The following is a 458832-nucleotide window of genomic DNA, read 5'->3' as shown; positions in this document are numbered from 1 at the left end:
GTCGGCCGGGCGGAGGAGGCCGAAGGGGCGGGTCCACTGGGCGGGGGTGGGGAGTTGGACGGCCGTGTTCTTCCAGGGCCTCGGCCCGGAACCCCGCTTCCGCGACCGCCAGGCGACCCCGACGGAGGCCTGCCCGGTGGCGATCGCGGCCGCGAGATGGGCGACGGTGGCGCACGAACCGCCCCCGCCGTAGCCCACCTTGCTGAAGAAGGTGAGATCCCCGGCGCCGATCGCCTTCGCCAGCTCGACCTCGTCGGTCTCCTCCATCGTGTACGAGGCGAGCGCGTCGACCTCGCTCGGCGGGATCCCGGCGTCGTCGAGCGCGGCGAGTACGGCGCGGCAGGCCAAGGTCTTCTCGGACTCCGGGAGTTGCTTGGCGAATGGGGTCTGACCGATGCCGACGATGGCGGTCGCGTCCTTGAGCCCGGCCATGGGTACGTACCTCCCTGGAGTCCGTACTGCTGACAGTGCGTCAGGCTACAGCTAATCTGACGGGTAGTCAGCTAGTGGTACGCCTGTTGGTATGGGGAGGCTTGCGATGCGCGGGGACCTGGAGTGGGGCAGCATCCCGGGGCTGGTCCGTGCGGCGGCCGACCGGTACGGGGACGCCGAGGCGGTCGTGGAGGGCCGTACGCGCGTCTCCTACGCGGAACTGGGCGCCCGCGTGGAGCGAGCCGCGGCGGCCTGTATCGCGAACGGTGTCCAGACCGGCGACCGCGTGGCCATCTGGGCGCCGAACTCGCTGGACTGGATCGTCTCGGCGCTGGGCGCGGTGTCGGCCGGGGCGGTGCTCGTACCGCTGAACACGCGCTTCAAGGGGGCTGAGGCGGCGTATGTGCTGGAGCGCAGCCGGGCCAGGTTGTTGTTCGTGACGGGGACGTTCTTGGGGACGTCGTATGTGGCGTCGTTGCGGAGGGCGGCTTCGGAGGGGCCGACGTCGGAAGGGCCGACGTCGGAAGGGCCCGGTGCCGGACCGCTCCCCGGACTGCCGTGCCTGGAGCAGGTGGTGGTGCTGTCGGACGACGCGCCCGCCGACTTCCGTACGTGGAAGGACTTCCTGGCGAGCGGAGACGGGGTGGGGGAGCCGGAGGTACGGGCGCGCTCAGCGGCCCTGTCCCCCGACTCTCCCTCCGACATCATCTTCACCTCGGGTACGACCGGCCGTCCCAAGGGCGCGGTGATCACGCATGCGCAGACCCTGCGGGCGTACGAGGTGTGGAGCGACCTGGCAGGTCTCCGTACCGGCGACCGCTACCTGATCGTGAACCCCTTCTTCCACACCTTCGGCTACAAGGCCGGTGTCATCGCCTGCCTGATGCGGGGCGCGACGATGGTCCCGCAGCCGGTGTTCAACATCGACACGGCGCTGGCGAACATCGCCTCGGAACGGATCTCGGTCCTCCCCGGCCCACCGACGCTCCACCAGTCCCTCCTGGACCACCCGTCCCGAGACTCGTACGACCTCTCGGCCCTGCGCCTGGTGGTGACGGGCGCCGCCGTCGTCCCCCTCCGGCTGGTGGAACGCCTCCGTACGGAACTCGGCGTCGGGACGGTCCTGACCGCGTACGGACTCTCCGAAGCGAGCGGCATCGTCACGATGTGCCGCCGCGGCGACGAACCGGCGGTGATCGCGTCCACGTCGGGGCGGGCGATCCCGGACACGGAGGTGAAGGTCGTGGACCCGACGGGAGCGGCCCTGCCGCCCGACACCCCGGGAGAGGTCCTGGTTCGCGGCTTCAACGTCATGCAGGGCTACTTCGAGGACCCGCAGTCGACGGCCACCGTGCTGACGCCGGACGGCTGGCTGCGTACGGGGGATGTCGGCGTCCTGGATTCCGCGGGCAACCTCCGTATCACCGACCGCATCAAGGACATGTTCATCGTCGGCGGCTTCAACGCGTACCCGGCGGAGATCGAGCAACTCCTCGGCCTCCACCCGGACGTGGCGGACGTCGCGGTGATCGGCATCCCGGACGGCCGCCTCGGCGAGGTGGGCAAGGCCTATGTCGTACGCCGCCCCGGCTCGACCCTGACCTCGGACGACCTGATCGCGTGGGCGCGCCGCGAGATGGCGAACTACAAGGTGCCGCGGGTGGTGGAGTTCGTGGGGGAGTTGCCTCGGAATGCGAGCGGGAAGGTGGTGAAGGGGGAATTGCGGGGGCGGTGAAGGGGGAATTGCGGGGGCGGTGAAGCGGGTTTGAGGGAGTTTGTAGGGACGGGGCGCGCGAGCCAAGTGGAGCGGGGTTGGGGTCGGTAGCGCTGATGACTTCTGCTCAGTCCCGCGGAAGCCGACAACCTAAGATCCCCCCGCTACGGAGCCGCGGAGCGTGGCGAGGCCGTCCCGGACTTCCTTGCACTGGTGGATCTCGTTGAACCGGGCGATGTCACGGCGGTGGGACTCGCGGGTGCCGTGGTAGGCGTAGCCCTCGATCTCGACGGCCAGGCCCTCGGCCCGGAAGAGGAAGTCCAGGTAGCGGCGGCGCCCGTTGGGCGTACGGAGTTCGGCTTGGCTCTCGGGGTGGAGGCCCGCGTCGTGCATGCGCAGGCGTGCGATGGTCTCGGCGGGCGAGCTTGGCGTTCAGGTCGACGAGCTTCAACCAGCCGCGAGCTCTGTCCGCTCCGAGCGCCGGGGCTTCGAGCGCGAGGGCGATCGCGGACTTGCTTGTGAGGGGTGCGCGGCGGACTTGCCCGACCTTCCGCCGGGTGAGGGCCTACGTCAGCTTATGAAGGTCCCGTGGGGACCGCCCGCTTCTTGGTCAGTGTCGTGCTTCCACGTCCCGAGTAAAGGGCGCTCCGCTGCGCTACGCGTCGGCTACGCCGATCGGCCTCCGGCCGACCCTTGACTCGGGCCGTTCCAGCACGGGTGAGAAGCGAGCGGGCGGCCCGAGGAAGGGTGTCCCAGGTCGGCCGAGGGTGCGGTGGGGAACGTGGTCACCCGGAGGGCGTGGGCGCGCTCGCGCCTCGCCGGCACGCCGGGCCGGCTCAGCGGCCGACGGCCGGGTGGGTGGGTAGGTGGGCTGGGGAACGTGGTCACCCGGAGGGCGTGGGCGCGCTCGCGCCTCGCCGGCACGCCGGGCCGGCTCAGCGGCCGACGGCCGGTGGGTGGGTAGGCGAGCTACGGAAAATGTGACACTGAAGGGGTCAAGTGTCACATTTTCCCGCAACCGGTACGGAGCCCGGGGCGGGCGGCCGCATCGCCGCAACTCCGAAGCAACCAGGGCGGGTTCAGGCCGACGGGTCTGAGCTGGGACGGCCCGCAACGACCGCCCCGCTCCTTCATCGCATCAATTACTTCTTGAGGTTCGAGAGGAAGGCGGACCAGGCGGCGAGGCTGAGCAGGAGTACGGGGCCGTTGTGGGACTTGGAGTCGCGGACGGGGATTGCTCCGGGGAGGTTGAGGGCTACCTCTACGCAATCACCGCCGGTGTCGTTGCTATAGCTGCTCTTCCTCCAGCGCGCCTTGCTCAAGTCAAAGTCGGTGCTTGCCATTTACTCGCCTTGTTCCCCGAGGTTCGCGATGAAGGTGGACCAGGCGGTGGGGCCGATCAGGAGCATGGGGCCGTTGTGGGACTTGGAGTCGCGGACGGGGATTGCTCCGGGGTGACCGAGGGCCACCTCCACGCACTCGCCACCGGTGCCGTTGCTGTAGCTGCTCTTCCGCCAGAGCGCAGCGGTCAAATCAATCTCGTGGCTTGCCATTTCGATAGTCCTCTGCCGCAGCCTCGATCATGGCCAGGGACGCCTCAGGCGGCAGTGCGGCGGCCCTGAGCAGATCGTACGACTCTCGGTACTGCTTCACGAGCGCCGGGTAGTCGATGACTTGGCCGCTGTGCAGGCTCTCGACGTACACCAGGGGAGGAGCGTCCGGGAAGGTCATGATCCTGGTCATGCCCATCATGAACGGGTGAGCGGCGGCCTTCTCCGGGACGATCTGCAGAATGGAATGCGTGGTCCGGACCACCTCAGCGATGTGATCCAGCAGTTCGGCCATCTGCTCGTCCGGGAGGGCCGGGCGACGGATCAGCGACTCGTCGAGGATCGCCCAGAACTTCGGCGGATTCTCTGAGTTGAAGAGCTCCGCCCGCGCCATCCGAGCGCTCACCTTCTCCTCGACCTCGTCGTCCGAGGCCCAGGGCATGGCCGCCCGTACGATCGCACGCGCATACGCAGCCGTCTGCAGCAGTCCAGGCACGATCATCGGCGCCCAGTCCTCGATCGTCTCCGCAAGCTGCTCCATCTCCGCGACATCCGCGAAGTACTCCGCGTGCCCCGGCCTTCGCGCCTTGCGTACGTCCTCGCACCGGCGCTCGAAGAAGCCGTCGGTCTTCAGGACCCGGTCCACGTGCTGCGCCAGGTCGCGCGGCATGCGCCGCTCGCCGCGTTCGATCTCGCTGAGGTGGCTCTGTCCGTAGAAGCTCCCCTCGACCAACTGCTGAAGCGTGAGCCCCGCTTCCTCCCGCTTCCACCGCAGTTCCTTGCCGTAGAAGGTCGGGACGCTCTCCGAGCCGTCGATGTCCTTGCGTCGCACCATGGCTTCCGCCCAATCCACAACTGCCTTGCCCAGTTCCACAGTTCGCGCCCGGAAGCCCAAACCTCTTTTACGGTACGCCTCTTGACGTCAATGTGTGTCTGAATCGTCACAGAGCGCATTCGCTGCACGTATGGAAAGGCGTACCCATGCAAGACCCGCAACCTCCGGCCCCCACCGCCCACGACGTGGAGCGCTGCGTCAGCGAACTCCAGGCCGCCCTTGCAGCTCACGGCATCACGCTCCCCTCCCTGAGCGTGGACCTGCCGACCTTCGCGGGTACGTACCCGCCCTCGGCCGGACTGATCGCGCTCGGCAATTGCAACGCCGCCACCGCGCGCAAACTCGCCGCCGTACTCCGAGAGGCGGCCGCGCAGTGAACGCCTCGTCGGTCCTTGAACTCGAACTGCTCGCCCTCCCCAAGGCCGTTCCCGACCTGCGCCGCACGGTCCGTCGGCACCTGGGTGCCCCCTGCGCCGACGTCCAGCTCTGTGTCACCGAGCTGGTCGCCAATGTGGTCCGGCATGTGGGGGAGGGGACCCCGGTCCGCGTACGGGTGGAGCGTACGGACGGCGGCCGGATCCGGGTCGAGGTGGCCGACCCCGAGCCGCATTCCCTCCCCGTTCTCGTGTGTGCCACGGGGGAGGACGAGTCGGGGCGGGGGCTGGCGCTGCTTGATGCGGTGACGTTGCGGTGGGGCGTGGAGCAGGGGGTGGCGGGCAAGACGGTGTGGTGCGAGGTGGGGGGTGAATGACGTCGTCCGGCAGGTTGGTATCAGGTGGTACCTTCAGGCCATGGCCAAGACGCAGATCAACATCCGTATGGACGACGAGACCGCCGAGATGGCCAGGCAGGCTGCGGAAACGAGGCGGATACCGGTCAACGAGTACGTCGAGCAGCTGATCCGTAGCGACAACGAGCGTGTGCGTGCGGTCTTCATGGCCGCGGCGCAGGAGGTGCTCGACGAGTACGGGGATCTGATCGACGAGCTGGAAGGGGAGTCCGGTTCGTGACCGTCCAAGTGGATATCGCCTGGCTCCTCGAGGTCGCCCAGCGGGCCGGCGTGGATGATCCGGGTATCGACGACTACGGCGTGCCCGTCGCCGCTGTCGAACGTCACCGGGCCGTCCTCGTCGGCCAGGACGTCTATCACGGCGCCTTCGCCAAGGCCGCCGCCCTCGCTCACTCGCTGGGGCGTATGCGGTGGCTGGAGCGTTCGAACGTACGGGTCGCCGTGGCGGTGGCCCATGCCTACCTGGTCGCTTCGGGGGTGCCGTCCAAGCTGGATCAGGAGAGGGTCGCCGCGCTGGTGGCTGAGTTGAAGAAGGAGAGCTGTACGGTGCGGAGTGTTGGGGCGGTGCTGAAGACCTGGGCGGTTTGAGGTGGTCGGAGGGTGTAGGCGGGCGAGGCCGAGCATGCCGATGGGGGTCGAGCCCACCTGGCTCGACCCCCATCGGACACGCCTCGGCCGCGGCGGTTCCCCCTCCGCGCCGCCGCGGCCGATCCCCGTCGGGAAATGGGCTACTTGGAGTGTCAGCTCGGCGCCTGGTTATCCAGAGGCCTGACCGGCTTCGCCTTCACCGGCTCGCTGGGCGCTTGGTTGTCCTGAGTGGTGGCGTCCCCGTCCGCCACCGGCTCGCTGGGCGCCTGGTTGTCCAGCGGCTTGACGTCCCCGTCCGCCACCGGCTGGCTGGGCGCCTGGTTGTCCAGCGGCTTGATGTCCGTGTCCTTGGCCTTCTCGGTCATGTGCTCAACTTCCTCTTCTCTGGTGAGTGCGGAGTGAGGAACGCCCGCCCGGTTGCTCCCCCGAGGGCCACCGGACGGGCGTCGCGGAGCCGTATCCCCCGGTCGGGCTCCTCGTCAGACCGTCTGCCCCCCGACGCGACGGTGTGACAGATATGACAGTGCCTTGCGGCGATAAACGAATGCTGAACGTCCGCAACACACTGGAGCATCTCCTGTTGCCAAGGCGCCCTCAGGCCGCTGCGGTAGGCCTGAGCAACGCGCGTACCTCGTCGGCTTCCTCGGTGACGCCGCTCTTTTCGTAGAGGTTGAGGGCCTCCCGCCAGCACGCCTGGGCCCGGTCTGCCTGTCCCAGGGCGGAGAGTGCCCGCCCGAGGAGGGTCAGGGCGTTGCCCCGCATCCAGTCGCCGCCGACGCAGCCCAGGGCGAGCGCCTGTTCAGCCCCTTGGGCCGCTCGTGCGGGGTGACGGGCGGCGAGATGCGCTTCGGCGATCCGGAAGTTGGTGGTTCCCTCCCAGAGCCGCTGTCGATGGTCGCTGAAGATGCTCAGGGCGTCGGAGAGCTCGCGGAGCGCCTCGGCGTGACGTCCGGCTCTGGTCAACGCCATGCCCAGGACGTAATGCCCGTTGGCACGGCGCATCGGCCTGCCAAGCTCGGCGTGGACCGCGAGTGCGTGCTGTGCGATCTCGATCGCCTTCGCGACGTTGCCCATACCCAGGTGGGTGCGGGAGAGGTTGACCAGGGTGACTGCTTCATTGAGCCTGTTGCCGACCGCCTGGTAGCCCTCTATCGCCTGGTCGAAGAGCGTCTTGGCGTCCACGTACCGCTGCTGTCGCAGGAACATGATGCCCCGGTCGTTGGATGCCCAGCTCCTCGCGGTGATGTCCCCCGCGGAGGCCGCGAGTTCCATGGCGAGCTCGGCCTGTTCTGCCGCCTGCTCGATACGTCCGGAGACCAGGAGGACGTTGGTGAGGGTTGTACGTGCTCGACCCTCCGCACGTACGTCTCCCGCAGCCCGTGTGGCCTCACACGCCGCCCTGGCCGTTGCCTCGTACTGGTGGGAGTTCGCTCCTGATTCGGTCAGATCCTTGGCCATCCACAGGAGATCGACTGCACGTCGCAGCCTGTCTGTGCCCGCGGATTGCCGAACGCAGGCCAACAAGGAAGCCGCCTCTGTGTACAGCCAGTCCAGGGCAGCGGCGCCCTCAGTGAACCGGAGCCCCGCGTACACCGTTGGCTCCAAGTGGTCCACCAGCCCGTCCCCCGGCCGCTCGATCGCGTAAACCCCCGCAGCCGTGGCCAGGTAGAAGTCCAGCAACCGCGACATCGCCGCCGCCCGCTCGCTCGGCGGCTGCTCGTCCCTCTCCGCGCATGCACGCGCGTAGAGCCGCACCAAGTCGTGGTACCGATAACGACCCGGCGCCGCGGACTCCAGCAGCGACGTATCAACGAGCGACTCCAGCAAGTCCTCGGTGTCGTCCGGTGGAAGGTCCAGTACGGCCGCGGCGGCGGCCAGCGAGATGTCCGGACCGTCCGCCAGCCCCAGCAGCCGGAACGCCCGGGCCTGTGCCGGCTCCAACTGCCCGTACCCCAGCTCGAACGTGGCCTTCACCGCCAGATCCCCGGCCTGCAGCTCATCAAGCCGCCGCCGTTCATCGCCCAGCTTCGCCGCCAGCACCGACACCGTCCACGTACGACGGGCGGCCAGCCGCGACGCCGCGATCCGGATGGCGAGGGGCAGGAAACCGCAGGCCGCGACCACGTCCAGGGCGGCCTCCCGCTCCGAAGCCACCCGTTCCTCGCCCACGATCTTCGTGAAGAGCAGCAGCGCTTCCTCGGGCGACATCACGTCCAGGTCCACCAGATGCGCGCCTGCGAGATCCACCATCCGTACGCGCGAAGTGACCAGCGCCGCGCACCCCTCCGTACCGGGCAGGAGCGGACGCACCTGGGCGGCGTCCCGCGCGTTGTCCAGCAGCACGAGCACTCGCCGCCCGTCCAGGACCGACCGGTACAGAGCCGCCCGCTCCTCCAGCGAATCCGGGATGGCAGAGTCGGCAGTCCCCAGGGCCCGTAGAAAAGCCCCCAGCACCGTCTCCGGCTCGGCCGCCCGCGCCCCCGCCCCCTGGAGGTCCACGTACAACTGCCCGTCCGGGAAGGCGGACCGCGCCTGATGTGCCACATGCACCGCCAGCGTCGTCTTCCCCACGCCCCCGATACCGGCCAACGCCGACACCGCCATCACCCGGCCCTCGGCCGCCGACGCCGCCGACAGCACCTCGCTCAGTTCGGCCACGAAGGACGCACGGCCGGTGAAGTCCGAGACGGTGGCGGGGAGTTGGGCCGGTTTCACCGGTGCGGCCGCGGGCTCCTCCACCGGCGCCGACGGTTCGGCCAGGGCCGGGTCCGCCTGCAAGATCCGCTGCTGCAAGTCCTTCAGATCCGGCCGCGGGTCCACGCCCAGCTCATCCGCCAGCAGGCGCCGCGTGTCCGCGTACACCGCCAGCGCCTCCGCCTGGCGCCCGCTGCGGTACAGCGCGAGCATCAACAGTTCGCGCAGGCGCTCGCGCAGCGGATGGGCCGCCGTCAGGGCGGTCAGCTCGGAGACGGCCTCCGCGTGGCAGCCCTGTTCGAGATCCATGTCGAGCCGGGTCTCGACCAGTTGGAGCCGCCACTCCTCCAACCGGGTCCGCTGCGTGTCCGCGTACGGACCCGGCACGCCCGCCAGTACCTCCCCGTCCCACAGGCTCAGCGCCTTGTTCAGCAGGACGCGCGCATGGCACAGATCCCCGGCATTACGGGCCTTCTCCGCGTCCGCCGCCAACTCCTGGGCCAGGGCGAGGTCGAGCGCTCCCTCGCCGAGCGAGCGGATCGCGTACCCGCCGGACTCGCTGACGAGGACCCCGGAGCCGAGGACCTTTCGGAGGCGGGAGGCGTACGTACGGACCGCCGCCAGCGCTTGCGAAGGGGGCTCCTCGCCCCAGAGAGCGTCGATCAGTTCGGACGCCGTGGCCGTACGGCCCTCGCGCAGGAGCAGTGCCGCGAGCAGCGCGCGCTGCTGCGGGGAACCGGTGGGCAGTGGCTCCGCGCCCTGCCAGGCGCGTACCGGGCCGAGCAGGCTGAAGCGGAGCGGCGCGGCCGATTTCTCGGGGCGCTCCTGCTCCAGCGGCTCTACTCGCGGTACACCGTCCATCGCTGTCCCCCTGCCGAAAACCCCTGTCGAACTGTCATGACAACCAGGCCAGTTTGCCTTGTGACCGCCGGATACGTCAGCCGTGGGAGACGCCGATCACAGGCGGACATGCCATGGACTGAAACGTCTCACATAGCCCTCACACGGTCCTCTCAACCTAGAGACCGCTTACCGCCTACGGATACAGGGACGGCTCGGCCGGGCAGCCGTCGACCGCACGCGCGGCGGGACGGCGCCCGCATAGCTGACGCCCCGTCAGATCAGCGCTACCGTAAGACCCCATGGAGACCATGGAGACCTTCCCGAAGATCATCTCGGTGGACGACCACACGGTCGAGCCCCCCAACGTCTGGCGGGACCGGCTCCCGTCGAAGTACCAGGACCGAGGCCCCCGTATTGTCCGCGCACCGTTGAAGGAAATGACCTTCCTGGGCGGCAAGTTCGCCCCCGTCATGGGCAACCCCGGAGACGACGGCCCCATCGGCGACTGGTGGGTCTACGAGGACCTGCACCGCCCCCTCACCCGCCTCGACACCGCCGTCGGGTACTCCCGCGACGAGATCAAGCTCGAGATCATCACGTACGAGCAGATGCGCCCCGGCTCGTACGACGTCCCGCAGCGCCTCGCCGACATGGACGTCAACCACGTCCAGAGCGCCGTCTGCTTCCCCACCTTCCCCCGCTTCTGCGGCCAGACCTTCACGGAGGCGAAGGACCACGAACTCGGTCTGCTGGGGGTGCGCGCGTACAACGACTGGATGGTCGAGGAGTGGTGCGGCCCCGAGGCGCAGGGACGGCTGATACCGCTCACGCTCATCCCTCTCTGGGACGCCGAGCTGGCGGCTGCGGAGGTGCGCCGCAATGCCGCTCGCGGCGTACGCGCCGTCGCCTTCTCCGAGATCCCCCCGCACCTCGGACTGCCGTCCGTCCACACGGACGACTGGGACCCGTTCCTCGCCGCCTGCGACGAGACCGGCACCGTCATCGCCATGCACATCGGGTCCAGCAGCAAGATGCCGTCCACCTCCGCGGACGCGCCGCCCGCCGTCGGCTCCACCATCACCTTCGCCAACTGCTGCTTCTCGATGGTCGACTGGCTGATGAGCGGCAAGTTCGAACGCTTCCCGAACCTCAAGGTCATGTACGCGGAGGGCCAGATCGGCTGGATCCCGTACATCCTGGAGCGCGCGGACGTCGTCTGGGAGGAGAACCGCGGCTGGGGCGGAGTCGCCGACAAGGTCCACCGCCCGCCCTCCGAACTCTTCGCCGAGCACGTCTACGGCTGCTTCTTCGACGACGCCTTCGGCCTGAAGAACCTCGACGCGATCGGCGTCCCGAACGTGCTCTACGAGACCGACTACCCCCACTCCGACTCCACCTGGCCCAAGTCCCGCGAGGTCTGCGAGGCGCAGATGGGGCACCTGGACGCGGACGTCGTCGACCGGATCGTACGGCGGAACGCGATCGAGCTGCTGGGGCTGACGGCGGACGGGCTCTGGGCCGGACCGGGCGGTGCCAGTTGAGCATCGGACTGCAGCACGGACCGCAGCACGGACCGCAGCACGGACCGCAGTACGGGATGCAGCTCCCGATCCAGTCGCAGAGCACGATCTACGCCGAGGCGTGGGAGGCGGCGGCCGGTCCTGACGACCTCGTCGAGATCGCCCGTACCGCCGACCGCTCCGGCTTCGCGTACATCGCGAGCTGCGACCACGTCGCCATCCCGCGCCGGCTCGCGTCCGCGATGAGCACCGTCTGGTACGACCCCGTCGCCACCCTCGCGTTCCTGGCCTCGGCCACCGAGCGCGTACGCCTGCTCAGCCATGTCGCCGTGGTCGGACTCCGGCACCCGCTCATCACGGCCAAGCAGTACGCGACCCTCGACCACCTGAGCGGGGGCCGCTTGATCCTCGGCGTCGGCGCCGGCCACGTACAGGAGGAGTTCGAGGCGCTCGGGGTCGACTTCGAGCGTCGCGGACCCGTACTCGACGAGAGCATCGACGCGCTGCGATCTGCCCTGGGCCCCGACGAATTCCCTGAGCATCACGGGAAGTTGTACGACTTCGAAGGGCTCGGTCAGCGGCCCCGGCCGACGCAGGCTCACGTACCCATCTGGGTCGGCGGTTCCTCGCCCGCCGCCCTGCGCCGGGCCGCGGTCAAGGGGGACGGGTGGCTGCCCCAGGGGGATCCGCGGGACCGACTCCCGTCCCAGATCGCCCAACTGAAGCGGATACGGGAGGAGGCGGGCGTCGCCGAGCCGGTCGTCGTCGGCGCCATCACCGAGCCGCTCTACGTGGGGGAGCCGGGGTGGGACGTCGGGCGTCGCACTCTCTCCGGCCCTCCCGAAGCGCTGGCCGAGTCGCTACGGGCGTACCAGGCAATGGGCGTTCACCAGATCCAGGTACGGTTCCGCTCCCGCAGCCGGACCGAACTGACGGACCAGATGCACACGTTCGGCTCGGAGGTGGCCCCCCAACTCCAACCCTGAAAAGCCCACACCCTCGATACCCGGCACCCTCCTACCGGCCCGCGTCCCCGACCCACGCACGGACCTCAGGGACGCGGGGCTGTGACATGTGCGGCTCCGCCGCGGGGCGCGAGCAACCACAACGAGCCGTCAGCCGACAAACAACTTGCAGCACCCTCTGCTCAGTCGCCCCGCCCCAACCCAGCGGAGCGACCTGTCAGACAGCATGACAGGAATTCTTTGAAGATTTGAACAGGTCCACGCCGAGCCCCGTACGTAATGACGTCACGACTTCGGCTGAAGGACCCGCGAAATGCGATCTTCCAGGCACGTCAGCACCGCGAATCACTCCCCCCATCCCCTCGTTCCCGTGGGCTTTTCCCGGAGACTGACCGTCGTCCTGGCCTGTGCCGAGGATGACTGGCCGCATGACGACTGGCCGGCCCCGGACGATCCGTACGTGGGCCGAGTGGTGCACGCGCCCGAGCCCCATCAAGCGCTGCGCGAGCACGCCGACGCCGTGGACGTCGTGGTGCTGCCCTGCGAGAACCCGGTGGACGCCTTCCCGCGGCTGCTCAGCCTTATGGGTGACATGAACGCATCAGTGATCGTGATCAGCCCCGACCGTGACCCCGAGACGATCGTCGACGTCTTCCGCGGCGGAGCCGGCTACCTGGTCGAAGGCGACTACTGCACCTGCATGCTCTCCGCGGCGGTCGTAGGAGCCACGACCGGCCACACCTATCTCTCGCCGGCGGCGTGCGCGGCCCTCAGGGAGTGCGCGCAACGGATGGCGCCCCCGCGCGACGACGCCCGGCAACGACTGAGGGCCCTGCTCTCGCCCCGCGAGCTCCAGATCATGGAGTTACTGTCCACGGGCTTGGGCGCGCAGGAGATCGGCGTGCGGCTGAGGCTGACCGAGAAGACCGTCCGCAACAACCTCAGCAACATCTACGCCAAGCTCGACGCCCGGGGGAGTACGGACGCGGTCCTGCGCTGGCTGGGCGTCAGGCAGGGCATCAGGCAGGGCGACAGCCTGGGGTCCCCGAGCTGACGTTGCCGTGACGGCCACGGAAGAAGCCCCCGCGTGCGCGCGGGGGCCGGTTGTGCTCCGTGTGTCGCCGTCGGCTGTCGCCGTCCGCCGACGAGCTACGGCGCCGGGATCTCCGACAGCGGGACCTCGACGTCCGTGATGTTCGCGCCGCCCTTGCCGAATCCGGGCTGCTCCGACTCGGCGCGGATCTCGGCGATCTCGGCGCTCTGCGGGCTGCTGCTGTCCTGGAATTCCTCGGCCTCCGGCGTACCGCACTTCACGTTGCGTATCCAGAGACGGCCGTCAGGAGTGCCGTTCTTCAGGAGCTGCGGATAGAAGACGTGCACGCTCGTGCCGCCCTCACTGGGGGAGAAGAACACCTTCTGGCCGTTCTGCTCCTCCTTGTACGTGGCCCTGAGGTATCCGCTCACGTCGGTGCGCTTCTCGGACCACATGAAGAAGCCGATGTGGTCGGGCATCACCGTGCCCGGCAGGGTGAAGTCGAAGCCGGTCCCCTTGTCGTCACGCGTGAGGTTGAACTCCGTCGTGTTGAACTTGGCGCCGATCTCGAAGAACGAGTTCCCCAGCTTCGAGTCGGCGGCGGCGACGAAGCCGTCTTCGAGCGTGATGAACCTCGTCACGGACGTGGCCACGCCGAAGGACTTCTCACGTTCGGTGGTGAACCCGCAGTTGTTGGACGGGGTGGAAACGCGCTTGTTGGGCCCCAGGTTGTTCCTCTTGACCTGGACGTCGACGAATTCGCAGTTCTCCAGGGTGGCGGCGTCCTCCGCGCAGTCCCTGGACACTTCGGAGGGGGTGGCGGCACCCGCCGAGTACATCAGCGGAACGGCCACGCCGGCGGCCACCACTGGAGCCAGCATGAAGGTGATGCGCTTCTTCCTGCTCCGGTGATTTCCCTTGCGACTGCTGCGTGTCATGGTGCGTCTCCTTGAGGGGGGAAGTGCGGGGGGTTGGGCTGCGGGCGTCCGTCAGCAATCGGTAAAGACGGGGTCGGGAGTCCCGTCCGCGATTCCGGGAGCGCCGGCCGCTCCCGGCAGAATGACGGGTCCCTCGACGACTTCCGACGCCGTGTAGTTCTGCTCGGGGACGGCATTGGTGGTGGTGGTCGCCTCACGGGCGTTGATCTTCACGCGCCATTCGCCCGTCATGCGCTGCATCTTCGGCGTGAACTCCATGTGGAGGACTTTGCCGACCGGAACAGGTATTTTTTCGCTGTCGCTGGCGGTGACCGTATCGACGGTGATGTCGGTCGTTCCCTTGTGCTTGAGCCAGGACCCGCTCAGGGCGCCGAAGAGCCCTCCACCGGCACCTTGCTGTGTCGCGGTGTACTTGCCCTCACCCTGGCCCACGGTCGCTGTCCATTTGAACTCGGCCTCCGTCGGCTTGGTGGAGTTGGGCTCGCAGTTCGGGAAGTCGATCGAGACCTTCTCCGTGGGGCCGTCGAAGAACTCCAGCTCCTTCGCCTCGACGAAGTCGCAGGTGTCGGACTCGAAAGTGGGGCCGGCGATCCCATGGCCACCAAAGTCTTCGAGGGACTGCTTCTCGCCGTTGAGGACCTTGGTCCTCTCGCACAGCCTGATGATCTGTTCCGGCGTCTTCTCCTCGGCGGCGTTGGCCGACGGCAGGAGAACGGTGGCAACGGCGGCACCTGTCGTGATCGCCGCGCCGATCGCCACGTACCGGATCTTCTTGTTCTTGAATCGCCTCTTGGCCACGGCCTGGCCTCTCCTTGAGGGGGGATTTGTTGGGAGTTCCTTTGCCTTCCCGTTGAGAAATATTGGCGATCGCTTCGTGGCCCCGACAGAGTCAAATGTCCCTACCGGCCGGTTACTTGGCGTGTCCATTGCCACACGCCTCGAACGCCATCACCCCTTGCCCCAATGAGCGCCGTGCTGTCCCCACCGAAGCCGCCAACCCTTGCCTGACGCCTCGTCAGCTAAGACCATGGGGGCTGTCGCCACGCGTGTGACGAGGCATCAGGAACACAGTCAACGCGCGTCCTCCACCGCTGAAGGAGAAACCCATGGGCAAGCTCGACGGACGCGTCGTCCTCATCACCGGTGCCGCGCGCGGCCAGGGTGAGCAGGAGGCGCGGCTCTTCGTCGCGGAGGGCGCCGAGGTCGTCATCGGGGACGTACTGGACGATCAAGGGGAGGCGCTGGCCAAGGAGTTGGGCGCGCGGTACGTGCACCTCGACGTGAGCCAGGAGGCCGACTGGCAGTCGGCGGTGGCCGTGGCCAAGGAGGCGCACGGGCGGATCGACGGGCTGGTGAACAACGCCGGGATCCTGCGCTTCAACGAGCTGGTCAGCACCCCGCTCGAGGAGTTCCAGCAGATCGTGCAGGTCAACCAGGTCGGGGTCTTCCTCGGCATCAAGACCGTCGCGCCCGAGATCGAGGCGGCGGGCGGCGGCACGATCGTGAACACCGCCTCGTACGCGGGGATGACGGGCATGGCCTGGATCGGCGCGTACGCGGCGACCAAGCACGCGATCGTCGGGCTGACGCGGGTGGCCGCGCTGGAGCTGGCCGGGAAGGGTATCCGCGTCAACGCCGTCTGTCCGGGCGCGATCGACACCGCCATGAGCAACCCGGCCCAGCTCAACCCGGACGAGGACGCCGAGAAGGCCGCGGCCGGCATCGACCGGCTGTACCGCAAGCGGGTGCCGCTCGGGCGGATCGGGCAGCCGGAGGAGGTGGCGCGGCTGGTCCTCTTCCTCTCCGGCGACGACTCCTCGTACATCACGGGGCAGCCCTTCGTGATCGACGGGGGCTGGCTGGCCGGGGTCAGCGTGCTCTGACGTCCTGACGTCTCGTGAGCTATTGACCCTTCGCGGGTGCGGTGCGACAGTCTGCGCAGCAGAACTGACGCTCCGTCAGATCCGCTTCAAGCCGATGTTGGGGACGGTGAACCTCCTTGGAATTCGGGCTCTTTGTACAGGGATACGTGGGCAAGCGGGCCGAGACCGATCCGCTCGCCGAGCACAAGGCGCTGATGGAGGAGACCGAGTACGTCATCCAGGCGGACAAGTCCGGCTTCAAGTACGCCTGGGCGTCCGAGCACCACTTCCTGGAGGAGTACTCGCACCTCTCGGCGAACGAGGTCTTCCTCGGGTATCTGGCGCACGCCACCGAGCGGATCCATCTGGGTTCGGGGATCTTCAACCCCCTCGCCCAGGTCAACCACCCCGTGAAGGTCGCCGAGAAGGTCGCGATGCTCGACCATCTCTCCGAGGGCCGCTTCGAGTTCGGCAGCGGGCGGGGCGCGGGTTCGCACGAGATCCTCGGCTTCATCCCCGGCGTCACCGACATGAACTACACCAAGGAGATCTGGGAAGAGACCATCGCCGAGTTCCCGAAGATGTGGCTCCAGGAGGAGTACGTCGGGTTCCAGGGCAAGCACTGGTCGCTGCCGCCGCGCAAGGTCCTCCCCAAGCCGTACGGGAAGGCGCACCCCGCCATGTGGTACGCGGCCGGGTCCCCGCCCTCGTACGCCATGGCCGCCCGTAAGGGGCTGGGCGTGCTCGGCTTCAGCGTGCAGAAGGTCTCCGACATGGAGTGGGTGCTGGAGCAGTACAAGACGGCGGTGGTCGAGGCGGAGCCGGTGGGTGCGTTCGTCAACGACAACGTCATGGTGACGTCCACGGCTGTCTGTGCGCCTACGCATGAGGAGGCGGTGCGGATTGCCGCCGGCGGGAATCTGCACTATCTGCAGTCGCTGGTGTTCCGGTACCACGACACGTTTCCTCGGCCGGAGGGGTTCCCTGTCTGGCCGGAGACGCTTCCTGAGTTCAGCGAGGAGATCATCGAGCATCTCATCGCTGAGGAGTTGTTGATCTGCGGGGATCCGGATGAGGTGCTCACGCAGTGCAAGAGGTGGGAGCAGGCCGGGGCCGATCAGTTGTCGTTCGGGCTGCCGATCGGGATCTCGCGGGAGGACACGTTGCAGACGATTCGGCTTGTCGGGGAGCACGTGATTCCGAAGATCGATACGGATCCGGTGCATCGAACCTTGCGGTTCCGGCAAGCCGCGTGATCGCTCCGCTGGGTTGAGCCGGGGAGCTGCGGTTCGTCCTTTGGGCGCGGGCCGTTTGTGGCTGGTCGCGCAGTTCCCCGCGCCCCTGAAGGGGCGCGGTACCGCACCGAACTTTGACAAGTAGCCCAGAGCGGCTGAGGAGGTATGCGCCATGCTCGACCATCTGATCAAGGGTGCGACCGTCGTGGATGGGACGGGAAAGCCCGCGTACACCGCCGACGTGGGCATACGTGACGGTCGTATCGCCGTCATCGGTAAAGCGGTCAGCGAGGAGGCCCGGACGTCCGAGGACGCCGCCGGGCTCGTTCTCGCCCCCGGCTTTGTCGATCCCCACACCCACTACGACGCTCAGCTCTTCTGGGATCCGTACGCGACTCCCTCCCTCAACCACGGGGTGACTACCGTCGCCGGCGGGAACTGTGGCTTCACGCTCGCGCCCCTGAACCCCTCTCGGCCCGACGACGCCGACTACACGCGGCGGATGATGTCCAAGGTGGAGGGGATGTCACTCGTGGCGCTTGAGGAGGGGGCGCCTTGGAGTTGGCATTCGTTTGGGGAGTATCTCGATGCTCTTGAAGGGCGGATTGCCGTCAACGCGGGGTTCATGGTGGGGCATTGTGCGTTGCGGCGGTATGTGATGGGGCCCGATGCTGTGGGTGGGCAGCCTTCCGAGAGTCAAATGGCAGACATGCTGCGGCTGTTCCATGAGTCGATGGACGCGGGAGGCTGGGGGCTGTCGACCACCCAGTCCTCCTCGCACTCCGACGGGGACGGGAAGCCCGTCGCCTCGCGGCATGCGAAACCGGCCGAGCTGCTTGCCCTGTCCCGGGCCGTCGCGGAGCACGAAGGCACGCAGATCGAGGCCATTGTGGCGGGGTGCCTCGATCAGTTCAGTGATGACGAGATCGATCTCTTCGTGGAGATGAGTGCGTCGGCGGGTCGGCCCCTGAACTGGAACGTCCTGACGATCGACGCGTCCGTCCCCGAGCGCGTACCGCGGCAGCTGGCGGCAAGTGAGCGTGCCCGTAAGGCCGGTGGCCGGATCATCGCGCTGACGATGCCGATCCTCACGCCGATGAACATGTCGCTCGGTACCTTCTGCGCGCTCAACCTGATCCCCGGCTGGGGCGAGATCCTCGGCCTGCCGGTGCCCGAGCGGATCGCGAAACTCCGCGACAAGGACGTACGGACCGAGATGCTGCGCCGCGCGGACAGCAAGGAGGCGGGCGTTTTCCGCCGGCTCGCCGACTTCGGGCGCTACGTCATCGGGGATACGTACAGTCCGGAGAACGAGGGGCTGAGCGGCCGTGTCGTACGGGACATCGCGGCCGAGCGCGGCCAGGAACCCTTCGAGTGCATCGTCGAGATCTGCGCCAACGACCAGATGCGTACGGTCCTTTGGCCCATGCCGCCCGACAACGACCCCGCCTCCTGGGCGCTGCGCGCCGAGACCTGGCAGCACGAGGACGTGATGCTGGGCGGGTCCGACGCCGGGGCGCATCTGGACCGGATGTGCGGGGCGCCGTACACGACGCGGTTCATCGGGGACTGTCTGCGCGGGCGGAAGCTCGCGACGCTGGAGCAGGCCGTGCAGATGCTCACCGACGATCCCGCCCAGCTCTTCGGCCTGCGGGAACGCGGGCGGATCGCCGAGGGGTGGCATGCCGACCTCGTCCTGTTCGACCCGGAACGCATCGACGCCGGTACGGCCACGCTGGTGCACGACCTGCCGGGAGACAGCCCGCGGCTGGACTCCAAGGCGATCGGGATCACGGCGGTCTGGGTGAACGGGGTCGAGGCGATTCGCGGGGATGAGGTGACGGGGGCGGTGCCGGGGAAGGTGCTGCGGTCGGGCCGGGACACGCGGACGGTGAGCACCAAGTGACCGAGGCGAGTAGCGAGGTGCGTACCGAGGTGAGTACGGAGTGACGGACGAGCAGCGGCTGTTCATCGGCGGTTCGTGGGTCGAGCCGGACGGCGGGCACTACGAGGTGGTCGACCCGGCGACCGAGGGGGTCGTCGGGCTGGCGCCGGAGGCCTCGCGGGATCAGGTGCTCGCGGCGGCGGCCGCGGCTCGCGAGGCCTTCGGGCCGTGGTCACGTACGTCCCCTTCGGAGCGTGCGGCGATCCTGGACCGGGCGGCGGACATCATCCAGCGCAACCTCGTCCCGTACGCCGAACTCGCCCAGGCGGAGAGCGGTGCCACGACCGGGACGGCGCGTGGGATGCAGGTGGGGGTGGGCGCGGCCCGTTTCCGGCGGTACGCGAAGGGCGCGCTGGAGCCGGTCGAGGAGGCGCTGGTCCCGCAGATCAACGAGGCGGGCCCGTTCGGCAAGGCGGCCGTCATGGGCGCGCTGGCCGTACGCCAGCCGGTGGGCGTCGTCACCTGCATCACCTCGTACAACAACCCCTGGGCGAACCCGGCCGGCAAGATCGCCCCGGCCCTGGCGATGGGCAACACGGTGGTGGTGAAGCCCGCGCCCCAGGACCCGCTGTCGGTCTACCGGATGGCGGAGGCGCTGGAGTCGGCGGGAGTGCCACCGGGTGTGGTGAACGTGGTGAGCGGCTCGCGGGCGGAGGTCGGTGAGGCGGCCGTCGACTCGGGTGACGTGGACATGGTCAGCTTCACCGGTTCGACGGCGGTCGGACAGCGCATCGCCGAGGTGTGCGGGCGCGACATGAAACGCCAGCTCATGGAGCTCGGCGGCAAGGGCGCGGCGATCGTCTTCGACGACGCGGACGTGGCGTCGGCGGTACGGGGGATCGGGACGACCTTCTCCTTCTACAGCGGGCAGATCTGTACGGCACCGACGCGGGTGCTCGCGCAGCGGGCGGTGTACGACCGCGTGGTCGACCAACTCGCCTCGTACGCGGGCTACTTGAAGGTGGGCGATCCGCGCGCCGAGGGCACGGTCGTGGGCCCGGTGATCTCGGCGGCACACCGGGATCGCGTCGAGTCGTACGTCGAGCTGGGTCGCAAGGAGGGTGCGCGGGTGGTCGCGGGCGGCGAGCGCCCTGCGTACGACACGGGCTTCTACGTCGCTCCCACGCTCCTCACGGACTGCACGAACGACATGCGGGTCGCCCGGGAGGAGATCTTCGGCCCGGTGGTCGTGGTCATCCCCTTCGATGACGAGGAGGAGGGTGTCGAGCTGGCCAACGACAGCGACTACGGCCTCATCGACTACGTGTGGTCGGGGGACGTGGCACGCGCATTCCGGGTGGCCCGCCGCTTGCGCGCGGGCGGTGTCGGCGTCAACACGGTCGGGCGGAACATGGAGGCCCCGTTCGGGGGCTTCAAGAAGAGCGGGGTGGGGAGGGACGTGGGTTCGTACGCGCTGCATGCGTACAGCGAGGTGCAGTCGATCGTGTGGCCGGGATGACGCGGACCGCGCCACCCGGCCGCGCTACAGGTCGAAGACGGCGCGGAGTCCGATCTCCACGGCTTCCATGACGCGTTCGTCCACCGGCCCCAGGTCTTCGGTGAAGCGGGGAGCGGACAACGTGCGGAACTCGCCGAGCACGATGGTGCCTGACGAGGGGGCGCTGACCGGAATGTCGACGAGCGTCGCCTCGCGCACCTGCTGCGGATAGATGAGTACGCAGGTCGCGGTTTTGTTCTGTGCGTTGAGGGCGTCGGACGAGATCACCAGGACGTGGGCGGGTCCCCCGGCGAAGGACAGTTGGTAGACGTGTCCGCGGTTCACCGACCCGCCACCCGCGCCCAGCGCTCCAGCGTGGCGTCTTCACTTTCAGCGGGCTCAGCGGCCGTAGTCACTATCCCGGCCTCGGCCCGCACCCGCGCAGACTTCTCCAACTGCTCGGTGAGCATCTGGCGGCGCAGTATCCGGGCGGTGTACGCGGAAGCGTTCCCCTTGGCCTTCACGAAGGCGGCTACGTCATCGGGCAGGCTCATCGTCATGTTGATCGTCATGCGAGCATCATACTCTCCTCATGCGCAAGGCGTGGCCGCCGTAGGAACGCCCGGCCTGACCGGGTCGGCGGGGGCGGCTATTCTTTGCGCCCGGTCGCGGCGACGGTGACCCCGAGGCCCACCATGGTGAGCCCGCCCGCCCCGCCGACCAGGGAAAGCCGCCGCGGTGACCGGGCGAACCAGCCCCGTGCGGTGGCGGCGACCAGTCCCCACACGCTGTCGGACGCCAGAGCGATGACGTTGAAGACCAGGCCGAGCAGCAGCATCTGGGCCACTACGTGTCCTTGGGCGCGGTCGACGAACTGGGGCAGTACGGCGGCGAAGAACACGATGGTCTTGGGGTTGGCGATCCCCACCGCGAACCCCTCCCACAGCGTGCGCCGACCGCCGGCCGTGGTCGCGTCACCGCTGAACGCCGCCTGCAACGAACCCCGTTGCCGCCATGCCTTCACCCCCAGGTACACCAGGTAGGCACCGCCGGCCAGTTTCAGCGCCGTGAAGACCAGCACGGAGCGCTCCACGATCGAACCGATGCCCAGCGCCACGGCCACGACGAGCACGTACGCGCCGAGCGTGTTCCCCACGACGGTGGTCAGCGCGGCGCGACGCCCCTGCGCCAGCGCCCGCCCGATCACGAACAGCACGCTCGGACCGGGCACCACGATCAGCAGGAAGGACATGGCCGCGAAGGCGAGCAGTCGGTCGGTGGACACCATGGGGCCATGCAACACAGGGAGGGACTACCGGTGCATCCCCTTTTCGCAGGGGGGCGGCTGGACGACGCGGCCCTGCACGCCGTCCCGTCCCCGCACCGCTCACATCTCAACGGGCTTGTCCGGGGTCCGCATGGCCTCGGCCATCCGTTCGGCCGCGTCCGCGCGGACGATGCCCAGGTGCACGTACGGCTTGCCGCTGTGGGTCACCATCGGGCGCACGCTGCCCCAGACACTTTCGGGGAGGCCGAACCCGCCAAGAAGGCGTACGGCGACCTCACGGAGGGGGAGCGGGAAGTGGTCCGCGAGGCGCTCACGGTCATCGCACGGGATCCGGCGGCGGGGCGCGAGATCCCCGGCTGGCGCCCGCCCTCCGTGGAGTACACCTATACGACACCTCTCGCCCACGACTCAGCCGAGGCGATCACCGTCGTGTACACGCATACGCCCGGCATGGGAGTGACGGTCGTCTACTACTTTCGTGATCCACAGGTCATGGATCCGTAGGCCCGTGGAACACCAGCCCTTCCCTGCGGTGCCTGCCCCCTGGGCCGGCACCGCAGGGCGTCCTCAGCGGGGCTGGACCGCCTCTCGAACGCGCGCGCCGCGGGGCTAGGCGTCCAGACGTTCCGTGTATGCCTCGGTCGGAGGAGCGGGGGTGGGGCTTGTCATGCCCGCCGACCAGAAGCCGGCGGTGCCGGGGATGGACGTCACGTCGCTGAGGTACGGGGCCGTCGCCGTGCCGGCCGGCCCTCGTGTGACGGTCCAGGCGTCGCCGTCTCGCCGCAGGTAGGTGCTGCGGGTCTGGTCCCGGAAGTTCCAGCCCGATATCCATGCGGCGCGGCCCTCGGCGTCGGCCGCGATTCCGGTCAACGACCCGACGGTGAAGCCCGGTTGAACCCGCGTCCAGGCCGTGCCGTCCCAGTGGGCCAGAACGGGGTTGCCGGGGCGGCCCGGTGGTCCGCCGATGCCGGCTTCGGTGCCCACCGCCCATACGTCGTCCGGAGCGGCCGGATGCAGATCGCCGATGCTCAGGCGGAGGCCTGTGATCGGCGGCAGGACCGTCCACTCTCCGTTCCAGCGGGCCACGAGTCCGGACCATCCGTCACCGGTTGCCCGTGCCTGGTCGCCGCTCACCCAGATCTCGTCCGGCGAGCGCACAACGACCCGGTACAGGTTCGCGCTCGCGGCAGGCAGCGGGTCCAGCCACTGCCATTTCCGCCCGTCCCCCTGCAGCAGGCCGGCGCTGCCGCCGCGGCTGCCGCTGACCCACACCCGCCGGTCGGGGCCGACCGCCACCGCGTCCATCCGGACGTCCGGCTCGCCGAGGCCCGGGAACGCGGCCTCGCGCCACGCGGTTCCGTCCCAGCTCAGCAACGGGCTCATGCCCTCGTCGGCAGGCATGCCCACACTCCACGCCGCGGTGGCACTGACAACGGCGACGTCGCTCAACCGCGTATACGTCGGATACGACAGGTCGGTCTTCGACCAGGCGCTGCCGTCCCAGACCATGGCCAGCCCCCGTCCCTGCGACGGCCCGGCACGGCCCTCCTCGCCCACGGCCCAGGCCAGTTCGGGTCCGGCAGCGGCGATACGGCGTAACTGCGCGGCCGGGGTACTGCCGGGCGCCGGCACGGCCTGCCAGTCTTGGGCACGGGCCGCCCGCCCGTTGGCCCGGACCGAGCCCGCACCGAGCGCGATCCCCGAAACGGTGCCGATCGTTCCTGCCACAAATCGTCTTCGTCTCACTGCTGGGTCCCTCCATGCGGGTAGGAAAGACCACCGTGAAACAGACAAGTCCAGAGGTCTATACGCGCACGTGACAAAAACCGGCCCAACTGCCCGAGGTGGACGGGGAGTTCACGCGCCGCAGGCACTGCAGCCGGGCAGAGGAGGGCGTCTGCCCTACCCTCGCGCGCGAAAATGTGACACTTCGACTGCCGAGTGTCACATTTTCGCGAAACAGCCTCTGGGGGGGGGAGCCCCCTCTGAACGCGCCTCAGTCGTCCAGATCCACCCGCACCGTCAGCAGATCTGTCCCCACCAGCCGTACCGCCGTGCTGTTCGCGCGGGGCAGCTTGCGCAGGCGGGCGATCGGGTCGTCCTCGGGGAGCAAGTGGGCCGTCCCGGTGTGCCAGCGGCCCTTGATGCGGACGCGGACTCTTGGGTTCGCCTGGATGTTGCGTACGTACTGGGACTTCTCGCCGTACTCGGAGACGATCCAGAACTCGTTCCCGACGCGGCTTCCGCCGAGTGGGGTTCGGCGCGGCCGGCCCGACTTTCGGCCTGTGGTCTCTAGGAGTGTCTGGAAGGGCAGTCGTCTGGACAGCGGGTTGGCTACGCGCCGCTGGAACGTCGTGACGGCACGGAACTTGAGGTCATGGAAGCGGGACATGAGGCCCTGGTCCTTCTCGTCGGTGACTCGAGAAGTCTCTCAGGCGGGCCGTCCCTACCGCCCCAAGAAGATCGGGTTCGTGAACGCCGCCAGTGCCCCGGGCAGCGGTGCCACTGCCGCCTCGTGCCGGAGCTCCGCCCGTACGTACGCCGCGTACTGAGCCGTCGTACGCCACTCCACCGTGCCGGAGCCCGAGACCGGGAGGACGGGGCTGGTGTGCAGGACGCCCTGGTCCGTGACGAAGCGGGCCGTGCAGCGGGGGGCGCCGGTGACTTCCAGGCGGACGGTGACCGGGTCGTCGCGGTCGACCTTCAAGCGGCCGCCGATACCCGCGTGTTCGCCCTTGGGCCCCGAGGCGGTGAAGGACAACGACACCGACTTGGACTCGGCGACGTAGGAGCGGCCTGCCTTCAGGCCCTCCTGGATGGCATCGCGGGTCAGGTCGTCGGCGAGGACGACCGTCTGCGGAGTGCCTACGGGGTCCGGCGGGCGGTGGGCGTCGCTGTTGCCCATCGCCGGGATCCAGTCGCGGCCGTCGCGGACCGACGCGACGAGCATCCCGTCCCAGTCGGCCAGGGAGACCTCGTCGTCGGGGCCGTACGGGCCGTTCCACACCTCGACCACGTCCGCCTCGCCGAAGCCGAACTTCCAGTTGCAGCCGATGCAGGTGGCGTGCGGGTGGGCGGGGACGACCAGGCCTCCGGAACGGCGGATCTCGCGGGCGTACTTGCCGAAACGGTTGTCGCGGGCGCGGTAGCGCCAGTCGATGAACGTCCCCGGGTCCGTGCCGAGTGCGACGACGTGGCCGTTCCTCGTCGTCACCTCCTCGCCCAGCAGGACGAGCAGGTCGTCGCCCGCCGCGTCGGCCCAATGGGCGTGCGCGGCATGGGTGTTGTGCTCGGAGGTGTTGATGAAGTCCAGGCCGGCCTCGCGGGCGAGGGTCGCGATCTCGGCGGGGGTGCGGCGGCCGTCGGAATACCAGGAGTGCAGGTGACAGTCGCCGCGGTACCAGGCGCGGCCGCGGCCCTTGGCGCGTGTGGGCGGGTACTTCGGCTTCACGGCGGCGCCGGGTTCGCCGTAGGTGAGCGTGATGGTGATCTCGTACGGGAGTCCCTGCGGGGCCACGGTGTAGGGGCCGAGCGCGATGTACCAGGTTCCCTCGCGGACCGGGCCCGGGATATAGCCGGGCGTGGCGTCGTCGGCGCGGATGAAGAACTCCGTGCGCGCGCCGCCCGACCAGCCGCGGAAGCCCTTGCCGCCCAATTCCGTGCCGCGCTGGTCGAAGATGCCGATGTCGAGCGCGTTGCCCGCGGTGCCGGCGGGGACGGACGGCTTCTCGTAGGTGTACGCGACCTTGATCTCCCGTACGCCGTCCGGGACTTCGACCGGCAGATACACGAAGTCGGGGGAGCCGGTGGGCAGTGTGCCGCGCACCGTTCTCGTCTCGTGGTCCGCTGCGGCGTCGGCGGCCTCGCTCGGGAAACTCACGCTTCCCAACGTAAGCGCGGCGGCGGCTCCCGTCACGAACAGGGCGCGTCTGCCGATTCCGTGGTCGTCCTCGCACATGCTGCTGCTCCCAGGGTGTGGGGTCTGGCAGGGGATGGCACGTACCAGTTTCGTATTGAGCCGTGAACTCCCGTGCAAGGGAAGGGAATCGGCAGCTTTCATCGGTGCTTCCAGGGAGCGCCCTGCCATGACTTCCGACGCCTTCCGAGGCGTTTGACGAGGCACGCGCCGAAGGACGTCCGACCGGTCGGTATGGACTCTGGCCGTCAGTCAGGCTAGGAAGGCCTCATGCGGATCTCCACGACGATCTTCCTCACCGACGAGACCATCAGCCCGACCCGGCTCGCCCGCGAGCTGGAGCAGCGCGCTTTCGCCGGGCTCTACCTCCCCGAGCACACGCACATCCCGGTCGAGCGGACGACGCCGTACCCGGCGGGCGGCGAGCTGCCTCCCGAGTACGGCCGCACCCTCGACCCCTTCGTCGCGCTCGGCCAGGCGGCGGCGGTCACCACGGGGCTCGGTCTCGGTACCGGCATCACCCTCGTCGCCCAGCACGACCCCATCGATCTCGCCAAGCAGGTCGCGACGCTCGACCACCTCTCCGGCGGCCGCTTCACGCTCGGCATCGGCTTCGGCTGGAACGTGGAGGAAGCCGCCGACCACGGCGTCGACTGGCGTACGCGGCGGGAGCTGGGCCGGGACCGGATGGCGCTGATGCGGGCGCTGTGGGCGGCCGAACCCACCGCGTACGAGGGCGACTTCGGGTCCGTACGGGCAAGCTACGCCTATCCCAAACCCGTACAGAAGCCGCGTGGTCCGGTCGTCGGGCCGCGCACGCTGGTCGGGGGAGCGGCCGGGCCGAAGCTCTTCTCCCACATCAGTGAGTACGCGGACGGCTGGCTGCCGATCGGTGGCCGGGGGCTGACCGAGTCGATGCCGGTCCTGCGGTCCGCCTGGACCGAGTCGGGCCGCGACCCGGAGGCGCTCCAGGTCGTGCCGTACGCCGTGCTGCCCACCCCCGGCAAGCTCGCGCACTACGCGGACCTCGGCATCGAGGAGGTCGTGCTGCAACTGCCGCCTGCCGGGGAGGCGGAGGTACTGCGCGTGCTGGACGACTACGCGAAATACGTGTAGCGCGCCGTGGGGCCGGGCCGCGTTACTTGTGACACGGCCCTCAGAGTGCCTGATCAATGCGACCGTATGCTCGAAGGATGACGACTTCCGCGAGTTCCGGAACCGGGCCCACCGCGAACGCCATGCGGAGGGCCCTCAAACGTGCCCGTGACGGCGTCGCGCTCGATGTCACCGAGGCGGCCGTGCTGCTTCAGGCGCGCGGTGAGGACCTGGACGACCTGGTGGTGTCCGCCGGGCGGGTGCGGGACGCGGGCCTGGAGGCCGCGGGCCGGGCCGGCGTCATCACGTACTCGAAGAGCGTGTTCATTCCGCTGACCAGGTTGTGCCGGGACAAGTGCCACTACTGCACCTTCGTCACCGTTCCCGGCAAGCTGCGCCGGGCCGGGCACGGGATGTTCATGTCGCCGGACGAGGTGCTCGACATCGCGCGGCGCGGGGCCGAACTCGGTTGCAAGGAAGCCCTGATCACCCTCGGCGACAAGCCCGAGGAGCGGTGGCCCGAGGCGCGCGAGTGGCTGGACGCGCACGGTTACGACGACACCATCGCGTACGTACGGGCCATCTCGATCCGCATCCTGGAGGAGACGGGGCTGCTGCCGCACCTCAACCCCGGCGTCATGTCGTGGACCGACTTCCAGCGGCTCAAGCCCGTCGCGCCCAGCATGGGAATGATGCTGGAGACCACCGCCACCCGGCTGTGGTCCGAGCCGGGCGGCCCGCACTACGGCTCGCCCGACAAGGAACCGGCCGTGCGGCTGCGGGTGCTGGAGGACGCGGGGCGGTCGTCCGTGCCGTTCACCAGCGGGCTGCTGATCGGGATCGGGGAGACGTACGAGGAACGCGCCGAGTCGCTGTTCGCGCTGCGCAAGATCTCGCGGGCGTACCACGGCATCCAGGAGCTGATCATCCAGAACTTCCGCGCCAAGCCGGACACGGCGATGCGCGGGATGCCGGACGCGGAGCTGGACGATCTCGTCGCCACGGTGGCCGTCGCGCGGCACATCATGGGCCCGTCCGCCTGCCTCCAGGCGCCGCCCAATCTCGTGGACTTCGAGTACGGGCGGCTCATCGGCGCCGGTATCGACGACTGGGGTGGCGTCTCGCCGCTCACCATCGACCACGTCAATCCCGAGCGGCCCTGGCCGCAGATCGACCAACTCGCCGAGCAGTCCGGTCAGGCGGGCTTCGAGTTGCGTGAACGGCTGTGTGTGTACCCGGAGTTCGTACAGCGCGGCGAGCCCTGGCTGGACCCGCGGCTGCTGCCGCACGTACGGGCCCTGGCCGACCCGGAGACCGGCCTGGCGAACCCCGACGCCGTCGTCGAGGGCCACCCGTGGCAGGAGCCGGACGAGGCGTTCACTTCCTCCGGCCGCACCGACCTGCATCGCACCATCGACACCGAGGGGCGTACGGGCGACCGCCGGAACGACTTCGACGAGGTGTACGGCGACTGGGAGGCGCTGCGGGAGGCCGCGGCGCCCGGGATGGTGCCCTCGCGGATCGACACGGACGTACGGGCGGCCCTCGCCACGGCGGCCGACGACCCCACCCGGCTCACCGACGACGAGGCGCTGGCCCTGCTGCACGCCGACGGCCCTGCCCTGGACGCCTTGTGCCGTATCGCGGACGACGTCCGCAAGTCGGCGGTCGGCGACGACGTCACGTACATCGTGACGAGGAACATCAACTTCACCAACGTCTGCTACACCGGCTGCCGTTTCTGCGCCTTCGCCCAGCGCCGCACGGACGCCGACGCGTACACGCTGTCGATGAAGCAGGTGGCGGACCGCGCCCAACAGGCTTGGGATGTCGGGGCGGTTGAGGTTTGCATGCAGGGCGGGATCCACCCCGACCTGCCCGGCACCGCGTATTTCGACATCGCGCGGGCCGTGAAGGAACGCGTCCCCGGCATGCACGTCCACGCCTTCTCGCCGATGGAGGTGGTGAACGGCGCGACCCGTACCGGGATGTCGATTCGCGAATGGCTGACCGCCGCCAAGGAGGCCGGCCTCGGCTCCATCCCCGGCACGGCCGCCGAGATCCTCGACGACGAGGTCCGCTGGATCCTCACCAAGGGCAAGCTGCCCACGGCGACCTGGATCGAGGTCGTGACGACCGCGCACGAGCTGGGCATCCGTTCCTCGTCCACGATGATGTACGGGCATGTGGACCAGCCCCGGCACTGGCTCGGCCACTTCCGGACGCTGGCGCGGATCCAGCAACAGACGGGCGGTTTCACGGAGTTCGTGACGCTGCCGTTCATCCACACCAATGCGCCCGTGTACTTGGCGGGCATCGCGCGCCCCGGCCCGACGACTCGCGACAACCGTGCGGTGGTGGCGATGGCGAGGCTGCTGCTGCACCCCTACATCCCCAACATCCAGACGAGTTGGGTGAAGCTGGGGACGGAGGGCGCGGCCGAGATGCTGCGCTCCGGCGCGAACGACCTCGGCGGCACGCTCATGGAGGAAACCATCTCCCGTATGGCGGGCTCGAGTTACGGCTCGTACAAGTCCGTCAAGGACCTGATCGCGGTGGCGGAGGCGGCGGGCCGTCCGGCGCGTCCGCGCACGACGCTGTACGGGGAGGTCCCGGAGGAACGGCAGCGGGCGGCGTCGGCTTCGGACGGCCATCTGCCGGAGCTGCTGCCGGTGCTGGACTGAGCCAGGCCGCGGACGAGGGGGAGGAGGTACGTGCCGGTGACCACCCGACGAAGGCTGCCCGCGCAACGACGGCTGTCCCCATGGGTCTGGGTCACCACGCTGACCGTGGTCGCCGTCGCGGTGGTCGCGTTCCTGGCCGTACGCGCCGACCAGGCGGCCCAGCCCAAGCCGACCGCCTCCGCGAGCCCTTCGGCCTCGGCAAGCCCGTCCGCGCCGGCGGCGGTACCGAACGACTCGGGCACGGGCCGACGCATCGTCTACTCCCTCAGCCAGCGACGCGTATGGCTGGTCGACTCCGGCAAGGACGCCCGCCGCACGTTCACGGTCTGGCCGGGCTCGGTAAGCCCCCTGCCCGGCACCTACACGGTCACCTTCCGCAACGCCTCAGCGACCGGCTACGACGACGTCCCGATCGAAAACGTCGTCTACTTCTCCACCCGCTCCGGCGTCTCGATCGCCTTCTCCAACGCCAAGGACGGCTCATCACCGTCGCCCGACCCTGGAGTCGAAACGGGCGGAATCCGCACCCGCACGGCAGACGGGGCCGCGATCTGGGATTTCGGTTCGACGGGGACGACGGTTTCGGTGGTCGAGTAGGGGTACGGAAGCGGAGTAGTTGCCGTTATCGCTCGGTGTCTTTGGGATGGCGGGTGGATGCGAAGACCAGGTGCACGGTGCGGCGCGCTTCGTCGACGAGGTAGCGCACGCGCCCTCCCGCTGTCACCTCGTACTCCCACTGGGGGTACTCGCGGCCACCCAGGTTGCCCGTGGCCAGACGACCGCGCAGCCGGTGCTGACGGTCGGGATCCGCTCGGGACAGGGGATCGCTGCGTAGTGCCTCGAAGCAGCGTCGCGTGTTCCCCGGCGCCTCGGCCCCCAGTTCGCCCCGTCCTTTCGCTGCCTCGTTCGTCGCGAATCGCAGACGCCATTCCCCGCCGACGGGCGGTGGGGCGACGTCATCGCCGCGCTTCGGGCTCACGGGGCGGTCACCTCGCCGTGGTCCTCGTCCGGCAGCGGGCGGGTGAGCTGCGAGGTCAGCTCGGGGTCGGCGAGGATGCGTGCCGTTGCGCGCCACTCCACGACGACTCGGTGGAGATTGACGTGCACGTCCAACTGGGCCGCGTCGTACGTGGCGTCGATGAGTCCGGCCACGAACTGCTTCAGCTCGTCCTGCGACAGGTGCCGGACCCACGGGAAGACGGAGGGAAGCGCACGCTGTATGGCCCGCTCACCGGCATCGCTGCGGACGAGAGCGGCGAGAAGGCGGGCCGTGATGTCGGCCGTCTCCTCACGCTGCTGGTCATGGCGTGCCGTGGTGAGGTAGAGATCCTCACCGTCCCGACGCGTGATGTGCACACGCTGGGACCGATCGAGAGTCTCGGCTACGCGCTTCGAATTCTTCGACAGCTCTGAGAAGGCGACCGTGGGAGCGGACATGATCCGACGGTACTTCGGAACGTATTCCGAAGTCAATCGGATGACTCTCGGGGTGCAACGTCACCTGGTACGGCTGACGTCACCACCCCCCGTCGCACGCCCCGCCGCCCCCGGCAGCTGTACCACCAGCAGCACCACCCCGCTCAGTACGAAGACTCGGAGGGCCGCGTCCAGGCCGTTCCAGTCCTCCGACTGCCACATGGAGAACCACTCGCCGCCGATGGCGATGAAGCCGGCGCCGAAGAGGAGCATCGTCATGAGCAGACCTGCCGTGCTCGCGCGGCGGGCCCGGGTCAGGTCCATGCGGCGCAGGCCCGCGCCGTACAGGGCTGTGGCGGTGATGAGGACGAGGGCCGCCAGGGTCTCCCAGGCGATGATGGCCACGTAGGCGATGTCCTGGAGCGTGCGGGACTCGATCGCGCGCCACATCAGGTCGTCGTCCTTGAATGTGGTGTCCATGGCCAGGACATGGCGTACGAACTGCTGGTTCGTGCCGTAGTCGGTGATGTTGCCGAACGCGACCAGCGCCATATAGAGCGCGACCGTGCCGGTGAGCAGGGCCGCCGCGACGGGGAGTGCCCGTCCGCCTCCGGTGTTCGTCATGAAAATCCCCCTGAAGTTCCCATGAATGCCCCAATGAATGCCCTCATGGGCATCCCCGTGAGTTTCCCTCTGTGATGGGTCAAGTCCCTTGAGGAAGAAGGGCGTTGGCCTTCCGCCTATTCCCCGTTTCCGCCGTCTCCTAGCCTGAGTACGCACACCTCGCGCCGCCCCACATCCCCGCCCAGAATTCGCAAACCGTTCCGGCCCTCAACCGACTGTTCCCGTTCGATTACAGTGCTGAGCTGTCAGAGCCGTGCGGGACGGTAGCCGTGCGGGACGGGATCTTCAGGAGGCCTCGGTGGGTGCGACGTCCGGTGCCGTCTGGGGGCGTGCCGAGCAGCAGGACTTCCGCAGCCGGGTGCGGGGCACGTTGCTGGGCGCGGCCCTCGGTGATGCGCTGGGCTCGCCGGTCGGGGCGCTCTCGATGGACGAGATCCGCGCGGAGTACGGCCCGGAGGGCGTCCTCGACCTGCCCTTCGGTCACGGCAGCCGTGGCGCCGTCTCGCATCTGACCCAGCTCACCCTCTTCAGCATCGACGGACTGATCCGGGCCCAGGTCCGCCGGGACACCGGCGCCTGGCATCCGCCGACGGACCTCCACCGCGCGTACCTCAGATGGGCCGCCACGCAGCACGACTGGGGCCCCGACGAGCGCCGCAAGGAGGACGGCTGGCTGGCTCGCGAAGAGTGGCTGTACGCCCGCCGCGACCCCGCCCGCGCCTGCCTGGTCGGCCTCGCCGACGACATGATGGGCACCCTGGACGCCCCCAAGAACCTGGAGGAGATGGGCGCCGAGGCCGCGGCCCGTTCCGCGCCGTTCGGGCTGCTCGTCGGCTGGGAGCCGCAGCTGGTGATGCAGCTCGCCGTCGAGTGCGCGGCCCAGACCCACGGCCATCCCGTCGCCTATCTGTCGGCAGGGGCGTACGCCCTGATCGTGCACGGACTGGCGCGCGGCGAGAGCCTCGACGCCGCCGTACAGCGCTCGCTCCAGTTGCTCGCCGACTGGCCGGGGCAGCAGCCGGTGACCGACGCCCTGCAGTACGCGCTGGGTGCCGTACGGCAGGGCATGCCCACGCCGGCCCGGATCGAGGAGCTGGCCGGGTCCGGTACGGCGGAGGGACTGCTGTCGGTCGCCGTGTACTGCGCGCTGGTCGGCGAGGACACCCGGCACGGGCTGTGCCTCTCCGTGAACCACGGCGGCCCCTCGGGCGCCGCCGGAGCCCTCACCGGCGCCCTCCTCGGCGCCCTGCACGGCGAGACGGCCCTCCCGCCGGCCTGGCTCGCCGAACTGGAGGGCCGCCCCACGATGCTCGTCCTCGCCGACGACTTCGCGATGGAGATGACCCAGGGGCCCGCGCTGCACGGACCGGCCGGGTCGTCGCCGGGGTGGCTGGCGCGGTATCCGCGGGCGTGAGGCCGGCATCAGGTTCCTGGCGCTGATGCGGCGCGCGTATAACCGACACCGGCGTGCGTATGACCGACGCCGACACCCGCGCCCGTGTGACCGACACCGGCGCGCATGTGACCGACACCACAGAGACGCGGCGCGGCGAGCGGACAGGGCTGGTTGTGGAACTTTCCTTACGTGCCCGGATACGGGCCGGTGACCCGGATGCCTTCGCCGAACTGTTCGGCGCGCACGCCCGGGCCGTGTACAGCCATGCCGCCCGGCTGACCGGAGACCTGGGCGCCGCGGAGGACGTGGTGTCCCTGACCTTCCTGGAGGCCTGGCGGCTCCGGGAGCGGCTGAGACCCGACGCGCCGGCCCCTGAACAGGGGCTCCCTGACGGCGAGTTGTCCGAGGGCGACGGGCTGCGGCCCTGGCTCTACGGCATCGCCACCAACGTCCTGCGCAACACCCGCCGCGCCGCCCGCCGGCACAGCGCCGCGCTCGCCCGGCTCCCGGACCGCCCGGCGGAACACGACACCGTGCCCGACTTCGCCGACGAACTCCTCGGCCGCATGGCGGACACCGAACGGCTCGCCGCCGCCCGCGCCGCACTCGGCCGGCTCCGCCGACCCGAGCGCGAAGTGTTCGCCCTGTGCGTCTGGTCGGGGCTGAGCTACGCGGCTGCGGGCGAGGCCCTCGGCGTCCCGGCCAGCACCGTGCGGTCCCGCCTCGCCCGGGCCAGGCAGCGCCTGCGGCGCCTCGCGGAGGAGGAACTGACCCGGGGCGCGCCCGCCCGCCGGCCACCGGAAAAACCGAGACCCTGCCCCCGCACCGGACAGGTACCGGGTGGCCGCCCCGAAGCGGCCCGGTCGACACAGGAGAAGCCCCGATGAATCCCGAAGAGCGCGCAGAGCGCGAGGAACTGGCCAGGCTGCTGCCCAGCCCGGGCGACCCGGTCCTGACGAGCGACCGCCATGACCTGCTGAAGGACCATCTGATGCGAGAGCTCACCCAGGACGCCCCGGAAACCGGGGCCACTCCGAAATCCCAGGGCGCCCAGGACACCGCGGCGACCCGCGCGCCCCGGAAGCCCGCCGCCCGTCCCCGCCGCCGGTTCGCCATGATCGCCATACCCCTCGCCACCGCGACCGCCGTCGCCACCACGGTCGTCATCGCCACCAGCGCATCCGAGACCCCCAGCACCGACCAGGAGGCCGTCGACCTCCTGAACCGCATCGCCGCGGTCGCCGCGACCAAGGAGACGGAGCCCGTCCGCGACGACCAGTACGTCTACATCCGTACGCAGGGCGCCATGGACACCCGGCTCTTGGAGGAGGACATCCGGATCCACCGCAAATACCGCGACTCGCGTTGGACCGCCGTCGACGGCAAACGCCAGGGACTCAGCCGGATGACGGTGCTGAATGGCCCGCCGCCCAAGCCGCGGGACCCGTTGAACGCGTTCGCCAGGGGCACGAGGGACATGACACTGTCCCCCGACCCGAACGTCACCACGTACCGCGAGCTGGAGGCGCTGCCCACCGACCCCGACGTGCTGATCGAGAAGATCTACGCCGACACGAAGGGGCAGGGCCCGACCCACTACGCCGCGGCACTGGAGGCGATCGGCGGCATGCTCGACGAGGCGACGCTCCTGCCCGAGGTGGGCGCCGCGCTCTACCGTGCCGCGGCGAAGATCCCGGGCGTCTCGGTGGTCGAGAACACGAAGGACTTCGCGGGGCGCCCCGGCATCGGCCTGAGCTTCAAGGACCGCGACGACCGCGGTGTGTGGGTCTTCGACAAGGAGTCCCTCAACTACCTGGGCTCGGACAAGGAAGCCCTGCTCGGCGTCGGCGTCGTCGACAAGATAGGTCAGAAGCCCGGCAACTGACGTTCGGTCAGCACGGAGGGTGGCCGCTCATCGAGGAGCGGCCACCCTCACAGCCCTACGCATACGCCGCTCAGTCCTTGACCGGCGCCCCCACCACATCATCCGCCGCCCCCGCCGGCGTCGGGATCGCCGCGGCCGCCGAACCCGAGCCGTCGTCATCGTTGTTGATCTTCGCGATGATCTCGTCCCGCTCCGGGGTGTCCTCCGGCTTCACGTAGCCGATGAGGATGTAGAGGACGAGCGAGACGGCGAGCGGAATCGACACTTGGTATTGGAGCGGGACGCCGCCGTCGAGGTTCCAGTGGATCGGGTAGTTGACCAGCCAGAACGTGACGAGGCCGAGGCCCCAGCTGATCAGCGCGGCCGTCGGGCCGCTCTTGCGGAACCACGGCAGCAGGCCCAGCATCAGCGGGATCGCGATCGGGCCCATGAGCCCCGCGACCCACTTGATGACGACCGTGATGATGTCGCCGAAGAAGTCGGAGTTGACCTGCGTCGCGATGGCCATCGACAGACCGAGGAACAGCAGCGTGGCCCAGCGCGCGGCCAGCAGCCCCGTCCGGGTGTCCCACTGGCGCACCTTCCGCGAGACCGCGGGCATGATGTCACGCGTGACGACGGCGGCGATCGCGTTGGCGTCCGACGAACACATCGCCATCGTGTGCGAGAAGAAACCGACGATGACCAGGCCCAACAGCCCGTGCGGCAGCAGCTGTTCGGCCATCAGCGCGTACGAATCGGCCGGCACGTCCGTCTGGATGATCAGCGGCGCCACCCACATGGGGAAGAACAGCACCAGCGGCCAGATGAGCCAGAGCAGGGCGGACAGGTAGGCCGAGCGCGTCGCGGACTTCGCGGAATCCGTGGCCATGTAGCGCTGGGCCTGGTTCCACATGCCGCCGTTGTACTCGAAGGTCTTGATGAACAGGTACGCGATCAGGAAGACCATCATGTACGGGCCGGCCAGCGGCTCGCTGTGCCCGTCGAGCGCGGGCTCGTCCCAGACGCTCCACAGCGTGCTGAAGCCGCCCAGCTCGGCCATGACGGCGATCAGCATCGCGATACCGGCGACGAACTGGATGATGAACTGGCCGAGTTCGGTCAGCGCGTCCGCCCACAGACCGCCGACCGTGCAGTACACGGCCGTCACCGCACCGGTGATGAGGATGCCCATGTTGAGCGAGACCCCGGTGAACACGGACAACAGGGTCGCGATCGCCGCCCACTTGGCGCCCACGTCCACGATCTTCAGCAGGACGCCGGACCAGGCGAGGGCCTGCTGCGTGGGCAGGTTGTAACGGTTCTTCAGATACTCCAGCGGGGAGGACACGTGCAGCCGTGCGCGCACGCGGTTGAGCCGGGGTGCGAAGAGGCGGGCGCCGATCGCGATGCCGATGGCGATGGGGAAGGACCAGGTGACGTACGAAGTGACCCCGTACGTATAGGCGATGGCCGCGTAGCCGGTGAACATCACCGCGCTGTAGCCGGACATGTGGTGGGAGATGCCGGACAGCCACCACGGCATCTTGCCGCCGGCGGTGAAGAAGTCGCTGACGTTGTCGACGCGCTTGTGGGACCAGACGCCGATCGCGACCATCACACCGAAGTAGCCGATCAGTACGGTCCAGTCGAGACCGTTCATATGCCCCCCTCTTAGGGTTCTCAGGGTCCCGTTCAGGGTCGTGAAGCGCCCGCTCATCGTCAGTTCGCTGACATGGCGACGACAACGCCCCGTACCGTCAAGAGGGGGTAAAATAGTTCTGCTTACTGACCTCGGTTCATGTTCCTGAACGCTTCCGAGGCGGGCCTAACGCATCAACTCCCCCGCGTTGACCAGCAAAGACTGCCCCGTGATCGCCCGCGCCCGCTCCGAGGCCAGGAATACCGCGGCATCGGCCACGTCCGAGTCCGTGGCCAACTCCGGAAGCGCCATACGAGACGTCAGCCGCTCCAGCACGTCAGCCTCCGGCACGCCCGCATTGTGTGCCGAAAACTGGACATACGCCTCGACCGGCGGCCCCCACATCCACCCCGGCAACACGGTGTTCACCCGGACCCGGTGCGGCCCCAACTCCCTTGCCAGGGAGTACATCGCGGACGTCAACGCGCCCTTCGAGGCCGCGTACGCCATCTGCCGCACCTGCGTGGGGGCGGCGATGGCCGACTGCGTCCCGATGAAGACGACCGACCCGCCACGTTCCTTCAGCGCGGGCAGACAGGCGCGCGTCATACGCAACGTGCCGAGCAGGTTCACATCGATGACGGACTGCCAGGTGGCGAAGTCCGCGTCCTGAAGACCACCGAAGTAGCTGTCCAAGGCGGCGACATGGACCACGGCGTCGACCCGCCCGAACCGCTCGGCCGCGAGCGCGGCCAGCGCCTCGCACTGCGCCTCGTCGGTGATGTCCGTCGCGCGGTACGCCGTGTGCGCGCCCTCCGGATCGATCTCCGCCGCGGCCTTGGCGAGATTCGCCTCCGTACGCGCCCCGAGAACGGCGTTCCCGCCGTCCCGTACGACCGCCGCCGCGACCTGGTGCCCGAGCCCGGCACCGACTCCCGAGACGATCACGGTCCTGCCCGCGAGCAGTGACATGCCAAGGCCTCCTGACTCTGGCGGATTTTCTGACGGGGCGTCAGAGTATGGGCGTCCGCCGGAGGAAGGAAGGGGAACGGCATGAGTGAGGAGACCCGCAGTGAGGTGTACGCGGAGCTGGCCGCCACGGGCCCGTACGGTGTCCATCCGGGCCACGCCCTGATCACCATGGTCGAGCCGCATCCGGGCCACGAGTACGCGTACAACCGCTGGTACGAGGACGATCACTACTACGCCGGCGCGATGGCGATGCCCTGGATGTACGCGGGCCGCCGCTGGGTCGCCACCCGCGACCTCCAACTCCTGCGCTACCCCGAGAAGTCGGCGGTCGCCCAGCCGGTCACCGCCGGCTGCTACATCTCCACGTACTGGGTCACCGACGGCCGCTACGACGACCACATGAAGTGGACCGTCGGCATCAACAAGCGGCTCAACCGCGACGGCCGCGTCTATCAGGACCGTACGCACGTCTTCACGGCGTTCCAGGACCACGAGGCGACGGTGTACCGGGACGGGGCGGCGGGCCCGCGCGACTTCCACGCGCTGGACCATCCGTATGCGGGGCTGGTGGTCGAGGTCATCGATGCGGAAGGGGCGGAGCAGCGGGCCGAGTTGCTGGAGTGGCTGCGGGCCAAGCACCTTCCCAAACGCCTCGCCGGCTCGCCCTCCGCGATGGTCACGATCTTTCGGCCGACTCCGCTTCCCGGCGATCGGATGTCGTATGTGAAGCAGGTCGAAGGGGTCGATACGCGGCTGACGTTGCTGTGGTTCGTGGAGGCGGATCCGCGGGAGTGCTGGGAGGAGTACTTCACGGGGCTGGAGGAGCCGGTGGCGGAGGCGGGGCTGGGGAGGGTGGAGTTGGTGGCGCCGTTCATTCCCACCGTGCCGGGGACGGATCGGTACGTGGATCGCTTGCGCTGAACTGGCGGGCGGGCGCGCGTAGTTCAAAGACAGCAGCCCCCTCGGCTGGTGACGGCGGCCAGTCGAGAGGGCTCTTGTTGGTGCTGTGGAACTTGTGGAGTTGGTTGGCTCGGCCAGTGGGGGGTCGAGGGTCCTCAGGGACCCTCGGGTCTCACTGCTTGACCGATGTCACGAAGACACTCCATGCCTCGGCCGGGAAGGCCAGGCTCGGGCCCTCGGGGGCCTTGGAGTCGCGAACGGCGAGGGCCGAGGTGGTGGGTGACTTGACCTCGACGCACGCGCTGTTGGGGGAGGAGTACGAGGACTTCGTCCAGGTCTTCGTGGCGCCTTGCAGAATTGCCATGTTCGCTCCGATGGTGAATCGCTGGCCGAGGTCACCGGGCCATTGGGGCCACAGCGCAGTTCGCGCCAACTTTGTTGATCGAGTGGCGTGATCGACGCTACTCGCCAACTTCCGCATCCGGGGGAGCCGTTCACTCGTCTGGGTGGCATATTCCAGCTGAACCTTCCACCTGTGCGCGCTTTGGTATACCCTGCGCCCTTCAGTCCACGCCGCCTCCGCGGGCGTACACCTTCGCGATATCGGCGATGATCTGCCGCGACCGCTCGGGGTTGAGCGCCTGGGCCCGCAGATGCTCGTACATGAGGCTGTACTTCTGCACGTCCGGCGCCTTCTCCAGGTACAGGTCGCTGGTGACGCCCTCGATGTAGACCACGCTCGAATCGGCCGCGTCGGCGAACTCCAGGATCGCGTACTGGCCGGCCAGACCGGAGTGCGCGCCGACGTCGAAGGGCAGTATCTGCACGGTGATATGCGGGAGTTGGGCCATCTCGTTGAGGTGCTCCAACTGCTCCCGCATCACGTTGTTGTCGCCGACCACGCGGCGCAGCGAGGCCTCGTCCAGTACGACCCAGAGGCGCAGCGGGTCTTTGTCGGCGTTGATGCGCTCCTGGCGCCGCAGCCGTACCTGGACGCGTTTCTCGATCTCGGCGTCCGAGGACTCGGGGGAGCCGCCGCGGACGATGGCTTCGGCGTACGTGGGGGTCTGGAGCAGTCCGGTGACGATCTGGGGCTCGTAGACCCGCAGGGATTCGGCGTCGGTCTCGAGGCCGATGTAGACGCTGTACGGGATGTCCCCGAACGCGTGCCACCAGCCCTGCTGGCGAGAGGCTTTGGCCATCTCCATCAGGCCCTCGACCATTCTCTGGTCCTCGACCTCGTACACCCCGCAGAGGTCTCTGACGTCGCGTGGGCTGATGCTGCGCCGGCCGTTCTCGAGGCGGCTGATCTTCGACTGCGAGACGAGCAGGCGCTCGGCGACCTCCTCGGCGGTCATGCCCTTGAGCTCGCGGAGCCGGCGCAGCTCCTGGCCCAGCCGGCGTCGCCTGACGGTGGGATTGACATTGGACGCCACGGGACGTGCACCTCCGGCTGCGTGCGGCCTGTACTTTGCGTGTCTGCTCTGCAGCAGATTGCCACCATGGCGCTGGCCGCGCTGGAAAACGGTAGATATGCGGGGCGCTTCGCTGAAGAAGTTGCCTGCCGGTGCGCTCCGCTGAAGGCCAATGAGTTACCTGCGGGTGCGTCGTGGCTGAGCGCGCCCACGCGGCGGAGCCGCATATGTCACAGCCCCGCGCCCCTAAAGAGGCCTGCGGCCTCCTTCGGGGCGCCGCGCGCGCCAACTCGGGGCGCCGGGCGCGCCAACGCGGCGGAACCGCAGGGTGCTCGTACGCCGAGACATGGCCGCGCGGGGCGGCGGGTCGTGTCGTCGTCCGGACGTACGGCCTGCTGCCCCGCGCGGCTCAGCGGCTCCCGAACCGGGTCTTGGGGACTTGCGGTGCGGCGCTGACGGTGGGTGGTGCTGTGCTGTTGTTGCCGTGGCCTGGCGGTTCAGTGGGCCACGGCGCGCGCCATCGATCCTCGGCGCGGTTGCATCGGAACGCCCCGTGCGGGTTCCGGTGCGGGCCTGGCTCCGGCGGCGGCCTGACGGCCGGGCGACGGGGCCGGGCTGCGGCGTGGCTGTGCGGCCACACCGTTCTGGACGTCCATCACGGCGTGCGCCACGAGTCCGCCCATGGGGTCGTGCCTGATCAGATCCCGGAGGCGGGAGCGCGAGGAGCGCCCTTCGTTCCCCGGGTAGAGGTGCTTGCCCAGGCCGACGGCGTGCGCCAGCGCGGCCAGTGCGGCGGTCCGCGGGTCCGGCGGTACGCCGGTGCGGATCGCACTGTCCAGCCGGGCCTTGATCTCCCGGCTGATCTCCGTGTCCGTCGCTTGGTAGCGAGTCGTCGGAAGCACCCCGCACATCTGTCCCGCGACGGCATGGACCATGCCGCAGCGCTCCAGATGCGAGAGATATGTCTGGCGCAGCCCCAGTCGGGGCCCGCCGATCCAGTGAACGGCACGCACGGGAGCGCCACGCCTTCGCAGCAACTCCAACGCGCAGTCCAAAGTCGGATCTCCGGTCGGCCGTGGTGCAACCACGGCGATACGATCCCCGTCTGGGGCTATCCGTCCGGCCAGCGCCAGCTCCACTAGCTGTGCTCCGGCCAGACCAAGGTCGAGCGACTGCGGCTGTGCGGTGGTACCCGTGGTCGGGTCCAGCGCCAGCAGCAGAAGCTCCTCCGGAATCGTTCTGCGGCTCCTGCCCATCCATGCCTCCCCGCGTGGATGAATGACAGGGTGACCCCTCTCACATCGGTCTGTCGAGGGTGCGTGACCGGAATGTAGTGGAACCGATAGGTATGTCGTTCTCGTCTACCGCAGGGGTTAAGCCCGCACACAGGACACTGGTACATGGTTCGGACATCGATTCCGGGCGTCTGTTGGCGGCTCTTCAACGGTTCATGGTTCGGTTGGGCGCACGGTGAGTGGCGCATGGAGGAGGCATCGGTGACGGGCGAGTCCCCCGACAGGTCGAAGCAGCACGAGTCGTCGGCAGAACCGACGTCGGGGAGTACGGCTCCGGTTCCCGGTCCTGCCTCCTCGGGCGGGCGCGGCTCCGATCCGCGTCCCGCGCCGGGCGCGGATCCGCGGCTCGCGGTGGCGCGCGAGACGGTGACCGCTTCGCGCGGGCGGGTGGACACGGCTACGGCGGTGTTCTCCACACGCGGCCTTGCGGAAGTGTCGGCTCCGGGTACCTCGGGTACGGACGCTTCAGGGTCGGTTGCGTCGAACACGCCGGACACGTCGGACACGTCGGACACTGCAGGGGCGGAGGGCTTGACTGCTGAGGGTTCCCCGGGGCGGGAGGACGCTGCGGCTGCTTCGAAAGCGGAAGCGGAGGACGCCGCGGGCTCCGGTGCGAACGGCTCCCAGTCGTCCCCGCCGTCGCCGTCGTCCCAGTCGGGTGACACCCGGCTGCGGGACGCTGTGGCGGCTTGGGTTGCGGGGGCGGACGCCGGGGCCGAGGGCGGCGAGGGTGCCGGTTCGGGTCCAGGTTCGGGTTCGGGTTCGGGTTCGGGAGACCGTGAGTCGCGGTCCGGGGCGGAGAGTGACGACGACTTCGAGGTCGACGGGGACGCGGCGCCTTCGGCCGATGAGGGCGATGACGGTACGGCTCCGGAGGCGGAGGTCGGCGCCGAGGGGGCTCGTACGGACTCCGAGGGGCGTGCGGAATCCGAGGCAGGTTCGGCTTCGGACGCCGGGGGCGGTTCGGACCCCGAGTCGGAGGAAGCCGTCGAGGCGAAGGGCGCCTCCTCCGGCACCGTGGAAACGAAGGACGACCTGTCTGCGGGCAACACCGAGGGCACGGAGCCCTCGGGCACCGCGGCCCAGGAGGCTGACGCGGAGTCCTCCGACGGGGACGTGTCCGGTGACGCGCAGGGGGGCCGCCCGGCGAGCGGCTCCGAGGCCCGGCGTGCAGAGGACGCCGAGCGGTCGGACGGCGAGCCGACGGGCGAGGATGCTCCGTCCGGTGGCCGCGGATCCGGGGCAGGCGACTCCGAGGCGGACGCCGCCGTCGGCGAAGGCGCTCTCGCCGCTGCCGGAACCGCAGCTGACGCCGGCGACGGCGTAGCCGTCTCGGCCGAGGGCCAGGACGCCGACAGGGCGTCTGCCTCCGGCGAGGATGCTTCCGGTGGCGCGAAGGTCGACCGTCCTGCGGGCGTCTCCGAGACCGAGGTCGCAGAGGATGGCGAGCGGCCGGACGCCGAGTCGGCGGACGGGGGCGCCGACGCGCAGTCGGACGCCGAGTCCACGGGCGACGACACTCCGGCCGGTGGCCGTGGCGCCGAGGCGGACGAGCCGGAGGACACCGCCTCCGCCGGGATGGCTGCCGCCTCAGGTGCCGACGGCGAGGCCTCCTCGGCCGTCGCCGCCCGCGACGTTGACGCGGAGCCTGCCGCCGACGAGGACGCGTCTGGTGACGCGAAGGACGACCGCCCTGTAGGCGGCTCCGATGACGGGCACGTGGAGGACGCGGAGCTCTCGGCCGAGGGCACCCCGGCCAGCGGCCGTGGTGCCGACGCGGATGAGTCGAAGGCGGATGCCGCCCCCGGCGACAAGACTGCTCCCGACGCTGGCGCCTCCGGCGGCGATGCCGCCCCCGCCTCGGGCGTCGGCGCGAAGTCTGACTCCGGAGCCGCACAGGGCGGCGACGAGGTCGAGCCGGAGGCGGGTGCAGCCCCCGTCGGCGAAGCCACCCCTGCCTCCGGCGCCAAGGCCGACTCCGCGCCCGAGCAAGGCGGCGACGCGGACGAGCCTGAGGCCGGTGCCGCGCCCGTCGGCGAAGTCCGCCCCGCCCCCGGTGCCAAGGCTGACTCCGCGCCCGAGCAGGGCGGCGACGAGGTTGAGCCGGAGGTGGACTCCGCCCCCGCCGACGAAACCGCCCCCGCCCCCGGCGCCGACGCGAAATCCGGCTCCGCGACCCGCCAGGACGCTGGAGCGGAGCCCGACTCCGCGCCCGCCCAGGACGCCGATGCGAAGCGTGACCCCCGCGCCGGCGGCGGAGCCACCCCGGTCACCGACCGGGACGACGACGGCGAGCCCGGCTCTGGTGCCGTTGACGACAAGTCCAAGCGTCCCGTCGACCAGCCCACCGCCACCTTCAAGGTGCGGGCGCCCGCTGTTGATCAGCCCACCACCACGCTCAAGGTGGGCGATGCCAAGCCGGATGACAAGCCCGGCGACGCGAAGCCGGACGAGAAGCCCAAGGGTGCCGAGCCCGGCGCCGAGAAGCCCGACGGAGACAAGCCCGGCGGCGACAAGCCCCCCGTCGAGCGTGAGTCCGAGCGCACGAGCAAGTTCGTGGCGCTCAAGCCGCTCGACGAACCGGCTGCTCCCAAGGAGAAGCCGGTCGCTTCGCCGGAGAAGCCGGATGGACCGCCGGAGAAGCCGGCTGTTCCGCCAGCCGCCGAGACCGCCGCCATCGCGCAGATCGGGCCCGAGCGGACCGCTCAGCAGCCGTTGCCGCCCAAGCCGCCGCTTGATCTGCTGGCTGAGCTGACGAATACCCCGCCGCCTCCGGAGACTCCGGTGCGGACGATTGTGCGGCGGGTCAAGATCTGGACGCCGTTGGTCATCCTGGTGGCCGTGGTGTTCGCGGTGGTGCAGGCCGTACGGCCCTTGCCGGCGCCCGAGCTGGCGCTGACGGCCGACCAGACGTACACCTTCGAGGGCGACAAGGTCAGCCTGCCGTGGCCCCAGGAGGGCCAGGGCTGGATGGACGTCAACGGCATCGGCACCGTCGACAACTTCGGCAAGCAGCAGCCCGTCGCCATCGGCTCGGTCGCCAAGGCCATGACCGCGTACGTGATCCTCAAGGACCACCCGCTGAAGCCCGACGAGGAGGGCAAGAACATCCCCGTCGACGCGAAGGCCGAGACGGAGGGCGGTTACGACAACGACGAGCAGAACGAGTCCACGCTCAACACCATCAAGGAGGGCGACACCCTCACCCAGCGGCAGGCGCTCGCGGCCATCATGATTCCGTCCGCGAACAACGTCGCGAGGCTGCTGGCCCGTTGGGACTCGGGCGGCGACGAGGCCGCGTTCGTCAAGAAGATGAACGACGCCGCCGCCGACCTCGGGATGAAGAACACGAAGTACACCGACCCCTCCGGCCTGAAGGAGACGACCGTCTCCACCGCCGAGGACCAGGTGAAGCTCGGCAACGAGCTGGTCCAGATGAAGGCGCTGACGGACATCACCAGGCTGCCCGTCTGGAAGGACCCCTCGGGCAAGGAGTGGCAGAACTACAACCGCCTCGTCCCGTACGACAACGCCATCGGCATCAAGACCGGCTCCACCACCAAGGCCGGCGGCAACCTGCTGTTCGCCGCCACCGAGGACGTGGACGGCGAGGTCGTGACCGTCGTCGGCGCGATCCTCGGCCAGCACGCGCCGCCGATCATCGACACCGTCAACGCGGTCAGCAAGACCGCGATGGTCGCCGCCCAGGACGCCCTGACCTCGTCGAAGATCCTGAAGAAGGGCGACGTCGTCGGGTACGTGGACGACGGGCTCGGCGGCCGCACCCCGGTCGTCGCCACGCAGGACGTCTCCGCGGTGGGCTGGGCCGGCAAGACCGTCGAGCTCGCCCTCAGCGACGACGGTACGGAGATTCCGCACGAGGCGAAGGCGGGAACCAAGGTCGGCTCGCTGAGCGTCGGTGACGGCACGGGCGACGCCGTCGAGGTCCCGGTGGCCCTTCAGAAGGACCTCACCGAACCGGACTACGGCTCCAAGCTCACCCGCGTGAGCTGAGGCCGGAGGGACCTCTACCGCGCCCCATGGGTGAGTTGAGGGCACGTACGCCCCGGTCACGCTGCGTGGCGTACGTGCCTCGCCCCGTCCGGGCGACCGCCGGCGGGGTGCGTGCTAGCGTCGCAAGGATCGGAGCGCTAGCGCTCCGCTGGAGGAACGGTGATGAACCTGCGGGCCGGTGGGGGCTGGTCGCGCCCGCGCGGTGGAGCCGCAAATGTACACAGCCCGGCGCCCCTGAGAGGCCTGCGGCCTCCCTAGGGCGCGGTATCGCACCGGAGTTCACCAAGACCGCTGGCGGGTCGCGGAGCCCGGCCGACAGCGAACAATGAGACACGGGGAGTGCCTTTTACGTGGCGACAGCGGAGTCGACGCACGCCGAAGACGCCGAGCCGAGCCGAGGAGCCGGCCCGCGAATAGCCGAGCATGCAGCTGAGCATGCGCGGGAGGCCGAGGGCCGCGACCAGACCCACGACGGCACCCGCGAAGCGCCTCAAGGGGCCCACGACGGCACCCGGGAAGCGCCTCAAGAGGCCCACGACGGCACCCGGGAAGCGCCTCAAGGGGCCCACGACCGCAGCCGCGACGAGACCGGCGGCGACAGCCACGCAGCGCGGGAAGGCCACGCAGCGCGGGAAGGCCACGCAGCGCGGGAAGGCCGTGCAGCGCGGGAAGGCCGCGACTCCGCCGCACCGCCGACGTCCCCGACGTCCCCGACGGGACCCGCCCCCTTCGCCCGCTTCCTCCGCCACCCCGCCACCCTCGCCACAGCCCTCGCCGGTGTGCTGCACGTCGTCTGGTTCTTCACGTTCGCCAACAGCGGGGGCGATCTCGCGGCGCAGGACGCCTGGGCGGAGTTCGTCGGGCGGCACCCGGGCTCGGCGTACAACCTCGCCTGGTACGGGGGCATGCACCCCGTGTCGTACAGCGTGGTGTCGCCGTATCTGATGTCGGTGCTCGGTGTGCGGCCGACGATGATGATCGCGGGGACCGTCTCGGCGGGCCTGCTCACGCTGATCCTCATGCGCAGCTGGGCCGTACGGGATGTGAAGTGGCCCGCCCTGATGGGCGTGTTCGGGCTCTTCTGCAACGCCGTGTCCGGCCGGGTGACCTTCGGTCTCGGCATGGTGTTCGCGCTGGGCGCGACCGCAGTCGTCTTCTGCTGGCCGTACCGCTGGCGCTACAAGCGCTGGGCCAAGGCGCTGTGCGCCGCCCCGCTCGCCGCGATCGCGACCGCCGCGTCGCCGGTGGCGGGGCTGTTCGTGGGGCTGGTCGCGGTGGCGCTGTTCCTGCAGAAGCGGCGGCCGGGGGCGTACGCGCTGGGGCTCGCGCCCGCTGCCGTCGTGGGCGTGTCGGCGTGGCTGTTCCCGTTCTCCGGTACGCAGCCGATGATGTTCGGGTCGGTCGTGCTGCCCTTCCTGTTCTCGGGCTTCGTCGTGTTCCTCGTCCCGAGGGAGTGGAAGACGGTCCGGATCACGGCCGGGGTGTACGGGCTGTCCGTCGTCCTCGTCTGGTTGATCAGCTCGCAGATCGGGTCCAACATCACGCGGCTCGCGATGCTGTTCGCGGGGGTCGTGCTGCTGGCGGCGCTGCCGTTCACGGTGCCGCGTTCGCGCAGGTGGTACGCGCTGGTCGTGGCCTGTGTGGGGTTCGTCGTGTGGATCGGCTTCAAGGCGGTGGACGACACCATCAACGCGATGCCCGCCGCGTCCTGGGCGCGTGAGCTCGCCCCGATCGTCGACCAGCTCCAGGAGGTGGGCGCCGAGAAGGGCCGCGTGGAGGTCGTACCGGCCCGCTCGCACCGCGAGGCGTCCGCGCTCGCGCCGTATGTGAACCTCGCCCGGGGCTGGAACCGGCAGGCCGACATGGAGCGCAACCCGCTCTTCTACGACGACACCCTGAACTCCGCCAACTATCACGAGTGGCTCAAGCGCTGGGCCGTCCACTACGTCGTGCTGCCCAAGGACGAGCTAGACGGGGATGGCGGCGAGCGCGAACGCGAGCTCGTGCAGCGCGGCCAGCCCTATCTGAAGCAGATCTGGGGCGACGCCAACTGGCAGCTCTTCAAGGTCACCGATCCCACGCCGCTCGCCGACCCGCCCGCCGTCGTCGAGCGGGCCGGGCAGGACGAGATGACGATCCGGGTGAAGGAGGCGGGGCGGGTGCTGATACGTGTCCCGTACTCGCCGTGGCTGGGCCTGGTCGACGCCGAGGGCAAGAGCGTCACGCCTCCGGAGGAGACGGAGGAGTCCAAGGCGTTGCGGGAGGTCGACGAGGACGCTCCGAAGTCGTTCGAGAACGTCGCCGGGTGTCTGATGGAGGCGGAGGAGGACGCGAAGGGCGACGAGTGGACGGAGCTGGTGGCTCCGCGTGCCGGTACGTATCGCCTTGCGGCGCGGTACCAGTTGCCGCGTGGCACGGGGTGCCCCGAGGAGATGCGGGAGGCGCTCCTCGGGGTTGGGGTTAGTGCTCCGCAGGTTCGGTGAGTCGTGCTCCGCAGGTCCGGTGACAGGGCGTACCAACATCCATGAGGACCAGATGGCTACAGCCGGAGGCGCTATCGGTTGTGGTCACCGGAGTGGCTGTCGTGGTCGTCAGGGGCGGGGTGTGGCGCCGGTGAGGGCGCAGCCCTGGCGGGACAGGTCCAGTCGTGAGCCCTTGGTCAGGCAGGCCGCGATCGGGTACACCTGCTGGCCGTAACCACGGCCCTGCACGGAGGTCACGGCTCCGTCCGGACCCACCTCGCAGGGGTTGTTGTCGGTGCACTGCTCGCCGGCGACGTTGTGGGTGTTGTGGATCCCTACGACCGTGGTGCCGTCGGGGGCCAGCAGCGCCGAACCGGATGTGCCGTGCGAAGGGGCGCAGTCTTCGCCGGTGGTGTAGCGGATCGAGTCGTCCTGCTGGTAGCCGCCCTCCCGCAGGTGCGTGACCACGGCCTCGGCGGTGCAGTCGAAGCGGCGGCTGGTGTAGGCCATGGTCAGCGGGTCGCCCGCGCGTACGGGAGTGGAAGTGAGCCGGAAGATCTTCGCGCCCTCGGCCTTCAACTGCGCGTAGGTCTTGTCCAGGCGGTAGAGCGCGATGTCGGTGCCGGTCATCGTCGCGTACACCAGCCGTTTCGCACGGGCGGTGGTCTGTGGGTAGCCCTGGCGGTCGGCGATGGGCACCTCGCGGCCGGCCGGCTGGTCCACTATCGCGGTTCCGGGCGCGGGCCGCTGTCCTTCCACACAGTGACCGTTGGTCAGCAACAGCGCCGGGTCCTGCGACCGGGAGGCGGGGGTGCGGACCACTGAGCCTGCACAGCCGCCCAGGTCCACCGAGCCTGCCACGTCAGGGATCGGATCATCGGCGGGCACGTCGGTGCCTTTGATGATGCCGTTGAGCCAGTCGGCGTGCTGGGTGACATCGGTGTACAGCGTCTTGCCGCTTTCGTCGGGGCCGCTGACCACACCGGCCACGGCCCACCGGCCGCCGTCGCGGACCAGCGCGGGACCGCCGGAGTCCATGTTGGACGCGGCGACGCTGCCGTCGGGGCTGCCGACGCACAACTCTCCGCTACTGGCTGACGGACACGTCGAGATCGGCTGCACCACGGTGTCGGCCTCCCGCAGCCGCGTGGGGGAACACGCCGCGTTGTCGGTGTCGTCGCAGGTCATGCCCCAGCCCATGATGCGGACGGGTGCGTTGTCCGGCGGTGTGGCCGAAGCGATCCGTACCGGCTTGGCCCGAACCGGGGTCTTCAGGTGCATCAACGCGAGGTCGCGGCCCCAGAACCCGCCCTCATCGCTACTGGTCGCCAGCCGGTAGTAGTGGTCGACCTCGGCGACCTCGCCTCCGGAGCGGGTGTCCAGTGACCCGACCCGGACCTTCCAGCCACGTGGGACACCCGTCTTCGCGCCGGTCGGGTTCCGGCCGGCGCAGTGGCTGGCGGTCAGGACCCATTGCGGTGCGAGGACCGCCACCCCACAGCCGTGTTTGTCCGGGCGCGGTGGGGCGGGGAAGGACGGCTGGAAGGAGCCCATGAACGAGTAGGCGCGGGTTGACTCGGTGCCACCCACGATGCCCTGCGCCGGTAAGGCGGCCATCAGGGTCGCGGTCGCCGCGACCCCCGTCGTCAGGACCGCGGCCGCCCTTCGGCTTGTTGTCCACTTACGCATGAGTGAGTCCCTTTCGTCCGCCGCCGGGCACCGCTCCGGCGGGCTTGCACGGAGGAACAGCACCCGGCCGTCCCGTCCGGCCCCGATCCTGGGCCGGGCAGTCCTCCGGCTGGTCTCACCCACGTATCAGGCGCGTCGCGGCAGCCGCTCAGTTGTGTGTCAGCCCTGGCGCACGCGCCCTGGAACGGCAGGGGTCGATCCCGCGGCGGCATGGACGCTGCCGCGTACCGGGAGCGATCACCGGCCGATCACCGCCCGATCGCCGCCCGGTCGCCGCATCGGCCAACCTCTGATGGCCGTCTTCCTTCTTACTCGTGTGGTGCCTGGTGTCGTTGAATCGTGCGGGTGACAAGTAAGCAGGTGAGGCAGGTGGCCGAGTCCGTGAACGTGCTCCTCGTCGAGGACGACGCCGTGATCCGCAGGGCCGTGGGGCTCATGCTGGAGCGCTACGGCTACACGGTGGCATCCGCGGAGGACGGGCTGGCAGGCCTTGAGCTGTTCCGCGCGGGCGGACACGACCTGCTGCTCCTGGACGTGATGCTGCCGGGCCTTGACGGCATCGGACTGTGCCGACGGGTGCGGGAGACCAGCTTGGTGCCGATCCTGATGATGTCCGCGCGCGGCGACTCGCTCGACGTCGTCGGGGGACTGGAGGCAGGCGCGGACGACTACGTCGTCAAGCCCGTCGAGTCCCCGGTTCTGGTGGCGCGGATACGCGCGCTGCTGCGCAGGGCCACCTTCACCCGCACCGAGCCGACCCTCGACGGCCAGTCGGTGCTCACCTTCGGAGACCTGACGCTCGACACGGACGGGCTGGAGGCGCGGGTGGCAGGTGAGCCCGTGGTCCTGACGCCGACCGAGCTGCGGCTGCTGCTGGAGTTCGCCGCGCATCCGGGGACGGTGCTGGAGCGGCAGACGCTGCTGCGCAATGTGTGGGACTACGGCTGGGACGGTGACAGCAGGGTCGTGGACCTGTGCGTGCAGCGGCTGCGCAAGAAGATCGGCGCCGAGCGGATCGAGACCGTCCGCGGCTTCGGCTACAAGCTCGTGCGCTGACATGACCCGCCCTGACATGACACGCCCCTTCGCCTCGCTGCGCTGGAAGATCACTGCGTTGGTGGGCATCGCCTGCTGCGTGGTCGCCCTGGTCATCGGGGTCCTCGTGCACAGAGCGACGTACGAGCGCTCGATCGCGGAGGGCGAGGCCAGCGCTCTCAGCGAACTCGCCGACGCGTGGCAGCGAAAGCCCGGCGCGGCCGACGCCGTCATCAGAAGCCCCCACGAACTGCCCCGTACTCTCCGTGAGCAGGTACGCGAGGCCGACGGCAGACCTCAGACCTGGTACGACACACGTGTGGCACATGTGCCCTGGATGTGGGCCGCCCAGGAGTCCGAGGGCCGATGGACGGGCGTCCGCGTCCACATGGACCTCGACTGGCTCAGCCGTCAGGCACTCGACCGGCACATGGCGTACGCGGCGATCGCGGCGCTGGCCACAGTACTTCCGCTGTCAGCGCTGGCCACCGAGCTCCTGGTCCGGAGGCTGCGCAGGGTCGCCGCCACCGCGCGCCGCATCACCGAAGGTGAACTGGACGCGCGGACCGGCGGCCCGGGGCGGAGCAGGGACGAGATCGCGGACATCTCGGTGGCCGTCGACCACATGGCGGGCAGCCTGGAGCGGCGGCTGCGCAGCGAGCAGCGGTTCACCGCCGATGTGGCGCACGAACTGCGGACCCCGCTGATGGGACTGGTCACCTCGGCGGAACTGCTGCCCGAGAGCGAGGCGACCGATCTGGTACGGGACCGGGTCCGGGTGCTGCGCACGCTGGTCGAGGAGCTGCTTGAGGTGTCGAAGCTGGACGCGGGCGCGGAACAGGCTGAGCCGGCGACCGTTCCGCTCGGCGAGCTGGTGGAGGATTCGGTACGGCGCACCGGGCTGACGGTGCGGGTATCGGCGGCGGCCGCCGGGACGGTACGCACCGATCCACGGCGGCTGGACCGGATCCTCGCGAACCTGGTCGGCAACGCCCACCGGCACGGGCGGGCACCGGTCACCGTGACCGTGGACGGCGCCACCATCGTCGTACGCGACCACGGCCCGGGCTTCCCGGCGGAGCTGCTCGCGCACGGGCCGCAACGCTTCCGAACCGGAGCGGTTGAGCGCGGCCAGGGCCACGGCCTCGGGCTGACGATCGCGCTGGGCCAGGCACAAGTCATCCGGGCACGCCTGGAGTTCGCCAATGCGCCCGACGGAGGCGCGACAGCCACACTGCGCCTCCCGCCCGGCTGACCGACACCCCGCCTCGCCCGAGGCCCGACCTACGAGTGTGCGGGAGTCCGTAACGGGAGTCCGTAATGGGGCGCTCCGGTCACCCGGCGCTCAAGCACCATCCTCCGTCACCGGGCGACTGCCGCCCGGTGACGAGGACGGTGATCCCTGCCCCAGGGGCAAGGTCAAGTGGGCCGTCAAGTGGCGTTACACGACGGCCTTCTCCACCGCCGCCACGAGTTCCGCGGACTCCGGCTCCGTCTGCGGGGAGAAGCGGGCGAGGACCGTGCCGTCGCGGCCGAGGAGGAACTTCTCGAAGTTCCAGCGGATGTCGCCGCTGTGGCCCTCGGCGTCCTCGGTCGCCACGAGCCGCTCGTACAGCGCGTGCCGCCCGTCCCCGTTCACCTCGACCTTCTCGGTCAGCGGGAACGTCACGCCGTACGTCGCCGAGCAGAACTCCGCGATCTCCTCGGACGTCCCGGGCTCCTGGCCCATGAACTGGTTGCAGGGCACCCCGAGCACGGTGAAGCCCTGCGCGGCGTACCGCTCGTGCAGCCGCTCGAGGCCCGCGTACTGCGGAGTGAGCCCGCACCTGGAGGCAACGTTCACGATGAGTACGGCCTTGCCCTTGTACTGCCCGAGGTCGGCGGAGCCGCCCTGGAGGGCATCGATGTCGACGTCGTACACGGATGCAGATGATTCGTCAGTGGTCATGCCCGGATGCTAACCGTGCTGGGTAAGGTCGCCCGCGTGACCAAGGTGAATGGGATCTACGAGACACTCGACGACCGCTTCCGCACCGGCCGCTGCACGCTCGGCGACATGCGTCTGGAGCGCCTGTACGACGACTGCCGCTGGGCCGAGGGCCCGCTCTACCTCCCCGCCTGGCGCCAGGTCATCTGGAGCGACATCCCCAACGACCGCCTCCTGCGCTGGGACGAGACGACCGGCACGGTCGGCGTGTTCCGCACACCGGCCGGCCACAGCAACGGCAACACCGTCGACCGCCAGGGCCGCCTGATCAGCTGCGAGCAGGGCAACCGCCGCGTGACGCGCACCGAGCACGACGGGCGGGTGACGGTCCTGGCCGACCGTTACGACGGCAAGCGGCTCAACAGCCCGAACGACGCGGTCGTACGTTCCGACGGCATGCTGTGGTTCTCCGACCCCGACTTCGGGATCCTCAGTGACTACGAGGGGCACCGGGCGGAGAGCGAGATCGGCGCCTGCAACGTCTACCGCCTCGACCCGGCGACCGGCTCCGTGACCCTGGCCGCCGACGGCTTCCGCGGCCCGAACGGGCTCGTACTCTCCCCGGACGAGCGCCAGTTGTACGTCTCCGACACCCGCCTCAACCAGGTCCGCGTCTTCGACGTCCACGACGACGGCACGCTCGGCGAGGGCAAGGTCTTCGCCGAATGCCGCCCCGGCGGCGGAGTCTTCGACAACATCCGCTTCGACGACGAGGGCCGCCTGTGGGTGGCCGCCTGCGACGACGGCGTCCACTGCTACGACCCCGACGGCACCCTCATCGGCCGCCTGCTGATCCCCGAAACGGTCTCCAACATCGCTTTCGGCGGCCCGAAGAACAACCGCATGTTCATCACGGCGACGACGTCGCTGTACTCGCTGATGATGTCGGTGACGGGCGCCGCGCGGCTCTGACGGGACTTCTAGGAAGAAGTTGAGCAGGGCGTCGGAGGAGCAGCGCCCGTCAACGGCGGGCCATCCGGCCCATGAACCGGACGATCAGGCGGCGCGGCAGGACCTTGCTGGCAAGGGCCAGCGGGCGGCCGTTGGTGATCACCGACGGGGGCGCGGAGCGGCGGTCGAGCGTGTCCAGGGCGGTCCTGACGACGTGCTCGGGGGTGACTCGCTTCGCGCCGTAGTCGGCCGACTGGCTGCCGGCGGCGTCGTAGAACTCGGTCTGCGTGGCGCCGGGGCACACGGCGAGGACGCGTAGGCCGGTGTCGCGGCTCTCCTCCCAGAGAGATTCGGTGAAGCTGAGGACGAAGGCCTTGGTGGCGCCGTAGACGCTCAGGTACGGGGTCGGCTGGAAGCCCAGCAGGCTGGCGACGTTGATCAGGATTCCGGTGTCGGTGGAGGTCAGCGGGTCGATGTAGGCGCGGCTGAGGTCGACCAGGGCGTTGACGTTCAGCGCGATCATGCTCTGCAGGCGGTCCGGGTCTTCGTCGGTGAGGGCGTTGTGGGTGGCGAAGCCGGCGTTGTTGACGAGGCCGGTGGCGTGGATGCCGCGGGATTCGAGTTCGGTGCGTAGCGTGCGGCCGGCGTCGGGCTGGCCGAGGTCGCGGGCGACGACGGTCACCGTGACGCCGTGGGCGCGGGTGAGTTCGTCGGCGAGGTCCTTGAGCCGGTCCGCGCGGCGGGCGACGAGTACGAGATCCGCGCCGCGACGGGCCAGTTGGCGGGCGAATTCCGCGCCGAGCCCGGAGCTGGCTCCGGTGACGATGACGGTCTGGCGGCGATAGTCGATTTTGCTCATGGCTGCACTCTACGCACGTGCTTGCACTGAGTGCAAGGAATTGCATCGCGCGAAGAGATGTACCATCGGTGCATGGCTCAGAAACCGGCATCTCTTCGTGAGCAGACCCGCTCGATGGTTCGCGCGCTGATCGCCCGTACCGCCCTCGAACTGTTCGCCGCCAAGGGGTACGACGACACGACACTCGAGGAGATCGCCGCCGCGGCGGGCGTCTCCAAGCGGACCCTGTTCAACTACTTCCGCAACAAGGAAGACCTCGCCCTCAACGGCCTGTCCGAGCAAGGGGAGTTGATCGCCGCGCGGCTCGCCGAGCGCCCGGCCGACGAGGACCCGTGGACAGCGCTGCGTGCGGCGTTCCAGGCGCTCGAGGAGATCGAGAGCACCGCCGAGCGCCGCCTCGAACTGGTCACCCTGCTGTTCGGCAACGAATCCCTGCGCGCCGGCCACGCCGAGAAGCAGGCGCGCTGGCAAGACCTGTTCGCACCGCTCATCGAGCCGCGGCTGCCCGAGTCCGACCACCGTGCCCTGGAGGCGCGCGCGATCGCGGCCGCGGCCATCACCTGCCTCCAGGCCGCGACAGAAGAGTGGGTGCGCCTGGGCGGAAAGGCCGACACCTTCGACCTCTACGACACGGCCGTACAGGCCATCCGCCGCCCCGCCTGACCACCAGGGAAGACAACGACATGAGCAAGCGCCTGCCCCCCGCCGACCTGCCGAACATGGCCGCCGCCCTGCGCGCCGAACGAGCCGAGATGCTGAACTTCACCAGCGGCCTCACCGACGACGAATGGACCGCGCCCAGCGCCGCAGCCGGCTGGCGCATCGCCGACGTCGTCGCCCACATAGGTGCGACGGCACGGAGCTTCTACGTACCCACCGGACTGCGCACGACCTTCGCTGCCAGCCTGGAACAGGCGAACGAGGACCCCGTCGACCGACGGCGGAACTGGCGCCGCGCCAAGGTGACGGCCGAATACCAGCGCGCCAGCCGACGCGCCACCACGATCCTCGACCTCGTCAGACGCACGCCCGCCGCCCGAGCGCGGATGCGGCTGGCCGAACTCGGTCGCTTCCCCCTGGGTCTGCTGATGGCTGGCGCCCTCGTCTTCGACCATCACACCCACCTGCGCCACGACATGGCCCCAGCGCTCGGCCGGCCCGTACCGCCCACCGACGCGGACCGCATGCGCGCGGTCCTGACCTGGATGATCGCCGTACTGAGCAACCAGGTCGCCAAGGCGCCGGTAGCCGGGCTCGACGCCCGCGTCGCCCTGACGCTCACCGGCCCCGGTGGCGGGACTTGGTGGATCGACGAGGCAGGCGGCCTGGCTCCGTCCGACGGCAAGGTCGCCGCGCACATCACCGCCCCCGCGCTGACCTTCCCCGACTGGGGCACGCAGCGCTCGTCCTGGCGCGACCGCGACGTGACCATCACCGGCGACACCGACCTCGGCGCCCGCTTCCTCGACACCGTCAACGTCATTTGACGGGACGTCCTGCGACACTGAAGGAAGAGCGAGTTGGCGGTACGCGAGCCGCCAACTTCACCATCCACTGGGGGACTTCAGATGGCACTGTTCGGAAACGCCCACACCGTCGATCCCGCGAAGGCCCAGCACGAGTACGCGCGACTGCTCGGCATGGACGAGCAGGTGTACGCCGCGTACCTGCTGATCCGGGACACCATCCTCTTCACCGACCGCCGCCTCATCCTGATCGACAAGCAGGGCATCACCGGCAAGAAGACGGAGTACCACTCCGTCCCGTACCGCAGCATCACCCACTTCTCCGTCGAGACCGCCGGCCACTTCGACCTCGACGCCGAACTGAAGATCTGGATCTCCGGCATCCCGGCCCCGATCGAGAAGACCTTCACCAAGGGCGTCGACATCTACGAAGTCCAGGCGATCCTCACGCAGTTCGTGGCCCGCTAGCCAACTCCCGTACGGCGTACGCGAACTCGCACCACACGATCTTCCCCGGGTCCCGCTCGGCCACGCCCCACTTGTCCGCCACCGCCGACACGAGCAGCAGGCCGCGCCCCGACTCTCCTGCGGACGGTACGACGCGCGGCTGTCCGTCGCCGCTGTCGTGGACCTCCACGCGGAGCAGGCCGTCGCCGTGCGGGAACAGGCAGAGGCGGAAGCCCCGGCCCGGGGGTACGCCGTGGAGCAGCGCGTTGGTGGTGAGCTCGCTGACGCACAGCAGGACGTCGTCGTACGTCGCTGGCGGTACGCCCCAGTCCTTCAGCGCGGCCTTCGTGAACTCCCTTGCCGCCGGGATCGATTGGCGTTCTCGCCGGTAGAAGCGTTCGCGGGGAGCGGGTGAGTTTTCGTTGTTCACGGGACGAGTGTCACGCTCTGTGCTCATGATGGAGCAGTGCGTGGGCTCGTACGGAATTCTTGTACGGGCCTGTCGCCGTGAACGTACGTACCGCGGTGGGGAGTTGGACCCGTATGAACTCCAGGAAGCGTTCGCGCAAGAACGCATCGGCGATGAAGATGGTCGGCGCGCAGTTGGCCGTGCTGCGGCGGGCGGCCGGTTTCACCCAACGGACGCTTGCCGGGCGGGCGTCGGTGGAAGAGGAGACGATCGCTTCGATCGAGCAGGGCAGACGGCCGTTGAAGGCGGACTTCGCGGAGCTGTTGGACAAGATCCTCGACAGCAAGGGGGTGTTGGTCGCGGCCGTGGACAACATGCCCGAGGTGGACCTCATCCCGCGCTTCGCCGAGGAGTTCGTCGACTACGAGCAGCAGGCGATCGCGATTTCCTCCTACCAGAACCAGGTGCTGCCCGGTCAGTTGCAGACGACGGCTTACGCCCGGGCGGTCTTCCGCAGCCGCGTTCCCGTCTACGACGAGGACGAGATCGAGCAGAAGGTCGCGGCGCGTATCGAGCGCCAGCAGATTCTGCACCGCAAGGTGCCGCCGACCACCAGCTTCGTGATCTGGGAGGCGGTACTCATGGACTTCCTGGGTGGCAAGGAGGTGTACGTGGAGCAGTTGCGGCGCCTGCGCGAGTACGCCGAACTGCCCGGACTTGCCTTGCAGGTGATGCCGTTCGGCCGCACCACTCACGCCGGACTCAACGGTTCCTTCGTCCTGCTGGAGACACCCGATCACCAGCGCCTGGCCTACAGCGAGACTCAGCGCGGCAGCCAGCTGGTCGGTGATCCGGACGAGGTGGCGATCCTCGCGCAGAAGTATGCGATGCTGCGGACGCAGGCCCTCAACACCGAAGACACCAGGAGCCTGTTGGACCGTCTGCTGGGAGAGCAATGAGCGGCGCACTGTACTGGTTCAAGTCGACTTACAGCGGCGACGAAGGCGGCGACTGCCTCGAAGTCGCCTACGCATGGCGGAAGTCCAGCTACAGCGGCAGCGAGGGAGGCGACTGCGTCGAGGTAGCCACCCACCCCTCAGCCATCCACATCCGCGACTCCAAGACCCCCGACGGCCCGCTTTTCACCGTCACCCCCGCCACCTGGACGTCGTTCCTCACGCTCGCGCGCGACCGCGACTGACAGCGACACCGTCACCGCGATCGACGCGGCGGCCATCACCACCATCGCCACGCCCGCCGACGTCAGTTGGGCCACCGCCCCCGCCAGCCCCGCGCTCACCCCCTGCATCGTGAGCATCCCGGCGGAGTGCAACCCGAGGGCGTGGCCGCTGAGTTCGGATGGGGTCAGGGACATCAGCCGTTCCTGTTGGACCAGGCTCGCGCCGAAGCCGACGGAGGCCACGGCCACGACGGCCGCCGCCACCGGCACACCCGGCCGCAGCGTGAACACCAGGTAGGGCGCGGCCAGCAGCAGAAGCAGCGGGATGCCGAACCGTTGCCGTACGCCGGGCGGGAGGAAGCGACCGACCGTCACGTCCCCCACGAACATCCCGAGCGCCGCGCACGCGAAGAGCATGCCTGCGTGGTCGGGGGCGTACGGGACGTACAGGGACTCGCAGCCGACGATCAGGCCGTTCGGGAGCCAGAGGAGCAGGTAGACGTTGCGGCGGGGTGCGTACGACCACAGGCGGGCGTTCGTGCGCCAGGTCTCGGCGACGGAGGGGCGGCCCGACGCGCGGGGCGGGCGGCGGGTCAGGCCGACGCGGGCCGTGATCGCTGCCGCGAGGTAGAGCGCGGCGGCCGTGAGCAGCGTGCCGCGTGGCGACAGGAGCGTGACCAGGACGCCACCGGTCGCGTACCCGGTGATCTGCGTGAGCCCGTTCGCCATGTTGAAGACCGAACGCCCCAGCAGATAGCCGTCCTTGGGCAGGATCTCGTTCAGCAGACCCCAGCGGACTCCGCCGCTCAGTGAGGCCACCAGGCCCAGCAGCAGGATCAGGGCGAAGATCGCCCACAGGGGCACGGGCGTCGCCAGGACCGCCGTACCCGCCGCGAATGTCAGCGCGATGCCCGTCATCGTCGCCCGGGGCGGCAGCCGGTCGGCCGCCGACAGGAGCGTGGTCGCGCCCAGGACTTGGGCCAGGGACGGGCCGAACATGCTCAGCGCCGAGAGCAGGGGCGAGTCGGTGGCGTCGTACACCAGCGTGCCCAGGGCCAGTCCGCTCATCGTCTGCGGGGCGACCTGGACGAGGGAGGTCAGGAACAGCGGCGTGAACTCCCGTGTGCGGAACAGGGATTGGTAGGAGCGCATGAGCGGAGTCTCGGAGCGTCCGGATCCCGGCCGTTAATGTTTCGCACTGAGGCGAAACCGCGAGACCGGGGGCGGACAGGCATGGGGTGGTGGCAGGTCAACGCCGACACCCTCGCCGGGAGCCGTTTCGTGCTGTCGCCGCTCGCCGAGACCTTCGCCGGTCTCAAGTTGCTGCACGCGGGGACGGCCGCGCACCCCGGCGAGCGGGCCTGGCTCGATGCCCATCTGGGCTGGTACAGAAGGCGGTTGGCGGCCGATCCTGTCACCGCCGCCCTCGTACGGGCCGGTCTCGGCAAGGCGTGGATCGCCGACTTCCTCACGCCGACCCCGACGGGAGAGCCGGAGGAGTTCGAGGCGGAAGTGGCGCGCGTACGGGAGGCGTCGCCCGAGGCCGCCCGCTCCCACCTCGCCGTCGCCCTGGGCGGCAGCCCGCACGCCCTGCGCGGCGACCCGCTGCCGCGCATCCTCCAGGACCGCGACGACCTTCCGGCCCGTGCCGCCGACCTGCTCCAGTACGTATGGGCCGAAGCCGTACGCCCCTACTGGGCCCGGCGGCGACGCGTACTCGAAGCCGATGTCGTCGCCCGTACCGCCCAGTTGAGCCAGGGCGGCTGGGCTGCCGCGCTCGACGCCATGCGGCCGGGCATGCGCTGGCTCGGCCAGAACCGGCTCCAGGTCAACCTGCACGAATACCCGCCCCGCGAGATCTCCGGCGCCGAACTCTTCTTCGTCCCGGTCACGCCCCAGCGGCACGGCTGGGTCTCCTGGAAGGAGCCGCACCGTTACGCGGTCGTGTACCCGTGCTCGGGCGCCCTGGCCGGAGCGGAGCCGTCCGCCGCACCCGAAAGCCTCAACAGGCTGCTCGGCCCCGCACGGGCCGGCGTACTCGCTCTCCTCAACTCCCCTTTGAGTACGAGCCAGTTGGTGGCCGTCACGGGCTACGGACTCGGCTCCGTCGGCCGCCACCTGAAGATCCTGCTCGACGCCGGGCTCGTCCAGCGGCGGCGGGCGGGACGGTCGGTGCTCTACTTTCGGACGCCGGCGGGCGAGGTTCTCGTCAGGGCAGGGGGAGGCTGTTGCGGGAAATTGTGACACTCGAGGGGCCAAGTGTCACAATTTCCCGCAACAGCCTCCCCACCCCCCCCGGGCCGCAGCCGTAGCCGCACTCTCTCGGTACGGTCATTCGTCTTCCGGAACGTCCATCTCCATGAGCCGTTCCGCGATGTCGTCCGCCCACTCCTGCGCCCAGCGGCGCAGGTTCGAGATCGCCTCGTCATCCACTCCGTAGGCGGCGAACTCCCTGTCGTCGATCCACTCCGTGCCGACCAGGCGGGCCTGGAGGTCGGAGAGGTCGAAGGTGTCCGGGGCGTGGCGGCGGCCCAGTTCTTCGAGTTCCGGGCGGCTCCAGCGGTCGGCGGCGGCTCGGACGTCGACGAGGTCACGGGCGAGGCCGCGGTCGGCCAGGGCTCGGACTTTGGTGCCGACGACATCTTCGAGGGCGAGGACCAGCCCGTACTCGGTCTGTACGGGCGGATGCCAGAGGGTTTCCTTGAGGACGTCGACCTCGCACTCCTCGCCGCTGTCCGGGTCGGCGACGATCAGGCGCGCGGAGAGCGGCTCGGCCTTCAACTCCCTGACCTGCCAGCCCCGTTCCTCCAACCCCGCGCGCACGGTCGCAGCGATCTCCGCCATGGGTTCAGGGTTCTCGGTAGCGACGTCGAGGTCCTGGCTCAGGCGGGCGACCAGGCCGTGGGCCTGCACGGCATAGCCGCCGGTGAGCGCGAGCGGATAGGGAGTGCCTACGGCGAGTACGTCGGCGAGCAGGCGGCGGTGCAGTTCGGTCAGATTCACGCAACAGCCTGGGTGCGTTGCGCCAGCTCGGTAAAGGCGGATTCCCAGACATCGCGGAGGTCGCGGCTGATCAGCGTGCGCAGGGTCGGCCACATGCTGATGAGGAGGTCCCGGTCGAGGTACTGGACCAGGTCGTCGTGGAGAGCCTCGGCCAGGACGATGCGGTAGTAACTCATGCGCAGGCGTGGCTCGTCCAGGTCGAACTCGGTAAGCCCGGACCAGGCCAGGTGCAGCGGCAGTTTCACGGTCCCGTGGGTAGGGCCGGCGAGTGCCGTGAGCTCCGTGGGCAGCCGTCGGGCGAACGTGGCTCGGCGGATCTCGGAAACGGAGGACGAGGAGGCCATGTCCCGATTATTGCGCAGGGCTCCGGCTGCGCTCTCCGTCACGGGCACGAGAGTGATCGGCCCGTCACCTTCCGTTCAGTTTTCTTCCGTGCGCTCGGGACCCCTCCCCAGTGACCTGCGGGAGCATAAGGAACCTGTAAATGGGGCAAGATGTCCTGTCCATACGGCAGTTGGGGGAGTGAGTCGGTATGAGTGGGTCCGAAGAGCCAACGGGGGCCGGTGGCACACAAGAGCCGTCGAGCGGCGGACCAGAGCCGGAAGACACGCCACCGCCTTCGCCGCCACCGCCGTCCGTAACTCCGGCACCGCCCGGGCCCCCGCCGGACGCACCTCCGCCAGGACCCGAGCCCATGTCGTCCGCGCCGCCTCCGCCGGGCTCCGTGCCTGCGTCGTCTGCGCCGCTTCCGTCGGACGTACCTCCGTCGTCGCGCGAGCCCGCATCGTCCGTGGCCGATGTGCCTCCGTCGGACGCGACTCCGCCGGGGTCCGAGCGCGCGCTGTCTGCGCCGCCTCCGTCGGACGTGCCTCCGGTGTCGCCCGAGCCCGCATCGTCCGTGGCCGACGCGCCGCCGTCGTCGCCCGAGCCGGCGTCCTCCGCGTCGGAAGTACCTCCGTCCGCGCCGCCTGCGTCGTCCGCGCCGCTTCCGTCGGACGTACCTCCGTCGTCGCGCGAGCCCGCATCGTCCGTGGCCGATGTGCCTCCGTCGGACGCGACTCCGCCGGGGTCCGAGCGCGCGCTGTCTGCGCTGCCTCCGTCGGACGTGCCTCCGGTGTCGCGCGAGCCCGCATCGTCCGTGGCCGACGCGCCGCCGTCGTCGCCCGAGCCGGCGTCCTCCGCGTCGGACGTACCTCCGTCCGCGCCGCCTGCGTCGTCCGCGCCGCTTCCGTCGGAAGTGCCTCCGTCGGGGTCCCAGCCTGCGTCGTCCGCGCCGCCTCCGCCGGACGTACCCCCGTCATCGCCCGGGCCTGCGTCCGCCGCGTCGGAAGCTCCGGTGCCGCCCGGGCCCGTGGCGTCCGCGCCGGACACACCTCCGTCCGCGCCCGACGTACCTCCGTCATCGCCCGAGCCCGCATCGACCGTGCCGGACGTACCTCCGTCATCGCCCGAGCCTGCGTCCGCCGCGTCGGAAGCTCCGGTGCCGCCCGGGCCCGTGGCGTCCGCGCCGGACACACCTCCGTCCGCGCCCGACGTACCCCCGTCATCGCCCGAGCCCGCATCGACCGTGCCGGACGTACCTCCGTCGTGGCCCGAGCCTGCGTCCGCCGCGTCGGAAGCTCCGGTGCCGCCCGGGCCCGTGGCGTCCGCGCCGGACACACCTCCGTCCGCGCCCGACGTACCCCCGTCATCGCCCGAGCCCGCGGCGCCCGCGCCCGACGTACCTCCGGCACCGCCCGGGCCCGCGGCGCCCGCGGCGCCCGCGCCGGCGGTGCCTCCGCTGCCGCCCGCGCCCCCGTCCTCACCCCCGCCCCCGCTCCCCCAAAGCCCGCCCTCCGTCCCGCCGGCCTCCGAGTGGTTGACCTACACGCTGCCGGAGGACGAGCCCGAGGATGCTGTGCCGCCGGACTCGTGGCGGGCTGCGGCGGCGGGGCTGTTCAACCTCAGCGGGCTCGGGCTGGGGTACGTATTCATGCGGCGCTGGCCGCAGGCCGCCCTGTGCTGGATCGCGACCGGCTGGCTGCTGGTGGCCGCGCTGCCCGCCGACCCGGACGGGGTTCCGGGCGGGGCGGTGTGGGCGTACGGCCTCGTACTGGTGCTGGCCGCGGCCCACGGGGCGTGGCTCGGACGCCGTACGCGGCTCACGTTGCCGGTGCGGCCGATGGTCGCCGCCGGGCTCGGGCTGGCGCTGCTCGTCGTGCCGGCCGGAGGAGCCGTGGGGTACGAGGCGGCGCGGGAAGAGGCGTATCAGCAGATGCTCCTCGACCGGCTCGACAAGACGGACCGGCTGGTCACCACCGCCTCGCAGCGCGACGGCGGCTTCGCCGAGGCGAAGGATGACTACGAGCGCGCGCTGAAGGCCTACCGTGCGCTCGGCGACGACCATCCCGGCAGCCGGGCGGCCAAGCGCGTCCCCGGCAGCCTCGACCGGTTCTACGACACAGTCGGCGCGCCGTACCGCGAGAAGGAGTACTGCGAGGCCCTGGAACCGCTGAAGTATCTGTGGAAGCTGCCCGACCGAATGAAGGGCATGCAGTTCGGCTCCCTCACTTCCTGGCCCGAGGAGCCCCTCGCCACCTCGCTCTACGAGTGCGGCATCACGGACCTCGGCTCCGACGCCGTGCCCACATCGACGGCGAACGGCGGGGAACTGGCCGAACTCCTGCGGGACTTCGCCGACTCGGAACCGGCCGCCAAGGTCGGACCGGCCGTCAGCGCGAAGATCGCCGACCAGTCCAAGGCGCTGAAGGGCAGCGACCCCTGCCCGGCCAACGAGAAGTTGCAGGCCATCAGCACGACCGTGGGCGGCCTGCCCGAGGGCAGCCCCGGCGACGGGCTGCGTACGGACGCCGAGAACGCGGTGGAGTCCGGCACGTACGCCTGCGGGGTCGACGAGTTCAAGGACGACAAGTTCGGCGCGGCGGCCGCCACGCTCAGCGACTTCGCCGACACGTACAAGGACAACAAGAACGCGAAGCGCGCCTGGCAGATCGCCATCGCCGCGGAGATCGCCGAGGAGCGGCCCGAGGCGGGCAAGAAGCTGCCGCCGTCCCGTAGCCCGGGCGGCGCCAAGATGCCCCTGGAGATCAGCAACGATTCCCCGACCCCGGTCGAGTTCCTCTACACCGGCCCGGTCACCGGCCGTATCACCCTCGCGGCCTGCGACGGCTGCACCAAGTACTCCAGCAGGGCGGCGGCCCAGGACGTCGCCTGCAAGAACAGTTCGACCTACTACCCGACCGACTTCCTCAACCTGCCCGCCGGCGACTACCACACCCTCATCAAGTACGCCGGCGATGATTCGGAGGACGTCACGAACGAGGCCGACGGCATGAGCATCGAACCCGGCTACGAGTACACCAACTGCGCGTACATGGTGAGCGGGAGCAGCTACCCGGGACTTCCCGATTTCCCGACCCTGCCGGACCTCACCGAGCCCCTCGAGCCGACGGTCTGACGTCCCCTTCAGAGCGGCTCACTCGAACCGCCGCAGCACCATCCTGACCGTCCCGTCCCGCTCCACCGTCTCCTCGGCCATGCTGAAGCCCTGGGCCTCCAGGGTGCTGGCCGTGAGGTGGTAGGCGTGGCGGGCGGTCACTTTTCCCAGCCAGGTCTCGTCGTGCTTGCCGCGGTCGGTTGCCGGGTTTGCCGCTGTGCGCCTCGAACCCGTCCGCCAAGTCCCAGGCGAGACCAGCTCGGCCGGGAGGGGTCCCGAAGGGAAGGGGGCCGAAGCGGCGGAATCCGCCCGCCCGGTCAGGACCGTTACTCGAGACGGGCCATACATCGGCTCATTCGTCACGTCACTTCACAGAATTCACACCAAACAAAACCGCAACTTTAAGTTTCAAGTCATACGCTCGCCAGCAGTCGGGTTGCCGAAACACGACGGCATGTGTCGCGGCCCCCGTTACCCCCACAAGGCACAGGAGAGTTGACGTGCGGGACCGCGACGTAGTGGTGATCGGCGGCGGTTATGCGGGCGTCCGTCTGGCGAAACGGTTGGACGGGCAGGCGCGCGTCACGCTCGTGGACCGCAAAGAGGTCTTCTTCCACCGCATCGCCTCACTGCGCGCGGGCGTGGACCCGGAGTGGACGGGGGCGCCCTTCATCCCGTACGACCGGCTGCTCACCAAGGGCCGGGTGGCCGTGGGCAAGGTGGTCCGCATCGACACCACGGAACGGCAGGTGGCGCTCGCCACGGGTGAACGGCTGCCGTACGACGTGGTGGTGATCGCCACCGGCGCCGACTACCCCGAACCGGCCCGCTTCACCGGTACGACGCCCGAAGAGGCGGCCAAGTCGTTCGCCGAGCACCAGCAGAACATCGCCCATGCCGAGCATGCCCTCGTCGTCGGCGGCGGTCCCTCCGGCGTCGAACTCGCCGCCGAGATACGGCTGGCCCGGCCGGACGCCCGCGTCACGCTCGCCCACTCCGGTGCCGCGCTGCTCGACTCCACGGGCAGCGCACGGGCCGGGCGCAAGGCCCGCTCCTGGCTGGAATCCCACAACGTGGAGGTACGGCTCGACTCCTTCATGTCCCCCGGCTACGACTTCGGCACCTACCGCGACGCCCGCGGCACCATCATCGAAGCCGACCTCTCCTTCTGGACCACGGGCACCACCCCCAACACGCTCTGGCTCCGCCTGGCCGGACACGGCGACTGGCTGAACCCGGCCGGCCAGGTCAAGGTCGACAAGTCACTCCGGGTAGAGGGCTGGAAAGACGTGTTCGCGGTAGGCGACGTGAACAACATCAGCGAACTCAAACTCACCCCCGCCGCACTCGCCCAAGCAGACCTGGCCGCCCACAACATCCGCATGTACCTCCAAAGCTCCGGCAAACACCGCAAGGAGCCCCGCTTCTACCGCCCGATCCACCGCACCCCCCTGATCGTCCCCTTCGGCCCGGCAGACGGCGTGACGATGCTCCCCGTACCGGGCGGCGAAACAGCGGTCCTGGGCGGCCGCACCAGCGCCCTGGCCAAGGCGAAGAACCTCATGACCCCGTACATGCGACGGCAGTTGGGGTACACGGCGGCCTGAGCCCCTGCGTCAGGGCGTACACGCCGCCGCGATCGACACACTGTTCTCGTACAGGTGGTGCCGGGTGATCCGCCCACCCTCGACGCTGAGCCGCAGCGCGAAGGGACCCGCGAAGGACTTGCCCGTCGCGCGGACGGTCCCCGAGAGGTGCCCCATCAGAACGGCGTCGGTGCCGTCGACGAGGATCGTGTCGACGGACGCGCGGGCGTCCTCGGCCACGGTGTGCTCGGCCAACTCCGCAGCCTGAGCGGCGCATTCGGCGGTGGTGGACCGGGGCCTGATCCACGGGACCACAGGATTCTCGGCGAGCATCCAGTCGACGTCGTCGGCGAAGAGCGCGGTGAGCCCCTCGGTGTCCCCGGCGAGGCGGAGGGCGAGGAACTTCTGGACGGTGGCGCGGGTGGCGTCAGCGGTGGCGGTGGCGGTATGCGTGGTGTCAGTCGTCATGGAGCCCAGCCTGCCGGGACACTGCCGGAGCGTCGATTACGTCAGAGGTAAGTGCGGAACGGGGCAGTGAGTTCGGCGAGTTGGGCCACGGGGATGGGCGTCATGAGCCAAGACGTACGCGGCCGACGATCGGCAAGTGGTCGCTTCCGGTCGAGTCCAGGGTCGACACCTCGGTCACCTCGACCTCCTTGCCGAGTACGTGGTCGATCCGCGCCACTGGCAGGGAGGCTGGCCAGCTGAACGCGAATCCCGCGTCGGGAGCGGACAGTTGGGAGGTGAGCGGATCCAGCCCTCGGTCCTGCACGGTGCCGTTGAGGTCGCCCACGACCAGGAGCCGTTCGGCCGGGTCGGACGCGATCTGCTCCCCGAGCAGTGCCGCGCTCTCGTCGCGGGCCGCCGATGCCAGGCCGGTCGCGCCGAGGCGGATCGACGGCAGGTGGGCCACGTACACCGCGACCTCGCCCTCGGGCGCGGCGACTGTGGCGCGCAGTCCGCGCTGCCAGCTGTCCGGGAAGCCGGCGGGCCGGATGTCCACGGGCCGCACGTCCGACAGGGGGTACGCGGACCAGAGCCCGACCGTGCCGCGTACCGCCCGGTGGGGGAGCGAGCCGCCCAGGACGTCCTCGTACGCGGCGCGCGCCGCGGGCGTCAGCTCCTGTACGGCCACGAGGTCGCCGCGCGCGCCGAGCAGTGCCCGTGCGGTGCCGGAGGGGTCGAACTTGTCGTCGGCCACGTTGTGCTGGACGACGGTCAGGTCGTACGAGCCCGGCGACGCCCCGAACCACAGCCCGCCGAACATCCAGAACCAGGCAAGCGCGGGCACCAGACAGGCAAGCAGCCCCACCACCGACCGCTTGAGCAGGGCGACCCCGCCCAGCAGCGGAACGGCCGCCCCCAGCCACGGAAGAAACGTCTCCAGGAAACTCCCAAGACGCCCAACCCAGTTGGGCACGGCGGAGTGCAAGACCAGCAGCCCGGCAACGCAGAGGGCACAGGCGACGAGCCCGTACTCCCACCGCCGCCCACTCCGCCGCTCTTGCGCGTCGCGCACCCCGCGTACGACCACATTGCCTCCTCGCTCGGACGGAGGACGCGCTTCGCCCGTCGGGCGGTTCACCGCGCCACGGTCGCGAGGACATCGTGGCCCAGTCGCTGGATGACATCCGTGGCGAGTCGGTGGCGTACCAGAGCACGATGCCGAGCGGGCCGAAGGTGACGAAGGGCTCCTCGGCGCCGGTGATCAGGTCCCGTACGGCGTCCGCCGACAGGGCGTTGCGTACGCCGACCTGATCACCCGAGGAGGGATCCTCGACCCGCAGCCCGGAGACGTGCAGCACCCAGCCGGCGAGGGCGACGACCCCGCACAGGATCGACTCACCGACGGCATCGCCCGCTGTCGTTCCACCGCTCCACCGAGAAGCCGGAGTTGCTCACTCCGGGCCAGGTGTACGAGATCGAGGTCACCGCCCCCGACACGGCGAACCGCTTCGCCGCCGGCCACCGCATCCGCCTCGACATCTCCTCCAGCAACTTCCCCCGCTTCGACGTCAACACCAACACCGGCACCCCGGAGGCAGCGGCCCGCCGCACCGCCGTAGCCACGAACAGCGTGCACATGGACGTGGGGCACCCGTCGTGTCTGCGGGTGTGGGTGGAGGGAGGGGTGGACGGGCTCGCGTAGCCGTACGCCCTGAAGACCTGCCTGCTCAAGGCCCGCCTCAAGCCGCTCTGATGGCCATCGGCCGTCAGGGGCAGGCCGCGCTTACGGCTTGGGCGCGGGTTGTTCTCCCGAGCCCCGGACGATCAGCCGGGTGGGGACGGTGATGGTGCGAGCCCGGGAGCGGTCGCCGTCGAGGCGGGACAGTGCGGTGGCCGCGGCGCTGCGGCCGAGTTCTTCGGGGTCCTGGGCGACGACGGTCAGGGCCGGTTCCAGTGCCTCGGCGAGGGAGACGTCGTCGAAGGCGACGACGGCTACGTCCTTGCGCTTGCTGCGGGCGAGTTCGGCGACGATGCCGAGCGCCATGATGTTGTTTCCGGCGAACAACGCCGTGGGGGGATCGGCCAGTTCGAGGAGCTGGGCGGTCGCGGCCTCGGCCCCCGGCTGATCGTGTGCGCTGGCGAGCAACGAGCGGTCGTAGGGGATGTCGGCTTCCTGCAGAGCCGCCCGGTAGCCGGTGAGGCGCTCGCGGCGGGTGTACAGCTTGACGGGCAGGTCGCCGACGAATCCGATGCGGCGGTGCCCGTGGGCGACGAGGTGGGCGACGCCCTCGTGGGAGCCGGCGCGGTTGGTGCTGACGACGCTGTCCGTGGACAGGCCGACTCCCGGGCGGTCGAGGAAGACGACGGGCAGCCCCGCCGTACGGTGCGACTTGAGGTGGGAGTGGTCGGCGCCCACGGACGGCACGACGATCAGGATGCTGACGCGCCGGGCTAGGAACTTGTCCGTCAGGGCGCGTTCGCGGTCGGGGTCGTCGGCGGAGGAGCCCATGAGCAGGGTCAGGCCCCGGTCCCGGACGGTGTCCTCGATGGCGCGGGCCACGGCTCCGAAGAAGGGGTTGGCGAGGTCGGGGATGACCAGTCCGATGGTGGTGTCCGGACCGCCGACGCGGATGTTGCGCGCCATGAGGTTCGGCTGGAAGCCCAGCCTGGCCATCGCGGCGAGTACCTGTTCCCGCGTCTGAGCCGAGACGGGTCCGTCCTCGTTGAGGACACGCGAGACGGTCTTGGCGCTGACGCCGACTTCTCGTGCGACATCGGCCAGGGTGGGGCGGCGGTTCGCTGCCATGGCGGAAACGGTCTCCTGCGCTCGTAACTCACGGGTTCCTGCCCGGGCCGGAACCCGTGAGTTGCTTCCGTCGGGTCGTCAGCTGGCCTGGACACCCGCGGCCTTGGCCGCCGCGGAATCCGCCACGACAGTATCTCCGGCCTCGTCGACGGTCAGCGCGCCGGTCATGATGGCGACGACCTCGGCCATGGAGTAGTCGGACGGCTTGATCACGGCCGCGCGCCGGCCCAGCCGGTGTACGTGGATCCGGTCGGCGATCTCGAAGACGTGCGGCATGTTGTGGCTGATCAGGACGACCGGCATGCCCTTGTCCCGGACCCGGCGGATGAGGTCGAGGACCTGGCCGGACTCCTTGACACCGAGGGCGGCGGTCGGTTCGTCCATGACGACGACGCTACGGGCCCATGCGACGGCACGTGCGACGGCGACGGCCTGCCGCTGTCCCCCGGAGAGCGTCTCGACCGACTGCGTCAGCGAGCGCAGACCGATCTTCAGGTCGGCCATGTGCTCGGCGGCCTCCTGGCGCATGCGCTTCTTGTCGAGCATGCGGAAGGCGTTGCCGAGGATCCCGGGGCGGCGCAGTTCGCGGCCGAGGAACATGTTGGAGGCGATGTCCATGGAGGCGGCCACCGCGAGGTCCTGATACACCGTCTCGATGCCGTGGGCCCGGGCGCTTTGCGGGCCGGAGAAGGCGATGGGCTTCCCGTTGAGGCGGATTTCGCCCTCGTCGGGGACCACCGCGCCGGTGAGCGCCTTGATGAGGCTCGTCTTGCCGGCTCCGTTGTCGCCGATGACCGCGAGGACCTCGCCGGGCAGCAAGTCGAAGTCGGCGCCGTCGATGGCGGTGACATGGCCGTAGCGCTTGACCAGACCGCGGGCCTGCAAGACAGGGGCCGGAGTTGAGGTGGTCATCGGGCCTTCTTCCGGGAGAGCTGGTCGACGGTCACCGCGAGGATCACCAGGACACCGGTGATCAGGGTCTGGTAGATGGAGGCGACACCCATCAGCTGCAGGCCGTTACGGAAGACGCCGACGATGAGAACGCCGATGAACGTGCCCAGAACCGATCCGCGTCCGCCGAACAGGCTCGTGCCGCCGAGCACCACCGCGGTGATGCTGTCGAGGTTGTCGGTCTGCCCGGCCTGCGGGTCGCCGACTCCGGTACGGGAGATGAGCAACAGGGCGGCGATGCCGTAGAGGACGCCGGCCGCGGTGTAGACGCCGATGGTCAGGCGGGAGGTGCGGATGCCGTTCAGCCGGGCTGCTTCCGGGCTGTTGCCCAACGCGTGGACATGCCGGCCCCAGCTGGTGCTGCTCAGCGCGTACGCGACGAGGAGGAACAGGGCGATGGTGACCAGCGACCCGTACGTGATGTCGGTCTTGCCGAGCGGGAAGGTCTGCCCGAGCGCCGTCAGCGGGCCGGGCAGATTGGTGACCGTCTGCTCCTCGGAGTAGATGTGGGTCAGCGCGAACGCCACGTTCAGCATGCCGAGGGTCACGATGAACGGCGGCAGCGGGATCTTCTGCACCAACGCCCCGTTGAGCAGACCGAAGCCGCCACAGACGACCAGGCCCAGCGCGATCGCGGCGAGCGGCGGCAGGGATCCCTCGGCCGCCATCTTGGCGATCACGATGCTGCCGAACGCCATCACGGCACCGCAGGAGAGATCGATGCCCGCGGTGAGGATGATCAGCGTCTGGCCGATGGCGAGGGTGCCGACGACCATGACCTGCTGCACGATCAGCGAGAAGTTCCCGCCCGTGAGGAACTGGTCGGTCGAGAAGGAGAAGAAGACACAGGCCAGGAGGAGGGCGACCAGGGGGCCGGTGGTCGGTTGCATGAGCAGTCGGCGGGCCGTGGTCGGTGCTTTGAGCTCCGCGTACGGCGAGGTTTTGCTCGGGGGCGTGGACGTGGCAGTCATGCGAGTCCTTGTCGGAAGACAGAAGTCTTTTGTCGGTCGGCAAGAGGACGAGGGGGCGGCCGCCCCGGCCGGGGAGGAGGGGGACGGCCGCCCCGCTGAGGGGTTTCGAACGGCGGCAACTACGGCAGCTACGGCGGCAACGGCGGGAGTCACGGCCGCAACGGCGGGCGTGCGGCGTCAACGGCCTTAGCTACGGCGGCAGTTGAGGGGCGCGGCGGCTCAGCCCCAGCAGTTCTCCAGCCCGTACGCGGTGTCCTTGGACGTGACCCCGTCCTGCACCTTGTCGGTGATGAGAGTGACACCGGTGTCGGTGTAACCCGACGCCTTCTTGCCGTCCTTGGCGAACGTCACGACGGCCTTGACGCCCTCGGCGGCCATCTTCAGCGGGTACTGCTGCGACGTCGCGGCGATCGTGCCGCCCTTGACGGCCTCGGTCCCGGTGCAGCCGCCGTCGACGGAGACGATCAGTACGTCCTTCTCCCGGCCCTTGGCCTTGAGCGCGGTGTACGCACCCAGCGCGGCGGGCTCGTTGATGGTGTAGACGACGTTGATGCCGGGTTCCTTCTGGAGGCAGTTCTCCATCGCGGTCTGGCCCTTGGCCTGGTCGCCTCCGGTGTCCTGGGAGCAGACGACGGAGGGGTCGCCCTCCTTGATGCCGAAGCCCTTCAGGAAGCCGTTGTGCCGCTGGACGCCGACGGAGACGCCCGGCGCCAGGTCGAGGGTGGCTATCTTCGCGTCCTTGCCCTTCATGGCCGCCTTGGCGTACTCGCCGATCAGCTCGCCGGCCTTGAGGTTGTCGGTGGCGAACAGGGCGTCGACCGCGCTCTCCGGCTCGGTCGGCGTGTCCAGGGCGATGACCAGCACACCCTGGGCCTTGGCCTTCTCGAGGGCCGGCACGATCGCCTTGGAGTCGCTCGGGGTGATCAGGATGCCCTTCACGCCGGCGGCGACCATGTTCTCGATGGCGGTGACCTGACCGGCGTTGTCGCCGTCGAACTTGCCGGCCGCGGTCATGAGCTCGACGCCTTCGGCCTTCGCGGACTTCTCCGCGCCCTCCTTCATCTTCACGAAGAACGGGTTGGTGTCGGTCTTGGTGATCAGACCGACCTTGACGTCGCCCGAACCGCTGCTCGCGGTGCCCGATTCCGATCCGGATCCACAGGCGGTCAGGGCGAGGGCCGCGACGCCCGTGCAAGCAGCGGCTCTGATCAAGGAGGACGGCAGACGAGAGATGCGTGACATGAACGACTCCTGCGGGATTGCGGGCGAGCGGCCGGCATCGGGGCATGCCGTCCCGAGGTGTCATCGTTGACTTATGTCATCGTTGACACTGCTTGGCCAGGATGATGGACTCCGTTTCCAGGCAACGTCAATGCCTAGTACCGGACACAAATCGGCAACGCCCGCGGCGGCCGCCCGCCCGAAAGCCGTTCGGCCACTGCCCGCAACGTGCCCGTTCCGCCACCGCATTCACGAGAAGAGCAGCGCCTCCACCCACTGACCTCCACTCACTGACCTACACTCACGGACCCCCACCCACGGACAAGGACCCGCAGCCATGACGAAAACCCTGCTCGCCGAGTTCACCGCCCGAGAGGGATCGGAGGCCGAAGTCGCCCGCCTGATCCGGGAGTACGCCCTGAAGGTGCGCGAAGAGAAAGGCAACCTGGCCTTCGACGTCTACACCAAGTCGGCCAACCCACGCGCCTACTGGATCTTCGAGGCCTACCGCGACGAGGCCGCCTTCAAGGCACACCTGAACGCCCCGTACGGCGCCCCGTTCAACGCCGCGCTCATCCCGCTGATCGAGGAGGACGGCTCCGTACTGACGTTCCTTGATCCGCTGGCAGCACGTCCGTAACGGCACTAATACCCGGCGGTACGTGTGGTGAGATCCTCGTCAGTGATGGCGCGGACCACCCGGCAAGGGGTTCCGACCGCGACGGTCATCGGGGGAATGCTGCGGCTGACGACGCTGCCGGCGCCGATGACCGACCCGTATCCGATGCGAACGCCGGGCAGGACCACCGCGTTGCTGCCGATCCACACCTTGTCCTCGATCACGATCGGTTCCGAGAACCGTCCGAAGTCGACGCGTCGTGAGGGATGTACCGGGTGTCCCGTCGTGGTCAGGGTGACGCTGGGCGCGATCATGACACCGTTGCCTATGCGGATGTCCACGTCGTCGACGAACGTGAGGTTCACGTTCCCGAAGAAGTCGTCGCCGATGTGGACGTTGCTGCCGAATCCGGCGTGGAACGGCGGCAGCAGCACCGTGCGTTCACCGACCGAGCCGAAGATCGCGACGAGTAACGATCGACGCTTCTCCGTTTCGCTCGGTGGCGTGTGGTTGTACTCGAAGATCTGCTCGGTGCGGCGCCGAGGGGCCTGGAAGGCCGCTTCGGACTCGGTGTAGACGAGCCCCTTGGCGATGCGGGCCAGGACTTCTTCCTCGTGAGCATGCGTCACAGCGGAACGCTCCTTCATCCAAGGCATGGATCACGACGATCATCCTGCCTGCCGCATCGGAACTGCGACAGGGATCCATTGAGCCGAGGGCCTGCGCACCTGGCGGGATAACGTCGCCGCCCCCTTCGCGGCGGTGCCTGCCTCGCCGAGAGCCGAGAGCCGAGAGCCGAGAGCCGAGAGCCGAGAGCCGCGCGCCGGAAGCCGCTTCTGGCCGGCCGGCGCGCGGACCTGCGACCCGTCACCGCCAGACGGACTTCAGCTGCCACGCCCGCAGGTGGTCGAGGGTGGCGGTGCCGCCCTCGGCGAAGACCTCGACGCCGGTGCTGGCGGGGTCGGGGAAGATCTGGTCGGTGATCACGGCCTCGCCGTTGCCGCCGAAGACCTCGACGGATGACCAGTCGACGAGGATACGGAGCTTGACCTTGCCGTTCTTGGCCTTCAGGGGGGCGGTCTGGACGCCCGGGAAGGTGCTGTTGAAGTCGCCGACGCCGGAGCGGGTGCGGTCGACGTACAGCTCCTGCGTCGTGGCGTCGTAACCGATGACGGTCTCCTCGCCGCCCGCGCCGGTGCGGACCTTCAGGCCGAAGCGGTCGGCGTCCTTGAGGGAGAAGGTCGCCTCGATGTCGAGCGCCTTGCCCTTGGCCCCACGGCTGATCAGAGGCTTGGAGGTGCTCTTGACCGTGATCCCGGACGCCGTCGCCGGGCGCATCTGCCGCAGGGACTTCACGCTGCCCACCGGCTTGCTGGTCAGCCGGACTTGGCCGTCGACGGTGCGCAGGGCCATCTCCCTCGGAACGCTCTGCGCGCCGCGCCAGGGGGAGGTGGGGACGGACTGGCCGTAGTCCCAGTTGTTCATCCAGCCGATCATGTAGCGCTTGCCGCCCGGGGCGTTCTCCCAGGACACCGCCGCGTAGTAGTCCTTGCCGTAGTCGGCCCAATCGGCGCGCTGCACAACGGACTTGGCGGGCTTCTCTGCGGCGGTGAACTGGTCGGCCAGGACGTGGCCCCAGCCGCCGGTGTTCATGTCGACGACCTGGATCCGCGCCTTCTTACCGGCGTACGGGCGCACGTCGAAGGACGCCCAGTCCAGGGTCTCGCTGTCGGCGCCGGTCGCGCTGCGGACGACCTTGCCGTCGACGAGCAGGTTCACGGACGTCTCCTGGGAGACGCGCCGTGCCTGAGTGTCGGACAGCACGATGTGGTCGACGTTGAGGTGGCCCCAGCCGCCGGTGTTGTCGTCGACGATCCGTATCCGCGCCTTCTTGCCGGCGAGGTCGCCGACGTCCCAGGAGGCCCAGTTGAGCGCCTCGGCGTCCTTCCCGGTGGCGCTGCGGACGACCTGGCCGTCCACGAGGAGCTCAACCGCAGTCGCGTTGTCGGAGCCGGCCGGGTGATTGCCGCCGCCGACAAGGAAGTTGACGTACTTCTTGTCGATCGTGAACTCGGGCGACGTGAGGGTGCCGGTGCTGGAGTCGCCCTTCAGGAAGGTGTTGGCCAGCCCGTCTCCCAGGAAGCCGGACACGCCCTGCTGGCCGGGGAGGGTGCCGGTGGCCGGTGCGGTGCCGAAGGCCTCCCCGGTCGCCGTCCAGTCGCCGTAGGTTCCGCCTTCGAAGTCGGCGAGGACCGTACCCTCGGGCGGAGTGCTGTCCATGACGGTCCCGGCCTCGTGCGGATGCCGCCCGCCACCGATCTTGAAGTTCAAGTAGGGGCTGTCGACGGTGAATTCGGGCGAGCTGAGCGTGCCGGTGGTCCCGTCACCGCCGTGGAAGCTGTTGGCGAGGCCCTTGCCGTCGAAGCCCTCGACGCCCTCCTGCCCGTCCACCGCCCCGGCTGCCGGTCCCTGGCCGAACGCGGTTCCGGTCGTCGTCCACTCACCGAAGCCTGTGTTCTCGAAGTCCTGCACCACCGTGCCGACGGGCGGGGTGTAGCTGCCCTTGTCGTCCGCCGTGAACTTCTTGCCGTCGAAGTCGCCGATGAAGTACTGGGCGGCCGAACCGCCCGCGATACCACCAGGGTTGATGTTGACGACCAGGACCCACTTGATGTTGTCCGGGTCCCCGTCGACCGCGAGGGGGAACAGGTCGGGGCACTCCCACACGCCGCCCGTCGCACCGGCCGGCCCGAACTCACTCTGCAGCTCCCAGTCCTTGAGGTTCTTGGACGAGTAGAACCGCACCTTGTGCTCGGCGGACAGCGACACCGTCATCAGCCAGCTCTTGGTGGGCGCGTGCCACTGGACCTTGGGGTCGCGGAAGTTGTCGGAGCCGATGTCGATGACGGGATTGCCCTGGTACTTGGTCCAGGTACGACCTCGGTCGGTGCTGTAGGCGAGCGACTGGGCCTGCTTGCCGCCCTCCTTGTAGGCGCTGGTGTAGATCGCCACCATGGGCGGGTTCTTCTTCGTACCGAACCCGGTGGTGTTGTTCCAGTCGACGACCGCACTGCCGGAGAACACCATCTCCTCGTCGTCGTGCGACAGGGCGAGCGGCAACTCCTCCCAGTGCACGAGGTCCTTGCTCACCGCATGCCCCCAGGACATGTCGCCCCAGGAGTTGCCGTTCGGGTTGTACTGGTAGAAGAGGTGGTACTCGCCCTTGTAGTAGACGAGGCCGTTGGGGTCGTTCATCCAGTTCTTCTTCGGAGTGAAGTGGAACTGGGGTCTGTAGGTCTCGGTATACGTCGGGGTGTCGGCGGCGACGGCCTGGGGAGCGAGCGGGGTCGCGGACAGGGCGCAGACCGTCGCCACCGCCGCCATCATCCGTATGCGGGCATGCCGGGGTACGCGTACAGAGCTCATGGTGTCTCCTAGTCCCGCGGTCGTCCGGGCAGCGGTGACTGCGGCTCCGGCGCGGACGGACCGAAAAGTGACACCCCAGGCCGATACCGACGTCGACGCCGTAGCCAAGGGTGTCAACGATGACTTGTGTCATCGATGACATCGAGTGCCCCGATTATGAAGCCCAATCCGGCCAGTACGTCAACGGGTGCGGGCGAGATTGCTTCGGTACGGGCCGGCAGGGCGCCCCCGAGTGGCCGGTTAACGAGTTGTTTCCGGGGTGTTGACCGCTCGGGCCCCTCGGTGCTTCACTGCCGGAACCGGTACCGAAACCGGTTCCGGAACCGCTTCCGGTACCGGTTGCACGGGTCTCTGTACGATCGGCCCTTCGGTGCGGGAGGAAGTTCTTCCGCCTCTGCAGGAAGGGAGGGGAGGTGACATGGGAGTCACGATCGCCGACGTGGCCACGCGGGCCGGGGTCAGCAAGACGACGGTCTCGCGGGTGCTGAACGGCAAGGGCGAGATCAACGAGAACACCGTCTTGAAGGTCCGTAACGCGATATCGGAACTCGGTTATGTGCCGAGCGCCGGGGCAGTGGGTCTCGCCCGCGGCACGACGCAGATGATCGGCATGCTGGTCCCTGATATGGCCTGGGCCTGGGCCGGCATCGTGCAGTCGGTCGTCGCCACGCTGGAGACCGAGGGCTTCGGACTGCGCATGCTGACCGTGAACCGTGGTGAGGAGTCACTGCGCAGACTGGGCCTGCAGGTCGCTGCCAAGTCGTTCGACGGTCTGCTGGTGATAGAGCCCGAGGGTGCCATGGGAACCATCACGGAACTGCACGAAGCGGGGCTGCCGGTGGTGCTGATCGACGACCGCTTCCAGCGGCCGGGATTCCCCTACGTGGCCACCACCAACCGGGAGGGCGGTGAGCAGGCGGCGCGCCACCTGCTGGACCTCGGGCGCCACCGCCCTCTGGTGGTCACCGGTCCTGATGAGTACGGCTGTACTCAGGAACGGCTGGGCGGCTTCGTCGACGTCTATGCGCAGGCCGGGATCGAACTCGGCCAACGCAGCGTCATCTGCGGCGACTTCCGTTTCGACAGCAGTCGGAGCGCGGTCGCGCAAGCCCTCGCGGACGGTGTGGAGTTCGACGCGGTCTTCGGGCACAACGACCCCATGGCGGCCGGCGTGCTTGCGGCCTTGCACGAGGCCGGCCTCAAGGTTCCGGGGGATGTCGCCGTGGTGGGGTTCGATGACGTCGAGCTGGCGTCGTACACCTATCCGGGACTCACCACCATCCGCCAGCCGATGCGGGAGATGGGGGAGGCGGCGGCCCGTCTGCTGCTCGACCATGTGCGGAGATCGCCGGAGGCCGCCGCCTCGCGCGTCATTCCCACCAGCCTGGTGATCCGTGGCTCGACGTTAGAGCCGAAGCCGAAGCCGAACTGACGGGACGTCATCGCGCTACGTCAGTGATGGTGCCCCAGCGCGGTCGGGCGGTGCGTTGCCGGTGACGCACCGCCCCCCGTCTCCTTGAGACTTCTCTTCTTGAAACCTCGGCGAACCTCTTCGGTCTCGCCTTCTCACAACTCCTCGCAACTCATCAGAACTCCCCGCGGCTGCGCCTGCGTTCACGCGGCCACGCCCACACGCACCCTCCCCCCGCGTGTCCCGATCCGGGACACCGAACGGTGCGCCTCGCACACCCCACTCTCACCCTTCGCCCCCCGCGCCTGTATCGCTCAACGGCAAGGAGCCGCACTATGCGTATCGCAACCCGTCACGCCGTCAGAACTCTCCAGACCCTGTGCGTCACCGTCACGGCAGCCTTGGTGGCCACCGGCTGCGGCCGGAGCGAGGATTCCGGCCCCGGCAAGGATGCGCCCGCCGAGATCGGCGCGGGCAAGGCCAAGGGGACGGTGGTCATGTGGTCCCTGGGTGACCCCGACGAAGACATGAAGGCGCTGGCCAAGAAGTTCGAGCAGGAGAACCCGGACGCCGATGTCAAGATCACCGCGGTGCCGTGGGACGGCGCCCACGACAAGCTGACCACCGCGATAGCCGGCGGCAATACACCGGACATGTCCATGGTGGGCAGCACCTGGATGGCGGAGATGGCCGCCTTGAACGGCTTCCAGGCCACTCCGAAGTCGATCAAGTCCTCGGACTTCTACCCCGGCCAGTGGGACACCACCAAGTACAAGGACACCTCGTACGGCATCCCGTTCATCGCCGACACCCAAGCGATCTACTACCGGACCGACCTCACCACGAAGGCCGGCATCAAGGGCGCCCTCGCCGACGACCGGGCCGGATACATCAAGGACCTCAAGGCCATTCAGGCCACCGTCGGCAAGGAGAACCCCAAGCTGCGCCATGCCAGCGGGCTGGTGATGGGCTTCAACTCCTGGATCTTCTGGCTGCCCATGGTCTGGCAGGAGGGCGGCGACATCTACGACGCCGAGACCGAGAAGTTCACCTTCGACACGCCCGAGGTCGCCAAGGCGCTGGAGGACTACGCGAGCGTCCCGAAGCAGGGCCTGGCGCCGACCGACAGGGCGGACAACGTGCAGAGCTTCCAGGACGGGCTGACCGCCGTCTACCAGGAGGGCGCGTGGGCCGGCGGCACCTTCCACAAGGACTCCCCGAAGCTGGACGGCAAGTGGAAGACCATGCCGGTGCCGTACACCAAGCAGCCCGCCGCGTTCGCGGGCGGCACCGACCTGGCGGTGTTCAAGGAGGCCAAGAACCCCGACACGGCATGGAAGTTCGCCCAGTTCCTGACCGAGCCCGCCAACCTCGCGACCTATTCCAAGGCCACCGGCAGCCTGCCTCCTTCGCCCCAGGCGTGGACCGAGGGGAAGCTGACCGAGGACGAAAACCTGAAGCCGTTCGCCGAGCAGCTCGAGGTCGGCAAGGCGCCGCCCGCCATCACGACCTGGCAGCAGATCGCCGACGCCATCGACTCCGAACTGGAGAAGCTGACCCTCGGCAAGGCCACCGTCGCCCAGGTGCAGAAGACGCTGCAGTCCAAGGCCACCAGCATCGGCACCGGTCGCTGAGCGCCGCCGCGTGAGTATCCCTCGTACGGACGGATGACATCCATGTCCACGAAAACGCTCCCCGAGCGGGGCGACACCCACGAGCCGGGCACCGCACGGCCGGAACAGAACCCCGGTCGCCGGCGCTTCGGCCACCGCAGCACGGCGCGCGGCAGGCAGGCCCGGGCCGCCTGGATGCTTGCCGCCCCGTTCCTCGCGCTGTTCGCGTCCTTCATGCTGGTGCCGGTGGTGTGGTCGCTGATGATGGGCCTGACCGACACCAAGAGCTCGGACCTGCGTACGCCGCTGAACGTGGCGTTCGTCGGCCTCGACAACTACGTACGGCTCTTTGAGGACCCGCAGTTCTTCACCGCCCTGCGTAACACGGGCGTCTTCGTCCTGGTGGCCCTGCCCCTGACCCTGGCCGCCGGGCTCGCGGCGGCGGTTGCCCTCGATCGGGGCATCCGCCGCTTCCGCGCGGTCTTCCGGGTCGGCTTCTATCTGCCGGTGATCACGAGCATCGTGGCCGTCGCCGTGGTGTGGAAGACGCTCCTGGAGCCGCGCTCGGGGCTGGTGAACCTCGTCCTGGGCTGGTTCGGGATCGACGGTCCGGCCTGGCTGGCGGACACCCGGTTCGCTCTGCCCGTCATGATCTTGATGGCGGTGTGGCGCAACCTCGGCACGGTCATGATCATCATGCTGGCGGGACTGCAGTCCGTACCGCAGTCGCTGATGGAAGCGGCCGAACTCGACGGCGCCGGGCCGTGGCAGCGGTTCTGGCGGGTCACCTTCCCGCTCCTGCGTCCGGCCCTGCTGCTGACCGCTGTGACCACAGGCATCGGCTATCTGCAGTTCTTCGACGAGCCGTTCGTCATGACCGACGGCGGACCGCTGGACTCCACCCTGTCGGCCACGTTGTACGCCTACAAACAGTTCGGCAACGGCAACTACGAGATGGCGTCGGCCGCCGGCTACGTCATCTTCGTCCTCATCGTGGCGCTGACCGTCCTGCAGTTCCGCGTACTGCGAGACAAGGACTGACGACCATGAGCACCCTCTCGACTCTCCAAACACCACAACCAGGCACGGACCGCTCCCTGAGGCGCCGCCGCGTCCGGCAGAACTGGGGCCGGCCCTGGCTGTACATCCCGCTCGCCGGCGCCCTGCTGCTGATGGTCGCCCCGTTCCTGTGGATGCTGTCCGGGTCGTTCAAGCCCGAGGCCGACATCCGCAAGGTGCCGCCCGTCCTGATACCCACGTCGCCCACGACCGCCAACTACGGCGAGCTGTTCAGCACGCTCGACTTCACGAGCATGTTCGGCAACTCCCTGATCGTGGCCCTCGCCGTCACAGCGGGCAACCTGATCTTCTGCTCGATGCTCGGATACGCCCTGGCCAAGCTGGAGTTCCGCGGACAGCGCGCCGTTTTCCTGCTGGTCCTGGGGACGCTCATGGTCCCCGGCCTGGTCACCTTCGTCCCGCTGTACGTGCTGGTGGCCAACATGCAGCTGACCGGCTCACTGCTCGGGCTGATCCTGCCGTTCCTGGCCACGCCCTTCGGGGTGTTCCTGATGCGGCAGTTCATCTCCACCCTGCCCGACGAGCTCATCGACGCCGCCCGCGTCGACGGCTGCCGCGAACTGGCCATCTTCGCGAAGATCATCCTGCCGCTGACCAAGCCGGCTCTCGCCACGCTCGGGATCATCACCTTCCTCGGCTCCTGGAACAACTTCCTGTGGCCGCTGGTCGTGGCCCAGAACGAGAGCCAGTACACCCTCCCCGTCGGCCTCGCCCTGGCCAGCAGCGGACAGTCCTTCACCCGCTTCGGCATCCTGCTCGCCGGCGCCATGGTCGTCCTGCTGCCGGTGATGATCGTGTTCTTGATCTTCCAGCGGCAGTTCGTGGCCGGCATCGCCACGACCGGCCTGAAGTGACGAAGCGTTCGCCGTCGCTCATCAACTCCCCCACCCCGTACGACTCATCACTTGGAGAACACAGTGGGACAGCCGGTCCGCCCTGCCGCGTACCTGGATCCGGAAGCGTCAGTAGAAGCGAGGACCGAGGACTTGCTGTCCCGGATGACGCTGCCGGAGAAGGTCGGGCAGTTGCTGATGCTCGACGCACAACACGGGGACCTGGCGGACATCGTGACGGCCAAGCTGTCCGGTTCGGTCCTGCATGTGTCGCCAGAGCTGCTGCCGCAGGCCATGGAACTGGCCGGGCAGACCCGGCTCGGCATTCCGCTGCTGACAGCCGACGACGGCATCCACGGCCACTCGTTCTGGCCGGGCGCGACCATCTTCCCGACCCAGCTGGCCATGGCCTGCAGCTGGGATCCGTCCTTGCTGCACCGGGTGGCCCGGGTGGCCGCGACCGAGATCGCGGCGACCGGAATCCACGGGACGTTCTCCCCGGTGCTGTGCATCACCCGCGACCTGCGCTGGGGCCGGATCAACGAGACGTTCGGCGAAGACCCGTTCCTGATCGGCGAGTTGGGGGCGGCGATGGTACGTGGCTACCAGGGCGAGGGTCTTGGCGACCCGACCGCCGTGCTGGCGTACGCCAAGCACTTCGCGGGCTACTCCGAAACCCTGGGCGGGCGCGACGCGAGCGAGGCCGATCTCAGCCCGCGCAAGCTGCGCTCGTGGTTCCTGCCCCCGTTCGAGGAGGCGGTTCGGGCCGGCTGCCGCGGCTTCATGCTCGGGTACCAGTCGATCGACGGGGTGCCCATCACCGCGAACCAGTGGCTGATCAACGATGTGCTCAAGGGTGAGTGGGGCTTCACCGGCACGCTGGTGACCGACTGGGACAACGTCGGACGGATGGTCTACGACCAGCGGACCTGCGCCGACTACGCCGAGGCGGCGGCGGTTGCCGTCAACTCCGGGAACGACCTCATCATGGCCACGCCGCAGTTCTTCGAGGGCGCGCAGGAGGCGGTCGCCCGCGGCCTGGTCGACGAGAAGGAGATCGATGACGCCGTACGGCGGGTGCTGCGGCTGAAGTTCGAGCTCGGACTCTTCGAGGACCCGCGCACACCCGACCCTGAGCGGCAGGCGCAGGTGATCGGCTGCCGCGTACACGCGGACCTCAACCTCGAAACCGCCCGTCGTTCCCTGGTGTTGCTGCGCAACGACGGGCTCCTGCCCCTCGAAGGCGGGCTGTCCCGGGAGGACGGAACCGGCCGCGCCGCAAGCCAGGGCACACCGCGGACGATCGCGGTGATCGGCCCGAACGCCGACAGCACGGAAGCCATACTCGGCGACTGGGCGGGCGCCTCCGGTCAGGTTCCGTGGATGCCCGAAGGCCACCCACGCGCGTCGGTGGAGACGGTGCTCGACGGCCTGCACGCCGTGGCACCCGCCGACTGGACCATCACATACGCCCGCGGAGCCGACATCGAAAGCCCCGACCGGGACACGGGGTGGTCCACCGGGCCCGACGGCCAACCGCAGCCGACCGTTTTCACCCCCGCCCCGGTCGACCAGGCCCAACTTCGGGAAGCCACCGCTGCCGCAGAGGCCGCCGACTACGCCGTCGTGGTCGTGGGGGACACCATCGCACTCACCGGCGAGGTGCGCTCCACGGCCACGCTCGACCTTCAGGGCGGCCAGATCGCACTGCTGGACGCGGTCGCCGCCACCGGCACACCGATGATCGTCGTACTCGCCCAGTCCAAGCCGAGCACCCTCCCGGACTCGGCACTGAACGCGGCGGCACTCATCGAGGCGTTCAACCCGGGCATGCGCGGCGGACGCGCCCTCGCCGAACTCCTCCTCGGACTCATCGAACCCAGCGGCCGGCTCCCCGTCTCCTTCGCACGCCACGTAGGACAGCAGCCCGTCTTCTACAACCAGGTGCGAGGCCAGCACGGGAACCGCTACGCGGATCTCAGCCAGGACCCCCTGTTCGCGTTCGGCGAGGGCCTCAGCTACACCACCGTCACGTACTCCGACCTGGCCGTGCACGACCCGGACGTCTCCGCCGACGGGACCATCAACGCGACGGTGCGGCTCACCAACAGCGGCAGCCGCCCGGCCCTGGAAACCGTGCAGGCGTACGTCAGCGACCTGACCACCAGCGTCACTTGGGCCGAGCAGGAGCTGAAGGGTTTCACCCAGGTCGAGATCGCGCCCGGCGAAGCCCTGGACGTCAGCCTCAGCATCCCCGCCTCGCAGTGCTCACTCGTCACGGCCGACAACCGCCGAGTGGTCGAACCAGGTGAGTTCGCCCTCCGCGTCGGCCCCAGCTCACGGCGCGAGCAGCAGTTGAGCACAGGCTTCCGCATCCGGAACTGAAGGCCGCGTACGGGCTGTACGGCCTCTGTACGGCCTCTGTACGGCCTTGAAGACCCCCGCCCCGCCGGCCCGCCGCCCCGCTAATCCGAAGGCCGGCGGGGCGGGTCCACTCTGAAACACCGAAAGGCACGCGTGTGTCCACCACACCCCGTGATCCGCACCGCCCCGTGGCGCACCTGCGCCCGCCCCGCAACTGGATCAACGACCCCAACGGGCTGGTCTTCCACGACGGCTACTACCACGTGTGCTACCAGTACAACCCGTACGGCGCGAACCACGCGACCGTGCACTGGGGCCACTTCCGCAGCCCCGACCTACTTACCTGGGAGCCGCTGCCGATCGCTCTGTCCCCCACCCCGGATGGCCTGGACGCCGACGGCTGCTTCTCCGGCAACGCCGTCTCCGACGGCGACCGTCTCGTCGCCTTCTACTCCGCGCACCGCGAGGCCCGCTCGTTCCAGCACCAGCCGGTCACCTGCGCCGGCTCTCACGACGGCGGCAGAAGCTTTAGCCCGCGGGGCGAACTGCTCATCCCCGAGCTGCCCGAGGGCTGCACCATGTACCGCGACCCATACGTCTGGCAGCACGGCGACGGCTGGCGGATGCTGGTCGGCGCCGCCCTCGCGGACGGCCGCGCCGCAGCCCTCCTGTACGACTCGCCCGACCTGGAGGACTGGACCTACCGGGGGCCCTTCGCGGCCCGCGAGAAGGAGCCGATCAGCGGCACCGACCTGCTCACCGGCGAGGGCTGGGAATGCCCCCAGTACCTCCCGGCAACGGCAGCCGACGGACGCGACGCGCTCATCTTCAGCGCATGGAACCTACCCACCGGCCCGCAGAGCGTCGCAGCCCTGATCGGCGAAGAACGTGACGGCCACTTCGAGGCCGGCCCACCGGTCCCCGTCGACCACGGCCCCGACTGTTACGCACCCGCCCTGCTGCGCGCCCCGGGCAATCGGTGGTTGCTGTGGGGTTGGTCATGGGAAGCCCGCGACGAAGCCTGGGCGGTCGCGGACGGATGGGCCGGCGTCCTCACCCTGCCCCGCGAGATCCACGTCGACGATGACGGTTCGCTGCGCCAGCGGCCCGCGACCGAACTGCTTGCCCTGCGCGGCAGACACACCCTCCACGCCGAAGGCGCGACGCACGGCCCGCAGCCGGTGGACCTCGGCAGCGTGGGTCGCGCCTTCGACCTGACGGCCCGTCTGGAGCCGACCGGAAACGCCGGCCTGCGGCTCCTCACCACCCCGGACGGCTCCGAGTACCTCGACATCCACCTCGATGCCGATACCGGCGAACTGGTCGTCGACCGCGACCACGCCTCACTGGACACCCGGGCCCGCCGCGGCTCCTACCGGATGCCCTGCCCAGCCGATCGAGCCGTCGACCTGCGCGTCGTCGTCGACCATTCCATCGCCGAAATCTTCCTGACCACCACCGGCCAGGTCCTCACCCTGCGCTTCTACCCGACAGGCCAGGGGCCGTGGCGACTGCAGGCCGGCAGCGCACCGGGTACGCGCCTCGGCTTCGCGGTCGACGCATGGGAGCTGCATCCGCTCGTGATCAAGGAACCGAGCACCGGCGCCGCAGAGCCGACGCCGGCGTCGCCGTAGAACCGACTCCAACCGGTCGATCCCCCACCTCGGCAATGTGTCCCACCCGCTTTCCCCAGTACTGAACAAACAGGTCCGAAGGAGGATCTTCCATGAGCTCGTACGGTCTCGGACGACGCAAGTTCCTTACCACCGCCATTGGTGTCGCTGCCGCCTCGACCCAGCTTTCCGGGAACGCTGTCGCCGCCCCGCAGCTGAAGCAGGCCCCACGTGGCAATTCCGTACGGGTCTGGCTGACGGACGTGTCGGCCGACAAGTGGGTTGTAGGCCAGCGTGATGTGCTGTTCAAGGAAAAGAGAACGGCCAACCCGCTGACGATCAAGATCGACGACAGCGTCAAGTACCAAAGGGTCCAGGGCTTCGGTGCGGCTATGACCGACTCCTCCGCCTGGCTCATCGACAAGCTGTCCACTGCTGAGCGAAGCAAGTTGATGGAGAAGCTGTTTGATCCCTCGAAGGGCATCGGCCTCAGTCTGCTCCGCTCTCCGATGGGCGCCACGGACTTCAACGCGTCCGGGAATTACTCCTACAACGACATGCCGGCGGGACAAACGGATCCGACGCTGTCCGAATTCTCCATCCAGCATGACGTGCCGTACATCATTCCGGCCTTGCGGCAGGCCCTCTCCCTCAACCCGTCCCTCAAAATCATGGCCAACCCATGGAGCCCACCCGGCTGGATGAAGACCTCCGATTCCATGATAGGAGGCACCCTGAAGGGCGAGTACAAGTCGGCGCTGGCCAACTACTTTGTAAAGTTCATCCAGGCCTACGACAAAGCCGGTGTGCCCATCTCCTTCATCTCCCCGCAGAACGAACCCATGGGTACGCCCACCTGGCCCGGAATGTTCCTGTCCGCTTACCAGGAATCCGAGTTGATTCAGGAGATCGGCAAGGCGTTCGAGGCCAACGGAATTTCCACGAAGATTCTGGCCTGGGATCACAACTGGGATGTGCCCTCGTATCCCGAGACGATTTTCAGCGACCCAGCTGCCTCCAAGTACACCGCGGGAACCGGATGGCACATCTACAGCGGTAACCCGAATTACCAGACTGTGGTCCACAACGACTATCCGAGCAAAGAAACCTACATCACGGAAGCCACTGGAGGTGTCTGGCAGGACAGCAAGCAGACAGCGTTCAGTGAGGCGCTCGGTACCTGGATCATCAAGGGCACGCGCAGTTGGGCGAACGGGGTGATGCTGTGGAACATCGCACTCGACCCCGACAGGGGCCCGCTCAACAGTGACACGGCCGGCATACCCATGCTTCGGGGCTTGCTCACGATCGATCCGGCCGACGGGCGGGTGTCCTACAACGTGGACTACTACGCCCTCGCTCACGCCAGCAAGTTCGTAAAGCCTGGAGCACGTCGGATCTACTCGAACACCTTCGGCGAAGGAAGCATAGAGAACGTCGCGTTCCAGAACCCGGACGGATCGAAGGTCCTGATCGCGTACAACTCGGGGAGCACGGCGAAAACCTTCAGCGTTGCCGACGGGACGCAGTCGTTCGACTACACCCTGAACACGGGCGACGCCGTCACCTTCACGTATTCCGGGCCTAAGCAGAGCGGCCGTACCCCTGCGGCGACCAAGGTCTCGGACCCGACACATGACTTTATGTTCAAGTCGCCATCAGGTCCGATCACCGTCACGTACGATCCGGCACTGCTGCCCTATCAGAATCCCCTCCGTACCGGAAACAAGCTGGTCACCTACTCCCTTCCGATCGGAGCTTCTGTCCAGACGCCAGGAAGGGCACTGAGCCGCAGCAAGTGGACCGCCACGGCTTCGGCGCAGCCGGATTGGGGAGTGGCCGCGAACGCGATCGACGGCGATATCGACACACGGTGGAGTCTCGGGCATGCGCCGACGAGCGGCGACTGGTTCCAGATCGACCTGGGGAGCCCTATGAGCTTCAACAAAATCGTCCTCGACACCGGCGTTAATAATTCGTTCGACTACGTCACCAAGTACCAGATATACGTTTCGAACGGCGGTGACGATTGGGGCAGCGCGATTGCAAGCGGCAGCGGGGGCATAGGAAAGATAGCCGTCACGTTGCCGAGCCGGACGGCACGATACATTCGTATCGTCAGCACAGCGGCATCCGGTTTCTGGTGGGCAATCGGCGACATCAATGTATACGGGTCCTCACGTGGATCCGGTTCGATCACGGCCCCGACAGCGGTATCAAACGGCCTCCAGATGAAGACCTGGACCAGCAAGGAAGGGTCACAGGTCACCGTAGTATTCAACGGGACCGCCGACAGCCAGACTTTCAAGATGTCCACCGACGGCTCGTACACCTATACGCTGCCAAGCGGAACCTCGGCGATGTTCACAACCAAGAAGCTGTCGAGCCTTCCGACGCCGGCCTTCAGCAGTTTGAAGCCGGCCCAAGGCATGCCGCGCTCCAAATTCACGATTCGCGGCACTGGTTTCGGTGACGCTCAGGGGCTGGGTACGGTGTATTTCGGATCAGCCTATGCCGAAATAGACAGCTGGTCGGACACGAGTATCAGCGCTTACGTTCCGAAGGGACTTCCGGCGGGGAAGGTCACAGTCTCCGTGAGGGGAACCAGCGGAGCGGATGCAGGTGGATCTTCGTTCGACGTCATAGATCTAGGACCAGCGCTGCCGCGGACGGGTTGGAGCGCAAAGGCCTCGGATGCAAGTCCGTCGGATGCCCCCGGAAACATGCTGGATGGTAATTCCGACACCCGGTACAGCTCCGGAACAGGGCAGTACGACGGCCTGTCGATCCAAGTGGACATGGGACAGACGCAGACGTTCGACAAGATTGTGCTGGACGTCGGCGGCAGTGTCAGCGACTATGCGCGAAGCGCAGACGTATACGTATCTGCGGATGGAACCGACTGGACCAAGGTTTCTTCCGTTGCAGACGGCCAGCGAGTCCACCTGATTTCCTTCCCGACGCAGACAGCTCGCTACATCAAGGTCGTCAACACCGCCAATGTTGCGCGCAATTGGTGGTCAATCGCAGAATTCAACGTCTACGCACCTGAAGGGCTATGACGGGCAGTTCCCTGGGGCCGCCTGTCCCGGTCACCGGTCATGAACCGACAGGCGGGCGTGGCTCACGTTCGAAGCGCGTCAGCCACCAGGACGTTTTCGCCGGACCGGAAGGGGACGTCTTCCTGCGCCGGTAGCTGATAGCAAACAGTACCGAGGCGGCGGCGGCCACGCTTGCGGCGGTCATGGACCAGCCGTTCATGCCGCCGTCGTTGGGCAGAGCGCAGGAAGAGCTGCCGTTGTCCCCTCCCCGGGCGGCGGCCACGCAGCCGTCCTCGCCGGCCGTGAAATTCCCGCCGAAGTACGTCCCCTGCACATCGAGGTCGGTCCCGTCGTAGCCCTTCTCGGGCGCGCCCAGGGCGGCGGGGCCGAACGAGGTGACGTTCGCGGTCGAGAGGCCATTGGCCGTGCCGTTCAGGATCCAGACGGCACCCGACTTCTGCACCGTGCCGTTCTCGCCGGGGGCACCCACGGCCAGGTCGGGGTGGCCGTCGTGGTTCAAGTCCCCCGTCCGCAGGGCCGAGCCGAACCCGTCGCCCTGCTCGCCCCTGCCCGGAACGCCAGGGGTGTCCTGGCTGATGACCTGGGCGCCGGAGGCGGTGAGGCCCTTCTTGCCGCCCAGGAGCAGGACGACCGCGCCCGTGTCCGGGACCTGGCCGGTGTCCTCGCCGGGGAGGCCGATCGCGAGGTCCGCGTAGCCGTCGCCGTTGACGTCGGCCGCCGCGAGGACGTCACCGAACCCGTCGCCCACCGCCTGCTCGTCGAGGCCGGGCAGGTCCAGCGACTCCTGGGTGATCTGTTGCGCGCGGGAGCCGGGTCCGGAATCCGAGCCGCGGAAGACGCGCAGTTCGCCAGGACGGTACTCGCTGTCCTCCGAGACCATGCCGACGTCGCGGACGACGAGATCGCCGTACCCGTCCCCGTCGAAGTCGGCGACCACTCCGTTCGAGCTGTACGAGTTGATGTCGTCGCTGGCGTGTTGTTCCAGGCCGTCTTCGTCGCCCTTGAAGAAGCGGCCGTGCTCCTGCATCTCCTCGAAACCCTGGCTGGTGACGAGGTCGTCCCGGCCGTCGCCGGTCAGGTCCCCCACGAGGATCCCGCGCGGGCCGATGTCGTCGCCCCAGTCGGTGCCGAGAGAGTCCTTCCGGTGTGCCTTCCCGTCGCGGGAGAGCGGGCCGTACAGGACGGTCGGCCCGTCGCCGTCTCGCCGGTCGCTCCCGTAGTAGCTGCCGAGCAGCAGGTCGGCCTGGCCGTCCCCGTCGAAGTCGCCGCCGTGCAGACCCCAGCCGCCCGGCAGCGTCGTACCGCCGGACAGGCCCGTGGACGAGCCCCACAGCACGACCGTCCCGTGACGGTCGTCGATGTCGGTGCTCACCGTCACCGCCAGGTCGGTGAAGCCGTCGCCGTCGAGGTCACGCGCGACCGGGCTGTCCCCGAACCCCGTTCCGCGGGCCGCGAGCCGGCCCAGGGTCCCCTTGGTGGCCCGGCTGATCACCTGGCCGTGCTCGGTGGCGGGGCCGGACCGCGAGCCGTACACGACGGAGACGGCGCCCGCCCGTTCGACGCCGTCCACCGTGCTGAGCGTGCCGGGGGCCACGAGGTCGGCGTAGCCGTCGCCGTTGAAGTCGGGGACCTCCTGCTTCGCCTTTCCCGGCGGCGAGTCGCAGGCCAGGGGAACGGCCGCCAGCGCGGCCAGTGCCACGACGGCCAGTACTCGCTGTGAACTGTCGGGAAACATGACCACATCCTCGTCGGTGGCCACGCCACGGGAACGGCCTCCTCAAGATCTTCACCGAGTGGGCAGTCGCGTCTACCTGAGTGTGGTGTAGTCCACCGCCAGGTCCCGCACCTGGTGGTGGAGAGTCGTCGCGCCGACTCGGGTGAAGAAGGAGGTCCGGAGCGGTATGCCGCTGCTTGGCTGGCGCATCCAGATCCGCCTGCAGAATCCCGTCGATCAGTGGCTTGTACGGATCCAGCCGGGACTCCCGGTGGTGGCCCCGCCAACACCGCCTTCACCCTCGCCGACCTCAATGACCGGCAGGGCGCTTCGTTGAGGACGCGGGAGACCCGCACACGGATGGCCGGGAGGGTTTCCTTGATGAAACTTTCTTCGATGAAAGTTTCTTTCATGCAAGTCTGGTGAATCGGTTCGGGCCGTCTGTCGGCCTGCGTTTCGGTGCGGCATCCTCATGAGCCCTGGGTCGGGCCCGACATGAGCCCTGGGTTGGGCCCGACGCTGAACTCGCCCCCTCCGGAGGGAGCCCTGATGAAGCCATTGGCCGCGGACCAGGTCACCGGAGTGTGGGGCACGCTTCTACTCCCCGTCGAAGGGCGGGGTGACATCGACTGGGACCGGTTGGCGGGTCAGGTCGACGTGCTGCTGGCCAGCGGCGTCGACGGCGTCTACGTCCACGGCACGGCGGGCGAGTTCCACACCCTGGACGAAGCCGAGTTCGACCGGGTGAACGCGGTGCTGGCGGGGCGGTGCGAGGCGGCCGGGGTGCCGTACCAGATCGGTGCCTCGCATCCGGCCGCCCCGACGATGCTCGATCGCATCCGGCGCGCGGCCGCGCTGCGACCGGGCGCCATCCAGGTGATCCTGCCGGACTGGGTCCCACTGTGCGATGACGAGGTGGTGCGCTTTCTGGTCGGTGCCGCTGAGACGGCCGGCGACGTGCCGTTGGTGCTCTACAGCCCGCCGCACGCCAAGACCCAGGTGCCGCCGCCGCTCCTCGGACGGGTGGCCGCGGAGGTCCCGCAACTCGTCGGGGTCAAGATGGCCGGTGGCGACGCCGCCTGGTACGCGGCCATGGCGGACGCCGTGCCCCAGTTGTCGATCTTCGTGCCCGGTCACCTGCTGGCCTCCGGGCTGGCCCGCGGCGCGCACGGCAGCTACTCCAACATCGCGGCCATGTCGCCCCGCGGCGCGGTCGCGTGGTACCGGCTGATGACGACGGATCCGGCCGCGGCCGCCGACGTGGAGCGGCGCATCGGTGAGTTCTTCGTCCGGCACATCGCGCCGTTGCAGGCCCGCGGGCTGTCCAACCCGGCGCTGGACAAGTTCCTGGCCACCGTCGGCGGCTGGGCGCACATCGGCCTGACGCTGCGCTGGCCGGCCTCGTCGGCGCCCGTCGACGCGGTCGAACCGGCCCGCACCGACGCCCACCGGCTGCTGCCCGAACTCTTCCCGGCGTAGCCCCTACCTACGGCCCTGGCAGACCCGACCCGGCTCGGCCCGGCACACCAGGACGTCGGCCCGGGGGAGCGGACGGCGGCCTGGTGGACTGCAAGGTGCGGCGATGCTGTACGAGCGGGCGTACGGGAACCATGTGCCGCTGTTGGGCCCGGTGCCGGCGTACGAGGAAACCGTGCCGCGAGGGATCCATGCGGCGGCCAGCACATGTGCCCGCCGACGAGGTCGAACCGGTTCGAACGCCAACCGGATCGGGAAGCTAGCACCGAGGAAAACCGGCCAGCAATACCCGAGACGCAGAAACCTGCGGTGCGTCGGTCGGCCGCCCGGCGTGAGTCGAGTCACGAGACAGCGATCTCCGCAGGTAGCAGGCGATATGCGGCGTCGCGGGCGAGAGCGAGTGCCGCCTCGGCGAGGTTTCGTCGCTGTTACGGGAAGTGCGCAGAGGCATTGACAGCCCCATGGCTTGAACCTACCTTCACTTCACGCGAACCGGTTCGACAACCGGTCGGCATCGATATAAAGCCCTCAGCGCCAGCGGCCGACGTCGGTCTCCTCCCCGAGATCGTCGAACCGGTTCGGGCAGTTCGAGCAAGGAGTGCCGTGAACATTGGTGAGATCGCCAAGCGGGCCGGTGTCTCGCGCAGCACCGTGTCGTATGTGCTGAGCGGCAAACGGCCGGTGTCGGACGGCACCCGGCAGAAGATCCAGCGGGTCATCGACGAGCTGGGCTACCAGCCCAACGCGAGTGCGCGCGCCCTGGCCAACGGCCGGACCAACACCATCGGTCTGGTCTTCCCGCCGGCCGGTAACCACTACACCGGCATGCAGCTCGATTTCATCGGCAGTGTCGTCGAGGCCGGCGCGGCCAAGGACTACGACGTGCTGCTCTCTCCCAGCGGTATGGACAGCGACCGCTCGTTCCAGCGGCTCCTGGGTGAGCGTCGGGTCGACGGCGCGATCCTGATGGAGCTCCGGCTCCATGACGACAGGTTCGAGCACCTCAACTCGGTGGGCCTACCCGCCGTCGCCATCGGCCGCACGGCACATCCGGAGAACGACTGGTGGGTCGGGCTTGACCACACCGCGCTGGCGGAGGCCTGTGTCCACCACCTCGCCGACCTCGGGCACCGCACGATCGCCTTCGTCAACCGGCCCGAACAGCTCCTGCGAGCCGGGTACGAATCCGCTCACCGTGGGCTCGAGGGTTTCACCAAGGCCGCGGCGGAGCGCGGAGTCACCAGCCGTACGTACTGCTGCGGTGATGACGCGTCCTCCGGCCAGGCCTGTCTGGAGCGGATCCTGTACGACGAGCCGGCCACCACGGCGCTCGTCACACTCAACGAGGCCGCGCTGGGCGGTCTCTACCGGGGGCTGGCCAACGCCGGCCGCCATGTGCCGCGCGACTTCTCCGTCACCGGGGTTGTCGCCAGCCGGTGGGCGGAGACGGTAACCCCGCAGCTCACGGCCGCGGACGTGCCCGCGGAACAGATGGGCCGCCTCGCCGTCGACCTGCTGGTCGAGCGGCTCGACCATCCCGACGCACCGGCCCGGCACCACCTGCTCGCGCCACCGATCTCACTGCGTGCCAGCACCGGGCCCGCAGGCACCGGGCCCGCAGGCACCGGGCTCGCAGGCACCGGGCCTGCAAGCACCGGGCCCGCAGGCACCGGGCCTGCAAGCACCGGGCCCGCAGGTACCGGACCCGCAAGCACCGGCTGACCCCAGTGACGTACGGGCTGAATCCGGCTCCGGCATGGCACCTGACATGACCCCTGACGCCCGCCCTTCCGACCAATAACACCCTCCGCCAACACCCTCCGCGTCCCCCACCCTTCCCCTCGCACGCCCTCAACTGCCTTTGTCGAACCGCCTTACCGGCGGCTCGGCCGACTGAAGCCCTCTCACTCACCCATCACCACCGCTCCCTGGCACGCCCACGCCAAAAACCAGAGGAACAGCCCCATGAACAGCCCCATGAACAGATCCGCCAGACGCCGTCTCGCCGCCGCGGCCATGACCGTCGTCGCCCTCACCGCCTCCACCGCCGCATGCTCCTCAGGCGACGGCAACACGTCCGCGAAGTCGGCGGACGGCGGTACGTACACCGTCTGGGACCCCTACCCGCAGTTCGACAAGAGCTCGGCGTGGGCGAAGCTGCTGGACAGCTGCGGTACCGAAGCCGGCGTGAAGATCAAGAGGACGGCGTACGACACCAGCGACCTGACCAACAAGGCGCTGCTGGCGGCGCAGCAGGACAACTCCGCCGACGTGCTCATCGTCGACAACCCCGTGGTGTCGACCCTCGCCGAGGGCGGGGTGCTGACCACGACCGACGACAACAAGCTGGACACCTCGGACGTGGAGCCGAACCTTCTCGCGGCCGGTCAGACGGGCGGGAAGACGTACGGCACGCCGATCGGCGCCAACACCCTGGCCCTGTACTACAACAAGGAGGTCCTCAAGGCCGCGGGCGTGGACATCGCCTCGGTGAAGGACTGGGCCTCGCTGACGGCGGCGCTGGCGAAGGTCGACAAGGCGGGCAAGAAGGGCATCACCTTCTCCGCGATCGGCACGGAGGAGGGCAGCTTCCAGTTCCTGCCGTGGTTCTGGGGCTCCGGCGCGCAGCTGACCGAACTCGACTCGTCCGAGGGCGTCTCGGCGCTGAAGCTGTGGAGCGACTGGCTGAAGAAGGGCTACGCCCCCAACTCGGTGATCAACAACACCCAGACCACCAGCTGGCAGGAGTTCACGAGCGGCGACTACGCCTTCGCCGAGAACGGCACCTGGCAGCTCGCGGGCGCCGAGAAGGCCGGCTTCGAGTACGGGGTCATCCCCGTACCGGCCGCCAAGGGAGGCAGCGCCGCCGCCCCGACAGGCGGGGAGTTCGTCACCATCCCCGTGCAGAGCGAGACCGGCCGCTACGCCACCTCGCAGAAGCTCGTGGCCTGCCTGACCAGCTCACAGAACCTGCTCGACACCGACACCACCCTGTCGTACGTCGCGCCCACCGGCGAGGTGCAGGACAAGCAGGTCGCGGCCGACCCGAAGCTGGAGCCCTGGGTGGACGCGGTCAAGGCCGCCAAGGGACGTACCAGTGACGACCTCGGCACCAAGTACCCCAAGATCTCCGAGCAGATGTGGAAGGCGGTCCAGTCGGCCCTGAGCGGTTCGCAGTCGCCGAAGGACGCGCTCACCGCGGCGCAGGACGCCGTCAAGTAACCGGAACCCGGGGCCCGTTGATGAACCGCACGACACAGCTGCCGGACCGTCGGACCGTGCAGAGCCGGAAGGGGGCGGCCCACGCCGCGCCGCCCCCGCCGCGCAGGGCGCCACGGCGCCGTCCCACCTCCCAGCAGTTGGCCGCCTGGGGATTCCTCGCCCCGGTGACCCTCTACCTCGTCCTCTTCTACGCCTATCCGCTCTACCGCAACGTCGACCTGAGCCTCCGTAACTACACGGTCCGCTCCTTCGTCCAGGGCGACGCACCCTTCACGGGCCTGGAGAACTACCTGACGGTCTTCGACGACCCGACGTTCGCCCCCGCACTGATGCACACCGTGGTGTTCACGGTGGTGTCGCTGGTCTTCCAGTACGCCATCGGCCTGGCCCTCGCGGTCTTCTTCACCCAGCACTTCCGGCTCTCCGCGACGCTGCGCGCCCTGTTCCTCGTACCGTGGCTGCTGCCGCTGATCGTGTCGGCCTCCACCTGGTCGTGGATGCTCAACAGCGACTCCGGTGTCGTCAACGCCGCCCTGCACGCCGTCGGGATCGACGCGGTGAACTGGCTGACCTCGCCGTCCTGGTCGCTGACCTCGGTGATCATCGCGAACGTCTGGATCGGCGTCCCCTTCAACCTGGTGGTGCTCTACAGCGGTCTGCAGTCCATCCCCGCCAGCCTGTACGAGGCGGCGGCTCTCGACGGCGCGAACGCCTGGCAGCGGTTCTGGCGCATCACCTTCCCGCTGCTGCGCCCGGTGTCCGCCATCACCCTGCTGCTGGGCCTGGTCTACACGCTCAAGGTCTTCGACATCATCTGGATCATGACCAAGGGCGGCCCGGCCGACTCGTCCACCACCTTCGCCACCTGGTCCTACCAGCTCGGCTTCGGCAACCTGCTGCCCGCCTTCGGCCCCGGTGCGGCCGTCGGCAACCTGCTCGTCGTCGCCGCCCTGGTCTTCGGCCTGGTGTACCTGAGGGTCCAGCGAAAGCAGTACGCCTCATGACCACCGTGAGCACAACACGACCGCGCCCCCGTCCGCGCCGGGGCCGGAGCCTGGGCCGGACCACCTGGTGGCAGACGGCGACGGGCCTCGCGCTCACGGCCGTGATGCTCTTCCCGGTCTACTGGATGCTGAACGTGTCCTTCACTCGCGACCAGGACATGCGCAAGTCGCCACCCGACTTGTTTCCCATGAACGGCACGCTGGACGGTTACCGTGCCGTCCTCGACCAGCAACTCCCTTATCTCGCCACGAGTTTGGTCATCGGCTTGGGCACGGTCGTACTGACCGTGGCGCTGGCCGCGCCCGCCGGCTACGCCCTGGCCAAGCTGCGCCCGCGCGGCGGCGGAGTACTCAGCTTCCTCTTCCTGGTCGCCCAGATGATCCCCGGCATCATCATGGCGATGGGCTTCTACGCCATCTACCTGAGCCTCGGCCTGCTCCAGTCGGTCCCCGGCCTGATCGTCGCGGACTCCACCCTGGCCGTCCCCTTCGCGGTTCTGATCTTCACCGCGTTCATGTCCGGCATCCCCGGCGAACTGCTTCAGGCCGCGCAGATGGACGGAGCCGGGCCGCTGCGCACCTTCTGGTCGGTCGTGCTGCCGATGAGCCGCAACTCGATCGTCACGGTGTCGCTGTTCGCGTTCCTGTGGTCCTGGTCCGACTTCATCTTCGCCAGCACGCTGGTCAACGGCGGCGCCAACGAGCCGATCACCCTCGGCATCTACCAGTACATCGGCAACAACAACCAGGAGTGGAACGCCATCATGGCCACCGCCGTCGTGGCCTCACTGCCGGCCGCGGTGATCCTCGTCCTCGCCCAGCGCTACGTCGCCGCAGGCGTGACCGCCGGAGCCGTCAAGGACTGACCTCCTCCCTGACCACCGGCACACCTCTCCACCTCCACCGCTGAAGAATCGAGTAACCCCTCATGACCGCGGCCCGATCCGGACCGGCCTTCTCCCTCCATGACATCCCGTTCAGCACGTACGGATCCTGGTTCGACCTCTCGCCCGTCGTGGCGGAGAAGACGTACGCCGAGGACCTCCACCTGGTCTCGCACCAGAACGGCATGCACGCGGTCCTGCGTCTGGTCCCCCTCGACGCGGCCACCGGCGACCGGGCCGAGACCCGCGTGGAGGCGACACCGGGTCTGCTCAGCTGGACCAGTGCGGACGGGCAGATCGAGCTCGCCTACGAGACACCGGACACCGTCCGCCTGCGCGGCGAGGGGCTTGACCTGCGCGTCGCCGCGGCGGCGAAGACCCTGACCCCGTTCAGCGGCAGCTACTTCTACCGCGACCCGGTCGACGGCGCGTACCTGCTCACCTCGTACGAGACCGGGCGTCGCTATCGGATCACCGTGCTGTCCGGTGCCGTGGCCGACTCGTCCGGCACGGAGGCTCTCGGCAGCGGCGAGCGCGGTGTCACCGTCACCGCGGATGCCGACGGGGGCGGCGGGACCGGCGGGGCGTGGGAGATCGCCGTCGAGGAGCTGGACTCGGCGCGGCGGCCCTTCACCTCCTCGGCGACGTTCGACCAGGTCGTGGCGGCGGCGCAGCGCTCGTTCGCCGAGTTCGCCGACGTGGCGGCCCCCTGGCGCTCCTCCAGCACCCCGGCCGCCGAACTCGCCGCCTACGTGGTGTGGTCCGCGACCGTGCGCCCGGCGGGCCTGGTCACCCGGCCCGCGGTGCTGATGTCCAAGCACTGGATGGACAAGGTCTGGAGCTGGGACCACTGCTTCAACGCCCTTGCCCTGGCGGCCGGTTCACCCGATCTGGCCTGGGACCAGTTCTCGTTGCCCTTCGACCACCAGGACGACAGCGGGGCGCTGCCCGACTCGGTCACGCACTCCGAGGTGCTCTACAACTTCGTCAAACCGCCCATCCACGGCTGGACCCTGGGGCAGCTGCGCCGACGCCTCCCCGAACCCCTCGACCGGGCGGAACTGGCCGAGACGTACCACAGGCTGAGCCGCTGGACCGACTTCTGGCTCACAGCCCGGCGAGCACCCGGCGCCGCCCTGCCGCACTACCAGCACGGCAACGACAGCGGCTGGGACAACGCCACGACCTTCGACCCCCAGCGGGTGATCGTCACCGCCGATCTGGCCGCCTTCCTCATCCTCCAGCTACGTGAACTCGCCGCCCTGGCCACCGAGTTGGGGCGCTCCGACGAGGCCCGGCGGTGGACGCGTACGGCTGACGCGACCCAGGCCGCGATGCTCGACCAGCTCTGGACCGGTGACCGGTTCGTCGCCCGCGCGGTCCACAGCGGGGACACCTGGAGCACCTCCAGCCTGCTCGACCTGATGCCGATCGCGCTGGGCGAATACCTGCCGGAGGAGGTCAGCAGCGTACTGGCCGAACGTATCGAGGCACACCTGACCGCGTTCGGCCTGGCCACCGAACTGCCCACCTCACCGCACTACTTGGCGGACGGCTATTGGCGCGGCCCGATCTGGGCCCCCGCCACCGTCCTCGTCGAGGACGGCCTGCGCCGCGCCGGCCACGTGCGCCTCGCGGACGAGATCAGCGCCCGCTTCCGCACCCTGTGCGAGACCAACGGCTTCGCGGAGAACTTCGACGCCCTGACCGGGGCGGGCCTGCGCGACCGCGCCTACACCTGGACCGCCAGCAGCTACCTCCTCCTCGCCGAAGCCCACGAGCTCCGGCACGCCGCACCCGCCGCGCACACCGGCGGCTGAGAGACCCCTGGGCACCCCCCGCCCAGGCAGCACCCACCCCCTCGGGAGAACACATGCGTATGTCCCCCGCCTTTCCTCCGCCCAGACGCACCGCGGCGCCCGGCTCCGCAGGAGTCCGCCGTCTTCGGCGGACCACCGCGCTCGCCGCGTTGCTCGCGTCGGTAGCGGCCGTCGTCCTGCCCGGCACGACGGCCCAGGCCGCCGACACCACCGTCACGGTCGACTTCGCCAACGCCGGGGGCGCCCCCACCTACCGCGCCTCGGGCACGATCTACGGCATGTCCGAGAACGGCTCTCTGCCCCAGGAGCACTTCTACAAGGACATCAAGTGGCAGTTCATGCGGGCCGGGGGCGCCCAACTGGACAATCCCGGCGGCTGGGTGGCCGGCAAGTACGACCGCCGGTGGAACTCCACCCTGGCCCAGTACAAGCGCACCAAGGCGCTCGGCGGGACCTTCGCCATCCTGCCGCACGACCTGTGGGGTGCCGACGGCACGTCATCGCCCACCTTCCCGGGTGACAACGGCGACTGGTCCCGCTTCGACGCCTTCTACGACCGCCTGCTCGCCGACGCGAAGGCTGCGGGCATGACCGACATCCAGTGGGACATCTGGAACGAACCCGACTGGCATCCCTTCTGGGACCGGCCGCAGGCCCAGTACCTGGAGATGTGGAAGCGGGCCTACCAGCGGATCCGCGCGGTCTTCCCGAACGCGGTGATCGTCGGCGCCAGCACCGCCGGCAAGCCCGCGTCGGGCGGCTCGGCCTGGTGGGACACGTACCTGGACTACGTCAAGGCCAACAACGTCCAGCCCAACATCTACAGCTGGCACGACCTGCCCGGCGACCCCGTCGCCGACTCGAACGCCGTCAGGTCGAAGCTGGCGTCCCGGGCGATGACCACGAGCCGCCCGTTCCAGATCAACGAGTACGCCAACCCCGACGAGCAGACCCCGGGCCGTGGCGGCTGGTACATCTCCCGTCTCGAGCGGGCCGGGGCGGACGGCCTGCGCGCCAACTGGGCCTCCGCCGACAACCTGCACGACTTCCAGGCGAACCTGCTCACCAAGAACAGCGCGGGACAGTACCTGCCGCTGGGCGAGTGGTTCCTCTACCGGTACTACGGCTCCCAGACCGGCAACATCGTGAACGTCGTCCCGGGTACCGGCACAGACGGCCTGGCCACCAAGGACAACACGGCCCGGAACGCCAAGATCCTGCTGGGCAGCAACGGCAACACCGGAAATGTGACCGTCGCCCTCAACCGGCTCGACACCACGTCCTTGGTGGAGAACGGCCGGGTCCGCGCTGTCGTCCAGCGCGTTCCCAACAACGGCGGCGCCGCAGTGTCCGGCCCGGTCACCGTCTCCGACCAGACCCTGACCGTCAGCGGCAACTCCGCTTCCGTCAGCGTGCCGTGGACGGATTCCAGGGACGGCTACACCGTCACCCTGCTCCCGCCGTCCAACACCACGATCTCCACGGTCGCGGTCGTCCAGCACAGCAACCAGTGCCTGGACGACACCAACCTGTCCACGAGCAACGGCACGCAGTACCAGCAGTTCCACTGCGAGGGCGGCTACCAGCAGATGTTCGACTTCAAGCCGGTCGCGGGCCGGGCGAACACCTACGCGGTGGTCAACCAGCACAGCGGCAAGTGCCTGGACGTCTCGGGCCGCTCCACGGCCAACGGCGCCGCCGTCATCCAGTACACCTGCAACGGGGCCACCAACCAGATGTTCACCCTCAACCCCGTCACCGCGCTGGGCAACAGCAAGGACTACCAACTGACCGCCGTCCACAGCGGCAAGTGCGTCGACGTCAGCGAGATCTCGACCACGGCCGGCGCGAAGATCCACCAGTGGACCTGCGACCCCGCGAGCACCCTGACCAACAAGAAGAACCAGATCTGGCGCCTGCTCGGCAAGAGCTGAGACCGGCCCGCACATCCGACGGGGTCTCCCGGCTGCTGCCGGGGGACCCCGCACGGCGGCGGATCGACACCAGCACCCCGTGCTCAGGTCAGATTCAGCACCATGGCGTCATACAGCGGCGCGTCCGCGAACGGCTGCACCTCGCCGAACTGAGGGACGGCGGACAGAGAGCCGCGGATCGTCCCGGGGCCGTACTCGGCACCAGGCTCTGCACCTCGATCACGCGTCCTGCCTTGCCGTCAGCTCGATGGTCCGGTCGAGGAGCCCGGTGACCGGGGCGGTTGTGTGGGACACCAGGACGATCGTCCGGCCGTCCTTGCGCCGGCGGTCCAGGTCGTCTCGTACGGCGCGCTCGGCTGTTTCGTCCAGTGCATTGAACGGTTCGTCGAGCAGCAGCAGCTCTGGGTCGTGAGCGGTGGCACAGACGAACCCGAGCTTCTTGCGCTGGCCCAGGGACAGTTCACCCACCAGGTTGTCCTGTCGGTCGGCCAGTCCCAGGGCATCGGCGCGTTCCAGCAGTTTGCCCGTACGCAGGCCCCATAGCCCCGCTATAAGCGCCAACTGCTCCCAGACGGTGAGGTGTTCGTAGAGCGGCGGGGGTTCCTGGAGGAAGCCGCGCAGCGCTCGCACCGCTCGGTCACCCGGTGGCTGTCCGGCGACGGTGACACGGCCGGCGGTGGGGCGGTGCAGGCCGGCGAGCACGTTCAGCAGGGTGCTCTTGCCGCAGCCGTTGGCCCCGGCGACGCGGACCGTTTCTCCCTCCGCGATCCAGGCGCTGAATCCGTCCAGGACCACGGTGTCGCCGCGGCGTACGACCAGGCCGTCGATGTCGATCATTTCGCTGTCCCGGCTTTCTGGGCGTCGAGTGACGTCGGCCATGCCGTCGGAAGGTCTCGCGTGCGCACCGAACCCAGACAGGCGAAGGCGGCCATGAGGGACACGACGAGCAGCACGGACTGGGCCACGGGTAGGGCGCTGCCGTCCAGGAGCGTGGCGCACAGCCCCGCACCCGCCGTCACCGGCAGGGTGAACAGCGCGATGAACACGCCGTCCACGATCTCCGCACTCGGCCCCCGGGAGATCCGCCCGCCCTCGAAACCCTCCGCGCGTGGCACGCAGTAGTGGGTGAGTACGGTGGCCGTGCCTGTCGCGACAGACACGACGACCAACGCCAGCAGGGCTGCCGTCCACTCCAGCGCACTGCTCACCCCGCCCAGTGCTGCCGCACCGAGGCAGAACGGTCCGATCACCGCCCCTACGGTGACCGCGGAGGTCAGAGCCTTGCCGACCGGCCAGGCTCCGGTCGGACCGGGGGTCTGGCGCAGGAGGTCCCAGCCGCGGTCCGCCTCGATGCCGCAGACCTGAACCACCTCACTGGTGGTGATCAGCGCGGCCGCGACGAAGATGCCTCCGAGCGCCGAGGGGTGGAGCTGCCACAGCGGGTTTCCCAGGGCGACGACGGTGGCGCAGACCGTCCCCGTGAGGATGCTCAGTCGCTGCAGCCGGGCAAGACCGCCGACGGTCTCCGGGTGCCCGCGCCGAAGCCGTAGCCAGGTCAAGCGCCATGTGGGATCGCGTGGGGCCGGCCGGTCAGCGGGAGTGGAGGCGCGGGTGTGCGTGTAGGTGACGGCCGCATCGGTCTCGTCGCGGCGGGCGGTGCCTCGTACCCGTACAACTGCCAAGGCCAGCAGGCCCAGCACCGCCATCGCGTATCCGGCCGTTGTCCAGGCGAGCTGGTCCTGCTCGTGCAGGGCCGTCCACAGCTGTGGACGATTTCCGGTGACCGCGTCGCCGAGCGCCCGCGCCAGCCGCTGCTCGGCCTGGTGGGCGTCTTCACCCAGTACGCGGACGAAGGGAGCGGCCAAGATGCCGAGCAGGCATCCGACGGCCACCGACAGCACCACCCGGGGGATGTGGGCGACGCGCACTACGCGGACCATGAAGGCGGCTACCAGCAGGACGCGCAGCACGGCAACGGTCATGACCACACCGGCCAGATTGACCATGAGCAGGGGCAGTACTTCCCGGCCCGCTGGGGTGGCGGCAAGCCACGGCACCACCACCGCACCGACAGCGAGCAGCAGCGCGAGGGCGGTCCCGGCCACGGGCAGGACGAGCCGGGCTGCCACCACCTGGCCGCGGCTGATGGGCAGAGAACGCAACACGCTCTCGTCCGGCGGGCGCACCAGCGCGCGCCCGAGCCCTGGCTCCACGCTCATGAGCTGGTGAACGGCCCACAGCACGGCAGGTGCCCAGGTCCATGCGGCCAGAGTGTCGCCGGACACGGTGGACGGCGGCGCGAGGGTGCCCAGCGTCCGCCCCAGGACGACCAGCGCCCCGAATGCCGCCGCCGCGCCGGCGCAGACGACGAGCCGGGCCGAACGGCGGCGCCGGCGGCCCGAACTTCCCGCGCCGACCGTCAGGTTCAGACGCCTTCGCAGGTCCGCCAGCAGGAGTGCGGCCACTGCCCGGATCCACATCCATGCACGCTTACGCATCGGCGGGAGCCGCCTCGCCTTGAGGCGACCGTCCCCGTCCCGGGCCCCTTGCGCTGCCGAACCGTTGGGCCGGGCAGAGGATGGTGGCAGGAATCACCAGCACCAGAAACGCCCCAGCCAGGAACTTCGGCTCCGGTGCCGTCGAAAGCCTCAGTCCGAGGAAGCCGAGCGGCGCCCACCACAGCGCACCGCCCACGATCATCAGCAGGCTGCCGGACCGGGCGAGCGTGACCAGCAGGCCCAACGTCAGCAGGGTGACTCCACTGATCAGCCAAGCCACGTTGAGAAGTTGGAGAAGCTCCATCACGTTGTCCGGGTTGCCCGTGACATCGTTAGAGGTCTCCACCGCCCGGCGTGTGTCCGCCTCGGTGGCTCGGAACACGAAGAAGTAGCCGATCGCACTGGCCCCGGCCCCTATAGCGGCAATTCCACCGGCTATCCGGACACCAGGACGAGCGATCCCGTCCACCACCACGATCCAGCAGCGCAGGCCGAACGCGATGAGCCTGGGATTTCCCAGGGTCTTGAAGATGAAGCGGTGCAGCATGGAACTCCGGTGGGGTGTGGCCACGGTCATGGGGGGGCGAATGAGTCAGGAGGGCAGCAGCAGAAACGCCCCGGCGTACGCCGCTGCCATCAGGGCCGCGACCGCACTGGACCGCACCCAAGAGGCGCCGACCGTCCGTCCTGCCCACACCAGTGTGCCGACCAGCAGCACCAGCCACCCATCAGGGGACGTCAACGACGGAACAACTCCGCTGAGTTGTTCACCTCGCACCCCGACCGTAAGGGAGTTGGCCAGCACGCTGGAACTCCAGGCGACGGCTGTGCCGAGGCCCACGGCGCCCCCGCGCGCGTCACCCTTGGTCCGTCTGGTCCGTCCTTGTCAGGGCCTCGGTGATCAGGCGGGTGGCGAAGTCCTGGTCGTCGGTGACCCTGTTGATGTGCTCTGCGAGGAGGACGGCTGTGGCTTCCAGGGGAGTCATCTCGGCGTCGGTCCAGGGGCCGTACTGTTCGCGCCACAAGTTGGGGCTGAGGCCGGTGCCCGCGGCGATGAGCAGGCCGGCCATGGTGGGGATGACCTCGGGGCGGAAGGTCTTGGGCATCATGCGCATCGTGGCCACGAGGGCGGGCACCACGTACTCGATGACGTCCTTGTCGTGGTCCTCGCAGGCTTTCCGCAGCCACTCCATGAACGAGTAGATGAGCGTGCCCGTGCCCTCCAGCAGCTCATCGATTCCCGTAGGGCCCAAAGAGGCGGCGAACTGCTCGACCATCTGCTGCTGTTCGGCGTCGCTCTCGCTTTCGGTCTCGGTCTTGCTGTCGTAGATGGCTTTGAGCCGAGAGTCGATCATCAAGAGCGCTCCGCCGATGTCGCCGACGGGTGCGTACTTCGGGTCACAGGGCGATGACATCGGGCTCCTCCTCATGCGACCGCAGTGGGTAGCGCGGCATGTTCGTACGGTAGTCGGCGATCGGGTGGCGGGGCGGCAGTCTGGCGAATCCCGGCGGGAGTTCGCCTGCCGCCGCTCGGCCCGCGGCCGCCTCACCTCAGAGGTCGTCGTTCGGAGCCTCGTCGCGCTGCTGCTGAGTCCGGCCTCGGGCGACACCGATTGCCACCCCGAATCCCAGACCGAGCGCGATCCCGAGACCCACATTGTCCGCGAGCGCCCCGAAGGGGATGCCGAAGGCCATGCCTAGGGGGATCCAGAGTGCGAGCGCGTTGTAGGTGGACGAGTCGTTGGACCCGTCGCCTTCTCCCCGTTTCGTCATGTGGTCATTCTGCATGTCGGGGGCAACACCCCTGAGTGCCCGCGGAGCGTCCTGAATGGTTGGGGCGGACGGGGCGGGTGCAGGAGGTTCGTTAGGGTTTCGGCATGTCGAGTGCAGCGGGCGTGGGGGGCGGAGTGCCGTATCGCCGCAGGCGGCGGGGGGTGTTGAGCCGGGCGGCGGTCGTGGACACCGGGCGGGGGATCGCCGAGCAGGAGGGGCTGGACGCGGTCACGATTCGGCGGGTGGCAGCTGAGCTCGGTGTGTCGCCGATGGCGCTGTACCGGCATGTGTCGGACAAGCGTGAGCTGGTCGTCGCGATGCTCGATGACGTGGCTCGGCAGCTTCCGCGTCTGCCAGAGGCCGGGGAGTCCCGGGAGCTGCTGGCGCTTGCCTTTGTCGGTCTGCGTGACCATCTGGCTGCCAGCCCTTGGGCGGTGGAGGCGTTGCGCGGCGGTGAGCTGTTCGGGCCGGCCGTACTGCCGTATCTGGAGCGGGTGTTGGAGCTGCTCGAGCGGGCGGGGCTCGGTGAGCGGGAGGCCGTGGATGCGTACTGGGCGTTGTGGTGGTTCACGTTCGGGCATCTGACCAATCTGCCCGCGACGTTGCCCGCGGCCCGTCGCGAGCGGCTGGGGTTGTTGTTGAGGTCCGGGGCGGAAGAGCTGCCGCGGGTTCGGCGTATGGCTGATGTGCCCTTGGATCCGGGGGCGGCCGGCCGGGCGTTCCGGGCCGGGTTGGACGCGTTGATCGACGGGCTGCTGCCGGGCTGAACTCGCGCTGATTCCGCGTCGTCGGACCGGTATGTGATGTGGGTGCGAGTGAGGTTCCCGTGGCCTGAAGTTCCTCTTCTTCATTGCCCGTTGTGGCGCTCTGACCTTTAGTGTACGTAGTGCACAAAGGGTCTGAGAGGTGGCCCATGACCGAACGGTCCCCGGACGCGGACAACGACAAGGTTCCGACCGCGGAGGCCGGTTCCTCGTCCCCGGACGGCGGCAGCCGCTGGCTGCTCGCGATGACGTGTCTGGCCGCTGTACTGATCACCCTCGACATCACCGTCGTCAACGTCGCCCTCCCGCAGGTGGCGGCCGACCTCGACGCTCAACTCGGGGATCTGCAGTGGGTGGTGAACGGTTACACGCTGATGTTCGCCGCCCTACTGCTGCCCGCCGGCTCGATATCCGACCGCATCGGCCGCCGGCCGGTGTTCCTGGTCGGCGTGGCGGTGTTCACGCTGGCCTCGCTCGTCTGTGGCGCCGCGCCGAGTGTCGGCTGGCTTATCGCGGGGCGTGCGATCCAGGGCGTCGGTGGCGCGCTGGTGCTGTCCACGGCGCTGGCGCTGATCGCGGGCGCGTTCACCGGCCGGGCGCGGCAGTCGGCGATCGGCGCGTTCTCCGCCGCGGGCGGCGCGGACCTCGGGGTAGTTCGAGCAGCTGGCGGAGGGGCTTCCGCCCGCGGCGCGGGAGGGCGTACTCGAGGCGGCGCGGGGAGCGCTGACGGACGGGCTGGCGCAGATCAGCCTGATCGCGGGTGTGGTGGCGATGGTCGGGGCGGTGGTCGCGCTGGTCCTGATCCGCGGCAAGGACCGGCTGGCGGTGGCCGTACCGGAGGAGCAGGAGGCCGAGGCAACTGCCTGACGGCTCACGGCAGGAAGGCGGGCCGTGTCCCTTCCGAGGGCGCGCCCGCGCGGCCCGCCGCGCTTCGGTGGCTGGCGCTGGCGACCAGCGCCGAGCTCGTCGCTGGTTGCCGCTGAGTCGGCCGCGCTCGCTGTCCTCCTCGAGCGCCCGAGCTTCCCCGCCGTTGGCCTGCAACCTGTATCGGGACGCGGCCGTACGCCGTAGCCCCGATACGTCGCTGGGGGCGCCCCCCCGAAGAAGGGCGCCCCCCAGCGACGTACGAGCGAACGAAGACGCCTGTGGGCGCGAGCAGCAACTGCTCGCGCCCACAGGCGTCTTGTGCGTTCCGATCCGTACGGCATCGTGGGATCGGGCTCGGGCTCCAGCGTCGCCACGGCCGCAGGCTCGGCCTCGTGCCGCCGCTCCCGGTCGGTGGCGAGCAGCCGGTCGAGTTCCTTGAAGCGGCGGCCGTGGCGCGCGAACTGGGCGCTCAGCGCCGCCATCGCTGATCTCGGGGCTGAACCCGGCGGCCTCCCAGCCACCGAGCCGCAACAGGAAGGACCGCGCGGGAGCGTTCGCACGACGTCCGGCGAGATAGGTGGCGGGCAGATCGAGCAGGCCACGGACAGGCACCGTCCGCGACAGGATCACCTTCTCCAGCAGCCCCGCCCTGATGTCGGCCACGGCACGGGCCACCGAAGTCCGGTACTCCTCGCTGCCATGGCCCTCCACGTCCGCCGTCACCTCGGGCCCGGCGGTCGGCACCCACGAATCCGCCCGGACGCGCGCCGCAGCCAGACGCAGCTCCAACTCGTCGAGACCGTCCAGGTCTTGGGCACGCAGCAGGGCCGTACCTCCGTCCAGCCTGATCTCGCGGCTCAGCACCATCAGCCGCACCAGCTCCGGAAGCCCGGACCCGTTCGCGGCGCCATGCGTGGCACCCGAGAGAACGTGGGCGAGGTCGAAACCCGCCCAGCCGTACGCCCTCCAGCCGCTCATCTCGACGAGCGACAACGCCTCGGCGAACGCGTCGAGGGGCCGCCCGGGCGCCCGCTGTTCCGGCCGCCCGCCCGCCGGACGCAGTACGGCACCGCGCTCGGTGACCGAGACCGAGATGCGCTCCCCTCCGCCCACGCGACGGTCCCGTGCCGTTCGTACCCGACGTACGGGCCGGTCGCCGTCACCGCGAGCGCGGCCGCCGTGGCGACCGGATCACCGGCGGCCGGGACACGGCGCTCCACATAGCCGGGGGTCGGACTCACTGCAACTCCTTCGTGCGGCGGCCTGCCCGATGGGCAGCTTTCGGACAGGACCGGACCTGGATCGATCGGGCGCGTACGAGGGGCTGCACTCGAGTGGCAATTCTAGGGGTTTGAAAATCATTTTCAATAAATGGGGTCGAATGAGAGCTACCTCACACCCCAAACGGTCCTGCGGAAGACGCTCCCATTGCGCGACGCGAGTCGAGAGTTCATCATCAGGAAACCTGTTAATTTAATGTTTCAGTGATAGGTGGTTGGACCATGCCCTTCAGCACCGACGTCCAGGCCAGAGGCATCCAGTTGCTGCTCAGCGGCATGATGACCCGCGTACACGAGGAACTGCGCTTCACGGACGTCCCCAAGCGCACCGAAGGCCTCCAGGTGCCCACGAGCGCCGGACCGGTGAATTGCACGGTGTACCGACCGCCGGCCTCCACCGCCACCCCCGCCCCGGTGTACGTCAACTTCCACGGCGGCGGCTTCGTCGTGCGCCGCCCCGAGCAGGACGACCACATGTGCCGCTCCATCGCGGCCACCGCCGGCTGCGTCGTGATCAACGTGGACTACGACGTCGCCCCGCAGCGGCCGTATCCCGCCCCCCTCACGCAGGCGTACGACGTCTGCGCGTGGGTCGCCGACAACGGCACCGCGGGTGGCTGGGACGGCTCGCGCCTCGCCGTGGGCGGACACAGCGCCGGAGCCAACCTCACCGCCGGGGTGTGCCGCATGGCCCGGGACCGCGGCACCTTCACTCCCCGGCTGCAGATCATCGACTCCGCGCCGCTCGACCAGGCCGCCGACCCGTCCACCAAGCTGTCCCCCATCGCCAAGCCGCTGCTCAACCCCCACCTCATACGGATCTTCACCGCCGCCTACGTCCCGGACCCGGCCGAACGCGCGGATCCCCTCGTCTCGCCCGCGCTGGCCGACGACCTCGCCGGTCTGCCGCCGGCCCTGGTCATCACCGCGGAGCACGACCGCCTGCGCGACGAGGGCGACGCGTACGCCAAGGCTCTGGAGGCCGCGGGTGTCACGGTCACCCACCGCGTCTTCACGGGCGTCGACCACTACTTCACCCACACCGGTCCGGTGCCCGAGGCCAAGGAGGCCATCGAGCTGATGGCGTCCACGCTGCGCACCGCACTCAGCGCCTGACGCCGTCACGCGCCCGGCGTTGTCAGTGGGGCCTGGCAGCATCGGGAGCATGGACTACTGGCCCTACCCGCCGGATGAGGCGGACCGTCTCGATCCCTTCGACAGCGAGCGCACCGAGACGCAGTACGTCCTCTTCGGCGGCCACCGGCCCACCTCGGCGTTCGCCGATCCCGCCTGGTTCGGCCACCGTGATCTGCACCTGTATGTCCCGTGGGGCTACAAGATCCTCCGGATGGCCCAGAAGGTGGCCATCCACCGCCATGGTGACCTCGTACGGGAATGGCCGGTGCTGCATCGCGACCCTCGCGTCGACCCGGTGGACACGCCCGCCGGCGAGACGCTGTACCTGGACAACTGGAAGCGCAGCGTCTGCGGGTACCGGATCCTGACGTCGCCGACCGAGATGACGGCCGCCGAGGACGCGTACGACTACGCCGCCGCAACCGAGTTGGCCCGCGCCGCCTCGCGCGCCGAGGGGCGTGCTCTGGTGGTGTACATGTATGACGCCGAGAACTGGCACTGAGATTGACACGGGGGTGCGGTCAGACGGCCAGGAACTCCCGGGCCGCCGCCGCCCCCGCCGCGGCGTCCCAGCCGCCCTTGCCGATCACGGCGGTCACGTGTGACTCCGTGACGTCGCCGTCTGCCGCGATGAGTGCGTCGCATCCGAACCTGATCCTCGACGTTGCCGAGGATGGCGTTTCCCCGAGCGCCTGACGCGCCGTGGACATCGACGACCACCGCGTCGCGCACCCTGGCGCCGCGGGCCTTGACCCGGAAGTCCCCGATCGAGTCCGGGCTCAAGGCCGGCAGCCGGAAGACGGCGCCGAGCTGCGACTCCCACTCGCGCCGTAAGGCCTCGACCCGCGCGGCCCGGCGCCCGCGCGGGTCGAGTCCAGTAAGAACGCCCCGCGCGACCCCTCGGTCTTCGGTGCAGCGTTGGTCATCGTCCACCTCCATGCGCTTGGACAACGTTGTCTCGTGGCGCGGATGTTCCGTCCTGATGCCGCTGTGGTTCAAGGTCGTGCTGCGCCGGCCTTCCTAAGCTTCGCCGGGAGTGGCAAACCCAGTGCGGTTCCGGGTGCTACGCATAAATGAGGACAAAGAGGAGAGCGCTGATGAACCCGCCGATGCCGATACCGAAGCCGACAGATGTCATGTTGCAGATGGCGGGAGGCTTTCAGGTCTCCCAGGCCGTCTACGTCGTGGCCAAGCTGGACCTGCCGACGATGCTGGACGAGGCCGGCGGCCCGCTGACGGTGAGCGAACTGGCGGAGCTATCCGGCGCGCAGGTCCAGCACCTGCGCCGCCTGCTGCGCACGCTCGCGTCGATGGGGGTGTTTCTCCTCGACGGTGACGAGGTGTCCCTGACACCTATCGGCGCGACGCTGTCCCGCAATGCCGACGACTCGCTGCACGCGGTGGCGCTCATGTGGATGGAGACCCACTACGCACCCTTCGGCGATCTGCTCCACACGGTCAAGACGGGCGAGCCCGCCGCGAACCACCACCTCGGGAAGTCCTTCATCGACTGGGTGACCGAGAACCCGGACCGGGCGCAGTTGCTCAGCGATGCGATGGCCTCGGTCACCAAGGGCCTTCGTACCGGCATGTTCGACGACTACGCACTGCCCGCCGGTGAGCTGGTCGCCGACATCGGGGGAGCCGACGGCAGCGTTCTGGTCGAACTCATCAAGGACCTGCCCGACCGCCGGGGGATCGTCTTCGACCTGCCGCCGGTGACGCAGGCGGCGCGGGCCACCATCGCCGCCCGCGGGCTCGACGGCCGGGTCGAGGTCGTCGGCGGTGACTTCTTCGACAGCGTGCCCGCCGCGGACGTATACGTACTCAGTGCCATCCTTCACGACTGGGACGACGCCTCCGCTGTGCGCCTGCTCCAGTCGGTGGCCAAGGCAGGCGGATCCGGAGCGCGGGTGCTGGTCATCGAGACCGTCGTGCCGGACGGCGGTGAACCGCATCTGGCCAAGATGAGCGACCTCACGATGCTCGGCATGGCGCCCGGGATGGAACGGAACCGGGCGGAGTACGAATCGCTGCTCAACGCTGCCGGCGTCGGCATCGACAGGGTCGTACCGACGTCGACTCCGTACTCGATCATCGAGGCGACGGTCGCCTGAGCGGACGTCAGCCAGGGCGCGGGGGCGCCCTGGCTGACGTAGCACCAGACGGTCAGTGGTCAGCCCTTGAGCATGATGGGGCGGCGGAAGCTCGCGTAGGTGTACTTGCCGGTGATGCGCAGCTCCTCGTCGAAGTGGAAGATGTCGGTTCCTTCCCAGCGCATCCGGCTGCCGTAGCGGGCGCGGAGGGCCCAGCGCAGCACAGACTTGGTGCCGCAGGTGTGCTGGGGCGCCAGGTCGAGACGGCAGGTCCAGCGGATGGCCGCGCGACGCTGCTGTTCGTCGATGAGCCGGTCGTGTTCGTCGAAGGTGACCAGGCCGAACTTCCCCGAGAAGATCGGCACGAACGCGGCACGGATCTGTGCGGGTCCGCGGTGGACGGCGCCGTCGCCGGGACGGTACTCGGCGTCCTCGGCGAAGAAGGACATGGCGAGGTCGAGGTCCTGGACGTTGAAGCTGTCGACGAAGCGGTCGATGGTCTCGGTGAGGGCCGCCCTGGGCTTCGCGTCCCCGCTGGGCTTTGCGTCCCAGGTCACCACGGGACGACCCCGTCGGCACCGAGGAACTGTCCCGTCGGGCCGTCCGGGCCGAGGAGAGCAACCTTGGCGACGGTCGCGGCCGCTTGGGCCGGCGGCTGGCCCACCTGACCGCCCATCATGTCGGTCGCCGTCAGACCCGGGTCTACGCAATTGATCCGCATAGCCGGATATGCCTTGGCGTACTGGACGGTGAACATATTGAGGGCCGCCTTGGAAGCGCGATACACATCCTGCGGGTAGGCGGCGAATTCGTCGTCCGGATCGGCCGATTTGGCCAACGAGCCAATGCTGCTGGTCACGTTGACGACCGCCGGCCGCGTCGACTCCGAGAGGAGAGGCAGAAAGGCCGTCGTGACGCGTACGGCACCGAAGACATTGGTGTCGAAAATCTGGTGCACGAGGTCGGACGTGAGGTTTCCGATGTGCGTCGGCGGTTCCAGCAGGCCCGCGTTGTTGACCAGTACGTCGAGTTGGCCGACGGTCGCGGCGGCAGCTTGGGCGGAGGCGTCGTCGGTGACGTCGAGCCGTACGAATCGCCCGCCCAGCTCGTCGGCGGCGCGCTCCCCTCGGGCCTCGTCCCGGCAGCCCAGCCATACGGTGTGGCCCTCGGTGATGAGGGCACGGGCCGTTTCGTAGCCAATACCCCGATTGGCACCGGTAATGAGAATTGTTGACATGGCATTCCCCTGACCAGCTGGTCAGATGGCCTCGAGTTCCATGGCGAAGTAGCCGCCGCCGACGGGGTAGGTCTTGCCGCGGCGCCAGCAGGTGGCCTCGAAGAGCGCGTCGAATTCGTCAAGGTCTCGTTCGATGCCGCCCGTGACGCAGAGCATCGTCACGTCCGCGATGGTGGCGAAGTCGGGCTTGCCGATCTCCTGGTCGACGAGCATTTCCACCACCAGGGCGCGCCCGCCTTCGCCCGCCGCGGAACGGCAGTTGCGCAGGATCGTCGTACAGCGCTCGTCGTCCCAGTCGTGGAGCACGGTCTTGAGGAGGTAGAGATCCGCGTTGCGTACTTCGTCGAAGAAGTCGCCCGGCACACCGGAGAAACGGTCGGACAGGCCCCGCCGTTCGGCCTGCTGGATCGCGTCCTCGATGGCGTGCGGCAGGTCGAGTACCTGGCCCTGCAGAGCGGGATCGGCCTCCATGAGCGCCAGTACGAGGTGTCCGTCGCCGCCACCGACGTCGATCGCCGTGGACAGGCCCTTTGTGTCGGCCTCGGCCAGGATGCCCTGGGTCACCATGCCGGCCAAGTCCCGCATGGAATCGGCGAACAGCTTGGCCTTGTCGGCCTTCTCCGGCCGCGCGTAGTAGTCGAAGACGTCCGCGCCCAGCGCCTTCTTCGCCTGGCTCGTGCCCTGCCGCACCGCCTCGGGGAACAGGCTCCAGGGCTGCCAGTGCGACTCCCCGGCCTGGATCAGCACCAAGGAGCGCAGGGAGCCCGGCACATCGGTACGCAGCATCTGGCCCCGCCCGGTCAGGCCGAAGCGCCCCGACCCTTCGTAACTGAGCACTCCCAGCGAAGCGGCGGCACGCATCAAACGGAACGTGGACCGCTCATGGCTGCCCTCGCGCTCGGCCACCTCCTTCGCCGTGCGAGCTCCGTCGGCAAGGTGGTCGGCGATGTTGAGTTCGGCAACCGCGTGCAGGGTCTGGAGGATCGCGCCGCCGGCGATCATCTGCATCAGGCCTGCGACATCCGCCGCCGGGTCGCCGGCCGCCTCGTCCGTTGCCGCGTGAGTCGTGGTCGTTTCGTTCATGGAAGTCGTACCTCGTGCCTCTCGTGTCCCAGAGGCCTGTAATTTTGTTCGGGTTCGTGTGGGGGCGCTTGCAACTGAGCGACACATCCATGGGATTTCCGTGCCTTACCCGAAAAGGGCGACGGTGAGAGGCTTCAGTCCCAGTCGTCCGTGACGGTCAGTCATGACGGCGCACTTGATGGCATAGCCCTGATCTGCACCGCATGCGGCCGGTTGCTCTGCGCGAACTGCGCACTCGAAGCCAGCGACAATCCCTACCTGCCGAAGTGCGACAGCTGTCGAGGCCCGATAGCCATCCCGATGTCGCGTTGAGATACGCGGATTTCGCCGATTCCGCAGTCATCCGTTCGACTCGACGAGGGGGGCCGCGTGCCGCCGCACTTCATGAGGATGTCCGGGTTCTACCTCGTTGTGATGGGCATCGGAGGGCATCGCGTCCTGGATATGCCGACCTGGCTCAGCGTATGGAACGTCGTGCTGGGTGTACTCCTCATCGCCTGCGCGACGTCGAACGGGGCGGGTGAGGAGTGACGCGCACGCCCGTTGAGGAACGGGCGTGCGGGCAGCCACTGAAAGGCCGTCGGACTCCGTACGAGGGACCTTGGGATCAAGACTTGGTGGTGTCCACGACGAAGCGGCGACTGAGAGTGATCTCGCTCCAGAGCAGGCCCAGGTCGGTGGTCACCGTCAGCTCGTAGTTCCCGTCCCGCAACGCCGCCACATCGAGCACCCGGTGGTTTCCGACCCAGAGGGTGGGAACGATCTCGCCGTTCAGCCTGACCTCGACATTGCGCAGCGCCTCACTGTTCAGCGACGCGTCGTCGCCGCTGCCGTCCGTGTCTTCGGTGTCCACCGTGAGCGTGCCCTTGGAAAGCGCGGCGGCGTTCAGCACGCCGTTGCTGGGGATGCCGCGTATCCGAAGCTCCGGCTGGTTCACCGCGTTGGACACGGCAATGCCGCCGATCACCAGGGCGGTGGCAACAGCGGCAACCAGAAGCGCGATGAGCGCCCTGCGCAGGGACCGGGCTCGTACAGGGTCCGACGTCTTCAGGGTCCGCCGCATGGACACATCCTTCAGGAGTTGCTGCTGCCAGTCGTCGGCTCCGCCTCTTCGCCCCGCGGGCCCGGGGACACGGACTCGCGGGTGTCCGGCGACCCTGATGGTGCCACGTCAATCGTCAAACGGCATCCAGTTCGCGTTCGCACGTCACGGGCTCGTAAGCGTCCGATTGCCGGGTGGGGTGCCTACCGGGGTGGGGGCGACATGTTGTATCGCGGCTGCGGGTGCGTTGTGGCTTCGCACTGTTCCCCAGCCCCGCCCCTTCCCGAAACTGGGGCTCCGCCCCAGGCCCCCCGCCAGGGGGTGGTGGGTGACACTTCGTGTCGCGTCTGCGGGTGCGTTGTGGCTGGTCGCGCAGTTCCCCGCGCCCCTAAACAGCCTGCGACTGCCCGCACCCTGAAGAGCAAGCGAACCGAAAAGCCCGCACCACGACGAAACCGGCACCCTCCCTCCGGCGGGAGGGGACGTGGGCCGGTGCGTCGTATGCCCGTCGCTTAGCTTCGGTCTGGGCACACCAGCACCCTGTGGAAGCAAGGGGCCGTATGCCCTGTTGGCGACGGGCTGACGCACCGGCCCGCGGCCCCGCACCCACCAACCACCTAGGGGCGCGGGGAACTGCGCGAGCAACCACAACCCACCCGCACCCGCCCAACCGCCGGAGGCACCCCGCTCCTGTCTATTCGCACAGCAGGTCGTGGCATGGCTCGTCCGAGGGGTGCGCGACGTATCCCGATTGCCCGCAGGTCTGCCTGCACAGTCTTGAAGACATGACGGAGTGGGGGATCAGGCCGGCCCGCGGGGGACTGACGCGAGTGAGCATCGCCGCCGTTGTCGTGCTGGGCTCGGTTGCACTCACGGGTGGTGCGGTGCGGGCGGATTCGGCCGACACGGACAACCCGCCGTCCCACGGTGTACGTGTCGAAGTGACGGCGGGGCCCGCGCCTGGATGCCGTGGGATCGTCGTTGACACCGAGGGCAGCCACTCCCTCCTGACCGTGGGGTGTGACGCCTGCCCGCACTCGTACGTGGCCGTGACAGCGCGCACGGCGCCCCATCCGCAGCTGAGCCTCGTATGGAAGCGACCGTGCGAGAGGCCACCCGCCACGCCGCCCGCGACGCCCCCACCTACTCCGCGTCCTGAGCCCTCGCTTCCGAGCCCCCCTGCCCCCACCCGTACCGCACCGGCACCCACCCCTACGCCACCTGCCCCCACTCCTACCTTCCCGGCACCCACGCCCTCCCCACCGAGGGCCGCGGCTCCGCAGACCGCGCTTCCCGTGCCGACCCGGCCGCACCCCTCGAAGGCGGCCGGTACGCCGAGCCAGAAGCCGAAACAGCCGGAGCGGGCGGCGCCGGCCCCGCAACCCGTCAAGCACCGGACGTACCAAGCCCCGCCGCGCAGAGCGACACGCGACGGGACCCCGTTGATGACCCTGGCCCTGCTGCTCATCGCTCCGGCGGTCCTGGCCGCGGCGGCCCTGCGCACACGTTCCTCGTCCGGGGGCGGCGGCCGTTAGGGCCCGGTTCGCGCCCCCTCACCACCGCCACAGGCTGAAACGCAGCGACCGGACCAGGCCCCCACCGCAAGCCCCACCGACCCTGCCGCTCTACGGAGGCTCCATGTCGCAATGGCTGGTCCTGGCCCTGGTGATGGCCTCGGCCTGCGTGGTGGTTCTGGCCATCACCCTGCTCAGGCACCGGCGTATCCCTGACGACGACGATCCCACCGAGACCCCCGATGTCATCGAGTACATGACCATGATGATCGGCGTTGTCTACGCGATCGTGCTCGGACTCGCCATCGCCGGTGGCTGGGAGGCGCGCGGTGCCGCGCATGAGAACGTACGCGCCGAGGCCCAGGCCCTGCACGAGGTCAACGAGCGTGCCCAGGCGTACCCGGCGGCCGTACGGGACCGCATCAAGAAGGACATCGACGCCTACGTGCAGTATGTGGTCGACGAGGAGTGGCAGGTCATGGCCGATCACGGCGAACTGTCCGACCGGGGAACGGAATTGTTCGCGCGGGTACGCAAGGACGTCGCCGGCTACGAACCGCGGACCGACCAGGAGGACCGGGCCTACCAGCCGATGGTCGACCAGGTCGCCGTCGCCGATGACGCCCGGGGTTCCCGGGGCGACAGCGCGGGTGGGGCGATGCCGGGTGTGGTCTGGTTCGGTCTCATCGCGGGCGCGCTGGTGACGATCGGCATGATCTTCACCCTGCAGATCCGCACCTCCCCACCGGAATTGCTGCTCGCCGGCCTGTTCAGCGCCCTGATCGCCTTCCTGCTCTTCTTGATCTGGGAATTCGACTCGTCCTTCAGCCGGGACGCCGGCACGGCGGCCGGCCCCTTCCTCGACCTCTTCCCCGCCGTCGACTCAACCGCACGCTGACCGCCGTCGGCTCAGCCGCACGCTGACCGCCGTCGGCCACGGCCACGGCGCCGTCCCGGAGAGCCCGTCGTCCGAAAGAGCGACGCATCCGGAAAGCAGCACCTCCACAGAGAGGAACGAGAGGCAGACCATGTCACAGCCCTTCAAACTTCCGGACTTCTACGAGCCGTACCCGGCACGGCTCAGCCCCCACCTGGAGACGGTGCGGAAGGACTCCAAGACCTGGGCCCGCAGGATGGGGATGATCGAGGGGTCGGAGGTCTGGGACAGCCGTGACTTCGACTCCCACGACTACGCCTTGCTGTGCTCGTACACCCATCCCGATGCCCCGGCCGCCGAGCTGACCTTGGTCACCGAGTGGTACGTGTGGGTGTTCTTCTTCGACGACGACTTCCTGCGGCGTTTCAAGCGCAGCCAGGACCTTTCCGGAGCCCGCGCCTACCTCGACCGGTTGCCGGCCTTCATGCCGATGGAGCCCGGGGGTGCGCCCGCGGAGCCGGCCAGCGCGGTCGAGCGCGGCCTGGCCGACCTGTGGGCCCGCACCGTGCCGGCCATGTCCCAGGACTGGCGCCGCCGGTTCGCGACGAGCACGAAAGCCCTGCTCGAGGAATCCCTGTGGGAGCTGCGCAACATCTCCGACGGCCGTGTCGCCAATCCGCTGGAGTACATCGAGATGCGGCGCAAGGTGGGCGGTGCCCCCTGGTCCGCGGGTCTCGTCGAGTACGCCGCGGGCGCCGAGGTGCCGGAGCCGATCGCTGCCTGCCGTCCCATGCTCGTGCTCCGGGACGCCTTCTCCGACGCGGTGCACCTGCGGAACGACCTGTTCTCCTACCAGCGGGAGATCGAGGACGAGGGTGAACTCTCCAACGGCGTACTGGTCTTCGAGAAGTTCCTGGGCTGCGACACCCAGCAGGCCGCCGACGCCGTCAACGAGCTGCTCACCTCTCGGCTGCAGCAGTTCGAGCACACCGCGCTGACCGAGCTGGCACCGTTGTTCGCCGAGCACGGCCTGCCCCCGCAGTCCTGCGCCGACGTCCTGGCCTACGTCAAGGGACTCCAGGACTGGCAGGCGGGCGGCCACGAATGGCACATGCGCTCCAGCCGCTATATGAACGGCGCGGCCGGGGGCTCGACGACCGCAGGCTCAACGGCCGGGGGCTCACCGGTCAGGGCGAGCGCGTCAGCCATCCCGGGCGGTCCGGCGGGCGGCCTGGCGGGTGTCCTGCACGGTCCGACCGGTCTGGGCACCTCCGCGGCCCGCATCACGGCCTCGGTGGCGGCGACGATGCCGAAGCGGTTGCGCAGCCACGCGCATGTGCCGTTCCAGCGGGTCGGGCCGGTCCCCGTCCCCGAGCTGTACATGCCGTTCACCACAGAGCTGAGTCCTCATCTGGACGACTCACGCGAGCACGTCGTCGACTGGGCCCGCACGGTGGGCATGCTGGAGCCGCTGCCCGGCGTGCCCGGTCCCGGCATCTGGGACGAACACAAGCTGCGGGCCTTCGACTTCGCCCTGTGCTCGGCGGGCATCCATCCGGACGCCTCCCCCGAAGAGCTGGACCTGACGACGCACTGGCTCACCTGGGGAACGTACGCCGACGACTACTACCCCGCCGTGTTCGGACCCCGGTCCGACCTCACCGGCGCCAGGCTGTGCAACGAGCGGCTGTCCGCGTTCATGCCGGTGGACTCCACGGCGGTCCCCACCCCGGCGAACGCGCTGGAACGCGGGCTCGCGGACCTGTGGTCCCGTACGGCCGGCCCGATGACGACCGCCGCACGCCGCGCGTTCCGCGGCACCATCGAGGACATGACCGGCAGCTGGGTGTGGGAACTGTGCAACGCGGCGGAGAACCGCGTCCCCGACCCGGTCGACTACATCGAGATGCGGCGCAAGACCTTCGGGGCGGACCTCACCATGAGTCTGTGCCGCCTGTCCCACGGGCGCACGGTGCCGCCGGAGGCGTACCGGAGCCGTCCCGTCCAGGCGATGCAGAACTCGGCGGCGGACTACGCGGCCCTGATCAACGACCTGTACTCGTACCAGAAGGAGATCGAGTTCGAGGGTGAGATCCACAACGCCGTCCTCGTGGTCCAGGACTTCTTCGACTGCGGCCTCACCGAAGCGCTCGGCATCGTCGCCGATCTGATGACCTCGCGGATGCGGGAGTTCGAACGCGTGGTGTCCACCGAGCTTCCGGAGATGTTCGACCAGCTGAATCTCGACTCCGGCACACGGGCCACGCTCACCGGGTACGCACAGGAGCTCAAGCACTGGCTTGCCGGAATCCTCATCTGGCACCAGCAGTGCCACCGGTACGAGGAGGCCGAACTGCGCCGCCCGGTGGGTGGCTGGACCAGCCCGCCCACCCGTCCCACAGGTCTCGGCACATCAGCGGCTCATATCCCGGCCCTCGCATGTGGGCTCAATTTCATGCCCGAAAAGAGCCCGTCAAAGCGGAAGTAGTCCTCTGGGGAATGCTCGGTGGTGCCCGTTCGGTGGCATTTCATTCCCACTCGTTTGAGTTATGGAAAAGCGCCGGTTTCAAATGTCACGCTTTTTCAGCACGTCGAAAAACTGTCGAAAAACTGATTCTCCATCACAAACGCTTGGGGGAAATACATGTCGGTCGAGGCGGGTAGCGAGAACCGCACGGAGCAGGACCGGAGCCAGCAGAGCCTGGCGACGTCGGCCGCGCGGAACCTGGCCACCACCACCAAGTCCGTCCCGCAGATGCAGGAGATCACCTCCAGGTGGCTGCTGCGGATGCTGCCCTGGGTCCAGGTGGAAGGTGGCACCTACCGGGTGAACCGCCGGCTGAACTATGCGGTCGGGGACGGGCGCGTGACCTTCGTGAAGACGGGGGACCAGGTGGAGGTGATCCCGGCCGAGCTGGGGGAGCTTCCGACGCTGCGGGACTACGGCGACCTCGAGGTGCTCGGCGAACTGGCGCGGCGCTGCCGGCAACAGGAATACGAGCCCGGGGACGTCCTCGCCTCCTTCGGCGGCCAGGCGGACACGGTGTTCCTGCTGGCGCACGGCAAGGTCGAGAAAGTGGGCTCCGGGCCCTACGGAGATGACGCCGTGCTCGGTGTACTGGCCGACGGCGCCTACTTCGGCGACCAATGCCTCACCGCCTCCGACGGCATCTGGGAATTCACGGCACGTGCCCTGACCCATTGCACCGTTCTCGCACTCACCCGGCAGGATGTCCTGACACTGGCGGACCGTTCCGCATCGCTCCAAGCCCACCTGGAGCAGGTGCGGTCCGTTCCCGAGCAGCGCACCAACAAATACGGTGAGGCCGCGATCGACCTGTCGGCCGGACACGTCGGAGAGGCCCTGCTGCCGCACACCTTCGTGGACTACGAACCGGCCCCGCGCGAGTACGAACTGAGCGTCGCGCAGACGGTGCTGCGGATCCACAGCAGGGTCGCCGACCTCTACAACCAGCCGATGAACCAGACGGAGCAGCAGTTGCGGCTCACCGTCGAGGCACTCAAGGAACGCCAGGAGCACGAACTCGTCAACAACCGCGAGTTCGGCCTGCTCCACAACTGTGAGTACGACCAGCGGCTGCAGCCACACGCCGGTGTGCCCAGCCCCGACGACATGGACGAACTGCTCAGCAGGCGCCGCGGATCCAAGCTCTTCCTCGCCCACCCCAGGGCGATCGCCGCGTTCGGACGGGAGTGCAGCAAGCGGGGTCTGTACCCGGACACGGTGGAGGTGCACGGCCACCACGTGCCCGCCTGGCGCGGTGTGCCGATCTTCCCCTGCAACAAGATCCCGATCTCCGACGCCCGTACGACATCGATCATCTGCATGCGTACGGGCGAGTCGGAAGCGGGCGTCATCGGGCTCAGGCAGAGCGGCATCCCGGACGAGATCGAACCGAGCCTGTCCGTTCGCTTCATGGGCATCAGCGAGCAGGCGATCATCTCGTACCTGGTCACGGCCTACTATTCGGCGGCAGTCCTGGTGCCGGACGCCCTGGGCGTCCTGGAGAACGTCGAAATCGGCCACTGGCGCTGACACAAGTACGAGAGCCAAGACCTGGAGCTGGGCCGGACGGTCCTTGGACGATCGCGGGCCGTCCAAGGACTGTCCGGCCGTCCGGCACCCCCAGCGGGTCTTTCGACGCCGGCTATGGCCACGCGCGGCCATTCACCCGCGGGGACGCGCTGGGCGATCGCCTCCGGGGGAGCGAGTTCGCGAGGTGGGGCTGCCTCCATCTTGGTGGTCCGAGGGGACCCACCTCTGTGTCCGGGCAGGCTTGGACGGCTGCCTCGCACTGGCCGCACAGGGCTTCGGCCCCGCTGTCGGTGATGACGAGCGTTGCTCACAGCGACTCGTTACCGCACCCGCAGACCAGAGCAGCCCGTTGATGAAGGTCGTGACCGGCTGCCAGGCGAGCAGCCCTTCTGGCACCGGCAGTTGCTTGGCGAAGGCGGTGACGGCCTGGCGGTCGGAGGTGGCCAGGACGGCCGCGTAGTACTTGAGCGTGATGGCGCCTCCGCCGCCGTGGCCGTAGCCGGGTGGTCCTTCGTGCGCGAGCCCAGATCGCACCGTCCCACGAAGCCGCCGTTCAGCCGGAGTCGCCCGCGTCGGCGGCGCGAGCGGGCTGTCGGCGCCGGTGACGGGACCGTACATCCGTACTCCGCGCGGGAACTCGTCCACCTCGGGTATCTCCGCCGCTTGGCGGCGGTGGCCGGTGCGGCCCGTCGAGACGGGCGGCCGGGGCATGGCCCCATGGGCCCTAGAGGCGTGGCACGTGGTCCACCCACGCCATGTCGGCCGTCGCGACGAGCGACTGGCCGGACAGGGTTGCGGGGGTCACACCGGTGAACGCCACGACGTCCCGGTGCAGATGGGACTGGTCGGCGTAGCCGCAGTCGGCCGCGACCCTGGCCGCCGCCTGGCCCCCGGCCAGGCGGGTGGCGGCCCAGTCGTAGCGGACGAGCTTCGCGGCGCGCTTGGGCGGCAGGCCGAGCTGCGCGTGGAAGCGGGACCACAGGCGCTTGCGGCTCCAGCCCAGCTCGTCGGCCAGCCCTTCGACCCGCACCTGGCCGTGCCCGGCGACGATACGGTCCCAGGCCCAGGCCAGCTCCGGCTCGATGGCGGGCCCCGCGGCGGACAGCCGGGCGAGGAACGCTTCGACGAGCGCGAAGCGTTCCTCCCACGAGGCGGCCTGGGCCAGCTGCTCGCGCAGCCGGGCCGCCCGCCGCTCTCCCCACAGGTCGTCCAGGGCCACCACGGAGCTCTCCAGCTCAGCAGGGTCCACGCCAAGCACGGCGCGCGCGATGGCGGGGGACAGGCGCACCTGCACCCACTCGACGTTCGCGGCCCGCACCCGCGCCGCACCGCCGGCGCCGAATCCGAGCCCGGTGACAAGGCTGCCGCGGTGCTGCCGCCCCGTCGACTTGTCGATGCCGAGCACCGCCTCGCCGCATGCCAGCGCCAGCGTCAGCACGGGGTGCGGGTCGAGCCGGTGGTCGACCGGAGCCGGGCCGCGGTCGCGGAACCCCGCCAGGACGACGCCGGGTACGCGGCCGGGCCGGGCCGGGCGCGTGACCTGCCACACGGGGGCAACGACGCGTCGGCGCACGGCAGTTGACATGTGTCCATGCTACGGGCCCGCCCGAACGGAACATTTCTTCAATCCAGCGGGCCGCGGTCGCGGCGAAGGTGAGCGCATGACTTCCACCGGAACCACCGCACCGCCACCACCGGGTGTGGCCCGTCTGTTGCGCCCGTACGCGGGCGGCTTCGCATTCGTCGTCGTCCTGCAGGTCATCGGCGCTGTCGCCGGCCTGGCGCCGCTCCTCGCGGTCGTCGAACTCGGCCGTACGCTGCTGGCGCCGGGGCCGGCCGACGACGGGCACGTGCGCGACGTCGTGATCGCGGGCGCGGCAGGGCTGCTCGTACGGCTGCTGTTCATGGCCGCCTCGTCCGGCGTCGGACACCTCCTCGACACCCGGGTGCAGCTGTCGCTGCGCCGGCAACTCGCCGCGCGGCTCGGGCGGGTGCCGATCGGCCGGCTGGCGCGGCGGCGGACCGGGGAGCTGGCGAAGCTGGTGGGTGAGGACGTCAGCGCCGTGCACCCGCTCATCGCCCACACGCCGGGCGAGCTGGTCTCCGCCTTCGTGGTGCCGCTGGTCTCGCTCGGCTACCTCTTCACCGTGGACTGGCGGCTGACGCTGATCACGCTGATCCCTGTGCTGCTGGCGGTCGCGCTGGTGCCGCTGATGATGACCCCTACGCGGCTGCGCGAGCAGAAGGAGTTCGACGCCGCGATGGGGCGGATCTCGGCGTCGGTGGTCGAGTTCGTACAGGGCATCGCGGTGGTGAAGGCGTTCGGCGGGTCGGAGCGGGCGCACAGCGCGTTCCGTACCGCGGTGGGCGACTTCACCCGGAGCTTCTACCGGATGGTGCGCGGTCTTTCCGGGGTCGCCGCCGGGATGCAGGTGGCGCTGTCGCCGCCGTTCGTGCTGCTGGCGGTGCTGGTCGGCGGCGCGTACCGGATCACCGGGGGCGGGCTCGCCCCGGCGGACCTGCTGCCCTTCCTGCTCCTCGGCCTCGGGCTGACCGCGCCCGTGGCCGCGCTCGGGCACGGCTTCGACGACCTCCAGGCCGCGCGACGCGCCGTCGGCCGCATCCGGGACGTACTCGCCGAGCCGTCGCTGCCCGAGCCCGTACGGCCGGTGGCGCCCGAGGGGCACCGGGTGGAGCTGCGGGACGTCCGTTTTGGGTACGAGGGTGCCGAGGCCGGGCGCGAGGTGCTGCGCGGGATCGACCTTGTGCTGGAGCCGGGGACGATCACCGCCGTGGTCGGGCCGTCCGGCAGCGGCAAGTCCACGCTGGTGCAGCTGCTGCCGCGGTTCTACGACCCGACGCACGGCTCCGTGCTCCTCGGCGGCGTCGACCTGCGTGAGGTGGGCAGCCAGGAGCTGTACCGGCGGGTGTCCTTCGTCTTCCAGGACGTCCGGCTGCTGCGCGCCTCGGTCGCGGACAACATCGCCCTCGCCGTCCCGCACGCCGACCGCGACGCCGTTGTCCGCGCCGCCCGCCGGGCGAGCATCCACGACCGCGTCCTCGAACTGCCCCGCGGCTACGACTCGGTGATCGGCGAGGACGCCCGCCTCTCCGGCGGCGAGGCGCAGCGCGTCTCCATCGCCCGCGCCCTGCTCGCAGACGCCCCCGTCCTGGTCCTCGACGAGGCCACCGCCTTCGCCGACCCGCAGACCGAGCAGGCGGTGCGCGAGGCGCTGGCGCAGACCCGGGAGGAGCGGACGACGCTGGTCATCGCCCACCGCTTGGAGACGATCGCCGACGCCGACACCGTCGTGATGCTGCGCGACGGCGAGATCGTGGAGCGGGGCACGACCGCGGAACTCCTCGCGCGGGGCGGCGCATTCGCCGAATTCTGGAAGATCCACGCCGGTGCCATGGAAGCCGATGCCACGGAAGCCCGTGCCATGGAAGCCGATGCCATGGAAGGGGAAGAGGCCCGATGATCAGCACACTGCTGCATGTGCTCGGCCACGAGTACGCCGGGCCGGTGCGCCGCACCATTGCCCTGATGACGGCGACCGCCCTCGCCGAGGGACTGTCGTACGCCCTGCTGGTGCCCGTGCTGCGCGCGCTCTTCGGCAGCACACCCGAGGACGCCCGGCCCTGGCTGGCCGCCTTCGGCGCGGCGGTCGCGGTCTACGCGGTGCTGCGGTACGTCAGCGACCGCTCCGGTTTCCGCGTGGGCACGACGATGCTGCACGGCATGTACGAGCGCCTCGGCGAACACCTCGCCAGGTTGCCCATCGGCTGGTATCAACCCGGCCGCACCGGCGAGGTGTCCGTCCTCGCCAGCCAGGGGGTGTTGCAGGCGATGGGCGTGATCGCGCACCTGCTGGCGCCGTTCATCTCCGCCTGTGTGACGCCGCTGACGATCGTCGTCGTGATGCTCGCCTTCAACTGGCAGCTGGGGCTTGCCGGCCTGGCCGCTGTGCCGTTGGTGGCCGCGGTCCAGCTGCGTACGGCCCGCGCGACGACGGCGACCGACGCGGAGCGCGTGGAACGCGAGCGCGCGGCCACCGGCCGCGTCATCGAGTACCTCCAGGCCCAGCCGGTGCTGCGCGCCGGCGGCCGCACCGGCGAGCGATTCGGTTTGCTGGACGACTCCCTGAAGGAACTGCGCCGCGCCTCGCGTCGCTCCACCCTTTCGGCGCTGCCAGGTGTGCTGGGTCTTGCGGTCACCGTGCAGGCGGTGTTCACCGCGCTGCTCGCACTCGGCGCGTACCTCGCCCTCGGCGGGGACATCGGCGCGGCCGAGGTGCTCGCGGTCCTGGTGCTCGCCGCCCGCTGCGCCGACCCGCTGCTGTCCCTCGCCGAGATGAGTGGCGGCATCCGAGCCGCCCGCGCCGAACTCACCCGCCTCGACGACGTCCTCAGCACCGAGCCGCTGCCGGAGCCTCGCGTGCCGCGCGAACCGGCTGGTCACGACGTCGTGTTCGACGCGGTCACCTTCCGGCACGGCGACCGCGCGGTCGCCGACGGAGTGACGCTGTCCGTACCCGAGGGCCGGCGGCTCGCCGTCGTCGGGCCGTCAGGCGCGGGCAAGACGACGCTGTTGCAGCTGCTCGCCCGCTTCTACGACGTCGACGCGGGCGCGGTGCGGATCGGCGGCGTGGACGTACGGGAGATGGACACCGCGGCGCTGATGGCGCGGATCGCCATCGTCTTCCAGGACGTCTACCTCTTCGACGGCACGATCGAGGAGAACGTGCGCCTCGGCCGCCCGGACGCCACCGACGCCGAGGTACGGGCCGCGGCCGCCGCGGCCCGTCTCGACGAGGTGATCGAGCTGCTGCCCGGCGGCTGGTCGGCGGACGTGGGCGAGGGCGGGGCGCTGCTGTCGGGCGGCGAGCGGCAGCGCGTCTCCATCGCCCGCGCGCTGCTGAAGGACGCGCCGATCGTGCTGCTCGACGAGATCACTTCGGCCCTGGACCCGGTGAACGAGGCGGCCGTGCACGCCGGCATCGAGCAGCTGATGGCGGGCCGGACCGTGGTGCTGGTGGCGCACCGCATGGGGACCGTGCGCCGGGCCGACCGCGTCGCCTTCCTGGACGCCGGGCGGGTGGTCGAACAGGGCAGCCACGAGGAGTTGCTGCGCCGCGCCGACCGGTACGCCGCGTACTGGGACCTGTCCCTGCCCGGGGCGGCGCGGGACTGAGACGGCCGTGCAGAGCCCTGGTGGATCTGGCGTAGCGCGTGGTCGTGGACGGACTTGGGCTTGGGGCGCACCACCCGCAGCTCGGCGACGGCACCCACACCGCGTACGCACGCGGGCCGCTCCAGGTCTACTATCGGCGATGGTAGACTGTGAGAAAGTTGGAGAGTTGGAGAGTCGCAATTTGGGGAAATCCTGGGTAGTCTGAGTAGCGAAGGAGACATGGAAGGTGAGAGTGGGAGGTCATCCATGGCTGCGGCTACGTTCCAGGCCAGCGTGCGCGACAAGGGGCAGCTGACGCTACCCGCAGGCGTACGCGAGGCGCTGGGGGTCTCCCCAGGCGACGAGCTTGAGTTCGAGATCAACGACGCCGGCGTCGTCGAGGTTCACGGACTGAGGAAGATCCGCACCGATCAGGCTTGGTTCTGGACGGAGCGGTGGCAGGCGGGTGAGCGCGAGGCCAGCGAGGACATCGCGGCTGGGCGCACGACCCGCCACGAGGACGTGGACGGCATGTTCGCGCACCTCGACAAGGAGAGCTGACTTCGACCCGCCTGGAGGCCCTATTGCCGACTTTCGCAATGACTGCCCGCTTCGACCGCGACTTCAAGAAGCTCCTTCCGCGGGAGCGAGAGCGGTTCGAGGACACCGTCCGGAACAAGTTCGTACCGGATGTTGCGACTGGGCAGTTTCGGCCCGGCCTCCGGGTCAAGCCGGTCCAGGGAGTCAGACTCCCTGACGGCGAACGTCCCATCATGGAAATGACCTGGGCGCCTGACGGGCGCGCCACCTGGCAGTACGGAGACGAACTCCGCGAGGGTGAGCCGCACGTCATCTGGCGCCGGGTCGGCGGACACGAGATCTTCGATCCCGGTCCAGCCTGAGGAACTGAGAGCGGCCCACCTGATACACGTGGTGGGCTGCTCTCGTGTCCCTCGCCGGGGTTCGTGCGCGCAGCCGGTCCAGCGGTCCGGTCCGCAAGACGTTCTCCGTCGCGGTCACCGGACACTCCACCCTCAGTGGGCTCACAGCCCCGCTGACCGCTGAACTCGCCCGCCACGGCCTGCTGTTGAAGCTGCACGAGTGGCGGAGAGACTCTCCAACGGCAAGGCAGACTACGACGATCCCGGCGGCAGCAACGTCGCGGCCCGCGAGATCATCGAGCGCGCCACGGGCATCGACCCCCAGCAGGGCCATGTCCTGTTGGTGCGCACCGACGAACCGGTCGAGGCGACCACCACCCCGCCGAAGGCGGTCGCCGCCGCCGCGGCGCTCCTGCGATCCCGTCCCGAGGTCGAGCAGGTGGTCGACTACACCTCTCCCGGGGGCACCGCGCTGATCTCCAGGGATGGGCGCAGCACCGTGGTCGTGGGCGCCGTGGGGTCCCTGACGGACCAGCGGAGCGTACGGGCCGAGGAGGAGCTCCAGCAGGCCATCGACGACGATCCGGCCCTGCGTGGCCGCGCCTTGCTCGGCGGCGCCACTGCCGGTCACGTCCAGGTCGCCGAGGTCTCGGACACCGACCTGGCACAGGCCGAACTCCTCGCCACCCCGGTCATCCTGGTGGTGCTCTTCCTGGTCTTCCGCGGGCTGGTGGCCGCCTTGATCCCGCTGCTGGGCGGGATCGTCTCCCTGCTGCTCACCATGGCGGGCCTGCGGGTCGCCACGGAGTTCATGGACGTCTCCACCGGCGCGATGAGCCTGGCCTTCGCCCTGGGCCTCGGCCTGTCCATCGACTTCGGCCTGCTGATCGTCTCCCGCTACCGCGAGGAACTGGCCGACCGGGGCCCCGGCGCGGAAGCAGTGCTGCGGACCGTCGCCACCGCGGGCCGCACCGTGCTGTTCAGCGCGCTCACGGTGGCCGCGGCGCTCGCCGCACCACCGGCCTGGTCGGCGCGGGCGGCGGCTTCCTCGTCGTCCCCGCCCTGGCCCTGCTGGGCGGCCTGCCCATGCCGGTGGCCGTGGGCACCTCACTGCTGGTCATCGCCATGAAGTCCGCTGCGGGCTTCGCCGGCTACCTCTCGAGCGTCCAGATCGACTGGAGCCTGACCCTGGCCGTCACCGGGTTCGCTGTCGTCGGCAGCCTGGCCGGAGCCCGGCTGGCCGGACGCGTCCCCGCCCACGCCCTCTCCCGGCTCTTCGCCTGGTTCGTGCTGGCCATGGGCACCTTCGTCCTGATCCAGCAGGCCCCCGCCCACGTAGCGGTCCCGGTCCTGGCGGCCATCGCCTCGCTGGGCGCCGGTGCGGGCGTCTGCTACGGCTTCGTCGCCCGCTGCCCGCTGCCCGCTGCCCGCTGCCCGCTGCCCGCTGCCCGCTGCCCGCTGCCCGCTGCGCCGCGCCGTGCACCGCACCTGACACTCTCCGGCCCGGGCAGCGGTGTGTCGGCGGAATGCCCCACCCCATTCCGGCGTTATGTACCCCAGGGGGTATCACCACACATCCGCCCAGGCGCCGAAGCGCGCGCCGGACGCCCCGCCGCCGGGCCGACCCGGACCGCTGGGCCGGCTCGGGCAGGGGGTCCCCGCGGCGCGTTGAGACAACGACGCGTCCCGACGGTCAGGCGCCGCAGGCCCCGTTTCCGCCGAGGCTGATCATGGCGCGGTACAGCTGCTCCTCGGTGAGCGGCGGCGCCGGCAGCGGGTGGGCGCGGTCGGTTCGGAAGCCGTCGAGCAGGAGGTAGAGGTGGCGGCGCCAGGCGTCCGGGGCGATGGCATGGGTGGCCTCGGTGACGCGGCTGTGCGACCAGATGACGAAGGCAAGGTCCTCGGGGGTGAGGTCGGGGCGCAGGCTGCCCTGCTCCTGCGCACGCTCGACGATGTGTACACCGAGTTCGCGGATGCGGGTCTGGGCGCCGGCCAGGCAGGCGCTCTCCGGCAACCGCATGGAGGCCAGGTCGTTGAACCCCCGGTCCTGTGACTGGAGTTCGCACATCGTCTCCAGGAAGTGGCACAGCCCCGCCCAGGCGTCATCCATGGTGACGGCCTTCTCGGCGGCCTCCCGCCAGACGGCCAGCTTCTCGGCGAAGGTCGCCTGCACCAGGTCCAGCCGGGTGGGGAAGTGCCGGTACAGCGTGCCGATGGCCACCCCGGCCCGCTTGGCCACCTGCTCCAGGGGTGCCTCCAAGCCCTGCTCGGCGAAGCAGGAGCGGGCCGCGGTGAGCAGGGCGTCGCGATTGCGCTGCGCGTCGCGCCGCAGGGGGCGGGCAGGGGCCGGGTTCCCGGCGGAGGCGGACGGAGGGTCGATGGCCATGTCCCTCAGCCTACCAACCGGAGGGGTGCCTCATATTCTCTGCTACGATCCAAGAACATGAGGCTGCCCTCGACTTTCAGTCCTGACTGCTGTCGGGGCGGGAGGTGCGCCTCATCCGTCCAGCCCGTCCGACCACAGGAGCACCACCCATGCCCGTCATCGCCGTCATCGGGGCAGGCCCCGGCCTGGGCCTGTCCATCGCCCGCCGCTTCGGAAGGGAGGGTTTCCAGGTCGCCCTGGTCTCCCGCACCCAGGAGAAGCTCGACGCGCTCGCCGCGCGGCTCGCCGAGGAGGGCATCGAGGCCGCGGGCTTCGCCGCGGACGTGACGCGTCCCGACTCGCTGCAGTCGGCGCTCGCCGCGGTCGCCGACCGGTTCGGGGCCGTCGACGTACTGGAGTACTCGCCCGCCGACCCCGCTTTCGCCGGCGCTGCCGCCGTCGACGCCACGGCGCAGGATCTCCACAAGCAGCTCGACTACTACCTGTACGGAGCGGTTGCCGCGGTCCGTCAGGTGCTGCCCGCCATGCTCGAACGCGGCAGTGGCACCCTGCTGTTCTCCACGGGCGCCTCCTCGGTCCGGCCGATGGGCGGCGCGTTCGGCAGCATCGGCGTCGCGGCGGCAGCCCTGCGCAACTACGCCATGGTTCTGGGCATCGACCTTGCCGAACACGGGGTCCACGCCGCACACGTGGCGATCGGGGTGTTCATCGGCAGCGGTCCCGGCACCGAGCCCGAGACCATCGCCGAGCACTACTGGGACGCCTACACCAAACGCGACCAGGCCGAGATCGTCCACACCGCCCCCGGCGGCACCTGGTGAGCACCTCCGGCACACCCGCGGCGAACCCGACCAGGCCACCCATGGTGAAGATCTTCCGAGCCGCCAACAAGGTCGTACGGCCGCTGCTCGCCTCCCGCTTCCACAAGCCACTGAGCGGGCGCCTGATGCTGCTCACCTACAAGGGGCACAGGACGGGCCGCGAATTCACGGTCCCCATCGGCTACTTCGACTGGGACCCCGGCACGGTGCTCGCCATGTCCTCCCAGCTCAGCTGGATCCCCAGCATGCGCCAAGGGCCCGCCGTCCGGCTGCGCATCCGCGGCCAGGACCACAGCGCCGTCCCGACAGTCGTCGAGGACGCCGAGGAAGTCGCCGCCCTGCTGGCTGAGTTCGGCCGGCGCAAAGGCCCGAAGGCCGCCAAGGGGCTGATGCTCGGCCTCCCGGGCGACCGGCAGCCCACCGACGACGAGCTGCGCACGGCCGCCGCGAAGACCCGCTTCGCCTGCTTCCGGATGGAGCCCGAGCGGCCCGGCCGGTAGCACTTGCGAAGCGCCGGTTGCACATCGCCCGGCCCGGGGAAAGCCCTCCGGCTTCACCGACCCCGTCAAGTTCACCGACGGCAATCCCTACGGAACCTCGCACGTGACCGGTGCCCAGGGAGAGATCCCCGGCGACAGCACGGCCCGCGTCTCTGGCGCCTACCAGGGCAAGCGGATCGCCAACGTCGCCAGGACCCTCAAGGCCGGCCGCGCGGCGTGACGCTCACCCGGGCGGGGGCCGGAAAAGAAGTCCCGGGCACCGTGCCACGAGGCGCGGGACCGGAAGTTCGCAACAAAGGAGTTTCTGACATGTCAGTTCCCCAGACACACACGGACCGAGTGGCCGTTGTCACCGGCGCCGGACGCGGCATCGGCCAGGCCATCGCCGTCGACCTCGCCGCACGCGGCGCGACCGTCGTCGCGGTCGACCTCAACAGCCCCGAGGAAACCGTCGCCTTGCTCGCCGACAAAGGACACCCGGTGCTGGGTCTCACAGGCGACGTGTCCAATCCCGACCAGACCGCGGCCGTGGGCAAGGAGGTCGCCGACCGGTTCGGGCGGGCGGACATCCTGGTCAACAACGCCGGCATTTCCCCCTTCCTCGACATCGAGGAGCTGGACTACGACACTTGGCGGCGCGTCATCGCGGTCAACCTCGACTCGCAGTTCCTCATGGTCAAGGCCCTGCTGCCGACCATGAAGAAGAGCGGCTGGGGCCGCATCGTCAACCTGACCTCCAACTCAATCGTCACCAACGCGCCCGGCATGTCCCACTACATGGCGAGCAAGATGGGCAACATCGGCTTCAGCCGCGGACTGGCCAACGACCTCGCCCCGTTCGGCATCACCGTCAACGCGGTCGGCCCGACCCTGACCATCACACCCGGCGTCCTGAATGCCCACCCGCAGGAAGCCCTCACGGCGGCCGCACAGTCCCAGGCCATCAAGCGCAACGGGCTGCCGGAAGACTTGACCGGCACCATTGCCTTCCTCACCAGCGACGACGCTGCCTTCGTGACTGGCCAGACCATCATGGCCGACGGCGGCTACGCCCGCTGATCCACGTTGAGCGGCCGTAGGCGCGCTGGTCGCAAGCGCTACCCCGACCGATCCGGGTGGCGTTCTGCGCGGACCCGCCCGCTTGCGGTCGCGCCCTGCCTCACCCGGTCATGGGGTGATGTTCTGGCGCGGGCCGACCGTACGGCACGACAGCAGTGGTGCGGTGAACGGCATGTACGACACGGCGCGAATGCCGGGCTCTGAGGGTCCTGGGAATGACTTCTGGGAGGCGCGTCATGGCGCGAGTCCCTGCGTTGACCGCAAACGAGCAGCGCATGGCACGGGCCGACGGATGTTCCGGGCGCTGGCACTGAATCGTGCTGGCGGCCGGGTTCCTGGGCGTGCGCTCGACCCTGTTCGCCGCGCGAGCGGGAGTGCCGGAGTTGTTGCGCCACGCGCGAGACGGCGATGTGTCCGTTGTGCAGGTTGTCAGCCCGGACGTCGGCGAGGTACGGGTCTTCCGGCTCTACTGAGCGGATGCCGGCCACCGGCGATGGGGTGGCCTGCGGGGGTGACGACCGTCGTCAACGGGGCCTGACATCAGTTGTCGGTTAGATGTCACAATGGGTGCTGATTCTTGCGGGTGCTGGCGACGCCAAGGGCCCGATATGCCGCAGCGATGTCGCTTAGCTACTTCCCGACCGCCGGTGGTGTACCTCGCCGTTGATGATCAGGATCCTGTGGGCCGACCACGCATCGTGGCAACTGTCGCACACTGTTTTGATCCAGCCTGTCGAGGCGTCACTCCGTCGCCGACGACGCCCAGGCCCTCCACAGAACTCGCAAGTCGTCTCGGACTGCGCTTCGGCTTCAGCGAGAAGGGACCGCATCGCAGGGCGCGCGGCAGTGGAGGCAGCGGTGACGTGGATACGGACCCCGCCGAGCTTCTCCTTCAAGTCATCGATCCGGTAGCCCGGGTCAACGGCGAGGAGTTGTTCGTGTAGGCGCAGGAGCAACGGATGCCAGCCCGGGCCGACCGAGTGCAGCCGATCTGGCAGCTGCCGAGCCGGCAGCCCACTTCCGATCTCGGGACCTTGCATGACCCATCTTGCTTGCTTTCGCACCGGTCGCGATCTCCAGCGCGTCGTGGAACTCGTCGCTGCTTAGCCGGCCGGACGTCGCTGAGGTTGCTTAGCCCAAGTTACGGAAGGGGCGGCCCCATCATTCCGACCTCATCAGCATCCGCCGAAACGGCGACTGGCCACTGATACGGCGATTATGGGCAGACAGCTGCCGTACGCCGTGCGTATGGCAGCTAGAACTCGGTCAACGTCGTCTCTTGAGGGCCTCCTTCCACGCGGCCGTTATGAGTGTGGCGCCCAACGTCGCACGCCTCAGCGGGCAGTTGTGCCCTGCCTCGTGGGTAGTACGCGAACGACACCATCAGAGCCGGCAGATTGCCGCAACTGGCGATTCTCCACTTCGACGACGTGAACGGCCCGGGCTAGGTCCTGTCTGGAGTTTGATCACGAATGCGGTGCGATGCTGCGGAGCCAGAGCATCGCACCGCACAGGTGGAGCCCGGCCTCGTAGCTCTGCGGGGTCTTGTCGAAGCGGGTCGCTATGCCGCGCCAGTTCCGCAGGCGGTTGATGCACCGCTCCACGGTGTTGCGTTCGGTGTACAAGTCCGCGTCGTGGCTGACGGGGCGGCCGCCGCGCGGGCCGCGGTTCTTGCGGTTGGCGGCCTGGTCCACCTTCTCCGGGATCACCCTGCGGATCCCTCGTCCTCGCAGGTAGCGGCGGTTGCGGCGGGAGGAGTACGCCTTGTCGGCGGCCACCGCGTCCGGCCGGGTCTTCGGGCGTCCGACCGGCCCGCGCACCTTGATCCGCTCCAGGACCGGGACGAACTGCGGGCTGTCGCCGGCCTGTCCGGGCGCGAGGACGAACGCCAGCGGGCGGCAGCGCCGGTCGGCCGCCAGATGGATTTTGCTGGTCAACCCGCCCCGGGAACGCCCTAGTTCAGCAGCCTTCAAGCGGGCGCGGTGCCGTCGGCGGGTCTGGCGCCGTTCAGCGCGGCCGTCGGCGTCGGATTGTCCCTCTCGCGGCTCTTGTTCCTTCAGAGCGCCCCCTTTTCGGGGGCCCGGGACCTGTCATAGCCGACTGCCGTCGGAACTTGCTCTGGTCGACGACATGCCCTGGCAGCATTGGGCGTTGGAGGCCTCCTCGTGGACCTCGCGGACGACGGCCCGACGGCCGCGACTGACCTCGATCAGGCCGTCCTTCTTCAGTTGGGTGAAGGCGCGGTGCGCGGTACCGACCGAGACGCCGTGGGCCTGGGCGATGTCGCCGACCGTGGGGACGTCCTCGCCGGGCAGCATCGTGCCGTCCTTGATGGCACCCGCGAGCTCTTGGGCGATCGCCTCCCAGGGAGCGAGCTCGCGGGGCGGGGCAGCATCGACCTTGATGGTCCTGCCGATGGGGCCCACGGCCGCGTCCGGGCGGGTTTGGACGGCTGCCTCGCACTGCCCGCACAAGGCCTCAGCACCATCCTCGGTGACCACCAGCATCGCCCACAGCGACTCGTTCCCGCACTCGCAGACCAGGCGCAGCCCGTTGATGAAGGTCGTGACCGGCTGCTCGGCCAGCAGCTCTTCTGGCACCGGCAGCTGCTTGGCGAAGGCGGTGACGGCCTGGCGGTCCGAGGTGGCCAGGAAGGCCGCGTAGTACTTCAGCGTGGTCGCACCTCCGCCGCCGTGGCCGACGCGGCCGGCGACGGTTCGTACGTCGGTACCGGCTCCCAGGAGCTCCGTCACGTTGTACGCGCGCAGGTCCTTCAGACGGTGGGTGTGGATCTTCAGGTTCTTCGCAAGGCGGCGGTATCGCTGGCTGACGCTCGACGGCACGAGCGGGGCGGAGCTGTCGGCTTCGCCGGAGAACACGAAGGCAACGCGGGCGAGTTCACCGCCGAGCGCCCTGCAGCGTTCTTCAGCACGGGCTCGGTGGGCGACCAGAACGGAACGTGTGATCACGTCGATGGCCTGCTTGCGGCGCTGATGGGTCTTGGTGTCCTTGATCCGGCGGCCGTTGATGGAGTGCTTTACGAAGAGTTCGAGGCGGTCGAGGTTGATGTCCGACCAGCGCAGGGCGCACATCTCGCCGCGGCGCGAGCCGGTCACCATCGTCATGAACAGAAACGCGCCCCAGTCCAGATCCTGCTGCCAGGCCGTGTTGAGAGCGAGAGCCGCTTCCTCGGGGGTGGGAGGGTCCGGGTTCGGTTGTGGCTAAGAGGGAGGCTCGGCGAGGGCTGCGACATTGCTTGTCACGTAGCCCCAGCGCAGGCCGCGGTTGAGTGCGGGCCGCAGGATGAAGTGAATCTTGCGGACGGTGTTCGCGGCGAGCGGCTCGCAGACGTGCTTCTGCTTCGTCTGCGGGTCGGTCTTGCCATTGCGGCGGCCCTCGCACTGTTCCTGACAGTGCCGGAGGCGGGCGTAGAAGAGCTCTAGCATCTCGGCCGTGAGCTTGCCGGCCTTGAGGTCGCCGAATGTCGGCTTGAGGTAGTTGCGGATGATGCCCTCGGCCCGCGCGTACGACGTGTCGACGTCTAGCTCGGCGACGCTGAGCCAGCGGTCGAGGAGGAATCCCATGGTGACCTGGGTCTTGGGATGCCGTTGCTCATCGACCTGATTGAGGAGCCGGGTGCGGATCTTCTCGGCCTCGGGCCAGGTCTCAGCCTGTTCGGTGAGGCGGATTTCCTTCTTGGTGAGCGGGTCATGCCCTGCGTAGACCCGGACCTGGAAGCCGTCCCCGTGGGGCCGGATGCTGCCGCGCTGACGGCGCTTGGATGTCGTGTTCGCCATGACAACGGAACCTATTCGTGGCCAATGCCGTGGCCACAAAGATCAGCGCGCCTACCTCTGTGAGGTAAACGCGCTGGTCAGACCCTGTGCCCCCGGCAGGATTCGAACCTGCGACACCCGCTTTAGGAGGGCAACAGGATCTGTAGCCCATGGCTCCTACCTGCTTCTTTCGTCTTCAGGATGACACCTGGGGTGCCTGGGAGTGCAGGTTTTGTCTGTGGTTCACGGCTAGAAGCACGGCTTGCACACGCGCGGAGGCGCCCCAGCTGCGCGCCTATGAGGAGCTGGCGTAGGCCTTCAGTCCGCGAAGCGGGTGCGGTCGTCCCCGATCTCAGTCAGGATTCGGGCGGCGAGCTGGATGCCGAGCCCGGGGAAGGTCAGCAGGATCTCGGCGTCCGGGTGCTGAGGGAACGCTTCTTCCACCGCCATCGCGAGGGCGCCGGCGGCTGCCGAGCGCGCACTCGACGAGCGGCGGCTGGTGGGCCCACTCTCGGCGCGGAAGATGTCACGGAGGCGGGTGGGCCTCCGTCTCGATGCCGAGCCTGCGACCGGCCCGCCTGAGCGCGGCCTGGAGCTGTGCGTGGGTCAGCCGCGCGGTATGGGTGGCGTGTCGGGTCGATCTTGAGGAGTTCGCGGGCCTCGGGGCGACCTGCGGCCATCCAAGCTGCGAGGACGACCTTGCGGACGTTGCCCTACAGCAGCGATCGAGTCGGGTCTCCCAAACGGAAGTCTTGACTGAGCCAGCATCCGACGTCGTCGAGGCCCGCTGCCGACCGAGCGAGGCCACGGACGCGCTACTCCTCTCCTGTGAGCCACTCTCGTGCAACGGCCCGAGCGCCGGCTTGAAACCGGCTGCGAGCCTGGAGTGTCTCCATGAGGTCAGCGGCGATCCGGCGTGCCGTGCGGGACGACACGCCAAGCCGCTTCGCTATCGCCTCATCGGTAAAGCCCTGCCCCAGAAGGCGAAGCGCTTCCGACTCCTGGCTTGTCAAACCCTGCTCGTCCCGCTGAGTGGCGGATACTCCGAGGGGCCTGCCGTTTTCCCAGACAGATTCGAAGAAGGCGCTAAGTGCGACCAGCGCACCGCTGCCTGTGAGGATCATGGCACCGGCCGCACTGTTGTCGCCGTCCGTGGGCAGGACGGCGAACTTGCGGTCCAGGACCATCAGGCGAATGGGCAGAGACGGCACCGTGCGCACTTGGCCGCCGAGTTCAGTAAGCCACTTCGCGTACTTCAACGTCGACGGACTGTTGCGGACACTGTCCAGGTACACCGTCCGCATGGTCACGCCCCGTCTGAGCAATTCGGCATCCTGCGGCTTGGCCGCTTCCATACTCGCGGCGCTCTGGCCGCCGCCAGGGGCCAGAGTCATGACCTCACTCTGCACCTCACGGCACAGCACGTTGATCCGATCGCGGATCTCGTCGATCCCGTCGAGCTGCTCGACGTCGGAGGGGTGCTTTCGGGGGCGGGACGCCGCGAAGTCCGCCATCAGCTTCGTGACTGCGAGTCGGGTCTGTTCGACCCGCTGCTGCTCGGCGGCCAGCCGTTCCTCCTGGCGGGCGATCAGAACCTTCATGCTGACCGCGGGATCCACAGCCCGGAAGCATTGCGGATCATCCTGGGCTTGGCGTACCAGGGCGAGCTCGCTGAGGCGGTCGAGCGCCGCCCTCAGTGAGGCTTCGGAGATGTCAAGGTGCTGTCGGAGGTCGGATAAGTCGGCCTGAGGTCGGCCGAGCATCGCTCGGTAAACGTTCTCAGCGGTTTCGTCCAGCCCCAAGGTCTCCAACACAACAGATCCCTCCCCTCAGGGACACATGCTTAGAGCATGATTCAACACCAGGAGGTTGTAAACAGCACTAACTGAATCTCTCCTCGGGGATGACCGATTCCGTCCCTCGCATAAAGCGTCCAGGTATGCGCCTTGTCGCCCCTTGTGTCGGTCTCGGAGGGTGGGTGGGATGTATCTCATCCACGTCCGCATCAACACATCGCATGACTTTGTCCCTCCTGAGCGGCTGAACCAGCTGTTGCTCGCCCATGCCGCACCCGAGGGCGCAGTCGACCATGTCAGTGTGCACACCAATCAGCCGGGGATCGTCACCCTCGGTCTGTTCATTGCGGCAGAGTCCCTACTGAGTGCCGAGAGGATTGCCCTCGAAGCGGTGACGCTTGCCGTGAGTACGGAGCCGGCCTTGAACGAGTGCCGCATCACCAGTCATTCCGGCGCCTTGGTCGGCGTGTTCTTCGACCGGGAGGTAGGGGCGGGCGACGGAGACGATGGACGGACTATGCATCTGCCTGATCAGGCCAGCGACGAGTGCTGACAACCGGCAGTCGCGACGACGAAGCTGAATTCGTCGGCAAGGACCGGACTCAGTCCGCCTTCCGATTCCTGCCCGTTTCCTTCTGGTCCTGAATGGGGGCCCACCATGTCTCGAACCTGCAAGAGCATTGTGAAGATCACTCTCGTTCTCGGTCTCGCTGCGCCCGTTTTAGCGGCCACGGTTGACGGCGCGGACGATCGGTTCTTCGCCTCACCCATCGCTTCGGTGGCCATCAAAGCGGCTTCGGATCCGGATACCACAGGCTGGGATTGACGGTCCACGAAAGAAGCCGATTTTCGCGATCCGTAGAGGTGACAGAGTATGGAGAAGCATCAGTCCCGGTCGGGGGCACCGGCGATGGCTGAAATCCCGTTTCCCGACGCCTGGGAAAGTCCTCTTCTGAGCTTGTCGCGGCCGCTGGGCGGCACAGCGGGGAATCAGTTGCGGTATAGCTCGTCGGGAAAGGTCCGCGACATCTACGAGGTAGTGCCCCCGCACGGTCCGCGGATGCAGGGCGAGCTTGCCCTTATAGCCAGCGACCGGATGTCGGCGTTCGACACCGTGCTCAACGACGAGGTTCCGGACAAAGGACTGGTCGTCACGGCACTGACGAAATTCTGGCTGGACAACCTGGACAGTGCCCCGCACCATCTGCTCGCATGGCGGGCATCTGATCTTCCGGACCAGATCTCACATCTCGCCGGTCGGGCGGTCGTCGTGAGAAAACTCAGGATGATTCCCCTTGAATGTGTGGTGCGTGGGCACATCACCGGGTCGGCCTGGGACGAGTACCGCAGCACCGGGCGAGTTGGAGGTGAGGTGATGCCCAAGGGAATGAGGTTCGCCGACCCCTTTCCTGAGCCATTGTTCACGCCCGCACTCAAGCGCAATGAAGGTGACCAGAACCTTTCGGCCGGTGCTGCGGCCGACCTGGTGGGGAACGATGTCTTCGAGACCCTCAAGAAACGCAGTCTCGATCTCTATGATCAGGCCGTCCGTGTCGCCCGGCCTCGGGGCATCGTCATCGCCGACACCAAGTTCGAGTTTGGCTTCGATGAGGTGGGGCGGATCGCCCTCGCCGACGAAGTCCTCACCCCCGACTCGAGTCGATTCTGGCTTGCGGGGTCCTGGAGTCCTGGCGAGGTTCCGTTGTCCTTCGATCGGCGTGCGATCAAGGAGTGGCTGACATCGCAGCGATGGAATCGTTCCCTCCCTGCTCCGCATATTCCCGGCCGGATCATCCAGAGAACAGCCGATCTCTACCGGGAAGTGTACGTGCGTCTCTCGAATCATTCGCTTGAGGACTGGATTGATGCGGCCCGCAGATGAGCCGGCGTTACAGCAGGTTCCTGGTGTGCCAGTCGGCCAGCATGCTGGGCGACCAGATCACGGAGTCGGCCCTGCCCACGATCGCGATCCTGATGCTGAACGCCTCGGCTGTCGAGGCCGGGGCACTCAACGCCGCGGTCAGCCTCGGCTACCCCCTTGCCGGGCTATTCGCAGGGGCCCTCACCGACCGCTTCTCGCGCCGACGTCTGATTGTCTGTGCCGACGTGATCCGACTGTTGAGTGTCATCTCAATACCCATGGCCGCCGCGTTTGATCTGCTCGGACTGGGCCAGATGTACATCGCCGGATTCGTCATCGGCACGGCTGCTGTCTTCTTCGAGATCGCCGTGCAGGCCTATGTCCCAGCGGCTGCGGGCACCCGGAGTCTGCACACGGCTTATTCCGGCCTCGAAGCGAGCCGTTCGGTCTCCCAGGTCGCGGGACCCGCCCTCTCCGGCTTTCTCATCAAGATGTTCGGTGCGCCCTTTGCACTGGTTGCCAACGCCGCGATGTCCGCTGTGTCCGTTCTAGGCCTGCCGAGGGCTCCTGAGACGCATATGAGGGTTCAGTCTCGCCCGAGGATCACGCATGAAATAAGAGCAGGTCTGCTCATGGTGAAGAACGACGCTGTGCTGCTGCCCCTCGCTCTGAAGTCGACGACTTCGAACTTCGGCTTCGCCATCATACTGGCGGTGCTTCCGGTTTTTGTTTATCGCGGGCTGCAGCTCGACCCTATGTGGCTGGGAATCATCCTGACTTCAGGAAGCCTGGGTGCCTGTCTTGGAGCGCTCTTCGCCAGGAAAGTCACCAGGGCGCTCGGGTTGGCGCGGACCATGACCCTGGGCTCGGTAATGCTCGGTGTGCCGTGGCTCTTTGTCCCGCTGTCACTGACAGGCGAGAAGATCCTCATTATGTGTCTCATAGCAGCCATTTCAGCCTTCTTCCTGCCCGTGTGGAATATCAACGCTGCCGTCATTCGCCAGTCCGTCGTCGACGACACCAGCATGGGACGCGTAGTGGCGACAATGAAAACGCTCACCTGGACGGCCCACCCCTTGGGAGCCCTTTTCGGAGCAGCTCTCGCCCAGGGGCTGAGCAACGCTGTCGGCGTCGGTCTGGGGCCCGCGCTGGCTCTTGTGGCGGGTGGGTTGATCCGCAGTTTGGCGACATTGCTTGTCCCCCGCCGAGAAGAAATGCGGGCAAGAAAACTACTAGTGTGAGATCGCACCGTTCCGAGGTGATCAATTTGAAGCGCGGGATTCTCTACTGCACATACAACGGTGTGTGCAACAACACCAACGGCATCGGCAGGCAGACGAAGACGCTCTTGGGAACGCTGGATGAGCGACGGGCGGATCTCGTGAGCATGTTGTGTCCTTTCACCGTCGACGTCGCCTTCCCGGCACCCGGCACCCGGACCCTCGCCTACAGCGAAGACGACCTGGTGTGGGCTCAGCGCGTCATCGAGAAATCGGACGGACGACTCTTCAAGTTGCCTTCTGGCGCCACGTCGGGTCTCTGGTCCGTCGACACGTGGGAGGCTCTGTCCAGGGAGGCCGCCGATGTCGCGGTCCGCGTCTCCAAAGAGCTAGACGAGTTGGTCGTCATTGCCGTCGACACCCCTTTCGCTGGTGTTTCTCGGTACATTGCCGACAGGGCCAGCTCCCATGCCGCCGACATCAAGACGGTGCAGGCCTTATACAGCACGGACGCGATTCGCGGGACCAAACCGACTGCAGGGAGAAGGGATTGGGAACAGGATTGCATCCGGCATGTCAACGGTTCTCGCCGCGCTTGGGTGGCCGATATCGGCCAGTTTTTTACGTCCCACCTTCGTGATGTGTACGGGCTGCGGACCGAGCGATTGATACCTTTTCGCTCCAGCCTTGATCTGGCGAGTCGCGACCTGCAGGCATGCCCTCAGGAAGAAGCGCGCCGTACGGTCGCGCAGTGGGGTATCCCCGTCGACCGCCCTATTGTCCTTTCCTTTGGAAGGGCAGACCCCGTCAAGGGGGTGGACACGCTCATACGGTCTCTCGGTCCGATCCGGGACCAGGTGCACCTGGCGCTGGTCGCGGTCCCTCACAGTCACTCGGGGCCGACCCTGGACGAGTACCGGAGGCTCATCGCCGAGCACGGCATCCGGGCGACGCTCGTCCCTCGCTTCACGCGGGAGCTCCCGAGGGCTCTGTGTGCGCTAGAGGAGACACGGGTTGTTGCCTGCACCTCGCTCGGTGAGCCGTTGGCCAACGTGCCCTTCGAGGTGGCCATGTGGGCCAGGAACGGAGGCCCCGTCGTGGTCGCGCCGGCCTGCGACGGCTTCGTCGAGCAGATAGAGGACGGCCAGACAGGGCTCTTCTACTCTGCTACCGACGTCGGATCGCTGACAGACGCGATCAGGCGTGCGCTCAGCTATTCGGCAGAGGAGACACGGAAGATCTGCCGGTCGGCACACGAGAAGGTGGCGCGAGATCGTGATCTTGTACCTAATCTCGTCGAGTCACTGCGCCACCTGTGGTGATAGGGCCTCTGGCGCCTTCCGGGTATCTGACCGAGGACGGTGGGAGTCACAGCATGAAACCTGACACTAGGGCGAGGCCGTCGGGCCACGGTTTCGGTGTCCGCGCAGTTGTATTCGACTTCGATGGTGTCATCGTGGACACGGAGACGTCGCTGCTTCAGTCGTGGATAGATCTGTTCGCCCAGTATGGATGTCCGCCTCCATCGCTGGTCGAGTGGAAGCAGCGAATCGGCTCGTCGCTGCACCGTGACTTGATGCCGAGCCTGTTGAAGTCCTGTCCGACGGATATAGACGAACCCGAGGCGCGGCGCTGGAGAGTGCAACGGAGCAGAGAGCTTTGTGCGCGAACAGGTCTCCTGCCGGGAGTGACGAGCTGGCTGAGGGAAGCGAGCGAACGGGGCGTATTGCTTGGTGTGGCCTCCAGCTCTCCGTCCGATTGGGTCGTGGGCAACCTGCGCCGTCTAAACGTGGCTGGCAGCTTTACGGCGATCTCTTGTGGTGGGCCGGGAATCCCGGGCAAGCCTGCGCCTGACCTCTACCTGCGGACGTGTGCGGCTCTTGGAGTGCCTCCTGAGGCTGCCCTTGCTGTCGAGGATTCCCCCAATGGGATCCGCGCGGCTAATCTGGCAGGGCTCTCATGCGTCGCGGTCCCCAATGGGGTCACGTCCGACATGGACTTGTCTCAGGCTGATCTGGTGATTCCGTCTCTGGCCGACTGCAGCCTCGAAGAGGCGGTCGGCCAGTTGGCCGCGTGCCAACAGCTTCGGGCCCAAGGGCAGACCTGAGAAGCTGTTGTCTTTCCGATCTTGAGAGATGCGCGTCGAACGGGAGTCCCGATTGGGTGATCGTGGGGCGCTTGGCGCATACGGACAGGGCCTCCTGAACAGCTCGTTGGTGTCGAATCACCGAGCAGCAGGAGGCCCTGGTGCAGCAGTCTTCCGTGCCGACGGCCGGGCAGTCCAGCTCGGTCACCTGGGAGTGTGACTGCCTGGCTCACCGGTTCGGAAACGCCGCCGACAATGAAACGCGGCGGCCGCGCTACCCGACGGACATGACGGACGCGGAGTGCCTCCGGCCGTCCGGCCGCTGCTGCCGGTGCCGGGCTGGATGCGCGGTCGCGGCGGCCGGCCGGAGGCGTACTGCCACCGGGCTGTACTCGATGCGATCCGCTACCTCGTTGACAACGGCATCAAGTGGCGGGCGATGCCGGCCGACTTCCCGCCGTGGGACCGGGTATACGCGTTTTTCCGCCGCTGGCGCGACCATGGCCTGGTCAAGGAGTTCCACGACCGGCTACGTGGGCAGGTCCGCGAGAAAGTGGGCCGCGACGCGGAGCCGACGGCCGCAGTGATCGACTCGCAGTCGGTGAAGGCGGACGCTGTTGTCGGTGCGGACAGTCGCGGGTTCGACGGCGGGAAGCTGGTCAACGGGCGCAAGCGGCACGTCGTGGTCGACACCCTCGGCCTGCTGCTCGGGGTGATGGTCACCGCCGCGGATGTCGGCGACCGCGCCGCCGCCCGGGTGCTGCTTGAGCAGGTGGCCGACGCGCATCACCGCCTCGCCCTCGTCTGGGCCGACGGCGGCTACACCGGCAACCTCATCGAGTACTGCTTCACCTTCCTCGCGGTGGTCCTGGCGATCGTCAAACGCAGCGACGACATACGCGGCTTCGTGGTGCTGCCCAAGCGGTGGATCGTCGAGCATCTCTTCGCCCACCTGATGCGCACCCGCCGCCTGGCCCGCGACTACGAGCGGCGCACCACCAGCGCCGAGGCGATGGTCTACTGGTCGATGACCCTGCTCATGACCCGCCGCCTTGCCCGCTCACGCCCGCAGCAGGCGTGAACCGGCCCGGCGCGGGCTCGGCCAGCCAGCCGCGCGCGACCAGTCGTTTCGCCTTCGACCGCAGCGCCTCCACCCGCGCCGGCACCACGTCCATGCCGAACAAGGCGGCCATCTCCTGGCAGGTCAGCGGCCCCTGCCCGAGCCGGCACCGGTCCGCGAGCACGTCCAGGATGCGCTGGTAGTCCACCGACAGCACCGACCTGTCCAGCCCCTCACGCCACACCGGCACCTGCGACTTCGCCTTCGCCGCCCCCGGCACTCGCGCGGTCTTTCCGGTCCGCTCCTCGGCGGCCTGCGCGGTCCGGTCGACCCGGGCATGGTCCTGCATGGGTTCGTCCGCCGGGGCCAGCACCTCGCCGACCCGCGAGCGGGCGATGGCCCACTCCTGCCATTCCCGCTCGGCCACGGCCAGTTCGGCCTGGACGCGGTCGGCCTCCTCCCGCAGCTCGTCCACGCGACGGCGAGCACCCAGCTCACGCTGTTCCAACAGCCCAACCACCGACGGCATCCACGACCTCCCGGGCAGCGACAGCACGACAGGCCACTACTCCCACGGGACCGCCGACCCTACGCCCGACCAGCGGAAACGCAGTCCTCAACTCCGGAAAGACAACAGCTTCTCAGCCCGCACTACGAGCAGTTGCTGGCCCGCATGACCGAGGCGCACGCACAGGCGAGAGCGCGGCACGCAGCATTGACGAGCCTCAGGCAAGATGTTCGCGGAGACGGTAAGACCACTGCCCGGCACACTGAGATGGCGAACGAGAGGCCCGAACTTCAAGCTGCACAGCAGCCACCGAGTACCAGGCCACGCTGATACCTGTAGCTCGGGAAAGGCAACGCACTCCAACGTGAAGCCGCCTCTCGGAAAGCGTGGTTCTGCGGGTGACTTTCGGCCAACTTGCTTTGAACGTAGCCGTACACAGTCGGACGTCCACGGACTCACCCGAACGCAGTGACAACTACTGAGACTGGATGGGACTGGCCGGGTTCAGCCCACGCCGAGTTACGTATCCCGCAGGGCGGGCCACACTGCAGGCATGGCGAGCTTTCAGCAGCGGAAAGCGGTAGGCGACGCTCACGAGCAATACGTCGCTGAACAACTCACCATGCGTGGGTGGGAAGTCAACCCCTAGGGGCAAGGCTTGCTGACCAAGAGACTCCAAGATGCTCTTCGGGGAACCGACAGCTTCATCAGGTGGATCCCTGACCTCATCGCAGCGAAAAGTAAGGATCTCGTGCTGATCGACTGCAAGAGCCGCATGACCAGCAGGAGCACTGGTCGGCACGCCGTCGAACGAGCGGCTGTGCACGCCCACTTGCAGCTCGTCGCGTGGACACGACTCCCGGTCTACTACGTGTTCGACGATCTCGACGTGCTGGCGCCGCACGACGTTCTCATTGCAGGGCAGGAGGGCCCACACAGCATTGCCGGTTCGGGGGCGCCGTACTTCTTGATTTCTGGGAGAATTGCTCGCCGATTCGACGGCCTGTTTGGCTCCGGGGGGTCGGCCGCTCAATGGGAAATTGCCTCCTAGCCCGCGTGCCCTTCACCCAGCGACGTGATCAGGAAGGAAGAGAGTGACTGACTCCTGGCAGGGCGAGCCGCTCACGGTGGCAAGCCCGTTGAAGGAAGACATCCACTACCGAGTCCATGACGTCGATACGGGGGAACTCCTCGGGTTCGGGACAGGACGCAAAGGATCTCTCGGTGCGGTGGTCCACCATTGCGCCCAGATCCAGGCGGCCCACCCTGGCCGACATCTCGTGATCCGGCAGTACGACCAGGCCGCTGGCCCCAAATTCGACCGGCCGCTGGGGCCGTAGATGACCCTCAGGCCGGGGGTGTCAGCCCATGTAGCTGAGCTGCAGCGCCGTCAGCGTCTTGGTGATGTGGCCGACGAGGAGCACGGCGATGGCGTGCTCGGCCACGAGCGTGCGCATCACACCGTCGTCCTCGCCGTACACCCTGTCTAGTCCCAGGTGATGTTTGACATTCTGGTCCCAGCTGATGCTTGACGGTGGGCCTAGACAACATCGGAAACCTTGTGGGGCTTGTTCGCCTTCACGTGGCGGACGGGAATGTCGGTGGTGCGCTGGATGACTCGGACCTGGCCGTCCAGGTGGACGGTGATCGTCGAGTCCGACACGTGCACGGTCACGGTCCGGCCTGCGTAGGGGCGGCCGAGGGAGACGACCTGGCGGCAGACCATGACCGTGCCGACCGCGCTGACCCGTCGCTGGACCCGCACCGGCTCCACCCGCGGCCGGGGCGGCGGGCCCGCGGGCCGCAGACCACGCAGCCGCTGCACCTCGCCGGGGCCGAGCGGGTTGGGCCGCACCCGCAGCAGCTCCCGCGAGGACGGATCGAAGAACGACAGTGTGGCCTCGTCGATCCGGATGCTCACCTGCCGTCCGCCCAGGATCTCCGCCGCCAGCACCTGGCGCCCGGCCAGGCTCACCAGCCCGCTGTTGTTCACCGTCCGGTCGACCTCGAACGCGGCCCCCTCCCCGGTCGGCAGCGGTGATGGTCCGGCCGCGCGCCCGCCCCGAGCCGCGAGCTGGGCCAGGTCTGCCACCGACAGGTGGGAGCGCACCGTCTTGATCCGCGCCCCGGCGATCAGTAGGTGGATCACCTGCGTGTCGGCCCAGAAGGTCACCGTCAGCCCCGAACGGACAGGCCCCAGCCAGAACTGCTTGCCCGCGACCTGCAGATTCCCACTCGCAGGCACCACCCGCTCGAACTCCACCGGCCCACCGTGCTCGACCGGCATCACACCATCGGGCCCCTGAACCGGCAGGCCGGACGTCTTCGGCGCCATCACGGCAGGAACCAGCTCAGCCGACTCCACGGCGGTGACCACCTCCGCCGGGGCCGTCCGCTGCTGCGGGACGAGTGAGAGAACCCCGGGCACCTTCAGACCAAGCACCTCCCGCTCCTGCTCGGGAACAGAAGCAAACCGGTCCGCCGGAGACTGCATGTCCAGCGCCTGATGCGGACGCACGGAGTTGTACTCCTGAACCCACGCATCCAGCGCCACTTGGGCCGCCCCGATGCTCTCGAACGCCCCACAATCGTCGAGGAGTTCGCGCCGCAGCGTCTGGTGGAACCGCTCGACCTTGCCCGTCGTGGTCGGCGACGCCGGCTGGGTCAGCCGGTGCGCGATCCCGTTCTCCCTACAGATCCGGTCGAACAGCACCTCACCGCCCTGCCCGAACCGGTCGGTGAACTGCTTGCCGTTGTCGGTGAGCACCTCCTCCGGCACCCCGAACGCCTGCAGGGCCCGGGCGAACGCCGCACACACCGCCCGCCCGGTCGCCCGCTCGACCACCGACGCGATCACGCAGTACCGGGAATGATCGTCCACACCGGTCACGACCTTCGCCTCGGACAACTCGCCCGTGACCGGGTCGACCAGCATCACCCCGCCGACGATGTCCATCTGCCACAACTGCATCGGCCGATCCCGCTGCCAGCGCTTGTAATCCGACCGCTTCCGGCGCCGCACCCCCGGCTCCACCAGGCCATGCCGCACCAGGATCCGATACACCGTCATCCGTGACGGCACCGGCGCCACCGACCCAGCCCGCTCCAGCACATGAGCGATCCGCCGCGGCCCCCACCGAGGATGCCTGCGCCGCAGCTCACACACCGCCGCCTCCACCTCCGCAGACGCCTGATGCGGACACGACGCCGGCCTACGCGACCGGTCCGCCAACCCCGCCAGACCAGCAGCCTCATACCGGGACTTCCACCCGCTCACCGTCTGCCGGGACACCCCCAGCTGAGCGGCGACCTCCGTCACCGTCGCACCCGCCAACACCGCAAGCACAGCCCGATATCGCTGCTCGACAACCGACAACTCCACCAGCGCCAATCCCGGCCTCCCCACACGCACCGCAACGACGCGCACAGAAAAGCCGAACACGGCCACTGTCAACCATCAGCTGGGACCGAAGTGTCAAGCATCTACCGGGACCGGACACTGCCGTACACCCTCTGAGCTACAACTCTCTCTACGGGTTTCAAGGCGGCTCGCTCCGCTCCCCGCGCGCGGCCCGGCCCCCGGCCGGGCCTGCGCTCCTGTCTCCGCCCCGCTCCAGCCCGGCCGGCGCCCGTGCCGCGCGTATAGCAATCAGCCGCTTGCCGTAGAAGGGGTACGCCGTGGCTGGGGCGGTCGGCTCCACGGCTTTACGGAGCCACTTTGGCGCGAGCCTCTAAGATCATGGCCCCAACGTCGTGCTTTAACGGGCAGGTCCACAGACTGCCCGACGCGCCGGAAGCTTACGGGGCCATGATCACTCGCCCCAAAGCAGCGCCACCCCAAAGCCGCTCCACCGACCTGTACTCGCAGACTCAGCTTCGTGTTCAACGAGGTGTCGCGGGTTGTGGCGGTGTGCTAAAAGGGAATATGGAGACTCCAGAACTGGACGAGACGCTGCTGTCTCATCTCGTCGATGAGCTGAACGACGACGGCAAGCGCGCAGTCAGCTTCCTACGATCGGCTCAAGCCCTGATCGCTTTTGACGACGACTCCATACCAGAGCATGGATCCCTTATTGCATATGCCCTAAGAGAGGCGATGAAGGCGATCCCTTCTTCGCAGAACGCAGCCAGTACGGGCGGAGAATGGAAGGTCCTGTCCCGCGAGGTCGTCGAAGCCAAACAGCAACTTACGGCCGCCGCCGACCTCACCGCAGAAGATAGAGAAAGCGCATTGCAGCGACTCTTCACCAAGGTTGACGCTCTCGATATTTTCCATAAGCAGGACGCCGTACATCAGCGACGATTGATTGCAGTGATCGTAAACCGCACTGGCACCCAGCCACTTACCACTGGAGACGTAGCCCCAATCACGTCGTATCAAAAGATCTTGGGCCGTCTGGATAGGGGTCTACACCGCGGGATAGCGATTGACGCGGCCAGAAGCCTGTGGCTGGACTGCGTTTCCATACTGCGACAACTTTTTACGCCGCCTGAAATTCGCATGGCTGAACTCGATGAATTGGCGCGATTGCAGGCCCTTACATCGCAAGACCTTGAGAAGCTAAAATTGTTGATTGTGAGCCCCTACCATCTTCATAGATTCCTGGGGCAACTTGACCACCCCGCATGGCTCGATCTTCTTGTAGTAACGCAGCTACTGGACCCGCCAACAGATCGCCAAGGTTGGCCAATGTTTGCTGCGGTTGACGCGCTCAAGAAGGACCATGCCCCTAAATTGGCGGGCATCATTGAAAGGATAGCAAAAAAGTCCATTCTCACCGAGTCGGCGTCGTGGTATCCCGCACGAGCAGCTCTCGAAATCGGAAAATACGGCCACCCAACCCTAAAACTCTGCCTGAAAAAGTATCCGCGATCACAAGCAATTTCCAGCTTTGCCGTGAGCGCGAGTGAAGCCGACACCGACACAGGGGCATTTATAGAATTTGTGGCTAGCATTGTATTAAACCACTCTAACTGGGTGCACTCTCAGGCCTACGTCAAAAAATTCATGGACACTTACTGCTTGGGAGTGAACCAGGAGAATGGCCCCAAGCGGCTCAAGATTCTGGCGTACCGGATATCCGACGTTCCGGAAGAAGATTTGTCTTACGCGCTCTTTGTAATGCAAAACGCATCTCTGGGCGAGTACTCGGCAGTTCAACCCGAGCGCGGAATCCTTCCAACCTTGTTGCGCGGGCTAGCCTGCCTTCTCAATAATCTGGTTGAATCATGCACATCGAGCGATCTACTCGCCTCGATCAGCCCGCTTCCTGACTCCGTTCAAGAGCGAGCCCGGTCGTGGGTTCTCGCAAATTCGCGGGATGTTGAAATTGAATCGATTACTCAGGAGCTAGTTTCTGCCATTGCGAAACGTGATCCACTTGTAGATGATGAGAAATTGATTCAACGCGTAGTTAATGAATGTCCAGAGGGCTCATACGTTTCCGCATGGCAAACCTCCCTGGGCACTCCACCTGGGCTTCAGGAACTTGGGACCGCCCTGAGCGAGCGCAATGTGAATGAAGAATGGCGTCGAGCCTACCGCTGGAGCGCCTTCCTTCCTGCGCAGGTGAGCGCACCATGGTCGACTGCGGTGGCGGTGATTTCAGGCTCATATGGGCCACCGGTAAAGCGTAAAGAGCCCATTCGGGCAACGTTTGGTTACGGTAGAAGTCCTATAAGCAGTGAAGAACTAAGTGCCATGTCACCTCAAGATGCGGCACAGTGGATCGCCAACTGGTCACCCAGCAATGCCGAGTGGCTAGTTAGCGCACGCGAGCTCGGGAGGGCCCTAGAGTCAACCGTATCGTCCAATACTGAAGAGTGGGCGCGAGATCCAGTGGTTATTGCCAGCCAGCTTCGCCACCCCACATACATAGCTCATTATCTGCTGGGCCTGGCCAAAGGTATTTCCGCAGTAGGGACGGAGGCTGCTGACAAGATAGTTGACTTGATCGAGTTGACGCGTACTCATCCGTGGCCAGTCATAGTTTTGGGAAAAGATGATTTCGACTATGACCCTACATGGCGGCCGACGGAACATGCGGGTGTATCTCTCATTAAGGCGCTTGCCCACTCAAACATCGGCTTTGGGGAGCGAGGTGAATACGTCTGGTCCGTCCTTGCCAGTGAGGTTGAAGACAGGTCCGAATCTTCCGGCATCATCTCAAGCTCAGTAGATTACCTGGAGACGGCGCTCAATAGGCCATTCACACAGGCTCTGGAAGCTACCTTCTCCGTCATTTCGATGGAGCACAAAAATGGCAGTACTCGCGCAGAGGGTCCGCGCATCATCGACTCACTGCTCATGCTAACGGGCCGTGACGGTGCTGAAGCTCGCGCCATTATCGCCCCCAAAGCCAGATTCATCGCATACGTTTCTCCCGAATGGCTTGAGGCCATCGCGCCAAAACTCTTCGGTGACGAAGCCCCTCCGACAATGGGACAGACGGCTGTCGATCTCGCATTGCAGTGGGGTCAACCTTACGAATGGCTTCTCGAAAATTACCGAAGCTCCGTCAGAGACTCTGTCCGTAAAGGGGTACAGAATTCCCTTTCCCATTATGTGATCGCAATGCTTTGGGGTGTCCCTGGTTACACCCCGAGGGAGAATATTTCTTTCCTTTCTGGAAACGCGGGCGACATCTCCGAGGCAGGCAAAGCACTTGGTCTCGTCCTGCGAGGTGAAAATGTTTCAGACGAGTATTCCGATACGGCTGTAGAATTCTGGAAGCTAGCCGTAGAAGAACATTCACAGGAACTCCTCGGATTTGGCTGGATGGCGGAAGTGAAGGTCATCTCGGACGAAACATGGAATAGCGTCATGCTGAATACTCTCAGCGCCACTCGCGGAAAGATCGATTTGCCGCAATCCGTGGCTGAGAGGGCTGCAGATCAGGAGCAGTCAACGGAAACGTTGGCGATACTTGATTCCCTTGTTAGAGGGCTTGAAGAAGAGTGGGATCGGAGAGAGGTTGCCACATACGCTAGAAGTTCACTCCTCTCCGCTACTTCTCTTGCCGATACCGCTGAATACCGGCGGCTGCGCACCACGCTAATGGAGAGGGGCCACATGGATTGACGGAGGTGTGCCAGATCATGCGGGAACAGTGGGCAGTGAGCGAGCCCACTCCGCCACCACATGCCCGCAGCTTCCCAAGCTGAGGGCCTGCGCAACCGTGAGACCGCGTGCTGTGTCGGCATCAGCAAGTAGCCTGCGGCTGTCAGCCCGTGGCTCATCTGGAGGCTCCGTGGAAGCTACCGCTCTCACCACTCCCGTTCGACTGTGGTCGGCGCAGGAGGTCTTGAAGCGCCCGAGTCCAGTTTCAGCGGTGGCGGGGGTCTACGGGTGGCACTTCGAGCAGGCGCCGCACCAGGAGCTGGACGCCGGCCGCCTGCTTTACGTGGGCATCGCCCCGCGGTACATGGCGAACCGGACCAGCACGCAGAACCTGCGGAAACGAGTGCGGTACCACTATCGGGGCAACGCGGCCGGGTCGACACTGCGGCTTACCCTCGGCTGCCTGCTCGGGCTCGAACTGCGCCGTGTAGGCAGCGGCACGCGCCTGACCTTCGGCAAGGCTGGGGAAGCCACCCTCAGCCAGTGGATGGCCGAGAACGCCCGAGTGTGCTGGATCGAGCATGCCGAGCCGTGGGCCCTGGAGTCGGAGCTCATCTCTCAACTCGACCTGCCGCTGAACCTCGACCAGAACCGCCACAACGCGTTCCATGACCGCCTCAAGGAGCTGAGGGCCCAAGCCCGCCAGCAGGCACGAGTGTTGCCCATCAGCGCATAGCCCGTCGCGCTGACATCAACGGCGACGAACGATGGCGCACCGAAGCAACCTCAGTCGGATCGACGAGCGACCGCCGAACCCCGTTCAGGCAGGTCCCTCCGCAGGGGGATCGAACTCCTAAAGCGGTGATCTAAGCCTGGCGAGTGAGATCGTCCGTAGATGGCCGATGCGCGACTTCCCCGGGGATGGACTCTTCAGCAGATCCGCGATGTATCGGGGGACCAAGAGGCTGTCGCCCTGAATCCCGATCGGCCAGTGAAGTGGGTCGGCTTCGGCGAGGCCCACGAGATGCCACACCCGGAGATCGTTCTCGGGTTCCACAGCCTGTGTCTCGTGAAGCCTGTCGATGACTATGACTGGTACATGGGCAGCCTGTACGACGACGGCAGCATCGACTGTTGGACCGCCTACAGCGACCTGTACGAGGCGCTACGTGGCCTCTAGAAGATTGAGCCACCGCTCCGCGTGCGAGACGCACTGAGTGTCTAACTGCGTGACAACCTTGCAAGCCGCTCCGCTCCAGCCCGCGTGAGCAGCTTTCACGCCAAGTCCACGCCTGCGCTGCCGCAGACGGGGACTCCGCCCTGTGCGTTAGTTCCTCCGGCGACGCCCCTGCGCATAGGGGCCGTGTCGATCATGTTCCCGCCATTCCTCATCATGGGGGTCGCGGTCTTCGCCGCCCGCGTTGTCCCCAGGAGTCGAAATGTGTTCCCCCTTGTTGACCTTGGCCAGCAGCGAGGCGAGGGGATCAGGGGGATCGTCGCTGAAGCGATCGGAGCCGCGCTCGGGCGGCGGCGCTGGCTCTGTCCTGTCGTGACGCGACCGTGATGTACCGCTCATGAGCAGCCCCCTCCGACTCACTGAGATGCACTCTAGATCTTTCCCTGGAAGGCCGCGGGTAACCCGACTTCGACCTTGCCAGTGCTGTGCAATCTTGCCGGAAGCCGACCGCCATTGGACACACCCCAGACCTCAACATCCCTCCATACCTTGCGCGTTGGCTTCGCTGGCGAGGCTGGGAATGTGCGCCGTCAACGCCGGAAGACCTCGCGGCTCCGATTGATCGCGCAGATGCAGCATGAACCACAGCACGGGGTCGTTGTCGATCACCACCTGCGTGCGCCGTTTGCCTTCCTCGATCAACCCGTACCGCCTGGACGACGCGGACGGCGGGTACAGCAACGCCGGTCGCAATCTGCCCGCCAGCGGGTCACTGGAGCCTCTTCGCACAAGCTCTACGAGCTGCGACCACCTACGAGTAGTCCGTGGCTCAAGGCAGACGTACGGATCGGACGGCCGATCCCGTGCCAGATCGTGCGGGGAACCACGGGGAATGGCGGGGACCAGGGCACCGGACAGTCAGGCCCCGCGCCCGCTCCGCCGCAGTTCAGCCAAGCAGCCTCCCATCGAGAACCCAAGCTTCCCAAGCTGAGGTCTCACTGCTGTCTTGGCCCGTCAGTCCAGCCAGACGAGCATCGCGTCGTCCGCTCTGGCAGCAGCCTCGAAGAACTGCGTGAGACCGTCGTACCAAGGACGCCCCCACTCCAGCGAGCCAGGCTCACTCCATCCGAGCGGATACACCTCGGCGCTGGTCAGTTCGGCAGGGTCCACGCCGCTGATGAGCTGGGCATAGCTGGTGGCCCGCAGAGCTTCCGCCGCGAGGCGGACCCGTTCAGGCCGCAGGTACCTCGGAGGCCCGTATCCCCAATCCTCATCCTCGGTGAACGGTTCCTCGCCGTGGATCACGTTCACGGGGAACTCGGCGCGCGCCAGCAGGAAGCGGAGCATGTCCCAGGTCTTGTACGTGCTGTAGTGACGCGCCTCGGCCAGCGCGGGCTCCGACTCCTCCTCGGCCTCCTGGACCTCTTCGACGAAGTCCAGAGCCCAGTCGGGGGCGTGGATCGCTCGGTCAAGCTCAGCAGCCGTGACACGCAGGTACTCACCGATCATGCTCATGGCCGGACACTAGACGAGGTCACTGACAACGGCCGCCGGACGGACCGTCTCAGTTTCCGTCTCATTCAGCCGGGGTCACCGGCGTTCAGCGGAGACCCGGAGCCGATCCCGGCCTGGTGATGAGCCACCCATGAACGCAGGTGAACGCCCCTGCACACAGCCCGCCACCCCACCAACACAGTTGGAAATCGTGTTGGTGTGAGAGCGGAACGGGTACTGCGCCCCTTCGGCGATACGTGATCAGCTTGGGGTGTGGAGACCATCATCGCCAGTGCCATAGCCGTTCTGGGGACCCTGCTCGGCTCGGGGCTCACCCTGGCGTTTCAGCACCGCACCACCGACAAGGGGCATCAGTTCACGCGCCATGAGAGGCTCCGCCAGGAGCGACTCGATGCTTACTCCGCCTACGCCGGCGCACTCATCAACTACCGCCGCTGCCTGGTACATCTCTGGTTCTGCGAACACGAACAACCACCACACGAGGACCCCGGCGTGGTGCGAGTCCGCGCATACGACCTGCGCTCCAGCGCCCAAGAAGCTCTCTTCCGGGTGCAGATGCTCACCGATGACGAAGCCTTGAGCGAGGCGGCAGAAGCTGTACTTGCGGACGTAACAGCCCTGCCCAAGACGGACAGCAGAACCGAACTGGACCGGCGCAGGGTGAAGACCCGCGACGACATCAGTCGACTGGTCAGAGCGTCCAAGCGCCATCTCTGATGCGCCTGCCAACGCGCCTGCACGTACGGTCAGTCCGTCAGAGCCGGGCGCCGGGCGGGCCGCACCACAAGCGCACCAGATGAGGCGGGGAACAGCGGGGAATCACGGTGAAAGCGGCCCAGCCTGAGGAGGCGGCAACCGGGGCGTTCCTTGAGGTCATTGCCCGGAAAGCATCGAATGATCGCAGCTTCCCAAGTTGAGAGCGCGAGTTCGATTCTCGTCACCCGCTCCAATGAAGACCCCAGGTCACTGACCTGGGGTCTTCATTGGAGCGGGTGACGCAAACGCGCCACATTCGCGCGCATGCCCACGTCAGTCATGTCCATGCCTTCCGCGTCGAGGGGTACTCCCTTAGGCTCCTCCGCCGGACCACAGGCGTTACCGACGGTAGGGGAGACCGGTCATGGGGCGAACGGGCAGCACTCGACGCACCTTTGTGGTGGGGGCCGCTGCCGCAGGCGGGGCTGTGGCGCTGGGCACCGGCACGGCGGCTTCAGCGGCACCGGCGCAGGGACGGCAGCAGGCCGTCGCCGTGCTCGGCGGTGGCGTCGCCGGGCTGACCGCGGCGCATGAACTCGCCGAGCGGGGCTTCGCGGTGACCGTCTACGAGCGCCGGGCGCTCGGCGGCAAGGCCCGCTCCATGGACGTACCGGACAGCGCGAAGGGAAGCCGCAAGCCACTGCCCGCGGAGCACGGGTTCCGCTTCATCCCGGGGATCTACCACAACCTCCCCGACACGATGCGGCGCATCCCCTTTCCCGGGAACGCAGGCGGCGTCTGGGACAACCTGATCGCACCCAAGGAGATGATGTTCGCGCGGAACAACGGCCGCGAGGATCTGCGGATACCCATCCCCGGGGAGAAGGAGCCCGCCGAGCTCACCCTCGACGACATCAGACGCGCCCTCACCGGCCTCCTGGAGACGGGATTCAATCTTCCTCTCCATGAGATCGCGTACTTCGTGAACCGCGCCGTCGTCTTCCTGACCAGTTGCGACGCGCGCCGCAACTCCACCTGGGAAGCCACCCCTTGGTGGACTTTCGTACGCGCCGGGCAGATGTCGAAGGAGTACCAGCGCATCCTCGCGGTCGGCGTCACCCGCAACATCGTCGCCACCAAGGCTGAGGAGGCCAGCACCCGCACGGTCGGCACCCTCGGCGAGGCCTTCGTTTTCAACGCGCTCGGCCGGGGTGCGGACGGCCCACCCGACCGGATCCTCAACGCACCCACCAATGAGGCCTGGATCGACCCCTGGGTGGCTCATCTCACTTCCCTGGGCGTGGAGTTCCGTATCGGCTGGACCGTGCACGAGGTGAGGCTGGGCGGAGACGGGCGGGTCTCCGAGGCCGTCATCGAGGATACGGACGGCGTCCTTCGCTCCATAACTGCCGATCACTATGTCTCCGCCATGCCGGTGGAGCACGCGCGGCGCACCTGGAGTGCCGGACTACGCGCTGCCGACCCACAGTTGGCACGCTGCGACAAGCTGCAGACGGACTGGATGACGGGCCTTCAGTTCTATCTGACCGAGACGCCGCCCGTGGTACAGGGCCACTTCAACTGCATCGACTCGCCATGGTCGCTGACCGCGATCGCCCAGGCCCGGCACTGGCCAGGGCGTGACTTCGCCGCCGACTACGGCGACGGCGTGGCCAAGGAGTGTCTGTCGGTGGATATCTCCGAGTGGGACAAGCCCGGCGTCCTGTACGGCAAAACGGCTAAACAGTGCACCCGCGAGGAGGTCGCACGCGAGGTGTGGGCACAGCTCAAGGACGCACTCAACGACACCGGCAAGACAGTGCTGCGCGACAGCACGCTGCACTCGTGGTTCCTGGACCCCGGAGTGGACGGGATCGGCACCCCGCACCCGACCAACCAGGACGAGCTGCTGATCCACCCCGTGGGCACGCTGCACAACCGCCCTTCGGCCAGGACCACGGTCCCGAACTTCTTCCTGTCCGGGGATTACGTCGCCGTGGACATCGACCTCGCCACCATGGAGGGCGCGAACGCCTCGGCCCGTCAGGCGGTCAATGCCCTTCTGGATCAAGCAGGTTCGAGTGCGCCGCGCTGCACGGTCACCCCGCTGTTCCGGCCGCCGGAGCTCGAGAGCCTCAAGCGCCACGACCACTTCCGCTTCAAGGCCGGCCTGCCGAACGCGTTCGACCTGGGGTGATCCAGTCGGGAGCGGTCGCTCGACCTGATCAGCCATGACGCCGGCGAGGGCACCCTTCTCGTCGCCCTCCCAGCTGCCAGCCGGGGAGCACTCACTCTGGAAAGCCGGGGCTCTGATCACCTACGGACAGCGGCCTGCTCGCCCAGCAGCCCCAGGTGCGCGTCGGCACAGCGGAACGCGCGCACCGGGCGGCCGCACCACAAGCGCACCAGATCAGGCGGGGAACAGCGGGGAATGGCGGTGAAAGCGGTCCGGCCTGAGGAGGCGGCAGCCAGGGCGTTCCCCCAGTTCATTGCCCGGACAGGCCTCGAATGATCGCAGCTTCCCAAGCTGAGGGCCCCGGGAACTGTCATAGCGGACGGCCGTCGGGACTTGCTCTGGTCGACGACATGCCCTGACTGCGTTCGGCGTTGGAGGCCTCCTCGTGGACCTCACGGACGACGGCACGACGACCTCGGCTGACCTCGATCAATCCGTCCTTCTTCAGCTGGGTGAAGGCCCGGTGCGCGGTACCGACCGAGACGCCGTGGGCCTGGGCGATGTCGCCGACGGTGGGGACATCCTCACCGGGGAGCATCGTGCCGTCCTTGATGGCACCAGCGAGCTCTTGGGCGATCGCCTCCCAGGGAGCGAGTTCTCGAGGTGGGGCTGCCTCCATCTTGGTGGTCCTGCCGAGGGGACCCACCTCCGTGTCCGGGCGGGCTTGGACGGCTGCCTCGCACTGGCCGCACAGGGCTTCGGCCCCGTCGTCGGTGACGACGAGCATCGCCCACAGCGACTCGTTGCCGCACCCGCAGACCAGGCGCAGCCCGTTGATGAAGGTCGTGACCGGCTGCTCGGCGAGCAGCCCTTCTGGCACCGGCAGCTGCTTGGCGAAGGCGGTGACGGCCTGGCGGTCCGAGGTGGCCAGGAAGGCCGCGTAGTACTTCAGCGTGGTCGCACCTCCGCCGCCGTGGCCGACGCGGCCGGCGACGGTTCGTACGTCGGCACCGGCGCCCAGGAGCTCGGTCACGTTGTACGCGCGCAGGTCCTTCAGGCGGTGGGTGTGGATCTTCAGGTTCTTCGCGAGGCGGCGGTATCGCTGGCTGACGCTCGACGGCACGAGCGGGGCGGAGCTGTCGGCTTCGCCGGAGAACACGAAGGCAACGCGCGCGAGTTCACCGCCGAGCGCCCTGCAGCGTTCTTCAGCACGGGCTCGGTGGGCGACCAGAACGGAACGTGTGATCACGTCGATGGCCTGCTTACGGCGCTGATGGGTCTTGGTGTCCTTGATCCGGCGGCCGTTGATGGAGTGCTTCACGAACAGTTCGAGCCGGTCGAGATTGATGTCCGACCAGCGCAACGCGCACATCTCGCCCCGGCGCGAGCCGGTCACCATCGTCATGAACAGAAACGTCCCCCAGTCCAGGTCCCGCTGCCAGGCCGTGTTGAGAACGAGGACCGCTTCTTCGGGAGTCGGTGGGTCGGGGTTCGGCTTGGGCTGGGAGGGCGGCTCGGCGAGGGCTGCGACGTTCGACGTCACGTAGCCCCACCGCAGGCCGCGGTCGAGTGCAGGCCGGAGGATGAAGTGAATCTTCCGGATGGAGTTCGGTTCGAGGGTCTGGCAGACGTGCTTCTGCTTGGTCTTCGGGTCGGCCTTGCCATTGCGTCGGCCCTCGCACTGCTCACGGCACTTCCGCAGCCGGGAGTAGAACAGCTCCAGCATCTCAGCGGTCAGCTTGCCGGCCTTCAGGTCACCGAAGGTCGGCTTGAGGTAGTTGCGGATGATGCCCTCGGCCCGCTCGTACGACGTCTCGTCCAGCTCGGCGACACCGAGCCAGCGGTCGAGGAGGAAGGACATGGTCACCTGCGTCTTGGGGTGGCGCTTCTCGTCGACCTGGTGGAGGAGCCTCGTGCGCGCCTTCTCTGCCTCGGGCTCTGTCTCGGCCTGCTCGTGGAGGTAGATGTCCTTCTTCGTGAGCGGGTCACGCCCGGCGTAGACCCGGACCTGAAAACCGGCCCCGTTGGGTCGGATGCTGCCGCGCTGACGTCGCCTGGATGTCTTGGTCGCCATGGTTCTGGAACCTATTCATGGTTAATGCCATGGCTACGACGAACAGCGCGCCTACCTCGCAGAGGTAAACGCGCTGGTCAGACCCTGTGCCCCCGGCAGGATTCGAACCTGCGACACCCGCTTTAGGAGCAAGTCAAGTAGCTTAATGAGTATTCGGAGTTAGTTGTATGGGGGACCAGCGGGTTCGGCGGGTGGCGGAGCTGCCGAGGCGTCATATGGGCTCTGTAGAGCGTGAATAAGGGTCCTATCGAGTCCCGGACGGTCCCGAACTCTTCTGGGGTGTACCAGGCACGACGGTCCCACTTTGGTCTCACCGAGACCGACTGGTCCCACTCTGGCCTCACTTGGCCTCACCGGAGTTGTTGAGTCCGACGGCGGGGCGTTGCCGGGTCGAGCCTCCCAGGTGGCGCCGTCAAGCGCGTTCTCTTGAGCACCGCTCGGCTTTCGGGGCGAGGGTTCAATTCCCCGGTTGTACGGAGGTCGCCGAGCCGCAATTCCCGGTGGGTGCGGCTGCGTTAGGACGGCCGTCGCTGCCTTCGATGGGGCGAGTTGGTATCTGTCTGGTGCATCCCGCTTTGCGAAGATTTCGCTGTCGCATAGATCCGGCCAATCTTTCGAGCGCTCGGCTAGCAAGAGAGGGGCGGGCTAGCCACAGGCGGGACGACGTAGCCGAGGCAGCCGCAGTACTCGTAACACCTGGAGTCCTCGGGCGCGGCGGGCGGCACGCTCTGGTGGGCTCCGCGTGCGTGGCCGCAGTTAGGGCGGGCGCAGGGCGGGTAGTGCTGGTTGTCGTGGCGATAGGCGGAGAGGCCGACCTGGTGGATCGTATTGCCGGTGCCGAGGGTGGGTTCCGTGTCGGCGTAGCAGCCGCCCCAGCCGCGGTCGTGGGTGAAGGCGAAGGTGCCGGCGAAGTCGAGGGCGCCGCAGCGTCCGCAGCGGTACTGGGGGCAGCCGTGTTCGTCGGGTGGGATGGGTTCGCCGGTGCAGCAGTCGATCTTTAGGGGTTCGAGGTAGGTGGCGTGGCGGGCGGCTCGGGTCGCGTGTTCTGCCGCGCGGGCGGAGTTGCGGTCGAGGGCGGCTTGCTTCTCGCCGAATAGGTCCAGTTGTGTCATGACAGTTCTCTGTGCTGCTGGTGTGTGGCGGGTGCGGGGCGGGCTTGTGGTGCGTCCCGCACCCGGGGTGTTGGTCAGTTGCTCGTGACGGATTCGGTGGGCTGCGACTTCCGACTACGGTGCGGTGTCCCTCGGTTTTGCCGTGCCCGCTGCTGGCTTTGTGCCGCGTCGTGGCCGGGCGGCGGTCGCGCTCTTCTTCGGCTCGGTCTTCCTCGCGGGCGCCGTCTTCCTCTTCTGGCCCTTTGCGGGTGGCTTCGAAGCGTCGGCGGCTTTCGTTGAAGTGGTGGGTGTGGCGGCCTTCTTGGCCGATGTGGGACGCGGGCGCTTCTTCGGGAAGGCGCGCAGCGGCGGGCGTTTGCCGTCGAATGCCGGCAGGAGCCTGGTGCGGATGTTCCGTGCGGTGGTCGCGGCGGGTGGGTTGTTGGTGAAGCAGACGCCGACGTTGTAGCGGATGCCGTTGGTCAGGTGCTTGAGGCTGTCGGTGTACGACGCGGCGTCGCCCTCGTTATCGAACTCGCGGGGTGGTACGGCGAGGGCCCAGGTCTGGACTGCCTCGCCTCGCCAGAGGCGTTTGATGCCGATGCGGCGGCCGTCGGGGTGGGCGAGGTACGCGGTCAGGTCCGGGCGGGAGTCACCGTCGGTGGCGACGGTCCAGCCGTCGCCGAGTCCTGTTGCGATGGCAGTGACGTACTCGGCGAAGTCCGCGGGGATGACGCGCTCCGTCTTCCGGGTGTCGGGGTCTTGCGGAGTACTGGTTTTCGTGGGGCTCACGGGTGTCCTTCTCGGTCGTCTGGCGAGGTGTGGGTTGAGGGCCATGCCTGCGGTGGGCCGCGGGTGAATCGGGACGGGGCTCTCAAGCCGCCGTTCCCTCGAGGAGCCGGTCGAGCGCGTCGATCATTCGGCGTGCCCTGTGCTCGAACAGGGCTTGTTCGACGACGGCGTTGCGGTGCTTGATGATCGCGGCGCGTTCGGCGAGGGCCTTGGCCAGGCCGCCGTCGTGTTCGGCGAAGGTGTTGGCGCACCAGATGGCGACGTTGGGGCCGAGGTCCCAGACGATGGCGTTCACGGCGGCGCAGGCGGTCGACAGGGGGTCGATGTCGTTGCCGTACCAGCGGAAGTCGTGCGGGTTGAGGTTGAGTTCGCGCATGCGTTGGGCGACAGAGCGGAACATGCCGCCGCTGCCGATGGCGGGTTCGCGTACGGACATGCCCGGTCCGCAGGTGTCGTCGTCGACGAGGACTTGTGCCATCAGGTCGGTGATGCAGGGCGGTGTGTGGTACTCGCCGCGCCACTTCTTGTCGCTCTTGTGGCGCAGGCCCGTGAGGAGGGGGCTGAGGATGTCCGCGCGGGAGCGCAGGTACGGGTCCTCCTCGGCGGTGATGTCGAGCAGGCCCGTGTTCACCGCGGTGTGCACCACGGCCTGGACGGCGCGTAGTCGGTAGTCGTCCGGGTTCTCCTCCACCCAGGCGTGGAGCGGGCGTGCGACCTCGATCAGGTCCGGGCGTGCGGACCATTGGACGCCCCAGATCTCCCGCAGCAGTGGCGGGAAGTGGGCTGGTTCGAGGGTGAGCAGCCAGTCGGCGATCAGTGGTTCGCGGAAGAAGCAGAGCGCTGCGACGGTGCCGAGGGGGACGTCCATGCGGTTGCCGCCGTAGCTGCTGTACCAGGCGGACATGACGTTCTCGGCGATCTTGTTGGCATGCTGGTAGGGATCGCGGGGTGCTGCGTACTTCCTGCGTCGAGGGGTCTGGGCTGGGTTGGGCTTGGCGGCCTCCGCCTCGCGATGTCTAGCGCGCTCCTCGAGTTTTTGCTCCACCTCGCCGAACAGGTCGAACTGGACCATCACCGGGTCACCGCCCCGCCGTCTCGGCGGGCGGAGTGTCCGCCGGAGCGAACGGGTGTGGTGGAGCGCCCGCGGGGACAGATGCAGGGCCCGCCTGGAGGATCGCCGTGGCGCGTTCGGCTCGCTGTAGGTAGTAGGCGTGGTGCTCGCGGAGGCGCCGCATGCGTTCCTCGTGCTGTGCGATGAGGCCGCTGTAGCGGTTCAAGGAGTGGGGTGCGCAGTGGTGTTCGTGAGCGCGGCGCAGCTCCGGGGTCCAGGGCTGGGCGAGCCAGTGACGGGCCAGGGCGGCGACGATGGCGGTGGTCCGGCGGGCTGTGCCCTTCGGAGCGCGTACGGGGGCGCTGATGATCAGGCGGTACGGGCGGAGGCGGAGGGCGCCCGCGTCGAGGGCGGTGCGGGGGAAGGACTCGGTACCGGCGAGCGTGACGCCGAAGAGGACCGGCGCCTCGTCCATGCGGAAGCCGTACGGGCCAGTGCCGTACGCGACTTGGAGGATCTCCTCCATCGGGTCCTGGACGGCCTCGGGGTGTCGGTCGGGTTCCCAGCCGAGGGTGAAGGCGCCGATGTCGGTGACGCGGTAGACGGCTTGTCCGGTGTCGAAGTCGGCGAACTCTGCGACCTCGAGGGCCGGTCCGCTGCCGACGGTGAAGGTCAGCACAAGGGTGCCCCTTTCTTGAATCAGGCATGGGTGGGGTAGGGGGCCGGCCGATCGATGTCGTAGGCGCGGCCCCCTGGTGTGGTGTGGAGGGGCTGGGGCTATCCGCCGTGTTCGGCGCGCCAACCGTTGACGTACGAGCCGATCTCCTCGGCGAGGGGTTCGAGGGACATGTCGCCGGGCGGCTCGCCCTCGTCCGTGGTGGTGTCGTAGATGACCTTGGCCGTGCCGTACGTGTTGTCGACGTGCACGGCCTTCCAGCCGCCGAGCTCGCTGCGGGCGTCGTACCAGGGGAGCGACTCGCGGCCTGAGATCGCGACGTACTGTTCGCCGTCGGTCGTTAATTGGACGGTGATGTTGAGCTCGTTGCCGGGCCAGTCCACGCCGACGTCCGTGCAGTGCTGTTCGAGGGCTTCGATGACGTCGGCGTACAGGGCGCGGGCCTTCTCTTCGTCGGCGCGGCGCAGGAGTTGGACGGCGCTGAGGTAGTGGAGGGCCATCACTCGGTCTCCGTGAGCTCGTCCAGGTCGGGGACGTGGTCGGCGCAGACCAGGGAGAGGGGTTCGCCGTCGTGCGGGAGGTCCAGTTCGATGTCCTGGCTCTTGCGGCACAGTAGGCAGGCAAGGTTGACCGTGCGGAGCATGCGTAGGGCCTTGACGGGGGTGTTGGCCGGGAGGTGCAGCGGCTCGTCGCGGCCGCGGACGGTGAGGGCGAGGAGGGTGAGTTCGGCGAAGAGGGCGGTCTTCTCGACGCCAATCACGGTGAGTGGGGTGCTCGGTGCGTCGGGGAAGGCGAACACGTCGCCGGGGCGCAGCTCGTGGACGTACACGGGTCTGGTGAAGCCGAGGGCGACTACGGCGTGACCGTTCATGCTGAGGGCTCTCTTTTCGTTGTAGACAAGGGAGTTGAGTGCTTCGGCGGCCTTCTCGCACACGGCCACCGGAGGTGGTTCGGCTACTCGTCGATCAGGGACACGGGGCCGTCGAGCGGCCCGCGGCCGAGCGCTTCGGCAATGTGCGGAGGAACTCGCGGCACCTGCGCGGCGTGGAAGGTGAGTTCGCCGCTCGCGAAGTCGATGACGACGGTGCCGTCCGGGTCGACGCTGGTGACGAGTCCGTAGAGCGGCAGCTCAGGGTGCTTGACCCATTCCTGGACGGCGAGGGGTGGCAGGTGGTGCGGGCACAAGCCGTGGTCGCGCAGGGAGAGGTGCGGGGCCGAGGGGTGCCAGCAGGGTTCTCCGTCGGGGCGTGGGTGTTCGCAGCCGCGGGCGATGTGGCCGTAGCCGTCGCAGCGGATCAGTACGGGGCTGGGCCACGGTTCTAGGGCTCGTACGACGGCGAAGGTGACGGCGCCGCGCGGGCCGTGGTCGTGGTGTGCGACGTACTCGATGGTCAGGCCGATCGCCGTGGGCCAGGTCTTCAGCACGTTCGCCGCGATGGTCTGGGCGTGCACGGCGGGTACGGAAGGCACGGCTGGCTGGCGCTGAATGAGCAGGGACATGACACCTCACTCCCCGTGCGTGTTCGTCTGGGGGAGCAGGAGAAGCGCCGTGTGCGTCGCCGGGCCCCCAACCCGTACGAGGTGCTGGGCGCGCAGGTGCGGCAGGGCATGGATCTGCAGGACGAGTGCCGAGATCTGCCGCTCGGTCTCCTGCGGGAACAGCGAGCCTTCGCCGCTGGCCGGCCTCGGCCCGGCGATCACGTCGATGCTGAGCTTCGTGACGTCCGCACGGTCGACGTTGAGTACCCGGCACCCGCGGCCGACGAACTCGACCGTGACCAGCCCGGCTTTCGGATGGTGCGCTCGTACGAGCTCGGCGAGCCGTTCAGCCCGGTCGGCCGGAGGAAGGTCGAGTACCCAGCGCCGGTCCGGTCTGGGATCGGGCCGTACGGTGCTCCAGGCCGCCGAGTGCAGTCCGGCGAGCGCGTCGCTCAGATCGTCGGCGAGTTCGTCCAGGTCGAGGGCGGCGGTGGCGCCGTCCTGGCGTACGTCGAGAAGCTGCTCCTCCGTACCGTCGTGGCGAGTGGTCCACAGAGCGTGCAGCTCGATCCTCCGGTCGTGCGCGGAGTGGTCGAAGGTGAGGTGCGTCGTCTCCGGGTACGCCTCGGCTACGAGCGCGGCGACGTGGTCGAGGACGGCGATCTCATAGTGGGCCTGTGCCTCATTGAAGGCGTCGACGGCGAGCTTGCGGTGACGTAGGGCTGTAGTGGTTCGGATCGGCGCTGTGTTGGTCATCAGGGATGGGTCCTTCCGGGACGGGTGATCAGGTCAGGGGCGGGGCGAGGTCGCCTCGGTGGAGTCCGGCTCGCGGTACGGGAAGACCAGCTGCCACAGGTGCCCCTCGCGGTCCGAGGCGAAGTCCGCGCACGGGGTGAGGTGTTGGCGGCGGAGGTGCGGCAGGGCGTAGAGCTGGCCAAGGAGGTGCGCGAGTTCGTGGGAGACGTCGTACGGCCAGGGGCTGTCGTCGGTCTCCGGCGAGCAGCGCGGGCACGGGATGCTGATCGTCTTGCCGCCGCTGAGCGTGAGCTGCTCGAAGCCGACCGCGATGCCGCCGTGGTCCGCCTCGAAGCGGCAGATCAGGGACTCGGCGTCCGGGATGTGGCGGCGGACGACTTCGGCGACGGTGGCGGCGCGGTCGGCCGCCGGGAGGACGACCCAACGTCGGCGGTTGCGGTGCTCGTAGAGAGGGTGGGGCTGGACGACTCCCCAGCGTTGGAGCAGGGAGTGGGACAGGATCCGGCTGAGGTCCTCGACGAGTTCGTCCAGGTCCAGCGGCCCGTCCTGCCAGTCCTCCGTCGCTTCGTCGTGCGGGTTGTACAGGAGGCGGCAGGTGTCACGTCCGGGCTCCTGGGCGCCCCAGATGCCGTGGAGTTCGATGTCGTCGGACGGGTGGAGGCTGACCTCCAGGTACGCGGCTTCGGGATGGGCGAGGCGTACGCGGGCGGCGATGTCGTCGTGGAGCGCGAGGAAGAGCGTCTCGCCTGCCTGGACGTACGCGGCTGCGAGTTCGGGGATTGGGAGCTCGGTGGGGCGAAGTTGCTTGTCGCTCAAGGGAGTTGACTCCTGAAGAGGGATAGGTGGTCAGTGAGTGCGGCGGACGACGACGGCTGTCGCGTTGTCCGGTCCGTTGATGCCGGCCGCGCTGGCGAGGAGTTCGGCGCCCTCGGTGGGGTCGTCGTACTGGAGGGCGGCGACGATCGTCGGGTCGGTGAGGCTCTGGCTGATGCCGTCGGTGCACAGCAGGACGGCGACGGTGCTGCAGGCGGGCAGGGACGTGGTCACGAACTCGTGGCGCGCGACGGTGCGGGTGACCTTGCGGTCGTACAGCGGCAGCGGGCCGTGCTTGCCGGTGTGGCGGCGGATGCGTTCACCGAGGGAGTGGTCGTACGTCGCTCGCTGGAGCTGCCCTTCGGTGGTGAGGACGTACGCGCGGCACACCCCTGCCCAGGCGATCTGGACGCGGCTGTGGGACGGGTCGAACAACGCGGTGACGATGGACGCGTCCGCGGTGATCCCGCTGACCGTGAGCTGGTTGCGGGCGCTGACGCAGCCGACCTCAGGCATCGCGGCGAGCGCCGCGGCGGCGGCCTCCTCCGCGGTCAGGTCGGCCGCTTTGGCGGCTGCTGGCGTGTCGCCGATGCCGTCGGTCACGGCGACGGCGATACGTCCGGTGGCCTGATCGCCCGCGACTGCGAACGCGTCAGCCTGGACTTCGCGGCGGCCTTGCCGTTGCGCGCCTCCTGCGCGCCAGGGTGTTGGGGGCATGGCTGAACTCCTTTGCAGATGACAGGGGTTGGACCGGGGCCGGGCGTCGCGCACGGCCCCGAATGGGTGCTCCAGATGGCGGCTGTGGTGCTACGGCGCGCCGACCGCGGCCAGCGGGGCGGCCTCGGTGACGAACTGCGGGCAGGAGCCGAAGCGTTCGTGCAGCGTGTGCTCCTTCTCCCACTGGCCGCAGCGGACGCAGCCGGGCTGGGCGCGTCCCGGTGCGGGGCGGGCGACGTACACGCCGCGCAGGTCACTGTCGGTGAAGACGACGATGCCGGTGGCCTCTTCGAGGCAGGCCGCGCCCTGCCGGCGTGCGGTGGCCTCGCGCACGGTGCGGCGCAGCAGGGCTCCGGACCAGTCGAAGCCGGTGCAGTGGCCGTCTTGCGGGTCCTCGTACGTCACGCGGTACGCGGCGAACGTCGCCTCGGCGGGGTCGGTGATGGGGCGGGCCCAGAACTCGATGGGGCGGTCGTCGTCGCGTGGCTCGGGTGTGGGGGCGACGGCGGCGACGATGCGCATGATGACGGCGCCGTCGGGGAGCCCGGCGTGATGGGCCGCGCGGGTGCACAGCTCCTGGAAGCCGGAGACGCCGTAGGCGGCGAGCCACCGGTCGGGGGTCAGCTCTCTGCCGAAGTTGGCGCGGTAGTCGGCGCGGTCGCGGCGTTGCACGGCGGCGATGACGCTGACGGCGCGCTCGATGACGTCCGGGGCGATGCCGTACTTGGCGGCTTCGGCGTGCAGTAACTGTTCCCGGGTGGGCTGGTCCACGTCGCTTTCTCCTTACGTCAGGCGTGCGGGAAGGTGGGTGGCGGGGTGAAGTGCACGGACGCGGTGCCGTGCAGGACGTTCAGGCGCGCGGAGAGGCGCCGGCCGAGAGTGCGGCCGTGCATGGCGACGCCGCTCTCGTCGGTGACGGACTCCAGGCACCAGCGGCGATGGCCGTCGTCGAGCGTGAACTCGTACAGCTCGCCGGGGCGGATGCCGCGCAACGTCAGGACCCGTACGGGTCTGCCGTCCGGGGCGGTTCGGAGGGCGGGCGGGCCCTGGACGCGGGCGGCGATGACTATCGCGACGATGTCGGCCAGGGGGATGTTGCTCGTGCTGCTCATCGGTTTCCTCGTGCTCTGGTCGGGGCGCCCATTTGAGGGTGCGTGGGGTCCTACGTCTGTCGCCACACATGTCACGACGTGCGAAAGCGCCGTACGCGATCAGAGGTCCCGGTACAGGTCGGGACGGCCCGTGACCTCACGCAGGGCGCAGACGAGGAGGCGGCCGGCACCCTCGACGCCGAGGACCTCGGTGATGAACTGCACCGGAGTGACCGTACGGCCGAGAGTCTCGCCGTAGGCGCGGGCCAGGGCTTCGCCGATTACGCGCGCCTGCTCCTGGGCCTGCGCGAACTGCTGAGAGGTGACGCCCTGGTCGGCGAGTTTCGCGGTGAGCGCCCGCCGTTCGTCGGGGGTGAGATGTCGGAACACCGGTCGAATCCTCCGAGTTGGAATGGGTCGATTTGCAATGTTGATAACATTTTATCAACATTGATCAACTGACGTCAAGTGTTCTTTATGTCGGCTCGAGCGCTCCCCAGGCCCTGACCTCGGCCTTTCCTGATGCCCTCACGCGCGGCCCGCCTCAGGCCGTCCAGAGCACCCCGAGCCTTGAGCTCCGCCGCGCGGGCTCGGTGAGCCCGGTCCTCCTCGAACCACTGGCGGTCCCGGCCGCGAGCTCGCTCGTCCTTCTCGAGCTTCTGCTGAGCTGCAGCAGCGGCACGACGGGCACGTGGACTGGTGCCGCAGCCGCGGCAGTTGGCGGCGAGGGCATCGGGGTGGGCCGCGCAGCCGCCGGTCCCGTCGCGACCGTTACCGCCCGCCGGGGGTAGGGGGGTATTTCTCTGGTGGTTCTCTGACGGTTCCCCGGCCAAAGTGGCCGGTTCCCCCGCCGGTTCTGGCCGCTGGTCAGACTGGCCGGTGGCCGTTTTGGCCGCCTGTTTTGCCCGCCCTCCGCCGCCCTTCTTCCCGGCCTTCTTGCCCTCCGGTGCCGCCGCGCCGGGACCGGCCGCTGTCGAGCCCGACGACGGTGGTGCCTGTGGGCGCGGGGCATGGATGGTGTAGCGGTTGCTGGTGCGGCGCCCGTCCGAAAAACGGGCGTGCGACACGATGAACCCCTGCTCATCCAGCCACTCAAGGTGCCGGCGTACGGTGCGCTCTCCTTGACTCGTCTTTGCCGCCAAGGTGGCCTGCCCGGGAAAGCACGACCACGACTCATCGGCGAAGTCGCACAGGGCAAGCAGGACCAGTTTCGCGCCCGGCTTGGTGATGTCCTGCCGGAAGGCCCAGGCCATGGCCTCGATGCTCAACTGCCGTCCCCCTCTTCCGTACTCAGGAGGTCTCGGGCAGGCGCGTGACGCCGATGGTGCGGGAGGTGCGTCCGCCCGACTTCAGCGGGATGTCGAGGCCGAGGCCCTCGAGGATGCGCTGCATCGCCTCGGCGTCGGGCTCGGGCGGGCGCGGCTTGCCACCGGACCAGGAGAGCTGGAAGTTGCCGTAGGTGCCGGCGTCGGCGGCGTCCAGCATCTTTCGGGCCTTGGCCTTGCGTTTCTTCGCGGCGCTTTCGATTTCGGCGGCGTCGGCGTACGCGCTCAGGGCGTCGGTGATGGCCGCGGTGTCCTCGGCGAGGATTGTCTGCGGGGCGCGTCCGTCGTCCGCGAGCTGGTCGAGTTGCCAGCAGGTGGTCTTGAACGGGCAGTTGTCGCAGATCACCGACAGGCCGGGGCCATCGAGGTCGCGCGGCATGGCCTCGGGCTCCGGACTCTCGAGGACGTCCTCGGCCCAGGCGAGCGCCTGCCGCGTGACGTCCTCGTCGTACGCGCGCTGGTGGACGACGACCTGCCCGTACTCGCGCCCGACGTAGCGCAGCCGTACGACGTCGACCTCCAGGGGGTCGCCGGTCGGCAGGTGAGGGTGCTCGGTGAGGCCGCCGGTGCGCAACAGGTATGCGTAGAGGTGGACTTGGAACCACTCGTGCCGACTCGGTCCCTGTCGTACGACGACGTCGAGCGCGCGGGTGGACTTGGTCTTGACGTCCTCGACGACGCCGGGAATCTGTCCGCTCGGCGTCCAGTAGGCGTCGGCGTGGCCGAGGATGACGCCGTTGGTGAGCTCCAGTTCGGTGTGGGCGCCGTACTGCTCGGCCAGCACGCGCAAGATGCCGTCGTGCAGCCAGGTGCCGAGGATCGCGGCGTGCATGTTGTCGTCGAGGTCGGTCGGCCAGGTGCCGTGCACCTCGTACGCGGCTCGGCGTCTACACAGGCCGATGGAGGACGGGCCGAGCTGTCGTTGCCGGGAACGAGGCCGGGAGCGGTCGTCGCGATGTGCTCCCTTCCAAAGGTCGGGGACCGGGACTGTACTGACGTCGACGGACGCGTCGGTGGATGCGTCAACTGTGTCCGTGGGCATGAGTTCTCGCACTCTCTCGGGCCCGAGCCGGGCTCTGTCAGGAGGATGGCCCGCTCCAACGGCGGGCCGGACATGGCTACTTCGCGGCGCGCACCGAGGTGCCGCGCGTCTTCGTGGCGCGGGCGGTCGCCTTCTTGGCCGCCACCGTCTTCTTCGCGGTCTTCTTGGCCGGGGCCGCCTTGCGCGCCGACCCCTTTCTGCGGCCGGGAGCTTCGGAGTCAGAGGCGCCGTCCGAAGGGCTGTCCGTGGCGTCGGCGGTGGGGGCCAAGGCGTCTGCGAGCTCGCTCAACTGCTCGGCGGTGGCGTCCTGGAACGAGACCTCGAAGTCGTCGAAGCAACGGTCGTTGACGGCGTCAAAGCCCAGGCCAAGCCGCTGCGCAGCGTCCCGGACGCGGGCTCGGGCCTCTTCCAGCTTGTCGCGTTCGTTCTCCGCCGAGGCCATACGGTCCTCGGCGTTGCCGGCGGCGGATGACTCGGCGGCCTCCGGGGCGCACTGCGCCTCCACCGCCGTTTCCGCTTCCGCGTCACTGCTCGGCTCGGCCGATTCAACAACCTCGCCGTCAACAACGCCCGTGGCGGACTGGCCAGTTGACGATTCCACCGGCCGCTGCTCCTTCGCAGACCGAAGACGAGCCACTGCCGCCTTCACACCCTCACGGAACTCGGCAACGTCGGCGGCGTGCATCTCCTCGTCCACGTGGAGCCCGGACAGGTCCGCCGGGCAGGCCCGACGCAGCGCGAGCGCCTCGGCAACCTTGCTCAACTGGCTGGCGGGCATCTGCGGCCACAGCCCGCCGAGCTTGTACTCCTGTGCCTCGTAGTCCCACACCTTCGGCGCGTACTCGCGCCAGTGGGCGACGGCGGGAAAGCGGGAGTCTCCACGCCAGACGACGACCCGGCACGCGGCCGGCGGCTCGTCGCGCAACCACACCGTGTGCTCGCCGCCCTCGGCGTCGTACCAGACGAAGTCCTCGTACGCGATGGACTGCCCGGCCCGGTCGGCGGCCCGGCGCGCAATGAGCCGGTACCCGTCGATGCCGGTCTGGATGGTCCAGCGGATCTCACCGCGCGACTTGCGCTTGATCATGTAGATCTGCCGGCCGAACGGATCGAGCCCGGACGCCTTGCAGTAGTGGAAGAAGATCCCCAGCTGCGCCGGACTGGCCTCCACCAGATCCGGGAACGCCGCGCGCAGCGCACGTAACTGCTGGTCCTCAAACGCCTTCTGGTTCTCGCGGATCGCGAGCCAGGTGACCGGAGCGTCGGCCACATCCCCTCCAAACACACTGAACCCCTTTGAAGCTTGCAACTGTCACAACATATGTTGCGATCAATTGAAGTTGATAAAAATCTATTTCACAGGATCTCAACCGTCAAGTTTGTACTCACTCGTCGCGGCCCGCACGTAAGCTGCGCAGCTGGAACACACCCGCCCACTCCGGATGTCGCGCGCACAGCAGGCGCGCGTAGCGCGAGGTGTAGTTGTTGTTGAGGTGAAACGGCTCTCCGCCCGCGATGCGCGGCGACGACCAACGGAGCAGCTCGAAAAGAGCCTTGATCCCGATCTGGCCGCCCCCATCCCGGACCCATTGCGCGGTGAGCTCCTCCAGCGCCTCGAAGATCCACGGATGCGAGGCGTGAAACGCTTCGAAGCGTTCGTCGAGCGACGGTTCGCGCCGAGGTTGGGGCCACTCCGCCTCGGCCACCTCAAGTGGAAGCTCTGGCTGTCGATACACGTATCACGCCCCCATTGCAACGATGCATTACCTGAACACATGTCGTGCCAACACCTTAGAGGTAGCGGCTGCATCGCGCACGGGGTGTGCACGATCGGCAGCAAGTTGGCGGTAGCGGACTGGCCCGTGGGAGTGCTGGGTCAGTGTTTGACGCGGTTACGGACGGCCAGGACTGCCACGCCAAGAAGGACGGGCAGCGCTCACGAGACCCGCCGCTTCCTGCACCGCTGCCAGCGCCAACCCCACGTCGTCCGCGGCTACTTCCGTGCCGGGCACGCCGGCTACACGATCACACAGGAAGGCCAACAGTTCCGACTCGATAACCTCAATTCTTCCTCAGACCTCAACCTGCGAGTAACAACCAAACCATCACGTGTGCTTACATCATCTTCACGCGGCGAGCGGGGGAACCACAGCACGTGACCAACCTGTGTGCACGCCGCGCGAATTGATGGGCCATCGAGCCCAGTTCTCTCATGACTAAGGGGAAAGCACGCATGAAGACGTTCCGTCGTACTGCGCTTGTTTCGCTTGTGTGCGCGGCTGCTGTCACGTTCAGTGGCGTCAGCGCCGCCCACGCCGCCGTTCAGCCTTCTGCAGTCGCGTCGGTTTCGACAGAGGAAGTTACTCAGCAGCAGATTGACGAGCTGGCTGGGTACCTTGAGGCTCTCCACGAGGGTGAACTGCGCACGTCTGACGGCAAGTTCGACCGAAAGGCTGCTGTCGCCAAGTTCGGCTCCGCCTTCGCCGATGCGGTGGAGGCTGAGATAGCTGCCCAGCGTCCTGCATCCTCGGCTTCCGAGGCGGCGCCCGCGCTTCGCGCGGCCGCCGCCAAGAAGGACAGCTATGGCAAGTGTCTTCTGAAGGCCGTGGGGCTCGGCGGGCTCGGTGGAGCCACCACCGCCATCATGAACAAGCTGTCCGAGAAGAGGTGGTCCGATGCTGCACGTCTCATCACAAAGGAGGCGGCCAAGCGCGGCATCAAGTTGGCCGGCAAGGGCGGAGTTGTCGGGATCGCTGCCTCTCTGGCCGCCAGCTCCATCTGGTGTGCCACGCCTTGGGCGTGACGACCCACGGGGGATAGGGCGATCACGTCAGTCCCAGTGATTTGCTTAGTGTGGCGGGGCCTTGGCCCCGCCACACGCATTGGCTGCAGACCGTCGGCCGGTCTAACCGATATTTCCTTGAACAACCTTACGAAGCTCTTGCAGATACTCCTCGAACTGCTCACGCCCCGACGGCGAAAGGCGAACTCTCGTCACCGCATGCCGCCGCTCACGGAACTTGGCAATTTCAACCAGGTTTTCCCGCTCCAGGATGCCGAGTTGCCGGGAGAGATCCGAAGTGGAGAGCTCCAGTGAGCTTTGAAGGTCGGCGAAGTTGATCTGCTGGACGTGCCGGAGTGCCCCCAGGATGGCTAGCCGGGTAGGGGAATGCATCACCGTCGATAGGCGCGTCCTTGGCTGCGCTGACATGTCAGCGCCTCCACCGCAGAACGAGATAGACAGCAAGAAGGACCGTCGGCACTGTAGCCCCGGCCATGGCTGCCGGAAGGTCAGTCGGGTTGTTCCACAGAATCCGCAGCGCCGGAATCGCCAGCGCCACCGGGGTCAGGAACGAGACCCAATCCTCGATCTTGCCGTGTGGCCTCCTGCCCGGAGCTCTGAGATGGAACCACCGCCACCTGAGCACAACAGCCAGAGTGACTAGCAGAACCACGCCTCCCAGGACCGCGGCGACCTCGTGCGACGCCGCAAGCACCAACACCGTGAACACGAGTGCCGCAGACAATACGCCCAAGCCCCGCTCGGCGACGGAAGCACCCTTCGTGAGTACCGGCGCTTCGTCTACCGCTCGCAATTGCTCCGCAGAGTCCGGGTTCTTCCCCATGACTGTCCCTTCACCCATCGAGTACATCTCACTTCTAGCATCTAGTTTCCAAATGTGCAACTAGATGGCAGTGATGCAAGCAGTGAGATGGGGAGACCGCGCCGCAGATCGATCGCATGTCACGGCCCTTGGGTCTATGTGTGAGTGTCATCCGGCTTCAGAGCCGCGGCCGTCACACCGGATGCCAAAGGGCTTCCAGGGTGTGCAGGGCAGCTGCATCATGCGCAGACAGTGCTGCCAATCTGGCGAACCATCTCGGTCAGGAGCACGGGCCCGGAACGTGCAGATGCAGATGTGCCCTGACCCGGGATCAGCGCTTCGGCCGTACGGTCATGGAGAAGCCGGCGTTCAGGAGTTCCGCCGCGAACGCCGCGACATCCTCCGCCGAGTCCTGGCCGGGCTGGAACGTCCGCGCCTCCGGCAAGGGCGTGGGCGTCGGCTTGGGCTCGGCAGACGGCTTGCGCCCGCGGGGCTTGATCTGCTCGCGCTCGCCCGAACGGATCCGGTCGATACCTTCCTGGACCGTGGTGCGCCCGCGCTGCTCAGCGTCCTTGAGCACGGTGCCCAGCAGCCACAGCGGCGAGCCCGAGACCATCGCGTCCTCGGCCGCGAAGCTCTTGCGGACCCGCCACTGATAGACGTCCATGTACTTCTTGCCGAAGACCCAAGGGATCTCCTTCAGCCCGACGATGTCAGGCAGTTCGGCCGCGTCGGCGACTTCGTACCCGCCATCAATGCCGGCCTTGTACTCCTTCAGCCGCCCCGGCAGGTACTCCCGTGCCCCGTCCTCTGCGAGCCCGAGCACGGTCGGCAGCAGCCAGTAGGGATTCCCGGAGATGACGGCGTCCGGCTCCCTCAGTACGCCGCGCGTCTTCCAGAGCTGCGAGGTCTGCCGTTCCACTCCGTAGAGGAACGCGATCTCCGCGTGCCCCAGTAGATAGGGGAACCGCTTCTCCGCCACAGCGCCCTCCGGACCGTTCGACTCCATAAAACTGACTTGATACATCAAGCATAGTTGTTCGAAGCCCCGACTGATCATCGTGGGCTTCACGCAGAGTCCGGCTCCTGGCTGATGAGTGCCGGTGGCCCGGACAGAGCCCGCTCCTCCTGCACCCACACCGACGGGTTCCCGGCCCGACGAACGCCACCCGGCATTCGTTCTCGGGACCGGTCCCGCCCGACGTCCTGATACTCGACCCATGTGGTGGAGACGACGAAGGCAGACCACGTACGAGCCGGGCACCCAGGCGTACGGCAAGTGGCGCCCGTACGCTGACAGCGTCGAGAACAGCGCCAATGTCATGGACATCAAGGACAACGGCAAGGTCTACGAGGTGTCCTGGGTCAAGTCCGAGGCCGTCGCGCTGGAGTACCTGCGCCGCCGGGACGTACGCCAAGAGCGCTACTACGTGATCGTAGAGACGCCGTACCGCAACCTCGGCCGCGACATGATCATGATCTTCGACGAGGCCGACGGCGCCCTGGTCGAGATCCCCGAGCGCACGCCGCTCGCGGAGTTGACAGCATCGCCTACTCACTGCGCCCGCTGCGGCTATCCGATCATGCCGTGCTCCTCCAACTTCGAGTTCCCCTGCGATGACCCGGACTGCGGCCACCCTTGGCACACCGTGGACTTCGCGCAGACCGCCGACGAGGTGATCCGTGCCGGAGGGGGGTACCGCTGCACGAAGTGCCGGAGCGCCGCCTGCCGGGCCTGCTATGAGGCCACAGGCAGCGAGAACCTGGCGACCACGCACGGCTTCCTGCTCGAGCCGGGCGACGAGCGGCCGCATCCGGCCGACGAGATCATGCTGCGTCTTTGCTGGATATGCCGGAGCCCCGTCACGGTCTTCTACGAGTGATCGAACGCAAGGTGACGGTCAGCCGGTGAGAACGTGAATGAGGAACCACACGGCGAAGCCCGTCCAGCCGACGGTGAAGATCGCGCGACCCGGACGGGTGTGGATGCGGAACCAGGCGCGCACGCGCTCGGAGAGGGTGTTGCCGTCTTCGATGTCCACCAGGGTGAACAGTTCGTACGTGAAGCCGAGCACCAGCAGGTTGGCCCAGAACAGGTCGGGCATGGTCAATCCGATCTCCTTGTCTTCTGGGAGGGTCTGTAATCCGGCGGCGTCAGCGGCCAGTTGCCGACCAGATGGCGACGCCGAGCGCGGCAAGGCCGGTCAGCGTGCTGATGGCGGGGAGGGGCCACCGGCTCTTTTCGAGGGCGGCGACCCTGGCGTCCAGCTCCTCGACGGCCTTGTCGATCTGGTCCGATCGCTGGACCAGGAGCGCGAGTTGGCCGTCGATGCGCGCGAGCCCGACTTCGAGGGCGCGGCGGAGTTCGGCGAGCTCCAGGGCGATCTCTCCGTCGGGCATGGCGACTGCTCCGGTGGTCAGTTGAGGGTGGTGGAGGCGGGGTCGGTTCTGGCGGGGAGCCACGAGGCCGTTCCGGCGCGGCCGAGGAGGGAGCCGACGGCTCCCTTGACCACGGCGAGGCCGGCTGGGATCGCGGCGATGGCTGCCGACTCGAGTGCGGACAGAGCGATGAGGTTGGTCGTGCCGGAGGCGAGGAGGAGGCCGAGGAATGCCTCGACGTACGTGAGCACGGTGCGCTCGGCGATGTCGCTGACGAGCTTGGGCGCGATGTTGAGGGTGGCCATGGGGCAGAGGTCCTCTCGGAATTTGGGTCAGGGTGCGGGGACGCGGAGCTTCGCCCAGCTCGTGGGGCCCGGGATGCCGTCGGCGTCGTCGCCGGAGTAGCGGAGCTTGCGTTGCCAGGCGGCGTAGGAGCGGCGGTCGGCGTCGGTCCAGTTGGGGCCGGGGCCCTTGGCGTACTTGCCGCAGCCCTCCGCGACGAGCCGCTTGCCCATTGCCGTGATCAGGGCGGAGCGGCGGCCGACGCGGAAGTAGTCGGCGCCGGGGAACGGCGCGTACTCCGGCTCGTCGTCCGTGTCCGGATCCGGCTTGGTGTTGAGGAGCTCGGCAACTGCCGTACGGAAGTCGCCCATCGCGATGCCCGCGGGGTCCGGCTTGCCGGGCTGCCACTCCTTGTGGGCGATGACCGAGCGCGCCGTCCAGCCGTGCGCTCGGCACAGGGCCGCGCTGACCTTGTGCATGGCGTCCAACTGGGCCGCAGGCCATGCCTGTCCGCCGCCGGTGTTGATGCACTCGAAGCCGTAGAAGTGCGGATTGCCGTCAGTGTTGGCCTCGTTGTCCGGTGGCAGGGGCTTCTCGGCGATGACGGCTTTGAGGACGTCGTCGTCTCCGGAGCCGGCGTGGTTGGCGCGGCCGTAGCCGACGAGGTGGACGGTGCCGGAGCGGTCGATGACGCCGTGGCACAGCGGGCCGGGCAGGGAGGTGTAGCCGGTGCGGCAGAGGTCCACCATGCCGGCTTCGGTGGAGTACGGGCCGGTGTGGTGGATCATGACGCCGTGGACCGGGCCCCAGGCGCCCTTGTGGTTGCGATTGTTGGTGCGCCAGCTGCCGTGCTCGACGACGCGGACGCCGGACTTCTTGAGGACGGCCAGGAATTGGTCTGCGGACAGTGGCTGGGCCACGTCGGGACGCTTTCTCCCCGCGCCTCCATTTGGTTGAACAACGCCAGGAGCCAGCTGGCGGTCCCTCGAGGTTGCATCTTGCCTGTGTCGCAGAGCGGAGGGGCGCCCGGCGCGCGGAGCTTAACCTATGGCGCGTCATAGCGTGATCCGAACATCTCGACGGAAGCGACGATCGGTCCGGCGGATCATGAGCGGAGCCATAAGCGGATCGCGGCGACGGTAACGGTGCGGTCTTCAGACGTTTTCCACGGCCCGTAGTACGTGGGCAGATCGCGCCAGGGGACGCCGGTCCATAGGCGGTAGAGGATCCCGTTGCGCCCAAGATCCCCGGCGGCCGAAGGGTGGGGACCTGATCCACTCAGAATATTTCTGTCTTTTTTTGTAGAAGATAGGCGAAAGAGGTCCATCATTAACTTATCGGGGCAAGTAAAAAGGAACGACTCATGGGAATCATCAACAAGGCCAAGGGTGACGCCGCACTGCACGACGCCCAACACACCATTGACGCGGGTCGCCATGTACTGGTCTTCAAATTCATTGAAGCCAACACCAGCAGCCTCGCCACGGGTGCCATGACCGGCATCAACGATCAGATCGAAGCCATCGAATCCCTGGGCTGGAAGATGAACCACATGTCTGTCGGTGAAGGTAAGGCCATGGGCGCGCTGGGCGGCAAGAGTGGCGAACGCATCGCCGTCATCTGCCTGTTCCGCAGATAGTGCAGTCGGGCGACCGGGGGACGCGATACCCGTACTGCGATGGCGTCCACCAGCCGCCGAACCCCCTAAGAAATTCGAGAAAGGCTTCGCCATGACTCAGTACCCCGACCCTCGTCACGTACGTGCCTGCGACACCGACCGCAACCGCACCGCCCAGACTCTTCACGACGCCTACGCTCACGGCTGCCTGACCGGCGAAGAACACTCCGAACGCATCGACCGCCTGTACTCGGCCAAGATGCTCTCCGACCTGGACATGCTCACCGCCGACCTCCCGGCGCTCGTCGTGACTCCGCCACGTGATACTCGTCAGTACCCCCCGCATCAGATACACCCGCAACCGGTTCCACCGCTCGTCATCAACAACAACCCCACGTCCGGCCTCGCCTGGCCGAAGAAGCAGTCCGCCGGCCTGCACGTTCTTTACGCCCTGTTCACCTATGGCGCGGGCAACATCCTCTACGCCCTGTACGTGCGGGACTGGAACCGCCGCCACGCCCCGCCCCCGCCCCCCGCACCACCCCGCCCCGACGTGCGCGCCTGCGACGCTGACCGCGACAGCAGGGCCCAGCCCCTCCACGACGCCTACGCCCACGGCTACCTGACCGGCGAAGAACACTCCGAACGCATCGACCGCCTGTACTCGGCCAAGATGCTCTCCGACCTCGACAAGCTCACCGCCGACCTCCCGGCCCCCGCTCCGTCTGAGCGCGGGCCTTATGACTGGCTCAACCCTCGCAAGAACAACGCCCTCCACAACACCGCCCTGATCGCCGCCGCCGCGCTGTTCATCCTCCTACTGGCAGTCGTCGCCACCTCTTAGCGCACGCCGGTGATGCAGCCCACCGGCCCTCGACACCCGAGAGAGACCGGTGCCGCATCCGACTCCGCCGCCCTCGGCCTCGTTAGGAGCACATACTCACAGCAACTGGGGCCCCAGGGAGTGGGCGTCTTGCCTTTCTGCGGGCCGCACGTAACGCACATGGCACCCCCTTGCGGGCGACATGTTCCCCTGAAAGGAAAACCCGGCAGCGCAGGCGGCTGACATGAACCCGTCCCAGAAACTAGATCCCAACGTGTGGCAGCGAAATACGCCATGGCTGATTGGCGCACTCACCTTGCTGGTCCTGATTCTCACCATGGGGGTCACGGGTTGCGCTGATCGAGCCGGTCAGGAAACAAACCCCGGATCAGCTCCGACTGACACCCAAACGACGGCGCCGACAGAGGCTCCCGCGAAGCCACCCGAGCAGTCCACCCCGGGGAAGCGTCCCGACGACGCACCCGCAGCCGCCGAGAGGACCAGCCGCGCCGAAGTCATCGTGGAGCGGATAATCGACGGTGACACCATAGAAGTCCGCGGTGGCAGCGAAATCCTTCCCCAGAGCCAGACCACCAAGGTCCGCCTGCTGGAAATCGATGCGCCCGAGGTGGGGGCCTGCTACAGCAGTGAAGCCACCGCCCGCACGGCGGAACTGCTGCCCGTGGGTTCCACCGTGCGCATCGAACGCGACGTCGAACTCAAAGACCCATACGACCGCTACCTGCTGTACGTCTGGAACGACAAGGACGAATTCGTGAACCAGTCCCTGGTACGCACGGGGCACGCCAAGGCCGTCCTCTATCCGCCCAACGACAAGTATTGGCCGCAGATCTCCCAGGCCGGCGACGCCGCCGAGCAGGACCTGTCAGGACTCTGGCTCGCCTGCGACACGACAGCCACCACTCCCGAGGAACCCGACACCCCGCTGCCCCCCGACACAGACCCAGGCTCCTCACTGCCCCCCGGACCACCACCCGGTCCCGACGTCGACTGCTCGGACCTTTCCGGTCCCGTCTGGGTCGGGGATTCCGATCCGCACCGACTCGACCGCGACGGAGACGGCATCGGCTGTGACACCAACTAGATCAGGGAGCCTGGGGTGTCCGATGAATCCCGCCCGGGATGCGTCGGACGAAGAACACTGCCTGCAACTTCAAATCTCCCTACGAGCCTGCACATTGACCGAGTCCGCAGTCATCGCGGCAGACAGATGCACCTATGAGCCCAAGGTGAAGAGAAGGCGCGAGTGAACCGCCCTACCAGCCATCGATGAGCCGTTCGGCGAGGTACGGGGAAAAGGCTCCAGCGGGGAGGCCGTCCCCGATGCCGCAGGAGCCGTCGGAGTCACCTGGAACCTTGATCCAGAGGAGGTAGTCGGCGCCGCCGACGCCAATGGAGCTGGGGACGCCGAGGCGGCGGCCGGCCGGGTTGCACCAGTCGACGTGTTGGCCCTCGGCGTTCATGGCGCCGTTGCCGTTACGCGAGGTGTCCACCACGAAGCCGGTTCCAGGTACGCCGAGACGGGCGAGCTCGATGGTGATCTGAGTGGCGTACGTGCAGCAGACGTCTACTGCGTCGAAGTTGGCGACGTTCACCGCGAAGCCGCGGACGTGTGCGACGCCTGCGTTCCGCAGGAGGGTGGCCATTTCGGCGGGGCGGATCCAGGCGGCGTTGCCTCCGTCCAGGTAGGCCGTGGTGGCGGGGAGGGTGCCGAGGGCCTGGGCGGCGTATGCGATCAGTGCGGTGCGGTCGGTGCGGGCTGCGGCCGTGGGGAGGTTGTCGAGTTGGGCGAGGGAGTCCGGTTCGACGATGACGAGGGCGGGGCGGTCGGCGATGCCGGCTACGGCGGCGTCGATCCAGGCTCGGTATGCCTCCGGTGAGGGGGCTCCGCCGGAGCTCTCGCCGCCGTTGTCTCGGTTGTGGATGTTGTAGAGGGTGATGATCGGGAGTTGGCCCTTGGCCGCGGCGGCCCCGACGTATGCGTCGAGGTCCGTCTTGATGTCCTTGTTCCAGTCGCCGAACCAGCGGGCGCCTGGGCGGCGGGCCAGGGAGCGGTCGATCTTCTTCGTGCGGGGGTCGTCCCGGTTGGCGGTGGTGAGCCACTTCGCTGCGTTTGAGTCCGGGTCGACGTAGAAGCCCTCGTCGACGGTTGAGCAGGTCAGGCGGATCTCGGTGAGGTGGACGGTGACTGCTGTGGACTGGCCGAACTGGAAGGTGAGTTGGCCCGTTGCCGTGTCCAGGGGCGAGGTGAACGGGAGCGTGAAGCAGGTGTCCGCGGTGCCGAGGGTCAGCGTCTTGTCGAGCGCCGGGGTCCAGGGGTCGGCGCCGAGTCCGACCAGGGCGCGGAGGGTGGTGCCGGGCTGGCTGGCTCTGGCCGTGAAGGACAGGGTGTAGCGGCAGCCGGGTCTGAGGATGACGTTGTTCTGGCCGAGCAAGGCGTCCCAGAGGTTCGTCGCGTCCGTGGTGGCGGTGGCTTCCAGGCCGATGCCGGGGGCGGACACCGTGACGTATGTCGGGTCGCCGGTCCACCAGCCCGTTGTTCCGGCTGTGAAGCTGCCGTTTGTGATCAGGTCCCCGTAGAGGGCGGGCACCTCTTCTCCCTTCGTTGGGCGGTCACTTGGTGTACGTGACGCGGAGCTTGGGCGAGTACGTCTGGCCTACGCCGCGGGCGCGGCCGTAGTACGTGCGGTTGGTGGTGTTGGGGTCGAGGGCGATGCCTCGCCACTTCGTCGAGTCGAAGACCGATGTGATGTCGACCCATTTGCCCTGGTTGCGGGACCAGTTGATGCTCTTCGCCTCGGTGTCGCAGGAGAACTTCTTGGGGCGGGCAGCGTGCGAGTGGGCGCGGATGACGGCCGTGCCGCCGGCTGCGTAGTACCAGTGTTCGAAGTAGAGGTAGACCTCCGCCTTCCGGATCGTCGCTCCGGAGAGGTCCGTGGCGAGCTGGGCGGGGAAGCCGATCAGGCTCGCCTGGATGCCGTTGTTGGAGCTGTAGTAGCCCTGCAGGCAGCTGTTTCCGTAGTAGGCGTTGTAGCCGGAGCGGTTCGCGTACGAGCCGGACCACGACGCCGCGTACGTCTTGGTGTACGTGCGGGCGGGCGGGGCGCTGGTGCCGCCTCCGGTGTTGTAGCCGCCCGTTTCCGGTACGTGGGCGCCGATGTCCTCGACGTACAGGACGCCGGGGCTGTTGGCGGCGCCGTACAGGTCGACGTACTGGCCGTCGGGGCCGTACTCGTTCTTGAAGGTGATCAGGAGGCGGTGCAGGCCCGCGCCGAGTGTGGTGCCGGAGCGGATGAGTTCCAGGCGTACGCGGCTGGAGTTGCCGATGGCCAAGTGGTGGGTGGCCAGCTGAAGTTGGGGGGAGTTGATGGTGGGGGCGGCGGTGCCTCCGTCGCGTAGGCGGAGCTGTAGTTCTCCTCCGGGGGCGGATGGGTTGGCGATCGCGTCGAAGACGATCCGGTACATGCGGGTCGTGTCCGCTTCGAAGGCGAGCTCGACGAAGCCGTACTCGCTGCCGGTCGTGCGTACGGAGGCTGTTTGGTAGTCGATCGCGACCAGGCCGCGGGCCTGTGCGCCGAGTAGGGCCGTCACCGGGTCGCCGCCGACCGTCAGCTCACCGGCCACGGCAAGGTCCGCGAAACCCGCGTTGCCGTTCGTGTCGATCGTCGCGACCGCGTGGCCGCCACTGCGCAGGGTCAAGTACTGCGGGGTGCCGGTGACCAGGGAGACGGCCGGTTCGCCTGTCTCGTCGTACAGGCGTAGGCCGTCGGGACCGAGTTCGGCGCGGGCGCCGCCGACCACGCGGCCGAAGATGGTGTGGGCCTCGGCGTTGTCGAAGACTGCCCAGCCGGTTGTGGCCGCAGATGCCTCCAGGGCGAGTACCGCCTGGGTGGTGCCCTGTGGGGCGGCCACCTGGCCGGTGATGCGTTGCCACATACCGGGGGTCGCGTCCGGCTTCTCCACGACGCCGTGGCCGAGGACCGTTCCGGCTGCGTTCTCCCAGCGGGCGAGGATCTTTACGGCCTGGGCGTCGAGGTCGTCGGAGACCAGGACGTCGACGGCGAGGTACAGCTGGGCGCCGGCCAGTACGGGCACAGTGGCCAGCGGCAGCGTGAAGTACGTCGCCTCGTCTGCGAGGCAGTCCACGCGGACGCCTACTCCGGTGCGGTTCCCGCGGGCCAGGGACCAGGGCGCTCCGGCTGCGGCGACCGCGCCTGCGATCACCGCGCCCTCGAAGCCCGGGTCCGGGATCAAGTTCGTGCCCTGGCCCACGGCGATCTGCTCCGGGGTGACCGAGCCGACCGCAAGGTGGGGTGTGGTGATGGCGCCCACGGCCACGTGGCCCTGCTGGATGACGCCGTTGCCCAGGTCGGCGGAGGCGGCGCGGCGGGCTGCCGTCTGGACCACGGCCGAGGGGGTGCTCGGCGTGCCGGAGGTGTTCACCGCGACCAGGCGGACCCAGAGAGCGCCGTAGTAGTTCGTGGCGATCGTGACCGAGGCGCCTGACGCAGCTTCGATCGTCGCGGCGGGCCACATCACGTCGGGTTCGGTCTCCGGGGATTTCAGGAGGTGGACCTGTATGCGGGACAGGTCCAGCGGAGCGGCTTCCGTGTCGGCGAAGGTGCCGTCCCAGGTGATGCGTAGGCCGTTGAGGACCGGTTCCACCTGGGCTGCGGAGGGGATGGGCGGACGAGGGCCATTGACCGCGATCACGCCGCTGGTGCCGTCCGGCTGCTGGCCGATGATGGCGCGGAGCGAACCGCCGGCGTCGTACACCTCCACCGCGCCGTCGTCGATCGAGGAGTACGCGAGCCGGGAGGTTCGGGTCTGTTGCGTGAGGCGGCGCTCGAGGGCGGCGATGCGGGCAGCCAGCCGCGCCAAGTCGTTGGCCATCGCGGTCAGCTCCCGTAGGTGAAGCGGTCGGCGCGAGCGAGCGTGAGCGTGATGCGTTCGGGGTCCTGGCCCTGGGGTGGGCGCAGCGTCCAGCCGGTGATGCGGCACCAGCCGTCGAAGTCCGACCATTGGTCGTGCAGAGACACGCGTACGTCGTCGCCGATCTGCCAGCCGCCGAGCCGGGCTGCGGGGTGGTCGAGGACCTGGATCTCGGTGACCTCGCCGAGAATCTGGCGGGCGGTGCGTTCGGTACGGGCGCGGGTGGCGAGCCGGTCGTTGGCCTTCTCAGCGGGGACTTCGAGGACGTGTTCCAGGCGGAGGCGGCCGTTGCGGATCGCGTCGATGGCGCGGCGGCGACCGCGGCCTTCACCCGCGCCGAGGGCGATGACGACCTGGGCGTAGGCGTCGGCGTCGTAGGTCACTGGGACGGTGGCGGCGACGTTCGTGCCGGAGGCGAAGGAGATGTCCGTGCGGCGGGCACCCAGGCGCGGCCAGCCGAGGCGGATACGGCCGCCCGGCCGCCCGGTGGTGGTCCAGTCCGTGCTCTCGGTCCACTCGGGGCCGCCCTCGATCTCGGTTATGTTGTCGACGACCTCGCCGAGTACCGGGGCCTCCCACCAGTCGGTGCTGTACGGCTCGGCAGGAGTGCCGGCCTTGGCCTTGCTGGTGGTGGCGTCCACCGTCACCCCAAGGTTCCCGTCAGGCTGGGACTGCGCGTACGACCACACGTCGCGGATGACCTGGCAGGGATCGGCGTACGTGTACGGGCCGCGGCCGCCCAGGTTGCCGTGGATGTCGTGGCGGCGGTGCAGGTAGCTGCCCCAGCCTGTCGCCTCGATCGGGTAGGCGGAGCCTTCCGGTTCGGCTCGCCAGACGATGCCGCCCCACAGCAGCGTGCCGTTCCGCTCGGCGGTCAGCAGCGTGTTGCCGGGGTCGAGCTGGGCGGGGAGCAGGTGGGCGAAGCGCGGCTCCAGGCGGCCGGAGAAGTCGCCGGCCGCGTTGAGGGCCAGCCCGAACTCGACCTGGGACAGCGGCAGGTCGGTGGCCAGCAGTTCGCCGGTGAGGGCGTGCCAGCTGCGGTAGCGGTACGACGCGGTCATCGGCCCGGCCTCACTGCACGCCCTCGGTGAACTCGACGTCTGCGATCAGGGAGGTCGCCTGGTCGACGCCGAGGTTGCCCCACTCGATCTTCGAGGGCTGCGTGCGGATGTACAGGTCCTGCGTGGTGCCGCGCAGCGCCGCGGAGAGCGAGATCGTGTCGGCGAGTACGACCGTGTTGCGGCGGGCTCGGGAGCCTCCGTCGTCGTCGATTGCTGTGGACTGCCCGTAGTCGGTGCCCAGGACGGTCTGCATGTAGGCGAACACGTCGGATTCCGACAGCCGCAGCCCGGCGACGGTGACGACCAGCTTGGCGGTGGTGGCCCAGGTGGGGATGGGCACCTTCCAGCGGGCCTGAGCTGGCCAGTTGTACCACTGGCCGTTCTGGGCGGTGAGCCTGTTCAGCGAGCCGGGGTAGGCGGTGTAGAGCGTCCGTTCGCGGCGCGGGTTCGCGATCTGCCGTACATCCTTGATGAACGGGTCGATGATCACCCATTTGTTGGCCGGAATGTCGATACGGGCGAGCGGGATCGCTGTCATCCCGGAGGGCACCGTCGTGGCCGTGGGTGACACGTTGCTGACCACGTGGAAGTAGCCGATCTCGTCTGTCTCCGGGTTGCGGGTGCCTTCGTACTCGGGGTCCTCCACGCGTAGGCAGAGCAGGTCTGAGCGGGGGGTCGCGCCCGTCGGTGCAATGGGCACGGTGGCGTCGCCGACGTTGTACTGCGTGTACGAGCCCTGCCCCCAGGTCGCGCCCCGGATCACCGCGGAGCCGTCCACGACCCGTACGCCCCCGCCGGGCGTCTCCAGCTGTTTCACCTTGAGGTCGTCGCCTTCGGTCACGCCCTGGGAGCCGCGCGCGAGGTCGCGGACCATCATCCGGAAGGCGCGGGCGGCGTGGGTGCCGCCGTGGGTGAGCAGTGGTGGGTTGATCAGGGTCACGTACGAACTCCTCGGGCTATAGGGCGGCGTAGGCCGCGCGCCAAGTCACGGCTAGGCGGGTGGAGTTGGTGTAGTCGCGTGCGGTCCACCAGATCTCGCTGGTGCCGGGCGGGATGACGAAGGTGTCCAGCCGGGACGTCGGTGACAGGGCGGGGGCGAGGTTGCCGGTGCCGTTCCGCAGCGCCCAGCGGGTGCCGGGGCGGGTCTCGATATCGACGTACTCGCCGCTGTTCAGCGCGAGGGCCAGCTCGATGACGCGGCCCGATTCGACGTGCTGGATGCGCGGGTTGGTGCACGGGCCGGTGATGCGAAGGGATGGCCAGGCCGGGAGGTCGCCGTCGTTGCGGACCCAGCCGCGGCGCTCGTCGGGGATCGCCACGCCCGTCGTCAGCGGGGCGACCAGTGGGGCGCGGAAGCCGCCCAGGCCGTCGGCGGACAGGGCGAGGGTGAGCGCGGAGGCTTCGTCGGCGTGGAAGCGCGGGTCGAGGGCTGCGAACTCGAGGTCGAGCGGGATCCAGCCGTGTAGCGTCTTCGCGGTGCTGGTGGCTTCCACTCGACGAAGTCGGCCGTAGAGTCGGCGAGTTGAGCGGCCAGGCCAGCGTAGGCGAAGTACGGTCTGGGCGCTCGAGTCTGTCCGTACGGCAGGATTGTCGGCGGCGCGTTGGAGGCGGCCGAGGACGTCGAGGGCTGCGGCCGGGTTGCCTGCGGTGCGGATACCTGCCTCGATGCGGATGGTCCGGGCGGCGTAGAGGTCGATGCCGGGGAACGCGCCGTCTCCAGCCGGGTTATCCACATCCTGTGTACGAAATTCGGGGATACCGAGACCTTCGACTTCGCTCACCGGTACATCAGTCCCGGCACCGATGAGAACTCCGGCGATCTCGATCTGCCAATCACCGAGCTCCGCCATCACAACCGGCCTCCCCTCTGCGCGTTGCGGAGTCGCCGCATGACCTCGGCGCCGATCTGCTGCGGAGTGGCCTGAGCCGAGGTGACCGTGACGGGCATGGTGCCGATCAGGGGCTGCTGCTCCCGTACGACAACGACCTGAACTGGTCCGGCCGGGCGGGCGTCGACCGTGCGCACCGGAGCGAACGTCGGCTCTGCCGAGGCGAGTTGGAGTCCGAAGCGCTGCGCGACGTCGCCAAGCACCGCCGTCGCCGCCGCGCGCTTGGCCGGTGCGAGCGGGATGAACGCCTCCCCGCCCGTACTCGCCTCCGCGAACTTGATCAGCGCGGTGGGCGAGGAGTAGATGCCGGGCTCCCAGATGCCGCCGCTCGCGTACGCCAGGCCCTTGTTGGCCTTGGCCAGGTCCGCGAGGAACTTCGTGGCGCGGGAGCCGAGGGTGGACTTGATGCGGGACTGGCCGAGGTTGCCGACTTCGATGACCCGGTCCTCCTCGAGGCCGGTGGTGTCGGCGACCTTGTGGATGCCAGTGGTGCTCGACTTGATCGCGGCGATGACGGTGAGCAGGTCGGTGAGGTCCTCGTCCGCGAGGGTCTTCCCGGCGGCTTTCGCCGCGTCATCGGCCTTCTTCGCCTTCTTCTTGTCCTTCACCGCGGCGGCGGCAAGATCCTCGGCGTTCTCGTCTCCCTGCTCGGCGAGCATCGCCGCCAGGTCGCCGTAACCGAGGGCGGCGAGCCGGGCCAGGTTCTTCTCGAACGTCGACTGGTCCTTGACCGCCTGGGTGAGCTGGCGGGTGAAGTCGCCGAGCGACGCCTTCGCGGTGCCAGCCAGCTTCTCCAACTGCTTGGCCATATCGCGGACGTACTTCGTCGTCCCGGTCGCCATCTTCCGGGTCAGCTCCACGCCGTCCTCGCCCATGGCCTCCAGAGCGTCGGCCACGTCCTGCCCGGCCCGCCGCGCGACGGTGGCCAGGTCCCTGCGCCAACGGGCAGCCTGGGAAGCCGACTTGCGCAGGTTCTTCTCGAACAGGCGCAGGTCGAAGACCTCGACCTCCTTGCCGCGCCGCTTGACCGTACGCATGGAACTCGAGCGGATCGACGAGGCGGATCCCAGCTCGGGCCCCGACTCCACCTCGTACGACCAACCGGAGAGACCACCGGAGGCGTACCACTCGATCGGGCCGCCACCGAGGCGTCGTACGGTCTCCTCGGCGATGCGGCGGGAGCGGGCGCGCTTCGACTGCGCGAGCGGGATGTACGCCTCGCCGCCTGTCTCCGGCTCTCCCCAGATCCGCCAGGAGCCAGCCGGGGCGATCTGCGCGACGTGGTTTTCGCGCCGTACGCCGCCGGCGGCGAAGTAGTCGACGACAGCGCCGTCGGCATGACGGCTGAATCGGTCGGCCTGCTGGCGCAGTAGGTCCGCGGTCGTGGAGGGTCCCCGGCGGATGGTCTCGAAGATGTTCACGTGATGGGTGGTGATGGTCACCGACTTGTCGCGCAGGCTGCGGATTGCTTGGTCCAGGGCGCCGACGTTGGCCCGTTGGCTGCCGGTGGGGACGGTGATGATGACCCGCTTGCCCTTGGTGTTCTTGATCTTGAAGCCGAGCTGTTCGAGCTGCTTGCGAGCCTCCGCGGTCGGGGCGCGCATGGTGATGGTCTTGCCCTTGGTCGAACGGACTCGGTTCTGGACCTCCTCAAGGTCCTTGATCGCGGCCTGGGTCTTCGCGGCGACCGAGACGTTCTTGCTGCCGGGGACCTCGCCGAGCTCGTCGATCAGCGCTTTGAGCGCGCCGCGGGCGCCCTTCGTCGGAGCCGTGATCTTGATTTCGCGGGTCCCGGGGACGGTCTTCACCGTGAAGCCGAGGTCCTTCAGCTTCTTCTGGGCATCCTCGCTCAGCGAGTCCACACGGATCGTCGTCGCCTTCGGCAGCCGGTCGAACTCGGCCTGCACCGCGAGGAGATCGGCCAGCGTGGAGTCCATGCCCTCGGTCTCCAGCAGCAGCGAGACCTTCGACGGCATCAGCCCGAGACTGTCGGCCACCGCCTCAGCCTGCTCTCGCGTGAGCCCGTAACCCTGAGCAGCCCGGACGGCGGCCGTGCGTGCCTTGTCCATCTGGGTGCGGGCGGCGGCCAGGGACTCGGGCAGCGGTTTCCCGTTCTGCTGGGCGAGGGCGTACGCCGATACGGAGGCGTCGGCGGCTGCGTCGCTCAGGGAGGTGAGGGACTGGTAGAGCTGCTGGCCGTTGCGGGTGGTGGTGTTCAGGGTGCCGTTGTTGTTCAGCAGGGCTTTGCCGAAGCCGTTGGCTTTGTCGATGCCGTGGTCCAGGGCCTCGTTCACGTCGAGAATCGCGCTGTTGACGCGGGCCTCGGCGGCCTGGAGGGAGATGCTGCCGCCGGAGAGGAGGTCGAGGGCGTCCTTGAGGGCGCGGGTGCGGGTGTCGGCGTCGGCAGTGGTGTCGGCGAGTTCGCCGACCGCGGTCTTCAGCCGGTCGTACGTGCTGGCTCCCGACCCGCTGCCTTTCTGAGCCTGTTCGAGGTCCTTCGCATTACGGGCCGCGGTGGCGGCGTCTCCCGACATGTCCTCGAGCGCTTTGGCCGCCGACGCGTACGCACCGGCCCGGTCGAGGATTGCCTCACGGTCCTCGTCACCTCGACTGGAGCGGTTGAAGGCGTCCTTCTCCTGGTCGGCCAGTGCGCGCATCTTGCCAGCCAGGTCGTCGATGCTCTCGCCCTGCCCGAGATAGGAGTCGGTGACGTCCGAGAGGGAGTAACCGAGCCTGCCGAGGACGTCCATGAGGGTGCCGTAGTTTCCGGCGAGCTTCGTGGTCTGGACGTTCTCGGCGGCCTGGCGGCGGACGGTCTCGTCGATGATTCCGTTGGACTCCCGCAGCGCGTCGGTCAGTGTGCTGATGCGCTGTTGGTGCTCGGCAGCGGACCGTGCCGCCTTCTCCTGCTGCGAGGCGAGGAGGCCGAGTACGACGGTGGCGCCGACCATGGCGGCGCCCCAGGGTCCGCCCATGAAGGCGACCAGGCCGCGGCCTGCGCTCAGTAGCCCGGCTCCGGCGGCGCGGGTCACGCCGTTGAGGGTGCCGGTGAAACCCGTCGTGGGCCCTTGGGCGCTGCGGAATGCGGCCGCCATCTGCCCTACGACCGGGATGCGCGACTCCACGACCGCGAACGCCGCCGCGTACCGCGTCAGCGACGTCCCGGCTCGTGCGGCGAGGTTCTGCTGCACCTGCATCTGCGCGCCGAAGCCTCGCCATGCGCCGGTGAGTCGCCCGCTGACTGTTGAGGCGAGGCCGCCCAGGACGGGGGTGAGGCGCCGGGCGAGGAACATTGCGGCGATCGCCGTCTGGACGGGGGCTGGCAGGGCGCCGAACGCGCGGACCAGCGTCCCGACCACCTCACCGACCGGGACGAGTACGGCGGACAGCCCGGCGACCGCGGACATGGCCAGGTTGGCGGTCGTGACGAGGATGTCGAGGCTGTTGCTGACTCCGCTGGACTCGTCGCCGAGCAGGCCGAGTGCGGAGGCGACCGGCGCGGCGCCTTCGGCGGCGTTGCCGAGTACGTCGCCGAGTGCGCGGGCTGCGTTGATGAGGAGGTTCAGGCCGGCGGCCAGGCTGTGCTCGCCGAGCGACTGGAGCGGTCCGAGGAGTTGTTCGGCCTCGTCGATCAGTTCGCCGAGGCCGCTGCGGGCGTTGGCTTTGAGCTCCGGTCCGTAGAGGGTCGCCAGGTCGCGCCCGTACTCGATGGCGGCGACGAGGTACGGCGTCGCGCCGGACAGCCCGCGCGTCATGAGCCGGGTCACGTACTCGAGCCCCGGAGCCATCGCGTCGTACAGCGCGAGCCCGGTCTGCCGCGTCTGCTTCTGCAGCAGCGTCATCGCGCCCGCGAGGCCCTGCCCGCGAGCGGCAGTGATCTGCGCGGCCGCGCCCGACTCCCGTACGGCGAGGCTGAGCGCGTCGAAGGACTCGGTGCCCTGGTGGGCCAGTGCGATGGCACCCGACATGGCGGGCTTGCCCATCGACTTCTTCACCGCGGCGGTGAAGTCCTGCTGGGACATCTCGTGCTGGGCGCGGGAGAGTTCGGCGATGACGTACCGCAGGCCCTTGAACCGGCCCTGCGCGTCCCACGCCTCGATGCCGAGCGCGTGCAGGCCGTCGCGCATCTCCTTGGTGGGCGCGGCGAGGTTGGCCATCATGCCGCGCAGCGCGGTACCGGCCGTCTGCCCGAGGATGCCCGCCTTGCCGAGCATGCCGACCGCGCTCGCTGCGTCCTCCATGCTCACGCCGAGGCCAGCGGCGACCGGTCCGGCGTACCGCATCGCGTAGTAGATGTCGATGATGCCGCCGGAGGCGTTGTTCGCGGTGGCGGCGAGGATGTCGGAGGCGCGGGCGGCCTGGTCGGCTCCGAGGCCGAACTGGTCCATGATGTCGCCCAAGTAGCGGGCGGAGTCGGCCGCGTTGACCCCGGCGGCGGAGGCGAGCTGGAGCGAGGCGCGGGTGGCGCTGATGGCCTGGTCGGTGCGGAAGCCCGCCTTCGCCAGCTCCACCATCGCTTCGGCGGCGTCGGCCGCGGTGGTAGTCGGGAGGGTGAGGTCGTTACCGAGCTGGTTGGCCATCCAGGCGGCGCGTTGCATCTGGCCGGCGGTGGCTCCGGTAACCGCCTGGAAGATGTTCATCTGCCGCTGGTAACGGTTGCCCTCCTCGACGAGCTGGCCGGTGCCGAGGACGAGGGCGCCTCCGGCGAGGAGGCTGGTGAGGGCGCTGGCCTGCTGACCGGCGCCTCGGAGGGAGCGTTCCAGTACGCCGACGTCGCTGCCGGCGCGGCGCAGTTGGTTGCCGGTTTGGCCGCCGCGGGTGGCGAGGGTGCCGAGCCGGGTGGCGGTTGCTTGTGCCTGTGCGCCGAGGAGGTTGATCTGCCGGGAGGTGCTTCGGCTGGAGGCGTCGAGTGCGGCGAGGCGGCGGTCGAGGTCGCGGGTGCGGCGGCCCAGGTCGGTGGCGGCGTCAGCTGCCGAACGCAGGCCGAAGATAAGGCTGTTGGCCTGCGCCGTCAGTTGGACGGTGAGGTTGTACGTCGCCATCCGTCTGGCTCACCGCCCGCTCGTCGGGTCGGCTGGGGCGGTCTCGTCGGTCGGGCGGTCGCTGTGCAGCGCCTCGTATGCCTGCCGCGGCAACAGCGTGATCTTGATGCCGTACCTCGCCCGCCCTTCGGGCACCTGGTCACGCTCCTGCGCAATCAGCTCACAGCCGGGGCAACGCACGGTGTCGGTGACGTACGCGTGCCGGTGGCCGCCCTTGGCCGGGTCCCACTCCTCGGCGCGGGTACGGCAGTCCGGGCACAGGGTGCGCGCATAGTGCTGCCATGCCAGGGCCTTGGCCCGGTCCAGATCACTCCAGCGGCCGTCCCCGCCGAGGAACTGCGAGTGCGGAATGCCGTACTGCGCGCACAGCTCCAGCTCGGCCCGCAGCCGCGGGTCGGCCGTCAGCCTTTTCCCAGGTCGGCCCGGTCAGTACGTACCTCTTGCTGCACCTCCCAGGCCGCCTCCCACAGGGCGTTCGCGTCGGGTGCCGACCACGCGTCCAGCAGTTCGCGGGCCTCGGCCTCGCTCATGCCGTCGGTACTGGAGGCGGCGATCAAGGCCGCCGGGAAGGTGTCGGGGTTGAACGCCGCGCCGTCAGCGGCCTGTTGATCGGTCGGCGGATGCGCGTGAAGGAGCTCCTCGAGGACCGGCCGGGGCAGAGCCCGGAAGGTGAGGTAGACCGACGCCGCACGCAGTGCCTCGGCCGCCGCCTCGTACCGCTGGACGGCCACCACCGCACGCTCCGCGAAGACGGCGTTGCCCGTATCACTCTCGGCCAGCAACCGCGAACGGTCAGCGGCCCGCTTCGCCTCGTCATACTCTGTCCGCCGCGCTGCGTCGTCGCAGATCTGCAGAACGCGCTCTGGCAGGGAGCGACGGCGCAGCCGCTCCATCTTCTGCTCCCAGGCCGCGCTCTCCTGGCTCTTCGCGGCCGCCATCAGAGGGCCTTCTTCCTGGTGGCAGCGCTGGCGACGGTGCTGGCTTCGGCGCCTGTCCCAGTCGCAGCGGGCGGAACCGGCGCATCGAGGGCCGGCGGCGAGGTGATCGTGAAGATGCCCTGGAACTTCGCAGCCTCGTTGCCCGCGTTGTACTGCGCAGTGCGGGAGGCGACCTGCACGGGGAAGCTGTCCATCGACTTCGATCCGGGGATGTCACCCTTGCGCAGGAACACCACGAACCCGACCGCGCCCTTGGGCAGCAGCGTCTCCATGGCATCGCTGAACTGGTCCTCGTAGAAGGTGATCGAGGAGTTGTCGGCCTTGTCGTTGCCAGGGATGGAGGACGTGAACGTCGACGCCATATCCGGCGTCTCGATCGCCTCGTTCGTCAACGACCAGCCGTCAACGTCACTGATCGCCTCGGTCAGATCGGTGGCGTTCGGCGCCGAGATCTCCGTACGAGTCGGAATCAGGTTGGTCGAGGTGATGCTCTTCAACCAGAGGATCTTGGTAATACCGCGCCGCATGAAGCGCTGCTGAGTCACGGGCCACTCCCACAAACAGGGGGTTGCGCCGGGCTCGTCGGCCGGGCGTCCGCGTGGCTCCGCGGTGAGAAGAGGTGGTTCAAGCGGCGGGCGTCACGGTGATCGTGAACCGCTGCACGTAGGTAACGATACTGCCCTGCGAACCGTCAACCGGCTCCCCGTCTGCGTCGTACGTCAACTCCCGGTCGATGACGCGCAGTCCGGGAACCGTGATCTCGGTACGCCACCCGCCGCCGGTGCGCTCGAAGAGCACCGCACGAACGCGGTCACCGAGCCACTGCACCTGATCCGCCCGCTCTCCGACGCTCGTCGCCTGGTACGTCCAGGCAGCCTCGGCATGCCAGTCGGCGAAGGACGGCCCGGAGAACTCACCGGGGAGGCTGTCGAGGATGACATACGGAAACGCCGCGGGTTTCCCGTCCGCGGCCCGCGGCAGCACCGCGAGCCCACACGGCCGCCCGGTACCGACAGCGAGCACGCCAAGGAGCGCCCGAGTCAACGGCAGCCTCGGCGGGCTCATCGCGCCAGCACTCCCGTACGCAGGGCCTCCAGGAACCCGGGCTCGGTCTGCCGGAACGCCGGCTCGATATGTGGGTAGGGCGGCTGCCGATACTGACGCCCCAAGCGGTCGACGCCGACGAATCCGTACTCCAGCCGCCGCGACTGCGGAGCATCCGTGAACACCACGGCGTTCACCCGCCCTCCGGCCACGGTCACCTTCACATCCCACGACGCCCGATACTGTCCCGTGATGACGTTCGGCCCCGGCCGCCCGGAGGCGTTTTTCTGGATCCGAACTCGCAGGAGCATGGCGTGATGCCGGGTAGTCGCCCTTGTACGCGCCCGCACAGCCGGGCCGAGCCCGGCCAGAGTGCTGGCCAACGCGATCGGGTCGCGGAAGGGGGCGGCATCCGGGTGGGAGTTGGGGTGTGGGTTCAGGCTGAGCATGGCGGAGCCTATGGGTCAGTCGCCCTCACGCGCCGCCCGCGGCTTCCAGATTGGTCCACACCGTTCTCGTCAGAGGGTGGTCCTTGCCGAGCACCCGAATGCTGTCGGTCAGGGTCTGCTCGTACAGGGGGATGGCTCGTTCCAGATCACCCGCCGACCGGTACGCGTACGCCAGGTTGTTCTGGGATCTCAGCGTGTTGGGGTGGTCCTCGCCGAGCACCCGAATGCTGTCGGTCAGGGTCTGCTCCAACAGGGGGATGGCTCGTGTGAGATCACCCGCCGACTCATACGCGCCCGCCAGGTTGTTCCGCGAGGTCAGCGTGTTGGGGTGGTCCTCGCCGAGGACCTGGATGCTGTCGGTCAGGGTCTGCTCGTACAGGGGGATGGCTCGTTCCAGATCACCCGCCGACCGGTACGCGTACGCCAGGTTGTTCTGGGATCTCAGCGTGTTGGGGTGGTCCTTGCCGAGCACCCGAATGCTGTCGGTCAGGGTCTGCTCGTACAGGGGGATGGCTCGTTCCAGATCACCCGCCGACCGGTACGCGTACGCCAGGTTGTTCCGGGATCTCAGCGTGTTGGGGTGGTCCTCGCCGAGCACCCGGATGCTGTCGGTCAGGGTCTGCTCGTACAGGGGGATGGCTCGTGTGAGATCACCCGCCGACTCATACGCGCCCGCCAGGTTGTTCCGCGAGGTCAGCGTGTCGGGGTGGTCCTCGCCGAGCACCCGGATGCTGTCGGTCAGGGTCTGCTCGTACAGGGGGATGGCTCGTGTGAGATCACCCGCCGACTCATACGCGCCCGCCAGGTTGTTCCGCGAGGTCAGCGTGTCGGGGTGGTCCTCGCCCAACGCACGCTGGTCGATGGCGTGGGCCCGGAGGAAGTACGTGATGGCGGCCTCTATTGCGCCCTGGTCCTGTCGGAAGCGGGCGACACGGTCCAGCAAGTACGACAGGTTGAGGGTGTCGTGTTCGGGATTGCTGTGCCGGGCCAGGGCATCGGCGTGAGGTAACACCGCTTGACATTGGGGCCAGTGCTCGGGGGACTCGACATCGGTGGGAAACGCCTTCGCCAGGCGGCTGGTGGCCTCCTGGCGAGCGTGCGTGATGTCACTGTCCTGGCGGTGAGGGTCGTCGTCCTGGGGTGTACGAGCGAGAGCCTGAACGAGGCGATGGACCGAAAGAGTGCCGCCGGGGCTCTCGGTGATCATGCTGTACGCGGCCAGCCGACCGATCGCGGCAGCGAGGGCAGGCGGTGGGGCGAGGCCGTCGAGCAGGGTGCGAGGGATGTGATTAGGGGCGTACCAGGCCAGAATCCGCAGCACTTCCCCCGTGAGAGGCATGTCGGCGAGGCGGTCAAGAGTGATGCGCCAGATCCGTGCGACCGTCCGTTCGGAGTCCGCGTTGGCGGGACCAAGAGCGTAGGTCTCGGCTGGCCATTGACGCAGCATGTCCAGGTAGGCGCGGGGGGTGGTGCCGCTCTCGTGGCAGAACGCGGCGGCCTGCTCGACGGCAAGTGCCAGGTGCCCGAGCTCGTCGCACAACTCGCGGGCGCCGTCGGTCTCCCGGGACCCGTCGTGGGTGAGGATGCGGGTAAACAACTCGACCGACTCCGCCGGGTCGAACACGTCCAGACGTAGGGGGGTCGTGCGCCCGTGCCAGCCCGTCGCCCGGCGCGTGGTGACCAGGATGCGACCACGATCACGGACCCGGTCCAGCAGCGGGCCGATGTGGTCGGGATGGTCGACGTTGTCCAGCACCAGCAGCCAGTCGCCGTGCTGGGCGAGCCACGCCACCGCCCGCTCCCTCTTCAGCTCGGCCGGCAACCCGGCCAGTCCTGGCTGCAGCGCGCAGGAGAGTTCGGCAAGACCCGTGTCGACGGCGGTTGCACTGTCGGCGGTGATCCACCACCGCAGCCGAGCTGTGGCGCGGTGGCCGGCCCAGCGGGCGGCGAGCGCGGACTTGCCCACCCCGCCCAGGCCGCTCACCGCCCGCAACACCACGCCTCCCGGGGTGGTGAGGGCGGCGTCCAGTTGATCGAGCGCTGTGTCCCGGCCGACGAAGAGCTCGGTGATGGGGATGTTCGACACCCCGTCATCCGCGGCATCGTCCGGAATGGGACCGTACGCCTCCGGGGGCAGCGCCTGTTCCGCATGCACCGCCACGGAGTTCACCACATTGCGCCCCGCGGCAATGGAGCCCGAAGAGGCCGAAACCCTGGGCGCCTCTTCCGGTTCGGCCGTGATGTCTTCGTCAGGGCGCCTCTTGCGTCTTCCCATCACTGACCGTGCTGAGCCGTCGACCCGTTGATGTCCCCACCCGCCGCGTTAGACCCGCCACTTGCCCGGATCCCCGAACCGCCTGCCGATGAAGTGCCCGTACCCGGCGCCGTGTCCTGCGCCTGGGCGTTGTGAATGCTCCCGCGGGCCGCGTTCGAACCGGCCTCAGCCGTCACCGGCTCTTCAGAGGATGCGTTTCCCGCCGACATGGTGACCTGCCACAGCCCCACCCCCAACGCGGCAATCCCAGCCACAGAACCGGCAATCCCCGCGACCTGGCTCGACCGCTCCAAGTCCGCAGTCAAAACCCACACCATCAGGACGACCGCCGCCACAGCGCCGACTGCCGACAACGCCCACCAAAGGACCTTCTGCCACCCCGTCACGAGGACATCTTTGCGCAACTCCCAAGATTAAGTTCACTTCTTCCATGTCCCGGTTCGGTCCCAGATGGCGCTGCTGACGCCACGTCAATCTGCCAGCAGCTCAAGGCGCATCACGCGCACCACGGTGTACGTCCCGAGACCAACATCGGCGACTCGGAATCGGCGCCCGGTGAGTTGCGGATCGCGCGCCGTGCGAGAAACGACCAACACGTCGTCGACCGCTGCCGACGGCGCGGCCAGGGGCAGCAGAGCCTGATAGCCAGTGGATGCGGGCCCTGCTGCCGCGAGTGAGTCCAGGGCCGGCATGACCCCGAGTGATCCGGGACGCACGATCGCACCCACGCCCGCCCACAGAAGAACGGGTACCGAGCCGCCGGGCTTCAGTTCTCCCGTCCCCTCGTCAAGGACATCTCCAGAGGCCCCGTCCACGTCCCGCCACAGCTCCAGCCGGTCATCGAGCAGCCTCTCCACGACCCGCCGCACCCCCGACAGATCAAGCGCCACGGGCCCACTCCGCCAACTGCCGCAGCACCGCCGCCGTGCCCCCACCCGGCACGTTCTCCAGATCCATACGCGCGAGAGCCGCGCGCTCCACCTCCAACGGGTCCAGCGCCTCCAGGAAGGCAACGGCCGCGGGGCCAGGCTCGGGAGCCACCCCAACCTCCACCCGCGCAAGGAGATCGAGTTCAGCCGGCCACGAACCGGTCGGACGCAAGTGCAGTACGACTCGGGGCAGATCATGAGGCACGGCGTGAACATCCACCGCGGCCACATGTTCGCTCACGTCCTGACCATCGACTGCGACGGCGTAGGAGCGCCCATCAAATGTGAGCTGGAAGCGATTCTGCGTTTTCACCGGCGGAGCCTAATCCCGGATGCCGGCGCGACGAACGGTACCCACATCAGCCGCGGGAGGGATGTCAGTCCGGTTGCGTAGGGTTCTTGTCATGGCGCTGACGGACATAACTCGTATCGAGGTCAACAAGGCTGTCGAGCAGTACGACCGGCTTGGCCGCGATGCCTTCCTCCAGCAATACGGTTTTGGGCACGCCCGCCGCTACATGCTGTTGCACGGGGACCGGCACTATGACTCCAAGGCGATCGTGGGCGCGGCACACGGGTTCGTTCCTGGCCAGGAGCCATTGGCAGCGAAGGACTTCTCCGGCGGCGCCGGGCACGCGGTGCGTCTTCTCAGGAGGCTGGGTTTCACCGTGGTGGACGAACTCGTGGAGACCGTCGACATCCGTGACGACCTCATCGAGCGCGTTGTCCGCCTCAAGGTGAATCGTTCCTCCGGACGCCCTGCCTTGTTCCAGCCGATTGTGCTGCTGTGGGCCATCGGACGCGCCCGCCGCGGCGAGCCGCGGCTCCTGTCGTGGAGGGAGACCGAGGAAGCGCTCACGACTCTTCTTCAAAGGCACGGCATGAGGGGAGAGCGCCCGCGGCCTGACTATCCCGTCGCCGCTCTGTGCCGTGCCGGCCTCTGGGTGCTGCCCGATCATCAAGGCGCCGTGCCCGCAGCCCATGGCGACACGGAACTGCGCAATTGGTTTCGCGACAACCAGCCGCTCGGCGGCTTGGCAGAGTCGGTGTACGACCTTCTTCGACGCTCCGGAGAAACCCGTCTCGCCGTGATCGGTGAGCTCTTGTGCAGGTTCTTCGACGATCTGGACTACGGCCCGCTGCTGACCGACGTCGGTCTGTACGACGATGACGTGGCAAGCGACGCGACACCCAGCGAAGCCAAGGAAGCCGAGAATCAGCCGGAACCTTGGCTCATCACGGCTGCTGAGTACGAGCGCCTGTGTCGTATCGCCGAGCACGGAGAGGGCAAGAACCACGGCAAGCGGGTCTCACGCACCGCCCGCAATCCCATACGCTCGAGCGCTGCACGCTGGGCGGCGCTTGGTCGCAGCAAGGGCCGTTGCGAAAATCCACACTGCGCGGGCCAGCCCGCTGACGTGACCGACAAGGGCCTGCCGATACTCGAAGTCGACCATGTCATGGATCTCGCCCTCGGCGGTCGCGATCACCCCAGCCAGATGGTCGCCCTGTGCCCGAACTGCCACGCCGTGAAAACCCGTGGCCGCACTCGGGAGGCACTCCGCGAGACCCTGCTCAAGGTCGCTGTGGAGCGCCACAACGCAGTGCAGGCAACTCGGGACTCATCAGTTACTTGATCGGCTCGGCGGTAGCCGCGCTAGCTAAGCTAGCTCACACTCTGAGCACGAAACGGATCTGTGGAAGGCGCCGAGCCGGAGGTACTGGTCATTGTCGGCGCGACCATCGCGATGATCACCGGGTGGTGCCGTGCGCCGAAGAACGTGAACGCCACATCCGAGGCAAGACACCGTGCCCGAGGGCCAGGTTCGCTCGCCGCACGCCTACGCCCTGGTTGACACCGCCTACCCGGGCATCGACATGAGCGAGGTTGACCGGATGTCGTCACGATCCATCTCCGGTGAACACGCGTGGCGTCACCGACGCATATCCAGTTTTCGATACGCCGACGATATACACCACCTCGTAACCTGACGTCGGCTGCTACGTCGACGCCCGACTGAAGTCTGGACATGGAGGGTGAGCGTTATGGACAGGTCACCCGGGCTGAGTGTTCGCCTCAAACTCACCCTCAGCTACGCCTGCTTCATCATGCTGGCTGGCGGACTGCTACTCGGGGCAGTGTGGGTGTTCCTCCTGCGCTATGTCCCTGAACGCGCGCTACTCAAAGACCCCGACGACCGGCCCAACGAGGTCTTTCCCGTCCGATCGGCCCTTCTGGACGTCTTCGCCCCGAGGGCAGCCGCAGTGCTGATCTTCCTTCTACTGTTCGGTCTGATTGGAGGGTGGGTCCTCGCAGGCCGCATGCTCTCCCCGCTGACCCGTATCACGGACGCCACCCGCCTGGCCACGCACGGATCGCTCGCCCACCGCATCCGGCTGCCCGGCCGCAAGGATGAGTTCCGCGAACTGGCCGATGCCTTCGACGGGATGCTCGCGCGCCTCGAAGCGCACGTCGCCGAGCAGCAGCGGTTCGCCGCCAACGCCTCGCACGAACTGCGCACCCCGCTGGCGACCACCCAAGCCTTGCTCGACGTGGCCCGCAGCGACCCGAGAAGGGACCCTGCCGAGGTCTACGACCGGCTGCACGCCATCAACGCCCGGGCCATCGGCCTCACCGAGGCGCTGCTCGTGCTCAGCCGCGCCGAGCAGCGGGCGTTCACACCAGAGACGGTCGACCTGTCCCTCCTCGCAGAGGAGGCCGATGAGACGCTGCTCCCACTCGCCGAGAAGCGCGGGGTCACCGTCGAGGTCACCGGTGAGGCGGCCCCGGCCCACGGGTCGCTGGAACTGCTGCTGCAGATGACCATGAACCTCGTACACAACGCGATCGTGCACAATCTGCCCGACCGCGGCACCGTGCGCGTCGAGACCACCGCAGGACCGCAGAGCGTGCTGCTCACCGTCGAGAACAGCGGTGAGCAGCTCACCCCCGAACTCGTCTCGACCCTCACCGAGCCCTTCCAGCGCGGCACGGAACGCCTCCACGAAGACCACGGGGGCGCTGGCCTCGGCCTGGCGATCGTCAAGACGATCGTCCGCACGCACGACGGGTCCCTCACCATCACCGCGCGACCCGAGGGCGGACTGCGGATCACCGTCGAACTACCTCGCCACAACAGAAGCTGCGACGCTAGCGTGTGAGGCTGTCGAGACTCGAATGACATGGCCATTGGAACCCGTCCGTACCTCCGCGTCAGCCGCTCTTACCAGTACTCAGCCTGAGGTTGACAAAGGCTCATTCCTCAAGTGCTGCTCGCGAAGAATTCAATATACTATTCTTGTAAGCTTTTATCTCGCGAAAGTAACCAGAGTCACTCTTGAGGCTCTGCCGCTGAAGCCGCGCCTCCTCTACAAACCAGGCGTTCACCAGGCCTGCAGTACGTTTACACGTAACGTCCGCCACGGCCGTATCGATTTCTCGGTCGGAGCTTGGGCGTCCGGTTTTTCCTGCCCCCTCCCGCGACCACCACACCCGATCACCGATTGATTTATAAGGATCCGAATAGCTGTAACCCTTTCCCTTCATGCAGTCGCGCCAGGCGCCTAGATTATCTGATACTTCAGGAGAATGAAGAGCCTCCAGCAGGAGTTTCTGGCTGAGGCCGACGAGTGGCCCATAATTGCCCTCAACATCTCTGCCGAGTTTTGCATCCGCCTTCTTGTCACACCCCTCGCTCTTTGCGATCTGCGCTTGACGCTCCCTTTCGTGAGAAATCTTCTGACTTTCGTTTACCGCCAGTCGCTCTGGAGGTTCATGGAAGCCGAATCTCCTGGCAACCTCGATCTCGATCAATCCGTAGCGCCGCCGGTTAGGCAGATCCTCGACATCGGTTAGCCTCTCTCGCATCTCCCATTTTCGCCCCTTTTCAGACATGCATTCAGCGATCAGTTTATCTCTAGCGGCCGACACTGTGTAATGCTCTTGCAGCGAGAATTGGTATTCGTCAAAAGGGAGTTTGAGGCTGCGCACCTCATCCGTCGGTTCCGGGCCCGCGGCTGGCCTAGATGTAACCGGTGAAGGCTTTGCTGTCGAACAGCCACACGCAAGAAGCACGAAAAAGACAGATAGTGTCATGTGAATAGCATGTCTCATTTGCCTTATTCCCGTCTCCGGGAGCCGGGAGACTCCTTTGCGAACTGGAGTTCCCGGGCCCGCGGATTTCAGTCCGTCAGCAGGCGTAGAACTTGACAGCGCTTGCCTTGTTATCGAATCCGTTGTTGCTGAAAGTCGAGTCACTCGATCCCGGGGCGGCCGTGTAGGTCACGCCGGAGTAACCAGCGAACTGGAACAGCTTTGCCGGGTGGCAGTTCCAGTTGTGCATGGAGCTTGCACTGTTGTCGATCGAACCGTTCGAGGTCGCATGGTCCCAATAATTGTTGGAGAAGTCCGGGTCGTTGTTGTGGGACGAGTAGTCATACCAGCCCCCATTCCAGTCGGAGTACTGCGCGAGAACGAAGTCCCAGGTGGGATGCTCACCGGCGTCGTGCGCGCTTGCGGCCGGAGCACTTGCGATGAGGCTGGCGACAAGGGCGGCCGTCATCCCGATGGAGAGCCCTATCTTCTTGATGCTCATGGTGCAAATCTCCCGAGTTTGAAGGAAGGATTGCCTGCCGCCGGGTTATTGGTACCAGCGGCTGCTCCGAAGCTAGTGGGGCCGAGTAGAGTCTGTTGCTTCGAAGCGGATGCATATATACCCGATCCTGTGTGCGGCGGACAAGCTTCCGTTTCTGCCCCATCGTGAGGCGGCGATGACCCATGGGAAGGTGGACATACCGCGGCTCTGGCACGAGTTCGCAGGCCCCGGCGCTGCCATTCTCGGCGGCGACCGGGGGGCGGCGACCGGGGGGGATCCGGGGCTGGGCCTTCGACTTCGTCGCACGACCGGCCAGTTACGAAACTCTGCCTCGGCGGCGATCCGGCGCCGGTCCCTAACAGGCAGGAGCGGACGCAAACCCACGAGCACGAGAAGGGCCGGAAGAGCGGAGACAGCCCCCTCACTACCTTCGGCCGCCCTGGCTAGCTGCGTCGTGCCATGGAAGCCGGCGCCGCCGGATTACTGGCTGCCAGTCAAGGCAGCACGGTGTTGCCGGGGCGTATGCGGTTTTCGATATGCCGGCGATATGCGGCGGCTCGTAGCATCGAGAGCATGCGTGTGTTGATCGTCGAGGACGAACCCTTGATGGCAGAGGCCATCCGCGATGGCCTGCGCCTGGAGGCCATCGCCGCCGACATCGCGGGTGATGGCGACACCGCGCTGGAAATGCTGGGCGTCAACGCCTACGACATCGCCGTCCTGGACCGTGACATCCCTGGGCAGTCCGGCGACGAGATCGCCAGGCGCATCGTCGCCTCCGGCCAGAGCAGCCCAGAGGTGGCCGCAACAGGCCCAAGAAGCGCTATTTCTAGGGTTGTTGGGGCTTGCGCAACGCTGCCACTTGAGCCAGTATCTACACACAGTCGCAACTTGATCACCCGCTGTTGCGCGATCCTGGGGGGGAATGGCTAAGAGGTCAGTCATCGGCAGTGTGGTCGTGTCTGCGTCTGCGCTTGTCATGGTCATTGGGGCCACCAGCACGGCCTACGCCGCCGATCGCACGCAGTATTGGTACGACGCCCCAATTTATCGAGGAAATATCCATTTCGTTGACGACGGCGACAGATTCATTGTCACGGACTCGCACGCTGATGGTTATGGGGTGCATGGCGCCCTCTATGATGTCGACAGGGGTGAGGCCGTCGCCTGGGCTGATGATGGTGGAGACGTGGGCAGCAATTCTTTCACCTATAACATAAAGGGAACAAAAAAATACAAGCTCTCGATCTGCTGGCGCGGCGCCCCGAATGGGAGCTCATGTCGCACATCCAGCGCATTCTCCGAAAGCTGAGCCGCCCCATCCCGCAAGAACCAAGAGGCCCCCACTCCCCTGCCTGCGCCGGGAGGGTGGGGGTTCTTTTTGGGTTCCGCTAGCTAGTCTAGTTGGTGCTCTCTGAATTCAAAGAGCACCAATAACCCCAGGCCGTAGTCGAATTCCGGGACAACGTGATGCCGAAGAAGCTCCCCGTGCCGCCGCTCAGCACCGATACCGCCGCGTTCCACGCCGAGCCCCCTGCGGACCGCGATGACCCCACGGTCATCGCGGCACACGACTGTGCACCGTGCCGTTGAAGCGCAGCAGCAACGAGTCGCTGCGGTACGGCTGACCACCGCGTCGACGAATACGGTACGAGGCCCCCGGCAGCATGGGGGCCCTTTCTTACCGTCCTTGTCGAATGCCCTGGACGAACGCCACGAACGATGCACGACCAACAAGCAGCACAGCCCCCTCGGAGACCTTGCTGTCCCGGATCGCGATGCCGGCGTACGCCGTCTCAGCCAGGTCCGCCACCTCCACGCAGTTATTGCCGGCGCCGTCGGAGTACGACGACTTGAACCAGCGCGCTCCGGCGCCGGTGAGCTCGGGGGCCATGTGGGTACGGGTGTGGGTCATTTGGTGATCTCTCGCATGAGTTGTTGCAGGAACTCTGGCGTGTCCTCCGGCGGCAGCGCGGACGCCGTGAGGGCGTTGAACTTCCGGGTGAACCGTCCGACTTCGCGTGGCTTGTCGGAGACCGACGTGGCGCTCCACGCGTTGTCCACCTGCACCGAGGTCGGCATTCCGTCGTCCAGGTGCAGGATGCTGAAGTCGTGCACGGACAGGTATCCCCGAAGGGTCTGGGGAAGGACCTGAACGCTCACGTTGGGCAGGGACGCCAGCCTGGCGATCTCGTCGTACTGCTCCCGCATCACGTCCGTGTCGCCGACCACGTACCGCAGGGCCGGTTCGTACAGAACGGCTCTCAGCCGCAGAGGCTCCTCGTCCCTGGTGAGGAATTCCTTGCGCTTGATGCGGACTTGGATGTTCTTGTCGATGAACTCGCTGGTGGTCTCCTCGATCGGCTTCGCGAGTTCGTACAGCGCGCGGGCGTATGCCTGGGTCTGCAGCAGCCCGAGTACGAGCGCTGGGTGGAAAGCCCACGTCTCCCGTGCCGCCGTCTCGATCCCGACGAAGCGCGGCATGCCCGACGGCATCGTGGACCGGAAGGGCGTCCACCAGTCCTGACTCGCGCCGTCCCGCTGGATCCCCAGCAGTTGCTCCACGTCGCCGTCGTCGGTCACGCCGTACAGCTCCAGAAGGGCGCGCAGATCGCCGGCGCTACGGAGGTCCTGAAGCCCCTTCTCGACACGGTGGAGCTTAGTGACGTACAAGCCTTTGACTGCGCCGCTTCCGACGACGTCCTCGAGCGTCATCCCTGCCTGTTCGCGCAACTGCCGCAACTCGTAACCGAGTTCGATGCGCCGCACGGTCGGTCTGGGTTTGGCCGCCATGTGCTCGCCCCTCCATCGCTTGCGTTCGCCGAAGCCGCGATGCGCGCAGTCTGACACGCGATACGCGCGCTGCAACAGACCATGCGCTTGCGGAGTCATGTGCCACTTTCGTTCTCGAAGAAATTTCTAGAGCCTTTTCGTTGCGAAGCAACTTTCCCACGGGGCACGGTGATTGGGCCATGGAGAGCGCCTCTGCGCTCCCGGTCTCCCCTCGCCTGCGGAAGGACTGGGCAATGGTGCCTGCAGTTCCGACGACAGCCTCAGCAGCTCCCGCGCTCGCTGTAGGCGCCTGCGCCACATCCGCGACTCATGCAGCCGCAGAGCACGATGGGCAACAGGAGCACCACGGGCACCAGCACTCCTCCGTCGACGTCGCCTTCGTACGAGATGCGTCACGCGTCGAGCACGCCCGGCGCATCGGCATCACCTGGCTCCGGAATGTCTGCCGCATGCCGGCGGTACGGGTCGAATCCGCGGAGGTGGTGATCTCGGAGCTGATCAGCAACGCGGTCCTCCATGGACGCAGCACGACGGTCGGCCTCCGTCTGAGACACGTCGACGGCCAGGTGCGCCTCGAGGTCAACGACCACTCGCCGTCCGACATCCCCCGCTCGAAGCGAGTCGGCCCGGACGAGGAGAGCGGACGCGGCCTGTGGCTTGTGACGCCCTCGTCGGCGAGCTGGGCGGGAGTTGGGGCTTCACCGACGACGGAACCGTCGCCTGGTGTGTCTTCCCGTCCTGATCGCCGCCCGCCCCTTCGTCCCCGTACATCGCCCTTCACCACACATCTCTCCGATTCGAGGAGTGCCATGTCGACACCACCGCTGCCCGAATACCGGGTGAAACTGCCGAAGGACCTCGTCGCCGGCCTGGCGCATTGCGCGTCGGCCCTGCCTGACTGGCAGCTCACCGACGGCCTGCTGTCCGCTGCGACGATGACCGCTTACCGCCAGGCCATGGCGGATCTTCCGCACGTTCCGGAGTTCGCCGCCACGTGTGACCAGCTGCTGAATGCCCCGGACGGTGACGGTTTCGCCGTCCTGGAGTTGGCCGAACTCCTCGATGCCACCGGCATCCAGTACGACGCCCGCGTCATCACCGCGCTGCTCTCCCTGATCGCCAGGCCCTTGCGTGCCTTCGACCGCTGGCCCTTGTGGAAGCCTCTCGGCACCAATCTGGCGAAGGACCCGATGCGCGCGACGGGCGCCGGTTACAACCCGATGCACCTGGACATCGTCAACTCCACCTGGCCGCCTGACTACAGTGCGCTGCTCTGCGTACGTCCGGATCCGAAGGGACGGGGCCACAGCCTCGTCTCGCAGGTCCGCCGAGCCGTGGACCGTCTCAGCTACGTGGACGCCGAGCTGCTCACCCACCCGAAGTACGAGGACGGTGACTTCTACGAACTAACCGGCGTCGGCGAGGAATGGAAGCCGTTCCCCATCATCGACGGACACTCGCCGCTCGGAGGCTTCGTCCGTTTCACGGCGAAGATGCTCGCCGACGCCGACCCCGACGACCCGTACACCAAGGCTGCTCGCGCCCTGGAACGTGAACTCATCAGCGGGCAGCGGCGGTTCCCCCTCGGTCGGGGTGACCTGCTGATCGTCAACCAGCACCTGAGCTGCCACGGCCGGGAGGCTCTCGGCGACGGCCAGGAGGACGTGCCCGAGGACGAGCGCCGGCTGCTCCTGCAGATCTTCCTGCGCCGTGAGGAGGCTCTGTCATGACGACAGCCGTCCCCCTGCCGACACCGACCGTCGTCTCGTCCGCGCGGCCGCGGGTCACGTTGACGGTGTGGCTGGCCGACCTCACGTACACCCAGCAGACGATCTCGGCCGAGACGATGCCGCAGGCGATCGCGGGCCTGGCCACCTACGCCGCGACGAAGATGGACCTCGCCCACCCCGTACGGATCTTCAAGTACCCCGAGGCGCTGGCAGCCGCGCTGGAGGCGGACGGGCCGCCCGACGTGATCGGGTTCTCGCACTACATCTGGAACAGTCAACTCTCGCTCGCCTTGGCGGAGTTGATCAAGCGGCACTTCCCACGTACGACGGTCGTCTTCGGTGGCCCGCACTACCCGCTCCGCCGCCCCGAGCAAAACGAGTTCTGGCACGAGCGCCTGGCCGGGAAGGTCGACTTCTACATCGACGGTGAGGGCGAGCCCGCGTTCGCCGACCTCCTTCGCACCCTCAACGACGTCGACCGCACCGAGATCCGCGGACACATCGACGGGGTGCACCGCCTCGGCGACGACGGGATACTCCATGCCCCGCGCCCGCGGCTGCGCATCCACGACCTGTCCGTCGTGCCGTCCCCGTACACGGGCGGCCTCATGGACGAGTTCTTCGACGGCAAGCTCGTGCCCACCGTGCAGACGAACCGCGGCTGCCCGTTCAAGTGCACCTTCTGCCAGGAAGGCACGTCGTACTTCCAGCGAGTCGCCAAGAAGCACGCCGAGCAGATCCGCGACGAGCTGCACTACATCGGCCGCCGTATGAAACCCCTGGTCGAAGCGGGGGCCGCCCGCAACGAACTCCTCATCACCGACAGCAACTTCGGCATGTACCCCGACGACCACGACACCTGCCGAGTGATCGCCGAATGCCAGCAGCTCTACGGCTGGCCGCGCGTCGTCAACGTCACCACCGGCAAGAACCAGCGCGACCGCGTCTTGTCCGCCGTCGCCCAAGTGCCGGGTGCAATCAGCCTGTCGGGCGCCGTGCAGTCCCTCGACCCCGACGTCCTGCGCAGGATCGCCCGGTCGAACATTGACGCCGGCAAGCTCATGGACATCGCCCTCGCCGCCTCGGACGCGGGAGCGGGTACGTACAGCGAGGTCATCCTCGCCCTGCCCGGCGACTCCAAGACCAAGCACCTCGGCACGCTGCGCCAGCTCGTAGATGCAGGCTTCGACCGCCTGAACATGTTCCAGCTGACCATCCTGCCGGGCAGCGAGATGTGCACGGACGCATACCGCCGCGAGCACGGACTGATCACCAAGTGGCGGGTCATGCCGCGCTGTTACGGCGCCTACAGCGTGCTCGGCGAGGAGCTGCGGGCAGCCGAGGTGGACGAAGTCTGCGTCACGGTCCCCGACATGCCGTACGAGGACTACCGGGAATGCCGGGTGATGAACCTGTTCCTGGCCTCGCTCTACAACGGCGGTGTCTTCGCCGTACTCCTGGCTCTCCTGCGAGCGCACGGCGTGTCACCCATGCGCTGGCTGGAGCTGGCACGGTCGATGGACCACGGCCCGACGCTGACGGCCGTACTGAAGGAGTTCGAGGCGGAGACGGACGAACAGCTGTGGGACAACCGCACCGCGCTGCTCACGCACGCGACCGAGCACATCGACCAGTACATCGAAGGCCACCTGGGCAACAACCTGCTCTACACCTACCGGACCCGCATCATCTCCGAAGCTCTGCAGGACACTACGGACCTGGCGGCTCGCGCCTGCCTGGCCGCCCTGCGGGAGGCGCGTGTCGGCGTGGGCGGCGGCAGCCTGATCGAAGCGCTGGTGCACGAGGGTGCCGAGTACCACCGCCTGATGCTCTCCGAGATCTTCCGCGTCGACCCACCGGCGGTCCTGCGCCAGACTGCGGGCTTCAACCTCGCCCTCTTCCTGGCAGCCGCGCAACGACGGGAGGACGTACGCGATCTTCGCCGCTTCCGACGCGCCGCAGAAGGCGTACGGGAGTTCGTCCTCACCCCCGCCCAGCAGCGCACCCTGAACACGTACCTCCGTCAATTCGGCGCCACTCCCTGGGGTGTTGGACGGCTCCTTACGAAGGTCCGCCTGCCTGATATCGTCCGGCAAGTCCGAATGTCTCCCGGCCCGGGCAGCGCCCCGGCGCCCGCCGGAACGGAACCCCCACAACGTGACCAGCGCTGACCTCGACCGCCGCCTCGCCGCCCTCGGCCGACCCTTCCGGCTGATCGTCACGGGCGGCGGGACCGGCGGCCACACCTACCCCGCGCTCACCGCGATCCGCACGACGAGCGCACGGCTCGCCCGCCTGGGCATCGGCCTGGAAGTGCTGTGGGTCGGCACGGCGGCCGGTCTGGAGGCGCGGGTCACCGAGCGCGAGGGCATCCCGTTCAAGACGGTCGCGACCGGCAAGATCCGCCGCTCCAGCAACCCGCTCAAGCTGGCCTCTCCGGCCAACATCAAGGACATGGGGCGCGTCCCGCTCGGCGCCGCGCAGGCTCGTACGATCGTCTCCGACTTCAGGCCGGATGTGGTGCTGTCGACCGGGGGTTACGTGGCTGTCCCGGTCGGCTTGGCAGCCAAGTTCCGCCGGCGGCCGTTGGTCATCCACGAGCAGACGGTCCGCCTGGGCCTGGCCAACCGCGCCTTGGCCCGCGCCGCCACCCGTATTGCTGTTTCGTCTGAGTCGACGCTGCCGTTGCTGCCGGATTCGGTGCGCGACTCGGCGGTCGTCACGGGCAATCCCGTACGACCCGAAGTCCTGACTGGCCAGGCGGATAAGGCGATCAGCGCGCTTGGTCTCGCTGGTTTCGACCGGAGCCTTCCGACGGTGTACGTCACTGGCGGCGCCCAGGGCTCGGTACAGATCAACACCGTTGTGCGTGCGGTTCTCCCGTGGCTGCTCAGCCAGGCCAACGTCATTCACCAGTGCGGCGCCACGTCCGTGGAGGAGTCGCGACAGTACGCCGCCGGGCTCCCGGATGGTGTCCGGCGCCGCTACCTGGTCACTGACTTCGTCGGGCCGGAACTTCCCGACGTCCTGGCCCTCGCCGACGTCGTCATCTCGCGTAGCGGCGCGGGCACGATCGCCGAACTGACCGCCCTCGGTAAGCCGTCCGTCCTCATTCCGCTCGCGACTTCGGCGGGCAACGAGCAGGAGCACAACGCGCTGCATCTTCAGGAGGCAGGGGCTGCGGTTGCCTTGGTGAAAGACGCGGTCACCCCGGAAGGTCTCCGCGCGGCGGTCGGTCCGATCCTCTCCTCCGCCGAGCGGCGCCAGCACATGGCCCAGCAGGCTCGCGGTCTGGGACGTCCGGACGCGGCGGATCGCCTGACGGACATCCTGCTGAGCATGGCCACCTGACGAACTTGAGTCGGCCCAACCGCGACGCATCGGTCCGTCACGACAGGGCTGACTGACACTCCTCACACCGCCGTGTTGCCTGTCGCGCGGTGTTGCCCTCCGTTGCGGTCGCCGGGCAGCTGGCGCTCAACCGGTCCCACAGCCCGGGCGACGGCTCAGGGATCCAGCCCCAGCGCGGCGCCTTCACCAACTCCTCGGTCAGATGAGTGCACGCCCCTGGCAGGTGCGCGTACCCCGTAGGTGAGATCAAGATCGTCTGGGGCGGGAAGCTCCGCCACCCCTCCCTCACGGCGACAGAGGGTCGAGCCTTCAGCACGGCCCCGTCGGGTGGACAGCCACACCCCAGCCCGATGACGTTCCCGCACCGTTCGCATCGCTCTTCTCGCACAGCCCGTTCCCTCCGATTCCCCGGTCCACGACGAACTTCCCCTAGAACTCGGCACTATGACTTGTTTTCTCGGGGCACTGTTGAGATCACCTCCCACGCCACAGATGATGTTCACGAGCGTCGGGGACCCGATGCCGGGCGATCGGTAGCCGCTGAGCGGGGGCGTTGAGTGCTGCGACGGCGTGAAGACGTGCCGACTGGCGTCTCATGAAGAGCCGTCTGCAGCTGCTGCTCCAGGTCATGTTGGTGCTCGTCGCAAGTCTGCTGGGCATCGTCACGAACTACGCCACCAACGAGAACGACGTGCCGTGGCTCCTGAAGCTGCTCCAACAGGTCGCGATACCGGCCATCGGCCTGCTGATCATCACGATGGTGGTGGTGCAGGTCGTCGTGTACCGACTGGAAAACCCGGCGCCACCGCCAACAGACTGGCCCCGTGACCGGGTTCCGTACCCCGGTCTGGATGCCTTTGTGGAGGACGAGGCCGCGGTCTTCTTCGGCCGGGAGGCCCAGTCCGAGGACCTGACGCGTCGGCTCCACATAGCGCAGGACCGGCCTGCCGACCGGTTCCTCGTTCTCGTCGGGGCATCGGGGAGTGGGAAGTCGTCGCTGGTGAGAGCGGGCGTGATGCCGCGGTTACGCAGGCGGCGCTGGTCGATCGTGCCCGCCTTCTCTCCGGGCGCCAACCCCCTTGCGGCATTGGCCTCCGCAATCGCCACCGCTGGCGGGGGACACGAGCCCGCGAGCGCGGTGCTGCGGCGTCTTCGCCAGGACCCGACGTCGTTGCTCGCGGAGCTGTCCCGGCTGCGAGGGGGCAGGTTCCGCCGCATGCTCCTTGTGGTCGACCAGTTCGAGGAGGTTGTCACCCTCGCCGGCGAGCGGGAACGCGACCAGTTCCTCGACGCCCTCCACGCCTGCGTAACGCGGGACGCCGGGATCCGAGTGCTCGCCACGCTGCGCGTGGACTTCCTAGGAGCGCTCCTCGGTACGGGCCGCGCCGAGCTCTTCCAGCATCCCGTCGCCATCGGCGCTCTCGGCCGGAGCCAGCTCGCCCAGGCGGTGGAGCAGCCGGGCGCTCTGGTGGGCCTGTCCTTCGCGCCCGGCGTCGTGGACGCCATCGTCAACGACGCGGGCACGGACGATGCGCTGCCGCTGCTCGCGTATCTGTTGCAAGAGTTGTACTTCGCCTCAGGCCCTGGTGAGACCGTCACCGAGGAGCTCTATCGCAGCCTCGGCGGGGTGGCCGGCGCCCTCGCCCGGCAGGCCGACCACACAGTGGCAGAGCTTGGCACCGGAGGCGACGGCATCGACTTCGTGCTGAGGGTGCTGCTGCGATTCGTCACCGTCCAAGGCCAGGAGGTGGCTCGACGCCGCGTGCCGCTCACCGAGCTGACGGCGCAGGAGCGGCGCGTCGTGGACGCTTTCGTGGAGGCACGCCTGCTGATGTCCGATATGCGCGCCGACCAGGAGCCCTACGCCCAGGTGACGCACGAGGCGCTGTTTCGTCAGTGGGCCCCGTTGCGGCAGGAGGTCGAGGCGCGCGCTGAGCAGCTGCGTCAGCGCGCGGAACTCGAGCGGTGGGCGGAGGACTGGGAGCGCTCCGGCCGCAGCGCCGACTACCTGCTCACCGGCGAGAGGCTGACCCTGGCCCAGCGCTGGTTGCATGCCCTGCAAGGGGCCGGACAAGCGTCGGAACCGGCGCAGGCGCTCGTCGAGTCCTCGCAGCGGCGTGATCTCGCGTTCCTGCGCCGCGTCTCGGACAGCATCGGGCAGTACGCGCTCGGAGCCGTGGAGCAGCAGCCGGAGCAGTCTCTTCTCCTGACGCTGGCCGCACTGGGCGAATGCACGCCGACCCCGGCAGCCCGCCGTGGCCTGATGACGGCTCTCGCATCCAGTCACCTGCGTACCCAGCTCGACGGACACACCGACACAGTCCGGCACATCGCCTGGTCGCCGAACGGCCACCTCCTCGCCACCGCGTCGCGCGACGGCACCGCAAGGGTCTTCGACGCGCAGTCCGGTCGCTCACTGCGGGTTCTCCCATCTGAGGGCGTCATGGTCGAAGGCGTGGCCTGGTCGCCGGACTCCGCCCAGATCGCCACCGTGGGCCGCGACCACGTCGTACGGATCTGGGACGCCGCGTCCGGAGAACCCCTGCGGATACTCACAGGCGCCGCCTACATCGGACGACAGGTCGCCTGGTCGCCCAACGGGCGCTGGATAGCGGGCAGTTCACGCGATCAGACGGTGCGCGTGTGGGACGCCGAGACGGGCGACCTCGTACACGAGCTGCACGGACATCACGACGACGTGTGGGGCGTCGCCTGGTCCCCAGACGGCACGCGTCTGGCCTCGGCCTCACACGATCAGACGGCCCTCGTGTGGGACTTGACCACCGGCACGCCGGAGACGACGCTCTCCGGCCACTCCGACTTCGTGGAAGGTATCGCTTGGTCCCCAGACGGACGCCTCATCGCCACCGGCTCCGGTGACCACACGGTGCGGATCTTCGACGCAGAGAGCGGCGCACTGCGGCTCCTGGTACGTGGCCACACGGACTACGTCTGGAACGTTGCCTGGTCGCCGGACGGGCAGATGCTCGCCTCGGCCTCCTCCGACCGGACCGTGCGGATCGTCGACGCCCACGACGCAAAGGTTGTCGCCGTCCTGCGAGGACACACCGACACGGTCTGGGGAGTGACGTGGTCTCCGTCAGGTGACCAGCTCGCCACCAGTTCCACCGACGGCACAGGACGGGTATGGGATCTGCGGCCCCGCGGTGCCGAGAGCCTGATGCTCGACGGGCACCGTGGGCCCGTGAACCAGGCGGCTTGGTCTCACGACGACACACGCATCGCCACCGCTTCGGATGACGGAACGGTCCGAGTGTGGGACGCGACCACCGGCGCCTCCTCCAACCACGTGATCGAACAAGCCGACCGAGTGTGGAGCACCGCCTGGTCACCAGTCGACGACCGCCTGGCCATCAGCACCAACGACGGTGTCTTCCGCATCGTCCACGCGAACCAGGACAGCGCCTTCGACCACCGGGGAGCCGTAGTCGAGTCCATCGCCTGGTGTCCCGACGGCAGCCGCATCGCCACCGGGGACCACGACGGAACCGTGCGGGTCTGGTCCGCCCAAGCCGGGGTGGAACTAAGTTCCCTGACAGGACATCAGGACTGGATCAGCCGTATCGCCTGGTCCTCCAGCGGCCGCCTGCTGGCCAGCGCTTCGGACGACCGTACGTGCCGCCTCTGGGACGTTGCCGAGTGCCGACAGCTCACCGTGCTCCGCGGTCACGACAACTACGTCGACGACGTCGCCTGGTCACCCGACGAACAGCGCATCGCCACTGCTTCCGCGGACTGGACGGCCGCCGTCTGGGACACCACGACGGGCCGCCGCATCGAGAGCCTCAAGGGCCACGAGGGACGCGTTCGCGCCATCGACTGGTCCCCGGACGGTCAGCTCATCGCCACCGGATCCGACGACTGCACGGTGCGCATCTGGTCGTCCGCCACCTTCGAGGAGATCGCCATCGTGGGCGTGCACCAGGACAAGCTGGCCTCGGTCGCCTGGTCCCGAGACGGCACGCGCCTGCTTACCGCGTCCTTCGACGGCACGGCCCGAGTGTGGCCCGCCGAACCCGACTTTGCCCGCTTGGAGGCTGGCGCCCGCGGCCGGGTCTTCCGCGTCCTCAGGGACGACGAGCGGCGACACCACATGCTGCCGCTGGTCCCATGATCACAGCTGCAGCTCAACCGTCTCGACCGTGCGGTCTTCGGTGTGCACCAGGTACTCGTCCGGGTCGAGGTTCATCGCCTTACGCGCCGGCGAGGCCCAGTAGAGCGCGTTGCGGTCGGCGAACGTCTCCGGGCCCTCGTAGGAGATGAGCCACAGGAACTGGTTGCGCTCACGGTCCACCCAGGCGCCACCGATGGCGAAGCCCAACTCCAGGCGCAGCGGCACGATTTCCGTACGCCACCGCTCCATCCACTCGTCGAGCATGCCCTCCCGGACGGTGTAGGTACGGAGTTGGGTGGTTTTGGGCATGCGGTTTCCTCCTGAGTCGTGGCTCTCGGTCGGCAGAGTATGGTCCGATAAGTGGGCAACGGTAGGTGCCGACAGCTCTCCGCACGGCTGTCATTTCACCGGCGTCGGGGTACCGCCTGCATGAGTTGCCGTAGCTCGAGGGCCGGGTCCTCTGTGCGTCAGCTTCGTGCCATGTAACGTCCCGTATCAGCCATTTGCCCGCACGCTCCGCAGCTGACGGATGCCACTCCCATCCAGACCTACACTCGAGTGCGGCTTCCTGTCTGACGCATCGTTCACTACGATCACTGCAGAGGCGTGAGCACCGCTTTCTATGGTGGTGTAAGAGGTGCACGTGATGGGGTACAACGTGGGGCTAACGACCGTGACGGGGCGGGGCTGACGCTGGATGGCATTAAACCGCGAGGTCCGTCAGGGCCGCTACGGTGAGGTGTTCTTCCAGGCCATCATTACCGCCGCTGGGATGTCCGCTCAAAAGTTTCATGACGACGACTACATGATGGACTTCCTCGTCGGGCATCCAGGACCTCTTGGCCGACTGAATAACCCCATGATCGGCGTGCAGGTGAAGTGCAGCCGGAAAAGCCGAGCAACCCCGTCGGCCATTAGCCACAATTTGAAGAGCAAGTACTACAACGAACTGGCGAAACCCGCATCCGAGTGGTCGCTACCCACCTTCTTGGTCCTCGTCAGGGTGCCTGATGACGCCGATGCCTGGATGCACACGACACACGACCGACTGGCTCTGCACCGAGCCGCTTACTGGACATGCCTCCATGGCCAGCCGCAGCGTCGGGACCTACACGAGGACTCGCCAGTCACAGTGTCAGTGCCCCGTGAGAACCTGCTCACCAAGGATGCACTTCTGCAGATGTTCGCTATGGCGGATCAACTGCGTGTGCAGGGGCGGGGGGTGCCGACTCAGTGACACAAAAGCAACTACCGGAGCACGCTCTGCGTTCTCTAAGCCCTGAACTACTCCGTCGGTACTTGGGCGCACAAGGTTGGTATCTCGCCGACGATCAGCAGCGTGCTGAGGTGTGGGCCACAGAGCTGGCGGACGGCATCTTGGATGTTCTGCTGCCCAAGGACCCGCGCCTCACTGACTACGTGCGGCAGCTGCGCTACCTGTTCGACACTCTGGCCGTCGTCGAGGACCGAGAGCCATCAACGATCCTTCGCGACATCGGGCAGGCCATGACCGATGTGCACTATGTACGGCTTATGCCCGAGGGGCTCGCCTCTGGCACTGTCTGGCTCTCCGAGGGCAGCCGGGCCGTGGCCAGCCTAAGGGACCTATTCGTCAGCGCCACGTATCGAGCCACCACCTGGCTCGAGAACCAGCAGCCGCGACCAGTCGAGCCCGGCCGCAAGCCGAATCAGGTGTACGAATTCCTAAGCCGCCGGGTGCTCCTGGGCCTGGCCCAGCCAGGGAGCTACATCTTGACCGCCGAGGTTCCCCTGAACGCAGGGGTTCCGGAGCAACTGTCGCTCGACTCGCAGGGCCGCTACGGCGGAGCCCCCCTCGCTCGGCGGGTCTCGACTGCGTTTTACGATGGCGCCGCCGCCGCACGTACGGCTGCCGAACACGCAATGATCAACTCCGGGGACCTTTCAGCTTTCGCAGAGCATGCTGAACGCGGCCTCTCAGCGAATGTCTGTGAAGCACTCGCTGAGCTTTCCTCTCACGGGAAGGTGCCCTTCGAGTTAAGAGCCGCTTGGGCAAGCAGCCTGCCGATGGAACAGCCATCGGGCATTCTCCGGTTTCAGCCTGAAGTCATTGAGCAACTCCAGCTCGGTGCGGAGTACCTCCGTGACCGTTTCGGCCGGCAGGGGGTCTCCGTGCGGGGGTTTGTTACCAAGATGGAGCGTGTTCCGACCGCTGGACCAGGTTCGGTGATTCTATTGGGTCGCCCAGAGGACCAGCCCACGAGTCGTGCGATGAGGGTCCACGTCGAACTGACAGCTCCGGATTACAACCGCGTGGGCCGAGCACACTTGGATGGGCAGGAAGTGCTAGTCCAAGGCGACCTGGAGCGTTCCGGTAACCGCTGGACTCTCGTACGTGTCCAGAGCTGCACGGTCGAAGAGATCAGGGACTGAGCAACCTCAGTCACGCGATTCCTGCAGCCCTCACTGTCGGAGTCCGGCAGGCATTAGTGTTGATCGCGGTCGTATTGGCAGGGAGGCTGTATGCCAAGCAACGGGGTCGGCGATGGCAGACCACAGCCTGTGGCCCCGGGCGTCTATCCGGTTGGGGTACGGCTGGAGGAGCTGACTCCGGGCGCGCGCATCAGTGGCTTGACGGCTTCTGGTCCGGCCACCGTGGTACGGGCGGATTGGCGCGGCAGCAGCGCGATGGAGGTCGTCTACCGAGACGAGTCCGGCAGCTTCGGTAGCGTGTTTCTCTATCGAGAGCACGAGGCGAACCTCACCCTCCATGCGCCCGCCGTCCGCACCGGATTCACGGGTTCCCCTGCTGCCTTCCGCCTGGCAGCCGAGGCCCTGCGACTCCGCATGGCGGGGCTCTTCGACCCCATGCTCGCCGTCACCACATCTGACCTCGAGGCGCTGCCTCACCAGATCCGCGCTGTGTACGGAGAACTGCTGCCCCGCACACCGTTGCGCTTCCTGCTCGCGGACGATCCCGGCGCCGGCAAGACCATCATGGCCGGACTGTATGTGAAGGAACTGCTGCTTCGCGGTGATCTGGAACGCTGCCTGATCATCGCACCTGGCTCGCTGGTCGAGCAGTGGCAAGACGAGCTGCTCGACAAGTTCGGCCTGCGGTTTGAACTGCTAACACGTCCCCTCGTCGACTCGACTCCGGACAGCAGCGTCTTCGAGCATCACCCTCGACTCATCGCACGTATGGATCAGCTGTCCCGGTCGGAGGAACTTCTGGAACAACTCCACGACACTGACTGGGACCTGGTGGTCGTGGATGAAGCCCACCGCATGTCCGCCCGCTGGTTCGGCAACAAACTCAATGCGACCCGGAGGTACCAGCTCGGCCAGCTGCTGGGCCGTATCGCCCGCCATCTCCTTTTGATGACCGCGACCCCCCACGCAGGCAAGGAAGACGACTTCCAGCTCTTCCTCGCTCTACTCGACTCCGATCGGTTCGAGGGCAAGTACCGCGAGGGAGTCCACTCGCTCGACACGGGTGGGCTGATGCGCCGCATGGTAAAGGAGGGCCTCCTCACCTTCGAGGGGAAACCGCTCTTTCCCGAACGCCGCGCCTACACCGTGCCGTACGAGCTGTCTCCTGCCGAGCATGAGCTGTACGAAGCCGTCACTCAGTACGTCCGCAACGAAATGAACCGTGCGGACAGGCTCCGGGCAGCTGGCGATGGGCGCCGAGGGAACACCGTCGGCTTCGCCCTCACTGTTCTCCAGCGCCGTCTGGCTTCGAGCCCCGAGGCGATTCTCCGGTCTTTGGAACGGCGCCGCGAACGCCTGGTTCGTCGTCATCGAGACATGCTGGAGGGCCCGATCGGGCGCGGTCGGTCGGAAGATCCTGACCTCACCGGCCGCCTGAGTGCCATGAACGGCGATGGCGATTGGCAAGAGCGTCTTGACGATCTGGACGGCAGAGAACTCGAGGAGCTTGAGGAAGAAGTCCTGGACGCAGCCACCGCAGCCCGAACCGCCGCCGAGCTCACGGTGGAAATCAACCAGCTCGGTGAGCTTGTCCAACTAGCCTCCCGGGTCCGGCTCTCTGGCACTGACCGCAAGTGGAGCGAACTTCGCACCCTGCTGCAGGACCGAGACGAGATCCGCGACCAGGACGGCAATCCTCGCAAGATCATCATCTTCACCGAGCACCGGGACACCCTCCACTATCTCGTTGAGCGCATCCGGAGCCTCCTTGGCCAGAACGAAGCGGTCCAGCTGATCCACGGCGGCGTACGACGGGAGGAGCGACGCCGCGTCCAGGAGCTGTTTACCCAGGAGCGCGACGTCCGTGTCCTCGTGGCCACCGACGCAGCAGGCGAAGGTCTCAACCTCCAGCGCGCCCATCTGATGGTCAACTATGACCTTCCGTGGAACCCGAACCGGATCGAGCAGCGCTTCGGCCGCATCCATCGGATCGGCCAGACCGAGGTGTGCCACCTGTGGAATCTCGTCGCCGCCGACACTCGTGAGGGCGCCGTCTTTCAGCGCCTCCTGGACAAGATCGAACACCAGCGCCGGGCCTACCGTGGCCAGGTCTTCGACGTGCTCGGCGAAGCCTTCGAGGAACAGCCACTGCACCGCCTCCTCATGGAAGCCGTCCGCTACGGCGATCAGCCAGAGGTCCGCGCCCGCTTGGATCAGGTCATCGATCACACAGTCGGCGAAGGGCTCGATGAGCTGCTGGCCGAGCGAGCCCTTCACAGTGACCTGCTGGGTGAAACCGAAGTAGCCGAGACCCGGCTACGTCTGGAAGAAGCCCGTGCCCGGCGACTCCAACCCCACTACGTCGAGGCATTCTTCCGCGCTGCCTTCACGGAGCTCGGCGGACGGCTGGCAAAACGGGAAGCCGGCCGCTTCGAGATCACGAACGTCCCAGCAGTGCTGTTGAACCGCTCGCCGAACCATGGACTCGCGGCCCCCGTGCTGCGGCGGTACGAACGAATCGTCTTCGACCGGGATCTGATACGCAGACGAGGCCGCGCAGAGGCGGCCTTGCTCGCGCCGGGGCACCCGCTGATGGACGCGGTCGTCGATGTCACGGTCGAGCGACACGCTGCTGTACTCAAAGCGGGAAGCGTCCTCATCGACCGCACCGACACTGGCCAGACGCCACGCCTTCTCGTCGCCCTAACTCAGGAGATCACCGACGGCCGCCCCCGGCCGAGAGTCGTCAGCAAGCGCTTCGACTTCGTCGAGCTCACCTCCGACGGCTCGACGGTCCCGGCTGGCCCTGCCCCCTACCTGGACTATGACCCCCCGGCGGCAGAGGAAGCGGATCCGGTTGCCGAAGAAGCTGCCCGGTTCGCTGCACAGTCGTGGCTGGCCGACGGGCTGGAGGAGACGGCCATCGCTTGGGCCGCTGACCACGCCGTCCACGAGCACCTCCAGTCTGTACGGGGCCGGATCTTGCCCGAGATCCAGCGCACCCGTGAACAGGTAAGGCAGCGCCTTACCCAGGAGATCGACTTCTGGTACGCCCGCCATCTCGAGCTCCTCGACGCACAGAGTCAGGGGCGCAAGTTGAAGCTGCGCCCCGAGACCGCACTGCGCCGCGCGAGCGATCTGGAAGAGCGTTTGAAGCGGCGGCTGCTCGAGTTGGACCTTGACGAACGCCTTCTGCCGCGTCCGCCCCATGTTGCAGGCGGGGCGCTCGTGCTGCCGCAAGGACTCGTCGACCGCTTGCTCGGTCGGCCCGTGGACTCGGCAGAGATCACTGCCGTCACGCGTGATACAGCTGCTGTTGAGCGCCGGGCCATCATGACGGTGATCGAAGCGGAGCAACGGCTTGGCCGTCAGCCCGAGGAGATGCCGCCGAACAACAAGGGATTCGACCTCCGATCCTGGACTGCGGATGGGAAGGGTGTGGTCCACCTGGAGGTCAAGGGCCGGATCGCCGGAGCCGACGACTTCACGATCACCCGCAACGAGGTCCTGCACGCCAAGAATGTCGGCGATCAGTACCGCCTCGCTCTGGTCTCGGTCTCCCCCGATGGACCGGAGCACGACGATGTGCGGTATTTGACCCGCCCCTTCCGGGAGACGAGCACGGACGACTTCAACGTGACCAAGTTCGTCTTCCACTGGAAGCGCATGTGGGAGCAGGGGACACACCCTCATTGATCTGCGTCACGGCTGGGGAAGAAGCGAGGTAAGTCGAAGGTGGGACGCTTGTCAGCAGTACAGGCCATACTGGACGACTGAGCTGATCCTTCCGCGAAGCGATTCCAGCCGCCCCGCACCGCCCGCTTAGCCCGAAGAGAAGAGCGCCCTGCATGACGACCACACCCAAGCGCAAACTGATCGAGGTTGCGCTGCCGCTGGAAGTGATCAATCGCGAATCCGCGCGAGAGAAATCCATCCGGCACGGGCACCCGTCTACGCTCCACCTGTGGTGGGCTCGCCGTCCGCTCGCTGCGTGCCGCGCCGTGCTCTTCGCTCAGCTCGTAGACGATCCTTCCTCACACCCCGACAAGTTCCCGTCAGAAGAAGCAGTTGCCGCCGAGCGGCAACGACTGTTCCGCCTCATTGAGCGCCTTGTCGTCTGGGAGAACACGACAGACCAGGCACTGCTGCGCCTAGCCCATGAGGAGATCCTCAAGTCCACGGATGGCAACCCACCGCCGATTCTTGATCCCTTCGCGGGTGGCGGCTCGATCCCGCTGGAAGCCCAGCGGCTGGGCCTGGAAGCTCACGCATCAGACCTCAATCCGGTGCCAGTACTGATCAACAAGGCCCTGATTGAGATTCCCTCAAAGTGGGCTGACCAGCCGCCCGTGTTTCCTGGCGCTGCCGAGGAAAAGCTGAGCAAGGACAGTCGAGCCGAGGGAATGTGGCCGAAGGCCACGGGTCTGTCAGAGGACGTGCGTCGCTACGGCAGGTGGATGTGCAGCGAAGCACAGAAACGGATCGGTCACCTCTACCCGAAAGCCAAGCTTGAGGATGGAGGCGAAGCCAACGTCATCGCCTGGATCTGGGCGAGGACCGTCCGATGCCCGAACCCTGCGTGTGGCATTCAGATGCCATTGGTCAAGTCCTGGTGGCTAGGAAAGAAGAGGGACAAGGAGGCGTACGTCGTCCCTCGAGTCGAAGATGGGCGTGTCACTTTCATGATTAGTCACGACCTCAAGCTGGCCCCTAAGAAAGGCACAGATGGCACTGTGCAGCGTACGGGTGCAGTGTGCACTGGTTGCGGAGATACTGCGCCGTTGGCGTATGTGCGCGAGGAGGGGAAAGCCGGTCGGATCGGCCAGCGACTAATGGCGATCGCTGCAGAAGGGAAGAGGCGACGAATCTATCTCCCTCCAGATGACGAACACGAGCAAGCGGCCAGGATCCCACGACCAGCCGATTTTCCAGATACGGACATCCCTCACAATCCGCGCTATTTGACTACTCCGAACTACGGAATGACACATCACGCCGACCTATTCACCAATCGCCAGCTAACTGCGCTCACGACTTTTAGCATCCTGGTCCGTGAAGCCCGCGAACGAGTGCTCAAGGATGCAATCTCAGCCGGGCTTCTCCCTGGGGATGGGCTCGAGGATGGAGGGGATGGCGCTGAAGCGTACGCCGATGCCATTGCTATCTACTTGGCTGCAGCCACAGTGCGCATTACGGATCGGCATTCTTCCGTATCAACGTGGGACTCCAGCGCCTCGAAAGAACAAGTACGCGGGGTCTTCTCGCGCCAGGCTCTTGCAATGGCCTGGGATTTCGCTGAGGGGAATTTTTTCAGCAATTCGTCCGGAAATATTGCTGAGAGCTTTGAATGGGTTGGCCGAGTGCTCGACGCACTGCCAGCCGGCCATGGATCGGTCCGACAGGCAAACGCCTCCACACGCGACTATTCTGGTGTCCTCGTATCCACCGACCCCCCGTACTATGACAATGTCGGATATGCAGATCTGTCGGACTTTTTCTATATCTGGCTGAGGCGATCACTATATCCGTTCTTCCCGAGGCTCGCCAGCACACTCCTCACGCCTAAGTTTGACGAGCTGGTAGCCGATCCGTTCAGGCATGAAAATCCGGCGGAAGCGGAAGATTTTTTCGAGGATGGATTCCGTCAGGTATTCTCCCAGATCCGCGCGGGCGGCCCACGAGACCTTCCAACAACTGTATTTTATGCATTTAAGCAGTCCGAGTCAGACGACTCGGGAAAGGCGTCTACTGGCTGGGAAACATTGCTCGAGGGCATGCTCTGGGCTGGCTGGTCTGTCACAGGGACTTGGCCGATGCGGACGGAACTCGGAAATCGAATGAGGAATGTTGGGAGTAATGCCCTAGCCTCGTCAATTGTCCTGGCCTGCCGCCCCCGTCCGGAGACTGCCGACACGATCACTCGGCGGGCATTCCTTGCGGCCCTCAAAGAGGAGATGCCCCAGAAGCTCAGCGAACTACAGCAAGGCGCCATTGCCCCGGTCGACCTTGCGCAGGCCGCCATCGGGCCCGGCATGGCCGTCTTCTCTCGCTATGCACAGGTACTCGAATCCGATGGCCAACCCATGCGTGTACGTACTGCACTCACGCTGATCAATCAGATCCTGGACGAAGTTCTGTCCGAGCAAGAAGGCGACTTCGATTCAGACACTCGATTTTGCGTTCAGTGGTTCAAAAACTTCGGCTGGGGCGAGGGTTCCTTCGGCGACGCCGACAACCTTGCGCGAGGACGCAACACCTCTGTCGAGGGAGTTCAGCGCGGCGGCATCTTCCGAGCCGTCGCTGGCAAGGCAAAATTGCTTCCTTTCTCTGAGTTGCCCTCCGATTGGCACCCGGAGGCGAACGAGCGCATCAGCCTTTGGGAGGTGGTCCTTCACCTCGCCAAGGCGCTGGACGAGGAAGGGGGCGACACAGCGGCCAAGCTCATGACCACGGCCCGCACGCGCGTCGACATGGACGTCGCCCAGGAACTGGCATACCTGCTCTTCGCGATCTGCGAGAAGCGTGGTCTGGTCCAGGACGCGATCCTCTTCAACGGACTTGGACAGTCCTGGTCGGACCTGACGGCCACTGCGCGAAAGCAGGCACCCTTGGCACACGCGCCCGTCCAGGATGGGTTCACATTCGACGAGGAATAACTGCCGTGGCCGCGTAGCCACCCATAGACACCATCACCAAGACGATGAAGACGGGGACGAGGACAGACGATGGCAACCAGCAACCGTGACCGTGTCAATCGCGGATTCGAACTGTTGGCACAGGGACTGGAACCCTTCGTCAACGAGATCATGACGGCTGCGACACCCGAGGGAGCCGATTGGCTCAAGGTTCTCGAGGCTCGCGACAATCAGAAATTCGGGACGAATCGGGTCTATTCGAAGTCCGACCCGGCCGTGCTCCTCAAGGTGATCACCGAGGAGTGGCGGGCCGGATTCAAGGACAGGCTCTCCCGCGGTGAGCAGTCCATTGCCTCCCTCCTGCGAGACCATCGCAATAAGTGGGCGCACAACGAGCGTTACAGCCCCGAGGATGCTGCCCACGTCCTGGACCTGATTGAGCGATTGCTGACCGCTGCCGGTGACACCGATCGGGCGGCCGCTGCCCGCAAGGAGAAGCAGAACCTTATACGGGCCATGTACGAGACCGAGACCCGCGAGGCAGTGAAGGAGTCGGCCCGCGCAGCGGTGGGCGTTCCTGGAATGGTCAAGGGCCAGAGCATCAAGCCTTGGCGCGAAGTGGTGCGCCCGCACCGAGACGTAGCATCCGGCAATTACGCATCTGCAGAATTTGCCGCCGACCTGGATGGGGTGAAGCGCAACGAGGGGGGCGAAGAGTACACCGATCCCGTCCGCTTCTTTGAACGCACCTACCTTACGGCGGGCCTGCGTGACCTGCTTACCCGGGCGGCTAATCGCCTTTCCGGAAACTCCAACGCCAGCCCTGTCATCAATCTCCAGACCAACTTCGGTGGCGGCAAGACCCACTCTATGTTGGCGCTGTACCACCTTGCGTCCGGGACCCCTCTCGCTGACTTCCCACAGGAACTCCATGATCTGATCGCAGACTCCGATGTCGCCTGGGATTCCGTGGGCCCGGTGAAGCGAGTTACGCTCGTCGGCAATCGGTTCAGCGCCGCCAAGGGACACACCAAGGACGACGGCACTCACGTCAACACCCTCTGGGGCGAGTTGGCCTGGCAGCTTGGCGGGCGGGAAGCCTACGACCGGATTGCGGAGGATGACGAAGCCGGCACCAACCCCGGCCGGGCCTTGCAGGAACTGATCGCCGACTACGGTCCCTGCCTCATCCTGATCGACGAATGGGTCGCCTACGCCCGTGAGTTGTATGGAAGGGATGACCTTCCCGCTGGTACCTTCGACAGCCAGTTCACATTCGCCCAGACCCTGACCGAATCAGTTAAGGCTGTACCCGGCGCACTGCTGGTCGTCTCCATTCCGGCGTCTCATAAGGCAGACGGCAGCGACACCGATTCGACCGGAGCCAGCGATCTGGAGACAGGCGGTCTGCACGGCCAAGCGGCCCTCAAACGACTGCGGAATGTCGTCGGGCGCGTGGCCGACCCCTGGCAGCCTGCCACTGCCCGGGAATCCTTCGAGATCGTCCGGCGTCGGCTCTTCGAAGAGACCGACGCCGACGGCAAGGCTGAAATCGCCGCCGTGGCACGGCAGTTTGTCGACTTCTACCGTTCGAAGCATGGCGAGTTCCCTCGCGAATGCTCCGAGCCGGCCTACGAAGACCGGATCAAGGCCGCCTACCCGATACACCCCGAGCTCTTCGACCGCCTCTACAAAGACTGGTCGACCCTGGAGCGGTTCCAGCGCACCCGAGGTGTGCTGCGCATGATGAGCACCGTCGTCCATGCTCTGTGGGAGGCGAACGATCCTGGACCGCTCATCATGCCGGGTTCGATTCCTCTCCAGAATGCAAAGGTCGTTAGTGAGCTCAATCAGTACCTCGACGATGAGTGGAAGGTCATCATCTCCACTGACGTCGACGGAGAGAGTTCCGTGCCCGTCAGGATCGACGAGGAGCGCACTACCTTTGGCCAGCGGCGCCTCACCCGCCGTCTCGCCCGCACTGTGTATTTCGGCTCCGCGCCCACGCTGCGAAGCGATCACAAAGGAATCGACCGACAATACGTATGGCTAGGCACAGCTGTACCGGGCGACACCATCGGGAACTTTGGCTCTGCACTGGACTTGCTTAGTCAGCGCACCACGTTCTTCTATCCGGAGAGTGGGCGCTATTACTACAGCACCCAGGCGTCGATCACCCGCCACGTTCAGGACCATGCCGAAGCCCTGCGCGAGCGCCCCGAAGAAGTGTGGGCAGAGATCGCCGATCGCCTTAACCGCAAACAGAGGCAACCATCAGGAGACTTCGCGCGCGTCCATACCGCTCCAGAAGGCAGCATCGACGTACCGGATCTCGAAGAAGCCCGCCTAGTCCTCCTACACCCGAAGTTCTTCCACACTAAGGGGCAGAAGGACACCAAGGCGCTGGACTTCATCAAGAAATGCCTCAGGCAACGCGGCACTGCCACGCGTGTGAATGTGAACCAGCTGGCGTTCCTCGCTCCTGACGAGCGGCGCCTCCAGGAACTCGACGACGCCGTGCGCGACTACCTCGCTTGGAAGGATGCATACGCGCAGCGCGGAGAAGCTGGTCTGAACCTCACTGCGCAGCAGGCCAGTTTGGCCGAGAGTCGATGTGCTCAAGCGGATGAGACAGTCAATCTCCGGATCTCGGGGACGTACACCTGGCTGATCGTGCCGGAGCAGCCCCGTGGTGACAAGGAGTATGTGCTCAGCCCGATCCGCTGCGAGGGCAGTGAGGACCGGCTCGCCGTGCGAGCCTCCAAAGTATTGGTCCGCGAAGGGCTGTTCACCACGGTCTTCGGCGCTCCCAACCTCCGCCGGGATCTGGACTCACACTTGCGGGCAGTCTGGGAGCCCGGGCACATTTCGCTTGGCGCGCTCTGGGGCTACTACCGCAAGCACCCATATCTGATGCGCCTTCGGGATAGGTCTGTGCTCGACCAGTGCGTCTTGTCCGTGCTGTCAGAGGGAATCACCTGGGAGGCGGAGGGCTTTGCTCTCGCCGAGGGGTACGACGAGTCCAACGGCACCTACGTCGGCCTTTCCCTCCCCATGCAGGATTCCTTCGGCATGCCCACCGATGCCACGCTGCTGGTCACACCTGAACGGGCAAACGAACAGCGGCAACGCGACCTAGCCGAAGCCTCCCGTAGGGCAGCAGCTCGGGGAGCCGCCACACAAGCGGCCAGTGAGTCTGGCTCGGATAACGCCGGTACTTCCAGTGAAGTAGGCCCCGCCGAAATCTCCACGCCGCCAGCGACCCCGACGCCCCCAGAAGAGGAGCTAACTCGCAACGTCCGGTTCTTCGGCTCATATCCGGTGGATGCGGAGCGAAGCGGCCGTGACTTCGCGAAATTCGTCGAGGAGATCCTGCCGCACCTGCGATCCGTCCCCGGCGCAGAGGTACGGATCCGGCTGGAGATAGAGGCATATAGCAAGGACGGCTACCCGGACGACAAGGTCCGTGTCGTCACCGAGAACGCGCGCACGTTGAAGTTCGAGCAGTACGGCTTCGAAGACGAGTAGGCGCCCAAGGTGCTCGGTTGCCGTCGGTCCCAGACCGGCGGCAACCAAGCACACGGTTCTCGTCAGTCACCAGACCGGCGATTCGATCCTTGCGGAAGGGCCCTCGATTCATGGCTGGTCAGCACCTTGGCCAGCCGCTCTTCGAATGAGCTTCCCTCGACACGTCTCTTCTCCGGGCCGACGAACTGGCGCCATCTCGACGGATGCCTCGGTGTGCCGGCGACCATCCAGACCTCCGATACCCCGCAGCTGCCCACGTGCGCTCGCACCCACTCGGCCTGTTCCTTAAGGAGACTGCCCGCGGCGCCAGCGATCTTCCCGGTGCCCCAGGCAAACAGGATCTCATCGGCCCCGTGAATCGCCGCTGACAGCTGCTGACGGGACCTGGCAAGGTCCTGCTCAGTCACGGTGAAGCTGGCCAGCTGTCTCTGGTCCTTGGACGGTAGATCGATCAGATTGGTCAGTCTTAATTCGGTGCAGCCGGTTAGTGGTAGCGCGGCGAGGAGATTGCGGTGCGAGATCGTGTCCACTGCGGGGCGCAGGGGTGGATTGAGCAAGACCGCACACAGCACCCGCCGGACGACTCCGGATACAGCGACCGGGGCGTTCATGGCACCTCTATCGGACAGACTTCAGCCGGACGAACCGCCGACTCCGGATGCTACGACGCCCACGAACTGCGAAGGTCAGCGAGTTCTGCAGCGCCGCAGCTTAACGGGCTTCATACAGTCGTCTCCCTCCGTGGCCACCTTCTCCAAGGTCGTGATCTGGCGTTCAAGCGCTTTGACGTTCTCAGCATTGTTCACCGTGGCGACGCCTTGGACCGTGACATTGAGGGGATCAGCCACCAGAGCCGCCTTTCGCTCGCGGAGCACCTCGAGCACGGCGGCGCTGAGGCTGCCGAGCCGCCGGTGGCGGGCATCCAAATCGGTGCGGTCGGCTTCGCCGAGTTCGGAGCGAAGGTAGGCGTATTCGGCGTCGGTGAGGCTCACGCCGCTTCCGCCTTTCCGCGGCGGGACTGTCGAGGCGGCTCCGGTGCCCAGGCGTCCGGGTGGGTGATCTGCTCGGTGATCGCTGGATCGCTGACCTCTGAACCGGGCTGGAGGAGCAGCGTCTCGTGGGTCTTCGGGTCGGTGACGAAGACCGCGGTGGCGAGGGTGCGGGCGGCTGGCATCACAGGACCTTCGCGGTGATGTGGATGTCGGGGACGTACATGACCGGCATCGCGACCGCGGCGCCCTTCGTCCAGACCTGGACCGGGTCGTCCTGGTAGTCGGCGGTGATGACGATGCCGGGGGCGTCCTGGCGGGTGATGGCCGGCTTGGTGCCGGAGGAGAGGACCAGGGACTCGGCGGTGATGCCGTACTGGGTTTCCGCCCAGGACTCGGGGTTGGGTGGGAGGAGGATCCAGCGGTCCTCCGGGATGACCCGCTGATAGGCGTCGTCGACGGAGATCTGGACGTCGTAGACCGTGATGGGCGGGAGGTTGTAGCGGGCGCGGACGACCTCGACCTCGTTGGGGGCGAGGACCGCGGTGGGGGTGGTGGAGCCGTTGACGCTGCCGTAGTACGCGGCGCGGTAGGCGTTGTTCGCGGCCAGGGTGGCGCGGGCTTTGTAGGAGGTGAGGACGCGGGCCGGGAGTGGGGCGCCGATGGAGCGGAGGTATTCAATCCAGCGGAGTTCGTCGGCGATCGGGTCGCTGGTGGGGGCGGACCAAGGCTTCGCGGCAGTGGGCATGTTGGCGGGCGGGACGCCGAAGTCGGCTTCCAGAGTGAGGCCGTTCTCGCCGTTCAGGCTGAACTTGCCGTCCACCAGGAGGTCGCCGGCGGCCAGCTCCATGCGGTTGTGGATGGACTCGACGTGGCGCTCGATGTCGTCGTAGAGCAGCTCGATGAACTCGGAGGCGTCGGCGCCGCGGGCGGTGTCGAGGAGGATCTGCTCCAGTTCGCCGACGATGAGCTTCTGGCCGAGGGGCGGCAGCATGCCCTCGGTGATGATCTTCTCGGCCTGGCGGCGGGCGACGGCGGTCTGGGCGTCGTACGCGCGGAACTTGGCAGCGTTCACGCGGCGCTTGCTGCTCTTGATGCGGAACTTGACGGAGTTCAGGCGGCGTTCGGGGATGACCGTGCGGGTCAGTTCGAAGTCGGCGGGGGTCGTGATGGTGCGGGCGAAGACGTTGAGGTCGGCTGCGTCGATGTCGCGCAGCAGGGTTTCGAGCATGGGGGTGGGGCTCCTTGAGCGGATCTGCGGTCGGCGAATGGCGATTGGCAGCGGGTCAGATGAAGTGGAGCTGCGCGGTCGAAGCGGTGATGGTTGAGACGTCGAGGCCGCCTGGGATGTGGGCGGCGGCGATTACGCCGTGCCAGAACAGGGCCGCGCCGGCGCGGGGGCTGCCGGGGGTGAAGGGCACGTCGGCGAGGAGTACGCCGGTGAAGGTGGCGCGGCCGTCGGTGGCGGCCGGGTCCCAGGGGCCGTACAAGCCGGTGGTGGTGACGCGGCCGAGGGGGATGCCGGCCTGCATGACGTTGCGGGGCTGTTTCAGGGCGGGGGGTGTGTAGTGGGTGCCCTGCTTGAACAGGGCCGTGTCGAGGGTGATGGTGAGTGGGGTATCGAGGCCGTGGGTTGACGCCAGCCAGGGGCGGTCGGCGGTGGCGGACTCTGAGTAGGTGATCGGCTGGAGGTCCATGCCGGGTGTCGGGTTCCTTCGGGCAGGCCGTGTTGGCGGCGAGTCCGTACGGTCACCGGGTGGTGCCGTCGTCCGCGGAGGGGCGGCTGTACCGATCGGGCGCGGTCCCGTGGTGCCTGCAGTTCAGGGTCAGGGGTTCTTCAGGTGACCCCGGCGTCGGGCGATCTCCAGTCCGAACTGGCCCGGTTGGGGTGGCGTGCCGCCGGAGCGTCCCGGAACGTTGGACGGGCTGCCGGAAGGCGGGGGCGCCGGGGCCTGGGGGACGCGGGCGCCGAAGAGTTCGGGGCGGCGTTGCTTCAGATCCTCGGCTGCCTGGGTCAGGGTGGCGTTGTCGGCGTCCGGTTCGAGTTCGCGTGCGAGTAGTACGACGGCGTCCTCCAGCTCCGTACCGGTGGCTCCCAGGCCGACCAGCACGGCTCGGCGCGCTGCCTCCCTCTCGCGCGCTGTGGCTGCCGATTCGCGTTCCTGGGCTTGCCGTTCGCGTTCGGCTGCGGCTTGTTCGCGGCGCTCCACTTCGGAGAGGCGCGCCTGTTCGGCGGCCTTCTGCTGTTGTTCGGCCTGGCGCTGGCTTTCGACGTACTCCGTCAGGGCCTTCGCGGACTCGAAGCCGAGCTGGCCGAGCAGGTCACGTACGCCTGCGCGGCGGCCCTGGTCCTTCTCGCGGGCGAAGCGGCGGGACAGTTCGTCCTGGGGGATGGTGACCATTGCAGAGACTGGCTGCTCGGTCGCCGCCTGGGCTTCCGGCCCGGTACCGGGGTCGTCGGAGGAGGCTCCGGGGTTCGGCGGGATCGGGTGGCCGTCGTGGCCCTGCGTTCGTACGGTCATGGGCTACTCCTCGCCCAGACGCCCCCGCGTCGGCGCGGAGCTTAACCCGTAGCGGCTGTCCGTGGCTGGCGGGTGTGCCCGTTCAGGCGGCTGGCTTGTTGCCTGCTTCCTTGTCCTTCGCGCTGTCGGCGTCCCGCCGGTCCTGTGCGGATGGAGTGGCCCGCGCCTGGATGCGTTCCACCTCAAGGGAGGCGTCCTCAATGGGGAAGCCGGCGTCCACCAGCAGTCGTACTCCGGTCTCCAGCGAGAGAACCCCTGCCTGCACCCCGCGAGCAACCAGTTCCAGCGCGGCGGCCAGATCGGTGGGCAGGTAGGCACCGAAGGCGATCGTGGCCTGGGGATTGTCGCCGGGAGGCAGTACGCCGCCGAGTTGGTAGAGGCGCTGGACCATCTTCAGCAATAGTGGGTACTTCGCTTCCCGGGCCAGCCGCATGGAACGGACCATGGCGTCGAGCGGGCCGAAGCTGAGCTGCAGCGCGTACCCGGACGGCACCTCCGATGGGCGGACCGTACCGAGCACGCTGCCCGGCAGTCTGGTGACTACCGAGAGGCGGTCACGCAACGTCTCTACGTACGCGCGGAGTTCGGCGAGCTGTGCCGAGGTGTCGACCGTGCTGAGCTGGCCGGTGTCGCCGAGCGGCCAGACCATGCCCGGCTCCACTTGGACCGGGAGCGGCTGACCGGTCTTCCGGTCGACGGGCAGCCGCGCCCCGGACAGGCCGGTGATCGGTGAGCCGGTGGTCGCCGAGGCGCGCTGGCTGTCGGTGTCGGCCGCGGCGAGGTCGTCGAGTAGTTGCGCGGCGGACAGGAGGCTGGACTGGCCGTAGTGCTCGGCGCCGTTGATCGTGTTCGGGACGTGGATGACCGGGATGAAGTCCAGTTGGAGGTCGAGGCGGTTGAGGAGCTCGCCGTCGGCGTTGGTGCGGAAGCGGGCGCGGGACAGGGACAGGGCGTCGATGTCGCCGGTCTGGTCGAGCTGGTCCAGGTCCCATTCGGCGTCGGTGAGGTAGCAGGTGACGGTGCTCGGCTCGTTCGACCATGGGTACGTACGCCACGCGCCGGCATCGTCGATGGGGGCCAGCTCGTACGTCACCCGGCGCAGGGTTCCCTTCCGGCCGGTGGCCGGGTCACTCGGCACCTCCCACGCCAGATGGACGCGCTCGGGATACTCGTCGGCGTCGAGTGCTCCGTCCGGGAGGACGGGGAAGTAGAAGCCGGGGTCGATCGTCTTCAGTAGGGGGCGGGCCTTCGCCCGGGACCAGGCGAGCAGGTAGACGGTGTCACCGAGCAGTACGGCGGTGCGCTCGGCGTGCTGCATCCGCATCCGTAACTGCTCGGCCTGCGCCCACTGCCTCAGCAGTCTCTCCCGCTGCTGGACGGTGGGGTCTTCTTCGGCGCCGTCGACCACGATCTGCTGGGTCTCGCCCAACAGATGGCTGAGCGTCTGGTCGACGATCAGGGAGGCGTCACCATATTCGCGTCGGTCGTCGCCGTCCTCGCCGAGCAGGGTGGCGGCCTGATTGCTGTCGTACGCCGCGAGCAGCGTGTAGGCGGCCAGTCGGCGACGATCCGCCTCAGGGATCCAGCTCGCTCCGGCGTGACCGGGCAGGCGCCCGGACCGGCCTTCGGCTGCCAGCCGGAATGCCGGTTTGTACGACAGGGCACCCCAGGCATCGATGATCAGGTTGCGCCAGCGACTCACGGTCATCTCCCGTTCCAGGTGACGAGGGCGGCGCAGTCTAAAGACTCAAACTCCGGGGAGGCGGCGCGAGATGACTCACGCGCCGTCTGCACGGGTGGGATGCTGGTGGTCTCGATCACGATCGTCCAGGGGAGGGATCAGATTCGTGCAGCGCATCGGCCTGTACTACCCGTACATCCACTGTCGTGACGAACAGTGGCTCAAGCTGACTGCCCTGTACTGGCCGCACCTGGCCCGGGTCGTCCCGAATGGCTATCCGGTCGCCGACTCCGACACCGCCGCGGCCCTCAACGACGACCTCGACTTCATGATCACCACTCGGCCGGATGCTGCGGCCAAGGCGATCGCGCCGCTGTTCCTGGAACTGCTTCGGGAACATGGGGCTGAACTCGAAGCTGAACATGGTGTTCGGCAGGCAGCCCAGGCCAGCCAGTTCAGCGTCACCGCTGAGCCCGGCCCCTCGTGGGAGCCTGGGGAGACCATCGGGGTTCTGCCGCGGAACAGCCTCGCCGGACTCCACGAAGACGAGGTCGCGCCCGAGCTGAAGGGCGCTCTCATCGACTCCGGCCTTGCCCTGAGCACCGAGCGAAGCAGGTTCGCGCAGCAGTCGTTCACCCAGCGGTCTTGGGGTAATGCAGCATTCGCCCAGTACTCCTTGGCCCATGCAGCACCCGAGGTCAGGTGGGTCGCCATGCGACCCAGCCTCGCCTGGATCTACAAGTGCGTCCTGACGGAGGAGCTGGCCCGACGCAGCCGCTACATCCCGCTCACCGACCAGCCCGCCTCCCATGGCGTCTATGGCTGGGACTCCGATCGTCTTGCTCAGGCCCTGCTGAATCCGCTCCGGTCTGTGCCGACTGCGGAAGAGGACCTCACAGAAGCGATCGGTCTGATGTCGGTACGTCTCGTGGTGCCGGACAACCTCGACGCCGTGCCCGTGGAGAAGATCATCCAGCTCCGCAAGCGGCACAGAGCCGAGTTCGAAGCCTTCGCTAACGCGGTGAACACTGCGGCTGCAGATTTCCGTGACTCCTTCGGAGCCATCGAGGATCGCGACGCCCGCCAGAAGTACCTGAGCCTCAAGGTCGCCGAGACCTTCGAGACGCCACTGGAGGAACTCCGAAAGGCCATGCGCGGGCTGAAGATGAACACGGCCTTCAGCGCCATGAGCTCGAAGTTCGAGCTGGGCACCGCGGCCACCGTAGCTATCGGCAGCATCCCGGCCGGTCAGCCGCTCGTGACGGCAGGCGCGGTTGCTCTCGGCCTGACCACGCTCCGTCGCAATGCCGCCCAGGCGCGAGAGGCCCAGATGCGTACGACACCTGGCGCGTATCTGCTCCGGGCTGAGCGCGATCTTCAGCCACAGGAACTCCATCAGCGCGTAATGCGCGGTATCGGCAAATTTGTTGGGTTTTCTCCGTGAAGGTGGTCGTCGGGCAGAAATTTTGAGTACGGCTACCGACCGCAGGTCCGGTGCACAGACGCATGAGCGGGTCAACGGCGGCCCGTGAGACGGCCGTCGGACGGACGCGACGGTCCAGGCACCGAACCGTCCAAGAAGAGATCGGTGAGCGCCCATACGCAGGAGTCGAGAAGGTCGGGCGACGTCTCCTCCTGCTCGGAGGCACCCACGTAGGTCGTCATCTGCTCTTCCAAGGTCGCGAAGTTGCGCGGCGGGCCCGCGTGGCTGATGCGCGCCTGCTCGTACAGCATCGCGACCGGGGCGGCGCGGGCGCGCTTGTTGCGGGTGGCGTGGACGATGCGCCACTGCACGGTGGGATCGACCTCGGTGAGCAGGGCGGGCATGTACTCGCCGCCGTTGTTGGCCTCGATGACCACGCAGTCGGCCTGGTGCTCGTGGTACAGGGCGGCGGCGCGGCGCATGGCGGCCGTCGGGGTGTAGCGGTCCTGTTCGGCGTGGAGGACGTAGCCGCGAGGCCGTCGGTCGCCGTACATCAGCTCCAGGGGGTACGAGCGGCCGGCCACCGTGAAGGCCGTGAAGTCCGCGCTGTCCGTCGTGGTGACCGCTGGGTCGACGGCGACCACCAGGCGTTCCAGAGGAGGTACGGCCGGGCGGGCCAGGCGAAAGCCCTCGACCTCGAACATCCACTGCTTCCACAGCGCGCCCTCGACGTCCTCGAGCAGGACACCGTCCAGCTCTTGGCGGCCCAGTCGCGTGCCGCCGTACTCGGCGTCGAGCTCGGCGAGTGCGGCTGGGGAGAGGTTGGCGCGGTTGTCCTCCGTGCGGCCCGTTGTCAGGACGACGGACGAGTTCGGGAGGCGGCCACGCTCGACGAGGCGCTTGACGTGCGGCAGTGGCTTGGGGGTGGTGGAGATGACGACCTGTGGGCTCGGTGCCTCGCGCAGGCAGAACCACAGCATGTCGTACACCGATTGGGCGGTGTGGCGGTTCCAGGCGGCGTACTCGTCGAGCCAGCCCTTGTCGAAGGCGAAGCCGCGGAGGTTGTCGGGGGTCCCAGCGCTGAAGCCGTAGATCGCCGAGCCGTTCTTCAGGCGGAGGGTGGTCAGGCCGTTGCCGGGGCTGTAGCGGCGGATGTCCTCGGGCGGGATGACCGCTAGCAGGCCGGATTTGGGGACTCGAAGCAGATCTCCTTGACCAGCGTGGCGTTCTTCGCGACGACAGCGATCATCGTGCCCGGGTGGCCGCCCAATCCCGTACGCCCTCGGCGGCGGTGCGGGTGTTGTGTGTGGGGACCATCCCCTCACCCGCCAGATACATGCGGTTGGGCGAGTCGACGGACAGGTATCGCATCGGTTGCGGGGGGATCGGCTCCGCACGGACGATCATCCGATGGTGATTCCGTAGCTGCTGAGGCGCTCGGCCGAGAGCGTGTCGGCTCTGCTTGCGGGGAAGCCGGAACATCGGGATTGTGGACCTCCATGCCACCCGCCATCGCGACCCGTGATCTTTGCCCGCGTACTTGGCACGCTCCTCGTACAGTCGCGGCTTCTGCCCCAGCGATCGGGCGAGTTCCACTACAGCGTCGGCCAGTTGGCGTCTTGTCGTGCAGAACTCGACCTTCGAAGCCTCGGCGTACCCGTCCGCGTCCATCAAACCCGCGAGCAGATCCATGCGCTGCTGCCGGGAGGCCCGCAGGTAGACGCTCGGTACGTGCTTGTTGGCGAGCACGCCCAGGGCTCGAAGCCGCGGAAGCAGCCCGCTGATCGACCAACGAGGGCAGAATCCCTTGCGATGCTCCACCTGGAGCACCGGGTGGCCAGCAGCTTCGAACGCGGCGGGGATTTCTTCGTCGGCCGACGTGATGATCGCCTGCCTACTGTCGCCATCCCCCAGCCAGACACCAAACAGGTAGGAATCAACGGGGAGTTCAGCTTCAGGAAGTTCCAGTGGTCTGCAGGTCGGTACTGCGTGATTCGTGTCGCCGCGCTTGCCGACGGTGATGGTATCGACGATCTCCTGCGTGGTCACTACGCGAGGCCCTCTGCCGTCGGACCGTCCATTGCCCCACCGGCCGGGAGCTCTCCAGGACGGCCAATCTTCCGGGAACTGGCCATCAGTCCCGGCAGATCGGTTCAGCGCCTTGCGGGCCGCCGAGTCCCATGTGACCCACTGGTGGTCCGCGCAGGCGTCGATCGTCGTGCCGTCTGAAAAGTGCAGCCGATACGCGCATTCGGGCACGGCATCGAACACCGCAGTCATCGTGCACGGGCGCCCGGACTCGTCGAATACCTGGTCGCCGACGCGGAGTTCGCCGTTCTTCTTCCAGCCGTCCGGCGTGGGGATGAGTGTGTTCACGGCCAGAATCTTTCCCCAGGCGCGTCCAGTGAGGAGGAGCCATGAGGTCCATTCACCCCCAGGAGTGACCTGGCTGCCTCGGGCATGGTGGTGCAGCCAGCCCTCGTGGGGCGGGCCGTCGCAGTCTTGGCGGTCACAGGCCCAGCGACGCGCAGAGGCCGCGTCGGCGTCTATCAGTGCAGCGACCTCGGTCTGCAGTTCGGCGTCGGACATGCCAGCCGGGTCCGGTAGTGCGGCCAGCCGGTCGGCGGTCATGTCTGGTCGCCGCCCAACGTGCCGATGCGCGCATCGAGTTCGCGGCGCAGCTACTCCATGCGGGCGCGACGGTCTTCGTCCGTCAGGCCGGACACGTCCGCAGTTCCGTCGCGAAGTCCAGATTGGCCTCCGCGAGGCTCGGCACACTCACCTCCTCCAGGAGCTCGAGCATCTTGTCATCCAGCCCCGAGTACAGGCGCACCGAGACGTCCTCCAACTCCTCTACAGCGCCTTGAGGGTGGGCCGGGTCGTCCTCGCCTGTGATCGTTGTGGGAGAGCTGCAGCGCGATCTGCTTCTGGCGGGGCAACGGGTCCGTGACCTCCAGCCAGAAGACCGTCGACAGCCCGGCCTCGATGGCGGCCTTCGTACGGTGGTTGCCGGACAGGACGATCCGGCCGGTCGCGACGCGGTGGCCCGGCTGAACCGGCTCCATGACCGCCTGCCCGTTGGCAACGATGAGTTCGTGTACGTCCTGGGGGCGTTCTGCGTCACGCCGATGCGCTGGATCGATCACCACGGCATACGGCGCACCACTGGGCGGGAGAAGATCTCGGCCCACGCCTTCTACTTCGACTTGGCGGAGCGGATGGGCATCAAGGCCGTCCCTGCCTCCTACACCGAGCTGGCCCGATGGATGGACGACTTCGAGCACCACCACATGGCGCCGAGTCCCGAAGGGCGGACGCTCATGGAGGCGACTCGGAACCTGCTCTCCGACCGATTCCCACCCATGGCCGCCCCTGTGGTGCAAGCCGCGGCCAGCGCTCTTCTCGACGACCCCCTGCGTCAGTCAGTGGGGATTCCTGCCCCACCGCGCGCCATCCGGCTCATGGTCACTGCGGCCCTACGCCTCCGGGCCGGAGGCGCGCGGAGGCGTACGGCCAGGGTTCCACCCACTCCGCGCCATGAATGACCTATGCGGGAGCAGTCGCCGAAAGGGTCGGCAGCCAAGCCGAAGCGCAGGCAGCCCGCTACCGCCAGAAGATCTCGAACCGGGCCTCGTCGAACTTCCGCGACCCGCGCACCGTCGCCGGACCCACGCGCACTTCCCGCACGGTGAGCTGCACCAGGTTCCTGCGCTGCTCACGGCCAGCAGTCTCGTTCCACCAGGTCTCGACGCCCTGCGGGGTCAACTCCGGCAGCTCCTCGAGGGCCTTGCCCCGCCGTACGGCCGCCATCGCCTCACCGCGCCGCTTCTCCAACGCGGCCTTGGCCGCCCGGAACTCGCTCAGGTTCAGCTCCTTGCCGCCGTACGCCGTCGCCAACTCCTCCTTGTGGCCCCGCAGTTCCTTCTGGAAGCGCTCCGCCTCCCGGGCCTCCGCGGCCAACCGGTCACGGAACGCGGCGAGCCGCTTGAGCTGCTTAGGGCTCGCCAGCCGGGCGACGACGCGTTCGCCGATGTACTCGTCCAGCGGCTCGGCGGAGATCCGTACCTTGCCGCAGACCTCGCACACGTACCCGCGTCCGCCGTTCGCCGTGGACCGGGCCACCAGCGGCTGCTTGCACAAGGCGCAGGTCGCCGTACCGCCGGACAGGTAGTGCACGTGCCGGGACTTGGTGCCCTGGCTCTTCTGGTTCTCCTGGAAGAGCTCCTGCAGCGCGTCGAACGTCTCGCGGTCGATCAGCGGCTCGGCCGGGCCGCGGACCAGCTCACCCTCGGCGTTCTCCCGAAGGCCGGCGATCGCCGGGTTCCGCAGACGGCGGCGCAGCGTGGTCGGCGACCACGGCCGCCCCGACACCGTCGGTCCGGCGTTCTTCGTCATCCACTCGGTGGCCTCGGTGAGCGTCTTCTCCTCCTCGAGGAGAAGCTTGGCAACCGCCGCCAGGTAGGCCGCCTCCTCGGGAACGGCGGTGACACCGTCCGTCTCATGCCCGTACGCCCTCATGTACTCTCCAGCCCAAAGTCCCCCTGCTTCCTACGCGCAGGGTATGCCAAAACGCAGCATTGTCACCCCTACATCTGAGACTCGGCTGTGAACCGAGGTCAGCAGCTGCACGGCGGACTGTACAACGGGAAGATCGGTTACTGGAGAGTGCCGGCACCTCGGCCTGCGCCAACTCACTGTCGGGGAAAGGGGTTTGCGGAGCCGACGTTGGGATGGGTGCGAGCTGATGCCGCGTCACCGGCCCCCTTGCCCAGGCGGCAGGGCTGTGGCTGACTAGCGTCGATGCCGCCAGTGCCAAGGGGGAGCAGGCATGGGCAACTGGGCCGTGATCGCGCAGTGCGGAAGCAACCCTGACTTTTACGGGACCACGATCATCCGCCGCGGGCTGGGAACGAAGGACAGTGCACTGGAGGAACTCCACGCTGTCGTCCACACGTACCTGCCGAACAAAAGGATCAGAGAGAAGTGGCGCCAGGTGTACCGCTTCGCCGACCAGGAGTCGTACCTGGTGGTGATCAAGGGCCAGATGACGGAGTGGGAGTGCACCCTGCGCGTCGCGGAACTGATCTCGGACTCGACCGACCCGACCAGAGCTGAGCGAGCGCAGGTGGCAGACAGCGTGCCCGAGGTAGCTGACACGCCGCCGACTACTCCAAGGGACAGCGCACCCTAATCCGACGGTCGCACTCCGAGGGCATCCCACAGCTCCGAAGTAAGCACCCTCCGCTTGCCCTTGCCGTATGGGCGCACCGGCACCGGGAACTCGCCGGACTTGATCAGCTCGTACGTCGTGTTCCTGCTGAAGCCGAACGCCTTGCCCGCCGTCAGGACGTCGACCGTCACCGGCAACGCGAGCACCTCGTCCCGGGTCATCGGCGCACCACCGCCGACGATGCGTTCCGGATGGCCGGATCTTTTCGATCTCGCATGGTCAGACTCTCCTGTTCCGCCCCCGCGCCTCCCAGGAAGTGCCGACGGAGTCTAAGTTCTCTCTCGGCGGCCGATCAAGATCTGCATCGATGGTGATGAGTAAGAGAGCTCATGTACGCCACCACATATGTGGGCTCTTCAGGGGGCTGGTCGCCTCACTATCTACCCACGTTGATGGGGGATCGGTGTCAGTGCGTGCGTTTCTGTGTGTTCAAGAAGACGAGAGACGGCGAACTGCTTCAACATATGATCTCCCTCGCTTGGCAGCTCAAGTGGCACACAGGAGGGGAACTGTGTTCAAGGGTTCGGTCTACAAGCGCTGCGCATGCAGAGGGCCCGTCCTGGGGGAGGACGGCGAACCCGTCCTCGACGACGGTGGCCGTCCCAAGCAGCGGCAACTCGGGGCGGAGTGTCCTCAGTTCGGCAAGCGTGACCATGGCCTCTGGTACTTCACCATGGAGCTGCCGCCCGGGCCGGACGGCAAGAGACGCCGAGTCCGCAGAGGAGGCTTCCTCACCAAGAAGAAGGCAGAGGAAGAGGCCCAGACGCTGTGGGGCGAGGCGCAGGACGGCATCGACGTGCTCTCGGACGAGACCGTCGAGCACTTCCTGCTCCGCTGGTTCGACAAACGCGTCGACCTCAAGCGCTCCACCCGCGAGAGCTACCGCGACCACATCCGCCGGGTCTTCATCCCGGCCCTGGGGCAGATCAAGATGCGGGACCTGCGTACTCGGCACCTGCAGGAGATGTTCGAGCAGATCTGGCGCGACAACGAGCAGCACGCCGCCAATCGGGACGCCGCCGAGCTGGCCAGGCTGGAGTGCGAGGCCGCCCACCGTGCCTGGAAGGATGCCCTCAAGCCGCGCCCGCCCGAACTGCGCCAGCAATGGAACGCGGCCAAGGAGAAGCTCCGCGAGGCCCGAAGGAAGCCGAGGTACATCACCGGCCCCGGCGCCCAACTCAAGCTGAAGAACGAGCTCAGCGCCGCCCTCGACTACGCCAAGAACACCGAAAAGCTCATCAGCGACAACTGGGCCAAGCACGTCGTCCTACCGAAGTACACCCCGCCCAAGCCGCTCGTCTGGACCGACGAACGCGTCGCCCACTGGCGCGAGACGGGGGAGAAGTCGGGCGCGGTCATGGTCTGGACGGCCGAGCAGACCGGCGCCTTCCTGGACGCTGTCGCCGAGCACCGGCTCTACCCGATGTTCCACCTCATGGTCTTCCGCGGCACCCGCCGCGGCGAGTCCTGCGGCCTGCCCTGGCGCGAGACCGACATGACCCTCGGCACCGTCCACATCAGCGAACAGCTCGTCGCCGCCTCCTATGACGTCTGGGAGGACACCCCCAAGAGCGACAGCGGCGCCCGCACCATCCGGCTCGACAGCCAGACGCACCAGCTCCTCAAGTTCTGGCGGCGCCGTCAGCAGACCGAGCGCGCGGAGTGGGAGGAAAAGCACCGCAAAGAGCCCAAGAAGTACGGCCCGTACGTCGACTCCGGACGCGTCTTCACCTGGGAGGACGGCCGCCCGTACCACCCGGAATACCTCTCCCAGATCTTCAACCGGCTCATCCAGAAGCACGACCTGCCGCCGATCCGGCTACACGACCTGCGCCACTGCGCCGCGACGCTGTCCCTCGCGGCCGGCATTCACATGAAGACCATCCAGGTCATGCTCGGGCACTCCTCGTACAAGCTCACCGCCGATACGTACACCAGCGTCCTTCCGCAATTCGAACAGGAAGCCGCAGACGCGCCCGTGGCGATCGTTCCACGCAAGGCGCAGCAGAATCCTGGCCACGAGTCGCCACGACGCCCCAAGGCCGTTCCGGACCCCGAGCCCTCAGCCGCCGAAGAGGAGCCAGCCGCGTAACAGGGCTGTGAGCTGCAACGGAGCCGGAGTGAGTCGGCACATATTCAGCACACACGCTGCCGCTGGCCTCGGTCCCACATTGGTCCCACTGGCCACGAAAAAACCCCCTCGAAGATCAATTCGAGGGGGCTGTTCGATTTATATTGCCTGGTCAGGCCCTGTGCCCCCGGCAGGATTCGAACCTGCGACACCCGCTTTAGGAGAGCGGTGCTCTATCCCCTGAGCTACGAAGGCCGACGGCGGCCCGAAGGCCGGATTGACCAGGGATAGCGTAGCGGATGTGCGTCGGCGAGGGGTCTCCGTATTGGGGCGGGGGAGTGGGGCGGCGGGCTGGAGTGCTTCTGACCTGGGGTCTCTGGGGCTTGTGGTGCGGGATTGTGGGCGTTGAGGGCGGTTGGACCCGTCAGTTCGTTGCGCGGAAGGTGGCGTCGCCTCGGGCTGTCGCGGTGGTGATCGGGTCGAGGCGGAGCTGGTAGGCGTAGTGGCGGATGTAGCGGTCGGGGTGGTTGTAGGACTGGAACGACGACCAGGTCGCGTCGGCCAGGCCGGCGACTTGGCGGAAGGTGGCGTCCGCGGCGAACTGGGCGGTGCCGTCGTTGCGGACCAGCTGGAAGTCGTAGTTGGAGTGGCGCAGGAAGTAGCCGGGGAAGTTCACCGACTCGAAGGAGACGGTGCCGGAGCCTGCCAGGCCGGGCCGCGGCCGGAACTGGGCGTCCGGGCCGGTGATGTTCTGGTCGATGCGCACGTCGAGGTTGGCGTGCCGTACGTACCGGTCCTGGAAGTTGAACGACTGGAGCCGCTTGGCCGGGGTGTCGGCCCAGCGGGCAAGGACGCGGCTCTCCTCGGCGGCCGTGAGGGTCAGGATCGAGCCGTGGCGCTTCTTGTTGCCGCCCATGTCGTAGCCGCCCGACGCCGGGAGGCGGTAGGTGCCGGAGGCGGACGGGTTGGTCGTCGTGACCGGCATGTAGCCGCGGCCTGAGGCGTACTGGTCGAGGTACAGGGCCCACTCGTTGCGGTCCCGGAACTTCATCCACATCGGGCCCTCGACCTGGGAGCCGGTCAGTCCGATGCCGGAGAGGTCGCCGAGTCGCGTCCACGTTCCCAGGATCGAGTTGCTGCCTTCCAGGGTGATCTGGCCGTCGCCGGAGGCCCGTACGTAGCGGTGGCTGCCGACTCCTGCCGGCATCTCGACGATCTGGGTGTCGATGAGTTCCTGGGTGCCGGGGCGGTCGATGTAGATCTGCGGGGTGGTGATGGAGCGGAAGTCGCTGGTGCGGGCGTAATAGATACGGTGCTTCGTCTTGCCGTCGAGGGGCACGTTCGTCGCCCAGTACAGGACGTAGTCGTTGGTGGCCGGGTTCCAGATCGCCTCCGGCGCCCAGGCGTTGCGGCCGTCGGGGATGGCTCCGGCGACGTTGAGCAGTCGCGGCGCGGACCAGTTGACCAGGTCGGTCGACTCCCACACCACGAGGTTGCGGCTGCCGCGGTTGATGGCGTCGTCCCACGACTGGCCGCAGCCGATGCACAGGTCGGTCGCGATGATCCAGTACTTGTCGCCGCCCGGGGAGCGGACCAGTGCGGGGTCGCGTACTCCACGCGTGCCCACCGTGGAACGCAGGGTCATGCCGCCGCCGTTGAGGTCTTTCCAGCGCAGGCCGTCCGTGCTGTGTGAGAAGTAGAGCTGCTGGCCGGTCTCCCCCTCACCGACGAAGTGCGTCATCAGGTAGCCCGGGTCGGCGGCATCGGCCCGCTGTGGTGCGGTCAGGGCCTGGCCTGTGAAGAGCAGGCAGGCGGCGATCCAAATCGCCGCCAGCCGTGCGAGAAACGGGGACATGGCGGTCTCCTGCCTTTCTTCGTGTGCCCGAACGACGCCGGACTCCGCGTCGATTCGCCGCTCGGGCAGGGCGAGTACGGGGTCACGCCCGAGTGGCTCAGCGGGGTCACGAACGACGCCGGGGCGGCTCGTACGCATACGGAGGAGGTGGTTGCATGCCCATGACAGGCATGGCGCCGGGCCGTTCCCGTTGCGGCCCGGAGATCGGTGGTGGTCGGCTCTTCGTGCGGTCGAGGAGGTAGCGGACGAGGACGCCGACGCGGCGACCGCTCACGCAGCAGGTGGAGTGGTGAGCGGGCGAGTGTCAGCGATCTATGTCCGATATATAGAACAGTGTTCGGAAAGTCGGCGAGACGCTATAGGCGGCCGCGAGAAGGTGTCAAGAGTTAGGACAAGGGCCGGATTGTGTGGCTGGGTCGACGCCGTTAGTCCTGGTCAACGGTCTGTCACCGCGTCGTGTGGATGGCGTAATCGGCGAGCAACCAGAAGTGGACCTCACCTGCTCCGTCCTTAGCAGGACGGTGACGCGCTCTCCTGCCAGCAGCCGGTACCCGAACTGGCAGGAGAGCGCCGTCAGTTACTCATGTCGCCCGCACGTGCCGTGCCCTACCCACGAACGCTGAAGCTGTACGAGCCCGACCCGACCTCGAACACGGCCGCCCCGTCCTCCATGCGCAGGAACCGCACGCCCTTGGCGGCGTCCGCGGGCCGGCCGCCCTCGGTGACCGAACCACGCGTCTTCGCCGGTACGTGCACCTCCGCGACGGTGTTGACCGGCACCGTCACCTTCAGGTTGAACTCGCCGTCGCTGCCGGCGCTCCACTTGGACGACAGAAGGCCGTAGACGGTCTTGAGGCTTCCTGAGCCCTCCGTCAGGTTGCCGCCGGGCACCGGTGCGATCCGGGAGCGCTTGTAGCCGGGCTCGATCGCCGAGAGGCCGCCGATGTTCTGGAACATCCAGTCGCCCACGGCGCCGTACGCATAGTGGTTGAAGGAGTTCATGTCGACGGGGCCGAAGCTGCCGTCGGGCATGATCGAGTTCCAGCGTTCCCACATCGTGGTGGCGCCGTTGGCGACTTCGTAGCCCCACGACGGGTAGTCCTTGTGCTGCAGCATCTTGTACGCGAGGTCGTCGCGGCCGATCTTGCTCAGCGCGGGCAGCAGCAGCGGTGTGCCGATGAAGCCGGTCCTCAAGTGGTAGTCGGTGAGGGCCAGTTTGGCGACGAACTTCTCGCCGGCCTTCTCGACCAGTGCCGGATCCGAGATCAGGTCCATGCCGAGGGCCAGCGCGTACCCGGTCTGCGAGTTGCGCATCACGGTGCCGTCCGCTGCGACGTACGCCTTGGTGAAGGCGTCGCGGATGTCGGCCGACAGCTTGCCGTACTCGGCCGCCGCCGCGTCGTCGCCCAGGGCCTTGGCCACCTCGGCCATCATGCGGGCGTTCTCGGCGTAGTAGGCGGTGCCCAGGATGCCCTGCTCGGTCGGGTCGTCCAGATGCAGCCAGTCGTTGGTGAAGAACGTGGTGCGGCCGGGCTCGAGCAGGTCCGCTCCGGCGCTGTCGCGCACGAACTGGAAGAACTTCCGCATGGCGGGGTAGTTCTCGCGCAGGATGCTGGTGTCGTCGTAGGCGCGCCACACGTGGTACGGCACGGTGATCATCACGTCGGACCAGCCGACACCGCTCTCGCCGAACTGGCCCTGAGGGGTCGGCACGACCGCCGGCAAGTCCCCGTTCCCGTACTGGGAGTTACGCACCTCCGCCATCCAGTGGGACAGGAACGCACGGGTGTCGACCAGGTAGTTGGCCGTCGGCGCGAACAGGCTGATGTCTCCTGTCCAGCCGAGGCGTTCGTCACGGGCGGGGGTGTCGGTGGGGATGGAGAGGAAGTTGCCGCGCTGGCTCCAGGAGATGTTGCTGACCAGCTGGTTGAGCATGCCGTCCGAGGTCTTCAGCGTGCCGGTGGACGGGAGGTCGGATCCCCAGACGACGCCCTTGACGGCGGAGAGCGCGGGCGGCTCGGTCACCCCGGTGATCTCGATGTAGCGGAACCCGTGCTGGGTGAAGGTGGGTTCGTAGGTGACCGTTCCGTTCTTGGCGAAGGTGTAGCGGTCGGTGACCTTGGCGCTGCGGAAGTTGTCGGTGTAGAGGGTGCCGTTCTTGTTGAGCACCTCCGCGTATCGGATCTTGACCGTCTGGCCGGCGGAGCCGGTGAGGGTCAGGCGCGATACGCCGACCATGTTCTGGCCGAGGTCGTAGACGTACGTTCCGGGGGTGGGCTCGGTCAGCTTCCGTGCCCTGAGCACCTGGGTCCGGCGCACCGGCTCGTCGCTCTGCGGCACCAGGAGGGCGGTACGGGACTCAAGGCTCGCGGCGGGCTCCCACTTCGCGTCGTCGAATCCCGGCCGGCTCCAACCCGAGGGCTCCAGATGGGCGTCGTACGTCTCGCCGTCCTGCAGATCGGCCTTCACATACGGCCCGTCCGCCGCCTTCCACGAACCGTCCGTGGCGATCCACTGGACCGATCCGTCGGTGTAGGTGATGCGCATCTTCGCCACGAGTGCGGGGGTGTCCCCGTACTGGCGGCTCCAGCCGAGCCCGACCTTGCCGGCCCACCAGCCGTCGGCCAGGGACGCGCCGATCGTGTTGTCGCCGCTGGCGAGCAGCTTCGTCACGTCGTACGTCTGGGACTGGATGCGCTTGTGGTAGTTGGTCCAGCCGGGTGCGAGCACCTGGTCGCCTACCGGTTTGCCGTTGAGCTCCAGTTCGTACAGGCCGAGGGCAGACGCGTAGACGCGCGCCGAGGCGACCTTCTTGCCGGTCCTGGTCGCGAAGTCCTTGCGCAGCAGCGGCTGCGGCCGGGCAGTGGGTTGGTAGAGGGCGTCGGTGGTGCCGGACACGACGAGGGCGGAGTCGGTGATGTCACCGCCGGTGAACGGGTTCCGACCCGACGAGAAGTCGGTGTCGAGCAGGGTGTCGCCGTCGGCGCTGGTCACGACGGCTTCGTGGATGGTTCCCCGTTCGTCGCAGCATGCGTGGGTACGGAAGCCGATGTAGCCCTTGGCGAACGTGGAGTCCGTGAAGGTGTTGACCAGCTGGCCGTCGAGGGTGGTCTTGATGGTGCTGCCCGCCACGTCGTAGCGGACGGTGTGCCGACCGTCGAGGAGGCTCGCGTTGGTGAAGCCGTGCGGCTCGAGATCCACCTGCTGCACCACGGAGTACGTGCCTTTGACCTGCTTGTGGAGTCTCAGCGTCGGAGTGGAGCCCGTGACGCTGAACTGCCACATGTAGCCGTTGCTCACATCCGGGGCGCGCAGGAACATCCCGAAGGCAGAGCTGTCGAGCTCGAACTCGACCGTGGCGGTGTAGTCAGTCCACTTGTCCAACTCACTCGGGGCGGCGGGGCGAGTGATCCACTGGGCGCCGTCCCAGTCGCCAGGGCTGAGCAGGCCCGTCTCGAAGTGCGCGAGCGCGCTCCACGGACTCGCGATTCCCTTGTCGTCCCAGGCCCGCACGCGCCAGGAGTAGCGGGTGCCCGCCTTCAGGTCAGGACCGCCGTGCCGCACGCCGACTTGGCGGTTGGACGCCACCTTGCCGGACGACCACACATCGGCAGCCCCTGGCGTGCGCCCGACCTGGATCTCGTATGCCTTCTGCGAGGTCGCGCGTCTGGTCGACGCCGACTGCCAGCCGAAGACCGGGTCCTCGGCATCGATGCCCATTGGGTTCACTCGGCCGTTGGTGGTCAGGGTCTTCACGGTGAACGGCGCCTCCAAAACCGATGCCGCGGGGGACGCGGCCGCCGGCAGGACCGATAGGCCTCCGACCACGGCGAATACGACCAGGCCTCTCAGGAGTACGAGGGAAAGCGAGCGTCTACGAAGCATGCCATCTCCAACCTGAATCGTTTCAAACCCGCGCCAGCCTTGTGGGCAACGTTTTACGTACGGAAACGGATCAACCTTGGGGCGGACGTGTCCGGTGCGTCAAGAGGTGCGTCAGGTAAGTGCCTTCCGGGCGCCAACTCGGGCCGGCAGGCGCACAGCTCAGCGGTTGATCCCCCACGGCATGACGAAGCCGTATTTCCACACGTACACCGACAGAAGCGCCGCGCAGATCGCGACGCCGACCGCGGTCAGGACGAGGTTCCGGCGGCGGACGCGCGGGTCCAGGGCCCGATGGGCGGCCTCGGTGACCTTGCGTTTGGCCCAGCGGAGGACGCGTTGCGCCCAGGCGAACTCGGTGGCCCACAGCGCCATTCCGGCGAAGATCACCAGCCAGCCGGGGCCGGGCAGCGGCAGCAGGATCACGCCCATGACGATGACGGCGAGGCCGATCAGCAGGACACCGGCCCGCCAGCCCAGGTGCAGCGGCCGCGAGCGCCTGATGAACTCCGGTGCCCTGGAGCCCAACGGCCTCTCGTCCGTCACTTCGCCCACTTCACCGCCGGCCCTGTCTGCGTTCGGCACGTGGATCAGCCCTTCGAAGGAAACGCTGCTCTCACTTCATGGTGCGACCTACGGCGCCGTCCGGCTCACGACGCCGGTACGCGGGTGAACCGCCCCGCCACCCGCAGGTCCGCCTCGATCGCGTCCACCGTCGTGCGCAGCTGAGGCAGCACCTCCGCGACGCACTGCTCCGGAGTGCGTCGCGAGCTGTGCATGGCAACGTTCACCGCGGCCACCACCCTTCCCGTGCGGTCGCGGACCGGGACGGCGATGGAGCGCAGGCCCTCCTCCAGTTCCTCGTCGAGCAGGGCGTAGCCGTCATGCCGTACGCGGTCCAGGACGGCCGCCAGCGCGGAAGGGTCCGTGATCGTGCGCGGGGTCAGCTGCGGCACGGCGGGAGTGGGGCGTTCGGAGGGGGACAGGTCCGCGAGCATGACGCGGCCCAGGGAGGTCGCGTACGCGGGCAGACGCGTCCCGATCGTGATGTTGACGCTCATGATGCGGCTCGTGGCGACCCGCGCCGTGTACTGGATCTCGTCGCCCGCCAGGACCGCCAGCGACGCCGATTCGTGTAGCCGACCCGCGAGTTCGGCCAGGTACGGTCCCGCGATCTGCGGGAGCGTCGTGCGGGACAGCGGCGGAAAGCCGAGGCCCAGGACGCGGGGCGTCAGCGCGAAGGTCCGTCCGTGCGAGGTGACGTACCCCAGGTGCTCCAGCGTGATCAGCGCCCGGCGAGCCGTCGCGCGCGCGAGCCCTGTAGCCCGCGCGACCTCCGTGAGCGTCAGCTCGGCCCGCCCCTCGCCGAACGACGTCAGCACCGTCAGCCCGCGCGCCAGCGACTCGACGAACTCCCGGCCCAGCTCCTGCTTCGACGCCCCCGTCCAGACGGCGAGCCCGGACGGAGCGGCCGGAGGAACGGCGATGGCCGCCTGCAGACCGGTGCGCAGATCTCCTTCCATCGCGCGCACGGTCTCCCGCAACCGAGGCAGCAAGGTCTCCCGCAACGAGTCCGCCGTATGCCGGCTGGTGTGACTCACCACGCTCACCACACACGCGATACGCCCGCTGCCGTTCTCGCGTACGGGCATGGAGACGGCGACAAGCCCCGGCTCGATCAACTGGTCGTCCAGCGCCCACCCCCGCTCGCCCGCCTCCCGCGTACGCCCCTCGAACTCCCCGTCCGCGGTGGGACGTTCAGCGGGCGGCAGGGCCGGAAAACCCCGGTCCTCGGGGTCCGCGGCCCGCCGCTCGCGCCACCGTGCCCAGTCCTGCTCGCTCCACTCCGTGGCGAACAGCGGGCCCGGCGCGGTGCGTTCGGCCGGCAGCAGATCGCCGATCCGGAAGCTCAGCGACATCGCGCGCCGCCGGGTCGCCTGGTGGATAAAGCGGATCCCGTCCCGGTCGGCGACCGCCAGCGACACCGACTCGTCCAGTTCGTCCGCGAGCGCGTCAGCCCTCCCGTCGAGCAGCCGGGGCAGCCGCAGCGCGGCCAGATAGGAGTTGCCCAGCTCCATCAGCCGCGGCGCGAGCACGGCGTCCCGCCCATCCAGGCGTACGTACCCCATGCGCTCCAGCGTCGCCACGATCCGGTCGACGGTGGACCTGGCCAGCCCCGTGGACCGCTCCAGGCCGCTGAGACTCGACGTCCCGCCCGCCTCGGTGAGCCGGCGCAGCACGGCGATCCCGCGCATCAGGGGGGCGACGGCTTCCGCGGGCACGGGAGCGCCGGCATCGGGGGTGCCGGGCGCCGGCGTGAGATCGGTCGATGACATGGGCTCTGGGGTTCTCGGCTTTCCGTGGCGGTGTGTGGAACACCGTAACCACCGCCAACCATCCACCGCCCTGCCAGCCGGAGCCGCCCCACCTCACCGACGCGTGACGTACACCCGCGCCTTCCCGTCCCCGTCACTCTCCCCGACCCGGATCCGGATCCCCTCCCGTACGTCCTTGAACTGCCGCCCCGGCCCGAACGCCGCGTCCGACAGCTCCGCGTGCACGTTCGGGCTGCGCGTGCAGCCGCCGCTGTCCTTGGTGGAGTCGACCACGTGGATGGGGCCGTGTCCGGTGTCGACGTCCGCGTCCACCGTGTAGACGAGAACGCCCGGCTTGCAGACGTCCTCGTCGTTGCCGCCGGGGGTGCGCAGCTCGACCGCGTACCCGCGCTTCGCGTCGAGCGGCACGAAGACCAGCTTGCCGCCGCCGGGTTCGGGCAGTGGGGTCAGGACGTGCTCGCTGGTGCCGGGCGCGGTCACGCAGGCGACCTGGTCGTCGTCGAGCCAGCCGAGCTTCCACTTGTGCCAGGCCAGCAGATCGTTACCGGCACCCCAGTCCTCGCTCATGATGTCCCAGTGCCCGACCGCGCCGCCCCCGTCCTGGGTGTAGAGGTCGGGCAGGCCGAAGACATGGCCGTTCTCGTGGGGGAGTACGCGATAGCCGGTTTTGTCGTACGAGCCGGAGCCGTCGTCCTGGCGGCTGTAGATGAAGGACGCGTTGGCGACGGGCACGCCGTCGGCGACCGGCGCCTCCGCGTTGCCCGCGAAGGTCACCGACAGGACGGTGTCCAGGGCGGAGGGGCCCGCGTTCGGGGTGACCAGGACATTCAGCAGGTCGTACGCCTTGAAGTCGACCTTCGGATCGGCCACGGCTACGAGGTCCTCGACCAGCTTTCGGTATGCGGGATCGAAGGGGGCGCCGCGCTCTATCCCGTACGCCTTGAAGGGCTTGGGCATGCGCAGCCAGTCGCGGACGGGGGCGGAGGGGCGGTAGTCGAGCCGGCCGTACGAACTGGTGCGGAACCAGCGGGTGGTCTGCGGGAAGAACTCCCGGTAGCGGTCGAGCGCGCTGCCCCGGCCGGGCGCGTCGGAGAAGTCGACCATGAGGTTGAGGGCCCGGACGGTGCCGGTGGAGCGGGCGTAGCCGGGCGGGGTCGGAATGCCTTCCGAGAGCTGTACGTCCACTGCGCCGCTGATCCTGCAGGGGCTGAGGGCCGCCGGGCGGGCCGTCGCGACCGGTCCCGCCGCCGTGAGCGAGCCGGCCGGCAGCCGGCCGCTGTCCGCCGATGTGCTGAGCACGAGCGTCAGCAGGGTCACGGAGGCGAGGGCGGCTATGCGGCGGCGCGAACGTATCCGGCGGCTGGCGGGCTGCATGCAGGGGGCCTTTCGCTCCAGGCAGCCTGCTGTTTCCGGCTGCACCCTGTGCGATCACCCTGTTCCGTCCGCCGGGCGGGCGCGCGCTGGAGGAGACCGAACGTGGGTCTCTGGAGGGGCTGTGGCCTGGATCACAGAAATATTCCTCAGGTGGGAAATATCCGGGGAGCGTCTCCCCGTTTAGACCTGTGTCCGAGCGAAACGGGGAGCCCTTCCCCGGATCGCGAACCATCAGCACTCAGGAGTACGCCGTGCAGACCGCAACCCCCGAGCAGCGCAAGGCGCCCCGGCCGCGCGCCGACGCCCTGCGCAACCGGGAGCGGATCGTCACCGCCGCCCGGGAGATGTTCGTCGAGTTCGGCCCCGATGTGCCGCTCGACGAGATCGCCCGCCGGGCCGGCGTCGGCAACGCCACGGTGTACCGCAACTTCCCGGACCGCGACGCACTGGTGCGGGAGGTCGTCTGCTCGGTCATGGACCGGGTCTCCGAACAGGCCGAGGAGATGCTCGCCACGAGCGGCGACGCCTTCGAGGCGCTGTCCCGCTTCGTACACGTTTCCGCCGACGAACGAGTCAGCGCGCTCTGCCCGATGATGTCCGAGACTTTCGACAAGCAGCACCCGGATCTGGTCGCCGCGCGCGAGCGGATGGAGCGGCTGGTCGAAAAGCTCATGGAGCGTGCACAGGAGGCCGGGCAACTGCGCCTGGACGTGGGCGTCGGAGACCTGATGATCTCCGTTTCCCAGCTCTCCCGGCCGCCGGCGGGCGCCGTGTGTCTGGCGCACGACCGCTTCGTACACCGTCATCTGCAGCTGTTCCTGGACGGCATGCGGACACCGGCCCGGTCCGAACTGCCCGGCGCGGCCGCCACCTTGGAGGACCTGCGACGAGCCTGACCGATTAGTTCCGCGCCCAGCGCAAGTCACCACTCACGACTCGCGACTCGCGACTCACAACTCACAACTCACACAAAGACTTCCGGCCGTCACCGACGAAGACGTCACCGACGGATCGTCCCTTTACGTCATCTTTTTTCGCTACGAAGTACCGGAGTGGGTACCCCCATGTCTGAAACAGACCAGGCCACCGCCACCAAGGCGCCGGCTTCCGATCCCAACCGCTGGAAAGCGCTCGTCTTCATCGCGCTCGCCCAGCTCATGGTCGTACTCGACGCGACCATCGTGAACATCGCCCTGCCCTCCGCCCAGCAGGACCTGGGGATATCGGACGGCAACCGGCAGTGGGTCGTCACGGCCTACGCCCTCGCCTTCGGCGGTCTCCTCCTCTTCGGCGGCCGGATAGCCGACCTGTGGGGCCGTAAGCGGGCCTTCGTCGTCGGCCTCATCGGGTTCGCCGCGGCCTCCGCGCTCGGCGGCGCGGCCACCAACGAGGCGATGATGTTCGGCGCCCGCGCCCTCCAGGGCGTGTTCGGCGCACTGCTCGCGCCCGCCGCGCTCTCCCTGCTCGCCGTGATGTTCACGGACGCCAAGGAGCGTGCCAAGGCGTTCGGTATCTACGGTGCGATCGCCGGTGGCGGCGGCGCCGTCGGCTTCATCCTCGGCGGCGTGCTGACCGAGTACATGGACTGGCGCTGGACGTTCTTCGTCAACATCCCGTTCGCGATCGTCGCCGCGGCCGGCGCGTACTTCGTCATCCGTGAGCCGGAGGGCGGCCGCAACCGCAACCCGCTCGACATCCCGGGTGTCCTGCTCTCCACCCTCGGCCTGGTCGCGCTGGTCTACGGCTTCACCCGCGCCGAGTCCGACGGCTGGGGCGACTCCGTGACCGTCGGCATGTTCGTCGCCTCCGCGGTCCTGCTCGCGGCCTTCGTGCTCGTCGAGTCCCGGGTCAAGGCCCCGCTGCTGCCGCTGCGCGTGATCACCGACCGCAACCGCGGCGGCGTCTACCTCTCGCTCGGTATCGCGATCATCGCGATGTTCGGCACGTTCCTGTTCCTGACCTACTACCTGCAGATCGTGAAGGGCTACTCGCCGATCAGCACCGGCTTCGCCTTCATGCCGATGATCGTCGGCATGATGGTCGGCTCGACCCAGATCGGCACGCGTCTGATGACCCGCGTCCCGGCGCGGCTGCTGATGGGCCCCGGCTTCCTGGTCGCCGCGGTCGGCATGCTCCTGATGACGCAGCTGGAGATCGGCTCGTCGTACGCCTCGATCATCCTGCCGGCGATGCTGCTGCTCGGTCTCGGCATGGGTACGGCGTTCATGCCGGCCATGTCCCTGGCCACCCTGGGCGTCGAACCCCGGGACTCCGGTGTCGCCTCCGCGATGGTCAACACCTCGCAGCAGGTGGGCGGCGCGATCGGCACGGCCCTGCTGAACACGATCGCCGCGTCGGCCACGACCTCCTACATCGCGGACAACATCGGCTCCGCGACCTCCCGCTCCCAGCAGCAGCTGGTCCAGCTACAGGGCCAGGTGCACGGCTACACCAACGCGATCTGGTTCGCCGTCGGCATGCTGGTGCTCGCCGCCGTCATCGTCGGCACCCTCGTCAACGCCGGCAAGCCCGACATGTCGGCGACGCCCGCCGGCACGGGTGACGAAGCCGAGGACGAGCTGCCGGTCCCGGTGGTCGCCCACTGACGGGACGACACGGGGTCTCCCACTGACCCTCGTACGTACGCAGTGGTGGGGACGACTTCGTACGTACGAATCCGGGATCTGCCCGGCTCCATGAGCGGTGGAGCCGGGCAGATCCATGCGCCCCTTCAGGGGCGGGGCTGTGTCAATTTGCGGCTCCGCCGCGATGGGGGTCCTCCCGCTCATGGGGGTCCCCCCGCTCGAGCGAAGCCGAGAGTGGGGGAGGAGCCGAGAGTGGGGGAGCGACCAGCCACGACGGACCCGCAGTTCGACATACATTTCCGGAGGCCTGGCGAGCGCCTAGCGCAGCCAGGGCAGATCCGCGCTCGCGTCCTTGGGCTCGAGCCCCTCGGCGATGATCTGCAGGGCCTCGCCGAAGGCCTTCTGCTGGTCCGGGGAGAGCCGGTCGAAGATGGCCCGGCGGACGGCGTTGACGTGACCGGGCGCGGCCTCTTTCAGGACGGTCATGCCCTGGTCCGTGATGATCGCGAACTGTCCGCGCTTGTCCGAGGGGCAGTCCTCGCGCCGCACCCAGCCGTTCTTCTCCAGCCTGGCGACGGCATGCGAGAGCCGGGACCGCGTGATCTTCATGCTCATCGCGAGTTCGGTCATCCGCAGCCGCATGTGCGGTGCCTCACTGAGGATCGCGAGCAGAACGTAGTAGATGTGCGGCATCTTGGCGTCGCGCTGCAGCTGACGGTCGAGATGGTCCTCAAGGAGGGCGGAGGCGTGCACATACGCACGCCAGACGCGCTGTTCCTCATCGCTGAGCCAGCGCGGCTCTTCAACGTGTGCCGTATCCATGTATCTACTGTAGACGACCCCTCCTTGAATTTTAAACGAAAGAGAGGTATTGTCCTTTTCAGATAAGTTTAGCTTTCAAGTACAGCTTCAAGTGCTGAGGTCAACCACGAGATCCCGGAGGGGAGCCGCCGCCATGTCCGCCGCCACCGAGGAGCGTTCCGCCCCCGAGCGCATGCCCACGCTCTACCTCTCGCACGGAGCCCCGCCGCTGGCCGACGACCCCATCTGGCCCGGCGAACTGGCCGCCTGGTCGGCCGGCCTGCCCCGCCCCAAGGCGATCCTCATGGTCTCCGCCCACTGGGAGGAGGCCCCGCTGGCCCTCGGCGCGGTCGAGACCGTCCCCCTCGTCTACGACTTCTGGGGCTTCCCCGAGCACTACTACCGGGTCCGTTACGAGGCTCCCGGCGCCCCCGAACTCGCCGAGTCCGTACGCAAGTTGCTGCGCGCCCCCGGCACCCCCGTACAGGACATCCCCGACCGCGGCCTCGACCACGGGGCGTACGTCCCGCTCGTCGAGATGTTCCCCGCCGCCGACATCCCCGTACTGCAGATCTCGATGCCCACGCTCGACCCGGTCCGCCTCATGGACATCGGCCGCAAGCTGGCCCCGCTGCGCGACGAGGGCGTCCTGATCGTCGGCTCCGGCTTCTTCACGCACAACCTCGCGGCCCTGCGCCACACGGGCGGCGGCGTGCCCTCCTGGTCGAGCGAGTTCGATGACTGGGGACGCAAGGCCCTGGACGCCGGTGACATCGACGGACTGCTCGACTTCGAGCGCAAGTCCCCGGCCGGCCGCCTCGCCCACCCCCGCACCGAACACTTCGCCCCGCTCTTCGTGACCATGGGCGCCGCGGACGCGGCCGGCGAACTGAAGAACCAGAAGTCCGTCATCGAGGGCTTCTGGGTGGGCATGGCCAAGCGGTCGGTGCAGTTCGGCTGAGCCGGTGAGGTTCGGCTGAAGGGTGTTCCCGTACGAGGGGAGCCCCTAGAGTGCTTTCTCGTACCAGGCCACGTCCCAGTACCGTCCGAACTTCCGCCCGACCTCGCGATACGTGCCGACGTAGCGGAAACCGAAGCGCTCGTGGAGTCGTACGGAGGCATCGTTCGGCAGGGCGATCCCCGCGTACGCCCGGTGCAGGTCCTCGCGAGCCAGATCCTCGAACAGGGACTTGTAGAGCAACGTGCCGATGCCGCGCCCGCCCGCATCCGGGGCGAGGTAGACGGTGACCTCGACGGAGGTGCCGTAGGCGGGCTTGGCTCGGTAAAGGCTGGATGTGGCGTAACCCAGAATCTGCCCACCCGTCACCCGACCACCGCCCCTCAACGAGGCGCTCCGCGCCGCTGAATTGGATTCATGGTCCACGTCCACGGCAACCTTCAGGCGGTGCGGACCGTCTTCAGGGTGGGAGAGCAGCCAAGGGCGGCGTTCTTCCGGAGTGAAGACCGCGGTATCGAAAGTGATGGGCGTCTCGCGTACGTAGTGGTTGTAGAGGTCGGTGAGAGCGACGAGGTCAGCCTCGACTCCCGGTCTGACCAGCACCTCTGTACGTTCCGACGACATCTGGCCTCCCTTTGTGGCGGCACAGGGTACTGCAAGATCAGAAAAATTGAGGGGCGGGTTGGGAATTCTGTCCGGATTCCAGTCGTTGAATCCATCGGATGCAGGGCACCCGGAAGGGTGGCCGAACCCCCACAGATGACCCGCAAGCCCACCACGCAAGGGAGCACGCATGGCAACCCGTGCCGTCGCCCGTCACAAGTCCGCCTCTGGCGAGACCGACGCGGTACGCAGCGTTCGCGCGGGCGAGATCGCCGACCGGGACCTGGTCGGCATGTACCTCGACGAGATAGCGCGTACACCGCTGCTCGACGCCGCCAAGGAAGTCGAGCTGTCCCAGATCATCGAGGCGGGTGTGTTCGCCCAGCAGATCCTCGACGGTGAGGTGACCGACGCCAAGGCCGACGCCTCCCGTGAGGAACTGGAAGCGCTGGTGGCCGACGCCGAGCGGGCCAAGGACATCTTCATCCGCTCCAACCTGCGCCTGGTCGTCGCGGTCGCCCGCCGCTACCCCCGTAGCGGGCTCCCGCTCCTCGACCTGATCCAGGAGGGGAACGCGGGCCTGGTGCGCGCGGTCGAGAAGTTCGACTACCGCAAGGGCTTCAAGTTCTCGACGTACGCGACCTGGTGGATCCGTCAGGCCATCACGCGCTCGATAGCCGACCAGTCGCGCACCATCCGGCTCCCCGTCCACCTGGTGGAGGAGCTGGGCCGGATCCGCCGAGTACAGCGCGAGTTCAACCGCGAGCACGGCCGGGAGCCGGAGCCCGCGGAGATCGCCGCGGAGCTGGGCTCCAACCCGGAGCGCGTCATCGACGTACTTGACTGGGCCCGCGACCCGGTCTCGCTGAACATGTCGGTGGACGACGAGGGTGAGACGCAGTTCGGCGACCTGCTCGAGGACACCTCGGCGGTCTCGCCCGAGCAGTCCGTACTCACACTGCTGCGCAGCGAGGAGCTCGACGACCTGATCGGACGGCTCGACCAGCGCACGGCCTCGATCATCAAGATGCGGTACGGCATCGAGGACGGCCGCGAGCGCACGCTCACCGAGGTCGGCAAGGAGCACGGCCTCACCCGCGAGCGCATCCGCCAGATCGAGAAGCACGCACTGCTGGAGCTGAAGAAGCTGGCCCGCCAGACCGGCTTCGACGCGGCGGCGTAACGCCCGGCCACCACCTCGCGATGAGTCGCACACCACACGCTTCAGACCCGCATCAACCGCTCGAGCCCGGGCACAAGCCCCCAGGGCTCCCAGGACCAAGTCCCGACGCTATCCCCCCCCGGCGCCGGGACTTCCCCAGAGCCGAGCCTCCGGCGCCTCTCCCCCTGGCGCCGGGGCTCGGCTCCATCTTTTGTGAGGACACGGGCATAGGAGAAGGGCCACCCCGGACCTGAACCCCGGGGTGACCCTGTGGACACATTGTGTCACGGAGGCGGTCCCTGCGGCCCTTGCAGGCTGAGGGGAACTGGTCACCTTCTCGGCCGTGAAGCAGCTGCACTTGCGCGCTCAGCTATCCACACCTCGTCGCGCTCCCGACTGCCCCCTACGACAGGGCGGTCACAGGTCGCATCCACTGCATGGTGGCTGGACCGCCATGCAATGCGGGACCGGTGACAAGGCCCCACGCCAGGAAAGTCCTGGCGACATCGATCCGGTCAACACCACGTACAACCGTCTCCCCGGCCAGGCCGGTTCGTGCCTTCAAGGGCTCACGGAACGACCCGATCATCGTACCCATTACGCTGCGGTGCTACGCGCCACTTGTCCGCATTTCCAGCGGAGTGCTCAGCGGGAGGCCGCCCGAGAAAGGCGACCCCCCAAGTCCCGTACACACTGCACAAGTTCCGCAGGTGCATGCACCGTGAACTCGCAGTCCACCATCGCCAACCGCACCGCCATCCACTCCACCGAGTCGCCCACGGAGGCCCGGAGCCGGCAGCTCTGGTCGTCGACCGGCTCAGGCGCACCGAGCCACTTGGGGAGGCGGGCCGCGATGAAGTCCGCGGGTGCCGCGAACGTCACGTCCAGCTCGTACGTCTGCTGCCACGCGTACATCGACTGCCGCAGATACTCGGCCGCATCCCCCGTCGGCAGTTCGCGCGGCGCGAAGCGGGCGCCCGTCGCGAAGGGGTCGGAGACCCGGTCGACACGGAACGTACGCCAGTCCTCGCGGTCGAGGTCGTATGCGACGAGGTACCAGCGGCGGCCGGTCGACACCAGACGGTACGGCTCCGTCAGGCGCTTCGAGGGCGTGCCGTCCCCCGAGCGGTAGGCGAACCGCAGCCGCTCATGGCCCGCGACCGTCGAGGCCATCACGGTCAGCGTCTCGGGCGCGATGCTCGCCCCGTCCCCGCTGGTCAGGGGAGTGGTCGCGGCCTGAAGCGTGGAAACCCGGTGGCGCAGCCGGCCCGGCAGGACCTGCTCCAGCTTGGCGAGCGCCCGTACGGACGCCTCGTCGACGCCCTCGAGGGCGTGCCCGGCACCGGCCCGCAGCCCGACCGCGATCGCCACCGCCTCCTCGTCGTCGAGCACGAGCGGCGGCATCGCCTTCCCGGCGACCAGGCGGTATCCGCCGTCCGCGCCCATCGTCGCCTGCACGGGGTACCCCAGTTCCCGCAGCCGGTCCACATCCCGCCGTACGGTCCGCCGTGACACCCCGAGCCGGTCGGCGAGCTCGCCGCCGGGCCACTCGCGCGGGGTCTGGAGCAGGGAGAGGAGCGTGAGGAGCCGAGCCGGTGTGTCGGTGGTCATGGGTGTCTCCCTTTCAGCGTTTCCGTTTTCTTGGCTACTTCGAGGATGCCCCACGACTAGGACACGATCTGACCTACTAGCCCTCTAACTTCAAGGCATGACTTCCACCGAGACCCCTCTCAACAGCCCGGCCGACAAGGCCGACCGGCGGCGATGGATTGCCCTCGCCATCGTGATGACCGCGGCCTTCATGGATCTGGTCGACGTCACGATCGTCAACATCGCGATCCCCTCGATCCAGCGGGAAGCCGGCGCATCGTACGGCCAGATCCAGTGGATCACGGCCGGATACGCGCTCGCCTTCGCCGCGGGCCTGATCACCGGAGGGCGGCTCGGCGACATCCACGGCCGTAAGCGCCTGTTCCTCATCGGCATCGGCGGATTCACGCTCGCGTCCGCGCTGTGCGGCTTCGCGGTGAACCCCGATATGCTCGTCGCCTCCCGCATCCTCCAGGGCGGTATGGCCGCGCTGATGGTGCCGCAGGTGCTGTCGATCGTGCACGCCACCTTCCCGGCGCATGAACGCGGCAAGGTGTTCGGCCTGTTCGGTGCGGTCGTCGGGCTCGGGGCGGTGTCCGGTCCGCTGTTGGGTGCGCTGCTGACCGAGTGGAACCTGTTCGGGCTCGAGTGGCGGCCGATCTTCCTCATCAACCTGCCGGTGGGCATCGCGGGCCTGATCCTCGGCCGCCGCTACATCACCGAGTCCAAGGCCCCGCACGCCCTCAAGCTGGACCTCGTCGGCGTCGCCCTCGTCACCCTCGGCCTGCTGATGCTGCTCTACCCGCTGATCCGCGGCCGTGAGCTGGGCTGGCCGATGTGGGGTTACGTCTCGATGGCCGGCGCGCTTGTCGTGTTCGCGGCGCTGGTGGCGTACGAGAAGAGGAAGACCGTGCGGGACGGTTCGCCGCTGGTCGAGCTGTCCCTCTTCAAGGTGAAGAGCTTCGCGGCGGGCATCGCGGTGCAGACGGTCTTCGGGATCGCGCTCGGCATCTTCTTCCTGGTGTGGACGTTCTACATGCAGATCGGCCTCGGCTGGAGCGAACTGCGGGCCGGCCTGACGGGCGTCCCCTTCTCGATCGCGGTGTCGATGGCGGCCGGGCTCTCGGTGCAGAAGCTGACGCCGAGGTTCGGGCGGAAGGTGCTCCAGGCTGGTGCGCTGATCATGGCCCTCGGTGTCGTGATCTACATCTGGGAGTCCGAGCGGTACGGCCTGGCCATCGCCCCGTGGCAGATGGCGCTTCCCCTGGTGGTCATGGGCGTGGGCATGGGCCTGATCGTGGCCCCGCTGACGGATGCGATCCTCTCCGAGGTGCCCCGCGAGCACTCGGGTTCGGCGTCCGGTCTCATCAGCACGGTCCAGCAGATGGGCAACGCGCTCGGGCTCGGCCTGGTGTCCGTGGTCTTCTTCGGCACGATGTCCGACCATCTGCCGCGGGCCGAGGTGGGCGCGGCCTTCGTCGACGCCTTCCAGAACGCGCTGATCTGGGTCGCCGCGGTGATGACGGCCATCTTCCTGCTGATGTTCGCCCTGCCGAAGCGCCCGGCCCAGCACGAGGAGGGCGCCGAGCCGACGCCCGCCGTCGCCGCGGACAAGGAGCCCGAACTCGTGGGCTGAGGCGGCCAGTTCACGCCGACGTGGCTCAGTCACAGGCCCGGTCCCACTTTGGGACCGGGCCTGACGGCTGTCCCGTGACCGGCGCTACTCGACCCACGCCTTGCCTTGCTGGCTCCTTCCGATCGATGTCCGTTCGTGCCCACTTTTACTTCCGCCCCCGTTTACATGGCTGAAATTCGGGCGTACTCTGCGAGTGAAACCACACGTTCGGGCATGGACGGAGGCGAACGGACATGTACGCACCGGAGCGGCAGCAGGAGATTCTCCGGCTGGCGCGTGACGGTGGCCGCGTGGACGTCGTGTCGTTGGCCGAGGAGTTCCAGGTCACGGCCGAGACGATCCGACGGGACCTGAAGGCGCTGGACCGCGCGGGGCTCGTTCGCCGGGTTCATGGCGGTGCCATCCCGGCCGGCCGGCTCGACTTCGAGCCCGACCTCGCCGAGCGCGAGACCACCGCGGCCGACGAGAAGGACCGCATCGCGAAGGCCGCGCTCGCCGAACTGCCCAGCAACGGCACGATGATTCTCGACGCGGGCACGACCATCGCCCGACTCGCCGGGTCCCTCCCGCTGGAGACCACGCTCACCGTCGTGACGCACAGCCTCCCCATCGCGGCCCGCCTGGCCGACCATCCGGGCATCCAGCTCCACCTCGTCGGGGGGCGGGTACGTCACCGTACGCGCGCCGCTGTCGACGCCTGGGCGCTGCGGGCGTACGGCGAGATCCGCGCCGATGTCGTCTTCCTCGCCACGAACGGCTTCTCCCTCGAGTACGGCCTGACCACGCCCGACCTCGCCGAGGCCGCCGTGAAACGCGCGGCCCTCGGCGCCGCGCGCCGTGTGGTGCTGCTCGCCGACTCCGCCAAGCACGGCCAGGAGCACTTCGCGCGCTTCGGCGGCATGGCCGACGTGGACGTCCTGATCACCGACAGCGGGCTGAGCCCTGAAGACGCCACCGCCCTCAAGCGCGGTGGCACGGAAGTGGTGCGTGCATGATCCTCACGGTCACCCCCAATCCCTCGCTCGACCGGACCTACGAGATCCCCTCGCTCGACCGCGGCGAGGTCATCCGGGCCACCGGCGAACGCATGGACCCGGGCGGCAAGGGCGTCAACGTCTCGCGGGCGGTCACCGCGGCCGGCCGGCGCACCGTCGCCGTACTGCCGCTCGGCGGCGCCCCCGGTTCCCTCGTCGCGGACCTGCTCCATGCGCAGGGCATAGAGGTCGCGCCGGTCCCGGTCGCCGGGCCGACGCGCTCCAACATCTCCCTCGCCGAAGCCGACGGAGTACTGACGAAGATCAACGCACCCGGACCCGAACTCACCTCCGCCGAGGAGGAGTTGCTCCTGGAGACGGTACGGGCGCAGTCCCGCGACGCCTCCTGGATCGCCTGCTGCGGCAGCCTGCCGCGCGGCCTCGCCCCCTCCTGGTACGCCGCACTGGTCGCCCGGGCCCATGCCGCCGGCACCCGCATCGCCCTGGACACCTCAGGACCGGCTTTGCTCGCGGCCCTGCGTGAGCGACCCGACGTCGTCAAGCCGAACGCCGAGGAACTGTCGGAAGCGGTCGGCCGCCCCCTCGCCACGGTCGGCGACGCCGTAAAGGCCGCCGAGGACCTGCGGGAACAGGGCGCCGGAGCGGTGCTGGCCAGCCTCGGCGCGGACGGGCAGCTGCTCGTCGAGGCCTCGGGCGTGTGGTTCGGCAGCGCGCGGGTCGACATGGTCCGCAGCAATGTGGGCGCGGGCGACTCCTCGCTCGCCGGTTTCCTGATCGCCGGCGGCAGCGGCCCCGACGCCCTCGCCTCCGCCGTCGCCCACGGCGCCGCAGCCGTCCAGCTCCCCGGCAGCGTCATGCCGGGTCCGGCCGACCTCGATCCGGACGCCGTGACCGTCACCTCGACGGTTCCGGTGGACCGCGTACTCACGGAGCCGGTGTCATGAACTTCCTTACCGCTACCGCTAGTTCGGCCACAACAGCCCGTACATCCCGTACGGCCCCTGGATCGGCCCTGAAGTGGCGGGGCCTCCCCTTCCCCGCCGCAGCCACGGGGAGGCGGGGCTTCCCCGGCCCCGCCTCCGCCTTCCCCGCCCACCTCGACGTATGTGACACTTCCGGCAATTCGGTCACGGTCGAGCGCGACACATCAGTACGCAGCCGGTCTGAACGCAGCCGGTCTGAAGGCAACACCCCCGTCCCCGCCCACGACATCCCCCGGGCGATACGCGTGCGAAGGAGCCCGCGATGAGCGAGATGATCACCGCGGACCTGGTCGACCTCGACCTGTCCGCCGATACAAAAGAAGCGGCGGCGCGCGCCCTCGCCGAGCGCATGGTGGCCAAGGGCCGGGTGACCGACCTCGAGGGCTTCCTCGCCGACGTGGCCGCCCGCGAGGCGCAGATGCCGACCGGCCTCGACGGCGGCATCGGCATCCCGCACTGCCGCAGCGAACACGTCACCGAGCCGACGCTGGGCTTCGGGCGCAGCGCCGCCGGGATCGACTTCGGCGCTCCGGACGGGCCCGCCGACCTGATCTTCCTGATCGCCGCCCCGGCCGGTGCCGACGACGACCACCTCACGATCCTGTCGTCGCTGGCCAGGCAGCTGATGAACACCGAGTTCACCTCCGCGCTGCGGGCGGTGGACAACGCGGAAGAGGCCGCCGCCCTGATCCGCGGGAACGAGCCCGCGGTCACCGCGCAGGTAGCCACCACGGTGGGCACCACCGAAGACTCCGCAGACACCACAGACTCCGCGGCGGCCCCGGCAGGAGCGGCCTCCGCCGAGGCCGCCGCGGACACCTCGGCCACGGGGACGACGACCGCCGGTGACAGCCCCGCCCCGGCGCCGGTCGCGGAGGCTTCCGCAGCCGACACGGCGGCTGAGGCGCCGAGCACCGACGGCACCGACTCCGCCCAGCCCGGCGGCCGGCCGTTCCGGATCGTCGCCGTCACCTCCTGCCCCACCGGCATCGCGCATACGTACATGGCGGCCGAGGCCTTGGAGAACGCGGGCCGAGACAACCCCGACGTCGAGGTCGTCGTCGAGCCGCAGGGCTCGGCGGGCTTCAACCGGCTCGACCCGGCCGTCATCGCCGCCGCGGACGGCGTGATCTTCGCGCACGATGTGCCCGTACGGGAGAAGGACCGCTTCGCCGGGAAGCCGACCGTGGACGTCGGCGTGAAGGCGGGCATCAACCGGCCCGCCGAACTGATCGCCGAAGTCCGGGCCAAGGCCGAGCGCGGCGAGGCCACCGCGGCCGCCAAGCCCGGCGGTACGCCGGTCGAGCGGACCGGAGAGCCCGGCGAGGGCTACGGCACCAAGCTCCGCAAGTGGCTGATGACCGGCGTCAGTTACATGGTCCCGTTCGTCGCCGCGGGTGGTCTGCTCATCGCCCTCGGCTTCGCGATCGGCGGCTACCAGATCAACGAGGCCAAGCCGGTCACCGAGGTCTTCAACTGGGGCCAGGTCGACAGCTGGGGCGCCCTGCTGTTCCAGATCGGCGCAGCGGCCTTCGGCTTCCTCGTCCCGGTCCTGGCCGGCTACATCGCCTACGGCATGGCGGACCGACCAGGTCTTGTGCCCGGCTTCGTCGGCGGCGCGATCTCGGTGACGATCGGCGCGGGCTTCCTCGGCGGCCTGGTGGCCGGTCTGATCGCCGGTGGTGTCGTCCTCGGCATCCAGCGCGTGAACATCCCGGTTCCATTGCGCGGCATCATGCCGGTGGTGGTGATCCCGCTGATCTCCTCGGCGGTCGTCGGATTCCTGATGTTCGTGGTGATCGGCAAGCCGATCGCCGAGGCACAGGAGGCCCTGACCGACTGGCTGAACGGCCTCACCGGCACCAACGCCGTCCTCCTCGGCGTCCTCCTCGGCCTGATGATGTGCTTCGACCTCGGCGGTCCGGTCAACAAGGTCGCGTACACCTTCGCGACGGCCGGTATCTCGGTCGCGGCCCCCAGCGACTCCGCGATGAAGATCATGGCCGCCGTGATGGCCGCAGGCATGGTCCCGCCGCTGGGCATGGCCCTGGCGACCACGATCCGCAAGAAGCTGTTCACCACGGCCGAACGCGAGAACGGCAAGGCCGCGTGGGTGCTGGGCGCCTCGTTCATCTCCGAGGGCGCCATTCCGTTCGCCGCCGCCGACCCGCTGCGGGTCATCCCCGCCTCCATGGCGGGCGGCGCCGTCACCGGCGCGCTGACCATGGCCTTCGGCTCGACCCTCCGCGCGCCGCACGGCGGCATCTGGGTCACGTTCCTGATCGGCAAGCCGTTCCTGTACCTGCTGGCCATCGCGGCCGGCACGGCGGTGACGGCGGGGCTGGTGATCGCCCTGAAGGGCATGCGCAAGGCGAAGCCGGACGGGGAGGCGGACGCCTCCGGCGTCTCGGCGGCGAAGGCTAAGGAGCCGGTGGCTGCGTGAGCTCTACGCGACGGGGTGTGGCCCAGGACGCAGATCCTGGGCCACACCCCGTCTGACGTATGTCGGCTGCGGTGCCGTCGTGGCTGGTCGCGCAGTTCCCCGCGCCCCTAAAAACCTGCGACTGCCCGCACCCCGACGAGCAAGGGCCCCGTAAAAGCCCGGACCCCCTACTACCCGCAGCTTCCCTCCGGCGGGAGGGGACGTGGGCCGGTGCGTCCTATGCCCGTCGCTTAGCTTCGGTCTGGGCACACCAGAACCCTGTGTCAGCACCGGGTCGTATGCCCTGTTGGCGACGGGCTGACGCACCGGCCCGCGGCCCCGCACCCACCACGCACCCAAGGGGCGCGGGGAACTGCGCGACCAGCCACACTCAACCCGCAGCCGCCCAACCGCCGGAGGCACCCCGCACGGCTGCGCGACCAGCCACACTCAACCCGCACCCGCCCAACCGCCGGAGGCACCCCGCGGGGCGGTGTCATTTGCGGCTCCGCCGCGTGGGCGCGACCAGCCACACTCAACCCGCAGCCGCCCAACCGCCGGAGGCACCCCGCGGGGAACTGCGCGACCAGCCACGGCGGGCCCGCAGTCGTCCACGAACCCAGCGCCCCAGCCCGGTAGGCGCCCCCCTCAACCGCCGGAGGCAGAGGCACGCCTCTCCATGGCGTCCCGGGCCGCGTCCTCGGTCAAATACACCTCGCACATGTGCCGCCCATCCGGTGTCGCCGTGTGCTCGACCTCCCAGAGTGACAGCTCACGGCCGTCCAGCAGCAGAAACGCATGCTCGTAGAGCGAGAAGCCCACGCCCCGCCCACCGTACGGGCGGCCAAACGCCTGCGTGATCTCGTGCGCGAACGCCATCCGCAGCAGCTCGGCCATCTCCTCGCCGGGCCGATCCGCGTTCTCGGCGCGGCGCAGCAGCCGGCGCCCGTGGTCCGCCGAGTCGTCGAGCACGTACACATGCCGAGGCTCGGGAACGGGCGCCAGCAGGGACAGAGCCGGCATCTCGAACTCCGGCTCGTCCGGTGGCAGCGGCAAGCGTGCGGTCGCCGTCCGCAGCTCCTCCCGGTCCTCGTACACCTCGTGCTCGACATGGCTGCCGGGCCCGGTGTTGTGGACCAGCTCCCACAGCGTGAGCGCCGAACCGTCGGCGAGCAGCCACGTGTGCCGGTACGTCTCGCGGTGCAGCCCGGCACTGTGGTGCGCGGAGTGCAGCGAACTGTCGTGCGCCAGCGCGCAGTCGAGCAGCCCTATCGTCTCGTCGGAGAGCTCGAAGGAGTTCAGGGCGCGGCCGAGGAGTCGCGCGAGATGCTCCTCAGGAGACTCGGGCGACTCGGGTGGCTCGTACGCTGCCGTCTCGTACGGAACGCTCAAGGTTTCTCCCGGCGTTGCTGCATGTCACCTTGTGGGTGCATACCGTAGCCCCTCAGCCGGACATCATGTCCGGGAACCGAGAAAACGTACGCACAGAAAACGTGGAGCCCGCGTGAGGAGTTCCCGCACGCCCTGACGAAGTCTCAAAGCTCCCTGGTCAGAAGGGGGCAGACGCCCTTTGCCGCGCGCCCCCGGACGCGCACCCCTCGCTCACGGCCGTCACCGCAACCCGCCATACAGCTCCCCGTACGCCGGCCACACTCCACCTGGCCCCTCCACCGACTCGGCGGCCCGTACCGCCCGTACTATCGCTCGCGTCACCAGGTCCGCCCCGGCCGCGAGGATCTCGTTCAGCGCGAGGGGGTTCTCCTCCGCCAGCGGACGGGCACCTGTGGCGAGCGCGAACACCGTGTCCCCGTCGTTGAGCAGATGCACCGGCCGTACAGCGCGTGCGATGCCGTCGTGTGCCGTCCCCGCGAGCTTCTGCGCCTGCGCCTTCGACAACTCCGCGTCGGTGCCGACCACCGCGAGCGTGGTGTTCAGCGGGGGAGCGCCGCTCTTCGCAGCGGCCTCGGCCAGCCGCACCCGCGCCGCCTCATGCACCTCCTCTGCCGGGTATGTCATACGTCCCTGAAGCAGCTCCCCGTACAAGGCCCCCGTCAGCGGATCCACCGCCGACCCCGCCGCGTTGGCCACCACCAGCGCCGCCACAGTGACACCCGAGTCGAGCACGGCACTTGCGCTGCCGATCCCTCCCTTCATGCTCCCGACCGCCGCTCCCGTGCCGGCGCCCACACATCCCTCCTGGACCGGCGCACCGAACTCGCTCGCCGCTGCCGCCATCACAGCATCGCGTCCGGTCTCGGCGTCTGGCCTGGCCCGGAAGTCGCCGCCGCGCCCCAGGTCGAAGACACAGGCCGCCGGGACGACCGGCACCACATGCGCCGGGTCGGGCCCGACGCGCACCCCGCGCCCCCTCTCCTCCAGCCAGGCCATCACGCCCGCCGCCGAGTCCAGTCCGTATGCACTGCCGCCGGTCAGGACCAGTGCCTCGACCTTCCGCACCACGTTGCGTGGATCGAGGGCATCGGTCTCCTTGGTGCCGGGGCCGCCGCCGCGGACGTCCACGGCAGCGACGGCCCCGCCTTCCGGAGCCAGGACCACCGTCGTCCCGGTGAGCCAACCGCCGCCGGTCCGCGTGGCATGCCCCACGCGCAGCCCGGCCACATCTGTCAGAGCGCCAACTGTCATGCCACCCAGTCTCACCCCCAGGGCCGTACCCTGAACGAATGAGCAGCACCCCAGTCCCCGAACCCCAGCCTGCGCCTTCCGAGGGCGTGGCCCCGGCTCCCCGGGACTCCCGCAAGCCCGAGCTGGTCTTCGACGACCCGTTGAGCCGGCAGTCAGCGGACGACACGGACGGCGGGTGGGGCGAGCGGCCCAGTGGTGACGGTGCCGGAGATCTCGCCCGCTTCCTGGACGAGAAGCCGCCCCACCACCTCTGAGCCCACCACCTCTGAGCCTGGCCGGCCCGGTGAGCAGCAGTCGCTATCGCTCGGTGTGCCCGGAGCCGCGCTGTGCCACTAGGGCGTCGCGGATCTCTTTCAGGACCTCCAGCTCGGTCACCTCGATGACCTCGTGAGTGCTCTCCTTCTCCTTCTGGCGGGCCGCCTGCCGGGCCAGGTACTTGGCCATCGGCAGCACCATCAGGAAGTAGACGACGGCGGCGGTGATCACGAACGAGAGCGTCGCGCCGAGCACCGAGCCCCACATGATCCGGACGCCTTCTGCGGTGGCGCCGGAGCCGGTGCAGGGCGCCTTGATGCAGGAGCTGTAGTTGTCCAGGTTCTTTGTGCCGATCGCGCCCACCAGGGGGTTGATGATCCCCTGCACCACGGAGTTGACGATGTTGGTGAAGGCCGCGCCGATGACCACCGCTACTGCCAGATCGACGACGTTCCCGCGCATCAGGAAGGTCTTGAAGCCCTCCCAGAGGCTCGGATCCTTCTTGTTCTCGCTCACCAGGGAGCCCCTCTTCAGCCGTACGAGTTGTGGAACGAACAGCTCCGCAACCTACGGCAGGGCGTGGCGCGCCCGCCCAACGCCCCAGCTCCAACGAGGGACTTGACAGCCAGCCGGTGATCCTCTTGAGCACCCTCAGCACAGGGTCACCGCCAATCGCGAGGTCGCCCCGGCTCCGGCCAGGCGCACCGCCGTCTGCCGTGGCACGGACAGCACGACCAGCGCACCGCCCTCGGCCACGCCGTCCAGGGCCTCGGGCACCTTCGTCACCCGCACCCCGCGCGCGACCACCCGGGCATCGCCGCCGCCCCCCGGCGACTCGTCAGCCGCGACGACATCGACACGATCGCCCGGCCGCAGCAGCCGTACCGTCGCTCCGTCGGCGATCCGCACCGGCGCCGTCACCATCTCGGCGGCCCGCCGCTTCCGTACGGGATCGTCCGCCACTCTCGACTCCGCCGCGACAGGCGGTGTACCGGCGGAGGGGGCCCGCGCCCGGCCGGCGTCCCGTGGCCCCGCGGCGACCAGTGCGGCAGCGGTCACGGCGAGCCCCGCGGCCACGGCCCGCCTTTTGTGCCGTACGAGCCGTCGCAGTTGATACCGCCCGCCACGCACCCGCACGGGGGTGAAGTGCGGCACCTCGCAGGTACCGGGCGCGTCCGTGCCCAACGGGCGCGGAAAGGAAGGGAGTAGCGACACAAGAACCACCACCAGCGGTCGGGATTTCGGCTTGCGATGCCAGACTGCGGCCTCGCGCCGAATCCCGCTCGGGCCCGTGGACAACCGGCCGGTTGTGGACAACTCGCTCACCCGAAGGGGGAGTTCCGCCCCCACCCGAGCGAGCCTACGAAGCCACCGAGTCGGCCACGCCGCCATCGGGCCGACGGCGGAGCCACCGAGCCGTCCACAGAGCCGACCCGGGCGCAGCCAGCCGCCCGGCCAAGCCCCCATCCCCGCCTTACGGCAGCTCGAAGCCCGGATCCATCCCGCCCAGCGCCTTCGCGCACAGGCAGTCCCGCGCCCCGTTCTCGGGCAGCCCCGCCACCGCGTCGAACAGCACACCCCGCAGCCGTTCCACATTCGCCGCGAACACCTGCAGCACTTCCTCGTGCGAGACGCCCTCGCCGGTCTCGGCCCCCGCGTCGAGGTCGGTGACCAGGGTCAACGACGTGTAGCAGAGCTCGAGTTCACGGGCGAGCGCCGCCTCGGGGTGCCCGGTCATGCCGACCACCGACCAGCCCTGCGCCTGGTGCCACAACGATTCGGCACGGGTCGAGAACCGCGGCCCCTCGACCACCACGAGCGTCCCGCCGTCCACCGGCTCCCAGTCCTGGCCGCGGGCCGCCTCCAGCGCGGCCTCGCGCCCGACGGGGCAGTACGGGTCGGCCAAGGACACATGCACCACGTTCGGCACCTGGCCACCGGGCAGCGGCATCCCGTCGAAGTATGTCTGCTGCCGGGACTTCGTACGGTCCACGAGCTGGTCCGGTACGAGCAGCGTGCCCGGGCCGTACTCCGGACGCAGCCCGCCGACCGCGCAGGGCCCGAGCACCTGACGCGCCCCGACGGAGCGCAGCGCCCACAGGTTCGCGCGGTAGTTGATGCGGTGCGGCGGCAGATGGTGGGCGCGGCCGTGGCGGGGAAGGAAGGCGACCCGCCGCCCGGCGATCTCGCCCAGGAAAAGGGAGTCGCTGGGCGCCCCGTAGGGCGTGGCCACCTGTATCTCGGTCACGTCGTCGAGGAAGGAGTAGAAGCCCGAGCCGCCAATGACGCCGATCTCGGCGTTCTCCGTGTTCGCCATGACCGCACCCTAACCGGGCCCGGAAACGCCGCGGACCCCGCCGTCGTACGACGACAGAGTCTCGTAAGGAAGCCTTACGCGGCCGAGCTGCTGCTCGAGGAGGTGCCGGACGACGACGAGTCCGAGGAGGACGAGGTCGTGGAGGACGACGAGGTCGAGGCGGCGGCAGTCGACGAGGAGGACGACTTGGCAGTCGAGCTGCTCGAAGAGGAGCCACGGCTGTCGTTGCGGTAGAAGCCGGAGCCCTTGAAGACGATGCCGACCGCGGAGAACACCTTCTTCAGGCGGCCATCACAGTTGGGGCATTCGGTCAGGGCGTCCTCGGTGAACTTCTGCACCACCTCGAGGCCCTCGCCGCACGCGGTGCACTGGTACTGGTAGGTCGGCACTTTGTCTTCCTCCTGGCACTCTCACTCGATGAGTGCTAACGACCATCAATAGTGACCTATTCCTCGCGTTCAGTCCACTGCCAGCGGTACGCGGTGACCGACGCCACGTGCGACGGTCCGGCCGACCGGCCTGGGCGCGAGCCGCGAGCGCTGGGCCACGAGCGTCGCCAGAGCCAGCAGCGTTCCGCCCATCGGGACGAGGAAACCGGCGCCGTCCCAGAGACGGTCCTCCAGCTGCCCGGCGACGGTGACGGCCGCCGCCTGCCCGAGCGCCACCGCGCCGGTGAGCCAGGACAACGCCTCCGTGCGGGCGCCTGCCGGCACCAGGCCGTCGACCATCGTGTAGCCGGTGATCAGGGCGGGCGCCACGCACATGCCGACCAGGAAGCCGACGCCGGCGAGGGCGAGCACGGAGTGCGCGGTCAACAGACCGGTGGCGGTGAGGGCCAGCGCCGCGTACCCGATGACCAGACGGCGGCGCGGAGCCCTCTTCCAGGCGATGGCGCCGCAGACGATCCCGGAGAGCATGTTGCCCGCGGCGAAGGTGCCGTACAGGACGCCGTTCAGGCCGGGCTCGCCGATCGACTCGGTGAACGCGGCGAGCGAGACCTGTAGACCGCCGAAGACGGAACCGATGCCCAGGAAGGCCACGATCAAGACGCGTACTCCAGGGGCCGAAACAGCGGAAACGTGCTCCACGCGCGCGTGCCCGTCGAGACGTACAGCGGGCTGAGTGCTCTTCTGGGCCGCGAACAGCAGACCGCCGACCAGGGTCAGCGCGGCCTCCGTGAGCAGACCCGCCGCCGGGTCCACGGTGGTGCACAGCGCGGTCGCCAGCAGCGGGCCGAGTACGAAGGTCAGCTCGTCGGTGACGGACTCGAAGGCCGCCGCAGTTGTCATCAGGGGCGAGCCCTGGAGCCTGACGCCCCAGCGGGCCCGCACCATGGGGCCGATCTGCGGCACGGAGCCGCCGGTGGGGACGGCCGCCGCGAACAGCGTCCACAGGGGAGCGTCCGCGAGCGCGAGCGCCGTCAGGGAGAGACCCGCCACGGTGTGGACGAGGATGCCAGGCACCAGGACAGTGCGCTGCCCGTGGCGGTCGGCGAGGCGACCGGTGAGGGGTGCGAACAGCGCCATGGAGACACCGGTTGCGGCGGCGACGGCGCCGGCAGCCCCGTACGAGCCGGTGGTGTGCTGCACGAGCAGCACGATGGAGAGGGTCAGCATCGCGAACGGCTGCCGTGCGGCGAAGCCGGGGAGCAGGAACGTCCAGGCGCCGCGGGTGCGCAGCAGTTGCCCGTATCCGGGGCGGGAAGTGACCGATGTCCTGGCGGACTCGGAGGTGACCGTGGATGCCACGGCCGTGCCTTTCTGCCGCCTGGTAGCGCGACCCCTTTATTGCTGGTTCGCCTCCGGGGCGCTCAAGTCGGTGATGAGGGCGCGACCGTGCTCAACCCTTCGGGCCTCCGCACGGTCGCGCCCTCATCACCGACGCGCCCCTTCGGCTCACCCTGCGGGAGGCGCCGAGAGCTGTCCTCTTGCGCGGAACTGCGGTAGATACCGGGCCCCTGGGAGGGCAGCGGCCGCCATACGGTCGCGCCAGCTCTGCGTCAGGCAGAGGTGGGTCGATCTGAGTGCGCCTTCATCGTACAGGTATCAATCACCGTGCTCCTGGGAAAGCCAGATCCCGAACAGCATCCCCCTACGAAGTGCCGTTCCCGCCCGTCCCGAGCCACCCCGCCAGCTTGCCGCCCTGCCCGACCGCCCGTAGTCGCCGCTCGGCCGCGTCCCGGACCGGGTCCGTGGCCACCACGAGGAGTTCGTCGCCGCGTTGCAGGATCGTCGTGGGCAGTGGCACGAACGATTCACCGTCGCGTACGACCAGCGTGACGGCGGCTCCTGGGGGCAGCCGCAGTTCGTTGATCTCGACGCCGTGCATTTTCGACCCCTCCGGGATCGCGACGGACAGCAGATGTCCGCGCAGTCGCTCCAGGGGCGCCGATTCGATGCCCAGGTCGGCCGCCTCGGCGGCGGACTTGTCCAGGCTCAGCTTGCGGCCCAGCCAGGGCAGAGTCGGGCCCTGTACGAGGGTGTAGACGACGACCAGTATGAAGACGATGTTGAAGATGCGACGGCTTTCTTCGATGCCGCTCACCATCGGGATCGTGGCCAGGATGATGGGCACCGCGCCGCGCAGCCCCGCCCAGGACATCAGGACCTGCTCCCGCCAAGGAAACCGGAACGGCAGCAGCGCCACCACGACGCTCAGGGGGCGCGCCACCACGGTCAGCACCAGGCCGATGGCCAGCGCGGGCCAGAAGTCGTCCTCCAGTTCATGCGGCGTGACCAGCAGGCCGAGCAGGACGAACATGCCGATCTGGGCGATCCAGCCGAGCCCGTCGGCGAAGCCGCGGGTGGCGGGCCAGTGCGGCAGCTTCTGGTTGCCGAGCACCATCGCCGCCAGATACACGGCGAGGAAGCCGCTGCCGTGGGCGAGCGCCCCGCCCGCGTAGGCCATGACCGTGATGGCCATGACGGCGATCGGGTAGAGGCCGGAGGCGGGCAGTGCCACATGACGCAGCCCGTACGAGCCGACGAAGCCCACCGCGAGCCCGATGGCCGCGCCGATGGCCAGCTCCAGGATTATCTTGCCGATCAGCGCGTACCAGTGCTCCACCGGACCGGCCGTGGAGAAGGCGACGACGAGGATGACCACCGGAGCGTCGTTGAAGCCGGACTCGGCCTCCAGCATGCCCGTCAGGCGTGCGGGGAGGGGCACTTTGCGCAGCACCGAGAAGACCGCCGCCGCGTCCGTCGAGGAGACCACCGCGCCGACGATGAGCGCCTGCCGCCACTCCAGGTCGATCAGGTAGTGGGCCGCCGTGGCCGTGACGCCGACGCTCACCGCGACGCCCACCAGAGCCAGTGACGAGGCGGCCGGAAGCGCCGGCTTGATGTCCTTCCACTTCGTGCCGAGACCGCCCTCGGCCAGGATCACGACCAGGGCCGCGTACCCGAAGACCTGGGTCAGTTCGGCGTTGTCGAAGTGGATGCCGCCGACGCCGTCCTGCCCCATGGCGACGCCGATGCCCAGGTAGACGAGCAGGCTGGGGAGCCCGCTGCGTGAAGAGATGCGAACCGCTGCCACCGCGACGAGCAGAACGAGAGAGCAGACGAGCAGGAGCTGGTTGAGGTGGTGGACAGTCAGCGGGTGCTCCCCTCTCGGCCATGCAAGTACTTCGTTACTTTACCTAACTCTTGACGCTTTCTTGACGATCGGGGTTGTGGCCCCGATCGCCTGAAGCAGCCCGTTCCGGACTCCGCGTCAGGGCGCGTCGAGCCCTGACCTATGGTTGCTCCTGCGTTCAGTCAAAAGCACGGCCCCGCCTGCCGCTCGCGTGAGGACAGCAAGGACAGCGATGCCCCCCAACACCACCTCTTCTTCCGGTCAGAAGCGCGGCAAGTCCGGCAGGAAGAAGGGGCGCAGAGCCCGTCTGATCCTGATCGTCCTGGTTCTGGCCATCATCGGGGGCGTCGGTTTCGGGGCGTTCTGGACCATCGGCACCGTGCGCGCCTCCTTCCCGCAGACCAAGGGATCGATCGAACTGGACGGTCTGTCAGGACCGGTGGACGTCAAGCGTGATGCCAACGGCATCCCGCAGATCTACGCCGACACCGACGAGGACCTGTTCATGGCGCAGGGCTACGTCCAGGCGCAGGACCGGTTCTACGAGATGGACGTCCGCCGCCACATGACGTCCGGCAGGCTCTCCGAGATGTTCGGCAAGGGCCAGGTCGACAACGACGAGTTCCTGCGCACCCTCGGCTGGAAGCGGGTCGCGGAGCAGGAGTACAAGACCAAGCTGTCGGCCGAGACGAAGAAGTACCTCCAGGCGTACGCCAAGGGAGTCAATGCCTACCTCAAGGGCAAGGACGGCGACGACATCTCCCTGGAGTACGCGGCGCTCGGCTTCTCCAACGACTACAAGCCCGCGGAATGGACTCCGGTCGACTCGGTGTCCTGGCTCAAGGCGATGGCCTGGGACCTGCGCGCCAACATGCAGGACGAGATCGACCGCTCCCTGATGACCAGCCGCCTCGGCCCGCAGCAGATCGAGGACCTGTACCCGCAGTACCCGTACGACCGGAACAAGACGATCGTCCAGGAGGGCGAGTACAACCGGAGCACCGACGAGTACGAGCAGAGCGGCGGCACGAACGCCTCCGGAGGGGGCTCCGGGCTCGCCGGCGGCGCCACGGCCCCGGACGGTCTCCAGAGCCAGCTGTCGGGCCTCTACGACGAACTGGACGACGTCCCCACGGCCGTCGGCGTGAACGGCAACGGCATCGGCTCCAACTCCTGGGTCATCGGCGGCGCCCACACCATCAGCGGCAAGCCGCTCCTCGCCAACGATCCGCATCTGTCGCCGTCGCTGCCGTCGGTCTGGTACCAGATGGGCCTGCACTGCAGGGGCGTCTCCGACGAGTGCCAGTACGACGTCTCCGGGTACACCTTCGCGGGCCTGCCGGGCGTGATCATCGGCCACAACCAGAACATCGCCTGGGGGATGACCAACTCCGGTGCCGATGTCGCCGACCTGTACCTGGAGAAGCTCACCGGGGACGGCTACGAGTACGACGGCAAGGTGAGATCCTTCACCACGCGCGAGGAGAAGATCGACGTCGCGGGCGGCGACAGCAAGACGATCGTCGTCCGGGAGACCAACAACGGGCCGTTGCTCTCCGACCGTGACGACGAGCTCGTGAAGGTCGGCAAGAAGGCCACCGTCGACCAGGACGCACCCGACCGCGGCGACGGCTACGGCATCGCGCTGCGCTGGACCGCCCTGGAACCGGGCACCTCTATGGACGCCGTTTTCGCGATGAACAAGGCCACCGACTGGAACGGCTTCCGCAAGGCCGCCGCCCTGTTCGACGTGCCCTCGCAGAACCTGATCTACGCCGACCAGCAGAACAACATCGGCTACCAGTTGCCCGGCAGGATCCCGAAGCGCGGTGCGGGCGACGGCTCGCTCCCGTCGCCCGGCTGGGACTCTAAGTACGAGTGGACCGGCTACATCAAGCAGTCCGAGCTGCCCTACGAGTACAACCCGAAACGCGGCTACATAGTGACCGCCAACCAGGCCGTCGTCGACAAGGAGAAGTACCCCTACACGCTCACTACGGACTGGGGCTACGGCACACGCAGCCAGCGGATAACCGATCTCATCGAGTCGAAGCTCAAGGGCGGCGGCAAGGTCTCGACCGACGACATGCGCCAGATGCAGCTCGACAACAGCAGCGAGATCGCCAAGCTCCTGGTGCCCCTGCTGCTCAAGATCGACGTCGCCGACAAGGACGTACGGGACGGCCAGAAGCTCCTGGAGGGCTGGAACTACACCCAGGACGCCGATTCTGCGGCCGCCGCCTACTTCAACGCCGTCTGGCGCAACATCCTGAAGCTCGCGTTCGGCAACAAGCTGCCCAAGGAGCTGCGGGTCGAGGGCCAGTGCCTGTACGTCGAGCCGGTCGACACCACCGGTCCGGCCGACGAGGACCGGCGGGTGCGGGAGTGCGGTCAGCGTGACGCGGACAGTGCGCAGCCGGACGGAGGGGACCGCTGGTTCGAGGTGGTCAGGTCGCTTCTCGACGACGAGAAGAGCGACTGGTGGAAGGCGCCCGGCAACCGCACCGAGAAGGCGGCCAAGAACCGCGACGAGCTCTTCGCGCGGGCCCTGGAGGACGCCCGCTGGGAGCTGACCGCCAAGCTCGGCAAGGACATGGACACCTGGAACTGGGGCCGCCTGCACCGGCTGTACCTGAAGAACCAGACCATGGGCACCGACGGCCCCGGCTTCCTGCAGTTCATGCTCAACCGCGGCCCGTACAACCTGGGCGGCGGCGAGGCCGCCGTCAGCGCCACCGGCTGGAACGCCGCGGGCGGCTACACCGTGGTCTGGGTGCCGTCGATGCGGATGGTCGTGAACCTCGACGACTTCGACAAATCGAAGTGGATCAACCTCACCGGCGCCTCCGGGCACGCCTACAACGAGCACTACATCGACCAGACCGACAAGTGGGCCAAGGGCGAACTCCTGGACTGGGTCTCCACAGAGCGGGCGGTCGACGAGAACACCGAGGACACGCTGGTGCTGAAGCCCTGAGCCGGACGGCCGGTCTTCGGCCGGCCTCACCGTGAAAATGGCCCTCCACGCGCGTGGAGGGCCATTTCGCAGATCGGCCACTACAGGCTGATCAGCCTCTACATGCAGTTGAGTCTCTACGGGCGTCGACGGAAGCGGCGTACTCCCGAAGGAGTGACCACCGCGTGCACCGGCCGGTCATGCGGTTCCTCAGGGACACGATCGACCACTTCGGAGTCGTACAGCAGCACCACCAGCGCCGGATCGGCCCCCGCCCGCTCCAGCCGCGCGAGCACCCGGTCGTACGACCCGCCGCCGCGCCCCAGCCGCATCCCGCGCGCGTCCACGGCCAGCCCCGGCAGCAGGACGGCGTCGGCCGACAGCACGGCATCCGGTCCGAGGCGCTCGCCCGCGGGCTCCAGGAGGGCCATTTTTCCCCGGTGTTGTACGCGGACCAGCGAGCCCTCACCGTCGTACGCACCCCAGTCCAGGTCGTTGTCCGCCATCAGGGCCGGCAGCAGAACGCGTACCCCGCGCGCGTGAAGCGCGTCGAGCAGCGCGCGCGTACCCGGCTCACTCCCCACGGAGACGTACGCCGCCACGGTTCGCGCCTGCGTCAGTTCGGGCAGCTCCAGCGCACGAACGACGAGCGCGGCCTCCGTTTCCTCCGCGTCATCAGTCGTCAACCGGCTTCTCACCAGGAGGAACTCCTGCCGCAACATTCGCTTGCCAGGCTCCGCATCTGGTCTCGGTCGACTCACAGTTCGCTCCCGTACTTTTGCTGATGCGCTCATATGAGAGCGAATTAACCGGAGCCACATATTCCGACCATAGGCACCGGATAAGGTGACCGGCATGACTCAGGCACACCCCAGGATCAGCAAGGCTGTCATCCCCGCAGCAGGCCTCGGTACCCGGTTCCTGCCGGCCACCAAGGCCACTCCCAAGGAGATGCTGCCGGTCGTCGACAAGCCGGCGATCCAGTACGTGGTCGAGGAAGCCGCCTCCGCGGGCCTCGACGATGTCCTCATGATCACGGGCCGCAACAAGCGCCCCCTTGAGGACCATTTCGACCGCAACTACGAGCTGGAATCGGCCCTTCAGAAGAAGGGCGACGCCAGCCGGCTCGCCAAGGTGCAGGAGTCCAGCGACCTCGCGACGATGCACTACGTACGCCAGGGCGACCCCAAGGGCCTCGGTCACGCCGTCCTGTGCGCCGCTCCGCACGTCGGCCACGAGCCCTTCGCCGTCCTCCTCGGCGACGACCTGATCGACCCGCGCGACCCCCTGCTGGCGCGCATGGTCGAGGTCCAGGAGCAGTACGGCGGCAGCGTGATCGCCCTCATGGAGGTCGCACCCGAGCAGATCCACCTCTACGGATGCGCGGCCGTCGACACCACCCCCGACAGCGACGTCGTCAAGGTCCACGACCTGGTCGAGAAGCCGTCCGCGGCGGACGCCCCGTCGAACTACGCGATCATCGGCCGCTACGTCCTCGACCCGCACGTCTTCGACATCCTCCGCAAGACCGAGCCGGGCCGCGGCGGCGAGATCCAGCTCACCGACGCCCTCCAGGAGCTCGCCGCCGACGAGAAGATCGGCGGGCCCGTGCACGGCGTCGTCTTCAAGGGCCGTCGCTATGACACCGGCGACCGAGGCGACTACCTGCGTGCCATTGTCCAACTCGCGTGCGAACGTGAAGACCTGGGCCCGGACTTCCGGACCTGGCTTCGCAGTTACGTCACCGAGGAGATGTAGCAACTTTGAGCAGCGCCGCGACCCGCGTCACCGGCCAGGACCACCTCTGGTCGGTGACCGAGCACCTGGAGGACATCCTCACGACCGTCCGTCCCCTCGAACCCATCGAGCTGCAACTCCTCGACGCCCAGGGCTGTGTCCTGGTCGAGGACGTCACGGTGCCGGTCTCCCTGCCGCCGTTCGACAACAGCTCGATGGACGGGTACGCGGTCCGGGTCGCCGATGTCGCGGGCGCGAGCGAGGAGTTCCCGGCCGTCCTCAGGGTCGTCGGGGACGTCGCGGCGGGTCCGGCCGAGCCGCTCCGGGTGGGCCCCGGCGAGGCCGCCCGCATCATGACCGGCGCCCCGCTGCCGCCGGGCGCCGAGACCGTCGTCCCCGTGGAGTGGACCGACGGCGGCCTCGGCGAGGGCCCCGTCTCCCGGATGCGCGCCCACAGCGCGGCCCCCGAGGGCGCCTCCGGAGAGGTCCAGGTGCACCGTCCCGCTCCGGCACGCGCGCACGTGCGCGCGAAGGGCAGCGACGTCAAGGCCGGGGACCGCGCCCTGGAAGCGGGCACGATCCTCGGTCCGCCGCAGATCGCACTGCTCGCAGCGATCGGCCGCGGAACGGTACGGGTGCGCCCGCGCCCGCGCGTCGTCGTCCTGTCCACCGGCAGCGAACTCGTCCAGCCCGGCGAGGAGTTGGGCAACGGCCAGATCTACGACTCCAACAGCTTCGCGCTGACCGCCGCCGCCCGCGACGCCGGAGCCATCGCCTACCGCGTGGGCGCGGTCACCGACGACGCCGAGACCCTCCGGGCCACCATCGAGGACCAGCTCATCCGCGCCGACCTCCTGGTCACCACGGGCGGTGTCAGCGTGGGGGCGTACGACGTCGTCAAGGAGGCACTGGAGTCCGTTGGCGACGAGGACGAGCCCGGCAGCGGCATCGAGTTCCGCAAGCTCGCCATGCAGCCCGGCAAGCCCCAGGGCTTCGGCTCCATCGGCCCCGACCACACCCCGCTGCTCGCCCTGCCGGGCAACCCGGTGTCCTCGTACGTCTCCTTCGAGCTGTTCGTACGCCCCGCGATCCGCACCCTGATGGGCGTCGACGACATCCACCGGCCCACGACCAGGGCGGTCCTGAACACCGACAAGGCGCTGACCTCGCCCGCCGGACGCCGTCAATACCTGCGCGGGCGGTACGCGAACGGAGAGGTGACCCCCGTCGGCGGCGCCGGATCGCACCTGATCGCGGCCCTCGCCCGCGCCGACGCGCTGATCGTGGTCCCCGAGACCGTGGAATCCGTGGAGCCCGGCACCGAGGTCGAGGTGGTACTCCTCGGCTGACCGGGCCGGGATGGCGGTACCGTGTCGCGCACAACAGGCCCGACCGGGAGCGCCATGAGTACCAACGACCGACTGACCCACATCGACGAGGCGGGCGCCGCCCGCATGGTCGACGTGTCCGGGAAGGACGTGACCGCGCGCACCGCCCGCGCCAGCGGCCGGGTCCTGGTCTCGCCCCGGGTGGTCGAGCTGCTGCGCGGCGAGGGCCTCCCCAAGGGCGACGCACTGGCCACCGCGCGCATCGCGGGCATCATGGGCGCCAAGCGCACACCGGACCTGATTCCGCTGTGCCACCCGTTGTCGGTGTCGGGTGTCAAGATTGATCTGTCGGTCGCGGAAGACGCCGTCGAGATCCTGGCCACCGTGAAGACCACCGACCGTACGGGGGTGGAGATGGAGGCCCTCACCGCGGTCAGCGTGGCGGCTCTCACCGTGATCGACATGGTCAAGGCGGTCGACAAGGGGGCGGTCATCACGGACGTACGCGTCGAGGAGAAGACGGGCGGCAAGTCGGGCGACTGGAGCCGGACATGACGTATCGCGCCATGGTCCTCACGGCGTCCAACCGTGCCGCCGCAGGCGTTTACGAGGACAAGGGCGGCCCGCTGATCGCCAAGGACCTCGGCAGCATGGGGTTCACCGTCGAAGGGCTGCACGTCGTCCCCGACGGAGACCCCGTGGAGGCCGCCCTGCGCGGGGGCGTCGACGCCGGATACGACGTCATCGTGACCACCGGGGGCACCGGCATCTCGCCCACCGACCGCACCCCCGAAGCGACCAGGCGCGTCCTCGACTACGAGGTGCCGGGCATCGCGGAGGCCATCAGAGCGTTCGGAAGGGAGAAGGTGCCGACGTCGGCGCTGTCCCGGGGGCTGGCCGGAGTCGCCAGGCGGACGCTGATCGTGAACCTGCCGGGTTCCACCGGCGGGGTCAAGGACGGACTCGCCGTTCTGCGGCCCCTGTTGATCCACGCCGTGGACCAGCTCCGCGGTGGCGATCACCCCAGACCCAGCGGCAGTGGGGGTGCGAGCTGAACAGCCCATCCTGGCCGATCGAGCTGGTGGACGGAGACGTCGTCCTCCGGCCCATAAAGATGCGCGACCACCGAGCCTGGCGCGACGTCAACCGGCGCAACCGGGACTGGCTGCGTCCCTGGGAAGCCACCATTCCGCCGCCCACTCCCACTGGGCCGATAGCCCACCGGCCGACCTACCGCCAGATGGTCCGGCATCTGCGCGCCGAGGCCAACGCGGGCCGGATGCTGCCGTTCGTCATCGAGTATCAGGGGCGGCTCGTCGGGCAGTTGACCGTCGCCGGAATCACCTGGGGTTCGATGTGCTCGGGCCATATCGGCTACTGGGTGGACGAGGCCGTCGCCGGACGCGGAGTGATGCCGACAGCCGTCGCTCTCGCGGTCGACCACTGCTTCCGAACCGTCGGACTGCACCGCATCGAAGTCTGCATTCGCCCCGAGAACGGCCCCAGCCGCCGGGTCGTGGAGAAACTCGGATTCCGCGAGGAAGGACTTCGTCCACGTTATCTTCACATCGACGGAGCCTGGCGCGACCACCTCGTCTTCGCACTCACCGCAGAAGAGGTCCCCGAGGGCCTGCTCAGCCGCTGGCAGCGGACACGCTCCCGGAACACGTCCGAAAACTCACCGCGGGACACCCCACGGAACACGGCCTGACACTGCCAATCGTCGACTAACAACGCCTAAATGAAATGCGTGTTCGAAAATGAGCGGTGGTCGACCGTCCTCGGGCGTTAATTTCCGGCTCCCGGTGGCCCGCTGATCGCATCGGCTGCAAAAAAGCTCGAAATATCAGCCAGATCGTGCGACACACCGGCGGAATTGGCAGATGGCCTCACGCAAACCCCTCTACCGTGTGAGGCGTGAGCAGCAGCGGCCTCATCTACGCAGTCATTGTCGGGGCCTGGGCCGCCTACTTGGTGCCCATGTGGCTCCGTAGGCAGGACGAGCTGAATGAGGCCCGTCCGACGGAACGCTTCAGCACCGCCATCCGGCTGCTGTCCGGACGCGCGGGGATGGAACGCCGATACGCCAAGGACCTGCAGGCGCGCTCCACCGAAGAGGGGGAGCACGACGCCGAACCGGACGTCCACACCGCCTCCGTGGACGCCCGGGCCTTCGCCATGCCCCAGACCCGGCGCGAGGCGCGCGGCAAGGTCGCGGACGTACGGGACGATGCGCGGGGCGTACGCGGTGAGCGGCGGCCCGAGGCGGAGGGCGGGCCCTCGCCTTCGGCTGCCGCTTCCGGGAAGCGGGCGGCTGACTCGACGTCCAGGCCCGGGGCGGCGGGTGTATCGAAGCCCGGTGCCAAGTCGGCGGCGCAGTCGGGCCGTTCGGCTGGGGCGGGCCGTTCGGCTGGGGCCGGACCGGTGCCTCAGCAAGGGGCGAAGCCGGGAGGGAAGCGGAGCGCCAATTCGTCAGCGTCCCCGACACAGTCCTCGTCCTCGACCTCGTCCTCCTCCTCGGCTCGTTCGCGCCGGGCTGCCGCGGCGGAGGCAGCAGCGCGCGCCCGGCGCTCGAAGGTGCTCGCGCGCCGGCGGCGGACGACGACGGTTCTCTTCGTCGCCTTCACGCTCGGTGCGATCGTGGCGGCTGTCGGAGGGCTCGCGTTTCTGTGGGCGCCCGGGGTGCCGGCGATACTGCTGAGCGTCTACATCGCGTATCTGCGCTCCCAGGAGCGGCGGCGGTTCACATACACGATGGACCGCAGGCGCGCCGAGGCCGCGGCGCAGCGGCTGCGGGAACGCCAGCCGAGGCGGCGACCGCCCGCCGAGCCGTCCGCCGCGGACGACCCGGAGGACGGACCGGAGCCGACCAGTGACCCCGGCCTTTCCGCACTGGCCGCCGACCGCCGTGCCCTCGTCGAGCAGACCGACCACGCGGAGTGGGTCGACCAGCAGCGCGAACGCAGACGCGGTCCGTCCGGCGGCGACAGCTGGGACCCCGTCCCCGTACCGCTGCCGACGTACGTGACGGCCCCCGTCGCCCCGCGCGCCACGGCTGGCGTCGACCTGGGCGCACCCGACGCGTGGAGTTCGGCACGTTCCAGCGCGGCCGAGCGCCCCGCGGCCCAGGCGCAGGCGTCCCAGGCGCAGGCGGCCGGGGCGGCTCCGACGCAGGAGGACGACCCGTCCGACCCCGACGCGGACTCGGACGGCGCCGCGGACGCCCGCCGCGCCGCCTCGGCCCGCCGGGCCCGCGAACGGGGCCGTACTCCGCTCTTCGACCAGTACGAGGACGGCGACCGGCCACGCGCCGCCAACGAGTGACAACCACGTGGCAAGCGAGCGGCAACGCCCCAGAACCCCCACCCTTGACCAGCCAGGAACGGATTTCCAAGCACCCGGACGCGGATGCTAGAGTTTCCCTCGTTGCAAGGGCCTGTGGCGCAGTCTGGTAGCGCACCTCGTTCGCATCGAGGGGGCCAGGGGTTCAAATCCCCTCAGGTCCACTGCACAGTTCATGAGATCCCGTCCGATCGTTTCGATCGGGCGGGATCTCTGCGTTTCTGGACTCGGTGCGAGGTCCGGGTGCAGTCGGGCGGGCCGATGTGAAGGCTGCCGGCGGTGCGACGTGGTCGCCGCGGCCCGTGGTCATCCGATGTCCCGAGGGTCCGGCACCGGGCCGTAGTCGTCTCCGTGGTCCCTGGTCAGTGCGGCCAGCAGTTCGGGGTCGGAGTGAACCTCGGCGGTGTGCCGCCAGGCGGTGAGCAGTTGGGCGACGGAGGCGTTGTTGCCGAGGGAGTCGGCGGCGCGCATGGTGTCGACCAGTTCGACGGCGAAGGCGTGGAGATCGGCCTCGGGCAGGAAACGGACCCATGGGAAAGCGTCCGGCAGTATGTCCAGGAGTAGTTCCGTGCTCCCGGGGTCCCTGCGCGCCATTGCCGCCAGCATCCGGGTGGCGGCCGACACCACGGTCGGCGCCGCATCCGACGACCTGTGGGCGGTCGGCGCGGAATCCGGACCGACCTCACTCGCGCACGCCCGCCAATCCCACCGCCCCCCGCCGCAAAGCGACCCCCGCGGCGGCGAGGGCCGAGAGCACGGCGAGGAGTGCGCACGCCGTGAGCGTTGTGGCGAGTGCCGGCCAGGGGATCTCGAGCGGGGCGGGGGCCGGCAGGAGGGTCAGGGCGGTCCATATCGGGAGCAGGTTCAGGGCTGTGGTCATGAGGCCGAGTACGGCTCCTACCGTTACCACCAGCAGGGATTCGGCGGCGACCAGGCGCAGGGCCTGGCCCTTGGTGGTGCCGGCCAGGCGTAGGGAGGCCAGGTCGCGGGTGCGGGGGCGGTCTGAGGTGGCCATGATCATGGTGTTCGTGAGGGAGATGGCCGTGTAGAGCAAGGCGATGCCGAGAACCAGGAGGATGCCGAGTCGGGTCGTGCGGTTGGTTTCGGGGTAACTCGCCTGGATCCACTGGGACTTGGTGAGGAGCTCGGCGCCCGTGCCGTGCACCGACGCGTGCAGGTACCTCGCCACCGCGGATCTGTCGGCGCCCTTCGCGAGGGCCACGTCCACTCGGTCGACCGTCGCGCCCGGAGCGTTGCGTGGCGTGACGTACACGCCGTTGTCGCCCGTGCCGGTGGACAGTACGGCGGCGATCCGTAGGGACTTCTTCGTGCCGTCGCCGAGCCAGACGTTCACGTGCTGTCCGACCGTGTGCCTCTCCCACTCCTCGTTGACGATGATCGAGTCGTCGTCGAGGTCGCGGACGTTGCCGGCCGTGACCGGGAGGTGGGTGGTCGCGGCGAGCGTACGCGGATCGGCGGCGCGGGCCTCGGACTTGATGAGGGCCACGCCCTCCTCCAGCGTGTGCACGGCGCTCGACGAGGTCGCGGAGACCACGGTTCCGGGCACCTCGCGCAGGCGCGCCACCGTCGCCGGAGTGAAGCCCGAGCCGCCGTCCGCAGCCCTGATCACGAAGTCGGCGGCCGTCTGCTCACGGATCTCGGCGGCCTTCGCCTCGTTCAGGGTGGCGGTGGCGCCGAGCAGGGAGCCGGCCAGCGCGACCGTGACCAGGACGGGGGCGGCGACGGCGGCGGTGCGGCGTACGTCCGTGGCGGCGTTCTCGCGTGCCAACCTGCCGATCACGCCCGGCAGTTGGGCCGGGAGCCAGGCGAGCACGTGGGTCAGCGGACGCACCAGGACCGGGGCGAGCAGGGCGATCGCGGTGATCAGCAGCATGGTGCGGCTGATGTACGTCTTGCGGTGCAGCAGGTCGCCCGGGTCGCTGACCAGGGCCATGCCCAGCGTCACGGCGGCGGTCAGCAGCAGTGCCGCGCCGCACAGCCCGCGGCCCCACGTCAGCGTCCTCGTATCGACGGACGCCTCGCGCAGCGCCTCGGTCGGCGCGGTCCTCCCGGCCCGCCAGGAAGCGGCCACCACTCCGCACAGTGCGACGAACAGGCCTGTCCAGAAAGCCAGGTGGTACGGCCAGGTGTGATCGCCGATCGTGAACCAGCCCGGTGCGAGCCCGCCGTCGACCACCCTCTCGGCGAGCCACGGCGCACCGTACGCCCCGAGCACGCACCCGGCGGCCGAAGCGAGCACACCGATCACGAGGGCCTCCGCGAAGACCATGCGCCGGATCTGGCCGGAGGTCGCCCCGACGGTGCGCAACAGCCCGAACTCCCGGCGTCGTTGGGCCACCGCGAACGCGAAGGTGGACGCCACCACGAACACCGACACGAAGCCGGTGACCCCGCCCGCCGTGCCGAACAGGGCGTTCATCGCGGTCAGCGCCTCGCTGTCCCGGTCGGGATCGGCATCGGCGTAACGGCGCGCGTCCCCGGTGAGCATCTGTACGCCACTGCCGCGCACCACGTCGCGTACCGCCGCCGCGTCCGCGTCCACGACGAGCTGGACGCTGCGCGGGGACAGTTCGGCGGCGCGTGCGTCGGTGTAGAACACGGCGTTCTCGAAGCCGCGCCCGGCGACGGTGCCGACGACACGTACGGTGCCGCGGTCGGTCCGTACGCGCTCGCCGGGCTTCGCCCAGTCGCCGCTGACGACGATCTCGTCGGCGGTGCGGGGTGCGCGGCCCGTCTTCAGCTCGTACGGGGTGAAGGCCGCCGTCGACCAGGGATGGCCCACCAGTTCGCGGGGGCCGCCCCGGGCCCGTACTACGGGAAACGACCGGTCCTCGACGACCGTCCCCAGCCCCTTCAGCCGCGCGACGACCTCGTCCGGTACGGCACGCGGATGCGCGAGTTGGCGCGTCTCGTCGCCGTTCGCGGTGGGTACGCGCAGGGTGTCCGTGCCCTGCACGACGACCGGGGCCGCGGCGAACCGCTCGGGTCGGCGTTCGGGGGCGTCCAGCGAGGAGGCCAGGGCCAGGCCCATCACGGCGATCAGTGCGACGCCCAGCGAGAGGGCGACGAAGCTGCCGACGAAGGCGGTCCAGCGGGTACGCAGTGTGCGCAGGGCGATTCTCAGCACAGCATGGCCTCGATCTGGTGATCCGGTTTCGGGATGGCTTCACGAAACCGTGTGGGGGCACAGCAGCGCAGTGCGGCAGAGGCGAGACCTGGGGTGGGGCCAGGCCTACCTCCGATCCGGACCCTGGACCGATGGCACCGGCACATACGCCGCTCATACGGTGATCCCCATGCATCCGGCGATCCCCGTGCAACCCCGCACCGTGTGGCAGGCCATGACCAGGCCCGGCTACCTCCTGTCGGCGTGGCCCTGGCGCTCGGTCGGCTACCTGGTCACCGGTGCCATCACCGGTGCCGCCGCCCTGGTGGCGATCGTGACGCTCGCGGCGGTCGGCGGCGTACTCGCCGTCGTCCTGGTGGGGTTGCCCCTGCTGGTCGGTGTGGCCCTGGCCGGTCTGCCGGTGGGCCGTGTCGAGCGGCTCAGGCTGCGGCTGGTCGATCTGGAGCCGGTGCCGGAGCAGCACCGGGTGCCCGCCGAACCCGGTCTGTGGGCCTGGCTGGTGACACGGTTGCGGGAGCGGGCGACCTGGCGGGAGCTCGGGTACGCACTCCTGTTCGCGGGGCTGCTGTGGCCGGTGGACGTCCTGGTGCTCACGGTCGCGCTGCTGTTTCCGATGTCCATGACGGCAACTCCCTTGCTGATGGCGACAGTTGGCGACGGCCACGAGGCGAAGGTGCTCAAGCAGTGGACGGTCACCGGCTGGCCGACTGCCTTCGGCGTCGCCGTCCTCGGGCTCGTGCTGCTGGGCCTGTGCGCGTACGTTCTCGGCGTCGCGGCCGGCGCGCGGGCCGCGCTGACCCGTCTGCTGATCGCCTCCCGCGAGGGCGACCTGGATGCGCGGGTCGTCGAACTGGCGCGTTCCCGCGTCCGGTTGGTGGACGCCTTCGAGGCGGAGCGGCGGCGTATCGAGCGCGATCTGCACGACGGGGCGCAACAGCGCCTCGTCTCCCTGACGATGAGCCTCGGCCTTGCCCGCCTCGACGCCCCGCCCGGCCCCCTCGCCGACCAGCTCGCCAAGGCGCACGACGAGGCGGGCAAGGCACTCGCCGAGCTGCGCGAACTCATCCACGGCATCCATCCGCAGGTCCTCGCGGACTACGGACTCCAGGCGGCCGTCGCGGACGCCGCCGACCGCTGCGTAACCCCCGTGGACGTGAGCCTGGAGCTGCCCGGGCGCCTGCCCCAAGCGGTGGAGGCAGCCGCGTACTTCGTGGTGTGCGAGGCCCTCGCCAACGTCGACAAGCACAGTGCGGCCGGCCGTGCCGAGGTCGGTGGCGGTCATCGCGACGGGCGGCTGGTCCTGGAGATACGCGACGACGGGCGGGGCGGCGCGGATGCCGGGAGCGGCAGCGGGCTGACCGGACTCGCGGACCGGGTGTCAGTAATGGATGGCAGACTTTCCCTGTCCAGCCCACCCGGCGGACCGACCTTGTTGCGCGTGGAGATCCCTTGTCAGCTGACCGAGCCCTGCGTGTAGTCCTGGCCGAGGACAGCGTGCTGCTCAGGGACGGGCTCATCGGCCTGCTCACCCGCTACGGGCACGAGGTGGTCGCGGCCGTCGGCGACGCCGAGGCGTTGGTCGCCGCGGTCGGCGAGCACGGGCCGGACATCGTGGTGACGGACGTCCGGATGCCTCCCGGTTTCCAGGACGAGGGCCTGCACGCGGCCGTACGACTGCGCGAGACGCGACCCACGCTGCCCGTTCTCGTCCTCAGTCAGTACGTCCAGCGCAGATACGCCGCCGACCTGCTCGACTCCGGCGACGGAACGGGCGTCGGCTACCTGCTCAAGGACCGGGTCGGGCAGGTGGAGGAGTTCGTGGACGCGCTGCTCGAGGTCGCCGACGGCGGCACGGTCGTCGACCCCGAGGTCGTACGCCAACTGCTGCGCCGCCGCCGCGATCCGCTGGAACGGCTCACCCCGCGCGAACGCGAGGTTCTGGCGCTGATCGCCGAGGGCCGGTCGAACGGCGCGATCGCTCGCGAACTGGTGGTGTCCGAGGCCGCCGTCGGCAAGCACATCAGCGGCATCCTCACGAAGTTGGACCTGCCTCCGGCCGACGAGACCCACCGCAGAGTGCTGGCCGTACTGGCCTTCCTGCGCGCCTGACACCCCATCAAAGCCCGGTGCTTCACAGCGGCTTTGCGAAGCACCTGCTCAAGTCGTGGAAGCGGTAATGGCCGAACTTGACGCAGGGTTCGTAGCCGCTGGACGTGTAGAGGGCGATCGCCTCCGGCTGCTTCGTGCCCGTTTCCAGGACCATGCGGGTACGGCCGGCCGCGCGGGCGTCGTCCTCCAGGGCCGCGAGGATGCGACGGGCGAGACCGTTGCCGCGCGCCTCCTCGATCACGTACATGCGCTTGATCTCCGCGTCCCCGTCCGAGTAGCCCTCGTCGTTCGCGTTCTGGGAACGCCAGCCGCCCGTGGCCACCGGCCGGTCCTGCGCGTCGTACGCGATGAGGTACAGGCCGAGCGGCGGCTCGAACATCGACGGATCGAGAGGAGTTACGTCACCCTCGTCGTCGTAACGCACGGCGTACTCGGCCTGGACCTGGTCGTTCAGCTTGACGGCGTCAGGGTGGTCGAAGGGGACGCGGCGTATATTCATGCCGACCATCGTACTTCTATGCGTTATGGGGTGGCGACCCATTTTCCCATGGGCCGCTTTCCCGATCGAGGGCCGCACGGCCGACTCGCTGCCGAGGGCTCGACTTACGGCCTGATGTCGTAGAGGACGTTGAAAGGGTCCTCCGCCGTGGACCGGGCCACGCTGCTGAAGCCCACCTCCGTGCACAGGCTGCGTACGACCGCCTCGGGCATTCCACACGTTCCGAGGGCGGCTCCGCCGTTCGCGAGCGAGGTCGTCATGCAGTAGAAGACGCTGAAGCCGTAGAACATCGATGCCACGGGGCCGACGTTGTCCTGGGGGCGGTCCTGGCAGTTGATTTCGAGCATCAGGTAGTCGCCGTCGTCCCTGACCGCCGCCCTGATCGCGGCGAGAAGCCGCTTCGGGTCCGCCGCGTCGTGGATCACGTCGAAGGTGGTGACGAGGTCGTAGCGGCCAGGAAGTCCCTGGGCGGCGTCGACCGTCTCGAAGGTCACGCGGTCGGCGACACCGGCCTGCTCCGCGTTCGCGCGGGCGCGCTCGACTTGGCCCGGGAAGTTGTCGAACCCCACGAAACGCGAGCGCGGAAACGCCTTGGCCAACACGATCAGCGCACGGCCCGCGCCACATCCCACGTCCGCGACCTCGACGCCCCGCTCCAGCCGCTCGATGACGTGCGGAAAGGTGCTCAGCCAGTCGTCGACCATGACGCTCTCGAACCAGCTCCCCGTGAAGCGGCTCATGCCGTCCCACAGGATGTCCGGGTAGTCGCTCTGCCCTACGCCTCCGCCGCTCCGGAACGCGGCAGTCAACCGTTCGTACGGTGCCATGGCGGCGGGCAGCATCTGGTAGACGCCGCCGAGAAACATGGGCCCGGATTCGTCGGCCAGGGCAGGCGCATGCTCGGCGGGGAGGGCGAAGCGGCCGGGCTCCGGCTCCTCCAGATAGCCCGCGGCAGTCATGCCCCGCAGCCACTCCCGTACGTAACGCTCATTCAGGTCCAGCCGGTCCGCGAGCTCCTCGCTGCCGGCCGGGCTGTTGGCGGCGAGGTCCTTGAACAGGCCCAGCCGGTCGCCCAGATGGCACAGACCCATGGCCATCGTCCCGCTGATGTCCCCGAGCGCCTTCTCCATGAAGGCTTCGACCTTCGCTTCGTCCAATTCATCCGATTCGCGCTGCACGGCCATGGTGTGGTGTCCCTCCTGGCTGTCGTCGAGCACGATCGCGGGGTGCGATCGGCCCGCAAAAGCCAAACACCGGGCTGCTGCCTCATGCCGCCGCCACGACCGGCTGGGGCGCACACGCCGGTTTGTCTCACCCGAAGCGAGTACCGGGCGCTCGCGCAGTAACCTACGTTCCCTGTTGCGTAGGAGAGTGCTGTGCTGACTGTGACCTCTGTGAATGTGAACGGGCTTCGGGCCGCCGCGAAGAAGGGCTTCGTGGAGTGGCTCGCGGGCACCTCCGCCGATGTGCTGTGCCTCCAGGAGGTGCGGGCCGAGCCGCCGCAGCTGCCCGAGGGCATTCGGCAGCCGGACAGCTGGCATGTCGTGCACGCGCCTGCCGCCGCCAAGGGGCGTGCGGGGGTGTCCGTCTATACGCGGCGCGAGCCCGATCGCATCCAAGTCGGCTTCGGCTCCGCCGAGTTCGACGGCAGCGGCCGGTACGTCGAGGTCGATCTGCCCGGCGTCACGGTCGCCTCCCTCTATCTGCCGTCCGGCGAGGTCGGGACCGAGCGGCAGGACGAGAAGATCCGGTTCATGGGGGAGTTCCTCGCCTATCTGAAGGCGCTCAAGGAGCGTGCCGCCGCCGGTGGTCGCGAGGTCGTCGTCTGCGGCGACTGGAACATCGCCCACCAGGAGGCCGACCTCAAGAACTGGCGCGGCAACAGGAAGAACTCGGGGTTCCTGCCGGAGGAGCGCGAGTGGCTCACGACGGTCTTCGACGAGACGGAGGGCGGGTACGTGGATGTCGTACGGGCCCTGCATCCGGACGTCGAAGGGCCGTACACGTGGTGGTCCTACCGTGGGCGCGCTTTCGACAATGACACTGGTTGGCGCATCGACTATCAGGTCACGACGCCGGGGCTCGCGGCCAAGGCTGTCAAGGGGTACGTGGAGCGGGCGGCCACGCATGCGGAGCGGTGGTCGGACCACGCGCCCGTGACCGTCGTCTACAACCTTTAGGCCCCCGGAGGCCGCTGCTCGGCCTCCCGCACCCGCCGGTCCAGCGCCATCGACAACTCCGCCTCCACCACGCTCTTCGCGAGCGGCCGCAAGCGCTCCAGGTCGGCCGGGGACGCGCCCCGTGTGAGAGCGAGGCCGGTGAACAACTCGGCCAGGGCGTCCGCGTGTTCGCGTACGCGGCGGCCGGTCCGTAGGACCTCCGCGAGGGGGATGCCCTCGCGTACCAGGGCCGCCGAGACGTCCAGCAGGCGGCGGCTGATGTGGACCAGGTCGGTGCCGTCTGTGGCGAGGTAGCCGAGGTCCAGGGCGGCGGCGAGGTTCTCGGAGGTGGCTTGGTCACCGAAGGCGTCGGCCAGTTCCTCGGGGGAGAGGCGGACCGGGACTTCCTCGGTGGGGGCGCCCAGGCCGAGCAGTTCGCCTACGCCGCGGCCGTTGTCGAAGGCTTCGGCCAGTTCGGCGATGCCGCTGAGGGTGTGGCCGCGTTCCAGGAGTGCCGAGATCGTGCGCAGGCGGGCCAGGTGGTCGTCGTCGTACCAGGCGATGCGTCCCTCGCGGCGGGGCGGCGGAAGGAGTTTGCGCTCGCGGTAGAAGCGCAGGGTGCGCACCGTAATGCCGGCCTCCTTGGCCAGCTCCTCCATGCGGTACTCCCGCTTGCCGGGCTCCCGCTGTCCCGGCCCGCCGGACGTCGCGTGTCCCCGCTTTCCCGATCCCTCAGCCACGCGTTCAGCCTATGCCTATGTTGTACCGCCAGTAACTTCTTCGGTTCCGGGCCTACCCAGGAGTGTGGCGTTCCCCTTACTCTCCCCATTGCGCCAGTGTTCACTGGCATGGTCGCACGGGGCAGACGAGGATGGACCAGGGAGGCGTCGGGATGGCCGAGCGCGAAGATGCGGACGTGCGGCATGTGCGCGTGGCGGTGGTCGGGTCCGGGTTCGGTGGGCTCGGGGCCGCCGTGCGGCTGCGGCGGGAAGGGATCACCGACTTCGTCGTACTCGAACGGGCCGGCAGCGTCGGCGGCACCTGGCGGGACAACAGCTATCCCGGCTGCTGCTGCGACGTACCGTCCCACCTGTACTCGTTCTCCTTCGCCCCCAACCCGGACTGGCCACGCGCCTTTTCGGGGCAGGAGCACATCCGCGCGTACCTGGAGCATGTGACGGATGTCTTCCGGCTCCGCCCCCACCTCCGCTTCAACTCCGAGGTGAAGAAGATGACTTGGGACGGCGAGCGGCTGCGCTGGGAGATCGAGACCAGCAGCGGCAACCTCACCGCCGATGTCGTCGTCTCCGCCACCGGGCCGCTCTCCGAACCCCGGATCCCGGACATCCCCGGGCTCGACACCTTCCCCGGCAAGGTCTTCCACTCGGCCCGCTGGGATCACGACTACGACCTGCGCGGCAAGCGGGTCGCGGTCGTCGGTACGGGCGCCTCCGCCATCCAGATCGTGCCCGCGATCCAGCCCGAGGTCTCCCGGCTCACCCTCTTCCAGCGCACCCCGCCATGGGTGCTGCCGCGCGTCGACCGGGCGATCAGCGGCGCCGAGCGCTTCGTGCACCGGCAGTTGCCGTTCACCGCGAAGGCCCGGCGCGGACTCCTGTGGGGCATCCGGGAGTTGCAGGTCCAGGCGTTCACCAAGCACCCGGGCGAGCTCGGCCTGGTCGAGCAGTTCGCGAAGCTGCACATGGCCCGCGCCATCAAGGACCCTGCGTTGCGGGCCAAGTTGACCCCCGGCTACCGCATCGGCTGCAAACGCATCCTGCTGTCCAGCGACTACTACCCGGCGCTCGCCCGGCCCAATGTGGACATCGTCGCCTCCGGGCTCGCGGAGATCCAGGGCAGCACCGTCGTCGCCGCCGACGGCAGCCGCACCGAGGCCGACGCGATCGTCTTCGGTACGGGCTTCCATGTCACCGACCTGCCGATCGCCGAACGCGTCGTGGGCGCGGACGGCCGCACCCTCGCCGAGGCCTGGGCGAACGGCATGCAGTCGCTGCGCGGTGCGAGCGCCGCCGGGTTCCCCAACTGGATGTCGATCATCGGCCCGAACACGGGTCTCGGGAACAACTCCATGATCCTGATGATCGAGTCCCAGCTGACCTATATGGCCGACTATCTGCGGCAGTTGGACGTCCTCGGCGGACCGGTCGCCCTGGACGCCCGCCCGGGTGCCGTCAGCGCCTGGAACGACCGGGTCCAGGAGCGCATGAAGCGCACGGTGTGGAGCACGGGCGGCTGCACCAGCTGGTATCTCGACGCGAACGGCCGCAACACGACCATCTGGCCCGGTACGACGACGGAGTTCCGCAGCGCGACACGACGCGTCAACCTGGGGGAGTACGAAGTACTCCGGGAGCCCCGGACCCGTACCGACGACATCCGAGGCGAGCAGAAGGTGGAGGCCGGCGCGTGAGCCGACTGACGCATGTGAAGAGTGGTCCCTACTCCCCGCCCGTCCCCGTAAGGGAGTTGACCGCGGTCTCCGCCGACGGCGCCCGGTTGCACGTCGAGGTGCATGGCCCCGACGACGGGCCCGCCGTGGTGCTCGTACACGGCTGGACCTGCTCGACCGCCTACTGGGCCGCGCAGGTACGGGACCTCGCCGCCGACCACCGGGTCATCGCGTACGACCAGCGCGGACACGGCCGCAGTCCCGCGCACACCACGTGCACCACGGACGCGCTCGCCGACGACCTGGAGGCCGTACTCGCGGCCACCCTCGAACCGGGCGAGAAGGCCGTGATCGTGGGGCACTCCATGGGCGGGATGACGGTGATCGCCGCGTCCGGGAGAGAGCGGCTGAGGGAGCATGCGGCGGCCGTGCTGCTGTGCAGTACGGGCAGTTCGCGGCTGGTCACCGAGTCGCTGGTGGTGCCGCTGCGGGCCGGACGGCTGCGGACCTGGCTCACCCGGCGCATCCTGGGGGCGCGGGCACCGCTCGGGCCGGTCACGCCGATCGCCCGGCGGATCCTCAAGTACGCGACGATGGGCCCCGGTTCGGCCCCCGAGATGGTCGAGGCGTGTGCGCGCATCGTGCACGCGTGTCCGCGCCGGGTGCGGCACGCCTGGTCGCACGTACTGGACGCACTCGAACTCGACCACGCCGTACGGGAGTTGACCATGCCGACGACCGTGATCGTCGGCACGGCCGACCGGATGACACCCGCGGTCCACGCGCGTGCGATGGCCGCCGCGCTGCCCGACTGCGCCGGTCTCACCGAGCTGCCCGGCATCGGGCACATGACCCCCATCGAGGCGCCCGAGCTGGTCAACGGGCGGATCCGGGAACTCGCGGCCGCCCATGTGCGGGCCGGGTTGAAGGAGGGCGCATGAGGCGCGGGACAAACCTGGAAGGGCAGGTCGCCGTCGTCACCGGAGCGGCGCGAGGTGTCGGCGAACTCCTCGCGCGCAAGCTCTCCGCACGCGGCGCGAAAGTCGCGCTGGTCGGCCTCGAGCCGGACGAGCTGAAGCGGGTCGCCGGGCGGCTGCACACCGAGGGCGGCCACTGGTACGCCGATGTCACCGACCACGAGGCGATGCTCCGGGTCGCGGCCGAGGTCGAGGAGCGGTTCGGGAAGGTCGACATCGTCGTCGCCAACGCGGGCGTCGCGACCGGCGGAACCTTCGCCGGCTCCGACCCCGAGGCCTGGCGCCGCGTCATCGAGGTCAACCTCATCGGTTCGGCGGTGACCGCCCGCGCCTTCCTGCCCGCCCTGCTCGCGAGCCGCGGCTATCTGCTGCAGATCGCCTCGCTCGCCGCGCTCACACCCGCGCCGATGATGACGGCGTACTGCGCGTCCAAGGCGGGCGTCGAGGCGTACGCGCACAGCTTGCGCACCGAGGTCGGCCACAAGGGCGTACGCGTCGGGGTCGGTTATCTGTCGTGGACCGACACCGACATGGTGCGCGGGGCCGATCAGGACGACGTGATGCGGGAGTTGAGGCAGCGGATGCCGTGGCCGGCCGGCAAGACGTATCCGCTGGGGCCCGCCGTCGACCGGATCGTGGCCGGGATCGAGCGGCGGTCGAGTCATGTGTACGGGCAGTGGTGGCTGCGGGGTGTGCAGGGTGTACGGGGCTATCTGCCGGGGCTCGTTGCGACGGTGGGGCGGCGGGAGATGCGGCGGTTCGAGCCTCGGCTCGGGAAGATCCGTACGGGGCTTGTCGGTGCGGGTGGGGCGGCTGATGAGGCGGCGCGCGATGGGGTGCGCAATGCGGTGCGTAACCGAACGTAACTGACCGAAATGCGCGCTTTGTCGGTCCATGTGAATCTGAGTGAGGCCCCATCCCCTCACCCAGTACGGGAGTGAATCTCATGGGCATGAAGGACGAGTTCCAGGACAAGGCCGAGAAGCTTCAGCAGAACGCGAAGAGTAAGACGAGTGGTCGCGGGGAGAGTGAGCGTGGCCGGATGACGCCGGAGGAGCGGGAGCGGCGGTCCCGGATGACTCCGGAGGAGCGGGAGCGGACTCAGCATGAGGAGGCTGCTCGGCGGCGGCGTCAGCAGGAACAGGATCCGACGCGGCGGGCGCAGCAGGAGGAGCAGGATCGGCTCGATCAGGATTACGACATCTGAGTCGGGCTGAATTGGTGAGGGGTGCCCTCTCTTTGGGGAGGGCACCCCTCTCTTGCGTGTGCTTGCGTTTGCTGTCGCTGGGGCGTGTTGAGCCGTTGCCCGGTGCTGTGGGCTGTGCCCACCCGTTCCGCCCTGCGGAACGATTGCCCACAGCGCGGTGCGGGGCGATTGCCCACAGCGCGCGCGGTCGCTTTGGCGGCGCGCGCCGTCACCTCGGTGGGAGGTTTGGGCGGGTGCGGTCTGGGATGTGGTGGTGGTCTGGGGGAGTTGCTGCTGGGTGGTCCGTCAGGAGGTTCAGGGCCAGGTGGACTGCGTCGGATAGTTGGGCGTGGCGGCCTTCTGCCCAGTCCAGGGGGGTGCGGAGTATGGGCAAGTCCGGGCTTACGCCGTGGTTTTCTACGGACCAGCCGTAGGCGTCGAACCATGCCGCGTTCATGGGCACCGTGATGGTTGTGCCGTCGCCGAGGCGGTGGCGGCCGGTCATGCCCACTACGCCGCCCCAGGTGCGTTGGCCCACCACCGGGCCGAGTTTGAGGAGTTTGAAGGCGGCCGTGATCATGTCGCCGTCCGAGGACGTCGATTCGTCGGCGAGGGCGACGACCGGGCCGCGTGGGGCGTTGGAGGTGTACGACACCGGCTGGGCGTTACGCGTTACGTCCCAGCCCAGGATCGTGCGGGTGAGCTTCTCTACGACCAGCTCGCTGATGTGGCCGCCGGCGTTGCCGCGTACGTCGACGATGAGGGCGGGACGGGACATCTCCATGCGCAGGTCGCGGTTGAACTGGGCCCAGCCCGAGCCGCCCATGTCGGGGATGTGCAGGTAGCCGCACTTGCCGTGGCTCAACTCCCGTACGACCTCACGGCGTTTGGCCACCCAGTCCTGGTAGCGGAGCGGCCGCTCGTCGATCAACGGGACCACAGCGACCCGGCGCGCATGCCCTTCGCCGTCCGCCGACGCGAACGTCAACTCCACCGTCGTACCGCCCGCCCCCGCGAGCAGCGGATACGGACCGGCGACCGGATCGACCGGCCGTCCGTCGACATGGGTGAGCACGGCGCCCTCGCGGATGCCCGTACCGGCCAGCGGTGAACGGGCCCTGGAGTCGGACGACTCGCCCGGCAGGATGCGCCGGATCGCCCAACTGCCGTCCTTGCGAAGGAAGTTGGCGCCCAGCAGGCCCTGTGCGCGTTGGTAGTGCGGCGGCCCTTCGTTGCGGCGCGCGGGAGTGACGTACGCATGGGAGGTACCCAGTTCGCCCAGGACCTCGCGCAGCAGGTCCGCGAACTCGTCGGGGGAGGCGACGCGTTCGACCAGCGGCCGGTACTGGTCGAGGACCGCGTCCCAGTCGATGCCGCACATCTTCGGCTCCCAGAAGTACGCGCGGATCAGGCGGCCCGCCTCCTCGTACGACTGACGCCACTCGGCGGCCGGGTCGACGTGGTGCACGATGCGCCGCGAGTCGATCCACACGGTCGTGTCGAGGTCGCCGGACTCGGTGGAGGGGACGGCCCGCAGATCGCCCTCGTCGACGACGACGAGCCGCGAGCCGTCGCCGCTGACCGCGAACCAGTCGAGGTGATCGACGAGTTCGGACTTCTTCGCCTTGCTGATGTTGAAGTACTCCAGCGTCGGCCGCCCGGAGGTGTCGGCCGGGTTGACGAAGGTCTCGCCGAGCGCGCCGGAGATCGGCCAGCGCAGCCAGACCAGGCCGCCGCCGGCGACCGGGTACAGCGCCGAGTACTTGGAGGCGGGCACCGGGAACGGCGTCACGCGGTTCGCCAATCCCTCGGTCTCGACCGTGACCGCGGCGCCGTCGCCGGTTTCGTCCTCATCTACATCCAGACCGCCCGCGGCCGGGCGTCCCTCGGGGGTCAGCGCGAAGGGGGAGGGCGTCGCGGACGACAACGGAACGATGTACGGGCGGCAGCCCAGCGGGAAGGACAGGTCGCCGGTGTGCACGTCGTACACCGGGTCGAAGCCGCGCCAGGACAGGAAGGCGAGGAAGCGGCCGTCCCGCGTGAACACCGGTCCCTCGTCCTCGAAGCGGCCGTTGGTGACGTCGACGATCGTGTGTGCTCCCGGACCTTCGGCTTTCGGCCCCTCGATCCGCGCGATCTTGATCTGGCGCAGGGACCGGCCGATGCCCGGGTGCGACCAGGTCAGCCAGGTGCCGTCGGGGGAGAAGGAGAGGTCGCGTACGGGCCCGTTGACGGACTGGATCAGCTCGGTGACGTCGCCGCCTTCCGGTTCCTCGGTGGCGTCGATGAGCAGCAGCCGTCCGTCGTTGGACGCGATCGCGAGCCGTTCCCCCTGTGGATCCGAGACGAGTTCCAGTACGCGGCCAAGGCGGCCGGAGGCGAGTCGGCGCGGTGTGCCGGTGCCGGTCGCGCGCGGCAGGTACGCGATCTCGACGGCGTCCTCGCCCTCCGCGTCGGTCACATAAGCGAGCCGCCCGCTCGAGCCGAGCATCTCCGGCAGCCGTACGCGTACGCCCGGAGTGTCCGCGATGGTGCGCGCCGGGCCGTCGCGGTGGGTGAGCCAGTACAGGCTGCCGCGTACGACAACGGCGCTGGCCCGGCCCGTCTCGTCCACGGAGATTCCGTCGACGTGCTGGCCGGCCGGTACCTGGTAGGGGCGGCGCCCGGCCCGCGGCCCGCCGAGGCGCACCTCGAGGCGGCGGGGGCTCGAGTCGGCGGACAGGTCGTCGACGATCCACACCTCGCCCGCGCACTGGTAGACGACGCGGGTGCCGTCGCTGGATGCGTGGCGGGCGTAGAAGGCGTCGTGGTCGGTGTGACGGCGCAGGTCGGAGCCGTCGTGCAGGCAGGAGTAGAGGTTGCCGACGCCCTCGTGGTCGGAGAGGAAGGCGATGCGGTCGCCGACGAACATGGGCGCGTCCAAGTGCCCGTCGAGGTCGTCGAGGATGCGCTGCCCGTGCACCCAGAGGCGTCCGGTGGCGCCGCCGCGGTAGCGCTTCCAGGAGGCGGGCTCGTGCGGGGGCGTGCCGGTGAGCAGCAGCGTCTTGTGCTCGCCGGCGACGTCGGCGACCGCGATGTGCGAGACCGGGCCCCAGGGGAGCTTGCCGCCGGGGTCGCCGGTGACCGGGAGCTTGTAGGCCCAGGTGAAGTGGGCGAAGGGCTCGCCGTGGGAGGCGACGGCGAGGATGTCGCCGTCGGGGTTCCAGCCGCAGACGCGGGTGTCGGGGCTGCCCCAGTAGGTGAGGCGCGTGGCGGGGCCGCCGTCGACCGGGGCGAGGTGGATCTCCGGGTCGAGGCTGCGCCAGTTCGTGTACGCGATGTGCCGGCCGTCGGGCGAGAAGCGTGGGTGGCCGACCTTCGTACGGTCGACGGTGAGGCGCCAGGCTCGGCCGGGGCCGTTGAGGGGGGCGACCCAGAGGTCGTCCTCGGCGACGAAGCACAGGCGCTCGCCGCTTAGGTGGGGGAAGCGGAGGTAGCCGGGGGCGGTTTGGTTCTTGTGCTTGTCGCTCACCTACTCATGCTTTGTCGGGGGAGGGGGCGCGGCAACTTGTGGGCGGGTTCTTTTCCCCAACCCCGCGCCTTCCCGGAACTGAGGGCTGCGCCCCCAGGCCCCCGCCAGGGGGTGGTGGGTGACACTGCGTGTCGCGGCTGTCGGTTCGTTGTGGCTTGTCGCGCAGTTCCCCGCGCCCCTGAAGGGCGCGTTGCTGGAGCCGCACATTGATACAGCCCCGCGCCCCTTAAGCAGCGCTGCTGTGAGCCGGGACACGTACGAAACGGTTTCGTTTCGTACGTGCCCCGGTGTATCTTCTAGGTGTACGAAACCGTTTCGTTCGGAGCGCGGTCTGTAGGCGCGCATACGTTGGGTCTGTAGCCTGGCGCTCCGGACGTGGGAGCAGGAGAGGTGAGTGGGATGGCTGAAGCCGCGACGGTGCGCCGCAGTCGGATCACGCCCGAGCGGGAGGCCGAGCTGTACGGGGCCGTGCTCGACCTGCTCCGGGAAGTCGGCTACGACGCCCTGACCATGGACGCCGTGGCCGCCCGCACCCGGTCCAGCAAGGCGACGCTCTACCGCCAGTGGGGCGGCAAGGCCGAGCTGGTGGCCAAGGCGCTCCGGCATCACAAGCGGATCGACCCGGCCGAGATCGACACCGGGTCCCTGCGGGGCGACTTCCACGCCATGGCGGTGCGTGAGGACGACTGCTCCATGGAGCAGGACACCGCGCTGATGCGGAGCCTGGTCATGGCGGTCCACAACAGCCCCGAACTCCTTCAGGAGTTCAGGGAATGGCTCATCGAGCCCGAGATGGCCGAGATCAACAAGGTGCTGCAGCGTGCCGTCGAACGGGGTGAGATCCGTGCGGACAACCCCGCGATCGAATACGTACTGCACATGATGCTCGGCGCCTTCGTCGCCCGGAACCTGATCGACGGACTGCCGCCGACCCAGGAGTTCCTCCTTTCGTACGTCAACGCCGTGGTCCTCCCCGCCCTCGGCGCCTGACGCTCGACCAGCTCGACCAGCTCAACCACCTTCCAGAGTCACCCACTTGCACCTGACGTCACCGCTCTCGTCGTCGGGCTGATGACCCCTGCCCTGTTCCGCCCCACGACCTGACCGGGAGTACTCCCTCGTGGCTACCTTCCTCTATAAACTCGGCCGACTCGCCTTCCGGCGACGGCACTTCGTCGCCCTGATATGGGTGGCGCTGCTGACGCTCGCGGGTGTCGGCGCGGCCAGCGCACCCGCCGCCGGATCCACCTCCTTCTCCATCCCCGGCGTCGAGGCCCAAAAGGCCTTCGACCTGCTGGAACAGCGCTTCCCTGGAGCCAGCGCCGACGGCGGGACCGGGCGCATCGTCTTCAAGGCGCCCGAGGGCCAGAAGATGACGGACGCCGACAACAAGGCGACCGTCGAGAAGACCGTCAGGGAACTGGGTGACGGCGCCGAAGTCGTCTCCGTCACCGACCCGTTCACGACGAACGCCGTGAGCAAGGACGGAACGGTCGCCTACACGTCGGTGACGTACGACGCCCCCGGCATGGAGCTGAAGGACTCGACCAGGGACGCCCTCGAGGCGGCCGCGGACGAGGCGCAGGCCACCGGGCTGACCGTCGACGTCGGAGGCGACGCCCTGCAGGCCGCGGCCGAGCCGGGGGCGATCGGCGAGGTCATCGGTCTCGCCATCGCCGCCGTCGTCCTCGTCCTCACCCTGGGCTCGCTGGTCGCGGCCGGACTGCCGCTGCTGACCGCGATCATCGGCGTCGGCATCGGCGTCGCCACCATCACCGCCCTCGCCAACGCGCTCGACCTCGGCGACACCACCTCCACGCTCGCGTTGATGATCGGCCTCGCGGTCGGTATCGACTACGCGCTGTTCATCGTCTCGCGCTACCGGGGCGAGCTGGCCGACGGCCGTGACGGCGAGGAGGCGGCAGGCCGGGCCACCGGCACCGCCGGCTCGGCGGTGGTCTTCGCGGGTCTCACGGTCGTGATCGCCCTGGCGGGCCTGTCGGTCGTCGGCGTCCCGATGCTGACCAAGATGGGCCTCGCGGCGGCGGGCACGGTCGTGGTGGCCGTCCTCATCGCGCTGACCATGATCCCGGCGCTGCTCGGGTACGCGGGCAGGAAGGTCCGGCCGGTGGGCGAGAAGCGCAAGCGGCGTGGCGGCGAGGAGTCCGAGGCACCCGAGAGGTCCGAGACACCCGAGAAGTCCCAGGCGCAGGCCAAGCCCGGCATGGGCACCCGTTGGGCGAGCTTCGTCATCCGCCGCCCGGTTGCCGTACTGCTGCTCGGCGTGGTCGGTCTGGGTGCCATCGCCGTCCCGGCCACCCAGCTGGAACTGGGCCTGCCCGACGACGGCTCGCAGCCGACGTCCACCACCCAGCGCCGGGCGTACGACCTGCTGTCGGAGGGCTTCGGCCCCGGCTTCAACGGCCCCCTGATGATCGTGGTCGACGCCAAGGAGAGCGACGACCCCAAGGCGGCGGCCACCACGGTCACCGACGGGATCAAGGGCCTCAAGGACGTCGTGACGGTGACCCCGGCGGCGTTCAACAAAGCCGGCGACACGGCGACGATCACCGTGATCCCGGACTCCAAGCCGTCCTCGGTACAGACCGAGGACCTGGTGCACGCCATCCGCGACCAGGGCACCGACGTCAAGGCCGACACGGGCGCGAGGGTCCTGGTCACCGGCACCACCGCGATGAACATCGACTTCTCGCAGAAGCTCACCGACGCGCTGGTCCCGTACCTGGCCCTGGTGGTCGGCCTCGCCTTCGCGCTCCTGATCGTGATCTTCCGCTCGATCCTGGTCCCGCTGAAGGCGGCCCTCGGCTTCCTGCTCAGCGTGCTCGCCGCGCTCGGTGCCGTGGTCGCGGTCTTCCAGTGGGGCTGGCTCGGCGGCCTGCTCGGCGTCGAGGAGACCGGTCCGATCATGTCGATGATGCCGATCTTCATGGTGGGCGTGGTCTTCGGTCTCGCGATGGACTACGAGGTGTTCCTCGTGACCCGAATGCGGGAGGCGTACGTCCACGGCGAGTCGCCGAGCCAGGCCATCGTGACCGGCTTCCGGCACAGTGCCCGGGTCGTGGCCGCCGCCGCGGTCATCATGATGGCCGTCTTCGGCGGCTTCATCAGCTCCAGCGAGTCGATGATCAAGATGATCGGCTTCGGCCTCGCGATCGCCGTCTTCTTCGACGCGTTCGTGGTCCGCATGGCCATCGTCCCGGCGGTGCTCGCCCTGCTCGGCAAGAAGGCCTGGTGGCTCCCGAAGTGGCTGGACCGCGCCCTGCCGAACGTCGACGTCGAGGGCGAGGCGCTCCGCACCCACGACGCCGACGGTCCGGACGGTCCGAAGGACCAGGACGAGGACCGGGAGTTGGTACGGGTCTGAGGCTACGGGGCTGAGGTCTCACCTCATACGGGTCTGAGACCTCACCTCAACGGACAGGGCGCCCCACGCGTTGGTGGGGCGCCCTGTCGCTTGCGCTTGAACCGACCTGCCCGCGTTACTGCTTCGAGTCACCCCCACCTCCTGGACGGACTTCGTCACGTACATCGCTGGGGCATGATCCGGAGAACTCGGTCGCATGCCCCGTACACGCGCCGCTAGCGTGCCGTGCATGAACGCCGCTGAAGAGCAGAACGCCGCCCATCCCCGTTTCGCCGAAGCCTTGCGTGAGCTGGGGCTTGATGACCTGCCCTCGCAGATCCGCCGCTTTCCGGACGCGACCCGCACCGCCGCCGAAGCCGCCGCGGCGATCGGGTGTGAGCTGAGCCAGATCTGCAAGTCGCTGATCTTCGCAGCGGACGGGGTCCCGGTCCTCGTTCTCATGGACGGGGCGTCCCGCGTGGACCTGGAGCTAGTCCGGACGGAACTCGGCGCCGAGAAGGTCACGCGGGCGAGGGCGAACCTCGTGCGGGAGACGACGGGGTACGCGATCGGGGGTGTACCGCCCTTCGGGCACCGCACCAAGACCCGTGTGCTGGCGGACCGTTCGCTGCTCGACCACGACATCGTGTGGGCCGCCGCGGGCACCCCGTACGCCGTCTTCCCCATGGACCCGAAGACCCTCATCACGCACGCGGGCGCCACATTGGTGGACGTACGCGACCGAACCGAGTGACACCACTCGTCGCGGCAGCCGTCCTCCTCGCCGCCGTCACCCACGCGAGCTGGAACGCGATCGCGCGCCAGATCACCGACAAGCTCGTCGGGTTCACGCTGATCGCCGGCGGCGGGGACGCTGATCGGGCTGGCCATGGTGCCGTTCGTGCCGTTCCCGGCGGCCGGGGCGTGGCCGTACCTGATCGCCTCGGCCCTCATCCACGTCGCGTACTACGTCCTGCTGATGAGGTCCTTCCGGCTGGGCGACTTCGGCCAGGCGTACCCCATCGCACGCGGCACCGCCCCGCGTCCAGCCGAATCTTGCCGGGCTCGTGCGCCCTGGCACAGCGCTCCCCCGTAGCCCTTCGAGCACGGGAGGTGCCCCAGGCTGCGCTGCGTCAGTCGCCTACGCTCCGCGTGGGCTCTCCCCCTGCCTTCGGCGGGGGACCCCATCCTCGGGCCTGCGATGCACCACGCCCCCCGCTCGCTGATCCGGCCTGATCGACCGGACAGGGCAGGCCTCGCAGGGAACCGTCTACAGCGCAGTCAGCGCGGCTGTAGCCCCACCGGTCCGTCGCCGGGCATGGCAGCCTGCCGCTCGTCCTGGCGTTGGGGCGCGGGCCGTTCGGAGGACCGGTGGGAGTGGCGCTGCGGCCCGGGCGACGCAGGCTCCTAGCGTGTCCGGGCATGACGAACGCATCCTCAGAGAGAGCGGCGAGGCCCACCCGACGGGGGGCGCTCGCAGGCCTGGCGGCCGGAGCCGGAGCAGCCCTTGTGGCCTCGGCGCCGACGGCCTCTGCGCTGGTACCCGCCGGAGCCCGTGGGTCAGCCACGTCCAGCCCGTCGTCCACGACCGCGGCCGCGTCGCCGACGCCCGGAGCCATGCAACTGTTCACGGACCCTGCGCTCAACTTCGCCGCGCTGCTGGCCCTGGGCGGCGCCGGGTTCGGCTCGAGCGAGGTCGGCGAGGTCCTGACCGCGGTCAACGCGATCAACGCCGCGGGGGCGGAGCAGCAGACCTTCACCGCGGAGTTCCGGCGCTGGGGGGACCGGCTGACGGCCACCGCGACCCGGCATCCGCAGACCCGGCGCTCCCGCTCGCTGCGGGCGGCCCAGTACTACGACCAGGCGCTGTTCTTCGTGCTCGGCTCGGACACCCCCGGCGACGAGGAAGAGCTCTACCTCGCCGGGCGTCGCTCCTGGGACACGTTCGCCCGGCTGTGCACACCGGCGGCGATCACCGATCAGGTCCCGTACGAGGGCGGGACGTCGATCCCTGTCTGGTTCTTCCGCCCCGATACCTCCGGCAGGGCCAGGCCGACCGTCATCCTCACCAACGGCAGCGACGGCCAGAACGTCGACATGTGGACGTACGGGGTCTCCGCAGCGCTCGCCCGCGGTTGGAACGCGCTCGTGTACGACGGACCCGGCCAGGGCCGGCTGCTCTTCGTCGACCAGGTCGTCTTCACCCCTCGCTGGGAGCGGGTCGTCTCTCCCCTGGTGGACTGGCTGGAGCGCCGCAGGGACGTCGACGAGCGGCGCATCGCCCTGACCGGGCTGTCGATGGGCGGCGACCTCGCGCCGCGCGCAGCGGCCTTCGAACGCAGGATCGCAGCGCTGGTCGCGATGCCGGGAGTGCTCTCGCCGTGGCTGGGTTTTCCGCCGGAGCTCCGGAGCATCGTGAGCCCCGACAAGGCGGAGACCAACCACATCTGGAACGAAGAGGTCGTCCCCGAGCTGAGCCCGGAGGAAGCGGCGACGATCGCGAAGCGGGTCGAGCCGTTCTCGATCCCCGCGATGCTGGCCGCCCGTCAGGGCCGGATCTTCACCGACTTCTGGACACCGGCCCAACGGATCATGGCGCTCGACATCACCGGGGTCGTGGGCCGTATCAAGTGCCCCACGCTCGTGCTGGACTACGACGACGAGCAGTTCTACCCCGGCCAGCCGCGCGCGTTCTACGAACTGCTGCGTGCCCCCAAGGACTTCCAGCTGCTGACGGCGGCCACCGGTGCCCAGCTGCACTGCTCGCCGATGGCGCCACAGCAGCACTGCGAGCTCGTCTTCGACTGGCTGGAGGACACCCTGGGGCGGGGCAACCGCCCATAGGCCTGCCGTCAGCGGGCCGACGTACGCGGCCCGCACGGCCCGGCCGACAGCGGCGGGATGTTCGGTGGTTGGGTGGCCTGGTGTGGGTGTGGAGGCATGGTCAAGACCTAATCCCTTGTTAAGGAGCGAGCATGTCCGCACCCTCATGCGTACCTGCTGGCGCCTCGGCGGCCTCCCCGAGTACGCGTCCCTGCGCCTGCGTACCTGGGCCCACACCCTCGGCCACCGGGGCCACGTCCTCACCAAGTCCCGCGCCTACTCGACGACATACGCGGCTGTCCGCGCCGAACGCGCGCGTCACGTGGGCCATGTCGACGAATGTCCCTGGCGCGGTCACTGATCGGCACTGGCGCTACGTCGACTCCGGCCACACCCCCGGCGCCGCGCTCCTGGCTGCCGGAATCGCCGAAGACATCGCCACGAACCGTGAGATCGCCCGCGAAGAGCGGAAGGCGCCCCGGTGACGAGACGCCACAACGAGCAGTGGGTTCGGGCCGTGGAGCGCCAAGCGGCCAAGTTCCCCACACGAATGGGGCCGAGGAGCGCTGCACGACTTGCGCGGCTCCTCGGCCCTGCACAAAAGGATTCCCAGCTAGGCGCCGAGCTGCTGAGTAGCCGCGCGCAGGCGCTTGTCCCGCCTGCCCGTCAGGAACTTGACCGGGATCAGCACCGCCCACCACAGCTTCGCGCCCGTCGGAGAGATGAAGGCGAGCGGCACGGCGACGGCGAAGACCAGCACCGTCGACGCCAGATCGGCCACATCGTTGCGCGCGACAGGATCGGGCAGTGCCGCACTACTCAGCCAAGGGCGCTTCCACATGGCGACCATCAGCGCGAGTTGTGTGGCCCCCATGGCCGCGACGGCGCCGGAGTACACGGCGACCGACCGCGACAGGTCCCCGTACTCGGCCAGCAAAGTGGTGGGAAAGGGCATCATGGCGATCAGCCCCAGGCTCAGCAGCCCGAGCTTGGTGACCGTCCCATCCACCGCCCGCGCGTATCGGAAGATCTGGTGGTGGCCTCGCCAGAACGCTGCGATGACCACAAAGCTGAGGGCATACGCCCACACGTTGGGCATCACATCCCCCAGCGCTTGCTCGAAACGGGCGGGGTCCAGCCCGGAGGGCAGCGTGATGTCCAGCGCGAGCAGTGTCATCGCGATGGCGAACACGCCATCCGACAGCGCGAGGAGTCGGACCGCGCTCCCTTCGGCGTCCCGCACTCGCTGGTGGCCGATCATAACCCCCAACCCTAGGGTCAAATATCCCTGAATGCTCCGATTGATCCCTTGAACGTATTGAGCCGCCCGCCGGACTTCGTAGCCTGGTCGATGGCGTGGAGAGTCGGCACCCAATGTCCAGGTCTCCGCCATCCGGCTCGGGACTGGAGTGGCATTGGGTGCGGCTCTCCTGAAGTGACTTGTTGGCAACTACGGCAAGGCCGAAGCCCAGGCGTGGGGCCGGGTCCACCCGAGGCTGACGCACCGCTCGGCCAGGTCGTCGGGGTCCGACGTCGGGGTCCGACAGGTCACGTCGGTTCGCCTCGCCGACAATGACGTCAAGCTCTGTTCATGTAACTTCGCTGGCCAGGTGGCTGTATGAGGCACTCCCGTACGCCCCGGTCTCGTCGCGCGCCATGAGAGCGTGTGGAGATCTGCCGTTTCGCTGGGGCCAGTTGACGACGCTTTCACCCCAGCGTGAGCCATTGGATGCCCAGGCGGCTGACGTCCCATGCTTCCTCCCTGGTGATCGGCTCGCGCCCCGTCGCCTTGAGCAGGAAGCGAAGCTGACCCCATCCCAGCTTCGCCAGTGCCGCTGCCCCGTCCGGGCCGAGCAGAAGATCCTGCACCAGATCTGCGGCCTGGGAAGTCAGCCACGGCTCGCGCCCCAGGGCGTCAGCCAGGTCCAGGCCATGCACGGAGACCTCAACCACCCGCGTCAGCAGGAACTCCGACAGGAGCATCGGATCGCCGTGCCGGGTGCGAACCACACGCCCTTCGGGCTCGGCCCGGCACAGTCGGTCTACCCGTTGCCAAGTGGCGTTGAAGTCGTCGGCGAGCGCGGCGCCGCTGAGCTGTTCGGCCGCATGGTCTTGGGCCAGAGCGATGCGAGCCGCGTTGGTGTCCGGAGCGAAACGGTCGTCGGACCGATAGTACTCAACTGCCGAGACCTCGGCATGAGTCGGCGCCGGTGCGGCCAGCATGCCCGGCAGCCAGGCAATCACCACCCGGACATGAGCCAGCAAGTCGCTCACCGTCCACGGTGCACACCGCGTCGGCAGACGCCACTCGGCCGCCGAGACCCCGGTCATCGCCCGCGCAAGTTGCCCGGCCTCGAGACGAAACGCTTCAACTGCCCGCCCCTGATCCATGCCGATCAAGTTACTTGACCAGAAAAGGTGCAGCAGTGAATCTCAAATGCGCTCTGATTCCTCGGTAGCTCCTTGGGTGCGTGCCGGGGCCGCAGACGACGCACACGTCGGATACGGAGAGGCCCGGCCGCATACGGATGCGGCCGGGCCGGAGGCGGTGGCCGTTCAGGCTTCGGGACAGAGTGTGTTGCGCAGCCCGATGTTGAGGTGACGTGCGTCGTCCTCGGTCAGCATGACGCCGTCGTAGGAGAACAGTTCCATTGCACTGTTGACCGTGTCCGAGACACCTCCATCGAGGTTCACACACTGGTAGCGCGCCTTTTCGATGGCCTTGCCCTCGTCTTGGACTAGCTTCGGGTTGACGTCTCTTATGGCCGCGATGGCGGCGGTTCTCTTGTCGCCGGTGGGCTCCGGGAGGGCGACCTTGTCGGCCTCGGAGGTGTCACTGCTGTCCGCGGTGTTCGGAGCCGCCGGTGCGCTGCTCGGGGCGGTGTCGGCCTTGCTGTCGGTGCCGTTGTCGCTGCTGCAGCCGACAAGGCTGACGGCGAGTGCGGCGGTGACGGCTGCGGTGGTGGTACGGATACGCATGATTCCCCCTGGATGGTGTACGTCCGGGGGACATCATGCGCAGGCGAGGTGCTGGGGGTCGGAGTGGTCACACGACTGTGACACGACAAAGCCCAGGTCGGGACTTCGCCTCGACCTGGCCCTGCTCCGGTCGGCGGGTGGCCGCCCGCCAGTTCAGGGCCCCCTCAACACAAGATCACCGCGAAACCGGATATCCAGGTGAGAACGCCGGGGCCCTGGATTCCTCGGTACGGTCGAGGCCGTGTCTGGTGTCGGTGTTGGTCACCACTAGCCGTGCGCTGGTTGATCGCGCGCGACTAGGAGAGCTCGATCATCGTCGGTGCGGCCATCGGCGCGGTGTTCTTCAAGGAGCGGTTCGGGGCGCCGAGGGTCGCCGCGGCGGCCCTCCTCGTCGTGGGCATCGGCCTGATGCTGCACGCGGCGTGAAGCCCGCCGCTTACAGGGCCGCAGCCGCCCGTACCGCCCGCACCAAGGCCTGAGCCCGCGGATCCGCCGTAACCGTCTTGCGGAAGCCGTTCGTCACATAGCCGAGCGCGATGCCCGAATCGGGGTCGGCGAAGCCGAGGGGGCCGCCGCGGCCCGGGTGGCCGAAGGAGCCGGGGGACAGGAAGGGGGAGGCTGAGCTGTGGAGCATGTGGCCGAGGCCGAAGCGGGTGTTGATCACCAGGATGCGGTCGGGGCCCTCGGATTCCTCCGTGCGGGCCGCTGCCAGTGTCGTCGGCGTGAACAGGCTTGGTACGCCGTCCACTTCACCGATCAGTGAGGCGTAGAAGCGGGCCAGGCCGTCCGCCGTCGCGATGCCGTTCGTCGCGGGGAGCGTGGCCGCGCGGTACGCCGGGTCGTTCTGGTCGGGGAACGGAGTGATCGCGGCGAAGGCCCGCCGGGTGAGGGAGGTGGGGTCGTCGTACGCCTCGGAGACCGTGCGTTTGGGGCGCGTACGGAGGCCTCCGGCGGTCGCGGGGGTCTCGAGTCGGCCGACCCGGCCGACGCGGCCCGCCTCCGCGTCCGGTAGGCCGATCCAGAGGTCCAGGCCCCGCGGCGCGGCGATCTCTTCGGCGATCCACGCCCCGATGCCCCGGCCCGTCACCCTCCGCACCAGCTCGTCCACGAGCCAGCCGAACGTCAGCGCGTGATAGCCGTGGTCCGTGCCCGGTTCCCATACCGGGGCCTGCAGCGCTACGGCCTCCGCGCCCCGCATCGGGTCCAGCGCCTCCGCCGGTGTCAGCGGGCGGTCCAGCACCGGCAGCCCGGCCCGGTGTGACAGCACCTGCCGGACCAGCACCCGCTCCTTGCCCGCCGCCTTGAACTCGGGCCAGTACTCCGCCACCGGCGCGTCCAGGTCCAACTGGCCGCGCTGATGCAGGAGAAGGGGTACGGCCGCGGCGACGCCCTTCGTCGCCGAGCGCACGATCTGGGCGGTGCCGCGCTCCCAGGGGGCGGAGGAATCCGACACGTCCCGCAGCCCGGCCCACAGGTCGACCACTTTGTGGCCGTCCCGGTACACGGCCACCGCCGCGCCCCGCTCCCCGAGCGCCGTGAAGTTGCGTACGAACGCGTCCCGGACCGGCTCGAAGCCCTCCGCCACCGTGCCGCTCACGTTCACGTTCACGTCCACGCCGTACTCCCGTCACTCCCGGCCAGAAACGGCCGACAGGGGGGCAACAACAGCCCAACACCCGCGATTCCTAGCCCAGCAGGATCGTGACCTCGATATTGCCGCGCGTCGCGTTCGAGTACGGGCAGACCTCGTGCGCCGCGTCCACCAGCTTCGAGGCGATGCCCGCGTCGAGGACGGGGAGCGAGACGCTGAGGGCGACGGCGAGTCCGTAGCCGCGCTGCTTGTTCGGGCCGATGCCGACCTTGGCCGCGACCGTGGAGCCGGTGAGGTCGAAGCCGGAGCGGCGGCCGACGAGGACCAGCGCGTTGTGGAAGCAGGCGCTGAAACCGGCCGCGAACAGCTGCTCCGGATTCGTGCCGTTGCCGTCCCCGCCGAGCGCGGGCGGCATCGCGACCCTCAGGTCGATCTGGCCGTCCTGGCTGGTGACATAGCCGTCCCGGCCGCCGTGCGCGGTGGCCTCGGCGACGTACATGATCTTCGTTGGACGGGTGTCGACGACAGCGGTGGTGTCGTCAGTCATGGTTGGCCTCCCCCAGAAACCCATGCGCACAAGTACATCGTGCACAAGGTACGTGGCGGCCTACGGGTCTCTGTTACCGGGGGGTAGCAACCGCGGGTAACGCGAGATCAGCGCGTACGGTCCGCCGCCGCGGCCTCCGCCTTCTCCGCCAGCCGCCACAAGTCCTCGCGCAACCGCGCGATCTCAGGCCCGCCGAGCCCTGTCGCCATGAGAAGCGCGCCCGGTACGCACTCTGCGCGCTCCCGCAGCTCCTCCCCGCGCCCCGTCACCGCGACGAGCACCGACCGCTCGTCCCGCGCCGACCGCTCACGCCGGACCAGACCCGCCGCCTCCAGCCGCTTCAGCAGTGGGGAGACGGTGCCGTAGTCGAGCCGCAGGGCTGCTGCCAGCTCCTTGACCGGGGTCTCGCCGCGCTCCCACAGGACCAGTAGGACGAGGTATTGGGGGTAGGTCAGGCCGAGCTCGTCGAGCAGCGGGCGGTACGCGGCCGTCACCGCGCGATGGGCGGCGTACAGCGCGAAGCACAGCTGGTCGTCCAGGAGCAGCGAGCCGTCGCGCGTGCCTGTGGTCTTCTCGTTCGTCACGCGCCCATTGTCACGGAGGCCGGGTCGAAGCCGAAGGGCAGCTCCAGGCGATGTTCCCGCATGAGTTCCTCGTCGGAGAGCAGTTCGCCCGTCTTGCCGTCCGCGGCGATCACGCCCTCGCTGAGGATCAGTGAGCGGGGGCACAGTTCGAGGGCGTACGGCAGGTCGTGGGTGACCATGAGGACGGTGACGTCCAACGACCGCAGGATGTCGGCGAGTTCGCGCCGCGAGGCGGGGTCCAGATTGGACGACGGCTCGTCCAGGACCAGAATCTCCGGCTCCATCGCCAGCACGGTCGCGACCGCCACCCTCCGTCGTTGCCCGAACGACAGATGGTGCGGGGGACGGTCCGCGAAGGCCTCCATGCCGACCCGCTCCAGCGCCGTGCGGACCCGCGCCTCCAGCTCCGGCCCCTTCAGACCGGCCGCCGCGGGCCCGAAGGCCACGTCCTCGCGCACGGTCGGCATGAACAGCTGGTCGTCCGGATCCTGGAAGACGATGCCGACCTTCCGCCGGATCTCCGCCATGTGCTGCTTGCCTACGGGCAGCCCGGCGACCGTCACGGTGCCGGTGCCGCCGGTGAGGATGCCGTTGAGGTGCAGTACGAGCGTGGTCTTCCCGGCGCCGTTCGGCCCGAGCAGCGCCACGCGTTCACCGCGCGCGATGGTGAAGTCGACGCCGAACAGCGCCTGATGGCCGTCCGGGTACGCGAAGGCGAGGCCCGAGACCTCGAGAGAAGGAGTCACAGGGTCCATCCCAACACGCAGACGACGAGGGCGGCGACGGGCAGGGCGAGGGCGTACGACCACTGCGCCCGGGACGCGGTCACCTCGTCGATGACCGGCATGGAACCGGCGTAACCCCGGCTCACCATGGCGAGATGCACCCGCTCCCCGCGCTCGTACGAGCGGATGAACAGCGCGCCCGCCGACTTGGCGAGGACGCCCCAGGACCGTACGCCCCGGGCCTCGAAGCCGCGCGATTCGCGGGCGATCTTCATCCGCCGCATCTCGTCCGCGATGACGTCGCCGTAGCGGATCATGAAGGAGGCGATCTGCACGAGGAGTGGCGGGAGCTTCAACCGCTGTAGTCCCAGGAGCAGTTCGCGCAGTTCGGTGGTGGATGCGAGCAGTACGGAGGTGGCGACGCCGAGGGTGCCCTTGGCCAGTACGTTCCAGGCGCCCCACAGGCCGTTCACGCTCAGGGACATGCCGAGTACGTCCACGCGCTCGCCCTGCGCCACGAACGGCATCAGTACCGCGAAGGCCACGAACGGCACCTCGATGAGCAGCCGCTTCAGCAGGAAGCCGGCCGGTACGCGGGCCGCGTACGCCACGCTCGCCAGCAGCAGTGCGTACAGCGCGAAGGCCCACATCGCCTCGCGCGGGGTCGAGACGACGACGATGACGAAGGCGAAGACGGCCGCGAGCTTGGTGTGCGGCGGCAGGGCGTGCACGGGCGAGTGCCCGTGCCGGTAGAGCTTGTGCGCGTGGCCCGCACCCATGTCAGACGTTCTCGGGAACTGACGAGGGCGAGGTCTCGGTCGTACGGCGCTTGCGTACGGCCCAGAAGACGCCCGTGCCCGCGACCACCGTGAGGCCCACGCCGATCACGCCCGCGAGCCCGCCGGAGAGACGGGAGTTGGTGATGCCCTCGATGCCGTAGTCGGCCAGCGGTGAGTCGGCGGCGGCGTGGTCCTCGACCTTGGCGTCGAAGCCCTTGTCGGCGGCGACCTTCTCCAGGCCGTCGGGGCTGGCGGAGGCGTAGAAGCTGACGAAACCGGCGAGGACGAGGGAGGCCGCGAGGCCCGCGAGCAGGACCTTGCGGGGGGACCGGGCGGCGACGGGGGCGGGTTCGGCGGCCGGGGCGTCGACCAGCTCGCCGTTCACGCGGAGCTTCAGTGGGGCGGTCAGCCCACGGGCGCCGTACACGAGGTCCGGTCGTACGGCGATGACGGCGCCGACCGTGAGCGCGGTGATCGCGGCCTCGCCGATGCCGATGAGGACGTGGACGCCGACCATCGCGGTCAGGACCTGCCCGATGGGTACGTCCGTGGTGCCGCCGATCGCGTAGAGGAGCGTGAAGGCCGCGGCGGAGGCCGGCACGGAGAGCACGGCGGCGATGAACGCGGAGACGGTAATGGAGCGGCGCTTCTTGGGCAGGAGCTTTACAAGGCCGCGGAATACGGCGTACGCCACGACCGTCGTGACCACCGCCATGATCGTGATGTTCACGCCGAGCGCGGTGAGGCCGCCGTCCGCGAAGAGGATGCCCTGCATGAGGAGGACGACCGAGACGCAGAGGACCCCCGTGTAGGGGCCTACGAGTATCGCGGCCAGGGCGCCGCCCAGGAGGTGGCCGCTGGTGCCTGCGGCGACGGGGAAGTTCAGCATCTGCACGGCGAAGATGAACGCGGCGACCAGGCCCGCGAGCGGGGCGGTGCGCTCGTCGAGTTCGCGCCGGGCGCCGCGCAGGCTGGTGGCTACGGCTCCGGCGGCGATGACTCCGGTGGCCAGGGAGACGGGGGCGTTGATGAATCCGTCGGGCACGTGCATGGAGGGGCTCCGCTTCCGGGGTCCGGCCGGCTGGCTAACCGTTTGATGATAGTGCCTTGTTGCGAACGGCTTGCAAGAGCGAGGTTTCCATCAATAGCTCCGCCGACATCTTTGGGGGCGCAATCCAGAAAATATGCGACATTGGATAGAAATCACCACAAAGGGTTCTCACAGGGTCCCTCTGGGCCCCCGGCGAAGGAGCGACCGATGTCCGCCGTCGAGCAGTACGCGCGCGCCCACATCGTCACGGACTCGGCACAGGAAACGCCCGCCGTACCGGTAGCCCTCCGCTACGACCCCGAGGCCGAGCCGGCCGAGGTGCGCGTCACCCTTCCCGGCCGGCACGAGTGGGTTGTCGCGCGCGACCTTCTCGAACGCGGGTTGCGGACGCCGGCCGCGTCCGGTGACGTACGCATATGGCCGTGCGGCCGGGTCCAGACGGTGATGGAGTTTCACTCGCCGGAGGGGGTGGCGGTGGTCCAGTTCGACGAGAAGGCGCTGATCCGCTTCTTGCGGCGGACGTATATGGCGGGGGCGCCGGTGGCTCATTGAGCCAGGCCCCGCGCCCCGGAAGGGGGCGCGGGAAGGCGCAGGCATTCTAGGGGCGCGGGGAACTGCGCGACCAGCCACATACGGCCCGCAGTATTCGAACCACCCCTCCTGGGGGCAGGGGAGCGCTCAGCTGCCCGCCTTCAACATCGCCGCCACTAGCGGGCCTGCGGCCTCGCCGCCGTGCCCGCCCTGCTGCACCACACCAGCGGCAGCCAAGTCGCCCTTCCACGCCGTGAACCAGCCGTTCGGCTTCTTCTGGCCGTCGACCTCCGCGGAGCCGGTCTTCGCGCCGGAGTCGGAGCCGAGGCCGGCCATCGCCTCGGCTGCCGTTCCCGCCGCGGCCGTGTACTGCAGCATCTCCTGCAGCTGGGCCCGCGTGGACGAGGACAGCGAACGGGGCGCCTTGGCCAACTTACGGTCGTCGACGTCCGGAGACACCAGGTAGGGCTGGCGGAACGTGCCCGTCTTCGCCGTCGCGACGACCGACGCCATGTTCAGCGGGTTCATCCGGACCCCGCCCTGGCCGATCAGCGAGGCCGCCATCTGGGCGTCCGACTGCACCGGCACCGCGCCGTCGAAGCTGGACACCCCGATCTGCCAGTCGTTCTTGCCGAGCCCGAAGACCTCCTGGGCCTGCTTCGTCAGATCGTCGTCGCTCAGCTTCTTGGCCTGGCTGATGAAGGCCGTGTTGCAGGACCGCGCGAAGCTTGCCTTGAACGTGCCGCCCTTGATCTCGAACTTGTCGTCGTTCTGGAACTTCCAGCCGCCGTACGTGGAGAACTTCGGGCACGGGTGCTGCTTGTCCATCGACGCGAGCCCCTTGTCGAGGAGCAGCGACGCCGAGATGATCTTCATCGTGGAACCGGGCGCCAGGGAGCCCTGGAAGGCGGTGTTGAAGCCGCGGCCGGAGTTCGCGACGGCCAGGATCTCGCCCGTAGACGCCTTGGTCATGACCAGCGACGCCTTGGGCTTCTTGGAAACCTGCTCCTCGGCGGTCGCCTGGAGGCTCGGATTGAGGGTCGTACGGAGCGTGCCGGGCGTTCCCTTGCTCAGCTCCAGCAGCGTCTTGTCGGGGGTTCCCTCGTCGCCCTCGGTCGCCTTGGCGGAGTCGGCCGTGGAGCCCTTGCGGACCACCCGCAGCTCGATGCCCGCCTTGCCGCCGGCCTTCTTGCCGTACTTCTCGCGCAGGCCGTCGAGGACCGTCCCCAGGGAGGGGTACTTGGCCGCGGTCAGCTCCCCGCCGTCCCGGTCGAGCGCCTTGACCGGCGGCGTTCCGGCCTCCCCGGTGACCAGCCGGTCGCCGTCCTGAAGGTCCGGGTGGACGACGGCCGACTGCCAGTCGACCACCGGCTCTCCGTCCTCGGCCCCGCGGACGACGGTGAGCTGGGAGTCGTACGCGAGGGCCTTGGTCTGGCCCTTGTAGGAGACGGTGCCCTTGACCGAGAACGGCATCTTCGCGCCGGTTCTGGCGCCGGGGGTGAGCGTCACGTCCTTGATGTGCGCCTCTTTGCCGAAGCCCGTCAGGAGCGTACGGGCCGCCGCCTTGTCGTCCGTGGCGGCGGCGGCCTCGGTGACGTTTCCGCCCTGCCAGGCCGTGAGGAACGTCGTGGCCGCCGACTTGACCTCGGCCGCCGACAGCGGGCCCTTCTTCACGGCCGCCTTGCGTTCGGCGGCCGTCGACGCGCTGTCGTCGGCCGCCGCCCCACCGCCGTACACGGTGTAGACGCCGAACCCCGCCCCACCGACGACCACGGCGATCATCCCCCCGATGACGGCGGGCTTCGTCCTGCCGCGCTCTCCGGCGCGTCCCCTGTTCCCCACGGCTCCCGTTCCTCCGCTGTTGCCTCAGTACTCCCACGTTCCACTTAGAGAACGAGAGCCAACAGCCTAGGGTCCCCGTGTGACAGACGGGACCTCAGGAGGACGCTCGTAGCACGGCTGCGACAATCGGGCCCGCCACGTCGCCGCCCCGGCCGCCCTCCTGCGCCATGGCCGCCGCCGCGATGTCGTCGCGGTAGCCGGTGAACCAGCTGTCGGCCGTCTTCCGCCCGTCGACCTCGGCTGAACCGGTCTTCGCGCCGATGCTGCCGCCACCCACGTCAGCCATCGCCTTGGCCGCGGTACCGCTGACCGCGGTGCGGTTCATCATCTGGCGCAACTGCGCGACCGTGCCCGCGTCCAGGCCCTTCGCGGTGGCCAGCTCACGGTCGTCGAGGCTCTGCGGCACGATCACCGGCTGCCGGAACCTGCCCGTCATGGCGGTCGCGGTGACGGAGGCCATGTTGAGCGGGTTCATCTGGACCTCGCCCTGGCCGAGCATGTTGGCCGCCGTGTTGGGGCCCCCGGAGGCAGGGACGGAGCCGTCGAAGGACGCGATGCCGGTCTTCCAGTCGTCCCGGCCGAGACCGAAGCGCTCCTGCGCCTCCTTCGTGAGCGAGTCGACCGCCACCGAGTCCGCGTACTTCACGAACGCCGTGTTGCAGGAGCGCGCGAAGCTCTCCGAGAGGGTCGCGTTCTCGTTGGGCTCCATGCCCTCGATGTTCTTGAACGTCTGGCTCTGCCAGGGCGCCGTGTCAGGGCAGGGCGCGGGTCCGGTCGCGGTCGTGATGCCGTTGTCGATCAGCGTCGCCGCGGAGATGATCTTCATCGTGGAGCCCGGCGCGAGCTTGCCCAGGAACGCCGCGTTGAACTCGTCGGCCCGGTTGTTGGCGACCGCCAGCACCTCCCCGGTGCTCGGCTTCACCGCGACCACCGACGACTCGGAGTACTCCTTGACCGCCTTCTCGGCGGCTGCCTGCACGCCTGCGCTGAGCGTGGTGGGCAGCTTGCCCGGCTCGCCCTTCGCGAGCGTGACGAGCGTCTTGTCGCCCGCTTCCTCGTCCGAGCTCCGGATCGCCAGCTCGACGCCAGGGGTGCCGCCCGCGGTCTCTCCGTACTTCTCCCGCAGCTGGTCCAGGATGGGCCCCAGCGAGGGGTACTTCTCCTTGCTCAGCACGGTGCCGTTCCGGTCCACCGCCTCGATCGGCGGGCTCGCCGCCTCGCCCGTGACCAGGGAGTCGCCCTCCGCCAGATCCGGGTGCAGCACGGTCGGCTGCCAATCGACGAGCGCCCGGCCCGTCGTGTCCCCGCGGACGACCGTCAGCTCGCTCTTGTACGACAGGGGCTTGCTCTTCCCCTCGTACGACACCGTGGCCGCAACCGAGAACGGGACCCTCCCGCCCGATGGCGTACCCGGCGTGATCTTCACGTCGGTCAGATGCGCCTCGGTGCGGTAGCCGGCGAACAGTGGCTGGGCCACGCCCGCGTTGTTCGTGTACTGGGCGGCCTTGGCCGCCTTCCCCTGCTCCCAGGCCGCGAAGAACTCCGCGCTGGTCTCCTTGACCTCGTCACTCGACGGCGGACCGGTCTTCACCCTCTCGCCCTTGGCGTCCGAGCCCCCTGCGATCGCCGACACGATGTTGAACGCGCCGTATCCGGCACCCCCGACCATCACCGCGAACACCCCGCCCACAATGGCGGTCTTAGCCCCCTTGCGCATAGCGCGATCCCCTCCCCATGGCCTTTCTGAACGTGTTCAGAAAGGTGGTCATCTACCGCACTGTATGCGGGAGGAGGGGCCGGTGTGGCCGGTGTTCCCCGATTGTTAAGCCGAGGTCTCCGTTCCGGGAACCGCCCCCGGACCGCCTCAGATCGCCCTTCAAACCCAGGTGTCCAGCCACATTCGTGATCGCCAGGTGTCTATCGGGATGGCCTGGCCGGTGTAGATCGGCCAGAAATAGATGAAGTTCCAGGCGATCAGCAGGACCAGGACGCCCGCCGTCGCCGCGCCCGCCACGCGGCGGCGTTCGCTCGAACCGGGCGGGCCCAGGATCGCGCCGATCATCATCGCCAGGGCCAGGCACAGGAACGGCAGGAAGACGATCGCGTAGAAGAAGAAGATCGTGCGCTCCTGGTACATGAACCAGGGCAGATAGCCGGCCGCGATACCGCAGGCGATCGCGCCCGCGCGCCAGTCGCGGCGGAAGAACCAGCGCCACAGCACATAGAGGACCGCGAGGCCCGCGGCCCACCACAGCAGGGGCGTGCCGAGGGCGAGGACCTCGCGGGCGCACTTCTCGCCCGCGTCGACGGGGCAGCCGTCCTTGCCGGGCTGCGGGGACTCGTAGAAGTACGAGACCGGGCGGCCGGTGACGATCCAGCTCCACGGGTTCGACTGGTACGTGTGCGCCGAGGTGAGGCCGACATGGAACTCGTACACCTGGTGCTCGTAGTGCCACAGGCTGCGCAGCCAGTCGGGCAGGAAGGTCCAGTTGCCGCCCTTGCCCTCGGTGGCCGCCCAGTTGCGGAAGTAGGCGCCGGTGCCGTCGGAGGGGGACAGGATCCAGCCGGTCCAGGAGGCGAGATACGTGACGATCGCCACCGGCACGGTCGCCACGAACGCCAGGCCCGTGTCGCGCTTGAGCACCGCCTTGTACGGGTGCCGGGCGCCCGCGACCCTGCGTGAGCCGACATCCCACAGGACCGTCAGCAGGCAGAACGCGACCAGTACGTACAGGCCGTTCCACTTGGTGCCGATGGCGAGGCCGAGCATCAGCCCGGCCGCCCAGCGCCAGGGACGCAGGCCGAGACGGGTGTGTTCCGCCGTGTACGCGTCGGGGCGTACGACTCCGTCCTCGTCCGGTGGCAGAGCGGCGGCGAGGCGGGCGCGCGTCCTGTCCCGGTCGATGAGCAGGCAGCCGAAGGCCGCGAGCACGAAGAACATCAGCACCTGGTCGAGCAGCGCCGTGCGGCTCATCACGAAGTGCAGCCCGTCGACAGCCATCAGACCGCCCGCGAGGCAGCCGAGGAACGTCGAGCGGAACAGACGGCGGCCGATCCGGCACAGCATCAGCACGGACAGCGTGCCGAGCAGGGCCGTCATGAACCGCCAGCCGAAGGGCGTGAACCCGAACAGCCACTCGCCGAGCCCGATCACGTACTTGCCGACCGGCGGATGGACGACGTACGCGGCCTCCGACGGGATCGGGACGTCGCCGTTCCTCTGCAGGATCAGCTCGTTGGCGTCCTTGGCCCAGTTGACCTCGTATCCGCGGTGGATCAGCGCCCACGCGTCCTTGGCGTAGTACGTCTCGTCGAATATCACCGCCTTCGGGCTGCCCAGGTTCCAGAACCGCGTCAGGCCCGCAAGGAGCGTGATCAGCAGCGGGCCCGCCCAGGCCGACCAGCGGACCACGAGCGCGGCGGTCGGCTTCGACAGGCCGAACGCCGCCCACACCCGCGGGCTGGGCTGCGCGTACGCGGGCACCAGACGGTCGCGGACGTCGCTTCTCGCCGGGCTCGTGTAGCCGAACCGGCGAAGCCGCAGCTGCCACGACGGCCGCTGTTCTTCGACGCCCTGTTCCTTCCGGATGTCCGTGTGGGACGCGGTACTGGTCACCGCGCCATCGTAGGGAACCCTTCTGTGCAAGGCCCCTTTATCGGCCCTGCGAGGATGGAACCGTGACAGGAACCCTTGTACTCGCAGGCACTCCCATCGGGGACGTCGCGGACGCGCCGCCCCGGCTGGCCCAGGAACTGACGGCCGCCGATGTGATCGCCGCCGAGGACACGCGGCGGCTGCGCCGGCTGACACAGGCGCTGGGCGTGCAGCCCGGCGGGCGGGTCGTGTCGTACTTCGAGGGGAACGAGTCGGCTCGTACGCCCGAGTTGGTGGAGGCGCTGGCCGGTGGGGCGCGTGTGTTGCTCGTCACGGACGCGGGGATGCCGTCGGTTTCCGACCCTGGCTATCGGCTGGTCGCGGCTGCGGTGGAGCGGGACATCCGGGTGACCGCCGTGCCCGGGCCGTCCGCCGTGCTGACCGCGCTCGCGTTGTCCGGGCTGCCGGTCGACCGGTTCTGCTTCGAGGGGTTTCTGCCTCGGAAGGCGGGGGAGCGGTTGTCGCGGTTGCGGGAGGTCGCGGGGGAGCGGCGGACGCTTGTGTACTTCGAGTCGCCGCATCGGGTGGACGACACGCTGGCCGCGATGGCGGAGGTGTTTGGTGGTGATCGGCGGGCCGCTGTGTGCCGGGAGTTGACCAAGACGTACGAGGAGGTCAAGCGGGGGACTTTGGGGGAGCTGGCCGCTTGGGCCGCGGAGGGGGTCCGGGGCGAGATCACCGTTGTGGTGGAGGGGGCGCCGGAGAAGGGGGCCGAGGACGTGGACGCGGCGGAGCTTGTGCGGCGGGTTCGGGTTCGGGAGGAGGCGGGGGAGCGGCGTAAGGAGGCCATTGCCTCCGTTGCGGCGGAGGCGGGGCGGCCTAAGCGGGAGGTTTTTGATGCGGTGGTGGCTTCAAAGCACTCCGCGCCTTGAGACCGGGCGTTCCGGGTAGCGCCGTTGCTGGTGCTGATTTCTGCGGGCTGCGGGCTGCGGGCTGTGTGTGGTTGCTCGCGCAGTTCCCCGCGCCCCCAAAAGGCAAGGCCATGAAGTTATGGGCTGATGGCTGTTGTCGAGAGGATGTCGATGCTGATGGTGGCCTTGTAGGTGCGTCGGTCGACGCGGAGACTTTTATAGGCGTAGCGGGACAGGGGGCGTTTGACGGCGCGGGGGCTGACGCGCAGGCGGCGGGCGGGCATGAGCTGGTTCAGGACCGCGTGGCCGATGGCGCCGACGAGGTCGATGGTGGTGCCGGCGATCACGTTCGCGGCCTGGACGACCTGGTCGCGGGCGGCTTGGAGGGCGGCGGAGAAGCTTGCGCGGTCTGGGTCGGTGCCGGGGACGGTGCCGGTGGCGTCGGCGATGGCGGTCCTGATGGCCTGGTAGACGGTGAGCAGGGCGTAGACCTCCTGGGCGATGCCGGGCATGGTGCGGGCGCGCAGGACCCGGCGGCCGAGCATGGATTTCTTGATCGCGAAGTAGGCGGACTCCACTTCCCAGCGTTCGTGGTAGAGCTTGACCAGCTCGAACGCGGGATGGGTGCGGTGGTCGAGCAGGGTGGTCGCCAGACGGTAGACGCCGGTGTGGCGTCCGGCGGTGGTGGTGATGGTGATCTCGCATTCGATGATGCGGACGTCGACGGTGGCGATGCGGGAGAGGAAGGAGCCGTCCGGCAGGCGCCGCAGGAGGGGCGGTTTGCGGGTGGCGGTCAGGCGGGCCAGGAAGTCGGCTCCGGTGGCGGCGGTGTGCTCAAGGAAGGCGTTGCCGCTGAAGCCGCGGTCCAGCAGCACGATCATTCCGGGTGTCAGGGAGCGCAGCAGGCGCCGGCCGTAGGTGGTCTCGCCGGTGCTGCGTGGTCCGAAGGCCGCGTCCAGGACGGCGCGGGTGCCGCAGGCGACCAGGGCGGTCAGGCAGATCTGCGGGTAGCCGGCGGTGTTGAACCGGTTGGACCCCTTGCCCAGGCAGGCGCGGGTGTGGGGGCTGTCGGGGACGTCGAGGTAGGTGCCGTCGATGGCGACGACCAGCAGGTGGGCCCAGCGTGCCCCGGTGGTACCGATCGTGCTCGCCGGGCCGCGCAGGAGGTCGAACAGGGCCTGCAGCGGGCGGGGTCCCAGGCGGCAGCGGGCATGCCACAGGGCTGTTGCCGTGACACTCGGCAGCGGCAGCGCATCCAACGCGGCAGTCAGCTTGCCCCACACGGCGCGGTAGCCGCAGTCCTCGAACAACGCGGCGGCCAGCAGCAGGTAGACGACGACGCGGGCAGGCAGCTTGCGCAGCCGACGCTGAACGGCCCCGCACTCGGCGAGCACCGTATCGACCATCTCGAACGGCACGATCTGGGTCAGCTCGCCCAGATGGCCTGGCGCGTAGAGGCCCTCGGCTACCGCGATCTCGCGGGTGATGACACACTGCACGGACAGCGGAGCCTCCGGTCTTTGTGAACGACATGTCTTGGTCGACTGTCAGTTCTACCGGGGCTCCGCTTCCTGCACTCTGCGTTCCGCCAGATCAAGCACCCCTTGCCACCAGCCGCTGAACCATAACTTCATGGCCTTGCCCCAAAAGGGGCGCACCCCCCGGCGCTTCTAAAGGGGCGCACCCCGCTCCCCTGACCGGACCCCGTGCGCCCCATGGGCGAGTAAATCCGGTCCTGGTGCAGGCAAAGCTCAGGCCTGCCATCCGGCCTCCCGGACAAAGAAGTGCCAAGGCGTCTCCAATAGTCGGCAGGTTTCGTGCACTTGGGGCGGCCGGAGAGTCCACTGGGTGGCGGGACGTACCCGTTCCCCGCCTCCGCTCCCCCGGAGGCGTCAGACCAGCGGACCCTAGGAGCTGGCATGAGTGAGATGGCTGTTGTGCACGAGTCGTATTCGTTCGCCTGTATGCGGTGCGGGCATGGCTGGGAGCAGTCGTACGAGATCGAGCACCACTTCGACGCCGAGGGCCACGAGTTCGTGACGTACGTGGCCGATGGACATGTCGTGCCGTCGCCGCTCAGTCGGCCCACCTGCCAGAACTGCGACAACCACGTCGTACGCATCATGCGGGCCGGCCAGGTGTCCTCCGCGATGAACTCCCTGCACCCGCGCCGTTCCCGCTCGGTGCCGCGCCAGGCGGAGCGGCCCGAGGCCGAGTCCACGGAGGCCTCGGGGGCCGCGGAGCCCGAGGAGCGCCATCACTGGCACCTGTCCGATCTGCTCCACCCTTTCCACCACCGCAAGGCGGGGTGAGGGCCGCCGCGGCCCCTTCGTAGGATCGGGGCATGCCCTCCAACGCCGAAGCCCCGCCCCTCCCGGACCCCCTCCGCGTGCCCGTCGCCGACTCGCACACCCACCTCGACATGCAGTCGGGCACGGTCGCGGAGGGGCTCGCGAAGGCCGCGGCGGTCGGGGTGACGACGGTCGTGCAGGTCGGCTGCGACCTGAAGGGCTCGCGGTGGGCGGCGGAGACGGCCGCGGAGTACGAGGCCGTGCACGCGACCGTCGCGCTGCATCCCAACGAGGCGCCGCGGATCGTGCACGGCGACCCCGACGGCTGGTCCCGGCAGAGCGCCCGCGAGCCCGGCGGAGACGGCGCGCTGGACGAGGCGCTCGCCGAGATCGACCGGCTCGCGGGGCTCCCGCAGGTCAAGGGCGTCGGCGAGACCGGGCTCGACTACTTCCGTACGGGACCCGAGGGCAAGGCCGCGCAGGAGAGGTCGTTTCGGGCCCATATCGAGATCGCCAAGCGGCACGGCAAGGCGCTGGTCATCCACGATCGCGACGCCCACGCCGACGTGCTACGCGTACTGAAGGAGGAGGGCGCCCCCGAACGCACCGTCTTCCACTGCTACTCCGGCGACGCGGAGATGGCCGAACTGTGCGCGGAGAACGGCTACTTCATGTCCTTCGCCGGGAACATGACCTTCAAGAACGCCCAGCCGTTGCGCGATGCCCTCGCCGTGGCGCCCCTCGAACTCGTCCTCGTCGAGACGGACGCACCGTTCCTGACACCCGCGCCGTACCGCGGACGGCCTAACGCCCCATATCTCATTCCGGTCACGGTCCGCGCGATGGCCGCCGTACGCGGTCTGGACGAGGACGCGCTGGCGACGGCCCTCGCGGCGAACACGAAGCGTGCCTTCGATTACTGACGCATAACGCCCAAGGGGGCGCATTACCGGGTCGCACGGCGACGCAACGTAGTCGTGGCGCCTTGGAGAGTGACGGCCCCTCCGCTAGGTTCTCCGCGCCCGATCCGGAGGACTCCCTGGAGCGTGTCGTCGTGAGCACTTCGCAGTACGAGACGTATGGCCCGGCGTACGAGAACGATCAGCCGGACGATGAGCTGAACGATGAGCCGTACGCCGATGATGATCCGCAGGGTTACGTGGATACGTATCGGCCTGCGTACGAGACCCAGTACGAGGTCAGCCATGAGGCCGATCCCGAAGCGGCCACCGAGCCGCAGCTGCACTGCCCGTTGCCGCCCACGCTCGAGTTGCCCGGTGCCTTCGGTGGGCGGGCCGAGGCGCGGCGGGCGGCTCGGCGGCAGAAGGCCGCCGAGCGGCCGCAGGCGGTGCGGCGGTTGGTGCCGCGGGCGTTGGTCGTCGCCTTTCTGGCGGGCGGTACCTCGGCGTTCGTCGCCGACGACAAGGCGATCGAGCTGACTGTCGACGGAAAGCCGCGCACGCTGCACACCTTCGCGGACGATGTGCACGAGCTGCTCGCCGAGGAGGGTGTCGAGGTGGGCGCCCATGACGTCGTGGCGCCCGCTCCTGGCACGTCGCTGACCAGCGGTGACGACGTCGCCGTACGGTACGGGCGCCCGCTGCATCTCACCCTCGACGGGCGGCGGAGCACCGTGTGGACTACGGCGCGCACCGTGGACGGGGCGTTGCGGGAGCTCGGGGTGCGGGCCGAGGGCGCGTACGTGTCGGCTCCCCGTTCCCGGCGGATCGGGTTGGAGGGGCTGACGCTCGATGTTCGTACCGAGCGGACCGTGACGGTCATGGCGGACGGGCGGGCGCGGACGGTTCGTACGAACGCCGCGACCGTTCGTGAGGCCGTGGAGGGGGCCGGGATCAGGCTGCGGGGGCAGGACACCACGTCCGTTCCGCCGGGCAGTTTTCCGCGGGACGGGCAGACGGTGACGGTGTTGCGGATCACGCGGACGAAGGAGGTTCGGGAGGAGGCCATCGCGTTTGGGGTGCGGCGGACGTTGGATGCCTCGCTGTTTCGGGGGACCGAGGTTGTCGAGCGGGCGGGCCAGCCCGGGATGCGGCGGGTCACTTACGCCCACCGCACGGTCAACGGTGTCCGTTCCAAGCCGCGGCGGCTGGACTCCGAAGTGGTTCACGAACCTCGCACCCAGTTGGTGAAGATCGGCACCAAGCCTTTGCCGGCGGCTCCGGGGGATGTCGACGGGCTCAACTGGAGTGCGCTCGCGGCGTGCGAGTCCGGGGGCCGGCCGAACGCCGTGGATCCGTCCGGCACGTATGGCGGGCTCTACCAGTTCGATACGCGAACCTGGCAGAGCCTCGGGGGTACCGGGCGTCCCCAGGACGCGCCTGCGGCGGAGCAGACGTATCGGGCGAAGAAGCTGTATGTGCGGCGGGGGGCTAGTCCTTGGCCCCATTGCGGGGCTCGGCTTCACACGTGACCCCTGCGGGTGGGCTGGGGAGGGTTTTCTTTCCCCAACCCCGCCCCTTCCCGAAACGGGGGGCTGCGCCCCCAGGCCCCCCGCCAGGGGGTGGTGGGTGACACTTCGTGTCGCGGCTGCGGGTTGTGTGTGGTTGTTCGCGCAGTTCCCCGCGCCCCTTGGGTGGTTGGTGGGTGCGGGGCCGCGGTCCGGTGCGTCAGCCCGTCGCCAACAGGGCATACGACCCCGTGCTTCCACAGGGTGCTGGTGTGCCCAGACCGAAGCTAAGCGACGGGCATAGGACGCACCGGCCCACGTCCCCTCCCGCCGACGGGAGGGCGCGGGTAGTAGGGGGTCCGGGCTTTTCCGCGCGGGCGGGTTCGGGGCGTGGGCCCCTTCCGGGGCGCGGGCTTTTCCGGGCGAGGGCTTCTTCGGTTCGCTTGCTCTTCCGGTTGCGGGCAGTCGCAGGCTTTTCAGGGGCGCGGGGAACTGCGCGACCAGCCACAACGCACCCGCAGCCGCGACACACAGTGTCACCGACCTCCCCTTGGCGGGGGTCTGGGGCGCAGGCTTTTCAGGCAAGGCCATGAAGTTATGGGCTGATGGCTGTTGTCGAGAGGATGTCGATGCTGATGGTGGCCTTGTAGGTGCGTCGGTCGACGCGGAGACTTTTATAGGCGTAGCGGGACAGGGGGCGTTTGACGGCGCGGGGGCTGACGCGCAGGCGGCGGGCGGGCATGAGCTGGTTCAGGACCGCGTGGCCGATGGCGCCGACGAGGTCGATGGTGGTGCCGGCGATCACGTTCGCGGCCTGGACGACCTGGTCGCGGGCGGCTTGGAGGGCGGCGGAGAAGCTTGCGCGGTCTGGGTCGGTGCCGGGGACGGTGCCGGTGGCGTCGGCGATGGCGGTCCTGATGGCCTGGTAGACGGTGAGCAGGGCGTAGACCTCCTGGGCGATGCCGGGCATGGTGCGGGCGCGCAGGACCCGGCGGCCGAGCATGGATTTCTTGATCGCGAAGTAGGCGGACTCCACTTCCCAGCGTTCGTGGTAGAGCTTGACCAGCTCGAACGCGGGATGGGTGCGGTGGTCGAGCAGGGTGGTCGCCAGACGGTAGACGCCGGTGTGGCGTCCGGCGGTGGTGGTGATGGTGATCTCGCATTCGATGATGCGGACGTCGACGGTGGCGATGCGGGAGAGGAAGGAGCCGTCCGGCAGGCGCCGCAGGAGGGGCGGTTTGCGGGTGGCGGTCAGGCGGGCCAGGAAGTCGGCTCCGGTGGCGGCGGTGTGCTCAAGGAAGGCGTTGCCGCTGAAGCCGCGGTCCAGCAGCACGATCATTCCGGGTGTCAGGGAGCGCAGCAGGCGCCGGCCGTAGGTGGTCTCGCCGGTGCTGCGTGGTCCGAAGGCCGCGTCCAGGACGGCGCGGGTGCCGCAGGCGACCAGGGCGGTCAGGCAGATCTGCGGGTAGCCGGCGGTGTTGAACCGGTTGGACCCCTTGCCCAGGCAGGCGCGGGTGTGGGGGCTGTCGGGGACGTCGAGGTAGGTGCCGTCGATGGCGACGACCAGCAGGTGGGCCCAGCGTGCCCCGGTGGTACCGATCGTGCTCGCCGGGCCGCGCAGGAGGTCGAACAGGGCCTGCAGCGGGCGGGGTCCCAGGCGGCAGCGGGCATGCCACAGGGCTGTTGCCGTGACACTCGGCAGCGGCAGCGCATCCAACGCGGCAGTCAGCTTGCCCCACACGGCGCGGTAGCCGCAGTCCTCGAACAACGCGGCGGCCAGCAGCAGGTAGACGACGACGCGGGCAGGCAGCTTGCGCAGCCGACGCTGAACGGCCCCGCACTCGGCGAGCACCGTATCGACCATCTCGAACGGCACGATCTGGGTCAGCTCGCCCAGATGGCCTGGCGCGTAGAGGCCCTCGGCTACCGCGATCTCGCGGGTGATGACACACTGCACGGACAGCGGAGCCTCCGGTCTTTGTGAACGACATGTCTTGGTCGACTGTCAGTTCTACCGGGGCTCCGCTTCCTGCACTCTGCGTTCCGCCAGATCAAGCACCCCTTGCCACCAGCCGCTGAACCATAACTTCATGGCCTTGGCTTTTCAGGGGCGCGGGGAACTGCGCGACCAGCCACAACGCACCCGCAGCCGCGACACACAGTGTCACCCACCTCCCTTGGCGGGGGTCTGGGGCGCAGCCCCAGTTTCGGGAAGGGGCGGGGCTGGGGAAAGAACCCCCGCCCACCGCGCCGTACGCTGGCCACCGTGAGCAACACCCCCGACCCCCTCCTGGGCCCCGCCGACATCCGCGAACTCGCCGCGGCCCTCGGCGTACGCCCCACCAAGCAACGCGGCCAGAACTTCGTCATCGACGCGAACACCGTCCGCCGCATCGTCCGCACCGCGGACGTCCGCCCGGAGGATGTGGTCGTCGAGGTGGGCCCGGGCCTGGGCTCCCTGACCCTGGCCCTGCTGGAGGTGGCGGACCGGGTCGTCGCCGTCGAGATCGACGACGTACTCGCGGGCGCGCTCCCCGCGACGATCGCGGCACGCATGCCGGAGCGAGCCGACCGTTTCGCGCTCGTGCACTCCGACGCCATGCACGTGACCGAACTCCCCGGCCCCCCACCCACCGCCCTCGTCGCGAACCTCCCCTACAACGTCGCCGTCCCCGTCCTGCTGCACATGCTCGAGACCTTCCCCGGCATCGAGCGCACCCTCGTGATGGTGCAGGCGGAGGTCGCCGACCGGCTGGCCGCGCCGCCCGGTTCGAAGGTGTACGGCGTGCCCTCGGTGAAGGCCAACTGGTACGCCGAGGTCAAGCGGGCCGGTGCCATCGGCCGGAAGGTCTTCTGGCCCGCGCCGAACGTGGACAGCGGGCTCGTCTCGCTCGTCCGGCGCGCCGAGCCGGTCAAGACGACGGCGTCGAGGCGCGAGGTCTTCGCCGTGGTCGACGCCGCCTTCGCCCAGCGCCGCAAGACCCTGCGGGCCGCACTCGCCGGCTGGGCGGGCTCGGCGGCGGCAGCGGAGTCGGCCCTGGTCGCGGCGGGTGTCTCGCCGCAGGCGCGGGGCGAGGCCCTGACGGTGGAGGAGTTCGCGCGCATCGCAGAGAACAAGGAGCGCGGAGAGCAGTGAGCGTGACGGTACGCGTCCCGGCGAAGGTCAACGTCCAACTGGCCGTGGGTGCCGCCCGCCCCGACGGCTTCCACGACCTGGCCAACGTCTTCCTGGCGGTCGGCCTGTACGACGAGGTCACGGCGACGGCGGCGGACGAGCTGCGCATCACCTGCGAAGGCCCGGACGCCGCTCAAGTCCCCCTGGACCACACGAACTTGGCGGCCCGCGCGGCCCAGAAGCTGGCGCTCAGGTACGGCCGGTCGCCCGACGTGCACATCCACATCGTCAAGGACATCCCCGTCGCCGGAGGCATGGCCGGCGGCTCCGCCGACGCCGCCGGCGCACTCCTGGCCTGCGACGCCCTCTGGGGCACGAACACCCCCCAGGCCGAACTCCTCGACATCTGCGCCGAGTTGGGCAGCGACGTACCGTTCAGCCTGATCGGCGGCGCCGCCCTCGGCACGGGCCGCGGCGAGAAACTACGCCCGCTGGAGGTCGGCGGCACCTTCCACTGGGTCTTCGCGGTCGCCGACGGCGGCCTCTCGACCCCGGCGGTCTACGCAGAGTTCGACCGCCTGAACGAAGACGTCGAGGTCCCCGAACCCTTTGCGTCCGAGCCCCTCCTGGACGCCCTGGCCAAGGGCGACCCGACGGCCCTGGCGACCACCCTCTCCAACGACCTCCAGCCCGCCGCCCTCTCCCTGCGCCCGTCCCTGGCCAACACCCTCGCCGTGGGCACGGAGGCGGGAGCCCTCGCCGCCCTGGTCTCCGGCTCGGGCCCGACGACGGCCTTCCTCGCAGTGGACGGGAACTCGGCGACCACGGTCTCGGAGGCGCTCCTGGCCTCGGGGACTTGTCGGGAGACCCGCGTGACGACGGCTCCGGCACCGGGCGCGACGGTGGTCTGAGGCCCGGGCGGGCCTCAGAGTTGGTCGATCGCCGTCAGGTCGATGTCGATGGGGTAGGGCTTGTCCACCGCGATCCGGTCGCGGTGCATTCCCATGTGCACGTACGCGTTGGTGAGCGCGTCCAGTTCGTAGACGTGGACGACCGGGCTGCTGTCGGCTCCGTCGCGCTCGACGCGCCAGAAGTTCGGGATCCCGGCAGCGGCGTACTTCTGCGGCTTGGTCGTACGGTCGCGAGACTCCGAGTCCGGTGACACGACCTCGACGGCCAGGAACACGTCCTTCGCGTGGTAGCTCGTCTGGTCCGGCCCGGTGACCGCGTCGGCTCGGATGACGCTGATATCAGGCTCAGGGCCGTTGCGGTTGTTGAGGATCACGGTCATCTCTCGCTTGACCCTGAACTCTGAAGGCAGACCCTGGCGCAGACCGCTGACCAACAGATCGATCACGTCGGCGTGGAAGTTGCGCTGCGGACTCACGAAAACCAGACTCCCGTCGATCAACTCTGTGTGCGGCGGGAGATCAGGCAGCGTGAACAGGTCGTCCACCGTGTAGCCGTCCTGCGGCGGCAGCGGCCACTGGCAGCGCTGCTCTACGGACTCGGCGGTCATGGTTCCTCCCATGGACGGGATCCTGCTGCCTGCCGTCCACGGTAGCGGCCCGTTCCCGATCACGTCATCACAAAGAGTGACAACACCCGCACCCCCGGCCCCTCGCCCCGAGGGCCTACGCTTGAAGGCTGATCGATCCCCGCGTCAGGAGAGAAATGGCCGTCAACCTCGTCAATGTCGAGAACGTCAGCAAGGTGTACGGGACCCGTGCCCTGCTTGACGGTGTCTCGCTCGGAGTGTCCGAGGGAGACAGGATCGGCGTCGTCGGGCGCAACGGTGACGGCAAGACCACGCTGATCCGGATGCTCGCCAAGCTGGAGGAGGCCGACACCGGGCGTGTCACCCACTCTGGCGGGCTGAACGTCGGGGTGCTCACCCAGCACGACTCCCTCGACCCCGCCGCCACCGTCCGGCACGAGGTCATCCGTGACATGGCCGACCATGAGTGGGCCGGTAACGCCAAGATCAGGGACGTACTGACGGGACTGTTCGGCGGGCTCGATCTGCCCGGGTTCCCGCAGGGGCTCGACACCGTCATCGGGCCGCTGTCCGGTGGAGAGCGGCGGCGGATCGCGCTCGCCAAGCTGCTGATCGCCGAGCAGGACCTGATCATCCTTGATGAGCCGACGAACCACCTGGACGTGGAGGGGATCGCCTGGCTGGCGAAGCATCTGCGGGAGCGGCGGTCGGCGCTCGTCTGCGTGACGCACGACCGGTGGTTCCTCGACCAGGTCTGTACGCGCATGTGGGACGTGCAGAAGGGCGATGTGTACGAGTACGAGGGCGGCTACTCGGACTACGTCTTCGCGCGCGCCGAGCGGGAGCGCATCGCGGCCACCGAGGAGGTCAAGCGGCAGAACCTGGTCAGGAAGGAGCTGGCCTGGCTGCGTCGCGGGGCACCGGCCCGTACGTCCAAGCCGCGCTTCCGTGTCGAGGCCGCGAACGAGTTGATCGCGGACGTTCCGCCGCCGCGTGACAGCAGCGAGCTGATGAAGTTCGCCTCCACCCGGCTCGGCAAGACCGTCTTCGATCTCGAGAACGTGACCGTGCAGGCGGGGCCGAAGGTGCTGCTGAAGCATGTGACGTGGCAGCTCGGGCCCGGTGACCGTATCGGCCTCGTCGGGGTGAACGGGGCGGGCAAGACCTCCCTGCTGCGGGCGATGGCCGACGCCGCGTACAGCGAGGGCGAGCGGCAGCCCGCGGGTGGACGGATCGTGGTCGGCAAGACCGTGAAGCTCGCCTACCTCTCGCAGGAGGTGTCCGAACTCGACCCGGCCCTCAGGGTGTTGCAGGCCGTACAGCAGGTCCGCGACCGCGTCGACCTCGGCAAGGGGCGCGAGATGACGGCCGGTCAGCTCTGCGAGACCTTCGGCTTCAACAAGGAGAAGCAGTGGACGCCGGTCGGTGATCTGAGCGGTGGTGAGCGGCGGCGGCTCCAGCTTCTGCGGCTGCTCATGGACGAGCCGAACGTCCTCTTCCTCGACGAGCCCACCAACGACCTCGACATCGAGACCCTCACCCAGCTCGAGGACGTCCTCGACGGCTGGCCCGGCTCGATGGTCGTGATCTCCCACGACCGGTTCTTCATCGAGCGGACCACGGACCGGGTGTTCGCGCTGCTCGGCGACGCGACGTTGCGGATGCTGCCGCGCGGGATCGACGAGTACCTGGAGCGGCGGCACAAGATGGAGGAGGCCGTGGCCGCCCGGACCCCCGTGGCGCCCCCTGCCGAAAAGCCCGGAATCTCCGCCGCGGACGCCCGCGCCGCGAAGAAGGAACTCCAGAAGATCGAGCGGCAATTGGACAAGCTCTCCGAGAACGAGAAGAAGCTGCACGACCAAATCGCCGCGAACGCCACAGACTTCGAGAAGGTGGCCGAACTGGACGCCGACCTGCGCGAACTGGCCACCGAGCGCGAGCAGTTGGAGACCCGCTGGCTGGAGCTCGCAGACGACGCGTGAAGGTGGCGTGAAGGAGCGTAACGACGGCATCACGGGCCGGTCCTCCCTTGGGAACAGGGGATGGACCGGCCCTTAGTTCGATCTGGACATGGTGATAGAAAGGGCCGTCTGAGAACCGTCTGAGAACTGTCTGAACTGTCTGAGTACGACGCTGAGTACAACTCCGTATTCGCTACGTACTTCTAGGCGTGGCTAAAAATCAGTGATGAAGGGGGAACGCGCTGATGTCCCAGCCGCCCAACCAGCCGCCACAGGGCGGGTTCGGAGCTCCACAGGATCCTGCGGGTGGACAGCACCCGGGGCAGGGAGCGTCTCCGCCGCCCGCGCAGCCGCCGCAGGCGCCACCGCCTCCGCAGGGCGCGCCGCAGACGCCGCCGCAGGGCGGAGCTCCGGGGACGCCGCCCGCGCCGCAGCCTGGTTACGGCTACCCCCAGCAGCCCGGCCCGTACAACCAGCCGGGTCCGTACGGTCAGCAGCCGGGACCGTACGCCCAGCCGGGACCGTACGCCCAGCAGTCAGGACCGTACGGACAGCCTCAACAGCCCGGCCCCTACGGCCAGCCCGGCTACGGCTACCCGCAGCAGCCCCAGTTCCCCGGCCCGCCCGGCACCCCGCCGGGCGGCGGCTCGCGCAGCCCCTTCAAGGGCAAGCCCGCCATCATCATCGGAGCCGCGCTGGCCGCCGTTCTCGTCATCGGCGGCACGGTGTTGGCGGTGTCCGGCGGCGACGGCGACAAGAAGCCCGAAGCCAAGAAGAGCGGCGACGCCAAGCCCTCCGCGGGCGAGGCCCCGATCAACCCCGGCGACGGTGACGGCGGAGGCGGCGAGGACACCGAGGACCTCAACGCGGGCCGTCAGGCGGGCGAATCGAAGGTGCTCTGGTACAAGGAGGGCCCTGACGCGCCGGGTTCCGGTGCCGACGCCCCCGGCATGTGGATCACCGAGAAGACCGCGGTGAAAGCCGCGTACAAGCAGGTCTTCGCGTACAACGTCAGTGATGGCAAGCCGGCTTGGCCCGAGATCACGCTGCCGCAGGAGATCTGCTCGGTCACTCCGGAGAAGACCGCCGACGACAAGATCGTCATCGCGTACAAGGAGGGCACCAAGGACACCGCCGACTGCAACCAGCTGATGGAGATCGACCTCAACACCGGCAAGAAGGGCTGGACCGAGGAGATCCCGGCGGGTGAACTCTTCGACAGCATGCTGCAGCTCGGACTGACCGTCACCGGCGACACGTTGGTGGTCGGCCGCGGGCAGTCGGGCGTCGGTTACGACGTCGCGACCGGCGACAAGCTGTGGGACAAGAAGAGGTACGGCGCGGCCTGCTTCCCGGCCGCGTTCGCGGGCGGCAGCAAGCTGGTCGCCGTCTCGTCCTGCGCGGCCGGCAGCGACAACGAGCACGACGAGGTGCAGGAACTCGACCCGGCCACCGGAAAGGCCAAGTGGACCTGGAAGGTCCCCAAGGGCTGGCAGGCCGCGCGGACTTACTCCACCGACCCCGTCGTCATGTACCTCACCAACGAGGACAAGAAGCAGTGGAACATCTCCACGCTGAACAACGGCAACGTGACCGCGCAGGTCGACATCGACGAGTCCTTCGCACCGGAGTGCGGCTGGGCGATCCTCTCGCGTGATCTGCAGGGCTGCCAGGGCGTCGCGGCCGACAAGGACACCCTGTACCTGCCGACCGACGCGAAGACCGGCGCCAACGAGATCGTCGCGATCAACCTGGCCACCGGCAAGGAGAAGTGGCGCACCAAGTCCCCGGTGGAAGAGCGCATGCTGCCGATGAAGATGGACGGCACGAATCTCCTCGCGTACATCGAGCCGTCGTACGACTCGGGCGGCCGGGTCGTGTCCATCCCGACGGGCGGCAGCTCCCACACGCCGAAGAAGCTGCTGCAGAACCCGCAGGGCACCGCGGACATCGAGAGCGGCTTCTACTCGAAGGACGTGGACTACGTGGACGGGCGCTTCTACATCTCCACGACCCGGCTGTCGGGCCGTGACGAGACGCAGGAAAAGCTGATGCTGGCCTACGGAAAGTGACCCGTCGGCCCTCGTCCCGCCCCTCCCTTCTCCTTCTTCTTCTCCGAGCTTTCCGAGGTAACCCGTCATGAGTCAGCCGCCGCCCCCGCCGCCCAACCAGCCGCCGCAGGAAGGCGGTTCGGGCGCACCCCAGGACCCGCAACCGGGTGGTTTCGGGGCTCCGCAGAGCCCGCCGCCCGGTGGCTTCGGGGCTCCGCAGGGCCCGCCGCCGAACGGCTTCGGGGCTCCCCAGGATCCGCCTCCGGGTGGTTTCGGCGCCCCGCAGAGCCCGCCGCCTGGCGGTTTCGGTGCGCCGACGCCGCCGCAGGGCCATCCGCAGCAGGGCACTCCGCCGAATCCCGGCTACGGCTACCCGCAGCAGCCCCCGCAGGCCCCCGGAACTCCACCCCCGACGGCCCCGCCGCAGCCGTACGGCTACCCGCAGACGCAGCCCCCGGGCCAGCCCGGTTACGGCTACCCGGGACAGCAGCCGCAGTACGGCTACCCGCAGCCCTCGACGATGCCCCTCCAGCCGCAGGCGCCGGGCGGCGGGCGCAAGCTCAACGCCCAGCTGATGATCATCGTCGCGGCCGTCCTGGCCATCGGCCTCATTGTGGGCGGCGGAATCTGGTACACGACCACGAGCGGCGACGACAAGCCCGACGCCTCCGGTTCGTCCGGCGGTACCGGCGGCGAGGACGGCAAGGGCGACTCCGGCAAGGAGGCTCCCGACGGGGGCGGCTCGGAGAAGGTGCCGTCCAGCACCGGCGCCAAGGTCCTCTTCCAGGTGCCCCAGCCCGAGGTGCCCGACGACGAGGTCTGGAGCGTGGGGGGCTCCTGGCTGACGGACAAGGTGTACGCCAAGGCCGGCCTCAACGAGGTCATCGGCTACGACCCGGCCTCCGGCAAGGAGACCTGGACGATGCCGCTGAAGGGTCTCAGCTGCGCGGCCTCTCCCGAGATCACCGAGGACGGTGTGACCGTGGTGATCTCCGAGGGGTCCAAGCGCAGCAAGACCAACAAGTACCCGGGCTGCACCGAGGTCACGGCCTTCAACCTCAACACCGGCAAACCGCTCTGGACCAAGTCCGTGGGCGAGGGCAGCGAGAAGGCCAAGTTCGAGGAAGCCAGCATCACCGGCACCACGGTCGCGGTGGGGGCGGGACTCGACGGCGGCGCGGGCTTCGACCTCACCACCGGCGAGATCCTGTGGCAGCCGAAGGTCGAGGAGTGCGAGGACCTGGGCTATCGCGGTGGCGAGCAGCTGGTCGCCGTGCGCAAGTGCGGTGAGTACGGCGAGGAGAAGATCGAGGTCCAGCTGCTCAACCCCAAGGACGGCAGCGTCCAGTGGACGTACAAGCTGCCCGCGGGCATCGACAACGCCAAGGTGATCTCCACCAAGCCGGTCGTGTTCGGTGTGGAATCCGACCCCGACAACCCCACCGGGACCGGCACCTCGGACATCTTCTCGCTGGACGAGAGCGGCAAGCTCCGTACCAAGATCACGATGGAGGACGAGAAGTACGACCACGACTGCGGCGTCGGCAAGATCCACGACTGCAAGGGCATCCTCGTCGGCAACGACAAGCTCTACGTCCCGACCAGGCAGCACGACGGGACGAAGGAGTACAGCCGCACCAACGAGGTGATCTCCTTCTCGCTGGCCACCGGCAAGACCGCGGGCGACCGCGCCGACGCCGGTGACGGTTACGAGATCTTCCCGATCCGGATGGACGGCGGCAACATCATCGCGTACAAGCAGGGCCCCTACGACAAGGGCTCCGAGGTCGTCTCGATCAACGGCGGCAGCTTCGAGCAGACCAAGCTCCTGGTCACCCCGGCCTCCGAGCAGGTCCGCAACGCGATCAGCAGCATGGTCCCGAAGTCGTCCGAGATGCTCTACACCGACGGCCGCCTCTTCATGGGCCAGGACCTGATCAGCAAGCCCACGTCCTCCACGGGCGAGAAGTACACGGCGATCGGATTCGGCGCGCAATAGGGCGTACGGCGATCGAGAGGCGGCCCTTTCCGGTCGTACGACGATCAAGGCGTCCCTACGTGGATCAAGGCCCCGTCCCTGCTCAGGGACGGGGCCTACCCTTGTCCTCGATCGTTTCCTCGCCCGCTCGCGAATGCGAGGAATTTTGGCAATCCGGGGCACTTCTCACCGGTAGGGGAAGCGCAACGTCGAACAAGCGTGTAGCTTCCGGGGGATGGAGAGCCGGGGGGCTCCTGTCCATGGGGGACCAGTTGGGGACCTGGGGGAACTGGGGGGTTGGGCTCGATGGGTGTGCGGCTCATGGTGGTCGATGACCACCGTCTGCTCGCCGAGGCGTTGGCCTCGGCTCTGAAGCTGCGCGGACACCGCGTGCTCGCCGCGGCGGCGCCCGCCGCGGGGGCGGCGGAACTGGTGATCACGAGGGCACCCGAGGTGTGCCTGATCGGTACGGCGACACCCGCCGAACCGGGCATCTTCGACCCGGTGGTGAAGATCAAGCGCGAGCGTCCGCAGGTGGCTGTGCTGGTCCTCGGCCCGGTACCGAACCCCCGCGGAATCGCCGCCGCCTTCGCCGCCGGCGCCTCGGGTTACGTACGGCACGACGAGCGCATCGAGGGCGTGGAGCGCGCCATCATGAAGGCTCGCGCGGGGGAGGCGGCGGTCGCCCCGCAACTGCTGCAGGGCGCTTTCAGCGAACTCCTGAATCCCGCCGTCCAGCCGGACGACGAGGGCCAGCGCCTGCTGCAGATGCTCACGCCGCGCGAGGTCGAGGTCCTGGTCCGGGTCGCGGAGGGCGAGGACACGCGGCTCATCGCTGCCGGGATGGGCATCGCACCGAGCACGGCCCGTACGCACGTACAGCGGGTGCTGATGAAGCTGGGCGTGGGATCGCGGCTGGAGGCGGCGGCGCTGGCGGCGCGGACGGGGCTGCTGGACCGGGCGGGCCCGGTCAGTGAACGGTTTCCGGAGCCGCCGGACTGAGGGCGCCGGAGCGTATGCCTTGGAGGAGGTGGGCGAGGGGGCCAGGGGTGGTGGTGAGGTGAGTGGTGGGGTCGTCGCTTTCGCGGAGGTGGATCGACCGGGGGCCGGTGGTGGCCAGTTCCAGGCAGTTGTTGCCGTCGGCGCCGCCGGAGAAGGAGGACTTCTGCCAGTTGGCGGTGGTGGTCATGACGTCGCCTCACAGGTCCTTTGCCATCTTCCGGATGAAGTCGCGCGACTTTCCGGGGCTGAGTGATGCTGCCTCCACTTCACGGAAGAGCGTTCGGAAGTGAGTCAGTTGGGCCTCGGAATCGACGAACGCAGTGCCGTGCGGTGCGTCGCGTACGACGGTGTCCAGGCGAGGCACGGGCCCGCCCAGGTAGCCCATCGCACCACCGGCGCCTGCGAAGCCGTCCAGGTCGAAGGGGATCACCCGAATCGTGACGTGGTCTGCCTCGGAAAAGCAGGACGCGCTCCAACTGGCTTCGTGAGACCGTACGGTCACCCACCCGGATACGCAGTTTGACTATCTGCTTGTGCTGGAGTCCCAGAGGGAGAAGGACGAGAGGAAGCGGGGGAGTTGGCCGTACTACCTCTCGTATCTCTACGAGAAATACCGCGTCGAGCCGGTGCTGATCGTCATGACCCAGAGCCGTGCCACCGCACGGTGGGCCGCCCAGCCCATCCGGTTCGGTCTGCCGGGCTGGTCCTCGCTCGTCGTACGGCCGCTCGTCCTCGGGCCGGACGACGTGCCGGTGATCGCGGACGAGGCGGAGGCGGCGCGGGACGTCACTCTCGCGGTGTTCTCGGCGATCACACATGGCAAAGGGCCGGGTGCCGTTGCGATGCTGGGACCACTCGCAGCGGTTCTGGAGACCGTGGATCCCGACAGCGCGGCGATGTTCGCGGAGCTTGTCGAGTCAGGCCTGGTCGATGCGCAGGCGAAGAAGATCTGGAAGGAGCTGATGATGCCGGTGAACTACTTCTTCAAGAATCCGGTCGCCGTGAAGCTGCGTGAAGAGGGCCGGGTAGAAGACCGCATCGAGATGACGCTGAGAATCCTGGAGTTGCGTGGCCTTCAGGTACCCGACTCGGTCCGGCTCCGAGTCGAGGCGTGCTCCGACCTGGACCAGCTCAAGGCCTGGTCGGAACGGGCCGTGCACGTGGCCGACGCGGCGGATCTCTTCGACGGCGACGGAGTCTGAGACAGACACCGGGGTCCCGGAGTGTGACGGGAACCCGTGGAAGTTGCCTCCGGAGTGACCGACCCGGCCGTTCTGTCCAACCCCGAACAGCCGTACAGGGCCGAAGTCACCCCAGTGAACTCCGGCCCTGCACAAGGTCACTGCCTAGTTACTCGGTGCCCTTGTCGGCCTCTGGCGGAAGCTGCTCCGTGTCGACCGGTGGCGGTGTCGGCCGCAGCCACAGCCACACCAAAAAGAACACCCCCAGGCCGAGCATCCCCAACCCCGTCCACAGGTTGATGTTCACGCCCTCCGCCTTGTCCAGGTCCGTGTCCGAGACCGTGAGTCCGGCGATCGTGACGATCACGCCGTAGATCACGAAGAGGGCGCCGATGATGCGGCGGATGTCGAAGAGCCGGGCGGCGGTCGCGGACTTGCGCTCCAACTCCTCGACCTCGTGCTGGTACTCGTAGTCGCTCATGGTGGTGCCTCAGCTCCGCTGGTTTCAGAAGGAGAAGGGGATGTAGCAGGCCGCGGCCAGGACGATCGCTCCCCAGCCCAGCAGGGCGGGCTTGCGGTACCAGGCCTCGTCGCCCGCGGCGGGCGGCTCGTCCATGCCGGGCGAGCGGGTGCCGTATACCAGTCCCTGGAGTTCGGACTCCGGCTTCGGCGCCGTGAAGAGCGAGACCGCGAACATCACCACCGCTCCGGCCACGAAGCCGGCGATCGCCGAGACGAAGTTGGCGCCCTGGTCGGAGGGGATGTCGATGACGCCCTGCTTGTAGATCACGAAGTAGTTGATCATCGCCGCCGTGGTGCCCACGAGCAGTCCCCAGAACCCGGACTTCATCGACGCCCGCTTCCAGAACAGGCCGATGATGAAGACCACGAACATCGGCACGTTGAAGAAGGAGAACAGCGTCTGCAGGTAGGCCATGATGTTCGAGAAGGACGACGCCAGGAACGCGGTGCCGATCGAGGCGAGTACACCGATCGCGGTGATCAGCCGGCCGAAGCGCAAGTAGTACGCGTCGTCGCGGCCCTTCACCACGTACTTCGCCCAGATGTCGGACGTGAAGACCGTGTTGAAGGAGGAGATGTTGGCCGCCATGCCCGCCATGAACGCCGCCAGCAGACCGGTCACCGCGATCCCGAGCACACCGTTCGGCAGCAACTGCTCCATCAGATAAGGGATCGCGTCGTTGTAGGTGAGGTCCGAGTCGGGCGTGCCGATGTTCGGGACGAGGGCGGCGGCGATCAGACCCGGAGTCATCACCACGAAGACGATGAAGATCTTCGGGAACGCGGCGATCAGCGGCGTCCGCTTGCCCGCGCTGAGGTTCTTCGCCGACAGGGCGCGCTGCACTTCGGCGAAGTTGGTCGTCCAGTAGCCGAAGGAGAGGACGAAGCCGAGGCCCAGCACGATGGTCAGCCAGTTGGCGCCCAGCGGATTGGCGTCTCCGATGCCCGTACCGCCCCACGCCGTGACGAAGTCGGCGCTGTGACTCTCGGTCAGTGAGTCGGTCAGGCCACCCCAGCCGCCGACCCTCTTCAGTCCGAGGAGGGTGAGCGGGATGAGCGCGGCGAGGATGACGAAGAACTGGAGCACCTCGTTGTAGATCGCCGAGGACAGACCGCCGACGGTGATGTACGCGAGGACGAAGACGCCGGCGACGACGATGGACACCCACTGCGCCCAGCCGAGCAGCGCCTCGACGACGATCGCGAGGGCGTAGAGGTTGACGCCCGCGATGAGGATCGCGGCGAAGGCGAACAGGACCGAGCTGAGCAGATGCGCCGACTTGTCGAAGCGCAGCAGCAGGAACTCCGGTACGGAGCGCACCTTCGACCCGTAGTAGAAGGGCATCATCACCAGGCCGAGGAAGACCATGGCGGGGATGGCGCCGACCCAGTACCAGTGCACGGTGTACGCGCCGTATTGCGCACCGTTCGCGGCCATGCCCAGGATCTCGGTGGCGCCCAGGTTGGCCGCGACGAACGCGAGACCGGTGACCCAGGCGGGCAGGGAGCGCCCGGAGAGGAAGAAGTCGAGACTTGTCTTGACCGACCGGCGGGCGGCGAAGCCGACGCCTAAGACGACGACGAAGTAGATCGCCAGGATCGTGTAGTCGAGCCAGTTGGTGGGGAGCCGGAGTTCTTGAGCGAGATGGGTGGGGGGCAGATGTGTGGGGTTCTGCATGAGAACTCGCTTCGTTGCGTGCACAGATCAGGGCGGAAATTACGCCGCCCGCTTCAAGAATTGAACAGCCGCGATGGGGATCTTTGTTTGATTGTGATGTTGACTGGCGTGAGGAATTGTGGTTTGTTGTGTTCAGTTCTGTTGGATGAGTGCGCCTAGAGAGCGCGGCGCAGGAGGAAGGGCTCGGTTCCGTGAAGAAGACCTCGACCCGGCTGGCCGACGGTCGTGAGCTCATCTACTACGACGCGCGCGATGACGCGGTCCGCGACGCGGTCGACCGCAGACCGCTCGACCCGACCGTCACCACGTCTGAGGTGCGCCGCGACCCGCTGCTCGGCGACTCGGTCGCGATCGCCTCGCACCGCCAGGGCCGCACCTACCATCCGCCGGCGAACGAGTGCCCCCTGTGCCCGTCCGAGGGTGACCGCCTCAGCGAGATACCGGACTCCTCGTACGACGTCGCCGTCTTCGAGAACCGCTTCCCCTCCCTCGCCGGCGACTCCGGCCGCTGCGAGGTCGTCTGCTTCACCTCCGACCACGACGCGTCCTTCGCGGATCTGACGGAGGAACAGGCAGGCCTCGTCCTGGAGGCCTGGACCGACCGCACCGCCGAGCTGTCCCATCTCCCCTCCGTGGAGCAGGTCTTCTGTTTCGAGAACCGCGGCGCCGAGATCGGCGTGACCCTCGGACATCCGCACGGCCAGATCTACGCGTACCCCTTCACCACCCCTCGTACGGCCCTGATGCTGCGCTCACTTGCCGCGCACAAGGAGGCGACCGGCGGGGAGAACCTCTTCGACGACGTGGTGGCCCGCGAACTGTCCGACGGCGACCGGATCGTGCTGGACGCCGAACACTGGGTGGCCTTCGTGCCGTACGCGGCGCACTGGCCGTACGAGGTGCACCTCTACCCGAAGCGGCGGGTGCCGGACCTTCTGGGACTCGACGAGGACGCCCGCACAGAGTTCCCCAAGGTGTATCTGGAACTCTTGAGGCGCTTCGACCGGATTTTCGGCGAGGGTGAGTCTCCGACGCCGTACATCTCCGCCTGGCATCAGGCGCCGTTCGGCACGCTGGAGGAGTTCGAGGGTGTCAGCCGTGACGACTTCGCGCTCCACCTGGAGCTTTTCACCATTCGCCGCACTTCCGGCAAGCTGAAGTTCCTCGCGGGTTCCGAATCCGGCATGAGCGTGTTCATCAACGACGTGCCGCCGGAGACCGCGGCGCAGCGACTGCGAGAGGTAGCGAGTTCATGAGTGGGAAGTACCTGGTCACCGGCGGCGCGGGCTATGTCGGCAGTGTGGTCGCACAGCATCTGCTGGAGGCGGGCCACGAGGTCGTCGTCCTCGACAACCTCTCGACCGGCTTCCGCGAGGGCGTGCCCACCGGTGCTTCCTTCATCGAGGGCGACATCCGGGATGCCGCCAAGTGGCTGGACTCCTCCTTCGAGGCCGTGCTGCACTTCGCCGCGTTCTCGCAGGTCGGCGAGTCGGTCGTCAAGCCCGAAAAGTACTGGGAGAACAACGTCGGCGGCACGATGGCCCTGCTCGAGGCCATGCGCTCCACGGGCGTCCGCAGGCTCGTCTTCTCCTCCACCGCCGCCACGTACGGCGAGCCGGAGGAAACCCCCATCGTCGAGTCCGCGCCGACGGCGCCGACGAACCCGTACGGCGCCTCGAAGCTCGCCGTCGACCACATGATCAGCGGCGAGGCGGCCGCCCACGGCCTGGGCGCGGTGTCGCTGCGCTACTTCAACGTGGCGGGTGCGTACGGCAGTTGCGGCGAGCGCCACGACCCCGAGTCGCACCTCATCCCGCTCGTACTCCAGGTAGCCCAGGGCAGGCGCGACGCGATCTCCGTCTTCGGCGACGACTACCCGACGCCGGACGGCACCTGCATCCGCGACTACATCCACGTCGCGGACCTGGCGGAGGCCCACCTGCTGGCCGTCGAGGCGGCCACCCCGGGCGAGCACCTGATCTGCAACCTCGGCAACGGCAACGGCTTCTCGGTCCGCGAGGTCATCGAGACCGTCCGCCAGGTCACCGGGCACCCGATCCCCGAGGTCGTGGCCCCCCGCCGCGGCGGCGACCCGGCCGTGCTGGTGGCCTCCGCCGAGGCCGCTCGTGAACGGCTCGGCTGGACCCCGTCCCGCGCGGACCTCGCGGGGATCGTGGCGGACGCGTGGGCGTTCGCGCAGAACAGGAAGAGTGGTTCGTGAGCATCGCCGAGAAGTTCGAGGAGCTGTACGGGAGCGCCCCCGAGGGTGTCTGGGCAGCGCCGGGGCGCGTCAACCTGATCGGTGAGCACACCGACTACAACGACGGCTTCGTCATGCCCTTCGCGCTGCCGCACACCACGGTCGCGGCGGTGTCGCGGCGCACGGACGGCGTGCTCCGGCTGCACTCCGCCGACGTCGAGGACGGCGTCGTGGAACTGCGCGTCGACGAACTCGCCCCGCTGTCCGACACGGGCTGGACGGCGTACCCGGCGGGCGTGGTGTGGGCACTGCGCGAGGCGGGCCACGCGGTGACCGGCGCGGACATCCATCTGGCCTCGACGGTCCCGACGGGCGCGGGCCTGTCCTCCTCGGCGGCCCTGGAGGTCGTCACGGCCCTGGCCCTCGACGAGCTCTACGGACTCGGCATCGAGCGCCCGCAGTTGGCCCGCCTGTGCCAGCGCGCCGAGAACATGTACGTCGGCGCCCCCACCGGGATCATGGATCAGACGGCCTCGGCGTGCTGCGAGGACGGCCACGCGCTGTTCCTCGACACCCGTGACCTGGCCCAGCAGCAGATCCCCTTCGACCTCGCGGCCGAGGGCATGCGGCTGCTGGTCGTCGACACGCGCGTCAAGCACGCCCACAGCGACGGCGAGTACGGCAAGCGGCGGGCGGGCTGCGAGAAGGGCGCAGCCCTGCTCGGCGTGACCGCACTGCGGGATGTGGCGTACGACGAACTGGACGCGGCCCTGGAGCGGTTGGGCGACGAGGAGGAGGTGTGCCGTCTGGTGCGCCACATCGTCACCGAGAACCACCGGGTGGAGCGGGTCGTGTCGCTGCTGAAGGCGGGCGACACGAGGGCGATCGGCCCGGTGCTGAACGAGGGCCACGCCTCGCTGCGCGACGACTTCCGCATCTCCTGCGCGGAGCTGGACCTGGTCGTCGACACGGCGTTGTCGGCCGGCGCGGTGGGTGCCCGCATGACGGGCGGCGGCTTCGGCGGCTCGGCGATCGTCCTCGTCGAGTCCACGGACGCGGAAACGGTCACCAAGACGGTGGAGGAAGCGTTCGCGGCAGCCGGGTTCACGGCTCCGCGGGTCTTCACGGCGATCCCGTCGGCGGGCGCGCGGCGCCTCAGCTGAGCTGCTTCGTCAGCGTGTACTCCGTAACCCCCGGCGGATAGTCGGGGATCACGCACACCACCTCGTACCCCCGCTTCTTGTAGAACTCCGGCGCCTGGAAGTCCCACGTCTCCAGGCGGGCGGCGTGGCAGCCGCGCTCCGTCCGGGCCAGGGTTTCGGCGCGGGACAGCAGGTGGGTGCCGAGGCCCGTGCCGCGGTGGGGGGTGTCGACCCAGAGGTACGTGACGTGCAGCCACGTCGCCCAGGTATGGCCGACGAGGCCGCCCGCGAGCTCGCCCTGCTCGTCCAGCGCCCAGAGGTGGAGCGGAAGCTCGCGTTCGTCGGGGGTTCCGTGGAGAGCACGGAGTACGGGAGAGGCCGCCGTGTTGGCGTCCCGGAGTCGGGAACGCAGCAACTTGCTGAACTCTTTGTCGACTCCTGTCTCAATACGAAACATAAGCCTCACCATAAACGTGCTGGACAATCAGTTCTGCAAATCCTCTTCCGCTCCCGCCCCCCGGCCTTACCCTGATGAGCAGCACCGGTGGGGGCCGGTGTTGATCAGGGGGCGAGAGAAGTCGGGTACGACGCCCGGAGTGGGGGTAGCAGTTCCAGCACGGCGGCGGCCGTGTGGCTGCGGCTCCCCCGTCCCGGGGTCCTCGGGGTCCCGGAACACTCCGGGCGCCGTACCTGCGTCGGTCGTCCCCCGACCAGTGGGGGTTTCAGTGGTTCGCATCCGTGTCCTGGTCGTCGACGACCACCGCATCTTCGCCGAGTCTCTCGCCGCGGCCCTGGCCGCCGAGCCCGACGTCGACGTGTCCGCGGCCGGCAGCGGCCCCGCCGCGCTGCGCTCTATGGAGCGCGCGGCGGCGGAAGGCCGCAGATTCGACGTGCTGCTCGTCGACGCCGACCTGGGCGGCAATGTGCCCGGCGTCCGCCCGGCCGTCTCCGTGCACGACAACAACGAAGAAGGCCTGGTCGACGGCATCTCCCTGGTCGCGGGCGTCCGTTCGGGCCACCCCGGCGTCCGTACCGTCGTCCTCGCGGAAAAGGACGACTCGCGCCGCGCTGCCCTCGCCCTGCAGGCCGGGGCCTCGGGCTGGGTCGCCAAGGACTGCTCGCTGTCGAGGCTGCTCACGGTCATACGAGGCGTACTGCGGGACGAGACCCATCTGCCGCCCGCCCTGCTCACGGGCGTCCTGCGCGAGCTGACCGCCGCCCGCAAGCACCGCACCGAGAGCGAACAGCTCGTCGAGTCCCTCACACCGCGCGAGCGCGAGGTGCTGCGGTGCATGGTCGCGGGTCTGGGGCGCAAAGCCGTCGCCGAGCGCCTGTTCCTGTCCCCGCACACCGTCCGCACCCATATGCAGAACGTGCTCGGGAAGCTGGGCGTCCACTCCACGCTGGCCGCGGTCGCGCTAGCCAGGCGGGCTGGGGTGGGGCCGGTGGATCTGGGGCCTACCGGCCGGATCATGCCGGAGGAAAGCAGCAGCGCCTGATCAACACCGCTGAGCGCAACGCCCCAAAGGGGCGCGGGGCTGTGACATATGCGGCTCCGCCGCGTGGGCGCGACCAGCCACGACGGCACGGCAGGCAACCGGCGGCACAGCGTGGCACCATCCACACGGCTCTCCCAGCGGAGCGCCTAGCCGGGGATGTTGTCGAACGGGGCGGTCAACTGGCGTAGCAGCCCGGCCAGTTCACCGCGCTGCGCACTGCTGAGCTCCGCCAGAAGCGCCCGCTCCTGGTCGAGGAGCGCGGCGAGCGCCTGGTCCGCGCGGTCCCGCCCCTCGTCGGTCAGCCGCACCAGCACGCCCCGGCGGTCGTTGGGGTCGGGGAGGCGCTCCACCAGGCCCTTCTTCGCCAGCCGGTCGATACGGTTCGTCATCGTGCCGGACGTCACCAGGGTCTGGGTCAGCAACTGGCCGGGGGAGAGCTGGTACGGAGCCCCGGCCCGCCTCAGCGCCGTAAGGACGTCGAACTCCCAGGGCTCCAGGCTGTGTTCGGAGAAGGCAAGGCGGCGTGCGCGGTCCAGATGCCGGGCCAGCCTGCTCACCCGGCTGAGCACTTCCAACGGCTCCACGTCGAGGTCCGGGCGCTCCCGGCGCCACGCTGCGACCAGCCGATCGACCTCGTCCTCCATAGCGATCAGTGTAGTGGTTGTGTCGACGTGAAGTCTCTTGACGTCAAGATAGTGCGGATGTGAGGCTGAGGATTCCCGCCGGTCCCTCTCGGTTCGCTTCAAGGAGGCCCCGCCATGCCTGCCGCCGCCACTCCCACCTGGGACCCGAGCCAATACCTGCGCCACGCGGACCATCGCGCCCGCCCCTTCGCGGACCTCCTCGCCCGCGTCCCGGAACTGCCCACCGACCCGCCCCGCATCGCCGACCTCGGCTGCGGCCCCGGCAACATGACCCGCCTCCTCGCCGACCGCTGGCCCACCGCGCACATCACCGGCTTCGACAACTCACCTCAGATGCTCGCCCGCGCCGAACCCCTAGCGGGCCCCACACCGGGCGGCGGCCACCTCGACTTCGCCGCCGGGGACGCCGGGACTTGGGCGCCGGCAGAGCCGTACGACCTGATCGTCAGCAACGCCACCCTGCAGTGGGTACCGGATCACGTAACCCGCTTCCCTGCTTGGGTGGATGGCCTCGCCCCGGGCGGCACCCTCGCCTTCCAGGTGCCCGGCAACTTCGACGCCCCCAGCCACCGCCTGATGCGCGAACTCGCCCAGTCCGCGCGCTGGAAGAACCGCCTGGCCGGAACCCTCCGCCACGACGACGCGGTCCACGAGCCCGCCGACTATCTGCGGGCCCTCGCCGAACTCGGCTGCGACGCCGACGTCTGGGAGACGACATACCTGCATCTCCTGACAGGCGTGGACCCGGTCCTGGACTGGGTGAAGGGCACGGGTCTGCGCCCGGTCCTGACGGAGTTGGGCGAGGAGGCGGAGGCTTTCGTCGCCGAGTACCGCGACCTGCTCCGCGAGGCCTACCCGCCCGCGCCGTACGGCACGGTCTTCCCGTTCCGTCGCCTCTTCGCGGTGGCGCGGAAGGCGGACGCCTGATCCCGCCGAGCCGAGCCGCAACGGCAGTCACCCACGCCCGGCGGCCAATGTTGTGCAGAATGTTGACCGCCACCATGAGCGCGCCTACCTTCGCGGTGTCCCGCCCCCCACTCAAGGGAGACCGCGATGCCCCGGCCCTTAGTCGCATCCCCCCGCACCCGCGCTCGTACGTCATTGCCGCGCACCACCGCTTTCGCGGTCGCCCTCCTGCTCGCCACCTCCGCCGTCCCCACGGCCTCCGCGTACGCCGCCAAAGCGCCGGCCGAGCACATCGAGGGCACCCTCCCGTCCGGCGCCAAGTACGTCATGGACAAGCCCGCCGACTGGAACGGCACCGTGCTGCTTTTCAGCCACGGCTACCGGCCCGTCGGCTCGCCCCTCGCCGCGCAGAACGCGCCCGACGACGGGACGAAGGCGCTTCTCCTCGAGAAGGGTTACGCGCTCATCGGCTCCTCGTACGCCACCAACGGCTGGGCGGTGACGGACGCCGTGCCCGACCAGCTCGCCACCCTCGACGTGTTCACCGAGTGGGCGGGTAAGGCACGGCGCACGCTCGCCTGGGGGCAGTCGTACGGCGGACTGGTCACCACCGCCATCGCCGAGCGGCACCCCGGGCGCATCGACGGCTCGCTGGCCATGTGCGGGCTGGTCCACGGCGGCGTCGCCAACTGGAACAACACCCTCGACCCCGTCTTCGCCCTCAAGACCCTCCTCGCGCCCGGCTCCTCCGTCGACCTCGTCGGCTTCCCCGATCAGGCCTCGGCTGCCGCCGCCGCCAAGACGATGAGCGCGACCGTCACCGACGCCCAGGCCACACCCGAGGGCCGCGCCCGTATCGCCCTCGCCGCCGCACTCCACAACCTCCCCGGCTGGAACGACCCCGCGCAGCCCAAGCCCGCCCCGGACGACTGGAACACCCAGCAGGCCAACCAGTACCAGGCCCTCCAGGGAATGCTGAGCCTGCCCGCGTTCAGCTGGCGCCAAGAGGCCGAGAGCCGGGCCGGCGGCAACATGTCCTGGAATACCGGCGTCGACTACACGAAGATGCTCCGCCGGTCGTCGGTGTACAAGGAGGTCACCGAGCTCTACAAGGACGCCGGCCTGTCCCTGAAGAAGGACCTGGGCGCCCTGAACCGGGCCCCGCGAATCAGCGCCGACCCGGCCGCCGTCGACTGGATGAGCCGCACCAGCGCGTTCACCGGCCGGCTGCACAAACCGCAGCTCACCATCCACACCACCGGCGACGCCCTCGTCCCCGTACAGGTCCAGAGCGCCTACCGCAGGGCCGCCACCGCCGGGGGCTCGTCGGCGCTGCTGCGTCAGGCGTACGTCGACAACCCCGGCCACTGCACCTTCAGCCCGGCCGAGCAGACGGCCGCACTGCACACCCTGGAGAAGCGGCTCGACAAGGGGCGCTGGCACGGCACGGATCCCGCGTCGCTCAACGCCACGGCCGCCGCGGCCGATCCCACGACGCCGGCCCGCTACATCCCGTACCGGCCGGCGCCGTATCCCCGCCCGTACGACCTGGCCCATCCCGGCGACGGTCAGTGACAAGTGCGTACGGCCGCTTGCGCTTTCGCCGGCGCGGGCGGTCGTACCCTTTACCGCTGTGGAGGACGACGACCTGGACATGACGGCTACGACGGACACAACGGACATCGTTGAGGCCCCGCAGTTGCGCCCCCAGTCGCTCGTGCTCACCTTCTTCGGCAACCACGTCCTGGACGAAGGCGACCTGTGCGTCTACTCCGGCAGCATCATCGATGTGCTCGCCCGGGTCGGGACGGGGGAGCAGGCCGTACGTTCCACGCTGACCCGGATGGTCAACCGGGGCCTGCTACGGCGCCAGCGCGAGGGCCGCAAGATGTTCTTCGGGCTCACCCCGCAGGCGGTCCGCATCCTGGAGGACGGCGGACAGCGCATCTGGCGCGACGGCGCGGTCAACGAGGACTGGGACGGCACCTGGACCCTGCTCGGCTTCTCCCTCCCGGAGTCCTGGCAACGCCAGCGCCATGACCTGCGCTCCCGGCTGACCTGGTCCGGCTTCGGCGCCCTCTACAGCGGGCTGTGGATCGCCCCCGGCCACGCCGATGTCCGCGACGCCGTCTCCGAACTCGGGCTCGACGCCCACGTCAAGGTCTTCCACGCCCGGGCCGACGCGTTCACCGACGTCGGCCTGATGATCCGCGAGAGCTGGGACCTGGAGAGCATCGCGGCGCGGTACGTCGCCTTCGACAAGCGGTGGGCCGCCGTGCCGGCGCCGGTCGATCCGGTCGCGACGCGGCTGCGGCTGGTCGCCGAGTGGCTGCGGATCATACGTACGGACCCGCGGCTGCCTGTGCAGCATCTCCCTCCGGAGTGGCCGGCCCGGCAGGCCCAGGAGACGTTCCGTCGAATAGCGGAGGAGACGGCGGGGTCCGCTGCGCGGATGGCTGCGGAGCTCTTGGAGACGGTTCCGCTGCGTTCGGCTTCGTAGCTGGCCAAATAACTGGCTTGTTTCTGGCGCAACCTTTTCTTCCCTCCCCGCTCATCAGATGGAACCGTTCCGCTTTCTACTAGACCCGCCGAACGTATGCCATGCGTCACCTGTTACTTCGCTGTGAATTCAGGTGGCGTTTGCTATGGTTCGAAGCCGCAGGGGGGTCTGTGACCAGGCGTGATGATTCTCGCCATCCTTTTTGCTGCCTTTTTCTGGTGGCTTCGGCCTGCCCTGTTGTTGTTTCCGCGGAGCGGCTCCGCTTCCTGAAAGGAATTCTTCGGTGGTATCCAGACTCCGGATTGTTCGAGTGAAGCCGAGAACGCCGTGAAGATCGCTTTCCTGATCAACAATGCGTATGGGATCGGCGGAACCATCCGCTCCACGGCGAATCTCTCGGCCGCGTTCGCTGAACGGCACGACGTCGAGGTCGTCAGCGTCCACTGCTTCCGCGACGCACCGGCGCTGTCCTTCGATCCGCGCGTCCGCGTGACCTCGCTGATCGAGATGCGCGAGGGCAACCCCGGCCACGAGGGCGATCACCAGCTCGCCAAGCTGCCCGGCACGATGTTCCCCTACACCGGCGCCACCGCGAACCTGGCCTACACCGCCCTCCAGGACGAACGCATCGGCGGCTTCCTCGCCCGTACCGACGCCGATGTCGTCATCGCCACCCGCCCGGACCTCAACGGCTACCTCGCCCGCGACGGCCGCCGTCGCTACCTCCGCGTCGGCCAGGAGCACCTCAGCCTCGACCAGTTCGAGGAACCGCTGCGCACCAACCAGAACAACGCCATCGCCGGCCTCGACGCCTTCGTCACCGTCTCCGAGGCCGACGCCGCCCAGTACCGCGCCGCCCTGCCCGATGTCACCACGACCATCGTGTGCGTCCCCAACGGCGTACATGCCTCGGCCGTCGAAGGGTCCTCGCTCGACTCCCGGGTCATCGTCGCGGCCGGCCGGCTCATCCCCATCAAGCGATACGACCGGCTGATCTCGGCCTTCGCCAAAGTCGCCGCGGAACATCCCGGCTGGACCCTGCGGATCTACGGACGCGGCCCGGAGAAGGCGAGCCTGCGCGAGCAGATCGAGCGGCTCGGGCTGTCCGATCGCGCGTTCCTCATGGGACCCGTGTCGCCCATCGAGACCGAGTGGGCCAAGGGCGCCATCGCCGCCGTCTCCTCCGACATGGAGTCGTTCGGGATGACGATCGTCGAGGCCATGCACTGCGGCGTCCCGGTCGTCGCCACCGACTGCCCGCACGGGCCCGGCGAGATCATCACCGACGGCCAGGACGGACTGCTCGTACCCCTCTCCGGTGACGTCGACGCCTTCGCCGACGGACTGAAGCGCCTCGTCGCGGACCCCGCGCTGCGCCGCAAAATGTCCGGCGAGGCCCGGGAGAAGGCCGCGACCTACGCCCCTTCCGTCATCGCCCGCCGCTACGAAGCCCTCTTCGACGAACTGTCCCGCAAGCGCCGCCGCACCCTGGCCGGTGGAAGCACGGCCCTGGTCCGACGCCTGAGCCGCACCGTCCGGCCCCGCCCGGCCGCGCCCACCGCCCTCCCGGGGAGCACTCCGCCGCCCGCCGCGCACGCCCGCGCGACCGCGGAAGGCGGCCTGACCGTCCTGCTGAAAGTGGCCGAACTGCCCGCCGGGCCACTGGACTTCGTCCTCCGGCTGCGCCGCGACCCGGCCAAGCGGGAGGTCCGCCTCCCCGTGCTCCCGGACCCGGACTCCCCGGACACCGGCGCCCGCGTCACCCTGCACCGAGCCGAGCACAGCCTCGCCGAGGGCCGCTGGGACTGCTACGTCGCCCCGCGCGGCAACGGCTCCGGTACGCGGCTCACCGCACGGCTCGTCGAGCAGGCGCCGCTGCTCGGAAGATCCATCGCTGTGCGCGAGTCCGACGGCGTGAGCGCGTGGATCCCGTACACCACCGCCGACGGCTTCCTCGCCCTGCGCACCTGGCTGCGGCCCGCCCATGCCGAGGTCGAGCGGATCGAGGCCGGCGAGCGCTCGGTGTCCGTCACCGTTGTGGTGCACGGCCTCGCGAGTGGGGCTGGGGTCACGGTGCAGGCGGTGTCCCGGACGGAGCGCGCGTACGACTTCTCCGTGGCCGCCCGTCCCGCAGGCGCCGACAGCTTCCGCTTCACCGTCCCGTACGAGGAGGTCATGGCCCGGCGCACCGGGGAACAGGACCTCTGGGATCTGCGGCTGTCCACCGCCGACGGCACCATCCCGGTCGGCCGGATCAGCGGAGACATCGTGGAGCGCAAGAAGACGGATGTCGTACCGGCGACGGTCCTCGACCACCCCGAGCGTGGCAGCACCCGGATCAGACCGTACTTCTCCGCCACCAACGACCTGGCACTGAGCGCCCGCGACGTCGAGGACGACTGAGGCCGGGCGGGCTGAGGGGGCCGACTGAACGCCCGGCCTCCTCAGCCCTCCCCTTCAGCTCTTCCGGTGGCCGATCAGGCGCGGCTTGGCCTCCAGCCCGTCCAGGCCGTGCCAGGCCAGGTTCACCAGGTGGGCGGCGACCTCTGCCTTCTTCGGGCGGCGTACGTCCAGCCACCACTGTCCGGTCAGGGCGACCATGCCGACCAGGGCCTGGGCGTACACCGGCGCGAGCTTCGGGTCGAAGCCGCGGCTCTTGAACTCGCGGCCCAGGATGTCCTCGACCTGCGTCGCGATGTCGGAGATCAGCGAGGCGAAGGAACCCGTGGACTGGGGGATGGGGGAGTCACGGACGAGGATGCGGAACCCGTCCGTGTACTCCTCGATGTAGTCGAGCAGCGCGAACGCCGCCTGCTCGCACAGTTCGCGGGGATGGCCGGCCGTGAGCGAGCTGGTCACCATGTCCAGCAGGCGCCGCATCTCACGGTCCACCACCACCGCGTACAGCCCCTCCTTGCCGCCGAAGTGCTCGTACACCACCGGCTTGGAGACCCCGGCCTTCGCCGCTATCTCCTCCACCGACGTGCCCTCGAAGCCCTTGGCGGCGAAGAGCGTGCGGCCGATCTCCAGCAGCTGCTGGCGCCGCTCGGCCCCCGTCATCCGGGTCCGGCGCGCGCGCCGCGGCTTTTCGTTGCTGGAAGTGCTGGAGTCGGCCACGCCGTCAATCATGCCGCCTCGGCGGTCTCCTGCTTACCTCGGGAGCGCTTCGCCTCCGGGTCCCGGCGGGAATCGATACGCGAGCGTGACGGCCAGCGCACGTCGTACGCCCAGCCGAACTGCTCGAACCAGCGGATGATCCGCGCCGAGGAGTCCACCTGACCGCGCTCCACGCCGTGCCGGGCCGACGTCGGGTCGGCGTGGTGCAGGTTGTGCCAGGACTCGCCGCAGGACAGTACGGCCAGCCACCACACGTTGCCCGAGCGGTCACGCGACTTGAAGGGGCGCTTGCCCACCGCGTGACAGATCGAGTTGATGGACCAGGTGACGTGATGCAGCAGCGCCACGCGAACGAGTGAGCCCCAGAAGAAGGCCGTGAACGCGCCCCACCAGGACATCGTCACCAGACCACCGATCAGCGCCGGCAGCGCCAGCGAGAGCAGGGTCCACCACACGAACTGGCGGGAGATCGCACGGATCGCCCCGTCCTTGATCAAATCCGGCGCGTACTTGTCCTGCGGCGTCTGCTCCTCGTCGAACATCCAGCCGATGTGAGCCCACCACAAGCCCTTCATCAGGGCGGGGACGGTCTCCCCGAAGCGCCACGGGGAGTGCGGGTCGCCCTCGGCGTCGGAGAACTTGTGATGCTTGCGGTGGTCGGCGACCCAGCGGACCAGCGGGCCCTCCACAGCCATCGAGCCCATGATCGCGAGCGCGATCCGCAGCGGGCGCTTGGCCTTGAAGGAGCCGTGCGTGAAGTAGCGGTGGAAACCGATGGTGATGCCGTGGCAGCCGAGGTAGTAGAAGAACACCAGCAGACCGAGGTCCAGCCAGCTCACCCCCCAGCCCCAGGCCAGCGGTACGGCCGCGAGCAGCGCGAGGAACGGGACGGCGATGAAGAGGAGAAGCGTGATCTGCTCGATCGACCGCTTCTGCTCGCCGCCCAGCGTGGCGGAGGGGATCGGGGTGTCGTTGTGCGCCTTCGGGGCGTCGTCGATCACATCGGAGCTTGTGGTCATGGGGCGTCCCCTGTGGGGTTCGTGGATTGTGACGATGCCGGATGTACGGGCATACAGAGCCGTTTGTCATGCCTACGGTTCCGTAACCTACGGCGTCGTAAGTATGGCAGCGCACAGCCCGGCGGCAAGAGGCCGAGAGTCTGCGCGTCCGCATCGAGACCTATCCTTGGAATCGTTCGGACAGCGCGGTCCGCTCTGTTTCTTAAGTTCCCGGATGCCTTCCTGCTATGCGGCCACGGCGGCCGCAGGCCGATGGCTGCCCGGGGGCCTCCCCTCAGCCGAGCCTCAGATGACCCCACCCGTCTCCCGCCACCACCCTTCTACGGATTCGCTGACGCGACCGCCTTCTGATTCACTGCAAGGAGCCGCACCTGTGAGCAGTGCCGACGACCAGACCACCACGACCAGCAGTGAGCTGCGCGCCGACATCCGCCGCCTGGGCGACCTGCTGGGCGAGACCCTCGTACGCCAGGAGGGCCCCGAGCTCCTCGAACTGGTCGAAAGGGTGCGCCGCCTCACCCGCGAGAACGGCGAGGCCGCCGCCGAGCTGCTGCGCGGCACGGAACTGGAGACCGCCGCCAAGCTGGTCCGCGCCTTCTCCACGTACTTCCATCTCGCGAACGTCACCGAACAGGTGCACCGTGGCCGCGAGCTGCGCGCCAAGCGGGCCGCCGAGGGCGGACTCCTCGCCCGTACCGCGGACCGGCTCAAGGACGCCGACCCCGAGCACCTGCGCGCGACCGTACGGAACCTGAATGTTCGCCCGGTCTTCACCGCTCACCCGACCGAGGCCGCCCGCCGCTCCGTCCTCAACAAGCTGCGCCGCATCGCCGCCCTCCTCGAGACCCCCGTCATCGAGGCGGACCGCCGCCGCTACGACACCCGTCTCGCCGAGAACATCGACCTCGTCTGGCAGACCGACGAACTGCGCGTCGTACGCCCCGAGCCCGCCGACGAGGCCCGCAACGCGATCTACTACCTCGACGAACTGCACGCCGGCGCCGTCGGCGACGTCCTAGAGGATCTGACCGCTGAACTGGAGCGCGTCGGCGTCCAACTTCCCGACGACACCCGCCCGCTGACCTTCGGCACCTGGATCGGCGGCGACCGCGACGGCAACCCGAACGTCACCCCCCAGGTGACCTGGGACGTACTGATCCTCCAGCACGAACACGGCATCAACGACGCCCTGGAGATGATCGACGAACTCCGCGGCTTCCTCTCCAACTCCATCCGCTACTCGGGCGCCACCCAGGAACTCCTGGACTCCCTCCAGGCCGACCTGGAAAACCTCCCCGAGATCAGCCCCCGCTACAAGCGCCTCAACGCCGAAGAGCCCTACCGCCTCAAGGCCACCTGCATCCGGCAGAAGCTCGAGAACACCAAGCTGCGCCTCGCCAAGGGCATCCCGCACGAGGAAGGCCGCGACTACCTCGGAACCTCCGCCCTCCTGCGCGACCTCACCCTCATCCAGACGTCCCTACGCGAACACCGCGGCGCCCTGTTCGCCGACGGCCGCATGAACCGTACGATCCGCACGCTCGCCGCCTTCGGCCTCCAGCTCGCCACCATGGACGTACGGGAACACGCCGACGCCCACCACTACGCGCTCGGTCAGCTCTTCGACCGGCTCGGCGAGGAGTCCTGGCGTTACGAGGACATGCCGCGCGAGTACCGGCACAAGCTGCTCGCCAGGGAACTGCGCTCCCGCCGGCCGCTCGCGCCGACTCCCGCCCCGCTGGACGCGGCCGGGCAGAAGACCCTTGGGGTGTTCGAGACGGTCAAGCGGGCGCTCGAGGTCTTCGGGCCCGAGGTCATCGAGTCGTACATCATCTCCATGTGCCAGGGCGCGGACGACGTGTTCGCGGCCGCCGTCCTCGCTCGCGAGGCCGGGCTGATGGACCTGCACGCGGGCTGGGCGAAGATCGGCATCGTGCCGCTCCTGGAGACGACGGACGAGCTGCGCGCGGCGGACACCATCCTGGAGGGCATGCTCGCCGACCCTTCCTACCGGCGGCTGGTCGCGCTCCGCGGCGATGTCCAGGAGGTCATGCTCGGGTACTCCGACTCGTCCAAGTTCGGCGGCATCACGACCTCCCAGTGGGAGATCCACCGCGCCCAGCGGCGGCTGCGCGACGTCGCCCACCGCTACGGCGTACGGCTGCGGTTGTTCCACGGCCGGGGCGGCACCGTCGGCCGGGGCGGCGGTCCCACGCATGACGCGATTCTCGCCCAGCCCTGGGGAACCCTCGAAGGCGAGATCAAGGTCACCGAGCAGGGCGAGGTCATCTCCGACAAGTACCTGATCCCCGCGCTGGCCCGGGAGAACCTGGAACTCTCCGTCGCCGCCACCCTCCAGGCCTCCGCCCTCCACACGGCCCCGCGCCAGCCCGGCGACGCGCTCGCGCGCTGGGACGCCGCGATGGACGTCGTCTCGGACGCCGCCCATGCCGCGTACCGCCGCCTGGTCGAGGACCCGGACCTGCCCGCGTACTTCTTCGCCTCCACGCCGGTCGACCAGCTTGCCGAACTCCACCTGGGCTCCCGGCCGTCGCGGCGGCCGGATTCCGGCGCCGGCCTCGACGGGCTGCGGGCCATCCCCTGGGTCTTCGGCTGGACCCAGTCCCGGCAGATCGTGCCGGGTTGGTTCGGCGTCGGCTCCGGACTGAAGGCGCTGCGCGAGGCGGGCCTCGACTCCGTCCTGGAGGAAATGCACGAACAGTGGCACTTCTTCCGCAACTTCGTGTCCAACGTAGAGATGACGCTGGCCAAGACGGACCTACGGATCGCCGGCCACTACGTCGACACCCTGGTGCCGGACGACTTGAAGCACGTCTTCGACACGATCAAGGCGGAGCACGAACTGACGGTCCGCGAGGTGTTGCGGATCACCGGCGGACGCGAACTCCTGGACGCCCAGCCGGTCCTGAAGCAGACCTTCACGATCAGGGATGCCTACCTGGATCCGATTTCGTACCTTCAGGTCGCCCTGCTGAAGCGCCAGCGAGACGCGGCGGCTTCGGGAGCGGACCCGGATCCGCTCCTGTCGCGAGCGCTGCTGCTTACGGTGAACGGGGTGGCGGCGGGGTTGCGTAACACGGGGTGACGGACGGCTTGGAGGGGCGGCGGGGGGCGGCGGCAGGCAGGTTCTCGCCCCCGCCGCCCCTACCCGTCCCATCCCCGGGGCGTTGCCCCGAACCCCACCAGGGGCTGCGCCCCTGGACCCCGCTGGGGCTGCGCCCCAGACCCCGCATCGGCCTGAACGGTCTCGTCCTCAAACGCCGGACGGGCTGATTGGTGCGGGCCTGCGCTGCAAAGTTCCGGCTGGGCGGCGCGAACTCCGGCGTGGAGATACACCAGGGCGGCGGGAATCTCCACTGCGGATTTCAGCCCAGGGCCGCGAAAATTCAGCCCCTTGGGGGCACCCCCAGAGGTAGCTGGGGGAGGTAGCTGGGGGAGTTTAAGGAGCGGGGGTCCGGGGGCTGGCCCCCGAAACGGGGTCCGGGGCGGAGCCCCGAGCGGGTCCAGGGGCGGAGCCCCGAGGGGGTCTGGCGGCGCAGCCCTCAGCGGGGTCCAGGGGCGCAGCCCCCAGCGGGGCCCAGGGGCGGAGCCCCTTGGGATGGGACGGGTAAGGGCGGCGGGGGCGAACCCCCCTCACAGTGCCACGAACGCCGCCGTCAGCAGCGTCAACCCGGCGCCACCCAACAGCCACGCAAGCCGAGGCGACCGCAGCCCCCCAGCCACCACCAGCGAAGCCAGAAGCATCGCACCCCCGAGCGGAACCCACGCATAAAGCAGCCCGCCAGGCCCCGTGCGGACCACCTCGTCGCTCCCCGGCTTCACCACCACCGCGTACGTCTCACCCTTGTTCACCGCCACCGTGCTCGAGATGGTCACCCGCTCACGCGCAGTGGACCCCGGCGACACCGGCGCGTACGACCCCGTACACCGATCGTCCGCACACCGAGTGACCGTCATCGTCCCCCGCTCACGCCCCTTGGTGAGCATCACATGCTGCGCCGTACCCCACGACGCCCAAACCCCGGCAATCAGCAGCAGCACCGCGACCGTCCCCATGGCCGCGATCCGCCCGAACCGCAGCGCGGAACCCGCGCTCGGGCGGGGCATGAGGGCAGACATGGCGGCGATCCTTGGCCATCGCCCTGCGCCCGGTCAACTCCGACTGGATCACACCGGGGGACAAGTCACGAGTTGTACGTACTCTGCGCCCGCTCCAGCCCATCAATCACCAGACACTCCACCGCATCGGTCGCCCGATCCACGAAGTAGTCCAGTTCCTTGCGCTCCGCCGCGGAGAAGTCCTTCAACACGTAATCCGCGACCTGCATACGTCCCGGAGGCCGCCCGATCCCGAACCGCACCCGGTGATAGTCCGAACCCATCACCTTCGTCATCGACTTCAGCCCGTTGTGACCGTTGTCGCCACCACCCAGCTTCAGCCGCAGCACGCCATAGTCGATGTCCAGTTCGTCATGGATGGCGACGATGTTCGCGACCGGCACCTTGTAGAACTCCCGCAGCGCGTTCACCGGCCCACCCGACAGATTCATGTACGACATCGGCTTGGCCACCACCACCCGCCGACTCCCCGGCCCAGGCGGACCGATCCGCCCCTCCACCACCAGAGCCTGCGCCTTCCCGGCCCGCTTGAACTTCCCCCCGATCCGCTCCGCCAGCAGATCAGCCACCATGAACCCCACGTTGTGCCGGTTCCCCGCATACTCGGACCCCGGATTACCCAGCCCCACCACCAACCAGGGGGCCCCTGCGTCACTAGTCACGTGCATATCTCCTTAATACGCGAACCAGCCGCCGCCCCCCCGAAGGGAGCGGCGGCTGACACCGCTGTGGGCATACGTTCCGCAGGGCGATGGGGGTCCCCCCGCTCGAGCGAAGCCGAGAGTGGGGGAGGGTGGGCACAGCCCCAAGCACCGGGCGCCTCATCACAAGCGGTACGGCAAGTCAGAGCGCCCCGGCCGGTCAGGCCTCGGCGGTCTCGCCTTCGCCCTCACCCTCGCCCTCAGTCGGCTCCTCCGCCTGCGCGGCCAGAACCTGGAGAACCACCGCGTCCTCGTCGATCGCCAGCGTCGTACCCTCCGGCAGCGGGACGTCCTTCGCCAGAATCGAGTCACCAGCCGCCAGGCCCTCGATGGACACGGTCACCGACTCCGGAATGTGCGTGGCCTCGGCCTCGACCGGCAGCGCGTTCAGCACATGCTCGACAAGGAAGGCACCCGGAGCCAGGTCGCCCTCGGTGTGCACGTAGATCTCGACGTTGACCTTCTCGCCACTGCGGACGAGCAGCAGGTCCACGTGCTCCAGGAAGCCCTTGATCGCGTCACGCTGAACGGCCTTCGGAATCGCCAGCCGCTTCTTGCCGTCGAGCTCGAGGGCGAGAAGAACGTTCGGCGTACGCAGCGCCAGCAGCAGATCGTGACCCGGCAGCGTCAGATGAATCGGATCGCCACCGTGGCCGTACAGGACACCGGGAACCTTGCTCTCACGGCGGATACGACGCGCCGCACCCTTGCCGAACTCGGTACGCGTCTCGGCGGCGAGCTTCACCTCGGCCATGCTCATCACTCCTCGTAGATAGGGGGAACGTGGTCACCCGGCCATACCCAACGGCCTGCTACGAAGAGCGCGTCGATTACGGACCGCCGTACCAGCGCCTTCACAACGCCGTACGGCCTCCCTCGCCGAGCAACTGTGACAGCTTACGCGGCGGGAAGGCCGTACCAGAAATCGATCTTCAGACCAGCATCCGGCCTGCTGACGGGCCAACTACTGACCGGCCTACTGGTCGTCGAACAGGCTCGTCACCGAGCCGTCCTCGAACACCTCACGCACCGCACTCGCGATGGTCGGAGCGATCGACAGCACCGTGATCTTGTCGAGCGCCAGCTCGCCCGGCGTGGGCAGCGTGTTCGTGAAGATGAACTCGCTGACCTTCGAGTTCTTCAGCCGGTCCCCGGCCGGACCCGACAGCACACCGTGCGTCGCCGTCACGATCACATCCTCCGCACCGTGCGCGAACAACGCGTCCGCCGCCGCGCAGATCGTGCCACCCGTGTCGATCATGTCGTCGACGAGCACACACACCCGGCCCGCGACATCACCGACCACCTCGTGCACGGTGACCTGATTCGCCACGTCCTTGTCGCGCCGCTTGTGCACGATGGCCAGCGGAGCGCCCAGCCGGTCACACCACCGGTCCGCCACTCGCACCCGGCCGGCGTCCGGCGAGACCACCGTCAGTTTCGTGCGGTCCACCTTCTTGCCCACATAGTCCGCGAGCAGCGGCAGCGCGAAGAGATGGTCCACCGGGCCGTCGAAGAAGCCCTGGATCTGGTCCGTGTGCAGATCCACCGTCAGGATGCGGTCCGCGCCCGCCGACTTCATCAGATCCGCGACCAGACGCGCCGAAATCGGTTCACGTCCCCGGTGCTTCTTGTCCTGACGGGCGTAACCGTAGAACGGCACAATCACCGTGATGCTCCGAGCGGACGCCCGCTTCAGAGCGTCGATCATGATCAATTGCTCCATGATCCACTGGTTGATCGGAGCCGTGTGGCTCTGGATCACAAAGCAGTCCGCACCCCGCGCCGACTCCTCGTAACGGACATAGATCTCACCGTTCGCGAAGTCATAGGCCCTCGTCGGGACAACCCCGACACCCAGCTGCTCGGCGACCTCCTCGGCAAGCTCGGGGTGTGCGCGGCCGGAGAAGAACATCAACTTCTTCTCGCCGGTCGTCTTGATCCCGGTCACAGCACTGTCTCCTCAGAGGTATCTCAGCCGGTCGCCAACGGTGATCCCAGCCGGGTGTGCGGATGTGCACCTATCACGGTACGCCGTCGCAGACGCGCCGATTTCTGGTCAGCTTTCGCTTTCGGCCTCGCGGGAAGCCGCCTCAGCCGCCTTCGCGGACGCGCTCCCCGGACGCTTCCGAGCCACCCAACCCTCGATATTCCGCTGCTGGCCCCGGGCCACGGCCAGCGAACCCGGCGGCACATCCTTCGTGATCACCGAACCCGCCGCGGTGTACGCGCCATCCCCAACCGTGACAGGCGCCACAAACATGTTGTCCGAACCCGTCTTGCAATGTGAACCCACGGTCGTGTGGTGCTTCGCCTCACCGTCGTAATTCACGAAGACACTCGCGGCACCGATATTCGTGTACTCACCGATCGTCGCGTCCCCGACGTACGAGAGATGCGGAACCTTCGTCCCCTCGCCGATCGAGGAGTTCTTGGTCTCGACGTACGTACCGATCTTGGACTTCGGCCCGAGCCGCGTGCCGGGACGCAAATACGCGTACGGACCCACGGACGCCTCCGGACCGACCTCCGACCCGTCCGCGACCGCGTTGTCGACACGAGCCCCCGCGCCGACCCGCGTATCCGTGAGACGCGTATTCGGGCCGACCTCCGCGCCCTCGCCCAGATGCGTGGCACCGTGCAGCTGAGTGCCCGGATGCACGATCGCATCCTGCTCGAACGTGACGGTGGCATCGATCCAGGTGGTCGCCGGGTCGACGACCGTCACCCCGGCGAGCATCGCCCGCTCCAGAAGCCGGTCATTGAGAATCCGACGCGCCTCGGCAAGCTGCACCCGGTTGTTGATCCCCGCGATCTCCCGATGATCACCGGCCACAGACGCCCCGACCCGATGTCCAGCCTCCCGCAGGATGCCGAGCACATCGGTCAGGTACTCCTCACCCTGACTGTTGTCCGTACGAACCTTCCCGAGCGCATCCGCCAAAAGCTGCCCATCGAAGGCGAACACCCCCGAATTGATCTCACGGATCTCACGCTGCGACTCAGTGGCGTCCTTGTGCTCGACGATCGCCGTCACGGCTCCGGAGGCCCCGTCGCGCACAATCCGCCCGTACCCGGTCGCGTCCGGAACCTCGGCGGTCAGCACGGTGACGGCATTCCCGTCTGCGGAGTGCGTGGCCGCGAGCTTCTGCAGCGTCTCGCCACTGAGGAGGGGAGTGTCCCCGCATACGACGACAACAGTCCCGTCGACGCCGCCGCCCAACTCCTCCAACCCCATCCGCACCGCATGCCCGGTCCCGTTCTGCTCGGCCTGAACGGCAGTGCGCACCCCCGGGTCCACCTCGGCAAGGTGTGCGGTGACCTTCTCGCGGGCGTGCCCCACGACGACGACCAGCTGCTCGGGCTCCAACTCGCGCGCGGCGGTGAGTACATGACCGACGAGGGAACGGCCACAGATGTCGTGCAGAACCTTCGGTGTGGCCGACTTCATACGGGTGCCCTCACCCGCTGCGAGTACGACGACGGCTGCCGGGCGGTTGGCGCTCACGGGTGTGCCCTTCGGCTTCGGATGTGGGGGTTTGGTCATCCGCAGGATACCGGGGGGTCGTGCGGGGGAAATGTGAGCGGGGCCTGACCCCAACTTCTTGGGTCAGGCCCCGAACCGAGCAGGGCTCCCCCGCCAGGACTCGAACCCGGACAGATGGCACCAAAAGCCACAGTGCTGCCAATTACACCACGGGGGAATGAAGCCGACCGAACCGGACATCCGGCCAGGTCGCCGTGTGGGCACCCAACACTATGCCGTACCAGGCGCCTTCCACGCGACGATACAACTCGGCACCGAGCCGCACTCCAATGCTGAGGCACGGGTAGTGGTGTAGGCCAGTGCGGAAAAGTCACCGGAAAACCTGGTGCGGGCGCCCGTAGGCTGGAGGCATGACCACGACGGGGGAAGACCGCATCACGGCCGGGACGGGGCCGTGGTGGTGGGTGCGGCAGCGTAGTGCGTGGCTCGATGGTGGGCTGGCGTTGGCGTCTGCTGTCGAGTGTGGGTTCGAAGGTGTGGAGTTCGCGCGCGATGCCGGGTTGGCGGAGCCGGTGGGCGCGGTTTTCGGGGTGTTGGCGGGGTCCGTACTGCTGTTGCGGCGGCGGTGGCCGATTGCTGTCGTGCTGGTGTCGATCGCGATCACGCCTGCCGCGATGGGCTTTCTGATGGGGATCGTCGCGCTCTACACGCTGGCCGCTTCGGAGTTGCCCCGGCGGATCATCGGTGCGCTGGCGTCGATGTCGATGGTCGGGGTGCTGATCGTCGCGTATGTGCGGGCGCATCAGGGTGTCGTACGCGGTGATGCGGCGTTCGGTGAGTGGGCCGTGCCGTTCTTGTCGCTGACGACCTCGCTGGGGCTGACGGCGCCGCCGATTCTGCTCGGTTTGTATGTGGGCGCGCGGCGGCGGCTGATGGAGAGCCTGCGGGAGCGGGCGGACTCCCTGGAGCGGGAGTTGCAGTTGCTGGCCGAGCGGGCCGAGGAGCGGGCCGAGTGGGCGCGGAACGAGGAGCGGACGCGGATCGCGCGTGAGATGCATGACGTGGTCGCGCACCGGGTGAGTTTGATGGTGGTGCATGCGGCGGCTCTGCAGGCCGTTGCCCGGAAGGATCCGGAGAAGGCGGTCAAGAACGCGGCGCTGGTGGGGGACATGGGCCGGCAGGCGTTGACGGAGCTGCGGGAGATGTTGGGGGTGTTGCGTACGGGGGACGGCCTGTCGCCGCGTACGCAGCCGGTACCGCTCGCGGCGGTGGGTGCGGCGGCGGCTGCCGCGGCGTCGCGGGCCGTCGATGACGAGGGTGGCGAGGGGCCGTGCCTGGCCGATCTGGACGAGTTGCTCGGGCAGTCGGCGGCGGCCGGGATGGCCGTGGATCTGTCCGTCGACGGCGACTCGCGTGCGTATGCGCCGGAGGTGGAGCAGACCGCGTACCGCGTGGTGCAGGAGGCGTTGACGAACGTGCACAAGCATGCGGCGGGTGCGAAGACGCATGTGCGGCTGGCGCATCGTTCGGCGGAGATCGCGATGCAGGTGGAGAACGAGCCGCCGCCGGAGCCGGACGCGGCGTCGGGTGCGCGTCTGCCGAGCGGCGGGAACGGTTTGGTGGGCATGAAAGAGCGGGTTGCCGCGCTGGGCGGGGTGTTCGTGTCGGGGCCGACGGACGCGGGTGGTTTCCGGGTGTCCGCGGTGATTCCCGCGGAGGGCTGAAGGGCCGAGGCTTGACCGCGAGGGAGGCCCTGGAGTCACCCCGTAGTCAGGCACACCGGCTGCGAACGAAAGAGTCCCCGGGCGTCAGCCCGTCGTCAGTCGTACCGGCTCGATGCCCGACAGCAGCCCCGTAAGCGCCTGGTCGACATCCGGGCCCAGATACCAGTCGCCCGTGTGGTCGAGCGTGTAGACGCGGCCCTCGGAGTCGATCGCGAGCAGTGCGCGGCTCTCGGATTCCTCGCCGAGCGGGCAGACCTGGGCGTCCAGGGCGCGGCCGAGGTCGGCGAGCGTACGGGCCATGTGCAGGCCGTGCAGCGGGTCGAGGTGGAGGGGGGACGGGGCGACCTGGCGGCCGGGGCCCGAGACGGGCACGTGGAGTCCGCCGAACTCCGCCCACGCTTCGACGGCCGCCGGGAACACGGCGTGCCGGTGTCCGGCCGGGGACTCGTGGTTGCGCAGGGTGTCGGCCCAGTACTCGGCCTGCCTTATGTCCCAGCGGCCCGGCTGCCATCCGGCGGCGCGCAGTGCGGCGTCGACGGGTACGGGGAAGCGGGTCGTGGAGGTGGAGCGGTCGGCGTGCATGGGTCCTACGTTCGTCTGTGCGGCGTTCCTGCGCTGTGGATCATTGCGGGCGTACGTGTGGGAAGGCTCACTTCTCCGGTGTCGTCGGGTCGACGATGCGTACGCCGAAGTGGGCGCTGAGTGCGGCGCAGGAGCGGCAGGGTGTGGCGAAGCCGCCGTGCAGGGGGTCGCCGTCCTCGCGGATGTAGCGGGCGGTGAGTTTGGCGTTTTTGAGGGATTTGCGGGCTTCGCTGTTGGTCATGGGCTTGCGGGCGGCTCTTTTGGAGCGGGCCGCGTCGGCGGCGCCGAGGTGCCGGGAGATCAGGATGGTCTCGGCGCACCGGCCGGTGAAGCGGTCGCGCTGGGCGCTGGTGAGGGTGTCGAGGAAGTCTCGTACGAGGGGGTGGAGTTCGGGGAGCTGGTCGCCGCGTGCGGCGGTGCCGGTGAGGGTGGCGCCGCGTACGGAGAGGGCGGCGGCGACGGTGGGGAGTATGCCGTCGCGGCGGTGCTGGAGGGTGGGCGCGTGGGGTCGTTCGGTGGTGCTCCAGCCGACCCGAGGGTCACCGGATCTGCCCGTCTGCGTAGCGCTCATGATCTTGTTTCCTCCCCATCCCCACGGTGTGGCCGCTGTGGTCGCGACCCCCGGGTGCGGGGACAGAGTGCCAAACTCCGAGGCTGGTGCGGAAGCTGAGGTCACCCGACACGCGTGTTCTTCGTCGCAGGGTCACGGCGGTGTGACGGCAGGTCACGGTGGTGGAGGGTCCGTGTTCGGCGGGCGGAACCGGAGGCCCGGTGACCGGTGTCGTACAACCGCATAGGCTGTCGGCAACCACGATCCAATCGGAACGCCGCAGGGGGCAACCGCCATGACGACAGGTCGGCTCGGGCAGCAAGCCGCGCCGCCGAACGCGGCTTATGCCGGGCAGGTCGTACATTTTCCGGATCCGGTCCGGGCTGCCCGTCACCCCAGAGGTGTACGGGTCGACGAGTACGGCTACCCCGACTTCTCGGACTATGCGCGTGCCGCGGCGGAGATCGCCGAGCCGCCCGAGGGCTTCGGTGTCGATGAACTGCGGCTGACGGACTATGTGTCGGCGAACGCGGCGTTGGCGGCCACGGGGCACGACCTGTGGGACACGATTCCGTCGGTGGCGACTCCGCATGGCTGGACCTGGCATCACGTTCCGGGTTCGCGGCGGCTGGAGTTGGTGCCGGTCGAGGTGAAGGCTCTGCTGCGGCATCATGGCGGGCTCGCGACGGCTGCGGTCGACCAGAACAAGAGGGGTACGCGGCCGTTGCAGGAGACGCGGCCGGTGCATTTCGGGCTGCCGAAGACGTCGGTCGCGGTGAACGAGCAGCTGGTGCAGGGCGTCGAGGAGGACCTGGGGTACCGGCTTCCGGGTGCCTATCGCTCGTTCCTGAAGGCGGCGGGCGGCTGTGCTCCGGTGGGGGCCGCGCTGGACGCCGAGTTGGGTCTGCTGGTCGATCAGCCGTTCTTCACGGTGCGCGACGAGGCGGCCGTGAACGATCTCGTGTACGTCAACAAGTGTCTGCGCGACCACCTCACCAAGGATTACCTGGGAGTCGGCTTTGTGCAGGGCGGGTTGCTCGCGGTGAAGGTGAAGGGCGAGCGGGTCGGGTCGGTGTGGTTCTGCGCGTTCGACGACGCGCGTGACCAGGACGCGTGGCCGCCGCCGGAGCGGGTGCAGCGGCTGTTGCTGCCCTGTGGTGACGACTTCGACCAGTTCCTGGGCCGGCTGGCGGGCAATCCGCCGGAGCTGGAGACCGTGGCGAACCTGATGGTGGACGGCGGCTTCGCGCGAGCCGTGTCCGTCTCTTCGGTGGGGGAGTGAGTGTCCGATGGTGACCTTCGCGCAGGCGCAGGAGCGCGCGGAAGAGTGGATCAACGGTGATGTCCCCTCGTATCAGCATCGTGAGGTGCGGGTGCGGGAGTTCGAGCTCGGCTTCGTCGTCTGGGCGGAGGACCGGGCCGAGGGCCCGCGTTCCGACGGCGGCGCGCAGCGGCTGGTGATCGCGCGGGACAGCGGGGAGGCCACGCTGTGGCCCTCGCTGCCGGTGGGCGAGGTCATCCGCCGGTACGAGGAGGAGTACGGGCTGCCGGACGCGGCACCCGAGCCCGCGCCGGCGCCTCCGGCGCGGGTGGATCTGAACCAGACGTCGTTCCTGCTGACTCCTCCGGAGTGGTTGCAGGAGGCGGCGGATCGGATGGGGATTCCGGATCGGCGGGAAGGGGCGGGGGCGGGTTCGCCTTCGGGGTCGGCCGGTTCGCCGGGTGCGCCTTCGGGTTCGGCGGGTGCGTCGGGTGCGCCTTCGGGTTCGGTCGGTTCGCCGGGTTCAGCCTCGGGTTCATCCCGTTCGTCGTCGGGTTCGTCCGATGGGGCGGGGGCCCGTCCGGCTGCCGCCGCCGCTGATGCCGGGGCTGCCAACGGGGCGTCGGGGAGCGGGAGTTCGCCGTCCGGTACGTCTCCGTCCGGTACGTCTCCGTCCGGGTCCTCCGCTCCTGGTGCACCGTCGTGGCCATCCGCAGGGGGCGGGTCCGAGCAGGGTTCCGGCGGCGGGCCCGGTACGCCTGGTGCGGCGACGCCGTGGGCCGGGACCGACACCAACGCCGACGCGGGCGAGGACCGTTCGGTGCCGCTGCCCGCGACGGTGTTCTCACCGCCGCTGAGCGAACCCGACGACGGCAGGACGCCGCCTCCCACGCCACCGGACGCCAAGACCGCCCTGATGCAGGGCGGCAGCCAGCTTCCGCGCACGGCGGTGGCTCCGGCGGTCGACGGGCAACAGACGCCGGGGGCGCCGGGTACGCCGGGTACGCCTCCGCCCGGTGGTTCGCAGGGGGCGGGCGCGGCCGGCACTCCGCCGCCCGGTTCGTCGTACGGGTATCCGCAGGGGCCGGGTGCGTCCGCTCCGGGTGGTCCGCAGGGGACGCCGCCAGGCGCACCGGGTGCACCTGGAACACCACCTCCGGGATCGGCATACGGATACCCGCAGGGTCCCGGTGCGTCCGCTCCAGGCGGTGCGCAGGGAGCACGGCCTCCGGGTGCGCCTGGAACACCGCCTCCGGGTTCGGCGTCCGGGTCCCCGCAGGGCCCTGGTGCGTCGGCTCCGGGTGGTGCGCAGGGAGCGCCGCCTCCGGGTGCGCCCGGAACACCGCCTCCGCCCGGCTCGTCGTACGGGTATCCCCAGGGCTCCGGCGCCCAGGGAGCCCCGCCTCCGGGAGCGCCCGGTACTCCGCCGCCTCCCCCTTCGTCGTACGGATACCCGCAGGCGCCCGGCGGCGCTCCGGGTACGCCGCCGTCCGCCGGGCCCAATGCCCCGCAGCCGCCCGCCGGTACGGGCGGGCCGGGGCGGCCGTTGGCGCCGAATGCCGGTGACATCGCTGACGCCGCGACCAGCAAGGCGCAGTCGCCGCCGCGTGGGGCGCGTGGCGGTGGCGTGAGTACGCCGCCTCCGCCGGGTGCGCCCGGGACGCCGGGGGCGCGGCCGGGCGGTCCGCCTGCGCCGTCCGGGCCCGGTGCGCCGGGCGCCTCGGGCGGCGGCGGGTACGTACCCACGCAACTCGTCTCGCAGCTTCCCTCTGACGGACCCGAGGGGCCGGGGACGCCCGGACAGTCGGGTGCGCCCGGCGGACCTGGTGCTCCGCAGCCGCCCGGTGCTCCCAACCCTCCGAGCGGTACGCCCTCGGGCGGCGTCCACCACGCGGCCACGGTGTTCGCCGACCCGAACCAGCCCGGCGGCAGCTCCGGCGGCCCCAGGTCCGGCGGTCCCAAGCCGCCGGGCCCGCCCGGTGCCCCCGGCCGGCCGGGTACGCCTCCGCCGGGTGCGCCGCAGCCTCCGGGTGCTCCGGGTACGCCGACCGATGGTGTCCACCACGCGGCGACCATGCTCGCCGGCCCCGGCCCTGGTGGCGCGTCCGGTCCCGGCGCACCGCAACCGCCGGGTGCTCCCGGCACCCCGGGCGCGCCCAAGCCGCCCGGCGCTCCCGGTGCCCCTCGCCAGCCCGGTCAGCCTTCAGGTCCCGGCGCCCCGAACCCTCCGAGCGGCACGCCCGCCGGTGGCGTCCACCACGCCCAGACGGTGCTGTCCGGCCCTGGTCCCGCGGGCCCGGGTACGCCCCCGCCGCCGCAGGCTCCGGGGATGCCGCCGGGTGCGCCGCCTCAGCAACCCGCGCCAGGCCATCCGGTACCGGGTCATCCGGCACCGACGCCAGGCCATCCGACACCAGGTCAGCCGATGCCGGGCCAGCCCCCGATGCCGGGCCCGGGCGGCGGACCGACCCCCAGTCAGCCGATGCCCGGTCAGCCCATGCCGGGCGGCCGGCCCCCGGCCTACGGCTACCCTCCGCAGGGCGGCCAGCCGACCGTAGGCCCCGGCTATCAGGCCGTACTCCGTTACCGCGCGCAGGACGGTTCCGAGCAGCAGCTCATCCGCCGCTCGGCGCCCGGCACCCCGCACCCGGAGTGGCAGATCCTGCACGAGCTGCGTGCGATGAACGTGCCCCCGCAGCAGGTGCTCGAGCTGCACACGGAGCTGGAGTCCTGCGAACTGCCGGGCGCGTACTGTGCGCGGATGATCCGCGAGAGCTGGCCGCAGGCGAGGATCACCAGCATCGCCCCGTACGGCACGGACCACGCGAGCCGTCAGCAGGGCATGGCCCAACTCCTCGCACACCAGGGCGAGTTGCACCAGGTCGCGGACGGCCCCGCACGGCCGGCACCGGTGCGTGCGCCGCTGCCGCCGGTGCAGCCCGCGCCGCCGATCCCGCCGGAGGCGATCGGTCAGGAGCTGGCGGCGGCGTTCGGACCGGGGATTTTCCGGTTCGACCAGGCGGCGGTGTCCCGGCAGGGAGTGCCCCCGATCGTGGCGCACACCCTGGTCGTGGCCGGGCTGCCCGTGGACATGAACCCGTTCTTCTGGGCCCAGGCCCAGCCGGGCCGCCCGGTCCCCACGCTCGCCGAACTGGCTCAGGACCGCGGGGTGCAGCCGGCCTCGGACGCGGGCTCGTACCTCGTCATGGGCAGCGACTTCGGCAAGGCGATCTGCGTCCAGTACGGCACGGCGAACATCGTGGCCGTACCGGTCGAGGCGGGACCGGGCGGATCACCCGTACCGCCGCAGTTCGTGAACACGGGGCTGCCTGAGTTCGCCCGCAGCCTGGCGCTGCTGGGCAGGATGTGGCGCCTGCGGTTCGGCCTGAACCAGGAGCAGGCGGGCCGCTGGACCGTCGACTTCCAGGCCCAGCTCGCCGCCCTCGACCCGGCGGCACTCGGTTCGCCGGAGAGCTGGTGGTCGGTGCTGCTGGAACAGATGTGGGACGGCTTGCTCTGACATCGCCTTCCGCGTAGGGGCGGGCCCGGTCGACCGACCGGGCCCGCCCCTTTGTCATCCGGCCCCTATTTCTCATCCCACCCCCTCTGCCATCCGGCCCCTTACTGACCGAACGGGCGGAGTGTCGCATTATGAACACTTCCGTCTGATCTACCAGGATGTGCGGCACATCATGCTGTACGCCGCCGAAGAGGGGATTCGAGGATGAGCAGCGCAACGGGCGCATCGGTGTCGCCTCATGGCTTCATGGCCGTACGAGGCCGTGGTTACCGTCCCGAGCAGGTGGACGCGTACACCACGGAGCTCTCCGAGGACCGCGACGCCGCCTGGGAACGGGCCGCCCGCCTGACCGTACTGGCCAAGGACATGGAGGCGGAGGCGGGCCGGCTGGCCGAGCGGGTGGCCGGGCTCCCTCCGCAGACGTACGAGGCGCTCGGCGAAGGTGCCGCGCGGCTCTTCGAACTCGTCAAGGAGGAGGCGGCGGCTGTCCGCGAGAGGGCGCACCGGGACGCGAGGTGTGCCCTGGAGGAGGCGGAGTCCGAGGCCGACCGGGTACGCGAGGCGGCTCAGGCGGAGGCCGACGCGGTACGGGGCGAGGCCGACGAACGGGCGCGTCAGCGCCTGCTCGCCGCCCAGGCCGAGGCCGACGAACTGCTCATCGCCGCACGCCTGGACGCGAAGGAACAGCGCGGCGAGGCGTTGGCCGCGTTGCGCGACATGCGGGAGCGCTCGGAGGCGAAGCTCGCCGAGCAGGCCAAGGAACACACCGACCGCCTGGCGGAGCTCGACCGCGCGACAGAGGAACAGGGGGCCGCCATCGACGAACGGCACGCCCCGCAACTGGCCCGCGCGGAGGCCACCCTGGCCGAAGCCGAACGGGCCCTGTCCGAGGCCCAGTCGGCGACTCGCCACCTCCAGGAGGAGGCGGAGTCCCAGGCCGCGGCCATCCTGGCGGAGGCCCAGGCCCGCGAAACGAGAATCGCCCACGAAACAGAACGCCTGCTCCGCGCCCACGCGGACCAGCGGGATGAAGTACAGGCTCACATGAACCACGTACGAGACAGCCTGATCACACTGACGGGCCAGGCAACGACGGATTGAGGGTGCGCAGCGTCATCAGGGGCGCGGGGCTGTATCAATGTGCGGCTCCGCCGCGATGGGGGTCCCCCCGCTCGAGCGCAGCCGAGAGTGGGGGAGCGACAAGCCACGACCGAACCGCAGCCGCCAACGAACCCAATCTCCCACCCCCGAAGGCGTCCCGCCCAACCGCCGGAGGCTAACGCTCTCGCCGGACCACGCCCGCCAGAATCCACCCCTCGACCGCCTCGTACTGCCTGCGCTGTTCCTCCGCCTGCCGCCGCCCGGACAGCACCGTCCCCAGCCAGCCGAAGGCGAAGCCGAGCGGAATGGACAGCAGCCCGGTCGTGGTGAACGGGAACCAGGTGAAGTCATGGTCGGGGAACGCCGAAATGGGTGACCCGGAGACCAGGTTGGTCCCGGTCATCAGCACGAACGTGCTGACCGAGCCGCCGATCAGCGTGCAGAGCAGCCCCGCCCGGGTGTAGCGGCGCCAGAAGAGCCCGTACACCAGCGCGGGCGCGATCGCCGAAGCGCCGAGGCAGAACGACAGCGTCACCAGCGGCTGCAGACTGCGGTGCTGGACCAGCGTGGCCAGCAGAATCGTCGGCACGCCCACCGCTGCCGCGGACAGCCGGGCCAGCGTCATCTCACGCCGGGGCGACAACTGCTTCCGGCCGTGCGCGAAGACGTCATGTGCGAGGGAGTTGGCGCAGGCGAGGATCATCCCGGCCACGGACGCGAGCACGGTCAGGAAGATCGCGGTGGTGACGGTCGTGAACAACAGCGTCTCGGCCGTCGACACATCCGCCCCGAACACGGCCCGCGAGCCCAGCAGATAAGCGGTGTTGCCCTGCGGATCCACCGCGGTGATCGCGTCCCGCCCGATCATGGCGACCGTACCGAACCCGACCACCGTGATGATCAGCACGAACAGCGCCACGGCCGGCACCGCCCACGACATCGACCGGCGCACCTCGCGCGCACTGCCCGCGGTGTACATGCGCATGGTGATGTGCGGCAGCACCGCGGCGCCGAGGACCACCGTCAGCTCTGAGGTGATCATGTCCAGCTTGGGACTCGGCCCGCCGGCGAACTGCAGCCCCGAGCTGAGGAACGCCGGCCCCGCCCCGCTGCTCTCCGCCGCCGTGCTGAAGAGGCCGCCGACGTTCCAGTCGAACTGGTTCAGGATGAGTACGGAGATGACGGCGCCGGAGCCGAGCAGCATCACGATCTTCAGGATCTGGATGAGGGCGGTGCCCTTCATGCCGCCGATCGCCGCGTAGCTGATCATCAGCGTGCCGAGCCCGATGATGCAGCCGGTCTTCAGCGAGTCGCTGGAGAAGCCGAGGAGAAACGCCAACAAATCGCCCGTGCCCGCGAGTTGGACCAGCATCATCGGCATCAGCGCGGCCAGCGTCACGACGCAGGCCGCGATGCGTACGGAGCGTCCCGGCATCCGCCGCGCGAACACGTCGCCCATGGTGAACCGGCCCGCGTTGCGCAACGGTTCGGCCAGCAGGAACATCAGCAGCATCAGGGAGAGGGCGGTGCTCAGGGCGAGTACGACCCCGTCGTAGCCGAACAGCGCGATCACGCCGCCCGTGCCGAGCACCGTCGCGGCGGAGATGTAGTCGCCGGCGATGGCGAGGCCGTTGCGCATCGGGGACATCGAGCTGTAGCCGGTGTAGAACTCGTCGAGGTCGTCGCGGTCGGGGCCGGTCATCACGCACAGCAGCAGCGTGATGGTGGCGATGACGGTGAACGCCACCAGTGACATCGCCTGCGAGGAATTGCTGAACCCGGTCACCGGTCGCCCTCCGCCCGCTTGGCGTCCAACTCGGCCTGTTTCCTTATCCGTTCGGCGATCGGATCGACGCCGCGCCGGGCCGTGAACTCGTACAGCGCGATCGCCGCGCAGGTGACGGGTACCTGGATGAGCCCGAGCAGCAGTCCGAGGGGCAGTCCGTCGGTGACCTCCCGCGTCATGAAGTCCGGCGCGTACGCGGACAGGACGAGAAACAGCGTGAAGTACCCCAGCGCGGTGAGCGTCGCCACGCGCCGCTGCCACCGGTACGCGGTGCGCAGCACGCGGATGTCGCTGTGGTGGCCGAGGGCGACGTGCCGGGGTTGGGTGCGCGCGGGTTCGGGTTCCGGCTGCGGGTCGGGTGCCCAGGGATAGGTGAAGTACGAGGGCGACGAGTCGTGCGGCGGTGGAACTGGGTACGACGGGGAGGGGTCGTAGGACATCCCGGTCTTCCTTGCGTGGCTCGGGCCCGAGTACGCGAGTACGTGCGGGCCGCAGGGAATCTTGTGGATGGGCATGGGCGGGAACGAGCCACGCACGCTACTCGGCGCCCTCCGGATGCGCTGCTCTTTTCACCAAACTGATTGGTCGGTACGCGCTTACTTCGCTGACCTCGGGTGTTACCCCTGTTAACCCGTGTTGCCCCATTGGTCAGCCGCGACGAAAACGTAAACGGTGGGGCGGCTTCCGGTGCCGTGCGTGGCAGCCCGGGTCGCCTTCGTGGCCCTTGGGTGCCTCTGCTCTAGCGTTCACTTCCATTGATTGCAACGAGCTGGGTGACTGTTGTTGCGTTATCTTCAGAGTTGTTGCAACGATTTCTAGGCTTCTACCTGCAGCGATGTCGATAGTGTGCAACGAGTATGTTGCTAGAACAGTGAATGCAACGTAGCTTTTCCATTGTCAGAAACAAGGAACCGAAGGAGAGAACGATGCAGAACTTCACCACCCCCGCCCCGATCTCCGCCGTCCTCGACATCCCCGCCGGGCGCATCAAGTTCATCGCCGCCGACCGGGCCGACACCACGGTCGAGGTCCTGCCCGCGGACGCCTCCAAGAGCCGCGACGTGAAGGCGGCCGAGGACTTCGAGGTCGCCTACGGCGACGGCGTCCTGCGGATCAAGGCTCCGGAGGCGAAGAACCAGTACTTCGGTCCCTCGGGCTCCGTCGATGTGACGGTTCACCTGCCGGCCGGTTCGCGGGTCGAGGCGAAGGCGGCCAGCGCTGAGTTCCGGGGCGTCGGGCGGCTCGGAGACGTCGTTTTCGAGGGCTCGCATGGCCCGGTCGAGATCGACGAGGCCGCGAGTGTCCGTGTCACCGCCTCTGCCGGTGACGTCACCGTCGGCCGCCTGGGCGGTTCGGCGGAGATCAGCACCCAGAAGGGCGACATCAAGATCGCCGAGGCCTTCTCCGGCACGGTCACGCTGCGCACTCAGGCGGGCGATGTGTCGGTCGGCGCCGCGGCCGGAGTCTCCGCCTCCCTGGACGCCTCCACCGGCTACGGCCGGCTCAACAACTCCCTGAAGAACACCGACGGCGCCGCCGCCGGCCTGACCATCCACGCGACCACGGCCCACGGCGACATCACCGCCCGCAGCCTCTGACCTTTCATCAACAAAGGAGAACCCGCCATGAAGTCGCCACTCGCACAGAAGCCCGAGACGGCGACTTCGGCCACCCCCGGCCCCGTCGCCTCCTTCCTACGGTTTGTGCTATCCGGAGGAGGCGTCGGGGTCCTGTCCAGCTTCGCGGTAACGCTGCTGGCCATGACCATGCCCTGGGCCGTCTCGAACGCGATCATCACCGTCGCCTCCACCCTGCTGTGCACCGAACTCCACGCCCGCTTCACCTTCGCCAAAGGCCGCAGTGCGGGTTGGCGAGAGCACTGGCAGTCCGCGGGCTCGGCAACCGCCGCGTACCTGGCGACCAGCATCGCCATGTACGTCCTGCACCTGGCCCAGCCCTCCGCCGGCACGCTGACCGAACAGATCGTCTACCTCAGCGCCTCCGGCCTCGCCGGCGCGGGCCGCTTTATCGTCCTGCGCCTCTACGTGTTCGCCGGCCGCCGCGGCCGGACGGGCCGGACCACACGACCGCTGATGCGGCAGGGGCAGGGGCAAGGGCCGGTGCCCGCGCCCGGCCCGACGGGAGTGCGGCAGCCGTCGAGCAAGACCTGGCCGAACGGCTCGCGACCAGAACTGGCGGCGTGAGCCCCGCCTGAGCGCGTTCACTCATCGGGGTCGGCCGGGTGGCCGACCCCGATGAGTGTCAGCGGGTGCTGTCCGGAGGGCACGATCGCGGGGGTGAGGCCGAGGAGCCGGTTGTCGTCGAAACCCGATGCCTGTCGGCGGTGCGCCCCTGGGCCGCCCACGCCAGGTGTGCGATCTGGTCGAGGCCCAGGGGCTGCGAGCTGAAGCTGCGCGTGCTGCGTCGCCGTATCAGCAGGGATCCCGGGCTCACCAGGTGGCCCCCGGTCGCAGTCGTAGGCCGAACAGGCGCCAGAGGCACTTCTCGTTGTGTCATCGCCTCGGGCAAGCATGTCCGGCACCCACCCTTCACGACACACTGAAGTCATGAACGCAGACGACAGGAACCTTCTGGCAGAGGGAAGCGTCGCGACCAGGCTTCCCGCTCAGGACCTGGACCGGGCGCGGCGTTTCTATTCCGAGCAGCTCGGTCTGGAGCCCGTCGACGAGCGGCCAGGTGGGCTGTTGTACCGGTGCGGAGGTGCGGAGTTCGCGCTGTTCAAGTCGACGGGAGCGTCTCCCGGCACCTTCACGCAGATGGGGTGGCAGGTCGACGACATCGAGGCAGTCGTGGCGCAGCTGAAGCGGCGCGGCGTGGTGTTCGAGGACGTCGACGTGCCCGGGTTCCGGACGAGAAACGGGATCGCGGACATCGACGGCCACTATCCGAGCAAGGGTGCAAAGGGCGAACGCGCCGTCTGGTTCCGCGACAGCGAGGGGAACCTGCTGGGTATCGGGCAGCCGGTGTTCTGACGGGCCTTCCGGCCTTCCGGCCTTCTGAGCAGAGCGCCCGGCCGGGGGGCGAGGCAGGTCAGTAGCCCTTTGTCGCCCGCCATACCGGCCCGAGATACTCGGAGAGCTCAGATCCCTCGCTCCGTGCCAGTTCGACGAGTTCGGAGTTCCGGAGGTCACCCTCGCCGGACGTCATGATCTCCCGCACTTCGTCGGCCATCGGCAGCATCTCCGGCGAGAGCGACACCTCCGCCGAGCCCGAGCCCTCCACTTGCTCCGCCGAACGGCGGACGTGGAGGACCAGTGCGGCCAACGCGACGTCTCTGACTTCGAGTTGCTGTGCGTCCCGAAGCCTGGCGACCTCCTGAGCCGTGACCATGAGGTCACGCGCATCGGCCGTCATGTGTCTCATTGCGCCCCTGGTGTTCTCGTGTCTCGTGCGGATCGGCGAAGAGTACGGACGGCAGGTGAACAAGAGAGGCCGGTCACGAATCGGTGGCGTTCTTGATCAGCGGAAAGCGGCGCGGTGCCATCAGCAGCAGGACCAGGAAAGCGAGTCCGGCTGCGCAGGCGGCTCCGTAGTAGACCGCGTGGACCGCGTCGGCGACCGCGTGGCGGACGTGGTCCGAGAGGGTGCCCGAGTCGAGGGAGCGGGTGATCGCGTCCAGGTCGCCGGCGCCGCCCAGGCGGGTGGCCAGGACGCCGTTGGCGACGGCTCCGAAGAGGGCCGCGCCCAGGGTTTGGCCGGTCTGGCGGCAGAAGAGTACGGAACCGGTGGCCGTGCCGCGTTCGGACCAGACGACGATCGACTGGACGCCTATGAGCAGGGGGAGTTGGAACAGGCCGAGCGCGGCGCCGAGCAGCAGCATGAGCAGGGCCGGCTGCCAGGGTTCGCCGGGGTAGGGCAGGAACGGGAACGCGAGCAGCAGCAGCGCGGCCGTGCCGATGCCGATCAGCGCCGAGTTGCGGAAGCCGATCCTGCGGTACACATGCTGGCTGAGCGCCGCCGACACCGGCCAGCTCAACGTCCATACGGAGAGCACGAATCCGGCCGCTATCGGAGCGAGGCCGAGGACCGCCTGCGCGTAGGTCGGGAGGAAGACCGTCGGTGCCACCATCAGCAGACCCAGCGCGCCGAGCGCCAGATTGACCGCCGCGATGGTGCGGCGGCGCCAGACCCAGCCGGGGATGATCGGTTCGGCGGCCCGGCGTTCGATGACCACGGTGAGTGCGACGAGGGCAAGTCCCGTACCCAGCAAGGCGATTGAGGGGGCAGACAGCCAGGGCCACGCGACTCCGCCCTGCACCAGCGCCGTCAGCAGTACGCCGCCGCACGCGAAGACCGCGAGCGCGCCCGCCCAGTCGATACGAGGACGGGGGCCGGGCGTCCGCGCGGGTTCGTGCAGGTGGCGGACGATCAGCCAGAGGGCCAGCGCGCCGACCGGCAGGTTGATGAGGAAGATCCACCGCCAGTCCGCGTACGCCGCGAGTACGCCGCCGACCGCCGGGCCGGCGACCGCCGATGTCGCCCAGACCGTGGACAACTTCGCCTGGATCTTGGGGCGTTGCTTCAGCGGGTAGAGATCGGCGGCGAGCGTCTGGACGGTGCCCTGGAGGGCGCCGCCGCCGAGGCCCTGGACGATACGGAAGGCGATGAGCGCCGCCATGTTCCAGGCGAGCGCGCAGAGCAGGGAGCCGAGCAGGAAGATGGCCGCGCCCGCGATCAGTACGGGCTTACGGCCGAAGGTGTCGGAGAGCTTGCCGTAGACGGGCAGGGTGACCGTCACGGCCAGCAGATAGCCCGAGAACAGCCAGGAGAAGACGGAGAAGCCGCCGAGGTCGCCCACGATCTGCGGTACGGCGGTCGACACGATGGTGGAGTCGAGCGCGGCCAGGCCCATCGCGAGCATGAGGGCGGCGACGACGGCACGGCGTTTACGGGGGTCGACCTGCTCGGCGGCCGATGGCGCGGACGGTGCGTCGGTGTCCGGCCCCGGCCCCGGCCCCGGCCCCGGTCCCGGTCCCGGCCCGGGCCCCGGCCCCGGCCCCGGTCCCGGTCCCGGCCCGGGCCCCGGTCCCGGTCCCGGCCCCGGTCCCGGCCCGGGCCCCGGCCCCGGCCCCGGTCCCGGTCCCGGCCCGGGCCCCGGTCCCGGTCCCGGCCCCGGTCCCGGCCCGGGCCCCGGTCCCTGGGTTTCCTCCTGGCTCACGGATTTCCTTTCCCCCTGCATCTATCTGCCGGAGGACACTCTCCCACTTCAGCCTCAACCTGTGGGAGGTATGTGGGAGGGGTGACGCCGACTGGCCTCAAGGGGGCAGCCGACCCTTAGTGCCCCTCCGTCGCCGGGTGGAGATCCCGTAGGGGTACCTCCGTACTACGGACCGGGGAGGCTTGGTACCGCCGGAGGACGAGACGCCCCATGCCCCCTCCTTAACCTGGCTTTACGCCGCTGAGGGCGGTGTACCGCAGCTCCGGAGGTGGGGTTTACCCCAGGAAAAGACTGCGCTGAGCACCAGCGCGCCGGACCCCCTCCTGCCGACAGACTCATTCCACGTAGAAGAGCACGCAGATCAAGCAGTTCACGCATACCACCTGATGACCGACTTAGGAGACATACCGTGACTACGGCTGTAAGCATTCCCAGGCACGGGGGCACTGGAGGGCGAACGGCCGTTGCCGCGCGGGCGCGGCAGGTCGTCAAGGCGTACGGGTCCGGGGAGACCCGCGTCGTCGCCCTGGACCACGTCGATGTGGACATCGCGCGGGGCCAGTTCACCGCGATCATGGGCCCTTCGGGGTCCGGCAAGTCCACGCTGATGCATTGCCTCGCCGGCCTCGACACCGTCACCTCCGGGCAGATCTACCTGGACGAGACGGAGATCACCGGCCTCAAGGACAAGAAACTCACGAAGCTGCGCCGGGACCGGATCGGCTTCATCTTCCAGGCGTTCAACCTGCTGCCGACGCTGAACGCGCTCGAGAACATCACGCTGCCGATGGACATAGCGGGCCGTAAGCCGGACAAGGGATGGCTCAGCCAGGTGGTCGAGACCGTCGGTCTGAGCGACCGGCTCAAGCACCGGCCGACCCAGCTCTCCGGCGGTCAGCAGCAACGCGTCGCCGTGGCACGGGCGTTGGCGGCACGGCCCGAGATCATCTTCGGTGACGAGCCGACCGGGAATCTCGACTCCCGCGCCGGCGCCGAGGTGCTCGGCTTCCTGCGGCGCTCCGTCGACGAGCTCGGCCAGACCATCGTGATGGTCACCCACGACCCGGTGGCCGCCTCGTACGCGGACCGGGTGCTGTACCTGGCCGACGGCCGGATCGTCGACGAGATGTGGAAGCCCACCGCCGAAACCGTCCTGGACCGTATGAAGGACTTCGACGCCCGGGGGCGCACGTCATGACCGTCATGAAGACCTCGATGCGCAACTTCTTCGCGCACAAGGGACGTATGGCCCTCTCGGCCGTGGCGGTCCTGCTGTCGGTGGCCTTCGTCTGCGGCACGCTCGTCTTCACCGACACGATGAACACGACGTTCGACAAGCTCTTCGCGGCCACCTCGTCCGACGTCCAGGTCAGCGCCAAGGGCGCCTCGGACACCGGTGAGACCCAGGCCGACAACGGCAAGCCGCCGGTCATGCCCGCGTCCGTGCTGGGCGAGGTGCGCAAGGCGGAGGGGGTCAAGTCCGCCGAGGGCACCGTCTTCTCCACTTCGGTGACCGTCGTCGACGCCGACAAGGACAGCCTCTCGCCCTCGGGCGGGGCTCCGACCATCGTCGGCAACTGGAACGCCAACGACGCCCGCACCATGAAGATCTCCTCCGGCAACGCCCCGCGCGGACCGGACCAGATCATGGTCGACGCGGACACCGCCGACAAGCATCACGTGAAGCTCGGCGACGAGATCGGCGTCATCACGGCGGTGGGCACGCACCGTGCCAAGGTCTCGGGCTTCGCGGAGTTCGAGGTCACCAACCCGGGTGCCGCGATCTTCTACCTGGATACGAAGACCGCGCAGAAGGTCCTGGTCGGAGACACCGGCGTCTACACGAACGTCAACGTCACCGCGGCATCCGGCTTCAGCGACGCCCAGGTGAAGAAGAACGTCACGGCCGCGCTCGACAGCGGCTACCAGATCCAGACGGCCAAGGAGGTCGCGGACGCCAACGCCGAGGACGTCGGCGAGTTCATGGGCGTGATGAAGTACGCGATGCTCGGCTTCGCCGGGATCGCCTTCCTCGTCGGCATCTTCCTGATCATCAACACCTTCTCGATGCTGGTCGCCCAGCGGACCCGCGAGATCGGCCTGATGCGAGCCGTCGGATCGAGCCGTCGGCAGGTCAACCGGTCCGTGCTGGCCGAAGCGCTGCTGCTCGGTGTCTTCGGCTCGGTGCTCGGGGTCGGTGCGGGCGTGGGCCTGGCCATCGGCCTGATGAAGCTCATGGGCGCCACCGGCATGAACCTCTCCACCGACGACCTCACCGTCGCCTGGACCACCCCGGTGGTCGGCCTGCTGCTCGGCGTCGTGGTCACCGTGCTCGCCGCATACCTGCCCGCCCGCCGGGCCGGCAAGGTCTCGCCGATGGCGGCGCTACGGGACTCCGGGGCGCCGGTGGACACCAAGTCCGGTGTCATACGGGCCCTGCTGGGCCTGGTCCTGACGGGTGCCGGCGGTTACGGCCTCTACCTCGCCTCCCAGGCCGACAAGGCCAGCGAGGGCTCGATGTGGCTGGGCGGCGGTGTGGTGCTGTCGCTGATCGGCTTCGTCGTCATCGGCCCGCTGCTCGCGAGCGGCGTGGTGCGGGTGCTGGGCGCCGTGGTGCTGCGGATCTTCGGCCCGGTCGGACGGATGGCCGAGCGGAACGCGCTGCGCAACCCGCGCCGTACGGGGGCGACCGGCGCCGCGCTCATGATCGGCCTCGCACTGGTCGCGTGCCTGTCGGTGGTCGGCTCGTCGATGGTCGCGTCGGCCACGGACCAGCTGGACAAGACCGTCGGTACGGACTTCATCATCCAGTCCGACAGCGGCCAGCTGATCACGCCGCAGGCGGTACAGGCGGCCAAGTCGGCGAAGGGCCTGGAGGGAGTCACCGAGTACAAGTGGACCGAGGCCGACTTCACCACCCCCGACGGCAAGACGCTCAAAGAAACGGCCATCACGGCGGCCGACCCGAGCTACGCCACGGACCTGAACACCGAGACGGTCGCCGGCAACCTCAAGGACGCCTACCGGCCCGACTCGATGTCCGTCCACGAGGACTTCGCCAAGAGCCACGGCATCAAGCTCGGCTCCAAGATCACCGTCGCCTTCGAGGCCGGCGGCGAGCCGGCCCGGCTGACGGTTCGCGCGATCACCAGCAGTGAGGTCGTCATCGACCAGGGGGCCATGTACACATCCATCGACACGATGGCCAAGTACGTCCCCGCCGACAAGATGCCGCTCGACATGATGGTCTTCGCCTCGGCGAAGGACGGCCAGGAGGCGGCCGCGTACAAGTCGCTGAAGACCGCGCTGGACGACTTCCCGCAGTACACCGTCCGCGACCAGACGGACTACAAGGAAGCGCTGAAGGACCAGATAGGCCAGCTCCTGAACATGATCTACGGCCTGCTGGCCCTGGCGATCATCGTCGCCATCCTGGGTGTGGTGAACACCCTGGCGCTGTCGGTCGTCGAGCGAACCCGGGAAATCGGCCTGATGCGAGCGATCGGCCTCTCGCGCCGCCAGCTGCGCCGCATGATCCGCCTGGAGTCGGTGGTGATCGCCCTGTTCGGCGCCCTACTGGGCCTCGGCCTGGGCATGGGCTGGGGCGCGACCGCCCAGCAGCTCCTCGCCCTGGAGGGCCTGAAGGTCCTGGAGATTCCGTGGCCGACGATCATCGGGGTGTTCCTGGGGTCGGCGTTCGTGGGGCTGTTCGCGGCGCTGGTACCGGCGTTCAGGGCGGGCCGCATGAACGTGCTCAACGCCATCGCTACGGAGTAGCTGCGCAGGCTTCTGTGGACGGGGGTACGGGGGGAGGAGCCCGGCGCTGGGGGCGCCGGGCTCCTTCGCGGGTGCCTCCGGCGGTTGGGCGGATTGGGTTCGGTGGCGGCTGCGGCGCCGTTGTGGCTGGTCGCGGGGTGCCTCCGGCGGTTGGGCGGTTGGGTTCGTTGTCGACTGACCGTTCGTCGTGGCTGGTCGCGCAGCCGTGCGGGGTGCCTCCGGCGGTTGGACGGGTGCGGGTTGAGTGTGGCTGGTCGCGCAGTTCCCCGCGGGGTGCCTCCGGCAGTTGGGCGGCTGCGGCGCCGTCGTGGCTGGTCGCGCAGTTCCCCGCGCCCCTTGGGTGCGTGGTGGGTGCGGGGCCGCGGGCCGGTGCGTCAGCCCGTCGCCAACAGGGCATACGGCCCCTTGCTTCCACAGGGTTCTGGTGTGCCCAGACCGAAGCTAAGCGACGGGCATAGGACGCACCGGCCCACGTCCCCTCCCGCCGGAGGGAAGCTGCGGGTAGTAGGGGTCCGGGCTTTTCCGCGCGGGCGGGCTCGGGGCGCGGCACCCTTCCGGGGCGCGGACTATTTCGGGTCGCGGGCTATTTCGGTTCGCTTGCTCGTCGGGGTGCGGGCAGTCGCAGGTTTTTAGGGGCGCGGGGAACTGCCCGACCAGCCACGACGGGCCTGTAGTCGCGACACGCAGTGTCACCCACCACCCGCTGGCGGGGGCCTGGGGCGCAGCCCCCCACGCGGCGGAGCCGCAAATTTACAGTCGGGAAGGGGCGGGGCTGGGGAAAAGGAACCCCTCCCCCCAGCCCGCCGCAGACGTCACCGTTCGCGTTGAAGCACCAGATACCCCTCGGCCGACCCCGCAACGACGTACTCCGCACGAGGGTGCAACTCGTGGGCGTACCCCACGGGGTCCTCGTAACGTCCGGAGGAGTTGTCCAGCGCGATGAAGTCCGGCGTCACCCCACGCGTGTTGGTGATCCAGAAGACCCGGCACCGAGAGGTGAGCCGACTGATCGGCCCGATGTTGGACTCGACGGTGGCGCCGTCAGGGATGCGCCCCAGCAGCCTGTCGATGGCGGAAACACGCGCCGGCACGCTATAGGCCGCGGACTCGGTCAACGCCCCCACCGGAAGCGCCGTCGTCAACGCCAGCGCAGCCGAGACGACCGCGGTCGGCAGATGAAGCGCGTACGACCGCAACCACGGCCGAGCACTGTGCCGCGCAGAGGCAAGCGCATCGGCCAGTGCGAGCACAACGACCGGCATCAGAACCGCGCTGTAGTGCCAATCCGTACCCCAGTGATGCGGATCGGAGGAAAAGAACCGCCACCCCAGCGTCGGCACGACGATCAGCAGAAGCGGGGAACGCAGCGCCAGCAACCCGGTGGTGGGAATCAACAGCCAGCCGAGGGTACGGAGTTTGGTGTCGAACCCGTCGAAGGGCCCACTCGAGTCGCTGACCTTGCTCCAGTAGTCATAGGCATCCGTGGTGTTGAACGCAGGTATGACCAGCATCATGGTGACCACCGTGGCCAGCACGCCGAAGCCCGCGACCCCGAGCGCGCACAGGGCCGTCCGCCGAGAGGACTTCCGGGCCCGCAGCGCGACGACCAGAGCGAGGGCCGCGAGGGTCAGACCAAGGTCCTCCTTGACCAGGACCAGTGGCAGGGCCCAATACAGAGCGGCCTGCCAGCGCTGCCGCAGCAACGCCTCCAGAGAGAAGGCGATCAGAGGAACGGCGAAACAGATCTCGTGGAAGTCGAAGTCCACGGCCCGCTGAATGCCCCACGACAGCCCGTACGCGACACCTAGCGCAAGCCCGCGCTTGCGTCCGAGCAGCCGGGCGGCGGCCCGGGTGACCGGTATCGCGGACAGCGCCAGCAGCGCGGCCTGGGCGACGAGCAGCGTGACGGGGGAGGGGAAGACCCGGTAGAAGGGGGCGAGCAGCGCGGTGACGGGGCTGAAGTGGTCGCCCAGGACGTTGGCGCCGGGCCCCTTGAGATCCACGACAGGCACCTGGAAGTGCGCGTACGCGCGCACGGCCTGCTCGAAGATGCCGAGGTCCCAGGACTGGTTGCCCAGCCGCAGGTACCGGCCTATGGAGACCACGGCGTACGCCACGAACAGCACCGCGGCCAGGATGTACGGATCCCGCCGCCCGTCCAGCAGGCGGCGGAGCCCCCGGTTACGGGACGGCTCGACCGGAGCCGCACTCCGGGGCGGGTCCTGCGCGGTCCGGTCGGATTCGGACGTGGCGACGGGGGCTCCGTGCACGGGGGCGGTCCTTCGGTCGGGCGGTGGGGCGCTCGGGCGGTGGGGCCAAGGGTTCGAACTGAGACGGTACCTCTGCGGTGTGTGCCCCCAGTAAGGGGCGCTGGCCCGGCTGCCTCCGCCCGGAACCCAGACGTTATCCACAGGCCCGGCACCCGTGACCGAGCCGACGTACCCTAGGACACCCCCGGCCCGTACGACGTGTCGGGCGCTCCGCGTTGCCCAACCTCGGATGGAAGCCCCTTCATGAGCCTGCACGGTCTGCTCGACGCCGTCGTCAAGGACGCCGCTCTCACCGAAGCGGTGAAGGCCGCCACGGACGGCAACCGGATGCACATCGACGTGGTCGGCCCACCGGCGGCCCGCCCCTTCACGATCGCGGCCCTGGCTCGCGAAACCCGTCGTACGGTCCTCGCGGTGACCGCCACGGGCCGCGAGGCCGAGGACCTGGCGGCGGCGCTCAGGTCCCTGCTGCCCCCCGACACCGTCGTGGAGTACCCGTCCTGGGAAACCCTCCCGCACGAGCGACTCTCGCCGCGCAGCGACACCGTGGGGCGGCGGCTGGCCGTACTGCGGCGGCTCGCGCATCCGCGCCCGGACGACCCGGAGACCGGGCCGGTCTCGGTCATCGTCTCGCCCGTGCGCTCCGTCCTCCAGCCCCAGGTCAAGGGCCTCGGCGACCTTGAGCCGGTGGCGCTGCGGACCGGTGAGAGCGCCGACCTCGGCGATGTCGTCGAGGCGCTGGCGGCAGCGGCGTACTCCCGGGTCGAACTGGTCGAGAAGCGCGGCGAGTTCGCCGTACGGGGCGGAATCCTCGATGTCTTCCCGCCCACCGAGGAGCACCCGCTGCGCGTGGAGTTCTGGGGTGACGACGTCGAGGAGATCCGTTACTTCAAGGTCGCCGACCAGCGTTCCCTCGAAATCGCCGCACACGGCCTGTGGGCGCCGCCCTGCCGTGAGCTGCTGCTGACGGACGAGGTCCGGGAGCGGGCGGCGGCACTGGCCGAGGCGCATCCCGAGCTGGGCGAACTGCTCGGGAAGATCGCGGAGGGCATCGCCGTCGAGGGCATGGAGTCCCTGGCGCCCGTACTCGTCGACGACATGGAGTTGCTCCTCGACGTGCTGCCCCAGGGCTCCATGGCCGTCGTATGCGATCCGGAGCGGGTGCGGACGCGGGCCTCGGATCTGGTGGCGACCTCGCAGGAGTTCCTGCAGGCGTCGTGGGCGGCCACCGCGGGTGGCGGAGAGGCGCCCATCGACGTCGGCGCCGCCTCCTTGTGGTCCATCGCGGATGTCCGGGACCGGGCCCGTGAGCTGGACATGATGTGGTGGTCGGTGTCGCCCTTCGCCGCTGACGAAGAAGGCAACGCGGACTCGCTGAAGCTCGGCATGCACGCCCCGGAGGCGTACCGCGGCGACACCGCCAGGGCGCTCGCCGACACCAAGGGGTGGCTCGCGGACGGCTGGCGCGCGGTGTTCCTCACCGAGGGGCACGGCCCGGCCGCCCGTACGGTCGAGGTCCTCGGCGGCGAGGGCATCGCGGCCCGCCTGGAGGCCGACCTCGGCAAGCTGACGCCGTCCGTGGTCCAGGTGGCGTGCGGTTCGATCGAGTACGGCTTCGTCGATACGGCCCTGAAGCTCGCCGTCCTCACCGAGACCGACCTCACCGGTCAGAGGACGGCGGGCAAGGACGGCGTGCGTATGCCCGCCCGGCGCCGCAAGACCATCGACCCGCTCACCCTGGAGGCGGGCGACTACATCGTCCACGAGCAGCACGGCGTCGGCCGCTACATCGAGATGGTGCAGCGCACCGTCCAGGGCGCCACGCGTGAGTACCTGGTCGTCGAGTACGCCCCGGCCAAGCGAGGCCAGCCCGGCGACCGGCTCTACATCCCGACCGACCAGCTGGAGCAGATCACCAAGTACGTGGGCGGCGAGGCCCCCACGCTGCACCGCCTGGGCGGCGCGGACTGGACGAAGACCAAGGCGCGCGCGAAGAAGGCCGTCAAGGAGATCGCCGCCGACCTGATCAGGCTCTACAGCGCGCGGATGGCGGCCCCAGGGCACGCCTTCGGCGCGGACACCCCGTGGCAGCGCGAGCTGGAGGACGCCTTCCCGTACGCGGAGACGCCCGACCAGCTGACGACCATCGCCGAGGTCAAGGAGGACATGGAGAAGACGGTCCCCATGGACCGCCTGATCTGCGGCGACGTCGGTTACGGCAAGACGGAGATCGCGGTACGGGCCGCCTTCAAGGCCGTACAGGACGGCAAGCAGGTGGCCGTGCTTGTGCCGACCACCTTGCTGGTGCAGCAGCACTTCGGGACCTTCGGCGAGCGCTACTCCCAGTTCCCCGTGAACGTACGGGCCTTGTCGCGCTTCCAGTCGGACACGGAGGCGAAGGCGGTCCTGGAGGGGCTGCGGGACGGCTCGGTGGACATCGTCATCGGCACGCACCGGCTGTTCTCCGCCGAGACCAAGTTCAAGGACCTGGGGCTCGTGATCGTCGACGAGGAGCAGCGGTTCGGAGTCGAGCACAAGGAGCAGCTGAAAAAGCTGCGGGCCAACGTGGATGTGCTGACGATGTCCGCCACCCCCATTCCCAGGACCCTGGAGATGGCGGTCACGGGCATCCGCGAGATGTCCACGATCACGACGCCTCCGGAGGAGCGGCATCCGGTCCTGACCTTCGTCGGGCCGTACGAGGAGAAGCAGATCGGCGCCGCGATCCGACGCGAACTGCTGCGCGAGGGGCAGGTCTTCTACATCCACAACCGCGTCGAATCCATCGACCGCGCGGCAGCGAGGCTCCGGCAGATCGTCCCGGAGGCACGCATCGCCACGGCCCACGGCCAGATGTCGGAACAGGCCCTGGAACAGGTCGTCGTCGACTTCTGGGAGAAGAAGTTCGACGTCCTCGTGTCGACCACGATCGTGGAATCCGGCATCGACATCTCCAACGCGAACACGCTGATCGTGGAGCGCGGCGACAACTTCGGCCTCTCACAGCTGCACCAGCTGCGCGGCCGGGTGGGGCGCGGCCGCGAGCGGGGTTACGCGTACTTCCTGTACCCGCCCGAGAAGCCGCTGACCGAGACCGCCCACGAACGTCTCGCCACCATCGCCCAGCACACGGAGATGGGCGCGGGCATGTACGTCGCCATGAAGGACCTGGAGATCCGCGGCGCCGGCAATCTGCTGGGCGGTGAGCAGTCCGGTCACATCGCGGGCGTCGGCTTCGACCTGTACGTACGGATGGTGGGCGAGGCCGTCGCCGACTACCGCGCCTCTCTGGAAGGCGGAGTCGAGGAGGAGCCGCCCCTGGAGGTCAAGATCGAGCTCCCGGTCGACGCACACGTCCCGCACGACTACGCGCCCGGCGAGCGACTGCGCCTCCAGGCGTACCGGGCGATCGCGTCGGTCAACTCCGAGGAAGACATCAAGTCCGTACGCGAGGAACTCGTCGACCGCTACGGCAAGTTGCCCGAACCGGTGGAGAACCTCCTCCTGGTGGCCGGACTCCGCATGCTCGCGCGGGCCTGTGGCGTCGCCGAGATCGTCCTCCAGGGCAACAACATCCGCTTCGCACCGGTGGAGTTGAGGGAGTCCCAGGAACTGCGGGTCAAGCGCCTGTACCCGGGGGTCGTCATCAAGCCCGCCGTCCACCAGGTCCTGGTCCCGCGCCCGAAGACCGCGAAAGTGGGCGGAAAGCCGCTGGTCGGGCGGGAGTTGCTGGGGTGGACGGGGGAGTTCCTGGCTTCGATCCTGGGGTCGTGAGGGGCGGGCTGGGCCGGACCGCGCGTTCGGCTCAGCCCTTCCAGTCCAGCTGGGTCTCCGGTACGCCCACCGAGCGGGCATACGCCTGCACTTCGGCGCGTGCCGTCGCGTCACCGAGCGCGTAGCGGAAGACTCGGCCGGCGAAGACGACGTACACCTCGGTCGTGGTGCTGAAGTCGACATACCAACCGCCGGTCGGCGCCAGACAGTTCGCCAGTGCTTCGGCGAGTTGCCCCGCCGTGTCCTCAGGGGCCCGGAAGTGCAGCAGGGTCCACTGATGAGGCTGATCGCGGGTGGTGTCGCCGACCGCGATGCGTTCAAGCTTCGTGACCTGGAGCGGAACGCCGCTCAACTCGCCGCCCACGCGGAGGCTTTCGGAGATGAGCACGCCGTTGAGAGTCCGGTGGGCGGGCAGCGTGGATGCCATGCGGTGCTCCTTTGCGTCGGTCCGGTCGTGACCGGAACAGCATCCCCGAAGGCATCCGGCCGCACTGCCCGGCCCTCTCGCTCGCTACCGTGAGGAACACAGCGGGAACCGCCCGGCCAGGGCAGATCCCGGGAGCCATGGGGAGGGGAGCGCGCGTGACGCTCTGGATCAGAGGGGCCGGGGTCGCGGTCGTGTTGCTTGCCGTGAGCGGGTGCAGCGTGGTGAGTACGGGGTCGGCCGGCGGGGAGGAGTCGGCGGAGCCGTCCGCTTCGGCGGGCTCCGGGCAGGCGGCCGGTGGCGCGGCCCTCGCCGCCGTCGACTCGCTGACCGTCAAGGGGAGGGCGCCCAGGACGGGGTACGACCGCGACCGGTTCGGCAGCCCCTGGGCCGACACCGACTCGAACGGCTGCGGGACCCGAGACGACATACTCAAGCGGGATCTGAAGGACGTGAAGTTCAGGGACGGTGACTGCGAGGTCGGCTCGGGGACGCTCGACCCGGACCCGTACACCAACGAGGACGTGACCTTCGTACGCGGCCGCAGTCAGGTCGACATAGACCACCTCGTCGCCCTGTCGGACGCCTGGCAGAAGGGCGCCCAGCAGTGGGATCCCAGCAAGCGAATAGCCCTGGCCAACGATCCGCTCAACCTCCTCGCCGTGGACGCGGGCACCAACCGCAGCAAGAGCGACGGTGACACGGCGACCTGGCTGCCGCCCAACAAGGCGTATCGCTGTACGTATGTGGCGGGGCAGGTGGCCGTGAAGAAGAAGTACGGGTTGTGGGTCACGGAGGCCGAGAAGGCCGCCATGAAGCGGGTGTTGACCGGTTGCCCGGGGCAGAAGCTTCCCTCGGGAGGGAGTCCGACGACGGCGCCGGAGCGGTTCCATGCGGACTGAGTAGCTCCGTCTGCGCTTGGCGTTACAACGGTTCGGTACAGGCAGGGACCGTTGTCGGTGTCGGCCTATACGCTCGTCTTCACATTCGTACGTCTGCTGGTATCAGGTCATCAGGAGCATTCATGCACGGCCACGGCTACGTGCCGCCACCGCCGCGACCGCCCTCGTCGGGGACGGTGGTGACGCTGCGCGTGATCCTCGTGGCGCTACCCCTGATGACCTGCGGTTTTCTCCCCTGGCCGGCCACGCTGCGGGCCGCTCTGGTGACCCGTCGAAAGCGCGAGTGGTGGGCCTTCGCGGCCTCGATCGCGATCTGGACCTTCGCCATCGCGCTCATGAGTACCGACAACACCGAGAGCTTCACCACCCCGGCCGGCAGCTTCGGCCTGATCCTCTTGCTGCTGAACGGCCTTGCCAGTGCCATCTACTTCCTGGTCGTGGACATCGGCCATTACGGGCGGCCTTTGGTCACGGGCAACGTGCCGCCCCGGCAGATGACCCACATGCCGCCGCCCCAGCAGACGACCCTCTACGGCTACCCGCAGGCACCGACGGCCACCCAGCCACCCGGCCCCCAGCCGCCGACCCCGCAGCCGTACGCCGGCACACCCGTCCCGGGGCCTCCGCAGCCCCAGTCGACTCCCACCCCGCCGCCCCCGCAGCGCCCCGCGCCCGCCCGCATCGACCAGGTGCGCGCCGAGCTCGACGAGCTGAGTGACTACCTCCGCAAGCACGAGGACGGCAGGTGACCGTGGCGTCGGGGCGTGTGATCACCGGCCGCTACGAACTGTCCACGCTCATCGGCCAGGGCGGCATGGGCCAGGTGTGGACGGCGTACGACCAGCGCCTGGACCGTCGCGTCGCGGTCAAGCTGTTGCGCCCCGACAAGGTCGCGGGCTCGGATGCCGACGAGCTGCGCCGCCGTTTCGTACGCGAGTGCCGCGTCACCGCCCAGGTCGACCACCCCGGCCTGGTCACGGTGCACGACGCGGGCACCGAGGGCGAGGAGCTGTTCCTCGTCATGCAGTACGTCGACGGGGCCGACCTCTCCGGCCACCTCGCCGAACGCAATCCGTACCCCTGGCAGTGGGCCGTCGCGGTCGCCGCCCAGCTGTGCGCCGTACTGTCCGCGGTGCACGCCGTGCCGATCGTGCACCGCGACCTGAAGCCCCGCAACGTCATGGTCAAGCAGGACGGCACGGTCACCGTCCTTGACCTCGGCGTCGCCTCCGTCATGGACACGGACACGACCCGCCTCACCCACACCGGCTCACCCATCGGCAGCCCCGCCTATATGGCGCCCGAGCAGGCGATGGGCGGCGCGGTCGGCCCGTACACCGACCTGTACGCGCTGGGCGTGCTGCTGCACGAACTGCTCAGCGGAGATGTGCCGTTCTCCGGCTCCACCGCCCTCGGCGTGCTCCACCGGCACCTCTACGAACCGCCCGTTCCGGTGCGCCAACTGCGCCCCGAAGTCCCCGAACCGCTCGAAGCCCTCGTCCTGCGCCTGCTCGCCAAGGACCCGCAGCACCGCCCGGCCTCCGCGCAGGAGACGTACGAGCAACTGCTCCCGATGCTCCCCGCGCGCGGAATCCCCAGCGGCGGCCCGCTCGACCCGACGCGCCCCTTCCTGCGTCCGCACGCCCCCTGGCCCGACCGGGCCCGCACCCCCGCGGCCCAGCCGCAGGCCACGCCCGCCGTGGACAAGCCCGATGTCGCGGGCGCCGTCGACGAGGTCAAGCGGCTCCTCGGCGAGGGCCGGATCACGCAGGCCGTCGACATCCTCGGCTCGATCCTCCCGGCCGCGGCCGAGCGGCACGGCGAGCACTCGACCGTCGTCCGTACCCTGCGCAAGCAGTACGCGGCCACGCTGATGGACGACGGCCAGTTCCGCCGCGCCCTGCCCGAGCTGCGCCGCCTCGCCGACGAGCGCGCCAAGGAGGCCGGCCAGGCCGACCCGCAGTCCCTGCGCTTCCGCTACGAGGCCGCCCAGTGCCTCGAGCAGCTCGGCGAACCAGCCGCCGCGCTCGCGGAGTACCGGTCCCTGCTGCCGTACTACGAGAACCAGTACGTGGCCGGCGACCCCGAGCTCTCCTACGACGTACGCCGCCGCATCGGCCACCTCCTGCTCGCCGTCGGCGACCGGGGCGCCGCCCACGCGACGCTCTCCCGACTGCTCGTCGATGTGGAACGCCTCCAGGGTCCGGCGCAGCCGATGGCCGCGGAGATCCGCCGGACCTTGCAGTGGCTGGGCCAAGTGCGCGGTTAGGGACGTCGTAACCACTTCGGGGCAGTACGGAACTCCTGGCGAATCGTTGGGTCGAATGGGTGGCCGAGAGCCGGTCCCCTGCCTACCATCGATCACCGCAAGACTTTGTGCACTGCCGCACAAGCTCTCCCCAGGAGGTCCTCCTTGCACCGCCGCCGTCGCACCGCGCTCCTCCTCGCCGCCACGCTCGCCACCGCGGCGCCCCTCCTCACCGCCTGCGGAGACGAGGCGCATCCCGGTGCCGCGGCCGTCGTCGGCGACGACCGGATCACGGTCTCCCAGTTGGAGAACCGGGTGAAAGAGGTACGCACCGCGCAGCGGGACGCCATCCCGAATGACACCCAGTACAAACAGGCCATCGCCCAGTCCGGCGGCCTCACCCGCGAGATCCTCAACAACATGGTCCTCGACCGGGTACTGCACAGCGCCGCCCAGGACGCGGGCGTGACCGTCTCCCGCAAGGAAGTCACGAAGGTCCGGGGCGAGCTCGAGGACCAGCCGGGTGGCGTCGAGCAGTTGGAGAGGGACTGGCTGCAGACGTACGGCATCCCGCCGGAGCGGATCGACGAAAACCTCCGCCTCCAGCTCGAGGCCCAGAAACTCGCCGCCCAGCTGGGCACCGACACCAGCGGGCCCGCGTTCTGGAAGGCCCTCTCCGACGCCTCCAAGAAACTCGACGTCGACCTGAACCCGCGCTACGGCACTTGGGACCCCGAGAAGAACAGCCGCGTCGAGGCCGAGCTGCCGTGGCTGCGCCAGGTCACTCAGGCGGGCGGCCAGGAGACCGCGTAACCGCTGTCCCCATCAGCATCCTCCGCTGGCTGACCTTGTTGTCAGTGGCGTGGGTTACGTTCGAGGGGTGAACGCATCCAGCCCGGGGCGCATCGTCCTGCTCACCACCAGCCACCGCGTCGCGCCCGGCCTCCTGTCCTGGCCCGCCTGGCAGGCCCTGCACGACGCCGACCGCGTCCTGTGCGCGGACGGCGCCCACCCCCAGCTGCCGTATCTCCGCGAGGCCGGCGTCAAGGTCGACGAGGCCGCCCCGACCGCCGAGGAACTCGTCGACGCCTGCGCCGGCGGCCACACGGTGACAGTGGTCGCCACGGGCGAAGGCGAGCCCCAACTGACCGACGGGCTCGCCCGCCTGGCCGGCTCCGGCCGCGTCCAGATGCCCGACCTCGAACTGCTCCCCGCCTCGTACGACCTCCCCGGCGCCCGCCTCCTCGACCTCGTCCAGGTCATGGACCGCATCCGCGCCGAATGCCCCTGGTCGTCCCAGCAGACCCACAAGGGCCTCGCGAAGTACGGCATCGAGGAGGCGTACGAACTGGTCGAGGCGATCGAGGAGGGCGACCGCCACGAACTGCGCGAGGAACTGGGCGATGTCCTGCTCCAGGTCGTCTTCCACGCCCGTATAGCGGAGGAGGACCCCGAGGAACCCTTCTCGGTGGACGACGTGGCGGCCACCATCGTCACCAAGCTCATCCACCGCCACCCCCACGTCTTCGGCGACGAAACCGCCACCACCCCCGAAGAAGTCAAGGCCCACTGGCTGCGCACCAAGGCGGCGGAGAAGCAGCGCACGTCCGTGACGGAGGGGATCCCTCTGGGCCAGCCCGGACTGGCTCTGGCGGCGAAGCTCGCATCTCGCGTACGCACAGCGGGACTTGAGGTGCCGATACCGCAGGGCGAGGGCGTCGGTTACGAACTGCTGGCGATGGCGGCACGCGCCGAGGCGGACGGGGTGGACCCGGAGGCGGCGTTGCGGGCTGCCGCGCGGGCTTATCGGGATGCGATACGGGCGACGGAGGGCTCGGAGTGAGGTGAGCGGCGGACGCCGAACCTCTCGAGGGCGGCCACGGTCAGGGGCGTACGGCGGTGAACCCCACGGGGAGGTTCCGTAGCCCGCGCATGATCAGGCCTCCTCGCCAGCGCAGGTCCGCGGGATCGGCGGCGAGCCGAAGGTCGGGCAGACGGCGCAGCAAGGTAGCCAGGGCGGTGCGGCCTTCCAGGCGGGCGAGTGGGGCGCCGAGACAGTAGTGGATGCCATGTCCGTAGCCGAGGTGCTGGTTGTCCCGGCGGGAGAGGTCGAGCGTGTCCGGCTCGCTGAAGCGGGCGGGGTCACGGTCGGCGGCGGCGAGGACCACGAGCACGGGGTCACCGGAGGCGATTCGCTGCCCGCCGATTTCGAGGGGCTCGGTCGCGTAGCGCCAGGTGGCCAGCTCGACAGGGCCGTCGTATCGGAGCAGCTCTTCAATGCCGGTGTCCAGCAGTTCGTGTTCGCCACGCTCTATCGACTGCTGCAGCTGCGCGCGCTGCTTCGGGTTGCGCAGCAGTGCGTAGGTGCCGTTGCCGATGAGATTGATGGTCGTTTCGAAGCCGGCGAAGAGGAGGACGAAGCACATGGCCGCGGCTTCGTTCTCGGTGAGGTGTTCACCGTGGTCGGAGGCGCGGATGAGCCCGGAGATGAGGTCTTCGCCGGGGTCGGGGGTGGCCGGAAGTGCCTCCCGCTTGCGGTGGATCAGCTCGGCGAGATAGCCGCGCATCTTCTTCACCGACCGCGCGACCCCGCCTCTCGGCCCGCCGCCGTGCCGGATCATCATCCCCGCCCAGTCCCGGAAGTCGTCCTGGTCCTCGCGCGGGACGCCGAGCAGATCGCAGATCGCGTAGATGGGGAGGGGGAACGCGAACTCGTGGATGAGGTCGGCGGAGCCCTTGGGCGCGAACTGGTCGATGAGGTGATCTGTCAACTCCTGGACGCGAGGCGCGAATTCGGCCACGCGGCGCGGGGTGAACGCCTTGGAGACGAGCCGACGGAGCCGTGTGTGGTCCGGCGGATCGATGTTGAGCAGATGGGTCATGAGGTTGGCACTGCGCTCACCCGGAATGCCCGTCTTGGCCTTGCCGTGGGCGTCCTCGGAATGATGCACGGGATTCTTGGAAAGCCGCTGGTCGGCAAGGGCCTGCTTGGCGTCCGCGTACCGGGTCACGAGCCACGCCTCGACGCCGCTGGGAAGCGTGCTGCGGTGTACGGGCGAATGCTCCCGGAGCCACGCATAGGCGGGGTACGGGTCGGTGGCGAACTCCCAAGTGAAGAGTTCGGGTCGGATATGCGGCGCGTTCACGAGCTGACGGTACCGTCTCGCAGCTGACGAACCCCCAGCTCAAAGGTGACGTACTCTCAAGTCCGTGATCTTTACGTGATCTGCGCTACATCTACTGGTGACAAGTGATCGAGTCCCACTAGGTTCTCGCGAAAGCGAACCTCAGCAGTCTCATTGGTCACACCCAAGTCACCCACTGTCGCGTGAAAGGCAACCGCATGCTCTCCGGGAACGGTCGACACCGTCGCCCCCGTCAGGCACCGGCTCTCTTGGTGGCGGCGGGGGTGACCGGATCGGCCCTCGTGATCCCTCTCCTCGCGGCGAGCGGCGCGAGTGCCGCCAGTGATGCGACCTGGGACGCGGTCGCGGAGTGCGAGAGTGGCGGCTCCTGGAGCGCCAACTCCGGCAACGGGCAGTACGGCGGCCTTCAGATGACCCAGGAGGAGTGGGAACAGTACGGCGGTCTCGACTACGCGATGAGCGCCGATCTGGCCAGCCGCTCGCAGCAGATAGCCGTCGCCGAGAAGGTCCTCGCGGACCGGGGTACGAGCCCCTGGGCGACCTGCGGACTCGTCGCGGGCCTCACGCAGAACTCCGACTCGCCCGACGTGGATACGGGCTTGGCGCAGGACTCGCCCGCTCCGAGCCCGACTCCGTCCAACGAGGCGGACTCGGGGTCGAGTTCGGGCGCGGATTCGGGCACCGGCTCGGGCTCGGAGGCGGGTTCGGGCGCGGACTCGGGCTCCGGCTCCGATTCGGGGCAGACGTCAAGTGACGGCTCCGCAAAGGGCGATTCATCCGGTACGTCAGGTGTATCGGACTCATCCGATACATCGGCTGACTCGGGTTCGTCCGGTATATCCGAATCGTCCACCGGCACTTCACAGGACTCCGGCAGCGATTCCACAGCCGAAACGCCGAGCCCCGACAGCTCGCCAAGCCCTCCGAAGGACCCGACGAACGAGGGCGACTCGGACAACTCAGGCGAAAATGCCGACTCTTCCGGTGGCGAGAGTGAGAGCACAAACACAGACGAGGGCACCGGCCGTCATCGTGGCGACAGTGCCGAAGAAGGTGCCGACGACTCCCGTACGGACGACTCCACCGGCCGGCACGCCTCCCGTGGCGACGACGCCTCGCGCGACGCGGCGGACGCCCAGGACGGCTCGTACACCGTCCGCTCCGGCGACAATCTCTCGGCGATCGCCGACTCCCATGGCCTCCAAGGCGGATGGGCCGGGTTGTATGCAGCGAACGAGCACACGATCGGCGCCGACCCGGATCTCATCCTTCCCGGTCAGCGCCTTGAACTCGGCACAGACTGAGGGGTGTGCAAGGTGCCGAACCGGGCCAAAAGTGGCGGCAGTTCGGGCCGGATGTCCGCTTTAGGGAAAGTGAGACATGGATCTCAAAGCCCCTGATCGTCTTTGAAATTCGGCGGATCGCATGTTTACGGTCGTGACCGCTCGCCACAGCGGGCCCCGACGGACGTCACGCCGAATCCTGCCAACGTCCGTACGGGAACAGTCGTCGCGTAAAGCGCCGTAGGCAGGAGCGGGGGACCCAAGGTAAGTGCCGGGCCCGGTCGTCGAGACCGGGTGCGGCTTGGGGTGAAGTCGTACGGAGCGATCCGTACGGCCGGGCAACTCACCACGCCCGAACCCGACAGCTCACCTCGTAGGCGTCGGTGAGGGGATCTCTTCATGCTGCTTTCCGGCAAGGGCAAGCACCGTCGTCCGTCCAAGGCCACCCAGATAGCCACGCTCGCCGGTGTCACCGGTGCCGCCATCGCCGCCCCGCTGATGGTGTCGGGTACGGCCTCTGCCGCCACCGCCTCCGAGTGGGACGCCGTCGCCCAGTGCGAGTCGGGCGGTAACTGGTCCATCAACACCGGCAACGGCTACTACGGCGGCCTGCAGTTCTCCGCCTCGACCTGGTCCGGTTACGGCGGCACGAAGTACGCCGCCACCGCCGACCAGGCGAGCAAGGCCCAGCAGATCGAGATCGCCGAGAAGGTCCTCGCGGGCCAGGGCAAGGGTGCCTGGCCGGTCTGCGGCAAGGGTCTGTCGAACGCCGCGTACAACGGCGGCGGTTCGGACTCCGGTGCCGCGCAGCAGAACACCCAGCAGTCCCAGCAGCAGAGCGCGCCGGCCCAGGAGGAGCGTGCCTCGCGTTCCGCGGACCGCCCGGCTGCCAAGAAGACCGTCACCACCCCGACCGGCAAGAAGGTCAAGAAGGGCGACGGCGAGTACAAGGTCGTCAAGGGTGACACCCTCAGCGCGATCGCTTCGGAGAACGACGTCAAGGGCGGCTGGCAGAAGCTGCACAAGCTGAACGACGACATCGTCGAGGACGCGAACGTCATCTACCCGGGCCAGCAGCTGCACCTCAGCTGACACCGAGCCCCAGCTCAGCTGAAGCCCAGCCCCCAGCGAGGCGTCAACTGAGCCCCGAGCTCGGCCGAAGCCGAGGCCCCCAACTCGGCCGAAGCTGAGCCCCCGGACAGTCCCGCCCCGGTGCGTCTTCCCCCGTACGCACCGGTGCGGGACTTTTCTGTCCCCCTACTCGTCCCCTGCTCGCCCCTACTCGTCCCTCTACTTGTCCAGCCCTCGCTTTGTTCCGTTCGGAAACAATTTACTTTCGGTTCGGTCCATGCGAGGGGCGGACGGCTGGCCGATCGCCCGGAGCCGGTTAGGCTCGTCATCGCGGAGCCGCCGCGGCTTCGCGCTGTGCGGGCCCAGCGGCCCGCGTCACCGCGTCACATCCCAGAAGGAGATGCTCGTGCCGTCCATCGACGTCGTCGTAGCCCGGGAAATCCTGGACTCCCGAGGCAATCCCACGGTCGAGGTCGAGGTTGGCCTCGACGACGGCAGCACGGGTCGTGCCGCCGTTCCGTCCGGCGCCTCCACGGGCGCCTTCGAGGCCGTCGAACTCCGCGACGGAGACGCCAACCGCTACCTCGGCAAGGGTGTCGAGAAAGCGGTCCTCGCCGTCATCGAGCAGCTCGGCCCGGAGCTCGTCGGTTACGACGCCACCGAGCAGCGGCTGATCGACCAGGCCATGATCGACCTGGACGCCACCGACAACAAGGGCTCGCTCGGCGCCAACGCCATCCTCGGCGTCTCGCTCGCCGTCGCGCACGCCGCCTCCGAGGCCAGCGACCTCCCGCTGTTCCGTTACCTGGGCGGGCCGAACGCGCACCTGCTGCCCGTACCGATGATGAACATCCTGAACGGCGGCTCGCACGCCGACTCCAACGTGGACATCCAGGAGTTCATGATCGCCCCCATCGGCGCGGAGTCCTTCTCCGAGGCGCTGCGCTGGGGCGCCGAGGTCTACCACACCCTCAAGAAGGTGCTGAAGACCAAGGGCCTGTCCACCGGCCTCGGCGACGAGGGCGGCTTCGCCCCGAACCTCGAGTCCAACCGCGCCGCCCTCGACCTCATCATCGAGGCCATCAAGGAAGCCGGCTACCAGCCCGGCGAGCAGGTCGCCCTCGCCCTCGACGTCGCCGCCTCCGAGTTCTACAAGGACGGCGTCTACGTCTTCGAGGGCAAGGAGCGCTCGGCCGCCGAGATGACGGAGTACTACGAGGAGCTCGTCGCCTCGTACCCGCTCGTCTCCATCGAGGACCCGCTGTTCGAGGACGACTGGGCAGGCTGGAAGGTCATCACCGACAAGATCGGCGACAAGGTCCAGATCGTCGGCGACGACCTCTTCGTCACCAACCCGGAGCGCCTCGCCCGCGGTATCGAGGAGGGCTCCGCCAACGCCCTGCTGGTCAAGGTCAACCAGATCGGCTCGCTGACCGAGACCCTGGACGCCGTCGAGATGGCCCAGCGCAACGGCTTCAAGTGCATGATGTCCCACCGCTCCGGCGAGACCGAGGACGTCACCATCGCCGACCTCGCCGTCGCCACCAACTGCGGCCAGATCAAGACCGGCGCCCCGGCACGCTCGGACCGTGTCGCCAAGTACAACCAGCTGCTGCGCATCGAGGAGATCCTCGACGATGCCGCGGTGTACGCGGGCCGCTCTGCGTTCCCCCGCTACAAGGGCTGACCTGCTTGCAGGCACCTCCTTGCCTACGTCCCCGTACGCGGTCCCGTACCGTGTGCGGGGACGTAGGCGTGTGTGCAGGGGAGGCATGAATGGCCGGGCTGTGCCTTCCCGGGGGACAACCCCCGGACCCCCGGCCGAAAAGACAGGTGGCAAGGTAACCGGCGTAGTGCAGCGAGGTGATGATCCATGACCAACCGCGACCGGTTCTCCACCGCGACCAGGCTGCGGCTGCTCGGCGAGCAGACGGCGGCGCGCGTCTATCGCTCCCAGACCAGGCGCCAGGCCCGCCGTTCCCGGCTGACCGGCCGGGCCGCGTTGCTCGCCCTCGTCCTGTGCACCCTCGTCGTCGCCCTCGCGTATCCGACCCGGCAGTACGTCTCCCAGCGCGCCGAGATCGCCGAACTCGAGCGGGAACGGCAGCAGGCCCGTGAGCGCGTCGAGCACCTGCGCGACCTCAAGGCACGCTGGCAGGACGACGCGTACGCCGAGCAGCGGATCCGCGAGCGCCTGCACTACGTGAAGCCGGGCGAGACCGGCTACATCATGATCGATCCGAACGCGGCGAAGAAGTCGCGTACGACGCAGGGGGCGGCCGCCCGCCCCTGGTACGCCAATGTCTGGGACGGGGTCGACAAGGCGGACCGCGCCGACCAGTGAATGCTGAATGTGCTGAATGCTGAACGTGACGAGAAAGACGGCTATGGATACCCCCCCGCCTCCCACCCCGCGAACCGAGCCCACCGACGCGGACGTCGAGGCCTTCAAGCAGCAGCTCGGCCGCCCGCCGCGCGGTCTGCGCGCGATCGCGCACCGTTGCCCGTGCGGTCAGCCCGATGTGGTCGAGACGGCGCCGCGACTGCCGGACGGTACGCCGTTCCCGACGACGTACTACCTGACATGCCCCCGCGCCGCCTCCGCGATCGGCACCCTCGAGGCGAACGGTGTCATGAAGGAGATGACGGAACGGCTGGCCGAGGACCCCGAGCTGGCCGCCGCGTACCGCGCCGCCCACGAGGACTACCTCGCCCGCCGCGACGCCATCGAGGTCCTGGAGGGCTTCCCCAGCGCGGGCGGCATGCCGGACCGCGTGAAGTGCCTGCACGTACTCGTGGCCCACTCCCTCGCCGCCGGCGCCGGAGTGAACCCACTGGGCGACGAGGCGCTCGCGATGCTGCCCGAGTGGTGGTGGAAGGGGCCGTGCGTGATGCCGTTCCAGTCTCAGGAGGACCTCCTGAAGCTCGGCGCCAACGGCGGCGGCTTCTTCGGGATTGAGGAAACTCAGGACGAGGAAGGTGGCGAGAAGTGACACGCGTCGCCGCCGTCGACTGCGGTACGAACTCCATCCGCCTCCTGGTCGCCGACGCGGACCCCGGAACCGGTGAACTCATCGACCTGGACCGGCGGATGACCATCGTCCGCCTCGGCCAGGGCGTCGACCGTACGGGCCGCCTCGCGCGCGAGGCCCTGGAGCGGACGTTCGCCGCCTGCAAGGAGTACGCGGCGATCATCAAGGAGCACGGGGCGGAGCGCATCCGTTTCGTGGCGACCTCCGCATCCCGGGACGCCGAGAACCGCGACGACTTCGTACGGGGCGTCCTGGACATCCTGGGCGTCGAACCCGAGGTCATCACCGGTGACCAGGAGGCGGAGTTCTCCTTCACCGGCGCGACCAAGGAACTGAGCGGCCGGACGGACCTCGCCAAGCCCTACCTGGTCGTGGACATCGGCGGCGGCTCCACCGAGTTCGTCGTCGGCGACGACCACGTACGCGGCGCACGCTCGGTCGACATCGGCTGCGTACGCATGACGGAACGCCACCTCGTGCACGACGGGGTGGTCGCCGATCCTCCGACTCCCGCTCAGATCGACGCCATGCGCGCCGACATCGAGGCGGCTCTGGATCTCGTCGAGCAGACCGTGCCGCTGCACGAGGCCCACACCCTGGTCGGTCTCGCGGGTTCCGTCACCACGGTGTCGGCGATCGCGCAGAACCTCCCGGCATACGACCCGGCCGCCATCCACCACTCCCGGGTCCCGTACGCCCGCGTCCGCGAGATCACCGAGTCCCTGCTGGCCTCCACCCACGCCGAGCGCGCCGCGATCCCCTCGATGCACCCGGGCCGCGTGGACGTCATCGGCGCCGGCGCCCTCGTACTCCTCTCGATCATGGAACGGATCGGAGCGGAGGAGGTCGTCGTGAGCGAGCACGACATCCTTGATGGCATCGCGTGGAAGGCCGCGGAGGACCTTCAGTAGCCCTTCAGTAGCTCTTCAGGGGGGCCGCTAAGCTACCCGCAAGTAGCCTCCCCTGAGCGGCTCCGGTAACGTATGAGCGCGCCTGGGGGGCTCCAGAAGCCCCTCGGAAACGTCTCGTCGAGAAACTTCGTGAAGTTCTTCACAAGGAAATCGACCCTGCTGAGGGAGGTTTTTACGTCCCGAGGCGCCCCTGGAGCCATACGGGGTTCCGGCGCGGAGGTGCAGAACAATTTCGCGAGCGGCGGGAGACGGCGAACCAGACGACTGGTTCACCTGGCTCGCAGGCCCAAAGAGCAGCTCACGCGGTGTTGACAACGCCCCAAAGCACCCCATGGTTCCTCTCTGGAGGCGGGGGCCGGGAATGCGGGCCGGGCAGTGTAGCAGAGGGTGCGATGGAGCTTGTGAAGGGGCGCACGAGCTACCCCCCTTTGACGGGTGGATACTCGATGGCATGAGCACCACGGAGCGTCCCAGGATCCTCGTAGTAGGCGGTGGGTACGTAGGCCTGTACGCAGCTCGGCGCATTCTGAAGAAGATGCGCTACGGCGAGGCGACCGTCACGGTCGTCGACCCCCGGTCGTACATGACCTACCAGCCCTTCCTCCCCGAAGCCGCCGCCGGCAGCATTTCGCCTCGGCACGTCGTCGTCCCGCTGCGACGCGTGCTGCCCAAGGCGGAAGTTCTCACCGGCCGGGTCACCACCATCGACCAGGACCGCAAGGTCGCCACGATCGCCCCGCTGGTCGGCGAGGCGTACGAGCTGCCCTTCGACTACCTCGTCATCGCGATGGGCGCGGTCTCGCGCACCTTCCCGATTCCCGGCCTCGCCGAGCAGGGCATCGGCATGAAGGGCATCGAGGAGGCCATCGGCCTGCGCAACCACGTGCTGGAGCAGCTCGACAAGGCGGACTCCACGACCGACGAAGAGGTCCGCCGCAAGGCGCTCACCTTCGTGTTCGTCGGCGGTGGCTTCGCCGGCGCCGAGACCATCGGCGAGGTCGAGGACATGGCCCGCGACGCGGCCAAGTACTACACCAGCGTGTCCCGCGAGGACATGCGGTTCATTCTCGTCGACGCCGCGGACAAGATCCTCCCCGAGGTCGGCCCCAAGCTCGGCACGTACGGCAAGGAGCACCTGGAGGCCCGTGGGGTCGAGGTGTACCTCTCCACCTCCATGGACTCCTGCGTCGACGGCCACGTGGTGCTGAAGAACGGCCTCGAGGTCGACTCCAACACCATCGTGTGGACGGCCGGCGTCAAGCCGAACCCGGTCCTGTCCCGCTTCGGTCTGCCGCTCGGCCCGCGCGGTCACGTCGACACCCAGGCGACCCTCCAGGTCCAGGGCACCGACTACATCTGGGCCGCCGGCGACAACGCCCAGGTGCCGGACGTCGCCGCCCGCAAGGCCGGTGTCGAGAACGCCTGGTGCCCGCCGAACGCTCAGCACGCGCTGCGTCAGGCGCGGATCCTCGGTGACAACGTGATCTCCGGTATGCGGGGCTTCCCGCAGAAGGAGTACTCGCACGCCAACAAGGGTGCGGTGGCCGGGCTCGGCCTCCACAAGGGGGTCGCGATGATCGTCATGGGCAAGATGAAGATCAAGCTCAAGGGTCGTCTCGCCTGGTACATGCACCGCAGCTACCACGGCTTTGCGATGCCGACGTGGAACCGTAAGATCCGGGTCTTCGCCGACTGGACGCTTGCGATGTTCCTCAAGCGCGAGGTTGTCTCGCTCGGGGCCATCGAAACTCCGCGCGAGGAGTTCTACGAGGCGGCCAAGCCGGCGCCGAAGGTGGCCCAGTCCGCCGAGGCCCAACTCCCGCCGGCCACCCGCGCCAAGTCGGAGGAGAAGGCCAAGGCCTCCTGACCTCCGCTCCCTGCCCGACCCGAAGGGGCTCCCCGCCATCCGTGGTGCGGGGGGCTCCTTCGGCGTTTTGGCTCGCCCCCGCCGCCCCTACCCGTCCCATCCCGGGGCCAGCCCCGGATCCCCGCTGAGGGCTGCGCCCCCAGACCCCCTCGGGGCTGCGCCCCCAGGCCCCCTCGGGGCTGCGCCCCGGACCGCAGCCCTGGGCGGGGTCCGGGGCTGCGCCCCTGGGCCCGGCTCGGGGCTCTGCCCCGCACCCCGCTCGGGGCTCCGCCCCGGACCCCGTTTCGGGGGCCAGCCCCCGGACCCCCGCTCCTCAAACTCCCCCAGCTACCGCTGGGGGTGCCCCAGCGGTGCCCCCAAGGGGCTGATTTTCAGCCCGTCCGGCGTTTGAGGACGAGGCCGTTAGGCCGATGCGGGGTCTGGGGCGGCAGCCCCAGTGGGGTCCAGGGGCGGAGCCCCTTGGTATGGGACGGGTAAGGGCGGCGGGGGCGCACCCCCCAACCCGCACCCCATTTTGCGCAGATGTAACGCTTTTGCGGGACTGCGCTCAAGCCTCCGCAGTGTTTACGTGGTGTTGGACTTTCGGGATCCACCGTCACGGAGGTGTGCGCCATGCAGGACGCCGCACTGCGGCTCAAGACTCTCCTCGAACAGCTCCTGGGGGCCCCGCTCCCGGTGCGCCTGCGCGCCTGGGACGGTTCGGAAGCGGGTCCCCCCGGTGCCCCCGCCCTCGTCGTACGCAATCGCCGCGCAATCCGCCGACTCCTGTGGAAGCCGGGGGAGTTGGGGCTCGCTCGAGCGTGGGTCGCCGGTGATCTGACCGTGGACGGCGACCTCTACACCGCCCTCGACCTGATGTCGGGGCTCGTCTGGGAGCGCGACGAGGACGCCAAGGGACTCGGCGAGACGCTGCGCGATCCCGAGGCACGGGCCGCCGTACGCGGACTCGTACGGATGGCGTGGCCCCCGCTGCCACCCGCCCCGCCCCGCGAGGAGGTGCGCCGCCGCACCCACCTGCACACCAAGCGCACCGACAGACGAGCCATCAGCCACCACTACGACGTAGGCAACGACTTCTACGAGATCGTCCTCGGACAGTCGATGGTCTACTCGTGCGCGTACTGGCCCACCCCGGACGCCACCCTCGAGGAAGCCCAGCGCGACAAGCTCGAACTCATCGCCCGCAAGCTGGACTTGAAGCCGGGAGGCCGGCTGCTCGACGTCGGCTGCGGCTGGGGCTCGATGGCCATCCACGCCGCCCGCGAGCACGGCGTGAGCGTCGTCGGCGTCACGCTGTCGCACGAGCAGGCCGCGTACGCCCGTAAACGCGTCGCCGACGAAGGGCTCACCGACCGCGTCGAGATCCGCGTCCAGGACTACCGAGACGTCGCGGACGGTCCGTACGACGCGATCTCCTCCATCGGCATGGCCGAACACGTCGGCAGCGAACGGTACTTGGAATACGCGCGCACCCTGTTCGCCCTGCTCAAGCCGGGCGGCAGGCTCCTGAACCACCAGATCGGACGTCGTCCGCATCGCAACGAATCGGCGTACGAGGTCGACGAGTTCATCGACGCGTACGTCTTCCCGGACGGCGAGCTCGCGCCCATCGGCAGCACCGTCACGCAGCTCGAGCGCGCCGGATTCGAGGTGAGGGACGTCGAGTCGATCCGCGAGCATTACGCGCTCACCCTGCGCCACTGGGTCGCCAACCTGGAAGCCGGCTGGCCGCTGGCGGTCCGCCTCACCAGCCCCGGCCGCGCCCGCGTCTGGCGCCTCTACATGGCCGCCTCCGCCGTCGCCTTCGAACGCAACCGCATCGGCGTCAACCAGGTCCTCGCCGTGCGGACACCCGAATCCGGCGCGTCCGGGATGCCGCTGCGGGCGCGTACCTGGGGCTGACACGCCGAGGGCCCCGTTCCCTCCCGGGAACGGGGCCCTTGTGCGCGTACGCCTGTCTATTCCGTCTTGATCGCGTTCAGCATGTTCAGCTTCGCGGCGTTGCGGGCCGGCCACAGCGCGGCCAGGACGCCCACCAGACCGGCCAGCACCAGGAAGATCCCGATCCGGTCCCAGGGCAGGACCAGCGCGTAGCCCGGGATCGAGCTCTCGATGGTCTCGCCGATCGCCCAGCCGAGGAACGAGCCGAGACCGATGCCGATGACCGCGCCGAACACCGAGATGACCACGGCCTCCAGCCGGACCATCCGCTTCACCCGGCGCCGGTCGAGACCGATCGCACGCAGCATGCCGATCTCCTGCTGCCGTTCGAAGACCGACATCGCGAGTGTGTTGACGACGCCCAGCACCGCGATGATCAGGGCCATCGCCAGCAGGCCGTACATGACGTTCAGCATCGTGTTGATGGCGCCGCCGAACTCGTTACGGATGTCCTGCTTGTCCATGATCTGCATCGCGGGGTTGTCGCCCAGCGCGTCGATGAGGACCTTCTCGTTCGCCGAGGTCTGGCCGCCGTCGACCTTCACGAAGATCTGCAGAATGTACGGCTTCACCTCGTGCTGATTCGCGATCTTGGTGTCGATGAGGACGGGAGAAAGGAACTCGCTGTCCTTGTAGACGGCGCCGACCGTCAGTGTGGCCTTCTTCTCGTCGGCGAAGGTGACGGAGATGCTGTCGCCGGGCTTCCAGCCCTTGCTCTTGGCCGTCTTCTCCGCGACCGCGACCTGGCCCTTCGCGAGCGAGTCGACGTTGCCGGCGACGACGTCGACGTCCAGGACCTGCTCGATGTCGCCCGGCGTGACCGCCGAAGCGGCCACGAAGTCGTCATCGACGTCGATGTAGGCGTCCTGCTGCGGCGAGACCGCCGAGACGCCCTTGGCCTTCTCCAGCGCCGTCAGCGCGGACTGGTCGAGGTCCCCGCCGTTCGCCATCGAGACCATGTAGTCGGCCTTGATGTTGTCGGTGGTCATCTTGTCGATGGCCGTGCCGACCGTGATACCGATCACCGAAAGGCCGGTCACCAGCGTCAGTCCGATGGCCAGCGCGGAGGCGGTGGCTCCGGTACGGCGCGGATTGCGGACCGCGTTCTGGCCGGCCAGCTTGCCGGACACCCCGAACGGGCCGACCAGCAGCGGACGGACGAGCGCGATCACGGGCCGGGACAGCAGCGGGATCAGGATGATCACACCGACCAGCGCGAAGAACGCGCCCGCCCCGATGTACGTCCGGCCGTCGCCGCCGCCGGCCGAGGCACCCAGCACGATCCCGGCCGCGCCGAGGCCGGTGATGGCCGTACCGATGGAGTTGCGCACCACCAGCGACTTGGTGGTCGCCACCGCGTGGACGCTGCTCATGGCAGCCACCGGCGGGATCTTCGCGGCCCGACGGCCGGGCAGCCAGGCGGCGAACATCGTGATCAGCACGCCGACACCGATCGCGGCGAGCACCGGCGTGGCGGACAGGATCAGCGGGCCGTCCGGAACCTTCATCTCGAACGCGGCCATTCCGGACCGCAGACCGACCGCGAGACCGATGCCCAGGACGAAGCCGATCACCGAGGCGACCAGTCCCACCACCGCGGCCTCGGCGAGCACCGAGCGGGTGATCTGCTTGCGTGATGCGCCGACGGCGCGCATCAGGGCGATCTCCTTCGTGCGCTGGGCGACCAGCATCGTGAAGGTGTTGGAGATCAGGAAGATCCCGACGAACAGCGCGATGCCCGCGAAGCCGAGCAGGATCTGCTTGAGCGAGTCCAGACCCTGTTCGATGTTCTTGGCCTGCTCGTCCGCGAGCGCCTGGCCGGTCTGGGCCACGGCCGTGTCGGGCAGCAGCGGCTTGACCGCGTCCAGGATCTTCGCGTCGGACGCGCCGGCGGCGGCGGTGACGGTGACGCTCTCGAAGTAGCCCGGCTTGAGGTACTGCTTCTGGGCGACCGCGGTGTCGAAGAGGACGAGGCTGCCGCCGGCGTTCACGGCGCCGTCCTCGGTGGTGAACACACCGCTGAGGGTGTACTCCTTCACCGGTCCGTTGGTCGCGACCCGCACTCGGTCGCCGACCTTGTACTCGCCCTTGGTCGCGGATTCCTTGTCCAGGGCGATCTGATCGTCCTTCACCGGGCCCGAGCCGTCGGTGAACGTGTAGGCCCTGTCCTTGCCGTCCTTGCCGGGGGCGAAGTTGGAGCCCTTGTTGGACCAGCCGACGCCGATCAACTTCCCGTCGGGGCCGGCGACTCCGGCGAAGCCCTCGACTCGGCCGTCCACGCCGGCGACGCCGTCCACGGCGGAGATCTTGTCGAGGGTCTTCCGGGAGAGGCCGGGTTCTTCCTCGGGGTCGTCCGGGTTGGCGTGCGAGGTGACGGCGACCGCGACGTTGTCGTAGCTCTTCGCCGACTGCTTGCGGAAGGCGTTGGAGAGCGTGTCGGCGAAAACCAGAGTGCCGGACACGAACGCCACGCCAAGCATCACGGCGAGCACGGTCATCAACAACCTGGCTTTATGCGCGAGCACGTTGCGCAGGGCAGTACGGAACATGGTGTCTTCTCAGTCCAGGAGAGGGGAGGGAGAACAGGCTGGTGGGCGAGCAGGCCGTATGCCGGTGGCCAACCGCGGGCAGAAGGAGGCGCGCCCCTTCATGGGGCCGTAGGGGGCGCCCCTTTCAGCGGGCGCCGGGGGGAGCGCCCCGTCAGGGGCGCGGCGCTGTATCGATTTGCGGCTCCGCCGCGTGGGCGCGCCCCTTCAAACAGGCGCTCGGGTGGGCCCCTTTAGGGGCGCGGGGCTGTGTCGATTTGCGGCTCCGCCGCGTGGGCGCGACAAGCCACGACCCACCCGCAGTCGAGACACAACCCCCGGGAGGGGGGCTTGGGGCGCAGCCCCAACAACCACACAACCAGCAGCGTCAGCTGGTCCGACCCTTGGCATCGAACTGCTTCATCCGATCCAGCACCGAATCCGCCGTAGGCCCATACACCTCATCGACGATCCGCCCGTCCGCGAGGAACACGACCCGGTCGGCATACGCCGCGGCCACCGGGTCATGCGTGACCATCACCACGGTCTGCCCCAACTCCCGTACGGAGTTGCGCAGGAACCCGAGCACCTCCGCCCCCGAGCGCGAGTCAAGGTTCCCGGTCGGCTCGTCGCCGAAGATGATCTCCGGCTTGGAGGCGAGCGCCCGCGCCACGGCGACCCGCTGCTGCTGGCCGCCGGAGAGCTGGGCGGGCCGGTGGGAGAGGCGGTCGGCAAGCCCCACCATCCCGATCACTGAGTTCAGCCACTCCTTGTCGGCCTTGCGGCCCGCGATGTCCATCGGAAGGGTGATGTTCTCCAGAGCCGTCAACGTCGGCAGCAGGTTGAACGCCTGGAAGATGAACCCGATCTTGTCCCGCCGAAGCTTCGTCAGCTGCTTGTCCTTGAGGGAGCCGAGCTCCGTGTCACCGATCCGCACGGAGCCGGACGAGAACGAGTCCAGGCCCGCCACACAGTGCATCAGCGTGGACTTGCCGGACCCGGAAGGACCCATGATCGCGGTGAGTTCGGCCTGCCGGAAGTCGACGGAGACCCGGTCCAGGGCGACCACCTGGGTCTCGCCCTGTCCGTAGACCTTCGACAGTTCCGAGGCGCGCGCGGCCACGGCGGTGGCGGGTCCGGCGAAGGGAGTGGTGGTGGTCACGGATTCAGTGCTCCTGTCGGTACGACGACGGGTGGGGAACGTGGCTTCCATCGTCGCGGCCGGTCACCGCCGTGTAGTCACCCGTTGTTCTGGTTCTGAAGGGCGACTTCGGTCGGACCGTACGCCCCCGTGTCATACCTGGGGATGACCCCTGCCCCTGACAGCGCCCCTGATGGGGGCATCGGTGACGGTTCGTCGGATGACGCTCGTTCGGACGGTGAATTCACGTCATTCCCCGGGTGACACGAGCCGCCTGTGAAAGGGCTCGTGGCAAGTGCCGATCGCCCGTACGGTGGGCTGATGCACCCTCAGACGTCAATAAAATAAGACAACATCGAGCCGACCGTCCGCTGTTCGAGCGATGCGCCCCGATAGGCTCGGAACCTCAAAATGCGGAGCCAATGGCCTGCCCGGATGGTGGAATGCAGACACGGCGAGCTTAAACCTCGCTGCCCCTACGCGGGCGTGCCGGTTCAAGTCCGGCTCCGGGCACCACCGACCTCCCGCGGGCCCGCGTTTTGCCTGCATCGTGCATTGAAGACTTCACATCACGCACCCGTTGACAGCGGCCGTACGCCGTCGGAGACTCACGTTCAGCAGAATAGTGAAGTAAATTTCACTAGACGAACAATCTCCACACTACACCACCGCTCGAACAGCGCGAAGGGGCGTGCCGATGCGTACCACCGTCGGGATCATCGGGGCCGGACCGGCCGGACTGCTGCTGGCGCGGCTGCTGCACAACGCGGGGATCGACTCGGTCGTCCTGGAGAGCCGCGACCGCGCGTATGTCGAGCACCGCCAGCGGGCCGGAATCCTGGAGCAGGGCACCGTCGACGTGCTGCGCGCGGCCGGCGCCGGTGAGCGCATGGACCGCGAGGGGCTGCGGCACGACGGGATCGAGCTGCGGTTCGCGAAGCGCCGCCACCGTGTCGACTTCCCCGGGCTCACGGGCGGCCGGTCGGTGATGGTGTACGCGCAGACGGAGGTCTGCAAGGACCTCATCGCCCTCCAGCTCAAGGAGGGCGGCCCGCTGCTGTTCGAGGCGGAGGCACTGGCCGTGGAGGGGGCGGACAGCGAAAGCCCGCGCGTGCGCTTCCGGCACGAAGGCCGCGAGGACGTCCTGGAGTGCGACTACGTCGTCGGCTGCGACGGCTTCTGGGGGGTGGCCCGCAAGGCGATCCCCGAGGAGCTCACGCAGGTCTTCGAGCGGACGTACCCTTTCGGCTGGCTCGGCATCCTCGCCGACGTACCGCCCTCGCACGACGAACTCGTCTACGCCCACCACGACCGCGGCTTCGCCCTGCTGAGCATGCGCTCCCCCGAGGTCTCCCGGCTCTACATCCAGGTGCCCGAGGGCACGGAAGCCGAGGAGTGGAGCGACGAGGCGATCTGGGGCGAGCTGGAGCGCCGCTTCGAGACGGACGACGACTGGAAGCTCGAGCGGGGTCCGATCACGCAGAAGTCTGTGACGCCGATGCGCTCCTACGTCCACGAGCCGATGCGTCACGGCCGGCTCTTCCTCGCCGGAGACGCCGCCCACATCGTGCCGCCCACCGGGGCGAAGGGTCTGAACCTCGCCGTCGGCGACGTCGTCACCTTCGCGCGGGCGCTCGTCCACCTCAAGGAGACCGGCTCGGCCGAGCGCCTCGACGCCTATTCCGAGACCTGTCTGCGCCGCGTCTGGCAGGCCGAGCGCTTCTCGTACGCCATGACGACCCTGCTGCACCGCATGCCCGACGCGACCCCCTTCGAGGACCGCATCCAGCTGGCCCGACTCGACCGGATCACCGCGGCCCGCTCGGCCGAACAGGACCTCGCCGAGTCCTACACCGGCTTCCCGCTGGAGTGACCCGTCCGACGCACCACGATCGAGGGAACCGGAAGAAGCCGCACCGGCGTTGTAACGGTGCCGGGAATGCTGGATTGAACACTGGCGTTCCCGGTCACAACAGAGGAAAGATCCTCCCCAAGCACTAGAGGCATTCCTTTGCCTACCCATTACTCTTGAGCCAGCGCCACGCAGGGTGGCCATGGAGGAGTGAAATGAGGAGCAGTAACCCGGTCTTCTCGCGACGGGGGTTCAGCCGCGACAACGGCTACGCGGGCTTCAACGCCCAGCCGCAGGCCGGGGGCCCCGCTGTCGGCACGCAGGGGAACCCGTACGCACAGGGCTCCCCGTACGCCCCGCAGGGCGGCAACCCGTACGCGCAGAATCCGTACGCACAGAACCCCTACGCCCCGCAGGACGTCCAGCACGGCGCCCCGCCGCAGGCCCCGCCCGCCGCCGACCGCATGACGATGGACGACGTGATCGCCCGCTCGTCCATGACGCTCGGCACGGTCGTCGTCGGCGCGGTGCTCGCCTGGGCCCTGCTGCCGGTCTCACCGAGCAGCTGGGGCCTGGCCATCGGGGCCGCGCTCATCGCGATGGTCCTGGCACTGGTCCAGGTCTTCAAGCGCAAGGCCTCACCCGCGCTGATCCTGGGGTACGCCGCCTTCGAGGGCGTCTTCCTCGGCGTGATCAGTGAGATGTTCAACAGCCGCTGGTCGGGCGCGCCCTTCCAGGCGGTGCTCGGCACCATGGCGATCGCCGGCGCCACCCTTCTCGTCTACCGAGCGGGCTGGATCCGCGTCACCGCCAGGTATGCGCGCATCGGCATGACGATCGCCATCGGCTTCGTGCTCATCATGGCGGTCAACCTGCTGCTGGTCGTGTTCGGCATCGCGCCGGACGGCGGGCTGCGGAGCATGGGCCCGCTGGGCGCGATCGTCGGCATCCTGGCGCTCGTCCTGGGCGCGTTCTTCCTGACGCTCGACTTCAAGCAGATCGAGGACGGCGTCGCCTACGGCGCTCCGCGCCAGGAGTCCTGGATGGCCGCGTTCGGCCTGACCATGACCCTCGTGTGGATCTACATCGAGATGCTGCGCCTGGTCGCCATCTTCAGCGGCGACGACTAGCGGAGCCGTACCGCCCGGACCACCACCGGGCGGTAGCGGCTGAAGGGCCCGTGAACCTCCGGTTCACGGGCCCTTCGTCGTGGTTCTCCCTGGTGCGCGCCTCAGAGCAGTTTGCGCGCGGCCCTCCTCAGGTCGTACTCGTGAATGATCGCTTTGGCGTGGCCGTACGCGAGGTTGTGCTCGGCGCGGAGCCAGCTGACCTTCTCCTCGAAGCGGAAAAGAGCGGGGCCATCGTCGACGGTGCGCAGCCAGTCGGACACTTCACGACCGGTGCAATGGGGGATGCGGGCGAGCATGTTGCGGTGGGTCTCCTCGGAGAAGACTTGGGACATCGGCGCCTCCGGACGCATGGGATGTAAGCCGGTCCTTCAAGTCACGGTGCCTGAGCGTTCGCGTGTTGGCAACAGTCCGGTTAAGGCGCGTAGTCTCGCGGCGTGCTCGATACCACCCCCCTCACCCGTGCCGTGGACCATTTCGCCGACCGGCTGCGGGCCGCTCCGCAGAGCCGGCTCCAGAGGGGCGCGGCGGCCGAAGCACTGGGTCTGGCGAGGGAGTTGGCACTACGTGCCCAGCGCCTTGAGGACCCTCAGGGGCCGCTGCGGGAGATGCCCGACGCGGGGATGTTCGCCTCGGCCGACCAGATCATGGTCGCCGGGCACGATCTGGCCGTCGTACTGGGAAGCGAGGAGGAGCTCGCGGAGGCGTTGCGGCTCGTCGAGGAGGCGCAGAAACGCGCCGGGGTGTAGTTGTCCGCTCCCGGCGCGCGTGGGTCTCGTGGGGCGCACGGCCCTTACAGCGACGCTATGACCCGGTCCGCGAGTATGTAGACGTTCTCTTCCCCGCAGGCGAAGGTCAGCGCGTACGCCCCCGAGATGCCCGAGCCGCCCAGCAGGACCGGGGTCTCGCCGTTCTGGAGGGCGGCGGCCAGTTGCTCGGCGGTCTCGCGGTGACCGGGGGTCATGCAGAGCGTGGTGCCGTTGGCGAAGACGTAGACGTCGAGGGTGCCCAGCGGGCCGGGGCGGACGTCGGTCAGTTCCGTACGGGACTCCGCCAGGTCCTCCAGGCAGGCGACCGTACGCTCGTGGTCGTTCACGACCGGTGACTGGACCGGCACGAAGTCGGGGTGCGAGGGGTGGCGGCGGCGGGCCGCGGCCAGCTCGGGGGAGTCCGCGGCGAGCTCCTCGGCGTCGGCGCCCGGCTCCGTCACCGACTCCAGGTGGTCCAGGCCCGCGAAGTCCGACTGCCGGGGCAGGAACAGTTCGCTGTCGGGCAGACCGAGCAGAGTGGGGGCGTCAGAGGCGTCACGCGCCTCCTGGGCGGCCCAGAACGCCCGCGCCTCGGCAAGCTCCCGCTCCCGCTCCTCCGCGAGCGCCTCGGCGACGGCAGCGCGTATCTCGTCCGTGTCGGCGGCCGAGCGGGCCGCGGGCACCACGGCGCGCGGGCCCGTCACACGGCTCGCGGTGAGCTCCGTGTGCAGGGACGCGAGCTGCCTGCGCAGCCCGAGTACGGCGCGCAGGGTGGCGACGCCCACGGCCAGGGCGGCGGCCGCGGTGAGCAGTAGGGCAAGAGGGATGGCGCTCACTGACGTACTCCCGGTTTCAAAGTCGACCCCCGACTTCCTACATCAGCTTGAAGGGCGGACTATCCACCTGTCAGTGCGTAACGTCACGAAATGGACAGGATATTCGGTCCGGAGTTTCCCGGATGGACCGCCCTGACCTGCGTACATCACATCCCCCAGGGAGATAGGTCACATCCTGGGCGAGATTGGATCACAAAACGGCCCAGAGCCCTGGGGGTGCTGGGTTCTGGGCCGCTTCGGTCACGCCGGGTTCACCTGCTGTACCCGTACGTGCTTCAGCTGAGGCGCTCGATGACCATTGCCATGCCCTGGCCGCCGCCGACGCACATCGTCTCCAGGCCGAACTGCTTGTCGTGGAACTGGAGGGAGTTGATCAGCGTGGCGGTGATGCGGGCGCCGGTCATGCCGAAGGGATGGCCGACCGCGATCGCGCCGCCGTTGACGTTCAGCTTGTCGAGCGGGATGTTCAGGTCGCGGTAGCTCGGGATGACCTGGGCGGCGAAGGCCTCGTTGATCTCGACCAGGTCGATGTCGTCGATCGTCAGCCCCGCGCGGGCGAGCGCCTGCTTGCTGGCCTCCACCGGGCCGTAGCCCATGATCTCGGGAGACAGGCCCGTCACACCCGTGGAGACGATCCGGGCGAGCGGCGTCAGGCCCAGCTCAGCGGCCTTGGTGTCGCTCATGATCACCAGGGCGGCGGCGCCGTCGTTCAGCGGGCAGCAGTTTCCGGCCGTCACGAGCCCGTCCGGCCGGAAGACCGGCTTCAGCCCCTGAACGCCCTCCAACGTGACGCCCGCGCGAGGACCGTCGTCCTTCCCGACGACCGTGCCGTCCGGGGTCGTGACCGGGGTGATCTCCCGCTCCCAGAAGCCGTTCTTGATGGCCTCCTCGGCGAGGTTCTGCGAACGGACGCCGAACTCGTCCATGTCCTGACGGGTGATCCCCTTCAGCCGCGCCAGGTTCTCCGCGGTCTGCCCCATCGCGATGTACGGGTCGGGAAGGAGGCCGTCCTCCCGCGGGTCGTGCCAGTCGGCGCCCTCGCTCTGCGCGACCTCGGCGGTACGGGCCTCGGCGTCGGCGAACAGGGGGTTGTGCGTGTCGGGCATCCCGTCGCTCGAGCCCTTCACGCTCCGGCTGACCATCTCCACGCCCGCCGAGATGAACACGTCGCCCTCGCCCGCCTTGATGGCGTGCAGGGCCATGCGGCTGGTCTGGAGCGAGGAGGAACAGTAACGGGTGATGGTGCAGCCCGGCAGGTGGTCCATGCCCATCTGTACGGCCACGATGCGGGCGAGGTTGTGGCCCTGCTCGCCGCCGGGGAGCCCGCAGCCGAGCATCAGGTCGTCGATGTCCTTCGGGTCCAGCGACGGGACCTTGGCCAGGGCGGCCTCGATGATCGTGGCGGTCAGGTCGTCCGGGCGCAGGTCTTTCAGCGAGCCCTTGAAGGCGCGGCCGATCGGGGAGCGGGCGGCTGAGACGATCACGGCTTCGGGCATTACGGCTCCATTGGCGTATGGCTTACGAGTCTGACTTGACAGGCCTGTCAAGGAAGTTACCCGCACGTACCGTCAAGGTCACGCGTGTAGCCGTGTGACCCCGACCGCTTTTCACTAAGCGCTCGCTTGGCGCTCCGCCCGGTGTTGCTCAACCGCCGGAGGCAGGCGCCGGGTCCGTAGCCGGTACCCGGCGGCGCCGCCGGCGCTTCAGCAGGGCCCAAGGCCCACGCGGCCCCGTCGGCACCGCCGCCGCAACCTCCGTGCCGGCCTCGGAGGCAGCCTCCGCCGCGGCCCGGGCAACCGGCAGGAAGCCCTCGCGCCGGGACGCATCCGGCCGCTCCTCCTCCGCCGGCCACAAGCCCAGCGCAGCGCACACCGTCGGCAGCACAGCCATCGCGGCCGTCGCGTAACCCTCCGCCGAGGGGTGGTAGTTGTCAGGACCGAACAACTCCCGCGGATTGGCCGCGAACTCCGGACCCAGCAGGTCCCCCAGAGACACCGTCCGCCCACCCTGCTCGACGGTGCCGATCGTCTGCGCCGCAGCCAGCTGCCGAGAGGCCCGCCGGGCCAGCCACCGCAGCGGCTGCTGCACGGGTTCGATGGTGCCGAGGTCGGGACAGGTCCCGACCACGACCTCGGCACCGGCCGTACGCAGCGCACGCACCGCCGCGGACAGATGTCGAACCGACTGCGTCGCGGGCATACGGTGCGTGACATCGTTCGCGCCGACCATGATCACGCATACGTCGGGGACCCGATCCGGGTCCCCGAGAGCCAGGACGACCTGGCGGTCCAGGTCGTCCGACTGAGCGCCGGGCAACGCCACGTTCCGCAACTCCACAGGCCGCTCGGCCACCGCCGCGAGCCCCGACGCCAACAGCGCCCCCGGCGTCTGACGGGCCCGGTGCACACCCTGCCCCGCCGCCGTGGAATCCCCGAGCATGGTCAGCCGCAAAGGGGCACCGGCAGCCGCGTACGCACGCCCGTACAGCCCGTCCGCGCTGGGCGGATGCGGACTGTGACCGTTTCCCACCTGCCGCTTCGCCAACTGCACCTCGGCCAGCACCAGACCGATCGTCGCCGCACCCAGCAGCCCGATCCCACCGCCGCCGAACGCCGCGCCCGCCGCGATCCGCCGTGCCACCCTCGCCCTCGACAAGCTCGACATGCGAAGCCGCCACCTCCTCAAACCCGTACATCCTCTGCTTGCCCCGTGGAGGCTGTCGGCCAATCTCAACACAGCGTGAACGCCCGGTAGGGGGCTTAGGCTGACGGCAACTACCCCGACCACCCCTTTTCAGCTCCGGAGACAACGGTGCAATTCCACGACTCGATGATCAGTCTCGTCGGCAACACCCCGCTGGTGAGGCTCAACAGCGTGACCGCCGGCATCCAGGCGACCGTCCTCGCGAAGGTCGAGTACTTCAACCCCGGCGGCTCCGTGAAGGACCGCATCGCCCTGCGCATGATCGAGGCCGCGGAGGAGAGCGGAGCCCTCAAGCCCGGGGGCACGATCGTCGAACCGACCAGTGGCAACACGGGCGTCGGCCTCGCCATCGTGGCGCAGCAGAAGGGGTACAAGTGCATCTTCGTGTGCCCCGACAAGGTGTCCACCGACAAGATCAATGTGCTGCGCGCGTACGGCGCCGAGGTCGTCGTATGCCCGACCGCCGTGGACCCCGAGCACCCCGACTCGTACTACAACGTCTCCGACCGGCTGGTCCGGGAGACCCCCGGAGCCTGGAAGCCCGACCAGTACTCCAACCCGAACAACCCCCTCTCGCACTACCACTCCACCGGCCCCGAGCTGTGGGAGCAGACGGAGGGGAAGATCACGCACTTCGTCACCGGGGTAGGGACGGGCGGCACCATCTCCGGTACGGGGCGGTATCTGAAGGACGCGAGTGAAGGCAGGGTCCAGGTCATCGGCGCCGACCCGGAGGGATCCGTGTACTCCGGCGGATCCGGGCGGCCGTACCTCGTGGAGGGCGTCGGCGAGGACTTCTGGCCCACCGCCTACGACCGCACCGTCGCGGACGAGATCGTCGCCGTCTCCGACAAGGACTCGTTCCAGATGACGCGACGGCTCGCGAAGGAGGAGGGGCTGCTCGTCGGCGGTTCCTGCGGGATGGCCGTCGTGGCGGCCCTGAAGGTGGCCTCGCGGCTGGGGCCGGACGATGTGGTGGTCGTGCTGCTGCCGGACAGTGGGCGCGGGTACCTGTCGAAGATCTTCAACGACGAGTGGCTGGCGTCCTACGGGTTCCTCGAGGAAACGGGGACGGCCGCCCGCGTCGGGGAAGTCCTGAAGCACAAGGAAGGCGCCATGCCCCACCTCGTCCATATGCACCCGGACGAGACGGTTGGGGAAGCGATCGAGGTGCTGCGCGAGTACGGCGTTTCCCAGATGCCGGTCGTGAAGCCCGGCGCGGGCCACCCCGATGTGATGGCTGCGGAAGTCGTCGGTTCCATCGTCGAAAGGGAGCTCCTGGACGCGCTGTTCACTCAGCGCGCCTCCCTCACCGACCCGTTGGAGAAGCACATGTCGCCTCCGCTGCCCCAGGTGGGGTCCGGCGAGCCAGTCACGGACCTGATGGCGATCCTCGGCGACGCGGACGCGGTGATCGTGCTGGTCGAGGGAAAGCCGACCGGAGTCGTAACCCGCCAGGACCTTCTGGCGTACCTGGCGCGAACTGAGCAGTGAGGGGCGCGGGCCGCGGGCCGCGGGCCAAAGGCAGGCCGGGGGCCGCAGGAGAAAAGTAGACCGGGAGCCGATCTCACGGCCGCCGCCAGACCCGTCCCACGGCCCGCACCCGCCAATGGCGAGCACCCCCAACAGGAAACCCGCACAGGACAACCAAGTTGAAACGGGCGGTGCGTGGGTGGGAGAAGAACCCCCCTACACCAGCACGCCACCCCGACGCCGCGCCCCACCCGGCGCGGCGTCGCCCGCCGCGATCCCGGTGGCCCGGTAAGCCTTCACGCGCTTACCCGCCGGGGCACCCGCCCCACGCTCGAGCCAGTCGACGCGTACCCACAGCAACTCCTCGCGGCCGCGCTCAACGCTGCCCAGCCACGCGGCCTTCAGGCGCAGCCCGACGCCCGCCCCGGCGAGCAGCATGCCCCCGGCCGCGGGCACCGCGAACGCACTCCCCAGCGCGGCCAAGAACGCGAGCAGCAACCACCACCGATGCCCCCGGCGCCAATTGCGCGCGGTCACAGCCCGGTCCTGGAGCACATCGTGCTTGCCCGCCCGGGCAGCGGCGCCCGCAAGAGCCACGTACCGCTTCCTGCGCAGCAACGCCACCACGGCCGCCACGATGAGGAACAACGCCGCCCCCGCCATCACCCCGATCCGACGCCCGGTCACCCCCGGAACCGCCAGGCCGATGCCCGCGGCCAGCACACCCAGCCACCACATCGGCGCAGCCCCGGCCCGTACGACGACGGCCACCCGAGCCAGTCCCTGACCTCCGCGCGTCACCTTCCCGCCTCCTCGTCCGAAGGACCGCAATCTCTTCGGCCGCGCAGGTTAGCGACCGAACGTGAGACGAGTCTTAACAAGGCGACCACTCAACGAACAAGCCCTCTACTCAACGAACAAGCCCTCTACTCAACGAACAAGCCCCGCGCAGCCGCCCGTCCGTCGAACTCCTCCAGCCGCGCCTGCGCGTCCGGAAGGTCGTCGCACATGGCCTCCAGCAGCACCCGCCCGAGCAGCATCGGCGCACAGGCCGTGTCGAAGGCGAGCCCCGTACCGACCGCGGCGGGCAGCAGCAGGTCCGACGCCTTCGCCACCGGCGCGAACGCCGAGTCCGCGACGGTCACCACGGTCAGCCCGGCCTCCTTCGCATACGCCAGGGTGTCCACGACCTCGCGCGGATGACGTGGCAGCGCGAAACACAGCAGAGCCGTCGCCCCGGCCCGTACGGCCGAGTCGATCCGGTCGTGGATCATCGTGCCGCCCTCGTTCAGCAGCCGTACGTCCGGATGGACCTTGGCCGCGAAGTACGAGAAGCCGTACGCCTGGGAGGCCGCTGCCCGCAGCCCGAGCACCGGCAGCGGACGCGACGCCGCGAGCAGCCGCCCCGCCCGTTCCACCGGCCGCGGATCGGCCAGTACGGAGGCCAGATGCCGCAGGTTCTCGATCTCGGCCTCGACGGCCTGCTGGTACTCGTTGTACGAGGCGGTGTCCGTGACCGGCCCGGTGGGCGCGACCTCCCGCAGGTGCTTGCGCAGCGCCGGGTAGCCGTCGAAACCGAGGGCGACGGCGAAGCGGGTGACGGAGGGCTGGCTGACACCGGCGAGTTCGGCGAGCTCGACGCTCGACAGGAACGGCACGTCTGCGGCCCGCCGCACCATGCAGTGTGCGATACGCCGCTGCGTCGGCGTCAGCCGGTGCCCCTCGAAGAGGGCCTGCAGCCGCGCGGCAGGACTGTCCGCCGCCTTCATGTCCCTGTCCACGCCCGCGTCTCCGTCCACGCCAGTCGTCGTGCCCGTATCCCTGTCCACGCTCATGCCGTGCTCCCCCTCCAGATGTCCGTGAACCGGTCGAGCAGTGCGGCCGCCGCCGTCACATCGTCCGTGAGCGGCCGGTCGGTCTGGTCCGCGTCGAGCACCGACTCGGCGAGTTCCAGCGCCCGGCCCACCGGCAGCTCCGGGTCCGGCCGCAGCTCGCGCTGCCGCAAGGCCCGTACGGCGGCGACGAGTTCGCAGCCGACGACGAGACGGTACGCGTCGCAGGCGCGCAACGTCTGGCGTGCGGCGAGCGAGGCGAAGCTCGCCTGCTCCTCGACGCCTCGGGAGAGTACAGCGTGGCCGAGCGAGGCGGGCGCGGAGAAGGCGCGCAGATCACCGAGGGCGGCCCCGGCGGCGTACTCGAGGATCATCACGCCGGAGGACGCGGGCTCGTGGTCGGCGAGGAAGGGGCGCAGGCGGGTGTAGGCGGGTTCGTTCAAGGTCGAGAGGCGGGAGGTCGACAGCCGCGCGACCTGGGTGAGGGAGAGCCTGAAGTGGTCTAGGGCCAGGGCGAGTCCGGCCTGGTAGAAGCCGCCGTGGTGGTACGCGGCCATGTCCTCGGCGGAGATCAGCGGGTTCTCGGCGGCGGCGTTGATCTCGACCGTCAGCACCTCTTCGAGGGCGTCGGCGGCGTCGAGCGCGGGGCCGTGGATCTGGGGCAGGCAGCGGAATCCGTACGGGTCCTGGAGGCGCCCGAGCGGCGGCGTCGGCCGGTCGGCGGCACCGATCAACTCCCGCATACGACGCGCCACTTCGGCTGTCGCTGGATGCCGGCGCGCGGCGTGCACGGGCGCCGCGTACGCCTCGTGCGAGCCGTCCACCGCGAGCAGGGACAACGCGGCCACGACCTGCGTGGCCCCGATCAGGCCCCGCAACTCGTGCAGGGCGAGCGCGGCCTGACCGAGGGTGAGGGCGTTACTGCTGATGAGTGCGAGCGCGTCGTTGTTGTCGAGTGGCTGCGCCTCGGGAGCGCCCGCGGCTGGCGAGCGCGCTCCCTGCGGGTCCAGTCCTGGCTCGCGCGCTCCTTGCCGGTCCGCACCCTGCCCGCTCGCTCGCCGCGCGTCTGCCTCCGGCCCGTGCGCTCCGGGCCCGGCTGCCCCCGGCTCGTGCACTCCCAGCCGGTCCGTTTCTGGCTCGCGCGTTCCCTGGCCGTTTGCCTCCGGCCCGTGCGCTCCGGGCCCGGCTGCCCCCGGTCCACCCGCTCCCGCCCCACGCCACCCGACCTCAGCCTCCCGCCAAGGATGCTCCCCCGCCAGCGCCAGCCCCACCTGGGCGAGGGCCGCGATGTCCCCGGTGCCCACCGAGCCGAACTCGTTCACGACCGGATACGCCCCGGCCTCCAGCGCCTCGCACAGCGCCGTGACGATGGTGGGCCGTAGGCCCGCGCCGCCCGCGAGCAGCTGGTTCGCGCGTACGGCCAGCATCGCGCGCACCTGCCGGGCGGGCAGCTCCGCGCCGATCGCCCCGGCGTGGCTGCGCAGCAGGCGCAGACCGTGGCCGGTGGCCGCCTCGGTCGGCACGTCCTCGTTCCGGTTGGCGCCGACGCCGGTGGAGCGGCCGTACACGCGCCCGGTCGCGGCGATCCGCCGCGCCGCGTCCCAGGACTCCTCGACGCGCTTCATCGCCTCGGTGCCGGGGACGGGCCGGGCGGCTCCGTCGGCGAGGCGCACGATGTCGGCGACGCCGGTGCCGTACCCGTCGAGGACGACCAGGCCGGGCGTAAGGGCTCCGGAGTCCGAGTCGGCGGCCCCCGGAATGTCCACGATCCGAGACGACATCACGCATGAACTCCCCTCAAACTCAGACATCCGATCTTGCCTGGCGGTCATCTGTAACCGGCGTTTTACGTCGGAGTGTTGACAACCTATTCAGACACCAAGAACTCTGCATGACGATATGCATGCCGGGCAAGGGACACCACATGATCCAGTTCGATGCGGTCCACAAGCGCTTCCCGAACGGCACCACGGCGGTGCACGACCTCTCCCTGGAGATGCCCGAGGGCGGCGTGACCGTCCTCGTGGGATCTTCCGGCTGCGGTAAGACGACGACGCTGCGCATGGTCAACCGGATGGTCGACCCGACCTCCGGCACCATCCGCGTCGGCGGCCGTGACGTGCTGGAACAGGACGCCGCTCAGCTGCGCCGCTCCATCGGTTACGTCATCCAGCAGTCGGGCCTGTTCCCGCACCGCACGGTGCTCGACAACATCGCGACCGTGCCGCTGCTCCTCGGCTGGGGCCGTAGAAAGGCGCGGGCGCGGGCGGCGGAGCTCCTGGAGACGGTCGGCCTGACGGCCGAGGCCGGGAAGCGCTACCCGCACCAGCTCTCCGGCGGCCAGCAGCAGCGCGTCGGCGTCGCCCGAGCACTCGCCGCCGACCCGCCCGTACTCCTCATGGACGAACCGTTCGGTGCGGTCGACCCCGTCGTCCGCAGCCAGCTCCAGGACGAACTGATCCGGCTCCAGAAGGAGTTGAGCAAGACGATCGTCTTCGTCACGCACGACGTCGACGAGGCGGTACGGCTCGGCGACCGCATCGCGATCTTCCGCACCGGCGGCCACCTCGTCCAGTGCGCGGCCCCCGCGGAGCTGCTGGCCCGCCCGGCGGACGACTTCGTCGCGGACTTCCTGGGCGCCGAGCGGGGGCTCAAGCTCCTGTCGCTGACGACGCTCGCGGACGTACCGCAGGCGCCGGCGCCCGAGGGCGGCACCTGGGAGCTCGTCCTGGACGAGGCACGCAAGCCCCAGGCCTGGCGCAGCGAGGACGCGGAGATCCCCGTACGACCCCTGCGGGACACCGACTCCCTGCTCGCCGCGCTCAACGAGTCCATCGCCTCCCCGACCGCCCTGGTGGCACGTGTCGACGCGGACGGCGTCCTCACCGGCGTCACCTCCCGCGCCGAGATCCACGAGCACGCGGGCGAGGCGCACAGCGCGCACAGCACAGCGGGCGCCGCCGTATGAGCATCGACTGGTCGTGGATAGGCGACCACACCGACGACCTCACCACCCTCACCCTCTCCCACCTCCAGGCCGCCCTCTCCGCCGTCTTCTTCGGTCTGCTGATCTCCTTCCCGCTGGCCGTGGTCGCCCACCGGATCCGCCCCCTGCGCGGCCTCCTCCTCGGCCTCTCCAACGTCCTGTTCACGATCCCGTCGATCGCGATCTTCGTCCTCCTGCTGCCGGTGAGCGGACTCACCCGCACCACCACGGTCATCGGCCTGACGATCTACACCCTCGTTGTCCTACTCAGGAACACCGTCGAGGGCCTGGACTCGGTACCGGCGAAGACCAAAGAGGCCGCGAAGGCCATGGGCACCCGCCCCTTCCGCACCCTCCTCACCGTCGAACTCCCCCTCGCGCTCCCCGTGATCATGGCGGGCGTCCGCATCGCGACGGTCATGTCGATCTCGCTCGTCTCCGTGGCGACCTACATCGGCGACGGCGGCCTCGGCCAGCTCTTCACCGACGGCTTCCAGCGCAACTACCCCACACCGGTGATCGTCGGCGTCGCCCTCACCCTGCTGCTGGCACTGGTCGCGGACGCGCTCCTGGTCGCCCTCCAGTACGTACTCACGCCATGGACCCACCGGAAGCAAAGGGCGGCCTGAGCCCATGTACGAACTCTTCAAGAACCTCGGCGACTGGCTGGTCAGCGGCGAGCAGTGGTCCGGCTCCGACGGCATCGGCCACCGCCTCGCCGAACACCTCCAGTACTCCCTCCTCGCCACCCTCGTGGCCGCCGCGATCGCCCTCCCGCTCGGCCTGCTCATCGGGCACACCGGCCGCGGCGCGTTCGTCGCGATCAACCTCTCGTCCTTCGGCCGCGCGCTCCCGACCGTCGGCCTGGTCGTGCTGGTCTTCCTCGCCAGCGGACTGTCGATGTGGCCGGTGTACGTCGCACTGGTCGCCCTCGCCGTCCCGGCGATCGTCACGAACACCTACGCGGGCATGACCGCCGTCGACCCGGACGTGAAGGACGCCGCGCGCGGCCAGGGCATGCGCTGGCACCAGGTCCTCTTCCAGGTCGAGCTGCCCCTGGCGCTCCCCCTGATCATGACGGGCCTGCGCCTCGCCCTGATCCAGGTGGTGGCGACGGCCACCATCGCCGCGTACGTGTCTTTCGGCGGCCTGGGCCGGTACGTGTTCGACGGCCTGGCCCAGCGCGACCTCGTACAGGTGCTGGGCGGCGCGGTGCTGGTCGCCGTGGTCGCCGTAGCCCTGGACCTCGCCCTCTCCGCCCTCCAGCGCGCCCTCTTCCGCCACCGCCCGGCGTAGGCGCTGCCGCTGACTGCAGTTCTGAATCTGCGGGCCGTCTGTGGCTGGTCGCTCCCCCCACGCTCGAATCGAGCTCGCGCGGGGGGACCCCCATCGCGGCGGAGCCGCAAATCGATACAGCCCCGCGCCCGTTACGGGGCGCCCCCGATCTCCACAACTCCACTCAGGAGCTTCCACCCATGAATCGACGCACCCTCCTTGGCGGCCTCTTCGCCGCCGCCTCCGTCCCCGCGCTCGCCGCCTGCAGCAGTGGCATCACCTCGCTCGACGGCGAGGGCGGCGCCGGCACCGGTGGCGGATCCAGCAAGAGCGGCATCACCATCGGCACCGCCAACTTCACCGAGAACCAGGTCCTCGGCTACCTCTACGCGGCCGTACTCGACGCCGCGGGCGTCAAAACAACCGTCCGCCCCAACCTCGGCACCCGCGAGATCCTCATCCCCGCCATCAAAGGCGGCGACATCGACCTGCTTCCCGAATACCAGGGCGCGCTCCTCCACTACGTCGACCCCAAGTCGCAGGCCACCGAAGAGGGCGAGATGCAGAACGCCCTCGCGATGGCCCTGCCCGCCGGGCTCCAGGTGCTGCCGTACGGCAAGGCCGAGGACTCGGACGCGTTCGCCGTCACCCGGGAGACCGCCGAGAAGTACGGCCTCGCCTCCCTCGCCGACCTGAAGAAGCAGAACGGCAAGCTCGTCATCGGCGCCGCTCCCGAGGTGAAGACACGCGAGGTCGGCGTCGTGGGCCTTCGGGAGGTGTACGGGGTGGAGTTCAAGGAGTTCAAGTCCCTTGATTCCTCCGGCCCGTTGGTGAAGGGCGCCCTCAAGAAGGGCGACGTGGACGTGGCGAACCTCTTCACCACCGACACCGACATCCAGGAGAACAAATGGGTCGTCCTCACCGACCCCAAGAACCTGATCCCCGGCCAGCACATCGTCCCCCTGATCGCCGACCGCAGGGCCGACTCGACCGTCCGCAAGGCCCTCGCCGAACTCGGCAACGTCCTCACCACCGCGGACCTCACCGAACTCAACCGCCAGGTCGACAAGGACAAGAAGGACCCCGAGGACGTGGCGAACGCGTACGCCGAGGAGAAAGGTCTGACGGCAAAGGACTGACGGCATAGCCGCCGGGAGCCCGGCAGGGCAGCAGCCGGGTTGCGGCCGGGGGCACGGCCCAGCGCGGACAGGGGGGCTAACCCCAGTGCCAAGCGGGCCCGGGCTCCTTACGGTGAACACATGACCGGTATGGATGCCCGCGACGCCGAACTCAAAAAAGAACTCGACGCCACCCTGCACGCCCGCAGGGAACTGGGCGACGAGTACGACTCGGCGCTGGTCGACTCCTTCCTGGAGAAGGTCGAGCAGCGCATGGACGGCGCCATCGAGCGCCGGGTACGACGACAGCTCGCGGAACAGCAGATGGTGGTGGCCCGGGGCGCACGTTCCCCGCAGTCCAACGACTCCTGGGGCGAGCGCTTCGGCTTCGGCATAGTCTCCCTGGTCCTCGCGGTCCCCCTGTCCGCGATCGGCGGAGGAGTCGCGGACCTGCCCGGCCTCCTCATCGCCTGGACGGGCATCGTGGGCGTCAACGTGGTCCAAGTGTCCCGCCACACCCCACTGTTCGGCCGCGGCAGGAAGAAGTCGGACTCGGACTGGGAAGACTGACTTCCCTGCCGTGCATGGGGTGCTTGGGGTGACTCCCTCGTCGTACGGGGAGTTGCGCGCGTGGAAAAGCTATTCGCGGGGACCGCCGCACCCCCGTGAACGGGGGGCGGGACGACGGCGGTCCCCGCGAGGGACGCGGGCCGGGTCAGGGCCGGGCTTACGCGTCCATGGCGTCCATGGAGGTCCGGGAGCCGCTCCGGAGGTCCTTGGCGCCGTTCGGCGTCGGCCCGAGCGGGGAGCCGCTCCCGCCCTTGCCGACATCCACAACAGTGCCGGACCCGTGTTAAGCCGGTGCTGCGCGGACGTGACGCGCTCGTACCACTTCCGCGAAGTTCTACGCGGGCAGACGCCGGCCGCGACGTCAATCTGTTTCGCCACTTTTCACCCGATACGCGGAACTGGTCGGGCATCCACTCATCCCCCCTGCCGTACACCAAGCCGCTGCCGCGGCCTGGAACCCGTCGCGCTGGTTTGCGATGAGCCTCACACAGCGGCGGGCCGCGATTGCCAAGGTGCTGGAATCGGTGATCGTCCTGCCGCTCCCGCCCGGACGATCGCGCCGCGCTCCGTTTGACCCCGGACTACTGCGGATCAATCCTGTAGGCGGGGCGTGAAGGATCACCATGGGTGTCGCCGCCTCGGCCCGCGGGCGGGGCAGCGGAGAGGCGAGGTCGGCGACACTTGCCTTGGTCTGCGGGGCTCTTAAGCCTCGCCCCGTACCCGAAGCACCAGCTTGTTCACCGTCCACAAGCTCACGCCGATCGCCAGCAGTACCGCGGCGCGGATGTACACGTCCGCCGGGCGGTCGGCCAGGGGGCTGGCCAGGATCAGGGCGGTGATCGCGCCCAGGACCGGGAGGAACGTGGGGGTGCGGAAGTGGGCGTGGTCCACGGGGTCGCGGCGGAGGACCAGAACCGCGATGTTGACCACGGCGAAGACGCACAGCAGGAGGAACGCCGTGGTGTCGCCCAGGCCCTCGATCTCGCCCGTGGAGACCAGGCCGATCGCGAGCAGGGTGACGAAGACGATGCCGACCACGGGGGTGCGGCGGCGGCGCAGGACGCGGCCCATGCCACGGGGCAGGATGCGTTCGTTGGCCATGCCGTAGCACAGGCGCGAGGCCATCATGATGTTGATCAGCGCGGAGTTGGTGACGGCGAACAGCGCGATGAGCGCGAAGAGTTTGTGCGGGAAGTCGACGCCGCCCGCCTTCACGACCTCAAGAAGCGGTCCGCTGGACCCCTCCAGCACCTTGTGGTCGACCAGGAGCGACGATACGAGCGCCACCAGCACGTAGATCGTGCCCGTCACCGCCACTCCGATGAAGATCGCCCGCGGGAAGGTCCGTACGGGATCCTTCGTCTCCTCCGCCATGTTGACCGAGTCCTCGAAGCCCACGAAAGCGAAGAAGCCCAGCGCCGTGGCCCCCAACACGCTGGTGATCAGGGCGTATCCGGTGCCGCTCGCCTCGAACTCGCCCAGCCGGGACGGCTCGCCGTCCCCCGTCAGCACGGCGTACGCGCCGATCGCGAGGATGATCGCCAGGCCCGTCAGCTCGACCAGGGTCAGGACGACGTTCGTCTTCACCGACTCCGAAACGCCCCGCAGGTTCAGGGCGGCGAGGATCAGGATGAAACAGATGGCGATGAGCGTCGGCGGGAGGGCGTCCCCCGTCAGCTCGGAGAGATAGTCGCCGCTGAACGCGCGGGCCGCCGCACTCGCGGACGACAGGCCCGAGGCCATCACCATGAAGGCGACGATGAAGGTGATGAACGGGACCTTGAAGGCCTTCTGCGTGTAGAGGGCCGCCCCGGCCGCCTTCGGGTACTTGCCGACGAGTTCGACGTACGACGCCGCCGTCAGGATCGCCACGACGAAGCCGATGACGAACGGCAGCCACAACGCCCCGCCGACCTTCCCCGCGACGGCGCCGGTCGTGGCGTAGATGCCGGTCCCCAGAATGTCGCCGATCACGAACAGGACCAGCAGTTTGGGGCCGATGGCGCGCTTGAGCCCCGGTTCCTCGGCGGGCGACTGCGCGCCCGTGGTGGTTTCGGTGGTGGACAAGAGAACCTCCCCCGGTCGGTGATCCGTCCGGGGGAGTTCTGCCCGGTCGTGTGGCCGGGATGCGTGCGGGTGCGATTCTCAGAGCTTCACCTGAGGTTCCGTCAGACCGTCAGGCCGTCAGACCTCCAGGTCCGCCTCGATCTTCTTCAACTGGTGGCGCGCCATCGCCAGGTTGGCCCGCTTGGAGTCGAGGACCAGATAGAGGAAGAGGCCGTTGCCGCCGCGGCCGGTGAGCAGGCGGATCAGGTGGTACTGGTCGGACAGGGTGATCAGGATGTCCTCGATCTCTCCCTTCAGGCCCAGGTGTTCCATGGTGCGGAGCTTGGCCCGTACGACATCGGTGTTGCCGGCGGCGGCGACGTTGAGGTCGAAGCTCTTGCTGCCGCCCAACGTGCCCAGCGCCATGCCGCTGGTGTAGTCGACGAGCGCGGCTCCGGTCGCGCCCTCTATGGAGGCGAGGGCTTCCTTCAGCGTGGTTTCGGTGTTGGCCATGGTGTGCGGTCCTCTCAACTCTCGTTGGTGGTAGGGGTGTTGGTGGTGGTTCGGCCGGTGGTCCGGCTGGTGCTCCGCCCGTTTGCCTGTGCGCTGCCTGCGGTCTGCGCGGCTCGCGAGGCGGCCTGTGCGGTCTGTGTGGTCCGTGGGGTTCTGGCTCGTGGGGGCTTTGTGGGGCGCGTCGGAAGTGCGGACTTGTCCGTGGTCGGGGAGGGGGCCCGGGACTGGGCCTTGCCCACGGCGGTGGCTCCGGCGGTGCGGGGAGGTGGAGTCGCCCGGGCCGTTGCCGCGTCGGCCAGCTCGCCGATACGGGTCGCGGCGCGTCGTCCCTCCAGGTGCAGGCGTCCGACGTTGACCCGGTCCTGCGCCAGCAGTGTCAGTACGGCCGAGGAGCCGGCCGAGTACGTCGCCACGTAGCCGTGCGTGCCGCGGACGAGCAGCTCGCGGAGGTCGCCCCGGCCGGTGGCGTCCGCCAGCCGCACGGCGACGCCGAGTGCGGCGGCGGTCAGCGCGGCCAGGCCCTCCGGTTCCACGCCCGGGGTGTCCTGGGCGATGACCAGGCCGTCGACGCTGGCCGCGAGCGCGCCGGTCAGCTGGGGTACACGGGCCCGTAACCGGTGGAGTTCGTCGAGGACTTCGGCCTCCGCCGCCATGAGCAGTCTCCTCTCGGCACGCTGTCGAAGCGCGCGGATCACAGGGCCTCCAGGGCGTCTCTCAGGCGGCGCAGCAGAGCGACGTCGGGGTCGGCCGAAGATTGGATGAGCAGGGCTGACGCGGGGTCCAGGGCGGGCGGCGGGTGCTCGGGGGCCGGGTCCGCTCGGAGTGGCCCCGGTGGCTCGGGTAGCCGGGGCGTTTGGGATGCCTGGGACCGCCGGGACTGCTGGTGCGCCATGACCGCCTTGGGCTTCTTGGGCGGCTGGGAAGCCGTCGTCACGATGCCCGCCGTGGCGAGCCTGCGCAGTTCGACCAGGGTGTGGAAGGCGGGGCGGCCCAGGGCGAGCGAGATGTCGGCGGCCGTGCGGACCCCGTTGACCTCGTCGAGTACCGCTTCCTGGCGGGCCGGGACCGGCGGCTCGGCGGCACGGTCGGTCCGTACCAGCGGTGCGGTGTCCGTCGCCGGGTCGGGCCAGATGCGGTGCAGCAGCTCACGGCGGCGCAGGGTCTCGCGCTCCAGCGCGGCCACCGGTACGGGGCGTACCGGCCCGAGCCAGTGCGCGGCCTCGTACCGAAAGCGCGCCGGGGCGCTGGACGGCCCCAGAACGAAGTACGCCGCGTCGAACAGCGCCGCCACATGGCACAGCTCCAGCACGCCCTCGGCGACCCGGCCGCTGTCGACCAGAAACCGCCCGACCTGCCCATCCGCCCCGGCCCGCGCGACCGCCTCCCGCCAAGCCCCGTCGTCCAGAACGCCGCCGGTGGTGAGCAGCACGTCGAGCCCCGGACTCTCCGGGCTCTCGGCGTAGGTGACCTGGCCGTCGATGAGATGGAGCGCGCCGCGCTCGCGCAGCAGTACCCCGGTGGCACGCTCCTCGGCGAGCCGGCGCAGCATCGGCGAGACGCCGGGGCCGAACGAGCGGCGCCGCAAGGGCAGTCGGGGCGGAGGCGTGCTGACCACGGTCATCCCAGCACCAGCCGTCCGGCCATCTCGCCGAGCCGTATGCGGGCCAGCGCGAGGTTGCCGTCGGAGCGGGCCAGCCACAGGTGCAGGAAGACGCTGCTGTCGAAGCTCGTCGCCACGAACCGCAGGACGTGGTACGTGTCGACGTTGCTGATGATCAAGTCCTCGACCGGCGGGTCCTGCGCTGCCTGGCCCGGTCCCGCCTCCGGTGCGAACGCCCGGTGCTCCGCCGCGAGCCGCGCCAACTCCGCCGCCTCCGCCGCGGTCGTCTCGTGGTCACCGCCCGGGGCGTCCCCGACCGTGCCCAGTGCCAGGCCGCTGGTCCAGTCGACCACCGCGGCGCCCAGGGCACCGGGCAGCCTCATGGCCTCCAGCAGACACTCGTCGATTCCGGGCACCTGGGCTCCCCTCCCGCCTCGGGTACGGCTCGGTGACGAAGAAGCTACGCACCGTGTGCGCGAGAGGTGAGCGTTCTGGCATTTTCCAGCGGAACATGCGCCCGCTGACTAAGGTGGGTCAACTGTCCTTGTGGTGGGGTGCGTTGATGCCCGGGCGGCCATCGGTGGTCTGACGTGGGCGGATGGCTCCGGGCGCCGGGTCCGGAACCGCGTGCCACCGCGTCAATCCGGCGCCCACACATGGCTGAGTTGAAGCACGGCGCACGCTCGTGCGCCGGGGCACGAGCGTGCGCCGAGCGCCGTCTCCGGTGACTACAGCTCCGACAGACCGCCCACATGGCCCCCGCCCGACTCCGCCACGATCTCCTCCAGCGTCTGCGGAGTCCGCACGGTCGCGAACCGCACCCCGCCTGCCCCGTCCGGCCCGAACCCGTAAATCCCCGGCCGCGGAAGCGAGTTGTACGCGTAATGGTGCGCGAAGTTGTACGCCCCCGTGTCCAGCGCGGCCACGTAGTCGCCCTGTTCGAGCAGCGGCAGCGCACGCCCCTCTGCCAGCAGGTCACCCGCGAAACAGGCGGGACCCGCCACGTCCTGCACGACCTCGGGCCCGGCCTTGGGGCGCCCCTTCGCGTCGTACGCCTCCACCCGCAGCGGCCACGTCGCCGGCGCGTACACCGTGCGGGTCGCCACCTGCACGCCCGCGTGCGTCACCGCGATCGCGCGCCCGCCAGCCGTCTTCGCGTACTCGACCCGTGCCAGCGTCACCCCGTGCTTGGCGAGCAGTGACCGCCCGAACTCCGTGACCAGCCCGTACCGTCCGTCGAACAGCCCCGGCACGGTACGGGCCAGCAGCCGCGCGTACTCCGCGTAGGCCGGGCTCTGCGCCTCCGAGGCATAGTTCACCGGCAGCCCGCCGCCGATGTCGAGCGTGTCGATCTGCCGGCGACCGGCGCGCTCGTTGATCTCCTCGGCGAGCTCGTACGTCTGCGCCGCCCCCCGCGCCAGCAGCTCCAGCGGTATCCCCTGCGAACCGGAGTGCGCGTGCAGCCGGGTCAGCCACGGCCGGTCCAGATACGCCCGTACGACCCACTCGCGCGCCCCCTCGTCCCGCAGCGCCACCCCGAACTTCGAGGTCGCCGTCGCCGTGGACAGCGCCTCGATCGAACCCCCGCCGACCTGCGGGTTCACCCGCAGTCCGATAGGTGACCGGGTGGCCGCCGACTGGACCAGGCCGTCGATACGGGCCAGTTCCTGCGGGTTGTCCGCGTTGACCGCGATACCGAGCGCCAGCGCCTCCCGCAGCTCCGCCGGGGTCTTGGCCGGGGAGTCGAGGACCGTACGGGACGGGGGCACCCCGGCCGCGCGGGCCAGAGCCAGTTCGCCGGCGCTCGCCACCTCCGCGCCGAGGCCCTCCTCGTGCAGCAGCCGCAGTACCGGCACGAGCGGGGTCGCCTTCACCGCGAACGCGTGCAGCACCGGCGTGCCCGGTGCGACCACCGCGTCGAAGGCCGCGCGCAGTGCCGCCGCCGAGCTGCGGATGCCGGTGATGTCGAGGAGCCCGACGAGGGGAGTGGCGGGGCCTACGAGCCCCTGTTCCACGACCGCGCGGACGGCGTCGTCCCGTCGCGCGGCCCCGTTTGCCGCCGTATCCGCCGCGTCCTGCGCCTCGCCCGATGGGTGCGTGTCCCCTGTGTATGCCGTCATGGATTCCAGCCAAACACCCGTACGGCGCCGACGCCGACGCAGGGGGCGTATTGACTAGTTCTATTCATCAAGCCAGGATGTGAATATCTCCGCAATCAGCCCGCCGGGAGGCAGCCCATGTCAGGACCACTCCCACCCGTCTCCCACCACCACCCTCAAACGAGGCCCTACGGGCCGCCCCCCAGTCCCATACGAGCACCGCGCGGTACGGAACTGAGCGCCCTGGGATGGCAGCAAGAAGCCGCCCTGCGGATGCTGCAGAACAACCTGGACCCCGAGGTCGCCGAGCACCCCGACAAGCTCGTCGTCTACGGCGGCACCGGCAAGGCCGCCCGCGACTGGCGCTCCTTCGACGCCATGGTCCGTACGCTGCGCACCCTCAAGCAGGACGAGACGATGCTCGTCCAGTCCGGCCGCCCGGTCGGCGTCATGCAGACCCACGAGTGGGCGCCGCGCGTGCTCATCGCCAACTCGAACCTCGTGGGCGACTGGGCGAACTGGGAGGAGTTCCGGCGCCTGGAGCAGCTCGGACTCACCATGTACGGCCAGATGACGGCCGGTTCGTGGATCTACATCGGTACGCAGGGCATCCTGCAGGGCACCTACGAGACGTTCGCCGCGGTCGCCGCGAAGCGGTTCGGGGGTTCGCTCGCCGGGACGATCACGCTCACCGCCGGACTCGGTGGCATGGGTGGCGCCCAGCCGCTCGCCGTGACGATGAACGACGGCGTCGCGATCTGTATCGACTGTGACCCGCGGGCCATCGAGCGCCGTATCGAGCACCGGTACCTGGACGTACGGGCCGACTCCCTCGAGCACGCCCTCCAACTGGCCGTGGAGGCGCGCGACGCCCGCCGTCCGCTGTCGATCGGGCTGCTCGGCAACGCCGCCGAACTGCTGCCGCGCATGCTCGCCGAGGGCGCCCCCGTCGACATCGTGACCGACCAGACCTCGGCCCACGATCCGCTGTCCTATCTGCCGCTCGGCGTGGACTTCGACGACATGGCCTCGTACGCGGCCAAGGACCCGGCGGGCTTCACCACCCGTGCCCGCGAGTCCATGGCCCGGCATGTAGAGGCCATGGTCGGCTTCATGGACGCCGGTGCCGAGGTCTTCGACTACGGCAACTCCATCCGTGGCGAGGCCCAACTCGTCGGCTATGAGCGGGCGTTCGCCTTCCCCGGCTTCGTGCCCGCCTACATCCGGCCGCTGTTCTGCGAGGGCAAGGGCCCCTTCCGGTGGGCCGCGCTGTCCGGTGAGGCCTCGGACATCGCCAAGACCGACAAGGCGATCCTCGACCTCTTCCCCGAGAACGAATCCCTCCACCGCTGGATCAAGATGGCCGGTGAGCGGGTGCACTTCCAGGGGCTTCCGGCTCGGATCTGCTGGCTCGGGTACGGGGAGCGGGACCGGGCGGGGGAGCGGTTCAACGACATGGTCGCGAGCGGTGAGTTGCAGGCCCCGCTCGTCATCGGCCGCGACCATCTCGACAGCGGCTCCGTGGCCTCCCCGTACCGCGAGACCGAAGCCATGCTGGACGGCTCCGACGCCATCGCCGACTGGCCGCTGCTGAACGCCATGGTGAACATCGCGTCGGGGGCGTCCTGGGTCTCCCTTCACCACGGGGGCGGAGTGGGGATGGGGCGGTCCATCCATGCGGGTCAGGTGTCCGTGGCCGACGGCACGGCGCTGGCCGGGGAGAAGATTCGCCGGGTGCTGACGAATGACCCGGGGATGGGTGTCATCCGGCATGTGGACGCCGGGTACGACATCGCGGCGTCGGTGGCGGATGAGCGGGGCGTGCGGGTGCCTATGCGGGAGGGCGAGTGAGCTTGCCTGCCGGTGGGGGGCGGGATTCTTCCCCAACCCCGCCCCTTCCCGAAACCGGGGCCTCCGCCCCTGGGCCCCGCTGGGGCTCCGCCCCAGACCCCGATCGGCCTGAACGGCCTCGTCCTCAAACGCCGGACGGGCTGAATGTGGCTGAGCCTGGCTCGAAGGTTGAGCAAGCCTCAGCCCTAGTCGGCAAGCGGCCTGCCTCTTCCTCGTTCCACGAGATGTGGCTTGACCTCAGCCCCATCGGGCGCCACCCCGCCTCCGGTGGCTACCGGCGGTTCGCCTGGACCGGGGCCGATGTCGAGTGTCGGGCCTGGTTCGAGGCGCAGGCCCGGGCTCGAGGGCTTGCCTACGAGGTGGACCGGAACGGGAATCAGTGGGCCTGGCTCGGGGATCCCGCTGCCGGGGGCGCTGTCGTCACTGGGTCCCATCTCGACTCCGTCCCCGATGGCGGTGCCTTCGATGGCCCCCTCGGTGTCGTGTCCTCCTTCGCCGCTCTGGACGAACTGCGGAGCAGGAACGTGCAGTTCAGCAAGCCCCTCGCCATCGTGAACTTCGGGGACGAGGAAGGGGCTCGGTTCGGGCTGGCCTGTGTCGGGTCGCGGCTCGCGGCCGGAGAGCTCACCGTCGAGCAGGCACATCGGCTCAAGGACGCCGACGGTGTCAGCCTGCCGACGGCGATGGAGGGTGCCGGGTACGACCCGGACGCCATCGGGCCGGACCCCGAGCGGCTTGCCCGGATCGGGGCGTTCGTCGAGCTGCATGTCGAGCAGGGGCGTGCCCTTGACCTGACCGGCGACTGTGTCGGGATCGCCAGCGCCATCTGGCCGCATGGGCGGTGGCGGTTCGACTTCCGGGGTGAGGCCAACCATGCGGGGACCACTCGGCTCGTGGACCGCCGCGACCCCATGCTGTCGTACGCGGAGACCGTGCTCGCGGCCCGTCGCGAGGCCCAACTCGCCGGTGCCGTCGCCACCTTCGGCAAGATCTCCGTCGAGCCGAACGGTGTGAACGCCATCCCCTCCCTCGTCCGCGGCTGGCTCGACTCCCGCGCTGCGGACCAGGCGAGCCTCGACACCGTCGTCAGCGGCATCGAGCGGGCGGCTCGCGAGTACGCCGACGCGCACGGCATCGAACTCGACGTCGTCCGCGAGTCGTTCACCCCCGTCGTCGAGTTCGACCACGCCCTGCGCGACGAACTCGCCCGCATCCTGGGAACCGGCACGGATCTCAAGGTTCCCGTCCTCGGCACCGGCGCCGGGCACGACGCCGGCATCCTCTCCGGGAGCATCCCGACCGCCATGCTGTTCGTGCGCAACCCCACCGGCGTCTCGCACTCCCCGGCCGAGTACGCCACCGAGGACGACTGCGTGGCCGGGGTACTCGCCCTGGCCGACGTACTGGAAGGGCTGGCTTGCACATGACCCACCCACACGCCCGCCCCCGCACGCAGACGTACTGGCTGGAGCACGCCTGGCTCGACTCGTTCGTCGAGCCAGGCGTGGCCGTCGAGGTCGCCGACGGCCGGATCGCGGCCGTCCGTACGGGCATCGACACTCCGCCGCCGGGCGCCGAGGTTCTCCGCGGGCTGACGATCCCCGGTCTCGCGAACGCCCACTCGCATGCTTTTCACCGCGCTCTACGCGGCACCGTCCAGGTCGGTTCCGGGACTTTCTGGACCTGGCGCGAGGTCATGTACGCCACCGCCGACCGGCTGACCCCGGAGACGTACCACGCCCTCGCCCGCGCGGTGTACGCCGAGATGGCGTTCGCCGGCATCACCTGCGTCGGCGAGTTCCACTACGTCCACCACGCCCCCGGCGGCACCCCCTACGCCGACCCCAACGCGATGGGCGAGGCGCTCATCGACGCCGCCGCCGAAGCCGGTATCCGTATCACCCTCCTCGACACCGCCTACCTTTCTTCCGGCTTCGGACAGCCGCCCGACACCCACCAGCTGCGCTTCTCCGACGGGAGCGCGGACGCCTGGGCGGAACGCTGTTCAGTTCTCAAGGACCGGGATCACCTGCGGATCGGTGCGGCCATCCACTCCGTACGGGCCGTGCCCGCGCGGGAGTTGGCCACGGTGGCGCGCTGGGCCGAGGAGCGGCGGGCCCCGCTCCATGTGCACCTGTCCGAGCAGACGGCGGAGAACGACGCCTGCCGGGCCGCGCACGGCTGCACCCCCACCCGGCTGCTCGCCGACCACGGTGTGCTCGGCCCGCGCACGACGGGCGTCCACAACACCCACCTCACCGACGAGGACATCGCGCTGCTCGGCGACTCCACGACCGGCACGTGCATGTGCCCCACCACCGAACGCGACCTCGCCGACGGCATCGGACCTGCCGCCGCCCTGCAGAAGGCCGGCTCGCCGCTCTCCCTCGGCTCTGACAGCCACGCCGTCATCGACCTGCTCGAAGAGGCGCGCGCGATGGAGCTGAACGAGCGCCTGCGCACCCGTACACGCGGTCACTGGACGGCTGCCGCCCTCCTCCGGGCGGCCTCGGCGGGCGGCCACGCCGCCCTCGGCTGGGACGACGCGGGCACCATCGAGACCGGCGCGCTCGCCGACCTCACGACGATCGCGCTCGACTCGGTCAGAACAGCGGGGCCGCTGCCAAGGCTTGGCGCCGAGACGGCCGTATTCGCCGCGACAGCGGCGGACGTACGGCACACGATCGTGGCCGGACGGCACGTCGTACGAGACGGGGTCCACACGCTCGTACCCGATGTGCCGCAAGCCCTCGCGCAGGCAGTCGAAGCCCTGCGCGCCTGACGACGACCGCCGAACCGCGCCCCCGCGAGGACGACATGAGCAGCCCGACGAGCATCCCCACAAGCAGTCCGACGAGCAGCCCGACCACCGTCATCACGAACATCGCCAGCCTGGTCACCAACGACCCCTCCCTCGGTGACAATTCCCCCCTTGGTCTGATCCAGGACGCGGCCGTCGTCATCGAAGGCGACCGCGTCGCATGGACCGGTGAATCAAGGAAAGCACCCGCCACTGACAATCGGGTCGACGCGGGCGGCCGGGCGGTGATCCCGGGCTTCGTCGACTCCCACTCGCACCTGGTCTTCGCGGGCGACCGCACGCAGGAGTTCAACGCCCGTATGTCGGGACGGCCCTACAGCGCGGGCGGTATCCGTACGACGGTGGCCGCGACGCGCGCGGCGAGCGACGCGGAACTGGAGCGCAACCTCACCCGTTACCTCACCGAGGCCCTCCGCCAGGGCACCACCACCTTCGAGACCAAGTCCGGCTACGGCCTCACCGTCGACGACGAGTCCCGCGCCCTGCGCATCGCGTCCCGGCACACGGACGAGGTCACGTACATGGGCGCGCACATCGTGTCCCCCGACTACGCCGACGACCCGGCGGCGTACGTAGCCCTCGTCACCGGCGACATGCTCAACGCCTGTGCCCCGTACGCCCGTTGGATCGACGTCTTCTGCGAGAAGGGCGCCTTCGACGGTGACCAGGCCCGCGCGATCCTCACGGCGGGCAAGGCGGCGGGCCTGCACCCGCGTATCCACGCCAACCAGCTCTCGTACGGCCCCGGCGTCCAGCTCGCCGTCGAACTCGACGCCGCGAGCGCCGACCACTGCACCCACCTCACCGACGCGGACGTGGACGCCCTGGCGAACAGCCGGACCGTCGCCACGCTGCTCCCCGGCGCCGAGTTCTCCACCCGCGCCGAGTGGCCGAACGCCCGCCGCCTCCTCGACGCCGGCGTCACGGTCGCCCTCTCCACGGACTGCAACCCGGGCTCGTCCTTCACCTCCTCCGTCCCGTTCTGTATCGCGCTGGCGGTACGGGACATGGGGATGACACCGGACGAGGCGCTCTGGTCGGCGACTGCCGGCGGCGCGGCAGCCCTCCGCCGCACGGACATCGGCCACCTCACTCCGGGCGCGTACGCCGACCTGGCCTTCCTCGACGCACCGAGCCATGTGCATCTGGCGTACCGCCCGGGCGTACCGCTGGTCGGCGAGGTGTGGCGGCGAGGCGTCCGCGAGGTCTGATCAGCACGAGACCAGCACGAGATCGGCACGAGACCAGGTGTGACATCAGTTGCGGCATCAGGCGGGAGCCGCCCCCGCCGTCCACCGCTGCTCGTCCCGCCCCTGCGCCGGAATCAGGAACAGGCGGTTCCCGTACGCGGTCACCGCGTGGTCCGGGGCGATCGCCGGGCGGATCACACCGTCGCCGCCCACGGTGAACGTCAGGTTCCGGCCGTTGGGGCCGTAGACCGCGTCGCACTCCCAGATGCCGAGGCCACGGCTGACGGAGCCACGGCTGTCCAGGCAGTAGCCGGGGTATGCGTACGACTGCAGCACGCCACGCCCGGAGTCGACCCGCCACCGTTGGTCGCGAGAGGACGTGCAGGTGGCCGCGTCGACGTCCGTGCCGTTCTGCGGGGCGCCGTCGATGTCCAGGCACAGGCCCGACCCGGCGTTCACCACCTGGGCGTAGGCGCCGTTGGGCGGGTGGGGTGCGGGGGGTTTCGGCTTCTCGGGAGTGGGCGAGGGGCGCGGCGTCCTGGAAGGCTGTGGGGGCTTCGAAGTCTTCGTCGGTTCAGGGGACTTGGTCCTGCGCGTCGGTGAAGGCGACGGGGACGACGTCGCCGAGATCGTCGGCGTCACCGTCACCGCGGGCGGCCGCGTGGGTGGGGGTACGGAGTTGGCGGCGCGTTGGGGCTGCGAACTGTTCGACGAGAGCAGGTACATCAGCAGGGGAGCCACCGCGATGCCGAGCGCCGCCGAGGCGAGCCCGAAGCGTCGCGACGGCAGCCAGGCCGCTGCCGCAGTGGTCCGGGTCCGGGAGTGCCTGGCAGTCCGGGCGCGCCGGGAAGCACGACCAGGCGCGGTGGATCCGTCCGAGGCGTAAGCCGCGCCGCCCCACACCAGCAACCCGTCGGCCGACGCGGTGCGCGGGGTGTCCCGCAGCGCGCACTGCTCCTCGTACGCGGCGGCGCAGTGCGCGCACTGCGAGATGTGGGCGTCCAGATCCATTCCGTACCGCGGATGCTCGGGGCGTACCGCCTCCTCGATCAGTCGCCGGAAGCCCTGGCAGCGCGGATCGCCGGAGTTGGCCAGCCGGGCCTTCAGACAGGCCTGGCGCAGCGACTGGAAGGCCGACTCCTTCCCGTACGTCACGTCCTGCGGCGTGAATCCCAGGTAGACGGCCGCTCCGGCGTCGGGCTCCTCGTCCACGACCGTGTACCAGACGAGGCCCTGGACACGCGTCGGAAGGCCCTGGAACGCGGCGAGCATCGGCGGTTCGCGGTCGTCGGCACTCGTCTCGCGCAGGTGGGTCAGCAGGTCCGGATGGAGGCGGTTGCCGCGGTCGTCGGTGGCCCATGCGGCGGCCACGCGCGTGACCAGCAACAGAAGCTTGTGCCGCCACGGTCCGCGCGGCTCGACGCCGCGCGCCGTCTCGCGGGCGGCCAGCGCGAACGCCTGGGCCGTGAGCCGACGTGCGCCGGGCTCGTCCATGGCACACAGCCGCGCGTACGCCAGCACGGCGGGCCGGTGCCGCAGGCGCAGCTCGCGCAGCGCGGGGTACGCGGTGGCGGTGTCGGCGCGTATCAGCGCGGTGAGCTGTGTGTCGGGCGTGCTGGTGTGCGGGCCGGCGCCCGCGCTCGCCTTCGCGCCTGCCGTTGTTCCTGCGTGGTTCTCGTCGCCCTGATGCGCCCGAGTCATCCCCGTTCCCCCCTCTTGCCCCCGCCTTCGCCACCGTCGGCACCTCGGCGTACCGATTGGTATGGGGTGGGGTCATAGTGGTGGGAAGAGGTCGAAGAGGGTAGGGGTTTCCGCCAGTAACGATGTTTGCGTGGCTTGTTTGTGATGATGGCGCCCGCCGAGCCCCGCTCAGCGGGACCTCGTGCGGGCGCCATCAACAAGCTTCACCGTCACGTGCGTTGGGGCCACCTCTGGTGGCCACACCTGCGGCGGAGCGCTACTCCTCGACCGTCAGGCCTCTCCGGAGGCGTACCAGCGTGCGGGACAGCAGGCGGGAGACGTGCATCTGGGAGATGCCCAGCTCATCGCCTATCTCGGACTGCGTCATGTTGGCGACGAAGCGGAGGGAGAGGATCTTCCGGTCGCGGGAAGGGAGTTCGGCGATCAGGGGCTTCAGGGACTCGACGTACTCGATGCCTTCCAGGCCGTGGTCCTCGTAGCCGATGCGGTCGGCCAGGGCGCCTTCGGAGTCGTCCTCCTCCGGCTGGGCGTCGAGTGAAGATGCGGTGTAGGCGTTGGACGCGGCCATGCCCTCGACGACCTCGTCGTTCGACAGGCCCAGACGATCCGCCAGCTCTCCCACTGTCGGAGCGCGATCGAGTTGCTGGGCCAGCTCGTCGCCGGCCTTGGCCAGGTCCAGGCGGAGTTCCTGGAGTCGGCGGGGTACGCGCACCGACCAACTGGTGTCGCGGAAGAAGCGCTTGATCTCGCCGACGATGGTCGGCATGGCGAAGGTCGGGAACTCCACGCCACGGCTGAGCTCGAAGCGGTCGATCGCCTTGATCAGGCCGATCGTGCCGACCTGGATGATGTCCTCCATCGGCTCGCTGCGGGAGCGGAACCGGGAGGCGGCGAACTTCACCAGAGCGAGGTTCAGTTCGACCAGGGTGTTGCGTACATAGGAGTACTCGTGCGTGCCTTCTTCCAGGGATTCCAGCCGCTCGAAGAGGGTCTTGGACAGGGCCCGTGCGTCCACCGGCCCCACCTCGTCGTACGGCGGGATCTCCGGAAGGCCGGCGAGTCCGTCGAAGTCCTCCTCGACGAGATCCGCCTGTTCTGGAGAAGGTGTCGACGTCGCCTGGGGGGTCTGCGATGCGTCGAGCCGGGGTGACATGATGTCCTCCATCGTTCTCGGCATATGGCCGCCGATGCCAATACGTGCACTGCGGTGTGCGGCGCCTCCAAAGCCGGCCGTGTTGATTCGTGTCCCTACTAGCCCTACCCGCTTTCGTCAGCCCTCCGCAAGTGCGCTTGCTGAAGAAATGTCCCATTCTGAGCGGGTATTCGGGTGTGGCAAGGTCGTAGAGAGGTCGTAGGGAAGGAACCGCACGGCAGGAGTCGTGGTCGTGGGGAAGGCGTAGTGTTCAAGAGCGTCAGTCATCAGCCACGACGGTCGGAAGAGAGAGACGGCATGGACCGCGGGACGGTCGGCAGCGCACAATCGGGCCGGCTTCTGGTCGAGGTGCGGGAAGAGGGCTCAAGCGCCGTCGTGACCCCGGCGGGTGAGTTGGATCACCACACCGCCGATCTGCTGCGAGTGCCGCTCGAGGATTGCCTCGAGCGCGGGTTCGCACGCCTCGTCGTGGACTGTTCGCGGCTCGAGTTCTGCGACTCCACCGGGCTGAACGTGTTGCTCGGCGCCAGACTCAAAGCCGAGGACGCGGGCGGCGGGGTCCATCTGGCCGGGATGCTTCCGGTGGTGGCCCGGGTGTTCGAGATCACCGGTGCGGCAGCCGTCTTCACTGTGCACGACACGCTCGATGCGGCGCTGCGCGAGTGATCGCCCGGTGCATGACACGCTCGGCGCTCTCTGTGTCCTCGATGCGTTCCGCGTGAGTTGTCGCACTCTGTCGCACCCTCCGGGCTTCTTCGATCAGCCCCCGGTGAGTAACCGCCCGGCTGCGGTGTGCATAGTTATTGCTCAGTTGCCTCTATGTGATCGGTGCGTTATCAGCGTCACAGTGCTCACGACGAATCAGTGGGTGTTCTGACGGATCGGCCGGGCAGGAGACATCCTGAATATGTCAACAAGGCCAACGGCAAGCGCGCGGCAGTCCCGGATCCTGAGTGTCCTGAGCTTTCTGAAATGTCTTGAGTCTTGAATCGAGAACTGGTGAATCGGTGAGGTGAAGCGCTGATGAGCACCACCCGGCCTTACCCGCCGGGCGACCGCGGCCCGGAGGCGGGCGTCTGCGGCGCTTCGGGGGAGGCCAGAGACGACGGGTCCGCGCGCCCGGCCGCCCGTCAGGTCCGTCGGCTCAACCTCGACGGGGCGAGCGGGGTCGTCCCCCTCGCCCGCGATTTCGCGCGCCAGGCGCTGTACGCATGGGGCTGGCTGCCCGCCGCGACCGCCGACCGGCGGGCCGCCGCCGAGGACGTACTGCTGGTCGTCTCCGAGCTCGTCACCAACGCCTGCCTGCACGCCGAGGGCCCGGACGAGCTGTGGATCGCCTGCGACAACAAGGTGCTGCGCGTCGAGGTCTCCGACCGGGGCGCCGGCCAGCCCGCTCCGCGCACCCCGCACCGCGCCGGGCGCCCCGGCGGCCACGGGATGTTCATCGTGCAGCGGCTGTGCCTGGACTGGGGGGTCGTCCGCGCTCCAGGGGTGGCGGGCAAGACGGTATGGGCGGAGCTCGGGGCGCCCGCTTAGCCGGAAGTAACCCCCACCAAGGGTTACCGCAAGTTCGAAACCATCGTCGTACGCGGCGGATCGATCGAGATCCGGCGCGTCCTTTGTCTTCCCTCCACAAGGCCCCGGGCGTACCTTGACGGCCGATCTGATGTGCCGTCAGGAATGAGGGGACCGTGTCATACCGGACGTACCAGAAACGAACCGCCGCGCTCGCGTTCGCCGCGGCCCTGGCGGGCTCGGCGGTGCTGATGGCCGCCCCCGCAGCTTGGGCCGAGGTCGTCGACGTCGAGTACAACTGCAAGACGCCGATCGGTGACAAGTCCGCCGTCTCGCCCATCGACATCAAGAGTGCCGAGAGCGGCAACGGCTACAAGATCACCATGTCCTGGCAGAAGGGCGTCTCGTCCAGCCCCGTCGAACTGGGCAAGGGCGCGATGAGCCCGAGCGCCACCATCAAGCTGGGCGGCGCCGAGAGCGGCACGCTCGAAGTGAAGGGCCCTCCCAACGCGGAGGCGATCCCCGCCAACACCCCCATCAAGGTCAGCGACTTGAGCGGTACGTACACGCCGTCCAAGAGCGGCAAGGTCACCTTCACGCCGGGCGTGCTCACCATCAAGGCACTCGGTACGACGACGACCTGCGAGCCCGGCAACGATCCGGGTCCCGCGCTGAGCCTGGACGTCAAGGCCGCGGGTGGCGGCGGCGGTTCGTCGGAGACCGCCCCCGAGGGCGGCGCCGGCGCTGGCGCCGAGCTCCCGCAGACCGGCCCCGAGGACAACGCGATCGCCCTCGGCACGCTCGGCGGCACGGTGCTCCTCGCCGGAACGGCCGGGGTCCTGTGGCTGACCCGACGGAACCAGGCGCCGCGCTGACCTTTCGTTCTTCTCGCGTACGCGCAGGACGAGCCTCCCCTGGGGGCACCCCCGGCCGAAGGCTGGGGGACTTCGGCCGGGGGACCCCCATCTCGCTGCGCTCGTCGTACGCCGCACCAGCAGCTGTGACGTTCCTTTGGAGCCGCCCGTGACATCCGTGCAGTCCGCCGCCCGTGGTCTCTGTGTCCTCGCTCTCGCCGCCGCAGTCCTGCTCGGCCTGCCCGGCGCCGCACCGACCGCCGTGGCCGACGAGGGCTGGTCCGTCGTGCCCTCGGCGGGCGGCCGGGACGGGCGGCCGTCCTTCTACGCGGAGGGCGCGCCCGGTGCGGTCCTGCAGGACACCGTGTCGGTGATCAACCCGGGCGACGAACCGCTCACCGTACGGCTGCGGGGCGCGGACGCCGACAACAGCGCAGAGGGTGGCGGTTTCCGACTAGAAGGGGTGGCGCGATGGGGGTCCCCCCGGACGGAGTCTGGGGGAGCCTCGGTGAGGGGTGGTGGTCGGGAGACGGGCGGGAGGGCGAAGCCGCGTGACACCGGCGCGTGGATCACCTTCGCCGAGAAGACGGTGAAGGTGCCCGCGCGGACGCGTGCCGACGTTCCCTTCACCATCGGCGTGCCCGAGAGCGCCATCCCCGGCGACCACCCTGGCGCGATCGTCGCGAGCGGCGGCGGCCGATCCGCGGCCGTACGCGTCCAACTGCGGGTCGCCGGCCCGACCCTGTCCGCGCTCACGGTCGAGCACGTGGCCGTACGGGACGGCCGCATCTCGTACGACCTGGTCAACCGCGGCAACACCGTACTGACCCCGAAGCTCGCCGTACGCGCCGACGGACTGTTCGGCGAGGTGCTCGACCGCGCCCCGCGCACCCTCCCCGTCGAACTGCTCCCCGGCCGTCGCGTCACCCTCCGCGAGCCCTGGCCCGACCGGCCCGCGTTCGACTCGGTCGACGTGCGGCTCACGGTCACGGCGGCGGACGGGGCGCATGACGAGGCGGGCACGGCGGCGCGGTTCGTGCCATGGGGCGCGGTCGCGGGCCTGGCGGTCGGGCTCGTGCTGTGTGCGGGCGGTGCCGGCTGGCTCGTACGACGCCGAAGGCGCGCCGAGGAGTCCGGCGAGCCCCGTGGACCCGGTGGGCCAGGTGGATCTGGTGGATCCGGTGGGCCCGAACAGCCGCGTACGGATGTCGAGTTGACGGGAGCGGTGACGTGAGCGGGAAGGTGCGGATTCCGGCGTTGGTGGTGGCGGTGCTCGCGCTGCTCGTGCTCCCCCTGGGCGCGGTGGCGACGGGCGCGGACGGGAAACCGGATATCAAACTGTCCAAGTCCCAGGCGGGTACGGGCGGTTCGATCACGGTGACCGGCTCCGGGTGGCGGCCGGACGCCCTCCTCATGATGCTGATCTGCGGCCAGTCCTCGCCCGACCGGGGCGTCATCGGCGGCACCAACTCCTGCGCCAACGCCGACGGCCGGGCTGTCACCACGGACGAGAAGGGCGCGTTCAGCAAGAAGCTGCCGGTCGTCGAGCCGCCGCAGCCGTGCCCGTGCGTGGTGCACGTCGCGACCGTGACCGGTCAGAAGGCGGACGCGGACGCGGCGTTCCTGGTGGCAGGGCACGAGGTCGAGTCCTTGCCGAAGGAGGACACCAGCGGGCGGCTCTCGGTGCTCACCGACACCCGGCTCGACGGGTCGAGCGGTGTGCTGACCTGGTTCGGCGCGTCGCCGTCCCGCGACTTCGTCTTCACCGTCGGCAACGTCGGCTCCTTGCCCGTCAAGGATCCCGTCTTCCAAGTCGGCACCTCGCACGGCGTGTTCGCGCCGCAGTGGGAGGAACAGCAGTGGCGCGGCACCATCGCGCCCGGCAAGAAGGCGCAGATCGAGCTGCCCGTCGAACTGTCGGCCGGCGCGCACGGCGACTACACGGTCTCGGTGAAGTACGGCGGCAAGGTGCTCGCCGAACAGCCCTGGGGCGTGGGCCGACCCTGGGGCGTGACGCTCTTCTGGATCCTGCTCTTCATCGTCGTACCGGGCGCCGTGTTCCGCATCGGGATGGCCGTCGTGGACCGCGTACGTCCGCAGGGCAGGTCCAGGCCCGCCGGACGCTGGGGATCCCGCCCGAGGAGCGGCGGCGGGCACGCCGGTCCCCGCCGGAGTCTGCGGCTCCCCGAAGTCACCGTACGCATGCCGAAGTTGAGCTTCTCGTCCACGGCGCCGTCCCCCCACGCAGACGCCGACAGCGACACCAGTACGAACCCGACCTTGCCGTGGTTCACCCCGGACAGCGCTCCGGGAACCGAGGCCGGTCAGCTCTCCGCACCGCAAGAGAACAGCCCTTCGACCCCCACCAGAAAGGGAAACTCGTGAGCACGCTACGGAGAGTCCGGCCAGGAGACGGCGGTCTTGGGGTGCGGAAACCCACCAGAGCGAGCGCGGCCGGAGTCGCGCTCATGCTCGGCGGCGCGGGCATCCTGCTCGGGGTGGCCGCGGCTCCGGCGCAGGCGGCCGAGGTGTCGTACAAGACCGAGTGCGTACCGCCCGCGATCTCCGGGATGGATCCGGTGCAGGGCACGACCAAGGTGGAGATCACCGCGCCCGCCGAGGCGAAGGTCGGGGACGAGGTACAGATCACCTGGAAGTTCGTCCAGGCCGCCTCCAAGAACCCCGACATCATCGACCTGGAGAAGGACACCGTCCAGCCGACCGGCACCCTCAAGGCGAGCGGCGCGCAGACCGCGGACATCGCGATGGAGGGGCCGCGGCAGAACCCCACCATCCCCAAGAACAGCGACATGAAGCTCTCCGACATGAAGGGCACGCTGAAGCTGACGACGGCCGGAGAGGTCACGCTGACCCCGGACGCGTACAACGTCAACGTCAACAAGCCGGTGTCCGCGGACACCAAGTGCACGCCCAAGGAGGCCGTGAAGTCCGCCGCGACGATCAAGGTGAGCGGGGACTCCGGCGGGACGACCGGTGGGCTGCCGACAGGCGTCCCGTCGGTGCCGACCGAGGTGCCTACGGGGCTGCCGACCGGAGGTACGCCTCCGTCGTCTCCCTCGGAACCCTCCGAGAGCGCGACCGGGGGTGACAGCAGCGGCGGTTCGTCCGGCTCCGGTGGTTCGGACTCCGGTGGGTCCGGGGGCGGGCAGACCGACTTCACGGGCAAGGAGGTCGAGATTCCGTACGAGTGCAAGACGCCGATCGGGGACAAGAGCGCGACCTCTCCCGTGCAGATCGACGCCAAGAAGGACGGCGGGAACTTCGGGCTGACGGTGCAGTTCAAGAAGTCGGTCATGGACAGCCCCGCGGACATCCCGGCGGACTCCGTGAAGCCGTCCATGGAGGTCGTGCTGGGCGGTGCGGACAAGGGCACGGTGCATGTGGAGGGGCCGACGAACCCGGAGCCGATCAAGTCGGGTGACCCGATCGAGATTCCCGACCTCAAGGGCACGTACAAGCCGGGGGCGGACGGTGAGTCGACGCTGTCGCCGGGCGTGCTGACGGTGGAGGCGCTGGGCACGACGACGACGTGTACGCCGGCCAAGAGTGAGGTTTCGCTGACGCTGGATACGTCGTCCCAGCCGGGCGGGGCCGCGGGTGGCTCGGGCTCCGGTTCGGGTTCCGGATCCGGTACGTCGGGCGCGGGCCCCGCGTCCTCCGGCGGCGGCCTCGCGGACACGGGCTCCGACGACAACGGCCTGCTGCGGGCGCTCGGCCTGCTGGCGGGGACGACGATCCTGCTCGGCGGAGCGGTGTTCACGTTCATGCCACGACGTCGCCTTCGCTAGCCGCATCCCCACCCCCTACTACTCGCGGCTTTCCGCCGGTGGGAGGGGACGTGGGCCGGTGCGTCCTATGCCCGTCGCTTAGCTTCGGTCTGGGCACACCAGCACCCTGTGGAAGCAAGGGGCCGTATGCCCTGTTGGCGACGGGCTGACGCACCGGCCCGCGGCCCCGCACCCACCACGCACCCAAGGGGCGCGGGGAACTGCGCGACCAGCCACACTCAACCCGCAGCCGCCCAACCGCCGGAGGCACCCCGCACGGCTGCGCGACCAGCCACACTCAACCCGCAGCCGCCCAACCGCCGGAGGCACCCCGCGGGGAACTGCGCGACCAGCCACAACGGCGCCGCAGCCGACAACGCACCCACCCGCCCAACCGCCGGAGGCACCCCGCGGGGCGGTGTCAATTTGCGGCTCCGCCGCGTGGGCGCGACCAGCCACGACGGCGCCGCAGCCGACAACGCACCCACCCGCCCAACCGCCGGAGGCACCCCGCGGGTGGGTGGGGGTGTGGGCTTGTGGTGGAGGATCTCGATCTTTCCTCACGATGGTTGTTCGCAGCGGACTACCATCAGTCCATGACCCGAGTACTGCTCGCCGAGGACGACGCGTCCATTTCGGAGCCGCTGGCCCGCGCTCTGCGTCGGGAGGGTTACGAGGTCGAGGTACGCCAGGACGGGCCCACCGCGCTCGACGCCGGTATTCAGGGTGGCGTCGATCTGGTCGTGCTCGACCTCGGGCTGCCCGGTATGGACGGACTGGAGGTGGCCCGTCGGCTGCGTGCCGAAGGGCACACCATCCCGATCCTCATCCTGACCGCGCGCGCCGACGAGGTGGACACCGTCGTGGGCCTCGACGCGGGCGCCGACGACTACGTCACGAAGCCGTTCCGTCTCGCCGAGCTGCTCGCCCGGGTGCGGGCGCTGCTCCGGCGCGGGGCCACGGAGCCGCAGCAGGCGCCCGCCACGCACGGTGTGCGCATCGATGTCGAGTCGCACCGGGCGTGGATGGGTGACGAGGAGCTCCAGCTGACGGCCAAGGAATTCGATCTTCTGCGGGTGCTGGTCCGGGACGCGGGGCGGGTTGTCACGCGCGACCAGCTGATGCGTGAGGTGTGGGACACGACCTGGTGGTCCTCCACCAAGACCCTCGATATGCACATCTCGTGGCTGCGCAAGAAGCTCGGTGACGACGCGGCCAATCCTCGGTACATCGCGACGGTACGCGGGGTCGGCTTCCGCTTCGAGAAAAGCTGAACCCACTCCGGAGCAGTGCGGCGCCCAGGGGCACACTGGACCTCGTAAACCAGCAGCTCGGAGGGCCCCGTGCGTCGCCGTCTTATTCAGTCCACTCTCGCCGTGGTCCTTGTCGTGATCGCTGTGTTCGGGGTCTCGCTCGTCATCGTGGAGACCCGGACGATCGGTGCCAGTGCGCAGGAACGCGTGGATCTGGAGGCGCTGCGGCTGGCCAGCATCGTCGACAGCCGGATTCTCGGGGACGAGCAGATCAATGCCGAGATACTCGAGGATCAGGTCACGGACCAGCGCTATGCGCGGGTCGCGATCCCGGGCCGGGACCCGATCGAGGTCGGCACCAAGCCCACCGGTGAGGTCATCCAGTCGAAGGAGGCCGTCGGCGAGGAGGGCGAGACGGTCGTCGTCGAGGAGCCGCGGTCCTCGATCACCCGTGAAGTCGGCCGTACGTTCCTGATCATCGGCGCGGTCGCCCTGCTCGCGGTGATCGCCGCGGTCCTGCTCGCCGTCCGCCAGGCGAACCGGCTCGCCTCCCCGCTGACCGACCTCGCGGAGACCGCCGAGCGGCTCGGCTCCGGGGACCCGCGTCCGCGCCACAAGCGGTACGGGGTGCCCGAGCTGGACCGTGTCGCCGATGTGCTGGACAGCTCAGCCGAGCGCATCGCGCGGATGCTCACGGCCGAACGCCGGCTGGCCGCCGACGCCTCCCACCAGCTCCGTACGCCCCTCACCGCCCTGTCCATGCGCCTTGAGGAGATCACGCTCACCGACGACCCGGACACCGTGAAGGAGGAAGCGACGATCGCGCTCGGCCAGGTCGAGCGCCTCACGGACGTGGTGCAGCGGCTGCTCACCAACTCCCGCGACCCGCGCACCGGCTCGGCCGTCACCTTCGACCTGGACGAGGTCATCAACCAGCAGCTCGCGGAATGGCGCCCCGCCTACCGCAGCGTGGGCCGCGCGATCGTCAGCTCCGGCAAGCGGCATCTGCAGGCCGTGGGCACGCCCGGAGCGGTGGCCCAGGTGCTGGCCGCCCTGATCGAGAACTCGCTGATGCACGGCGGCGGCACGGTCGCTCTGCGTACCCGCGTCACCGGCAACCAGGCCGTGGTCGAGGTGACCGATGAGGGCGAGGGAGTCCCCGCCGAGCTCGGCGCCCGGATCTTCGAGCGGGCCATCAGTGGCCAAAACTCGACCGGTATCGGCCTCGCTGTGGCCCGTGATCTGGCGGAGGCGGACGGCGGACGGCTCGAAATGCTCCAGGCGCAGCCGCCGGTCTTCGGCCTGTTCCTGTCCCGTACGCCGAAGAAGCGGGCGTCAGCGGGGCAGGAGCCGGAGACGGTTCGATAGCCGGTCAGCGAAGAACGCGCGTGAACTGCCGGGTCGGACGGTCCTCCGCCAGGAGGGCCTCCGGCGTCAGGAACGATTCGGCACTGGCCACGGCCTCGCGGGCCGGGAGCGAACGGAACACCCAGGTGCGGTAGGACCAGAAGCGGAACAGGGTCGCGATACCGATGCCGAGGAACTTGAAGAAGTTGCTCTGCAGGGCGCTGTCGAGGTCGAGGCCGTACGTGGCGACGTACAGAATGCCGTTCTCGATCACCAGGCCGATGGCGCTGAACAGCAGGAAGAGCGAGAGTTCCTTGGTGCGGCCGCTCTTGTCGCGGTCGCGGTAGGTGAAATAGCGGAAGCCTATGTAGTTGGAGACGATCGCCACCACCGTGGCGATCACACTGGCCCGCACGACCTGCAGATCCGTGGTGCTGCGGACGAGGTTGAAGACGAGAAGATTGACCCCCAGCCCCAGGCCGCCGACCACCCCGAACTTGGCGAGCTCCCGTGTCAGCCGGTCGATACGCTGGCGTACCACGCTGCGCGGCGCGGCATGTGCCCCGCGTGAACCACCTTTGCCCATGGTGTCGCCCAGCCCCCGTCTCGTCGGATACGCCAACTTCGTCAACCTTCGTCGACTCGACCATGCTATCCAGCCCGGCTGGTCCAGTCCTGGGCAGAGCCCGAAGATGTGGCCAGTATGTGATGGCATGCGGAAGTTTCGATGATCATGCTCGCGGCAGAGGCGCCCTGGCATGGCCGTTACCCTGGGTGCGTGACTTTCCCGGTAGTCGGCATGGTCGGCGGAGGCCAGCTCGCGCGTATGACGCACGAGGCTGGCATCCCGCTCGGCATCAGATTCAAGCTTCTCAGTGACACCCCCCAGGACTCCGCGGCGCAGGTCGTCGGCGATGTCGTCGTCGGCGACTATCGCGATCTCGACACGCTGCGTGACTTCGCGCGGGGCTGCGATGTGATCACCTTCGATCACGAACATGTGCCCACCGAGCATTTGCGGGCCCTGGAGGCGGACGGCATTCCCGTACGCCCCGGCCCCGACGCTCTGGTGCACGCCCAGGACAAGGGTGTGATGCGCGAGCGGCTGGACGCGATCGGGGTGCCGTGTCCACGGCACCGGATCGTGAGCGACCCGGCCGATGTCGCCGCGTTCGCGGAGGAGGGCGACGGCTTTCCGGTCGTCCTGAAGACCGTCCGCGGCGGCTACGACGGCAAGGGCGTGTGGGTCGTGGAGTCCGCGGAGGAGGCCGAGGATCCCTTCCGCGCAGGTGTCCCGGTCCTCGCAGAGGAGAAGGTCGACTTCGTACGGGAACTCGCCGCGAACGTCGTCCGCTCGCCCCACGGCCAGGCCGTCGCGTACCCCGTCGTGGAATCGCGGCAGGTGGGCGGCGTCTGTGACACGGTGATCGCCCCGGCCCCGGACCTCCCCGAGGAGCGGGCGCTGAAGGCCGAGCAGCTTGCCCTGAACATCGCCAAGGAACTCGACGTCATAGGCCACCTCGCCGTCGAGCTCTTCGAGACCCGCGACGGCCGCATCCTGGTCAACGAGCTGGCCATGCGCCCCCACAACTCCGGCCACTGGTCCCAGGACGGCGCGATCACCTCCCAGTTCGCCAACCACGTCCGCGCGGTCCTCGACCTGCCCCTCGGCGACCCGCGCCCGCGCGCGAAGTGGACGGTCATGGTGAACGTCCTCGGCGGCGACTACCCCGACATGTACTCCGCGTACCTGCACTGCATGGCCCGCGACCCGAAGCTCAAGATCCACATGTACGGCAAGGACGTGAAGCCCGGCCGCAAGGTCGGCCACGTCAACACCTATGGCGACGACCTGGCCGACGTCCTCGACCGCGCCCGTCACGCAGCCGCATACCTGAGAGGGACGATCACCGAATGAGCACTGCGCCAGAGTCGCCCGTCGTCGGCATCGTCATGGGCTCGGACTCCGACTGGCCCGTCATGGAGGCGGCGGCCCAGGCCCTGGACGAGTTCGAGATCGCGTACGAGGTCGATGTCGTCTCCGCGCACCGGATGCCGCGCGAGATGATCGCGTACGGCGAGGAGGCGGCCGGCCGCGGCATCAAGGTGATCATCGCGGGTGCGGGCGGGGCCGCCCATCTGCCGGGCATGCTCGCCTCCGTGACCCCGCTGCCCGTGATCGGCGTGCCCGTGCCGCTGAAGCACCTGGACGGCATGGACTCCCTGCTGTCCATCGTGCAGATGCCCGCCGGAGTGCCGGTCGCCACCGTCTCGGTCGCCGGCGCGCGCAATGCCGGACTGCTCGCGGCCCGCATCCTCGGTGCCCACGACGAGGAACTCCGCGGCCGTATGCGGGAGTTCCAGCAGGAACTGAACGACCAGGCTTCGGAAAAGGGCAAGCGGCTGCGCGCCAAGACCGAGGGCGCCGCGGGCTTCGGCTTCGGCTCGGGGAGCTGAGAGCGTGACGTCGCTGGACGAAGCCCGGGAACTGCTGCGGGAGTTCCCGATCGCCGACGGGCACAACGACCTCCCCTGGGCCCTGCGCGAACAGGTCCGCTACGACCTCGACGCCCGCGACCTCACCACCGACCAGAGCGCGCACCTGCACACCGACCTGCCGCGGCTGCGCGCAGGCGGCGTGGGCGCCCAGTTCTGGTCGGTGTACGTCCGCTCGGACCTGCCGGAGCCCGTGCCCGCCACGCTCGAACAGATCGACTGCGTACAGCAGTTGATCGCGCGCCATCCCGCGGACCTGAAGGCCGCGCTGACCGCCGCCGACATGGAGGCGGCGCGCGGCGAGGGCCGTATCGCCTCGCTGATGGGCGCGGAGGGCGGCCACTCGATCGCCAACTCCCTCGCCACGCTACGGGCGTTGTACGCGCTGGGCGTCCGCTACATGACGCTCACCCACAACGACAACATCCCCTGGGCGGACTCCGCGACGGACGAGCCGGGCGTCGGCGGCCTGTCGGCCTTCGGCCGCGAGGTGGTCCGGGAGATGAACCGCGAGGGCATGCTCGTCGACCTCTCCCACGTCGCCCCGACGACGATGCGCGACGCCCTCGACACGACCGTCGCGCCCGTGATCTTCTCCCACTCCTCCGCACGCGCGGTCTGCGACCACCCCCGCAACATCCCGGATGACGTACTGGAGCGCCTGCCGGCCAACGGCGGCGTAGCGATGGTGACGTTCGTCCCGAAGTTCGTCCTCCAGGCGGCCGTCGACTGGACGGAGGCGGCGGACGAGAACATGCGCGAGCACGGCTTCCACCCCCTGGACACCACGTCAGAGGCGATGAAGGTCCACCGCGCCTTCGAGGACGCGCACCCCCGCCCGGTCGCCACCGCCGCGACGGTCGCCGACCACCTCGACCACATGCGCGAGGCCGCCGGAATCGACCACATCGGCATCGGCGGCGACTACGACGGCACAGCCTTCACCCCCGACGACCTGCACGACGTCTCGGGCTACCCGAACCTCATCGCCGAACTCCTGAACCGGGGTTGGTCAAAGCCGGACCTCGCCAAGCTGACCTGGCAGAACGCGGTACGAGTGCTGGGGGCGGCGGCGGACGTGGCACGCGATGAGCGCTCCCGCAGGGGTCCGTCGAACGCGACACTGGTGCAACTGGACGGCTAAGCGGCCTTCTGCCGTTGGACGGGATGCCCGATCAGCATGGTCGGAGCCCCCTTCATGCGCGTCAGGAACACGGTCGCCGAGTTCGGCCCTTGCGGCTTCACCTTGCGCCGGAGTTCCTCCGGCTCGACCGCCGAGCCGCGCTTCTTGACGGTGAGGATGCCGACGTCACGCTCCCGTAGCAACGCCTTCAACCTCTTTACGTTGAAGGGGAGTTGATCCGTGATCTCGTAGGCGGTGGCGTACGGGGTCGAGGTCACGGCGTCCGCGGTGACGTACGCGATCGTCTCGTCGAGCAGCCCGCCGCCTACCTCCTCGGCGACCTCCGCGACCAGGTGCGCACGGATGACGGCACCGTCAGGCTCGTACAAGTACCGCCCCGGCGGCCGCACTTGAGGATCGGGCAGCCCACGCCCGCGCAGGCTGCGCGGCCCGGGCAGCAGGGTGGCACGCACAACCCCGGGTTCGGTGCCGAACCACAGCACCGCCTCCTTCACATCCCCGGCATCCGAGACCCACTCGGCCTCGGCCTCGCCCGGAACCGCCTCGTGCGGAATCCCGGGCGCGATCTTCAGCGCGGCCCGAGGCGCCTTGCGGGCCGCATCGACGGCCCAGGTGAGAGGCGGCGAATAAGCCTCAGGATCGAAGATCCGCCCCCGTCCACCCCTCCTGGCGGGATCGACGAAGACCGCGTCGTACGAGGACGTATCGACCTCCGTGACATTCGCCTCCCGTACGTCGATCAGGTCGCCGAGCCCCAGCTCTTCGGCGTTCGCTCGCGCCACCGCGCAGGTCAGCGGGTCGCGATCGACAGCCAGGACACGTACCCCCGCGCGGGCGAGGGCGATGGCGTCCCCGCCGATGCCACAGCAGAGATCGGCGACGGACCGTACGCCGAGGTCCGTGAAACGCTTCGCCCGGTACGCCGCGACCGTCGCCCGAGTCGCCTGCTCGACCCCATTCGCGGTGAAGAACATCCGCCCGGCGTCAGCGCCCCCGAACTTCGCCACCGCCCGCTGCCGCCACCGCGCCTGCGCGATCGCCGCGGACACGAGCTCGGCGGGATGCTCCCGCCGCAACCGCGTGGCCACGGCCAGCTCCTGCGCCGGTTCGACCTCCCGCACCTCGTCGAGCAGAAACCGTCCGCGGTCGGTGAGCAGCGCGGCGAAGGAGGCCAGGGGGTCGTGATCGTCCACGGCCCCATTGTGGGCCAGTCGGTGGACGGTACGCGCCCGGTGGGCGGTGTCGAGGGCTCGTACGGCGCATGGCCTGTGAGGATCCGGGGCCATGCGATCGGTACGACAAGATGGCAAAGTCGGCTTCCGTCGCGCCCTGGCCACGGCCGTACTCGCGTCCGCACTGCTGGCCACAGGCGCCACCGGCTGCGCCCGCCCCGTCGCCCCGGCCGAACACCTCGACAGGCTCGACAAGAAGGCGACATCGACGGTACGAACCCACGGCGTCCCGGCCGCGACGTACCGCCGCTGGGGCCTCCCCGCCCCGCTCGCCCCGGCACCGGAACCACCCGCCCGCCCCGACGTACGCCCCGCGGGTCCGGGCCTGCCGCCCGTCGTCGACCGTGTCCCCACCCGCGACAAGGTCGTCTTCCTGACCTTCGACGACGGCGCCGAGCGCGACCCGCGGTTCGTCGACCTGGTCCGCGAACTCCGGCTGCCGGTCAGCATGTTCCTCACGGACAGCGTCGTAGGACCGGGATACGCGCACTTCGGCCGCCTGCGCGCGGTAGGCGCAAGCGTCCAGAACCACACCCTGGACCACCCCTACCTGCCCAGCCTCCCCTACGCCGGCCAACGAGCCGAGATCTGCGGCCAACAGGACAAACTCAAGCACCGCTTCGGAATCCGCCCCCACCTGTTCCGCCCCCCATACGGCGCCTACAACGACGACACGCTCAGAGCGGCAGCGGACTGCGGAGTAGCGGCGGTGGTCCTGTGGAGCGACGCGAAGCGCCTACGGCCGGGCGACATCCTCCACTGCCCGGAGGGCCGCGACGGCGCAACCCTCGCGGAGACGACGACGCGAATGCTGAACCACATCCAGCAGCAGGGCTTCACGGTGGCAAGGCTGGAGGATTACCTCTGAGGCTTTCTGCGGGGCCAGGAGGCGGGGCGGGGGCGCAGTCGACGCGCAATCTCCAACCGGCCCAGCCATATTCAGCCCGTCTGGGGGCACCTCCCAGCGGTAGCTGGGGGAGTTTGAGGACGAGGCCGAAGGCCGATACGGGGGTCTGGGGGCGGAGCCCCCAGTGGACGCCGGCACCAACGCAGGGTGCCCAAAACCTGCGAACACGCCGGAGGCGATTGGCACTCCGCTTGACCGAGTGCTAATCGCGGTCATAGTCTCAGGTCTGGCACTCCCCACTGGAGAGTGCCAACAACGCGACGGGCAGGTCCGGCACCCGCGACGACGGATCGACCTGGTCGCCACCTCAGACAGTTAACCCCGTGAGATCTCCGAAGGGGGAGGTCGGATCGTGACGACCGCCAGCTCCAAGGTTGCCATCAAGCCGCTCGAGGACCGCATTGTGGTCCAGGCCGTCGAGGCCGAGCAGACCACGGCCTCGGGCCTGGTCATCCCGGACACTGCGAAGGAGAAGCCCCAGGAGGGCGTCGTCCTTGCCGTGGGCCCGGGCCGGTTCGAGAACGGCGAGCGCCTGCCGCTCGACGTGAAGACCGGCGACATCGTGCTGTACAGCAAGTACGGCGGCACCGAAGTGAAGTACAGCGGCGAGGAGTACCTCGTCCTCTCGGCTCGCGACGTGCTCGCGATCATCGAGAAGTAATTCACCCAGGTTTGCTTTGAACCGCGCCCCTGGCCCCCTGCGACCACTAAGAAGCCGGGCGCCGGGGGCGCGGTTCGTTTTTTCCGAAAGGACTGACTCAGCTCCATGGCGAAGATCCTGAAGTTCGACGAGGACGCCCGTCGCGCCCTCGAGCGCGGCGTCAACAAGCTGGCCGACACGGTCAAGGTGACCATCGGCCCCAAGGGCCGCAACGTCGTGATCGACAAGAAGTTCGGCGCGCCCACCATCACCAACGACGGCGTCACCATCGCCCGCGAGGTCGAGGTCGAGGACCCGTACGAGAACCTCGGCGTCCAGCTGGTGAAGGAGGTGGCGACCAAGACCAACGACGTGGCGGGTGACGGTACGACCACCGCCACCGTGCTGGCCCAGGCGCTGGTGCGTGAGGGTCTGCGGAACGTCGCCGCCGGCGCGTCCCCCGCCGCCCTGAAGAAGGGCATCGACGCGGCCGTCGCCGCGATCTCCGAGGACCTCCTCGCGACCGCCCGCCCGATCGACGAGAAGGCCGACATCGCCGCCGTCGCCGGTCTTTCCGCCCAGGACCCGCAGGTCGGCGAGCTGATCGCCGAGGCGATGGACAAGGTCGGCAAGGACGGTGTCATCACCGTCGAGGAGTCCAACACCTTCGGTCTCGAGCTGGACTTCACCGAGGGCATGGCCTTCGACAAGGGCTACCTGTCGCCGTACTTCGTGACGGACCAGGAGCGTATGGAGGCCGTCCTCGACGACCCGTACATCCTGATCCACCAGGGCAAGATCTCCTCCATCCAGGACATGCTGCCGCTGCTGGAGAAGATCATCCAGACCAACTCCTCCAAGCCGCTGCTGATCATCGCCGAGGACGTCGAGGGCGAGGCCCTGTCGACCCTGGTCGTGAACAAGATCCGCGGCACGTTCAACGCGGTGGCCGTGAAGGCCCCCGGCTTCGGCGACCGCCGCAAGGCGATGCTCGGCGACATGGCCACCCTCACCGGTGCCACCGTCATCGCCGAGGAGGTCGGCCTCAAGCTGGACCAGGCCGGTCTCGACGTGCTGGGCACCGCCCGCCGCGTGACCGTCACCAAGGACGACACGACGATCGTCGACGGCGGCGGCAAGTCCGACGACGTCGCGGGCCGCGTCAACCAGATCAAGGCCGAGATCGAGACCACGGACTCCGACTGGGACCGCGAGAAGCTCCAGGAGCGCCTCGCGAAGCTGGCCGGCGGCGTCTGCGTGATCCGCGTGGGCGCGGCCACCGAGGTCGAGCTCAAGGAGAAGAAGCACCGCCTGGAGGACGCCATCTCCGCGACCCGCGCCGCGGTCGAGGAGGGCATCGTCGCCGGTGGTGGCGCCGCGCTCGTCCACGCCGCGAAGGTCCTGGAGGGCTCCCTCGGCAAGACCGGCGACGAGGCCACCGGTGTCGCCGTCGTCCGCAAGGCCGCCGTCGAGCCGCTGCGCTGGATCGCGGAGAACGCGGGCCTCGAGGGCTACGTGATCACCTCCAAGGTGGCCGAGCTCGACAAGAACCAGGGCTTCAACGCCGCGACCGGCGACTACGGCGACCTCGTCAAGCAGGGCGTCATCGACCCGGTCAAGGTCACCCGCTCCGCCCTGGAGAACGCCGCCTCCATCGCCTCCCTGCTCCTGACGACCGAGACCCTGGTCGTCGAGAAGCCGGCCGAGGAGGAGCCGGAGGCCGCGGGCCACGGCCACGGTCACTCCCACTGAGGCTCGGACAGCTCGGACACTAGGGCGGTACGTCCCTGACGACGCCCGGAGAGAGGCCCGGTACCCCACGCGCGTGGGGTACCGGGCCTCTCTCAATTCGCCCTAGATCTCGAGCTGGTCGAGCACCCCGAGCTGGGCCATCAGCCCCAGCCGGTCGTACTGCCACCAGCCCTCGACGATCTTGCCGTCCTCCTGGCAGCGGAAGACGGTCGTCCCGGTCATGCTGACCGTCCTGCCGGTCGACGGAATCCCCAGGAAGTCACCCTTGTGGGTGCCGTTCCAGGTCCAGCGCGTGCAGACCCGGTCGCCCTGGGTGATCTGGTCCTCGACGGTGAACGTGAAGTCGAACGCTCCGCGCCACATCCCCATCTCGCGCCGCATCGCGTCGAGTCCGATGGTGTCCTGGTCGTTGGCGGGATCGTGGTCGTGGTAGTTCTCCGCGATCAGGTCGTTGAGCGGGGGCAGTTCACCCTTCGTGCCGATCGCCTCGAAGAGCCTGCGGATATTCGCCGCGTACAGCTGCTCGTCCCGTACGACATCCAGGTCCGTGAACGTCGGCATCTCCTCGCAGAGCGCCACCAGCTGGCGGAAGACCTCGTCCGTCTCGGGCAGATTCGAGTTCCGCATCGCCTCCTCGTACGACGGGAACTCGACGATCTCGATGATGTGCGACGAGTCGGACCGGTCCTTGCCGATCAGACTGTGCGTCGCCGTCCGCTTCCCCTTGGTCCGCTCGACCCAGGTGTCCATCAGCCGGTTCACCTCGTCGAACCGGCTCGTCTTGCAGTCGATGAGTTGCACAAAGGTCATGACGCCGCCTCCAGCCCCCCTGACTCCGGCTGAATCCCCCATTTTAGTGAAAATCGCCCAGCGGTGTCTTAGTTGAATTGGCGACGTGAATGGGGGCAATGCGGTGGCGACCGGGTGTTACTGCGGCCCGTATTTCCTTCCCGCCCTCGAACTGACCCCGCCGAGCAGACCGCGCGGGGCCACTTTCACCAAGCCCATGATGGCCTTGTAACGCGGATCGGGAATGGACAGCGACTTGCCGCGGGCCAGGTCCGCGAGGGCCGCCGTGGCCACTTTGTCGGCGTCGAGCCACATCCAGTCGGGGATGTTGTCCGTTCCCATCCCGGCCCGCTCATGGAACTCCGTACGCACAAAGCCGGGGCACAGCGCCATCAGCCGGACCCCCGACCCCGCCAGGTCCTTCGCCACGCCCTGGGTGAACTGCACGACCCAGGCCTTCGACGCCCCGTAGGTGCCACGCGGCAGAAACGCCGCCACCGACGCGACGTTGACGACACCCCCACGACCGCGGTCCCGCATGGATTCCGTCGCCGCCGAGGTCAGCCGGAGCACCGCCTCGCAGTGCACCTTGAGCATCGTCAGCTCGTCCGCCATCGGTACGTCCAGAAAGCGGCCCTTGTTGCCGAAGCCGGCGTTGTTGATCAGCAGGTCGACCGGGTGCTTACGGTCCGAGAGGCGGGCGGCCACCGCCTCGATGCCGTCGTCCGTCGCCAGGTCCGCCGACAGCACCTCTGCCTCGATGCCGTGCCGGTCGTGCAACTCGGTCGCCTGCTCACCGAGCCGCTTCTTGTCACGCGCCACCAGCACGAGGTTGTGGCCGTCGGAGGCCAGGCGTCGCGCGAAGGCGGCACCGATGCCCGCGGTCGATCCCGTAATCAGAGCCGTTGTCATGCCCCAAGGTTATTGAGTGCGCGTCGGCCCGACCGCACCGGATTCCCGAATTCCGCCCTACCGGGATGACGATCCGTCAACTCTGCCGCGCCATATAGGCCCGCGCCCTCTCGATCGCCTCCGGATGCAGCGCGTCACCCGCCGCGAGCAGCCGCGGCAGCAGCTCCCGCACGGTTGTGACCGCCCGGAACTGGAAGGCGACGGTCACCTCGTGGTCCGGCCGGTGCACGATCTCGATCGGATCCCCGGCCCGTATCTCCCCCGGCTCGATCACTCGCAGATACGCGCCGGGCGCCCCCTTCCGCGTGAACCGCCTGACCCACCCCTTCTCCCCGAGATGGCCCTGGAAGGTGTTGCAGGGAATCCGCCCGCTGGTGACCTCGAGGACCACCTCGGAACCGATCCGCCAGCGCTCCCCGATCTTCGCGCCGGTCACATCGAGTCCCTCCGTCGTGAGGTTCTCGCCGAACGTGCCACTGGCCAGCGTGTGCCCCAACTCCCGCTCCCAGTCGTCGAGATCCTCGCGTGCGAAGGCGTACACGGCCTGGTGATCCCCGCCGTGATGCTTCGTGTGACACACGGCGTCCCCGGCCACCCCACTGGCGCCGACCCCCTTGGGCCCGGGCGCCGTCACCCGCACCGGCCCGTCCACCGGCCGCTTGTCGATCCCGGTCACGCGCTCCGGCTGATCCGTGTGCTCGGTGACCTCGGGCCGGCCCAGATTCAACGACAGAAGCTTCATGCCAGCACGCTAGGCGAGGGCGACCAAAGGCGCGACGCAATATTCAGCTACGTACCCAAGATGCGCTTATGCTCAGGACGTGATCGAAGCCCGTCATCTCCGTGTGCTGCGCGCCGTGGCCGCCACCGGCTCCTTCTCGGCGGCGGGGCGCGAGCTGGGCTGCACGCAGCCCGCCGTCAGCCAGCAGATGAAGGCCCTGGAAGCCTCCGTCGGTACGCCGCTGCTCATCCGCACGGGCCGCGAAATGCGTCTGACGCAGGCCGGGGAGGCGCTGGTACGCCATGCCGCGGGCATCATCGCCGGCCTCACCGCCGCCGAGGAGGAGGTCGCCGCGATCGCGGGCCTGCGCGCGGGCCGGGTCCGCCTGGTCTCGTTCCCCAGCGGCAGCTCCACGCTCGTACCGACCGCACTCGCCGCTCTGCGCGCCGCACACCCCGGCACCCGCGTCTCCCTGGAGGAGGCCGAGCCGCCTCACTCGGTCGAGATGCTCCGCGAGGGCGACTGCGATGTGGCGCTGGCCTTCAGATACGAGGGCGCGGCGAGCGCCGAGGAGTGGGACGACCTGGTGGTACGACCCCTGCTCCGCGACCGGCTCGTCGGGCTCGTCCCGGAGGGGCACCGGCTGGCCGGTGCGGAGTCGGTCGCCATCGGCGAACTCGCCGGGGACCCGTGGATCGCGGGCTGCCCCCGCTGCCGCGGGCAGCTCGTCGAGGCCTGCGAGAGTGCCGGCTTCACCCCTCGTATCGACTTCGCGACCGACGACTATCCGGCGGTGGTCGGTCTGGTCGGCGCGGGTCTTGGCGTTGCCGTGCTGCCGGAGCTGGCCATCGAGTCCGTACGCCCCAAGAGGGCACGCACGGTGACGGTGGAGCCCGCGCTCCGGCGGGAGATCGTCGCGCTCACGCTCCCCGATCTGGCCCAAGTTCCCGCGGTGGCGGCCACGCTGAACGAGCTGGCCCGCGCCGCGGCACGCTGAGTACAGCGTTTCCCCCAGCAGAGCATCCGCTGTTGTGCACAGCCTGTGCAGAAACGTTCCTTCGATTGTTCAATTGTTCGACGTGACGCCTCCGCTCGGCGCCGAGGCCGAGACGAGCCGGTTGCGGGCGCGTCCCATGAGCTCTTCGCGTTCGTCCTCGGTGAGTCCGCCCCACACCCCGTACGGCTCGCGCACCGCCAGCGCGTGCGCCGCGCACTGCGCGCGTACCGGGCACCTCATGCAGACCTCTTTGGCCGAGTTCTCGCGAGCGCTCCGGGCTGCCCCGCGCTCGCCCTCCGGGTGGAAGAACAGGGAGCTGTCGACTCCACGGCAGGCCGCGAGGAGCTGCCAGTCCCACAGATCCGCGTTGGGTCCGGGAAGGCGGGAGAAATCTGCCATTGCGTTGTCCCCTTGTGGCCGTTCAGGCGGATGCATGCCCATGATCGCGTGTAGACGATCTAAGGAGATGAAAATATGACTCATTGCGAATCTAGCTACAGACACCAGCGAATGGGAAGAAAAACGTCTGAATGGGGCACGCCTTGTGATGAAACCTTGTGGGTCCTCGGCGGCTGTCTGCACCGTGTCCGCACCCTCACGTAGAGTGCCGAAGGTGGCTCACCGCCCCGTAACTCTTTCGAGTGACCGTCGTTGAGTGTGCTGAGGCGGTTGAAGGAACAAACGCTCGGTCGGACGGCAGAATCCGTCGGCGAGTGTCGACCGCACAGGTGACGATTCGTACCAGCCTGGAGGCTCAAGGTGACGCGCAGCAGCTGTGAGAGCCGCGGAGGACAGCCATGACATCGGTCCTCGTCTGCGACGACTCCCCGCTTGCCCGAGAGGCGTTGCGCCGCGCGGTCGCGACCGTGCCCGGCGTCGAGCGTGTGACGACGGCGGCCAACGGCGAGGAAGTCCTCCGCCGCTGGGGCGCCGACCGCTCGGACCTGATTCTGATGGACGTACGCATGCCCGGTCTGGGCGGCGTGGAGACGGTCCGGCGGCTGTTGTCCGCCGATCCCGGTGCGCGCATCATCATGCTCACCGTTGCCGAGGACCTGGACGGTGTCGCGCTCGCCGTGGCCGCCGGAGCCCGTGGCTATCTGCACAAGGACGCCTCGCGCGCCGAGCTGCGGGCGACCGTGACGCAGGCACTCGCCGACCCGACCTGGCGGCTCGCCCCGCGCAGGCTGCGCTCGGCCGAGATGGGTGCCGCGCCGACGCTCACCGCGCGTGAGATCCAGGTGCTCGAGGGCATGAGTCACGGCCGGTCGAACGCGGAGATCGGCCGGGAGTTGTTTCTCTCGGAGGACACCGTCAAGACCCACGCGCGTCGTCTGTTCAAGAAGCTCGGCGCCTCGGACCGCGCCCACGCGGTGGCGCTCGGATTCCGGTGGGGCCTGGTCCGTTAGGTGAAGTGCAGCGGGGGTAGGAAAACCCCCGCCTGCCGTGTGGTGGGCGGGGGTGGGGAGAGGGCCCGACAGGTGCCCGCTGCTCGTTTCGGCGAGAATGCCGCATCCTTGAGGTGTGGAGTTCCTCGGGGACGAGTCGATCGAGCGGGAGGGGAGGGCGCAGGAGATGAGTTCCGGCGCACCTGCTCATAACGCTTCGGTGCACAACAACGGACGCGGTGCCACGGAACAGACGACGCCAAGGCACCATGGACCGATGCGCGAAGACGAGGCGGCCACTGCCCAAGGGGCAATCGGTTCGCTCGTGCATCGTGCCGTCGACGGTGACGAGCAGGCCACGCACGATCTGCTCGCCCATGTCCATCCCCTCGCGCTGCGCTACTGCCGCGCCCGGCTGTCCCGGCTGCCGGGTGACGCACGGCACTTCGTGGAGGACCTGGCGCAGGAGGTCTGCGTGGCGGTGCTGCTCGCACTGCCGCGCTACAAGGACACGGGACGCCCCTTCGAGGCCTTCGTCTTCGCCATCGCCGCGCACAAGGTCGCCGATCTGCAGCGCGCCGCGATGCGCCACCCCGGCTCGACGGCCGTGCCCTCGGACGAGATGCCCGAGCGGCCCGACGACTCCCTCGGCCCAGAGGAGCGCGCCCTCCTCAGCAGCGACGCCGAGTGGGCCAAGAAGCTCCTGGCGAACCTTCCGGAGAACCAGCGCGAGCTGCTGCTCCTGAGGATCGCGGTGGGCCTCACGGCCGAGGAGACGGGCCAGATGCTGGGGATGTCTCCG

The 458832-nt window shown here is 68.7% G+C and carries 404 protein-coding genes, 4 tRNA genes, 9 pseudogenes and 1 riboswitch (2 of these 418 running past the window's edge); of the genes and pseudogenes, 212 read left to right on the top strand and 205 right to left on the bottom strand.

Annotated features, from left to right (window positions below; genetic code table 11):
* Positions 1 to 432, bottom strand: partial view of a lipid-transfer protein gene (locus OHT21_RS19370; protein WP_328769602.1) — the 5' end (the start) only. It extends 717 nt beyond the left edge of the window; only the first 432 of its 1149 coding nucleotides appear in the window; the start codon lies at positions 430 to 432; the stop codon falls past the left edge of the window.
* A gap of 106 nt (positions 433 to 538) precedes the next feature.
* Here OHT21_RS19370 and OHT21_RS19365 point away from each other — a divergent pair, with 106 nt between their 5' ends.
* Positions 539 to 2167, top strand: a complete 1629-nt coding sequence (locus tag OHT21_RS19365) for a fatty acid--CoA ligase family protein (protein ID WP_328769601.1) — start codon at positions 539 to 541, stop codon at positions 2165 to 2167.
* Positions 2168 to 2296: 129 nt separating this feature from the next.
* On the opposite strand, the gene OHT21_RS19360 is transcribed toward OHT21_RS19365, so the two are convergent.
* The 4 genes from OHT21_RS19360 to OHT21_RS19345 all read right to left on the bottom strand — a co-directional run bounded on the left by OHT21_RS19360 (position 2297) and on the right by OHT21_RS19345 (position 4531).
* Positions 2297 to 2539 (bottom strand): hypothetical protein, encoded by a 243-nt coding sequence (locus OHT21_RS19360; RefSeq protein WP_328769600.1) that lies wholly within the window; start codon positions 2537 to 2539, stop codon positions 2297 to 2299.
* A gap of 749 nt (positions 2540 to 3288) precedes the next feature.
* A complete protein-coding gene (locus tag OHT21_RS19355) occupies positions 3289 to 3489 on the bottom strand; it encodes a DUF397 domain-containing protein (protein WP_328769599.1) in 201 nt (66 codons plus the stop codon).
* On the bottom strand, positions 3490 to 3699 hold the full coding sequence (locus OHT21_RS19350) for a DUF397 domain-containing protein (RefSeq protein ID WP_328769598.1): 210 nt from the start codon (positions 3697 to 3699) through the stop codon (positions 3490 to 3492).
* Positions 3680 to 4531 carry a helix-turn-helix domain-containing protein gene (locus tag OHT21_RS19345; protein WP_328769597.1) on the bottom strand — a complete coding sequence of 284 codons (852 nt, stop codon included), beginning with the start codon at positions 4529 to 4531 and terminating at the stop codon, positions 3680 to 3682. The genes OHT21_RS19350 and OHT21_RS19345 overlap by 20 nt, the downstream gene beginning before the upstream one ends.
* A gap of 146 nt (positions 4532 to 4677) precedes the next feature.
* Between OHT21_RS19345 and OHT21_RS19340 the strand changes: the two genes are divergently transcribed.
* From OHT21_RS19340 to OHT21_RS19325, 4 genes are read left to right on the top strand one after another with little or no spacing between them, the layout of a single operon-like run.
* Positions 4678 to 4908, top strand: a complete 231-nt coding sequence (locus OHT21_RS19340; protein WP_328769596.1) for a hypothetical protein — start codon at positions 4678 to 4680, stop codon at positions 4906 to 4908.
* Positions 4905 to 5282 carry an ATP-binding protein gene (locus OHT21_RS19335; protein ID WP_328769595.1) on the top strand — a complete coding sequence of 126 codons (378 nt, stop codon included), beginning with the start codon at positions 4905 to 4907 and terminating at the stop codon, positions 5280 to 5282. The genes OHT21_RS19340 and OHT21_RS19335 overlap by 4 nt, the downstream gene beginning before the upstream one ends.
* A 40-nt stretch (positions 5283 to 5322) precedes the next feature.
* A complete protein-coding gene (locus OHT21_RS19330) occupies positions 5323 to 5541 on the top strand; it encodes a hypothetical protein (RefSeq protein WP_328769594.1) in 219 nt (72 codons plus the stop codon).
* Entirely contained in the window at positions 5538 to 5909 is a 372-nt protein-coding gene (locus OHT21_RS19325) for a fic family toxin-antitoxin system, toxin component (protein ID WP_328769592.1), read from the top strand. The genes OHT21_RS19330 and OHT21_RS19325 overlap by 4 nt, the downstream gene beginning before the upstream one ends.
* Positions 5910 to 6061: 152 nt before the next feature.
* Here OHT21_RS19325 and OHT21_RS19320 read toward each other — a convergent pair whose 3' ends face one another.
* Both OHT21_RS19320 and OHT21_RS19315 read right to left on the bottom strand, forming a co-directional pair.
* Positions 6062 to 6274, bottom strand: coding sequence for a hypothetical protein (locus OHT21_RS19320; protein ID WP_328769591.1), 213 nt, complete (start codon positions 6272 to 6274; stop codon positions 6062 to 6064).
* A 229-nt stretch (positions 6275 to 6503) separates the two neighbouring features.
* Positions 6504 to 9464 carry an AfsR/SARP family transcriptional regulator gene (locus OHT21_RS19315; RefSeq protein ID WP_328769590.1) on the bottom strand — a complete coding sequence of 987 codons (2961 nt, stop codon included), beginning with the start codon at positions 9462 to 9464 and terminating at the stop codon, positions 6504 to 6506.
* Positions 9465 to 9754: 290 nt separating this feature from the next.
* Between OHT21_RS19315 and OHT21_RS19310 the strand changes: the two genes are divergently transcribed.
* The 3 genes from OHT21_RS19310 (at position 9755) to OHT21_RS19300 (ending at position 12985) form a co-directional block, all read left to right on the top strand.
* Positions 9755 to 10987 carry an amidohydrolase family protein gene (locus OHT21_RS19310; RefSeq protein ID WP_328774149.1) on the top strand — a complete coding sequence of 411 codons (1233 nt, stop codon included), beginning with the start codon at positions 9755 to 9757 and terminating at the stop codon, positions 10985 to 10987.
* Positions 10988 to 11043: 56 nt separating this feature from the next.
* Entirely contained in the window at positions 11044 to 11952 is a 909-nt protein-coding gene (locus tag OHT21_RS19305) for an LLM class F420-dependent oxidoreductase (protein ID WP_328774148.1), read from the top strand.
* 349 nt (positions 11953 to 12301) lie between these two features.
* Entirely contained in the window at positions 12302 to 12985 is a 684-nt protein-coding gene (locus tag OHT21_RS19300; RefSeq protein WP_328769589.1) for a response regulator transcription factor, read from the top strand.
* A 95-nt stretch (positions 12986 to 13080) separates the two neighbouring features.
* Here OHT21_RS19300 and OHT21_RS19295 read toward each other — a convergent pair whose 3' ends face one another.
* Positions 13081 to 13902 carry a hypothetical protein gene (locus tag OHT21_RS19295; RefSeq protein ID WP_328769588.1) on the bottom strand — a complete coding sequence of 274 codons (822 nt, stop codon included), beginning with the start codon at positions 13900 to 13902 and terminating at the stop codon, positions 13081 to 13083.
* Between the two features lie 51 nt (positions 13903 to 13953).
* Positions 13954 to 14700: a hypothetical protein gene (locus OHT21_RS19290; protein ID WP_328769587.1), complete on the bottom strand. Its 747-nt coding sequence runs from the start codon at positions 14698 to 14700 to the stop codon at positions 13954 to 13956.
* Positions 14701 to 15008: 308 nt separating this feature from the next.
* Between OHT21_RS19290 and OHT21_RS19285 the strand changes: the two genes are divergently transcribed.
* From OHT21_RS19285 to OHT21_RS19270, 4 genes are all read left to right on the top strand, one after another.
* A complete protein-coding gene (locus tag OHT21_RS19285; RefSeq protein WP_328769586.1) occupies positions 15009 to 15785 on the top strand; it encodes an SDR family NAD(P)-dependent oxidoreductase in 777 nt (258 codons plus the stop codon).
* 116 nt (positions 15786 to 15901) lie between these two features.
* Positions 15902 to 17020 (top strand): LLM class flavin-dependent oxidoreductase, encoded by a 1119-nt coding sequence (locus OHT21_RS19280; protein WP_328769585.1) that lies wholly within the window; start codon positions 15902 to 15904, stop codon positions 17018 to 17020.
* Between the two features lie 151 nt (positions 17021 to 17171).
* A complete protein-coding gene (locus tag OHT21_RS19275; protein ID WP_328769584.1) occupies positions 17172 to 18905 on the top strand; it encodes an N-acyl-D-amino-acid deacylase family protein in 1734 nt (577 codons plus the stop codon).
* A gap of 40 nt (positions 18906 to 18945) precedes the next feature.
* Complete coding sequence (locus OHT21_RS19270) at positions 18946 to 20403, top strand: aldehyde dehydrogenase family protein (RefSeq protein ID WP_328769583.1); 1458 nt, start codon at positions 18946 to 18948, stop codon at positions 20401 to 20403.
* A 24-nt stretch (positions 20404 to 20427) separates the two neighbouring features.
* Here the strand turns inward: OHT21_RS19270 and OHT21_RS19265 are convergent, their stop codons facing one another.
* The 3 genes from OHT21_RS19265 to OHT21_RS19255 all read right to left on the bottom strand — a co-directional run bounded on the left by OHT21_RS19265 (position 20428) and on the right by OHT21_RS19255 (position 21670).
* Positions 20428 to 20727 carry a type II toxin-antitoxin system PemK/MazF family toxin gene (locus tag OHT21_RS19265; protein WP_328769582.1) on the bottom strand — a complete coding sequence of 100 codons (300 nt, stop codon included), beginning with the start codon at positions 20725 to 20727 and terminating at the stop codon, positions 20428 to 20430.
* Complete coding sequence (locus OHT21_RS19260; RefSeq protein ID WP_328769581.1) at positions 20724 to 20954, bottom strand: hypothetical protein; 231 nt, start codon at positions 20952 to 20954, stop codon at positions 20724 to 20726. The genes OHT21_RS19265 and OHT21_RS19260 overlap by 4 nt, the downstream gene beginning before the upstream one ends.
* A 77-nt stretch (positions 20955 to 21031) precedes the next feature.
* Positions 21032 to 21670 carry a LysE family translocator gene (locus tag OHT21_RS19255; protein WP_328769580.1) on the bottom strand — a complete coding sequence of 213 codons (639 nt, stop codon included), beginning with the start codon at positions 21668 to 21670 and terminating at the stop codon, positions 21032 to 21034.
* Positions 21671 to 21868: 198 nt separating this feature from the next.
* Between OHT21_RS19255 and OHT21_RS19250 the strand changes: the two genes are divergently transcribed.
* The gene (locus OHT21_RS19250) at positions 21869 to 22174 is read left to right on the top strand and encodes a hypothetical protein (RefSeq protein WP_328769579.1); all 306 of its coding nucleotides are present in this window, start codon (positions 21869 to 21871) and stop codon (positions 22172 to 22174) included.
* Positions 22175 to 22279: 105 nt separating this feature from the next.
* On the opposite strand, the gene OHT21_RS19245 is transcribed toward OHT21_RS19250, so the two are convergent.
* The 3 genes from OHT21_RS19245 to OHT21_RS19235 all read right to left on the bottom strand — a co-directional run bounded on the left by OHT21_RS19245 (position 22280) and on the right by OHT21_RS19235 (position 25628).
* Positions 22280 to 23398, bottom strand: a complete 1119-nt coding sequence (locus OHT21_RS19245) for a hypothetical protein (protein WP_328769578.1) — start codon at positions 23396 to 23398, stop codon at positions 22280 to 22282.
* A 268-nt stretch (positions 23399 to 23666) separates the two neighbouring features.
* Positions 23667 to 24062: a nitroreductase family deazaflavin-dependent oxidoreductase gene (locus OHT21_RS19240; RefSeq protein ID WP_328769577.1), complete on the bottom strand. Its 396-nt coding sequence runs from the start codon at positions 24060 to 24062 to the stop codon at positions 23667 to 23669.
* A 54-nt stretch (positions 24063 to 24116) separates the two neighbouring features.
* Complete coding sequence (locus OHT21_RS19235; RefSeq protein WP_328769576.1) at positions 24117 to 25628, bottom strand: CehA/McbA family metallohydrolase; 1512 nt, start codon at positions 25626 to 25628, stop codon at positions 24117 to 24119.
* 228 nt (positions 25629 to 25856) lie between these two features.
* Between OHT21_RS19235 and OHT21_RS19230 the strand changes: the two genes are divergently transcribed.
* The 3 genes from OHT21_RS19230 (at position 25857) to OHT21_RS19220 (ending at position 29962) form a co-directional block, all read left to right on the top strand.
* Positions 25857 to 26702, top strand: a complete 846-nt coding sequence (locus OHT21_RS19230; protein ID WP_328769575.1) for an LLM class F420-dependent oxidoreductase — start codon at positions 25857 to 25859, stop codon at positions 26700 to 26702.
* A gap of 77 nt (positions 26703 to 26779) precedes the next feature.
* The gene (locus OHT21_RS19225) at positions 26780 to 29365 is read left to right on the top strand and encodes a bifunctional FO biosynthesis protein CofGH (RefSeq protein WP_328769574.1); all 2586 of its coding nucleotides are present in this window, start codon (positions 26780 to 26782) and stop codon (positions 29363 to 29365) included.
* 54 nt (positions 29366 to 29419) lie between these two features.
* Positions 29420 to 29962 (top strand): hypothetical protein, encoded by a 543-nt coding sequence (locus OHT21_RS19220; protein WP_443050645.1) that lies wholly within the window; start codon positions 29420 to 29422, stop codon positions 29960 to 29962.
* Positions 29963 to 29987: 25 nt separating this feature from the next.
* On the opposite strand, the gene OHT21_RS19215 is transcribed toward OHT21_RS19220, so the two are convergent.
* Genes OHT21_RS19215 through OHT21_RS19205 form a run of 3 tightly spaced genes read right to left on the bottom strand, consistent with a single transcriptional unit; the run spans position 29988 to position 31405 of the window.
* The gene (locus OHT21_RS19215) at positions 29988 to 30344 is read right to left on the bottom strand and encodes a hypothetical protein (RefSeq protein WP_328769572.1); all 357 of its coding nucleotides are present in this window, start codon (positions 30342 to 30344) and stop codon (positions 29988 to 29990) included.
* Positions 30341 to 30802, bottom strand: a complete 462-nt coding sequence (locus OHT21_RS19210; RefSeq protein WP_328769571.1) for a prevent-host-death family protein — start codon at positions 30800 to 30802, stop codon at positions 30341 to 30343. Before OHT21_RS19210 ends, OHT21_RS19215 begins: the two co-directional genes overlap by 4 nt.
* Positions 30803 to 30862: 60 nt before the next feature.
* Entirely contained in the window at positions 30863 to 31405 is a 543-nt protein-coding gene (locus OHT21_RS19205; RefSeq protein WP_328769570.1) for a DUF2165 domain-containing protein, read from the bottom strand.
* A gap of 298 nt (positions 31406 to 31703) precedes the next feature.
* Between OHT21_RS19205 and OHT21_RS19200 the strand changes: the two genes are divergently transcribed.
* The 3 genes from OHT21_RS19200 to OHT21_RS19190 all read left to right on the top strand — a co-directional run bounded on the left by OHT21_RS19200 (position 31704) and on the right by OHT21_RS19190 (position 34686).
* On the top strand, positions 31704 to 32819 hold the full coding sequence (locus OHT21_RS19200) for an ADP-ribosylglycohydrolase family protein (RefSeq protein ID WP_328769569.1): 1116 nt from the start codon (positions 31704 to 31706) through the stop codon (positions 32817 to 32819).
* 155 nt (positions 32820 to 32974) lie between these two features.
* The gene (locus OHT21_RS19195) at positions 32975 to 33688 is read left to right on the top strand and encodes an RNA polymerase sigma factor (RefSeq protein WP_328774147.1); all 714 of its coding nucleotides are present in this window, start codon (positions 32975 to 32977) and stop codon (positions 33686 to 33688) included.
* Complete coding sequence (locus OHT21_RS19190; RefSeq protein ID WP_328769568.1) at positions 33685 to 34686, top strand: CU044_5270 family protein; 1002 nt, start codon at positions 33685 to 33687, stop codon at positions 34684 to 34686. The genes OHT21_RS19195 and OHT21_RS19190 overlap by 4 nt, the downstream gene beginning before the upstream one ends.
* Before the next feature lie 70 nt (positions 34687 to 34756).
* On the opposite strand, the gene OHT21_RS19185 is transcribed toward OHT21_RS19190, so the two are convergent.
* Together OHT21_RS19185 and OHT21_RS19180 are read right to left on the bottom strand one after the other, a co-directional pair.
* Positions 34757 to 36328 carry a sodium:solute symporter family protein gene (locus OHT21_RS19185; protein WP_328769567.1) on the bottom strand — a complete coding sequence of 524 codons (1572 nt, stop codon included), beginning with the start codon at positions 36326 to 36328 and terminating at the stop codon, positions 34757 to 34759.
* Positions 36329 to 36493: 165 nt separating this feature from the next.
* Positions 36494 to 37279, bottom strand: coding sequence for an SDR family oxidoreductase (locus OHT21_RS19180; RefSeq protein ID WP_328769566.1), 786 nt, complete (start codon positions 37277 to 37279; stop codon positions 36494 to 36496).
* A gap of 81 nt (positions 37280 to 37360) precedes the next feature.
* Here OHT21_RS19180 and OHT21_RS19175 point away from each other — a divergent pair, with 81 nt between their 5' ends.
* Positions 37361 to 38200 (top strand): hypothetical protein, encoded by an 840-nt coding sequence (locus tag OHT21_RS19175; protein ID WP_328769565.1) that lies wholly within the window; start codon positions 37361 to 37363, stop codon positions 38198 to 38200.
* Between the two features lie 151 nt (positions 38201 to 38351).
* On the opposite strand, the gene OHT21_RS19170 is transcribed toward OHT21_RS19175, so the two are convergent.
* From OHT21_RS19170 to OHT21_RS19160, 3 genes are all read right to left on the bottom strand, one after another.
* Positions 38352 to 38543, bottom strand: coding sequence for a DUF397 domain-containing protein (locus OHT21_RS19170; protein WP_165345058.1), 192 nt, complete (start codon positions 38541 to 38543; stop codon positions 38352 to 38354).
* 199 nt (positions 38544 to 38742) lie between these two features.
* Positions 38743 to 39615: a helix-turn-helix domain-containing protein gene (locus OHT21_RS19165; protein ID WP_328769564.1), complete on the bottom strand. Its 873-nt coding sequence runs from the start codon at positions 39613 to 39615 to the stop codon at positions 38743 to 38745.
* Between the two features lie 476 nt (positions 39616 to 40091).
* Positions 40092 to 40850 carry a GOLPH3/VPS74 family protein gene (locus OHT21_RS19160; protein WP_328769563.1) on the bottom strand — a complete coding sequence of 253 codons (759 nt, stop codon included), beginning with the start codon at positions 40848 to 40850 and terminating at the stop codon, positions 40092 to 40094.
* A 1617-nt stretch (positions 40851 to 42467) separates the two neighbouring features.
* Between OHT21_RS19160 and OHT21_RS19155 the strand changes: the two genes are divergently transcribed.
* Both OHT21_RS19155 and OHT21_RS19150 read left to right on the top strand, forming a co-directional pair.
* The gene (locus OHT21_RS19155; protein WP_443050644.1) at positions 42468 to 44903 is read left to right on the top strand and encodes a D-alanyl-D-alanine carboxypeptidase; all 2436 of its coding nucleotides are present in this window, start codon (positions 42468 to 42470) and stop codon (positions 44901 to 44903) included.
* A gap of 350 nt (positions 44904 to 45253) precedes the next feature.
* Positions 45254 to 47386: an MFS transporter gene (locus tag OHT21_RS19150; RefSeq protein WP_443050393.1), complete on the top strand. Its 2133-nt coding sequence runs from the start codon at positions 45254 to 45256 to the stop codon at positions 47384 to 47386.
* A 108-nt stretch (positions 47387 to 47494) separates the two neighbouring features.
* Here OHT21_RS19150 and OHT21_RS19145 read toward each other — a convergent pair whose 3' ends face one another.
* Complete coding sequence (locus tag OHT21_RS19145; protein WP_328769560.1) at positions 47495 to 49054, bottom strand: trypsin-like serine protease; 1560 nt, start codon at positions 49052 to 49054, stop codon at positions 47495 to 47497.
* 435 nt (positions 49055 to 49489) lie between these two features.
* Here OHT21_RS19145 and cseB point away from each other — a divergent pair, with 435 nt between their 5' ends.
* Entirely contained in the window at positions 49490 to 50110 is a 621-nt protein-coding gene (gene cseB, locus OHT21_RS19140) for a two-component system response regulator CseB (protein WP_443050643.1), read from the top strand.
* A 16-nt stretch (positions 50111 to 50126) separates the two neighbouring features.
* Positions 50127 to 51344 carry a sensor histidine kinase gene (locus tag OHT21_RS19135; protein WP_328769557.1) on the top strand — a complete coding sequence of 406 codons (1218 nt, stop codon included), beginning with the start codon at positions 50127 to 50129 and terminating at the stop codon, positions 51342 to 51344.
* 186 nt (positions 51345 to 51530) lie between these two features.
* On the opposite strand, the gene OHT21_RS19130 is transcribed toward OHT21_RS19135, so the two are convergent.
* Complete coding sequence (locus OHT21_RS19130) at positions 51531 to 52037, bottom strand: glutathione peroxidase (RefSeq protein ID WP_328769555.1); 507 nt, start codon at positions 52035 to 52037, stop codon at positions 51531 to 51533.
* A 36-nt stretch (positions 52038 to 52073) separates the two neighbouring features.
* Between OHT21_RS19130 and OHT21_RS19125 the strand changes: the two genes are divergently transcribed.
* Positions 52074 to 52988: an SMP-30/gluconolactonase/LRE family protein gene (locus OHT21_RS19125; protein WP_443050392.1), complete on the top strand. Its 915-nt coding sequence runs from the start codon at positions 52074 to 52076 to the stop codon at positions 52986 to 52988.
* Between the two features lie 49 nt (positions 52989 to 53037).
* Here OHT21_RS19125 and OHT21_RS19120 read toward each other — a convergent pair whose 3' ends face one another.
* The gene (locus tag OHT21_RS19120) at positions 53038 to 53826 is read right to left on the bottom strand and encodes an SDR family NAD(P)-dependent oxidoreductase (protein WP_328769553.1); all 789 of its coding nucleotides are present in this window, start codon (positions 53824 to 53826) and stop codon (positions 53038 to 53040) included.
* Positions 53827 to 53898: 72 nt separating this feature from the next.
* On the opposite strand from OHT21_RS19120, the gene OHT21_RS19115 reads away from it, so the two are divergent.
* The 3 genes from OHT21_RS19115 to OHT21_RS19105 all read left to right on the top strand — a co-directional run bounded on the left by OHT21_RS19115 (position 53899) and on the right by OHT21_RS19105 (position 55760).
* On the top strand, positions 53899 to 54489 hold the full coding sequence (locus tag OHT21_RS19115; RefSeq protein WP_328769552.1) for a TetR/AcrR family transcriptional regulator: 591 nt from the start codon (positions 53899 to 53901) through the stop codon (positions 54487 to 54489).
* A 20-nt stretch (positions 54490 to 54509) separates the two neighbouring features.
* Positions 54510 to 55313: a maleylpyruvate isomerase family mycothiol-dependent enzyme gene (locus tag OHT21_RS19110; protein ID WP_328769551.1), complete on the top strand. Its 804-nt coding sequence runs from the start codon at positions 54510 to 54512 to the stop codon at positions 55311 to 55313.
* A gap of 81 nt (positions 55314 to 55394) precedes the next feature.
* Entirely contained in the window at positions 55395 to 55760 is a 366-nt protein-coding gene (locus OHT21_RS19105; protein WP_328769550.1) for a PH domain-containing protein, read from the top strand.
* Here the strand turns inward: OHT21_RS19105 and OHT21_RS19100 are convergent.
* The gene (locus OHT21_RS19100) at positions 55738 to 56196 is read right to left on the bottom strand and encodes an ATP-binding protein (protein ID WP_328769549.1); all 459 of its coding nucleotides are present in this window, start codon (positions 56194 to 56196) and stop codon (positions 55738 to 55740) included. The two genes, OHT21_RS19105 and OHT21_RS19100, sit on opposite strands and share 23 nt — an antisense overlap.
* 86 nt (positions 56197 to 56282) lie before the next feature.
* On the opposite strand from OHT21_RS19100, the gene OHT21_RS19095 reads away from it, so the two are divergent.
* Positions 56283 to 57107 carry a helix-turn-helix domain-containing protein gene (locus tag OHT21_RS19095; protein WP_328769548.1) on the top strand — a complete coding sequence of 275 codons (825 nt, stop codon included), beginning with the start codon at positions 56283 to 56285 and terminating at the stop codon, positions 57105 to 57107.
* A complete protein-coding gene (locus OHT21_RS19090; protein ID WP_328769547.1) occupies positions 57104 to 57349 on the top strand; it encodes a DUF397 domain-containing protein in 246 nt (81 codons plus the stop codon). Before OHT21_RS19095 ends, OHT21_RS19090 begins: the two co-directional genes overlap by 4 nt.
* Here the strand turns inward: OHT21_RS19090 and OHT21_RS19085 are convergent.
* Positions 57245 to 58480, bottom strand: a complete 1236-nt coding sequence (locus OHT21_RS19085) for an MFS transporter (RefSeq protein WP_328769546.1) — start codon at positions 58478 to 58480, stop codon at positions 57245 to 57247. The genes OHT21_RS19090 and OHT21_RS19085 overlap by 105 nt on opposite strands.
* Positions 58481 to 58561: 81 nt before the next feature.
* Here OHT21_RS19085 and OHT21_RS19080 point away from each other — a divergent pair, with 81 nt between their 5' ends.
* Positions 58562 to 59572 (top strand): winged helix-turn-helix domain-containing protein, encoded by a 1011-nt coding sequence (locus tag OHT21_RS19080; protein WP_328769545.1) that lies wholly within the window; start codon positions 58562 to 58564, stop codon positions 59570 to 59572.
* A gap of 87 nt (positions 59573 to 59659) precedes the next feature.
* Here the strand turns inward: OHT21_RS19080 and OHT21_RS19075 are convergent, their stop codons facing one another.
* Positions 59660 to 60331: a nucleotidyl transferase AbiEii/AbiGii toxin family protein gene (locus OHT21_RS19075; RefSeq protein ID WP_328769544.1), complete on the bottom strand. Its 672-nt coding sequence runs from the start codon at positions 60329 to 60331 to the stop codon at positions 59660 to 59662.
* Complete coding sequence (locus OHT21_RS19070; protein ID WP_328774145.1) at positions 60328 to 60675, bottom strand: transcriptional regulator; 348 nt, start codon at positions 60673 to 60675, stop codon at positions 60328 to 60330. Before OHT21_RS19070 ends, OHT21_RS19075 begins: the two co-directional genes overlap by 4 nt.
* A 1514-nt stretch (positions 60676 to 62189) precedes the next feature.
* Here OHT21_RS19070 and OHT21_RS19065 point away from each other — a divergent pair.
* On the top strand, positions 62190 to 63788 hold the full coding sequence (locus tag OHT21_RS19065; RefSeq protein ID WP_328769543.1) for a hypothetical protein: 1599 nt from the start codon (positions 62190 to 62192) through the stop codon (positions 63786 to 63788).
* 18 nt (positions 63789 to 63806) lie between these two features.
* On the opposite strand, the gene OHT21_RS19060 is transcribed toward OHT21_RS19065, so the two are convergent.
* Positions 63807 to 64115, bottom strand: coding sequence for a DUF1257 domain-containing protein (locus tag OHT21_RS19060; RefSeq protein WP_328769542.1), 309 nt, complete (start codon positions 64113 to 64115; stop codon positions 63807 to 63809).
* A gap of 152 nt (positions 64116 to 64267) precedes the next feature.
* Here OHT21_RS19060 and OHT21_RS19055 point away from each other — a divergent pair, with 152 nt between their 5' ends.
* Complete coding sequence (locus tag OHT21_RS19055) at positions 64268 to 65374, top strand: NAD(P)/FAD-dependent oxidoreductase (RefSeq protein WP_328769541.1); 1107 nt, start codon at positions 64268 to 64270, stop codon at positions 65372 to 65374.
* Positions 65375 to 65383: 9 nt separating this feature from the next.
* Here OHT21_RS19055 and OHT21_RS19050 read toward each other — a convergent pair whose 3' ends face one another.
* Complete coding sequence (locus OHT21_RS19050; RefSeq protein WP_328769540.1) at positions 65384 to 65821, bottom strand: nuclear transport factor 2 family protein; 438 nt, start codon at positions 65819 to 65821, stop codon at positions 65384 to 65386.
* Positions 65822 to 65921: 100 nt separating this feature from the next.
* Positions 65922 to 66887 carry an endonuclease/exonuclease/phosphatase family protein gene (locus OHT21_RS19045; protein WP_328769539.1) on the bottom strand — a complete coding sequence of 322 codons (966 nt, stop codon included), beginning with the start codon at positions 66885 to 66887 and terminating at the stop codon, positions 65922 to 65924.
* Between the two features lie 74 nt (positions 66888 to 66961).
* Between OHT21_RS19045 and OHT21_RS19040 the strand changes: the two genes are divergently transcribed.
* Together OHT21_RS19040 and OHT21_RS19035 are read left to right on the top strand one after the other, a co-directional pair.
* A complete protein-coding gene (locus tag OHT21_RS19040) occupies positions 66962 to 67111 on the top strand; it encodes a hypothetical protein (RefSeq protein ID WP_328769538.1) in 150 nt (49 codons plus the stop codon).
* Positions 67112 to 67247: 136 nt separating this feature from the next.
* The gene (locus OHT21_RS19035) at positions 67248 to 67502 is read left to right on the top strand and encodes a CocE/NonD family hydrolase C-terminal non-catalytic domain-containing protein (RefSeq protein WP_328769537.1); all 255 of its coding nucleotides are present in this window, start codon (positions 67248 to 67250) and stop codon (positions 67500 to 67502) included.
* Between the two features lie 81 nt (positions 67503 to 67583).
* Here OHT21_RS19035 and OHT21_RS19030 read toward each other — a convergent pair whose 3' ends face one another.
* From OHT21_RS19030 to OHT21_RS19015, 4 genes are all read right to left on the bottom strand, one after another.
* Entirely contained in the window at positions 67584 to 68606 is a 1023-nt protein-coding gene (locus OHT21_RS19030; RefSeq protein WP_328769536.1) for a LacI family DNA-binding transcriptional regulator, read from the bottom strand.
* A 78-nt stretch (positions 68607 to 68684) separates the two neighbouring features.
* Positions 68685 to 69518: an ATP-binding cassette domain-containing protein gene (locus OHT21_RS19025; protein WP_328769535.1), complete on the bottom strand. Its 834-nt coding sequence runs from the start codon at positions 69516 to 69518 to the stop codon at positions 68685 to 68687.
* Positions 69515 to 70528 (bottom strand): ABC transporter permease, encoded by a 1014-nt coding sequence (locus OHT21_RS19020; RefSeq protein WP_328769534.1) that lies wholly within the window; start codon positions 70526 to 70528, stop codon positions 69515 to 69517. Before OHT21_RS19020 ends, OHT21_RS19025 begins: the two co-directional genes overlap by 4 nt.
* Before the next feature lie 219 nt (positions 70529 to 70747).
* The gene (locus tag OHT21_RS19015) at positions 70748 to 71770 is read right to left on the bottom strand and encodes a sugar ABC transporter substrate-binding protein (protein ID WP_328769533.1); all 1023 of its coding nucleotides are present in this window, start codon (positions 71768 to 71770) and stop codon (positions 70748 to 70750) included.
* A gap of 316 nt (positions 71771 to 72086) precedes the next feature.
* Between OHT21_RS19015 and OHT21_RS19010 the strand changes: the two genes are divergently transcribed.
* Complete coding sequence (locus OHT21_RS19010; protein WP_328769532.1) at positions 72087 to 72389, top strand: putative quinol monooxygenase; 303 nt, start codon at positions 72087 to 72089, stop codon at positions 72387 to 72389.
* Between the two features lie 5 nt (positions 72390 to 72394).
* Here the strand turns inward: OHT21_RS19010 and OHT21_RS19005 are convergent, their stop codons facing one another.
* Both OHT21_RS19005 and OHT21_RS19000 read right to left on the bottom strand, forming a co-directional pair.
* Positions 72395 to 72997 (bottom strand): sugar O-acetyltransferase, encoded by a 603-nt coding sequence (locus tag OHT21_RS19005; RefSeq protein WP_328769531.1) that lies wholly within the window; start codon positions 72995 to 72997, stop codon positions 72395 to 72397.
* 238 nt (positions 72998 to 73235) lie between these two features.
* Positions 73236 to 75794, bottom strand: a complete 2559-nt coding sequence (locus tag OHT21_RS19000; protein ID WP_328769530.1) for a GH32 C-terminal domain-containing protein — start codon at positions 75792 to 75794, stop codon at positions 73236 to 73238.
* 418 nt (positions 75795 to 76212) lie between these two features.
* On the opposite strand from OHT21_RS19000, the gene OHT21_RS18995 reads away from it, so the two are divergent.
* From OHT21_RS18995 to OHT21_RS18965, 7 genes are all read left to right on the top strand, one after another.
* Positions 76213 to 77226, top strand: a complete 1014-nt coding sequence (locus tag OHT21_RS18995) for a LacI family DNA-binding transcriptional regulator (protein WP_328769529.1) — start codon at positions 76213 to 76215, stop codon at positions 77224 to 77226.
* 314 nt (positions 77227 to 77540) lie between these two features.
* The gene (locus OHT21_RS18990) at positions 77541 to 78839 is read left to right on the top strand and encodes an extracellular solute-binding protein (RefSeq protein WP_328769528.1); all 1299 of its coding nucleotides are present in this window, start codon (positions 77541 to 77543) and stop codon (positions 78837 to 78839) included.
* A gap of 42 nt (positions 78840 to 78881) precedes the next feature.
* Complete coding sequence (locus OHT21_RS18985) at positions 78882 to 79859, top strand: carbohydrate ABC transporter permease (RefSeq protein WP_328769527.1); 978 nt, start codon at positions 78882 to 78884, stop codon at positions 79857 to 79859.
* Between the two features lie 5 nt (positions 79860 to 79864).
* Positions 79865 to 80752, top strand: a complete 888-nt coding sequence (locus tag OHT21_RS18980) for a carbohydrate ABC transporter permease (RefSeq protein WP_328769526.1) — start codon at positions 79865 to 79867, stop codon at positions 80750 to 80752.
* A 63-nt stretch (positions 80753 to 80815) separates the two neighbouring features.
* The gene (locus OHT21_RS18975; protein WP_328774144.1) at positions 80816 to 83116 is read left to right on the top strand and encodes a glycoside hydrolase family 3 N-terminal domain-containing protein; all 2301 of its coding nucleotides are present in this window, start codon (positions 80816 to 80818) and stop codon (positions 83114 to 83116) included.
* Positions 83117 to 83250: 134 nt separating this feature from the next.
* A complete protein-coding gene (locus OHT21_RS18970) occupies positions 83251 to 84729 on the top strand; it encodes a glycoside hydrolase family 32 protein (protein ID WP_328769525.1) in 1479 nt (492 codons plus the stop codon).
* A 92-nt stretch (positions 84730 to 84821) separates the two neighbouring features.
* Entirely contained in the window at positions 84822 to 87770 is a 2949-nt protein-coding gene (locus OHT21_RS18965) for a discoidin domain-containing protein (protein ID WP_328769524.1), read from the top strand.
* Between the two features lie 37 nt (positions 87771 to 87807).
* On the opposite strand, the gene OHT21_RS18960 is transcribed toward OHT21_RS18965, so the two are convergent.
* The gene (locus OHT21_RS18960) at positions 87808 to 89529 is read right to left on the bottom strand and encodes an FG-GAP-like repeat-containing protein (protein WP_328769523.1); all 1722 of its coding nucleotides are present in this window, start codon (positions 89527 to 89529) and stop codon (positions 87808 to 87810) included.
* A 504-nt stretch (positions 89530 to 90033) separates the two neighbouring features.
* Here OHT21_RS18960 and OHT21_RS18955 point away from each other — a divergent pair.
* The 7 genes from OHT21_RS18955 to OHT21_RS18925 all read left to right on the top strand — a co-directional run bounded on the left by OHT21_RS18955 (position 90034) and on the right by OHT21_RS18925 (position 99824).
* Positions 90034 to 90963, top strand: a complete 930-nt coding sequence (locus OHT21_RS18955) for a dihydrodipicolinate synthase family protein (protein ID WP_328769522.1) — start codon at positions 90034 to 90036, stop codon at positions 90961 to 90963.
* A 600-nt stretch (positions 90964 to 91563) separates the two neighbouring features.
* Positions 91564 to 92682: a LacI family DNA-binding transcriptional regulator gene (locus tag OHT21_RS18950; RefSeq protein WP_328769521.1), complete on the top strand. Its 1119-nt coding sequence runs from the start codon at positions 91564 to 91566 to the stop codon at positions 92680 to 92682.
* A gap of 255 nt (positions 92683 to 92937) precedes the next feature.
* Entirely contained in the window at positions 92938 to 94182 is a 1245-nt protein-coding gene (locus tag OHT21_RS18945) for a sugar ABC transporter substrate-binding protein (protein WP_328774143.1), read from the top strand.
* A 20-nt stretch (positions 94183 to 94202) separates the two neighbouring features.
* Positions 94203 to 95186 carry a carbohydrate ABC transporter permease gene (locus OHT21_RS18940; RefSeq protein WP_328769520.1) on the top strand — a complete coding sequence of 328 codons (984 nt, stop codon included), beginning with the start codon at positions 94203 to 94205 and terminating at the stop codon, positions 95184 to 95186.
* Positions 95183 to 96052: a carbohydrate ABC transporter permease gene (locus OHT21_RS18935; protein ID WP_328769519.1), complete on the top strand. Its 870-nt coding sequence runs from the start codon at positions 95183 to 95185 to the stop codon at positions 96050 to 96052. Before OHT21_RS18940 ends, OHT21_RS18935 begins: the two co-directional genes overlap by 4 nt.
* 62 nt (positions 96053 to 96114) lie before the next feature.
* Positions 96115 to 97890, top strand: a complete 1776-nt coding sequence (locus OHT21_RS18930; protein ID WP_328769518.1) for an amylo-alpha-1,6-glucosidase — start codon at positions 96115 to 96117, stop codon at positions 97888 to 97890.
* A gap of 53 nt (positions 97891 to 97943) precedes the next feature.
* Positions 97944 to 99824, top strand: coding sequence for an RICIN domain-containing protein (locus OHT21_RS18925; protein WP_328769517.1), 1881 nt, complete (start codon positions 97944 to 97946; stop codon positions 99822 to 99824).
* Positions 99825 to 100043: 219 nt separating this feature from the next.
* Here OHT21_RS18925 and OHT21_RS18920 read toward each other — a convergent pair whose 3' ends face one another.
* The 6 genes from OHT21_RS18920 to OHT21_RS18895 form a co-directional block, all read right to left on the bottom strand.
* The gene (locus tag OHT21_RS18920) at positions 100044 to 100661 is read right to left on the bottom strand and encodes an ABC transporter ATP-binding protein (RefSeq protein ID WP_328769516.1); all 618 of its coding nucleotides are present in this window, start codon (positions 100659 to 100661) and stop codon (positions 100044 to 100046) included.
* Entirely contained in the window at positions 100658 to 102322 is a 1665-nt protein-coding gene (locus tag OHT21_RS18915; protein WP_328769515.1) for a hypothetical protein, read from the bottom strand. Before OHT21_RS18915 ends, OHT21_RS18920 begins: the two co-directional genes overlap by 4 nt.
* Positions 102315 to 102869: a hypothetical protein gene (locus tag OHT21_RS18910; protein WP_328769514.1), complete on the bottom strand. Its 555-nt coding sequence runs from the start codon at positions 102867 to 102869 to the stop codon at positions 102315 to 102317. The genes OHT21_RS18915 and OHT21_RS18910 overlap by 8 nt, the downstream gene beginning before the upstream one ends.
* Before the next feature lie 45 nt (positions 102870 to 102914).
* The gene (locus OHT21_RS18905) at positions 102915 to 103163 is read right to left on the bottom strand and encodes a hypothetical protein (protein WP_328769513.1); all 249 of its coding nucleotides are present in this window, start codon (positions 103161 to 103163) and stop codon (positions 102915 to 102917) included.
* Positions 103164 to 103179: 16 nt separating this feature from the next.
* Complete coding sequence (locus tag OHT21_RS18900; RefSeq protein ID WP_328769512.1) at positions 103180 to 103737, bottom strand: hypothetical protein; 558 nt, start codon at positions 103735 to 103737, stop codon at positions 103180 to 103182.
* Between the two features lie 136 nt (positions 103738 to 103873).
* Complete coding sequence (locus OHT21_RS18895) at positions 103874 to 104095, bottom strand: hypothetical protein (RefSeq protein ID WP_328769511.1); 222 nt, start codon at positions 104093 to 104095, stop codon at positions 103874 to 103876.
* A 104-nt stretch (positions 104096 to 104199) separates the two neighbouring features.
* Between OHT21_RS18895 and OHT21_RS18890 the strand changes: the two genes are divergently transcribed.
* Together OHT21_RS18890 and OHT21_RS18885 are read left to right on the top strand one after the other, a co-directional pair.
* Complete coding sequence (locus tag OHT21_RS18890; RefSeq protein WP_328769510.1) at positions 104200 to 104862, top strand: TetR/AcrR family transcriptional regulator; 663 nt, start codon at positions 104200 to 104202, stop codon at positions 104860 to 104862.
* Between the two features lie 146 nt (positions 104863 to 105008).
* The gene (locus OHT21_RS18885) at positions 105009 to 105842 is read left to right on the top strand and encodes an MFS transporter (protein ID WP_328769509.1); all 834 of its coding nucleotides are present in this window, start codon (positions 105009 to 105011) and stop codon (positions 105840 to 105842) included.
* A 358-nt stretch (positions 105843 to 106200) separates the two neighbouring features.
* Here the strand turns inward: OHT21_RS18885 and OHT21_RS18880 are convergent.
* Positions 106201 to 106389: pseudogene (locus OHT21_RS18880) on the bottom strand (chorismate-binding protein); the annotation flags it as partial.
* Positions 106390 to 106425: 36 nt separating this feature from the next.
* Between OHT21_RS18880 and OHT21_RS18875 the strand changes: the two are divergent.
* The 3 genes from OHT21_RS18875 (at position 106426) to OHT21_RS18865 (ending at position 108645) form a co-directional block, all read left to right on the top strand.
* On the top strand, positions 106426 to 106950 hold the full coding sequence (locus OHT21_RS18875) for a hypothetical protein (protein ID WP_328769508.1): 525 nt from the start codon (positions 106426 to 106428) through the stop codon (positions 106948 to 106950).
* A gap of 278 nt (positions 106951 to 107228) precedes the next feature.
* Complete coding sequence (locus OHT21_RS18870; protein WP_328769507.1) at positions 107229 to 108122, top strand: alpha/beta hydrolase; 894 nt, start codon at positions 107229 to 107231, stop codon at positions 108120 to 108122.
* Positions 108123 to 108171: 49 nt separating this feature from the next.
* Positions 108172 to 108645 carry a hypothetical protein gene (locus OHT21_RS18865; RefSeq protein WP_328769506.1) on the top strand — a complete coding sequence of 158 codons (474 nt, stop codon included), beginning with the start codon at positions 108172 to 108174 and terminating at the stop codon, positions 108643 to 108645.
* 19 nt (positions 108646 to 108664) lie between these two features.
* Here the strand turns inward: OHT21_RS18865 and OHT21_RS18860 are convergent, their stop codons facing one another.
* Complete coding sequence (locus OHT21_RS18860) at positions 108665 to 108853, bottom strand: hypothetical protein (protein ID WP_328769505.1); 189 nt, start codon at positions 108851 to 108853, stop codon at positions 108665 to 108667.
* A gap of 387 nt (positions 108854 to 109240) precedes the next feature.
* Between OHT21_RS18860 and OHT21_RS18855 the strand changes: the two genes are divergently transcribed.
* Positions 109241 to 110260: a methyltransferase gene (locus OHT21_RS18855; protein ID WP_328769504.1), complete on the top strand. Its 1020-nt coding sequence runs from the start codon at positions 109241 to 109243 to the stop codon at positions 110258 to 110260.
* Between the two features lie 59 nt (positions 110261 to 110319).
* On the opposite strand, the gene OHT21_RS18850 is transcribed toward OHT21_RS18855, so the two are convergent.
* Genes OHT21_RS18850 through OHT21_RS18840 form a run of 3 tightly spaced genes read right to left on the bottom strand, consistent with a single transcriptional unit; the run spans position 110320 to position 112559 of the window.
* Positions 110320 to 110796, bottom strand: coding sequence for a YybH family protein (locus OHT21_RS18850; RefSeq protein WP_328769503.1), 477 nt, complete (start codon positions 110794 to 110796; stop codon positions 110320 to 110322).
* Positions 110793 to 111476 (bottom strand): SDR family NAD(P)-dependent oxidoreductase, encoded by a 684-nt coding sequence (locus OHT21_RS18845; RefSeq protein WP_328769502.1) that lies wholly within the window; start codon positions 111474 to 111476, stop codon positions 110793 to 110795. The genes OHT21_RS18850 and OHT21_RS18845 overlap by 4 nt, the downstream gene beginning before the upstream one ends.
* Before the next feature lie 21 nt (positions 111477 to 111497).
* The gene (locus OHT21_RS18840) at positions 111498 to 112559 is read right to left on the bottom strand and encodes a methyltransferase (RefSeq protein WP_328769501.1); all 1062 of its coding nucleotides are present in this window, start codon (positions 112557 to 112559) and stop codon (positions 111498 to 111500) included.
* 369 nt (positions 112560 to 112928) lie between these two features.
* On the opposite strand from OHT21_RS18840, the gene OHT21_RS18835 reads away from it, so the two are divergent.
* Positions 112929 to 113090, top strand: a complete 162-nt coding sequence (locus OHT21_RS18835; protein ID WP_328769500.1) for a hypothetical protein — start codon at positions 112929 to 112931, stop codon at positions 113088 to 113090.
* 76 nt (positions 113091 to 113166) lie between these two features.
* Here the strand turns inward: OHT21_RS18835 and OHT21_RS18830 are convergent, their stop codons facing one another.
* Entirely contained in the window at positions 113167 to 113622 is a 456-nt protein-coding gene (locus OHT21_RS18830) for a hypothetical protein (protein WP_328769499.1), read from the bottom strand.
* Positions 113623 to 115239: 1617 nt separating this feature from the next.
* Between OHT21_RS18830 and OHT21_RS18825 the strand changes: the two genes are divergently transcribed.
* The 3 genes from OHT21_RS18825 (at position 115240) to OHT21_RS18815 (ending at position 120049) form a co-directional block, all read left to right on the top strand.
* Positions 115240 to 116013: a bestrophin-like domain gene (locus OHT21_RS18825; RefSeq protein ID WP_328769498.1), complete on the top strand. Its 774-nt coding sequence runs from the start codon at positions 115240 to 115242 to the stop codon at positions 116011 to 116013.
* 130 nt (positions 116014 to 116143) lie between these two features.
* Entirely contained in the window at positions 116144 to 118480 is a 2337-nt protein-coding gene (locus tag OHT21_RS18820) for a family 2 encapsulin nanocompartment cargo protein terpene cyclase (RefSeq protein ID WP_328769497.1), read from the top strand.
* A gap of 156 nt (positions 118481 to 118636) precedes the next feature.
* The gene (locus OHT21_RS18815) at positions 118637 to 120049 is read left to right on the top strand and encodes a family 2B encapsulin nanocompartment shell protein (protein ID WP_328769496.1); all 1413 of its coding nucleotides are present in this window, start codon (positions 118637 to 118639) and stop codon (positions 120047 to 120049) included.
* 724 nt (positions 120050 to 120773) lie between these two features.
* On the opposite strand, the gene OHT21_RS18810 is transcribed toward OHT21_RS18815, so the two are convergent.
* Complete coding sequence (locus OHT21_RS18810) at positions 120774 to 121634, bottom strand: helix-turn-helix domain-containing protein (protein ID WP_328769495.1); 861 nt, start codon at positions 121632 to 121634, stop codon at positions 120774 to 120776.
* 76 nt (positions 121635 to 121710) lie between these two features.
* Between OHT21_RS18810 and OHT21_RS18805 the strand changes: the two genes are divergently transcribed.
* From OHT21_RS18805 to OHT21_RS18780, 6 genes are all read left to right on the top strand, one after another.
* Positions 121711 to 123531 (top strand): ABC transporter ATP-binding protein, encoded by a 1821-nt coding sequence (locus OHT21_RS18805; protein ID WP_443050391.1) that lies wholly within the window; start codon positions 121711 to 121713, stop codon positions 123529 to 123531.
* A complete protein-coding gene (locus tag OHT21_RS18800) occupies positions 123528 to 125243 on the top strand; it encodes an ABC transporter ATP-binding protein (RefSeq protein ID WP_328769494.1) in 1716 nt (571 codons plus the stop codon). The genes OHT21_RS18805 and OHT21_RS18800 overlap by 4 nt, the downstream gene beginning before the upstream one ends.
* A gap of 246 nt (positions 125244 to 125489) precedes the next feature.
* Positions 125490 to 125783: an AbrB/MazE/SpoVT family DNA-binding domain-containing protein gene (locus tag OHT21_RS18795; protein ID WP_079130912.1), complete on the top strand. Its 294-nt coding sequence runs from the start codon at positions 125490 to 125492 to the stop codon at positions 125781 to 125783.
* A gap of 38 nt (positions 125784 to 125821) precedes the next feature.
* Positions 125822 to 126124, top strand: a complete 303-nt coding sequence (locus OHT21_RS18790; protein ID WP_328769493.1) for a hypothetical protein — start codon at positions 125822 to 125824, stop codon at positions 126122 to 126124.
* 199 nt (positions 126125 to 126323) lie between these two features.
* Positions 126324 to 127232, top strand: coding sequence for an MMPL family transporter (locus OHT21_RS18785; RefSeq protein ID WP_328769492.1), 909 nt, complete (start codon positions 126324 to 126326; stop codon positions 127230 to 127232).
* A complete protein-coding gene (locus OHT21_RS18780) occupies positions 127127 to 127831 on the top strand; it encodes a TSUP family transporter (RefSeq protein WP_328774141.1) in 705 nt (234 codons plus the stop codon). The genes OHT21_RS18785 and OHT21_RS18780 overlap by 106 nt, the downstream gene beginning before the upstream one ends.
* On the opposite strand, the gene OHT21_RS18775 is transcribed toward OHT21_RS18780, so the two are convergent.
* Positions 127797 to 128489, bottom strand: coding sequence for a TetR/AcrR family transcriptional regulator (locus OHT21_RS18775; protein ID WP_328769491.1), 693 nt, complete (start codon positions 128487 to 128489; stop codon positions 127797 to 127799). The genes OHT21_RS18780 and OHT21_RS18775 overlap by 35 nt on opposite strands.
* Positions 128490 to 128638: 149 nt before the next feature.
* Between OHT21_RS18775 and OHT21_RS18770 the strand changes: the two genes are divergently transcribed.
* The 5 genes and pseudogenes from OHT21_RS18770 (at position 128639) to OHT21_RS18750 (ending at position 131342) form a co-directional block, all read left to right on the top strand.
* A complete protein-coding gene (locus OHT21_RS18770; protein ID WP_328769490.1) occupies positions 128639 to 129310 on the top strand; it encodes an SDR family NAD(P)-dependent oxidoreductase in 672 nt (223 codons plus the stop codon).
* Between the two features lie 41 nt (positions 129311 to 129351).
* The gene (locus OHT21_RS18765) at positions 129352 to 129810 is read left to right on the top strand and encodes a nitroreductase/quinone reductase family protein (protein ID WP_328769489.1); all 459 of its coding nucleotides are present in this window, start codon (positions 129352 to 129354) and stop codon (positions 129808 to 129810) included.
* Positions 129811 to 129859: 49 nt separating this feature from the next.
* Positions 129860 to 130030, top strand: a pseudogene (locus OHT21_RS18760) (NAD(P)H dehydrogenase); the annotation flags it as partial.
* 89 nt (positions 130031 to 130119) lie between these two features.
* Positions 130120 to 130869, top strand: a complete 750-nt coding sequence (locus OHT21_RS18755) for an SDR family NAD(P)-dependent oxidoreductase (protein WP_328769488.1) — start codon at positions 130120 to 130122, stop codon at positions 130867 to 130869.
* Positions 130870 to 131210: 341 nt separating this feature from the next.
* On the top strand, positions 131211 to 131342 hold the full coding sequence (locus OHT21_RS18750) for a hypothetical protein (protein ID WP_328769487.1): 132 nt from the start codon (positions 131211 to 131213) through the stop codon (positions 131340 to 131342).
* Between the two features lie 993 nt (positions 131343 to 132335).
* On the opposite strand, the pseudogene OHT21_RS18745 reads toward OHT21_RS18750, so the two are convergent.
* From OHT21_RS18745 to OHT21_RS18725, 5 genes and pseudogenes are all read right to left on the bottom strand, one after another.
* A pseudogene (locus OHT21_RS18745) lies at positions 132336 to 132887 on the bottom strand (IS5 family transposase); the annotation flags it as partial.
* A gap of 72 nt (positions 132888 to 132959) precedes the next feature.
* Positions 132960 to 134000 (bottom strand): tyrosine-type recombinase/integrase, encoded by a 1041-nt coding sequence (locus OHT21_RS18740; RefSeq protein ID WP_328774140.1) that lies wholly within the window; start codon positions 133998 to 134000, stop codon positions 132960 to 132962.
* Between the two features lie 90 nt (positions 134001 to 134090).
* Positions 134091 to 134666: a hypothetical protein gene (locus OHT21_RS18735; protein ID WP_328769486.1), complete on the bottom strand. Its 576-nt coding sequence runs from the start codon at positions 134664 to 134666 to the stop codon at positions 134091 to 134093.
* 297 nt (positions 134667 to 134963) lie between these two features.
* Positions 134964 to 135095, bottom strand: a complete 132-nt coding sequence (locus tag OHT21_RS18730; RefSeq protein WP_328769485.1) for a transposase — start codon at positions 135093 to 135095, stop codon at positions 134964 to 134966.
* Between the two features lie 365 nt (positions 135096 to 135460).
* A complete protein-coding gene (locus OHT21_RS18725) occupies positions 135461 to 136459 on the bottom strand; it encodes a helix-turn-helix domain-containing protein (protein ID WP_328769484.1) in 999 nt (332 codons plus the stop codon).
* Between the two features lie 169 nt (positions 136460 to 136628).
* On the opposite strand from OHT21_RS18725, the gene OHT21_RS18720 reads away from it, so the two are divergent.
* The 6 genes from OHT21_RS18720 (at position 136629) to OHT21_RS18700 (ending at position 142689) form a co-directional block, all read left to right on the top strand.
* Positions 136629 to 136994, top strand: a complete 366-nt coding sequence (locus tag OHT21_RS18720) for a hypothetical protein (protein WP_328769483.1) — start codon at positions 136629 to 136631, stop codon at positions 136992 to 136994.
* A 321-nt stretch (positions 136995 to 137315) separates the two neighbouring features.
* Positions 137316 to 138323, top strand: a complete 1008-nt coding sequence (locus tag OHT21_RS18715) for a phosphoribosylaminoimidazolesuccinocarboxamide synthase (protein ID WP_328769482.1) — start codon at positions 137316 to 137318, stop codon at positions 138321 to 138323.
* Entirely contained in the window at positions 138320 to 139543 is a 1224-nt protein-coding gene (locus OHT21_RS18710; protein WP_328769481.1) for an MFS transporter, read from the top strand. Before OHT21_RS18715 ends, OHT21_RS18710 begins: the two co-directional genes overlap by 4 nt.
* 17 nt (positions 139544 to 139560) lie before the next feature.
* Positions 139561 to 140844, top strand: coding sequence for a glycosyltransferase family 4 protein (locus OHT21_RS18705; protein WP_328769480.1), 1284 nt, complete (start codon positions 139561 to 139563; stop codon positions 140842 to 140844).
* 53 nt (positions 140845 to 140897) lie between these two features.
* Complete coding sequence (locus OHT21_RS44695; RefSeq protein ID WP_443050390.1) at positions 140898 to 141629, top strand: HAD family hydrolase; 732 nt, start codon at positions 140898 to 140900, stop codon at positions 141627 to 141629.
* 280 nt (positions 141630 to 141909) lie between these two features.
* The gene (locus tag OHT21_RS18700) at positions 141910 to 142689 is read left to right on the top strand and encodes an IS5 family transposase (RefSeq protein WP_328769479.1); all 780 of its coding nucleotides are present in this window, start codon (positions 141910 to 141912) and stop codon (positions 142687 to 142689) included.
* Here the strand turns inward: OHT21_RS18700 and OHT21_RS18695 are convergent.
* Positions 142646 to 143197: a hypothetical protein gene (locus OHT21_RS18695; RefSeq protein ID WP_328769477.1), complete on the bottom strand. Its 552-nt coding sequence runs from the start codon at positions 143195 to 143197 to the stop codon at positions 142646 to 142648. The genes OHT21_RS18700 and OHT21_RS18695 overlap by 44 nt on opposite strands.
* 637 nt (positions 143198 to 143834) lie before the next feature.
* On the opposite strand from OHT21_RS18695, the gene OHT21_RS18690 reads away from it, so the two are divergent.
* Together OHT21_RS18690 and OHT21_RS18685 are read left to right on the top strand one after the other, a co-directional pair.
* Positions 143835 to 144227, top strand: coding sequence for a hypothetical protein (locus OHT21_RS18690; protein ID WP_328769476.1), 393 nt, complete (start codon positions 143835 to 143837; stop codon positions 144225 to 144227).
* Between the two features lie 43 nt (positions 144228 to 144270).
* Positions 144271 to 144516, top strand: coding sequence for a hypothetical protein (locus tag OHT21_RS18685; RefSeq protein ID WP_328769475.1), 246 nt, complete (start codon positions 144271 to 144273; stop codon positions 144514 to 144516).
* Between the two features lie 200 nt (positions 144517 to 144716).
* Here the strand turns inward: OHT21_RS18685 and OHT21_RS18680 are convergent, their stop codons facing one another.
* A complete protein-coding gene (locus OHT21_RS18680) occupies positions 144717 to 146552 on the bottom strand; it encodes an IS481 family transposase (protein ID WP_443050642.1) in 1836 nt (611 codons plus the stop codon).
* A gap of 432 nt (positions 146553 to 146984) precedes the next feature.
* Here OHT21_RS18680 and OHT21_RS18675 point away from each other — a divergent pair, with 432 nt between their 5' ends.
* Positions 146985 to 150257: a hypothetical protein gene (locus OHT21_RS18675; RefSeq protein WP_328769473.1), complete on the top strand. Its 3273-nt coding sequence runs from the start codon at positions 146985 to 146987 to the stop codon at positions 150255 to 150257.
* A gap of 250 nt (positions 150258 to 150507) precedes the next feature.
* On the top strand, positions 150508 to 150972 hold the full coding sequence (locus OHT21_RS18670) for a GIY-YIG nuclease family protein (protein ID WP_328769472.1): 465 nt from the start codon (positions 150508 to 150510) through the stop codon (positions 150970 to 150972).
* Positions 150973 to 151944: 972 nt separating this feature from the next.
* Here OHT21_RS18670 and OHT21_RS18665 read toward each other — a convergent pair.
* Together OHT21_RS18665 and OHT21_RS18660 are read right to left on the bottom strand one after the other, a co-directional pair.
* Complete coding sequence (locus tag OHT21_RS18665; protein WP_328769471.1) at positions 151945 to 152115, bottom strand: hypothetical protein; 171 nt, start codon at positions 152113 to 152115, stop codon at positions 151945 to 151947.
* A 312-nt stretch (positions 152116 to 152427) separates the two neighbouring features.
* Positions 152428 to 152928: a YfbM family protein gene (locus OHT21_RS18660; protein WP_328769470.1), complete on the bottom strand. Its 501-nt coding sequence runs from the start codon at positions 152926 to 152928 to the stop codon at positions 152428 to 152430.
* 252 nt (positions 152929 to 153180) lie between these two features.
* On the opposite strand from OHT21_RS18660, the gene OHT21_RS18655 reads away from it, so the two are divergent.
* On the top strand, positions 153181 to 153645 hold the full coding sequence (locus OHT21_RS18655) for a hypothetical protein (protein WP_189326273.1): 465 nt from the start codon (positions 153181 to 153183) through the stop codon (positions 153643 to 153645).
* A gap of 403 nt (positions 153646 to 154048) precedes the next feature.
* Entirely contained in the window at positions 154049 to 155821 is a 1773-nt protein-coding gene (locus OHT21_RS18650) for a hydroxysqualene dehydroxylase (protein WP_189326272.1), read from the top strand.
* Between the two features lie 349 nt (positions 155822 to 156170).
* Here OHT21_RS18650 and OHT21_RS18645 read toward each other — a convergent pair whose 3' ends face one another.
* The 18 genes from OHT21_RS18645 to OHT21_RS18560 all read right to left on the bottom strand — a co-directional run bounded on the left by OHT21_RS18645 (position 156171) and on the right by OHT21_RS18560 (position 170413).
* Entirely contained in the window at positions 156171 to 157874 is a 1704-nt protein-coding gene (locus OHT21_RS18645) for a tyrosine-type recombinase/integrase (RefSeq protein WP_328769469.1), read from the bottom strand.
* 626 nt (positions 157875 to 158500) lie between these two features.
* Positions 158501 to 158986 (bottom strand): hypothetical protein, encoded by a 486-nt coding sequence (locus OHT21_RS18640; RefSeq protein ID WP_328769468.1) that lies wholly within the window; start codon positions 158984 to 158986, stop codon positions 158501 to 158503.
* 114 nt (positions 158987 to 159100) lie between these two features.
* Complete coding sequence (locus OHT21_RS18635; protein ID WP_328769466.1) at positions 159101 to 159757, bottom strand: hypothetical protein; 657 nt, start codon at positions 159755 to 159757, stop codon at positions 159101 to 159103.
* A gap of 82 nt (positions 159758 to 159839) precedes the next feature.
* Complete coding sequence (locus OHT21_RS18630) at positions 159840 to 160829, bottom strand: N-6 DNA methylase (RefSeq protein ID WP_328769465.1); 990 nt, start codon at positions 160827 to 160829, stop codon at positions 159840 to 159842.
* Between the two features lie 7 nt (positions 160830 to 160836).
* Positions 160837 to 161487, bottom strand: coding sequence for a hypothetical protein (locus OHT21_RS18625; protein ID WP_328769464.1), 651 nt, complete (start codon positions 161485 to 161487; stop codon positions 160837 to 160839).
* A gap of 98 nt (positions 161488 to 161585) precedes the next feature.
* Positions 161586 to 161984 carry a hypothetical protein gene (locus tag OHT21_RS18620; protein WP_328769463.1) on the bottom strand — a complete coding sequence of 133 codons (399 nt, stop codon included), beginning with the start codon at positions 161982 to 161984 and terminating at the stop codon, positions 161586 to 161588.
* The gene (locus OHT21_RS18615) at positions 161984 to 162355 is read right to left on the bottom strand and encodes a hypothetical protein (protein ID WP_328769462.1); all 372 of its coding nucleotides are present in this window, start codon (positions 162353 to 162355) and stop codon (positions 161984 to 161986) included. The genes OHT21_RS18620 and OHT21_RS18615 overlap by 1 nt, the downstream gene beginning before the upstream one ends.
* Positions 162356 to 162438: 83 nt before the next feature.
* A complete protein-coding gene (locus OHT21_RS18610; protein ID WP_328769461.1) occupies positions 162439 to 162984 on the bottom strand; it encodes a hypothetical protein in 546 nt (181 codons plus the stop codon).
* Positions 162985 to 162990: 6 nt separating this feature from the next.
* A complete protein-coding gene (locus OHT21_RS18605) occupies positions 162991 to 163719 on the bottom strand; it encodes a hypothetical protein (RefSeq protein WP_328769460.1) in 729 nt (242 codons plus the stop codon).
* A gap of 33 nt (positions 163720 to 163752) precedes the next feature.
* Positions 163753 to 164535, bottom strand: a complete 783-nt coding sequence (locus tag OHT21_RS18600; RefSeq protein ID WP_328769459.1) for a hypothetical protein — start codon at positions 164533 to 164535, stop codon at positions 163753 to 163755.
* Positions 164536 to 164565: 30 nt separating this feature from the next.
* The gene (locus OHT21_RS18595; RefSeq protein WP_328769458.1) at positions 164566 to 165249 is read right to left on the bottom strand and encodes a PP2C family protein-serine/threonine phosphatase; all 684 of its coding nucleotides are present in this window, start codon (positions 165247 to 165249) and stop codon (positions 164566 to 164568) included.
* A 90-nt stretch (positions 165250 to 165339) separates the two neighbouring features.
* On the bottom strand, positions 165340 to 166020 hold the full coding sequence (locus OHT21_RS18590; RefSeq protein ID WP_328769456.1) for a hypothetical protein: 681 nt from the start codon (positions 166018 to 166020) through the stop codon (positions 165340 to 165342).
* A gap of 17 nt (positions 166021 to 166037) precedes the next feature.
* Entirely contained in the window at positions 166038 to 166361 is a 324-nt protein-coding gene (locus OHT21_RS18585) for a hypothetical protein (protein ID WP_328769454.1), read from the bottom strand.
* 99 nt (positions 166362 to 166460) lie between these two features.
* A complete protein-coding gene (locus OHT21_RS18580) occupies positions 166461 to 166730 on the bottom strand; it encodes a hypothetical protein (protein ID WP_328769453.1) in 270 nt (89 codons plus the stop codon).
* A 74-nt stretch (positions 166731 to 166804) separates the two neighbouring features.
* Complete coding sequence (locus OHT21_RS18575; protein WP_328769452.1) at positions 166805 to 167608, bottom strand: helix-turn-helix domain-containing protein; 804 nt, start codon at positions 167606 to 167608, stop codon at positions 166805 to 166807.
* A gap of 22 nt (positions 167609 to 167630) precedes the next feature.
* Positions 167631 to 168707: a PD-(D/E)XK nuclease family protein gene (locus OHT21_RS18570; RefSeq protein ID WP_328769451.1), complete on the bottom strand. Its 1077-nt coding sequence runs from the start codon at positions 168705 to 168707 to the stop codon at positions 167631 to 167633.
* A gap of 76 nt (positions 168708 to 168783) precedes the next feature.
* A complete protein-coding gene (locus OHT21_RS18565) occupies positions 168784 to 169977 on the bottom strand; it encodes a recombinase RecT (RefSeq protein WP_328769450.1) in 1194 nt (397 codons plus the stop codon).
* A 115-nt stretch (positions 169978 to 170092) separates the two neighbouring features.
* Positions 170093 to 170413: a hypothetical protein gene (locus OHT21_RS18560; protein WP_328769449.1), complete on the bottom strand. Its 321-nt coding sequence runs from the start codon at positions 170411 to 170413 to the stop codon at positions 170093 to 170095.
* 527 nt (positions 170414 to 170940) lie between these two features.
* On the opposite strand from OHT21_RS18560, the gene OHT21_RS18555 reads away from it, so the two are divergent.
* Complete coding sequence (locus tag OHT21_RS18555; protein ID WP_328769448.1) at positions 170941 to 171510, top strand: hypothetical protein; 570 nt, start codon at positions 170941 to 170943, stop codon at positions 171508 to 171510.
* Positions 171511 to 171612: 102 nt separating this feature from the next.
* Here OHT21_RS18555 and OHT21_RS18550 read toward each other — a convergent pair whose 3' ends face one another.
* The 3 genes from OHT21_RS18550 to OHT21_RS18540 form a co-directional block, all read right to left on the bottom strand.
* Entirely contained in the window at positions 171613 to 171918 is a 306-nt protein-coding gene (locus OHT21_RS18550; RefSeq protein WP_328769447.1) for a winged helix-turn-helix domain-containing protein, read from the bottom strand.
* 1 nt (position 171919) lies between these two features.
* Entirely contained in the window at positions 171920 to 172333 is a 414-nt protein-coding gene (locus tag OHT21_RS18545) for a hypothetical protein (protein WP_328769446.1), read from the bottom strand.
* A 310-nt stretch (positions 172334 to 172643) separates the two neighbouring features.
* A complete protein-coding gene (locus OHT21_RS18540; protein ID WP_328769445.1) occupies positions 172644 to 173321 on the bottom strand; it encodes a hypothetical protein in 678 nt (225 codons plus the stop codon).
* Between the two features lie 211 nt (positions 173322 to 173532).
* Here OHT21_RS18540 and OHT21_RS18535 point away from each other — a divergent pair, with 211 nt between their 5' ends.
* Positions 173533 to 174195, top strand: a complete 663-nt coding sequence (locus tag OHT21_RS18535; RefSeq protein WP_328769444.1) for a hypothetical protein — start codon at positions 173533 to 173535, stop codon at positions 174193 to 174195.
* An 18-nt stretch (positions 174196 to 174213) separates the two neighbouring features.
* Here OHT21_RS18535 and OHT21_RS18530 read toward each other — a convergent pair whose 3' ends face one another.
* From OHT21_RS18530 to OHT21_RS18515, 4 genes are read right to left on the bottom strand one after another with little or no spacing between them, the layout of a single operon-like run.
* The gene (locus OHT21_RS18530; protein ID WP_328774139.1) at positions 174214 to 174417 is read right to left on the bottom strand and encodes a hypothetical protein; all 204 of its coding nucleotides are present in this window, start codon (positions 174415 to 174417) and stop codon (positions 174214 to 174216) included.
* A gap of 49 nt (positions 174418 to 174466) precedes the next feature.
* Complete coding sequence (locus OHT21_RS18525; RefSeq protein ID WP_328769443.1) at positions 174467 to 174712, bottom strand: hypothetical protein; 246 nt, start codon at positions 174710 to 174712, stop codon at positions 174467 to 174469.
* A gap of 17 nt (positions 174713 to 174729) precedes the next feature.
* Positions 174730 to 174996 carry a hypothetical protein gene (locus tag OHT21_RS18520; protein WP_328769442.1) on the bottom strand — a complete coding sequence of 89 codons (267 nt, stop codon included), beginning with the start codon at positions 174994 to 174996 and terminating at the stop codon, positions 174730 to 174732.
* A 27-nt stretch (positions 174997 to 175023) separates the two neighbouring features.
* Positions 175024 to 175893: a peptidoglycan-binding protein gene (locus OHT21_RS18515; RefSeq protein WP_328769441.1), complete on the bottom strand. Its 870-nt coding sequence runs from the start codon at positions 175891 to 175893 to the stop codon at positions 175024 to 175026.
* A gap of 443 nt (positions 175894 to 176336) precedes the next feature.
* Between OHT21_RS18515 and OHT21_RS18505 the strand changes: the two genes are divergently transcribed.
* The 3 genes from OHT21_RS18505 to OHT21_RS18495 all read left to right on the top strand — a co-directional run bounded on the left by OHT21_RS18505 (position 176337) and on the right by OHT21_RS18495 (position 178519).
* Complete coding sequence (locus OHT21_RS18505; RefSeq protein WP_328774464.1) at positions 176337 to 176612, top strand: hypothetical protein; 276 nt, start codon at positions 176337 to 176339, stop codon at positions 176610 to 176612.
* A 91-nt stretch (positions 176613 to 176703) separates the two neighbouring features.
* Positions 176704 to 177435 (top strand): DUF1707 SHOCT-like domain-containing protein, encoded by a 732-nt coding sequence (locus OHT21_RS18500; protein WP_328769440.1) that lies wholly within the window; start codon positions 176704 to 176706, stop codon positions 177433 to 177435.
* Positions 177436 to 177658: 223 nt separating this feature from the next.
* Positions 177659 to 178519, top strand: a complete 861-nt coding sequence (locus OHT21_RS18495; RefSeq protein ID WP_328769439.1) for a thermonuclease family protein — start codon at positions 177659 to 177661, stop codon at positions 178517 to 178519.
* A gap of 172 nt (positions 178520 to 178691) precedes the next feature.
* Here OHT21_RS18495 and OHT21_RS18490 read toward each other — a convergent pair whose 3' ends face one another.
* From OHT21_RS18490 to OHT21_RS18425, 14 genes are all read right to left on the bottom strand, one after another.
* Positions 178692 to 180026 (bottom strand): glycoside hydrolase family 6 protein, encoded by a 1335-nt coding sequence (locus OHT21_RS18490; protein ID WP_328769438.1) that lies wholly within the window; start codon positions 180024 to 180026, stop codon positions 178692 to 178694.
* A 22-nt stretch (positions 180027 to 180048) separates the two neighbouring features.
* A complete protein-coding gene (locus tag OHT21_RS18485; protein ID WP_328769437.1) occupies positions 180049 to 182328 on the bottom strand; it encodes a hypothetical protein in 2280 nt (759 codons plus the stop codon).
* A gap of 5 nt (positions 182329 to 182333) precedes the next feature.
* Positions 182334 to 183428, bottom strand: a complete 1095-nt coding sequence (locus OHT21_RS18480) for a hypothetical protein (protein ID WP_328769436.1) — start codon at positions 183426 to 183428, stop codon at positions 182334 to 182336.
* 10 nt (positions 183429 to 183438) lie between these two features.
* A complete protein-coding gene (locus OHT21_RS18475; RefSeq protein WP_328769435.1) occupies positions 183439 to 184368 on the bottom strand; it encodes a hypothetical protein in 930 nt (309 codons plus the stop codon).
* A gap of 16 nt (positions 184369 to 184384) precedes the next feature.
* Positions 184385 to 185278 (bottom strand): phage distal tail protein, encoded by an 894-nt coding sequence (locus OHT21_RS18470; protein WP_328769434.1) that lies wholly within the window; start codon positions 185276 to 185278, stop codon positions 184385 to 184387.
* A complete protein-coding gene (locus OHT21_RS18465; RefSeq protein WP_328769433.1) occupies positions 185278 to 190359 on the bottom strand; it encodes a phage tail tape measure protein in 5082 nt (1693 codons plus the stop codon). Before OHT21_RS18465 ends, OHT21_RS18470 begins: the two co-directional genes overlap by 1 nt.
* A gap of 9 nt (positions 190360 to 190368) precedes the next feature.
* Positions 190369 to 190494 (bottom strand): hypothetical protein, encoded by a 126-nt coding sequence (locus tag OHT21_RS18460; protein ID WP_328769431.1) that lies wholly within the window; start codon positions 190492 to 190494, stop codon positions 190369 to 190371.
* A 266-nt stretch (positions 190495 to 190760) separates the two neighbouring features.
* Positions 190761 to 191297: a hypothetical protein gene (locus tag OHT21_RS18455; protein ID WP_328769430.1), complete on the bottom strand. Its 537-nt coding sequence runs from the start codon at positions 191295 to 191297 to the stop codon at positions 190761 to 190763.
* A complete protein-coding gene (locus tag OHT21_RS18450; protein WP_328769429.1) occupies positions 191297 to 191842 on the bottom strand; it encodes a phage tail tube protein in 546 nt (181 codons plus the stop codon). The genes OHT21_RS18455 and OHT21_RS18450 overlap by 1 nt, the downstream gene beginning before the upstream one ends.
* Before the next feature lie 79 nt (positions 191843 to 191921).
* Positions 191922 to 192320, bottom strand: coding sequence for a hypothetical protein (locus OHT21_RS18445; RefSeq protein ID WP_328769428.1), 399 nt, complete (start codon positions 192318 to 192320; stop codon positions 191922 to 191924).
* Positions 192321 to 192358: 38 nt separating this feature from the next.
* The gene (locus OHT21_RS18440; protein WP_328769427.1) at positions 192359 to 192790 is read right to left on the bottom strand and encodes an HK97 gp10 family phage protein; all 432 of its coding nucleotides are present in this window, start codon (positions 192788 to 192790) and stop codon (positions 192359 to 192361) included.
* 25 nt (positions 192791 to 192815) lie between these two features.
* Positions 192816 to 194951 (bottom strand): FxSxx-COOH system tetratricopeptide repeat protein, encoded by a 2136-nt coding sequence (gene fxsT / locus OHT21_RS18435; protein ID WP_328769426.1) that lies wholly within the window; start codon positions 194949 to 194951, stop codon positions 192816 to 192818.
* A 584-nt stretch (positions 194952 to 195535) separates the two neighbouring features.
* Positions 195536 to 195955: a DUF6093 family protein gene (locus OHT21_RS18430; RefSeq protein ID WP_328769425.1), complete on the bottom strand. Its 420-nt coding sequence runs from the start codon at positions 195953 to 195955 to the stop codon at positions 195536 to 195538.
* Positions 195945 to 196235: a hypothetical protein gene (locus OHT21_RS18425; protein ID WP_328769424.1), complete on the bottom strand. Its 291-nt coding sequence runs from the start codon at positions 196233 to 196235 to the stop codon at positions 195945 to 195947. Before OHT21_RS18425 ends, OHT21_RS18430 begins: the two co-directional genes overlap by 11 nt.
* A gap of 163 nt (positions 196236 to 196398) precedes the next feature.
* Here OHT21_RS18425 and OHT21_RS18420 point away from each other — a divergent pair, with 163 nt between their 5' ends.
* The gene (locus OHT21_RS18420) at positions 196399 to 197631 is read left to right on the top strand and encodes an HNH endonuclease (protein WP_328769422.1); all 1233 of its coding nucleotides are present in this window, start codon (positions 196399 to 196401) and stop codon (positions 197629 to 197631) included.
* 409 nt (positions 197632 to 198040) lie between these two features.
* Complete coding sequence (locus tag OHT21_RS18415; RefSeq protein ID WP_328769421.1) at positions 198041 to 199156, top strand: sensor histidine kinase; 1116 nt, start codon at positions 198041 to 198043, stop codon at positions 199154 to 199156.
* Between the two features lie 94 nt (positions 199157 to 199250).
* Here OHT21_RS18415 and OHT21_RS18410 read toward each other — a convergent pair whose 3' ends face one another.
* Together OHT21_RS18410 and OHT21_RS18405 are read right to left on the bottom strand one after the other, a co-directional pair.
* On the bottom strand, positions 199251 to 200090 hold the full coding sequence (locus tag OHT21_RS18410) for a hypothetical protein (RefSeq protein WP_328769420.1): 840 nt from the start codon (positions 200088 to 200090) through the stop codon (positions 199251 to 199253).
* A gap of 94 nt (positions 200091 to 200184) precedes the next feature.
* Complete coding sequence (locus OHT21_RS18405; RefSeq protein WP_328769419.1) at positions 200185 to 200589, bottom strand: hypothetical protein; 405 nt, start codon at positions 200587 to 200589, stop codon at positions 200185 to 200187.
* Between the two features lie 573 nt (positions 200590 to 201162).
* Here OHT21_RS18405 and OHT21_RS18400 point away from each other — a divergent pair.
* Positions 201163 to 201399, top strand: a pseudogene (locus OHT21_RS18400) (response regulator); the annotation flags it as partial.
* Positions 201400 to 202270: 871 nt separating this feature from the next.
* Here OHT21_RS18400 and OHT21_RS18395 read toward each other — a convergent pair.
* Positions 202271 to 202504 carry a DUF397 domain-containing protein gene (locus OHT21_RS18395; protein ID WP_328769417.1) on the bottom strand — a complete coding sequence of 78 codons (234 nt, stop codon included), beginning with the start codon at positions 202502 to 202504 and terminating at the stop codon, positions 202271 to 202273.
* Positions 202501 to 203382, bottom strand: coding sequence for a helix-turn-helix domain-containing protein (locus OHT21_RS18390; protein WP_328769416.1), 882 nt, complete (start codon positions 203380 to 203382; stop codon positions 202501 to 202503). Before OHT21_RS18390 ends, OHT21_RS18395 begins: the two co-directional genes overlap by 4 nt.
* Before the next feature lie 179 nt (positions 203383 to 203561).
* On the opposite strand from OHT21_RS18390, the pseudogene OHT21_RS44690 reads away from it, so the two are divergent.
* The 5 genes and pseudogenes from OHT21_RS44690 to OHT21_RS18370 all read left to right on the top strand — a co-directional run.
* A pseudogene (locus OHT21_RS44690) lies at positions 203562 to 203984 on the top strand (ATP-binding protein); the annotation flags it as partial.
* 207 nt (positions 203985 to 204191) lie between these two features.
* Complete coding sequence (locus OHT21_RS18385) at positions 204192 to 205112, top strand: TauD/TfdA family dioxygenase (RefSeq protein ID WP_328769415.1); 921 nt, start codon at positions 204192 to 204194, stop codon at positions 205110 to 205112.
* Positions 205109 to 207283 carry a B12-binding domain-containing radical SAM protein gene (locus OHT21_RS18380; protein ID WP_328769414.1) on the top strand — a complete coding sequence of 725 codons (2175 nt, stop codon included), beginning with the start codon at positions 205109 to 205111 and terminating at the stop codon, positions 207281 to 207283. Before OHT21_RS18385 ends, OHT21_RS18380 begins: the two co-directional genes overlap by 4 nt.
* On the top strand, positions 207270 to 208463 hold the full coding sequence (locus OHT21_RS18375; protein ID WP_328769412.1) for a UDP-N-acetylglucosamine--N-acetylmuramyl-(pentapeptide) pyrophosphoryl-undecaprenol N-acetylglucosamine transferase: 1194 nt from the start codon (positions 207270 to 207272) through the stop codon (positions 208461 to 208463). Before OHT21_RS18380 ends, OHT21_RS18375 begins: the two co-directional genes overlap by 14 nt.
* A gap of 595 nt (positions 208464 to 209058) precedes the next feature.
* The gene (locus tag OHT21_RS18370; protein WP_328769411.1) at positions 209059 to 212598 is read left to right on the top strand and encodes an nSTAND1 domain-containing NTPase; all 3540 of its coding nucleotides are present in this window, start codon (positions 209059 to 209061) and stop codon (positions 212596 to 212598) included.
* Here the strand turns inward: OHT21_RS18370 and OHT21_RS18365 are convergent, their stop codons facing one another.
* Positions 212599 to 212907: an NIPSNAP family protein gene (locus tag OHT21_RS18365; RefSeq protein ID WP_328769410.1), complete on the bottom strand. Its 309-nt coding sequence runs from the start codon at positions 212905 to 212907 to the stop codon at positions 212599 to 212601.
* Positions 212908 to 213295: 388 nt separating this feature from the next.
* Here OHT21_RS18365 and OHT21_RS18360 point away from each other — a divergent pair, with 388 nt between their 5' ends.
* The 5 genes from OHT21_RS18360 (at position 213296) to OHT21_RS18340 (ending at position 225173) form a co-directional block, all read left to right on the top strand.
* Complete coding sequence (locus OHT21_RS18360; protein ID WP_328769409.1) at positions 213296 to 213835, top strand: DUF4365 domain-containing protein; 540 nt, start codon at positions 213296 to 213298, stop codon at positions 213833 to 213835.
* A 62-nt stretch (positions 213836 to 213897) separates the two neighbouring features.
* A complete protein-coding gene (locus tag OHT21_RS18355; RefSeq protein ID WP_328769407.1) occupies positions 213898 to 215010 on the top strand; it encodes a hypothetical protein in 1113 nt (370 codons plus the stop codon).
* Positions 215011 to 215139: 129 nt separating this feature from the next.
* The gene (locus OHT21_RS18350) at positions 215140 to 218706 is read left to right on the top strand and encodes a helicase-related protein (RefSeq protein ID WP_328769406.1); all 3567 of its coding nucleotides are present in this window, start codon (positions 215140 to 215142) and stop codon (positions 218704 to 218706) included.
* A gap of 152 nt (positions 218707 to 218858) precedes the next feature.
* Positions 218859 to 221666, top strand: coding sequence for a DUF1156 domain-containing protein (locus OHT21_RS18345; RefSeq protein ID WP_328769405.1), 2808 nt, complete (start codon positions 218859 to 218861; stop codon positions 221664 to 221666).
* Between the two features lie 69 nt (positions 221667 to 221735).
* On the top strand, positions 221736 to 225173 hold the full coding sequence (locus OHT21_RS18340; RefSeq protein WP_328769404.1) for a Swt1 family HEPN domain-containing protein: 3438 nt from the start codon (positions 221736 to 221738) through the stop codon (positions 225171 to 225173).
* A 62-nt stretch (positions 225174 to 225235) separates the two neighbouring features.
* On the opposite strand, the gene OHT21_RS18335 is transcribed toward OHT21_RS18340, so the two are convergent.
* The 7 genes from OHT21_RS18335 to OHT21_RS18305 form a co-directional block, all read right to left on the bottom strand.
* Positions 225236 to 225784, bottom strand: coding sequence for a DUF1643 domain-containing protein (locus OHT21_RS18335; protein ID WP_328769403.1), 549 nt, complete (start codon positions 225782 to 225784; stop codon positions 225236 to 225238).
* Between the two features lie 75 nt (positions 225785 to 225859).
* Positions 225860 to 226165 carry a hypothetical protein gene (locus OHT21_RS18330; protein ID WP_328769402.1) on the bottom strand — a complete coding sequence of 102 codons (306 nt, stop codon included), beginning with the start codon at positions 226163 to 226165 and terminating at the stop codon, positions 225860 to 225862.
* Positions 226162 to 226347: a hypothetical protein gene (locus OHT21_RS18325; protein WP_328769401.1), complete on the bottom strand. Its 186-nt coding sequence runs from the start codon at positions 226345 to 226347 to the stop codon at positions 226162 to 226164. The genes OHT21_RS18330 and OHT21_RS18325 overlap by 4 nt, the downstream gene beginning before the upstream one ends.
* Positions 226347 to 227393, bottom strand: coding sequence for a major capsid protein (locus tag OHT21_RS18320; protein WP_328769400.1), 1047 nt, complete (start codon positions 227391 to 227393; stop codon positions 226347 to 226349). Before OHT21_RS18320 ends, OHT21_RS18325 begins: the two co-directional genes overlap by 1 nt.
* Before the next feature lie 55 nt (positions 227394 to 227448).
* Positions 227449 to 227859: a head decoration protein gene (locus OHT21_RS18315; protein WP_328769399.1), complete on the bottom strand. Its 411-nt coding sequence runs from the start codon at positions 227857 to 227859 to the stop codon at positions 227449 to 227451.
* Between the two features lie 129 nt (positions 227860 to 227988).
* Positions 227989 to 228684, bottom strand: coding sequence for a hypothetical protein (locus OHT21_RS18310; protein ID WP_328769398.1), 696 nt, complete (start codon positions 228682 to 228684; stop codon positions 227989 to 227991).
* Between the two features lie 82 nt (positions 228685 to 228766).
* The gene (locus OHT21_RS18305) at positions 228767 to 230392 is read right to left on the bottom strand and encodes a hypothetical protein (RefSeq protein ID WP_328769397.1); all 1626 of its coding nucleotides are present in this window, start codon (positions 230390 to 230392) and stop codon (positions 228767 to 228769) included.
* Between the two features lie 139 nt (positions 230393 to 230531).
* Here OHT21_RS18305 and OHT21_RS18300 point away from each other — a divergent pair, with 139 nt between their 5' ends.
* Positions 230532 to 231809, top strand: a complete 1278-nt coding sequence (locus OHT21_RS18300; protein ID WP_328769396.1) for a DUF6236 family protein — start codon at positions 230532 to 230534, stop codon at positions 231807 to 231809.
* 71 nt (positions 231810 to 231880) lie between these two features.
* On the opposite strand, the gene OHT21_RS18295 is transcribed toward OHT21_RS18300, so the two are convergent.
* Both OHT21_RS18295 and OHT21_RS18290 read right to left on the bottom strand, forming a co-directional pair.
* Positions 231881 to 233113 (bottom strand): phage terminase large subunit family protein, encoded by a 1233-nt coding sequence (locus tag OHT21_RS18295; RefSeq protein ID WP_328769395.1) that lies wholly within the window; start codon positions 233111 to 233113, stop codon positions 231881 to 231883.
* Positions 233034 to 234419, bottom strand: a complete 1386-nt coding sequence (locus tag OHT21_RS18290; RefSeq protein WP_328769394.1) for an LAGLIDADG family homing endonuclease — start codon at positions 234417 to 234419, stop codon at positions 233034 to 233036. Before OHT21_RS18290 ends, OHT21_RS18295 begins: the two co-directional genes overlap by 80 nt.
* A gap of 371 nt (positions 234420 to 234790) precedes the next feature.
* Here OHT21_RS18290 and OHT21_RS18285 point away from each other — a divergent pair, with 371 nt between their 5' ends.
* Entirely contained in the window at positions 234791 to 235333 is a 543-nt protein-coding gene (locus tag OHT21_RS18285) for an oxygenase MpaB family protein (RefSeq protein WP_328769393.1), read from the top strand.
* Positions 235334 to 235391: 58 nt separating this feature from the next.
* On the opposite strand, the gene OHT21_RS18280 is transcribed toward OHT21_RS18285, so the two are convergent.
* Positions 235392 to 236306: a recombinase family protein gene (locus OHT21_RS18280; protein WP_328769392.1), complete on the bottom strand. Its 915-nt coding sequence runs from the start codon at positions 236304 to 236306 to the stop codon at positions 235392 to 235394.
* Between the two features lie 310 nt (positions 236307 to 236616).
* Here OHT21_RS18280 and OHT21_RS18275 point away from each other — a divergent pair, with 310 nt between their 5' ends.
* Positions 236617 to 236979 carry a hypothetical protein gene (locus OHT21_RS18275; protein WP_328769391.1) on the top strand — a complete coding sequence of 121 codons (363 nt, stop codon included), beginning with the start codon at positions 236617 to 236619 and terminating at the stop codon, positions 236977 to 236979.
* On the opposite strand, the gene OHT21_RS18270 is transcribed toward OHT21_RS18275, so the two are convergent.
* A complete protein-coding gene (locus OHT21_RS18270) occupies positions 236976 to 237179 on the bottom strand; it encodes a helix-turn-helix transcriptional regulator (protein WP_328769389.1) in 204 nt (67 codons plus the stop codon). The genes OHT21_RS18275 and OHT21_RS18270 overlap by 4 nt on opposite strands.
* Positions 237180 to 237529: 350 nt before the next feature.
* Here OHT21_RS18270 and OHT21_RS18265 point away from each other — a divergent pair, with 350 nt between their 5' ends.
* Positions 237530 to 239110: a site-specific integrase gene (locus OHT21_RS18265; protein ID WP_328769388.1), complete on the top strand. Its 1581-nt coding sequence runs from the start codon at positions 237530 to 237532 to the stop codon at positions 239108 to 239110.
* Positions 239111 to 239271: 161 nt separating this feature from the next.
* On the opposite strand, the gene OHT21_RS18260 is transcribed toward OHT21_RS18265, so the two are convergent.
* The 6 genes from OHT21_RS18260 to OHT21_RS18235 all read right to left on the bottom strand — a co-directional run bounded on the left by OHT21_RS18260 (position 239272) and on the right by OHT21_RS18235 (position 248536).
* Positions 239272 to 239344: transfer RNA gene (locus tag OHT21_RS18260), tRNA-Arg, on the bottom strand.
* Between the two features lie 169 nt (positions 239345 to 239513).
* Positions 239514 to 240944 carry a glycoside hydrolase family 43 protein gene (locus OHT21_RS18255; RefSeq protein ID WP_328769386.1) on the bottom strand — a complete coding sequence of 477 codons (1431 nt, stop codon included), beginning with the start codon at positions 240942 to 240944 and terminating at the stop codon, positions 239514 to 239516.
* 606 nt (positions 240945 to 241550) lie between these two features.
* The gene (locus tag OHT21_RS18250; RefSeq protein ID WP_328769385.1) at positions 241551 to 244700 is read right to left on the bottom strand and encodes a family 78 glycoside hydrolase catalytic domain; all 3150 of its coding nucleotides are present in this window, start codon (positions 244698 to 244700) and stop codon (positions 241551 to 241553) included.
* Between the two features lie 288 nt (positions 244701 to 244988).
* On the bottom strand, positions 244989 to 245411 hold the full coding sequence (locus OHT21_RS18245; RefSeq protein WP_328769384.1) for a TIGR02611 family protein: 423 nt from the start codon (positions 245409 to 245411) through the stop codon (positions 244989 to 244991).
* Between the two features lie 65 nt (positions 245412 to 245476).
* On the bottom strand, positions 245477 to 247162 hold the full coding sequence (locus tag OHT21_RS18240; protein WP_328769383.1) for an IclR family transcriptional regulator domain-containing protein: 1686 nt from the start codon (positions 247160 to 247162) through the stop codon (positions 245477 to 245479).
* A gap of 93 nt (positions 247163 to 247255) precedes the next feature.
* Complete coding sequence (locus OHT21_RS18235; RefSeq protein WP_328769382.1) at positions 247256 to 248536, bottom strand: M6 family metalloprotease domain-containing protein; 1281 nt, start codon at positions 248534 to 248536, stop codon at positions 247256 to 247258.
* Between the two features lie 251 nt (positions 248537 to 248787).
* Here OHT21_RS18235 and OHT21_RS18230 point away from each other — a divergent pair, with 251 nt between their 5' ends.
* The gene (locus tag OHT21_RS18230) at positions 248788 to 249432 is read left to right on the top strand and encodes a TetR/AcrR family transcriptional regulator (protein WP_328769381.1); all 645 of its coding nucleotides are present in this window, start codon (positions 248788 to 248790) and stop codon (positions 249430 to 249432) included.
* 168 nt (positions 249433 to 249600) lie between these two features.
* Positions 249601 to 251142, top strand: coding sequence for an MFS transporter (locus OHT21_RS18225; RefSeq protein WP_328769380.1), 1542 nt, complete (start codon positions 249601 to 249603; stop codon positions 251140 to 251142).
* Positions 251143 to 251439: 297 nt separating this feature from the next.
* Here OHT21_RS18225 and OHT21_RS18220 read toward each other — a convergent pair whose 3' ends face one another.
* Positions 251440 to 251943, bottom strand: coding sequence for a MarR family winged helix-turn-helix transcriptional regulator (locus OHT21_RS18220; RefSeq protein WP_328769379.1), 504 nt, complete (start codon positions 251941 to 251943; stop codon positions 251440 to 251442).
* Positions 251944 to 252076: 133 nt separating this feature from the next.
* Here OHT21_RS18220 and OHT21_RS18215 point away from each other — a divergent pair, with 133 nt between their 5' ends.
* Positions 252077 to 252883 (top strand): dioxygenase family protein, encoded by an 807-nt coding sequence (locus tag OHT21_RS18215; RefSeq protein ID WP_328769378.1) that lies wholly within the window; start codon positions 252077 to 252079, stop codon positions 252881 to 252883.
* Positions 252884 to 252928: 45 nt separating this feature from the next.
* On the opposite strand, the gene OHT21_RS18210 is transcribed toward OHT21_RS18215, so the two are convergent.
* Positions 252929 to 253504, bottom strand: a complete 576-nt coding sequence (locus OHT21_RS18210) for a GNAT family N-acetyltransferase (protein ID WP_328769377.1) — start codon at positions 253502 to 253504, stop codon at positions 252929 to 252931.
* Between the two features lie 169 nt (positions 253505 to 253673).
* Between OHT21_RS18210 and OHT21_RS18205 the strand changes: the two genes are divergently transcribed.
* Positions 253674 to 254666, top strand: a complete 993-nt coding sequence (locus tag OHT21_RS18205) for a sigma-70 family RNA polymerase sigma factor (protein ID WP_328769376.1) — start codon at positions 253674 to 253676, stop codon at positions 254664 to 254666.
* 624 nt (positions 254667 to 255290) lie between these two features.
* Here OHT21_RS18205 and OHT21_RS18200 read toward each other — a convergent pair.
* Positions 255291 to 256256, bottom strand: coding sequence for a helix-turn-helix transcriptional regulator (locus OHT21_RS18200; RefSeq protein WP_328769375.1), 966 nt, complete (start codon positions 256254 to 256256; stop codon positions 255291 to 255293).
* A gap of 97 nt (positions 256257 to 256353) precedes the next feature.
* Here OHT21_RS18200 and OHT21_RS18195 point away from each other — a divergent pair, with 97 nt between their 5' ends.
* The 4 genes from OHT21_RS18195 to OHT21_RS18180 all read left to right on the top strand — a co-directional run bounded on the left by OHT21_RS18195 (position 256354) and on the right by OHT21_RS18180 (position 262292).
* Positions 256354 to 257871, top strand: coding sequence for an MFS transporter (locus OHT21_RS18195; RefSeq protein ID WP_328769374.1), 1518 nt, complete (start codon positions 256354 to 256356; stop codon positions 257869 to 257871).
* A 233-nt stretch (positions 257872 to 258104) separates the two neighbouring features.
* On the top strand, positions 258105 to 258866 hold the full coding sequence (locus OHT21_RS18190) for a DeoR/GlpR family DNA-binding transcription regulator (protein WP_328769372.1): 762 nt from the start codon (positions 258105 to 258107) through the stop codon (positions 258864 to 258866).
* Positions 258863 to 259810, top strand: coding sequence for a 1-phosphofructokinase (gene pfkB, locus OHT21_RS18185; protein WP_328769371.1), 948 nt, complete (start codon positions 258863 to 258865; stop codon positions 259808 to 259810). The genes OHT21_RS18190 and pfkB overlap by 4 nt, the downstream gene beginning before the upstream one ends.
* Before the next feature lie 301 nt (positions 259811 to 260111).
* Positions 260112 to 262292 carry a PTS fructose transporter subunit IIABC gene (locus OHT21_RS18180; protein ID WP_328769370.1) on the top strand — a complete coding sequence of 727 codons (2181 nt, stop codon included), beginning with the start codon at positions 260112 to 260114 and terminating at the stop codon, positions 262290 to 262292.
* 627 nt (positions 262293 to 262919) lie between these two features.
* Here the strand turns inward: OHT21_RS18180 and OHT21_RS18175 are convergent.
* Complete coding sequence (locus OHT21_RS18175; RefSeq protein ID WP_328769369.1) at positions 262920 to 263663, bottom strand: DUF6227 family protein; 744 nt, start codon at positions 263661 to 263663, stop codon at positions 262920 to 262922.
* Positions 263664 to 263882: 219 nt separating this feature from the next.
* Entirely contained in the window at positions 263883 to 264914 is a 1032-nt protein-coding gene (locus tag OHT21_RS18170) for a P1 family peptidase (protein ID WP_328769368.1), read from the bottom strand.
* A gap of 38 nt (positions 264915 to 264952) precedes the next feature.
* Here OHT21_RS18170 and OHT21_RS18165 point away from each other — a divergent pair, with 38 nt between their 5' ends.
* On the top strand, positions 264953 to 265168 hold the full coding sequence (locus OHT21_RS18165) for a hypothetical protein (protein WP_328769367.1): 216 nt from the start codon (positions 264953 to 264955) through the stop codon (positions 265166 to 265168).
* A gap of 43 nt (positions 265169 to 265211) precedes the next feature.
* On the opposite strand, the gene mscL is transcribed toward OHT21_RS18165, so the two are convergent.
* The 6 genes from mscL to OHT21_RS18135 all read right to left on the bottom strand — a co-directional run bounded on the left by mscL (position 265212) and on the right by OHT21_RS18135 (position 271083).
* Positions 265212 to 265685 (bottom strand): large conductance mechanosensitive channel protein MscL, encoded by a 474-nt coding sequence (mscL, locus tag OHT21_RS18160; RefSeq protein WP_328769366.1) that lies wholly within the window; start codon positions 265683 to 265685, stop codon positions 265212 to 265214.
* A 135-nt stretch (positions 265686 to 265820) separates the two neighbouring features.
* Entirely contained in the window at positions 265821 to 266384 is a 564-nt protein-coding gene (locus OHT21_RS18155; RefSeq protein ID WP_328769365.1) for a hypothetical protein, read from the bottom strand.
* Positions 266385 to 266643: 259 nt separating this feature from the next.
* A complete protein-coding gene (locus OHT21_RS18150; protein ID WP_328769364.1) occupies positions 266644 to 267486 on the bottom strand; it encodes an S-methyl-5'-thioadenosine phosphorylase in 843 nt (280 codons plus the stop codon).
* A gap of 74 nt (positions 267487 to 267560) precedes the next feature.
* Entirely contained in the window at positions 267561 to 267875 is a 315-nt protein-coding gene (locus tag OHT21_RS18145) for an FmdB family zinc ribbon protein (protein WP_328769363.1), read from the bottom strand.
* Positions 267876 to 267944: 69 nt separating this feature from the next.
* Positions 267945 to 269234 carry an MFS transporter gene (locus tag OHT21_RS18140; protein WP_328769362.1) on the bottom strand — a complete coding sequence of 430 codons (1290 nt, stop codon included), beginning with the start codon at positions 269232 to 269234 and terminating at the stop codon, positions 267945 to 267947.
* A gap of 343 nt (positions 269235 to 269577) precedes the next feature.
* Positions 269578 to 271083, bottom strand: coding sequence for a potassium/proton antiporter (locus tag OHT21_RS18135; RefSeq protein ID WP_328774138.1), 1506 nt, complete (start codon positions 271081 to 271083; stop codon positions 269578 to 269580).
* A 211-nt stretch (positions 271084 to 271294) separates the two neighbouring features.
* Here OHT21_RS18135 and OHT21_RS18130 point away from each other — a divergent pair, with 211 nt between their 5' ends.
* On the top strand, positions 271295 to 274039 hold the full coding sequence (locus tag OHT21_RS18130; RefSeq protein WP_328769361.1) for a penicillin acylase family protein: 2745 nt from the start codon (positions 271295 to 271297) through the stop codon (positions 274037 to 274039).
* A gap of 116 nt (positions 274040 to 274155) precedes the next feature.
* Here the strand turns inward: OHT21_RS18130 and OHT21_RS18125 are convergent, their stop codons facing one another.
* Positions 274156 to 274740, bottom strand: coding sequence for a 5-formyltetrahydrofolate cyclo-ligase (locus tag OHT21_RS18125; RefSeq protein ID WP_328769359.1), 585 nt, complete (start codon positions 274738 to 274740; stop codon positions 274156 to 274158).
* A gap of 133 nt (positions 274741 to 274873) precedes the next feature.
* On the opposite strand from OHT21_RS18125, the gene galU reads away from it, so the two are divergent.
* The 7 genes from galU (at position 274874) to OHT21_RS18090 (ending at position 280589) form a co-directional block, all read left to right on the top strand.
* Positions 274874 to 275776: a UTP--glucose-1-phosphate uridylyltransferase GalU gene (galU, locus tag OHT21_RS18120; RefSeq protein WP_328769358.1), complete on the top strand. Its 903-nt coding sequence runs from the start codon at positions 274874 to 274876 to the stop codon at positions 275774 to 275776.
* A gap of 5 nt (positions 275777 to 275781) precedes the next feature.
* Positions 275782 to 277104 (top strand): molybdotransferase-like divisome protein Glp, encoded by a 1323-nt coding sequence (gene glp, locus OHT21_RS18115; protein WP_328769357.1) that lies wholly within the window; start codon positions 275782 to 275784, stop codon positions 277102 to 277104.
* A gap of 54 nt (positions 277105 to 277158) precedes the next feature.
* A complete protein-coding gene (gene moaC, locus OHT21_RS18110; RefSeq protein ID WP_328769356.1) occupies positions 277159 to 277638 on the top strand; it encodes a cyclic pyranopterin monophosphate synthase MoaC in 480 nt (159 codons plus the stop codon).
* Positions 277635 to 278138 carry a MogA/MoaB family molybdenum cofactor biosynthesis protein gene (locus tag OHT21_RS18105; protein ID WP_328769355.1) on the top strand — a complete coding sequence of 168 codons (504 nt, stop codon included), beginning with the start codon at positions 277635 to 277637 and terminating at the stop codon, positions 278136 to 278138. Before moaC ends, OHT21_RS18105 begins: the two co-directional genes overlap by 4 nt.
* 17 nt (positions 278139 to 278155) lie before the next feature.
* Complete coding sequence (locus OHT21_RS18100; protein ID WP_328774137.1) at positions 278156 to 278794, top strand: GNAT family N-acetyltransferase; 639 nt, start codon at positions 278156 to 278158, stop codon at positions 278792 to 278794.
* Between the two features lie 206 nt (positions 278795 to 279000).
* Positions 279001 to 280407 (top strand): divisome protein SepX/GlpR, encoded by a 1407-nt coding sequence (gene sepX / locus OHT21_RS18095; RefSeq protein ID WP_328769354.1) that lies wholly within the window; start codon positions 279001 to 279003, stop codon positions 280405 to 280407.
* A 108-nt stretch (positions 280408 to 280515) separates the two neighbouring features.
* Positions 280516 to 280589 (top strand) — tRNA-Ala (locus tag OHT21_RS18090).
* A gap of 142 nt (positions 280590 to 280731) precedes the next feature.
* On the opposite strand, the gene OHT21_RS18085 is transcribed toward OHT21_RS18090, so the two are convergent.
* Together OHT21_RS18085 and OHT21_RS18080 are read right to left on the bottom strand one after the other, a co-directional pair.
* Positions 280732 to 281019 (bottom strand): hypothetical protein, encoded by a 288-nt coding sequence (locus OHT21_RS18085; RefSeq protein ID WP_328769352.1) that lies wholly within the window; start codon positions 281017 to 281019, stop codon positions 280732 to 280734.
* An 88-nt stretch (positions 281020 to 281107) separates the two neighbouring features.
* Positions 281108 to 283573, bottom strand: coding sequence for an ABC transporter permease (locus OHT21_RS18080; protein ID WP_328769351.1), 2466 nt, complete (start codon positions 283571 to 283573; stop codon positions 281108 to 281110).
* Positions 283574 to 283787: 214 nt separating this feature from the next.
* On the opposite strand from OHT21_RS18080, the gene OHT21_RS18075 reads away from it, so the two are divergent.
* Together OHT21_RS18075 and OHT21_RS18070 are read left to right on the top strand one after the other, a co-directional pair.
* A complete protein-coding gene (locus OHT21_RS18075; protein WP_328774136.1) occupies positions 283788 to 285050 on the top strand; it encodes a sensor histidine kinase in 1263 nt (420 codons plus the stop codon).
* Positions 285023 to 285682: a response regulator transcription factor gene (locus tag OHT21_RS18070; RefSeq protein WP_328769350.1), complete on the top strand. Its 660-nt coding sequence runs from the start codon at positions 285023 to 285025 to the stop codon at positions 285680 to 285682. The genes OHT21_RS18075 and OHT21_RS18070 overlap by 28 nt, the downstream gene beginning before the upstream one ends.
* A gap of 22 nt (positions 285683 to 285704) precedes the next feature.
* Here the strand turns inward: OHT21_RS18070 and OHT21_RS18065 are convergent, their stop codons facing one another.
* Positions 285705 to 286181, bottom strand: coding sequence for a GNAT family N-acetyltransferase (locus OHT21_RS18065; protein WP_328769349.1), 477 nt, complete (start codon positions 286179 to 286181; stop codon positions 285705 to 285707).
* 104 nt (positions 286182 to 286285) lie between these two features.
* Entirely contained in the window at positions 286286 to 287398 is a 1113-nt protein-coding gene (locus OHT21_RS18060) for a class I SAM-dependent methyltransferase (RefSeq protein WP_328769348.1), read from the bottom strand.
* Between the two features lie 168 nt (positions 287399 to 287566).
* Here OHT21_RS18060 and OHT21_RS18055 point away from each other — a divergent pair, with 168 nt between their 5' ends.
* Positions 287567 to 288361 carry an exodeoxyribonuclease III gene (locus OHT21_RS18055; RefSeq protein ID WP_328774135.1) on the top strand — a complete coding sequence of 265 codons (795 nt, stop codon included), beginning with the start codon at positions 287567 to 287569 and terminating at the stop codon, positions 288359 to 288361.
* Here the strand turns inward: OHT21_RS18055 and OHT21_RS18050 are convergent.
* A complete protein-coding gene (locus OHT21_RS18050; protein WP_328774134.1) occupies positions 288358 to 288999 on the bottom strand; it encodes a MerR family transcriptional regulator in 642 nt (213 codons plus the stop codon). The genes OHT21_RS18055 and OHT21_RS18050 overlap by 4 nt on opposite strands.
* A 233-nt stretch (positions 289000 to 289232) precedes the next feature.
* Between OHT21_RS18050 and OHT21_RS18045 the strand changes: the two genes are divergently transcribed.
* The 4 genes from OHT21_RS18045 to OHT21_RS18030 all read left to right on the top strand — a co-directional run bounded on the left by OHT21_RS18045 (position 289233) and on the right by OHT21_RS18030 (position 292934).
* Complete coding sequence (locus tag OHT21_RS18045; protein WP_328769347.1) at positions 289233 to 290771, top strand: flavin-containing monooxygenase; 1539 nt, start codon at positions 289233 to 289235, stop codon at positions 290769 to 290771.
* Entirely contained in the window at positions 290768 to 291691 is a 924-nt protein-coding gene (locus tag OHT21_RS18040) for an alpha/beta fold hydrolase (protein WP_328769346.1), read from the top strand. The genes OHT21_RS18045 and OHT21_RS18040 overlap by 4 nt, the downstream gene beginning before the upstream one ends.
* Positions 291688 to 292593, top strand: coding sequence for an SDR family oxidoreductase (locus OHT21_RS18035; protein WP_328769345.1), 906 nt, complete (start codon positions 291688 to 291690; stop codon positions 292591 to 292593). The genes OHT21_RS18040 and OHT21_RS18035 overlap by 4 nt, the downstream gene beginning before the upstream one ends.
* 80 nt (positions 292594 to 292673) lie before the next feature.
* Positions 292674 to 292934 carry a hypothetical protein gene (locus tag OHT21_RS18030; RefSeq protein WP_328769344.1) on the top strand — a complete coding sequence of 87 codons (261 nt, stop codon included), beginning with the start codon at positions 292674 to 292676 and terminating at the stop codon, positions 292932 to 292934.
* A gap of 208 nt (positions 292935 to 293142) precedes the next feature.
* Here OHT21_RS18030 and OHT21_RS18025 read toward each other — a convergent pair whose 3' ends face one another.
* Entirely contained in the window at positions 293143 to 296424 is a 3282-nt protein-coding gene (locus OHT21_RS18025; protein ID WP_328769343.1) for a S41 family peptidase, read from the bottom strand.
* Between the two features lie 399 nt (positions 296425 to 296823).
* Here OHT21_RS18025 and OHT21_RS18020 point away from each other — a divergent pair, with 399 nt between their 5' ends.
* From OHT21_RS18020 to OHT21_RS17990, 7 genes and pseudogenes are all read left to right on the top strand, one after another.
* Positions 296824 to 297414, top strand: a complete 591-nt coding sequence (locus OHT21_RS18020; protein ID WP_328769342.1) for a TetR/AcrR family transcriptional regulator — start codon at positions 296824 to 296826, stop codon at positions 297412 to 297414.
* A gap of 130 nt (positions 297415 to 297544) precedes the next feature.
* A complete protein-coding gene (locus OHT21_RS18015) occupies positions 297545 to 299809 on the top strand; it encodes an MMPL family transporter (RefSeq protein ID WP_328769341.1) in 2265 nt (754 codons plus the stop codon).
* A 196-nt stretch (positions 299810 to 300005) separates the two neighbouring features.
* Positions 300006 to 300542, top strand: a complete 537-nt coding sequence (locus OHT21_RS18010) for a YbaK/EbsC family protein (protein ID WP_443050389.1) — start codon at positions 300006 to 300008, stop codon at positions 300540 to 300542.
* Positions 300539 to 300830: pseudogene (locus OHT21_RS18005) on the top strand (EamA family transporter); the annotation flags it as partial. The gene OHT21_RS18010 and the pseudogene OHT21_RS18005, both read left to right, overlap by 4 nt.
* 575 nt (positions 300831 to 301405) lie before the next feature.
* A complete protein-coding gene (locus OHT21_RS18000; RefSeq protein ID WP_328769339.1) occupies positions 301406 to 302632 on the top strand; it encodes an alpha/beta hydrolase family protein in 1227 nt (408 codons plus the stop codon).
* Positions 302633 to 302777: 145 nt separating this feature from the next.
* Positions 302778 to 302972, top strand: coding sequence for a replication initiator (locus OHT21_RS17995; protein ID WP_328769338.1), 195 nt, complete (start codon positions 302778 to 302780; stop codon positions 302970 to 302972).
* Complete coding sequence (locus tag OHT21_RS17990; RefSeq protein WP_328769337.1) at positions 302941 to 303096, top strand: hypothetical protein; 156 nt, start codon at positions 302941 to 302943, stop codon at positions 303094 to 303096. Before OHT21_RS17995 ends, OHT21_RS17990 begins: the two co-directional genes overlap by 32 nt.
* Before the next feature lie 128 nt (positions 303097 to 303224).
* Here OHT21_RS17990 and OHT21_RS17985 read toward each other — a convergent pair whose 3' ends face one another.
* From OHT21_RS17985 to OHT21_RS17975, 3 genes are all read right to left on the bottom strand, one after another.
* Positions 303225 to 303872: a TMEM175 family protein gene (locus OHT21_RS17985; protein WP_328769336.1), complete on the bottom strand. Its 648-nt coding sequence runs from the start codon at positions 303870 to 303872 to the stop codon at positions 303225 to 303227.
* 446 nt (positions 303873 to 304318) lie between these two features.
* Positions 304319 to 305002, bottom strand: coding sequence for a maleylpyruvate isomerase N-terminal domain-containing protein (locus tag OHT21_RS17980; RefSeq protein ID WP_328769335.1), 684 nt, complete (start codon positions 305000 to 305002; stop codon positions 304319 to 304321).
* Positions 305003 to 305167: 165 nt separating this feature from the next.
* On the bottom strand, positions 305168 to 305590 hold the full coding sequence (locus OHT21_RS17975) for a hypothetical protein (RefSeq protein ID WP_328769334.1): 423 nt from the start codon (positions 305588 to 305590) through the stop codon (positions 305168 to 305170).
* A 300-nt stretch (positions 305591 to 305890) separates the two neighbouring features.
* Here OHT21_RS17975 and OHT21_RS17970 point away from each other — a divergent pair.
* Positions 305891 to 306016 (top strand): annotated as a pseudogene (locus OHT21_RS17970) (EamA family transporter); the annotation flags it as partial.
* A 10-nt stretch (positions 306017 to 306026) separates the two neighbouring features.
* Here OHT21_RS17970 and OHT21_RS17965 read toward each other — a convergent pair.
* The 6 genes from OHT21_RS17965 to OHT21_RS17940 form a co-directional block, all read right to left on the bottom strand.
* Positions 306027 to 307193 carry a serine hydrolase domain-containing protein gene (locus OHT21_RS17965; RefSeq protein WP_328774133.1) on the bottom strand — a complete coding sequence of 389 codons (1167 nt, stop codon included), beginning with the start codon at positions 307191 to 307193 and terminating at the stop codon, positions 306027 to 306029.
* Positions 307194 to 307275: 82 nt separating this feature from the next.
* Positions 307276 to 307728 carry an organic hydroperoxide resistance protein gene (locus OHT21_RS17960; protein WP_328769333.1) on the bottom strand — a complete coding sequence of 151 codons (453 nt, stop codon included), beginning with the start codon at positions 307726 to 307728 and terminating at the stop codon, positions 307276 to 307278.
* A gap of 107 nt (positions 307729 to 307835) precedes the next feature.
* Entirely contained in the window at positions 307836 to 308312 is a 477-nt protein-coding gene (locus OHT21_RS17955) for a MarR family winged helix-turn-helix transcriptional regulator (protein WP_328769332.1), read from the bottom strand.
* The gene (locus tag OHT21_RS17950; RefSeq protein WP_328769331.1) at positions 308309 to 309067 is read right to left on the bottom strand and encodes an energy-coupling factor ABC transporter ATP-binding protein; all 759 of its coding nucleotides are present in this window, start codon (positions 309065 to 309067) and stop codon (positions 308309 to 308311) included. The genes OHT21_RS17955 and OHT21_RS17950 overlap by 4 nt, the downstream gene beginning before the upstream one ends.
* On the bottom strand, positions 309055 to 309816 hold the full coding sequence (gene cbiQ, locus OHT21_RS17945; protein ID WP_328769330.1) for a cobalt ECF transporter T component CbiQ: 762 nt from the start codon (positions 309814 to 309816) through the stop codon (positions 309055 to 309057). The genes OHT21_RS17950 and cbiQ overlap by 13 nt, the downstream gene beginning before the upstream one ends.
* 1 nt (position 309817) lies before the next feature.
* Positions 309818 to 310867: an energy-coupling factor ABC transporter permease gene (locus OHT21_RS17940; protein WP_328769329.1), complete on the bottom strand. Its 1050-nt coding sequence runs from the start codon at positions 310865 to 310867 to the stop codon at positions 309818 to 309820.
* A gap of 207 nt (positions 310868 to 311074) precedes the next feature.
* Here OHT21_RS17940 and OHT21_RS17935 point away from each other — a divergent pair, with 207 nt between their 5' ends.
* The gene (locus OHT21_RS17935) at positions 311075 to 311419 is read left to right on the top strand and encodes an SsgA family sporulation/cell division regulator (protein WP_328769328.1); all 345 of its coding nucleotides are present in this window, start codon (positions 311075 to 311077) and stop codon (positions 311417 to 311419) included.
* 126 nt (positions 311420 to 311545) lie between these two features.
* Here the strand turns inward: OHT21_RS17935 and OHT21_RS17930 are convergent, their stop codons facing one another.
* The 3 genes from OHT21_RS17930 to OHT21_RS17920 all read right to left on the bottom strand — a co-directional run bounded on the left by OHT21_RS17930 (position 311546) and on the right by OHT21_RS17920 (position 316856).
* On the bottom strand, positions 311546 to 313240 hold the full coding sequence (locus OHT21_RS17930) for a penicillin-binding transpeptidase domain-containing protein (RefSeq protein ID WP_328769327.1): 1695 nt from the start codon (positions 313238 to 313240) through the stop codon (positions 311546 to 311548).
* A gap of 94 nt (positions 313241 to 313334) precedes the next feature.
* The gene (locus OHT21_RS17925) at positions 313335 to 314957 is read right to left on the bottom strand and encodes a penicillin-binding transpeptidase domain-containing protein (protein ID WP_328769326.1); all 1623 of its coding nucleotides are present in this window, start codon (positions 314955 to 314957) and stop codon (positions 313335 to 313337) included.
* Between the two features lie 159 nt (positions 314958 to 315116).
* On the bottom strand, positions 315117 to 316856 hold the full coding sequence (locus tag OHT21_RS17920; protein ID WP_328769325.1) for a dolichyl-phosphate-mannose--protein mannosyltransferase: 1740 nt from the start codon (positions 316854 to 316856) through the stop codon (positions 315117 to 315119).
* A gap of 62 nt (positions 316857 to 316918) precedes the next feature.
* Between OHT21_RS17920 and rsmI the strand changes: the two genes are divergently transcribed.
* Complete coding sequence (gene rsmI, locus OHT21_RS17915; RefSeq protein WP_328769324.1) at positions 316919 to 317767, top strand: 16S rRNA (cytidine(1402)-2'-O)-methyltransferase; 849 nt, start codon at positions 316919 to 316921, stop codon at positions 317765 to 317767.
* A 116-nt stretch (positions 317768 to 317883) separates the two neighbouring features.
* On the opposite strand, the gene OHT21_RS17910 is transcribed toward rsmI, so the two are convergent.
* A complete protein-coding gene (locus OHT21_RS17910; protein ID WP_328767071.1) occupies positions 317884 to 319245 on the bottom strand; it encodes an IS4 family transposase in 1362 nt (453 codons plus the stop codon).
* 420 nt (positions 319246 to 319665) lie between these two features.
* On the opposite strand from OHT21_RS17910, the gene OHT21_RS17905 reads away from it, so the two are divergent.
* From OHT21_RS17905 to OHT21_RS17895, 3 genes are all read left to right on the top strand, one after another.
* Positions 319666 to 320058, top strand: coding sequence for a hypothetical protein (locus tag OHT21_RS17905; protein WP_328769323.1), 393 nt, complete (start codon positions 319666 to 319668; stop codon positions 320056 to 320058).
* A 32-nt stretch (positions 320059 to 320090) separates the two neighbouring features.
* Positions 320091 to 320960, top strand: coding sequence for a TatD family hydrolase (locus tag OHT21_RS17900; RefSeq protein ID WP_328769322.1), 870 nt, complete (start codon positions 320091 to 320093; stop codon positions 320958 to 320960).
* A gap of 131 nt (positions 320961 to 321091) precedes the next feature.
* On the top strand, positions 321092 to 322468 hold the full coding sequence (locus OHT21_RS17895) for a ubiquitin-like domain-containing protein (RefSeq protein ID WP_328769321.1): 1377 nt from the start codon (positions 321092 to 321094) through the stop codon (positions 322466 to 322468).
* Positions 322469 to 323039: 571 nt separating this feature from the next.
* On the opposite strand, the gene OHT21_RS17890 is transcribed toward OHT21_RS17895, so the two are convergent.
* Complete coding sequence (locus tag OHT21_RS17890; RefSeq protein WP_328767071.1) at positions 323040 to 324401, bottom strand: IS4 family transposase; 1362 nt, start codon at positions 324399 to 324401, stop codon at positions 323040 to 323042.
* A gap of 309 nt (positions 324402 to 324710) precedes the next feature.
* On the opposite strand from OHT21_RS17890, the gene rsmA reads away from it, so the two are divergent.
* Positions 324711 to 325580: a 16S rRNA (adenine(1518)-N(6)/adenine(1519)-N(6))-dimethyltransferase RsmA gene (gene rsmA / locus OHT21_RS17885; RefSeq protein WP_328769320.1), complete on the top strand. Its 870-nt coding sequence runs from the start codon at positions 324711 to 324713 to the stop codon at positions 325578 to 325580.
* A complete protein-coding gene (locus OHT21_RS17880; protein WP_328769319.1) occupies positions 325577 to 326470 on the top strand; it encodes a 4-(cytidine 5'-diphospho)-2-C-methyl-D-erythritol kinase in 894 nt (297 codons plus the stop codon). Before rsmA ends, OHT21_RS17880 begins: the two co-directional genes overlap by 4 nt.
* A gap of 14 nt (positions 326471 to 326484) precedes the next feature.
* Here OHT21_RS17880 and OHT21_RS17875 read toward each other — a convergent pair whose 3' ends face one another.
* Entirely contained in the window at positions 326485 to 327090 is a 606-nt protein-coding gene (locus OHT21_RS17875; RefSeq protein WP_328769318.1) for a Uma2 family endonuclease, read from the bottom strand.
* Positions 327091 to 327233: 143 nt separating this feature from the next.
* Between OHT21_RS17875 and OHT21_RS17870 the strand changes: the two genes are divergently transcribed.
* The 4 genes from OHT21_RS17870 to OHT21_RS17855 all read left to right on the top strand — a co-directional run bounded on the left by OHT21_RS17870 (position 327234) and on the right by OHT21_RS17855 (position 334049).
* Positions 327234 to 329039: an ABC-F family ATP-binding cassette domain-containing protein gene (locus tag OHT21_RS17870; RefSeq protein ID WP_328769317.1), complete on the top strand. Its 1806-nt coding sequence runs from the start codon at positions 327234 to 327236 to the stop codon at positions 329037 to 329039.
* A gap of 224 nt (positions 329040 to 329263) precedes the next feature.
* Positions 329264 to 331090, top strand: a complete 1827-nt coding sequence (locus OHT21_RS17865) for an outer membrane protein assembly factor BamB family protein (protein ID WP_328769316.1) — start codon at positions 329264 to 329266, stop codon at positions 331088 to 331090.
* A gap of 67 nt (positions 331091 to 331157) precedes the next feature.
* Entirely contained in the window at positions 331158 to 333068 is a 1911-nt protein-coding gene (locus tag OHT21_RS17860) for an outer membrane protein assembly factor BamB family protein (protein ID WP_328769315.1), read from the top strand.
* A 285-nt stretch (positions 333069 to 333353) separates the two neighbouring features.
* The gene (locus OHT21_RS17855; RefSeq protein WP_328769314.1) at positions 333354 to 334049 is read left to right on the top strand and encodes a helix-turn-helix transcriptional regulator; all 696 of its coding nucleotides are present in this window, start codon (positions 333354 to 333356) and stop codon (positions 334047 to 334049) included.
* Here OHT21_RS17855 and OHT21_RS17850 read toward each other — a convergent pair.
* The gene (locus tag OHT21_RS17850) at positions 334018 to 334236 is read right to left on the bottom strand and encodes a DUF397 domain-containing protein (RefSeq protein WP_328769313.1); all 219 of its coding nucleotides are present in this window, start codon (positions 334234 to 334236) and stop codon (positions 334018 to 334020) included. The two genes, OHT21_RS17855 and OHT21_RS17850, sit on opposite strands and share 32 nt — an antisense overlap.
* A gap of 9 nt (positions 334237 to 334245) precedes the next feature.
* Positions 334246 to 334567, bottom strand: a pseudogene (locus OHT21_RS17845) (Scr1 family TA system antitoxin-like transcriptional regulator); the annotation flags it as partial.
* A gap of 6 nt (positions 334568 to 334573) precedes the next feature.
* On the opposite strand from OHT21_RS17845, the pseudogene OHT21_RS17840 reads away from it, so the two are divergent.
* Positions 334574 to 335251 (top strand): annotated as a pseudogene (locus OHT21_RS17840) (hypothetical protein); the annotation flags it as partial.
* A gap of 148 nt (positions 335252 to 335399) precedes the next feature.
* On the opposite strand, the gene OHT21_RS17835 reads toward OHT21_RS17840, so the two are convergent.
* Both OHT21_RS17835 and OHT21_RS17830 read right to left on the bottom strand, forming a co-directional pair.
* The gene (locus OHT21_RS17835; RefSeq protein WP_328769312.1) at positions 335400 to 335711 is read right to left on the bottom strand and encodes a hypothetical protein; all 312 of its coding nucleotides are present in this window, start codon (positions 335709 to 335711) and stop codon (positions 335400 to 335402) included.
* 24 nt (positions 335712 to 335735) lie between these two features.
* On the bottom strand, positions 335736 to 337430 hold the full coding sequence (locus OHT21_RS17830; RefSeq protein ID WP_328769311.1) for a sodium:solute symporter family protein: 1695 nt from the start codon (positions 337428 to 337430) through the stop codon (positions 335736 to 335738).
* A 191-nt stretch (positions 337431 to 337621) separates the two neighbouring features.
* Between OHT21_RS17830 and galT the strand changes: the two genes are divergently transcribed.
* Genes galT through galK form a run of 3 tightly spaced genes read left to right on the top strand, consistent with a single transcriptional unit; the run spans position 337622 to position 340793 of the window.
* A complete protein-coding gene (gene galT / locus OHT21_RS17825; RefSeq protein ID WP_328769310.1) occupies positions 337622 to 338686 on the top strand; it encodes a galactose-1-phosphate uridylyltransferase in 1065 nt (354 codons plus the stop codon).
* On the top strand, positions 338683 to 339651 hold the full coding sequence (gene galE, locus OHT21_RS17820; RefSeq protein WP_328769309.1) for a UDP-glucose 4-epimerase GalE: 969 nt from the start codon (positions 338683 to 338685) through the stop codon (positions 339649 to 339651). The genes galT and galE overlap by 4 nt, the downstream gene beginning before the upstream one ends.
* The gene (gene galK / locus OHT21_RS17815) at positions 339648 to 340793 is read left to right on the top strand and encodes a galactokinase (RefSeq protein ID WP_328769308.1); all 1146 of its coding nucleotides are present in this window, start codon (positions 339648 to 339650) and stop codon (positions 340791 to 340793) included. Before galE ends, galK begins: the two co-directional genes overlap by 4 nt.
* Here galK and OHT21_RS17810 read toward each other — a convergent pair.
* Positions 340786 to 341229: a GNAT family N-acetyltransferase gene (locus tag OHT21_RS17810; protein WP_328769307.1), complete on the bottom strand. Its 444-nt coding sequence runs from the start codon at positions 341227 to 341229 to the stop codon at positions 340786 to 340788. The genes galK and OHT21_RS17810 overlap by 8 nt on opposite strands.
* 268 nt (positions 341230 to 341497) lie before the next feature.
* On the opposite strand from OHT21_RS17810, the gene OHT21_RS17805 reads away from it, so the two are divergent.
* Complete coding sequence (locus OHT21_RS17805) at positions 341498 to 342271, top strand: response regulator transcription factor (RefSeq protein ID WP_328769306.1); 774 nt, start codon at positions 341498 to 341500, stop codon at positions 342269 to 342271.
* Between the two features lie 146 nt (positions 342272 to 342417).
* On the opposite strand, the gene OHT21_RS17800 is transcribed toward OHT21_RS17805, so the two are convergent.
* Positions 342418 to 342915 (bottom strand): MarR family winged helix-turn-helix transcriptional regulator, encoded by a 498-nt coding sequence (locus OHT21_RS17800; protein ID WP_328769305.1) that lies wholly within the window; start codon positions 342913 to 342915, stop codon positions 342418 to 342420.
* Between the two features lie 114 nt (positions 342916 to 343029).
* Between OHT21_RS17800 and OHT21_RS17795 the strand changes: the two genes are divergently transcribed.
* From OHT21_RS17795 to OHT21_RS17780, 4 genes are all read left to right on the top strand, one after another.
* A complete protein-coding gene (locus OHT21_RS17795; protein ID WP_328769304.1) occupies positions 343030 to 343842 on the top strand; it encodes a trans-aconitate 2-methyltransferase in 813 nt (270 codons plus the stop codon).
* A 126-nt stretch (positions 343843 to 343968) separates the two neighbouring features.
* The gene (locus OHT21_RS17790) at positions 343969 to 345396 is read left to right on the top strand and encodes an alpha/beta hydrolase family protein (protein WP_328769303.1); all 1428 of its coding nucleotides are present in this window, start codon (positions 343969 to 343971) and stop codon (positions 345394 to 345396) included.
* A gap of 79 nt (positions 345397 to 345475) precedes the next feature.
* A complete protein-coding gene (locus OHT21_RS17785; protein WP_328774132.1) occupies positions 345476 to 346321 on the top strand; it encodes a PaaX family transcriptional regulator in 846 nt (281 codons plus the stop codon).
* A 327-nt stretch (positions 346322 to 346648) separates the two neighbouring features.
* The gene (locus tag OHT21_RS17780) at positions 346649 to 348724 is read left to right on the top strand and encodes a glycosyltransferase family 4 protein (protein ID WP_328769302.1); all 2076 of its coding nucleotides are present in this window, start codon (positions 346649 to 346651) and stop codon (positions 348722 to 348724) included.
* A gap of 54 nt (positions 348725 to 348778) precedes the next feature.
* Here OHT21_RS17780 and OHT21_RS17775 read toward each other — a convergent pair whose 3' ends face one another.
* Both OHT21_RS17775 and OHT21_RS17770 read right to left on the bottom strand, forming a co-directional pair.
* Positions 348779 to 349450, bottom strand: coding sequence for a TetR/AcrR family transcriptional regulator (locus OHT21_RS17775; protein ID WP_165344273.1), 672 nt, complete (start codon positions 349448 to 349450; stop codon positions 348779 to 348781).
* Complete coding sequence (locus OHT21_RS17770) at positions 349447 to 350457, bottom strand: acyl-CoA desaturase (RefSeq protein WP_328769301.1); 1011 nt, start codon at positions 350455 to 350457, stop codon at positions 349447 to 349449. Before OHT21_RS17770 ends, OHT21_RS17775 begins: the two co-directional genes overlap by 4 nt.
* 373 nt (positions 350458 to 350830) lie before the next feature.
* On the opposite strand from OHT21_RS17770, the gene ppc reads away from it, so the two are divergent.
* Positions 350831 to 353563, top strand: a complete 2733-nt coding sequence (ppc, locus tag OHT21_RS17765; RefSeq protein ID WP_328769300.1) for a phosphoenolpyruvate carboxylase — start codon at positions 350831 to 350833, stop codon at positions 353561 to 353563.
* A gap of 548 nt (positions 353564 to 354111) precedes the next feature.
* Here ppc and OHT21_RS17760 read toward each other — a convergent pair.
* The 6 genes from OHT21_RS17760 to OHT21_RS17735 form a co-directional block, all read right to left on the bottom strand.
* Entirely contained in the window at positions 354112 to 354597 is a 486-nt protein-coding gene (locus OHT21_RS17760; protein ID WP_328769299.1) for a hypothetical protein, read from the bottom strand.
* A gap of 65 nt (positions 354598 to 354662) precedes the next feature.
* Positions 354663 to 355265 (bottom strand): aminoacyl-tRNA hydrolase, encoded by a 603-nt coding sequence (pth, locus tag OHT21_RS17755; protein ID WP_328769298.1) that lies wholly within the window; start codon positions 355263 to 355265, stop codon positions 354663 to 354665.
* Between the two features lie 193 nt (positions 355266 to 355458).
* Positions 355459 to 356052 carry a 50S ribosomal protein L25/general stress protein Ctc gene (locus OHT21_RS17750; protein ID WP_328769297.1) on the bottom strand — a complete coding sequence of 198 codons (594 nt, stop codon included), beginning with the start codon at positions 356050 to 356052 and terminating at the stop codon, positions 355459 to 355461.
* 222 nt (positions 356053 to 356274) lie between these two features.
* Positions 356275 to 357249, bottom strand: coding sequence for a ribose-phosphate diphosphokinase (locus OHT21_RS17745; RefSeq protein WP_328769296.1), 975 nt, complete (start codon positions 357247 to 357249; stop codon positions 356275 to 356277).
* A 108-nt stretch (positions 357250 to 357357) separates the two neighbouring features.
* The gene (gene glmU, locus OHT21_RS17740; protein ID WP_328774131.1) at positions 357358 to 358806 is read right to left on the bottom strand and encodes a bifunctional UDP-N-acetylglucosamine diphosphorylase/glucosamine-1-phosphate N-acetyltransferase GlmU; all 1449 of its coding nucleotides are present in this window, start codon (positions 358804 to 358806) and stop codon (positions 357358 to 357360) included.
* A 124-nt stretch (positions 358807 to 358930) separates the two neighbouring features.
* Positions 358931 to 359002 (bottom strand) — tRNA-Gln (locus tag OHT21_RS17735).
* Positions 359003 to 359195: 193 nt separating this feature from the next.
* Between OHT21_RS17735 and OHT21_RS17730 the strand changes: the two genes are divergently transcribed.
* Positions 359196 to 360509 carry a sensor histidine kinase gene (locus OHT21_RS17730; protein WP_328769295.1) on the top strand — a complete coding sequence of 438 codons (1314 nt, stop codon included), beginning with the start codon at positions 359196 to 359198 and terminating at the stop codon, positions 360507 to 360509.
* Positions 360510 to 360593: 84 nt separating this feature from the next.
* Here OHT21_RS17730 and OHT21_RS17725 read toward each other — a convergent pair whose 3' ends face one another.
* Both OHT21_RS17725 and OHT21_RS17720 read right to left on the bottom strand, forming a co-directional pair.
* A complete protein-coding gene (locus OHT21_RS17725; protein ID WP_328769294.1) occupies positions 360594 to 361091 on the bottom strand; it encodes an SUKH-3 domain-containing protein in 498 nt (165 codons plus the stop codon).
* A 67-nt stretch (positions 361092 to 361158) separates the two neighbouring features.
* Positions 361159 to 361662, bottom strand: a complete 504-nt coding sequence (locus OHT21_RS17720) for a YwqJ-related putative deaminase (RefSeq protein WP_328769293.1) — start codon at positions 361660 to 361662, stop codon at positions 361159 to 361161.
* A gap of 274 nt (positions 361663 to 361936) precedes the next feature.
* Between OHT21_RS17720 and OHT21_RS17715 the strand changes: the two genes are divergently transcribed.
* A complete protein-coding gene (locus OHT21_RS17715) occupies positions 361937 to 362923 on the top strand; it encodes an SMI1/KNR4 family protein (RefSeq protein WP_328769292.1) in 987 nt (328 codons plus the stop codon).
* A gap of 72 nt (positions 362924 to 362995) precedes the next feature.
* Here OHT21_RS17715 and OHT21_RS17710 read toward each other — a convergent pair whose 3' ends face one another.
* Positions 362996 to 363847, bottom strand: coding sequence for a hypothetical protein (locus tag OHT21_RS17710; RefSeq protein ID WP_328774463.1), 852 nt, complete (start codon positions 363845 to 363847; stop codon positions 362996 to 362998).
* Here OHT21_RS17710 and OHT21_RS17705 point away from each other — a divergent pair.
* Positions 363819 to 366422, top strand: a complete 2604-nt coding sequence (locus tag OHT21_RS17705) for an SUKH-4 family immunity protein (protein WP_328774130.1) — start codon at positions 363819 to 363821, stop codon at positions 366420 to 366422. The genes OHT21_RS17710 and OHT21_RS17705 overlap by 29 nt on opposite strands.
* Positions 366423 to 366626: 204 nt before the next feature.
* Entirely contained in the window at positions 366627 to 367523 is an 897-nt protein-coding gene (locus tag OHT21_RS17700; RefSeq protein ID WP_328769291.1) for a cellulose-binding protein, read from the top strand.
* Between the two features lie 175 nt (positions 367524 to 367698).
* Here OHT21_RS17700 and OHT21_RS17695 read toward each other — a convergent pair whose 3' ends face one another.
* Both OHT21_RS17695 and OHT21_RS17690 read right to left on the bottom strand, forming a co-directional pair.
* Positions 367699 to 369309: a sodium/solute symporter gene (locus tag OHT21_RS17695; RefSeq protein WP_328769290.1), complete on the bottom strand. Its 1611-nt coding sequence runs from the start codon at positions 369307 to 369309 to the stop codon at positions 367699 to 367701.
* Positions 369306 to 369749 (bottom strand): DUF485 domain-containing protein, encoded by a 444-nt coding sequence (locus OHT21_RS17690; RefSeq protein ID WP_328769289.1) that lies wholly within the window; start codon positions 369747 to 369749, stop codon positions 369306 to 369308. The genes OHT21_RS17695 and OHT21_RS17690 overlap by 4 nt, the downstream gene beginning before the upstream one ends.
* Positions 369750 to 370235: 486 nt before the next feature.
* Here OHT21_RS17690 and OHT21_RS17685 point away from each other — a divergent pair, with 486 nt between their 5' ends.
* Positions 370236 to 370907 carry a DUF4097 family beta strand repeat-containing protein gene (locus tag OHT21_RS17685; RefSeq protein ID WP_328769288.1) on the top strand — a complete coding sequence of 224 codons (672 nt, stop codon included), beginning with the start codon at positions 370236 to 370238 and terminating at the stop codon, positions 370905 to 370907.
* Between the two features lie 27 nt (positions 370908 to 370934).
* Positions 370935 to 371513 (top strand): GtrA family protein, encoded by a 579-nt coding sequence (locus tag OHT21_RS17680; RefSeq protein WP_328769286.1) that lies wholly within the window; start codon positions 370935 to 370937, stop codon positions 371511 to 371513.
* 17 nt (positions 371514 to 371530) lie between these two features.
* On the opposite strand, the gene OHT21_RS17675 is transcribed toward OHT21_RS17680, so the two are convergent.
* Positions 371531 to 371674 carry a hypothetical protein gene (locus OHT21_RS17675; RefSeq protein ID WP_328769285.1) on the bottom strand — a complete coding sequence of 48 codons (144 nt, stop codon included), beginning with the start codon at positions 371672 to 371674 and terminating at the stop codon, positions 371531 to 371533.
* A 202-nt stretch (positions 371675 to 371876) separates the two neighbouring features.
* Here OHT21_RS17675 and OHT21_RS17670 point away from each other — a divergent pair, with 202 nt between their 5' ends.
* Positions 371877 to 372302, top strand: coding sequence for a VOC family protein (locus OHT21_RS17670; RefSeq protein WP_328769284.1), 426 nt, complete (start codon positions 371877 to 371879; stop codon positions 372300 to 372302).
* 58 nt (positions 372303 to 372360) lie between these two features.
* Here OHT21_RS17670 and OHT21_RS17665 read toward each other — a convergent pair whose 3' ends face one another.
* Positions 372361 to 372684 (bottom strand): hypothetical protein, encoded by a 324-nt coding sequence (locus OHT21_RS17665; RefSeq protein WP_328769283.1) that lies wholly within the window; start codon positions 372682 to 372684, stop codon positions 372361 to 372363.
* Positions 372685 to 372766: 82 nt separating this feature from the next.
* Entirely contained in the window at positions 372767 to 374509 is a 1743-nt protein-coding gene (locus tag OHT21_RS17660) for an MFS transporter (RefSeq protein ID WP_328769281.1), read from the bottom strand.
* Positions 374510 to 374897: 388 nt separating this feature from the next.
* Between OHT21_RS17660 and OHT21_RS17655 the strand changes: the two genes are divergently transcribed.
* On the top strand, positions 374898 to 375686 hold the full coding sequence (locus OHT21_RS17655; protein ID WP_328769280.1) for an ABC transporter ATP-binding protein: 789 nt from the start codon (positions 374898 to 374900) through the stop codon (positions 375684 to 375686).
* On the top strand, positions 375683 to 378265 hold the full coding sequence (locus OHT21_RS17650) for an ABC transporter permease (RefSeq protein WP_328769279.1): 2583 nt from the start codon (positions 375683 to 375685) through the stop codon (positions 378263 to 378265). The genes OHT21_RS17655 and OHT21_RS17650 overlap by 4 nt, the downstream gene beginning before the upstream one ends.
* 812 nt (positions 378266 to 379077) lie before the next feature.
* Here the strand turns inward: OHT21_RS17650 and OHT21_RS17645 are convergent.
* On the bottom strand, positions 379078 to 380535 hold the full coding sequence (locus OHT21_RS17645; protein WP_443050388.1) for a DUF2079 domain-containing protein: 1458 nt from the start codon (positions 380533 to 380535) through the stop codon (positions 379078 to 379080).
* 243 nt (positions 380536 to 380778) lie between these two features.
* Here OHT21_RS17645 and mfd point away from each other — a divergent pair, with 243 nt between their 5' ends.
* Positions 380779 to 384309 (top strand): transcription-repair coupling factor, encoded by a 3531-nt coding sequence (gene mfd, locus OHT21_RS17640; protein ID WP_328769278.1) that lies wholly within the window; start codon positions 380779 to 380781, stop codon positions 384307 to 384309.
* 31 nt (positions 384310 to 384340) lie between these two features.
* Here mfd and OHT21_RS17635 read toward each other — a convergent pair whose 3' ends face one another.
* Entirely contained in the window at positions 384341 to 384736 is a 396-nt protein-coding gene (locus tag OHT21_RS17635) for a hypothetical protein (protein WP_328769277.1), read from the bottom strand.
* Positions 384737 to 384891: 155 nt separating this feature from the next.
* Here OHT21_RS17635 and OHT21_RS17630 point away from each other — a divergent pair, with 155 nt between their 5' ends.
* From OHT21_RS17630 to OHT21_RS17610, 5 genes are all read left to right on the top strand, one after another.
* Positions 384892 to 385635: an HNH endonuclease family protein gene (locus tag OHT21_RS17630; protein WP_328769276.1), complete on the top strand. Its 744-nt coding sequence runs from the start codon at positions 384892 to 384894 to the stop codon at positions 385633 to 385635.
* 122 nt (positions 385636 to 385757) lie between these two features.
* A complete protein-coding gene (locus OHT21_RS17625) occupies positions 385758 to 386384 on the top strand; it encodes a hypothetical protein (protein WP_328769275.1) in 627 nt (208 codons plus the stop codon).
* A 38-nt stretch (positions 386385 to 386422) separates the two neighbouring features.
* Complete coding sequence (locus OHT21_RS17620) at positions 386423 to 387904, top strand: serine/threonine-protein kinase (protein ID WP_328774128.1); 1482 nt, start codon at positions 386423 to 386425, stop codon at positions 387902 to 387904.
* 144 nt (positions 387905 to 388048) lie between these two features.
* The gene (locus tag OHT21_RS17615; RefSeq protein ID WP_328769274.1) at positions 388049 to 388696 is read left to right on the top strand and encodes a SurA N-terminal domain-containing protein; all 648 of its coding nucleotides are present in this window, start codon (positions 388049 to 388051) and stop codon (positions 388694 to 388696) included.
* Positions 388697 to 388745: 49 nt separating this feature from the next.
* Entirely contained in the window at positions 388746 to 389726 is a 981-nt protein-coding gene (locus tag OHT21_RS17610) for a nucleoside triphosphate pyrophosphohydrolase (protein ID WP_443050387.1), read from the top strand.
* A 40-nt stretch (positions 389727 to 389766) separates the two neighbouring features.
* Here OHT21_RS17610 and OHT21_RS17605 read toward each other — a convergent pair whose 3' ends face one another.
* The gene (locus tag OHT21_RS17605) at positions 389767 to 391029 is read right to left on the bottom strand and encodes a cytochrome P450 family protein (protein WP_328769272.1); all 1263 of its coding nucleotides are present in this window, start codon (positions 391027 to 391029) and stop codon (positions 389767 to 389769) included.
* 263 nt (positions 391030 to 391292) lie between these two features.
* Between OHT21_RS17605 and OHT21_RS17600 the strand changes: the two genes are divergently transcribed.
* The 8 genes from OHT21_RS17600 (at position 391293) to OHT21_RS17565 (ending at position 401095) form a co-directional block, all read left to right on the top strand.
* A complete protein-coding gene (locus tag OHT21_RS17600; protein ID WP_328769271.1) occupies positions 391293 to 392333 on the top strand; it encodes a transglycosylase family protein in 1041 nt (346 codons plus the stop codon).
* Between the two features lie 205 nt (positions 392334 to 392538).
* A riboswitch (cyclic di-AMP (ydaO/yuaA leader) is annotated at positions 392539 to 392707 on the top strand.
* Positions 392708 to 392711: 4 nt separating this feature from the next.
* Positions 392712 to 393404: a transglycosylase family protein gene (locus OHT21_RS17595; protein ID WP_328769270.1), complete on the top strand. Its 693-nt coding sequence runs from the start codon at positions 392712 to 392714 to the stop codon at positions 393402 to 393404.
* Positions 393405 to 393783: 379 nt separating this feature from the next.
* Positions 393784 to 395070, top strand: coding sequence for a phosphopyruvate hydratase (eno, locus tag OHT21_RS17590; RefSeq protein ID WP_328769269.1), 1287 nt, complete (start codon positions 393784 to 393786; stop codon positions 395068 to 395070).
* 186 nt (positions 395071 to 395256) lie between these two features.
* Positions 395257 to 395727 carry an FtsB family cell division protein gene (locus OHT21_RS17585; protein ID WP_328769268.1) on the top strand — a complete coding sequence of 157 codons (471 nt, stop codon included), beginning with the start codon at positions 395257 to 395259 and terminating at the stop codon, positions 395725 to 395727.
* A 43-nt stretch (positions 395728 to 395770) separates the two neighbouring features.
* Positions 395771 to 396376, top strand: a complete 606-nt coding sequence (locus OHT21_RS17580) for a DUF501 domain-containing protein (RefSeq protein WP_328769267.1) — start codon at positions 395771 to 395773, stop codon at positions 396374 to 396376.
* The gene (locus OHT21_RS17575; protein ID WP_328769266.1) at positions 396373 to 397326 is read left to right on the top strand and encodes a Ppx/GppA phosphatase family protein; all 954 of its coding nucleotides are present in this window, start codon (positions 396373 to 396375) and stop codon (positions 397324 to 397326) included. The genes OHT21_RS17580 and OHT21_RS17575 overlap by 4 nt, the downstream gene beginning before the upstream one ends.
* A gap of 451 nt (positions 397327 to 397777) precedes the next feature.
* A complete protein-coding gene (locus OHT21_RS17570) occupies positions 397778 to 399193 on the top strand; it encodes an NAD(P)/FAD-dependent oxidoreductase (protein ID WP_328769265.1) in 1416 nt (471 codons plus the stop codon).
* A gap of 612 nt (positions 399194 to 399805) precedes the next feature.
* Positions 399806 to 401095, top strand: a complete 1290-nt coding sequence (locus OHT21_RS17565; protein WP_328769264.1) for a cyclopropane-fatty-acyl-phospholipid synthase family protein — start codon at positions 399806 to 399808, stop codon at positions 401093 to 401095.
* Positions 401096 to 401151: 56 nt separating this feature from the next.
* On the opposite strand, the gene OHT21_RS17560 is transcribed toward OHT21_RS17565, so the two are convergent.
* Both OHT21_RS17560 and OHT21_RS17555 read right to left on the bottom strand, forming a co-directional pair.
* Positions 401152 to 403683, bottom strand: a complete 2532-nt coding sequence (locus OHT21_RS17560; RefSeq protein ID WP_328769263.1) for an ABC transporter permease — start codon at positions 403681 to 403683, stop codon at positions 401152 to 401154.
* Positions 403684 to 404047: 364 nt separating this feature from the next.
* Positions 404048 to 404821, bottom strand: a complete 774-nt coding sequence (locus OHT21_RS17555) for an ABC transporter ATP-binding protein (RefSeq protein WP_328769262.1) — start codon at positions 404819 to 404821, stop codon at positions 404048 to 404050.
* Positions 404822 to 405229: 408 nt separating this feature from the next.
* Between OHT21_RS17555 and OHT21_RS17550 the strand changes: the two genes are divergently transcribed.
* The 3 genes from OHT21_RS17550 (at position 405230) to OHT21_RS17540 (ending at position 407782) form a co-directional block, all read left to right on the top strand.
* Positions 405230 to 405316, top strand: a tRNA-Leu gene (locus tag OHT21_RS17550).
* A 181-nt stretch (positions 405317 to 405497) separates the two neighbouring features.
* Entirely contained in the window at positions 405498 to 406673 is a 1176-nt protein-coding gene (locus OHT21_RS17545) for a 4-hydroxybenzoate 3-monooxygenase (RefSeq protein ID WP_328769261.1), read from the top strand.
* Positions 406674 to 406867: 194 nt separating this feature from the next.
* Positions 406868 to 407782 (top strand): Bax inhibitor-1/YccA family protein, encoded by a 915-nt coding sequence (locus OHT21_RS17540; RefSeq protein WP_328769260.1) that lies wholly within the window; start codon positions 406868 to 406870, stop codon positions 407780 to 407782.
* Between the two features lie 101 nt (positions 407783 to 407883).
* Here OHT21_RS17540 and OHT21_RS17535 read toward each other — a convergent pair whose 3' ends face one another.
* The gene (locus OHT21_RS17535; protein WP_328769259.1) at positions 407884 to 408114 is read right to left on the bottom strand and encodes a DUF4287 domain-containing protein; all 231 of its coding nucleotides are present in this window, start codon (positions 408112 to 408114) and stop codon (positions 407884 to 407886) included.
* A 102-nt stretch (positions 408115 to 408216) separates the two neighbouring features.
* Between OHT21_RS17535 and OHT21_RS17530 the strand changes: the two genes are divergently transcribed.
* On the top strand, positions 408217 to 408528 hold the full coding sequence (locus tag OHT21_RS17530; protein ID WP_328769258.1) for a hypothetical protein: 312 nt from the start codon (positions 408217 to 408219) through the stop codon (positions 408526 to 408528).
* Positions 408529 to 408572: 44 nt separating this feature from the next.
* Here OHT21_RS17530 and OHT21_RS17525 read toward each other — a convergent pair whose 3' ends face one another.
* The 3 genes from OHT21_RS17525 to OHT21_RS17515 all read right to left on the bottom strand — a co-directional run bounded on the left by OHT21_RS17525 (position 408573) and on the right by OHT21_RS17515 (position 412028).
* Entirely contained in the window at positions 408573 to 409355 is a 783-nt protein-coding gene (locus OHT21_RS17525; RefSeq protein WP_328774127.1) for a hypothetical protein, read from the bottom strand.
* Positions 409356 to 409639: 284 nt separating this feature from the next.
* Entirely contained in the window at positions 409640 to 410860 is a 1221-nt protein-coding gene (locus OHT21_RS17520) for an acetyl-CoA C-acetyltransferase (RefSeq protein ID WP_328769257.1), read from the bottom strand.
* Between the two features lie 148 nt (positions 410861 to 411008).
* Positions 411009 to 412028, bottom strand: coding sequence for an SGNH/GDSL hydrolase family protein (locus OHT21_RS17515; protein ID WP_328769256.1), 1020 nt, complete (start codon positions 412026 to 412028; stop codon positions 411009 to 411011).
* 147 nt (positions 412029 to 412175) lie between these two features.
* On the opposite strand from OHT21_RS17515, the gene OHT21_RS17510 reads away from it, so the two are divergent.
* Positions 412176 to 413561 carry a cystathionine beta-synthase gene (locus OHT21_RS17510; RefSeq protein ID WP_328769255.1) on the top strand — a complete coding sequence of 462 codons (1386 nt, stop codon included), beginning with the start codon at positions 412176 to 412178 and terminating at the stop codon, positions 413559 to 413561.
* A 195-nt stretch (positions 413562 to 413756) separates the two neighbouring features.
* On the opposite strand, the gene OHT21_RS17505 is transcribed toward OHT21_RS17510, so the two are convergent.
* The 3 genes from OHT21_RS17505 to OHT21_RS17495 form a co-directional block, all read right to left on the bottom strand.
* Positions 413757 to 414341, bottom strand: a complete 585-nt coding sequence (locus OHT21_RS17505; protein WP_328769254.1) for a hypothetical protein — start codon at positions 414339 to 414341, stop codon at positions 413757 to 413759.
* Positions 414342 to 414466: 125 nt separating this feature from the next.
* Positions 414467 to 415309 carry a MurR/RpiR family transcriptional regulator gene (locus OHT21_RS17500; RefSeq protein ID WP_328774126.1) on the bottom strand — a complete coding sequence of 281 codons (843 nt, stop codon included), beginning with the start codon at positions 415307 to 415309 and terminating at the stop codon, positions 414467 to 414469.
* Between the two features lie 62 nt (positions 415310 to 415371).
* Positions 415372 to 417153, bottom strand: coding sequence for an aromatic amino acid ammonia-lyase (locus OHT21_RS17495; protein ID WP_328769253.1), 1782 nt, complete (start codon positions 417151 to 417153; stop codon positions 415372 to 415374).
* A gap of 143 nt (positions 417154 to 417296) precedes the next feature.
* Here OHT21_RS17495 and OHT21_RS17490 point away from each other — a divergent pair, with 143 nt between their 5' ends.
* The 5 genes from OHT21_RS17490 (at position 417297) to OHT21_RS17470 (ending at position 421321) form a co-directional block, all read left to right on the top strand.
* The gene (locus OHT21_RS17490) at positions 417297 to 418340 is read left to right on the top strand and encodes an ABC transporter ATP-binding protein (protein WP_328769252.1); all 1044 of its coding nucleotides are present in this window, start codon (positions 417297 to 417299) and stop codon (positions 418338 to 418340) included.
* Positions 418337 to 418987 carry an ABC transporter permease gene (locus tag OHT21_RS17485; RefSeq protein WP_328769251.1) on the top strand — a complete coding sequence of 217 codons (651 nt, stop codon included), beginning with the start codon at positions 418337 to 418339 and terminating at the stop codon, positions 418985 to 418987. Before OHT21_RS17490 ends, OHT21_RS17485 begins: the two co-directional genes overlap by 4 nt.
* Before the next feature lie 4 nt (positions 418988 to 418991).
* A complete protein-coding gene (locus OHT21_RS17480) occupies positions 418992 to 419654 on the top strand; it encodes an ABC transporter permease (protein ID WP_328769250.1) in 663 nt (220 codons plus the stop codon).
* 179 nt (positions 419655 to 419833) lie between these two features.
* Positions 419834 to 420772: an ABC transporter substrate-binding protein gene (locus OHT21_RS17475; protein WP_328769249.1), complete on the top strand. Its 939-nt coding sequence runs from the start codon at positions 419834 to 419836 to the stop codon at positions 420770 to 420772.
* Between the two features lie 120 nt (positions 420773 to 420892).
* Positions 420893 to 421321: a hypothetical protein gene (locus tag OHT21_RS17470; RefSeq protein WP_328769248.1), complete on the top strand. Its 429-nt coding sequence runs from the start codon at positions 420893 to 420895 to the stop codon at positions 421319 to 421321.
* Between the two features lie 702 nt (positions 421322 to 422023).
* Here OHT21_RS17470 and OHT21_RS17465 read toward each other — a convergent pair.
* The 6 genes from OHT21_RS17465 to OHT21_RS17440 form a co-directional block, all read right to left on the bottom strand.
* Positions 422024 to 423388, bottom strand: coding sequence for an APC family permease (locus OHT21_RS17465; RefSeq protein WP_328769247.1), 1365 nt, complete (start codon positions 423386 to 423388; stop codon positions 422024 to 422026).
* A 117-nt stretch (positions 423389 to 423505) separates the two neighbouring features.
* The gene (locus OHT21_RS17460) at positions 423506 to 423880 is read right to left on the bottom strand and encodes a hypothetical protein (RefSeq protein WP_033323198.1); all 375 of its coding nucleotides are present in this window, start codon (positions 423878 to 423880) and stop codon (positions 423506 to 423508) included.
* Positions 423881 to 423894: 14 nt separating this feature from the next.
* A complete protein-coding gene (locus tag OHT21_RS17455; protein ID WP_328769246.1) occupies positions 423895 to 424533 on the bottom strand; it encodes a roadblock/LC7 domain-containing protein in 639 nt (212 codons plus the stop codon).
* Positions 424534 to 424571: 38 nt separating this feature from the next.
* Positions 424572 to 425501 (bottom strand): hypothetical protein, encoded by a 930-nt coding sequence (locus OHT21_RS17450; RefSeq protein WP_328769245.1) that lies wholly within the window; start codon positions 425499 to 425501, stop codon positions 424572 to 424574.
* On the bottom strand, positions 425498 to 425896 hold the full coding sequence (locus OHT21_RS17445) for a hypothetical protein (protein ID WP_328769244.1): 399 nt from the start codon (positions 425894 to 425896) through the stop codon (positions 425498 to 425500). The genes OHT21_RS17450 and OHT21_RS17445 overlap by 4 nt, the downstream gene beginning before the upstream one ends.
* A 312-nt stretch (positions 425897 to 426208) precedes the next feature.
* Positions 426209 to 427600: a diaminopimelate decarboxylase gene (locus OHT21_RS17440; protein ID WP_328769243.1), complete on the bottom strand. Its 1392-nt coding sequence runs from the start codon at positions 427598 to 427600 to the stop codon at positions 426209 to 426211.
* Positions 427601 to 427717: 117 nt separating this feature from the next.
* Between OHT21_RS17440 and hutU the strand changes: the two genes are divergently transcribed.
* The 4 genes from hutU to hutI all read left to right on the top strand — a co-directional run bounded on the left by hutU (position 427718) and on the right by hutI (position 433462).
* Entirely contained in the window at positions 427718 to 429430 is a 1713-nt protein-coding gene (hutU, locus tag OHT21_RS17435; protein WP_328769242.1) for a urocanate hydratase, read from the top strand.
* Positions 429431 to 429576: 146 nt separating this feature from the next.
* The gene (locus OHT21_RS17430) at positions 429577 to 430857 is read left to right on the top strand and encodes an allantoate amidohydrolase (protein WP_328769241.1); all 1281 of its coding nucleotides are present in this window, start codon (positions 429577 to 429579) and stop codon (positions 430855 to 430857) included.
* Positions 430854 to 432212, top strand: coding sequence for a formimidoylglutamate deiminase (locus OHT21_RS17425; RefSeq protein WP_328769240.1), 1359 nt, complete (start codon positions 430854 to 430856; stop codon positions 432210 to 432212). The genes OHT21_RS17430 and OHT21_RS17425 overlap by 4 nt, the downstream gene beginning before the upstream one ends.
* Before the next feature lie 35 nt (positions 432213 to 432247).
* Positions 432248 to 433462, top strand: a complete 1215-nt coding sequence (gene hutI, locus OHT21_RS17420) for an imidazolonepropionase (RefSeq protein ID WP_328769239.1) — start codon at positions 432248 to 432250, stop codon at positions 433460 to 433462.
* A gap of 57 nt (positions 433463 to 433519) precedes the next feature.
* On the opposite strand, the gene OHT21_RS17415 is transcribed toward hutI, so the two are convergent.
* Together OHT21_RS17415 and OHT21_RS17410 are read right to left on the bottom strand one after the other, a co-directional pair.
* Complete coding sequence (locus tag OHT21_RS17415) at positions 433520 to 435142, bottom strand: RICIN domain-containing protein (RefSeq protein ID WP_328769238.1); 1623 nt, start codon at positions 435140 to 435142, stop codon at positions 433520 to 433522.
* 256 nt (positions 435143 to 435398) lie between these two features.
* Positions 435399 to 436295 (bottom strand): RNA polymerase sigma factor SigF, encoded by an 897-nt coding sequence (locus OHT21_RS17410; protein ID WP_328769237.1) that lies wholly within the window; start codon positions 436293 to 436295, stop codon positions 435399 to 435401.
* A 297-nt stretch (positions 436296 to 436592) separates the two neighbouring features.
* Here OHT21_RS17410 and OHT21_RS17405 point away from each other — a divergent pair, with 297 nt between their 5' ends.
* From OHT21_RS17405 to OHT21_RS17370, 8 genes are all read left to right on the top strand, one after another.
* Entirely contained in the window at positions 436593 to 436961 is a 369-nt protein-coding gene (locus OHT21_RS17405) for an STAS domain-containing protein (RefSeq protein WP_328774125.1), read from the top strand.
* A gap of 357 nt (positions 436962 to 437318) precedes the next feature.
* Entirely contained in the window at positions 437319 to 437831 is a 513-nt protein-coding gene (locus OHT21_RS17400) for an ATP-binding protein (RefSeq protein ID WP_328769236.1), read from the top strand.
* Between the two features lie 155 nt (positions 437832 to 437986).
* Positions 437987 to 438685, top strand: coding sequence for an LPXTG cell wall anchor domain-containing protein (locus tag OHT21_RS17395; RefSeq protein ID WP_165344431.1), 699 nt, complete (start codon positions 437987 to 437989; stop codon positions 438683 to 438685).
* Positions 438686 to 438842: 157 nt separating this feature from the next.
* Positions 438843 to 439898, top strand: a complete 1056-nt coding sequence (locus tag OHT21_RS17390; RefSeq protein WP_328774124.1) for a hypothetical protein — start codon at positions 438843 to 438845, stop codon at positions 439896 to 439898.
* Entirely contained in the window at positions 439895 to 441049 is a 1155-nt protein-coding gene (locus OHT21_RS17385; RefSeq protein WP_328769235.1) for a hypothetical protein, read from the top strand. The genes OHT21_RS17390 and OHT21_RS17385 overlap by 4 nt, the downstream gene beginning before the upstream one ends.
* 83 nt (positions 441050 to 441132) lie before the next feature.
* Entirely contained in the window at positions 441133 to 442473 is a 1341-nt protein-coding gene (locus OHT21_RS17380) for a hypothetical protein (protein ID WP_328774123.1), read from the top strand.
* 575 nt (positions 442474 to 443048) lie between these two features.
* Positions 443049 to 443726: a response regulator transcription factor gene (locus OHT21_RS17375; RefSeq protein ID WP_328769234.1), complete on the top strand. Its 678-nt coding sequence runs from the start codon at positions 443049 to 443051 to the stop codon at positions 443724 to 443726.
* A 69-nt stretch (positions 443727 to 443795) separates the two neighbouring features.
* Positions 443796 to 445073 (top strand): ATP-binding protein, encoded by a 1278-nt coding sequence (locus OHT21_RS17370; RefSeq protein ID WP_328769233.1) that lies wholly within the window; start codon positions 443796 to 443798, stop codon positions 445071 to 445073.
* A gap of 4 nt (positions 445074 to 445077) precedes the next feature.
* On the opposite strand, the gene OHT21_RS17365 is transcribed toward OHT21_RS17370, so the two are convergent.
* Positions 445078 to 445638, bottom strand: a complete 561-nt coding sequence (locus tag OHT21_RS17365) for a GtrA family protein (RefSeq protein ID WP_328774122.1) — start codon at positions 445636 to 445638, stop codon at positions 445078 to 445080.
* Between the two features lie 192 nt (positions 445639 to 445830).
* Between OHT21_RS17365 and OHT21_RS17360 the strand changes: the two genes are divergently transcribed.
* From OHT21_RS17360 to OHT21_RS17350, 3 genes are read left to right on the top strand one after another with little or no spacing between them, the layout of a single operon-like run.
* A complete protein-coding gene (locus tag OHT21_RS17360) occupies positions 445831 to 446970 on the top strand; it encodes a 5-(carboxyamino)imidazole ribonucleotide synthase (RefSeq protein ID WP_328769232.1) in 1140 nt (379 codons plus the stop codon).
* Entirely contained in the window at positions 446967 to 447509 is a 543-nt protein-coding gene (gene purE / locus OHT21_RS17355; protein WP_328769231.1) for a 5-(carboxyamino)imidazole ribonucleotide mutase, read from the top strand. The genes OHT21_RS17360 and purE overlap by 4 nt, the downstream gene beginning before the upstream one ends.
* 4 nt (positions 447510 to 447513) lie before the next feature.
* Positions 447514 to 448692: a dipeptidase gene (locus OHT21_RS17350; RefSeq protein ID WP_328769230.1), complete on the top strand. Its 1179-nt coding sequence runs from the start codon at positions 447514 to 447516 to the stop codon at positions 448690 to 448692.
* On the opposite strand, the gene OHT21_RS17345 is transcribed toward OHT21_RS17350, so the two are convergent.
* Positions 448689 to 449978, bottom strand: coding sequence for a class I SAM-dependent methyltransferase (locus OHT21_RS17345; protein WP_443050386.1), 1290 nt, complete (start codon positions 449976 to 449978; stop codon positions 448689 to 448691). The genes OHT21_RS17350 and OHT21_RS17345 overlap by 4 nt on opposite strands.
* On the opposite strand from OHT21_RS17345, the gene OHT21_RS17340 reads away from it, so the two are divergent.
* The 3 genes from OHT21_RS17340 to groL all read left to right on the top strand — a co-directional run bounded on the left by OHT21_RS17340 (position 449977) and on the right by groL (position 453223).
* The gene (locus OHT21_RS17340; protein ID WP_328769228.1) at positions 449977 to 450792 is read left to right on the top strand and encodes a polysaccharide deacetylase family protein; all 816 of its coding nucleotides are present in this window, start codon (positions 449977 to 449979) and stop codon (positions 450790 to 450792) included. The two genes, OHT21_RS17345 and OHT21_RS17340, sit on opposite strands and share 2 nt — an antisense overlap.
* Before the next feature lie 391 nt (positions 450793 to 451183).
* On the top strand, positions 451184 to 451492 hold the full coding sequence (gene groES / locus OHT21_RS17335) for a co-chaperone GroES (RefSeq protein ID WP_328769227.1): 309 nt from the start codon (positions 451184 to 451186) through the stop codon (positions 451490 to 451492).
* Between the two features lie 105 nt (positions 451493 to 451597).
* Positions 451598 to 453223 carry a chaperonin GroEL gene (gene groL / locus OHT21_RS17330; RefSeq protein ID WP_328769226.1) on the top strand — a complete coding sequence of 542 codons (1626 nt, stop codon included), beginning with the start codon at positions 451598 to 451600 and terminating at the stop codon, positions 453221 to 453223.
* 102 nt (positions 453224 to 453325) lie between these two features.
* On the opposite strand, the gene OHT21_RS17325 is transcribed toward groL, so the two are convergent.
* The 3 genes from OHT21_RS17325 to OHT21_RS17315 form a co-directional block, all read right to left on the bottom strand.
* Positions 453326 to 454033, bottom strand: coding sequence for an ester cyclase (locus OHT21_RS17325; protein ID WP_328769225.1), 708 nt, complete (start codon positions 454031 to 454033; stop codon positions 453326 to 453328).
* 117 nt (positions 454034 to 454150) lie between these two features.
* Complete coding sequence (locus OHT21_RS17320) at positions 454151 to 454924, bottom strand: SDR family NAD(P)-dependent oxidoreductase (RefSeq protein WP_328769224.1); 774 nt, start codon at positions 454922 to 454924, stop codon at positions 454151 to 454153.
* Positions 454925 to 455000: 76 nt separating this feature from the next.
* Positions 455001 to 455666 carry an MOSC domain-containing protein gene (locus tag OHT21_RS17315; RefSeq protein WP_328769223.1) on the bottom strand — a complete coding sequence of 222 codons (666 nt, stop codon included), beginning with the start codon at positions 455664 to 455666 and terminating at the stop codon, positions 455001 to 455003.
* A 79-nt stretch (positions 455667 to 455745) separates the two neighbouring features.
* Here OHT21_RS17315 and OHT21_RS17310 point away from each other — a divergent pair, with 79 nt between their 5' ends.
* On the top strand, positions 455746 to 456642 hold the full coding sequence (locus OHT21_RS17310; RefSeq protein ID WP_328769222.1) for a LysR family transcriptional regulator: 897 nt from the start codon (positions 455746 to 455748) through the stop codon (positions 456640 to 456642).
* Between the two features lie 69 nt (positions 456643 to 456711).
* Here OHT21_RS17310 and OHT21_RS17305 read toward each other — a convergent pair whose 3' ends face one another.
* Positions 456712 to 457041, bottom strand: a complete 330-nt coding sequence (locus tag OHT21_RS17305; RefSeq protein WP_328769221.1) for a WhiB family transcriptional regulator — start codon at positions 457039 to 457041, stop codon at positions 456712 to 456714.
* 398 nt (positions 457042 to 457439) lie between these two features.
* Between OHT21_RS17305 and OHT21_RS17300 the strand changes: the two genes are divergently transcribed.
* Both OHT21_RS17300 and OHT21_RS17295 read left to right on the top strand, forming a co-directional pair.
* Positions 457440 to 458051: a response regulator transcription factor gene (locus OHT21_RS17300; protein WP_003948568.1), complete on the top strand. Its 612-nt coding sequence runs from the start codon at positions 457440 to 457442 to the stop codon at positions 458049 to 458051.
* A gap of 256 nt (positions 458052 to 458307) precedes the next feature.
* Positions 458308 to 458832, top strand: the 5' portion of a protein-coding gene (locus OHT21_RS17295) for a sigma-70 family RNA polymerase sigma factor (protein ID WP_328769220.1). Its footprint extends 63 nt past the window's final position; only the first 525 of its 588 coding nucleotides appear in the window; it begins with the start codon at positions 458308 to 458310; its stop codon lies off the right edge, out of view.

The sequence above is a fragment of the Streptomyces sp. NBC_00286 genome (genome assembly GCF_036173125.1).
Classification (GTDB): domain Bacteria; phylum Actinomycetota; class Actinomycetes; order Streptomycetales; family Streptomycetaceae; genus Streptomyces.
The sequence above is the reverse complement of the archived record's forward strand: the minus strand, read 5'-3'. Positions and strand labels throughout refer to the sequence as shown.

What these genes read in the sequence shown, in the direction of transcription:
- OHT21_RS17440 (WP_328769243.1), bottom strand. Translation starts at nt 427,600, where the DNA reads ATGACGGCATACACAGGGGACACGCACCCATCGGGCGAGGCGCAGGAC.
- OHT21_RS18200 (WP_328769375.1), bottom strand. Translation starts at nt 256,256, where the DNA reads ATGACCACCGACACACCGGCTCGGCTCCTCACGCTCCTCTCCCTGCTC.
- OHT21_RS18020 (WP_328769342.1), top strand. Translation starts at nt 296,824, where the DNA reads ATGGCTGAAGCCGCGACGGTGCGCCGCAGTCGGATCACGCCCGAGCGG.
- OHT21_RS19255 (WP_328769580.1), bottom strand. Translation starts at nt 21,670, where the DNA reads ATGGTGTCCACCGACCGACTGCTCGCCTTCGCGGCCATGTCCTTCCTG.
- OHT21_RS17775 (WP_165344273.1), bottom strand. Translation starts at nt 349,450, where the DNA reads ATGATTGACGGCGTGGCCGACTCCAGCACTTCCAGCAACGAAAAGCCG.
- OHT21_RS18810 (WP_328769495.1), bottom strand. Translation starts at nt 121,634, where the DNA reads ATGTCAACTGCCGTGCGCCGACGCGTCGTTGCCCCCGTGTGGCAGGTC.
- OHT21_RS18640 (WP_328769468.1), bottom strand. Translation starts at nt 158,986, where the DNA reads ATGACACAACTGGACCTATTCGGCGAGAAGCAAGCCGCCCTCGACCGC.
- OHT21_RS18325 (WP_328769401.1), bottom strand. Translation starts at nt 226,347, where the DNA reads ATGCCAGCCGCCCGCACCCTCGCCACCGCGGTCTTCGTCACCGACCCG.
- OHT21_RS18645 (WP_328769469.1), bottom strand. Translation starts at nt 157,874, where the DNA reads ATGGCGACCAAGACATCCAGGCGACGTCAGCGCGGCAGCATCCGACCC.
- OHT21_RS17595 (WP_328769270.1), top strand. Translation starts at nt 392,712, where the DNA reads ATGCTGCTTTCCGGCAAGGGCAAGCACCGTCGTCCGTCCAAGGCCACC.
- OHT21_RS18775 (WP_328769491.1), bottom strand. Translation starts at nt 128,489, where the DNA reads ATGGCCATCGACCCTCCGTCCGCCTCCGCCGGGAACCCGGCCCCTGCC.
- OHT21_RS17905 (WP_328769323.1), top strand. Translation starts at nt 319,666, where the DNA reads ATGAGTGAGATGGCTGTTGTGCACGAGTCGTATTCGTTCGCCTGTATG.
- groL (WP_328769226.1), top strand. Translation starts at nt 451,598, where the DNA reads ATGGCGAAGATCCTGAAGTTCGACGAGGACGCCCGTCGCGCCCTCGAG.
- OHT21_RS19070 (WP_328774145.1), bottom strand. Translation starts at nt 60,675, where the DNA reads ATGGCCTCCTCGTCCTCCGTTTCCGAGATCCGCCGAGCCACGTTCGCC.
- OHT21_RS18865 (WP_328769506.1), top strand. Translation starts at nt 108,172, where the DNA reads ATGGACTACTGGCCCTACCCGCCGGATGAGGCGGACCGTCTCGATCCC.
- OHT21_RS18790 (WP_328769493.1), top strand. Translation starts at nt 125,822, where the DNA reads ATGACTGCCCGCTTCGACCGCGACTTCAAGAAGCTCCTTCCGCGGGAG.
- OHT21_RS18990 (WP_328769528.1), top strand. Translation starts at nt 77,541, where the DNA reads ATGCGTATCGCAACCCGTCACGCCGTCAGAACTCTCCAGACCCTGTGC.
- OHT21_RS19025 (WP_328769535.1), bottom strand. Translation starts at nt 69,518, where the DNA reads ATGACCACCTCAACTCCGGCCCCTGTCTTGCAGGCCCGCGGTCTGGTC.
- OHT21_RS18695 (WP_328769477.1), bottom strand. Translation starts at nt 143,197, where the DNA reads ATGCCGTCGGTGGTTGGGCTGTTGGAACAGCGTGAGCTGGGTGCTCGC.
- OHT21_RS18065 (WP_328769349.1), bottom strand. Translation starts at nt 286,181, where the DNA reads ATGAATATACGCCGCGTCCCCTTCGACCACCCTGACGCCGTCAAGCTG.
- OHT21_RS18505 (WP_328774464.1), top strand. Translation starts at nt 176,337, where the DNA reads ATGGGAATCATCAACAAGGCCAAGGGTGACGCCGCACTGCACGACGCC.
- OHT21_RS17480 (WP_328769250.1), top strand. Translation starts at nt 418,992, where the DNA reads ATGTACGAACTCTTCAAGAACCTCGGCGACTGGCTGGTCAGCGGCGAG.
- mfd (WP_328769278.1), top strand. Translation starts at nt 380,779, where the DNA reads ATGAGCCTGCACGGTCTGCTCGACGCCGTCGTCAAGGACGCCGCTCTC.
- OHT21_RS18075 (WP_328774136.1), top strand. Translation starts at nt 283,788, where the DNA reads ATGACCAGGCCCGGCTACCTCCTGTCGGCGTGGCCCTGGCGCTCGGTC.
- OHT21_RS17455 (WP_328769246.1), bottom strand. Translation starts at nt 424,533, where the DNA reads ATGGCGGCGGAGGCCGAAGTCCTCGACGAACTCCACCGGTTACGGGCC.
- OHT21_RS18815 (WP_328769496.1), top strand. Translation starts at nt 118,637, where the DNA reads ATGTCGGTCGAGGCGGGTAGCGAGAACCGCACGGAGCAGGACCGGAGC.
- OHT21_RS17940 (WP_328769329.1), bottom strand. Translation starts at nt 310,867, where the DNA reads ATGCACGTGCCCGACGGATTCATCAACGCCCCCGTCTCCCTGGCCACC.
- OHT21_RS18010 (WP_443050389.1), top strand. Translation starts at nt 300,006, where the DNA reads ATGCCCCGTACACGCGCCGCTAGCGTGCCGTGCATGAACGCCGCTGAA.
- OHT21_RS17685 (WP_328769288.1), top strand. Translation starts at nt 370,236, where the DNA reads ATGCAGAACTTCACCACCCCCGCCCCGATCTCCGCCGTCCTCGACATC.
- OHT21_RS17540 (WP_328769260.1), top strand. Translation starts at nt 406,868, where the DNA reads ATGAGGAGCAGTAACCCGGTCTTCTCGCGACGGGGGTTCAGCCGCGAC.
- OHT21_RS19360 (WP_328769600.1), bottom strand. Translation starts at nt 2,539, where the DNA reads ATGCACGACGCGGGCCTCCACCCCGAGAGCCAAGCCGAACTCCGTACG.
- OHT21_RS17875 (WP_328769318.1), bottom strand. Translation starts at nt 327,090, where the DNA reads ATGGGAGGAACCATGACCGCCGAGTCCGTAGAGCAGCGCTGCCAGTGG.
- OHT21_RS17800 (WP_328769305.1), bottom strand. Translation starts at nt 342,915, where the DNA reads ATGGAGGACGAGGTCGATCGGCTGGTCGCAGCGTGGCGCCGGGAGCGC.
- OHT21_RS17415 (WP_328769238.1), bottom strand. Translation starts at nt 435,142, where the DNA reads ATGACTCGGGCGCATCAGGGCGACGAGAACCACGCAGGAACAACGGCA.
- OHT21_RS19095 (WP_328769548.1), top strand. Translation starts at nt 56,283, where the DNA reads ATGAACTCCAGGAAGCGTTCGCGCAAGAACGCATCGGCGATGAAGATG.
- OHT21_RS17635 (WP_328769277.1), bottom strand. Translation starts at nt 384,736, where the DNA reads ATGGCATCCACGCTGCCCGCCCACCGGACTCTCAACGGCGTGCTCATC.
- OHT21_RS17810 (WP_328769307.1), bottom strand. Translation starts at nt 341,229, where the DNA reads ATGTTTCGTATTGAGACAGGAGTCGACAAAGAGTTCAGCAAGTTGCTG.
- OHT21_RS18370 (WP_328769411.1), top strand. Translation starts at nt 209,059, where the DNA reads ATGAAGAGCCGTCTGCAGCTGCTGCTCCAGGTCATGTTGGTGCTCGTC.
- OHT21_RS17320 (WP_328769224.1), bottom strand. Translation starts at nt 454,924, where the DNA reads ATGACAACGGCTCTGATTACGGGATCGACCGCGGGCATCGGTGCCGCC.
- OHT21_RS18570 (WP_328769451.1), bottom strand. Translation starts at nt 168,707, where the DNA reads ATGCCCACGGACACAGTTGACGCATCCACCGACGCGTCCGTCGACGTC.
- OHT21_RS18995 (WP_328769529.1), top strand. Translation starts at nt 76,213, where the DNA reads ATGGGAGTCACGATCGCCGACGTGGCCACGCGGGCCGGGGTCAGCAAG.
- OHT21_RS44695 (WP_443050390.1), top strand. Translation starts at nt 140,898, where the DNA reads ATGAAACCTGACACTAGGGCGAGGCCGTCGGGCCACGGTTTCGGTGTC.
- hutI (WP_328769239.1), top strand. Translation starts at nt 432,248, where the DNA reads ATGAGCAGCCCGACGAGCATCCCCACAAGCAGTCCGACGAGCAGCCCG.
- OHT21_RS18280 (WP_328769392.1), bottom strand. Translation starts at nt 236,306, where the DNA reads ATGAGGGCGTACGGGCATGAGACGGACGGTGTCACCGCCGTTCCCGAG.
- OHT21_RS17790 (WP_328769303.1), top strand. Translation starts at nt 343,969, where the DNA reads ATGCCCCGGCCCTTAGTCGCATCCCCCCGCACCCGCGCTCGTACGTCA.
- OHT21_RS19185 (WP_328769567.1), bottom strand. Translation starts at nt 36,328, where the DNA reads ATGAACGGTCTCGACTGGACCGTACTGATCGGCTACTTCGGTGTGATG.
- OHT21_RS18930 (WP_328769518.1), top strand. Translation starts at nt 96,115, where the DNA reads ATGACCGCGGCCCGATCCGGACCGGCCTTCTCCCTCCATGACATCCCG.
- OHT21_RS17470 (WP_328769248.1), top strand. Translation starts at nt 420,893, where the DNA reads ATGACCGGTATGGATGCCCGCGACGCCGAACTCAAAAAAGAACTCGAC.
- OHT21_RS17305 (WP_328769221.1), bottom strand. Translation starts at nt 457,041, where the DNA reads ATGGCAGATTTCTCCCGCCTTCCCGGACCCAACGCGGATCTGTGGGAC.
- OHT21_RS17750 (WP_328769297.1), bottom strand. Translation starts at nt 356,052, where the DNA reads ATGGCCGAGGTGAAGCTCGCCGCCGAGACGCGTACCGAGTTCGGCAAG.
- OHT21_RS18935 (WP_328769519.1), top strand. Translation starts at nt 95,183, where the DNA reads ATGACCACCGTGAGCACAACACGACCGCGCCCCCGTCCGCGCCGGGGC.
- OHT21_RS17425 (WP_328769240.1), top strand. Translation starts at nt 430,854, where the DNA reads ATGACCCACCCACACGCCCGCCCCCGCACGCAGACGTACTGGCTGGAG.
- OHT21_RS17625 (WP_328769275.1), top strand. Translation starts at nt 385,758, where the DNA reads ATGCACGGCCACGGCTACGTGCCGCCACCGCCGCGACCGCCCTCGTCG.
- OHT21_RS18660 (WP_328769470.1), bottom strand. Translation starts at nt 152,928, where the DNA reads ATGAGCATGATCGGTGAGTACCTGCGTGTCACGGCTGCTGAGCTTGAC.
- OHT21_RS17580 (WP_328769267.1), top strand. Translation starts at nt 395,771, where the DNA reads ATGGATACCCCCCCGCCTCCCACCCCGCGAACCGAGCCCACCGACGCG.
- OHT21_RS17715 (WP_328769292.1), top strand. Translation starts at nt 361,937, where the DNA reads ATGACGACAGGTCGGCTCGGGCAGCAAGCCGCGCCGCCGAACGCGGCT.
- OHT21_RS19050 (WP_328769540.1), bottom strand. Translation starts at nt 65,821, where the DNA reads ATGACGACTGACACCACGCATACCGCCACCGCCACCGCTGACGCCACC.
- OHT21_RS17475 (WP_328769249.1), top strand. Translation starts at nt 419,834, where the DNA reads ATGAATCGACGCACCCTCCTTGGCGGCCTCTTCGCCGCCGCCTCCGTC.
- OHT21_RS19210 (WP_328769571.1), bottom strand. Translation starts at nt 30,802, where the DNA reads ATGTCCGCTCCCACGGTCGCCTTCTCAGAGCTGTCGAAGAATTCGAAG.
- OHT21_RS18180 (WP_328769370.1), top strand. Translation starts at nt 260,112, where the DNA reads ATGAGCGAGATGATCACCGCGGACCTGGTCGACCTCGACCTGTCCGCC.
- OHT21_RS19205 (WP_328769570.1), bottom strand. Translation starts at nt 31,405, where the DNA reads ATGACGAACACCGGAGGCGGACGGGCACTCCCCGTCGCGGCGGCCCTG.
- OHT21_RS19320 (WP_328769591.1), bottom strand. Translation starts at nt 6,274, where the DNA reads ATGACCGAGAAGGCCAAGGACACGGACATCAAGCCGCTGGACAACCAG.
- OHT21_RS18955 (WP_328769522.1), top strand. Translation starts at nt 90,034, where the DNA reads ATGAAGCCATTGGCCGCGGACCAGGTCACCGGAGTGTGGGGCACGCTT.
- OHT21_RS18585 (WP_328769454.1), bottom strand. Translation starts at nt 166,361, where the DNA reads ATGAGCAGCACGAGCAACATCCCCCTGGCCGACATCGTCGCGATAGTC.
- OHT21_RS17495 (WP_328769253.1), bottom strand. Translation starts at nt 417,153, where the DNA reads ATGTCGTCTCGGATCGTGGACATTCCGGGGGCCGCCGACTCGGACTCC.
- OHT21_RS17545 (WP_328769261.1), top strand. Translation starts at nt 405,498, where the DNA reads ATGCGTACCACCGTCGGGATCATCGGGGCCGGACCGGCCGGACTGCTG.
- OHT21_RS17380 (WP_328774123.1), top strand. Translation starts at nt 441,133, where the DNA reads ATGCTCGGCGGCGCGGGCATCCTGCTCGGGGTGGCCGCGGCTCCGGCG.
- OHT21_RS18165 (WP_328769367.1), top strand. Translation starts at nt 264,953, where the DNA reads ATGAGCAGCACCCCAGTCCCCGAACCCCAGCCTGCGCCTTCCGAGGGC.
- OHT21_RS18965 (WP_328769524.1), top strand. Translation starts at nt 84,822, where the DNA reads ATGAGCTCGTACGGTCTCGGACGACGCAAGTTCCTTACCACCGCCATT.
- OHT21_RS17680 (WP_328769286.1), top strand. Translation starts at nt 370,935, where the DNA reads ATGAAGTCGCCACTCGCACAGAAGCCCGAGACGGCGACTTCGGCCACC.
- OHT21_RS18315 (WP_328769399.1), bottom strand. Translation starts at nt 227,859, where the DNA reads ATGGACCTCCAGCCGATCACCTACTCAGAGTCCGCCACCGCCGACCGC.
- OHT21_RS18715 (WP_328769482.1), top strand. Translation starts at nt 137,316, where the DNA reads ATGGAGAAGCATCAGTCCCGGTCGGGGGCACCGGCGATGGCTGAAATC.
- OHT21_RS18415 (WP_328769421.1), top strand. Translation starts at nt 198,041, where the DNA reads ATGGACAGGTCACCCGGGCTGAGTGTTCGCCTCAAACTCACCCTCAGC.
- OHT21_RS19235 (WP_328769576.1), bottom strand. Translation starts at nt 25,628, where the DNA reads ATGTGCGAGGACGACCACGGAATCGGCAGACGCGCCCTGTTCGTGACG.
- OHT21_RS18650 (WP_189326272.1), top strand. Translation starts at nt 154,049, where the DNA reads ATGGGGCGAACGGGCAGCACTCGACGCACCTTTGTGGTGGGGGCCGCT.
- OHT21_RS17365 (WP_328774122.1), bottom strand. Translation starts at nt 445,638, where the DNA reads ATGGGCAAAGGTGGTTCACGCGGGGCACATGCCGCGCCGCGCAGCGTG.
- OHT21_RS18150 (WP_328769364.1), bottom strand. Translation starts at nt 267,486, where the DNA reads ATGGCGAACACGGAGAACGCCGAGATCGGCGTCATTGGCGGCTCGGGC.
- OHT21_RS18410 (WP_328769420.1), bottom strand. Translation starts at nt 200,090, where the DNA reads ATGACACTATCTGTCTTTTTCGTGCTTCTTGCGTGTGGCTGTTCGACA.
- OHT21_RS18290 (WP_328769394.1), bottom strand. Translation starts at nt 234,419, where the DNA reads ATGACCGCCGACCGGCTGGCCGCACTACCGGACCCGGCTGGCATGTCC.
- OHT21_RS19100 (WP_328769549.1), bottom strand. Translation starts at nt 56,196, where the DNA reads ATGAGCACAGAGCGTGACACTCGTCCCGTGAACAACGAAAACTCACCC.
- OHT21_RS18305 (WP_328769397.1), bottom strand. Translation starts at nt 230,392, where the DNA reads ATGACCGTGAGTCGCTGGCGCAACCTGATCATCGATGCCTGGGGTGCC.
- OHT21_RS18440 (WP_328769427.1), bottom strand. Translation starts at nt 192,790, where the DNA reads ATGCTCAGCCTGAACCCACACCCCAACTCCCACCCGGATGCCGCCCCC.
- OHT21_RS19330 (WP_328769594.1), top strand. Translation starts at nt 5,323, where the DNA reads ATGGCCAAGACGCAGATCAACATCCGTATGGACGACGAGACCGCCGAG.
- OHT21_RS18105 (WP_328769355.1), top strand. Translation starts at nt 277,635, where the DNA reads ATGACGTATCGCGCCATGGTCCTCACGGCGTCCAACCGTGCCGCCGCA.
- OHT21_RS18030 (WP_328769344.1), top strand. Translation starts at nt 292,674, where the DNA reads ATGGGCATGAAGGACGAGTTCCAGGACAAGGCCGAGAAGCTTCAGCAG.
- OHT21_RS18845 (WP_328769502.1), bottom strand. Translation starts at nt 111,476, where the DNA reads ATGTCAACAATTCTCATTACCGGTGCCAATCGGGGTATTGGCTACGAA.
- OHT21_RS19275 (WP_328769584.1), top strand. Translation starts at nt 17,172, where the DNA reads ATGCTCGACCATCTGATCAAGGGTGCGACCGTCGTGGATGGGACGGGA.
- OHT21_RS18825 (WP_328769498.1), top strand. Translation starts at nt 115,240, where the DNA reads ATGTCGCAATGGCTGGTCCTGGCCCTGGTGATGGCCTCGGCCTGCGTG.
- OHT21_RS18910 (WP_328769514.1), bottom strand. Translation starts at nt 102,869, where the DNA reads ATGCTGCACCGCTTCATCTTCAAGACCCTGGGAAATCCCAGGCTCATC.
- galU (WP_328769358.1), top strand. Translation starts at nt 274,874, where the DNA reads ATGACTCAGGCACACCCCAGGATCAGCAAGGCTGTCATCCCCGCAGCA.
- OHT21_RS18675 (WP_328769473.1), top strand. Translation starts at nt 146,985, where the DNA reads ATGATCACTCGCCCCAAAGCAGCGCCACCCCAAAGCCGCTCCACCGAC.
- OHT21_RS19170 (WP_165345058.1), bottom strand. Translation starts at nt 38,543, where the DNA reads ATGGCAATTCTGCAAGGCGCCACGAAGACCTGGACGAAGTCCTCGTAC.
- OHT21_RS17500 (WP_328774126.1), bottom strand. Translation starts at nt 415,309, where the DNA reads ATGAAGGCGGCGGACAGTCCTGCCGCGCGGCTGCAGGCCCTCTTCGAG.
- OHT21_RS19315 (WP_328769590.1), bottom strand. Translation starts at nt 9,464, where the DNA reads ATGGACGGTGTACCGCGAGTAGAGCCGCTGGAGCAGGAGCGCCCCGAG.
- OHT21_RS18255 (WP_328769386.1), bottom strand. Translation starts at nt 240,944, where the DNA reads ATGTCCCCGTTTCTCGCACGGCTGGCGGCGATTTGGATCGCCGCCTGC.
- OHT21_RS18215 (WP_328769378.1), top strand. Translation starts at nt 252,077, where the DNA reads ATGTCCGCCGCCACCGAGGAGCGTTCCGCCCCCGAGCGCATGCCCACG.
- OHT21_RS18455 (WP_328769430.1), bottom strand. Translation starts at nt 191,297, where the DNA reads ATGGCGGCCGCGAAGAGCCAGGAGAGCGCGGCCTGGGAGCAGAAGATG.
- OHT21_RS17700 (WP_328769291.1), top strand. Translation starts at nt 366,627, where the DNA reads ATGAGCAGCGCAACGGGCGCATCGGTGTCGCCTCATGGCTTCATGGCC.
- OHT21_RS18895 (WP_328769511.1), bottom strand. Translation starts at nt 104,095, where the DNA reads ATGACGAAACGGGGAGAAGGCGACGGGTCCAACGACTCGTCCACCTAC.
- OHT21_RS19020 (WP_328769534.1), bottom strand. Translation starts at nt 70,528, where the DNA reads ATGACTGCCACGTCCACGCCCCCGAGCAAAACCTCGCCGTACGCGGAG.
- OHT21_RS18470 (WP_328769434.1), bottom strand. Translation starts at nt 185,278, where the DNA reads ATGGCGGAGCTCGGTGATTGGCAGATCGAGATCGCCGGAGTTCTCATC.
- OHT21_RS18540 (WP_328769445.1), bottom strand. Translation starts at nt 173,321, where the DNA reads ATGGAGTCGAACGGTCCGGAGGGCGCTGTGGCGGAGAAGCGGTTCCCC.
- OHT21_RS19310 (WP_328774149.1), top strand. Translation starts at nt 9,755, where the DNA reads ATGGAGACCTTCCCGAAGATCATCTCGGTGGACGACCACACGGTCGAG.
- OHT21_RS18495 (WP_328769439.1), top strand. Translation starts at nt 177,659, where the DNA reads ATGAACCCGTCCCAGAAACTAGATCCCAACGTGTGGCAGCGAAATACG.
- OHT21_RS18890 (WP_328769510.1), top strand. Translation starts at nt 104,200, where the DNA reads ATGTCGAGTGCAGCGGGCGTGGGGGGCGGAGTGCCGTATCGCCGCAGG.
- OHT21_RS17585 (WP_328769268.1), top strand. Translation starts at nt 395,257, where the DNA reads ATGACCAACCGCGACCGGTTCTCCACCGCGACCAGGCTGCGGCTGCTC.
- OHT21_RS17950 (WP_328769331.1), bottom strand. Translation starts at nt 309,067, where the DNA reads ATGGACCCTGTGACTCCTTCTCTCGAGGTCTCGGGCCTCGCCTTCGCG.
- OHT21_RS18915 (WP_328769515.1), bottom strand. Translation starts at nt 102,322, where the DNA reads ATGCGTAAGCGTGCATGGATGTGGATCCGGGCAGTGGCCGCACTCCTG.
- cbiQ (WP_328769330.1), bottom strand. Translation starts at nt 309,816, where the DNA reads ATGGGTGCGGGCCACGCGCACAAGCTCTACCGGCACGGGCACTCGCCC.
- OHT21_RS17375 (WP_328769234.1), top strand. Translation starts at nt 443,049, where the DNA reads ATGACCCGAGTACTGCTCGCCGAGGACGACGCGTCCATTTCGGAGCCG.
- OHT21_RS17760 (WP_328769299.1), bottom strand. Translation starts at nt 354,597, where the DNA reads ATGTCTGCCCTCATGCCCCGCCCGAGCGCGGGTTCCGCGCTGCGGTTC.
- OHT21_RS18000 (WP_328769339.1), top strand. Translation starts at nt 301,406, where the DNA reads ATGCAACTGTTCACGGACCCTGCGCTCAACTTCGCCGCGCTGCTGGCC.
- OHT21_RS18310 (WP_328769398.1), bottom strand. Translation starts at nt 228,684, where the DNA reads ATGACCGTACGAACGCAGGGCCACGACGGCCACCCGATCCCGCCGAAC.
- OHT21_RS18190 (WP_328769372.1), top strand. Translation starts at nt 258,105, where the DNA reads ATGTACGCACCGGAGCGGCAGCAGGAGATTCTCCGGCTGGCGCGTGAC.
- OHT21_RS19295 (WP_328769588.1), bottom strand. Translation starts at nt 13,902, where the DNA reads ATGACACGCAGCAGTCGCAAGGGAAATCACCGGAGCAGGAAGAAGCGC.
- OHT21_RS17850 (WP_328769313.1), bottom strand. Translation starts at nt 334,236, where the DNA reads ATGACCACCACCGCCAACTGGCAGAAGTCCTCCTTCTCCGGCGGCGCC.
- OHT21_RS17670 (WP_328769284.1), top strand. Translation starts at nt 371,877, where the DNA reads ATGAACGCAGACGACAGGAACCTTCTGGCAGAGGGAAGCGTCGCGACC.
- OHT21_RS17705 (WP_328774130.1), top strand. Translation starts at nt 363,819, where the DNA reads ATGCAGGGCGGCAGCCAGCTTCCGCGCACGGCGGTGGCTCCGGCGGTC.
- OHT21_RS18085 (WP_328769352.1), bottom strand. Translation starts at nt 281,019, where the DNA reads ATGGCGCGCAGGGACCCCGGGAGCACGGAACTACTCCTGGACATACTG.
- OHT21_RS19180 (WP_328769566.1), bottom strand. Translation starts at nt 37,279, where the DNA reads ATGTCACTGCTCGCGGGCAGGACCGTGATCGTCTCGGGAGTCGGTGCC.
- OHT21_RS18340 (WP_328769404.1), top strand. Translation starts at nt 221,736, where the DNA reads ATGGCAACCAGCAACCGTGACCGTGTCAATCGCGGATTCGAACTGTTG.
- OHT21_RS17870 (WP_328769317.1), top strand. Translation starts at nt 327,234, where the DNA reads ATGGCCGTCAACCTCGTCAATGTCGAGAACGTCAGCAAGGTGTACGGG.
- OHT21_RS17485 (WP_328769251.1), top strand. Translation starts at nt 418,337, where the DNA reads ATGAGCATCGACTGGTCGTGGATAGGCGACCACACCGACGACCTCACC.
- OHT21_RS18840 (WP_328769501.1), bottom strand. Translation starts at nt 112,559, where the DNA reads ATGAACGAAACGACCACGACTCACGCGGCAACGGACGAGGCGGCCGGC.
- OHT21_RS18480 (WP_328769436.1), bottom strand. Translation starts at nt 183,428, where the DNA reads ATGACCGCGTCGTACCGCTACCGCAGCTGGCACGCCCTCACCGGCGAA.
- OHT21_RS18385 (WP_328769415.1), top strand. Translation starts at nt 204,192, where the DNA reads ATGTCGACACCACCGCTGCCCGAATACCGGGTGAAACTGCCGAAGGAC.
- OHT21_RS17340 (WP_328769228.1), top strand. Translation starts at nt 449,977, where the DNA reads ATGCGATCGGTACGACAAGATGGCAAAGTCGGCTTCCGTCGCGCCCTG.
- OHT21_RS19090 (WP_328769547.1), top strand. Translation starts at nt 57,104, where the DNA reads ATGAGCGGCGCACTGTACTGGTTCAAGTCGACTTACAGCGGCGACGAA.
- OHT21_RS19060 (WP_328769542.1), bottom strand. Translation starts at nt 64,115, where the DNA reads ATGTATGGCCCGTCTCGAGTAACGGTCCTGACCGGGCGGGCGGATTCC.
- OHT21_RS17985 (WP_328769336.1), bottom strand. Translation starts at nt 303,872, where the DNA reads ATGATCGGCCACCAGCGAGTGCGGGACGCCGAAGGGAGCGCGGTCCGA.
- OHT21_RS17490 (WP_328769252.1), top strand. Translation starts at nt 417,297, where the DNA reads ATGATCCAGTTCGATGCGGTCCACAAGCGCTTCCCGAACGGCACCACG.
- OHT21_RS17405 (WP_328774125.1), top strand. Translation starts at nt 436,593, where the DNA reads ATGGACCGCGGGACGGTCGGCAGCGCACAATCGGGCCGGCTTCTGGTC.
- OHT21_RS18555 (WP_328769448.1), top strand. Translation starts at nt 170,941, where the DNA reads ATGAAGACGTTCCGTCGTACTGCGCTTGTTTCGCTTGTGTGCGCGGCT.
- OHT21_RS18195 (WP_328769374.1), top strand. Translation starts at nt 256,354, where the DNA reads ATGACTTCCACCGAGACCCCTCTCAACAGCCCGGCCGACAAGGCCGAC.
- OHT21_RS17520 (WP_328769257.1), bottom strand. Translation starts at nt 410,860, where the DNA reads ATGCCCGAAGCCGTGATCGTCTCAGCCGCCCGCTCCCCGATCGGCCGC.
- OHT21_RS19110 (WP_328769551.1), top strand. Translation starts at nt 54,510, where the DNA reads ATGAGCAAGCGCCTGCCCCCCGCCGACCTGCCGAACATGGCCGCCGCC.
- OHT21_RS19285 (WP_328769586.1), top strand. Translation starts at nt 15,009, where the DNA reads ATGGGCAAGCTCGACGGACGCGTCGTCCTCATCACCGGTGCCGCGCGC.
- OHT21_RS18900 (WP_328769512.1), bottom strand. Translation starts at nt 103,737, where the DNA reads ATGTCATCGCCCTGTGACCCGAAGTACGCACCCGTCGGCGACATCGGC.
- OHT21_RS19355 (WP_328769599.1), bottom strand. Translation starts at nt 3,489, where the DNA reads ATGGCAAGCACCGACTTTGACTTGAGCAAGGCGCGCTGGAGGAAGAGC.
- OHT21_RS19010 (WP_328769532.1), top strand. Translation starts at nt 72,087, where the DNA reads ATGACGAAAACCCTGCTCGCCGAGTTCACCGCCCGAGAGGGATCGGAG.
- OHT21_RS18465 (WP_328769433.1), bottom strand. Translation starts at nt 190,359, where the DNA reads ATGGCGACGTACAACCTCACCGTCCAACTGACGGCGCAGGCCAACAGC.
- OHT21_RS18380 (WP_328769414.1), top strand. Translation starts at nt 205,109, where the DNA reads ATGACGACAGCCGTCCCCCTGCCGACACCGACCGTCGTCTCGTCCGCG.
- OHT21_RS18240 (WP_328769383.1), bottom strand. Translation starts at nt 247,162, where the DNA reads ATGTCATCGACCGATCTCACGCCGGCGCCCGGCACCCCCGATGCCGGC.
- OHT21_RS18735 (WP_328769486.1), bottom strand. Translation starts at nt 134,666, where the DNA reads ATGGCGAACACGACATCCAAGCGCCGTCAGCGCGGCAGCATCCGGCCC.
- purE (WP_328769231.1), top strand. Translation starts at nt 446,967, where the DNA reads ATGAGCACTGCGCCAGAGTCGCCCGTCGTCGGCATCGTCATGGGCTCG.
- OHT21_RS17535 (WP_328769259.1), bottom strand. Translation starts at nt 408,114, where the DNA reads ATGTCCCAAGTCTTCTCCGAGGAGACCCACCGCAACATGCTCGCCCGC.
- OHT21_RS19175 (WP_328769565.1), top strand. Translation starts at nt 37,361, where the DNA reads ATGAGTGAGGAGACCCGCAGTGAGGTGTACGCGGAGCTGGCCGCCACG.
- pth (WP_328769298.1), bottom strand. Translation starts at nt 355,265, where the DNA reads ATGCACGTGACTAGTGACGCAGGGGCCCCCTGGTTGGTGGTGGGGCTG.
- OHT21_RS17975 (WP_328769334.1), bottom strand. Translation starts at nt 305,590, where the DNA reads ATGCGTATCCGTACCACCACCGCAGCCGTCACCGCCGCACTCGCCGTC.
- OHT21_RS17860 (WP_328769315.1), top strand. Translation starts at nt 331,158, where the DNA reads ATGAGTCAGCCGCCGCCCCCGCCGCCCAACCAGCCGCCGCAGGAAGGC.
- OHT21_RS18550 (WP_328769447.1), bottom strand. Translation starts at nt 171,918, where the DNA reads ATGTCAGCGCAGCCAAGGACGCGCCTATCGACGGTGATGCATTCCCCT.
- hutU (WP_328769242.1), top strand. Translation starts at nt 427,718, where the DNA reads ATGTCAGGACCACTCCCACCCGTCTCCCACCACCACCCTCAAACGAGG.
- OHT21_RS18335 (WP_328769403.1), bottom strand. Translation starts at nt 225,784, where the DNA reads ATGAACGCCCCGGTCGCTGTATCCGGAGTCGTCCGGCGGGTGCTGTGT.
- eno (WP_328769269.1), top strand. Translation starts at nt 393,784, where the DNA reads ATGCTCGTGCCGTCCATCGACGTCGTCGTAGCCCGGGAAATCCTGGAC.
- OHT21_RS18320 (WP_328769400.1), bottom strand. Translation starts at nt 227,393, where the DNA reads ATGCTCGAAACCCTGCTGCGCGACATCGACGCAGCCGACCTCAACGTC.
- OHT21_RS19080 (WP_328769545.1), top strand. Translation starts at nt 58,562, where the DNA reads ATGGGGTGGTGGCAGGTCAACGCCGACACCCTCGCCGGGAGCCGTTTC.
- OHT21_RS19155 (WP_443050644.1), top strand. Translation starts at nt 42,468, where the DNA reads ATGGCTGCCGCCTCAGGTGCCGACGGCGAGGCCTCCTCGGCCGTCGCC.
- OHT21_RS17665 (WP_328769283.1), bottom strand. Translation starts at nt 372,684, where the DNA reads ATGACGGCCGATGCGCGTGACCTCATGGTCACGGCTCAGGAGGTCGCC.
- OHT21_RS17785 (WP_328774132.1), top strand. Translation starts at nt 345,476, where the DNA reads ATGACGGCTACGACGGACACAACGGACATCGTTGAGGCCCCGCAGTTG.
- OHT21_RS17795 (WP_328769304.1), top strand. Translation starts at nt 343,030, where the DNA reads ATGCCTGCCGCCGCCACTCCCACCTGGGACCCGAGCCAATACCTGCGC.
- OHT21_RS18820 (WP_328769497.1), top strand. Translation starts at nt 116,144, where the DNA reads ATGTCACAGCCCTTCAAACTTCCGGACTTCTACGAGCCGTACCCGGCA.
- OHT21_RS18500 (WP_328769440.1), top strand. Translation starts at nt 176,704, where the DNA reads ATGACTCAGTACCCCGACCCTCGTCACGTACGTGCCTGCGACACCGAC.
- OHT21_RS19105 (WP_328769550.1), top strand. Translation starts at nt 55,395, where the DNA reads ATGGCACTGTTCGGAAACGCCCACACCGTCGATCCCGCGAAGGCCCAG.
- OHT21_RS18535 (WP_328769444.1), top strand. Translation starts at nt 173,533, where the DNA reads ATGTGGTGGAGACGACGAAGGCAGACCACGTACGAGCCGGGCACCCAG.
- OHT21_RS18235 (WP_328769382.1), bottom strand. Translation starts at nt 248,536, where the DNA reads ATGCAGCCCGCCAGCCGCCGGATACGTTCGCGCCGCCGCATAGCCGCC.
- OHT21_RS19115 (WP_328769552.1), top strand. Translation starts at nt 53,899, where the DNA reads ATGGCTCAGAAACCGGCATCTCTTCGTGAGCAGACCCGCTCGATGGTT.
- OHT21_RS18395 (WP_328769417.1), bottom strand. Translation starts at nt 202,504, where the DNA reads ATGACCCACACCCGTACCCACATGGCCCCCGAGCTCACCGGCGCCGGA.
- OHT21_RS18035 (WP_328769345.1), top strand. Translation starts at nt 291,688, where the DNA reads ATGAGGCGCGGGACAAACCTGGAAGGGCAGGTCGCCGTCGTCACCGGA.
- OHT21_RS18420 (WP_328769422.1), top strand. Translation starts at nt 196,399, where the DNA reads ATGGCGCTGACGGACATAACTCGTATCGAGGTCAACAAGGCTGTCGAG.
- OHT21_RS18945 (WP_328774143.1), top strand. Translation starts at nt 92,938, where the DNA reads ATGAACAGATCCGCCAGACGCCGTCTCGCCGCCGCGGCCATGACCGTC.
- OHT21_RS18720 (WP_328769483.1), top strand. Translation starts at nt 136,629, where the DNA reads ATGTATCTCATCCACGTCCGCATCAACACATCGCATGACTTTGTCCCT.
- OHT21_RS18630 (WP_328769465.1), bottom strand. Translation starts at nt 160,829, where the DNA reads ATGGTCCAGTTCGACCTGTTCGGCGAGGTGGAGCAAAAACTCGAGGAG.
- OHT21_RS18205 (WP_328769376.1), top strand. Translation starts at nt 253,674, where the DNA reads ATGGCAACCCGTGCCGTCGCCCGTCACAAGTCCGCCTCTGGCGAGACC.
- OHT21_RS17960 (WP_328769333.1), bottom strand. Translation starts at nt 307,728, where the DNA reads ATGACTGACGACACCACCGCTGTCGTCGACACCCGTCCAACGAAGATC.
- OHT21_RS17345 (WP_443050386.1), bottom strand. Translation starts at nt 449,978, where the DNA reads ATGGCCCCGGATCCTCACAGGCCATGCGCCGTACGAGCCCTCGACACC.
- OHT21_RS18360 (WP_328769409.1), top strand. Translation starts at nt 213,296, where the DNA reads ATGGCATTAAACCGCGAGGTCCGTCAGGGCCGCTACGGTGAGGTGTTC.
- OHT21_RS19000 (WP_328769530.1), bottom strand. Translation starts at nt 75,794, where the DNA reads ATGAGCTCTGTACGCGTACCCCGGCATGCCCGCATACGGATGATGGCG.
- OHT21_RS19350 (WP_328769598.1), bottom strand. Translation starts at nt 3,699, where the DNA reads ATGGCAAGCCACGAGATTGATTTGACCGCTGCGCTCTGGCGGAAGAGC.
- OHT21_RS17855 (WP_328769314.1), top strand. Translation starts at nt 333,354, where the DNA reads ATGGGTGTGCGGCTCATGGTGGTCGATGACCACCGTCTGCTCGCCGAG.
- OHT21_RS18125 (WP_328769359.1), bottom strand. Translation starts at nt 274,740, where the DNA reads ATGTTGCGGCAGGAGTTCCTCCTGGTGAGAAGCCGGTTGACGACTGAT.
- OHT21_RS18210 (WP_328769377.1), bottom strand. Translation starts at nt 253,504, where the DNA reads ATGTCGTCGGAACGTACAGAGGTGCTGGTCAGACCGGGAGTCGAGGCT.
- cseB (WP_443050643.1), top strand. Translation starts at nt 49,490, where the DNA reads ATGCTGGAGCGCTACGGCTACACGGTGGCATCCGCGGAGGACGGGCTG.
- OHT21_RS19120 (WP_328769553.1), bottom strand. Translation starts at nt 53,826, where the DNA reads ATGAGCAAAATCGACTATCGCCGCCAGACCGTCATCGTCACCGGAGCC.
- OHT21_RS17325 (WP_328769225.1), bottom strand. Translation starts at nt 454,033, where the DNA reads ATGACCTTTGTGCAACTCATCGACTGCAAGACGAGCCGGTTCGACGAG.
- OHT21_RS17560 (WP_328769263.1), bottom strand. Translation starts at nt 403,683, where the DNA reads ATGTTCCGTACTGCCCTGCGCAACGTGCTCGCGCATAAAGCCAGGTTG.
- OHT21_RS19130 (WP_328769555.1), bottom strand. Translation starts at nt 52,037, where the DNA reads ATGACCACTGACGAATCATCTGCATCCGTGTACGACGTCGACATCGAT.
- OHT21_RS18275 (WP_328769391.1), top strand. Translation starts at nt 236,617, where the DNA reads ATGGGCAACTGGGCCGTGATCGCGCAGTGCGGAAGCAACCCTGACTTT.
- OHT21_RS17690 (WP_328769289.1), bottom strand. Translation starts at nt 369,749, where the DNA reads ATGTCCTACGACCCCTCCCCGTCGTACCCAGTTCCACCGCCGCACGAC.
- OHT21_RS18925 (WP_328769517.1), top strand. Translation starts at nt 97,944, where the DNA reads ATGCGTATGTCCCCCGCCTTTCCTCCGCCCAGACGCACCGCGGCGCCC.
- OHT21_RS18985 (WP_328769527.1), top strand. Translation starts at nt 78,882, where the DNA reads ATGTCCACGAAAACGCTCCCCGAGCGGGGCGACACCCACGAGCCGGGC.
- OHT21_RS19190 (WP_328769568.1), top strand. Translation starts at nt 33,685, where the DNA reads ATGAATCCCGAAGAGCGCGCAGAGCGCGAGGAACTGGCCAGGCTGCTG.
- OHT21_RS18170 (WP_328769368.1), bottom strand. Translation starts at nt 264,914, where the DNA reads ATGACAGTTGGCGCTCTGACAGATGTGGCCGGGCTGCGCGTGGGGCAT.
- OHT21_RS18795 (WP_079130912.1), top strand. Translation starts at nt 125,490, where the DNA reads ATGGCTGCGGCTACGTTCCAGGCCAGCGTGCGCGACAAGGGGCAGCTG.
- pfkB (WP_328769371.1), top strand. Translation starts at nt 258,863, where the DNA reads ATGATCCTCACGGTCACCCCCAATCCCTCGCTCGACCGGACCTACGAG.
- OHT21_RS18755 (WP_328769488.1), top strand. Translation starts at nt 130,120, where the DNA reads ATGTCAGTTCCCCAGACACACACGGACCGAGTGGCCGTTGTCACCGGC.
- OHT21_RS18805 (WP_443050391.1), top strand. Translation starts at nt 121,711, where the DNA reads ATGACTTCCACCGGAACCACCGCACCGCCACCACCGGGTGTGGCCCGT.
- OHT21_RS19145 (WP_328769560.1), bottom strand. Translation starts at nt 49,054, where the DNA reads ATGCGTAAGTGGACAACAAGCCGAAGGGCGGCCGCGGTCCTGACGACG.
- OHT21_RS18390 (WP_328769416.1), bottom strand. Translation starts at nt 203,382, where the DNA reads ATGGCGGCCAAACCCAGACCGACCGTGCGGCGCATCGAACTCGGTTAC.
- OHT21_RS18345 (WP_328769405.1), top strand. Translation starts at nt 218,859, where the DNA reads ATGACGACCACACCCAAGCGCAAACTGATCGAGGTTGCGCTGCCGCTG.
- OHT21_RS18615 (WP_328769462.1), bottom strand. Translation starts at nt 162,355, where the DNA reads ATGAACGGTCACGCCGTAGTCGCCCTCGGCTTCACCAGACCCGTGTAC.
- OHT21_RS17995 (WP_328769338.1), top strand. Translation starts at nt 302,778, where the DNA reads ATGCGTACCTGCTGGCGCCTCGGCGGCCTCCCCGAGTACGCGTCCCTG.
- OHT21_RS18520 (WP_328769442.1), bottom strand. Translation starts at nt 174,996, where the DNA reads ATGGCCACCCTCAACATCGCGCCCAAGCTCGTCAGCGACATCGCCGAG.
- OHT21_RS19340 (WP_328769596.1), top strand. Translation starts at nt 4,678, where the DNA reads ATGCAAGACCCGCAACCTCCGGCCCCCACCGCCCACGACGTGGAGCGC.
- OHT21_RS18620 (WP_328769463.1), bottom strand. Translation starts at nt 161,984, where the DNA reads ATGGCCCTCCACTACCTCAGCGCCGTCCAACTCCTGCGCCGCGCCGAC.
- OHT21_RS18130 (WP_328769361.1), top strand. Translation starts at nt 271,295, where the DNA reads ATGCCCCCCAACACCACCTCTTCTTCCGGTCAGAAGCGCGGCAAGTCC.
- OHT21_RS18980 (WP_328769526.1), top strand. Translation starts at nt 79,865, where the DNA reads ATGAGCACCCTCTCGACTCTCCAAACACCACAACCAGGCACGGACCGC.
- OHT21_RS18870 (WP_328769507.1), top strand. Translation starts at nt 107,229, where the DNA reads ATGCCCTTCAGCACCGACGTCCAGGCCAGAGGCATCCAGTTGCTGCTC.
- OHT21_RS17990 (WP_328769337.1), top strand. Translation starts at nt 302,941, where the DNA reads ATGTCGACGAATGTCCCTGGCGCGGTCACTGATCGGCACTGGCGCTAC.
- moaC (WP_328769356.1), top strand. Translation starts at nt 277,159, where the DNA reads ATGAGTACCAACGACCGACTGACCCACATCGACGAGGCGGGCGCCGCC.
- OHT21_RS18220 (WP_328769379.1), bottom strand. Translation starts at nt 251,943, where the DNA reads ATGGATACGGCACACGTTGAAGAGCCGCGCTGGCTCAGCGATGAGGAA.
- OHT21_RS17925 (WP_328769326.1), bottom strand. Translation starts at nt 314,957, where the DNA reads ATGCGCAAGGGGGCTAAGACCGCCATTGTGGGCGGGGTGTTCGCGGTG.
- OHT21_RS18050 (WP_328774134.1), bottom strand. Translation starts at nt 288,999, where the DNA reads ATGGAGGAGCTGGCCAAGGAGGCCGGCATTACGGTGCGCACCCTGCGC.
- OHT21_RS17565 (WP_328769264.1), top strand. Translation starts at nt 399,806, where the DNA reads ATGCAGGACGCCGCACTGCGGCTCAAGACTCTCCTCGAACAGCTCCTG.
- OHT21_RS18270 (WP_328769389.1), bottom strand. Translation starts at nt 237,179, where the DNA reads ATGACCCGGGACGAGGTGCTCGCGTTGCCGGTGACGGTCGACGTCCTG.
- OHT21_RS18545 (WP_328769446.1), bottom strand. Translation starts at nt 172,333, where the DNA reads ATGGGGAAGAACCCGGACTCTGCGGAGCAATTGCGAGCGGTAGACGAA.
- OHT21_RS17900 (WP_328769322.1), top strand. Translation starts at nt 320,091, where the DNA reads ATGCCCTCCAACGCCGAAGCCCCGCCCCTCCCGGACCCCCTCCGCGTG.
- OHT21_RS18885 (WP_328769509.1), top strand. Translation starts at nt 105,009, where the DNA reads ATGACCGAACGGTCCCCGGACGCGGACAACGACAAGGTTCCGACCGCG.
- OHT21_RS17770 (WP_328769301.1), bottom strand. Translation starts at nt 350,457, where the DNA reads ATGACCACAAGCTCCGATGTGATCGACGACGCCCCGAAGGCGCACAAC.
- OHT21_RS17315 (WP_328769223.1), bottom strand. Translation starts at nt 455,666, where the DNA reads ATGAAGCTTCTGTCGTTGAATCTGGGCCGGCCCGAGGTCACCGAGCAC.
- OHT21_RS17865 (WP_328769316.1), top strand. Translation starts at nt 329,264, where the DNA reads ATGTCCCAGCCGCCCAACCAGCCGCCACAGGGCGGGTTCGGAGCTCCA.
- OHT21_RS17720 (WP_328769293.1), bottom strand. Translation starts at nt 361,662, where the DNA reads ATGAGCGCTACGCAGACGGGCAGATCCGGTGACCCTCGGGTCGGCTGG.
- OHT21_RS18045 (WP_328769347.1), top strand. Translation starts at nt 289,233, where the DNA reads ATGGCCGAGCGCGAAGATGCGGACGTGCGGCATGTGCGCGTGGCGGTG.
- OHT21_RS17980 (WP_328769335.1), bottom strand. Translation starts at nt 305,002, where the DNA reads ATGGATCAGGGGCGGGCAGTTGAAGCGTTTCGTCTCGAGGCCGGGCAA.
- OHT21_RS18875 (WP_328769508.1), top strand. Translation starts at nt 106,426, where the DNA reads ATGGCCCTCCACGTCCGCCGTCACCTCGGGCCCGGCGGTCGGCACCCA.
- OHT21_RS18485 (WP_328769437.1), bottom strand. Translation starts at nt 182,328, where the DNA reads ATGGCCAACGACTTGGCGCGGCTGGCTGCCCGCATCGCCGCCCTCGAG.
- OHT21_RS18605 (WP_328769460.1), bottom strand. Translation starts at nt 163,719, where the DNA reads ATGACCAACACAGCGCCGATCCGAACCACTACAGCCCTACGTCACCGC.
- OHT21_RS18730 (WP_328769485.1), bottom strand. Translation starts at nt 135,095, where the DNA reads ATGGCGGTGGAAGAAGCGTTCCCTCAGCACCCGGACGCCGAGATCCTG.
- OHT21_RS18860 (WP_328769505.1), bottom strand. Translation starts at nt 108,853, where the DNA reads ATGTCCACGGCGCGTCAGGCGCTCGGGGAAACGCCATCCTCGGCAACG.
- galE (WP_328769309.1), top strand. Translation starts at nt 338,683, where the DNA reads ATGAGTGGGAAGTACCTGGTCACCGGCGGCGCGGGCTATGTCGGCAGT.
- OHT21_RS19345 (WP_328769597.1), bottom strand. Translation starts at nt 4,531, where the DNA reads ATGGTGCGACGCAAGGACATCGACGGCTCGGAGAGCGTCCCGACCTTC.
- OHT21_RS19015 (WP_328769533.1), bottom strand. Translation starts at nt 71,770, where the DNA reads ATGTCACGCATCTCTCGTCTGCCGTCCTCCTTGATCAGAGCCGCTGCT.
- OHT21_RS18920 (WP_328769516.1), bottom strand. Translation starts at nt 100,661, where the DNA reads ATGATCGACATCGACGGCCTGGTCGTACGCCGCGGCGACACCGTGGTC.
- OHT21_RS17730 (WP_328769295.1), top strand. Translation starts at nt 359,196, where the DNA reads ATGACCACGACGGGGGAAGACCGCATCACGGCCGGGACGGGGCCGTGG.
- OHT21_RS19160 (WP_328769563.1), bottom strand. Translation starts at nt 40,850, where the DNA reads ATGGGCAGGAGCCGCAGAACGATTCCGGAGGAGCTTCTGCTGCTGGCG.
- OHT21_RS19085 (WP_328769546.1), bottom strand. Translation starts at nt 58,480, where the DNA reads ATGCGCTCCTACCAATCCCTGTTCCGCACACGGGAGTTCACGCCGCTG.
- OHT21_RS17400 (WP_328769236.1), top strand. Translation starts at nt 437,319, where the DNA reads ATGAGCACCACCCGGCCTTACCCGCCGGGCGACCGCGGCCCGGAGGCG.
- OHT21_RS19230 (WP_328769575.1), top strand. Translation starts at nt 25,857, where the DNA reads ATGCGGATCTCCACGACGATCTTCCTCACCGACGAGACCATCAGCCCG.
- OHT21_RS17935 (WP_328769328.1), top strand. Translation starts at nt 311,075, where the DNA reads ATGTCCGCCGTCGAGCAGTACGCGCGCGCCCACATCGTCACGGACTCG.
- OHT21_RS18830 (WP_328769499.1), bottom strand. Translation starts at nt 113,622, where the DNA reads ATGCGGCGGACCCTGAAGACGTCGGACCCTGTACGAGCCCGGTCCCTG.
- OHT21_RS18710 (WP_328769481.1), top strand. Translation starts at nt 138,320, where the DNA reads ATGAGCCGGCGTTACAGCAGGTTCCTGGTGTGCCAGTCGGCCAGCATG.
- OHT21_RS18855 (WP_328769504.1), top strand. Translation starts at nt 109,241, where the DNA reads ATGAACCCGCCGATGCCGATACCGAAGCCGACAGATGTCATGTTGCAG.
- OHT21_RS17725 (WP_328769294.1), bottom strand. Translation starts at nt 361,091, where the DNA reads ATGCACGCCGACCGCTCCACCTCCACGACCCGCTTCCCCGTACCCGTC.
- OHT21_RS19135 (WP_328769557.1), top strand. Translation starts at nt 50,127, where the DNA reads ATGACACGCCCCTTCGCCTCGCTGCGCTGGAAGATCACTGCGTTGGTG.
- OHT21_RS19030 (WP_328769536.1), bottom strand. Translation starts at nt 68,606, where the DNA reads ATGGCAGCGAACCGCCGCCCCACCCTGGCCGATGTCGCACGAGAAGTC.
- OHT21_RS18530 (WP_328774139.1), bottom strand. Translation starts at nt 174,417, where the DNA reads ATGCCCGACCTGTTCTGGGCCAACCTGCTGGTGCTCGGCTTCACGTAC.
- OHT21_RS18525 (WP_328769443.1), bottom strand. Translation starts at nt 174,712, where the DNA reads ATGCCCGACGGAGAGATCGCCCTGGAGCTCGCCGAACTCCGCCGCGCC.
- OHT21_RS19240 (WP_328769577.1), bottom strand. Translation starts at nt 24,062, where the DNA reads ATGTCCCGCTTCCATGACCTCAAGTTCCGTGCCGTCACGACGTTCCAG.
- OHT21_RS17650 (WP_328769279.1), top strand. Translation starts at nt 375,683, where the DNA reads ATGACCGTCATGAAGACCTCGATGCGCAACTTCTTCGCGCACAAGGGA.
- OHT21_RS18225 (WP_328769380.1), top strand. Translation starts at nt 249,601, where the DNA reads ATGTCTGAAACAGACCAGGCCACCGCCACCAAGGCGCCGGCTTCCGAT.
- OHT21_RS17570 (WP_328769265.1), top strand. Translation starts at nt 397,778, where the DNA reads ATGAGCACCACGGAGCGTCCCAGGATCCTCGTAGTAGGCGGTGGGTAC.
- OHT21_RS18610 (WP_328769461.1), bottom strand. Translation starts at nt 162,984, where the DNA reads ATGTCCCTGCTCATTCAGCGCCAGCCAGCCGTGCCTTCCGTACCCGCC.
- OHT21_RS19305 (WP_328774148.1), top strand. Translation starts at nt 11,044, where the DNA reads ATGCAGCTCCCGATCCAGTCGCAGAGCACGATCTACGCCGAGGCGTGG.
- OHT21_RS17300 (WP_003948568.1), top strand. Translation starts at nt 457,440, where the DNA reads ATGACATCGGTCCTCGTCTGCGACGACTCCCCGCTTGCCCGAGAGGCG.
- OHT21_RS17830 (WP_328769311.1), bottom strand. Translation starts at nt 337,430, where the DNA reads ATGCAGAACCCCACACATCTGCCCCCCACCCATCTCGCTCAAGAACTC.
- OHT21_RS19365 (WP_328769601.1), top strand. Translation starts at nt 539, where the DNA reads ATGCGCGGGGACCTGGAGTGGGGCAGCATCCCGGGGCTGGTCCGTGCG.
- OHT21_RS17460 (WP_033323198.1), bottom strand. Translation starts at nt 423,880, where the DNA reads ATGGCCAACACCGAAACCACGCTGAAGGAAGCCCTCGCCTCCATAGAG.
- OHT21_RS17410 (WP_328769237.1), bottom strand. Translation starts at nt 436,295, where the DNA reads ATGTCACCCCGGCTCGACGCATCGCAGACCCCCCAGGCGACGTCGACA.
- OHT21_RS18365 (WP_328769410.1), bottom strand. Translation starts at nt 212,907, where the DNA reads ATGCCCAAAACCACCCAACTCCGTACCTACACCGTCCGGGAGGGCATG.
- OHT21_RS18800 (WP_328769494.1), top strand. Translation starts at nt 123,528, where the DNA reads ATGATCAGCACACTGCTGCATGTGCTCGGCCACGAGTACGCCGGGCCG.
- OHT21_RS17660 (WP_328769281.1), bottom strand. Translation starts at nt 374,509, where the DNA reads ATGCAGGGGGAAAGGAAATCCGTGAGCCAGGAGGAAACCCAGGGACCG.
- OHT21_RS18770 (WP_328769490.1), top strand. Translation starts at nt 128,639, where the DNA reads ATGCCCGTCATCGCCGTCATCGGGGCAGGCCCCGGCCTGGGCCTGTCC.
- OHT21_RS19225 (WP_328769574.1), top strand. Translation starts at nt 26,780, where the DNA reads ATGACGACTTCCGCGAGTTCCGGAACCGGGCCCACCGCGAACGCCATG.
- OHT21_RS18765 (WP_328769489.1), top strand. Translation starts at nt 129,352, where the DNA reads ATGGTGAAGATCTTCCGAGCCGCCAACAAGGTCGTACGGCCGCTGCTC.
- OHT21_RS19260 (WP_328769581.1), bottom strand. Translation starts at nt 20,954, where the DNA reads ATGACGATCAACATGACGATGAGCCTGCCCGATGACGTAGCCGCCTTC.
- OHT21_RS17515 (WP_328769256.1), bottom strand. Translation starts at nt 412,028, where the DNA reads ATGTCGAGCTTGTCGAGGGCGAGGGTGGCACGGCGGATCGCGGCGGGC.
- OHT21_RS17835 (WP_328769312.1), bottom strand. Translation starts at nt 335,711, where the DNA reads ATGAGCGACTACGAGTACCAGCACGAGGTCGAGGAGTTGGAGCGCAAG.
- OHT21_RS18405 (WP_328769419.1), bottom strand. Translation starts at nt 200,589, where the DNA reads ATGAGCATCAAGAAGATAGGGCTCTCCATCGGGATGACGGCCGCCCTT.
- OHT21_RS18595 (WP_328769458.1), bottom strand. Translation starts at nt 165,249, where the DNA reads ATGCCCCCAACACCCTGGCGCGCAGGAGGCGCGCAACGGCAAGGCCGC.
- OHT21_RS18940 (WP_328769520.1), top strand. Translation starts at nt 94,203, where the DNA reads ATGAACCGCACGACACAGCTGCCGGACCGTCGGACCGTGCAGAGCCGG.
- OHT21_RS17450 (WP_328769245.1), bottom strand. Translation starts at nt 425,501, where the DNA reads ATGACCGTGGTCAGCACGCCTCCGCCCCGACTGCCCTTGCGGCGCCGC.